General features: G+C 66.1%; 382 protein-coding genes, 3 tRNA genes, 1 other RNA gene and 5 pseudogenes (2 of these 391 running past the window's edge). 178 read left to right on the top strand and 213 right to left on the bottom strand.

Annotated elements, in window-relative coordinates; all coding sequences use genetic code 11:
* Positions 1–1,589: the 3' portion of a serine/threonine protein kinase gene (locus KA712_06220; GenBank protein ID MCG5052536.1), read on the top strand. It extends 469 nt beyond the left edge of the window; the window shows 1,589 of its 2,058 coding nt (coding positions 470–2,058); the start codon falls outside the window, past its left edge; its stop codon occupies positions 1,587–1,589.
* Positions 1,590–1,638: 49 nt separating this feature from the next.
* Positions 1,639–2,127, top strand: a complete 489-nt coding sequence (locus KA712_06215; GenBank protein MCG5052535.1) for a hypothetical protein — start codon at positions 1,639–1,641, stop codon at positions 2,125–2,127.
* 5 nt (positions 2,128–2,132) lie between these two features.
* Here the strand turns inward: KA712_06215 and KA712_06210 are convergent, their stop codons facing one another.
* On the bottom strand, positions 2,133–3,458 hold the full coding sequence (locus tag KA712_06210; GenBank protein MCG5052534.1) for a CAP domain-containing protein: 1,326 nt from the start codon (positions 3,456–3,458) through the stop codon (positions 2,133–2,135).
* Here KA712_06210 and KA712_06205 point away from each other — a divergent pair.
* Positions 3,448–3,852: a YkgJ family cysteine cluster protein gene (locus tag KA712_06205; protein ID MCG5052533.1), complete on the top strand. Its 405-nt coding sequence runs from the start codon at positions 3,448–3,450 to the stop codon at positions 3,850–3,852. The two genes, KA712_06210 and KA712_06205, sit on opposite strands and share 11 nt — an antisense overlap.
* A 57-nt stretch (positions 3,853–3,909) precedes the next feature.
* Here the strand turns inward: KA712_06205 and KA712_06200 are convergent, their stop codons facing one another.
* Entirely contained in the window at positions 3,910–5,379 is a 1,470-nt protein-coding gene (locus KA712_06200; GenBank protein MCG5052532.1) for a carbohydrate-binding family 9-like protein, read from the bottom strand.
* Between the two features lie 265 nt (positions 5,380–5,644).
* On the opposite strand from KA712_06200, the gene cobU reads away from it, so the two are divergent.
* The 3 genes from cobU to cobS are packed head-to-tail and all read left to right on the top strand — an operon-like array spanning position 5,645 to position 8,135.
* Positions 5,645–6,220: a bifunctional adenosylcobinamide kinase/adenosylcobinamide-phosphate guanylyltransferase gene (gene cobU, locus KA712_06195; GenBank protein ID MCG5052531.1), complete on the top strand. Its 576-nt coding sequence runs from the start codon at positions 5,645–5,647 to the stop codon at positions 6,218–6,220.
* Positions 6,217–7,392: a nicotinate-nucleotide--dimethylbenzimidazole phosphoribosyltransferase gene (cobT, locus tag KA712_06190; protein MCG5052530.1), complete on the top strand. Its 1,176-nt coding sequence runs from the start codon at positions 6,217–6,219 to the stop codon at positions 7,390–7,392. The genes cobU and cobT overlap by 4 nt, the downstream gene beginning before the upstream one ends.
* Complete coding sequence (cobS, locus tag KA712_06185; GenBank protein MCG5052529.1) at positions 7,389–8,135, top strand: adenosylcobinamide-GDP ribazoletransferase; 747 nt, start codon at positions 7,389–7,391, stop codon at positions 8,133–8,135. Before cobT ends, cobS begins: the two co-directional genes overlap by 4 nt.
* A 13-nt stretch (positions 8,136–8,148) precedes the next feature.
* On the opposite strand, the gene KA712_06180 is transcribed toward cobS, so the two are convergent.
* From KA712_06180 to KA712_06145, 8 genes are all read right to left on the bottom strand, one after another.
* Complete coding sequence (locus tag KA712_06180; GenBank protein MCG5052528.1) at positions 8,149–9,339, bottom strand: hypothetical protein; 1,191 nt, start codon at positions 9,337–9,339, stop codon at positions 8,149–8,151.
* A gap of 89 nt (positions 9,340–9,428) precedes the next feature.
* The gene (locus KA712_06175) at positions 9,429–10,685 is read right to left on the bottom strand and encodes a DUF4105 domain-containing protein (protein ID MCG5052527.1); all 1,257 of its coding nucleotides are present in this window, start codon (positions 10,683–10,685) and stop codon (positions 9,429–9,431) included.
* Between the two features lie 35 nt (positions 10,686–10,720).
* Positions 10,721–11,584 (bottom strand): glutaminyl-peptide cyclotransferase, encoded by an 864-nt coding sequence (locus KA712_06170; GenBank protein MCG5052526.1) that lies wholly within the window; start codon positions 11,582–11,584, stop codon positions 10,721–10,723.
* Between the two features lie 7 nt (positions 11,585–11,591).
* On the bottom strand, positions 11,592–12,314 hold the full coding sequence (locus tag KA712_06165) for a hypothetical protein (protein ID MCG5052525.1): 723 nt from the start codon (positions 12,312–12,314) through the stop codon (positions 11,592–11,594).
* Entirely contained in the window at positions 12,311–13,930 is a 1,620-nt protein-coding gene (locus tag KA712_06160) for a hypothetical protein (protein ID MCG5052524.1), read from the bottom strand. The genes KA712_06165 and KA712_06160 overlap by 4 nt, the downstream gene beginning before the upstream one ends.
* Entirely contained in the window at positions 13,927–15,555 is a 1,629-nt protein-coding gene (locus tag KA712_06155) for a hypothetical protein (GenBank protein ID MCG5052523.1), read from the bottom strand. The genes KA712_06160 and KA712_06155 overlap by 4 nt, the downstream gene beginning before the upstream one ends.
* 148 nt (positions 15,556–15,703) lie before the next feature.
* Positions 15,704–16,753, bottom strand: coding sequence for a hypothetical protein (locus KA712_06150; GenBank protein MCG5052522.1), 1,050 nt, complete (start codon positions 16,751–16,753; stop codon positions 15,704–15,706).
* Between the two features lie 77 nt (positions 16,754–16,830).
* Complete coding sequence (locus tag KA712_06145; GenBank protein MCG5052521.1) at positions 16,831–17,838, bottom strand: hypothetical protein; 1,008 nt, start codon at positions 17,836–17,838, stop codon at positions 16,831–16,833.
* Between the two features lie 325 nt (positions 17,839–18,163).
* On the opposite strand from KA712_06145, the gene KA712_06140 reads away from it, so the two are divergent.
* Positions 18,164–18,979, top strand: a complete 816-nt coding sequence (locus KA712_06140; GenBank protein ID MCG5052520.1) for a 1-acyl-sn-glycerol-3-phosphate acyltransferase — start codon at positions 18,164–18,166, stop codon at positions 18,977–18,979.
* A 48-nt stretch (positions 18,980–19,027) separates the two neighbouring features.
* Entirely contained in the window at positions 19,028–19,612 is a 585-nt protein-coding gene (locus KA712_06135) for a YqgE/AlgH family protein (GenBank protein ID MCG5052519.1), read from the top strand.
* Between the two features lie 15 nt (positions 19,613–19,627).
* Here KA712_06135 and KA712_06130 read toward each other — a convergent pair whose 3' ends face one another.
* From KA712_06130 to KA712_06120, 3 genes are all read right to left on the bottom strand, one after another.
* A complete protein-coding gene (locus tag KA712_06130; protein ID MCG5052518.1) occupies positions 19,628–20,263 on the bottom strand; it encodes a hypothetical protein in 636 nt (211 codons plus the stop codon).
* Positions 20,264–20,342: 79 nt separating this feature from the next.
* On the bottom strand, positions 20,343–22,724 hold the full coding sequence (locus KA712_06125) for a hypothetical protein (GenBank protein MCG5052517.1): 2,382 nt from the start codon (positions 22,722–22,724) through the stop codon (positions 20,343–20,345).
* Positions 22,725–22,779: 55 nt separating this feature from the next.
* Positions 22,780–23,265 (bottom strand): YajQ family cyclic di-GMP-binding protein, encoded by a 486-nt coding sequence (locus KA712_06120; GenBank protein ID MCG5052516.1) that lies wholly within the window; start codon positions 23,263–23,265, stop codon positions 22,780–22,782.
* A gap of 123 nt (positions 23,266–23,388) precedes the next feature.
* Between KA712_06120 and KA712_06115 the strand changes: the two genes are divergently transcribed.
* Positions 23,389–24,141, top strand: coding sequence for a sterol desaturase family protein (locus KA712_06115; GenBank protein MCG5052515.1), 753 nt, complete (start codon positions 23,389–23,391; stop codon positions 24,139–24,141).
* Between the two features lie 86 nt (positions 24,142–24,227).
* On the opposite strand, the gene KA712_06110 is transcribed toward KA712_06115, so the two are convergent.
* A complete protein-coding gene (locus KA712_06110) occupies positions 24,228–24,539 on the bottom strand; it encodes a hypothetical protein (protein ID MCG5052514.1) in 312 nt (103 codons plus the stop codon).
* 465 nt (positions 24,540–25,004) lie between these two features.
* Here KA712_06110 and KA712_06105 point away from each other — a divergent pair, with 465 nt between their 5' ends.
* Positions 25,005–25,631 (top strand): sugar phosphate isomerase/epimerase, encoded by a 627-nt coding sequence (locus KA712_06105; GenBank protein MCG5052513.1) that lies wholly within the window; start codon positions 25,005–25,007, stop codon positions 25,629–25,631.
* A 27-nt stretch (positions 25,632–25,658) separates the two neighbouring features.
* Here the strand turns inward: KA712_06105 and KA712_06100 are convergent, their stop codons facing one another.
* Positions 25,659–26,033, bottom strand: coding sequence for a cupredoxin domain-containing protein (locus tag KA712_06100; protein ID MCG5052512.1), 375 nt, complete (start codon positions 26,031–26,033; stop codon positions 25,659–25,661).
* A 183-nt stretch (positions 26,034–26,216) separates the two neighbouring features.
* Between KA712_06100 and KA712_06095 the strand changes: the two genes are divergently transcribed.
* Positions 26,217–26,290: transfer RNA gene (locus KA712_06095), tRNA-Asp, on the top strand.
* 125 nt (positions 26,291–26,415) lie between these two features.
* On the opposite strand, the gene KA712_06090 is transcribed toward KA712_06095, so the two are convergent.
* Complete coding sequence (locus KA712_06090; GenBank protein MCG5052511.1) at positions 26,416–27,753, bottom strand: hypothetical protein; 1,338 nt, start codon at positions 27,751–27,753, stop codon at positions 26,416–26,418.
* 66 nt (positions 27,754–27,819) lie between these two features.
* A complete protein-coding gene (locus KA712_06085; protein MCG5052510.1) occupies positions 27,820–28,335 on the bottom strand; it encodes a L,D-transpeptidase family protein in 516 nt (171 codons plus the stop codon).
* Positions 28,336–28,502: 167 nt separating this feature from the next.
* Between KA712_06085 and KA712_06080 the strand changes: the two genes are divergently transcribed.
* The 4 genes from KA712_06080 (at position 28,503) to KA712_06065 (ending at position 32,649) form a co-directional block, all read left to right on the top strand.
* Positions 28,503–28,976: a cupin domain-containing protein gene (locus tag KA712_06080; GenBank protein ID MCG5052509.1), complete on the top strand. Its 474-nt coding sequence runs from the start codon at positions 28,503–28,505 to the stop codon at positions 28,974–28,976.
* 742 nt (positions 28,977–29,718) lie between these two features.
* On the top strand, positions 29,719–30,810 hold the full coding sequence (locus KA712_06075; GenBank protein MCG5052508.1) for an AAA family ATPase: 1,092 nt from the start codon (positions 29,719–29,721) through the stop codon (positions 30,808–30,810).
* A gap of 114 nt (positions 30,811–30,924) precedes the next feature.
* Positions 30,925–32,397, top strand: a complete 1,473-nt coding sequence (locus KA712_06070; protein ID MCG5052507.1) for a hypothetical protein — start codon at positions 30,925–30,927, stop codon at positions 32,395–32,397.
* A gap of 45 nt (positions 32,398–32,442) precedes the next feature.
* Positions 32,443–32,649, top strand: coding sequence for a hypothetical protein (locus KA712_06065; GenBank protein ID MCG5052506.1), 207 nt, complete (start codon positions 32,443–32,445; stop codon positions 32,647–32,649).
* A 127-nt stretch (positions 32,650–32,776) separates the two neighbouring features.
* On the opposite strand, the gene KA712_06060 is transcribed toward KA712_06065, so the two are convergent.
* From KA712_06060 to KA712_06020, 9 genes are all read right to left on the bottom strand, one after another.
* Complete coding sequence (locus tag KA712_06060; protein MCG5052505.1) at positions 32,777–33,583, bottom strand: hypothetical protein; 807 nt, start codon at positions 33,581–33,583, stop codon at positions 32,777–32,779.
* A gap of 7 nt (positions 33,584–33,590) precedes the next feature.
* The gene (locus KA712_06055) at positions 33,591–33,920 is read right to left on the bottom strand and encodes a hypothetical protein (GenBank protein MCG5052504.1); all 330 of its coding nucleotides are present in this window, start codon (positions 33,918–33,920) and stop codon (positions 33,591–33,593) included.
* On the bottom strand, positions 33,917–35,101 hold the full coding sequence (locus KA712_06050; GenBank protein ID MCG5052503.1) for a PDDEXK nuclease domain-containing protein: 1,185 nt from the start codon (positions 35,099–35,101) through the stop codon (positions 33,917–33,919). Before KA712_06050 ends, KA712_06055 begins: the two co-directional genes overlap by 4 nt.
* A gap of 75 nt (positions 35,102–35,176) precedes the next feature.
* Entirely contained in the window at positions 35,177–35,515 is a 339-nt protein-coding gene (locus KA712_06045) for a hypothetical protein (GenBank protein ID MCG5052502.1), read from the bottom strand.
* Between the two features lie 191 nt (positions 35,516–35,706).
* Complete coding sequence (locus KA712_06040; protein ID MCG5052501.1) at positions 35,707–36,120, bottom strand: hypothetical protein; 414 nt, start codon at positions 36,118–36,120, stop codon at positions 35,707–35,709.
* Positions 36,121–36,249: 129 nt separating this feature from the next.
* Positions 36,250–36,489 (bottom strand): hypothetical protein, encoded by a 240-nt coding sequence (locus tag KA712_06035; protein ID MCG5052500.1) that lies wholly within the window; start codon positions 36,487–36,489, stop codon positions 36,250–36,252.
* A gap of 57 nt (positions 36,490–36,546) precedes the next feature.
* A complete protein-coding gene (locus tag KA712_06030) occupies positions 36,547–36,978 on the bottom strand; it encodes a hypothetical protein (GenBank protein ID MCG5052499.1) in 432 nt (143 codons plus the stop codon).
* Between the two features lie 218 nt (positions 36,979–37,196).
* Positions 37,197–37,763 carry a PD-(D/E)XK nuclease family protein gene (locus tag KA712_06025; GenBank protein MCG5052498.1) on the bottom strand — a complete coding sequence of 189 codons (567 nt, stop codon included), beginning with the start codon at positions 37,761–37,763 and terminating at the stop codon, positions 37,197–37,199.
* A gap of 538 nt (positions 37,764–38,301) precedes the next feature.
* A complete protein-coding gene (locus KA712_06020; GenBank protein MCG5052497.1) occupies positions 38,302–38,646 on the bottom strand; it encodes a hypothetical protein in 345 nt (114 codons plus the stop codon).
* 188 nt (positions 38,647–38,834) lie between these two features.
* Between KA712_06020 and KA712_06015 the strand changes: the two genes are divergently transcribed.
* The gene (locus KA712_06015; GenBank protein MCG5052496.1) at positions 38,835–39,164 is read left to right on the top strand and encodes a hypothetical protein; all 330 of its coding nucleotides are present in this window, start codon (positions 38,835–38,837) and stop codon (positions 39,162–39,164) included.
* A gap of 135 nt (positions 39,165–39,299) precedes the next feature.
* Here KA712_06015 and KA712_06010 read toward each other — a convergent pair whose 3' ends face one another.
* The 14 genes from KA712_06010 to KA712_05945 all read right to left on the bottom strand — a co-directional run bounded on the left by KA712_06010 (position 39,300) and on the right by KA712_05945 (position 63,240).
* A complete protein-coding gene (locus KA712_06010) occupies positions 39,300–40,130 on the bottom strand; it encodes a hypothetical protein (GenBank protein ID MCG5052495.1) in 831 nt (276 codons plus the stop codon).
* A 118-nt stretch (positions 40,131–40,248) separates the two neighbouring features.
* A complete protein-coding gene (locus tag KA712_06005) occupies positions 40,249–40,929 on the bottom strand; it encodes a L,D-transpeptidase (GenBank protein ID MCG5052494.1) in 681 nt (226 codons plus the stop codon).
* Between the two features lie 83 nt (positions 40,930–41,012).
* On the bottom strand, positions 41,013–43,106 hold the full coding sequence (locus tag KA712_06000) for a DEAD/DEAH box helicase (protein MCG5052493.1): 2,094 nt from the start codon (positions 43,104–43,106) through the stop codon (positions 41,013–41,015).
* Positions 43,096–44,436 (bottom strand): BREX system ATP-binding protein BrxD, encoded by a 1,341-nt coding sequence (brxD, locus tag KA712_05995; protein ID MCG5052492.1) that lies wholly within the window; start codon positions 44,434–44,436, stop codon positions 43,096–43,098. Before brxD ends, KA712_06000 begins: the two co-directional genes overlap by 11 nt.
* A gap of 17 nt (positions 44,437–44,453) precedes the next feature.
* Positions 44,454–47,339, bottom strand: coding sequence for a BREX-2 system phosphatase PglZ (gene pglZ, locus KA712_05990; GenBank protein ID MCG5052491.1), 2,886 nt, complete (start codon positions 47,337–47,339; stop codon positions 44,454–44,456).
* A gap of 2 nt (positions 47,340–47,341) precedes the next feature.
* Positions 47,342–50,980, bottom strand: a complete 3,639-nt coding sequence (locus tag KA712_05985) for a hypothetical protein (protein ID MCG5052490.1) — start codon at positions 50,978–50,980, stop codon at positions 47,342–47,344.
* Between the two features lie 13 nt (positions 50,981–50,993).
* The gene (locus KA712_05980) at positions 50,994–51,668 is read right to left on the bottom strand and encodes a hypothetical protein (GenBank protein MCG5052489.1); all 675 of its coding nucleotides are present in this window, start codon (positions 51,666–51,668) and stop codon (positions 50,994–50,996) included.
* Position 51,669: 1 nt separating this feature from the next.
* On the bottom strand, positions 51,670–52,575 hold the full coding sequence (locus tag KA712_05975; protein MCG5052488.1) for a hypothetical protein: 906 nt from the start codon (positions 52,573–52,575) through the stop codon (positions 51,670–51,672).
* A 181-nt stretch (positions 52,576–52,756) separates the two neighbouring features.
* Positions 52,757–53,332, bottom strand: a complete 576-nt coding sequence (locus tag KA712_05970; protein ID MCG5052487.1) for a DUF4276 family protein — start codon at positions 53,330–53,332, stop codon at positions 52,757–52,759.
* A complete protein-coding gene (locus KA712_05965; protein MCG5052486.1) occupies positions 53,329–54,528 on the bottom strand; it encodes an AAA family ATPase in 1,200 nt (399 codons plus the stop codon). The genes KA712_05970 and KA712_05965 overlap by 4 nt, the downstream gene beginning before the upstream one ends.
* Complete coding sequence (locus KA712_05960; GenBank protein ID MCG5052485.1) at positions 54,518–54,961, bottom strand: hypothetical protein; 444 nt, start codon at positions 54,959–54,961, stop codon at positions 54,518–54,520. The genes KA712_05965 and KA712_05960 overlap by 11 nt, the downstream gene beginning before the upstream one ends.
* A gap of 382 nt (positions 54,962–55,343) precedes the next feature.
* On the bottom strand, positions 55,344–58,082 hold the full coding sequence (pglX, locus tag KA712_05955; GenBank protein ID MCG5052484.1) for a BREX-2 system adenine-specific DNA-methyltransferase PglX: 2,739 nt from the start codon (positions 58,080–58,082) through the stop codon (positions 55,344–55,346).
* Entirely contained in the window at positions 58,079–62,491 is a 4,413-nt protein-coding gene (locus KA712_05950; GenBank protein MCG5052483.1) for a protein kinase, read from the bottom strand. Before KA712_05950 ends, pglX begins: the two co-directional genes overlap by 4 nt.
* Before the next feature lie 5 nt (positions 62,492–62,496).
* A complete protein-coding gene (locus tag KA712_05945; GenBank protein ID MCG5052482.1) occupies positions 62,497–63,240 on the bottom strand; it encodes a hypothetical protein in 744 nt (247 codons plus the stop codon).
* 442 nt (positions 63,241–63,682) lie between these two features.
* Between KA712_05945 and KA712_05940 the strand changes: the two genes are divergently transcribed.
* Both KA712_05940 and KA712_05935 read left to right on the top strand, forming a co-directional pair.
* Positions 63,683–66,667, top strand: a complete 2,985-nt coding sequence (locus KA712_05940) for a DEAD/DEAH box helicase family protein (protein MCG5052481.1) — start codon at positions 63,683–63,685, stop codon at positions 66,665–66,667.
* Positions 66,668–66,798: 131 nt separating this feature from the next.
* Positions 66,799–67,317, top strand: a complete 519-nt coding sequence (locus KA712_05935; GenBank protein MCG5052480.1) for a hypothetical protein — start codon at positions 66,799–66,801, stop codon at positions 67,315–67,317.
* A 491-nt stretch (positions 67,318–67,808) separates the two neighbouring features.
* On the opposite strand, the gene KA712_05930 is transcribed toward KA712_05935, so the two are convergent.
* Positions 67,809–67,988 (bottom strand): hypothetical protein, encoded by a 180-nt coding sequence (locus KA712_05930; GenBank protein ID MCG5052479.1) that lies wholly within the window; start codon positions 67,986–67,988, stop codon positions 67,809–67,811.
* 108 nt (positions 67,989–68,096) lie between these two features.
* On the opposite strand from KA712_05930, the gene KA712_05925 reads away from it, so the two are divergent.
* The 8 genes from KA712_05925 (at position 68,097) to KA712_05890 (ending at position 79,392) form a co-directional block, all read left to right on the top strand.
* Positions 68,097–68,525, top strand: a complete 429-nt coding sequence (locus KA712_05925) for an Rrf2 family transcriptional regulator (protein MCG5052478.1) — start codon at positions 68,097–68,099, stop codon at positions 68,523–68,525.
* Between the two features lie 130 nt (positions 68,526–68,655).
* On the top strand, positions 68,656–69,408 hold the full coding sequence (locus KA712_05920) for an SDR family oxidoreductase (protein MCG5052477.1): 753 nt from the start codon (positions 68,656–68,658) through the stop codon (positions 69,406–69,408).
* A gap of 321 nt (positions 69,409–69,729) precedes the next feature.
* The gene (locus KA712_05915) at positions 69,730–71,802 is read left to right on the top strand and encodes an arylsulfatase (GenBank protein ID MCG5052476.1); all 2,073 of its coding nucleotides are present in this window, start codon (positions 69,730–69,732) and stop codon (positions 71,800–71,802) included.
* 75 nt (positions 71,803–71,877) lie between these two features.
* Positions 71,878–72,963, top strand: coding sequence for a formylglycine-generating enzyme family protein (locus tag KA712_05910; protein ID MCG5052475.1), 1,086 nt, complete (start codon positions 71,878–71,880; stop codon positions 72,961–72,963).
* A 192-nt stretch (positions 72,964–73,155) separates the two neighbouring features.
* Positions 73,156–76,671: a S8 family serine peptidase gene (locus tag KA712_05905; protein ID MCG5052474.1), complete on the top strand. Its 3,516-nt coding sequence runs from the start codon at positions 73,156–73,158 to the stop codon at positions 76,669–76,671.
* A 161-nt stretch (positions 76,672–76,832) separates the two neighbouring features.
* Positions 76,833–77,228, top strand: coding sequence for an Rrf2 family transcriptional regulator (locus KA712_05900; protein MCG5052473.1), 396 nt, complete (start codon positions 76,833–76,835; stop codon positions 77,226–77,228).
* A 140-nt stretch (positions 77,229–77,368) separates the two neighbouring features.
* Positions 77,369–78,121 carry an SDR family oxidoreductase gene (locus tag KA712_05895; GenBank protein ID MCG5052472.1) on the top strand — a complete coding sequence of 251 codons (753 nt, stop codon included), beginning with the start codon at positions 77,369–77,371 and terminating at the stop codon, positions 78,119–78,121.
* Between the two features lie 182 nt (positions 78,122–78,303).
* Positions 78,304–79,392 (top strand): trypsin-like serine protease, encoded by a 1,089-nt coding sequence (locus tag KA712_05890; GenBank protein ID MCG5052471.1) that lies wholly within the window; start codon positions 78,304–78,306, stop codon positions 79,390–79,392.
* Between the two features lie 70 nt (positions 79,393–79,462).
* On the opposite strand, the gene KA712_05885 is transcribed toward KA712_05890, so the two are convergent.
* Genes KA712_05885 through KA712_05860 form a run of 6 tightly spaced genes read right to left on the bottom strand, consistent with a single transcriptional unit; the run spans position 79,463 to position 87,422 of the window.
* The gene (locus tag KA712_05885) at positions 79,463–80,161 is read right to left on the bottom strand and encodes a response regulator (protein ID MCG5052470.1); all 699 of its coding nucleotides are present in this window, start codon (positions 80,159–80,161) and stop codon (positions 79,463–79,465) included.
* On the bottom strand, positions 80,158–82,857 hold the full coding sequence (locus tag KA712_05880; protein MCG5052469.1) for a sensor histidine kinase KdpD: 2,700 nt from the start codon (positions 82,855–82,857) through the stop codon (positions 80,158–80,160). The genes KA712_05885 and KA712_05880 overlap by 4 nt, the downstream gene beginning before the upstream one ends.
* A gap of 6 nt (positions 82,858–82,863) precedes the next feature.
* The gene (gene kdpC / locus KA712_05875; GenBank protein MCG5052468.1) at positions 82,864–83,457 is read right to left on the bottom strand and encodes a potassium-transporting ATPase subunit KdpC; all 594 of its coding nucleotides are present in this window, start codon (positions 83,455–83,457) and stop codon (positions 82,864–82,866) included.
* A gap of 11 nt (positions 83,458–83,468) precedes the next feature.
* Positions 83,469–85,580, bottom strand: a complete 2,112-nt coding sequence (kdpB, locus tag KA712_05870; protein ID MCG5052467.1) for a potassium-transporting ATPase subunit KdpB — start codon at positions 85,578–85,580, stop codon at positions 83,469–83,471.
* 10 nt (positions 85,581–85,590) lie between these two features.
* A complete protein-coding gene (gene kdpA / locus KA712_05865; GenBank protein MCG5052466.1) occupies positions 85,591–87,333 on the bottom strand; it encodes a potassium-transporting ATPase subunit KdpA in 1,743 nt (580 codons plus the stop codon).
* Complete coding sequence (locus KA712_05860) at positions 87,330–87,422, bottom strand: potassium-transporting ATPase subunit F (protein MCG5052465.1); 93 nt, start codon at positions 87,420–87,422, stop codon at positions 87,330–87,332. Before KA712_05860 ends, kdpA begins: the two co-directional genes overlap by 4 nt.
* A gap of 340 nt (positions 87,423–87,762) precedes the next feature.
* Between KA712_05860 and KA712_05855 the strand changes: the two genes are divergently transcribed.
* The gene (locus tag KA712_05855; protein MCG5052464.1) at positions 87,763–89,922 is read left to right on the top strand and encodes a cation:proton antiporter; all 2,160 of its coding nucleotides are present in this window, start codon (positions 87,763–87,765) and stop codon (positions 89,920–89,922) included.
* A 2-nt stretch (positions 89,923–89,924) separates the two neighbouring features.
* Positions 89,925–90,749, top strand: coding sequence for a helix-turn-helix domain-containing protein (locus KA712_05850; GenBank protein MCG5052463.1), 825 nt, complete (start codon positions 89,925–89,927; stop codon positions 90,747–90,749).
* Between the two features lie 6 nt (positions 90,750–90,755).
* Here KA712_05850 and KA712_05845 read toward each other — a convergent pair whose 3' ends face one another.
* The 5 genes and pseudogenes from KA712_05845 to KA712_05825 form a co-directional block, all read right to left on the bottom strand.
* The gene (locus tag KA712_05845) at positions 90,756–92,237 is read right to left on the bottom strand and encodes a hypothetical protein (GenBank protein ID MCG5052462.1); all 1,482 of its coding nucleotides are present in this window, start codon (positions 92,235–92,237) and stop codon (positions 90,756–90,758) included.
* A gap of 151 nt (positions 92,238–92,388) precedes the next feature.
* Positions 92,389–92,727, bottom strand: a complete 339-nt coding sequence (locus tag KA712_05840) for a hypothetical protein (GenBank protein MCG5052461.1) — start codon at positions 92,725–92,727, stop codon at positions 92,389–92,391.
* A 1-nt stretch (position 92,728) separates the two neighbouring features.
* On the bottom strand, positions 92,729–93,118 hold the full coding sequence (locus KA712_05835; protein MCG5052460.1) for a metalloregulator ArsR/SmtB family transcription factor: 390 nt from the start codon (positions 93,116–93,118) through the stop codon (positions 92,729–92,731).
* 70 nt (positions 93,119–93,188) lie between these two features.
* Positions 93,189–94,040: a GTP-binding protein gene (locus KA712_05830; GenBank protein MCG5052459.1), complete on the bottom strand. Its 852-nt coding sequence runs from the start codon at positions 94,038–94,040 to the stop codon at positions 93,189–93,191.
* Between the two features lie 4 nt (positions 94,041–94,044).
* A pseudogene (locus KA712_05825) lies at positions 94,045–94,140 on the bottom strand (hypothetical protein).
* Positions 94,141–94,387: 247 nt separating this feature from the next.
* Here KA712_05825 and KA712_05820 point away from each other — a divergent pair.
* The gene (locus KA712_05820) at positions 94,388–95,101 is read left to right on the top strand and encodes an NAD-binding protein (GenBank protein ID MCG5052458.1); all 714 of its coding nucleotides are present in this window, start codon (positions 94,388–94,390) and stop codon (positions 95,099–95,101) included.
* Here KA712_05820 and KA712_05815 read toward each other — a convergent pair.
* From KA712_05815 to KA712_05765, 11 genes are all read right to left on the bottom strand, one after another.
* Positions 95,098–95,418 (bottom strand): monovalent cation/H(+) antiporter subunit G, encoded by a 321-nt coding sequence (locus KA712_05815; GenBank protein MCG5052457.1) that lies wholly within the window; start codon positions 95,416–95,418, stop codon positions 95,098–95,100. The two genes, KA712_05820 and KA712_05815, sit on opposite strands and share 4 nt — an antisense overlap.
* Positions 95,415–95,684, bottom strand: coding sequence for a hypothetical protein (locus KA712_05810; GenBank protein ID MCG5052456.1), 270 nt, complete (start codon positions 95,682–95,684; stop codon positions 95,415–95,417). The genes KA712_05815 and KA712_05810 overlap by 4 nt, the downstream gene beginning before the upstream one ends.
* Before the next feature lie 18 nt (positions 95,685–95,702).
* Entirely contained in the window at positions 95,703–96,203 is a 501-nt protein-coding gene (locus KA712_05805; protein ID MCG5052455.1) for a Na+/H+ antiporter subunit E, read from the bottom strand.
* Entirely contained in the window at positions 96,200–96,901 is a 702-nt protein-coding gene (locus KA712_05800) for a hypothetical protein (GenBank protein ID MCG5052454.1), read from the bottom strand. Before KA712_05800 ends, KA712_05805 begins: the two co-directional genes overlap by 4 nt.
* The gene (locus tag KA712_05795; GenBank protein ID MCG5052453.1) at positions 96,894–97,574 is read right to left on the bottom strand and encodes a hypothetical protein; all 681 of its coding nucleotides are present in this window, start codon (positions 97,572–97,574) and stop codon (positions 96,894–96,896) included. The genes KA712_05800 and KA712_05795 overlap by 8 nt, the downstream gene beginning before the upstream one ends.
* Entirely contained in the window at positions 97,568–97,945 is a 378-nt protein-coding gene (locus KA712_05790) for a sodium:proton antiporter (GenBank protein ID MCG5052452.1), read from the bottom strand. The genes KA712_05795 and KA712_05790 overlap by 7 nt, the downstream gene beginning before the upstream one ends.
* A complete protein-coding gene (locus KA712_05785) occupies positions 97,942–98,376 on the bottom strand; it encodes an MnhB domain-containing protein (GenBank protein MCG5052451.1) in 435 nt (144 codons plus the stop codon). Before KA712_05785 ends, KA712_05790 begins: the two co-directional genes overlap by 4 nt.
* Positions 98,373–100,499 (bottom strand): DUF4040 domain-containing protein, encoded by a 2,127-nt coding sequence (locus tag KA712_05780; GenBank protein ID MCG5052450.1) that lies wholly within the window; start codon positions 100,497–100,499, stop codon positions 98,373–98,375. The genes KA712_05785 and KA712_05780 overlap by 4 nt, the downstream gene beginning before the upstream one ends.
* 269 nt (positions 100,500–100,768) lie before the next feature.
* Positions 100,769–101,773: a serine/threonine protein kinase gene (locus KA712_05775; GenBank protein MCG5052449.1), complete on the bottom strand. Its 1,005-nt coding sequence runs from the start codon at positions 101,771–101,773 to the stop codon at positions 100,769–100,771.
* 162 nt (positions 101,774–101,935) lie between these two features.
* A complete protein-coding gene (locus tag KA712_05770; protein MCG5052448.1) occupies positions 101,936–103,459 on the bottom strand; it encodes an insulinase family protein in 1,524 nt (507 codons plus the stop codon).
* Positions 103,456–104,862: an insulinase family protein gene (locus tag KA712_05765; protein ID MCG5052447.1), complete on the bottom strand. Its 1,407-nt coding sequence runs from the start codon at positions 104,860–104,862 to the stop codon at positions 103,456–103,458. The genes KA712_05770 and KA712_05765 overlap by 4 nt, the downstream gene beginning before the upstream one ends.
* 154 nt (positions 104,863–105,016) lie before the next feature.
* Here KA712_05765 and KA712_05760 point away from each other — a divergent pair, with 154 nt between their 5' ends.
* The gene (locus KA712_05760) at positions 105,017–105,541 is read left to right on the top strand and encodes a sigma-70 family RNA polymerase sigma factor (protein MCG5052446.1); all 525 of its coding nucleotides are present in this window, start codon (positions 105,017–105,019) and stop codon (positions 105,539–105,541) included.
* Positions 105,542–105,960: 419 nt separating this feature from the next.
* Here KA712_05760 and KA712_05755 read toward each other — a convergent pair whose 3' ends face one another.
* Complete coding sequence (locus tag KA712_05755) at positions 105,961–106,317, bottom strand: hypothetical protein (protein MCG5052445.1); 357 nt, start codon at positions 106,315–106,317, stop codon at positions 105,961–105,963.
* Between the two features lie 45 nt (positions 106,318–106,362).
* Entirely contained in the window at positions 106,363–107,184 is an 822-nt protein-coding gene (locus KA712_05750) for an enoyl-CoA hydratase/isomerase family protein (protein MCG5052444.1), read from the bottom strand.
* 277 nt (positions 107,185–107,461) lie between these two features.
* Here KA712_05750 and KA712_05745 point away from each other — a divergent pair, with 277 nt between their 5' ends.
* Together KA712_05745 and KA712_05740 are read left to right on the top strand one after the other, a co-directional pair.
* Positions 107,462–108,460 (top strand): sodium-dependent bicarbonate transport family permease, encoded by a 999-nt coding sequence (locus tag KA712_05745; protein MCG5052443.1) that lies wholly within the window; start codon positions 107,462–107,464, stop codon positions 108,458–108,460.
* A gap of 8 nt (positions 108,461–108,468) precedes the next feature.
* Positions 108,469–108,777 carry a hypothetical protein gene (locus tag KA712_05740; protein MCG5052442.1) on the top strand — a complete coding sequence of 103 codons (309 nt, stop codon included), beginning with the start codon at positions 108,469–108,471 and terminating at the stop codon, positions 108,775–108,777.
* A 126-nt stretch (positions 108,778–108,903) separates the two neighbouring features.
* Here KA712_05740 and KA712_05735 read toward each other — a convergent pair whose 3' ends face one another.
* The 5 genes from KA712_05735 to KA712_05715 form a co-directional block, all read right to left on the bottom strand.
* Entirely contained in the window at positions 108,904–109,476 is a 573-nt protein-coding gene (locus KA712_05735) for a hypothetical protein (GenBank protein ID MCG5052441.1), read from the bottom strand.
* On the bottom strand, positions 109,473–110,777 hold the full coding sequence (locus KA712_05730) for an ATP-binding protein (protein MCG5052440.1): 1,305 nt from the start codon (positions 110,775–110,777) through the stop codon (positions 109,473–109,475). Before KA712_05730 ends, KA712_05735 begins: the two co-directional genes overlap by 4 nt.
* A 379-nt stretch (positions 110,778–111,156) precedes the next feature.
* Positions 111,157–111,783 carry a hypothetical protein gene (locus tag KA712_05725; GenBank protein MCG5052439.1) on the bottom strand — a complete coding sequence of 209 codons (627 nt, stop codon included), beginning with the start codon at positions 111,781–111,783 and terminating at the stop codon, positions 111,157–111,159.
* A 75-nt stretch (positions 111,784–111,858) separates the two neighbouring features.
* Positions 111,859–112,338 carry a hypothetical protein gene (locus tag KA712_05720; GenBank protein ID MCG5052438.1) on the bottom strand — a complete coding sequence of 160 codons (480 nt, stop codon included), beginning with the start codon at positions 112,336–112,338 and terminating at the stop codon, positions 111,859–111,861.
* A gap of 884 nt (positions 112,339–113,222) precedes the next feature.
* Complete coding sequence (locus KA712_05715; protein MCG5052437.1) at positions 113,223–114,305, bottom strand: AI-2E family transporter; 1,083 nt, start codon at positions 114,303–114,305, stop codon at positions 113,223–113,225.
* A gap of 175 nt (positions 114,306–114,480) precedes the next feature.
* Here KA712_05715 and KA712_05710 point away from each other — a divergent pair, with 175 nt between their 5' ends.
* On the top strand, positions 114,481–115,860 hold the full coding sequence (locus tag KA712_05710; GenBank protein ID MCG5052436.1) for a lactonase family protein: 1,380 nt from the start codon (positions 114,481–114,483) through the stop codon (positions 115,858–115,860).
* 54 nt (positions 115,861–115,914) lie between these two features.
* On the opposite strand, the gene KA712_05705 is transcribed toward KA712_05710, so the two are convergent.
* Positions 115,915–116,172, bottom strand: coding sequence for a GlsB/YeaQ/YmgE family stress response membrane protein (locus tag KA712_05705; protein ID MCG5052435.1), 258 nt, complete (start codon positions 116,170–116,172; stop codon positions 115,915–115,917).
* 171 nt (positions 116,173–116,343) lie between these two features.
* Positions 116,344–117,216, bottom strand: a complete 873-nt coding sequence (locus KA712_05700; GenBank protein ID MCG5052434.1) for a LysR family transcriptional regulator — start codon at positions 117,214–117,216, stop codon at positions 116,344–116,346.
* Positions 117,217–117,288: 72 nt separating this feature from the next.
* On the opposite strand from KA712_05700, the gene KA712_05695 reads away from it, so the two are divergent.
* On the top strand, positions 117,289–118,062 hold the full coding sequence (locus tag KA712_05695; GenBank protein ID MCG5052433.1) for a ferredoxin--NADP reductase: 774 nt from the start codon (positions 117,289–117,291) through the stop codon (positions 118,060–118,062).
* 16 nt (positions 118,063–118,078) lie between these two features.
* On the opposite strand, the gene KA712_05690 is transcribed toward KA712_05695, so the two are convergent.
* Positions 118,079–118,414 carry a hypothetical protein gene (locus tag KA712_05690; GenBank protein ID MCG5052432.1) on the bottom strand — a complete coding sequence of 112 codons (336 nt, stop codon included), beginning with the start codon at positions 118,412–118,414 and terminating at the stop codon, positions 118,079–118,081.
* Positions 118,415–118,668: 254 nt separating this feature from the next.
* On the opposite strand from KA712_05690, the gene KA712_05685 reads away from it, so the two are divergent.
* The 7 genes from KA712_05685 (at position 118,669) to KA712_05655 (ending at position 123,974) form a co-directional block, all read left to right on the top strand.
* The gene (locus KA712_05685; protein MCG5052431.1) at positions 118,669–119,130 is read left to right on the top strand and encodes a hypothetical protein; all 462 of its coding nucleotides are present in this window, start codon (positions 118,669–118,671) and stop codon (positions 119,128–119,130) included.
* A 68-nt stretch (positions 119,131–119,198) separates the two neighbouring features.
* Positions 119,199–119,654 (top strand): 5-(carboxyamino)imidazole ribonucleotide mutase, encoded by a 456-nt coding sequence (purE, locus tag KA712_05680; protein MCG5052430.1) that lies wholly within the window; start codon positions 119,199–119,201, stop codon positions 119,652–119,654.
* Positions 119,655–119,689: 35 nt separating this feature from the next.
* Positions 119,690–120,841 carry a 5-(carboxyamino)imidazole ribonucleotide synthase gene (locus KA712_05675; GenBank protein MCG5052429.1) on the top strand — a complete coding sequence of 384 codons (1,152 nt, stop codon included), beginning with the start codon at positions 119,690–119,692 and terminating at the stop codon, positions 120,839–120,841.
* A gap of 208 nt (positions 120,842–121,049) precedes the next feature.
* The gene (locus tag KA712_05670) at positions 121,050–121,658 is read left to right on the top strand and encodes a sigma-70 family RNA polymerase sigma factor (protein MCG5052428.1); all 609 of its coding nucleotides are present in this window, start codon (positions 121,050–121,052) and stop codon (positions 121,656–121,658) included.
* A gap of 22 nt (positions 121,659–121,680) precedes the next feature.
* Positions 121,681–122,586: a transcriptional activator NhaR gene (gene nhaR, locus KA712_05665; protein MCG5052427.1), complete on the top strand. Its 906-nt coding sequence runs from the start codon at positions 121,681–121,683 to the stop codon at positions 122,584–122,586.
* Positions 122,587–122,686: 100 nt separating this feature from the next.
* Positions 122,687–123,517, top strand: a complete 831-nt coding sequence (locus KA712_05660; protein MCG5052426.1) for a tRNA threonylcarbamoyladenosine dehydratase — start codon at positions 122,687–122,689, stop codon at positions 123,515–123,517.
* Positions 123,518–123,587: 70 nt separating this feature from the next.
* The gene (locus KA712_05655) at positions 123,588–123,974 is read left to right on the top strand and encodes a flagellar brake protein (protein ID MCG5052425.1); all 387 of its coding nucleotides are present in this window, start codon (positions 123,588–123,590) and stop codon (positions 123,972–123,974) included.
* On the opposite strand, the gene KA712_05650 is transcribed toward KA712_05655, so the two are convergent.
* Both KA712_05650 and argS read right to left on the bottom strand, forming a co-directional pair.
* The gene (locus tag KA712_05650) at positions 123,934–126,171 is read right to left on the bottom strand and encodes an AAA family ATPase (GenBank protein MCG5052424.1); all 2,238 of its coding nucleotides are present in this window, start codon (positions 126,169–126,171) and stop codon (positions 123,934–123,936) included. The two genes, KA712_05655 and KA712_05650, sit on opposite strands and share 41 nt — an antisense overlap.
* A gap of 7 nt (positions 126,172–126,178) precedes the next feature.
* Entirely contained in the window at positions 126,179–127,903 is a 1,725-nt protein-coding gene (argS, locus tag KA712_05645) for an arginine--tRNA ligase (GenBank protein ID MCG5052423.1), read from the bottom strand.
* Positions 127,904–128,118: 215 nt separating this feature from the next.
* Between argS and KA712_05640 the strand changes: the two genes are divergently transcribed.
* Together KA712_05640 and KA712_05635 are read left to right on the top strand one after the other, a co-directional pair.
* The gene (locus tag KA712_05640) at positions 128,119–129,189 is read left to right on the top strand and encodes a glycosyltransferase family 4 protein (protein MCG5052422.1); all 1,071 of its coding nucleotides are present in this window, start codon (positions 128,119–128,121) and stop codon (positions 129,187–129,189) included.
* Positions 129,190–129,225: 36 nt separating this feature from the next.
* Complete coding sequence (locus KA712_05635) at positions 129,226–131,430, top strand: amylo-alpha-1,6-glucosidase (protein MCG5052421.1); 2,205 nt, start codon at positions 129,226–129,228, stop codon at positions 131,428–131,430.
* A 29-nt stretch (positions 131,431–131,459) separates the two neighbouring features.
* Here the strand turns inward: KA712_05635 and KA712_05630 are convergent, their stop codons facing one another.
* The gene (locus tag KA712_05630; protein ID MCG5052420.1) at positions 131,460–131,885 is read right to left on the bottom strand and encodes a hypothetical protein; all 426 of its coding nucleotides are present in this window, start codon (positions 131,883–131,885) and stop codon (positions 131,460–131,462) included.
* Positions 131,886–132,571: 686 nt separating this feature from the next.
* On the opposite strand from KA712_05630, the gene KA712_05625 reads away from it, so the two are divergent.
* The 5 genes from KA712_05625 to KA712_05605 all read left to right on the top strand — a co-directional run bounded on the left by KA712_05625 (position 132,572) and on the right by KA712_05605 (position 135,752).
* Positions 132,572–132,775, top strand: coding sequence for a hypothetical protein (locus KA712_05625; protein ID MCG5052419.1), 204 nt, complete (start codon positions 132,572–132,574; stop codon positions 132,773–132,775).
* Between the two features lie 305 nt (positions 132,776–133,080).
* Positions 133,081–133,875 carry a TIGR04290 family methyltransferase gene (locus tag KA712_05620; protein ID MCG5052418.1) on the top strand — a complete coding sequence of 265 codons (795 nt, stop codon included), beginning with the start codon at positions 133,081–133,083 and terminating at the stop codon, positions 133,873–133,875.
* Entirely contained in the window at positions 133,839–134,231 is a 393-nt protein-coding gene (locus KA712_05615; GenBank protein MCG5052417.1) for a GNAT family N-acetyltransferase, read from the top strand. The genes KA712_05620 and KA712_05615 overlap by 37 nt, the downstream gene beginning before the upstream one ends.
* The gene (locus tag KA712_05610) at positions 134,228–134,872 is read left to right on the top strand and encodes a histidine phosphatase family protein (GenBank protein MCG5052416.1); all 645 of its coding nucleotides are present in this window, start codon (positions 134,228–134,230) and stop codon (positions 134,870–134,872) included. The genes KA712_05615 and KA712_05610 overlap by 4 nt, the downstream gene beginning before the upstream one ends.
* A 64-nt stretch (positions 134,873–134,936) precedes the next feature.
* Entirely contained in the window at positions 134,937–135,752 is an 816-nt protein-coding gene (locus KA712_05605) for a S1C family serine protease (protein MCG5052415.1), read from the top strand.
* 80 nt (positions 135,753–135,832) lie between these two features.
* Here KA712_05605 and KA712_05600 read toward each other — a convergent pair whose 3' ends face one another.
* On the bottom strand, positions 135,833–136,501 hold the full coding sequence (locus KA712_05600) for a peptidoglycan-binding protein (GenBank protein ID MCG5052414.1): 669 nt from the start codon (positions 136,499–136,501) through the stop codon (positions 135,833–135,835).
* Between the two features lie 371 nt (positions 136,502–136,872).
* Here KA712_05600 and KA712_05595 point away from each other — a divergent pair, with 371 nt between their 5' ends.
* The 5 genes from KA712_05595 (at position 136,873) to KA712_05575 (ending at position 141,844) form a co-directional block, all read left to right on the top strand.
* Entirely contained in the window at positions 136,873–137,328 is a 456-nt protein-coding gene (locus KA712_05595) for a hypothetical protein (protein MCG5052413.1), read from the top strand.
* Positions 137,329–137,389: 61 nt separating this feature from the next.
* Entirely contained in the window at positions 137,390–138,751 is a 1,362-nt protein-coding gene (locus KA712_05590) for a DDE-type integrase/transposase/recombinase (protein ID MCG5052412.1), read from the top strand.
* Positions 138,748–139,548, top strand: coding sequence for an AAA family ATPase (locus KA712_05585; protein ID MCG5052411.1), 801 nt, complete (start codon positions 138,748–138,750; stop codon positions 139,546–139,548). Before KA712_05590 ends, KA712_05585 begins: the two co-directional genes overlap by 4 nt.
* Positions 139,549–139,550: 2 nt before the next feature.
* Positions 139,551–139,856 (top strand): hypothetical protein, encoded by a 306-nt coding sequence (locus tag KA712_05580; GenBank protein MCG5052410.1) that lies wholly within the window; start codon positions 139,551–139,553, stop codon positions 139,854–139,856.
* A 617-nt stretch (positions 139,857–140,473) separates the two neighbouring features.
* On the top strand, positions 140,474–141,844 hold the full coding sequence (locus tag KA712_05575; protein MCG5052409.1) for a tetratricopeptide repeat protein: 1,371 nt from the start codon (positions 140,474–140,476) through the stop codon (positions 141,842–141,844).
* A gap of 33 nt (positions 141,845–141,877) precedes the next feature.
* Here KA712_05575 and KA712_05570 read toward each other — a convergent pair whose 3' ends face one another.
* The 3 genes from KA712_05570 to KA712_05560 form a co-directional block, all read right to left on the bottom strand.
* Positions 141,878–142,702 carry a hypothetical protein gene (locus KA712_05570; GenBank protein MCG5052408.1) on the bottom strand — a complete coding sequence of 275 codons (825 nt, stop codon included), beginning with the start codon at positions 142,700–142,702 and terminating at the stop codon, positions 141,878–141,880.
* An 80-nt stretch (positions 142,703–142,782) separates the two neighbouring features.
* On the bottom strand, positions 142,783–143,877 hold the full coding sequence (gene mutY, locus KA712_05565) for an A/G-specific adenine glycosylase (GenBank protein ID MCG5052407.1): 1,095 nt from the start codon (positions 143,875–143,877) through the stop codon (positions 142,783–142,785).
* Complete coding sequence (locus tag KA712_05560; protein MCG5052406.1) at positions 143,868–144,653, bottom strand: hypothetical protein; 786 nt, start codon at positions 144,651–144,653, stop codon at positions 143,868–143,870. Before KA712_05560 ends, mutY begins: the two co-directional genes overlap by 10 nt.
* On the opposite strand from KA712_05560, the gene holA reads away from it, so the two are divergent.
* Positions 144,628–145,758: a DNA polymerase III subunit delta gene (holA, locus tag KA712_05555; protein ID MCG5052405.1), complete on the top strand. Its 1,131-nt coding sequence runs from the start codon at positions 144,628–144,630 to the stop codon at positions 145,756–145,758. The genes KA712_05560 and holA overlap by 26 nt on opposite strands.
* Positions 145,759–145,872: 114 nt before the next feature.
* Here the strand turns inward: holA and rpsT are convergent, their stop codons facing one another.
* The 7 genes from rpsT to KA712_05520 all read right to left on the bottom strand — a co-directional run bounded on the left by rpsT (position 145,873) and on the right by KA712_05520 (position 152,998).
* On the bottom strand, positions 145,873–146,139 hold the full coding sequence (rpsT, locus tag KA712_05550) for a 30S ribosomal protein S20 (GenBank protein MCG5052404.1): 267 nt from the start codon (positions 146,137–146,139) through the stop codon (positions 145,873–145,875).
* A gap of 146 nt (positions 146,140–146,285) precedes the next feature.
* Positions 146,286–147,314, bottom strand: coding sequence for a hypothetical protein (locus tag KA712_05545; protein ID MCG5052403.1), 1,029 nt, complete (start codon positions 147,312–147,314; stop codon positions 146,286–146,288).
* A gap of 113 nt (positions 147,315–147,427) precedes the next feature.
* A complete protein-coding gene (locus KA712_05540) occupies positions 147,428–148,096 on the bottom strand; it encodes a DUF882 domain-containing protein (protein MCG5052402.1) in 669 nt (222 codons plus the stop codon).
* Positions 148,097–148,378: 282 nt separating this feature from the next.
* A complete protein-coding gene (gene mutS, locus KA712_05535) occupies positions 148,379–151,087 on the bottom strand; it encodes a DNA mismatch repair protein MutS (GenBank protein MCG5052401.1) in 2,709 nt (902 codons plus the stop codon).
* A 111-nt stretch (positions 151,088–151,198) separates the two neighbouring features.
* Positions 151,199–151,339: a hypothetical protein gene (locus KA712_05530; GenBank protein MCG5052400.1), complete on the bottom strand. Its 141-nt coding sequence runs from the start codon at positions 151,337–151,339 to the stop codon at positions 151,199–151,201.
* Positions 151,340–151,466: 127 nt separating this feature from the next.
* A complete protein-coding gene (locus tag KA712_05525) occupies positions 151,467–152,459 on the bottom strand; it encodes a hypothetical protein (GenBank protein ID MCG5052399.1) in 993 nt (330 codons plus the stop codon).
* Positions 152,456–152,998, bottom strand: coding sequence for an acyl-CoA thioesterase (locus KA712_05520; protein MCG5052398.1), 543 nt, complete (start codon positions 152,996–152,998; stop codon positions 152,456–152,458). The genes KA712_05525 and KA712_05520 overlap by 4 nt, the downstream gene beginning before the upstream one ends.
* A gap of 85 nt (positions 152,999–153,083) precedes the next feature.
* Between KA712_05520 and KA712_05515 the strand changes: the two genes are divergently transcribed.
* Positions 153,084–154,640 (top strand): TolC family protein, encoded by a 1,557-nt coding sequence (locus KA712_05515; protein ID MCG5052397.1) that lies wholly within the window; start codon positions 153,084–153,086, stop codon positions 154,638–154,640.
* A gap of 40 nt (positions 154,641–154,680) precedes the next feature.
* Here KA712_05515 and KA712_05510 read toward each other — a convergent pair whose 3' ends face one another.
* On the bottom strand, positions 154,681–155,424 hold the full coding sequence (locus tag KA712_05510; protein MCG5052396.1) for a metallophosphatase family protein: 744 nt from the start codon (positions 155,422–155,424) through the stop codon (positions 154,681–154,683).
* A 92-nt stretch (positions 155,425–155,516) separates the two neighbouring features.
* Here KA712_05510 and KA712_05505 point away from each other — a divergent pair, with 92 nt between their 5' ends.
* Complete coding sequence (locus KA712_05505; protein ID MCG5052395.1) at positions 155,517–156,545, top strand: sugar phosphate isomerase/epimerase; 1,029 nt, start codon at positions 155,517–155,519, stop codon at positions 156,543–156,545.
* Positions 156,546–156,549: 4 nt separating this feature from the next.
* Here the strand turns inward: KA712_05505 and KA712_05500 are convergent, their stop codons facing one another.
* Entirely contained in the window at positions 156,550–156,885 is a 336-nt protein-coding gene (locus KA712_05500) for a DUF971 domain-containing protein (protein ID MCG5052394.1), read from the bottom strand.
* A gap of 230 nt (positions 156,886–157,115) precedes the next feature.
* On the opposite strand from KA712_05500, the gene KA712_05495 reads away from it, so the two are divergent.
* The 3 genes from KA712_05495 to KA712_05485 all read left to right on the top strand — a co-directional run bounded on the left by KA712_05495 (position 157,116) and on the right by KA712_05485 (position 163,066).
* Entirely contained in the window at positions 157,116–158,816 is a 1,701-nt protein-coding gene (locus KA712_05495; GenBank protein ID MCG5052393.1) for a PilZ domain-containing protein, read from the top strand.
* 86 nt (positions 158,817–158,902) lie between these two features.
* Positions 158,903–161,992 carry a fused MFS/spermidine synthase gene (locus tag KA712_05490; protein MCG5052392.1) on the top strand — a complete coding sequence of 1,030 codons (3,090 nt, stop codon included), beginning with the start codon at positions 158,903–158,905 and terminating at the stop codon, positions 161,990–161,992.
* Between the two features lie 12 nt (positions 161,993–162,004).
* The gene (locus KA712_05485) at positions 162,005–163,066 is read left to right on the top strand and encodes a hypothetical protein (GenBank protein ID MCG5052391.1); all 1,062 of its coding nucleotides are present in this window, start codon (positions 162,005–162,007) and stop codon (positions 163,064–163,066) included.
* 95 nt (positions 163,067–163,161) lie between these two features.
* Here the strand turns inward: KA712_05485 and KA712_05480 are convergent, their stop codons facing one another.
* Positions 163,162–164,085 (bottom strand): diguanylate cyclase, encoded by a 924-nt coding sequence (locus KA712_05480; GenBank protein ID MCG5052390.1) that lies wholly within the window; start codon positions 164,083–164,085, stop codon positions 163,162–163,164.
* Positions 164,086–164,261: 176 nt separating this feature from the next.
* Here KA712_05480 and KA712_05475 point away from each other — a divergent pair, with 176 nt between their 5' ends.
* Positions 164,262–165,470, top strand: a complete 1,209-nt coding sequence (locus KA712_05475; GenBank protein MCG5052389.1) for a penicillin-binding protein — start codon at positions 164,262–164,264, stop codon at positions 165,468–165,470.
* A gap of 171 nt (positions 165,471–165,641) precedes the next feature.
* Positions 165,642–167,174 carry an acyl--CoA ligase gene (locus KA712_05470; protein MCG5052388.1) on the top strand — a complete coding sequence of 511 codons (1,533 nt, stop codon included), beginning with the start codon at positions 165,642–165,644 and terminating at the stop codon, positions 167,172–167,174.
* On the opposite strand, the gene KA712_05465 is transcribed toward KA712_05470, so the two are convergent.
* From KA712_05465 to glnD, 6 genes are read right to left on the bottom strand one after another with little or no spacing between them, the layout of a single operon-like run.
* A complete protein-coding gene (locus KA712_05465) occupies positions 167,163–167,522 on the bottom strand; it encodes a hypothetical protein (protein ID MCG5052387.1) in 360 nt (119 codons plus the stop codon). The genes KA712_05470 and KA712_05465 overlap by 12 nt on opposite strands.
* Positions 167,519–168,664: a hypothetical protein gene (locus tag KA712_05460; GenBank protein MCG5052386.1), complete on the bottom strand. Its 1,146-nt coding sequence runs from the start codon at positions 168,662–168,664 to the stop codon at positions 167,519–167,521. Before KA712_05460 ends, KA712_05465 begins: the two co-directional genes overlap by 4 nt.
* A 43-nt stretch (positions 168,665–168,707) precedes the next feature.
* Positions 168,708–170,252, bottom strand: a complete 1,545-nt coding sequence (guaA, locus tag KA712_05455; GenBank protein MCG5052385.1) for a glutamine-hydrolyzing GMP synthase — start codon at positions 170,250–170,252, stop codon at positions 168,708–168,710.
* 12 nt (positions 170,253–170,264) lie between these two features.
* Positions 170,265–171,734 carry an IMP dehydrogenase gene (gene guaB / locus KA712_05450; protein ID MCG5052384.1) on the bottom strand — a complete coding sequence of 490 codons (1,470 nt, stop codon included), beginning with the start codon at positions 171,732–171,734 and terminating at the stop codon, positions 170,265–170,267.
* A 51-nt stretch (positions 171,735–171,785) separates the two neighbouring features.
* Complete coding sequence (locus KA712_05445; GenBank protein MCG5052383.1) at positions 171,786–172,838, bottom strand: tetratricopeptide repeat protein; 1,053 nt, start codon at positions 172,836–172,838, stop codon at positions 171,786–171,788.
* A 44-nt stretch (positions 172,839–172,882) separates the two neighbouring features.
* Positions 172,883–175,564: a [protein-PII] uridylyltransferase gene (gene glnD, locus KA712_05440; protein MCG5052382.1), complete on the bottom strand. Its 2,682-nt coding sequence runs from the start codon at positions 175,562–175,564 to the stop codon at positions 172,883–172,885.
* 158 nt (positions 175,565–175,722) lie between these two features.
* Here glnD and KA712_05435 point away from each other — a divergent pair, with 158 nt between their 5' ends.
* The 3 genes from KA712_05435 to pcnB all read left to right on the top strand — a co-directional run bounded on the left by KA712_05435 (position 175,723) and on the right by pcnB (position 178,643).
* A complete protein-coding gene (locus KA712_05435; protein ID MCG5052381.1) occupies positions 175,723–176,202 on the top strand; it encodes a hypothetical protein in 480 nt (159 codons plus the stop codon).
* Between the two features lie 130 nt (positions 176,203–176,332).
* Positions 176,333–177,106 (top strand): hypothetical protein, encoded by a 774-nt coding sequence (locus tag KA712_05430; protein ID MCG5052380.1) that lies wholly within the window; start codon positions 176,333–176,335, stop codon positions 177,104–177,106.
* An 85-nt stretch (positions 177,107–177,191) separates the two neighbouring features.
* Positions 177,192–178,643 (top strand): polynucleotide adenylyltransferase PcnB, encoded by a 1,452-nt coding sequence (gene pcnB / locus KA712_05425; GenBank protein MCG5052379.1) that lies wholly within the window; start codon positions 177,192–177,194, stop codon positions 178,641–178,643.
* A gap of 124 nt (positions 178,644–178,767) precedes the next feature.
* Here pcnB and queC read toward each other — a convergent pair whose 3' ends face one another.
* Complete coding sequence (gene queC, locus KA712_05420; GenBank protein MCG5052378.1) at positions 178,768–179,463, bottom strand: 7-cyano-7-deazaguanine synthase QueC; 696 nt, start codon at positions 179,461–179,463, stop codon at positions 178,768–178,770.
* Positions 179,464–179,531: 68 nt separating this feature from the next.
* On the opposite strand from queC, the gene KA712_05415 reads away from it, so the two are divergent.
* Both KA712_05415 and KA712_05410 read left to right on the top strand, forming a co-directional pair.
* Positions 179,532–180,425, top strand: a complete 894-nt coding sequence (locus KA712_05415) for a class I SAM-dependent methyltransferase (protein ID MCG5052377.1) — start codon at positions 179,532–179,534, stop codon at positions 180,423–180,425.
* A 488-nt stretch (positions 180,426–180,913) separates the two neighbouring features.
* Positions 180,914–181,105, top strand: coding sequence for a hypothetical protein (locus tag KA712_05410; protein ID MCG5052376.1), 192 nt, complete (start codon positions 180,914–180,916; stop codon positions 181,103–181,105).
* Between the two features lie 515 nt (positions 181,106–181,620).
* Here the strand turns inward: KA712_05410 and KA712_05405 are convergent.
* Positions 181,621–183,894: a discoidin domain-containing protein gene (locus KA712_05405; protein ID MCG5052375.1), complete on the bottom strand. Its 2,274-nt coding sequence runs from the start codon at positions 183,892–183,894 to the stop codon at positions 181,621–181,623.
* Between the two features lie 211 nt (positions 183,895–184,105).
* Between KA712_05405 and KA712_05400 the strand changes: the two genes are divergently transcribed.
* Positions 184,106–185,038, top strand: coding sequence for a GNAT family N-acetyltransferase (locus KA712_05400; protein MCG5052374.1), 933 nt, complete (start codon positions 184,106–184,108; stop codon positions 185,036–185,038).
* Between the two features lie 53 nt (positions 185,039–185,091).
* Positions 185,092–186,414: a hemolysin family protein gene (locus tag KA712_05395; protein MCG5052373.1), complete on the top strand. Its 1,323-nt coding sequence runs from the start codon at positions 185,092–185,094 to the stop codon at positions 186,412–186,414.
* Between the two features lie 149 nt (positions 186,415–186,563).
* Here KA712_05395 and KA712_05390 read toward each other — a convergent pair.
* Positions 186,564–186,636: transfer RNA gene (locus KA712_05390), tRNA-Phe, on the bottom strand.
* Positions 186,637–186,954: 318 nt separating this feature from the next.
* Between KA712_05390 and KA712_05385 the strand changes: the two are divergent.
* From KA712_05385 to KA712_05375, 3 genes and pseudogenes are all read left to right on the top strand, one after another.
* A pseudogene (locus KA712_05385) lies at positions 186,955–188,910 on the top strand (thioredoxin domain-containing protein).
* 51 nt (positions 188,911–188,961) lie between these two features.
* Positions 188,962–189,570, top strand: coding sequence for a thioredoxin domain-containing protein (locus KA712_05380; protein MCG5052372.1), 609 nt, complete (start codon positions 188,962–188,964; stop codon positions 189,568–189,570).
* Between the two features lie 135 nt (positions 189,571–189,705).
* On the top strand, positions 189,706–190,335 hold the full coding sequence (locus tag KA712_05375) for a TlpA family protein disulfide reductase (GenBank protein ID MCG5052371.1): 630 nt from the start codon (positions 189,706–189,708) through the stop codon (positions 190,333–190,335).
* Between the two features lie 15 nt (positions 190,336–190,350).
* On the opposite strand, the gene KA712_05370 is transcribed toward KA712_05375, so the two are convergent.
* Positions 190,351–191,010: a queuosine precursor transporter gene (locus tag KA712_05370; protein ID MCG5052370.1), complete on the bottom strand. Its 660-nt coding sequence runs from the start codon at positions 191,008–191,010 to the stop codon at positions 190,351–190,353.
* A gap of 14 nt (positions 191,011–191,024) precedes the next feature.
* Entirely contained in the window at positions 191,025–192,275 is a 1,251-nt protein-coding gene (locus KA712_05365; protein ID MCG5052369.1) for a class I SAM-dependent methyltransferase, read from the bottom strand.
* Between the two features lie 93 nt (positions 192,276–192,368).
* Here KA712_05365 and KA712_05360 point away from each other — a divergent pair, with 93 nt between their 5' ends.
* Both KA712_05360 and KA712_05355 read left to right on the top strand, forming a co-directional pair.
* Positions 192,369–196,760 carry a DEAD/DEAH box helicase gene (locus KA712_05360; GenBank protein MCG5052368.1) on the top strand — a complete coding sequence of 1,464 codons (4,392 nt, stop codon included), beginning with the start codon at positions 192,369–192,371 and terminating at the stop codon, positions 196,758–196,760.
* 159 nt (positions 196,761–196,919) lie between these two features.
* Positions 196,920–197,345: a hypothetical protein gene (locus KA712_05355; GenBank protein MCG5052367.1), complete on the top strand. Its 426-nt coding sequence runs from the start codon at positions 196,920–196,922 to the stop codon at positions 197,343–197,345.
* Between the two features lie 53 nt (positions 197,346–197,398).
* On the opposite strand, the gene KA712_05350 is transcribed toward KA712_05355, so the two are convergent.
* From KA712_05350 to KA712_05335, 4 genes are all read right to left on the bottom strand, one after another.
* Positions 197,399–199,015: a SpoIIE family protein phosphatase gene (locus KA712_05350; protein MCG5052366.1), complete on the bottom strand. Its 1,617-nt coding sequence runs from the start codon at positions 199,013–199,015 to the stop codon at positions 197,399–197,401.
* A gap of 99 nt (positions 199,016–199,114) precedes the next feature.
* On the bottom strand, positions 199,115–201,958 hold the full coding sequence (locus KA712_05345; GenBank protein MCG5052365.1) for a protein kinase: 2,844 nt from the start codon (positions 201,956–201,958) through the stop codon (positions 199,115–199,117).
* A 142-nt stretch (positions 201,959–202,100) separates the two neighbouring features.
* Positions 202,101–203,288, bottom strand: coding sequence for a TIGR04552 family protein (locus KA712_05340; GenBank protein MCG5052364.1), 1,188 nt, complete (start codon positions 203,286–203,288; stop codon positions 202,101–202,103).
* 339 nt (positions 203,289–203,627) lie between these two features.
* Positions 203,628–205,622 (bottom strand): hypothetical protein, encoded by a 1,995-nt coding sequence (locus KA712_05335; protein MCG5052363.1) that lies wholly within the window; start codon positions 205,620–205,622, stop codon positions 203,628–203,630.
* A 331-nt stretch (positions 205,623–205,953) separates the two neighbouring features.
* On the opposite strand from KA712_05335, the gene KA712_05330 reads away from it, so the two are divergent.
* The 3 genes from KA712_05330 to KA712_05320 all read left to right on the top strand — a co-directional run bounded on the left by KA712_05330 (position 205,954) and on the right by KA712_05320 (position 208,149).
* On the top strand, positions 205,954–206,106 hold the full coding sequence (locus KA712_05330) for a hypothetical protein (GenBank protein MCG5052362.1): 153 nt from the start codon (positions 205,954–205,956) through the stop codon (positions 206,104–206,106).
* A gap of 195 nt (positions 206,107–206,301) precedes the next feature.
* Positions 206,302–207,423, top strand: coding sequence for a sugar kinase (locus tag KA712_05325; protein MCG5052361.1), 1,122 nt, complete (start codon positions 206,302–206,304; stop codon positions 207,421–207,423).
* 33 nt (positions 207,424–207,456) lie between these two features.
* Positions 207,457–208,149, top strand: a complete 693-nt coding sequence (locus tag KA712_05320; GenBank protein MCG5052360.1) for a bifunctional 4-hydroxy-2-oxoglutarate aldolase/2-dehydro-3-deoxy-phosphogluconate aldolase — start codon at positions 207,457–207,459, stop codon at positions 208,147–208,149.
* On the opposite strand, the gene KA712_05315 is transcribed toward KA712_05320, so the two are convergent.
* From KA712_05315 to KA712_05300, 4 genes and pseudogenes are all read right to left on the bottom strand, one after another.
* Complete coding sequence (locus KA712_05315; GenBank protein MCG5052359.1) at positions 208,143–209,273, bottom strand: MFS transporter; 1,131 nt, start codon at positions 209,271–209,273, stop codon at positions 208,143–208,145. The genes KA712_05320 and KA712_05315 overlap by 7 nt on opposite strands.
* A gap of 237 nt (positions 209,274–209,510) precedes the next feature.
* Positions 209,511–210,545 (bottom strand): annotated as a pseudogene (locus KA712_05310) (histone deacetylase).
* Positions 210,542–212,009 (bottom strand): annotated as a pseudogene (locus tag KA712_05305) (sigma-54 dependent transcriptional regulator). The pseudogenes KA712_05310 and KA712_05305 overlap by 4 nt, the downstream one beginning before the upstream one ends.
* A 30-nt stretch (positions 212,010–212,039) precedes the next feature.
* Positions 212,040–213,512 (bottom strand): HAMP domain-containing histidine kinase, encoded by a 1,473-nt coding sequence (locus tag KA712_05300; GenBank protein ID MCG5052358.1) that lies wholly within the window; start codon positions 213,510–213,512, stop codon positions 212,040–212,042.
* Positions 213,513–213,555: 43 nt separating this feature from the next.
* Here KA712_05300 and KA712_05295 point away from each other — a divergent pair, with 43 nt between their 5' ends.
* Positions 213,556–215,109, top strand: coding sequence for a protein kinase (locus tag KA712_05295; protein MCG5052357.1), 1,554 nt, complete (start codon positions 213,556–213,558; stop codon positions 215,107–215,109).
* A 126-nt stretch (positions 215,110–215,235) separates the two neighbouring features.
* Here KA712_05295 and rpsI read toward each other — a convergent pair whose 3' ends face one another.
* From rpsI to asnS, 5 genes are all read right to left on the bottom strand, one after another.
* Positions 215,236–215,634 (bottom strand): 30S ribosomal protein S9, encoded by a 399-nt coding sequence (gene rpsI / locus KA712_05290; protein ID MCG5052356.1) that lies wholly within the window; start codon positions 215,632–215,634, stop codon positions 215,236–215,238.
* 22 nt (positions 215,635–215,656) lie between these two features.
* Positions 215,657–216,103: a 50S ribosomal protein L13 gene (gene rplM / locus KA712_05285; GenBank protein ID MCG5052355.1), complete on the bottom strand. Its 447-nt coding sequence runs from the start codon at positions 216,101–216,103 to the stop codon at positions 215,657–215,659.
* A 168-nt stretch (positions 216,104–216,271) separates the two neighbouring features.
* Positions 216,272–217,456: an aminotransferase class I/II-fold pyridoxal phosphate-dependent enzyme gene (locus tag KA712_05280; protein MCG5052354.1), complete on the bottom strand. Its 1,185-nt coding sequence runs from the start codon at positions 217,454–217,456 to the stop codon at positions 216,272–216,274.
* Positions 217,457–217,593: 137 nt separating this feature from the next.
* Positions 217,594–219,777, bottom strand: coding sequence for a S9 family peptidase (locus tag KA712_05275; GenBank protein ID MCG5052353.1), 2,184 nt, complete (start codon positions 219,775–219,777; stop codon positions 217,594–217,596).
* Positions 219,778–219,795: 18 nt separating this feature from the next.
* Positions 219,796–221,196 carry an asparagine--tRNA ligase gene (gene asnS, locus KA712_05270; GenBank protein ID MCG5052352.1) on the bottom strand — a complete coding sequence of 467 codons (1,401 nt, stop codon included), beginning with the start codon at positions 221,194–221,196 and terminating at the stop codon, positions 219,796–219,798.
* A gap of 121 nt (positions 221,197–221,317) precedes the next feature.
* Between asnS and KA712_05265 the strand changes: the two genes are divergently transcribed.
* On the top strand, positions 221,318–222,583 hold the full coding sequence (locus KA712_05265) for a PLP-dependent transferase (protein ID MCG5052351.1): 1,266 nt from the start codon (positions 221,318–221,320) through the stop codon (positions 222,581–222,583).
* A gap of 24 nt (positions 222,584–222,607) precedes the next feature.
* On the opposite strand, the gene kbl is transcribed toward KA712_05265, so the two are convergent.
* The 3 genes from kbl to KA712_05250 form a co-directional block, all read right to left on the bottom strand.
* Positions 222,608–223,780, bottom strand: a complete 1,173-nt coding sequence (gene kbl / locus KA712_05260) for a glycine C-acetyltransferase (protein ID MCG5052350.1) — start codon at positions 223,778–223,780, stop codon at positions 222,608–222,610.
* A gap of 30 nt (positions 223,781–223,810) precedes the next feature.
* Positions 223,811–224,842 carry an L-threonine 3-dehydrogenase gene (gene tdh / locus KA712_05255; GenBank protein MCG5052349.1) on the bottom strand — a complete coding sequence of 344 codons (1,032 nt, stop codon included), beginning with the start codon at positions 224,840–224,842 and terminating at the stop codon, positions 223,811–223,813.
* 64 nt (positions 224,843–224,906) lie between these two features.
* Positions 224,907–225,536 carry an alpha-ketoglutarate-dependent dioxygenase AlkB gene (locus KA712_05250; GenBank protein MCG5052348.1) on the bottom strand — a complete coding sequence of 210 codons (630 nt, stop codon included), beginning with the start codon at positions 225,534–225,536 and terminating at the stop codon, positions 224,907–224,909.
* A gap of 92 nt (positions 225,537–225,628) precedes the next feature.
* Here KA712_05250 and KA712_05245 point away from each other — a divergent pair, with 92 nt between their 5' ends.
* The 3 genes from KA712_05245 to KA712_05235 are packed head-to-tail and all read left to right on the top strand — an operon-like array spanning position 225,629 to position 227,326.
* Complete coding sequence (locus KA712_05245) at positions 225,629–226,153, top strand: TerB family tellurite resistance protein (protein MCG5052347.1); 525 nt, start codon at positions 225,629–225,631, stop codon at positions 226,151–226,153.
* A gap of 54 nt (positions 226,154–226,207) precedes the next feature.
* Positions 226,208–226,858 (top strand): protein-L-isoaspartate(D-aspartate) O-methyltransferase, encoded by a 651-nt coding sequence (locus tag KA712_05240; protein MCG5052346.1) that lies wholly within the window; start codon positions 226,208–226,210, stop codon positions 226,856–226,858.
* Positions 226,859–226,885: 27 nt separating this feature from the next.
* On the top strand, positions 226,886–227,326 hold the full coding sequence (locus KA712_05235) for a copper-binding protein (protein ID MCG5052345.1): 441 nt from the start codon (positions 226,886–226,888) through the stop codon (positions 227,324–227,326).
* A gap of 14 nt (positions 227,327–227,340) precedes the next feature.
* On the opposite strand, the gene KA712_05230 is transcribed toward KA712_05235, so the two are convergent.
* Positions 227,341–227,865 carry a hypothetical protein gene (locus tag KA712_05230; GenBank protein ID MCG5052344.1) on the bottom strand — a complete coding sequence of 175 codons (525 nt, stop codon included), beginning with the start codon at positions 227,863–227,865 and terminating at the stop codon, positions 227,341–227,343.
* Between the two features lie 182 nt (positions 227,866–228,047).
* On the opposite strand from KA712_05230, the gene KA712_05225 reads away from it, so the two are divergent.
* The gene (locus tag KA712_05225) at positions 228,048–229,454 is read left to right on the top strand and encodes a sigma-54 dependent transcriptional regulator (protein MCG5052343.1); all 1,407 of its coding nucleotides are present in this window, start codon (positions 228,048–228,050) and stop codon (positions 229,452–229,454) included.
* Here KA712_05225 and KA712_05220 read toward each other — a convergent pair.
* Entirely contained in the window at positions 229,451–230,335 is an 885-nt protein-coding gene (locus KA712_05220; protein ID MCG5052342.1) for a hypothetical protein, read from the bottom strand. The two genes, KA712_05225 and KA712_05220, sit on opposite strands and share 4 nt — an antisense overlap.
* A 10-nt stretch (positions 230,336–230,345) precedes the next feature.
* Entirely contained in the window at positions 230,346–231,713 is a 1,368-nt protein-coding gene (locus KA712_05215; protein ID MCG5052341.1) for a hypothetical protein, read from the bottom strand.
* A 163-nt stretch (positions 231,714–231,876) separates the two neighbouring features.
* On the opposite strand from KA712_05215, the gene KA712_05210 reads away from it, so the two are divergent.
* The 5 genes from KA712_05210 (at position 231,877) to KA712_05190 (ending at position 240,762) form a co-directional block, all read left to right on the top strand.
* A complete protein-coding gene (locus KA712_05210; protein ID MCG5052340.1) occupies positions 231,877–232,086 on the top strand; it encodes a hypothetical protein in 210 nt (69 codons plus the stop codon).
* A gap of 192 nt (positions 232,087–232,278) precedes the next feature.
* Entirely contained in the window at positions 232,279–234,966 is a 2,688-nt protein-coding gene (locus KA712_05205; protein ID MCG5052339.1) for a bifunctional acetate--CoA ligase family protein/GNAT family N-acetyltransferase, read from the top strand.
* 69 nt (positions 234,967–235,035) lie between these two features.
* Positions 235,036–236,403: a TolC family protein gene (locus tag KA712_05200; GenBank protein MCG5052338.1), complete on the top strand. Its 1,368-nt coding sequence runs from the start codon at positions 235,036–235,038 to the stop codon at positions 236,401–236,403.
* A gap of 206 nt (positions 236,404–236,609) precedes the next feature.
* The gene (locus KA712_05195) at positions 236,610–237,626 is read left to right on the top strand and encodes an efflux RND transporter periplasmic adaptor subunit (GenBank protein MCG5052337.1); all 1,017 of its coding nucleotides are present in this window, start codon (positions 236,610–236,612) and stop codon (positions 237,624–237,626) included.
* 40 nt (positions 237,627–237,666) lie between these two features.
* The gene (locus tag KA712_05190; GenBank protein ID MCG5052336.1) at positions 237,667–240,762 is read left to right on the top strand and encodes an efflux RND transporter permease subunit; all 3,096 of its coding nucleotides are present in this window, start codon (positions 237,667–237,669) and stop codon (positions 240,760–240,762) included.
* Here KA712_05190 and KA712_05185 read toward each other — a convergent pair.
* Entirely contained in the window at positions 240,750–242,276 is a 1,527-nt protein-coding gene (locus KA712_05185) for a response regulator (protein MCG5052335.1), read from the bottom strand. The genes KA712_05190 and KA712_05185 overlap by 13 nt on opposite strands.
* Positions 242,277–242,483: 207 nt before the next feature.
* Between KA712_05185 and KA712_05180 the strand changes: the two genes are divergently transcribed.
* Positions 242,484–242,819: a TIGR02266 family protein gene (locus KA712_05180; GenBank protein ID MCG5052334.1), complete on the top strand. Its 336-nt coding sequence runs from the start codon at positions 242,484–242,486 to the stop codon at positions 242,817–242,819.
* Between the two features lie 24 nt (positions 242,820–242,843).
* Here KA712_05180 and KA712_05175 read toward each other — a convergent pair whose 3' ends face one another.
* Positions 242,844–243,830: a homoserine kinase gene (locus tag KA712_05175; protein ID MCG5052333.1), complete on the bottom strand. Its 987-nt coding sequence runs from the start codon at positions 243,828–243,830 to the stop codon at positions 242,844–242,846.
* Positions 243,831–243,901: 71 nt separating this feature from the next.
* Between KA712_05175 and KA712_05170 the strand changes: the two genes are divergently transcribed.
* Together KA712_05170 and KA712_05165 are read left to right on the top strand one after the other, a co-directional pair.
* Positions 243,902–244,624 (top strand): sigma-70 family RNA polymerase sigma factor, encoded by a 723-nt coding sequence (locus KA712_05170; GenBank protein MCG5052332.1) that lies wholly within the window; start codon positions 243,902–243,904, stop codon positions 244,622–244,624.
* A 10-nt stretch (positions 244,625–244,634) separates the two neighbouring features.
* Positions 244,635–245,405 carry a hypothetical protein gene (locus KA712_05165; GenBank protein MCG5052331.1) on the top strand — a complete coding sequence of 257 codons (771 nt, stop codon included), beginning with the start codon at positions 244,635–244,637 and terminating at the stop codon, positions 245,403–245,405.
* A gap of 9 nt (positions 245,406–245,414) precedes the next feature.
* Here the strand turns inward: KA712_05165 and KA712_05160 are convergent, their stop codons facing one another.
* Positions 245,415–246,071 carry a PspA/IM30 family protein gene (locus tag KA712_05160; protein ID MCG5052330.1) on the bottom strand — a complete coding sequence of 219 codons (657 nt, stop codon included), beginning with the start codon at positions 246,069–246,071 and terminating at the stop codon, positions 245,415–245,417.
* 137 nt (positions 246,072–246,208) lie between these two features.
* Between KA712_05160 and holB the strand changes: the two genes are divergently transcribed.
* The 3 genes from holB to KA712_05145 all read left to right on the top strand — a co-directional run bounded on the left by holB (position 246,209) and on the right by KA712_05145 (position 250,293).
* Positions 246,209–247,231 (top strand): DNA polymerase III subunit delta', encoded by a 1,023-nt coding sequence (gene holB / locus KA712_05155; protein MCG5052329.1) that lies wholly within the window; start codon positions 246,209–246,211, stop codon positions 247,229–247,231.
* Positions 247,228–248,322: a hypothetical protein gene (locus KA712_05150; GenBank protein ID MCG5052328.1), complete on the top strand. Its 1,095-nt coding sequence runs from the start codon at positions 247,228–247,230 to the stop codon at positions 248,320–248,322. The genes holB and KA712_05150 overlap by 4 nt, the downstream gene beginning before the upstream one ends.
* A 120-nt stretch (positions 248,323–248,442) precedes the next feature.
* The gene (locus tag KA712_05145; GenBank protein ID MCG5052327.1) at positions 248,443–250,293 is read left to right on the top strand and encodes an EAL domain-containing protein; all 1,851 of its coding nucleotides are present in this window, start codon (positions 248,443–248,445) and stop codon (positions 250,291–250,293) included.
* 1,692 nt (positions 250,294–251,985) lie between these two features.
* Here the strand turns inward: KA712_05145 and KA712_05140 are convergent.
* The 3 genes from KA712_05140 to KA712_05130 all read right to left on the bottom strand — a co-directional run bounded on the left by KA712_05140 (position 251,986) and on the right by KA712_05130 (position 257,289).
* Positions 251,986–254,661: a hypothetical protein gene (locus tag KA712_05140; GenBank protein MCG5052326.1), complete on the bottom strand. Its 2,676-nt coding sequence runs from the start codon at positions 254,659–254,661 to the stop codon at positions 251,986–251,988.
* A gap of 109 nt (positions 254,662–254,770) precedes the next feature.
* Complete coding sequence (locus tag KA712_05135; protein ID MCG5052325.1) at positions 254,771–256,969, bottom strand: diguanylate cyclase; 2,199 nt, start codon at positions 256,967–256,969, stop codon at positions 254,771–254,773.
* Positions 256,966–257,289, bottom strand: coding sequence for a septum formation initiator family protein (locus KA712_05130; protein ID MCG5052324.1), 324 nt, complete (start codon positions 257,287–257,289; stop codon positions 256,966–256,968). The genes KA712_05135 and KA712_05130 overlap by 4 nt, the downstream gene beginning before the upstream one ends.
* Positions 257,290–257,443: 154 nt before the next feature.
* Here KA712_05130 and KA712_05125 point away from each other — a divergent pair, with 154 nt between their 5' ends.
* Complete coding sequence (locus tag KA712_05125) at positions 257,444–258,217, top strand: fumarylacetoacetate hydrolase family protein (GenBank protein ID MCG5052323.1); 774 nt, start codon at positions 257,444–257,446, stop codon at positions 258,215–258,217.
* A 40-nt stretch (positions 258,218–258,257) separates the two neighbouring features.
* On the top strand, positions 258,258–260,951 hold the full coding sequence (locus KA712_05120; GenBank protein ID MCG5052322.1) for a protein kinase: 2,694 nt from the start codon (positions 258,258–258,260) through the stop codon (positions 260,949–260,951).
* A 7-nt stretch (positions 260,952–260,958) separates the two neighbouring features.
* Here KA712_05120 and KA712_05115 read toward each other — a convergent pair whose 3' ends face one another.
* Complete coding sequence (locus KA712_05115; protein ID MCG5052321.1) at positions 260,959–263,439, bottom strand: PEGA domain-containing protein; 2,481 nt, start codon at positions 263,437–263,439, stop codon at positions 260,959–260,961.
* Positions 263,440–263,535: 96 nt separating this feature from the next.
* On the bottom strand, positions 263,536–264,090 hold the full coding sequence (locus tag KA712_05110) for a tRNA (cytidine(34)-2'-O)-methyltransferase (GenBank protein ID MCG5052320.1): 555 nt from the start codon (positions 264,088–264,090) through the stop codon (positions 263,536–263,538).
* Here KA712_05110 and KA712_05105 point away from each other — a divergent pair.
* Positions 264,089–264,868, top strand: coding sequence for a hypothetical protein (locus tag KA712_05105; GenBank protein ID MCG5052319.1), 780 nt, complete (start codon positions 264,089–264,091; stop codon positions 264,866–264,868). The two genes, KA712_05110 and KA712_05105, sit on opposite strands and share 2 nt — an antisense overlap.
* Positions 264,869–264,875: 7 nt before the next feature.
* On the opposite strand, the gene KA712_05100 is transcribed toward KA712_05105, so the two are convergent.
* Positions 264,876–268,139 (bottom strand): CRTAC1 family protein, encoded by a 3,264-nt coding sequence (locus KA712_05100; GenBank protein MCG5052318.1) that lies wholly within the window; start codon positions 268,137–268,139, stop codon positions 264,876–264,878.
* 134 nt (positions 268,140–268,273) lie between these two features.
* Here KA712_05100 and KA712_05095 point away from each other — a divergent pair, with 134 nt between their 5' ends.
* Complete coding sequence (locus KA712_05095) at positions 268,274–269,596, top strand: ATP-dependent 6-phosphofructokinase (GenBank protein MCG5052317.1); 1,323 nt, start codon at positions 268,274–268,276, stop codon at positions 269,594–269,596.
* Between the two features lie 25 nt (positions 269,597–269,621).
* Here KA712_05095 and KA712_05090 read toward each other — a convergent pair whose 3' ends face one another.
* From KA712_05090 to KA712_05050, 9 genes are all read right to left on the bottom strand, one after another.
* Positions 269,622–269,957 (bottom strand): 2Fe-2S iron-sulfur cluster binding domain-containing protein, encoded by a 336-nt coding sequence (locus KA712_05090; GenBank protein ID MCG5052316.1) that lies wholly within the window; start codon positions 269,955–269,957, stop codon positions 269,622–269,624.
* Positions 269,958–269,964: 7 nt separating this feature from the next.
* On the bottom strand, positions 269,965–271,917 hold the full coding sequence (hscA, locus tag KA712_05085; protein ID MCG5052315.1) for a Fe-S protein assembly chaperone HscA: 1,953 nt from the start codon (positions 271,915–271,917) through the stop codon (positions 269,965–269,967).
* The gene (hscB, locus tag KA712_05080) at positions 271,910–272,578 is read right to left on the bottom strand and encodes a Fe-S protein assembly co-chaperone HscB (GenBank protein ID MCG5052314.1); all 669 of its coding nucleotides are present in this window, start codon (positions 272,576–272,578) and stop codon (positions 271,910–271,912) included. The genes hscA and hscB overlap by 8 nt, the downstream gene beginning before the upstream one ends.
* A 60-nt stretch (positions 272,579–272,638) precedes the next feature.
* A complete protein-coding gene (locus KA712_05075; protein ID MCG5052313.1) occupies positions 272,639–272,974 on the bottom strand; it encodes an iron-sulfur cluster assembly accessory protein in 336 nt (111 codons plus the stop codon).
* Positions 272,975–273,000: 26 nt separating this feature from the next.
* Complete coding sequence (gene iscU, locus KA712_05070) at positions 273,001–273,426, bottom strand: Fe-S cluster assembly scaffold IscU (GenBank protein MCG5052312.1); 426 nt, start codon at positions 273,424–273,426, stop codon at positions 273,001–273,003.
* Positions 273,427–273,444: 18 nt separating this feature from the next.
* Positions 273,445–274,656 carry an IscS subfamily cysteine desulfurase gene (locus tag KA712_05065; GenBank protein ID MCG5052311.1) on the bottom strand — a complete coding sequence of 404 codons (1,212 nt, stop codon included), beginning with the start codon at positions 274,654–274,656 and terminating at the stop codon, positions 273,445–273,447.
* Between the two features lie 19 nt (positions 274,657–274,675).
* A complete protein-coding gene (locus KA712_05060) occupies positions 274,676–275,161 on the bottom strand; it encodes a MerR family transcriptional regulator (GenBank protein MCG5052310.1) in 486 nt (161 codons plus the stop codon).
* A 102-nt stretch (positions 275,162–275,263) separates the two neighbouring features.
* Positions 275,264–277,258 carry an aminotransferase class V-fold PLP-dependent enzyme gene (locus KA712_05055; protein ID MCG5052309.1) on the bottom strand — a complete coding sequence of 665 codons (1,995 nt, stop codon included), beginning with the start codon at positions 277,256–277,258 and terminating at the stop codon, positions 275,264–275,266.
* Between the two features lie 190 nt (positions 277,259–277,448).
* Positions 277,449–277,727 (bottom strand): hypothetical protein, encoded by a 279-nt coding sequence (locus KA712_05050; protein MCG5052308.1) that lies wholly within the window; start codon positions 277,725–277,727, stop codon positions 277,449–277,451.
* Between the two features lie 256 nt (positions 277,728–277,983).
* Here KA712_05050 and KA712_05045 point away from each other — a divergent pair, with 256 nt between their 5' ends.
* Positions 277,984–279,261, top strand: a complete 1,278-nt coding sequence (locus tag KA712_05045) for a hypothetical protein (GenBank protein MCG5052307.1) — start codon at positions 277,984–277,986, stop codon at positions 279,259–279,261.
* A gap of 69 nt (positions 279,262–279,330) precedes the next feature.
* On the opposite strand, the gene KA712_05040 is transcribed toward KA712_05045, so the two are convergent.
* Entirely contained in the window at positions 279,331–280,512 is a 1,182-nt protein-coding gene (locus KA712_05040) for a hypothetical protein (protein ID MCG5052306.1), read from the bottom strand.
* Positions 280,513–280,603: 91 nt separating this feature from the next.
* On the opposite strand from KA712_05040, the gene KA712_05035 reads away from it, so the two are divergent.
* The 3 genes from KA712_05035 to KA712_05025 are packed head-to-tail and all read left to right on the top strand — an operon-like array spanning position 280,604 to position 283,640.
* On the top strand, positions 280,604–281,176 hold the full coding sequence (locus KA712_05035) for a hypothetical protein (protein ID MCG5052305.1): 573 nt from the start codon (positions 280,604–280,606) through the stop codon (positions 281,174–281,176).
* Positions 281,173–282,780, top strand: coding sequence for an exodeoxyribonuclease VII large subunit (gene xseA, locus KA712_05030; GenBank protein ID MCG5052304.1), 1,608 nt, complete (start codon positions 281,173–281,175; stop codon positions 282,778–282,780). Before KA712_05035 ends, xseA begins: the two co-directional genes overlap by 4 nt.
* Positions 282,777–283,640 carry an NAD(P)-binding domain-containing protein gene (locus KA712_05025; GenBank protein MCG5052303.1) on the top strand — a complete coding sequence of 288 codons (864 nt, stop codon included), beginning with the start codon at positions 282,777–282,779 and terminating at the stop codon, positions 283,638–283,640. Before xseA ends, KA712_05025 begins: the two co-directional genes overlap by 4 nt.
* 23 nt (positions 283,641–283,663) lie before the next feature.
* On the opposite strand, the gene KA712_05020 is transcribed toward KA712_05025, so the two are convergent.
* Positions 283,664–284,431: an rRNA pseudouridine synthase gene (locus KA712_05020; protein ID MCG5052302.1), complete on the bottom strand. Its 768-nt coding sequence runs from the start codon at positions 284,429–284,431 to the stop codon at positions 283,664–283,666.
* Positions 284,432–284,551: 120 nt separating this feature from the next.
* On the opposite strand from KA712_05020, the gene KA712_05015 reads away from it, so the two are divergent.
* From KA712_05015 to KA712_04990, 6 genes are all read left to right on the top strand, one after another.
* On the top strand, positions 284,552–285,466 hold the full coding sequence (locus KA712_05015) for an enoyl-[acyl-carrier-protein] reductase (protein ID MCG5052301.1): 915 nt from the start codon (positions 284,552–284,554) through the stop codon (positions 285,464–285,466).
* A 125-nt stretch (positions 285,467–285,591) separates the two neighbouring features.
* Positions 285,592–288,663 (top strand): preprotein translocase subunit SecA, encoded by a 3,072-nt coding sequence (secA, locus tag KA712_05010; protein MCG5052300.1) that lies wholly within the window; start codon positions 285,592–285,594, stop codon positions 288,661–288,663.
* 127 nt (positions 288,664–288,790) lie between these two features.
* Positions 288,791–289,546 (top strand): sigma-70 family RNA polymerase sigma factor, encoded by a 756-nt coding sequence (locus tag KA712_05005; GenBank protein MCG5052299.1) that lies wholly within the window; start codon positions 288,791–288,793, stop codon positions 289,544–289,546.
* A gap of 35 nt (positions 289,547–289,581) precedes the next feature.
* Positions 289,582–290,385 (top strand): zf-HC2 domain-containing protein, encoded by an 804-nt coding sequence (locus KA712_05000; GenBank protein MCG5052298.1) that lies wholly within the window; start codon positions 289,582–289,584, stop codon positions 290,383–290,385.
* Positions 290,386–290,589: 204 nt separating this feature from the next.
* Positions 290,590–290,913, top strand: coding sequence for a hypothetical protein (locus tag KA712_04995; GenBank protein ID MCG5052297.1), 324 nt, complete (start codon positions 290,590–290,592; stop codon positions 290,911–290,913).
* Positions 290,914–291,386: 473 nt separating this feature from the next.
* The gene (locus tag KA712_04990) at positions 291,387–291,710 is read left to right on the top strand and encodes a hypothetical protein (GenBank protein MCG5052296.1); all 324 of its coding nucleotides are present in this window, start codon (positions 291,387–291,389) and stop codon (positions 291,708–291,710) included.
* Positions 291,711–291,749: 39 nt separating this feature from the next.
* On the opposite strand, the gene KA712_04985 is transcribed toward KA712_04990, so the two are convergent.
* Both KA712_04985 and KA712_04980 read right to left on the bottom strand, forming a co-directional pair.
* A complete protein-coding gene (locus KA712_04985) occupies positions 291,750–293,726 on the bottom strand; it encodes a protein kinase (protein ID MCG5052295.1) in 1,977 nt (658 codons plus the stop codon).
* Between the two features lie 68 nt (positions 293,727–293,794).
* Positions 293,795–295,234, bottom strand: a complete 1,440-nt coding sequence (locus KA712_04980) for a type VI secretion system contractile sheath large subunit (protein MCG5052294.1) — start codon at positions 295,232–295,234, stop codon at positions 293,795–293,797.
* Positions 295,235–295,351: 117 nt separating this feature from the next.
* Here KA712_04980 and KA712_04975 point away from each other — a divergent pair, with 117 nt between their 5' ends.
* From KA712_04975 to KA712_04965, 3 genes are all read left to right on the top strand, one after another.
* Entirely contained in the window at positions 295,352–297,475 is a 2,124-nt protein-coding gene (locus KA712_04975; protein MCG5052293.1) for a response regulator, read from the top strand.
* A gap of 170 nt (positions 297,476–297,645) precedes the next feature.
* Positions 297,646–298,260 (top strand): hypothetical protein, encoded by a 615-nt coding sequence (locus KA712_04970; protein MCG5052292.1) that lies wholly within the window; start codon positions 297,646–297,648, stop codon positions 298,258–298,260.
* 6 nt (positions 298,261–298,266) lie between these two features.
* Positions 298,267–299,556, top strand: a complete 1,290-nt coding sequence (locus tag KA712_04965) for an outer membrane protein transport protein (protein ID MCG5052291.1) — start codon at positions 298,267–298,269, stop codon at positions 299,554–299,556.
* Positions 299,557–299,600: 44 nt separating this feature from the next.
* Here KA712_04965 and KA712_04960 read toward each other — a convergent pair whose 3' ends face one another.
* The gene (locus KA712_04960) at positions 299,601–301,418 is read right to left on the bottom strand and encodes an ABC-F family ATP-binding cassette domain-containing protein (protein ID MCG5052290.1); all 1,818 of its coding nucleotides are present in this window, start codon (positions 301,416–301,418) and stop codon (positions 299,601–299,603) included.
* Positions 301,419–301,521: 103 nt separating this feature from the next.
* On the opposite strand from KA712_04960, the gene KA712_04955 reads away from it, so the two are divergent.
* From KA712_04955 to KA712_04945, 3 genes are all read left to right on the top strand, one after another.
* Entirely contained in the window at positions 301,522–303,393 is a 1,872-nt protein-coding gene (locus tag KA712_04955; GenBank protein ID MCG5052289.1) for an ABC transporter ATP-binding protein/permease, read from the top strand.
* Positions 303,390–305,177 carry an ABC transporter ATP-binding protein/permease gene (locus KA712_04950; GenBank protein ID MCG5052288.1) on the top strand — a complete coding sequence of 596 codons (1,788 nt, stop codon included), beginning with the start codon at positions 303,390–303,392 and terminating at the stop codon, positions 305,175–305,177. The genes KA712_04955 and KA712_04950 overlap by 4 nt, the downstream gene beginning before the upstream one ends.
* Before the next feature lie 90 nt (positions 305,178–305,267).
* Positions 305,268–306,374: a PA0069 family radical SAM protein gene (locus tag KA712_04945; protein ID MCG5052287.1), complete on the top strand. Its 1,107-nt coding sequence runs from the start codon at positions 305,268–305,270 to the stop codon at positions 306,372–306,374.
* Between the two features lie 10 nt (positions 306,375–306,384).
* On the opposite strand, the gene KA712_04940 is transcribed toward KA712_04945, so the two are convergent.
* On the bottom strand, positions 306,385–307,224 hold the full coding sequence (locus tag KA712_04940; protein ID MCG5052286.1) for a haloacid dehalogenase-like hydrolase: 840 nt from the start codon (positions 307,222–307,224) through the stop codon (positions 306,385–306,387).
* A gap of 41 nt (positions 307,225–307,265) precedes the next feature.
* On the opposite strand from KA712_04940, the pseudogene KA712_04935 reads away from it, so the two are divergent.
* Positions 307,266–307,634: pseudogene (locus tag KA712_04935) on the top strand (gamma-glutamyl-gamma-aminobutyrate hydrolase family protein).
* 411 nt (positions 307,635–308,045) lie between these two features.
* Here KA712_04935 and KA712_04930 read toward each other — a convergent pair.
* Positions 308,046–308,705 (bottom strand): response regulator transcription factor, encoded by a 660-nt coding sequence (locus KA712_04930; GenBank protein MCG5052285.1) that lies wholly within the window; start codon positions 308,703–308,705, stop codon positions 308,046–308,048.
* Between the two features lie 312 nt (positions 308,706–309,017).
* Between KA712_04930 and KA712_04925 the strand changes: the two genes are divergently transcribed.
* Positions 309,018–309,953, top strand: a complete 936-nt coding sequence (locus KA712_04925; GenBank protein MCG5052284.1) for a glutathione S-transferase family protein — start codon at positions 309,018–309,020, stop codon at positions 309,951–309,953.
* A 27-nt stretch (positions 309,954–309,980) separates the two neighbouring features.
* On the opposite strand, the gene KA712_04920 is transcribed toward KA712_04925, so the two are convergent.
* The 5 genes from KA712_04920 to KA712_04900 form a co-directional block, all read right to left on the bottom strand.
* Positions 309,981–310,973, bottom strand: a complete 993-nt coding sequence (locus KA712_04920) for a hypothetical protein (GenBank protein ID MCG5052283.1) — start codon at positions 310,971–310,973, stop codon at positions 309,981–309,983.
* Positions 310,974–311,024: 51 nt separating this feature from the next.
* Complete coding sequence (locus KA712_04915) at positions 311,025–311,897, bottom strand: hypothetical protein (GenBank protein MCG5052282.1); 873 nt, start codon at positions 311,895–311,897, stop codon at positions 311,025–311,027.
* Positions 311,898–311,915: 18 nt separating this feature from the next.
* Positions 311,916–312,764 (bottom strand): hypothetical protein, encoded by an 849-nt coding sequence (locus KA712_04910; protein ID MCG5052281.1) that lies wholly within the window; start codon positions 312,762–312,764, stop codon positions 311,916–311,918.
* A 15-nt stretch (positions 312,765–312,779) separates the two neighbouring features.
* Positions 312,780–314,834: a TonB-dependent receptor gene (locus KA712_04905; protein ID MCG5052280.1), complete on the bottom strand. Its 2,055-nt coding sequence runs from the start codon at positions 314,832–314,834 to the stop codon at positions 312,780–312,782.
* A 189-nt stretch (positions 314,835–315,023) separates the two neighbouring features.
* Complete coding sequence (locus KA712_04900) at positions 315,024–315,602, bottom strand: hypothetical protein (GenBank protein ID MCG5052279.1); 579 nt, start codon at positions 315,600–315,602, stop codon at positions 315,024–315,026.
* Between the two features lie 216 nt (positions 315,603–315,818).
* Here KA712_04900 and KA712_04895 point away from each other — a divergent pair, with 216 nt between their 5' ends.
* From KA712_04895 to egtD, 3 genes are all read left to right on the top strand, one after another.
* Complete coding sequence (locus KA712_04895) at positions 315,819–317,204, top strand: hypothetical protein (protein MCG5052278.1); 1,386 nt, start codon at positions 315,819–315,821, stop codon at positions 317,202–317,204.
* Positions 317,205–317,397: 193 nt separating this feature from the next.
* Positions 317,398–318,672, top strand: coding sequence for an ergothioneine biosynthesis protein EgtB (gene egtB / locus KA712_04890; GenBank protein ID MCG5052277.1), 1,275 nt, complete (start codon positions 317,398–317,400; stop codon positions 318,670–318,672).
* A gap of 62 nt (positions 318,673–318,734) precedes the next feature.
* On the top strand, positions 318,735–319,724 hold the full coding sequence (gene egtD / locus KA712_04885) for an L-histidine N(alpha)-methyltransferase (GenBank protein ID MCG5052276.1): 990 nt from the start codon (positions 318,735–318,737) through the stop codon (positions 319,722–319,724).
* Positions 319,725–319,780: 56 nt separating this feature from the next.
* Here egtD and KA712_04880 read toward each other — a convergent pair whose 3' ends face one another.
* Positions 319,781–320,476, bottom strand: coding sequence for a pirin family protein (locus tag KA712_04880; GenBank protein ID MCG5052275.1), 696 nt, complete (start codon positions 320,474–320,476; stop codon positions 319,781–319,783).
* 188 nt (positions 320,477–320,664) lie between these two features.
* Here KA712_04880 and KA712_04875 point away from each other — a divergent pair, with 188 nt between their 5' ends.
* Entirely contained in the window at positions 320,665–321,567 is a 903-nt protein-coding gene (locus tag KA712_04875) for a LysR family transcriptional regulator (GenBank protein ID MCG5052274.1), read from the top strand.
* 59 nt (positions 321,568–321,626) lie between these two features.
* On the top strand, positions 321,627–322,991 hold the full coding sequence (locus KA712_04870; protein MCG5052273.1) for a hypothetical protein: 1,365 nt from the start codon (positions 321,627–321,629) through the stop codon (positions 322,989–322,991).
* Between the two features lie 23 nt (positions 322,992–323,014).
* Here the strand turns inward: KA712_04870 and KA712_04865 are convergent, their stop codons facing one another.
* Positions 323,015–324,157 carry a glycosyltransferase family 4 protein gene (locus tag KA712_04865; protein MCG5052272.1) on the bottom strand — a complete coding sequence of 381 codons (1,143 nt, stop codon included), beginning with the start codon at positions 324,155–324,157 and terminating at the stop codon, positions 323,015–323,017.
* A 347-nt stretch (positions 324,158–324,504) separates the two neighbouring features.
* Between KA712_04865 and KA712_04860 the strand changes: the two genes are divergently transcribed.
* The gene (locus KA712_04860; GenBank protein ID MCG5052271.1) at positions 324,505–326,049 is read left to right on the top strand and encodes a glycosyltransferase family 39 protein; all 1,545 of its coding nucleotides are present in this window, start codon (positions 324,505–324,507) and stop codon (positions 326,047–326,049) included.
* Positions 326,050–326,058: 9 nt separating this feature from the next.
* Here KA712_04860 and KA712_04855 read toward each other — a convergent pair whose 3' ends face one another.
* From KA712_04855 to KA712_04835, 5 genes are all read right to left on the bottom strand, one after another.
* Positions 326,059–327,450: an oligosaccharide flippase family protein gene (locus tag KA712_04855; protein ID MCG5052270.1), complete on the bottom strand. Its 1,392-nt coding sequence runs from the start codon at positions 327,448–327,450 to the stop codon at positions 326,059–326,061.
* 251 nt (positions 327,451–327,701) lie between these two features.
* The gene (locus KA712_04850) at positions 327,702–327,914 is read right to left on the bottom strand and encodes a hypothetical protein (protein ID MCG5052269.1); all 213 of its coding nucleotides are present in this window, start codon (positions 327,912–327,914) and stop codon (positions 327,702–327,704) included.
* A 9-nt stretch (positions 327,915–327,923) separates the two neighbouring features.
* Entirely contained in the window at positions 327,924–328,709 is a 786-nt protein-coding gene (locus tag KA712_04845; protein ID MCG5052268.1) for a DUF1775 domain-containing protein, read from the bottom strand.
* 9 nt (positions 328,710–328,718) lie between these two features.
* Positions 328,719–330,221 carry a GMC family oxidoreductase gene (locus tag KA712_04840; protein MCG5052267.1) on the bottom strand — a complete coding sequence of 501 codons (1,503 nt, stop codon included), beginning with the start codon at positions 330,219–330,221 and terminating at the stop codon, positions 328,719–328,721.
* Positions 330,218–331,402: a glycosyltransferase gene (locus KA712_04835; GenBank protein ID MCG5052266.1), complete on the bottom strand. Its 1,185-nt coding sequence runs from the start codon at positions 331,400–331,402 to the stop codon at positions 330,218–330,220. The genes KA712_04840 and KA712_04835 overlap by 4 nt, the downstream gene beginning before the upstream one ends.
* Positions 331,403–331,489: 87 nt before the next feature.
* On the opposite strand from KA712_04835, the gene KA712_04830 reads away from it, so the two are divergent.
* Positions 331,490–332,551, top strand: coding sequence for a Gfo/Idh/MocA family oxidoreductase (locus KA712_04830; protein ID MCG5052265.1), 1,062 nt, complete (start codon positions 331,490–331,492; stop codon positions 332,549–332,551).
* On the opposite strand, the gene KA712_04825 is transcribed toward KA712_04830, so the two are convergent.
* Positions 332,520–332,963 carry a hypothetical protein gene (locus KA712_04825; GenBank protein ID MCG5052264.1) on the bottom strand — a complete coding sequence of 148 codons (444 nt, stop codon included), beginning with the start codon at positions 332,961–332,963 and terminating at the stop codon, positions 332,520–332,522. The genes KA712_04830 and KA712_04825 overlap by 32 nt on opposite strands.
* A 208-nt stretch (positions 332,964–333,171) precedes the next feature.
* On the opposite strand from KA712_04825, the gene KA712_04820 reads away from it, so the two are divergent.
* Complete coding sequence (locus tag KA712_04820) at positions 333,172–333,591, top strand: CBS domain-containing protein (protein MCG5052263.1); 420 nt, start codon at positions 333,172–333,174, stop codon at positions 333,589–333,591.
* 137 nt (positions 333,592–333,728) lie between these two features.
* Positions 333,729–335,228, top strand: coding sequence for an alkaline phosphatase family protein (locus KA712_04815; protein ID MCG5052262.1), 1,500 nt, complete (start codon positions 333,729–333,731; stop codon positions 335,226–335,228).
* Here KA712_04815 and KA712_04810 read toward each other — a convergent pair.
* Positions 335,203–337,371 carry a sulfatase-like hydrolase/transferase gene (locus KA712_04810; GenBank protein MCG5052261.1) on the bottom strand — a complete coding sequence of 723 codons (2,169 nt, stop codon included), beginning with the start codon at positions 337,369–337,371 and terminating at the stop codon, positions 335,203–335,205. The genes KA712_04815 and KA712_04810 overlap by 26 nt on opposite strands.
* A 252-nt stretch (positions 337,372–337,623) precedes the next feature.
* Between KA712_04810 and KA712_04805 the strand changes: the two genes are divergently transcribed.
* Positions 337,624–338,379 carry a glutathione S-transferase gene (locus KA712_04805; protein ID MCG5052260.1) on the top strand — a complete coding sequence of 252 codons (756 nt, stop codon included), beginning with the start codon at positions 337,624–337,626 and terminating at the stop codon, positions 338,377–338,379.
* Between the two features lie 8 nt (positions 338,380–338,387).
* On the opposite strand, the gene KA712_04800 is transcribed toward KA712_04805, so the two are convergent.
* Entirely contained in the window at positions 338,388–339,176 is a 789-nt protein-coding gene (locus tag KA712_04800; protein MCG5052259.1) for a dioxygenase, read from the bottom strand.
* 480 nt (positions 339,177–339,656) lie between these two features.
* Here KA712_04800 and KA712_04795 point away from each other — a divergent pair, with 480 nt between their 5' ends.
* On the top strand, positions 339,657–340,127 hold the full coding sequence (locus KA712_04795; protein ID MCG5052258.1) for a response regulator: 471 nt from the start codon (positions 339,657–339,659) through the stop codon (positions 340,125–340,127).
* A 193-nt stretch (positions 340,128–340,320) separates the two neighbouring features.
* Entirely contained in the window at positions 340,321–340,929 is a 609-nt protein-coding gene (locus KA712_04790; protein ID MCG5052257.1) for a hypothetical protein, read from the top strand.
* Between the two features lie 4 nt (positions 340,930–340,933).
* Here KA712_04790 and KA712_04785 read toward each other — a convergent pair whose 3' ends face one another.
* The 7 genes from KA712_04785 to KA712_04755 form a co-directional block, all read right to left on the bottom strand.
* Positions 340,934–342,184 carry a glycosyltransferase gene (locus KA712_04785; GenBank protein ID MCG5052256.1) on the bottom strand — a complete coding sequence of 417 codons (1,251 nt, stop codon included), beginning with the start codon at positions 342,182–342,184 and terminating at the stop codon, positions 340,934–340,936.
* A 1,003-nt stretch (positions 342,185–343,187) separates the two neighbouring features.
* Complete coding sequence (locus tag KA712_04780; GenBank protein ID MCG5052255.1) at positions 343,188–344,324, bottom strand: glycosyltransferase; 1,137 nt, start codon at positions 344,322–344,324, stop codon at positions 343,188–343,190.
* Complete coding sequence (locus KA712_04775) at positions 344,321–345,481, bottom strand: glycosyltransferase family 4 protein (GenBank protein ID MCG5052254.1); 1,161 nt, start codon at positions 345,479–345,481, stop codon at positions 344,321–344,323. Before KA712_04775 ends, KA712_04780 begins: the two co-directional genes overlap by 4 nt.
* A 3-nt stretch (positions 345,482–345,484) precedes the next feature.
* The gene (locus KA712_04770; protein ID MCG5052253.1) at positions 345,485–346,537 is read right to left on the bottom strand and encodes a Gfo/Idh/MocA family oxidoreductase; all 1,053 of its coding nucleotides are present in this window, start codon (positions 346,535–346,537) and stop codon (positions 345,485–345,487) included.
* 37 nt (positions 346,538–346,574) lie between these two features.
* Complete coding sequence (locus KA712_04765) at positions 346,575–347,552, bottom strand: zinc-binding dehydrogenase (GenBank protein MCG5052252.1); 978 nt, start codon at positions 347,550–347,552, stop codon at positions 346,575–346,577.
* A 31-nt stretch (positions 347,553–347,583) separates the two neighbouring features.
* The gene (locus KA712_04760) at positions 347,584–348,747 is read right to left on the bottom strand and encodes an NAD-dependent epimerase/dehydratase family protein (protein ID MCG5052251.1); all 1,164 of its coding nucleotides are present in this window, start codon (positions 348,745–348,747) and stop codon (positions 347,584–347,586) included.
* 328 nt (positions 348,748–349,075) lie between these two features.
* Positions 349,076–349,942 carry an NmrA family NAD(P)-binding protein gene (locus tag KA712_04755; protein MCG5052250.1) on the bottom strand — a complete coding sequence of 289 codons (867 nt, stop codon included), beginning with the start codon at positions 349,940–349,942 and terminating at the stop codon, positions 349,076–349,078.
* A gap of 135 nt (positions 349,943–350,077) precedes the next feature.
* Here KA712_04755 and KA712_04750 point away from each other — a divergent pair, with 135 nt between their 5' ends.
* From KA712_04750 to KA712_04735, 4 genes are all read left to right on the top strand, one after another.
* Positions 350,078–352,375, top strand: a complete 2,298-nt coding sequence (locus tag KA712_04750) for a sulfatase-like hydrolase/transferase (protein MCG5052249.1) — start codon at positions 350,078–350,080, stop codon at positions 352,373–352,375.
* A gap of 79 nt (positions 352,376–352,454) precedes the next feature.
* Positions 352,455–355,772, top strand: coding sequence for a hypothetical protein (locus KA712_04745; GenBank protein MCG5052248.1), 3,318 nt, complete (start codon positions 352,455–352,457; stop codon positions 355,770–355,772).
* Positions 355,741–356,088, top strand: a complete 348-nt coding sequence (locus KA712_04740) for a hypothetical protein (GenBank protein MCG5052247.1) — start codon at positions 355,741–355,743, stop codon at positions 356,086–356,088. The genes KA712_04745 and KA712_04740 overlap by 32 nt, the downstream gene beginning before the upstream one ends.
* Positions 356,089–356,093: 5 nt before the next feature.
* Positions 356,094–357,191, top strand: coding sequence for an ATP-binding protein (locus KA712_04735; GenBank protein ID MCG5052246.1), 1,098 nt, complete (start codon positions 356,094–356,096; stop codon positions 357,189–357,191).
* 13 nt (positions 357,192–357,204) lie between these two features.
* Here KA712_04735 and KA712_04730 read toward each other — a convergent pair whose 3' ends face one another.
* The 3 genes from KA712_04730 to KA712_04720 all read right to left on the bottom strand — a co-directional run bounded on the left by KA712_04730 (position 357,205) and on the right by KA712_04720 (position 362,609).
* On the bottom strand, positions 357,205–358,503 hold the full coding sequence (locus tag KA712_04730) for a glycosyltransferase (protein MCG5052245.1): 1,299 nt from the start codon (positions 358,501–358,503) through the stop codon (positions 357,205–357,207).
* A 13-nt stretch (positions 358,504–358,516) separates the two neighbouring features.
* The gene (locus KA712_04725) at positions 358,517–362,314 is read right to left on the bottom strand and encodes a protein kinase (protein MCG5052244.1); all 3,798 of its coding nucleotides are present in this window, start codon (positions 362,312–362,314) and stop codon (positions 358,517–358,519) included.
* 70 nt (positions 362,315–362,384) lie between these two features.
* Positions 362,385–362,609, bottom strand: a complete 225-nt coding sequence (locus KA712_04720) for a hypothetical protein (protein MCG5052243.1) — start codon at positions 362,607–362,609, stop codon at positions 362,385–362,387.
* A 164-nt stretch (positions 362,610–362,773) separates the two neighbouring features.
* On the opposite strand from KA712_04720, the gene KA712_04715 reads away from it, so the two are divergent.
* Positions 362,774–363,670 carry a sulfite exporter TauE/SafE family protein gene (locus KA712_04715; GenBank protein MCG5052242.1) on the top strand — a complete coding sequence of 299 codons (897 nt, stop codon included), beginning with the start codon at positions 362,774–362,776 and terminating at the stop codon, positions 363,668–363,670.
* A 102-nt stretch (positions 363,671–363,772) separates the two neighbouring features.
* Complete coding sequence (locus tag KA712_04710; GenBank protein MCG5052241.1) at positions 363,773–367,948, top strand: hypothetical protein; 4,176 nt, start codon at positions 363,773–363,775, stop codon at positions 367,946–367,948.
* A gap of 15 nt (positions 367,949–367,963) precedes the next feature.
* Here the strand turns inward: KA712_04710 and KA712_04705 are convergent, their stop codons facing one another.
* Entirely contained in the window at positions 367,964–368,650 is a 687-nt protein-coding gene (locus KA712_04705; protein MCG5052240.1) for a hypothetical protein, read from the bottom strand.
* Between KA712_04705 and KA712_04700 the strand changes: the two genes are divergently transcribed.
* The gene (locus tag KA712_04700) at positions 368,649–370,523 is read left to right on the top strand and encodes a DUF1592 domain-containing protein (GenBank protein MCG5052239.1); all 1,875 of its coding nucleotides are present in this window, start codon (positions 368,649–368,651) and stop codon (positions 370,521–370,523) included. The genes KA712_04705 and KA712_04700 overlap by 2 nt on opposite strands.
* Positions 370,520–372,097, top strand: a complete 1,578-nt coding sequence (locus KA712_04695) for a DUF1552 domain-containing protein (GenBank protein MCG5052238.1) — start codon at positions 370,520–370,522, stop codon at positions 372,095–372,097. The genes KA712_04700 and KA712_04695 overlap by 4 nt, the downstream gene beginning before the upstream one ends.
* A 9-nt stretch (positions 372,098–372,106) precedes the next feature.
* Here the strand turns inward: KA712_04695 and KA712_04690 are convergent, their stop codons facing one another.
* Positions 372,107–373,039, bottom strand: a complete 933-nt coding sequence (locus KA712_04690) for a TIM barrel protein (protein ID MCG5052237.1) — start codon at positions 373,037–373,039, stop codon at positions 372,107–372,109.
* Positions 373,040–373,178: 139 nt separating this feature from the next.
* On the opposite strand from KA712_04690, the gene KA712_04685 reads away from it, so the two are divergent.
* From KA712_04685 to KA712_04665, 5 genes are read left to right on the top strand one after another with little or no spacing between them, the layout of a single operon-like run.
* Positions 373,179–374,297, top strand: coding sequence for a helix-turn-helix domain-containing protein (locus tag KA712_04685; protein MCG5052236.1), 1,119 nt, complete (start codon positions 373,179–373,181; stop codon positions 374,295–374,297).
* The gene (locus tag KA712_04680; protein MCG5052235.1) at positions 374,294–375,691 is read left to right on the top strand and encodes an alginate export family protein; all 1,398 of its coding nucleotides are present in this window, start codon (positions 374,294–374,296) and stop codon (positions 375,689–375,691) included. The genes KA712_04685 and KA712_04680 overlap by 4 nt, the downstream gene beginning before the upstream one ends.
* Positions 375,692–375,693: 2 nt before the next feature.
* Positions 375,694–376,533 carry a molybdate ABC transporter substrate-binding protein gene (gene modA / locus KA712_04675; GenBank protein ID MCG5052234.1) on the top strand — a complete coding sequence of 280 codons (840 nt, stop codon included), beginning with the start codon at positions 375,694–375,696 and terminating at the stop codon, positions 376,531–376,533.
* Complete coding sequence (locus KA712_04670) at positions 376,530–377,354, top strand: ABC transporter permease (GenBank protein MCG5052233.1); 825 nt, start codon at positions 376,530–376,532, stop codon at positions 377,352–377,354. Before modA ends, KA712_04670 begins: the two co-directional genes overlap by 4 nt.
* On the top strand, positions 377,351–378,088 hold the full coding sequence (locus KA712_04665) for an ABC transporter ATP-binding protein (GenBank protein MCG5052232.1): 738 nt from the start codon (positions 377,351–377,353) through the stop codon (positions 378,086–378,088). Before KA712_04670 ends, KA712_04665 begins: the two co-directional genes overlap by 4 nt.
* Before the next feature lie 12 nt (positions 378,089–378,100).
* Here the strand turns inward: KA712_04665 and KA712_04660 are convergent, their stop codons facing one another.
* Positions 378,101–383,581, bottom strand: a complete 5,481-nt coding sequence (locus tag KA712_04660) for a PAS domain S-box protein (protein ID MCG5052231.1) — start codon at positions 383,579–383,581, stop codon at positions 378,101–378,103.
* Between the two features lie 270 nt (positions 383,582–383,851).
* Here KA712_04660 and KA712_04655 point away from each other — a divergent pair, with 270 nt between their 5' ends.
* The 8 genes from KA712_04655 (at position 383,852) to KA712_04620 (ending at position 395,576) form a co-directional block, all read left to right on the top strand.
* Entirely contained in the window at positions 383,852–384,193 is a 342-nt protein-coding gene (locus KA712_04655; GenBank protein MCG5052230.1) for a metalloregulator ArsR/SmtB family transcription factor, read from the top strand.
* 32 nt (positions 384,194–384,225) lie between these two features.
* A complete protein-coding gene (gene arsB, locus KA712_04650) occupies positions 384,226–385,275 on the top strand; it encodes an ACR3 family arsenite efflux transporter (protein ID MCG5052229.1) in 1,050 nt (349 codons plus the stop codon).
* Positions 385,272–385,703 carry an arsenate reductase ArsC gene (locus KA712_04645; GenBank protein ID MCG5052228.1) on the top strand — a complete coding sequence of 144 codons (432 nt, stop codon included), beginning with the start codon at positions 385,272–385,274 and terminating at the stop codon, positions 385,701–385,703. The genes arsB and KA712_04645 overlap by 4 nt, the downstream gene beginning before the upstream one ends.
* A gap of 201 nt (positions 385,704–385,904) precedes the next feature.
* Positions 385,905–390,026 carry a PAS domain-containing protein gene (locus KA712_04640; GenBank protein MCG5052227.1) on the top strand — a complete coding sequence of 1,374 codons (4,122 nt, stop codon included), beginning with the start codon at positions 385,905–385,907 and terminating at the stop codon, positions 390,024–390,026.
* A gap of 79 nt (positions 390,027–390,105) precedes the next feature.
* On the top strand, positions 390,106–390,933 hold the full coding sequence (locus KA712_04635; protein ID MCG5052226.1) for an arsenite methyltransferase: 828 nt from the start codon (positions 390,106–390,108) through the stop codon (positions 390,931–390,933).
* A complete protein-coding gene (locus KA712_04630; protein MCG5052225.1) occupies positions 390,930–391,520 on the top strand; it encodes a sigma-70 family RNA polymerase sigma factor in 591 nt (196 codons plus the stop codon). Before KA712_04635 ends, KA712_04630 begins: the two co-directional genes overlap by 4 nt.
* Before the next feature lie 82 nt (positions 391,521–391,602).
* Positions 391,603–394,620, top strand: coding sequence for a DEAD/DEAH box helicase (locus KA712_04625; GenBank protein MCG5052224.1), 3,018 nt, complete (start codon positions 391,603–391,605; stop codon positions 394,618–394,620).
* Entirely contained in the window at positions 394,617–395,576 is a 960-nt protein-coding gene (locus KA712_04620; protein MCG5052223.1) for an SWIM zinc finger family protein, read from the top strand. Before KA712_04625 ends, KA712_04620 begins: the two co-directional genes overlap by 4 nt.
* A 46-nt stretch (positions 395,577–395,622) precedes the next feature.
* Here the strand turns inward: KA712_04620 and KA712_04615 are convergent, their stop codons facing one another.
* Together KA712_04615 and KA712_04610 are read right to left on the bottom strand one after the other, a co-directional pair.
* Positions 395,623–396,087, bottom strand: a complete 465-nt coding sequence (locus KA712_04615; protein ID MCG5052222.1) for an SRPBCC domain-containing protein — start codon at positions 396,085–396,087, stop codon at positions 395,623–395,625.
* A gap of 32 nt (positions 396,088–396,119) precedes the next feature.
* Positions 396,120–396,479 (bottom strand): helix-turn-helix domain-containing protein, encoded by a 360-nt coding sequence (locus KA712_04610; GenBank protein ID MCG5052221.1) that lies wholly within the window; start codon positions 396,477–396,479, stop codon positions 396,120–396,122.
* A gap of 270 nt (positions 396,480–396,749) precedes the next feature.
* On the opposite strand from KA712_04610, the gene KA712_04605 reads away from it, so the two are divergent.
* From KA712_04605 to KA712_04595, 3 genes are all read left to right on the top strand, one after another.
* Positions 396,750–396,992, top strand: coding sequence for a type II toxin-antitoxin system prevent-host-death family antitoxin (locus KA712_04605; protein MCG5052220.1), 243 nt, complete (start codon positions 396,750–396,752; stop codon positions 396,990–396,992).
* Positions 396,982–397,392 (top strand): type II toxin-antitoxin system VapC family toxin, encoded by a 411-nt coding sequence (locus tag KA712_04600; protein ID MCG5052219.1) that lies wholly within the window; start codon positions 396,982–396,984, stop codon positions 397,390–397,392. Before KA712_04605 ends, KA712_04600 begins: the two co-directional genes overlap by 11 nt.
* Before the next feature lie 109 nt (positions 397,393–397,501).
* The gene (locus KA712_04595; protein MCG5052218.1) at positions 397,502–397,894 is read left to right on the top strand and encodes a hypothetical protein; all 393 of its coding nucleotides are present in this window, start codon (positions 397,502–397,504) and stop codon (positions 397,892–397,894) included.
* Here KA712_04595 and KA712_04590 read toward each other — a convergent pair.
* The 8 genes from KA712_04590 to KA712_04555 form a co-directional block, all read right to left on the bottom strand.
* Positions 397,789–399,024 carry a hypothetical protein gene (locus KA712_04590; protein ID MCG5052217.1) on the bottom strand — a complete coding sequence of 412 codons (1,236 nt, stop codon included), beginning with the start codon at positions 399,022–399,024 and terminating at the stop codon, positions 397,789–397,791. The genes KA712_04595 and KA712_04590 overlap by 106 nt on opposite strands.
* Positions 399,021–399,344 (bottom strand): hypothetical protein, encoded by a 324-nt coding sequence (locus KA712_04585; protein ID MCG5052216.1) that lies wholly within the window; start codon positions 399,342–399,344, stop codon positions 399,021–399,023. The genes KA712_04590 and KA712_04585 overlap by 4 nt, the downstream gene beginning before the upstream one ends.
* A complete protein-coding gene (locus tag KA712_04580; GenBank protein ID MCG5052215.1) occupies positions 399,341–399,505 on the bottom strand; it encodes a hypothetical protein in 165 nt (54 codons plus the stop codon). The genes KA712_04585 and KA712_04580 overlap by 4 nt, the downstream gene beginning before the upstream one ends.
* Before the next feature lie 426 nt (positions 399,506–399,931).
* Positions 399,932–400,843, bottom strand: coding sequence for a hypothetical protein (locus KA712_04575; protein MCG5052214.1), 912 nt, complete (start codon positions 400,841–400,843; stop codon positions 399,932–399,934).
* The gene (locus tag KA712_04570; GenBank protein ID MCG5052213.1) at positions 400,840–401,088 is read right to left on the bottom strand and encodes a hypothetical protein; all 249 of its coding nucleotides are present in this window, start codon (positions 401,086–401,088) and stop codon (positions 400,840–400,842) included. Before KA712_04570 ends, KA712_04575 begins: the two co-directional genes overlap by 4 nt.
* Entirely contained in the window at positions 401,075–401,266 is a 192-nt protein-coding gene (locus KA712_04565; protein MCG5052212.1) for a helix-turn-helix domain-containing protein, read from the bottom strand. Before KA712_04565 ends, KA712_04570 begins: the two co-directional genes overlap by 14 nt.
* Before the next feature lie 166 nt (positions 401,267–401,432).
* Positions 401,433–403,964 carry a S8 family peptidase gene (locus KA712_04560; GenBank protein MCG5052211.1) on the bottom strand — a complete coding sequence of 844 codons (2,532 nt, stop codon included), beginning with the start codon at positions 403,962–403,964 and terminating at the stop codon, positions 401,433–401,435.
* Between the two features lie 22 nt (positions 403,965–403,986).
* Complete coding sequence (locus KA712_04555) at positions 403,987–404,973, bottom strand: ATP-binding protein (protein MCG5052210.1); 987 nt, start codon at positions 404,971–404,973, stop codon at positions 403,987–403,989.
* Positions 404,974–405,115: 142 nt separating this feature from the next.
* Here KA712_04555 and KA712_04550 point away from each other — a divergent pair, with 142 nt between their 5' ends.
* Positions 405,116–405,721 carry a type IV toxin-antitoxin system AbiEi family antitoxin domain-containing protein gene (locus KA712_04550; protein MCG5052209.1) on the top strand — a complete coding sequence of 202 codons (606 nt, stop codon included), beginning with the start codon at positions 405,116–405,118 and terminating at the stop codon, positions 405,719–405,721.
* Positions 405,718–406,641, top strand: a complete 924-nt coding sequence (locus KA712_04545; protein ID MCG5052208.1) for a nucleotidyl transferase AbiEii/AbiGii toxin family protein — start codon at positions 405,718–405,720, stop codon at positions 406,639–406,641. The genes KA712_04550 and KA712_04545 overlap by 4 nt, the downstream gene beginning before the upstream one ends.
* A 327-nt stretch (positions 406,642–406,968) precedes the next feature.
* Here KA712_04545 and KA712_04540 read toward each other — a convergent pair whose 3' ends face one another.
* From KA712_04540 to KA712_04500, 9 genes are all read right to left on the bottom strand, one after another.
* Entirely contained in the window at positions 406,969–407,376 is a 408-nt protein-coding gene (locus tag KA712_04540; protein MCG5052207.1) for a DUF924 family protein, read from the bottom strand.
* Positions 407,267–407,641 (bottom strand): hypothetical protein, encoded by a 375-nt coding sequence (locus KA712_04535; protein MCG5052206.1) that lies wholly within the window; start codon positions 407,639–407,641, stop codon positions 407,267–407,269. Before KA712_04535 ends, KA712_04540 begins: the two co-directional genes overlap by 110 nt.
* A gap of 170 nt (positions 407,642–407,811) precedes the next feature.
* Positions 407,812–408,606: a nuclear transport factor 2 family protein gene (locus tag KA712_04530; GenBank protein ID MCG5052205.1), complete on the bottom strand. Its 795-nt coding sequence runs from the start codon at positions 408,604–408,606 to the stop codon at positions 407,812–407,814.
* Between the two features lie 55 nt (positions 408,607–408,661).
* Positions 408,662–409,435: an SDR family NAD(P)-dependent oxidoreductase gene (locus KA712_04525; GenBank protein MCG5052204.1), complete on the bottom strand. Its 774-nt coding sequence runs from the start codon at positions 409,433–409,435 to the stop codon at positions 408,662–408,664.
* A 272-nt stretch (positions 409,436–409,707) separates the two neighbouring features.
* Complete coding sequence (locus KA712_04520; protein MCG5052203.1) at positions 409,708–409,989, bottom strand: hypothetical protein; 282 nt, start codon at positions 409,987–409,989, stop codon at positions 409,708–409,710.
* Positions 409,986–410,408, bottom strand: a complete 423-nt coding sequence (locus KA712_04515) for a hypothetical protein (GenBank protein ID MCG5052202.1) — start codon at positions 410,406–410,408, stop codon at positions 409,986–409,988. The genes KA712_04520 and KA712_04515 overlap by 4 nt, the downstream gene beginning before the upstream one ends.
* Before the next feature lie 9 nt (positions 410,409–410,417).
* On the bottom strand, positions 410,418–410,696 hold the full coding sequence (locus KA712_04510; GenBank protein ID MCG5052201.1) for a multiubiquitin domain-containing protein: 279 nt from the start codon (positions 410,694–410,696) through the stop codon (positions 410,418–410,420).
* A gap of 26 nt (positions 410,697–410,722) precedes the next feature.
* Positions 410,723–411,232: a hypothetical protein gene (locus KA712_04505; protein MCG5052200.1), complete on the bottom strand. Its 510-nt coding sequence runs from the start codon at positions 411,230–411,232 to the stop codon at positions 410,723–410,725.
* On the bottom strand, positions 411,229–412,416 hold the full coding sequence (locus KA712_04500; GenBank protein ID MCG5052199.1) for an ImmA/IrrE family metallo-endopeptidase: 1,188 nt from the start codon (positions 412,414–412,416) through the stop codon (positions 411,229–411,231). The genes KA712_04505 and KA712_04500 overlap by 4 nt, the downstream gene beginning before the upstream one ends.
* A 104-nt stretch (positions 412,417–412,520) precedes the next feature.
* Between KA712_04500 and KA712_04495 the strand changes: the two genes are divergently transcribed.
* Positions 412,521–412,712, top strand: a complete 192-nt coding sequence (locus KA712_04495) for a hypothetical protein (GenBank protein MCG5052198.1) — start codon at positions 412,521–412,523, stop codon at positions 412,710–412,712.
* Positions 412,713–412,778: 66 nt separating this feature from the next.
* Positions 412,779–413,135, top strand: coding sequence for a DUF2220 domain-containing protein (locus KA712_04490; GenBank protein MCG5052197.1), 357 nt, complete (start codon positions 412,779–412,781; stop codon positions 413,133–413,135).
* Positions 413,136–413,480: 345 nt separating this feature from the next.
* Here the strand turns inward: KA712_04490 and KA712_04485 are convergent.
* From KA712_04485 to KA712_04475, 3 genes are all read right to left on the bottom strand, one after another.
* Positions 413,481–413,552 (bottom strand) — tRNA-Asn (locus tag KA712_04485).
* A gap of 124 nt (positions 413,553–413,676) precedes the next feature.
* Positions 413,677–414,792 (bottom strand): amidohydrolase, encoded by a 1,116-nt coding sequence (locus tag KA712_04480; protein MCG5052196.1) that lies wholly within the window; start codon positions 414,790–414,792, stop codon positions 413,677–413,679.
* Positions 414,793–414,864: 72 nt separating this feature from the next.
* A complete protein-coding gene (locus tag KA712_04475) occupies positions 414,865–417,036 on the bottom strand; it encodes a TIGR02266 family protein (GenBank protein MCG5052195.1) in 2,172 nt (723 codons plus the stop codon).
* On the opposite strand from KA712_04475, the gene ggt reads away from it, so the two are divergent.
* On the top strand, positions 417,035–418,930 hold the full coding sequence (ggt, locus tag KA712_04470) for a gamma-glutamyltransferase (GenBank protein MCG5052194.1): 1,896 nt from the start codon (positions 417,035–417,037) through the stop codon (positions 418,928–418,930). The genes KA712_04475 and ggt overlap by 2 nt on opposite strands.
* A gap of 45 nt (positions 418,931–418,975) precedes the next feature.
* Here the strand turns inward: ggt and KA712_04465 are convergent, their stop codons facing one another.
* Positions 418,976–419,752, bottom strand: a complete 777-nt coding sequence (locus tag KA712_04465; protein MCG5052193.1) for a DNA alkylation repair protein — start codon at positions 419,750–419,752, stop codon at positions 418,976–418,978.
* Positions 419,753–419,910: 158 nt separating this feature from the next.
* Between KA712_04465 and accC the strand changes: the two genes are divergently transcribed.
* From accC to KA712_04420, 9 genes are all read left to right on the top strand, one after another.
* Positions 419,911–421,422: an acetyl-CoA carboxylase biotin carboxylase subunit gene (accC, locus tag KA712_04460; protein MCG5052192.1), complete on the top strand. Its 1,512-nt coding sequence runs from the start codon at positions 419,911–419,913 to the stop codon at positions 421,420–421,422.
* Positions 421,423–421,708: 286 nt separating this feature from the next.
* On the top strand, positions 421,709–422,260 hold the full coding sequence (locus tag KA712_04455; GenBank protein MCG5052191.1) for a hypothetical protein: 552 nt from the start codon (positions 421,709–421,711) through the stop codon (positions 422,258–422,260).
* Positions 422,257–422,880: an ATP synthase F0 subunit B gene (locus tag KA712_04450; protein MCG5052190.1), complete on the top strand. Its 624-nt coding sequence runs from the start codon at positions 422,257–422,259 to the stop codon at positions 422,878–422,880. Before KA712_04455 ends, KA712_04450 begins: the two co-directional genes overlap by 4 nt.
* Complete coding sequence (atpH, locus tag KA712_04445) at positions 422,880–423,437, top strand: ATP synthase F1 subunit delta (GenBank protein ID MCG5052189.1); 558 nt, start codon at positions 422,880–422,882, stop codon at positions 423,435–423,437. Before KA712_04450 ends, atpH begins: the two co-directional genes overlap by 1 nt.
* 22 nt (positions 423,438–423,459) lie before the next feature.
* Positions 423,460–424,989: a F0F1 ATP synthase subunit alpha gene (gene atpA / locus KA712_04440; GenBank protein ID MCG5052188.1), complete on the top strand. Its 1,530-nt coding sequence runs from the start codon at positions 423,460–423,462 to the stop codon at positions 424,987–424,989.
* A 6-nt stretch (positions 424,990–424,995) separates the two neighbouring features.
* Entirely contained in the window at positions 424,996–425,865 is an 870-nt protein-coding gene (atpG, locus tag KA712_04435; protein MCG5052187.1) for an ATP synthase F1 subunit gamma, read from the top strand.
* Positions 425,866–425,893: 28 nt separating this feature from the next.
* On the top strand, positions 425,894–427,333 hold the full coding sequence (gene atpD, locus KA712_04430) for a F0F1 ATP synthase subunit beta (protein MCG5052186.1): 1,440 nt from the start codon (positions 425,894–425,896) through the stop codon (positions 427,331–427,333).
* Positions 427,334–427,365: 32 nt separating this feature from the next.
* Positions 427,366–427,788 carry an ATP synthase F1 subunit epsilon gene (gene atpC, locus KA712_04425; protein ID MCG5052185.1) on the top strand — a complete coding sequence of 141 codons (423 nt, stop codon included), beginning with the start codon at positions 427,366–427,368 and terminating at the stop codon, positions 427,786–427,788.
* 37 nt (positions 427,789–427,825) lie between these two features.
* Positions 427,826–429,004: an RNA methyltransferase gene (locus KA712_04420; GenBank protein ID MCG5052184.1), complete on the top strand. Its 1,179-nt coding sequence runs from the start codon at positions 427,826–427,828 to the stop codon at positions 429,002–429,004.
* Here the strand turns inward: KA712_04420 and KA712_04415 are convergent.
* The 4 genes from KA712_04415 to KA712_04400 form a co-directional block, all read right to left on the bottom strand.
* On the bottom strand, positions 428,973–430,076 hold the full coding sequence (locus KA712_04415) for a hypothetical protein (protein MCG5052183.1): 1,104 nt from the start codon (positions 430,074–430,076) through the stop codon (positions 428,973–428,975). The genes KA712_04420 and KA712_04415 overlap by 32 nt on opposite strands.
* A 60-nt stretch (positions 430,077–430,136) precedes the next feature.
* On the bottom strand, positions 430,137–430,850 hold the full coding sequence (locus KA712_04410) for a hypothetical protein (protein MCG5052182.1): 714 nt from the start codon (positions 430,848–430,850) through the stop codon (positions 430,137–430,139).
* A complete protein-coding gene (locus KA712_04405; protein MCG5052181.1) occupies positions 430,826–431,365 on the bottom strand; it encodes a hypothetical protein in 540 nt (179 codons plus the stop codon). The genes KA712_04410 and KA712_04405 overlap by 25 nt, the downstream gene beginning before the upstream one ends.
* Before the next feature lie 178 nt (positions 431,366–431,543).
* Positions 431,544–432,410 carry a hypothetical protein gene (locus KA712_04400; protein MCG5052180.1) on the bottom strand — a complete coding sequence of 289 codons (867 nt, stop codon included), beginning with the start codon at positions 432,408–432,410 and terminating at the stop codon, positions 431,544–431,546.
* A gap of 114 nt (positions 432,411–432,524) precedes the next feature.
* On the opposite strand from KA712_04400, the gene KA712_04395 reads away from it, so the two are divergent.
* Entirely contained in the window at positions 432,525–433,316 is a 792-nt protein-coding gene (locus KA712_04395; GenBank protein ID MCG5052179.1) for a molybdenum cofactor biosynthesis protein MoaE, read from the top strand.
* Here KA712_04395 and KA712_04390 read toward each other — a convergent pair.
* Both KA712_04390 and KA712_04385 read right to left on the bottom strand, forming a co-directional pair.
* On the bottom strand, positions 433,305–433,871 hold the full coding sequence (locus tag KA712_04390; GenBank protein ID MCG5052178.1) for a carbonic anhydrase: 567 nt from the start codon (positions 433,869–433,871) through the stop codon (positions 433,305–433,307). The two genes, KA712_04395 and KA712_04390, sit on opposite strands and share 12 nt — an antisense overlap.
* A gap of 111 nt (positions 433,872–433,982) precedes the next feature.
* Positions 433,983–434,321 (bottom strand): PilZ domain-containing protein, encoded by a 339-nt coding sequence (locus KA712_04385; GenBank protein ID MCG5052177.1) that lies wholly within the window; start codon positions 434,319–434,321, stop codon positions 433,983–433,985.
* Between the two features lie 153 nt (positions 434,322–434,474).
* Here KA712_04385 and KA712_04380 point away from each other — a divergent pair, with 153 nt between their 5' ends.
* Together KA712_04380 and KA712_04375 are read left to right on the top strand one after the other, a co-directional pair.
* Positions 434,475–435,704 (top strand): nucleoside permease, encoded by a 1,230-nt coding sequence (locus KA712_04380; protein MCG5052176.1) that lies wholly within the window; start codon positions 434,475–434,477, stop codon positions 435,702–435,704.
* A 108-nt stretch (positions 435,705–435,812) separates the two neighbouring features.
* A complete protein-coding gene (locus KA712_04375) occupies positions 435,813–436,793 on the top strand; it encodes a hypothetical protein (protein MCG5052175.1) in 981 nt (326 codons plus the stop codon).
* 6 nt (positions 436,794–436,799) lie between these two features.
* Here the strand turns inward: KA712_04375 and grxC are convergent, their stop codons facing one another.
* The 4 genes from grxC to uppS form a co-directional block, all read right to left on the bottom strand.
* Positions 436,800–437,069 (bottom strand): glutaredoxin 3, encoded by a 270-nt coding sequence (gene grxC, locus KA712_04370; protein ID MCG5052174.1) that lies wholly within the window; start codon positions 437,067–437,069, stop codon positions 436,800–436,802.
* A gap of 49 nt (positions 437,070–437,118) precedes the next feature.
* Complete coding sequence (locus KA712_04365) at positions 437,119–439,077, bottom strand: Rne/Rng family ribonuclease (protein ID MCG5052173.1); 1,959 nt, start codon at positions 439,075–439,077, stop codon at positions 437,119–437,121.
* A 706-nt stretch (positions 439,078–439,783) separates the two neighbouring features.
* Complete coding sequence (locus KA712_04360; protein ID MCG5052172.1) at positions 439,784–440,602, bottom strand: phosphatidate cytidylyltransferase; 819 nt, start codon at positions 440,600–440,602, stop codon at positions 439,784–439,786.
* A 58-nt stretch (positions 440,603–440,660) separates the two neighbouring features.
* Entirely contained in the window at positions 440,661–441,410 is a 750-nt protein-coding gene (gene uppS, locus KA712_04355) for a di-trans,poly-cis-decaprenylcistransferase (GenBank protein ID MCG5052171.1), read from the bottom strand.
* A gap of 270 nt (positions 441,411–441,680) precedes the next feature.
* Here uppS and KA712_04350 point away from each other — a divergent pair, with 270 nt between their 5' ends.
* The 5 genes from KA712_04350 (at position 441,681) to KA712_04330 (ending at position 448,191) form a co-directional block, all read left to right on the top strand.
* The gene (locus tag KA712_04350) at positions 441,681–442,064 is read left to right on the top strand and encodes a YbjN domain-containing protein (GenBank protein ID MCG5052170.1); all 384 of its coding nucleotides are present in this window, start codon (positions 441,681–441,683) and stop codon (positions 442,062–442,064) included.
* Positions 442,065–442,126: 62 nt separating this feature from the next.
* Entirely contained in the window at positions 442,127–442,903 is a 777-nt protein-coding gene (locus tag KA712_04345; protein MCG5052169.1) for a PspA/IM30 family protein, read from the top strand.
* Between the two features lie 39 nt (positions 442,904–442,942).
* Positions 442,943–446,518 (top strand): response regulator, encoded by a 3,576-nt coding sequence (locus KA712_04340; GenBank protein MCG5052168.1) that lies wholly within the window; start codon positions 442,943–442,945, stop codon positions 446,516–446,518.
* Positions 446,519–446,620: 102 nt separating this feature from the next.
* Positions 446,621–447,787 (top strand): acetyl-CoA C-acyltransferase, encoded by a 1,167-nt coding sequence (locus tag KA712_04335; protein ID MCG5052167.1) that lies wholly within the window; start codon positions 446,621–446,623, stop codon positions 447,785–447,787.
* Positions 447,788–447,975: 188 nt separating this feature from the next.
* Positions 447,976–448,191 (top strand): hypothetical protein, encoded by a 216-nt coding sequence (locus KA712_04330; GenBank protein ID MCG5052166.1) that lies wholly within the window; start codon positions 447,976–447,978, stop codon positions 448,189–448,191.
* Positions 448,192–448,310: 119 nt separating this feature from the next.
* Here the strand turns inward: KA712_04330 and ssrA are convergent.
* Positions 448,311–448,665: a transfer-messenger RNA gene (gene ssrA, locus KA712_04325) on the bottom strand.
* Between the two features lie 186 nt (positions 448,666–448,851).
* Here ssrA and KA712_04320 point away from each other — a divergent pair.
* The gene (locus KA712_04320; protein MCG5052165.1) at positions 448,852–449,430 is read left to right on the top strand and encodes a superoxide dismutase [Fe]; all 579 of its coding nucleotides are present in this window, start codon (positions 448,852–448,854) and stop codon (positions 449,428–449,430) included.
* Between the two features lie 58 nt (positions 449,431–449,488).
* On the opposite strand, the gene KA712_04315 is transcribed toward KA712_04320, so the two are convergent.
* The gene (locus tag KA712_04315; protein MCG5052164.1) at positions 449,489–449,857 is read right to left on the bottom strand and encodes a hypothetical protein; all 369 of its coding nucleotides are present in this window, start codon (positions 449,855–449,857) and stop codon (positions 449,489–449,491) included.
* A 104-nt stretch (positions 449,858–449,961) separates the two neighbouring features.
* Between KA712_04315 and KA712_04310 the strand changes: the two genes are divergently transcribed.
* Positions 449,962–450,570 carry a methyltransferase domain-containing protein gene (locus KA712_04310; GenBank protein ID MCG5052163.1) on the top strand — a complete coding sequence of 203 codons (609 nt, stop codon included), beginning with the start codon at positions 449,962–449,964 and terminating at the stop codon, positions 450,568–450,570.
* A gap of 10 nt (positions 450,571–450,580) precedes the next feature.
* On the opposite strand, the gene lolA is transcribed toward KA712_04310, so the two are convergent.
* A complete protein-coding gene (gene lolA / locus KA712_04305; protein ID MCG5052162.1) occupies positions 450,581–451,396 on the bottom strand; it encodes an outer membrane lipoprotein chaperone LolA in 816 nt (271 codons plus the stop codon).
* Between the two features lie 90 nt (positions 451,397–451,486).
* Entirely contained in the window at positions 451,487–454,249 is a 2,763-nt protein-coding gene (locus tag KA712_04300) for a DNA translocase FtsK 4TM domain-containing protein (protein ID MCG5052161.1), read from the bottom strand.
* 266 nt (positions 454,250–454,515) lie between these two features.
* On the opposite strand from KA712_04300, the gene KA712_04295 reads away from it, so the two are divergent.
* Positions 454,516–455,427 carry an HDOD domain-containing protein gene (locus KA712_04295; GenBank protein ID MCG5052160.1) on the top strand — a complete coding sequence of 304 codons (912 nt, stop codon included), beginning with the start codon at positions 454,516–454,518 and terminating at the stop codon, positions 455,425–455,427.
* Between the two features lie 2 nt (positions 455,428–455,429).
* On the opposite strand, the gene KA712_04290 is transcribed toward KA712_04295, so the two are convergent.
* The gene (locus KA712_04290) at positions 455,430–457,688 is read right to left on the bottom strand and encodes a HAMP domain-containing protein (protein MCG5052159.1); all 2,259 of its coding nucleotides are present in this window, start codon (positions 457,686–457,688) and stop codon (positions 455,430–455,432) included.
* A 63-nt stretch (positions 457,689–457,751) separates the two neighbouring features.
* On the opposite strand from KA712_04290, the gene KA712_04285 reads away from it, so the two are divergent.
* Positions 457,752–458,438 (top strand): MotA/TolQ/ExbB proton channel family protein, encoded by a 687-nt coding sequence (locus KA712_04285; GenBank protein MCG5052158.1) that lies wholly within the window; start codon positions 457,752–457,754, stop codon positions 458,436–458,438.
* Positions 458,439–458,449: 11 nt separating this feature from the next.
* Complete coding sequence (locus KA712_04280; protein MCG5052157.1) at positions 458,450–458,917, top strand: biopolymer transporter ExbD; 468 nt, start codon at positions 458,450–458,452, stop codon at positions 458,915–458,917.
* On the opposite strand, the gene KA712_04275 is transcribed toward KA712_04280, so the two are convergent.
* Both KA712_04275 and KA712_04270 read right to left on the bottom strand, forming a co-directional pair.
* Positions 458,895–461,189, bottom strand: coding sequence for a hypothetical protein (locus KA712_04275; protein ID MCG5052156.1), 2,295 nt, complete (start codon positions 461,187–461,189; stop codon positions 458,895–458,897). The two genes, KA712_04280 and KA712_04275, sit on opposite strands and share 23 nt — an antisense overlap.
* Before the next feature lie 145 nt (positions 461,190–461,334).
* A protein-coding gene (locus tag KA712_04270; protein MCG5052155.1) for a LysR family transcriptional regulator crosses the window boundary here: on the bottom strand, positions 461,335–461,373 show its final stretch. The gene runs 828 nt beyond the window's last position; only the last 39 of its 867 coding nucleotides appear in the window; its start codon lies off the right edge, out of view; the stop codon is at positions 461,335–461,337.

The raw sequence follows: 461,373 nt of genomic DNA, 5'->3' as shown, positions 1-461,373 counted from the left end.
AGAACGTGATCGCCACCTCCGATCCCGCAGCCGGCTTGCCGAATGCCCGTGAGCGCGCCCGCGCCGAGCTGGCCATGGGCAAACTGATGAGCCGGCTCGGGCGTCCCTGGGAGGCCGCCCGCGCTTTGCAAAGCGCCGCGCGCCACGAGGACACCCGCGCCGATGCGCATCGACATCTGTGTGGCGTTCTGCTCGAGCTCGGGCTTCGGCACGCGGGGGACGAGGTGGCCCGCCGCCTCCGTCGTGAGCATCCCGAGGCGCCCCGAGGCGCCCTCGAAGTGGCCGCCACGCTGCCCGCCGACGCCCGCGAGGTGCCCGAGCGCTTCGCGGTGGAGCGCCTCCTGGGGGCGGGGGCGATGGGGCGTGTCTACCTGGCCACCGACCGCCTCTTCGACCGGCCCGTCGCGCTCAAGGCCCTGTCGGTGGGGGCGTCGGGCGCCGAGGAGCAAGCGCTCGCGCGGTTTTTGCGCGAGGCCGAGGCCGCGGGACGGCTGCACCACCCGCATATCGTGGCGCTTTACGATGTGGACCTGTCGGCCGGCCTGCTGGTCTTCGAGTATCTGGCCGGCGGCTCCCTCGCGCAGGAGTTGGCGCTCGGCGAGCCCCTGCCCCTCGCCCGGGTGAGGCGACTCGGTCTCGAGCTCCTCGAGGCCCTGGCGGCCGCGCACGATGCCGGCATCGTGCACCGTGACGTCAAGCCGGCGAATGTGTTCGTGGATGCGGCCGGCGGCGCCAAGCTGGGGGATTTCGGCGCGGCGCACCTGCTCGACTTCGGGCAGACCCAAACCGGGGGGCTCATCGGCACCCTGGCGTATCTTTCCCCCGAGCAGGTGACGGGGGACCGCATCGGGCCGCGGGCGGACCTTTACGGGTTGGCCGCGACCCTCTTCGAGGCGCTCACGGGACGGCCCCCCTTTCTGGGCCCCGACTTCGTATCGCAGCACCTGGCCGATCCCCCCCCGCGGCCGAGCGCGCTGCGTCCCGACCTGACGGCGCTGGCCGCCGAGGCCGTGGATGAAGCGCTGTTGCGCGCGCTCAGCAAGGCTCCCGAAGACCGCTTCGAGTCCACCCGCGCGATGGCCGAGGCCTTGCGGGCGTGGCCCGTGGACGTGGCGCTCGACGCCCGGCGGCCCCGCGCCCCGGCCCCGTGCGAAGCCGAGGCGCTCGCGCCCGTGCCGGTGTACACCCCGCGTGAGCGCCTGGGCGTGACCTGCGACGCCGACGGGCGCGAAACGGGGGTGCTGATGCGTGCCCACGACGGCCGGGTGGATCGGGTGGTGGTCGAGTGGCGCCCCTACGAGCCGTTGGGGCCCGCGGCGCTCGCGGCGTGGCGTCACGCCGCAGCCCTCGGAGGCCCTCACGTTCAGCGGGTCTTGGGCCTCGCGGAAGGGGCCCGCGATCTCGGCCACGTGGTGATCTTCGAGAGCCTCGACGGCGAGGTCAGCGCGGTCGCAGGGGCCTCCGTGCCCCCGGTCGTGGTCCCCGCGCTCGCGCGCCTCGAGGCCCTGTGGCCGGGTTTCCTCGCCGAGGCGCGGGTGGTACACACGGCAGCCGGGCCGGTCCTGCTGGTTCAGCCCCTGGCCCTCTGAGTCCCGCTGCGCGCGTTGCGCCGCACGGGGGGGCCGCTAACCTCCCGCCGTGCGCCTCTGCCTGCTGCTCTCGTGCTTCGCCTCGTGCTTTCTGGTTCCCGAAGCGGCGAGGGCCCAAACGCCGGAGGTCTGGACCGGGCCGCCCCGCACCGTGGTGTATCTGCCCGCGCTCGACCTGGAAGCCGGGGGCGCGTACGCCGACACCGGTGGCGGCTTTGGCACCGTGGCCCGGGTGGCCGCGGGCGTGCACCGCCTGACGGGCAACGGCATCCTCAGCTTCGGCCCCGAAGCGACCCGGGAGACGGGCCGCTGGGTCATGGGGATCGGCGGCGAGGCGGCCCACATCACCACGGGCCTCAGCTTCGCAGCCGTGGCGCTGCGGGATCTGTCCTCTGAGCGCTGGGGGGGCCGCGCCTCGCTGGGGCTCTCCTACCTGCGCTTGGGCGCGGCCGTCTACGGCGGGGGCGTGCGCACCTACTCCCTGTCCTTGCGCGTGCCCCTCGGCCTCGTGGCGGCGTGGGCGCTGGGCACGCTCTAACGGGCCTAAAACGCGGCGAACAGCGTGGTGACGTAGTACACCGCGCCCCCGTTCGGGGCCGTGCCTTCGACGACGCCCACACCCAGATGCGAGGCCCGCGGCTCGAGCACGTTGCCGCGGTGGGCAGGGCTTGCCATGAATCCCTCGTGGGCACCGGCCGCCGTGGACGCGGCCCCCACGTTTTCAGCCACCAAGGAGGGGGCGAGCCCCGCCGCGCGCACACGGTCGGCCGCGTCTTCGCCCTGGGGCGATAGGTGCGACACCTCTCGTCGGCGCGCCATCGCCTCGCTGTGCGCACGGGCCACGTCCGCCAGGCGCCGATCGGCCACGAGCGCTGGCAGCTTTCGGGCCTGCCGCTCGCGGTTGACCGCCGCGACGAAAGCCGCCTCGATCGCGCGGGGTTCCGTCACTGCGGGAAAGGCATGCGGCTTCGCGAGGCTCAAGCGGTCTGGCGCGTCGACGCCGCAGTAAACCGGGACGTTGGCCATCACCTCGGGGCCGCGCTTGTGTGAGGCCATGAGCTCGACCTCGTATCGGCCGGGGCCCTCCACACACGAAAAGCGGCCCGAGAACGCACGCCCCTTGCTCTGCACGGGCAAGCGCCCCACCCGGCCTGCGGGCGTCGTCACCACGAGCGCAACGTCCTCGTACCCGGGAGGCAGCCGGCCCGCGACGGGCGCGCCCCCCGCAGCGGGCAGGCTGCGGGGCAAGGGCGCAAGCTCGAGGGCCATGGGGCTCAGCAACACCACCACCTGCATGCCCGCGGGCCCTCGCGACACGCCCACCCCCACCCGGGCCCAGGCGCTGCCCGTCAAGGCCGTTGCCAGTTGCTCAGCCACGAGGGCCACGGCCTCCCCTTCGGGCGCGTTGGTGCCCACGGCTACCACGGCCGGTTCGGGTTCAGGCAGGCCCTGGGCCCGGCTGACGAAGGTGACGAGCTCGTGCGTGGCGGGGCCCCCCAAGCGCGCCAGCTCGGTCGCGGCCCTGTCGAGGCGGCCATCGCTTCCGGGCACCGGATGGCCGGCCTTTTTGGCCAGCGCCGACAAGCGCAGCCGCAGCTTCGCGACCAGCGGGTCGGCATCGTCGGGGGGCGTCGGGGGGCCGCCGTAGGCGGGGCTCGGGGGATGGGCGGGCACGTACTCGGCGGGCAGCGCCTGCGGATGGGGCGCCTCCACGGGCTCGCCCACGCCTACCGCCCCCGCGCGCGGCCGCCCCTCGGCCGCTGCGACGGCGCCACACGCGCTCGTGGTCGGGCTGCCGGCCACCAGGAGCCAAACGACTCCCGAAAAGCGGGCTCCCTTCGGCAAGGCGCGCGACCGCGTGGAACGCATCTGCGAGGTTTTAGCCCATGCCGCGGCCGCTTGCATGCCCGCCGTTCCCAAGCAGAATGGCTCCTGCTTGCCCTCGATCCCCGATTGCCAGACCTGCGGCGCCTGCTGCGCAAACCCCCAGGAGAATAGAGACGAAGGTTTCGCCGATTGGGTGGAGATCGACCCGCGCGACCTCATCCTCGCGCGGCCGCGCCACAAGCACCTGGTGGTGTTGAATGCGGCAGGCGAACCCCACATGCGCCTCGACCCGGCCGGGCGCTGTGCCGCCTTGCGGGGGCGCCTGGGTCAGCGGGTCCACTGCGCCATCTACGACGTCCGGCCGCGGGCGTGCCGACGGCTCGAGGCGGGCAGCCCGCGGTGCCTGGCGTATCGCGAGGAGCGCGGCTTCGCCTGATCTGAAACGGCCCGGAGCGCAGAAGCGCCGCGGGCCGCTCGTGTGACAACCGGCAGGCTACTCCCCGCCCGGCGTCACCTTCGGAACCTCGCCCTTGCCAGCCGGCTTTGGCATGCCCTCGAGCGCGGCGCCGAGCCGCTTGGCCTTGAGCGCGGCCCGCTTCGTGGCGGCTTCGTCCTTGGCGGGCGCCTCGGGTGCCTTGTCGCCTTCGACGGGAGCGGCCGACGCCACGGTCTCGCCCTTGTCGTCGCCGAACACCACCGTGCCAAAGCGATCCAGCTTGTGGAAGTCGCCCACCATCGGCGGGGACCAGCCCTGGGCTTCCTGGCCGCTCGCCTTCGTCACGTCCAGGCGAAAGAGATTCACACGCCAGGTGTCGCCGATGGCGGGCGGCACCTTCACGGCGTCGGCGCCCTTGGCCATCCCACTCACGTCGGCCAAAGGAATCGCGATCTCGGCCACCCACCCCTTGTCCGTGTCCTCGCGCTTGCCGAGGGTTCCCTCCACCGTCACGGCCGCCTTCAGACCCGAATTCCAGGAGAAGGGCTTCGCCTTCGGATCGAGTGAGTCCTCGTACTTGCGGTACTCGGGCAGGTACGTATCGAAGACCGTACCTTTGGGCGAAACTTGGTACTCGGTATAGGTTTTCCCGTCGCCGTTGGCGTCGATCATGATCTCCACGGCCTCTTGCTGCCAGAGCTTGTCGTCGCGCTTGTCGAAGTCGCCCCAGACGTCGTCGTCTTGGTTCTGGAAGGCGAGGTAAACGAACTTGTCGTCCCAGAGCATCTTGGCCTCGGTGCGCTGGCGGACGGGCTCCCCCGTCAGGGTGTTGAGGAACACGCCCATCGACGGCGCTTCGGCCCAGATCGGCTCATCGAGCTTGCCATCGAGCTTCGGCCCCTTTTTCACCTTCCGGGCCACGTAGCGGCGTTCGAGGGGCGGGGCCTTGCCCGCCACGTCGAACTTGGCGACGAGCAACCGGTTCTGTCCGTCCTGCGCCCCCGCCTTCACGGGCATACGGACCTGGCCCTTCCAGAGCCCCGTGTAAAGCTCGACGGTGGTATGCGGCCAGGTGGGTGGCAACCGAATGAAGTGTTCGTCGCGAATGATGTCCCCAGCCTTCCACTGGCTCACCGGGTACTTGCCGCGAATTGGCGCGTGATCGTAGTTCTGGAAGCCCTGATTGTTGGGCCCCGACAGGTGCGTGAACGTTCGCCAACCGTCGCCAGGAGGCGAAATCACCTTCCAGTAGTGCACGATCTTGACGTCTTTGCCTGGCTCCGCCGGCAAGGGTTCGGCGTCGACACCCAGGTAGATCACCTTGCCGTCGAAATCGCCATTGACGACCCGCGCGGGCGTGGGCGCCGCGGACAGCAGGTTCTGCTGGATCTGGGCCATGTCCTCGGCCGTGGGTTTGTCTTCCTGCTGTTCCACACAGCCGGAGCCGCACAGGACCAAGCCAACCGCGGCCGAGCCGAAGAAAACAGGACGGGACACAAACGAGAACAGACTTTGTTTTCGGGGCATTCAGGACTCCTTCCGGCCGCGGCGCATCGGAATGCGGCCGAAACCGAGCTGGCTTTCTACAGAAGGTCAGTGCCGAATGCAAACCCCTGCGCCGGGCCACAAGTGGGTAAAGGCAGGGCCGGCCGGGGGCGAGGTCCCCAGCGATCCATGACAGCGCCCCCTTGCGGTCCGCCCACCCGCACGTGGTAGACGATGAGGGTGTCGCGTCTTTGCAACGGGCTCGCCCGTGCCGCCCTTTGGCCACTCCCCCGCACGGGACCCGTACATGCCGGATAAACGGATCGTCCTGGTGGGCGGCGGGGTTCGCTGCGGCAAGAGCGCCTTCGCGCTGGCGCGCGCCCAGCAGCTGGGCGAACGGCGCGCGTTCATCGCGACCGGCCAGGCCTTTGACGACGAGATGCGGGAACGCATACGCCTCCACCAGGCCGAGCGCGACGTCACCTTCGAGACGCATGAAGCCCCGACGCATGTCCGCGAAGCGCTCGAAGCGTGCGCGGGTCACGACGTGGTGGTGATCGACTGCCTCACCTTGTGGCTCTCGAATCTGCTCGGCGCTCAAGCGTCGGACGCGGAGATCGGCGACGCCGTCGCAACGCTCGCCGAAGCCGTGTACAGGAGCCCCGCGAGCGTCGTCATGGTCACGAACGAGGTGGGGTTGGGCATCGTGCCCCCCACGCCGCTCGGCCGCCGCTTCCGCGACCTGGCCGGCCGCACGCATCAGCGTCTCGTCGCGCTGGCCGACGAGGTGTACTTCGGCGCCCTCGGCGCCATGCTCCGCTTGCGTCCCGGTCCCGTCACGTTGCAAGGCCCCTCTGCCACGCCTTTTTCGGAGACCCCATGACCAAAGACCCGCCCGTCACCGCCTTGTCGTCTTCGGCGAACGCGCCTCACTGGCTCGTGGAGCTCACGTTGGCCGTTCGCGCGGTGGACCCGCACGTGGCCACGCGCACCCAGGCCTTGCTCGACGGCAAAACGAAGCCGCCCGGAAGCCTGGGCCGCCTCGAACGCCTGGCCTGCCGCCTGGGCACGATCACGCGCACGCCCTGTCCCCCCCGTCGCACGAAAGCCATCGTGGTGATGGGGGCCGACCACGGCGTCGCCGATGAAGGGGTGAGCGCCTACCCTCCCGAGGTCACGGCGCAGATGTTGGCGAACTTCGCGCAGGGAGGCGCGGCCATCAACGTGCTGGCCCGGCAGGCGAACGCGCGCGTGGTGGTCGTGGACATGGGCGCGCGAGTCCCCGTGAAAAGCCCCGCCGTCCTCGATCGACGCATAGCCGCGGGCACCCGCAGCGCGAGCCACGGCCCGGCGATGCAGGTCACCGAGGCTCTCCAGGCCATCCAGGTCGGCGCCGCGCTCGTCGAGACGCTTTGTCACGAGGGCATCGACCTCGTCGGACTGGGTGAGATGGGCATCGGCAACACCACGAGCGCCGCCGCGCTCACGGCGGCTTTGTTGGGCCTGCCCCCCGCGCAGGTCACGGGCCGCGGCACAGGGATCGACGATGCGATGTGGGCGCGCAAGGTGAACGTGATCGAGAGCGCCCTGCAGACCAACCGCGAAGCGCTCGTGGATCCCTTGCACACACTCGCCGCCCTCGGGGGGTTCGAGATCGCCGGGCTGGTGGGCGTCTGCCTCGGGGCGGCCGCGGCGGGGGTGCCGGTGGTGCTGGATGGCTTCATCACCACGGCGGCCGCGCTGGTGGCGGTGCGCCTCTGCCCTTGGGCAGAGGGTTACCTTCTGGCGTCCCATCTGTCCGTCGAACGCGGCCACCGCGCGTTGCTCGAGGCGTTACGGCTCGAACCCCTCTTCGACCTCGAGCTGCGGCTCGGCGAAGGCACCGGCGCGGCGCTGGCGTTTCCCTTCATCGATGCCGCCCTGGCGATCCTGCACGACATGGCGACCTTCGAGAGTGCCGGGGTGAGCGGCCCCGCGCAGGACATCACCGAACCCGACACGGCACCGCTCGGCGCCCCGGGCGGCTCTGCTAAGGTCCCGCCGACCTCATCGTGATCCGTGCCTTCGTCACCGCCTTCGGGTTTTTGACCCGTTTTCCCGTTCCTCAGGTGAAGAGCGACGGGCGGTCGCTTGGGCGGTCCCTCATGTTCTTTCCCGTGGCAGGGGCGGCCATCGGGGGCTGTTTGACGGGCCTCGCGGGGCTGTCGTTGCTCTGGGTGTCACCGGTGGTGGCGGCCTTCGTCACCGTGCTTCTGTGGGCCTGGGTCACCGGAGGGCTACACCTCGATGGCTTGGCCGATACCTTCGATGGACTTTCCGGGGGCCACGGGGACCGCGAACGAACGCTCACCATCATGCGCGACAGCCGCATCGGCAGCCACGGCACGGTGGCCCTGGTTTTGTTGCTGCTCGGCAAGGTGGTGTTGACCAGCGAGCTCTTGGCCGCGGACGCGGCCACGGCCCTGTGGCTCGTGCCCACCGCAGCCCGTGCAGCGGTCGTGCCCGTCGTGGCCTTCTTTCCGTCTGCCCGCAACGAAGGGCTCGGGCGCGACCTCAAGCGTAACCTGCGGCCCGGAGGCGTGGGGGTGGCGTTGCTCCTGGCTGCAGGGGCGTTCGCGCCCACGCGCTTCCTGCTGTGGCCTTGTCTGGCGGGGGCCTTCGGCGTGGCGCTCGCCTGGGCCGCCCTCCTCACCCGCCGGCTCGGGGGCCTCACGGGGGATGTTTACGGCGCCGTCATCGAGGTGAGCGAGCTCGCGGGGCTCGCGGGCCTGCTCGTCACGCTCGATGGGCCGCTCTAGCGCCTGACCGCGTTCATTTTGAACGCTGACATTGCAGCGTGAGCGGGATGGGATCGCCCATCTTCACCACCTCGAAGTCGCGGGGCTTGAGGGCCTGCAGATCGCGAGGTGCCAGGTGGTCGGCCCACTTGGCTTTGGTGCGCCGATCGCTGCGTGCCGTCAGCGTGATGTTGCCACCGTCGGCAAGCAGCATGCCGTACTTCTGGAGGGCCCGCGCCACCACGCGGGCGCCCTCGTTCGGGAGCGTGTCGAGCGGGTAATCGGCGCGCAGGCGCAGGCGCACGCCGTAGGGGGGCGCCGTCTTCGGGCCCGTGGTGGCGCGGGTACCGTGCGTGGCCGGGCGTACGTACTCACCCTTGCGGATGCGCGCGTTTGGCAAGATGAATCGAAGCGCGTGCGGGATCTCACCCGCGGCAACTTCGTCCGCCGTGAAGAGCAAAGGCGCGATGGGAAAGCCCGCCGCGTCGGCGCTCGAGCACTGATCCCCACGCCCTTCCGGCGGATACACCCGATTGAGCTCCCAGCGCGCCAAACAGCCCCCAACGAAGGTGTTGCCCCGCACGTCGGCACGCCACATTTCGTAAAGCGCCTTGTTGGCCTCGTCCACGACGATGAGGTGGCAATCACCGTCGCCCTCGCAGGCGTAGCCGGACTCACCTTCCAGGCTGCCCTCGCTGGGCAGCGGCAGGGGCACCTCGTCGCAATCGGGCTCGAAAAAATCGTCGGTGGGCTCGAAGGTGCGCATCACGCTTTTGTCGTCGGCCCGCAGGATCTCCAGTGAAAAATCGATCTGCATGCGGCCAAGGCCAAAGCCCTGTCCGTCGAGCCAGGAGATGATCGCCTCACTTTCGGGATCCTTGGGCGCCTTTGATACGTCCTGGTTCCAGGGCGCTCCCGGCGGAAAGTAGTGGGACTTGGCGCTGGTGCCGCTGTTGCTCGGCCCTGGCGCAGGCCCCTCGGCGCCGCTGCCGCCGGCTGCAGACCCGCCCCCTCCCGCCGCCCCCCCGCGGCCGCCCACCGCCGGTTCGGCGTCGTCGCCTTCATCGGCCTCGCCGCTCTGACCGCCGGCCGGATCGTCAGAGGGGCCGGCCGCGTCCCGTTTGCTGCAGCCCGAAACCGCAGTGCAAGCGCCGAGGCCCGCAAGCCCAGCGAAGGAAAGAGACCAGAGCAGCCGAGCGCGCAAGGAGACAGTCACACGTGACATGGCCCTGGTAGCTTAACACCACCCGTGCCCTCCTCCCGCACGGTCCCTTGCGTTCGGTCGGACCCCGACGCCAGGTGTGCGACAGGTCCTCACGAGGAGGAGGACGTGTTGCGTGCGGCGCGAAACTCCTTGAGGCCCACGGTGGCGGCAAGCCACACAGGCAAGAAAAACACCTGAAAATGCAGGGTCTCTTGACGAAAGCCCGGCAGAAGCTTGAGGACCACACCTGCCAACGACACAAGCAACGTCAACCGCACGAGCCCGTACGTTCGGTGCAGGGCGCGCGGACGCCCCCGCGCCACACCGAGCCCCCACACAGCCAGCGCCAGCAGCCAAGGCGGTGCGAGCAGCAGGTTCTCGTTGGCCTGGCTGCTCGTGTGGTTCGTCGCGAGCCACACGAAAAGCAAAAACGCGCCCGCAAAGCCCACCACGCCCCCGAGCAGCGCCAAGGTGCCCCCCAGCGCCACACGCGCGGCCCGGTGTCGGTGCGCGAGGCGCGCGGCGCCGTAAACGAAGGCCGCCACGAAGAGCCCGGACAGAAGGAACCAGCGCGTGCGCGCCGGGGGGCGCTCGAGCGGAGGCAGGCGGCCGGGCGCGGGGTGCAGCACCACCTCGCGCTTCACGAGCGGCACCTCACCTTCGGGGCGGGCCAGCTTGACCTCCCGCAAAGCCTGCTGGAACACCTGAGGCACGAAGCTTTCCTGCCACCGCGTCGGCGCAAAGTCCGTGCGGCCCGACAGCGCAAAGTCGAGCGCGGTGTACTCCCAAGGAACGTCCGCGGTGAGCCGAAGCGCGTGGGCGCGGTAGCTCTGCGTGCCCGGCACGTCGAGCGCCCGCGCCAACGCCCCGCCGAGCGCGCCATCGATGGCATCCCGCACGCGCGTGGAGCAGTTGTCGACGAAGTAGTCGTAGAGATACTCGCGGTTCGCAGGTCGCGCGTTTTCGTCGAGACGCCGGGCCAGCTCGTGGGCCTCGGCGGGCGTGAGGTCGAGCTCCTGAGCTTCGATCGTTCGATTCGCCTCGCGGTACACCCACAGGGTTTCTTCCAAAGAGGCCACCGAAAGCCAGTAGTAGAAGCGCCCCATGATGAACTTCGGGATCAACGCCGGGCTGTCGAAGGCGAAGGTGCCGAAGTTGTAGACCTGACCACCGCCCCCGGGGGGCTCGATCCAGATCGCATTGTGCCCGAACTTGAAGAAGGGGTGATCTCCCGGGCCCAAGGTGAGCACCCAGGCCCGCGGCGCCGGCGGCTGGGCGTGGGCCACGGAGGGCCGGCCGCCCGCCGCAACGACCAGCGCCACGAGAGCCAACGAGGAATACGCGCACAGCCTGCGAAGCCAGAACATGGAGCGCGAAGCTAGCATCGAAACCCGCTTGCGGTTCAAGGCGCTTCGTCCTGGGGCCGCTCCTCCGCGGGCACGAATTGCACCTCGAAGAGCTTGGGCCAGTTTTTGCCCGTCAGGAGAAACTTGTCCGAGTCGGGAACGTGCGCGATGCCGTTGAGCACGTCCGTACCGGCCCGCTCGAGGGGCGTCAGCAGGCCCGAAGCGTCGATCCAGGCGGTCACGTTGCCGGTCTTGGGATCGATGCGCGCGATCACCTCCTGTTGCCAAACGTTGGCATACACGTGACCTTCCACGCATTCGAGCTCGTTCAAAAACGTCACGGGCGCGCCGTCTTTACGGACCCGCACCTGGCCGAGCGCCGCGAACGAGCGGGGATCGCGAAACGTCAGGCGATCGGAGCCATCACTCATCACCAAACGCTCGCCGTCGAAACACAGGCCCCAGCCCTCTCCTTCGTAGGCGATCTCCTTGTAGGGCCGCAGGCTCACGAGGTCCCAATAGATGGCCTTCTCGTTGCGCCACGTGAGCTGGATGAGATCTCGGTCGACCAGGGCCAGGCCTTCTCCAAAGAGATCCGTGGGCAGCTCTGCACGCTGCTCCACCTCGCCGCGCGTAAGCTCCACCCGACGCACCCCCGAGCGGCCATGCAAGCCCGTACTCTCGAACACCTTGCCCCGGTGCATGAGAAGCCCCTGGGTGAAGGCATTGGGGTCGTGCGGGTAAGACGCCAGCACCCGCACCTTCAGGGACTCCGTCCCTTCGAGCACGGGTGGCGCGTGGCGCTGGCAGCCACCGAGGGCGATGGCCACCAGCCCCCCAACGAAAACGAAGATGCGGCGCACGCGCCCCAGTGTACACAACGGCAGACGCCGGGGCCGCTGGCAGCGCGTGCGATGCATCCCCGCGTTAGAAGTGCAGCGCGAGGCCCAGCCGGCTGTGCGCCCGTGACCGCGCGAGGCTGCCCAGCGGCACCGCCCCGGTGGGCAGTTCGTCGGGACCCACGGACGGCGCCACGCGGAAGTCATAGGAACCCGCCACCGTGTAGCCACCCTCGACGAAGGCGGAGAAGGCCAGCGTGGGCCCGCCCGGCCACCACACCTTGGAGGTGGTGACCGCCCGCACGCCCCCCGAAGCCGTGCCGAAAGGCAGGCTCACGTCGTCGCGCAGGGCCGAGGCACCATAACCCAGGCTGACATCGGCGAAGGACATGCCGCCCTGCAGCTGCACGTAGGGGCGCAGGTGGCGAACCAAGAGCACGTCCACCACGGCCCCCAGCGCCACGTTCGTCTCCTCGAAGCTGGTGGTGTCGCGCTCCCACGCGCTCTCACTCTTGGCGCTCGCAAGCACGCCCCCTAGCGACAGCCCCACGCGCCCGGCCGAGACCACCCGCACCTGGGCACCAAGCCCCCCGCCTTGCAGCGAAGGGTTCTGCGACACGAGCGCATAGCCATCGCCCCGTAGGTAGCCCGTATGCACGAAGCCTTCGACACTGAAGCGCGGCAACGCACCTCCTGATGACGCCTGCAGTGTGGTCTCGGGCGGTTGTCCGCTCGGCACCTGTGCATGCGCAACGCCGCTCGTCACACCGCACAGGGCGGTGGCTGCCAACGTGAATACCAGGCGTTTCATCGAACGTTCCTTTCCGTACGGGAGAGCAGGTCCTGGGCCCAAAAGCCCTCGAGTGAACGGGCCGTTGCGCGGCTCGGCGCGGCGGCATCGAGCGCCGTCACGTGCCCGAGCGGGTGAGGATGAGACACCAACACCCGGGGTGTGCCATCGGTGTCGAGCGTCACCATCACGTCGTCCACGGGCGCATCCAGCCGCACCTCACCCACGGCCAGCTGCCCGGCGCTGAGGTTCAAAAAGCCCAGGCGATCGCTGGTTGAAAGCAGCCACAGCAGATTCGGCAGCGCAGGCCCGGACCGCACCGCGAAGATTCCTGACCCGCTGCCGATCGGCAGCACCTGCCGCGCGGCCAGGTCGAGCACGGTGAGCCCGCTGCCTGCGTGCCGAAGCACCACTCGCAAAAGCGGCGTGTTCGGCACCACGTCCGACGCGGGCGCGGCCAAGTTCACCACCTCCAGATTGCGGGTCTTGAGCGTCTCGAGGCTCACGAGGTCCACGAACGTGGCCTTGGGCATGCTGCTCGAAACCAACAAGGCCTGAGCCGTGGGCATGACGTTGCCAGGGGAAGCCCCTGCCCAGGTCACGATCGAGCCCACGTCGTGTTCGAGCGGCACCTTGAGGCTGCGGCTCGACACGGGGTCCACCACGGTCACGTCCGGGTCGGCACCGGCCACCATCAGCCGTAGCCCCTGACCCGCATCGAAAAGCGCCATGTCTCGCGGCGCACGACCTGCGGCCAACTGACTCAGCACGGGGCGAAAGTCATGCCCTCCCGGCTGCCGCTCGGTGGGCGCCAGGGGCATGAGGCGTATCGAGAAGATGTCGCTGCCGCCCACGACGCGCACGAACACGAAAGGCCCCATGGGATCGAAGAGGACCTGGGCCGGAAGAAGCACCCGCGGATCATCCGAAAGGGTGAGCGGGATCGTGATCGGCGTGCGCAGCGGCTGCCCCAAATCCATGAGCGTCACGTAGTTGCGCGAGCGCACCAGCACCAACGAGCGCGCCCCGTCCGGCAGGACCAGCGCGGGCGAAAAATCGATGCCCGTGGGCACGCCTCCCAAGCTGGGGACCAACCGCGGTGAGGCCACCGGCGTGGCCTCGGCCAGATCCACCACGGCCAGTTGATTGGGATTGAACGCCACGGCCGAGCCGCCGGGATTCATGGCTCCGAAGAACATCACGACGAAGCGGCCGTCAGGGCTCTGCGCAAATTGGTCGTAGCGGGCATCGAGGGGGACCTTCACCGGCGGAGCCTCGGCAGCGGCCGGCATGACCCACAGGGCAGGAGCTTCTTCTTCCACACCCCGTGCACCCACCACCCCCTGCGTGAGCACGAGCAGGTGATCGAGGGGCCCGTGGCGGCGCTCCGTCTTCACGGCAAAGCGGCCCACTTCCCCCACCCGGGCCTTGGGCGCGCCCGCCTCTACGGACACGAAAAAAACGGTCCCGGTGTCAGGCTCGACATACGCCCACCCCCGGGTCAACGCCACCCGCCCGGGTGGTTGCACGCTCTGCGGATGAATCTCCCTGTAATCCCCGCACGCCGTGGCCAGCGCTCCTGCGAGCACCAGCGCCGACAGCCAGGGGCCTTTGCCTCTCTCAGTGACGAACGTCATTGGCGAATGCCTCCATTCAACTCGAACCCGGTGACCGACTGGACCTCACCCGAGACCCAATCGATGAAACTGAGGCGCCCCGCGGGATGCATCTGACTGACGAACACGCGGTTGCTGCCCACCAAGGTGGCGATCGCCAGCGGGGGGCTACCAAGGACGAAATCCTTCACCAAAAAACTCTGCAGATCGATCTGCTGGGCCACCCTCAGATCGCGCGCGTCGTCGCGCAGGAGCACGAAGGCGCGGCTCGAATCGGGCACGATCGCCAGCGGCCCCGGCTCGGCCGCCGTGAGCTGCAGCTTCGCAAACCCACTGGCCAGCGCGACCACGGAGTAACCGAAGGCGCGATCAATCTTGCTCTCGACGTCGAGCCCGGGCGCTTCGGGATCTCCGGCCTGCTTCGTGTGCAGCACCACAGCGGCGCCGCCCGAAGGTGCGATGGCCACACCACGCACGCCCTTGCGCAGAACCACCGCCCGCGGCGCCGCCGTGCCGTCTACCGCCACCAACAGCGCCCGCTCGGCGTCTCCCACCGTGGTGTAGAGAAAGGCCATCTTGCCATCGGGGGTCAACGTGGCCGAACCCACCACGTCGTCGGGGAAGGTCTGCACCACCCGGGCGTTGGCGTCGGAGAACCCGAGCGGCAACGGCAAGGTCAGCATCTGCTTGGCTTCGCGCAGAACGGCCACGGCGAAGGTGCCATCCGGGGCCAGATCGAGGTCCGTCACGGCGGCGCCGAGGGTGAGCTTGGTGGCGATCCCCGTCTGCAGATCCACCAGCGACACCTCCGCGCTGCCCTCTTTGCGCCCAAGCGCAAACTTGCCATCCGGCGTGATCGACACATCGGCAGCGCCCATCTGTGCCGCCGCCTGTAAAGGCACCAAAGGCACCACGGCGGGCGCCGTGATCTGAGCGAAACGAACGATCGAGACCCCATCGTCCGTCACCACGAAGGCCGATGTGTCATCCGTCGAGAAGCTCACGGCGCTCGGCCGAAAGCCCACGGTGAGAGGAATCGCCACGTCGCCCTGGGGCGAGAGGCGAATCAGCGACACGTCTTGAAAGCTTCCCGCGCCCCCAAGGCCCCCGTCGATACGGCTGTCGTACCAGGCCAGGGCGTGGGAGCCGGACGGCGACACGGAGATGCGGTTGACTCCCGCGCCTACGGGCAGCGTGCTCACGCTCACCGCAGTGGGGGTGGCGCGCAGCACGCTCAGATCGGCGGAGCCCGCGTTGAGCGCCAGGGCCACGTCTTTTTGATTCACGGTCACCAGGGCGGCCGGCTTGTCCCCCACCTCGACGGTGCGGATCGCCAGATTGCTCGAGTCGATCACCGCCACCGTGTCGCGACGAGGGTTGGCCACGAACACGTACTGCGCCCCAGCGCGGGGCACCTCGAAGTCCACCTGCACCTCGGTTTCGGGCGGCAAGGCCCCGGCAGATCCGCCGCTGCCGCTCGTGCCCGCGTCCGCGCCGCCGCCCGGGTCCGTGGGCGGTCCGCTCGGGAAACCGGAACCGGGGCCATCATCGAACTCCCCGGAGGTGCCGCTTTGATCGGCATCGCCCGCACAGGCGCCCACGGTCAGCAAGAGGCCCCAGAGGGGCCAGCCCTTCAACGTTCTCAACGCGTGTCTTGGCATGTCACCTGGCCGTTACAGCAAGGCGCATGCCGCGACGAAAGCCTCCAAACTCACGAAATGTGCGGCACTTTTGCTTCCGAAGCCCTGCAACCGCGGCACGTGTGTCGCGGTTGAGTCGTGCCGCCCACGGGCCTCAGTCGCGGCGGCCCATCACCAGATCCACCAGATCCGAAAGCGGGCACGTGGCAAGCGCGATCGAGGTGTCACACACGCCGTAGTAAAGATAAACCAGGCCATCCTTCACCACGTTGGCCGTGGGAAAGACCACGTTGGGAATGTAGAGCCCGAACTTTTCGTAATAGGCCTCGGGCTCCATCACGGGGAAGGGATAGCGCGCGATCACCTTGCGCGGGTTCTCGAGATCCAGCATCAGCGCCCCCAGGCGGTACACCACCGTCTTGCGCGTCGGATCGCGGGTCTCCACGCCGTGGTAAAGAATGAGCCAGCCCTCATCGGTCTTGAGCGGCGGGGTAGAGCCGCCAATGCGGTTGTTCTCCCAGTCGAACTCGGGCTCGACGATGATCTCGGGCGGCGACCAGGTCTCGAGATCCGTCGACTCGGACAGCTGGATGTACCCCTTCATCGGCCCCTTGTGGTTTGCATCGACGAAGGGCAAGGGACGACGCAAGACGAAGTACTTCCCCCCGATGCGCTCGGGGAAAAGAATCACGTCGCGGTCGTCGAGATCCGGCGCGGTGATCCAACTGTGGAAGGTCCAGTCGTAGAGGTTTTTCGAGGTCGCCAGGCCCGAGCGCGTCTGGTTGTCCCGCGGGTTGCCCGAAAAACCGGGAAAATCCGTTTGATGCGACTCCGGCACGCCCACGCCCGTGGGGTGCGAGCTCCACGCGAAGGGCCGGAACGCAAACGTCATGTAGAACGTGTCGTCGATCTTCACCACGCGGGGGTCCTGCACGCTGCCGTACTCGCTGCCCGCCATCGTGGGTGTGAACACCGGGTCCGGACGTGAGAGTGTGAAGTTCACACCATCGTCGCTCTCCAACATGCCCACGGTGCAAATGAACGGGCGCAGGCTGCCGGCGGCCCGCTCGTACATGTAGAAACGGCCCCCTTCGTAGATGACTCCGGGGTTGAACACGGTGGCCAAGCGCCACGGCTGCCCGCCGGGCGTGACGATCGGGTTTTGTGGGTGGCGCGCGAACGAGACGGTCTTGGGCAACGGCATGGGGCGGTGAGATCACCGCGCCCCATGCGAGCTGTCAAGCCCGCGCAGGGCCCCGGCCTCCCGTGCGACCCCGGGCCTCAGCGCCGCCAGCCGCTGCCGCCGCCGCGGCTGCCGCCCCCACCCCCGCCCCCGCGAAAGCTGCCGCCCCCGCCGAAGCTTCCGCCTCCGAACGAGCCACCCGGAGAGCTCCGAAACCCGCTGCCCCCACGCCAGCCACTGCTGCTGGCAGGCGCACGGAACGTATCGCGGCCGCCCCCGTAATAGCCGCCCCAGCCGCCACCCCAGCCGCCCCAGCCGCCCCAGCCCCAGTAGGGGTATCCCCACCCTCCGAACCAGGGGTCATATCCCCAACCCCCGGCCCACCCCGCGCCCCACCCCGCGCCCCAGTAGGGCCCCCACCACCAGCCGGGTCCCACGTGCAGATGCACCCGCGAGGAGTAGGCCGGGCTGTAGGCGTATTGGTACGCGTAAGGCTCGCGCCCGCTTTGCCGTTCGAACACCGTTTGCTGCGCGATGACCCCCCGCGAGCCCTTGACCTGCCACGCAAAGGTGAGCTTGGGGGGATCACCCTCTTCGGGCAGGGGATAGTAGAGATCCAGGTTGCCCTTTTGCCCGGGCGGGATGCTGACGATGGGGCTGCCCCCCGAGCCCTCGGCAAAAGCGGGTCCCATCGAGCCCTGTGACTGTCCCTCGCCCAACGTCACCATCTGGTCGCGCGCATCGAGCACCCAGGGCCCCTCACCTTTTTCGTTGGCCACCGCGATGCGCAGGTGCAGATAGTTCGAAGGCCCGCCGTTGCCCACGGGCAGTTTCTCCCCGCCGAGGGACATGATGTACGCGGTCCCCTGAGGTGCATTCTGAGGAATCGCGTAGGCCGAGGCGCTCGGCGCGGCCTGGCCGGCGGGGGCGTATTGAGTGCGCGCAGTGGCGCAGGCACCCATCGAACCCACCGCCGCCACGACCAGGCTCAGCCGCAGCCAAGACGCCAGAGGTGACGCCGGGCGTCCGGAATGCGCGGCCTCGAGAGGCGCGGCCCTGACGACGGGCGGGGAGGGAAAGGGGCGACGAGCAACACGCGCTTTCATGGCAGCTCTCCTAAGCACGAAGGCCGAAGGCACGAAGGCAATCACCTTCGGCACCCGGAGAAATCTATTGCGTTGCCGCCGCATGTGCCACCCCATCGCTCGCCCCCTCCGCCCAGGCCCCGCGGGGGCGGTCCCCCTGTCCCTGGCGCGTCCCACGCGGCCAAGGACTTGGTCGCCCGCGCCCGGTATACTATGCGGCCTTTCTTCTTCGCTCCCGTTCGCGCCCGCGGGCCCCGCGGGGCGTCCCGGCGATCACCCCAGCGCCAGCGGTGCCCCTTCTTTCGTGCGCCTCCGTGCCTTGTCGACCCAGCTCTCCCCGATGCCCATGACCTCAGAAACGCAACCTGCCCCCCACCCCGCGCACGCCACCGCGGCCCCGCCCCGCGGCGAGCCCCTGCCCCTGCGGCTCGGCTACGTTGCCTTGAACCTGGTCCAGGCGGCCTTCGTCGCGGTGTGGACCGCCTTCTGTGTGTCTGCGGCCTGCGTGGCGCTGCTCGTGTCGCGGCGGCTGCCGCTCGTCATGGCGCGGCACCTCTGGGCGCCGCCCCTCGTCAGGATCTCGGGCGCGCGCCTCGAGGTGAGCGGCCACGACAACGTGCGGCGGGACGAACCTCAGATCTTCGTCAGCAACCACCAGTCGATGTTGGACATCGCACTCGTGTTTCAGGCCATTCCCGTCAACCTGCGCTTCGTGCTGAAAAAAGAGCTGGCCTATGTGCCGTTCATCGGGCTCTTCGCCTGGGCAACCGGCATGATCTTCGTCGACCGCAAAAACCGTCGTGCCGCCGTGGCCAGCCTCGAGCGCGTGGGCCGCCTGGTCCGCGCGGGGCGCACGATCATCGCGTTCCCCGAAGGAACGAGGTCGCGGGGCCAGGGCATTCTGCCCTTCAAAAAAGGTGTGTTCGTCTCCGCCGTCGCGGCGCAGGTGCCCGTGGTGCCCGTGGCCATCGAGGGCGCCGATCGGGTGCTGCCGAGCGACGGCTTTCGCGTCCGTCCGAGCGTGGTGCGCGTCAAGATCGGAACCCCCATTCCCACCCAGGGTCTCTCGCAGCCCGACGCAGAGCACTTGATGCGGCAGGCGCGTGAGGCCGTCACATCGCTTTACGACAGCATTCGGCTGCCGCCCGCCTCCTTGCACTGAACGGCCCTGCCATGGGCGGCCTTGCGCGGTATGCTTGAAGGGTCGCCCATGAACGAACAGATTTTGGCGCCTGGGTTGTTGTTGGCCTCGCCTCGTCTTGGGGATCCGAACTTCGACCATACGGTGGTCCTGCTCGGGCATCACGATGCCAAGGGCGCACTCGGCTGGGTGATCAACGGGCAGCCGCTGATGACCGTGCGCGAGCTTTTGGTCAGCTCGGGCCTGTGGACCCGGGGCAAGGATCTGCCACCCAGCCCTTCGTTTGACCGCTTGGCGCGTGTGGGCGGGCCAGTGGATCCCGTGACGGGCTGGCTGCTCTACCGGGAAAGTCACGAGGCCATGGCCAACGAATTGCCGCTCGGCCCCTCCCTGACGGTCTCCGGCGACACGGACTCACTGCTGTCCGTGATGCGGGGAGAGGGCCCCCACGAGTTTCGGATGGTGATCGGCTATTCCGGCTGGGGCCCTGGCCAGTTGGAAACCGAGATTCGGGAGGGCGCCTGGCTTCCGGCACCCCTCGATCCGGCCCTGGTGTTCGATACACCCAGCCACACCGTGTGGCAGGAAGCCTACCAACGCGCGGTGGGCACCAGCCCCGGCGCATTTTCCACCGGGCGCCGCGGGCAGGCCTGAGCCGCCGCGTGCGCGCTAGGCATCAGGCGCGCCGCCGTCCGGACTGGGTAGCGGGTTCTCTTCAATTGGCGCCGGCTCCGGCTCCGGGGGTGCGATCTCGGCCGGGCTCAGCGTTTCCGGAGGGCCAAGCGGTGAGAGGCCCAAGAGCTTGCGGCGGGTTTGGTAAAGCGGCGCGCCGAAGAGCAACTCCGACAGACAGATGTGGTAGGGCAGCGGGATCATCTCGCGGCCGGTGGTGCCGATGGCCGCGTCCTCCGTGGTGACCACGCGCCGCACCCCGGCGCGTTCCGACCACCGCACCTCCAGCTCCACGCGTTCGGCCTTCATGAGCTCGTTTGGCACCCGCTTCCAGTTTTCCCGGAGCAGCCGGCGCAGCGTCTGTAGCTGAAAGGGCGCCTCGAAGGCGAACGTGGTCCGGCCGCCGCTTTGGCGTTTGCCGTCGGTGCGCTCCATCTCGTTCGCGGTGACCACCTCGGGCGGCTCGGCTTTCTTCAGCACGAGCGTGTCGTGGTACTCCTGAAGGCCGCAGAGATCGTCGTAGACCACCGCCTGCGGCGTGGTGTCGCTCAAGTCACGTTGGATGGCGATCCCGCAGCCGGCGAGCCCCACGAGGGCCGCTCCCAACCACCACGTTGCTCCCGTTTTCGTCATGCGCGCGTCGACCCTCAATCGGTTGTTGCAGCGCGTACATTAGCGCGCCCTGGGCCCAGAACGCAAAACCGCGGCACGCTCAGCGTCGGGTTTTCGAGGCGCCCCGCAGGGCCCGGGCCTGCTCGGGGTTGATGACGGGGGGAGGAGCGACCACCGGCACGCCCGCGTCGGGGGCGCGGGCCTCTGCGGCGGGCGCGTCCGCGGAGGCTGGATCCGCAGGAAAACCGGCAGCCGGCAGGGTCTGGCCCACCTCGCCGCCAGCAGGCCCGAGATCAATCCCGCCCTCCTCACCGTCATCGCCCCGCGTGGCCTGATTGTAGTCCACGCCCGGCTTGCGCACGAAGGCCGTGATGGGCTTGTCGAGCTTGCCGATCAGGTTGCCCTCGAGCACCTCGACCTTTAGCGGCTCTTTCAGCCGAAAGTAGTAGCCACGGCTGCCGAGGGCGTACTCGAACACCTCCCCCTCGTGGCTGAAGCGCTTGCGAATGCCGAGCTTCTGATCGCCCAAGCGCTCGAAAGGCGTGTGGCGTAGCACGAAGCCGAAGAGCCGCACCGCCCGGATGTTCACCAGGCGGTGACACCCGTGCGAGTAGCGCCGGGCGATCGAGGTGTAATCAACGGAGCCGTGGGTGCGGATCTGGTTGTCGAACAGGCCCCCTCCTGGCGTCACCTGGTGATGAATCGCCATCACCAATCCATAGGCCGATTGAAAGCCCGGCCCCACCACATCGGTGTTCACCACCGTCTCGGGCTTGGCCACGGGGCTCCACTTCTTGCGGGTGAGCATGTCCTTCGGGGGTGTACCGTCCGGCGGCACCCATACGGGCGAGACCACGATATGCTTCCAGATCCGCGGCCCCACGTCGCTGTTTTTGTACTTGTAGTACACGTTGCCATCGGGGTGGCGTTCACTGCGCCACGAACCGATGGTGGTGCGCCAGCGCGCAAGCGGGATCCTCTGCTGGTTCCAGGTCACGAACAAGGTGAGATGCGGGTAGCGTCGCCGCGGCTGCGGCACCTCCTTGCCCGCTTCATCGAAGGGAAAGTCGTACCAAACATCTCCCCGATCGATCTCGGCTTCGAGCTTCATCGTGGGTCCGTAGTAGGGGGGCTTGGGCGGGGCCTGGAAGGCCACCTTGAAGGTGCCAAGCGCGTTGCCATCCACGGCGTCGAGCAGCGCCTCCACATCCTCGGCAGAGCGCACGCCCAGGGCACGCACGAACGCCTCCCGGTACGCGCCCAGAAGGTCGTGTACGGCACGCTCTTGTCCCGTCTCGTCCCGGTACCGCGCCGCTTTGCCCAGCAAGGCCACGCTTTCGTCCTCGATGATCCCGGCGGCATCGGCCAGCCGCTCGGTGACGACGCGCAAGAAGGTCTCGTATTCCAGCGTGAGCGGGGCCGCAGCCAACGCGGCGGTGGTCTCCCCGCCCAGGATGCCCCAGGAAAAGATGTCGTTTTTGCGCTCGAAGAGCGCCAGCGCCTCGTGCGTGACGAGATCGAAGAGCCCCTCCGTGAACTTGTCGCCGGGCTTGATGAGCCCCTCACAAAGCAAGCGCTTCTGCGCGGCCCGAATGGCCGCAAGCCGCAGGCGCGCCTCGCGGGCACGCAGCACCCGGGGGGCTTTATCGGGGTGCGCCGCCAGAGCGTCCTCGTCGCTGCCCGCTTCCCCGCGGAAGGCGGCGGCCGCCGCCGCGTCGGTCACCGCAAGCTGCTGCAGCGTCGCCAGCTCTTGCGCAAGCCAGGCGGCATCGGCCTCCGCTTGCTGGAACTCGCGCTTGGACACGGTGAGGCTTTGGTACGAAACGCTGCCGCCGAAGGCCCGCAGGGCCGCGCTGTCCACCTCGGCAAAGCACGAGGCCCGCGCCCGGGCCTGCTGCACGCGCTTGCGCAGCACCGACAACGTGGGTGGGATGCCATAAGGCTCGAGGTAGTTGTCGACAGGCTGGGCGGCAAGCCGCGCCAGATCGCGCTGGCGCCGGATCTGCCGCTCTTCCTCGTAGGCTTCACGCTGGCGCGGCGTAAGCCCGGCGGGCACCGAGGGGATGACTTTCGTGGGCCCGTCGCCGCGCAGGTAGAGTACGTCGGGGTCCACCCGGTCGTTGGCAAGCTCGATGAAGATCTGCCGGTAGGGCTGCGGCTTTGGTGCCGCCCCATCGGGATCCTGTTCACTGAAGATGAAGGGCGCCCACTCGTCCCCGAGGTCCACCACCGTATAGCCCGCGGCGCGTGCCTCGGTTTCGTCCATCACCTGCCCGGCGCCCTCGCGCAGGGCGTAGACTTGCCCCGCCTCCAAGGGTCCGCGTCCCTGCCAGGGCGGCGGCGTCTTCGGGGGGGGCGGTTCCTCAGGCGCCGGCGGCGGCGCAGGTGGGGACGGGGGCCTCCCCCGTTCGGGACAGGCCGAGAGCGTGCCCAGGGCCAGCACACAGGCGGCTAGGCGCAGGGAGACAGGACGAAGAAACACGCGGCGAGCATAGTCGCCCCGAACGCGACCGTCGGTTTTTCCACCACGCCCGGCCTCACTCCCGGAAGTTCGTGAACTGAAGATCGATGCCGAAGTCTTCTTTGCGCAAAAAGGCGATGACGGTTTGCAGGTCGTCACGGTTTTTTCCGGTGACGCGCAGCTCCTCCCCCTGAATCTGGGCCTGCACCTTGAACTTCGCGTCCTTGATGGCCTTCACGATCTTTTTGGCCGTTTCGATCTCGATGCCCTGCTTGATCTTCAGGGTCTGACGTACGGTTTTGTGGGTCGCCTCCTCCAGCTTCTGGGGATCCAGGCAACGCGCCGAGACGCCTCGTTTCACCATACGTTCCCTCAGGATTTGCACCGCGGCGTCCAGATGCGGCTCGTCGGAGGTGCGAATGATGATACCCGCCTCCACCTTCTCGAAGGTGGTGTCGGTGCCGCGAAAGTCATAGCGCGTGGAAACTTCCTTCTGCGCCACGTTGAGGGCGTTGTCGATTTCCATCTGATCCACTTTCGAGACGACATCAAAGGATGGCATGGGCGCGTTTTTTAGCAGATTTCGCCCCTTGGCTGAAACCGCCCCGGATCTGGGGCATAGTGAAGTAAGGACCGGCAACGTGCGTCCCGCCTCTTGCCCTCGGTCCCGAAAGGAGAAGGTTCCATGCCCCCATCGGCGAAACTCCCCAGGGTGGTGGCCATGTTCGATCGCGAGGCCGCGATCCCCCAGGGCTACTCGGCCGGGCGGCACATCGCCCAGACGCTGCTGCTCAGCACGGTCATCGTCTCAGGCGCGCTCTATCTGGCACGGGGGGCGGCGCCCCTCGACTGGCTGCTGCTGCCCGCCTTCTGGGTGGCGGGAAACTTCATCGAGTGGGCGTTCCACAAGGGGCCGATGCACCGGCCCACGAAGGCGCGGATCCTGTACGTGAACCACACGCTCGTCCACCACCGGGCGTTTCTGCACGACACCATGCCCGTGCGGAGCTTCCGCGAGTTCGGCCTCATCCTGATGCCCTGGTACACGATGATGCTGCTCCTGGTCCTGGCCTCGCCGATCGCCGCTTTGGCGTGGGCCTGGCGTGGTCCGGGCGCGGTGGGCATCTTCTACCTCTTCGCGATGGGCTACTTCCTGTCGTACGAGGTCCTCCACGGGCTGTACCACGTGCCCGAAGCCTTCGCGCAGAAGCTGGGTCTTCACAAAAACCGCGTGTTCCAATTTTTGAAGGCACACCACGCGCACCACCACCGGCTGGACCGCATGTCCCACAGCAACTTCAACGTCACCATTCCCCTGTGGGACAAGCTCATGGGCACGCGCGAGGTGCCCGCGCTGGAGGCCGACGCGGCCGAGACGGCCAAAGCCTGGGACGACCAGCTCGGTCCCAAAGAGCGCCAGGTGGCCGAAGCCTCTTGACGCCCGCACCCTGAACGCAGACGCAAAAACGCCGGCGCGCCCCACCCTCTGTGGGACGCTCCGGCGGTGATGAGGCCCGCGAAGGCCTAGATGGTCTCGGCGGCGTCGACCTCGGCGGCGTCGACCTCGCCTGCGTCGGCAGTCGAAGCGTCACCCGCGCTTGCGTCGGTCGCAGCGGCGTCGCCGACCGGGGCATCGACAGACGCGTCACCCATGGTGCCGCCCGTACCCGTGCCACCGGTTCCCGTGCCACCCGTGCCGGTGCCACCCATTCCGCCCATGCCCATCGGGGCGTCAGCGGCCGCATCGAGCGGTGCGCCCGAGACGTCGTCGTCGTCCGAACAGCCGGCGATCGCACCCACACCAAGAAGAACCGCTGCGAGAAGATACTTTTTCATCTGTTTATGCTCCTGAATTCGTTACCCAAGCTAAGGGCTATCTAGATTCAAACGGACCATAGAAAAGGTTCACCAGAATGTCAAAATAGACTTTCGGGTCCTGTGCTATCGGCCCCCCCCGTGAGGGCGAGCACCCGCGGAGCAACCGTGGGCTTTGCGCCCCGGCCGAGCTGGCCTATCTTCCTGCCATGGCCGCCGTGATGACCGCCCCTCGCCCGTTGCCCGTCGTGTCGCGCCCGCCCCCGTCACGCCCCGGCCCGCGCGTTCGGCCGCCGGCGGCTCGGTCAAGGGCTGGCCGCCGCGGCCCTGGGCATCGCCTCGACACGAGGCCCCCGCGCTGAAGGCAAGCCTGCGGCGCCCGCGCTCAAACTGGGCCTGGCTTCCTATTCGCTGAGGAAGCTCTCGATCGACGAGCTCATCGCGGCGTGCCAGTCGCTGGGCCTCACGCACCTGACGCTCAAAGAGATGCACCTGCCCCGGGAGCCGGAGGCGCTCGCGGCCGCCGTGGCGAAGTACGCGGCCGCGGGCATCACGGTGAACGGCGTGGGCGTCATCAACATGAAGAACGAGCCCGAGAAGGTGCGGCAAGACTTCATGTACGCCCGCGCGGCGGGTGCGCCGCTCATCATCGCGGCGCCCGAGCCCGAGGCGCTGGACCTGGTGGAGAGCCTGGTCAAGGAGTTCGGCCTGCCGGTGGCCATTCACAATCATGGTCCCGAGGACAAACACTACCCGGGCCCTTCGGACGTCATGAAGCACATTGCCAAGCGGGACAAGCGCATCGGTGTGTGCATGGACGTGGGCCACACGGTGCGGGCGGGGGAAGATCCCGTGGCCCTGGTGAGCAAGCTCGGGCCCCGCCTGATGGACCTTCACATCAAGGACCTCCTGAAGAACAAAACCGACAAGGCCAGCCAGGTGGAAGCGGGCCAGGGGGCGATCGATCTGGCGGGTCTGATGAAGGCCCTGCACCGCCGCCGTTACGCCGGCCAGGTGGGGCTGGAATACGAGATTCACCCCGAAGACCCCTTGCCGGGCATCCGCGCGTCGCTGGCGTACCTGCGGGGCGTCAAGGCCGGGCTCGAGGCCTGAGGGGGCGTGCGGTCGCCCGCGGGGGGGTCAGCCCGGGCTGATGACGATGGCGCCCTTGTACATGCCCATGCCGCAGGTGAACTGGATTTCGCGCGCGTCCGTGGGCATGACGGTCACGGTCACCTCCTCGCCGAGGGGCAGCGGCTTGCGGAGGTTCTGCGCCGGGAACACGATCTCGTCGCCGCAGCCGACGTCCGAGACGCGCTTGAAGACGAGGGTCACGGGTTTGCCGGGGGGCGCGGCGATGGTGCTGGGGGTGTAGCCGTTCTGGTCGACCTGCACGCGCACGCTGCCGTCGAGGCCCACGGGCGCGATCTTCGGGGCTTCCGCCTCACGTTTGCAGCCGCCGACGGCAAAGAGAGCCAGCAGCAACCCTGCGAAAACGCGTACGATGGAGGTCATGACCCGGGAAAGCCAAGCAGGGTTTCGGGGGCTTTCAACCCCCACCGGCGGGAGGGCGGGCGGCCAGGGCGGCTGCCTCGAATTCCCAATAATTCAGGATTGACACCCCGTTTCGACGCCCTTATATCTACTCGCCCTGGCTGACGGCAACGTCCGCTCTGGCCTAAAAAAACTTAAGATTAAGGGGTGGTAGTTAAGTCGGTTATAACGCCGGCCTGTCACGCCGGAGGCCGCGGGTTCGAGTCCCGTCCACCCCGCCTCGAAAGCTCCGAACCTTCAGGTCCGGGGCTTTTCGTTTTTCGGGGGTCATGTGCCCTGGGCGTGCGTGGCGCGGTACCGCCTGGCTCACGGACCGCGGTCGCGTCGGGGGGAGACTCAGACCTCACGACGCCGCGCCTTCGGCGTCGCGCTTGATGTGCTCGAGCACGCGCAGGTGAATGGCGTGCACGAGGCCCCGCGCCATCAGATGCCAATAGGGCGCGGGCTCCATGTCCAGGGTGAACCAAGTCGTGCCCTCAACCCGGGTGCGTCGGGGGCCCTCGGGGTAGAGGCGGAACTCGCCCCGGCGGCTGCGAAAGGTCGAGGTCAAGTGAGGCGCCAGCACGTGTTCGTAAAAGCTCAACTCCGTCATGGTGGGTGGCTGCTCCCTCACGTCGAAAGCCAGATGGGTTGGAGGGCTCCACACCGTGATCGGCTCGACGAACGCACCGGTCGAGAACTCGCAACGGCGTACGCTGCCGACGCCTTCTCCCAGCAGCCGCGCCCGAACCGGGTAGGCAACACCCGCACGAAAGAGCCAACCTGGCGCTTCCGTGATCTCTGTGAAGGCCACCACCTTCGACCAGGTCTCTTCGGCGCTCGCTTCGATGGTGATGGACGAGGTCACACGCGTCTCCGTCAGCGGAGGCGTACCGAACCCAGAAAGTGCCGTCAGGCCCGTCAGCAACACGGCCCACGCGGTGAGCGGCCCCGCCAGGCCCAAGCCGCGCCTTGCGGCCTGGCGTCCCAGCAGCGCGCCCAGCAAGGCTGGCACCCAGGCCAGCGGCAGCGCCATACCAATGCAGATCACTCCGTCCAGCGCTGAAACCAACAGGCCTCCCGCCGAAAACAACAGCGCAAGCGTCATCACGCCAATGGTTGAGCTCACGTCACGGGCACGGCCGCGGTTGAACATCCAGCCGGCCACGGCCCCCGTTACGAAGGGGGTGCCGAGGAACAGGCCCATGGAATAGCTGTTGAACGACAGCGTCGAGAGCGCCACCAGGACCACGGTCACGGCCGCCGAGAGCAGCGCTGCGCGAATTCCCGAGCGGGGCTGCTGCGCGGGTGATTCCACCAGGTCGGCGTCCACCTCGCGACTAGGCGCGAGGGCCAGGAAGAGGATGATGGCCAGGTTGATGACGGGCAGAAAGAACAGCAGGGAAAGCAGCGGAGACATGCCCGCGTCCACCGATCGGCGGGCCGTCATGGACGCCCCTACCCAGGCAAACGGCAAGCTCGAGGCCACCAGAGCCACCATGAGCAAGGGCGGCAGGGTCTCGAAGCGCGCCAGCAGCGGGTTAAAAAAACTGAGGGGGGTCCAAAGCCGCTGCGCCCCCGCGTACACCAGCGCCACCTCCAGCCCGTACTTCAGGGCCATCAGCCCCACCCCGCTCGCCAGGTAGCGCCGCCGGTCAACGCGCAAGGTGAAGCCGAACCACAGCCGTAGCAAATCCCTCATGAAGCTTCCTGGGGCTGCAGCGTAACCCAAGCCAAGCCAAATGGCCGCTCGCCACCGAGGCGTGTCCTAGGGCTCGAGCCGGATCACCTTGGCCTGCGAGGCCTTCGCCCACGCCCCGATGCGCTGCACGTCTTCGTCGTGAGCCAAGCCCACACAGCCGTCGGTGGTGTCGAACCAGTTGACGGCGCCACCCAGCCAGCGCACCCGTCGGTCGGGGCCATGGACGCCCACGGCGCCCCCGGTGTACCCCAGTTGCCTCTGCATCGGGGTGGGGTAGCCGATGGGGATGAACCATCCGTAGGGCTTCGACCTGCGGATGGGGCCCAGGCTGTATTCGCCCACGGGCGTCTTGCGGTCGCCGGACTTGCGCTTGCCGTACCCGGAGGCGCCGATGCGCACGGAAAACGCGGGGCCCTCTTGCTTGCCGTTTTGGCACTGGAGCAGCTGGTGCTGTTCGAGGAGCACCAGCAGGTGCGGCCGTCGAAGCGAGCCGCATCTGTCGTCACGCGCTTCAGGGGCAGGGGCAGCGCAGGTCAGGGCAAGCGAAAGAGCAGCGACGACCGTAACGCGGCGGCAGGGCACGTTGGTTCTCCTTTTGATGTCTCGACCTCGTCCGCAACGCGCAAGAGTTGGTATGCAAGCCATGGCGGCACAGCTGGAGCTGCGCATCGGCATCCACGTTGCCAACCTTCCACCTATAGCCCACCTTACCGTACTCTACCTGGATCTTGGCTCACAACGGAGACGACATGACTCTCAAGCCCCCAGCGTTGGACCCTTCCACAATCGCGCCACGCACGACGTCTACGTACCCAGAGGTCTTTCGGTCGCGTGTGTTGCCGCGCGAAAAGCGCGCGCTTGGCGATGCCCTTGGTCTGACCAAGTTCGGCGTGAACCTCACCACTTTGTTCCCGGGAAAAGAGTCTTCACTGCGGCACTACCATTTGCACGAAGACGAGATGGTGTTCGTACTCGAGGGGGAGGTAGTTCTTCGCACAGACGAAGGGGAACAAGTGCTCACCGCAGGCATGTGCGCCGGCTTCCCCGCAGGTTCAAAGAACGGTCACCACCTCATCAACCGTAGTGAGCATCCGGCGCAATACCTGGAAATCGGGAACCGCGATCCAGCTGACTCCGCCAACTACTCCGACGTTGATCTCACCGTCAGAAAGAACGCGGCAGGGGCTTGGGTTTACGCCCGCCGTGATGGCAGCGAATTCTGAGGGGCATCCCGGCGTGCGAAGCCTGAAGCGGCGACAGAAGATAGCTGAAGAACCACATTGGCTCACGTGAGCAAGCAGAAAGCGGTTGTTCGCCTTCTGCAGTCTCTGGTTGTTTTGTTCCGCCAAGAGCCAACCGGAGGGCGTGGGTGGAATCTCGGGAACGGCCACGGCTGCCGCAGAGTATCATAGCGGGAGGACCTCGTGTCCGGCATCTTGAAAATGCCACGGGTGCAGTCGCCAGGCACGGGGTTGACGTCCAGCCTTAGGTGTTGTGATCCCCCAAGTCTTGCCGCATTTGGGGCTTGAAAATCGGGAAGAGCAGCACGGGTAGCAGGGGTGGGCGCCTCACGAGCCGGAGGTCATGCGGAGCCGTGAACACTGCGCGCGTTCGGTATCGCGTCCCGGGGGCAGCGGCAGCAGCTCCGGCGTGGCCCCCTCCCCTGGGGTGCCCGCAGCGAAGGGACCGACGAGCTCGGCCCGAAGTGCGCGGATCTGGTGTCCAATGGCTCCTGACCCATGCGCGGTGCTTTCCCGCCCACCTTGTGAAGGAGGACCGAGGCGTTTGGCCAGATGGCAAGCTTGGTCGGCGGGGCCGCCTTGGGCAGGCGCAGTGTTACCGTAGAAAAAGTGGGCACCTTTTCTGGCGAGGCGGCGATAACCGGGTGTGAACCGATACCCAAGAGTCGGACCGCGACGCCGCGACGGTCACCACGGCCAGGATGCTAGACCAGGGTCGGCGACCATGACGGCCAGGCTGAATCAAATCCGGATCGAAGGCTTCAAGTCCATACGAGAGGCCGACCTGGAGCTGCGCCGGCTGAACGCTTTGATTGGGGGCAATGGCTCGGGCAAGAGCAACTTCATCGGACTGTTCGGCTTCCTGAACGACATCGTCGAGGGCCGCCTGCAGCTATCGGCAAGGAAGGCGGGAGGGGCCGATACGCTTCTGCACTTCGGGCGCAAGCGAACGCCCAAGATGGCGCTGCACCTGCGATCCGGAATGAACGGCTACCGGATCGAACTGGCGGCCACGACCGACGACGGGCTGGCGTTCGAGCTCGAGCAGTGCGAGTTTTGGGGGCAGGGATACGACCAGCCCGATGTCCATCCCGCAGAACGGGGACACCTCGAGTCGGTCCTGCCGGGGGCGGCGAAGAAGCACCCGGGAAAGGTGGCCGACCACGTGCTTCGTTTGCTGAAGTCCTGGAGGATCTACCACTTTCACGACACCAGCGAGTCTGCTCCCGTGAAGGGTCTGGGCGCCATCGAGGACAACGAACGTCTGCGGGAGAACGCTGAGAACCTGGCAGCGTTTCTGCTCGCGGTGTCGCAGCAGGCGCCCGCGCAATACCAGCAGATCTTGACGACGGTCCGCATGGTAGCGCCCTTCTTCGATGATTTCCGGCTTCGGGAGAGCCCTCTTTCACCGGGGAAGATCAAGCTGGAATGGCGCGAGAACGGAAGCGACGCCTACATTAACGCGCACTCGATGTCCGACGGAACGCTTCGGTTCGTGTGCCTGGCGACGTTGCTGCTGCAGCCGGACCTGCCGGGCACGATCCTTTTGGACGAGCCGGAACTGGGGCTGCATCCTTACGCCATTGAGGTTTTGGCGGCCCTGTTGCGCCGCGCCGCCCAGCGGACGCAGGTAATTGTCTCGACGCAATCGGTTTCGCTGGTCAACCAGTTTGGCCCTGAGGATCTGTTGGTGGTGGAGCGGGATCAGGGGGCGACCGTGTTCAAGCGCCCAACGCCCGATGAGGGGTGGCAGGAAGAGTACGGGCTGGGCGACCTGTGGGAAAAGAACGTTCTGGGCGGACGGCCGTGGAGGTAGCGGGTGGCTCCGGGTTCCGTGTTGAGGGTGGGAACCGCTTGTCGAACGCACCCCTTGCCTTTGTCTTCCAGGCTTGGTTAGCCTTCAGCAACGTGTCGTGACAGTCAGTCGCCCATGAGCTCTACCACATCTGCCCCCAACGAAATCGTCATCGGCCTTGTCGGTCCAGTTGGCTGCGACTGGGACAAGGTCAATAAGTGCATTTCGAAGTGTCTGGACCAGTATCGGTACGAGTCACGCACAATTCGAATGTCCGAGTTCTTCAAGATGCCTGAAGTGGAAGGCATCGCGGGAAAGACCTCGAGCACCTCGGAGTTCGATCGTCTGAGTTCTTCGATGAAGGTCGGAGACGCTCTTCGAACCTATACGAAGCGGAAAGATATTCTGGCTTTGCTCGCTTCAACCTGGATTGCAGGATCACGAGAACGAGACCCACAGGATCGACCAAAGCCTTTCACGCGCAAGGCTCACGTACTTCGGTCTCTGAAGCGTCCAGAGGAGGCCGTTACGCTCCGCCGCACCTACGGAAGCCGCTTTATTCTGATTAGCGTGTTCGTCCCCAGAGAGGAACGAATCGCGAAGTTGATGCAATCGATGAAGGAGGAGGACGCCGTAAAGCTCGTCGGAAATGACGAGGAAAGCGGCGATTTCGGCCAGGCAACGGCAAAAACCTTCGAGTTAGCCGATCTATTCATCGCGGGCAGCTTGGGTGAGGAGCAGATGGTGGCGCAGCTTCACAGGCTGTTCGACCTGTACTTTGGTTCCCCCTTCGTCACTCCAACCTTGGCAGAGCATGGGATGTTCCAAGCGTTCGCGGCTTCCCTCCGTTCCGGGGACCTCTCCCGGCAGGTTGGAGCAGTGATTGCAACTCCGGACGGCACCATATTGGGCTCTGGGGCGAACGATGCGCCTTGCTACGGGGGCGGCCAATATTGGCCCGGCCCAGATGACCAACGCGATCTTGTGAAGGGGTTTGACTCAAACGAGGAGGCGAAAAGGAGGATGGCCATCGACATCCTCGGGGCATTCCAAAGGGTGCCGGAAGGTGGGCAGGATCCTCTCGAAGCAGCTGAATCGTACCTGCGGAAATCCGGCCTCTTCGACATCACAGAATTCGGAAGGGCAGTGCATGCTGAGCTCGCTGCAATCTTGAGCTGCGCTAGAGTCGGCGTTTCGACCAAAGGCGCAATACTCTTCTGCACCACGTTCCCTTGCCACAATTGCGCCAAGCATATCGTTGCGGCGGGCATCGAACGGGTTCAGTTCATTGAACCTTACGCCAAAAGCAAGGCTCTTGAGCTACATAGCGACGCGATCTCACTTTCGGATATCAAGGATCGAGTGCGCTTTACACCGTTTCTGGGAATCGGCCCGCGGCGTTACGTCGAGCTGTTCTCCTTAAGAGATTCGACGGGACAGTTAACGAGGCGTAAAGCGGGGGACGGACGTTTGGCGAAATGGGAACGCGCCGATTCGGAACCCAAAGAACCTGGTTGGGTCGTCACTTTCCTCGACCTCGAGGAGTTCCTGCTCGTTGAGGTCGACGCGGCACTGACGGTCAGTCAGAAGCCCGAAGGGGAGCCGTGATGGTTTCCGTTCCCCGAGTACCGGGAATGTGTTTAGAATCTGCTTATGGAAGCAGGCAAGCAGAGCAAATTCCGGGAAGCCGCGGACGCCGCCGCTCGTCGGGTCGCGCAATGGCCCGAATGGAAAACTGCCGCTGCGATGACCCAGAGCGCCACATTGGACATGAACGGGTCGCCGATGCCCGTCTTGGCGAAACACAAAACATCACCTTTGTCCGACGCTGGTCCGCATTCCGGCAAAAAGAGTGAGTGACATTCGCGTTCAAACACCGTCCCTCAGACGTAGATCTCCTTCTGCCTGACGCTGAAACTCGCTTCGGGCCAGACGGAAACCTCGGGGCCGGTTCCCGCACTCGGGCTGTGTGGCGCCGAGAGTGATTTCATCGGGACGGGCGACTCAAGTCCGCACAAAGCGGCAGCAGCACCTCCGCATCCAGGGCCGCATACTCCACCTGTTCCCGCCCCAGAGGCCGCTGGCGCCAGTCGCTCGCCTGCTGGCTCTTGTCCAGGTCTCGTTTCAGTTCGCGTCGCACGAGCGCCCGCAGGCTGTGGCCGCCCTCGGCCTCAGGGCCGTGCTTCTCGCGGGAAAGGGCTATCGTGTCGATGACCGGCTCGATCCGAAACCCCTGGCGGCCCAAGACCTCGCGCTCGAAGTCGGCGTTGTGAATCACCTTCGTGAGGCTCGGGTTGTCGAGGACAGCGCCTAGCGGTTCGAGGTCGGACAGCTCGCTGGCATCGATGAGGTAGGTCGTCGTGGCGCCCGCGATCTGAATCAGACAAAGCACGAGGCCATCCAGGCTCGTCTCCACATCCAGTCCCACCGGCGGTAGGCGGCCCACGTCGCGACCGTCACCGGACAGCCAACGCCACGCCCCTCCGACATCAAGCAGGTAGCTTGCCACCACCTCGCGCTGCACCCATGGAGGCATCAGCGCCTGGAACTTGGTCAGGCGGTACGAAGGCAGAGACTCGGCCACCTCTTTCCAGAGCTTCTCGTTCTCCCAAAACTCCACTTCACGCAGCTTCGTGAGCGCGGCCTCGAAACGGGTCCGGCTGACGCTTTCGCCGCGCAGCTTGATCAAGAAGTTGTCGGGCACGACTTTCCAGGCCCCTTCGACGGCCTCGAGCGCGTACCGAAGCGTGGCGTTGATGCGGCCGCCGGCGAACGTCGGTGTGTACAACGGCATCTTTCGGTTACTCCAGACTCGCGTAGATAGTTTCAAGAAAGGCTTTTCTGCTTCCCGAGAACGCGCATGGGTCCACCTCGAGATGGAACAGCTCCTGAAATTCGAGCTCGACGTCGGAACTCGTCTGCAGGAACTTCTGGATGTCAGTACGAAGGGCCACAAGCTCCTTTGGAGACGTGACTTCCCGGTATGCTTTTACGACCTCTTCGACTGTCTTGCCGTTGAGGTCGAAGTCCTGGTGAAACCAGTCGGCCATCAGGGATCTGAGGTGGGGGAGTTGTAGGGACTGGTCAGGCCTTGAATCGACTGCACCCCTCGAGCTTGATAGCTCGGTCATGTTGCCTTCTCCTCGTCAGGCTCGGAGAGTTCAGCCTCGATGGCTTCGATGGTGGGCAGGGCGGATTCGAGTTCTTTGGGCAGGGCGCGGGTGAGCTCGTACTCGGACACGCCGATGGGTTTATCCAGGCCGCGCAGGGCGTACTCCGCAAGTAGTTGCTTCTTGTCCTGGCAGAGGATGAGGCCTATCGAAGGTTGGTCGTCGGGGTGGCGAAGACGTTCGTCGACGAGGTTGAGGTACAGGTTCATCTTGCCGGCGTGCTCGGCCTGGAAGGGGCCCACCTTCAGATCGACGACGACGAAGCAGCGCAGCTTGAGGTGATAGAAAAGAAGGTCGAGGTAAAAGTCGTCGCCATCTAGGGTCAGGCGGTATTGGCGGCCAACGAAAGCGAAGCCAACGCCAAGCTCGATCAGGAACCGCTGCAGGTGCGTGAGCAGGTGCGCTTCCAGTTCGCGTTCACGGAAGGGGGCAGTGAGCGTGAGGAAGTCGAAGATGTAGGGGTCTTTCAGCGTTTGCTGTGCCAGATCCGATTGGGGTGGGGGCAGGCACTGGGCGAAGTTGGTGATGGCTGCGCCCTGCCGGGTGTGGGCCTGGCTCTTAATCATGGTGGTGAGCACATCGCGGCTCCAACCTTCGGCCACGGCGCGCTCGAGGTACCAGCGGCGGGTCTGCAGGTCCTTGACCTTCTCGATGAGGACGAAGTGGTGACCCCAGGGAAGGGCGAAGAAGGCATCGCCATAATGCGCAAAGTCATATTGCGCCACGGGCTGTGGCACTTTTGACCTCGAGGCTATTTTCGCCACAGCCTGTGGCGAAATTGGTGGGGACTCTCGAGCGCCGCGCTCCGCTGAACCATGACTCAACGCATCTAATTTCGCCACAGCCTGTGGCGAAATTGTAAGTTGCTGATATGACTTGAAGAATAGGACCATTCGGTCAAGGTTGCGCTCCGAAAAGCCCTTCATGCCCGGCAGCTCGGAAGCAAGGTCACGGGCTAGGCGCGGAGTTACCGAGGCGCCCCATCCTTCGCTCTGTTGCTTTGCGACAATCAGGCGCCCGACCTCCCAGTAGAGCAGCACGAGTTCGCGGTTGGCGGCAGCCGCGGCGCGGGTTTGCGCACCCTGGATGCGCGCCTTGATGTCCCGAAGAAGAGCGGGATATTCCGTCAGCGTTTGGCTCATGAGGCCTCCTCTTGGAGGAGTGCTGGGTCCCACGAAGCCAATGCTCGCACCGCTTCTGAGGCAAGGTTCTTCGCTCTATCGAACATCTGCCTGCTCCGGCTCGAGCACCATCGCACGCACGAGGCTTCTCTTGCTGTAAGCAGATCTCCCCCCGAAAGACATTCGCACCTTTCCCTTGTGCTGCCCTGCCTCAAGCAAGCGAGTAGGTTCGTCGTCTCTTCCGACTGAGTCCTGCAGGGCTCCCAGCAAGTCCAGATCCTGAGCACCAAAATAGGGGCTTCGAACGGCCTTCAGCTTGATCGCTCGGTCCGGCGCTGACAGTTCGATCAAGAGAGCCGGATAAGCCTCTGTTTTCTGGGCGCCGACCACCTCGACGGTCGCCAGTTGTTGAAGCAGGTGTGTGCCATCGGCCAAGCGATCCTGGATGCCACCTTGGTGGGCGTCAGACCCCGGTACGGGGCCGCCTCCACCTTCGACAATCCGCCACTTCGTGCCATGCCCTAGGCTCGTTTTGTAGATAGTTAGCCTTGCCACAAAAGCAACGCCAAGGGCAAAAGGTGCCAACGCCCATAGCAGTATGAGAGGCCGCAGCGCCCGCCTACCGGTCATCGCCCCGCTCCCGCAAGCTCGAGGGCAAGCACGCCCTCGGTGAAGCCATGCAGCTCAACGCGATCAGGGGCCGACCAACGAAGAGAGAGCGCCGAGAGGTCGAGCTGACGTCCATCCATCGCTGGCAGCGCCCATGTTTCGGTGTCACCCCGACGATTGTCTTTGATCGTTAGATATGCGATCGATCGGCGCTCCCGATGTAGACCGAGATCGACAAAGGCAAGTTCATGAACCTCCACCCGCGCCGACCGGAGGCGGTCCGAAGACTCGACGTATCGCCCCCGTTCCTGGGCGATGCTCTCGAGGTAGGTTGGCACGTCACCGCAGCGAAGCCACGCAGCTCCAACGATTAGGAAGCCGAAGAGCCCGAAGAGGAACGTTTTGCCTGAACCGATCCTCTCAAGGCGCATGGGCTCCGGCTCCCGTTCGCTGGCTGCGCGATGGCGGCTGTGACGGTTTGGCGGCAGGTCGCCACTCCTCGAAGGCGTGTTCGTCATCGACCCGCCATGTGGTGGTGATAGCTGAAGAACCACGTTGGCTCATGGAGTAAGCTGAAAGCGGTTGTTCGCCTTCTGCAGTCTCTGGTTGTTTTGATCCGCCAAGAGCCAACCGGAGGGCGTGGATGGAATCTCGGGAACGGCCACGGCTGCCGCAGAGTACCATAGCGGGAGGACCTCGTGTGCGGCATCTTGAAAAATGCCACGGGTGCCGTCGCCAGGCACGGGGTTGACGTGCAGCCTTTCTGCCGCGTCCAGACCGTCGGTGGTGCGGGCGCTCATCTGCCGAAGGCGGACATCCGGGCCAAGGGCATCGCGAGGCGCGCTTGAGCCCGGCAGCTACGCGTGCTGAGCCACGCGCTTCAACAGTTTCCGTTTCAGGTCGTCCACGGCGTCAAGCGAGGACACCATCTCCCCGCCAACGTTCGATAGCCGCGCGACATCCTGCCTCGAGACCTTCGTTTGGTCTGCGAACACAAGCAGAGAGTCGAAGGAAACGTTTGCTCGTAACCAGTGTTCGATGATCAACGCCGTCAGCTTGGCTTTTTCGTTGTTCGGAATCCCGAAGAGGAACAGCGGTGTCTCCGGATCGCGGCTTTCGAGCTTGAAATCGATCTTGTAGTTCTCCGCGTGGGGCATCCCGGGGATCACGAAGTCGCGGATCATGTTCTGCGGAGAAACCAGCGCTCGTACCTTGTGCTCGAGGTCTTCGTAGAAGGTAGATGAAACGCGCGTTCGGGTAAGGAAGCTCAGGTCGTGTATGCGCGTCAATGCCTGCCCCAGGCGAAAGACGGCGCCGCCTACTTGATCGGCAGCCGAATCGACGAATAACTCGCCTTCGTGCTCAGCGATTCCGCTGTCCGCCACCGAAACCCTGGTGCGCCAGAACCCAGGCGACAGCTAGGGCTCCCGTGGAGCCAAAGCCTGCGAGAGCCGCCCTCAGAAACCGTACGCCCATAAGTGCCCTTGGGAGGCGCCTTCGTGAGCCCTCAGACCTGCCCAACCGCGGAGACTGGAACGACGACACCCGCGAACGGCAGGTGGACCCAGGTCGAGATTTGCGCATCAGGCCTCAGCTGCTTGATGGCGTTGGCGTAGCACGCGAGCTGACCGGCGAGGGACAAAACGTTCTTCTTTGCGCCGTCGACGCTGCGGTGGCTTTTGTGATCGATGATCATCACCTGTTCGTTGTGCTCCACCAGCATGTCTGCGGTCCCGGCGACCAGAGTTCCCAAATCATCGCAGGAGCCCAGCGGCCACTCGCGCAGAACGCGCGCCCCGGGCGCCACGCGCGCCAGCCATGCCCGGAGGCGGTCGGACATCTCCAGGAGCCGTTCGGGATCCAGCGCCCCGGATACGCCATGACGGGCCAGCAAGCCTTCTGCAAGGTCCCGGCGAGCTCCGCGCGTCAGCGTGGGGGCCTCGGCGGCCAGGAAGCCGTGAAGCGCATCGCCCAGGAGATCCGCATCGGCGGCGCCAGGGACTGCAAACGCCTCACCCAGGGACTGGGGAACGCCCAGCGCCCCTGCGTCTGCGGCCACGGATGACGGTGACATGCGCGCCGGCGGATACGACGCCGTAGGCAAGCGCCCCCCCTCACCTCGCCGGAGACCGGGACCTGGGCCACGGGCTCTCGACCTGTTGCGGATGAAACTTCCACTTCGACCGGCTGGCCAGCCCAGTCGACCGTCGTGCGTCCTTGCGTTTTGCGCAGAGGCTCCACGACCAGTCCGGGGTGGATCGTCTCGAGGACAGACACGATGCCCTCCAGCATCTTGCCTGCCTGGCTTGCAAAGACCAGCTGGTCGCGCGCACGCGTCCAGCCCACGTAAAGCACGCGCAGAGCCTCCTTATCGGCCTTTTCCAGGATGCGCCGAAAAGCAGGGCTGCGTCCGTAAGCGTCCTTGATGGGGCCGCCGGCACTCTTCCAGATCGCGAAGGAGAGGATGACCGCTTTTTGGGAGCGCCTAGGCCTCCTTCGAGCCCACATTGTGCAGCATAATGCCCTGGCTTGGCGAGCGGCGCGTGAGACATGCCCCTGGGTCCCCCCCGGGGCCGTGGCTTGGAGATGCCGACCGCGGTCGACCGGACGCCTCAGTTCACTTCCGGAAGCGCCGAGCCAGACTCTGCGGCCCGGCGAATGGTGGCCAAGAACTGGCCGCGCTCAATTTCTCTCTCGAGATCGACCACGCGAGTTCCGTCGAGCGCTCTTAAATCGCACAGCAGCCGATCCCGCTCTGACTGCGAGCCGCCCTGAAGGAGATAAACGAACAAGGAGGCTTCCAACGATTGATTCTGGAGTACGTTGCGATACGCCGAGAGCCGGGTGAACACCTCGCTCGTGGTCTTCTCCACTTGCGGCTCGGCCGGAGCGATCGGCTCCATCAAGAGAACCGGGCTTCCAGGTGCACCCGCCCAGTGAGAGATGGGTTGCAGCATCCTGGCGAAATGCGGAAGTCTTGCTCCCCAAAAGCGCTCTGGCCGGAACCGCGATTTCACCAGGTTCCCGACGCCGAATTGCTTGAAAAACTTCATCCCCAACGGCGGTTGGGCGCTCTTGTGGTGCTCGAGGTTTTGCGCAGACTGTGCGGGACAGCTCCGAACCGCACTCCGAGGAGACCAAGACCATGATGAAATCTGGAAGCCGCATTCCCGCGCCCAAGGTCGAACCCATCGTGCTCGAGGGCATCCGCTATGAGCAAGTCAGGAACGGCCTGCTCGCGGGGCTGGATCAGATGGGCGGCTATCTGGCCGCCTACGACGATGCCAGCGGGCACCGGCTTTGGTTCCTGAAGGTCTACGGCAATCGCCGCACCGGGGAGAAAGAAGGGGACGCCCAGGACGTGTTCTTTCGCTCGATGGTCGCGGAAAGTGACGGCACGTTGCGAATCGAAAACGAGCGTCGCGAGCTCTTCTTGGTCGACGTCAACTCTCGAACCGTGTCCCGACCCGATTGAAGCAAGGACGGCTCCGATGTGCCACGTACCGCGCAACCCACCTCATTTGCGCTCTCGGGGACAGGCACTTCCAGTGTTTTGGGCTTCGACCCGGCTGGGCAGCGCAGATCTCATCGAGCGCCGCAGGCGCCTCTTTCACAGGCCTTGGGGTCGGCTGCGCGTCTGGTTCCCCTCGCGATGTGAGAACCCTACACTCCCAACCGGGAGGTTCGGCGCAGGCACACTTCCTTCGAGCTGCGCCACGACCGTCTTTTCGCTGCCGTCGATCTTGGGATGAAAGAAGATGATGGCGGACTCGTGACCGGGCCAGCCTGTCCACGTGCCCCAGCGAGTCGAAAGGTCCTGCACTGACAACCACGTCTCCTTGGTAGCCTCGAAGCGCACCGCTTCCGCGGGTGCATCGGGCGCGGCTGCTCGAACGGTCAGCCGGCCTCCTTCGTTGGGAAAGTCATGGCTCCAGCTGTTGGGTTCCCTGGCGACCAGCTTCAGCTCGAGGGCCTGCTCCAACTGCCGCAGGGGGGCTCGATGGGCCAAGTGCCAAAGCGCCATGTCCAGTGTGGGCACGATGGGGTCCTCAATCGTCGACCCCGCAGGCGGAGCGGGCCGCTCGAAAACCCAAACCAGGCGCTCGACATGGCCACCCTCCTCGAGGCGCCCCCAGACCCTGATGACCATCTCAGGACAGGGGTTCTGAAACCGCACGAGTGTGCTCTGTTCGTCATTCCCGAGCTCAGGGGTGAGGCCCGCCCTTGCCAGGTCAGAGAGCGCTGGGCGCGCGCTCGCGTCGAGTTCGACGGCCAGCTGCCAAGCCGGGGCGTCAGCGGCGATCGAGCCTGTGACTTCAACTTGGTGCTTCAAACCGCGCAGGTGCCAACGCTTGCGCCCCACCTGCGAGAGTTCCGCCGCACCCAGCTCTTGGCCCAGTTGCCCCGGGGTGACCGGGGCGTTGCAGGCGGCCTTGGCCATTGTTTGAACGGGGTCGGCCGGTTGAGGCGGTAAGGGTGGTGGAGGCTTGGCAGGGGGCGCAGGCGGGGAGATCTTGCAGGCTACAGTGAGGCCAAGGAGCGAAATCAGCCACAAGGGTCTAGAACTTGAGTTCACCTACCACCACGACTTTAAAGGCGCCTGGAAACACATGTACATGGTAGGGCGGTTTGCCACCTTCCCGCCTAGGAAAGGGTATGGTTTCCACGCTGTACGGATGAATGGTGAGGCGGGTGCCTCGCTTTAGATAGCCGCGGCGCACCATCTCGAGCATGTCAGCGGGCTTGAGATGTATACAGCCATGTGAGACTTCCAGTTCCACCTCCTGCCCAAGAGCCGTTGCTGACTCGTTGGGAAGAGTCGTGTGGAAGAACTCGTTGCGAACCTTCTCCTTGCCGTCCAAGCGCCCGTTCTTATTCGTATCGGCGAAGAAGTAACAGGCGTTCGAGCCGAAGGAGTTGAACACCCAGGTCTTCGGCAACCCCATCCCGGCAAACAAAGCCTCGTAAGCTTGAATCAAGTCCTCCTTCGTCACGCCCACAAACTTCGTGACGGGTTGCCAGCTACCATCCACCTTCACCATAACCACTCCGGATTCCTCTTTCAGAGGCGCCCCCCAAGGGATGCTCGAGCCGCCCGGGTACCGTCTACTTTCATGCGGTCGGCACCCGGCGATGACGAAGTCCCCCGCCGGCGTTGGGGTCATCTCGAAGCCATCGACACCCATTTGACGGGTTTTGGGTCCGCCCACAGCGCCGTAACTGCTGATGATGACTTTCATTGATGTGGTTTTCGGATCTCATGTCGGCAATGTTGCGCGAAATCGCCCTATCACTCGGGGGGGCCTTCGTTTCTTCGGACTCGTCATTCACATTCCTCCCCTCCGACCTCTGTCAACATCTCCGCCAAGAATCTCTCCAAGAGCCCATCCGGCAAACACGGCTCGAATTTGCTCAGCTGCCCGCGGGCACAGGAGGAGGCCAGGCGGAGCGCATCGGCTTCGTTTGGGCGCGATTCCATCTTGAGGCGTTCCAGCACCTGGCGAATCGCCACCTCGCTCTTGCCGGCCTGGTCCGAGAACGAGATGTAGAGATTGTTGTTGGAGATCTTGTCGCCCAGCAAACCCGAAAGGGTCTTTGCGAGAAGGTTGTTTCGCTTGCCCCCGGCAAAGGTCCAAAGACGAAATCCACTGGGGCTTGGCTCCAAGGTGTCTCCGTGCTCCTCGACAAAGGCATGCTCTTGCCGAAGCTCCTTGAACTTACGGCGGGTCCTTTGGGACCACGCCTCCGGCTCGTCTTCGGAAACCAGAACGGCCTTGATGGCCTGGCAAAGCTCCCAGCTGAGCAACTGGGGTTGCCCCTGCCACCGGGGCAGACCTGCATCCGTAACAGGCTCTACGTGAATCAGCGCCTTCGACCAGTCTACTGAAGTCACCCGCCAGGTGCGCGCCGCAAGGGTGAAGGTGAGCCTGGCCAGGTCCTCGGCTTGCGCGAAATAGGCGTCGATCTGGCCAATGGCCTCGGGACCGTGCATGGCCGTCAACACATGGGGCGAGGAGAACACGGCGTAAAGCTCAGCAAAATGTTTCGCCCCGTAAAGCTTGCGGCCGCGCTCCCCCAGGTGGAAGCGGCCCCCCTCTTGCTGAAGGATTCCCTCCTCGACCATGTGCCGGGTCAGCGCCTCGCGATCCACCTCAGCAAGACCCGAAAAGGGCGTGGCCGACGACACCCAGGCCCACCAGTCACTGGTGGGAATGCCCCCTTCTTGCTGGCTCAGCGCCATGATCTGATGTGCCAAGAGGTGAGCGGCGCGGGTCCGCAAAGGCACGCTTTCGACAAAGCCACTGGCATGAAGGCGCAGAAGCGCGGCGGCTTGAATCAGGGCCTCATCCTTCGTGCAAAGAAAGGTGCAGTTCGGCAGCGTGCCCTCTCGCCTCCCGGTGCGTCCCATGCGCTGCAGAAACGAGGCGACGGTAGAAGGCGCATCGATCTGAATCACCCGATCCAAAGACCCAATGTCGATCCCCAGCTCGAGAGCGCTGGTGGCGACAATCACGCAGTTTTGCCCCTCTTCAAAGGCGCGTTCGGCCATCGCTCGCTGTTCTCGGGAGAGGGACGAGTGCGTGACATGCGTGTCCACCCCGCGCTTGCGCAGCTCCTTGCCCAACGCCTCGACCCGGCGGCGGCTGTCGACGAACACCAGGCGCTTTTCGCCCAGGTGCAGGCTGGCGATGACCGTGGCCGCGTTCTCGAGCGAGCCGACGTAGTCGAGCGACAGTTGCGGCGCCTTCGAGGCGCCCACCGGATGAAGCACGCGCCCGGGCCGCTGCGAGCTCCCGCGCACCCACCGGAGGATGTCGTCCGGATTGCCCACCGTGGCCGAAAGGCCGATGCGTTGAACGTCACGCCCACAAAAGCGCGACAGGCGTTCCAGAACCGACGAAAGGTGCCCTCCTCTGTCGTCGCCCACGAAGGCGTGGATCTCGTCGATCACGATCGCCTGCAGCCCCCGAAACAAGCGGTGCGCGGGAACATGCTGGCTCATCAGCATCACCTCGAGGCTCTCCGGCGTGGTCAGCAAGATGTCTGCAGGATTCGCGATGAACGCCTTTCTTGCCGAAGGCCCCACGGCACCGTGCCATTTGAAGGCGCGCCTTCCGATAAGGCCTGCATACCGCTGCAGCCGCTCCTCCTGGTTGTTCAGCAGGGCGACGATGGGCGCCACATAAATGACGGAGACCGGCTCCCACCCAAGGCTATCCATCTGAGAGATCAAGGGGAAGAAGGCCGCCTCGGTTTTGCCCCCAGCCGTGGGCGCCAGCACGACGCAATTTTCGCCATCGACGATGGGGCCAATCGCATTGAGCTGAACCGGCCGCAGCTCGGAAAACCGCAACCCGTTGACGATCTGGTATTGGACAGCGGGGCTCAGCCGCTCAAAGGCAGATTCACCGGCCACCGCTGTCTGCGCCCCCCTTCTCGTCGGCGAAGTCGAGCTCGATGTCGTCCACCGAACGTTCGATGCCGGCGGCGTCCCTCTCCTCGGGGCGCATCTCGCCTGGCTGAATGTCCAGCTTGTAGTGCTGGACGGGATCGAAAGCCTCGTGCTCGTCGACCTGATCCATGACCTGCACCAGCTTTCTCAGAAAAATCCGAGGGGCCACGCCGACCTTGCCCCCCAGCTTGCCCGCCACCTGCCGGGCCAGGGCACGGATGAAGTCGTCGGAGATTCTCGCGCGGAGTCGCTCGGGATCATCGGCATCGTAGATCTCGCGCACCCGAAGGCCCGCGTCCACTAGACGGTTTTCGTCGAAGGGCAAAAGCCGAATCTGGGGGGCGCGTGTGCTGTCGAAGGTGGGATCGGGACCAAAGTCCACGTGCAACCTCTGCTCGAGCGCAGGCGCCTTGCGCACGCCCGAGGGTCCTTCGTAGAACGCCGGCGTTCCCGTGATGAGCAGGTACATGCCCGGGTACTTCCGGTCGTCCAGCTCATCGATCATCTGCCGAAGCGCGTTCAAGCTCTTTTCCCGCGAATCTGCCCGCGTGCGCTGGATGGTCTCAACCTCGTCGAGCACCAACAACAGGCCCTTGCGCCCCGTCTGCTTCAGGATCTCGAGCAGCCCCCGAAAGAAGGCGCTGGCGGCGAAGTGATCCAGCTCGCCCTTGATGCCGGCCTTGCGCTTGATGTCTGCGCCCACCGTTTTTTGGCCCATGAGCCAGGCCAGGAGGCCCTCGGCCGTGGCCGGATCGTTCTCGACGCGCGCGCGGTGGCAGGCCCGCAGGGCTGCAGAAAACTGGGAGTTGATGGCGGAGACCTCGGCAAGGCGCCCCTCCAGCAGCTCGCCCACCTGGGTGGCCAGCTCGGATTCGTCGCCCGAGAACCCCGGCCGTGCCCGCACTTCCTCTTCCAGGCTGTAGAGCCACCGGTCGATGAGGGATCTGAAGGCCCCCTCGGCCCACTCTTTCGTGGCCAGGCTTTCGACCGCGCGCCGGTAGACGGTCTCCATGTTGTAAAGGGGGGTCTTCGTCTCGGAGATCTGAACTTCCGCGGTCGCAAAGCCCTCTGCCTGGGCCAGGTGCCGCACCCAGCGCGCAAAGAAGGTCTTGCCGGTGCCGTAATCACCGCGAACGGCCTTGAACTTACCGGCCCCCAGGGCGGCGTCCTGGAGCTCCCGCTCGATCGTCTTGGCGAAGCGTTCGAGCCCCACGGCGTAATGCTCGAGGCCCATGGCAGGCACGGTCCCCTGCCGAAGGGCCGAGATGATCTCGCGACGCCGGGGGCGGCTGATTCGTCCGGTAGACACCTTCACTCTCCAAACAGTTGAGCCAGCAGATCCCGGTTCAGGATCACCTGCTTGCCGGCCATGTCATGCTGAATGACGGCGTATCCGTCTTCGTTGAGAAACTCGGCGGCGATCGCAACGCGGCCGCCCACGTTCCGGGGCGCCTCGTCGAGCTGGCCCGCAAAGACCGCCTCGGACAGGCTGCCCCCGTGCTCTACCAAAAGCTCCACGACGGGGATCACATGCTTGCGCAGAAGATCCCGCCGGGGCCCGCTGTCTTTGGCAAAGACCTTGGTGAGCCGCTCGGCCCAAACGGAGCGTGAGGGCGTCTCGGCTTCGGGCTCGGGAGCCAGCGCCGGAGGCAACTCAAAGAGCTTCCCTTGCTTGGGGTTTTCGTCGCCCTTGCGCGCCTTGGGGCGGTCACGTACGGGTTCAGGAGGTGCGTCGGTCTTCGTGGCCTGCAACGGCAGGGTCAGCTTCAGATCCCACCAAGGCGGCACGGGATACGACACCACGTCGAGGCTGGGCTGATCGCTCTCGTGGGCAGTCTGGGCCAGATCCTCACTGGCAATGAGAATCGCCGGCGTGATCACCTCGGCTAAACTGGCGCCACCATGTTCGCCCAGGTTCTTCTTGCGGGAGTACCGGTCGGTCTCGCGGTACAACATCGCCAGGCGCCGGCTCTTGCGGCTGGTGTAAGCGGCAGGCCCCGCCAGCACGATTTCCTGGGGCAAGGGCAGCTCACCCTCCTCCAGTTCGCGAAAGCGGGGGCTATCTGCTCCGGTCGCGTCGACCGCGGTGTGGGGCCGCGAAGCCTGCACGTGGCCGTGGTCCGCGATGAGCAGGATGGCGCGTCCGGACTCCTTGGCCAGGGCCAGCACAGGCTCGAGCGCTTTGATGGAATGCCGGTTGTATTGAACCTGGTAGCCGGGCGTGTTGGAGAGCTGGTCGTCGATGGCGTTCAGGACGAGCGCGACGGCGCGATCGTCTCGTTTGATCAGCTTGCGGGCCTCTTCCTTGAGGTGTCCGGTCTCATCTTCGGCGTCGGTCCGCAACAACAGCCGGGGGCCGGCGCGCAGCAGGTCGGTGAAGCCCTTGTGCTCCTGGAGCCACTGGGGATCGTCGGTGGTCTGCAGCGCATCCCCGGGGCGCATCAACTTCCCTGCGAACAGCGCGGCCCGGCTGACCTGGGTCATCGTGGGAAAGGCCGCCGCCATCGGCGGCAGCTTGCCTTCCCACGACGGATTGGCGGGTCGCCAACGCAGGGGCCGGAACCCCAGCTCGGCGATGTCGGTGAGGATCTCGACGGCGCTCGCCCAAGACATGCCGTCCATCACGAGGATCAGCAACTTGCGATGCGCACCCGCCTGCAGAAACTCGAGACCAAGTCGATCGAGCGCCTTTTCGATCGGCAAAAGACGCCCGAGCTTTCTCTGCTCATTCCACGCGGGGAGGCCTCTGGCAAAGAGCTCGTCCATGCGGTCTCGGTAGCGGTCCGCCGCGGCGGCGACCTCGGCCATGGCGGCCTCGAGGGCATCGCCTTCGTGCCCGCCCCGCACCAGGCGCCGCGCCCAGTCGACAAAGCCCCCTTCCCGCACGAAGTGCTCGGCCGTGCGATACACCACTTCCGTGGGCATGCCCACCGGTGCCAGGTCCGCCTCGCTGGGCCGCTCGGCCAGATAGATCGCCAGGCGCATCGCCATGTCGAGGCGCCTCAGCCCCGCGCTCTTGGCGGGATCTTCCGCCAGGCGGTGGCTCCTCAGCGCTTGATAAAGAGACAAGGCCCGCGTGACGTCGTCGCGGTTGATTGAACCAGCTCCGTCGGGGCCCACGCCGGCAACGGCCGCCGAGAGGGCGCTGGCCAGGGCTTGTTTCGTGGCGTCGAACCCTGCGGCCAGGTAGCGGCTGGCGCCGAGCTGAGGCCTGATGGCCGTTCCCGCCAGCTCCTCGGCGATGCGCAAGATGTCCCTGAGGTGATCGGGATGCGCGGGCGCGGCGACGAGGGGATCACGTGTGGGCGCCGGCGGCCTGAGGCGCAGATCCAGCTTGGGCGCCAGCTCCGCCCACCGCAGCAGGAAAGCAACATCGAGGGCCCCCGCAGACGGAAACTCTTGCAGCCTCATCTCGAGGAAGATCCGAACGGCATCGTGGGAAAGCCGCTCTTTCAGCCCGTCCAGCACGAACGCCATGGCCGCCACGTGGGGCGCCCGCCCCTTGCGCCAGCTGCGCCAGGAAAGCGCGGCCACGGGCCCGACGCTGCCGGCCCAAAACGAGTCGACCGCCGCCGCGAACTTGGCACCCGACTCTGCATGGTCCAGAGCGCGCTCGAACTCCGGGTCCATGAGTGCCTTCGAGCGGGTTGCAAAGAACGCCAGCACGAACTCTTCGCTGAGCGTCTCTTCGCTGGGCAACCCCACGGCGCGTGAGAGATACTGGCGCCACGCGCTCTCGAGGGAGATGGTGGTCACGCCTTTGGGCGGGGGCAGCGGCCTGCCGTCCTGTAGCAACACGTCGGCCAGGGGGCTTTCCAGGAGCCGCGCCTGCACGCCGCGCACGCCAAACAAATTGCTGAGGCGCCGCTCGGGGCTGACCCATTGCAGGTCACCACTGGCGAGGCGGCCCCCCAGATCGAGCGGCAGCCGTTCGGTGAAGTCGACGAGGAAGGCCGCCTGCGCATTTTCCCGCTCGATGCGCCCCAACTCTTTGCGGAGCTCGAGCTCGCACTTTACGGGAACGATCTCGAAATCGTGGCTGTCCGCCCCGATCTGCACACTCACCCGGTCCCGCTCACCAAAGCCGTAGAAGGCCGTGTTGAACGAGCGGTGCGCCCGCTTGCTCCCTTCTGGCGGCTTGTGAAAGCGCTGAAGCTCGACGGCGAGGTCCTGCCGGGTGAGGTGTGGGGCTTTCATGGTCATTCCGCGGGTTCCTTGACCACTTGCCACGTCAACACGACCCGCGCCCCGGGCCCGGCCTCCTCGAGCGCCGCCGCCATCTCGCGGCCGAGGCTCGCCAAACGGTCATGAGCCTCACGGGCCGGAAAATCGGCGCTGCCTTTGCTGACCACCTGCGCGCCCCGTGGCCCCGGTGTGACGGGAGGCACGTGGGGTGCTACCGGCCGGGCCGCCCGCTGTGCGGCCAAGGCCGCCTCACGGACTCCCGCCTCCAGCGACTCGTTGAGCTCGTCACTGGCCAGCACGGTGGCGATCCGCTCCAGGATCTGGCCCTGCTCGCCGGCGCTCAGCGGATCGAGCGCGCCTAGCGCATTGAACGCCACGTCGTCCTGCAAGGCCCGCATGGTGCCTGCGGCTGCGAGCAGGTGCCTTTGCATCGCCTTGGGTGACGTCTGCGGCTGGAAGCTGGCCAGCACCTTGGCCTGGGCCACGGGGTCCTGGGTGGCAAGGGCCCCCAGCAAGCGGCCCACGTCCTCGGCGGTCTTGAGGCGGGGCCCCTGGGCGGCGGCGTCGGCGCCAGGAAGCGCCTGGCACCGGGCCGCGAGCAGGCCGGCGATGCGCTCGGCCTTGTCGTCGAGGGCCTTGCGCACGGCCTTGTTGAGCCGCTCCGAAAGATCCCGCAGGTTGTTCACGTTCAGCGCCTTGCCCACGCTGAAGCCGAAGAGGCTGCCGGCCAGAGCCGCGGCGGCGTCCCATTCGGATTGGCTGGGCAGCTTGCTCTGCACCAGCTCCCAGTCCCGCCCGAGCTTGCCCAGCTTCAACTCGGTTTGGGGGCGCCCTGCGCTCCAGATCTCGCGATGCGTGGCCAGCGCAAAGCAGCGCACGACGAAATCGGCCACCTCGGGCAGCAGGCCTTGCACGCGCTCGGGATCGAAGAACCGCTTGACCTGATCGACTGTGGGCGTGTCGATGCCCTCGGCGCGCAGGCGCTTGTCGATTTCCTGAGTGAAACGCGGGGACAGGGTGGCGGTGGCCTCGGAGAGATCCAGCAGGCCCAGGCTGGCGGAGAGGGCGTAATCGGGCAGATCGTTGCGATCGATCGGCACGCGCCGTTCGCGGTTGCCGCACACGCGTTCGAACGCCTCGAACGCTTTTTCCAGTCGGGCCGCGGTGACCGGGCGATCGTGAGGCTCGAAGCGGGGGTGGCGGGGGTACCGCGACTCCATCATCTCGCCGACGGCGGTTTCCACGGCCTTGCCGAATTCGGTCTGGGCGGGGGTGCGCAGGCGGCAGTTGGGATAAAGCGAGAAGAAGTGCTGGTCGATGCTGCGCACCTCGTCCAGGTACCCCCCGGAATCCTGGGTGCGCAGGCCGTAAGCCACGCTGAGGGCGGCGCGCACCATGGCGTGCTTCTGGTTGCGCAGGTGTTCCAACGCCTGGCGCGTCCGCGTTTGGTCGTCGGGACGCAGGTTGGCCACGTGTCCCTTGAAGTTGAGGGGCTCGAGGATGCGATCGATGGTGACGAGCTCACCCAGGGCCTTCATGATCTTGTCGCCGAAGAAGCTGGGCACCCAGATGATGACGGGCTCGCTCTTGCCGGCCTCTTGGAGCGCGGCGATCTTGGCCCGATCTTCGTCGGGGCCGTGGCCGTCTTTGTCGAAGGGGTAATCGAGGATGACGCGGAAATCGTGATGGGGGGGCACCTGGAAAAGCACGTCGTCCATCTCGCGCACGTTGCCGTAGATCAGGCTGCCTACGCGCCGCGACCCACGCCAAATGAGCTTGTGCTCGAGTTCACCGCCCGCGTCTTCGTCCAGGCCCAGCGCCTTGTACAAGATCTCTTGCAGCTTGGCCCGTTTGGCGCCTTCGGTGTTGTAGGTGCTCTCGGCGTCCTTGATGATTTGGCTTGTGTCGATGTCATCGAGGACGAGGGTGACGCTGGGATCGGCGCCTTCGCCCACGCGCAGGTTGTGGACGCTGGCGGCCCATTCGCGCAGGCGGCTCGCCGCTTGCTGAACTTCTCCACCGGGAATGATGGTCTTGATGCTGCCGTGGTTCAGCTGCACGAGGCGGCTGACGGTGAGGTCTTTGAGAGAATCGACGCGGGGAACCAGGGCGGCCAGGATCAGGGTTTTGATCAGCCTTTGATCAGCGCGGGGGTTGCCGCTGCCGTGGGCCTGAATGACGGGCAACAGTTCGTGCTGATACACACGCTTGGCCTGGCGGAACATCTCGCGATGCTTGCCGTCCATGGGCTCTTCACCGGCGGCCAGCACGTCGTAAAGCTCGCCCACGGGCACGACTTGGCCGAGCTGGAAATCGGGCATGTGTTCGGGGATGTGCTCGACCAGCAGCTCCATGAGCACCTTGAGGGCGGTGCGCTCGCGCTGAAGCAGGTGCGAAAGGGCAATGAGGGTTTCGATCAGCACGGGGCTGAAGGGGTACACGCGGCGGAATGCGGCTTCCGTGCCTTCTTTGCCGAGGAGGGTGCCCCAGGGGTTGCCGGTGCCGAGTTCGGAGCGGAGGCGGGAAAAGGCTTCGTTCAGGCGCTTTCGGGCGTCTTCGTCTTTGGGGCGAACGACGCGCTTTTCGACGATCTCGGGCAGGTTGGCGTCGCCGAGCGTGATCTCGTTGAAGCGGCCATGCCAAAACGCCAGGGCGTCGCGGAGGTGAGAGTGTTCGGGACCGATGTACTCTTCGCTGACGATCTCGGAGATGTCGCGCTGGCGGGCCACGAAGCTGACAACGGGAACCCCATCTCCCTGCTCTTGCCGTTCCACGAGCTTGCTGAGCTTGGGAACCTCGGAGGTCATCCGGGCGCGGTTGGCGGCGATGCTGCCCAGCCACAGGATCAGCTCGTCGAGGAACAGCACCAGACAATCGGCGCCCAGCTCGGCTTTGGCGTGCTGGCACATCGCGGCCAGGCCCTTGTCGAAGCTGACGTAGCCGTCACGGCGGTCCTTGGCGAAGGCGGTGAAGAGGGTGTTGGTGAGGGCGGTGACGAGCTTGGCGCGCTCGAGGGGGTCGTCGCTGCTGATGGTGTGGGCGAACCGTTCGGCGTCCCAGCCGAGGGCGGCCTTGCGTTTGCCCCAGCCGCTGCTGGTGGCTGCGGCAGGCTGGGATTCGTTGAGCTTGGCAAAGAAGGCGTCATCACCGAGGGTCTGCCGCATGCGGGCGGCGTCGGTGAAGAGGTGGGCGTCTTCGAAGAGGGGGGGGAGCGTGGCTTCGGGGTGGTTTTCCCGGACGTATTTGACGTAGCCGCCGAAGATCTGGGCTTCGAGGCTTTCGGCGCCGATCATGTTGAAGTGAAGGCGCAGAATCTTGCGTTGCTTGATCCACTCGTGTTTGACCCGAAGATCGTGCAGCTCGGGGGTGCTCCACACGCCGGGGTGGTTGCCCAGCATGAGGCTGAGCATGGCCATGAAATGGCTTTTGCCGGATCCGAAGCTGCCGTGGAGGTAAGAGGCAACGTTTTGGCGATCGGTGATGGCGGTTTGCACGAAGCCCAGGGCGCGGTCGTAGGCGTCGTGGATCTGGGAGGTGACGGCGTAGTTCTGGACAATGCTATCGGGCTCGCCGATGCTCTTGTTCAGATCGACGACGAACTGGCTCTTCTGGACGCGTACGGGGAGGTCGAGGAGGGAGCGGAGGTCGGTCATGGGCTTGGCTCGGCTATCTGAGGTTTCGTGAGGGATCGACGTCAGCTGGCGCCACGAGGCCGGCGTCGAGCACGCGCCAGGGACGGGTTTGGAACTTGTAGGGGGCGGCCAAACCGGCGTCCTCGATGCGTTTGGCGTGCTTGTGATAGACGACGACGGTCTCCGACTTGGGTGCGACCGCATCAGGTGAACGACTGCCGTAATCGGGATTCGGGACGGTCAGGTGCTCGGAGTAGTCCCAGTCATAGATGTCCCACGCGTAAGTCATGAAGGACTGGAACGAGACGCGGACACCTGGAGACTTCTTGGTCACCGGGTGGAGAGGCAGGTCAACACCTGCCAGGGTTACAGACGAATGAAGCTGAAAGCCATGCAGTGAGTAGAGGAGATCCCGATCAGCGTCATTCCCCGCCCAGGCCGATTTTGAGCCAAGTCGAGCCTGATCCTGCGTGAGAAAAACCCGCCGGTGGTACTCCAAGGTGGATTTCGTCTGCTCATGGCCACGGAGATGTGCAGGCGCGTCTATCGTGAGGACGTCGCCCTTCTTGCGGTTCTCCAGCCACAGCCGCATCAGCATGGCTGCAAGAGACACCTCGAGCTTGCCCTTGCGTGCATCGACGCTGTTCGCGAGCCGGCCGTAGAACCCGGCTACTTGCTGGGGGGAAAGAGACGCCAGAACATCAGCCATGTTACCTGCCTCTCGGCTTTGAGCTGTTTACGACGCGGTGAATGCCGCCCGGGAGGTTCAATCTCGCGATGCCGCGCGGGGGGGCGCCTGGCTCGAGTTCTTGCTCGACCACAACTTCACCTTTGCGACTGACGAGACGGAACAAGCCACCGCAATCCGCGATGTCCAAAACCCCGTTGTCGAGGTCGCCCAGAGCGCTGCCACGTGTGACCTCGTCGCAGCTTGCGATGGTTTGGCGCAGCTCACGTGTTCCGAAGCGCACGACGAAGACCAGGCCTGATTGACGTGCGGGCGCTCCCATGATGTCTCCGCCTGTGTCCACCTCGAACCTGGCTTCCGCGATGCCGGGGGCGACCGGCGCAGAAAGAGTGCTTTCGACCGGGGCCGCATCGAGGGTGCGAGGTTCTCTCGCTTCGGTTTGGGGGGGCTGGATGGTCCATTCGCCGCGCGGATCCTTTGCGAGGCGCCCCGACGCGGACTTCCCGTAACCCGAGACGGCAAACGTCAGGGTTTCGTCTGCGGAACGGGCGAGGGAGATCTGAAAGGCGGCGTCGCTTCGCCCCTGCGGCGAGACGGTCAAGCGATCACTGCATGCGTGGGTCTCGGGAAAGAGGGGCCCGGGAGATCTGCCCAAAGACGTGATCTGAGTCGCCGCGACGAGGGGAACGCCGGCACCACCTCGCTCTATGGCAACATCCAGCGAAGACCCTTCCTCCTTGCCCCAGAGCGGCGCGGTAAGAATGGTCGCGACCACCGCACATCGCTCCTCCTCGGAAATATCCAGGGCTGGCGTTTTAGCCACCGACGAGGCTTGCCCTTTCGACGCCTCATGGTGGTGGTGGTTGCACCCAACGTGTACTGTCGCCAGCGTCACTATGAAGGAGAGCATGAGGCCGACGTGCTTCATGGCTTCGCCTCGGCCAGAGACAGCCGGAAATCTGCTGCGGCTACCGGAGCCCGGGCAATGTTTATCGGAGCCCGAGCAACTTTTATCGGAGCTCGACCAACATTTATCGGAGCTCTCCGGGCCAGGAGGGCACTTATGCTGGTGGTAGGCGAACCTACATCCATGATGGGGCACAGCCGCTTCATGAGGCGGTGGTTCCGATGGCGTTCACCAGCTTCTGAACGCCGGTACAGAAGGCGCGGAAGCTGGGGGAGCAGTTGCGAGCGAGGTCGAGGTGAGCCCCGACGCGGCGTGCACCGTCGCGTTTTTGGTAAGTGGGAATGTGCTTGCGCAACTCTTCCACGGGGTTGCTGAGAAGGTCGGGGTTCTTGTAAGTGGCTTTCCGGGACTGCGCTTCCAGGGCAGGCTTGTCGAAAGCCCTGGCCACGGCGGTCCAGTCACCCAGGATCCAGGATTCGAGCTCACGGCAGGCGACGCGCACGGTGAAGAGAGCCTGCTGGGACGCCTCGGCGAGATCGAAGAGCTTCTGGCGCACCTTGCGGCAGTCACCGGCGTCCTGGTCGCGCAGAACGACAAAGCCGGAGTTGGGCCGGCGCCAGGCACGCATCTTGGTGGTCATGCCCTTCTCGAGATCGCTCTTGCCTTCAAAGACGAGGTAGGAGGCGGAAACGTCGGGTGCGGGCACGATGCGGGGCACGACGTGCTCCAGCAGATCCCTGGCAGAGGGCTCTTCCAACAAGAACACGAGGTGCCTCACCGGGGATCGGCTCCTTCGAGCAGGCCTAGCTTCCACAGGTGGCCGAGCTTGTCGCCTTCGGCGACGTAAGCGGCAAGCTGCTCGTCGTCCCGGGCGCGTTTGATGGTGGTGAAGCCATCGGGGTTCTTCACGAGCCAGAAGGCTTCGTCCAGTTCCACGGCGTTGAGGAAGTCGGGGGAGTGGGTGGAAACGAAGACCTGGCCGCCTTGCACGGCGTAGGATCGGAACTCCTCGGCAAGGTCGGTCAGGAGCGAGGGGTAGAGCTGGTTCTCGGGCTCCTCGACGCAAAGCAGGGGGCGGGGGTTGGGATCGAGCAGGAGCACGAGGTAGGCGAGCATCTTGATGGTTCCGTCGGAGACGTACCGCGCGAGAAAGGGATCCTCGAAGGCGCCGTCCTGAAAGCGGAGCAGCACGCGGCCTTCTTCGGTGACTTTGGAATCGACCTTCTTGATGCCGGGAATGCGCCGGGCGAGCCGGGATAGGATCTCGTCGAAGAGGGCGGGATGCTGCTTGTTGAGAAACTCGATGACGAGGGAGAGGTTCTCGCCTTCCCGGGAGAGGTGTTCGGCGTACCCGATCTCTTGTTCGGGGCGGGCGCGGCTGATGTGGAAGTCGGAGAGGTGCCAGTTTTCGATCAGGTTTCCTAGGGCCACGGCGGCGGGGAAGCGTTCGAATTGGGCGAGGCCCTTGATGGCGAGGATGTCGGGGCTTTTGAGGGTCTGCGCTTCTCGTTCGAGCTGGTTTTCGTCTTGGACGGAGTCGAGTTCGTTGGTGACGGCGTGGCCGGAGCCTCGGCTGAAATCGAGAAAGTGCCAGGGTTTGCCGCTGCTGCCCCGTCGGTACTTCAGGATCTCTCGTTCGACGACGGGGCGGCCTCCTTCTTCGTCTATTGAAAGGACGTAGGTGATGAGGCTGGGCTGATTCCGCCCCAGGTCGACCCGCAGCTTGAGCTCGATTTCGATGGGGCCGGCGGATCCGCGGGACCTGACCTCCCGGATGCCGCGGCTGCCACCAAGGCGCCCCATGGCGGTGGTGACGTTGGTGGTCATGGCCTCTTTGAGGAAGTCGAAGACGGAGAAAAGGGTGCTCTTGCCGGTGCCGTTGGCGCCGACGAGCACGCAAAACCGCGGGATTTCGCGCATGTGTACGTCGCGAAAGGCGCGGAAGTTCTTCAGGCGAATGGACTCAACCTTCATACGATGGTTCCTCGGGGGTAGCCTGGCGCTTGCGGGGGCTTTTTCCAGCTTTGCTTGCGGCGGAGCGGGTGGGGGGGCGCCAGGCTTCGAGGTCGGAGATGGAGAGCTTGTGGGTGGCGAGTTCGGCGTCGAGGAAGGCTTTGAACTCGGCGGAGGGGTTTTGGCTGCCGGATTCGGGTTTGCTGTGCCACAGCTCGAGCCAGAACATGAGTTCGTGAAGGCCGACGAGCATGGGCATCAGGCGCTCGGCGGGCCAGCCGTCTTCGGTTTTGCGCTCTTGGTAAAGGGAGATGATGGCCTGGGCGCGCTGGAGGTGGTTCCAGCCGGCCCAACCGATGAGGGGGGTGGGGTCGCTGTCTTTCTCGCAGCCGGGGTAGGAGATGAAAGCCTCTTTCGGGACGTTGAGCGCTCCCCTAAGCGCCCAATAGTCCATCTGTCGGTAATCCTTCCCGATGAACTTCGGTGGTGTCTCGGCTGGGCCCTGCCCTCCCGAATCTTCCTGGCGCTGAAGATGCCAAGTGGAGAGCCAGGCTGAGTATTTCTCCTTTCCTGACTCGTTGAAAAGGTAGGCCGTTGTGAATGGCGTACTTTGGGCAAGCAGAAGACGTTCAGCCTCTTCCATCGAATCGGCGTCTAGAGCGGGGTGTACCTCTGACCAGCGCCGGAAGCGATCAGTGTGCCCAACGGCCTGCGCCACGTCTCGAACGCGCCAGACCCGCACCGATGCAGAAAGAAGCCCTTCAGACGCCTGTAAGTAGGCACGCTCGATCTCGGTTCGCACCCGGGCAGAGAAGTCAGGGGCCTGCCACCGGCGCTTATAGTCCATCGTCTCTATCAGGGAAAGCTCTGTTGAGCTCCTTATAGACTCGACCAGGCGAAGCGTGGCGGCTGGCAAATCCTTCGGGGGCCGAGAGTAGCCGCTTCTCGCAAACCATTGAGCATCGGGGTCGCCTTCCGATATTCGCTCCCAGACCAGGCACTCGAATGGTCGTTGGCCAGGCGACACGACCCATGCAGGCACGTCGTCGGACAGCCTCCGACAGCCCGAAGGCGCGGTAGGTGTACCAGTCGAGCTGCTCTTGCAGAACAACCATTTTCTCGAGAAGCCGTCGGTCGTCCTCCTCGGCTCGAGCGACTAGATCGCCCCAGTCGGCCGCCGGGGCTGCGACAGCGAGTGCGGACAGAAGCGCATTCCGCTCCTCGACCAGTGCCAACATTTTCGCCCCGAAAGGGGCAAAGCCGGAGAGGTCAGGTACGGGAAGCGGCTTAATGGCATTTGAAGCCAAGGCATACCTGTCTTGCCACTTGGTTGCCGAGAGGCGCCCCCCATCGCCCATATGGTCTCCCCCTTTTGGATAACAGACCTGTTTCATCCAGAAGCAGGCGGTGGAGCTGTTTAGGTAGGCGAGGAGGGCTAGGTGGTCGTCTTCGGTGGCGGATTCGGGGAGTTTGATGATGGGGGCTGTCTGCTTGAAGACCTTGCCGCCGCGGTCGAGGACGAAGTGGTTGTGGGTGGCGACTTCGGCGAAGGCGATGGATAGGGGGGTGCGGAGCTTGTCTGTCGTAAGACGCCCGTACTCGTACCAGCGAAGCCCGCCTTCCACCTTGGTCTTCCCGCCGAACAGCTTGTTGTTCGCAAGATTGGTCCTGTACGGCCAAAGATAACGGAGAGCCAGCTCTTCATCCTTAATCGGACGAAGATCTGAATCGTAAGGAAAGAAGGCTACCGGGCACTCCCCTACACCCCAGTCACGGATCGACTCACCAATCATCATCTCTCGGGTGTGCTCCTCGGGAACCCGATTTCGGCGAAACACATCGGCGGTCGCAAGGAAAGCATCATCTTCCAGGGTAAAGCTGGCGATGCCTATGCTGCCGGCGATGTCTCCAAGCGTCGTCGCTGTGCGGTCCTCAAGCAACTCCTTGAGCTCAGCAGCGCCGCCGCCCCCGAGCGACCATGGATGTGCGTTGAGTGTCTCCCGCCCAACTGCTGCGACCGAGACGTACTCATTCTCGAACCCAACCTCGGCACCATGTTCAGCGATCGAGCGCCAAACGAAGCCCTGTTCCGCGTCTTCAGGTGTACTCGGCTCCCCACGCTTCCCCAGCACCGCATTCACGGAACTCGAGGACGGCTTTTGGTTCCGACCAAACAGCAGCACCGTGGGCGTTCCATGCCCGGGTATGTAGGCCCCCGACGTATCGATCACGCGGGTCAGGTCGAGCCGGGGCAGCACCTCCTCGATGAGCTGCTTCCCGAACTCGCGCTTCATGAACGAGTTCGCGTTGATGAGCCCCACGAATCCGCCATCGCTCGCCAACTCAAAGAACCGCTCGGTGAACGGCGCCGCCAACGCGTACTTCCCCGCAGCACTTCGATACGCAGCCCGATAGACCTCGCGCAAGGCGCTGTCCTTGCAGGTGATATACGGCGGGTTGCCCACCACGGCGTGGTACCGCTGCCTGAACACTTTTCGGGCTCCCAACGGATCATCCAGCGCGAACATCTCTGTTCCCCACGCCGCATGATCGATCTGCCCCGAATCCTGCTCGACCAGCAGCATCTCGCGCCCCTTGCCGCCATGAAGCAACGAATCCGCCACCACCAAATTCAGCGGCAACTTCGGCGCCTGCGCCAGCTTCGTGATCCCCGCCTTCTCCAGATACGCCAGCGTCAACCGAAACCGCGCGATCGCCACCGCGTACGGATTCACATCCACCCCGTAAACCTGCTCCAACGCCGCCGCCGCATGCGTCCGCACGTCGATCCCCGGCTCCACCCGCAACCGGTGATCCACCAGCCGATCAAAAGCACCCAAAAGAAAGTGCCCCGATCCACACGTCGGATCGATCACCCGCACCTCCTTCAGCCCGAACTCCGCGATCGCCGGCTCCAGCGTCTGATCCAGGATGAACCGCTCTACGAAGTCCGGCGTCTGCAAAAGCGCATACCGCTTACGCACCTCTTCAGAAAGATCCTGATACAGATCCCCCAAAAACCGCGTATCGCCCCCCGCGAACTCCCACGCCAGCCCCTCCCCCGCCTCACCCGGCTCGCGGAAAAACTCCAACAGCTTCCGCGCCGCCTCGTTGCTTGGCGAAAGCCGCCACACAGGATTGTGCCGCGCCCCAAAAAGCTCCTCCGCCCCCGGCAAACTCCCCACCTCGCGGAACACCTCCAGAAGGTAGTCCCGCGCCGTCAAAGAAGGCGCCAATTCAAAGAACAACTGCTCACTATCCCCCGCCCCCGGCCCCGCCAGCCGCCGCTGCCCCAAAAGCCCCCGATCCTCCAACGTCCTCACGAACACGCACGAAAGCACCCACGCCGCCCCCACCTGCTCCAGCGTTCGCGCCTGCCATTCCAAAAAACCATCCGCCGTACGCTTCCCCTCCACCTCCGCCGCATGCTGGCGCTGCAAAGCCGCCTTTACCCCCCCCTGCTCCGCCCTCTCCTTCAAATCAGGCAGCAGCACCCGCGACAGGAATGAAGCCAGAGCCTGCGTGAGCGTCAGAGTCTTTTTCTTGCGTGCGTTCGTCTTCGCCATCTCGTTCACGCCGAAGGGTATCGCCCCCGGTCCAAGTTCTTCAGCCAATTGCCCGGCACCCTCAACCGCTGCGCCGGAGAGATGATCGGAATGGGCAAGTCCCGCAGCGGATGCGAGATACGCGCCCCCCCATCACCCGCAGAAGGCACGATCAGAAAAATCGCAGGCGCATCGTCGTGATCCCCCGCGTGCGCGATCAACCCCTTCAAAAACCCCGTCAGCCCATAGCGCGCCAACAACCCCGGGTTCATCAACACCAGCGGCGCCCTCTCCTGCTTCAGCGCCTCCAGCACCACCCCCGCCGCGTCGTCCATCAACCCCGTCAGCTGATCCCACTCCCCCCCCGCAGGCCCCACACGATCCGCCTCGTATACCGTACCCACCTGCACCCCATCCGCCGCCATCAGCCGATCCGCCGCCGCCAGCAATTCAGCCTCTAGATCCCGCGGCGCCACCCCCAAACGCCCCGCCAACTCAGCCCCCGCCCGCACCGCCAGCCCCGGCAAAACCTCCAGCACGCAGAAGCGCCGGTTTTTCACCCGCACCTCGATGTCGCGGTTGAACTCGAACGCCTCAGGATCAACCTTTTCCCGGTGCCCCGTGTGCGTCGTGGCCATCCGCGTGGACGGCGCCTCCGTAGACCGCACCAACACCGAAGTCGGCCTCCCGAACTGCCCCGTCGCAACATCGAAGCGATAACCCCGCGCCTCCATCAGCCCCCGCAAAGCCCCGTCTTCCGGCAAAGCCTCTGCATCCGGATAGCGCGCCGCCACGATCTGCCGCACCGAAGCCGCATCCAGCCCCCGCGGCGGCAACGAAGCCAACGAAAGATCCAAAGCCCGCCCCCCCTGCAACCCCCGCGGGTAGATCTCCATGCGCGCGCTGCTCGCCGCCTTCGTCGAAGCCGCCACCGCAAGCCCCATCAAAGGCTCGTCTGCAAGCCCCGCCAAAGACGTGCCCCTGACCGCCTGCCGCAGCCGCTCCTTCGCGAACCCCGGAGACAGCAGAGGCTCTGCCAGCGCCAGCTTGTCCGCCTCATCACCCAGTTGCTGAAGCGGCCCGAAATCGCAGCCCACCCGCCCCAGCCACAGCTGATCGCGCACCCGCCCCAGCACCAGATCCTCATTCGTCTCCACCGCCACCCGAACCAAGGCCGTAGCCCGCTTCACCCGATCCCCCCCCGCAGCCGGCCCCCCCGAAAGCGATTCCGACAGAGCCCGCGCCACACGAGACAAAGGCGCCATGTCTTCCCCCGGAGGCAAACTCGCAGTCACCAGCGCCTGCAGCTGATCCAGAAACGGCAGCGCCAACCACCCCTCCTTCAGCTTGGCCACCGCCTGGTAAATCAGCGGCCGCGTCACCCCCAGATCCGCCGCCAACTTCGCCACGCTGTCGACGTAGCCCCCCTTCACAGCATCCAGGCCGAACAACTGCCGCACGTACAGCAAAGGCTTGCCACTGCCCTTCGCCCGCGCCGGATCCGGCAAAGCCGCCTCGAGCCACGTGTCCAGCGAGCGCTGCTGCGCAAACTCGCGCACCCACGCCGCCCCCATCGTCGCCTTCAGCTTCTCCGCCTCACCCGCGCAGTCACTCAAAATCTGCGCCACCACGGGCGCACTGGCCCCCGCCACCGCTTGCAGATCCAAAAGCCCCGCCAGCCTGAGCCTGTCCACCGCCGCGGCCGAAAGCGATTCCACCACGTGCAGCGGAATCGGCCCCCCCGCATAGTCCGGCGCAAAACGCACCAGCCCCGCAACAGAACTGGCCAAAGCCGCGCGCAGCCCATCGAACTCTGGCCGCTGCACGAACTCCAAGATCTCCCGCGCCGTGCCCCGCCCCACCCCCCGCATCGCCGACAGCTGGTTGTTCGGCAAACGCAGAAGATCCTCCACCCGAAGAACCCCCGCACGGTAAAGCGCGTTTTTCGCCCGCGCCGGCAACGGCAACGCCTCGACCGACGTGTTCAGGTTCAGCCCAGGCGGCAAAGCCAGAGGCCCCTGCGGCCCCCCCACCGCCACCGGATCCGCCACCTCCGCGCTGGCCTCCACCACCCGCGCCCGCGACGGCGGTGCGATCGAACGCACCCACTCGAGCCGCATCTCATCGGCCGACGAAAACCGGTCTTTCAGACCTCGCGCCAGAGCCTTCTTGAAAAAGCCAACCAGCCCCTCGCGAATCGTCGCGTCGAAGCGCTCCGCCGCCAGCGTGATCTCGGCATCCGTGGCGCTGGCCGTGTCGTGCTCCCCCCAGCGGGGTCGCTCGCCCGTCAGAATCTCGTGCAAGGTGATCGCCGCCGCATAGCGATCCGCATGATCGTCCCATCGCCCCCGTGCCGGCAGGAAAGGATCCCTGTACGCCGGCGTGCCCTGCCGAATCTCCTGCGCGTCCGCCTTCGACAGCGAAAAGTCGAACAGCATCAAGTGCCGCTTTTTCTTCTGATCCCCCTCCAGCACCCCCAGGTTCGCCGGCTTGATGTCTCTATGCTGAACGCCCCGCTCTTCCAGGTGCTCCAGCGCCAGCAACAGGTCTTCCCCCCAGCGGCGGGCATAGTCCAGACTCAACACGCCCTCTTCCGAAAGCTCACGCGCCAACGTGCGGCCCGCGTACGTCAGCCGCAAGCACGTGCGGCCCCCCACCTTGTGCACCCCATGCAGCTTGACGATGCGATCCGAGCCCCGATCCTTGTCGAGCAACTCCAGAACATCCGCTTCGTCCTGCAGCCGCGCGTCGTGATCCGCAGAAAGCGCCACCTTCAGCGCGAACGTCCCCCCCTCCATGTCCACCCGCAGCGTGCGCGCCGTCGAGCCCGAGCCCAGCACCCCCGTGACCAGCATGTTCGGCCCGATGACGTCGTTCTTGCGCGCCTCCAGCGGGTGCACATGGCTGGCCTCCGGCTCCGGCGTGGGCGCCGTGACCGCGTCGATCAGCAGATCCGCCCATTCCGCTGCGTCGTCCGCGCGAATGACCAGGTTGCGCGACGTCGCCATCTCCATCACGTCCTCGAGCCCCCTTGACTCGACCACACCTTCAGGCCCCCCGCCAACGCCCCCCACGTCGCCCTCGGCCAAGCCATCGCGCGCCGTGGCCGGCGACAGATAGCCCCGCTTGAGCAGCGCTTCCCGTTCCACCAGGTTCCGCCCCGGCGGCCGGCCCACCAGAATCAGGTACGCCAGCGCCCCCAGCGAGAAGATGTCGCTTTGGCGGCTCGCCTTGTTCGGGTTTTCCAGCACCTCCGGAGCCACGTAGATCTCCTCGCTGACCTCCCGCCACGCTGTCAGGTGCATGGTGCTGTGGATCGTCGTCGTCGAGGTGTCCGTGACTTTCGCCAACTGAAAGTTGAAGAGCCGAATCTCGAGCTTCTCGTCATCCGGATTGCGCCGAACCAGCACCGAAGAAGGCCCCAGATTCCGGTGCAAGTAAGATTTGCGATGGCAGTAGGCCAGCGCCTCGGCGATGCGCGCGATGATCCCCGTGCGTTCGTTCAGATCCAGGTCTGGATGCGCCCTCAGGAACGCATCCAGCGGCATGCCCCCCTCGAAGCTGTCGAACACGACAGCCGGCGCGCCCATCGGGCCCTCCGTGACGTAATTGCGGAGTTTGAGGATGTTCGGGTGATCCGAGAGCACCGTCAGAACACGCGCCTCACGCTCTGCCGCCCGGATCAACGACGTTCGCTGCTCCAGCCCCGACCCCTCGGGGATCTGGTACGTGCGCACCCGCGCCTTGATGTCCTTGATCGCTTCGTTCTCGGCCAGGTGGTCCTGGTAGCCGTCGTGCTCGACCAACAGCTTTCCCAGCACCAAGTCCCCCACCTTCCGTTTGGTGGCGCTTTCGCGAAGGCCAATCTCCTGGAGAATCCGTGCCGTCTCCCGCACCTGTGGCCCGTTCAGAGGGAACTTCAACGAGCGCGCGTCGACCCCCGGGTATTCGCCGAACTGCAACGCCCGCGCGAATGACTGCCGGGTGACCACGTGGTGGCGGGCCGCCCCTTCCAGCTGCACGTCCACGTTTTCGGCTGACGCAAACACCAGCGACTGCACCCAGGGCGCCGGCCGGTCGTGGTAGCGCCAGCGCTTTTGCAGCATGCTGGCCAGCACCTTGGCCTTGTGGTTGTTCAGCCGGTTCGGGTTCTCGATGCGCGTGGTTCCCCCCTCGGGAAACGTGATCACCCAGTCGACCACGTCACCGCTGATGCGGCCCGGATGGCTCTTGATCTCCACCACGTAAAGCGCGTGGAAGCCGATGACCACCAAGTCCAGGTCGTAGCGTCTCCCACTGCCGTCGACCAAGTCGACCAGCGCCCACAGGACGTAAGGCGCCGTATCGGGCAGCGCCTTGATCGCGAACTCGACCGCCTCGCGTTCGTGCTGGTGGGGCGACGTGCCCCGCACCAAAATCCGATCGTTCGACAGCGCCATGGTGGCTAGCCCTGAACGCCGAGAGCCGCTGCAAGCGCGGCCGCCCCCTGCCGCACCTCCGGTGCCGCGTCCTGGGAGACCAGCAGCAAAGTCGCGCGATCGAAGCCCAACGCCCTTGCCTGCGTGAGCGGGTCCTGGGCCGTCACCGTACGGGGCGTCTGCCGCCCCCCCAGAAGCGCCACGCCCAGCCCCAAGATCTGCCGTTCACCGGGGCTCTGCGCGACCAGCAGCACCTGGTCGCCCAGGTCCATGTCGCTGCGGCCCTCGGCATGCTCCACGAGCGCGATCGCGGCACCGGCACCGGCCACGATGATCCGCGAGGCCGCCTGCGCCGACGCCACGGCCCCGGTGACCACCGGACCAGGCGCCAGCCCCCAAAGGTCCGCCGCGAACTTCAAGAAGGCGCCCGCGCCTGCGGCCTGGGGGGGAGTGTCCCGCGCCTCACGAAGAAGGGGTCCTGCGTCCGCCGGCTGCAGGGAGACCCAATCCGGTCCAAAGGGCTCGTCGCTGGCCAAATCAGGCAGCCCGAAGACCCGGGCCGCCGAAAACGCCAGCGGCTGCTTCACGGCCCCGTCGCGAAGGAGGAGATCCAACCGGTCTGCGTCCGTCAGCTCGCCCCTGAAGGCCTTCCAGCGCGCCTCCGCGTTCGCGGAAAACCGATCGGGTCCCAGTTGCCGATCCTGCAGGGCACGCAGGCCCAAGGCGCCAGCGCGATAGAAACGACGTTTGTCTTGCAGTGCGACTTCCATGACCGAGGGAGCTTCCGAAACAGGGCCCGAACGAGCCCCCCAACTGGGGTGCCCAGACTACCCCTGACGCAGGCGTCCGATCAATCGCGGAGGGCAGGAATCGGCGGGGGGTGGAAACGAAGGAAACACGTAGGAAGGGATACCGAACATACCTACACGCCGCTCTCCCAAATCACACGGGCCGGTGGCGACAGTGGACCCGCCCCGTCTTCTCAGCTCGGCGTGGCGAGGGGGCACACCAGTTGGAGGTTCCACTCGGCTGCCAGTGCGCTCAGCGAACGAACCAGAGCAGGAGCGATGGCCTTTGTGACCACCTCGTGCGCCGCCGTGAAGCAAAGGTTGCGAAGGGAGTTTTCGTGCGTCCGCTCAAGACCAAGGCTTGACCCTGATTGCGCATTCGGGCGAAAGTACCAGCCGCAGCGAAAGGAGCCTTCTTCGGTCAATGCCAGCTAAGTTCGTGGATGGGTACATGACCGTGGCGATCGCGCGCAACGCTGAGGTCGTCGAGGCGATAGAGCGGGTAACCGGGCTCCGGCCGGCGACAATCAGGGCGAAGCTGAGAGAAGCTCACGGCGCCACCAAGCTATGCAACCTGTTTAGCCAGTGGCCCGATCGGGCCGATGAAATCGCCGATTGGACCGCCAGCTTTGCTCTCGAAAGGGAGGCCTTAGACGAGATCGCCAGCATCACGGGTGTTGCCGCTCGGATCGCCAGGAAGCGTCTAGAGGATGCCCACGGCAAAACGCTGGTCCAGAACGTCTTTCGGGGCGAATGGCCCGGCTTCGAGGACAGTCCGGGGCGAACAGCCAGCCGCGCCCGGCCCACAGAGGGGGAGCAGATCGAGCCAGACCTCGATCAACCGCCAGACCTTCTCGAAGCGCCCAAGGCCAAGTTCTTCCGCCAGTACAACCTTGCACTCGCCCGAAGCGGCGGCCCTCGACGAGAGCCCGCCGCGCATCAGGCCGAGGCCCTCGCCAGGCTACAGGACTGGTACCGCGCGCGCCCAGCCCCCCACGCCGGTGGCATTCTCGCTTTGCCCACAGGGGGTGGAAAGACCTTCAGCACCGTGCGCTTCCTCTGCCAAGAGCCGCTGTCCGACGGCTACAAGGTTCTCTGGCTCGCACACACACATCACCTGCTCGAGCAGGCCATCGACGCCTTTGGCCCGCTCGAACCGCGTCCAGACACGCCCATAGAGGTCGCTAACATTGCGGAGCCCAGGAGCCGACTGGACGTCCGCGTGGTTTCGGCGACACCGGGGCACTGCCCTATCAGCATGATCTCCACTTCGGACGACGTTCTGATCGCGACCCTGCAGACCGTGGTGGGCGCGTACAACCGCGGTCACGAAAAGCTCAGCGCCTTTCTCAAATCTGCTGACGGAAAGCTGATCGTCGTCTTCGACGAGGCCCACCATGCCCCAGCCAACAGCTACCGAAAGCTGCTCGAGCGCCTGCGGGACGACTTTCCGGGACTCTTCCTTCTGGGCTTGACGGCGACGCCCACCTACAGCGACGAACGGCGTGCAGGGTGGCTGGCAAAGCTGTTCCCGCAGGGCATCCTTTCGTCAGTGTCCCGTGGCCGGCTGATGGCTGCTGGCATCTTGTCGAAGCCACACCTCGAGGACCGCCGAACGAACATCGCCATGGAAATGAAGCCTGGCGACTACCAGCGTTGGCTTTCCTCCTACGGGGACCTACCCGAAGACATCATAGAGAGCCTTGCCAAGAACGAAGAGCGAAACGACATCATTGCGGAGACGTACCTCGAAGGTCGTGAAAAGTACGGCAAGACCGTCATTTTTGCTGACCGGTGGTACCAGTGTGACTACTTGCGCGAGGCCCTCATCAAGCGCGGCGTCCGAGCTGACGTCGTCTACAGCCATATGGACGCGAAGCTACAAACAGCGGACCAGCGCAACAGACGCACCCGCGACGAAAACCACAAGGTGCTGCATGCGTTCAAGCAGAACGAACTCGATGTCCTGATCAACGTCCGCATGCTGACAGAGGGCACCGACGTGCCCAGTGTGAAAACAGTCTTTCTCACCCGCCAGACCACCAGCAGCATCCTTTTGACCCAGATGATCGGGCGCGCGCTCCGAGGTCCCAAGTTCGGAGGCACCCCAGACGCCTACATCGTTTCGTTCATCGACAACTGGAAACAGGTCATCAGCTTTGCCGAGTTTGACAGCTTGCCCATCGGGCAGGCCGACGAGGCGGTTGCCGAGTACGGCAAACGGCCACCGCTACAACTGATCTCCATCGAGCTCGTGCGTCGCTTGGCCAGGCAGATGTACCGAGGTTCGGCAGCCAGCGCGGCCCCCTTCGTCACGCTGCTCCCCGTGGGTTGGTACCGCGTCGAATACCAAAACCGAGAAGGCGTTGGCGACGACATGGTTTGGCAGCGCCACCTCGTAATGGTCTTCGAGAACGAGAAGGGCCGCTACGACGCCTTCATCGAAGCGCTGAGCGAGGCCGATCTGAGTGTCTTCGCCTCCGAAAGCCTCCCGGCCCAGGAAGCCCGGGATCGCCTGAAGGCGTTACAGGAGAAGTACTTCCCCACGCACGACGAGCACCCCGGAAACGAACTCATGGCGGATCTCCTCCACATCGCGCGGCACATGGGCCGAAACGATGGCGAGGAACCCACCTTTTTCCGTTTCGAGGAGCGCTCGCAGCACGACATCGACGCCATCGCTCTGGACTGCATCCAGAGAGATTTCAGGCTCCGGGAACTGGAGGAGGCCCTGCAGAACGAGTACAGCCGGGTCGATCGCTTCTGGCGGGCGCTTTATCCGAACTACGGCATGTTCTACGCCCAATACCAAGCCGCCCAACGCCGGATCATGGACGCGGGCAGGCATGGGCTGGACCCCGCTCGGTACTCCACGGTGGTCTCGACACCAGAGACGCTGCCCATGCGAGAACCGTCCGAGGCGATCAAGGCGGCCGTTTTTCGCCGCGATGGAAACAAGTGTTGTGCCTGTGGCTCCCACCGGGATTTGCAGGTCGACCATATCGTGTCCTTTTACCTCGGCGGTGCGTCCGACCTCGACCAGCTCCAAACACTTTGTGGTGTCTGCAACCGGAACAAGAGCATCAACGAGCTGAACTTCCGGATCACCCGCTCACCGCTCGAGCAGCCGCCTTCCTTGCGCACCTTCGACTTCGGCAACGCCGAAGATCCCGCAGACGCGTCAGACTGGTCGGCGCTCGTCACGAGAACCGTCAACTTCTTTTACCGTTGTGCCGCAATCGAAAACGTCGAGATCGGAGAAGGAGGGTGCAACATCACGCTAAGACCCGGCGTTCAGGCCGAATGGCTCACCCCGCACTTGATGAACCTGGACAGTCATCTGTCTGACCTTCGAACGCATGCGGGGCTTGCCGCTCTCGGGCCCATTCGGCTATCGACGCTGGACTGACCCGGCCCATGCCGAAGTGGTGCGCGGCGCGAGGCCATCAGCCGTGGCCACGCCTCTTGCCCTTGCCTTGGCCCCCAGGGCAAGCACCACCTTTTCGGGCCCGGTTGGTCTCGAGGCTTGCCCTGCTCACAATGCTGCTTTCGGGGTGTGAGAAGGCGCGCATTGAAGCGCCCACGCCCCGGCCCGCCGGAGCCCAGAATCCGCGAGCCGTTCAAGCCGACGCGGGGCCCGAAGCGTCGGCTCCGCCGCCCACCTTCACCAACCTTCCCCTCGACCACGCTCCGGTTCAGCTGATCCGCCAGTTGTCGAAGGAAGCCGATGTCACCGCAGTGTGTGAGCTGGGCTCGCTCGTCGATCGGTACGGGGCGCCGAATGACATCTATCACCTGTTCGACGTCGAATGCCTGAATGCGGACGCCTGGCGCGGTCGGTTGCCGGGCTCGACAGTTCACTTTTTATGGCACGTCGAGAAGGGCGCACGCGTTCCTGCAAAGCACGAGCGCCTTCTGGTGCTTCTCGAGCGGCGCAAAGACCACCTTCAGCCCCCTAGAGACGTCGACTGGGTTGCGCTGGACGTCGGCGTCTTTCGGTTGAGCCCGGCCGCACTGGGCAAGCTCTCCACGGTGCTGAAGGCGCAGCGGCCCCCCTGACTGTGCACACCACGCGGGGAGAACCTGCGGGCCGTTCCCCCTCCCTGAACGGAGCGCGCTCGAAGAAGGCCGGCCAGAAGGAGGCTGGTGCACGTTGCCAAAGACGTGCCCCTTGTGCTCGTCCGCCTCCGCGGCGCCAAGCTGCGCGTAGCGCCCGGCAATCCGGCGGGCGATGGCGTCCACGTCTACAGGCTGGACCTCCACCTGGTGCGGAAGCAACGACGCAAAAGACACGCGGATCGCAAAGCGCCCATCGGGAGTCAACATCGCAGACTCGTACGACGCCCCGTTTGGCCCTGCGAACACAGCGGACGGTTGCGGAACACCGGAAAGCCCAGCGTCCTCACGCCCGGCTGCCGACACCTTGGCCACGACCCCTGCAAAGTGGCGGTCCGGCACCATGCTGGGGGTCGGGCGAAGAAACAGGCCGTACACGCGCTCGTGCGCGCTCCCTTCGACGGACAACGTTCCATAAACCGCCACGCCGCGTGTCACGTTCGGGGCCGCGCCCCTCCGAAACAGCTCCGGAGAGTCTGCTGCTTGCCCTGTTGCGCTTGCGCCCGCTTGCGCGCGTCGGTGCGGCGCTTCTGCGCTTCGCTGAGCTCGGCCCAGGCCTTGCGGGGCAGGTAACGCTTCGTTTCGTTGCCGCTGCGGGCGCGGGCCACACGCACGACGCCCACCCGTACCGTGTTCTTCTCCCCGTGACGCTGCCCCCGATGTAAGCTGCGGCGCTCGTTGGCTCGACACCTTATCGCCGCGCCTGCACTCTTAGAGAAGACGTGTTTCACAACACCCACTTCACCATCGCCTTGCACGTGCTGACCGCGCTCGCGCACCGGCAGGGGGAAACCCTCACCTCGGCCGAGCTCGCGCAGAGCGTGGGCACGAACCCGGCCTTCCTGCGCGGGCTGCTTGGGCGGCTCAAGGCGGCGGACCTCATCGAGGTGAGCCTGGGCAAGGGCGGCGGGGCGCGGCTGCGGCGGGCGCCTGCGGCCATCTCGCTCGAGGATGTTTACGATGCGGTACAGGAGGGCCCGGCGATGCACAAGCACACCTGCACCGCCGAGGTCTGCGAAGTGGCGCGCGGCATGGGGCCCGTGCTGGCCCGCCTCGAGGCCAACCTCGAGGGCGCCGTGCGGACCCGCCTGGCTGGCCAAACCGTAGCCGACGTGCTGAGGCAGGTCAGGCGCGGCCCCAGGCGTCCGTAAACGCTTGCAAAGAGGAGGCTTTCGACAAGACAGCTCTTTTTTTTGGCTTTTTTGTAACTGTGTCAGTGACACACCATCAAACAACCAGAGTTCGGACCAGCACGGCTGGCCCCCAACAGGAGTACGGAACATGTCCAAGAACTTCGAGAACAAGGTCGTTTTGATTACGGGTGGCACCACGGGCATTGGCTTCGCTTCGGCGAAGCGCTTTGCGGAAGCGGGTGCGCGGGTGATCGTCACCGGGCGCAACCCGGCCACTGTGGAAGCCGCGCGGCAGGAGCTCGCGGGCGTAGCCGAGGTCATCCCGTCGGACGCGGGCAACGAGGCCGACGTACGGGCTTTGTTCGCAGAGGTCCAGCGTCGCCATGGGCACATCGACGTGCTCTTTCTCAACGCTGGCATCGCCGAGTTTGCGCCGCTCGGTGTGGCGCCGCTCGCGCAGCTCGATCGGCTGTGGAACGTCAACGTGCGCGGCACGTGGCTCGCGCTCAGCGAGAGCCTGCCGCTGCTCGCAGAGGGAGCCTCCGTGGTGATCACCACGTCGGTGGTGAACCACAAGGGTATGCCCGGCACGTCGGCGTACGCAGCTACGAAGGCGGCCTTGCGCGAGATTGTGCGCGTGGCGGCCAGTGAGCTTGCGCCTCGCCGCATCCGCGTCAACGCGCTCAGCCCCGGCCCCATCGAAACCCCCATCTACGGCAAGCTTGGCCTGTCACAGCAAGCCACTGAGGCGTTCGCAAGCAGCGTGGTGGCGCAGGTACCGCTCGCGCGCTTTGGCCATGTCGACGAGGTGGCGCGTGCGGCGCTGTTTCTTGCCTCAGAAGATGCCACTTACGTCACGGGCATCGAGCTCGACGTGGACGGAGGACTTGGGCAAGTGTAAGGCGAACAGCTTGCCTCGGTTCGCAAGTCTCTCCTCGCTGGCAACGGGTTACGCGCCCCTCGCTAGGGCCCCTGACCTCAAGGCAACCCCGCGAGGAGAGGCCGGAAGCGAAATACCAACGAACGTCAGGATCCGTTGGAACGGCCACGACCCTGCTGTCAGGTGCGGAGAGCTGGGTGCCACTATGCCTTCATGGCACACCGTCGTCGTTTCTCTGCGGGCAGTTCCTCCAACCAAATCGCGACAAGCTTGCAGCGCACGCGCGCCCCGTTGGGTGCCCCGAGGGCGCGCGGACAAAGCGTCGCGGCCGGCACAGGGCTCTTGCTGTCGTTCTTCCTGTTTTCGAGCTGTCAGGGCTCGGCGGAGGGAATGGACGACGGCGACGAAGGAGGCTCGGGAGGCGGCGGCATGAGCCAAGGGGGCGCGGGCGGGGGCGGTGACAAGGCCGGCGGCTCGGGCGGCAAAGGGGGCTCGCCCGGAGGGTCGGGCGGCACCGGAGGCACGCCGGGCGGCAACGACGGCGAGGGCGGCAGCGGCGGGGTCGGCGAGGCCTCTGGAGGTTCGGGCGGATCGAACGATGGCCCGGGCGGATCGGGCGGTGCACCCGGGGGCGAGGCAGGTGCGGACGGAGGCCCCGGGGCGATGGGCGGAAATGGGGCAGGCGGAGCGGGGATGAACATGGGCGGCCAGGGTGGTACCCCCGCAGGCAACAAGCTGAACGTCGTTTTGGTGCTGTCTGACGATCAGGGATGTGGCGACTTCGAGTTCACGGGCAACCAGGAGGTCAAGACGCCCACCTTGAACGCATTGGCCGCAAGTGGCGTGCGCTTCGATTCCTTCCGTGTGTCGCCCTTGTGTTCGCCCACGCGGGCCAGCCTGCTCACGGGCCGTTACCACCAACGCACGGGTGTGTTCGGCGTGGTGGGCGGGAACGAATACATGGCTGAAGACGAGGTCACGGTGGCGGAGGTCCTCAAGACCGCCGGCTATCGCACGGCCCTGCTCGGCAAGTGGCACCTGGGGGAAAACTACCCCTTGGTTCCGCACGCCCAGGGCTTCGACGAGTTCTATGGCTTCCGCGACGGCTCGAACAACTACTTCAACACGCCGCTCGAAGATCGGGGAACCAAGGTGAACACCAACGGCTACCTCACCGATGTGCTCACCGATCGCGCGATCAAGTTCGTGGAAGACAACAAGACCAATCCCTTCTTCCTTTACCTGGCGTACAACGCTCCGCACGGTCCGTTCGAGGTGCCCGCGAAGTTCTTGGAAGCGCACAAGGATGTGGAGCCCGGCGCGGCGGCGGTTTACGGCATGGTCGAATCGATGGACGAGAACTTGGGGCGTGTCTTCAAGCGGATCGATGATTTGGGCCTTGGCCAAAACACAGTGGTGTTGTTCACCAGCGACAACGGCCCCATCTCCGTGAAGGGCGACACGAAAGACCGCTTCAATTGCGGTCAGAGAGACTGGAAGTACTCGGTCTTCGAGGGGGGCGTGCGCGTGCCTCTGCTCGCTCGCTTGCCGGGAAAATTTCCCGCAGGCAAGGTCGTCAAGGACAACACGGCCCACATCGACATCATGCCCACGATCCTGGATCTTGTGGGTTTGAACCCGCCCGCCAACGTTCAGATCGACGGGACGTCGCTCAAGCCCCTCTTGATGGGCACGGGCACGTTGCCCGAACGCACTCTGTTCATGCAGTACCCCGGCGAACAGTCGACCGGACGCGAGGCTCCGTTCCCGGGCGGCTATGCGATCAAGGGCGACAAAAAGTTGGTCCACGCCAATGAAGGCAACGGGCTGGCTCTCTTCGACCTCAGCACGGATCGAGGCGAAACCATGAACCTGGTCAATTCACAAACGGCCGTGCGCGATCAGCTCGACGCGCAGTTCAAGACGTGGTGGAGCCAGGTCCGGGGAAACCGAAAAGCAAAGCCTCCCATTCCCGTGGGCTACCCCCAGGAAAGCCCCACGTCGGTCCTGGCTCATCCAGCCAAACTCTCCGGAGGGCTGACGTTCAGGTTCCGCGAGAACCCTCCGGCGTACCGGCCTTTGGGTGTGCATGGCGACTGGATCGGAAAGTGGACCTCGGTAGGGGGTACGATGAGCTGGCCCGTTCGGATCGGCCCTGCGAACAAGATCGCCCTCAAGATGACGCTGCGGTGCCCGACGGCCAGCAACGGCTCTGTGGGGGAAGCCAAGATCGGCAACCAAACGCGGAACTTCACACTCTCCGTCTGCGCGGGCACGGGCAACCAGTGGCGGGAGCAGCCTTTGGGAGAGTTCGCCGTGTCAACGGGGGCCACAACCCTGACGGTCACGTCCAAGTCGCACACCGCGGGCGAATTCGCCGAGGTGAGAAGCGTCGAGGTGAGCGTCGTACCCTGACGTGCGCTTCCCAGGTCGTCGCGCGCGCGGTCCGGTCGTGCGGGCCGCGCGGCCTTCTCTTCACACAGGAACCCCATGCCATTGCCCAGGGACCCCAGGGGGTCGACGGCGCGTAGCGCGTCGCTTGTCGCCCAACTGCTTGCGTGCGTCTGTCTTTCGGCCTCGAACGGCTGCAAAGACTCGTCGACGCTCACGACGGCCGAAGCACCGCCGGGGCCGAGCGCGCGTCTCGAGGCGCCCGGGCCCGCACCCGCGGGCATGGCGTGGATTCCCGCGGGCACGTTCTTCATGGGCTCAGACGATCCCATGTATCCTGACGCACAACCTGTGCATGCCGTGAAGCTCCCGGGCCTCTGGATGGACACCACGGAGGTCACCAACGAAGCGTTTGAGCGTTTCGTCGCGGCCACGGGTCATCAGACGATTGCCGAACAAGCGCCGCGCCCCGAAGATTTCCCCCGTGCACCGCCTGAAGCGTTGGTGCCAGGCTCGGTGACGTTTCAGCCTCCCAACCACGACGTGTCCTTGCACGATCCGGGTCAGTGGTGGGCCTATCGGGCGGGCGTCAATTGGCGGCATCCAGAAGGACCGGGCAGCGCGATCGCCGAGCGCATGAACCATCCCGTGGTGCACGTGGCGTGGACAGACGCGGCAGCATACTGCGCGTGGATGCAAAAGCGCCTGCCCACCGAAGCCGAATGGGAGCACGCCGCACGCGGAAGCCTCGATCGTAAGCGCTTCGCGTGGGGTGACGAACTCAAACCCGGAAACCTTTGGGCGGCCAACGTATGGCAGGGGCGCTTTCCTGCTGAAAACAAGGCCGAGGATGGCTTTGTCGCTACGGCACCGGTGGCCCACTACAGGGCGAATGCCTTCGGCCTCTTCGACGTTGCAGGAAACGTCTGGGAATGGACGGCTGACCTCTACCATGCGGGGTACTACGCAGAGAGCCCCACCGAGAACCCTCGAGGTCCATCGACGTCACATGACCCACACGAACCTGGCGTAGAAAAACGCGCGATGCGCGGGGGCTCGTTCCTGTGCAGTGATCTTTACTGCGTACGTTATGCCGTTGGTGCGCGCGGCAAGGGCGCTCCCGACACAGGCTCGTCTCACCTGGGCTTTCGTTGCGCTAAAGACGAAAACAACGGCGAAGACTAGACGCTCTTCGCAGCTCGACATACGACACCCGACGAACGTCAGAATCTGAAAAGAGGCACTCAGCTCTCCTGTCAGGAGTTTAAGTTACCTGCAACTCACCATCCGTAGAACGAAACAGAGCGCGAGGGAATGCCCTCCGCGCTCAACACCAGGAGTTCCACGATGATGAGCGTTCGTAAAGGAAGACCCTACTTGTCAGCTTTGGCCGCAGCTTCGCTGTCGGCCCTGGCTGCTTGTCAGGGGCCAGGACAAAAAGCAGACGCGAGCGGGGCGGACGAGCAAACCCTCGACCCCGCAGCTCCCGAGGGGAGCCTCCCCACTGAGCCCCGCACTCCTCAGGTCGAAAGCGTCAATGACCCCGCCGATAACACGCCCGACGACCCAGAGTTGTCCCAAGACCTCGATGCGACCTACAACCGGCCCCGTCGGTACATCGTCCAGGTCGATGACGAGCCCATCTTGCCACGTGTGAAGCGGGAGATGGGCGCAGCGCCGGACGGTAACCTGCGCGCCCGCCTTCGTACACGCGCCTCTGAAGCGCGCTCCGAGATGCGCAGCCGCCTTGGAAGCCGCCGCAGCTCCGTGGAAAACGCCTTGGGCCATCCCATCGTATCCCGTCACCAGTACAGCCTCGCCGTGTCAGGCTTCGACGCCGTCCTTACGGCTGACGAGGCCGCTGTCGTCGCAGGCCTTCCCGGCGTGGTCTCCGTTCGCCCAGAGAAGAGCTACCGCATCAACACCATGGCCAGCGTCGAATCGATCAAGGCCCCTGCCCTCTGGAAAGCCGCTAACGGCCGGCCGGCCGTGCGCGGGGAAGGTGTGGTCATTGGCGTCATCGATACGGGCATTCGTAACACCCACCCTTCGTTCAGCGAACAAGGCAGCGACGGTTACGTCATCAAGAATCCTCGGGGCGAAGGCAAGTTCCTGGGCGTCTGTGACCCCGCAAACCCCAAGTACGATCCCAACTTCAAGTGCAACGGCAAGTTGATCGGCGCCTGGGATTTCGCTGACGGCAAGCTGGAAGGTGCCTTTACCGTATTCGAGGACGGCGAAACCTACTACGGGCTCGAGAACGACGGTCCTTGGGACGACCACGGACACGGTACACACGTCGCCTCCACGGCAGCCGGAAACGCTGTTCCCGCTGCGGGCATTCAAGGCGTAGCGCCGCGCGCGAGCCTCATCGCCTACGACGCGTGTATGGCCATTCGGGTTAGAAAGGCTTCGGCCACGCCTCCCGCCTCCTCGGGCGGGGTACAGGGCCAGGTCCCGAGCGAGCGTGAGGTGCCTCCTCCTCCCGTGGACCCTCCTACCGATCCCGAGCCTGAGCCTGAGCCTGAGCCCGACCCCAACCCGAAGCCCGAGCCCGAGCCGGAGCCGGAGCCCGAGCCCGACCGCATCCCCAAGGGCGGTGGGATTTGCCCGGAGTCGGCCCTCGTGGCTGCCGTGGAGCAGGCCATTTTGGACGAGGTTGATGTACTCAACTACTCTATCAGCGGCGGCACAGAGCCCTGGAACGACGTCGTGAGCAAGGCTTTTCTCGCAGCATACGAAACAGGAATCTTCGTAGCGGCCTCAGGGGGCAACGCCGGGCCCGGCGCGGGCGAGGTCAATCACCTCGAGCCCTGGGTCGCCACCGTCGGCGCGACCATCAAGCAGAAGGAATCGAACCCGATACTGAAGCTAACCGTTAAGACCAACGCGGGGAACGAGAGCGCAACCTTCGACGCCTTGAGCTGGGCGCTCCCGAAGGATGCTCCAAGAACCCTTGATACAGAGGTCGAGCTCATCAAAGCGAGTGACCTACCCTGCCCGCTCACAGACCCTGAGAACGCTGCACGCAACTGCCCGGGAGGAAAATCTGACCCCTACTGTAACTGGGGCGGACTACCCAGACTCGAAGACATCAAGGGCCGTATTCTGATCTGCGAATATTACCCGCAGCACGACTTTGAGAACGCCATCCAGTACTACGTCGACGATAAAGCAAGCGGTGAAGAGTGCGACCCAAGCAAGGACGACTGCCCGCCTCCGGGCCCTGCTCCCATTCTTCCCAAGGCCGTCATCGTCTTGGGCTCGAACCCAGGTCGTGGATTCACCTCGTCGAGGGTTCTATACCCCGACGATGCACGAAAAAGCTCCATCGAGGTGATGGGCGTGCCCTACGAGGATGCTCAGAGGCTGCTGGCGCTCTACAGAAAGCCCGGTGGTGCACGAGCCTCACATACGCCCTGGTCGATGTCGAAGCCCGCTTGGGCTCATGCAGACTATTCCTCTCGCGGACCCAACCGCTTCTTCGACGTGGGCAAGCCTGACCTCGCCGCCCCAGGGCACTACGTGCTCGCTGCGGAATCCGACCCCAACCCAAACCCACCCTTGGCGGCGGAATATTCGGGAACCTCGATGGCTTCCCCTCACGTCGCTGGCGCGGCAGCGCTGCTCCGCCAGCTCAAGCCCACCTGGACCCCCGCAGAGGTGAAATCTGCCCTGCAAACCACTTCCGACCCCAACGTCACCAGGCGCGGAACCAGCATCAAGTCCACCGCCTACGATGTGGGTACAGGGTTCGTGCAACTCGACCTCGCCGCGCAAGCCGCCCTCGTGCTCGATGAGACCCCGGCTCGCATGGCCAGTGCCGACCCCGCCAAGGGCGGTCAGCCAGGAGATCTCAACCTACCCAACATGCATGCAGACTTCTGTCCAAAAGGCTGCAGCTGGAAACGAACCCTCAGAAACGCCACGAACAAAACCCTGTCCTTCAGTGTGAAAGTCGATACCAACCCGTCTGCACTTAAGATCCAGGTCACACCCAAAACCTTTACGATCAAACCCAACGCCAAACAGCTCATCGACGTGAAAGTCGTGGTGCCCGTGGGCGTCGCGGTGCCCGATGTGGCCTTTGCAAAGCTCAACCTCAAGGACAGCTCTGGTGCGCATCCTCAGCAAGCCCTTACCCTTTCGGTTGGTGGCATGAACGGACGGCTGCCTCGGGGCATCGATCTGGCCAGCACCAAACGCTCGGGGAGCCTCTCCGTCAAGTCGGCTGGCTTGAGAGACGTTGCGCTGCCCACCGTATCGTATCGCACATCCCTCGTCACCGGCGACATCGTGGCGGGCAATGTCGAATACGGCAGGGACTTCATACGAGAGTTTAACCTTCCCGCAGGGGTGGCATTCGTGCAGGCGGATATCCTCCGCAGCAAAGCACGCGACGTGGATGTCTTCCTTATGAGAGACACGACGAAGCCCTACGGCGACGAAACGGGATGGGTTCTCGAGTGCGTCGGAGCCACAGGGGCCATTCAGGACAGCTGCCGCGTGCTCAACCCAGAAAAGGGTCTCTGGGCCGTGGCAGTCAACTCCTTTAGCCCCTCAGACCCGGCGGACGGCGTGAAGGACTTCGTCGAGGTCTCGATCGGCATCGTCAAAAAGACCGCAGGCCAAGGCCTCACCGTCACCGGACCCGCCAAGGTGGATCCCTTCACCCCCTTCGACATGCAGATCGATTGGCAAGCCCCAGGGCTCAAGCCCAACAAGCCCCACTATGGTTGGGTCGGCATCTACAAGCCGGGCGTCGAAGAACCTGTGGGGTTTGTGCCTCTGTCGATCCGCAGCGGCACATCAGCGCCACTGGTGGCAACACCCTCGGGCGCACCGACGGCCATCAAGGGGCCCCTGTCGGCTGCCCACTTGAGCTCACGTTGAGCTCCATCTGATTGAACGCCGGAGGGCGGCAGCCGAGGACCCGTGGTGAGCGGGCCCGGCTGTCGCCCTTTTTGCGTTGAAGCCCGCGTCAGGCTTTCGCTCGACACCCCGCGCTTCCCCAGACAAGCTAAAACGACGTGTTTCACAACACTCACTTCACCATGGCTCTTCACGTCCTGACCGCGCTTGCGTACAGGAAAGGCGAGACCTTGACCTCGACCGAGCTCGCGGGCAGCGTGGGAACCAACCCCGCCTTCTTACGCACGGTGCTCGGACGCCTCAAGGCGGCAGGCCTCATCGAGGTGAACCTGGGCAAGGGCGGCGGCGCCCGCCTCGGACGCGAGCCAGAGGCGATCACGCTCGAGGACATCTACAACGCGCTCGAAGAGGGTCCCGCCATGCACAAACATGCGTGTACGGCCGCGATGTGCCAGGTGGCCCGCGGCATGGGCCCGGTGCTCGCGGCGCTCGAGGCCGACGTGAACGCCGCCGTGCGGACCCGGCTGGCACAAAAGACCGTGGCGGACGTCCTGGGCCAGGTCGGGCAGCATCCCTAGCAGACGCAAGCCCTTGCAAACACTTGGCTTTGCACCCAGACAGCTGTTCGTTCTCTTTTTCTGTAACTGTGTCACTTACACACCATCAAATACGCACGAACGGCCCAGCAACGCTGGGACCTCAACCAGGAGATCGACACATGGCAAAGAATTTCGCGAACAAGGTCGTCTTGATTACGGGAGGCACCACAGGCATCGGCTTCGCTGCGGCGAAGCGTTTTGCCGAGGCCGGCGCGCGGGTCGTCGTGACGGGGCGCAACCCGGCCACCGTGGAGGCCGCGCAGAAGGAGCTGCAGGGGGTGGCAGAGGTGATTCAGTCCGACGCCGGCAGCGAGGCCGACGTTCGCACGCTCTTCCAGGAGATCAAGCGCCGGCATGGGCACCTCGACGTGCTCTTCCTGAATGCCGGCATTGCGGAGTTTGCGCCCCTGGGTGTGGCACCGCTCGCACAGCTGGATCGCCTGTGGAACGTGAACGTGCGCGGCACGTGGCTTGCCCTCAGCGAGAGCTTGCCGGTCCTCGCTGACGGGGGCTCCGTGGTGATCACCACCTCGGTGGTGAACCACAAGGGTCTGCCAGGCACATCGGCGTACGCAGCCACGAAGGCGGCCCTGCGTGAGATCGTACGCGTGGCCGCCAACGAGCTCGCGCCCCGGCGCATTCGCGTGAACGCTCTTAGCCCCGGGCCCATCGAAACGCCCATCTACGGCAAGCTGGGCATGTCACGCGAAGCCACGGAGGCATTTGCCGGCAGCGTGATCGCGCAGGTGCCGCTTGCCCGCTTCGGCCACGTGGACGAGGTGGCCCACGCGGCTTTGTTCCTGGCTTCGGAGGACGCTTCGTACATCACCGGCACCGAGCTCGAAGTTGATGGCGGCCTCGGCCAGGTGTGAAGCCTCAAACCCAAGGCCTTCTCTTCGTTTGTAATGTTCTTGCGGCTTCAGACACTCACTCATTGTCCGTCGTGCCGGGTGGTTGGTTACCCGCCACGCAACGGATCGCTCTCTGCGAGCGTTACGTGTTGGCACGCCGTCTTCATGAAGAGACGGCGAACAACGAATCCGCGAGGAGTACCATGACGAAACAAGGTCTATTCTCAACCTGCGCCCCGGCGGCGCTCATGACCCTGGCGTTGCTGCCAGCGTGCGGCGCCCCGGCGAGCACGGACCCCGTCGAGTCCGTGTCTCAGCCTGTCATAAACGGCAAGCGCCTGCCCACGAACAGCTATCGATCCGCGTTGGTCTATACCACGCCCGACTTCGTCTCGGGCTCCACGGGATGGCTCTGCAGCGGCACCGTGGTCGGGCCACACCACATCCTCACGGCCGCGCACTGCGTGGGCAAGTTGGATATGGTCATGGTCGGCACGGGCGCCGATGCCTTCGAGAAAGAAGTCTTCCGTCCCGAGGTTGCCGAGGAGATGAAGCCGGGGAAAAAGCTACGGGTGACGAACGCGCGGAGCGCATCAACGCTGGTGCAGTACAAGCCATGGCTCGACGTGACGATCAAGAAGTCGACCCTCTCACCTCCCTGGGTGCAATTCGCAAAGAGCAACGAGAACCCGGGCTACGGCGAATTGCTCGACGCGGGCCGCGCAGACCTGGCCATCATCGAAACCGTGGAAGAGATCGGGAAAGTCGTCGCGGGCATCGCGCCCGCCACCGTGGACACCCAGCCTGTGGCAGCCGATGCCGAGATCACGATGGTGGGCTTCGGTTGCGAAAAGTGGGAGCTGGATGAAGAGGGCAACGTCACTGACAACTGGGGCACCCGTGTCACCGGCGAGTACGGACGCACCAAGACGATGTCGGCCCAGCAGACGGCGGAGCTCGACTGGTCGGAGTGGGGGGATTGGTTCACCGAGAACGGCTACACCCTGGACGACGTCGTCGAGTACTACACGACGGTCAGCAAGGGCTACCGGATCACGGCGGGGCCTGCGATCCCGCCCGAACCGAGGGGAAAGCCGCGCGCGGGCGTGTGCCCGGGTGACAGCGGCGGGGGCGTGTACCGGGGAACGGGTGACTCCAAGGTCGTGGGCGTCAACAGTGGCTTCTTCTCCGACGGCGAGCCAGGGCCCGCGAGCCTGAACGTCTTCGGTCGCACGGATGGCGAGGGCGGCGTGGCGCGATGGCTCAAGAACAACCTGCCCAAGGTTCTCTAGTCAGCTGACGACGAAGTGCGGCCATCGGTCCGCGAACCCTGTCCCGGGGTCGCGCCCGATGGCCGTGAGACTACGGGCGGTCGCGCAGACGGTAGCCCACGCCCGGCTCGGTCACGAGCAGCTTGGGCCTTGAAGGCTCCGCTTCCACCTTCTTTCGCAGCTCCGCCATGTGAACCCGCACGTAGTGGGCATGCGCTGCCTGCGAGGGTCCCCAGATCTCCTTGAGGATATGACTGTGGGTGAGCACCTTGCCCGCGTTGAGCGCCAGCAGCACCAGCAGGCGGTACTCGATGGGGGTCAAGTGAAGGGCTTCTTCGGCGCGGAACACCTCGCGCCTGACCAGGTCGATCTTTACGTCGCCGAAGACGAGTGTTTGCACACCTCCCTGCTCTCGCGGGCGCGCGTGGCGCAGGGCCACCCGCATGCGGGCCAGGAGCTCGTTGACGCCGAAGGGCTTGGTGAGGTAGTCGTCGGCGCCTGCATCGAGCGCTTTGACTTTGTCGTCTTCGCGCCCACGGGCCGACAAAACGATGATCGGCACGCGGCTCCACTCGCGGATCTGCTGCGTGAGCTCCATGCCATCGCCGTCAGGCAATCCAAGATCCATGAGCACGATGTCCGGACGGTGACTGGTCAACATCATGATGGCCTCGGATGCACGCTCGGCTTCGAGCACCCGATGGCCGTGGGAGGCGAGCGATGCGCGAATGAACTTGCGCATCTGAGGCTCATCCTCGACGACGAGCACGAGTTCTCCCGGTTCGCTCACGCGTCCTCTTCCACGGCGGGCACGGGCGGGGGCGGACCGCCGTGAGGGAGCGAGATGTGAAACGTCGCCCCCTGCGAGGCCACTGTGGCCGCGCGTATCGTGCCGCCGTGGGCCTCGACGATCCCTTTGCAGATCGCAAGGCCCAGTCCGGCACCGGCAACGCCCCCGTGGGGCCCTCTGTAGAACTTGTCGAAGACCTGAGCTTCGGCACCCCGGGGCAGCCCCGGGCCGTGGTCCCTCACGAAAAGCTCGACCCGTGCGCCTTCACAGCGCGCCTCGATGTCGATCGCAGAGCCTGCCGGCGTGTACTTCTCGGCGTTCTCCAGTAGGTTGACGAAGACTTGCTCGAAGAGCACCGGATCGACGAACACGAGCGGGACCTCGGGCGGAATGCTCACTCTCACCTGGCGCTCCGAAAGGCGTGCTTCAAGACGAGTGAGCGCCGACCCCACCATCTCGTCGAGCGGAACCCAATCTCGCTTCAAGGCCACACCTCCCGACTCGAGCCGTGTCATGTCGAGCAGGTTCGCCACCAGCCGCTCGAGCCGCTCGGCTTGATCGACGATCGACTCGACGAGCTCGCCCTTGGTCTCCGTATCCAGGTCAGGATCGTCCCGAAGGGATGTGGCCGCGCCCGTGATGGAAGCAAGCGGGGTGCGCAGATCGTGAGACACGGCGGAGAGCAAAGACGAGCGCATTTCTTCGGTCTTCGCCCGCAGGGCAGACTGCTTGGCGTCTTCGGAAAGGCGCGCACGCTCGAGCGCAATGGCCACCTGGCGGCAAAGCACGTCAAGGAAGGCACGCTGGTCCGCCCGCAGTTTTGCCGAATCCCGCGGGATGAGCGCGAGTACCCCCAGCCGTGACTGGCCCACCCGCAACGGGGCGCAGCGGACCCCCGCGCCCGGGAGTGTTTCTGTACCGAGGCCTGCCAAAGCGTCGTGCTCGAAGCACCAGTCTGCCACACCCGTGTCCCTGGCGTCGAGGTTGGCTCCCTCGGGGAACGCCCCGATCGCGTGCAGCTTCCCCTCGGGCGACACAGCCAGGACGATCGCGTGCGCCGCAAAGATCTCGGCCGCATGCCGTGTGGCCACCGCCGCGATCTGGGACCGCTCGTCCGTGGAAGCCAGCTCGCGGGTGAGCGCATAGAGCACAGCGGTACGGGCCTCGCGCGTCTCGGCGTCGCGTTGTTGTCGGCGGAGCCTGCCCGTGAGCTCGCTGAGCGCGAAGCCCACCACGAACATCACACAGAAGGTGAGCACGTAGCGTCGATCTTCCACCGAGAACGTATGAAATGGCGGCACAAAGAAGAAGTCGTAGCTGGCGACGCCCAACGCCGCCGCCAAGATCGAGGGGCCTCGGCCGAACCACACCGCCGCCACCATGACGGCTAGCAAAAACAACATTTCGAGGTCAGGCAGGTCGACCGTCGCCCGCATCCCCAGGGCCAACATCAAGGTGGCGCCCACGAGCAACGCTGCCGACACGTAGTGGCCTCGACGAGGGGCTTCGTCCCATCCGCCGCCTTCACGGGCTATGGATTCGCGTCGTTCCTCGCCGCCGATGACGTGCACGTCGATGTCGCCGCTACCCCGCACGACCTCGTCGAGCAGCGAGCCGCGCAGGCGATCCCACAAGCGGGCGTGCGTGGGCTTTCCGATAATGAGCCGGGTCACATTGTGTTTCCGGGCGTAGGCCAACAAGGCCTCGGATACGCTTGGCCCTGAAAGGCGTGTCACCGTGGCGCCGAGGGTCTCGGCCACACGAAGGTGTGCTTCCAGCTGGACCCGGTCGCTCTCGCTCATCGCACGGGCCGTGGGGGACTCGACGTAGGAGGCGACCCACGGACACCGCAGGCCTGCGGCCATCCGGGCCGCTGCGCGAATCAACCGGGCAGAGCTGGGCGCAGCGCCCACGCACACCAGGATGCGCTCACTTGCCGGCCAGGTAACGGCAACGCCGTGCTCCTCGCGGTACTCCCGCACGTCGTCGTCCACACGCTGAGCGGTTCTTCGCAAGGCCAGCTCGCGAAGCGCCAGGAGGTTGCCCCGTTGAAAGAAGTTCTTCGCGGCACGCTCGGCCTGGCCCGGCACATACACCTTCCCTTCCCTCAAGCGCTCGAGCAGCTCCTCGGGAGCGACGTCCACGAGCTCGACCGCATCGGCCCGGTCGAGCTGCGAATCAGGTACGGTCTCGCGCACCTGGATGCCCGTGATCTGGGCGATGACGTCGTTCAAACTCTCGACGTGCTGAACGTTCACGGTGGTGAAGACGTCGATGCCTGCGTCGAGCAGCTCCTCCACATCTTGCCAGCGCTTCGGGTGCCGCAGACCGGGAGCGTTGGTGTGCGCCAGCTCGTCGATCAGGATCAACTGAGGTTTGCGCGCCAGCGCGGCGTCCAGGTCGAATTCGTCGAGGGTGTGCCCGCGATACGGAACCTTCAGGCGAGGCAAGAGCTCGAGGCCCAAGACCATGCGCGCTGTCTCGATTCTCCGATGGTCCTCGACCACGCCCACCACCACATCGACCTGCTGATCCGTCACGAGATCGCGGGCAACCTGGAGCATGCGGTAGGTCTTTCCCACGCCTGGCGCGAAGCCAAAAAAGATCTTGAGCTTGCCACGCTTGGCCCGCGTCTCTTCCTTGTGAACGCGCCGCAACAGGTCGTCGGGATCGGGCCTTTGGTCAAGAGCGCTCATGAGGCTTCACTTTGGGGCGTCACCGCGGCGGGCCTCCGCGTCGAGGGCGAGGTTGAGCAGGAGTACATTGACCCGCTGCTCTCCCAAGATGCCGAACGTCCGGTCCTCGACGTGAGCCAACACGATGGCGCGCACGACAGCCTCGGAGAGCCTCCGGGCCCGCGCCACCCTGGGCACCTGGTAAAGCGCCGCCGCCGGTGACACGTGCGGATCGAGACCGCTTCCCGAAGCGGTGACGAGATCAATCGGGACGGGCACCCCTCGCGCTCCAGGATCGGCCGCCCGCAGCGCGGCCACCCGTTCGCGCACGGCTTCAACGAGCACGGGGTTACTTGGCCCGAGGTTGGTGCCTGTCGAAGACGCGGCGTTGTAAGAGAAAGGCGAAGTTGCCGAGGGGCGCCCCCAGACGTAGCGGGGCTCATCGAAAGGCTGTCCGATGAGAGCCGAGCCCACCACCCTGCCCTCGGCTTCCACGAGGCTGCCTTGCGCCTGGCGTGGGAAGAGCAGCTGCGACGCACCCGTGACGGCCAGGGGATAAACAAGCCCCGTGAGCACGGTCATGAGCGCAAGGAGAGCGGTTGCAGGGCGAAGAAGAGGCATTGCTGAACCTTTCATGGCACACCCACCACCGTCAGCACCACATCGAGGAGCTTGATGCAGGGAAAGGGCACCAGCACACCACCCAAACCATAAACGAAAAGATTCCTGCGCAAGAGAGCGGGTGCCGGAGCCGGACGGTAAGGCAGCCCGCGTAGGGCGATCGGAATGAGCGCGATGATGATGAGCGCGTTGAAGATGACTGCACTGAGAATCGCCGACGTGGGCGAGTGAAGAGCCATGAAATCGAGGGCCCCCAGCTCCGGATAGGTGGCGACGAACGCGGCCGGGATGATGGCGAAGTACTTGGCCACGTCGTTGGCGACGCTAAACGTGGTGAGGGCCCCCCGCGTCATGAGCATCTGCTTTCCGATCTCGACGATCGCCAGGAGCTTGGTCGGATTCGAGTCGAGATCGACCATGTTTCCGGCTTCCTTCGCGGCCTGCGTTCCCGTGTTCATCGCCACGGCCACATCGGCCTGAGCCAGCGCGGGAGCGTCATTGGTTCCATCACCCGTCATGGCCACGAGGTGGCCTTTTTGCTGGTAATCCCGTATGAGGGCAAGCTTCGCTTCCGGGGTCGCTTCAGCGAGGAAGTCGTCCACCCCAGCCTCGGCCGCGATGGCGGCTGCCGTGAGGGGGTTGTCGCCCGTGATCATGACGGTTTTGATTCCGATCCGGCGCATCTCCGCGAAGCGCTCTTGGATGCCCCCCTTCACGATGTCCTTGAGCTTGACGACGCCCAGAACTCGTTCGTTCTCCGCGACGACCAGCGGCGTGGCGCCTTGGCGCGACACCTCTTCGACACACGCCTTGACTTCATCGGGAAAGCGGCCGCCGGCTGCCTCGACGAAGCGGACGATGGCATCTGTGGCTCCCTTGCGGATCCTGCGGTCTTGGATGTCGACCCCGCTCATCCGGGTCTGCGCAGAGAACGGGACGAAGTGAGCCCCCAGGCGCTCGAGGTCACGCCCCCGCAGCCCATGCGCCTCTTTCGCCAGCACCACGATTGAACGCCCCTCGGGCGTCTCGTCGGCCAGCGACGAGAGCTGCGCGGCGTCTGCAAGCTCCCGCTCCTCGACCGCGGGCGCCGGAATAAACGCGGTCGCTTGCCTGTTGCCCAGCGTGATGGTGCCTGTCTTGTCGAGCAGCAGCACATCGACATCCCCCGCGGCCTCCACCGCGCGCCCCGAAGTGGCGATCACGTTCGCCTGGATCAGGCGATCCATCCCAGCGATGCCGATGGCGGAGAGCAAACCGCCTATGGTCGTCGGGATCAAACAAACGAGCAGAGACACCAAGATGGTGAGCGACACTGGCGCTCCCGAACCCGCGCTGGCCACGGCGTAGAGGGAGTAGGGCAACAGCGTAACCGTCACCAACAAAAAGACCAGCGTGAGGGCGGCGAGCAGGATGTCGAGCGCGATCTCGTTCGGCGTCTTCTTTCGCTTCGCGCCTTCCACCATCGCGATCATGCGGTCGAGAAAAGTTGCACCCGGGTTCGCCGTGACCCTCACGATGAGCCAATCAGACAGCACCCGCGTCCCGCCGGTCACGGCGCTGCGGTCGCCGCCGCTCTCGCGAATCACAGGAGCACTTTCCCCCGTGATGGCGCTCTCGTCCACAGAGGCCACCCCCTCGATCACCTCGCCATCCGCGGGCACCAGCTCTCCCGCAGCCACGAACACCACGTCATCGATGCGCAAGGAGGACGAGCTCACCTCGTCGAGCGCACGTCCTCGTTCTGCTGGGTCCTCCAGACGAACGGGCGCTCCCACACCCCGCTTGAGGCGCTTGGCGATGACGTCCTGGCGCGCTTTGCGGAGCGCTTCAGCTTGGGCCTTGCCACGTCCCTCGGCCATGGCTTCTGCGAAGTTCGCGAAGAGCACCGTGAACCAGAGCCATGCGGCCACGGCCAGTATGAAACCAGCTGGTGCGTCTCCGCGGGCCGTGAGCGCCGCGTGCACGAAGAGCAGCGTGGTGAACGCGCTTCCGACTTCCACGACGAACATGACGGGGTTTTTAACCATCCGCCTGGGATGCAACTTCGCGAAGGAGTCTGCCAGGGCGGACCGAACGATGGACATCTCGAAGAGAGGTCTTGAATGATGAGCAACGCGTGACATGACGATTCTTTCAGCGAGCGGAGAGCTGGAGGTGCTCGACGACAGGCCCGAGCGCGAGCGCCGGAATGAATGTGAGCGCTCCCACCAGGACGATGGCACCCACAACGAGGCCAACGAAAAGGGGCCCATGCGTAGGCAAGGTCCCCGCACTTGTGGGCACATGCTTCTTCTTAGCCAGCGCGCCCGCGATGGCCAGGACGGGAACGATGACCCAGTACCGCCCTATCAGCATGCTCAGGCCGATCGCCGTGGCATAAAAGGGCCCGCTCGCCGTGAGGCCTCCGAACGCAGACCCGTTGTTGTTGGCGCCCGAAGAGAACGCGTAGAGGATCTCGCTGAAGCCATGCGCGCCCGGGTTTCCAAGGGCCTCGACGCCCGCGGGGAACCTACAGGCGAGCGCAGTTCCGAGCAGGACAGCAGACGCCGGAAGCAGAATGACGAGCGATGCCATCTTCATCTCGAAAGCTTCAATCTTTTTCCCCAGGTACTCGGGGGTGCGCCCCACCATCAACCCGGCAAGGAAGATCGCGATGATGACGTAGGCAAGCATCCCGTATAAGCCGGAACCCACACCACCAAACACAATCTCCCCGAGCTGCATGAGCCACAGAGGGACAAGACCTCCCAGAGGTGTAAAGCTATCGTGCATGGCGTTCACCGACCCGTTGGACGCCGCCGTGGTCGCCGTGGCCCACAGCGCGCTGTTGGCGATACCGAAGCGCAGCTCTTTGCCCTCCATGTTGCCTCCCGGAGCGAAGGCCGATGCGCGCTGCTCCACACCCTCGGCGGTAAGCTTGGGGTTTCCCGCTTGCTCGAAGGTCGTGGTCGCCACAGCCAGGGGGAGGAACAAGGCCAGCATCGCTGCAAATACGGCAAAGCCCTGACGTCGGTCCTTGACCATGGCACCGAAGGTGAAGCACAGCGCAGCCGGGATGAGCAGGATGGCAAGCATCTCGATGAAGTTCGACAGCGGCGTCGGGTTCTCGAACGGATGGGCCGAGTTGACGTTGAAGAAGCCTCCACCGTTCGTGCCGAGTTGCTTGATGGCGATCTGCGATGCCGCTGGCCCCAGAGCCAGCAGTTGGTGGGCAACGTCGCCCGTGTCGGCCGTCGTGAGATCGAGCAGCCGTGCCGTGGCCGCACCGGCAAACGTCTGGATCACCCCCTGCGAGACGAGGAGAAGTGCCAGCAGAAAGGAGAGCGGCACGAGCACATAGAGCGTGGATCGCGTCAGGTCGACCCAAAAGTTTCCAAGTCCCTCGGAGCTGCGCCTGACGAATCCTCGTATGAGCGCGACCAGCACGGCCATGCCCGTGGCCGCCGAGATGAAGTTTTGTACGGCCAGCCCCAGCATTTGCGTGAGGTGGCTGAGGGTCGTCTCACCACCGTACGCCTGCCAGTTTGTGTTGGTTGCAAAGCTCACCGCCGTGTTGAATGACACTTCCGGGGAAACGCTCCCGAGCCCTGCGGGATTGAGCGGCAAGAGGGACTGCGCGCGGGCGAGCGCATACACGGCCAGCACCCCCAGAAGATTGAAAAGCAACACGCTCGCGGCGTACGTCTTCCAGGTCATCTCCCGCTCGGCGCGTATTCCGCCCACGCGGTACACGAGCCTCTCGAGAGGGCCCATGAAGCGCCCGACGAGCCGCGCCTCGCCTGAGTACACCCGCGCCATGTACGCGCCAAGCGGCAAGGCAAGCCCAACCAGCGTGCCTACGTAGACCGTGAGCTGCAAAATCGCGGACGCGGTCATGAGAGTGTCTCCGGCACGAGCAACGCGACGCCGAGGTAGAAGAAGAGCAGCACGGCCACGATGCCACCTGTGACCACGAGAGGTGTCATGGGGAGATCCTTTCACAAATGACAACGAATCCCCAGGTCAGCAGGAAGAAGGCAACGATGAGGGCGATGAAGAGAAGGTCCATCGGGTACTCCTTGAAGGTTCGATGGTCAGATGGAGGTCCCTGGTACTCTCAGGTTTAGCCCGTGGCGGATCGGATTCGGGTCAAGCTTCGCATCTCTTCTGTCAAGAAAAGATCAAGGACAAGACGCAGGACGCACACCGTGACCATCTGCTCTCGGCGGAGAATCGATGTGCAAGGCCTCGCTCCTGTTAAGTGACAACTTGACACCCAGGAGACGCTGTTGTTAAGTTGTCGCTTAACGCAACTCCGGAGGACGCATGCCGCACCTGGAATGGAGCCCGCTCACCCTGCTACTGGCCCAGATTGGCGTAATCATCGCAGTGTCGCGTTTGTTGGGCCTCCTGGGCCGATGGCTTGGCCAGCCGCTGGTCATCGCAGAAGTGCTTGCGGGCATCGCCCTCGGCCCCTCCTTGTTGGGTTTGCTGTGGCCTGACGCCATGGCGGTGCTGTTTCCGCCAGCCTCCATGCCCGTACTGAAGATGCTGAGCCAAATGGGGCTCGTCCTGTTCATGTTCTTGATCGGCCTCGAACTGGATCCCAAGCTCCTCAAAGGGCGAACGCACGCCTCGGTGGCAATCAGTCATACCAGCATCATCGTGCCATTTGGACTGGGCGTTGGTGCGGCTTGGTGGCTGCGCGACGCCTATTCCAGCCCCGACGTGGCCTTCGTGCCGTTCGCCCTTTTCCTCGGCACTGCAATGAGCGTCACAGCTTTCCCCGTTTTGGCACGCATCCTCTCCGAACGTCATCTCTTGTCGTCGAGGGTTGGGGCCATCACCATCGCGTGCGCAGCGGTGGACGACGTGACGGCATGGTGCTTGCTCGCCTTCGTGGTTTCGATTGCTCGCGCCGGTGCGATGGTGGAAGCGGTGTGGACCACAGCGCTCGCGGTGGGCTTCATCATCGGGATGATGTTTGTGGTCCGACCCTTCATGCGCCGGCTGGGCGCGCGCGTAGGCGGTCAAGACGGCCTGAAACCGTCGGTCGTGGCCATCGTCATGCTCTTGCTGATTGCATCGAGTACGCTTACAGAGCTGATCGGCATTCACGCCCTATTCGGTGCTTTCATGTTCGGCGCCATCTTGCCGAAGGAGGGCCGGATGGCCGAAGCGTTGGCCGATAAGTTCGAGGTCGTCGCGGTGGTCTTGCTCCTGCCGCTCTTCTTTGCCTACAGCGGATTGCGTACCCAGATAGGTCTCGTCGACACGGCGGCCGACTGGGCTGTGACAGCCGTGATCGTGCTGTTGGCCACTATCGGAAAGTTTGGCGGAAGTGCCGTGGCGGCCCGGTTGACAGGGCTTCGTTGGCGAGAGGCCAGCGCTGTGGGCGTTCTCATGAACACCCGCGGCCTCATGGAGCTCATCGTGCTCAACATTGGCCTCGATTTGGGTGTCATCTCCCCTGTGATGTTCACCATGCTGGTCATCATGGCGCTTGTCACAACCTTGATGACCACGCCGATCTTGCGCTGGTTCTATCCCGATGGGGAATTGGCCAAAGATCGGATCAAGCCGATTGATTCGGTACCCTTGCCGTCCTCCGTTGCGCCCTACACGGTACTGATGTGTGTTTCGGAAACGTCTCCGGGAACCGCCATGGCCGCTGTGGGATCCAAGCTGAAGGGGCAACAGCAGTCTGCCTCGCGCGTCTTTGGTTTGCACCTCTGGAGCCCCACCCACCGCCCCAGTGTGGAGCTACGCCGGGGATCGAGTGAGGCGCACGAAGGGCCTCTCGACACGTTTATGCAGAAGGCTGAGTCAATGATGCTCGAGGTTCGCCCTCTCGGTTTCGTATCGGCAGAACCCGCAGTGGATATCTGCCGTACAGCCGAGGCCAAACAGGCTTCCCTGGTGCTCCTGGGTTCTCACCCTCCAGTCCTGCTGGAAGGTCGCTTCGGAGGTACCGTGAATGACGTTCTACTGAACTCGAGCAGCCCCGTGGGGGTCCTGGTCGATCGGGGTCTCACCAAAATCCAGAACGTTCTGGTCGCCTTCTCCGGTGGCTCTGAGGACCGTGAAGCCCTTCGACTCGCACAGAAGCTGGGGGAAGGCGAGGGGGTACAGTTGACGCTACTCCACGTCGTCAAGCCAGGCAAAGCCATCGCACCGGGCGACGGACGAGCCCAGATCGATAAAGTCTTCGAGGAGCCTGATCACGGCGGCAAGATTCGGGTTAGGGTCGTCGAACACCAATCTGCGACGGAAGCGGTGCTGGCGGAATCGAGGCGAGGCTACGACCTCATCGTCATGGGAATGAACCCATCCTGGGGCCTGAGCGACGGTGTGTTCAGCCGGAAGCGGCAGCGCGTGCTGGCAGAAAGCTCTGTATCGGTATTGGTCGTGCATCCTCCCGCAGTCCAACGTGGACAACCCAGCGAGGCTGCTTTGTCGAGACTGGTCGACATGCCTTCAGTGTAGCCATGCACTTCGGCGCCACGCTTCGATTGCTTAGAATGGCCTCGGGGATGGGCCTGCGCGATCTCGCGCGCAGGCTTGGGGTATCGGGAAGCTATCTGAGCCGCGTTGAGAACGGAATCGACCCTACGCCGACTCCGAATCGTCTCGAGGCTTTGGCGAAGGAGCTCGACATTCCTCCGACCCTGCTCATGGAGTTGGCCCATCAGTTGAGCCCCTTGGTATCAGATTACCTGGACCGAGAGCCGGAGGCTGGGACGTTGTTCTTACAGATCGCACATCGTCGACTGAGCGGCGCCCAGCTGGCGAAGGTTCGGGCGTTTATCGATAACGAATTCCCCTTGGCAGCCGATCCTAGCCCTGCACAACGTAGGCAGCGAGCGGTGGACCTGCTGTCCAGCGAACGGATTGTGCTTGGCCTTACCTGCACAGACATGGACGACGTCATCGACGTCGCTGTAGGACGTATGCGTGGCGTGGTCCCAGCGGCTGAGCTGTCCAGGTTGTCGGCCGCAGTTGCGAAGCGAGAGCGCGAGTCGGGCAGCTTCATGGGAGGAGGGATCGTCGTGCCAAGCGCCTACGTCGCTCAGGCTACGCCAGCCGCGGCCATGGTCACGCTGGCTTCCCCGCTTGCTTGCGCTGCCCCCGACGCGCTGCCTGTGCGGCTGATGATCTTGCTTGTGGCCCCCCCCGACCACCAAGGACATCTAGTCAGTCTCGCGCAGATCGCCCACCTGTCTGCGCGTGGGCTCGTCGATCGCGTTTGTGCAGCTCGAACACCCGAGCAAGCTTTGCAGCAGATGGAGATTCTGGAAGCGTGGCGGGGGTAGAAGCGCTCAGGGGGCCCGGGGGCTCACGGCGGGTCCGTCACCCGTGGGCAGCTGCATCACCTTGTCGATCACGAGCCTGTCGACCTTCGCGTTCGACTCGCGTCGCTTGAGCGTGAACGTGTTGCTGCCCGCAGCGGTGACGTTGATTGTGCCGAGGTACGCCCAAATGAACGACGCGCCCAGAGTGCCACCGGAGACCAAGGTATTGGTTCCCGCGTTGAGCCGGAAGTAGAGTGAATCCGAGCTATTGGCATCGAAGCGGCGGCGCGCGTAGGCGTGGTAGGTGCCCGTACCGGTGAAAGAAAGCGCGTAATTCAGCTCCGCCGAAGCCTCGAGCGGATCGTCGGCTGCCTTGACGTTGAAGTTCGGTGTGGGCACCACCACGTAGCCCGCTCCCATGAACCCGGTGTCCGTCGTTTGCACGACCCAGTCGAAGTCGCCGTTCGGGGTGGCGCTGGTGAAGTCCTCGGCCTCGAAGACGATGCGACCCTCCTGCTCCAAGAAGGCGCCCGTCGAGCCGGCACCCACCGTGACGTTGACGGTGGCTGACTTCGTGGTTTGCCCAAGGCCGTCGTGGGCCACGGCCGAGAGCGCCCGCGCGCCCGACATGAGCGTGATGTTGGCCAGCGAAAACGGCGGGGCCGTCACTTCACCGAGTGACATCTCTCCATCGAAGAACACCACCTTGGCGATCGCGTCGCCCGTGGACGTGGCGGTGGCCTGTAAAGTCGTGGGCAAGCCCGCGGGGAGCGTGGCGTTTGCGGCGGGTTGGGTCAGCGCCACCGTGGGCGGTCCCACCAGCGTGAAGGAGACGGGCGTCGAGTTGGCCGTTTGTGCGTCACCCGTCACGGCCCGCGCCACCAAGGTGCGCATGCCCGTCGGAAGCGGCGGAAAAGATACGGTGAAGGGCGCGGTCGTCGACGTGCCGAGGATTGCGTCGCCCTCCACGATCTCGACCCGTGCAATCGTGGCGGGGGCCGCGACCGTCGCGGTCACGAGCACCTCCACCGCCATCGACCCAGGGACTTTGCTGCCGGCTGTAGGCTGGGTGATGCTTATGGTCGGCGTGGGCGCCGTCGCTCCGCCCGTCCCCCCCCGTGCCGCTGCCCCCGGTACCGCTGCCCCCCCGCACCGCTGCCCCCCGTGCCGCTGCCGCCCGCACCGCTGCCCCCCGTGCCACTGCCGCCCGAGCCACCCTTCCCGCCCGAACCGCCACCCCCCCTGACCGCCGGAGCCGCCGGAGCCACCCTGGCCGCCCGAGCCACCCTTACCGCCTGACCCTCCGGAGCCGCCCTTGCCGCCTGACCCCGCAGAGCCGCCTCCGCCAGAGCCCGCCTGGCTGCCGCCGGCACCGTCGTCATCATCGTCGTCGTCGGTGGTGCCGCCCCCGGAGGTCGAGCAGGCGAAGAGCAAAGAGGCCGCCAGGGCCAGCCCCAGGGGCAATCGATAAGAGGCGTGCACAGCCAGGTTCCGAAAAGGTCGACGCATAGTTTGTTAACCAAACCGCAATCTTGACCTCACCGTCATTGAGCCCTCTCAACCAATGACATGGTGCGACAATGTCGCTCATGCACGCCTCGGTACGTGGTCCCACCACCAGGCCTGACGCCCACCTTCACTCCCCCGGAGGAGGCGGTGGTTACGCCAAAGGCCCGTGGTCGTCGCAGTGGTCGCCGTGGGCGTGATGCAGATGGCCGCCCACCAAATAGTCCGTGTGGTCATCATGCGGAACCGCCTCGTGGCCGCAGCCCGGTGCGTGCTTGTGGCCGGCCTCGTGGCCCGTACAGGCATGCGACGGTGTGCAGTCTGCGGGGTTGCGCGCGCTGCGCGCGATCACGTGTTCGTCGCAGTGATCGCCGTGCACGTTGTGCAGATGCCCATCGTGAAGGTAATCGGTATGCCCCTCGTGCGTGACCGCGGTGTGGCCGCAGTGGGGACCGTGGGTGTGAACGTGAGATTCGTGTTTGTTGCAGCTCATTTTAGACCTCCTCGCTCTCGTCGTTGTCATCGGAAGCGCCCTCTTCGAGCGCGTGTTCCACCGTGGTTTTCACCAGGGCCGCCACGTGTCGATCACGCAGCTTGTAGAAAATGTGTTTGCCCTCCCGCCGACGGCTCACGAGCCGCTCCGCCCGCAGCGTGCGCAGACGCTGGGAGACAAGCGACATCTCATCCCCGCTCTCTTCCGCCAGTTCGCTGACGCACATCTCGCCCTCCATCAGCCTCACCAACAGGCGCAAGCGCCCATGCTCACCGGCAGCCCGCAGGAACCCGGCAGCCCGTTCCAGGGCCGCTTCGTCGAGAGGCGCGTGAACCCGCCGCCCGTGGGTATGCGGTTCGGGGGGAAGAGAGGAAGGGACTCGCTTGTTCATTTGAACGAATGTGCAAATGATAGAGCGAAAGCAGCCCCCTGGCAAGCGCACCCGGCAACGACGGGCGGGGTCAGGGTGTGGGTGTCAAACCTGCCAGGTCGTCACGCAGACGGCCTTCGTCGAGGCTCGGGCCCACCAACACCAACACGGGCTCGACATCGCGCTTCTTCAGAGGATAGGGGGAAAGCTCGACCTCGTCTTCGACCCGCTGAAACATGCGCTTTTCGCCAGGCGTATCCTGAAATTCCACCACGCCCTTGGCCCGCACCACCTGCTTGGGCAGGCCCTGCAAAAAGGCCATAAAGGCGCTGCGATCCACGGTGCTGGGAAGCGGCAAAGACAGCGCGGCGAAGTGGTGCGCGTGGTGCGGGGGCCCCGAGGCCGGGGGATCCGCCTCCAAAGAGCCCGCGGCCACCTCCACGCGGGTGGCCAGCGCGACCATCTCGGCCATGAAGTCCCCGGGCTCCACGAAGCGCGCCGCCGGGTTCACCTCGCTCACCGAAGCGATGACCTTCTCGAGGCGCGCCGCAGAGACCTCGTCTCGTCGCGAGACGTAGACGTGGCTGGCGGTGCGGAGCTGGTGCGCCTCGAGGTGGTTGCCATGCCAGCGGCGATCCCAGCGTTTGGCGTCCACCACGGACAGCTGCACGGGAGCCGTGAACGCGGGCAGCCGCACCGAAGCGGCCAACATCAGCAACAAGGCGGCCGCGTCGGTGGTGCCGTTCGTCTCCACGAACATGATGTCGCGGGGGGCATGGCGATGTCCGCTGAGCGCGCCCACCAGTTCGTACTGCGAGCTGCAACACACACAGCTTCCCGTGATCGGAATGACGCTCGCCAGCTCCGAACGCAGCCCCTCGGCATCCACGCGGGCGTTGGCAAAGTCGTTCAGGATCACGTGGGGGCGTGAGCCACAGCGCACGGGCCTCTCCGATCAGCCGTTTGAGCAACGTGGTCTTGCCGGCTCCCAGGAAGCCCACGAGCAAAACCAACGGCGTTTTCGGGGTGCGAGGCTCTTCCATGCACGAAGCAGCCTATAGGGCCCGCCCCGCCCGTCAACCGCCGCGGTCACGCCGAGGTCGCGGAGGCGTAACCCGCAGGTGTCCACAACGTATATTCCACCCTGGCTAGCTTACCCCCGCACGATCCTGCCTTAACCTCGGGGCGCATGCTCCGGCACCTCGACCCTGCGCACCGCCGCATCGCCCAGGGATTCGTGTTCCTGGGCGTCATCTGCGTGCTCTCGGTGGGCGGGTACGCGGCGCTGGGGTGGCCGGTCTCGGACGCGGTCTACATGGTGATCATCACGATCTTTTCGGTGGGCTACGGGGAGGTGCACCCGGTCACCGGCGGCGGGCGCTGGTTCACGTCTGCGGTGGTGACGCCACATCCGACGACGTGCTGCGCGCCGCCGGCATCGCGCGCGCGCGGGCGCTGGCGTCCGTGTTGCCCAACGACGCGCTGAACGTCTTCATCACGCTGACGGCCCGCAACCTCAACCCGGACCTGCGCATCATCGCACGCGCTGAAGACCCCGCTTCGGAGTCGAAGATGCTTCAGGCCGGCGCCGACAAGGTCGTGCTGCCCTCGACCCTCTCCGGCGAGCGCGCCGCTCAGATGATCCTGCGCCCCACGATGGTGGACTTCTTCACCGATCGCGACCTGTCGGTTCTGGAGCGAGAGCTGACCGCGCTGGGACTGGACATCGATCAGTTCGAGGTGGACAACCGGTCTCGCCTCATTGGACGAACGGTGGGTGAGCTCGAGAGCAGCGGCAACGGGGGATTTCTCGTCATGGCCGTCAGGCGGGCGGGTGGCAGTTTGGTCCGGAACCCACCCAAGACCTTTCCCTTCGCCGAAGAAGACAGCGTGCTCTTCCTGGGGCACACCGAAGACATCCCGGCGCTGCGCCAGGCGTTCTCCATTGCCAACGTGCGGCCCGCCGTCCACCGGGTCACCTACCGGGGCGCCCGCGGCGGCTAGGACACCTGGGGGCCCGCCGGCGGCTTGCCCCGGGCGCTGCTGCGAAACACAGCCGCGCGACCGATGACGTGTGACGAGATCGGGGCGGTCAGCAGTAAAAAAAGCGCCGTGATCGAGGCGCGCCCCACGAGGGCCACATCGAAGGTGCCCACAGATGCCAGGAGCAAAGGCACCACGCCGATGAACACGGCCTTGCTGGTGACGTGAAGGCGCTGAGGCGTGTCCGTCATGCGGACGAGGCCCAGCACCGCCACCGCCATCGTGACGAGCCCCATGCCCACGAGCCCCGCCGCGACCAGCTGTACCAGGAACCTCATCGCAGCACCTGCCCGCCTTGCAGCCAGCGCACCGCCGCCAACGTGGCCACGAACGACAGGAGGGCCACCAACATCGCCGCGTCCAGGTAGTAGGGCGCCCGCTTCACCAGCGACAGCGCCGCCAAAACGCCGACCAGCACCAGCGCCACGAACTCCAGCACCAGCACACGGTCGAGCGGATCTTGCATCCGGATAAACAGGATGAGGGCGGCGAACTGGATGCAGACAAAGCCCACCAGGGCCGCCAAGAACATGAATGCCAACACGTCATGACCTCCTTCTGCTCACGGAATCACGTGCCTTTGCGTGTGTTCGTAAAACCGCAGCTGCTCGGCCACGACCGTCGCGGGGTTCGAGGCGTCGAAGGCGTGAACGGTGTAGATGCGTCGCTCCCAATCGATGTCCACCAGGACCAGGCCGGGGGAGAGGGTGGCGATCCACCCCGTGGCCAGCACCCCGGATACGGAGCGCGCCCCAAAGGGCACCTCGACCAACCCCTGGGGCGGTATGGGCTTGCGGCCAATCACCACTTGAAAGACCTGCCAGGCCCCTCGCACGATCTGCCCCATCACCACGCCCACCAGCACCGGTGTAAAGAGCAACGCCCGGGTGGTGGCACGCCAGCGCGATCGGTACGGCCCTCTTTCGTTGAACCTCCATAACAGCGCCGTGAGCACAACCGCAAGCCCTCCGCCCATCAGCAAGTCGGGCAAGGAAAACGAGTTCACGAGGGCGCCGTAAAGGAGCGCCAGAATGAGAATTCTCAGCACCCACCGCGCGATCAAGGTCCACGCCCTTCCATGAGCTCGCGGGCGCCGCGGGCCGCGAAGGCGTAGAGGGGCGCTGGCCACAAGCCGAGCCCCAACACCAGGGCCACGAGGCCCCACGTCACGGCTCTTTGGGCCAAGGGTAAAGCGGGCGCAACGGGCGAATCGCGCCATGCCCCTCGTTGATAAGCGGGGTAAACGTAGAGAAAGGACAAGGCGCTCGCGGCCATGAGCACGACGCTCGTGACCAGGGCGCCCGCGAGCCAGCCAGACTCGAAAAGGGAGAACTTCGCCCAGAATCCCAAGGTGGGCGGCAAGCCCGTAATGCTGAAGGCCGCGATGGCGAACGACACCTTGACCATGCGTTTGTCGTTCGGCGCGGCCAAGAACCCAAGTCCCTTGTTGAGGGCGTTGGTCAGGGCGTAGACGATCGCGGCCGTGTACCCAGCCACACCCCCAATCCCCACGGCCAGCCAAATGAAGCCCGCCTGCGCCACCGAAGAATAGGCGAGCACCCCGCTCGTGGTGCGCTGGGAGATGGCGGCGATCCCACCGTATAAGGCGCTCGCGCCGCCCAACACCAGCAGGACGGGACGCCCCAGGGCCAGCTGCGCATGAAGAACCTGGACACCGAAGCGCAAAATCCCGTAGCTGCCAATGCAGGCCACCGCTCCGGCCAAAAGGGCCGTGACGGCCGTCCGCGAGCCTCTATACACGGTGGGTAGCCACAGGTGAAAGGGGGGAAAGGCCGAGCTTGAGGCTGAACGCCACGAAGAAGGCGGTGGCCAACCCCAAGGCGGCGCGGGGCGGTTGACGTGCGAGCGCGCGGGATACGTCGTTCATGTCGAGAGCGCCCGTTTGGTGGTAGAGGGCCGCGATTCCCAGCAGGAACAAGACCGAGCCCACGACGTTGACCGCCATGAACACGTACGCGGCGTGGATCTCGCGGCGCTGCCCTCCGTAGGCCGTGAGGGCGAAGGAGCTGGCCATCGCGATCTCGAAGAAGACGTAGAAGTTGAACACGTCGGCCGTGAGAAACAGGCCGTTGAGCCCCGCAAGCAAAACGACGACGAGCGCGGGGAACATGCGGTGCTCGACGTGGGCTCCGAGCTCGAAGGCAAATGCGGCCGTGACCACCGCACTCACCACCACGGCAAACGCAACGCCGGTCGCGTCGGCCCGCAAGCGGATGCCGATGCCGGCGGGCCAGCCGCCCGTCACCAGGACGCGCGGGCCGTGGGCCCAGACCTCGGCCGCCAAGATCACGGTGCACGCCAAAGTGGCCATGAGGAGGGCAAGCGCCAAGAGGCCCACAGCGCGGCGTCGGCCGTCGAGGGCGCCCAGGAGCACGCCCCCCACCCAGGGCAAGACCAAGCAGAGGGTCAGCACCAGGAGTCCTCCCGCGGATCGAAATCGTCATCGCCCACCTCGGCCCGTGCAACCTCCTGCAGCAGCAACGTCCTGTGTGCAACGAAAAGCCGATAGGTAAACGCCAGGAGCACGGCCGTGACGGCAAAACCGATCACGATGGCCGTCAGCGCCAGGGCCTGCACGACGGGATCGGCCACATCGCCTGCCCGCTCGTCGAAGGGCAGAATCGGCGCCGCCGGCGCAGCGTCGGATACGGCCAGAAGGAAGAAGATCACGGCGTTCGTCAGCAACACGGTGCCTGCCACCACCCGCAGCGCCCCCGGGTGCAGCACCAGGTACACCCCACATCCGAACAAGACCGCCACGGTCGCGGACAACAAGAGGATCACGGCGCACGCTCCGGGCGGGGCTTGGCGATCCAGTGAAGCATGGACACGAGGCCACCAAAAACCGTGAGAAACACCCCGGCGTCGAAGAGCAAGGCCGTGTGCACTTCCAGCATGCCCACGTACGTCACGTGAGCCCCGGGCGCGGGGAAATGACTTACGGGCGCCCTTCCCAGAACACCGGGGCCGAAGGTCACGGCCAGCGCCAAAGCCAGCCCCCATCCCGCGGCAGGGCCTGCCCACAAGACGGGCAGGAAGGCCTCGACACGCCGCTGCCCAAAGGCCACGTACTGCAGCAGCACACCGGTGGCTGCCACCACGCCTCCGGCGAAACCATCCCCCGTGCTGGCGTAACCGCGGACGAGCAGCGCCACCGCCGTCACCAGGATGGGAGCCAAGAGGATACGGGCCCAGACACGTACAAAGAAGCTCACCGGCGAAACTCCTGGCCCCGCATCAACGCCATCACCGTGACGAGGGCGATGGCCACCACGCTGATCTCACCCATCGTATCGAGCCCCCGGAAGTCCGCGAGCACCACGGTCACGATGTCCTTGCCGTGGGCAAGCGGCGCCAAGCGCACGTACGCGTGCACCAGATTCCGGGCTTCGGGAAATGACAGCGCCTGCCAGGAGATCACGAGTGCCACACCCGCACCCGCGACGGCAACGGCCAGGTCTTTAGGGCGGGGTCGTCGGGCCAGCGAGTCCTGCAGGGCCGACGGGGGATACAGAGCCAAGATGGACAAGAAGAGCAGCGTGAACATCGTTTCCACCAACACCGCCACCATGGCCACGTCAGGGGCCCCTAGCAGGGCGAAACTCACGGCCAGCGCGTACCCGACCATCGACAGGGCCAGCACCTGAACCACATAGGCATGCGGGCCTACGGCCACCACCGCGGAGACCACCACCACGGTCACGCTGGCCACGAGGGGCACATGCGGCCAGCTCATCGGGCCTACGACAAAGCGGGCTTCGCCGTAGGAAAAGAGGGCCGCCAGGGCCACCAAGACCCACGCGGGCGCCAAGGTCACCGAGAGGCGATCAGCGAGCTCGCGCGCCTCTTGGCGGGTCACCCCGCGGGACAGGGCCCGTGCGCTCCTTACGGTGGCGTCGTAGACACCCGTGAGCTCTGCCAGCGCGAGGGCGCGTGCCCGCAGCGCGGGCCTGCCCGTGCGCGACCGGCGCCATGAGAGGCCGCCCAGAAACAGGAGCGTGCCGAAGACATACGCGGCCAGAGCCATGAGGGGAAGCGGCGTGAGCGCAATGTGATAGCGGGTGGCCAGGTGCTGGGTTTGTGAAGACGCTTCGGTCGCCCCGCGGGCCAAGGCCGCGACGGGATCGGGCCACACACCGCCTCCGAACACCACGAGCCCAAGCAAGGCCACCACGGCCGTCATGCGCCGGGGAAGCGGAGGCAGCTTCGGCCCCCGCTTGCCCCCGAAGAGGCCCCACCAAAACCGCGCCATGTAAGCGAGCGTCAAGGCAGCAGCCAGCACGCCAAACGCAGGCCACAGGCCCCCGCGCTCGCGAAGGGAGACGAAGAACCATTCGTCCTTGAAGTAGCCGAGCGTGAGCGGCGCCCCCGCGAGCGCGAGCGCCAAGAGGCCACAGGCCACGCCCACGACGGGCATACGTGCGAAGAGCCCCTCCACCTTCGAGAGCCGGTCGGCCCCCGTGGCCTCGATGACGATGCCCGCGCAGAGAAAAAGCCCACACTTGGCCGGAGCGTGGGCCAAAACGTACAGCGTGGACGCGGCCAACGCCGTGGGCCCCGTGCCCGACAGGAGCACCACGACGTAGCCGTATTGAGAGATGGTGGAATACGCAAGGATGCGTTTGAGACCATCGGCCTTTAGCGCAAGCGCACTGCCCACCACGATCGAAGCCACGCCACACGTGGCAAGCACCGTGCGGGCCACGAAGCTCTGCGCGAGCAAGGGGTGAAGCCGGGCGAGCAGGAACACGCCCGCCGCCACCATCGCGGCCGAGTGCAAGTAGGCAGACACCGGCGTGGGAGCCGCCATGGCCCGCGGCAGCCAAAAATGCAGGGGAACCTGGGCACTTTTGGCCAACGCCGCGATCAGGATGAGCACGAGCGCGAGATCGTCGGCCGGTCCGTCCAGCTGAAGACGCGCGAGCTCGTCGACAGAGAAGGTGCCGTGCTGGGCATGCAAACCGATGGCCCCCATCAAAAAAGCGATCGCGCTCACGCCTGTCACCACGATCGCGGTCAAGGCTGCGCGGCGAGCCCTCGCCGATTGCCGGTCGAAGCCGATGAGCGCATAAGACGCGAGGGTGGTGCCCTCGAAGGCCACGAAGAGCCAGATGAGATCGGTCGCCAGCACCAAGGCGGTCATGGTGGCCATGAAGGCGAAGAACAGAACGAAAAACCTGACCAGCTCGCGTCCACGCCGCTCATGAGCGTGCAGGTGGTGCGGCATGTACCCGGTGGCATAAACAGCCACGAGCACACCGATGCCCACCACCATCAGCAGATAGGCCTGCCCGAGGCCATCGAGCACAAAGGCGCTTGCGAGGTCGAGGGCTGGCATCCAGGGACCCCTCGTCACGTCGAGCCCTCGGCAACCGCACGCGAGCGCCCCTCCGCCCCACCCTGGGACGGGACGAATCGATCTCGAGCGACGCCCCTGGCGTTCACCTGACCCACCACCACCTTCACCTTCGCTCCTGCCCGTCGCGCGCACGAAACGCGCTGCCGGGTGGGAGTAGTCTGGTCGACGGGTGGGCCCGTCGCAAGGTGGTCGCCCCCGGGCGTCGTCGCGTGCCGAGGAAACCGGGCGACGTGCGCGAGGCCGGGCCTTCAGACCCTCGGGGCCGCGCGTTTTCCGAGGTGGCGCGCTTCAGCCACCGCGCGGCCGAGAAGACGATCGAAGCCCACGCCTTCTTTGTCCTCGCTCTTCGTCAAGAGGGAGGCCAGCTCCGAGGCGACCACGCGAGCCGAAGGGTAACGCGCAGACGGTTTCGGGGCCAAGAGCTTGTCGATGATCGACAGCAGCTTGCGGGGCAGCTTCGCGCGCGCCTTGCCGAGGGGTTCGATCTCGAGCGCCTTGATCTTGCGCAGCACTTCGCGATCGCTATCGCCTTCGAAGAGCTTGCGTCCCGCCAGCGCCTCCCACAACACGGCCCCGAACCCAAAGAGGTCCGTGGTCTCCGAAGCCGGAGCTCCTGCGAGCAGCTCGGGAGCGAGGTAGGAAAACTTGCCCTTCACGATCCCCGGCGACGTCAGGCTGGTGAGGCGATCCCAGGCACGCGAAAGCCCGAAATCGGCCAGCTTCACGATCCCGTTTTGGGCCAAGAGCACGTTCGGCGGCGAGATGTCCCTGTGAATGACGCCTGCGGGACGCCCTTCCGCATCCACGCGCTCGTGCGCGGCGGAGAGGCCGCGGGCAAGACCGATGCCCATCACCACCACCAAAGGCCACGGCATTTCGCGGCCGTTCGCCCGCAACGTTTTGACGAAGGTGCCAAGGTCGATGCCTTCCACCCACTCGGTGACGAGGCAAAACAGACCATCGGTGTCTTCGCAGAAATCCAAAACCTGCACGAGGTTGGGGTGGGTGAGCTCGGCGCCTACCCGTGCTTCCTCGACGAACATCTCCAATGAGTGCGGCATGGCGCGCAGCTCGGTTTTGATCTTCTTGAGCGCGACCCACCGAGAAAACCCGGCGGCCCCCCGCACGCGGGCCCTGTACACGCAAGCCATTCCCCCTTCCCCCGCCAGCTCGAACACCTCGTAACGTCCAGCCACGAGCCTTCCCGTGAGAGACTCGGATACATCGGGAGCGACACTGAAGGGCAGATTCACGTCCGCGCCATCATACACCCAGTCGACGGCAGACAAAACGGGTTCAAAGCTTCGCGCGGGAGGCTGTGGTCCCGCCCGCGCTGCGGGAACGAACCCGTGTTTCTCGCCCGTTGCGAGCACCCCTGCGGCGGGCCGTTCCGGTGCTTCAGCGCGGTCGCACCGTCATGGGCCTCGCGCCTCGGGGACAAAAGAGGCGCACGGATCGCGGCTGGGTTCGGGGAGGAGATTGCCAGCGGCATCCAGGATGGAAAGCTCCACTGGCCCCCATCGTCCTGCCTTCATGAAACGACAGAGGTCGGGCAGCACCAGGTCGGCAGCACCTACGACAACCACCTTCATCTCATCCAGGTTTGCGTAGGGGGCAACCTGTCTTTCCACCTCATCCCTGGTCAGTCCGGCAAGCTCGTCCTCGGTATCGTCGCGAAGGGCGAGGCCGTGTACCAGGCGATTCCGGTAGAACCACAAAATTCCCTCGTTGGTCTCGAACGTCGCAGGGAGCTTCCCCGAGATCGCCCTCGTCTCGCGCGAGAACTCCTCTTGGGACAAAGGCCGTTCATGCGTACCCAAATCACGGAGCTCCTTTAACATCTCGCTCAGCGCGGGAACGGTCTTGTCGGGCTCGACCTGTGTGCGAACGAACAGACCGCTGGCGCCCTCGACATAGTCGAGCCATGCCCCAACACCATAGGTCCATCCTTTGCTTTCGCGCAGATTGAGGTTGAGCCGGCTATCGAAGCTAGCGCCCAACAGGTTGACCACCAAGGTTCTGGCTACGCGCCCTGGCGCTTCGATGGGGGGGCCCAAGCCCAGGATCATGACCACGCTTTGGACGGCGTTCGGGGCATCAGAGACGTACACCCGCAGGCCGCCCTGACGCTGCGGCCCGGCGTCCGCACTCGGACGTGGCATGGGACGCGCCGGCGAGCCTTCCCGTCGCGACAGAAACGTCCCAAGATGAATTTCCAGGTCCGCTGGCGCGATGTCTCCTGACGCCACATAGAAGGCGTAACCGCTCCTGAGCACGTCACGGTAAAAGGCATCGCAGTCGGCAAGAGTGACGCGACCGAAAGAGGTCGCTGACGCAAGTCGCCCCTCGGGATGAGTGCGTCCGTACAGGGCCGGCAGGGCGATACGGTTGGCGCGGCCGTGGAGCGTGGCTTGCTCTTGCGCGATGGTGTTTTGCCTATCCTGCACGAGCCGCGCGAGGGCATCTTCTCGCAGGCGCGGGTGTTCGACCATCGCGCGGAACAGGGCGAAGGCCTTCTCCTTGTAGGCCGAGGAGAACGATGCGTGCAACGTACTGTGCCTCGGGGAGGCAAAGGCACCCACGGACACACCCCAACGTGCGGCCTCTCGATCGAACTCTTGCTTCCCCAGACTCATCGTCCCCTGTTCGAGAAGGTTCACGCAGAGGTCGGCGCGCCCTTCTTTCCCGATGGGATCCGTGTCACGCCCCCCTTCGATCACCAGCTGCAATTCCACCAAGGGAAGGCGGGGACGCGAGACCACGAAGACGTCGATGTTGGACGAGAGGCGCGCCGCCTGCGGCAAGGGCTGCAAAAACGGTGGCTCGATCCCTGGAGCGGGCTGCGTCTGCCGGTATGCGGCGGGCAGAACGGTCAGCCGAGGTGTCCCGCACCCCACGAGCGCGATCGCCAAAAGGAAAGACCAGAGCTGACACGTCATGGTGTCGCTCCCGGGACCACGAGAAGTTCAACGTGGGGCGCCCGCAACCATCGCCTGGCCGCTTCCTGGATGCGCGTGGGCGTCGTCCGGGAGAAGCGCTGCACATCTGCATCCAGCCCGTCAGGATGATCCAGCAGTGATTTCAGCGTGTGGAGGATTTCGGCTCGCGTATCGAGCGGCTCGATAGCTCGGTAATGGCTGAGCTCACGCTCGACCACGGACGTCTGAAAATCAGCAGCGGACACGGGCGACGACACGAGCTGGTCGATGGCCTCACGGATCAACGCCTTGACCCCCTCGACGGGCGCCGCGTCGGTGAGCGTGATCGTCAAAAAGAGCAGGCCCACCTCACGGAACGCCGAGACTTTGCAGGACGAGCTCGTGGCCCAGTTCTTCTCGAACACGAGCGTTCGATGGAGCCATCCCCGGGGCCCCAACAGGTCCGCAGCCATCGCCACCTCTGCTTGCTCCGGTTGCAAAAACGCGGGCATATGCCACGCGTACCGAAGCTGGCGCAGGGTGGCAAGCTCGTCGGCCACGGTCACCGCCTTCGTCTGCGCGAGGGCGATGCGCGGGGAAAGCGCCCTGGGTGGCGCCGAGCCACGCGGGACGTCGGAGAAGAACCGTTCGACAGCGCTTCGAGCCTCCTCGTAAGCGAATCGTCCCGCCATGACGAGGGTCATGTTTCCGGACACATAGTGAGTTCGATAGAACGTCTGTGCATCCGAGAGGGTGATGCGAGACAAGGCTTCGTGCTCGCCGATCACCAAATTGTGAAACCCGTGGCCATGCGGGAAGAGCAGCTTGAAGATGGCCAACTGGGCGCGCTGATAGGGGCGCGTTTCGAACGCCTGCCGTCTCTCGTTACGCACGACTGCGATTTGGTTCCGCAGCCGCTCTTCAGTCAAACGGGGCAGAAAGAATCCAACGGAGTCGCTCAGAATCCACAAAGCGGCTTCAAGCTGATGCGACGGAACGGTTGCGTAAAAACGGGTACGTTCGAAGTTCGTTTGGGCGTTGACGTTGGTTCCACCGATGGCGTTGAAAACGGAGAAATACCCATCTTCTGGCAGGTGGGCGGAGCCTTGCAGGACGAGATGCTCAAACAGGTGCGCCAACCCGGGGTGCTCGACGCCATCCTGAGCGCTTCCCACATGGACGAACAGGTCCAACGCAACGCGAGGAGTCGTCTCGTCCCTTTGAAGAATGTATTCGAGTCCGTTGTCGAGCCGCCCTCTTTCGTACGGCAGGTCGAGACGCAAGGGGCTCGTCGCACGACCCGGCTCGGCCGACGCGGAAAGTTTCGTGCTGGCGCAGCCAACCAGGCAGAAGCAAAGAGGGAGGAGCGCGACGGGGGCCCGGAGACGGGACCTCACCGAGCCCCGGTGCGTTGTTGAGTTCATGGGTCTTGAGTGGCCGTGGCCCGCCCGCACGACGAGCGCCTGGCTCGATTTCTTGATAGGCCGGTTCGCCCGAAAGAATTATCTACAACCCTTCGTTGAAACGACCATGAGCGGCCACACAGCCTCGGTGGAGACGATCTTATGCTTACCGAGCATGCGCTCGGCCCCCTGGCCGACTTCGCCCGAGCAGCTCTATGTCGAGTACGGAGAGACTGTCTGGGGCTTTCTTCGACACATGGGGATCGGAGCCTCGGCTATCGATGACGCCGTGCAAGAGGTGTTCCTGGTGGTGCACCGAAAATTTTCCGGGTTTCGGTTCGAGTCGACCCCGAAGACCTGGGTGCTGGGAATCGCGCTCCGCGTTGCGAAGGACTTCAGGCGAAAGGCCGCGAGGTACCAGCGCCTCTTCGATCCGACGCACGACCCCGAGTCGACCACGTGGTCACGGGCCATGGCGCCAGACGAGACGCTGGCCGCTCGACAGCAGTGGCAAGCGTTGTGTGCCTGTCTCGATGAGCTTGAGCAAGGCCAAAGGCGCGTGTTCGTGCTCGTCGACCTGCAGGGCTGCGCGGTGAAGGAAGCGGCGGAAATTCTCCGCGTTCGACCTTCGACGGCATCCAGCCGGCTTCAGGTCGCGCGCCGCATTGTCAACGCATGGGTCGAGCGCATGGAACGTTAGCCAAAGGGGATCATCGGTGAATCAACGACGTAGCCACCCTTTCCGGAACGAGAGCCGCGCACGCAAGCCGTCTGACCCCACCGAGCTTTCGACGGAGGCCAGAGTGTTCCTGCAGCAAGCCCGTCGGCACGGCTGCCCCACGGGGCATGATTTGCAGCGGGTCGGGCAATCCCTACGCGCATCCCGGGACGCCGAAGGTCCACGCTCACAGGCCCGCGCGAGGCGGGCACGGTACGGAGCTGCCGCTGCCTTGCTTCTGCTCGTAGCGAGCAGGCTACTGCCCTGGGAGAGCGCCTCCCAAGGAGCCGTTTGGATGTCGGCAGCCCACGCGCCGGTTGAAGGCGCTGCGGGCGGCGGCCATGCGGGGGGCGTGGGCGGAGGCACCTGAAAAAGCGCGCCTCATCGCGTGGCTTCCCGCTTCAATGAATGAGTCCGTCCGCAGGTGCAGGGAAGGCCCGGCGGGCCTGCAGCACGAGCTGCATGGTGAACGTGGTGCGGGGCACGCCAAAGCCGATGCCGATGTCCACCACCACGCGGCCGTTGTCGACGTCTTCGGCCGTCATCGTCTCGCGGCCGCAGCGTACGTAGACGGCCTCATCGGGCGTCGCGCCTTCGATGAGCCCCTGTTGCCATTCGTGGGTGAGACATCTGCTGACCGTCGCCCGGATGCGAGCCCAGAGCGGCTCGGCAGAGGGTTCGAGCTCCACCCATCGGAGCTCGCGTGCGAGCATTTTCCGAAGCCCCTGGCAGTACTCGCGATCGGCCGGACGAATCACCTCACGAGTATAGGGGACGCGGGCGTACGTCGAGGCCTGCGTCGCTCAGAGGGTCTCACCGCGCGCTTTGGCGGCCACACGCGCGGCAGCCGCGGCAAGCCGCTGTCTCGTTTCAGACCAGAGCGTGCTGGCCGCCTGCGCGAAAAGCTCGTGTTCCACAATCGCCTCGAGCTCGGGAGGGTCCGAAAGGCGCAGCGTGGCCTTCGTGGCGCGCATCATCGGATCCACGCCCGAGGCCACCTCCCGGGCCAAAGCGCGGCCCCGCGCCGCCAGCTCAGCTTCGGGAACGCAGGCGAAGGCCAATCCGCTGTCGGCGGCTTGCCGGCCGTCGAAGGGTTGGCCGAAGAGCAAAGCGGCCGCGGCTCGTTGAGGGCCCACGCGCGCGCTCAGCATGGCCGAACACCCACCGCCCGGGTGAAGGCCCAGCCGATCGAACCCGGTCATGAAGAGCGAGCGGGGGGTGGCCAGCACCACGTCCGCCGCCAGCGCCAGGTTCAGGCCCGCGCCCACGGCGGCGCCGTCCACCAGGGCCAAGGTGGGTTTGGGACACGCGCGCAGCGCCAAAAAAGGGGCATAAAGCCGTCGCAAACGCCGCAAACGCTCCTGCTGGCCCGGCTCGTCGGCGGCAAGCCCCGCGATGGCTTGCAGCTCGGCCAGCGCCGCTCCGGCACAGAACGCAGGAGGTGCGCCGGTGACCACCACCACCGCCACGTCGGCGGCCTCGCTGGCCTGCGCCAGGGCCTGCGCCAGCGCGTCGGCAAGGCTGGGGTCCAAAGCGTTTCGCCGAGACGGATCCGCCAGCGTCAACGTGGCCACACGCTCCTTAAGGTCCACCTGTAAGCGAGGGTCGGCGGGCAACTCGGTCATGAGGACAGTCTGCCCGTCCCCCACCACCATCGCAACGCGCGACCGGGCGCGATCCACCTCACGACCCGGGCTGGGCCTTCAGGGCGGTGATCGTCAATGTATCGGACGCGATCCATAGGTTCTTTCGCAGGTCGCCGACAGGCTTTTCTATTTGCCTGGGGCGCGCGTTTGGGCGACAGATTGCAGCCGTGTTCCCACACCCGAGCGATCCGGCCATGCCCCTGGCCCCACGCCTCCTCTTGCCGTTTCTGCGCGTCTGCCGTGCGGAGGGCCCGACATGAACGTGCTCGCCGACCTCGCGGCCCAGAATCTGCTGTCACCCATGGTGCTGTCTTTTGCGCTCGGCTTCCTCGCCGGCCGGCTCAAGTCCGACCTCTCGATCCCCGAGGCGGCCAGCAAGGCGATCGCCCTTTATCTGATGGTGGCCATCGGCTGGAAGGGCGGCACGGAGCTGGCCCACGCGGGACTGACCGCGGCGGTGGCAGCGTCGGCGTTCGTGGCCGTGGGGCTCAGCCTCACGCTGCCCGCAGTGGCGTTCGCGCTGTTGCGGCTCATGACCCGCGTGAACCCCGTCACGGCCGCCGCGATCGCCGCGCACTATGGCTCGGTGAGCGTGGTGACCTTCGTCGCCACCACTGCCTTCCTGTCCGCACGCCACGTCGCGTTCGAGGGGCATGTCGTGGTGATGATGGCCCTCATGGAAACACCAGCCATCGTGGCAGGCCTGCTGCTCGCGAGGCGCTTCGCAACGGAGCGCCGCACCCCCGGTGGGCCCCTGCTCTCTCGTGAACTCGCACGAGAGGTCTTCTTGAGCGGCAGCGTGGTCCTGCTGCTCGGCAGCTTTGGGATCGCCTGGGTCTCCGGCACCCGGGGCGCACCGGACGTGCTTGCGCCGCTCGTGGGCACGCCCTTCAAGGCTGTGCTGTGCTTCTTCTTGTTGGACATGGGGCTCTTGGCGGCGCGGCGCCTCGGGGGGGCCTCGGGCTTCGACCCGCGTCTTTTGATCTTTGGCCTCGTGATGCCGCTCGTGGGCGCGGTCATCGGGCTCGGTGCCGCCTGGGTGCTTTCGCTCTCGGCAGGAGGAGGCACCCTGCTCGCCGCGTTGACCGCAAGCGCCTCGTACATCGTCGTGCCCGCGGCGATGCGGTTGGCTCTGCCCGAAGCCAACCCGGGGGTTTACGTCACGCTGGCGCTAGGGGTGACGTTTCCCTTCAATCTCGTGGTAGGTATCCCGCTTTATCACGTGGTCGCGCGGGCCTGGTTGCCGCTGCCGTGAGGAGATCCATGCAGCTTCATCTGAAAAAGCGGGTTGAAATCGTGGTGGAGGCGCCCCGCGCGCCGAAGCTGCTCGAAATGATCGACGAAGCCGGCGCCAAGGGCTACACCGTCATTCGTGACGTATCGGGCCGTGGCAACCGGGGTGTGCGGGGCGACGGACACGTCTCGGACGTCTTCCAAAACGTGCTCATCATCGTCATCGCCGCCGAGCCGATCGCCCTGCGCATCCTCGAGCGCTCGCAGGTGCTCCTGGAAAGCTACGCAGGGATCGTGACGATCAGCGACGTCGAGGTCATCCGCGACGAGCATTTCTGAAACGAGTCGGGGGGCTCGAAGGGCCGTACCGCCTCTTGTGAGCGAGCGGTTACGAACAATTGGGAAAGAGGGGCGCAAAGCTGCCGGGTTGAGTTCGACAATTTTACCGGTGGTCGCGAACCATATTCACGAGGCAGATTCCTGCTTCGCAACGGCAGCCGCGATCAGCGGCGCCTTCTTCCTCAGCGCCTCGATGCCGATCTCTCCCTCCTGGAACATGCGGTACCACTCGCGGCGTTGTCGAACGACACGCTCATCATGGCCCAGGTGCAATCGCTCGAGAACGAACTCGGCCCGCTTCTTCTCATGGGCCGGCACGTTCCGCGTGAGGACAAGCTGCATTGAAGGCAGCTGCACCTCGAACCACTCGTTCACGACCTCGAACGGATCGATGACCTGCGTTGACTTGAGCGACTGCTTGCTTGAATTGATCCAGCCTGCCGCGAAGCGATAGTTCGACCAATCGTACGCCTTGCGTCGGTCTTCTGACACGCTGATGAAGTGGTCAACGGTGCCAACGGGCTCGAACATTGCGCTGTAGGCGCACAGATCGCAAAAGGCCTCGGCAAGATCGTTTCGTATGTGCCTCCAATGCGCGGGAGGGCGCCCTGTGGCGTTCGTCTCGAGCCATGTCGTCCCTGGGATTTCGACCAGGTCCTTGAAGGTGGCTGGTTTTGGGCACGGCTCGAACCGAATCACGGCCGCCCTCCCGACTTCTCGTATTTGACGATCCAACGGGGCCAGAAGGGATCGTGCCCCGCAAGCACACGCTGTAGTTCATCGTGGATCGATTCCTTCGTCGACAATGCTGGGGGCAGAGAGGCCGCATCACCGCGCATCCATGCTTCCGCAGCCTCGACAGCTCTTTCGGCCTCGATCGAACGCGCCTGTAGTAGACCGAAGCTCTCGGACACGAGCCAGTTGATGACATCGCCCTGCATGGCCCACACCATTTCGCGGAGAGTGACCAAACGTTCTTCCATGTCGAGGACGAACAGCTTGTCCCTTTCGGAATCGAACAAGGGCTCCATCGAGGCCAGAACCAGCGGGGAATGAGTCGCTGCGATGAGCTGCACCGAAGCATGCTCGTAGTCAGTAAGCGCCTGCACGACGTTCAGGAGGGCAGGGACGACGGCCCGCTGCCACCGTGGATGGAGGTGCGCCTCGACCTCGTCAAAGAGCATCACGACGCGCGAGGAAGGTTCCTGCCCCAGCTGGTGAGATGCAACGATATGCTCCCGCCATGCCCAAGAGAGCATGTACGCGAGAGCGGCGATCCGGCGCACGCCCAGCGATGCGTAAAGGATCGGAACATCCTGCCCATAGCCCATATGGACCGTCGGAATGTCGCGGGCATCGTTCACTGAAAGCCGAGCGAAGTGCGAGCCTGCCTTGAGCGTTTCGTTGCCAACCGACGGAGCGAGGAGCGCCAGAACGGCCGCCATTCGCCTGGCGTCGTCTTTGCCTTCCCGAATCCATGAAGCCCAGTCTGCAACGAGACCGTTGCTCACGAGGGTCAATTTCCCATCGATAGGTACGCGGAGACCGTCCCAAACCTCTTTCGAGCTGAAGACATACGCGGGCAAGCGCTCCTGAACGTCGATGTTTCCCTGCTTCTTCCAGTAGTTTCTGGCAGGGTCCCATACAGCGAAACCGCCGTCCGCGAGGGCATAGATGACGAGTCCGGGATTCCAGGGCCGTCCGGCTTTCCCCTTCCACGCTTGCTCCACGGGAACATAGGGGCTTTGGTAGTTGACGTTTCCGGTCTTGCTCTTGAGCCCAAACTCGATGGTGGCCGCCTTTGTAGGGTCTATCGGGCGGGCTGCGTAGCCTGAGGTGAGATTCGCGTTGAGGTCTTGTGGCCACTTACGAGTCAGCGCCCACCATGCGACGTCGAGCAAGAAGCTCTTTCCAAGACCGTTGTCGCCCGTGATGAGGTTCAACCTGGGGGCCAGGTTCATTCTCATGTCCGGCGCCGGTCCCACGTTCTTTAGGTGCATCGACTCAAGCACTGAGCTTTCCTTTTTTGGTCTTTGGGGAGGCGCCGGCCGGGAGTGGCGCCGGCCAAGGGCTCTTTAGCGCGGATTCGGCGGCAAGAGAGGTTCGCAGCGGAAGTCCCAGCGAAACGTTCCCATCCGCCAACGCTGTCCGAAATGGCGCATTCTGTCAAATAACGTAAGTCGACTCGCCTCCTTGGCTGTCCCCTCGCATCCCTGTCACGCCGCAGGCACAGGGGTGCCACCCTGCCCCGGCGCATCCGTCGGCCGGGCAGCCGCGTGTCCCCTGGCGTCGTCCTCCTCGGCGTCGCCCCCGGGGGCGGGCGGGCCATGGGCGCGAAAACGTTGGGTCGGGCACAGGCTTCCCGGCGGTGTCCCGATCTCATCGCCTGCCAACTGCATCAAGCTCCTCCCGCAGGAGCGCTGCGTTCTCCCGAGACCAGCGCTGGGCCAACTCGAGCGGCGTCAGCCCTCTGCCGTTGACGAGCGAAGGCCGCGCACCTCGCTGGAGCAACGCCCGCACGATCAGGCGAAGCGAATCCGTATGGCCAGGCGCAAAGGTCATCGCGGCGTGAAGCGCGGAGTTGTCGGCCTCGTCGCGCTGATCAACGGGTGCGCCTGCCTCGAGTAGGAGCAAACCGATTTTCAGCCTGCGCTCCTGGCGATCGTGAAAATGCGCCCGCTCCCGGACCCCTTTGGCGCCTCCCAGGTCCGCATCCGGGATCTCTCCTCGCAAAGCCAAGTGAACGAGCGGACCTCCCGCGCATGCATCGAACGACGGAGCCTGCCGCTGCAAAGAACGCCGCACGGCTTCGACGTCGGCCCCGAGGATGGCAGCTCTGAGATCGGCATCGACACAGTCCGGTAGATCTGGCGAATGAGCTGCTTCAATGTCGCTGGCAGCGTCACCGCGGGCGAGAGGGGCGTGCGGTACGGATTCTCTCGGACCTTCGCGCTTGAAGCAGGTGACGAGCGCGCAAAGCAGAAGGAAAGCGCACAGGCCCCTCATGGGTCGTTGCAACCGCAGAACTTCACAAAAGCCGTGGGTCCGAGATGCCGTTGGATACGCTCCCCACCGGCGGCCTCAGCGCGGCCCGACCCTGACTTGTACGAACCGCCCTTCTCCCAGGAAATCGGTTCCGATGGCCACGCCAGCCTTGCAGTTGAAGAACATGCCACCTTTGACGGGCACTTCCTGGCAGGGACCTAGAAGTTCCTTGATTCGCTCCAGGGGTGCATCCGGGGGAATCGTTACGCCGGCAATGATGACCGGCATGGCCAATGCTCGAATGTCTTCGAGCCAAATGTCGACGACGAGTCCATCTTTGATTGAAGCTGAGATGCCAGGTGGAACTGTGACGGTCCCGTTCTCCTGCTTCTCCGGTCCAGGCAGACTTTCTACTGCTTGTCCCAAAGACACCTTTCCGATGGATACGCCTGGTTCTATAGGTACCCCTGCTGGCAGTTCGGTGTTCCCCATATCGTTGCTCCTAGCTTCTAAGTGCTTTACAGGCGCCTGCACATGGTCTCGCTTGTCTCTGTTGCAGCTAAAGATGCTCAACATGGCAAGCCAAAGAAATACGAATCGCCTCATTCGAGTGTCAGGCATGGCTATGGCAAATATAGAAATGTTGCCTGTACATCTGCGCCCGTGTCGGCCCCCGCTGCCCCACTGGAATAGTAAGTGGCGAAAGGCCGCCACTCAACCCCTCCTATGTCGGGCGGCCAAGGTCGTAGACCAGAATCCGTCTGGCGACCCGGTCCACGCCGGCGATCACCGTTATGTGAGCTTTGCCGTTCGTCCAAAGGGGGCCATGGGCTCGCAGTAGAGATTCGATGAGATCAAGTGACGGCGACATGGGCGGCACCACGGCGGGAGATCGATTTCGCGAAACGGGGGATCGATCTTGCGAGCTGGGGGATGGCCTGAACAACCCAACCGCAGAGGCCGCCGACCCTCAAGTGTCAGTTCCGACAAATCGCGTCCCGACACAAGGGTCTGCTTGGGGCCCACCTGTGCCGCACCTATCACAATCCGCGCAAGGTGCCCGGCGGGCGGGTCAGGCGACCAGGGCAGATACCGGTGTCCCCTAGTCCAGCTCCACGACCTGAGCTGCGAAATGAAGCGCTGGCGTCCCCTGATGCGCTTGAAGTTCTCGACCTCGAGCGAGGTCAGCATAGGGTCTCCGGGCGCTCGACCATCAATTGCCCGTCAAAAGCGCAAGTCCATGGAAAAACAAAGAAAAACGCTGCAAGGTTCAACCCTGGGACCTCTCCCGTCAAATGCCCATCAAAAGATTAAGTGCCCGTAAACATTGACATTTCTGACGCTTCGCAGGCTACCGACGACCTTGCCGTCAAATGCCTCTTCACGGGCTGGCTCCTTTCCGCGGACCCTGTTCGCTGCGAGCTGACGGCCCTCAATTTCCAAACCGTCACGTCATCCCGTCACCCTCGCCCGTTCGCCGTGCCAAGAAGAGCGCCCACCCAGCGGGTGCGGTGAAAGCGGTCGCATACGATCTTCGTGGCGGCCATGAGGGGCACCGCGACGAAGGCGCCCACGATGCCCCAAAGCCAGCCCCAAAACAGGAGACCCAGCACGAGGGCCAGCGGCCCCACGGGCAAACGACGCCCCAACACCGAAGGCGTGATCACCATGCCCTCCAGGCTGGTCAGGGTGAGGTAAACGGCCGGGGGCAGGAGGGCGTCGCTGAACGCAGGAAAGGTGACGAGCGAGACCGCGGCCACCACCACGACACCCGCCAAAGCGCCAAGGTAGGGGATGAAGTTGAACGAGAACGCCATGGCGCCCCACAAAAGCGGCGTGGGCATGTCGAGCCACCACAGGGATACGGCCACGACGCCCCCCAACAGCAAGTTGATGCCCGCGATGGTGATGAGGTAGCGCGACACGTCCGTGCCGAGCCGCTGCACGATCGCCACCACACGTTTTTTGTTGGTCATGTTCGGCAGCAGCGTCACGACCCGGCGCAAGAGATCTTTGCCCGTGGAAAGCATGAAGAAGATGAGGATGAGCACCACCATCACCGAAGACGCAAAGGCAGTCGCCCGCGTGAGCAAGCGTTCTTCCACGCTGCTGGTCTCGACCTTCAGCTTGCGCCCCGGAGACATGAGCTGCGTGACGCGTTCCGTGAACTCGGACACCTTCTCGAGCGGGCGTGACACTTGACCCAGCCGCCGCTGGACCTTGCGCAAGGTCACGGGGGCTCTTTCGACAAAGGTAGTGGCGGGGCCCGAGAGGCTCTGGACGCCGAGGTAAGTCAGGGCCACCAAGGCCGCGCAGACCAACCCTGCCGCCAGGGTGCGCGGCACCCGATAGCGCATGAGAGCGCGCACCACCGGGGCAAGGCTCAGCGCCACGAGCGCGGCCACGCACACCGGGATGAGAAACACCTGGGCGAAGTAGAGCGTGTAAAGGCAGACCAAGACGAAGAGGCCCGTCACCGCGACCGAGCCCCAGCGTGCGCCAAGGGCGTGATCGGTCGCGCGCGCTCCGGGTGGGGCTCCCACGTCTGTCTTTTCCACTTACGCCTGCGCGACCTTCCTTTGGCCTTGGTTTTCGAAGCACGCCGCGTGCCACGGAAGCTGCGGGTTGACGCACGGCAATCACGCTCACTCGGCGGCAAGGATCCGAGTTGCCCGGTTTCGAGTGCACACCCACCCTGCCTCGATGTAGGATCCCGAGATGCTGTGCGGTATTGAGTCGATCGCTAGAGTTCGCTTGGTGGTCGCGGGTGTTTTGCTCACGGGCCTTGCCTTGCCATCTGCCTGTAAGTCCGATGAGTCCTCGGACACCGATGACGAGGACGGTGAAGGAGGCGCAGGGGAAGGAGGGCGTGGCGGCGGTGGTCAAAGCGGCGGCGGTGCGGCCGGTAAAAGCGGCGGCAATGGCGGCAGCGGCGGCAGTGAGCCCAGCGGCGGTGCCGGCGGCAAGGCCGAGGGTGCAGGTGGCAACGGAGGACAGGGAGGCAGCATGGGAGGCAGCGGAGGTACGGCCGGGGGAGGCTCGGGGGGAAGCGCGGGCGCCGGTGGCGCCGCGATGGGAGGGATGGGAGGAACGCCTATGGCAATGGACTACTTCGTGTACACGAGCGGTGGAGGAAGTATCGAAAGATTCAGCTTCAATGCAGAGACGGGAATGCTGACGAGCCTGGGTGTCACCGCCCTGAGCGGCAACACCACATACCTTTCGGCCCGGCCTGGCGGTACGAACCTTTACGCAACGAACGAGTCATCCACCGGGACCGTCACGGCCTTGAAGATCGCACGGGGTACGGGACAGCTGACGGCCCAGAGCAGTAAGCCCACGGACGGCGCCCTGGCCGTCCATTCGCACGTGCACCCCTCCGGGAAGTGGCTGTTCGTGTCGAACTACAACGGTGCAAACGTCCGCGTGTTTCCCCTTGAGGACGCTGACGGCGATCTCGGGGACCCTACGGATACCCAGCCCACCGGCGCCGAGTCACACCAGATCATGCCTGACCCTTCCGGCAAGGGCGTGTTCGTCCCCTGCCGTGGACCCAACAAGGTCTATCAGTTCCTTTTCAACGAAACGACGGGCAAGCTCACGAAAAACACGCCCGACTCTGTCGACTCAGTGGACCCCCGTCACATCGCGTTCCACCCCAGCGGCAAGTTCGCCTTCCTGGTGAACGAAAACATGTCGACCGTGGTGTCGTTCGCCTACGACGCCGCTTCCGGTAAGTTGCAGAACCCAAAATCCGTCAGCTTGGCAGGAGAGAACGCAGGGTCGCACATCGAGGTCACACCCGATGGTAAGTTCGTTTACGCCGGCGGCCGCACCACCAACACCATCTATGGCTTCAGCATCAACCAAGACACCGGTGCGCTCACCGAGGTCACCAAGGCCACGCAAAACATCGCAAATCCCCGAAATTTCACGGTCGCTCCCACGGGCAAACACCTGCTGGTCGCCAACCAGAACGCCGGTACGATCAAAGTCTTCTCCATCGCCAGCGACGGTAAGCTCACGCCGCTTGCGGGCACCACGGCCACGGTGGGCGGCGTCAAGCGCGTCATCGTCGTGCCCGTGCCCAAGCCCTGAAGGCCCCCACCCCACCGCCGGCGGGGGTGTACCCGCCAGCGGTGGAGAAGGGCCCTACGTGCGCACGCGACGCCGTACGACCAGGCGGTACGCAAAGAGGAGCAGCATCGCGCCCAGAATGGAAGCGATGAGCCCCGCGGTCTCTCCTGAGCGGTAAAGGCCCATGGCCCGCCCCAGAAGCCCTGCGATCATGGCACCTGCAATGCCGATGAGGATCGTCACGATGATGCCGCCCGGATCCCGTCCTGGCATCAGCAGCTTCGCGAGCGCGCCTACGACCAAACCCACCAAGATCATCCAAAGTATGCTCATGTCGTCTCCTTGCTGAAGCACGCCGGGTTCAGCGCGCTTCTTCAGGCACAGCAGGGACCGTGCCAAGCTCAGGATCACGCACAGCCCCACGGACAAAGCAGCCCCTGGTTACGCCCCGACGACACCCGACCGAACGAGCGTTTCGCTTGCAACACGAAGCCGGCTCAGCGCCTACAAGTCCCGGGCCAGCGCGATCAGCCGCTCGATGCTGGCGCTGCGAAACTTTTCTTTGTGCAGCAAGAACGAGAAGTGACGCCGCAGATCCCGCTGGGGCACGGAACAACGCACGAGCTTGCCCTGCGCCACATGATCCGCGACGGCCAACACCGAAAGACACCCCAGGCCCAGGCCCTCCTCCACCGCCGCCCGCAACGCCTCCGTATGTTGCAGCTCGAGCAGGATGTCGAGCGACAAGCCGTGCATCGCCCTGTCGAAGGCCTGCCGCGTTCCCGAGCCTTGCTCCCGCACCACCCACGCCGCCGCCAAGAGGTCAGCGTCACCAAGACGCCGTTTGTCCGCGTAGGGATGCGAAGGTGAACAGAACACCACCAGCTCATCGTCCCGCCAGCGCGAGACACTGAGCTCGGGATGGTGCACGTCACCCTCGATGAGGCCCACGTCAATCTCGAAGTTCGCCACCAAACGCGCGATCTCCTGCGTGTTCGCCACGATGAGGCTGGGCCTTGGCCCCTCCCCCGTTCGTAAAAAACGCGCCAACAGGGGAATCGCCAAATGATCCCCAATCGTCATCGTGGCCCCCACCCGCAACGGCCCCACGTGCTCCAGGCTCGACAGCCCCGCCTCGAGCTCTTGGGCCCGGTCCAGCGTGGCCTGCGCCTGCGGACGCAGCGCCTTGCCGCGGTCCGATAGCCGCAGGCGCTTGCCGATCCGTTCGAAAAGCCGCACGTCGAACTGGCGCTCGAGCTCCAAAAGCGCCCCGCTCACCGCCGACTGCGACATGTGCAGCGCCTCGCCCGCGCGGCTCACCGACTCGAAGCGGGCCACCGCCAGGAAAACCTCGACTTGACGCAGCGTGAATCTCATATCGGCAAAACAGGACGATGATATCAGAATATCCCGATTTACCGAAAACACTCCCTGCCGTACACCTAAGTCATGGCCGCCGTGAATCAGGAAACCGTTCTGAGCGTTCACCACTGGAACGAAACGCTCTTCAGCTTCACCACCACCCGGAGCGCCGGGTTGCGGTTTCGCAACGGGCACTTCGTGCTGTTGGGCCTGGAGCTCGAAGGGCGCCCCCTTTTGCGGGCCTACAGCTTGGTGAGCGCGAACTACGACGAGCACCTCGAGTTCTACAGCATCAAGGTGCCCGACGGGGCGCTCACCTCGAAGCTACAGCACGTCAAACCCGGCGATCCCATCCTCGTGGGCAAAAAGGCCACAGGCACCCTCATCGTGGACAACCTGAAGCCGGGCAAGAACCTGTACTTGCTGTCCACCGGCACGGGTCTGGCGCCCTTTTTGAGCATCGTCCGCGACTTCGAGACCTACGAACGCTTCGAGAAAGTGATTCTGGTCCACGGTGTCAGGCGCGTGGCCGATCTGGCGTACCGGCAGTATCTCGAGAGCGAACTGCCAAACCACGAGCTCATCGGCGAGTCGGTGCGCAACCAGCTGGTCTACTACCCCACCGTCACCCGGGAGCCGTTTCGGAACCAGGGCCGCATCTCGGACCTTCTGGCCAGCGGCACCTTGAGCGCCAACGTGGGGCTGCCACCCCTCGATCCGGCCCACGACCGGGTCATGCTGTGCGGAAGCCCCGCCATGCTCACTGATCTCACGGGCTGGCTGGAAAACCAGGGGTTTGGCGAGGGCAGCAGCGGAGAGATGGGGGAGTACGTCATCGAAAAGGCGTTCGTCGAAAAGTAGCGGCTGCGTGGGCCCCTCAGGCCCGCATGCGGCGTGGGGGCTGCCGCATGATGCGCTTGCTTTCGAGCGTGCGGGCCATGGTGCGGGCCATCCGGTCGGCCAGTCGGTCGACGGCCCGTGTGAAGCTGGCGTCTACCTCGTCCAGGGTGAGCGCGCCCACGAGCGGCCCCGAGGCGCGCAGGGTACAGCGCAGGAGGGGTCCCTGCGGGCCCTCGTTCTCGTCGCGCACCTGGACGCGGACGCGGCGGAGCTCGGCCCCGTAGATGCCCAGGGCCAGGCGGAGCCGCTGGCCCAGGTAGTCACGGGCATCGGGCGGAAGCAGCTCCGAATCCACGAAAATATCCAGTCTCACGAGAACCTCCTTGTGACGTCGTGCGGGTGATAGGTCAGTGCCGCGGACGTCCTCCTTCGGCCAGAGAGGGGGCGTCGCACGGCTTTCCTGGTGCAGGTGTGTCTGCGCGGCCGTTTCGAAACCAATAGATAATTCCGACCACAGGCATCGTTCCAGCCGCCCTGCCGAACCATTGGCCTGGCCTATGCGAAGCGCTGCAATTATCTGTTTGTGCCGCGCAGGGGGCCTTCGGCATACCAGAAGAGGTCGTGCGCATGAGCCAAAACCCACCCCTTCTGGCTGGCAGCTCCCTGCGCCTTTGCGCGCCGGCGCCGCCCGACCCGTTCCTTCCCCTGGGCTTCGCACATGTGCCGCTCGTCGGCGCGCCGGCGGAAGTGTTCACCGCGACCCCGGACAGCGTGTCCGCCCTGGCGCTCGAGACGCTCTGGGAGGCCTTCGGTGCCGCACGGCTGCGGGTGGTGCTGGCCTCGGCGAAAACTGGGGTCGAAGCGGCGTTGGCCCTGGCGGCGCTCGGGCAGCGTCCCGAGGTCACGCGCCCCACCCCCGGCGAGAGCGCTTTGCGCGAGGCGGTCGTTTTGGCTATGTTGCGGCTCCAACGCCGGGACGTGCTGCTGATCGTAACCTCCGATCCGCAGCGCGCCTCGACCCTGCTCACGCAGGACGAGCGCTGGCGCGTCCAGGTGGGCGCCCCCGGCGTCCCCCGGCTCGACCCGTAGACGCAACGAGAGCAAATTAACCGATGAGCCGTGACGACAGCGCCTCGCCCCCGCGGGTCGGGGTGATCATGGGCAGCAAAAGCGACTGGGCCTGTTTGAAGGAGGCCAGCGACGTGCTGACGCGCTTCGAGGTGCCGCACGAGTGCCGGGTGGTTTCGGCGCACCGGACCCCCGATGACCTCTTCACCTACGCCCGCACGGCCGCCGAACGGGGCCTCGAGGTGATCATCGCCGGCGCCGGTGGGGCCGCGCACCTTCCCGGCATGACGGCCTCGAAGACCACGCTGCCCGTGTTGGGCGTGCCGGTGCGCAGCTCGACTCTGAACGGGGTGGACTCGCTCTTATCGATCGTGCAGATGCCACGGGGCATTCCCGTGGGCACGCTGGCCATCGGTGAGGCGGGCGCGCACAACGCTGCCCTGCTCGCCATCCAGATCCTGGCGCTGCACGACCCCGCCTTGCGGCAGCGGCTCGAAAGCTTCCGCGAAGAGCAAACCGCACGGGTCCAGCAGGAGTCGCTGTGAGCGCGGCGCCAGGGGCGCCCAAAGGTCCTGCGGCTTTGGCTCCCGGGTCCACGATCGGCTTCATCGGCGGCGGGCAGCTCGGCCGCATGATGGCCCTCGAGGCGCGCCGGATGGGCTTTCGCGTGGCCATCCTCGATCCCGCCCCCCAGGCCGCGGCGGCGCCGGTGGCCGATGTTCACGTACGGGCAGCTCTCGACGATGTCGAGGGCCTGCGCGCGCTCGCCAAGGCGAGCGACGTCATCACCTACGAAACCGAGCACGTGCCCGTGGCGGCCCTGCGCGCCGCCCTGCCTTCGGAGGCGCCCCTGTGGCCCTCCCTCGACGTGCTGGCGCACATTCAGGACAGGCTCGCGCAACGCCGCTTTCTCGAGAGCCTCGCGCTGCCGCAAACGGCGTACGCGGAGGTGCACGACGCGGAGAGCTTGGCGGTGGCCCGAAGCCGCTTGCCGGGCCCCGGCGTGCTCAAGCGACGCGAAGGTGGCTACGACGGGCTGGGGCAGGCCCGCCTTGCGGAGGCGTCCGGGCTGGAGGACGCCTGGCAGAAGCTCGGGGCGTCACCCTGCGTGCTCGAAGCGCTCGTGCCTTTCGTCCGCGAGCTTTCGATCGCGCTCGGCCGTGACGCCGAGGGACACATTCGCGCCTACCCGATCGTCGAGAACGTGCACCGCAGCGGCATCTTGCACACCACGGTGGCGCCGGCCGAGGTGAACGCAGACACCGCGGAACGGGCCCTGGCGATCGCCCGCACCCTCGCCGATGCGTTCGCCTACGTGGGCCTTTTGACCGTGGAGCTGTTCGAGCTTGCCGATGGGCGCTTGCTCATCAACGAGGTCGCGCCGCGTGTGCACAACAGCGGCCACTTTACCTGGGGGGCCTCGGCCACCAGCCAGTTCGAGCAGCACCTCCGCGCGATAGCCGGATGGCCGCTGGGCGACACCACGACCTACGTGCCCGCGGTGATGCTGAACCTGCTCGGGGACCTGTGGCAAGCCGGGGAGCCCCGCTTTGCCGAGCTCTGCCGCGAGGACGGGGTGAGGCTTCACCTTTACGGAAAGTCTCCCGCGCGCAAGGGCCGCAAGATGGGCCACCTGCTCGTGTTGGACGCCGACCGGGGGCGCGCGCTTGCAAAAGCCGAGCGCCTCCACGCCGAGCTCAGCCGGGCGGCCGGGCTGCCCGAGCGCGGCTAAAGCTCCAGGGCTTTCGCAGCGGCCCTCTGCCAGACGGGGCGCCCGTGCGTCCTCACGGCGGCGGCGCCGTGCCCTTGGGGCGGCCAGCATCTAAGGGCTGTCCGCAATCCATCGGTTTTTCGAGCGGCGCAATGATTCGAAAAAACCGATGATTCGTCACGCTAATTTTCTCTTTTTCTTTCGATCGACTTCGCGGCATCTTCGAACCATGCGCATGACCACGGAAGAGGAACTGGCCATCGTGAACCGATGGTGTGAAACCCGAGACCCGGCCGCGCTCGAACGGCTCGTGGCGTCCGTACGGCCCTACGCGTTCTTTGTGGCACGGTCGTTACGGCACGATCCCACGGCTTTCGAGGAGGCGGTGGCAGGCGCCCTCATGGGGGCGGTGGAAGCCGCCCACCGCTTCGACGCGCGCCGCGGGGTTCGTTTCATCACGTACGCCGCCCACTGGATGCGCGCCGAGGCCATGCAGGCCGCGCGGGTCGCGCTCGAAAGCCGCGGACACGAGTCCCTGCCGGACGACGTGGGCGCAGCGACGCCGGAGGGGCACTCTGACGACGCGCCCGAGCGCACGCTCGCCGCGGAGCAGGTCGCAGCCTGCACCCGCAGGTTGCTGAGCACGCTGACGCCGCGCCTCCAGCACATCTTGAAGCGGCGCTACTTCGACGACGACCAACCCCCTCTGGCCGAAGTGGCCCGCGAGCTGGGCATGTCCCGCGAGCGCGCCCGGCAGCTCGAGCAAGAGGCACTCGCCTGCTTGCGGCGCCGCTTGCGCAAGGACGAGCTCGGCGACGATCTCCACCTGGCCGCTTGACCGGACGGAAGGACGCATGCGCATGGAATGGCTCAACTACCACCACCTCTACTACTTTTGGACCGTGGTCAAGGAGGGCAGCGTCTCCCGGGCGGCCGAACGCTTGCGCCTGGCACAGCCCACGATCAGCGGGCAAATCAGGGCTCTCGAGGAGAATTTTGGCGAGGCGCTTTTGGTGCGCGAGGGACGCGGGGTAAGAGTGAGCGAAGTGGGCCAGACGGTGTTCCGCTACGCCGACGAAATCTTCACCCTGGGCCGTGAGCTCCAGGACGTGGTGAAGGGTCTGCCCACCGGGCGTCCGTTGCGCCTGGCTGTGGGTGTCGCCGAGATGGTGCCCAAGCTGCTCGCGCACCGGCTGCTCGAGCCGGCCTTGAAGATCTCGGGGCCCGTGCGGCTTTACTGCTACGAGGACACGGCCGACCGGCTGCTGGCACGCCTCGCCATGCACGAGCTCGACATGGTGCTCTCCGACATGCCCGCCAGTCCCGGGGTCTCCGTGCGGGCCTACAACCACTTGCTGGGCGAAAGCACGATCAGCTTCTTCGCCGCAGAAGGTCTGGCCAAGTCGCTGAAGCGTACGTTTCCCCGCTCGCTCGACGGCGCGCCCATGCTCATGCCGATGGAGGGCGCCGCCCTGCGCCGCTCGCTCGACAACTGGCTCGACGCCCAGGGCGTGCGCCCGAACATCGTGGCCGATTTCGCCGACAGCGCGCTCATGAAGGTCTTCGCCCAAAACGGCATGGGGGTTTTTGCGGCGCCCACGGCCGCAGCCGACGAGATCGTGCGGCAGTACGACGTGAAGCTCCTTGGGCAGGCCGACGAGGTCAAGGAGCGCTTCTACGCGATCTCGGCAGAACGCCGCATCAAGCATCCGGCCGTGCTCGCGCTGTCACAGATTGCGCGCCGCGAACTGGCACAGTCCGCTTGACCCTGCCCTCCCTGGCCGCCGCAGGCTGCCGCGGGCCGACGGAGACGCTACAATCGGCGCCGTGACCACCCACCGACGTTTCGACCGCACCGCCCGCCTTTTGGGAGACCAGGGGCTTGCCCGCCTCGCCCACTCGACCGTGACCGTGTTCGGCTGCGGCGGTGTGGGCTCTCACGCTGCCGAGGCGCTCGTACGCTCGGGGGTGGGCCGGGTCTTCCTGGTGGACTTCGACCGCATCTGCGTGACGAACACGAACCGCCAGCTGCACGCCATGAAGGGCACGCTGGGCAAACCCAAGGTCAACGTGATGGCCGAACGGCTGGCCGCCATCAACCCCGATGCGCAGATCGTCCCGCGCGCGGCCTTCTACGCCGCCAACAACGCGGACCAGCTGCTCTGCCCCGAGCCTGACCTGGTGGTGGACGCCATCGACAACATCACGGCCAAAATGCACCTCATGGTCACGTGCCTCCGGCGCAACATTCGCTTGGTGTCGTCGATGGGGGCGGCGGCCCGCGTGGATCCCACCCGGGTGCGGGTGGTGGATCTATGTGAGACCTTCAACGATCCCTTCGCGGCTGCGATCCGCAAGGCGCTCAAGCGCACCTACGGTCTGGACGCCAGCCGGCCCACGGGCATCCACGCCGTGTTCTCGGATGAGTTGCCCATCGAGCCACGCGCGCTCGACTACGACGACGGGGGCTTCCGCTGCGTGTGCCCCAGCGGCGACAACGGCCTGCACAGCTGCGAACACCGCAACAGGATCGAGGGCTCGATCGCCTTCGTGCCCGCTGCCTTCGGACTCGCGGCCGCGGCCACCGCCGTGCGCTTGCTCGTGGGAACGCCCGCCAGGCAAGCGCCCGCGCCTGCACCCAGCGCCCCTTCGCCCCCGGCCGCGACCTTTGCGACCCAGGGCGACAGCTGCGCCTGAGACGTCACGCGGTGGCTGGCGCGTACGGGTGGGCAGGGCCCCCGGGCGCTGCTAGGCTTTACAGCCTTCGATGGAACGCATCACACCCGAGCAGTTGAAGGAAGAGTTCGGCGGCCGCGGCGTGGCCTTCCCCACGGTGGTCGACCTCATCCGCGTCGATCCCGAGACAGACACCGTGGTGCTCCTGATGGTGGAGGATCGGGACTGGAGCCACGGTGAGCCGCAGCTGCGCCAGCTCCAGGAAAAAATCGATCGCTATCTGGGGTACGTGGCGGATGGATTTTTCCTCGAGCAGTACCCGCAGTACGCCGGCAAGGCGGTGCGCTTCGAGCTCGATTGTGCGGTCCCGCCGCACGGGCTCGCCAAAGACATGCTCATGGCGGCGGAGGTGGTCCTCGAACGCTACGACATCCCGTTCAAGGTGCGCGTGGTGGGAGGTCTCGTGCGTCCGGAATGAGGGCGCTGGGCCTGTCGGTAACGAGCAGCCACAGCTGGTAAGCGGCCCGTGTGGCCGCGATGTGGAAGAGGTGTCGGGACTCGTCGTCAGTCCCGAAGGTGGTGGCGTTCACGTCGAGCATCACCACGTAGTCGAACTCGAGCCCCTTGACCTGGCGAATCTCGGTGACCTCGATGCCGGGGCGAAACGCGAACTCCTGCGCGCGCACGCGCCGCAACGACGGCACCTCGGCCCGGCGCAGGCCCTCGAAGTACCGATCGGCCTGCTCGGGGTGGCGTGCAAGCAACGCCACGGTGGCCCGTGGTTCACGTACGAAAAGCGGGCGGAGCGCTTCGGCCAAAAAGGCCACCGCGGGGCCTGTGCCGGTAAAGCTGTGCACCTCCACCGGGGCGCCTGCCCGAGGGGCCTGAGGAGGCTCACCCGAAAGCAGGGGGCCCATGGCGTGGCGGGCGAGCTGCATGATCTGCCGCGTCGAGCGGTACGCAATCCTGAGGGGCTCGACCGCCACGTGCGCAAGGCCGAGGTGCCGCAGCACCGAACGCCAATCGCCAAAGCCGTTGTCCAAGAACAAGCGTTGCGCGGTATCTCCGGCCAGCGTGACCGATCGACGCTTGGAGGCGCCCCCGATCAGTACAGCCAGCTCCACGGGCGACAGATCTTGAGCCTCGTCGACGAACAGATGCGCCAGCTCCTTGCGGGGGCCGTGGAGCAACTGATGCACGCGCAAGAGCAAGGCGACATCCTCGAGATCCAGAAGGCCCCTCCGATCCTCGGTGCGCTCACCGTCCACGCCCACGTCGCCCCGAACCTCGTCGTCTTCGGGGGCGCCGAAGCGCTCACGCCGATGCGCCTCGATGCGTTCTTCGCGGCGAACCGACGCGTCTCGCTCGAGCAGGGCCGCCGTGCGCACCCCCATGTGCTCGTGGGCGGCTTCGACATCGGCCGCGGGCAAGGGCATCTCCGGGTCGCTCGTGAGGAGCTGCAGGAGCGCCGGCTTGTCGGTCATCAGCTCGGCCCAGAGCTCGAGCGTGGCCCGGCGAGACAGCTTGCGCCGATCCGCCAGGGCCTCACGCGTGCGCCGCTCGAGCTCGTGCAATACCGCCGGATGGCTCTTGACCCGCGTGACGGCGGGAGGTGAATCCTCGACCAGCCTGAACTCGAGCGCCGGCAGGCACTTGCCAAGTTCGTTGACCGCCCAGGCGCCGAAGGTCACCACGCGCACCCCCTCGACCCCGAGCGCCGGCAGCACCTGGCTGATGTACGCCGCGAGGGCCGCCCCGAAGGTCACGACCAGCATGCGCTTCGGAGAAAACGCCTCGGGGTGATTGAAGTTGAGGTAGGCGATGCGGTGAAGGCCGATCGTGGTCTTCCCACTGCCCGCACCCCCTTGAATCACCACCAATCCCGAAGAGGGCTTCGTGATGAGCTCGAACTGCCGCGGATCGATGAGCGCCGCGATCTCGGGCAAATGCCGGTCCAGGCGTTGCTGACCGCCGGGCCCTGCGCCAAGCACGCCCGTTCCGTCCGGCCTGCGGGCCGTCAGCTCCCCGCCCTGCAGGCTGGCCACCTCGGGCGGCTCGACCCGCCACCCCGCAGGCGCGGTGGCATCGGGCACCCAGACCTCCTCGGCCGTGGCCACACGCAAGAGCTTCCCCTCGGTGATCGTCACGGTCCGCCGGGCCTCGATCACACCCTCGACCTCGCGGGTGCCAAAGGTCTCGGCGTAGTCGTCACCTTCCTCGTAGCGGTAGTAAAGCTGACTGGCCGGGGCGTCTCGCCAATCGACGATGTTCACCCGCGCCTTGGGATCGATGAAGGTGGCGCGGCCGATCAGCACGTCGCGGGTCACCTCGGCGCGGCCCGCGACCTGTTCGCGGAGCCGCAGGTGACCGAAGTAAGGGGAAGCCGTATCCACGAGCAGTTCCTGCACCTGCACGCGTCGTGCGCCCACCTCCTGGAGCCGTTCCATCTGTGCCACCAGGGCCGGAACGTCCTCGAGGCGCGCCTCGGCAATCTCGTCGCGCAAACCGATGAGCTCACGCGCGTACTGTTCGGGCAACTCGCGGCGTCGGGGGCCTGCAAGCCCACGGCCTTGCAAGCTTTGGTTCACGCGCGCAAGAAGGGTCTGCTCCTCGAGCACGGGCTGGGGTGGAGGGTGCGGCGGTTGCCGATGTCCCGGTTTGTCCCGCCCCGCCATCGTCGCCTCACATCTGCTCGGGCGCTTCGATTCCCAAGAGCGCCAGCCCCTGTCCCAACACACGGGCCGTCACGCTACACAGCGCCAAGCGCGACGCGCGCACCTGGCCTTCGGCCTTCAACACCGGGCAGTGCTCGTAAAAGGCCGTGAACGTCGTGGCCACATCGTAGAGAAACAAGCACAACCGATGCGGCTGCAGCGTTTCGACGGTCTTGTCGATGACGCTCGCAAACTGCAGCAGCTGGAGCGCCAGAGCCTTTTCCTGCGGGGCTTCGAGCGTTGCGGGCCCAAGCTGGGTCTCGACCACCTCTGCCTTGCGCAGAATCGAGCGGATGCGCGCGTGAGCGTACATCAAGTAAGGCGCCGTGTTGCCATCGAAGGCCAACATGCGATCCCAGTCGAACACGTAGTCCTTGATCCGATCGTTCGAGAGATCGGCATACTTTACGGCGCCGATGCCCACCGCGCGGGCGATGGCCTCCTGGCGTTCGGGGGACAGGTCGGCAGACTTAGCGCTTACGGCCTTGCGTGCCCGCTCCACCGCCTCTTCGCCCAACGAGGCAAGACTCACGGTGTCACCCGCCCGGGTCTTGAACATCTTTTTGTCGGGGCCCAGCACCGATCCGAAGGCCACGTGCTCGAGCCGCACCGGCGCGGGTGCCCAGCCCGCGCTGCGGGCCACGGCGAAGACCATGGCCAAGTGCTGACTTTGGGGAGCCCCCACCACCACCACGATCCGCGTGGCCTGAAGGGTTCCCACGCGGTAGCGTACGGCGGCTAGATCCGTGGTGGCGTAGCCGTAGCCACCGTCCTGCTTGCGCACGATGAGCGGCACGGGCTCGCCCTCACGGCCGAGGAAGCCCTCGGGAAACACGCAGATCGCACCTTCGCTCTCGCGCGCAAGCCCTTGCGCTTCGAGCTCGGCCACCACGATTGCCAGGTCGTCGTTGTAGGCGCTCTCCCCCCGCACGTCCCGAGGTCGGAGGTCAACGTTGAGTTGCTCGTAAAGCGAGGTGAAGTGCTCGACGGAGATCGCGATGAGCTTGCCCCACAACGCCCGCGTGGCTTCGTCTCCCCCTTGCAGCAGCACCACGCGGTGACGGGCCCGTTCGGCGAACGCGGGGTCGGCGTCGAACTTGGCGCGCGAAGCTCTGTAGAGCGCCACCAACTCCTGCACGGACGAGACGGATTGCGTGGTGGCCGTATCGAGCATGTGCTCGATCAGCATGCCGAAGGGCGTGCCCCAATCGCCGATGTGGTTCTGTCGAATCACCTTGTGCCCTGCAAACCCAAGCACGCGGGCGATCACGTCACCAATGATCGTGCTGCGCAGGTGGCCCACGTGCATCTCTTTGGCGACGTTCGGGGCCGAGTGGTCGATGACCACGGTGTCGGGATTGGCGGCTTTCGCAACGCCCAGGCGGGCGTCGGCGCTCATGCCGGCAAGGCACGCTTCGAGGTAGGCTGGTTGCAGGGCCAGATTGATGAACCCCGGCCCCGACACTTCGGCCGAGGCCACCACGTCATCGGGTTGCAGCTGGGCCAGCAGCGCCTGGGCCACATCGCGCGGGCTGCGCTTGAGGCGCTTGGCGAGGGCCATCGCCACATCGGCCTGGTAGTCGGCGTGTGCGGAGCGATGGATGGCGGGATCGGTCCCGGCCACTTCGTCCCCGAAGGCGGCGTGCAGGGCTGTGGCGAAGCGTTGGCGCAGAGTGACAACCGGATCGAACATGGGCCCCGGTCGTACCATTTATGGCGCGCGCTTGCACGTGGACCCCGCGGCGTTCCTACCGGTGCCCTTCCTGGCCGTCGAAGCGCAGGCCGTGTGTCGGCCCGCTTGAAGCCCCGCCGCCCAGGGGGACGCCCGGGCGCCGGAGGTACCTGGCCCGAGCTTTGCAAAACTCGTTACTCTCGACACAGCCGTCACTCCAGCAGAAACGAGGCATTATGAAGATCGCACAGGTCGCTCCGCTCTTCGAAAGTGTTCCTCCCAAACTCTACGGCGGAACGGAGCGCGTGGTCTCGTATCTGACCGAAGAGCTCGTGCGTCTTGGCCACGACGTTACCCTGTACGCCAGCGGTGACAGCCGGACGTCAGCCCACCTCGTGCCCTGCGTGGAAGGGGCCCTGCGGTTGAGCGGCTGCACGGACGCGGTCCCTCACCATCTGGGCATGTTGGAAGACGTCTTTCGGCGCAGTCTCGACTTCGACCTCGTGCACTTCCACGTGGATTGCCTGCACCTGCCCCTGGTCAGCCGACTGGGGCTTCCCCATGTCACCACTTTGCACGGCAGACTGGACCTTCCCGCGCTCGCGCCGCTCTACAAGAACTATCCCGAAACACCCCTGGTCTCGATCTCGGATGCGCAGCGGCAGCCTCTGCCCTGGTGCAACTGGGTGGGCACCGTGCACCACGGGCTCCCGCGCGACCTCTTGCCGCTCGGCGACGGAGGGGGCGGTTATCTCGCCTTCGTGGGACGCGTCTCCCCCGAAAAGCGCCCCGATCGCGCCATCGAGATCGCCAAACGTGCAAACCTGCCTCTCAAACTGGCCGCGAAAGTGGACGCCCAGGACAGGCACTACTTCGAGACGCACATCGAACCCCTGCTCGATCACCCGCTCATCGAGTTCGTGGGCGAGATCGACGAGGCCGCGAAAGCCGCGTTTCTCGGTAACGCCCTCGGACTCCTGTTCCCGATCGACTGGCCCGAGCCGTTCGGACTCGTCATGATCGAGGCGCTGGCGTGCGGCACCCCCGTGGTGGCCTTCAACTGTGGCTCCGTTCCCGAGATCATCGCGCACGGGAAAAACGGCTTCATCGTCTCCAGCGTGCAAGAGGCCGTGGAGGTCGTGTCGGCGCTCGGACAAGTGCCCCGTAGGGCGTGTCGTGCGTGGTTCGAGACGCACTTCTCGGCGGAGCGCATGGCGAGGGACTACCTGGACCTCTACGAGTCCCTCGCGGCCACCCGTCCCGTGCGGGGTCACAAATCGGCTGTGAAGGGGCTGTCCGCCCTTTAGGCGGCATGCGTCCCGGTGCACCCAGGGGGAAATGACGTGAACGACGACGAGCCGCAACCAGGGCGTTTGGAAGACGACGTTTTACACATTCAAGGGGAGTACTACATTCGGGCGACGTCCTCACGGGCCGACGATCGCACGCGCGTGCTCAAACACGGAAACACCTTTGGGGTGTTCGACCGCTTCGGTGACGTTCATCCCATCGGCCTCGGTGAACAAGGGCTTTATGGCGGCGGCACGCGCTACCTGTCGCGTCTCGAACTCAGAATCGGCGCCCGAAGGCCATTTTTGCTGAGCTCGAACGTGCGTGAGGACAATGACGTGCTCACCGTGGATCTGACCAACCCGGATCTCATGGACCACGGAGAGGTGGTGGTGACACGGGGATCCTTGCACGTTCAGCGTCAGAAGTTTTTGTGGGGAAACGCCTGCCACGAGCGCCTCTCGGTCACGAACTACAGCCTGGCCGCCGTGACCACCGACCTCGCGATCCACTTCGATGTCGACTTCGCCGATATCTTCGAGGTCCGCGGCAACCGTCGGCCCGCGCGAGGAAGACCCGCCGGCTCGCAAGGAGACAGCGACACGGTGAGAATCGGCTATGTGGGTCTCGACGACCTCCGCCGGGACTTGGTTGTGTCTTTCTCACCTGCCCCCGCAAGGCTCACGACGCGTTCCGGTTTGTTCCGTTTGCAGTTGCGACCGGGAGCTGCCGCGCAGTTCGACCTCTGCTTCGCCTACGAGACGGGTGATACCGAGCCTGCCCCGAGGCCGACGTTCGATGCAGCTCTTGCGCAGAACCGCAGAGAGATTGCGGAGCTGCGCGGGAAGCACTGCCGTTTGACCAGTGACAGTGAGCCCTTCAATCGGTGGCTGCTGCGCTCGGAAGCCGATCTCCAGATGATGACGAGCTCCACGCCGAGTGGCCCCTATCCCTACGCCGGCGTGCCCTGGTTCAGCAATGTGTTTGGGCGTGACGGGCTCATTACGGCATTCGAGACGCTCTGGGTGAACCCCGAGCTAGCACGGGGCGTTCTCAAGCACTTGGCCGCCCATCAAGCGCACAAGTCCGATCCGTCAAGGGACGCACAACCTGGCAAGATCCTCCACGAACAGCGTGAGGGTGAGATGTGTAACCTCCACGAGGTTCCCTTCGGTCTCTACTACGGCAGCGTGGACGCAACCCCGCTCTTCGTGTATCTGGCCGGCGCCTACGTCAAGCATACCGGCGACCTCGACCTCGCCGATGAGCTTTGGCCCCACGTGGAACGGGCGCTGGACTGGATCATGAACTTTGGCGACATCGATGGTGACGGCTTCGTCGAATACGCACGCCAGAGCCGCGGCGGCCTCGAACAGCAGGGCTGGAAGGACTCCCAGGACTCCGTGTTCTACGAGGACGGGACCATCGCCGCGCCGCCGATCGCGCTGTGCGAGGTGCAAGCTTACGTCCACGCCGCTTACCGCGCGGCCGCCGATCTCGCGCACAGCCTTGGAAAGCCTGCGCGCGCCGCCGAGCTCGTGGCCCGCGCGGAGAGCCTTCGCGCACGCTTCGACGAGGCTTTTTGGGACGACGAGCTCGGCGCCTATGTCCTGGCGCTCGACGGCAAAAAGCGCCCCTGTCGGGTGCTGTCCTCGAACGCGGGGCACGCGCTCTTCGGAGGGATCGCTCGGACCGAGCGCGTGGCCGTCCTCGTCCGCCACCTGATGAGCGACCGCATGTTCTCGGGCTGGGGTCTTCGCACACTGGCCCGCGGGGAGGTTCGCTACAACCCCATGAGTTACCATAACGGCTCGGTCTGGCCCCACGACAATGCGCTCGTGGCGCTCGGCATGGCTCGCTACGGTCGCCGCGACGCCGCCCTGCAGCTGCTTTCGGGGTTATGGAAGGCAAGCACCTACTTCGATCTGCACAGGCTTCCCGAGCTTTTCTGCGGCTTCTCGTCGCGCGATGGTGAGGGCCCTACCCTTTACCCCGTGGCCTGCGCGCCGCAGGCCTGGGCCGCGGGCGCGGTGCACATGCTGCTTGCTGCCTGCCTGGGGCTCAGCGTGGAAGGAGCCCGCAAAACGGTGGTCTTCCGGAATCCGGTCCTGCCTCCCTTCATCAACGAGCTCCGGATCGAGGGCCTGGCCGTCGGAGGGAATGCCTCCGTGGACCTCCTGTTGGTCCGTCACCCGCATGACGTGGGGGTGACCGTGCTGGCCCGGCAGGGTGAAGTCCGCATTCTCGTGGAACGCTGACACGGCGAGCACTGCCGTTCGTCTCTCGTTCAATACAGCCTGGCGCAGTTTGGACCCACAGTCCCAATCACGCGGGCGGTACATAACCCCACGATGCGTTCATCGGAAAGGTCGGTCTCGCGCTGCGCACGCTCGAAACATGCCACCGGCGTGGTGTCTGTCGCGCACTGACACAGCAGGACCGCCAGGTCATCGGACAGCAAGGTGTTGTCCGTGGCCGCATCGAAGCACCGGACGGGACCAACGTCTACAGCGCCCTGACACAGCCGCAGGGCTGCATTGCGACTGAGCAGCGTCTCCTCTTGAGCTTGCTCGTAGCAACTCAAGGGACCTGCTGCCTCTGCGAACACAGACGGTGTCCACCCGAATCTCGGAAGCTCTCCGCCCTTGGGCCTGATGATCATCAAGCCGCCCAAAAGCAGGGCCACCGCAGCCATCTGCATCGTCCTCCACATTCCGCCCCTCCCTTACCTCGTCTCGTCCCCAGCGTGTAACGGACTTAAGCAAAGGCCATTCCAGACGACAAAGCTCAGCGTGGCGAAGCGGAAGACGGACGGCTCCGCACGTTTCTTCGTTGACTCCAGGTTACGAGATCGTCCCTGGGTGGCAGAAACACGCCCTGTCCGGCTCCTCCCAAGCTGCTGCTTCCGTGCGGGCTTCCGCGAAGGGATGCATGTGGCCTCACAATTGCAAGAAGCAGGAGCAGCAACATGGGTGGCGACGCGAGGAGAGGGCTCTTGGGGTCCGGCATGAAGATTGCAAAATTCGGCCTCACGGTCTCCTCCTCGTTGGGGAACGGGCACGCCACTGTTTGGCGCGGGCTCATCCGTGCGCTCACCCGCCGCGGCCACCGGGTCGTCTTCTTCGAGCGGGACGTGCCGTATTACGCGAACGTCAGGGATGTCCTCGCGCTGCCCGCTCCGTCGCAGCTGCTGCTCTACAGCGATTGGGCGTCCGTGCGTTCCCGGGCGACGGAGGTCCTGAGAGACGCCGATCTCGCCATCGTCACGTCCTACTGCCCCGACGCGCAGAGCGCCACTGACGCCGTGCTGGACGCGCCGCGCCCGCGGAAGGCGTTCTACGATCTCGACTCTGAGATGCCCTGTTTCGAGCCGCGCCGTTCATTCAACCCGAAGACCATGTGCTGGTGTGCCTGCCGGATACGCTCTGGTTCCCAGAGAACGGCCTGGCCAAGCTCGCCAACAACGACTTGTCGTTCCTACTCTTCCCCGTGGCCGATCCTTCGGCATTCGACATCGTCATCACCAACGACGACGACACCATCCGGGAAATTCAGGTCAAGCCGACGGATCCTTCGGGCAATTGGGTCTGGGGCGCATTCTAAAGCCCTGGCCACGTGTTCCACGAGCTGCACGACCCGTGGCAGGCGCGCGGGCGCCGGGACGAGTTCGTGGGAACGCTGGTCAACGCATACCTTGCTCGGGGTGGAAGAGCCATCGGCGTTCGAGGCGGCGAGGCGTACGTCGACGTGGGCACCTTGAACGGATTCCGCGAAGCCAGCCGTTTACTGCTCGGACGTGCCCCTCCTTCGGCCTCCGCTTCGTCGCGCCCTGCGTACGAACGCAGATTCAGCCCCCCGAGCGTCCCTCCCACGACGCCAACTTTTGCCATGAGCCTGGAGACAAAAACATGAGCCTTCCGTCCTCGCACCGAGCCCCAAGCGCATCATCGAGTCGTGCCGAGGTCGAAAAGAGGGTCAGAGACCTTGGTACGTGGTTCCACAACATCGACCTCAACGGCGTCAAGACGGCCCCCGAGCATTTCCTTGGGGACTATCCCGCGGTGAAGTGGAACAGATTTTCCGGCGCTTTGCCTGCAGATCTGTCGGGCCGGAGTGTGCTCGACATCGGATGCAATGCGGGATTCTATGCGTTGGAGATGAAGAAGCGAGGCGCCAGCCGCGTGGTGGCGATCGACTCGAACGATAGCTACCTCGAGCAAGCCCGCTTCGCAGCCGAGGTCACCGGACATCAGGACATCGAGTTCAGGAATCTAAGTGTCTACGACGTCGCAGCACTGGGCGAATGTTTCGACGTGGTCCTGTTCATGGGCGTTCTGTATCACCTTCGTCACCCCCTTCTGGCCCTCGATCTCATCCACGAGTACGCGCTTGCGCCGAACGGCATGATGGTATTTCAGTCGATGCAGCGAGGCAGCAGGGAAGTCAACCGAATCGAGACCGATTACCCCTTTTGGGAACTCGAGCACTTTAACCTTTCCGGATACCCGAAGCTTCACTTCGTCGAGGACAAGTACAGCGGCGACGAGACGAACTGGTGGATTCCGAACCGCGCCTGCGTCGAGGCCATGCTGCGTTCTGCGGGCTTCGCGCTGGCCAACCATCCTGAGGAAGAGGTCTATTTGTGCCTTCGGCGAATCCCCGCCGCGTGCCGCCACCAAGCACACAACCATTCCGGGCGCTGAAAGGCCTTTCGGCCCGCGGGCTCGTACGGCTCTATACCCTCGCCATCGGCGACCGCCCCGCGGGGGTGTTCTACGGTTTTGCCGATGCGCAGCACGTGCCCAGGCGGAGGCTCTATGCGTACCTTGGCGGATTCGATCCCGCCTTCGCGTCGGCCGGGCCCGGCGCCCTGGTGATGGCACACGTCCGCAAGCAAGCGGTCGCCGAAGGCATCGAGCTTTTCGATCTGCTGCGCGGTGCGGAGCCCTACAAGCAAGCCTGGGGCGCAGCGCCCTGCCCCACCTACGGCCGCCGCGTCAGGAGCGGTCGTCGCTGCCCCAACGTCGGGATCATCAATCGAGGAGAAACAGCATCGTGAATTCGACAACCCCTTTTCTCCTGGTCCGGCACGCCGAACATCAAGCGGACCCCGCCACGCTCGCAGGGCGAAGCCTGACGTCGTTGACCGAGCGGGGACAGTCGCAAGCGGCCGCGCTCGCACGCCACCTCGCGGGCGCAAAGATCCAACGCGTGCTGACGAGCCCACTGCCTCGCGCCCACGAAACGGCGCGTATCCTCGCTTCCGCCCTGGGCGCCGAGGTCGAGCCACGCCCTGCGCTCGCCGAGGTAGACTTTGGCCGCTGGACGGGGCGGCGCTTCACCGACCTCGCGGACGAGCCGAACTGGCGACGCTGGAACACCTTCAGAAGCGCGGGCCAGGCACCAGGAGGCGAACGCATGCTCGACGTCCAGGCACGTGTGGTCGCAGAGCTGATGAGTGTTTGTGTGCAATCCCCCGGAGCGCTGACCCTCGTCGTGAGTCACGCCGACGTGATCCGCGCCGCGTTGGTTCACTTCCTCGGTGTGTCACTCGACCACCTCCTACGTCTCGAGATCGCGCATGCAAGCCTCAGCGCCTTGTCGATAGGCCCATGCGGTGCGCTGGTTACGGCCATGAACCACATGGTGGACATTGGAGACGCCGTCCGGGCGCACGAGCCCGCGAAGCGCACATCGTGATGCATTTGCTCGTGCACATGCGCTCCCTGTATTTCACAGTTGGCAACGCTGAGGAACCGTCGCCTTGCTCTTCCCCCGCTTTGCCTCCCACATGCTTTGTCTCGGCCTGGCCCTTGGCACCGGCTACGCCATCGGGCAGCACGCACCCGAGCGGCGCGACGCTGCCCCCGTGAGCGATCGCGAAGATTTCGCCATCACCCCCGTGTCCGGCCAAGCCTCGGCTCCGCCCTCTGACGACGTGCGCGCCCAGCTGCCCTCACCGCTGCACGCCGTCACCGAACGGCCCATCTCCCGGGCGTTGCATGCCGCGGTGGGCATCCGCGCGGGTCGCTCCTACGGGGCCGGTGTACTCGTCTCCCCGCAGGGGCATGTGCTGACCGTGAATCACGTGCTCGAGCCTGGCACCGTCCCTCGGGTCAGCGTCGCAGGCGAAGCGTGGCAATCTGCCAAGGTCGTCAGCACGGACATCGCGGCCGACCTCGCCCTCCTCCAAATCGACGCGATTCCCCCTGCAGCGCGTCCAGCGTCTTTGGGATCTGTGACCCGCTGTGCACCGGGCGATCGTGTGTTCACCATCGGTAGCCCGGCCAACATGAACTTCAGCGTCGCTCAAGGCGGACTGGCTTTCGTCGGCCGACGCTTCGGCCGCTTTCGCTACCTTCAAACGGATTTGCCCATCCATCCGGGCAACTCAGGCGGACCCTTGTTCGACGAGGAGGGTCACGTGATTGGCCTCATGACTTTCGTTCTGCGCCATGGGCCCGATCTCGGCTTCGCGATACCCATCGACTATGCCCTGTCCCGCCTGGCTGGACTCGAACGCCCCTCCAGCTCCGTGTTCGACAGTTGGGCCCGGGCCCGTAACGAAGCCCTATTTTGAGGCCGGCCCGCAGCTTCGTCGGGATGGCTCACGACCGGCTAATGCCCGTCGCAACCCGCCGAACGCTGCGGACCGCCTCGTCAGTAACCGCCGCCTGTCGAACCCGAGTCCATGCCGCCCCCGGTGCCCGTGCCCGGAGACCCGGTACCCGGGTCCGTGCCGTCCAGGTCAGGTGGCGTCATCTCCATGTCATCGGCGTCGTCGTCAGGAGACGTCGGTGGCGATGTCCGCTCCATCGGCGGCTGCTGTGTGCCATCGGAAGGCCGCGTTGTATCGAGGGTGCCGTCCCGCGTCCCTGAGCTGCCTCCCTGTCCTTGCCCCTGCATGTCAGCCTCTTGGTCGACACCCCGGACCGGTTGGACCTCCGAACCCGGAAGATTCACGCCCAGCTGGCGGATCGTCTCGGCATCGAGCCTGCCCGTGGCCTCCAGATTCTGCTGCCGCTGATACGCCCGCAAAGCGTTCGAGGTTTTTGGACCCACGATGCCGTCGACCTCACCCTGATAGAAGCCCTCCGTTTGCAGTGCGGTCTGAACGGCGTTGATGGTCTCTTCCGGTAGCAACGCGTCGTTGCCCATGGCCGCCGTGGACGACCCGCCGGTCTTCATCCAAGCGCCCTGCGCTTTGCCTTCCGAGCCGTCTTTCTCCTTCTCCGCCGTTCGCCGCATGCGAACACCTGGCTTCTCCGATCCGTTGGTGGCGCCCACCTTCACATCGTCACCGGTAGAGCCTCCGTTGTTAGGTCTCACGTAAATCCGTAAACCCCCAGGAAGGAATTCCCGCACTGGGTCCCTGGTGGTTTTGGTGATGAGGGGGCGGAAAGCGGAAGAAGGGTGAGGTGGCTTTTTGCGGGAAACGGGGATCTGGGTGAGGCTACCGGCCGGCAGGCATAACGCCCGCCCTTGGGACCCCAGAAAAAGGTTGGGCCCGCCACGGAGGCAACCGTGCGAGCCCTTGGCCGGTCGTGCAGTTGCGCCAAGCGACAGTACTGACCAGCGAGCAATACGTTAAGCAGGAAGGCTGGCAACAGGCAAGGCTCGAGCGGTGTCCGGCGCACGGATCTGGTAGCAAATGTGGCTTTCGCAGCCTCGGGACCTACGCCCGGGTGGAGCCAGCTGGGATGCGGGTGGCCCGGTACTACTGCCCGACGGCACATCGGACCTTCAGCCTGTTGCCCGACTGCTTGGCGTCTCGGCTCAGTGGCTCCCTGGAGGAGGTCGAGGCCGTGGTGACCGCGGTGGAGGCCGCGCCGTCGATAGAGGCAGCCGCCGATCGGCTGCGGCCAGACATCGAACTGCCCGGGGCGGTGCGATGGGTGCGCCGCCGCTACAGCGCCACCCGGGCGGCCCTGCTGGTGCTGGTGACCTCGACGCCCGCGCTGCTCGGCAACTGCGAGCCCACGCTCGCTGAGGTCCGCCAGCGTCTGGGCACTCCGGTACTGCGGCACGTACGAGCCGAATCCGAGAAGCAGCTTGGCGCCTTGCCCGCGCCAGTCGGATTCGGCCCCCGCAGTCGAGCCGCCAGCAGACTGTGGACACCTCGCGAACACGAAACGGGGCCAGACCCGCCGCCCTAACGCCTGTAGTGGTCGAGGCATAGGCGCTCACCGCCAAAACCACGGGCGCCGAGGAGAAAACATGGACACCCAAGCCGACGACAACGAGCGACGCAAGGCCGTCGCGCTCTTTCGCTATGGTGTGATTGCCGACCTATTGCACTGGCCCAAAGGCAAGCGAGGCCTGGGCGAGCAAATCGCAAAGAAGGCGGACCGCACCTACGACATCCCCGGCTCACGCAGGAGCCGTATCGCTGCCGAAACCATCAGAGACTGGCTCAAGGCCTATCGCCACGGCGGCTTCGATGCCCTGATGCCCAAGGCGCGCAGTGACGAGGGGCAGGCACGCAAGATCCCACAGTCCATCGTGGACCTTCTGTGCATGGTCAAGGAAGACAGGCCCGCACTGTCTGTGCGCATGGTCATCGATGCCGTGCGAGCCTCGGGCGAGGTACCACAGGACCTGGAGCTGGCGCCAGCCACGGTGCATCGGGTGCTCTCTCGTGCAGGCTTGATGGCTCGCAAGCCCGAGACGCCAACGAGCAACGACCGCCGTCGCTTCGCCTTCGCGAAGGCGGGGGAGATGTGGATGAGCGACGTGATGCACGGACCGTCCGTGCTGATCGGAGGCAAGCGCCGCCAAAAGACGTATCTCATCTCATTCATGGACGACGCCACCCGAGTCGTCCCGTACGCTGCCTTCGCGCTCGGCGAAAACGTCTCTTGTTTCATGCCCGTCTTCGAGCAAGCGCTGCGACGGCGTGGACTTCCCCTGCGGCTTTACGTCGACAACGGGGCAGCATATCGGTCGCATCATCTGTCCCTCGTCTGTGCCAGGCTGGGCGTGACTCTCATCCATGCACGCCCCTACCAGCCCCAGGGCAAGGGCAAGCAGGAGCGCTGGCACCGCGAGGTGCGCCGGCAATGCCTTGGCACCCTCGCCGAAGGAGACACTGCGAGCCTCGAAGCCCTCAACCGCAAGCTCTGGACCTGGGTCGAGGGGGAGTACCACCAGGCCCCTCACAGAGGCCTTGATGGCGAGACCCCGCTCGAGCGCTGGGCTCGCGCTTGCGACGAGGTGCGGCTGCCGGACATCGGCGCAGACTTCAGTGCGCTCTTTCTCTTCGAGGAAAAGCGCAAGGTACACAAAGACAGGACCGTCAGCTTGCGGGGCGTCGTCTATGAGGTGGACGCTTCGCTCGTCGGCGAAACCGTCTCTTTGCGCTTCGACCCGAGCCGGGTCGGCAAGCCCGTCGAGCTCTGGGTCAAGGGGCGCAAAGTCGGCCTGGCCAAACCCGTCGATGCGTATGCCAACTGCTTCGTCAAACGCGACAACGAGGTGCGCTCCGTCCTGCGTGCCGACCGCGTTGCACCGAATCCGCCAGAAGGACTTCGCCTGCGCGACTTCGACGTCGTCGAGCACCACGACCAAGGAGAGCGATGATGTACCGCAAGCACTTCGGCCTGAACCGCCATCCCTTCGGCAAGGAGGTCGAGCCTGATGACCTCTTTGTCTCATCTGCAAGTCAGGAGCTGTCGGTCCGCCTCAATCACCTCATCGAGATGAGGGGCATCGGCCTCGTCACGGGCGACAGCGGCAGCGGGAAGACCACTGCCTGTCGCAAGGTAGTCTCGGGACTGCACACGGGGCTACACAAGGTGGTCTACGTCGCCCACTCGACCGGCAACGTCATGGACGTCTACAAAGCCATCGCCTGGGAAATGGGCCTGCCCACCGAGCGCAACCGTGCCGCCGTGTATCGGCAGATCCGAACCGAGGTCACACGCCTGACCACCGAGGCACGGTGTCGCCCCATCCTCATCGTCGATGAGGCCCATCATCTCAGGCCTGACGTGCTCGAAGACCTCAGGCTCCTGACCAACTACCAAATGGACGCAGAGAATCGGCTTTGCCTGCTGCTGGTGGGACAATCTGAGCTGCGTCGTCGACTGGGCATGGCTGTCTACGAGGCGCTCAGCCAGCGCATCGTCATGCGCTATCACTTCGCAGGTCTTTCCCGTGAGGAGCTGTCCGGATACTTTGCTCACCGGCTTCGCCTCGCGGGGACCGAGCTGCCGCTCTTTGATCCCGCAGCCCTCGAGGCAACCTTCCAGGCCACAGGAGGTCTGCCACGAAAAGTGAACCTCCTTGCTCACCACGCCCTCATGGCCGCAGCTCTCGCACGGGCCAAATCCGTGACTGTCGAGCACGTCCAGGCAGCTTTGCCGGAGGTCGGGTGACCATGGGCACTACGATTCCATTGGAGGCTGGTCCCATCATCCAGCCCGGGCTCGACGAGCTTTGTGTCGCGCCCGCGATCGGCGTCCTTGCCGCCCTGGACGCCACGCTCGCAGCTGCTGCCCAACAGCTACACGCAGCGCATCCAGACCTAACCCTGGGCGGGCTGGCCTTTGGTGAGCCGCTCTCACCGCAAGCGCGCTCGGCGTACCTCCTTCTCTTTCGCTGTGTCGACTTGCGCACCGCGATCAGGGAATACAGGCACGTGGCCATCGACAACGCCTGCGACCAGCTCGACCTGCCCTTCTGAACCCCGAGAAGAATCCCCAAATCAGCCCCGGCTTCGCCTCAACCGCGCCGGGGCTTCTCCATTTGTGCCCTTATCCAACCCGGCACGCACCCACCCTCCAATCTGAGAAATCAACCCCCTGTCAGGGTGATCTTCGCTGAGAAACTCGAGGTGAGATAGCGTGAGAGACAACACTCCGTTTTGGGCAGAGTGGCCTTGGCTGCCCCCACGACCCTCCGTGCCCGTCTGATTCATATTCTCTGCCGCCACGGCTGGCGCGCTCAAGCTGGCGCCGAGCACTAGCGGTCCCCAGACCGAATACACTCTCGTTCTCATGGTTCTTCCTCCCCTGCTGTCCCGTTCGTTGTCGTTCCGAACTTCTCGGAACTCATGGGCTGCACGCCTCGTGCCGGGGCCCTTCGCCCCGCCAGCGCTTGGGATGAAGGGCCCCGCCGGCGGCGGGTTTTCTCATGCGTCACCGGCGTGCCCGGGTGGCCCCACGCCTCGTCACGTCCCCGGGACGTGCCACGGGTAGCGCGCGCGCTCCACGGCCTTCGATTGGATCTCAACCGTGGACCCCAGAGCGCCGATGGTAAGGAGCGCGTGGCTGCGACCTCGCCACCTGGAAACGATGCGACATGCGTAGAAACACCGTCGAAAGGCACGTTGAGCGGGGCAGCCGGCAACTCGAAAAGGGCAGCTTCAGGCGGGCCCTCGAAGAGTTTCATGCCGTGGTTCAGCGCGACCCCGATGACGCGCGAACCTGGCTGCGCATCGCAGAACTTCAAACGCGGCTGGGGGACGGTCGCGACGCCGTCGAGTCGTACCGCAACGCAGCCGCCATCCACGTACGCAAGGGGTTCCTGCGTCACGCACTCGCGCTCTACAAAAACGTTCTTGCTCTGGTGCCCGACGATCTCGATGCGCTTCGCAACGTCGCCGAACTCTCGGGCCAGCTGGGCCTCATGTCCGACGCCACGTTGCAGTATGAATCGCTGCTGAAGGTCTGTCAGCTCCAAGCGCGTAGCGACGAGGCCCTCCATGCCCTGCGCTGCATTCTCAAGCTCAACCCCTCTGACGTGCGCATTCAGATGCGCTTCGCCGAGACGGCCATGGCCCTCGGCCACAAAGACGAAGCCCTCGAGAAGCTGCGCTCCGCCGCAAAGCTTCTGAAAAAGGCAGGTCGCATCGACGAATACCTTCGCGTCTGTGAGCAAGTGCTGAAGGAGGAGCCCGGCAACACCCAGCTCGCCCGAGAGATTGCCAAGGGCTACCTCGTACGTGGAAACGGACGCTTCGCCCTGGCCCGTCTTCGCATGTGCTACGACGAGGCCCCCAAGGACGCCGAAATCCTGGACCTGATGGCGCAGGCCTTCGATCTCATCGGCAAGAAAGACAAGGCCGCGGTTCTGCTCAAGGCACTCGGGCGTGTGCACCGCGATCAAGGCCGTATGTTCGAGGCGCTCGACACCTTTCACCGCGCGCTCGACTTGGCGCCGCTCGACCAAGAGTTGCAGGGCATCCTGGAGCAGCTCGAGTCGCGCAGCAAAACGCCCATCGACTTCGCGGTCGACGTGGAGTCGGACGATGTGGCGATCGACATGGACGTCGACGTCCAGATGGAGGCGCGTCCCGATCCTGCCGCACCTTCGATTGTGGTGACCGAAGAAGAGACGCTCAAGATGTACATGCCCTCGTTCGTGACCTCCACCGAACTCGAGGCCGTGGACCCTCCCGCGCCGGACGCCACGTTCGATCTGTTCCCCGTCCAGCAAGCCAAGAAGCTGTCTTCGGACATCTCCTTCCTCATCGAGAAGACCGCCACGAAGCTGCGGCGCTTGGTGGCTTTGTTGCCGATGCAGATGGAGGCTCGCTCCCGGCTTGAAGCCGCAGGCGAAGCGCTGCGGCCCGGCAGCCCCCTCGTCAACGAACTGAGCACGCTCGGCGAAGAGCTGCAAAGCAACGAGTGGATCGACGAGCTCGGGTCGCGCGAGGTCGCCGAGGGCTGAGGACCGCACCGCTGCACACGCCCCCTCGGGCGCTCAGCGCATGCGCAAAAAGCCCCGGTGATAAAATGCGGTGAGCGCGCGCAAGGCCTCGAGCCGCGGCATACCGCAGATGTCGAGCAGCGTGGCCACGTCGGTCTGGCCATCGATGCAGGAGAGCAAAAAGCCCACGCGGTGGTCCATCGGGGGTGCATCCAATCCGTGGATCGATCGCGCCAAAAAGGGCACGTTGCTCTTCGGGCCCAGGGCGCTGGCGAACGCCCGCTCGATGAGCGACAGGCGGGGCCCCACCAGGGCCCAGGCCTGAGGATCATCGCTGCTCTCTGCAGCCTGTAACGCCAGCTCTGCCGCCGTCGCCGCAGACTTCGTGTCGTTTTGGTGCAGGAAGCGTTGGCACTGATCCAACTGGAACTGGACGCGATCGGAGGCCGTGGACTGCGGCCGACGTACGGGCGGCGGGCCATCGGCCATCACGGGGCGTGTGGTGTTCTCGTGCGCCGTTTTGACGGGAGCGCCCTCTTCCCCCGCCACCATCAGCTCGAGCTCGGTGGGGTGTGTGCTGGGTGCCAGCCATGCCGAGATCGGCGAGACCGGGGTCAGATCGTTTTCCACGACCGCGTCAGGCGCGGCCCCCGTCGCTCCTGAGCCCCGCCGGCCCCGCTGCAAGGGCTGAGAGGCCCCCGTCGCAAGCCGGCGCTCCACCAGCTCCACGAGGCGCTGGGCCTCTTCGTTCGCGGGGGACAGGGCAAGCGCGTGCCGCCAGGCATCGAGTGCCTCCAACACCGCGCCACGGCCATAACAGGCGAGGCCCCGTTCGATGTCGCGCCTTACGTCCAACAGTTCGCCTCGAAAGACCGCCATCGGCCGCTCCGGCGGGCGACTTGACGACGCCCTGCAACCAAACGACGCGCGCGGAAGGGCCGCGCCGAAGCGAGCAACGCTCACGGCGTGAGCCGCGAGGACGCCCCTTCGTTTCCGTGGGCGGCGACATGCGCCAGCAGCTTGCGTGTGAACGACGCCAGAGGCAACTCCACCTCTCCCCCCCGCGCCACCCAGCGATGACGGTCGGAGCGCAAGGAACCCTTCACCGCGGCCGCAACCACCGTCGCCGAGACCTCGAGGTGCGTAAACACGTGCCGCACGTGGCCCGGCAGCGTCACCAGCGCTTCGAGCTTCAACCCCGCCAGGGCCAGCGCGGTACGCGCCACCTCCTCGGGCGCGTCAGGCCCGCCTTCTGCCGAGGGCAAGGCCCAGGTCCCCCCGAGAAGGCCCGGGGACGCACGGCGCTCCAGCACGAGACGTCCCGCGCGCTCGGCGGCCACGCACACCCACGAGACGTTACGCTTCGCGCGCCTCGGCCGCTTCCGGGGCAGTCGCTTCGCATCCTCCGTTCCCCGCACCACACACACGCCCGCCACGGGACACAGATGGCACTTGGGCGCCCGCGGAACGCAGACCCGGGCACCCAACTCCATCACGGCCTGGGCGAAGTCGCCGCTCCGCCCGGGGGGCACCAAGGCCAGGCCAAAAGCATGCAGAGCCCCTCGGGTCTTGGCCTCATCGATGAAACCTTCTTCGCCGGACACCCGCGCCATCACACGCGCAGCGTTTCCGTCGAGCGCAAACGCCACCCGCCCGAAGGCAATCGCCGCAATCGCCGCCGCCGTGTACGGGCCCACGCCCGGCAGCGCACGCAACGCGGCTTCCTCCGCGGGCAGCGCCCCACCGAAGCGTGACACCACTTCCATGGCGGCGCGCTTCAAGCTCCGCGCCCGGCTGTAATACCCAAGGCCCGACCACAGCCGCAGCACCTCGGACTCGTCGGCCTCCGCCAGGCTGTTCACGGTGGGAAAGCGCGCGAGGAAGCGGTGATAGTAGGGAATCACCGTGGCCACCACCGTCTGCTGCAGCATGGCCTCCGAGATCCAAATCCGATACGGATCGCTTTGCCCGCGCCACGGCAGCTCGCGGCGCTCGCGCTCGTACCATGCCAAGAGCCGGCGCGCGAACGTTCCGCGCAGGCTCTTCAGTGCCATACGATTCCCAGCGCGCCCACCGTGGACACAACGGGCGCGTCCGAAAGCACCGCCACCACGGCCTTGATACTGAAGGCAAAGCTCCACGGGCCGCGGTGCGGAAGTTCGTACCCCAGCCCAAGCACCCCTGCCGGCCCCCAGCGCGAAAAGCGCGTTACCTCGTTCGCGCCGGTCACCGTCTCGGCCCCCAGCGCGGTCGACAAGGACGCCAAAGCCACCCCGCCGTGAAGCCACACCCGGTCCTTCCCAGCGGACCACGCTGGCCAACGGTTCGCGAACGCCCCCACCAGGGTGAGCGTGCTGGTGGCATCACGGGCATACCCCAAAAGATGCGCTTCGGCCTCGAGCCCCACGGACCAGCGGGGCGCCAGGGTGCGCGCGAGAGAAAGCCCGAACACGAGCCCCCGGCCCACCTCGGCGGGACAATCCGTGCACGATCGGGGCAAAGACACCGCGGCCCCCACCGTGGCCAAAGCCCGCCAGGCCAACGGGGGATGGTCGGCCCCCCCCGCCCGCGCAGACGGAGTTTCCGACCGGGCCGGAGCCCCCCAGGCCGTGAGGAGGCCCGAAACCAGGATGGCGAGCAGACTGCCGGACGGCCGGGCCCCCCGTCCGAAGCCGGAGGGCGAACGACGGCGGAAAGGGCGGAACACGCGGGCGATGGGCGTCGGCAAGGCCTTCGTGAACCTGGCGCGTTTCGAGCCACTCTTCAAGGGGGACGAACGGCGCAGGCTGGTGTAAAACCGCGCCGTGGCTAGCAAGACGCCTTCAGGCAAGGGGGCTTCGTCCGGGACCGTCAAGCCTGCGGCCGCCAAGGCGCCCAAAGCGGGGCGCGCTTCGTCGGGTGGTACACCGTTCGAACTCGTGACCCAGCTCGAACGAGGCGAACTGGAGCCTGTCTACGCGTTTCACGGCGCCGAGCGCCACCTCATATCGCGAAGTCTGGAAGCCATTCGCCGCGCCGTGGTCGGCCCCGGTGCCAAGGGCCCGGCGCTGAACGAAGAGCACTTCGACTTGAAGGAGTCGGGAGTCAGCGCGGTGCTAAACGCCGCACGCACTTTGCCCATGTTCGCCCGGCGCATGCTGGTGACGGCCCGTGGGCTCGACCAAATCAAAGCCGACGCCCTCGAGCCCCTCGTGGCGTATGCCCAGGATCCGAATCCCACCACTGTGCTCGTCCTTGTGGCCGACAGGGCCGATAAAGTCGATGGGCGTCTCAAGGCCTTCGCCGCACTCAAGAAGCTGGGCGTGCTGCACGAGTTCCCACGCCTGCGGGATCAAGAGCTGCCGCGCTGGGTGGAAGCGGAAGCCCAACGGCAGGGCGTTCGAATCGGCGCCGATGGCGCCCGGGCCCTTGCCGAGTCGGCCGGCCCCGACCTTGGGCGATTGGCCCAAGCGCTGGACCAGCTTGCCCTCTACGCCGCGCACCGGGATGGACGCGCCCCGGACGAGATAGAACGGCGGCACGTCGAGGCCCTCATTCCCGAAAGCCGGGAGCGCCAGGTGTTCGAGCTCACGCGGGCGATGGCCGATGGACGGATCGAAAAGGCGCTTGCGCTCGTGGGCCGCCTCCTCGGCGATCGCGAGCCCCCTTTGCTCATTCAAGGGGCGCTGCTGCGTCAGCTCCGCCAGATCTGGCGCGCCAAGGAACTCGTGGCCAGCGGCGCCCCGCGTTCGGACCTTCCAGGGGCCCTGGGTGTGCCCCCCTTCGCTCTCGACGAAATTTTGGGGCCCGCCCGCCGGATCAGCGTACCAGCACTCAAGCGCGGCTTCGATCGCCTCTACCAAGCCGACCGCCTGCTCAAGTCCTCGCGAGTGGACCCCGAGCTCATCGTGACCCGCCTCGTCCGCGACCTGGCCTCCGAACTGGCCCGGCGCTGATACCGACTTCACCCAGCCGCACCGGAAACGAAAAATCGCGCGCAGACCCCGAAGGCCTACGCGCGAAGGCACCGGACCGGGCCGCCGAAGCGGCCACCGGCGTATTCACCTGAATCAGGCGCTGACGTGACGGGCGGCCACGGTCAGACGGGAGACGAGACGAGACGCCGTGTTCTTCTTCACGACCCCGCGACCGCTCGTGCGGTCGATGAGCTGCACGGCCTCCTGCAACAGGACCGGGACCTCGTCCGCCTTCTTCGCGGAAATGGCGGCACGTACCTTCTTGATGGCGGTGCGCATGGCGGAACGGCGAGCGTTGTTTGCGGCGGTGCGCTTGACGCGCTGGCGGTTCTGCTTCTCTGCTGACTTCTTATTGGCCAATTGAAACCTCTTCGATTCTCTAACGGAGTCCGGGATTCTGGGGAACCCTTGGCCCCTTGTCAAGCGGTAAGGGCCACCTCTGGCACAGCGTGGCGGAGGCGCGCGCCAAGGGGCGGCGCACCTCCCTCGCGGAGGCGGCGCCGGTCCTAAAGCTCGATGTCGTCCATCGCTTTCGACTTCTTACCAGAACCACCCGACGATGACGCAGCACTCGACGTCCGCGCCGCCGCCTTCGGCCTCGCGTTGACCTCCGCCGCGCTGGGCGCCATGCCCGAGGAGTAGGGGACCACCACATCCTCCACCGGAGCGCCCGGCCGACCGATCTCCTTGCCCGCGATCTGGTCGATGATGTTTTCGTTCACGTCGGCATCCGTCCGGCTCCCCGACAGCACGGCTTCCACGAGAGAATCCCCTCCCTCGCTGCGCGGGTTGACCCGGGCACGAAGCTCGCGCAGGCGCTCTTCTTCCTTGCGGTCGTAAATCACCAAGCAGTAGACGTCGTAGAACTCGCTGCGGTCCACCAGACGCAAACCGTCGCCCGCCGCCGAAGCCCATTCGAAGTGGTCCAACTTCGCGACCACGCCGTCTTTGCGCTTTTCCTCGAGCTTGACCGTCTTCGCCTTGCCGAACCGGGCCTGCATGAGGTCACCGAACTCCTCGAAGGTCTTGTCAGCGAGGATGTCTTTGCCGAAGGCGATGAACAGCTTGTACAGCTTGCCATCGGAGAAGAAGTAGTAGCGCGTGTTGTTCTCGTCCCGCGAGACCAACATCGATTCGTCCGTCTTGTGCGCAAACTCTTGATCGACGATCGAAACGTCGTAGCCGGTCTTGCGGCCCTCGAACTCCGTGTACTTTGCCTTGAGGCCCTTGACCTCTTTTTCCATCTGGCCCCGCACCCGTGAGTACTGGGTGGGGTCACCAATCGCTTTTTTCAAGCTCTCGGCGTAGCTGTCGCGCAGGCGCTGCTCCACCAGCCTCTGAACGGCCGGTACCTCCATCCCCCACTTGAACTCACCCTTGAGTTTTTCGATCTCTTCGGCGTTGGCGTTCGGAACCGCCGCCGCGGCCTTGCCGCCAGATTTGGCTGGCGCTTTTCGTTTCGCCAGTGCCGGGCCCCCGGAAACGCCCAAGGCCAAAGCCAGGGACACGATGCTCATTCGGACGACACGCTTCATGAACCACTCCTGACGCGCAAAAAGGTCTCAACGTTTTAGCACTGGGGCCCTCCCCAGCAAAGCACGACGAGGGGAGGCCCTCGCGCCCAAGCCCACCGTGGCGCTCGGGTCTCCTACGGTGCGCCGTTTCGAGGCGCCTCGGGCGAGGTCGCGGGCCCATCGGGCTCGACGCAGCACCCGCCCCCCTCTCCCTCGTCTTGCGGCGCGCCTCCTTCGCCGGCGCCGTCGCGCGCCCAGGAAGGATCGATGCTCGCAGGCTTGAAGGTTTCAGCGCGCCCGGATTTCAGATCGGCCAGTGGGTTATCTGCATACATCGCGTTCTTTCCCGGAGCCGAGTAGTCGATCCAGAAGGCGGACGGCCCCGTGCGCACGTCGAGGTGGACGAAAGACGAATTGGGATAGTAGCCCACACCCACGTGGTCGAAGGTCTTCCGCAGATAGTCTCTCAGCTCCTGGTTCGGCACACCCTCGACCCGAAAATCGCAGGCCAACCCTTCCTTGTGCGGGCTCTTGGCGTTCTTGGCCACGGAGGGATCGCGGTACCCGGAGATCACTTCGATTCGCCTTCCGTCATAGTGCTGGCCCACCTGATAAATGAGACGGATGAGGCGCCCATCCATTCGATGGGCGTGGTCGGTATGATGGCAGCGGAAGAAGCGGTCGAAGCGCTTTTGCGCGCCCTTGACGGGGCGCCCTCGGCTGTCGGCGATGCGAAGCTGGAAGAGCTCCCGGCGGTTGATGTGAAAAAGCTCCACCGGGGCCCAGCGCGGGCGCCTGCGCACGCGTGCTCCCTTCGCCGTCCTTGACCTCGCGCGTCCGCCCTCGAATCCCGGCGCTGGACGTCCCGCACGAGACCGCGTCGTGGCACCCGGCGCACGAACGGCCGTCGTGCGCCTTCGAAGGGCACCCGGGACGCGCGGCAAGCCCCGCTTCAAGTCCGCCGATCTCGCTCCCGCGCGTTTCGCCCCACGCGGCGGGCCTTCGGCGCGCACCACGTCAAGTGGTGCCAGCAGGACCAAGCTCAGCCACAAGGAAAAGAACGAACGCGCCCGCACCGTCTCATTTCATGGTGCGGAACTATCGGTCGAGGTCAACTTCTTTCTCAGCTCTTCTACCAACGCCCACGCGGCGCGCGGGCTCAAATCATCCGGCTGCACGGCATGCAGGCGCGCCACAATGTCTTCGAGTACGGCCAAGGGTGCCGGCAAAACCGGCGCCGCAGCGGGCGTCGGTCGGCGCGCACCGTCGAAGAGCCCCAGCTGAGGAAGCTCCTGGGCGGGCTTGGCGGGCGAAGGGCCCCGTCCGCCCGCCCGGTCGGATTCGAGCGTGCGCAAGATCTCCTGGGCCCGCGCCACCACCACGTCGGGAAGGCCCGCAAGCTTTGCCACCTCCACACCGAAGGAGCGGTTCGCCCCGCCCGGCATCAACTTGCGCAAGAAGACCACGTCTCCGTTCCACTCACGCGCCGCCACGGCCACGTTGACCACCCGCGGATGAAGCTCGCTCAAGGCGCACAGCTCGTGGTAGTGCGTGGCGAAGAGGGCCCGCGCGCCCACGCGATCGTGCAGGTGCTCCGCCACGGCCCACGCGATCGAGACGCCATCGTAGGTCGATGTGCCGCGCCCGATCTCGTCGAGGATCACCAGGCTCTTGCGGGTGGCGTTGCGAAGGATGTGCGCCGTCTCCCGCATCTCCACGAGGAAGGTCGACTCCCCCCGTGCCAGGTTGTCGCCGGCCCCCACCCGCGTGAACACCCGGTCGCACACACCCACGCGGGCGCTTCGCGCCGGCACGAAGCTGCCCATCTGCGCGAGGATCACCGAAAGAGCCACCTGGCGGATGAGGGTGCTCTTGCCTGCCATGTTCGGCCCCGTGACCAGCAGAAGCTGCTGAGTTTCGGTGTCGAGGCGCACGTCGTTCGGCACGAAGCCACCCGCAGCCGCCAACCTCTCGACCACCGGATGGCGGCACTCACGAAGGTCGAGCACCTCCCCGTCGTCGACGTCGGGGCGCACGTAGCCGTTGCGGTGCGCCTGCTCGGCGAGCGCCGCCAGCACGTCCACCGCCGCCACTTTCGCCCCCAGCGCCAACAAACGGTCCGAGGCCGCCGCCACCTGGTCGCGCAAGGCCTGGAAGATGCCGAGCTCGATCGCCACCCTGCGTTCGTCGGCCGACAGGATCTTGGCCTCGTACTCGCCGAGCTCGGCCGTGACGAAGCGTTCGGCGTTCGCCACCGTTTGTTTGCGCACGTAATCGGCGGGCACAGAAGCCAGGTGGGTCTTCGTGACCTCGATGAAATAGCCGAAGACGTTGTTGAACTTCACTTTGAGCGAGGGGATACCCGTGCGGGTCCGTTCCCGCGCCTCGATCTCGGCAATGCGATCGCGGCCGCCGCTCGCGATGGCGCGCAACTCGTCGAGCTCGGGCGAGACGCCGGCCAACACGTAGCCGCCCTCCTTGGTGCTCGCGCTCGCGTTGTCGTCGAGGGTGGTGAGCAGCGCGTGCGCGAGATCGCCCCCGAGGTCCGGACCGAGATCGAGCCCGTCGTGAGCCGGATCCTCGGGTACGAGATCCTGGCGCGCTTGCGACAACGCCTCTACCAAGCTGGGCAGCCGTGCGAGCGAGCGGCCCAGCACCACGAGATCGCGCGGCGTCGCCACCCCGAGCCGCGCCCGGCTGGCAAGCCGCTCCACATCGCCTTGCGCTCCCAGATGCCGGCGCACCTCGTCGCGCGCGCCATGGTGGGCCACGAGCCGCTCGACGGCGTCGAGGCGCCGGCGGATGGCCGCCACATCGAGCAAGGGGAAGAGCAGCCACCGCCGCAAGAGCCGCCCCCCCATGGGGCTGCACGTGGCGTCGAGGGTGTGCAAGAGGCTGCCCTCCCGGCGCCCCCCCAGCATGGTGGCCGTGAGCTCGAGGTGTGCCCGCGCTTGCTCGTCGATGATGAGGTGTTCGTCGCGATGGTAAAGCTCGAGACGCGCGATGGGCAGCGGGGCCAACACCTGGGTTTCGCGGGCGTACCGCAGAACGCGGGCAGCCGCGAGCGCCACGGCGGGAAGCCGCGACAGGGCCTCCCGGGGTAGACCCGCGCCCAGCGCGTCCTCGAGCCACGCAAGGGCCTCTTCCGCCGTGGCGTCAGCCCGCTTGAGCCGTGATTGAGGCAAACGACCGTAGGCCTTGCGCACGAGCGCGGCGAGCTCGGCTTCGCCGTCGACCACCACCAGCTCGTTGGGCTCGACCCGTGCCAGCTCGTCGATGAGCGCCTCGCGGCTTTGCACCGAAGTGGCGCGAAAGTCGCCGGTGGTCACATCCGCGAATGCCACGCCGTACCCGTCCCTCGGGTCCGCCGCCACCGCGGCCACGAAGTTGGGTGTGCGCGGGTCCAGGGTCTCTTCGTCGATGATGACGCCGGGGGTGATCACCCGCACCACGTCGCGCTTGACGATGCCCTTGACGGTGCGTGGATCTTCGAGCTGCTCGCAGAGAGCCACCCGGTGACCGAGCTCCGTGAGCTTGGCGATGTACCCCTGGGCCGCGTGATGGGGGACGCCGCACATGGGCACGGCATCCTCTTTCTCCGGATCTTTACCCTTGTCGCGGGAGGTGAGCGTGAGCCCCAGGACGCGCGCCGCGTAGACGGCGTCCTCGTAAAACATCTCGTAAAAATCGCCCAGCCGGAAAAACAGCAGGGCATCGGGGTGGCGCGCCTTGACCTCGAGGTACTGGCGCATGAGGGCGGTGGGCGCCCCGTCGCTCTTTTCGTTCGCCGCCATGGACCTCACGCTGCCGTGCTCGCCAAGGCCTGGCGAAGCGAAGCATGCCTGTCAGGGCCCCTGCGCCCGGGCGGCACAGAAGCCTCGTGACGCGCGTGCCTCGAGGGTCGATCAGGCCGACTTCGACTTGGTGCTCTTGCCCTTGGGCTGCACCTTGTTGGCAAGCTTCTGCCGCGCCAAACGGAGCTTCTTTTTGGCCTGACGGTTCTTTTGGCGCATTTTGCGCGAGACGCGGTTGTCACCTTTACCCATGGAACGGCTCTCCTTGTGTGAATCGAATTGGGGTCCAGACGCAGCCCGTGGAGGCGGCTGGGGGCCCAGTTATACGGGGACCCCGGCGAATCCTCAATGGGGGGCCTGCTGACGAGCAGGCGGACGGTCACGAAAGTGGCAAAATTTCGGCCTCGACCGGCCCCGCAGCCGTGTGGATCTGCACCTTGGCTTCGGCCACCTGGGTGTGCACCAGAGCCAGCGCCACCCCCCAAAGTCCCTCCTCCCCGTCCAACGCGGGCACGACGGAGACGCTGGTGATCTGGCCCGCGGCCGGCCGCGAAGGGCTCTCGAGCTTGTCGCCCGCGGCCGGACGAGGTCCTGCGGCCGCAAACCGCAGCCGCCGAAGCTGCCAATTCACGTGCCCGCGGTCGCGGATGCGCACGATAGGCTCCTGGCCGAGGTAGCACCCTTTCCCGTAATCGATCGCGTCATCGAGCCCGAGCTCCATGGGAAAGCGGTTGCCCGTAATCTCGGCACCGAAGCGGGGCTCTCCGGCCGCGATACGAAGAGATTCCACCAGCGCAGGCGGCAACACCGGGACCCCGTCGGCGCACAAGGCGGCTGCAAGGGCGGCCATGCGGGCCGGCGCCCCCTGGACCCAAAACCCCTCCACACCGAGCCGTCGGCCCCGAGCCACCCAGAGCGCATCGGGGCCCTCCCCCACCTCGGCGTGGGATCGAAGGGGCCCCGAAGCCACCGACGCGGGAACCTCGAGCCCCGCGCCCGCCAGCCGCGCGGCCGCCTCGGGCCCCAGGACCCAGAGCGCTTGCTGACCTTCGAGCCGCTGGCCCGCGAAATCGTCCATGATCGCGTAGCGCTCGAGGGCCGCTGCGGTCGGGCTGCCCTGCCCCTCGGGCACGGTGAGACGAAGGTGGTCGTGCGCCACGAACAATTCGATATCGCTCACCACGTGGCCCTTGGTGTCGAGAAGCAAGGTGTGGCACCCCTCGCCCACGGCGGTGCCCGCCACGGGGCCCGAGAGCAAGCGGTGCAAAAAGGCGATGCGATCGGCGCCCGTGGCGCGAATGACCTCCACGTCGGCGGGACCCACGAGGGCCGCCCGGGCGAAGAGAGCTTGAACCCCCAGCGCGGCGGTCATCGGCTCCCCTCCCCGACCGTCGGGCCTCGGAGGTCGGCGTCGCGCACCTCCATCTCGTGGCGCTCGGCCAAACGAGACGCCCGGCGCCGGGTGGCCGCGGCCAGGCGGCGCTCGTCTTCGGGCGTCTCCGAGAGCAACGCGGGAACCGGCCTTGGGCGCCCATGGTCGTCGATGGCCACGAAGGTCAGGTACGCGCGTGTGGCCTGCACCTGGTGCCGGGTGCGCTGATCCTCGGCGAGCACGCGCACACCCACTTCCAGCGAGGTGCGGGCGGCGTAGTTGACCTGCGCCTGGACGATCACCACCTCACCCAGACGAACAGGGCGGAGGAAGTGCAGACGGTCCATCGACGCCGTCACCACCGGGCCTTGCGCATGCCGAGCGGCGGCAATCGCGCCGGCCACGTCGATCCATTGCATGAGCGTACCTCCAAAGATCGTGCCGAGCGCGTTCGTTTGGCCCGGCAGCACGATGTGGACGGCCTCGACGCGTGAGGCCCTCGGGGTGAATGGGGTGGCCGATGGATCCGTCACAGGCATCGGCTACCACGGCCCGAAAGCTGGGTCAAACGGTGGACCAAGCGTGTAAAGTACCGGCTCCTTTCCTCTTCATCAGGTTCGCCGCATGGTCAGGTCTTCTAGATTCGTTCGTCTCTCGGCCCTTTTTGCTCTCGTGGAGGCCCGCAGGCGGGGGCTTGCGCCGCTGGGGCTCGCGGTGCTGCTCACGGTGGGGTGGCCGCAGGATGAACTCTGGGCACAGCCAGACGGCGATGCCCCGCCCGAAGAGGCTGCCGCCACAATCTCCGCGACCGCCCCAAACCCCTTGCTTCCCGCAGCCGACGAGAGCTCCAGCTCCCCCGTAGACCAAGGCCCCGCTGGCACGTACGACCTTGAAACCCTGTTGGCGCTGGCCCGCCAACACAACCCGGGGCTCGGGGCCAGCCGCAGCGCCACGGCCGTCATTCGAGGGCAGCTCAGCGAAGCCAAACGCAGCTGGCTTCCCACCGGCGAATTCACCTCACTCCTTGCGCCCTCGCCCAACATAAGGTGCCTACCCTCGATTGAGGAATGCCGGAGCACGGGCAGCGACAACGACCCGAACATTCGGGACCCGAACATCGGCTTTTCCGGTCTCTTCACGCGCACCCAGATCACGCTGGCTCAGCCGGTGTACACCTTCGGCAAGATCTCCGCGGGAATCGACGCCGCCGAGGCGGGCGTCGAGGCCTCGAAGAGCCGCGAACGAGGCGCCGCCGCCGAGCTCGAGCTCAACGTCAAACGGGCCTACTACGGTTTCAAGCTGGCGCGCGAGGTGGAGGCCACGCTCCGTGAGGGCCTCGACTACGTCAAGCAGGCCGAGGACATGGTCCAAAAAGACCTCGACGAAGGCGGCGGCAACATGACCGTGACGGACAAGCTTCGGCTGCAGACCACGCGCGCCGAGGTGGAAGCGCAGCTGCTCGAGGTCTCCCGCGGCGCCGATGTCGCGCGCAACGGCATCAAAGCGCTGATAGGTCCCGACGGGCCCAAAAAGATCGTCATCGACAAGGAGCCGCTCGAGACGCTGACCGTGCCCGTGCGACCGCTCTCCTACTACGAGGAGATCGCCATGCTCTCGCGTCCCGAGGTACGGGCCCTGTCCTACTTCGTGCGCGCCCAGGAAAACCTTGCGAAGCTCGCCACAGCGAGGCTCTTACCCGACATCGTGATTTTGGCCACGGCCAACTATGCGTACGCGAGCTCGGTCGACGACCCTTTCTTTGCTTTTGCCAACGACCCCTACAACAATCGCACCGTCGGCGCGGGGGCCGCCTTGCGGGTCCCGCTCGACTTCGGCCAGCGGGATGCCCAGGCGAAGCAGGCCCGCTCGTCCGCCCAGGAGGCCGCGTTCCGACGCCGGGAAGCGCTCGGGGGCATCGCCTTCGAGGTGTCCCGGGCCTATCTCGAGATGACCGAAGCGAAGAGCCGCATCGAAGCGCTCGCGCGGGGCGAAAAGCTGGCCCGCCGCTGGATGACCTCGATCGTGCAGAAGATGGACCTGGGCCTCGCGGAGACGCGCGAGGTCACCGACGCGCTTCGCTCGTACTTCACGATGCGCGTTCGCTACCTGCAATCCGTTCACGACTTCAACGTTGCCGTGGCCGCGTTGGCCCGCGCCACGGGCAGTCAAGTCGCGAGCTGAAGCGTAAGCCGCCCGCCCCGTTCCGAGGGCGGGTGAAGCTTCAGATTCCGAGGTAGAGCCGCGTACCGAAGTTGGGCTCGAGATCCGTGGCAAGGATCTTGTCGGCCGAGCGCTTCACGTCGTACTCCACCCGGCGAAACTCGAAAAGCCGCCTGTCGGTGTCGTAAATCACGTAGGACGCCCGGGGATCGAAGTCGCGGGGCTGACCCACGGAGCCCACGCTCACGATGTACTTCCATCCTGGCCGCAGCTCGAAGGTCTGGGCCACCACCTCTTGTGAGGTGGTGCGGTCGTGCTCGGGGTTGAGCGCAAAGGCCTTACACAGGTGGGAGTGTCCGATCACCGTGAGGCTCGACATGCTCTCCCAGATCTGCATGCACTGGGCCGCCTGATCGCGGGCGAAGATGTAATCGAATTCTTCGATGTTCAGCGGCGAGCCGTGACAGAAGTGCACGTCGTTCTCGCGCACCTCGTAAGGCAGGGTTTTGAGCCACTCCATGTGACCCGGGTCGAGCTCGCGCGCATGCTTGTCGAGCGCGTGCCGGGCGGCGAAATAGTAGTAGGAGTAGTCCATGCGCCCCGCCACGGCAGCGTCGTGGTTGCCCAGGATCGAAAACGCGACCTTTTGGCGCATGAGCGCGCAGGTCTCGTTGGGACTTGCTCCGTAGCCAACGGTGTCTCCCAGACACACGTAGCGATCGATGGATTCCGACGCCAGGGCCTTGAACACGGCCTCCAAGGCTTCGATGTTGGCGTGGGTGTCAGAAACGATGCCGTACCGCATGACGGGAATCCAAAACGGTAGCACACTTACACGCTTTTCGCGCCTCGTTGAATCGGGATTGGCTTCGGACCGGCGCCGGACTAAAAAACTCCATGGCTTCGAGCGAGAATGAAATCCACGTCGAGGGGCGGCCGGGGGCGAGCAAGGACCCCGGGAGATGGCCCCACGGATGGCAGCGGCGAGACCTCTTCACGGCGGCCCTTGCGGCCGGAACGGCGGCCTTGTCCACAAACACCCACACAGCGGAGGCCACGGAGACGTCCGTGCGCACGGTCCGCAAACCCGCTGTGCCGCGCGCCCTTCCCTTCAAAATCTCACTCGCACAGTGGTCGCTGCACAAGGCGCTCAGGGCCGGCGAGCTGGATCCGCTCGACTTTGCGAAGGTCGCAAACGGCTTTGGCTTCGACGGCATCGAGTACGTGAACCAGTTCTACGCTGACAAAGCCAAAGACCGCACTTACCTGGCCGAGCTGAAACGTCGGGCCGCCGACGAGGGTGTGTGGAGTGTGCTCATCATGGTCGACCGTGAAGGTGCCATGGGCGCCGCGGACAAGGCGGACCGGGCGAAGACCGTCGAGAACCACAAGAAGTGGGTAGAAGCGGCGGCCTACCTCGGATGCCACGCGATTCGGGTCAACGCGCACAGCGAGGGCAGCTACGACGAACAGATCCAGCGTGCGGCCGATGGGCTGCAGTCCCTGGCGACCTATGCGGACACGCTGGGCATCAACGTCATCGTCGAAAATCACGGCGGCCTTTCGTCGAACGCCCAGTGGCTCTGCGCGGTCATGAAGGCCGCAGCCCACCCCCGCTGCGGCACACTTCCCGATTTCGGCAACTTCCGCATCAAGGAGGGGGAGGAGTACGACCGCTACCAGGGGACGCAAGAACTCATGCCCTACGCCAAGTCGGTGAGCGCCAAGAGCTACGACTTCGACAAACGCGGGGAAGAGACGAAGATCGATTACACCCGCATGATGAAGATCGTGACCACTGCCGGCTACCGGGGCTACGTGGGCGTGGAGTACGAAGGCAGCCGCCTTTCGGAGGTCGACGGGCTTTTGGCCACGAAAAAACTTCTCGAGAAGGTACGCAACAAGCTCCTGCGGACGCCCGCGTAGCGCTTCAGCCCCCGCCGGGCTCTTGCCCCGCGGCCCGGGCGGCGTTGCAGCGCTCGCAGGCGCACAGGGCACGCAAAGCGCGGAACGTGTAGATGTTCGCGCAGGGCGCTTCGGTCCAATCGATCGAAAAGCCGTATTGGCCTACCAGCCGAATGTTCTTCGCGCGGACGTTGTCGGGCACCCGCCCCGCCTCCAGCAAGGGAGCGCCCGTGACTTCGTCCACGCACTGGGCACACCGACACCGCAGGCGCAGGTCCCGCGCGTCGATCACGGTTTCGCACCCGTCGGGCCACTTGAAGGTGAGGCGGGATCGGAGAAGGCCGATGATTTCGGTGGGCATGGGCATGAGGCCCCCGTCAGTTAGCAGATTCCCGGCGCCATGAAGGCAGCACCCCACCCCTGCTGCGCGCGCCCACTGAAGGGCCCAAACGGGGGCCGCGAAGGCTATGGAGTCAAAGGTACGACTTGTGATACCGTCGACCCGCCCGGGCGTCTGGGCCGGGAAGACAAGGCAACGTGACGAGGTCGGAGTCCCAAAGAGCGCAGCCACGCGTAGATTACACCGCCGAGGTGCACATCCTTCGGCCGGGGGGCCGTGCGCCCATCAAGGCACGCTCGCTCAACCTGAGCCCCACCGGCGTGTTCGTGGAGGCCAAGCAAGACCCGTCCACGCCCGCCCTCGACTGCCCCGTGGGCGCGGAGCTTCTTTGTGACATTCCCCTGCCCGGGGGGCGGCGCTATTTGCGCGGCAAGGTGGCAAGGCAGCAGACCATGCCCTCGCAGGCCATGGGCCTCGGCATCCGCTTCGAGAACCTGGAGGCCGCCGACCAGGCCATCCTGCACGCGCTGGTCCAAAACGCCACGGACAACTCTCGGCTGGTGAAGGTGCGGTTCGAGGGCATGCCCGAGGCCCTGCGCAGCCGGGCGGTGGTCACGCAAGACGGGCTTCGTCTTCAGACCGCGCTGCCCTTTCTTCGCCTCGCGTCCACGGTGGACGTTTCGTTCATCGCAGGAGAAAGCCGCGTCGAGACCCACGGCCGCCTCGAGCGCGTGCACCTCGAGCCCGCCCCGATCGACGGGATTCCCCGTTTGGCCGTCGACGTGGCCTTGCCCGAGCCCTTTCCCGAAGGCGAGTTCGGTACCGAGCCGGCGCCGGGAACAACCACCTTCGGTCCGCAGTCCACGGCGCCCGAAGCGCCCATGGGCTTCGACACCGAGCCCACGCCTGTCACGGCGCCCGGGTACGTACAAAGCCAGCTCGAGTCCCCCCGAGGTGCAAGCGCTCCCTCGCGAAGCGCGGCACGGGCCGCAGAGCCGCCTCCCCTACCCGCGCGGGAGATGCCCCCGACGCTCGTCCTCCACAAAACGAACCCCGCGGTCATGCCGGAGCCGGACGCCCCGAACACCCCCACCCCCCGGGTGTTGAAGCGGCGTCCACCGGCCCGCATCCGCGAGCGGCGCACCGTCCCCCCGGCGCAGGTTCCCGTCACGTCCCGGCTCGGCGACCCCCGCCCGAGCGCCGCCAGCGACACCCTCGAGGTGGCTGCTGTGGAGCCCCTCGGCACCCGCCGCTCCCGGCCGCCCGTGCCGCCAAGCCCCTGGTGGTGGGTCTGGGGCTGGCCGGCGCTCGGCTTCATTTTGGCTGGAGCCATCGTGTACGACCGGGTCATGGTGGCGCGCCGGATCGACGCGTCCATGGCCGTGCATGGTCAAGCGATCGATGACGCCCGCAAGGACCTGCGGGAGACCCGCGATCTCGCCCGGCAAGCCAAGGGCGCCGCCGAAGCCACCCAGGTGGCCACGCTCGGGCTGCGCAGCGCGCTTCGCCGCGAGGTCACCGCCGCGCTCGAGACCCACGACGCCATCGAGGGGCAGGCGCGGGCCGGCCGCACCGTAGCTTCATCCCCGAAAGCCCTTTCCCTCGCAGGCCCGCGCGTCTCGGTGCACGGCAACGTGGCCACCGCCGCCGTGCCGATCGAAGGCTCGACCGCCGGCATGGTTCAGTACTCCCTGCGACAGCCGCCCGGCGTGGTGGTGAAGCTGCCGGCCGCGAGGTCCCCCCTGGCAAGTGGCCGCTACGGGGTGCGCGCCGGCGGATTCAACGTGGTGTGGGTGCAAAACCGGACGGACGGTTTGGCCGTGCGCTTCGTGTACGATGGCGACAAGACGCGCCAGGAGATGCTCGAGGTCGTCGAGGCCGGTCCCGATCCCGAAGCCGCACCCGCGGGCTTGGCCCTGGGGACCGTGCGCGTACGGCTGCGGCGCCCCTGAGCCGGAACAGCCGCCCCCGCCCGCGCCTCGGGTATTCCCCCTCATCGAAATCCGATAACCTGGCGCCCCCCCCTGGGGGCCCTTCCATGCGCAACGCCGTTCGGATCTGTTTTTTTCTGTCAGGCGCCTCGGGCCTGGTGTTCGAGCTCCTGTGGACCCGGATGCTCTCGCTGGTGTTCGGCTCGACCACGCTGGCCATCTCCACCGTGCTCACAGCCTTCATGGGCGGACTCGGTCTTGGGTCGTACTGGGCAGGCCGCCACGCCGACAAGCTGCGCGACCCCGTAAAGGCCTACGCCCTGGCCGAGGCCGGCATCGGCATCTGGGCCTTGTTCGTCCCCTGGGTGATCAGCCACTACACGCCGCTCAATCAATGGCTGTGGGCCACCTTTGGGGATCACTACGGGTGGCTCTCGCTGCTGCGTTTTGCAGCGGCGGCGGCCCTGCTCTTGCTGCCTACCACGCTCATGGGGGCCACTCTGCCCTTGCTTGCGCGGGTCGTGGTGGATCGCCCCGGAGCGCTTCGCGAGGTGGGGGGCAACCTTGGTGGTCTTTACGCCCTGAACCTCTTCGGTGCGCTCGCGGGCTCGTTCTTCGCCGGGTTCGTGCTGATGCCCACCGTGGGACTCGCCCACACGAACCGCATCGCGGCCAGCGTGAACCTCATGCTCGCCGTGGGCATCTGGATCCTCCAGCACCGCCTGCACGACGACGCGCCCCCGGATCTCGACGACTGGGCCGCCACGGTCGATGCCGAAAGCCTGGCTCCGCGGCGGCAAGCGGCGGGGCAGATCTCCCGCGCCGCGCGCCGGGTGGTGCTCGTGGGTTTCGCTGCTTCGGGCGCCACCGCCATGATCGTCCAGGTCTTGTGGACTCGTGCGCTGGCCGTCTTGATTGGCTCCTCGATCTATTCGTTCACGTTGATCCTTTTGGCCTTCCTCGCGGGCCTCGGCGCCGGCTCGGCCTGGCTCGGGCGCTGGGCCGATCGAACGGCCCTCCCGGTGCGCAGCCTGGGATGGGTTCATCTACTGACGGTCCTTGCCATGGGCAGCTCGTACCTGCTCATGGATAGGCTGCCCTTCGTGTTTGCCTGGCTGTTGGCCAGCACCAGCTTCGGCCCCGGGGCGGTGCAGATCTGCCAGTTCGTGCTGGCCTGCCTGGTGATCCTGCCCGCCACGCTCTTGATGGGGGCGGTGTTTCCTCTCACCATGCGGATCGCCACTGCATCGCTCGAAGCCGTGGGCCACGACGTGGGCCGTACGTATGCAATCAACACCTTGGGCGCCATCGTGGGCTCGTTTCTGTCGGGGTTCGTCGTGCTGCCACTCCTGGGGCTCGAGCGAGGCCTGTTCCTCGCCGCCGCCACGCTCACGCTGCTCGCCGCCGCGCTGTTCTGGGTGGCCCCAGGCGGCTCCCGTCGCCTGCCCCTCGCCGCCGCCGGGCTCGTGCTGGTCGTCGCCCCCTGGCTGCCGCGGTGGAACCTGACGAGCTTTTCCCAGGGGTTCTTCCGCGTCTCCATCGCCCGCGACTACGTGAGCCGAAAGGCAGCAAAGAAGGAATGGAAGCGTCCAGAAATGGTCTTTTACGAAGACGGCGTCGCCACGACCGTCACCGTCGAGCGCTGGGGCAAAAGCTACTCCCTGAAAAACAACGGCAAGGTGGACGCGTCGTCCGATTCCGACATGCCAACGCAGGTGGCCGTCGGGCTCCTCCCCCTGTTGCTTCACCCAGGCGCATCACCTCCGCGCGTGGCGCTCATCGGCTTCGGCAGCGGCGTCACCTCGGGCAGCGTCACCCAGGCGCCCCTCGAGAGCCTCGAGGTGGTCGAGCTGGAGCCCGCGATCTACCGCGCCTCGAAGTTCTTCGAGCACGTCAACCATCGACCGCTCGACAACCCGAAGGTCAAAGCCCGCGTGGGTGATGGCCGAAACTTCCTGGGTCAGCGCACCGATCTCTTCGACGTCATCATCAGCCAGCCCTCGAACCCTTGGATCACGGGGGTCTCGAACCTGTTTACGCGAGAGTATTTTGCGCTGGTGAAGCGGCGCTTGGCCAAAGGCGGCGTGTTCTGCCAGTGGGCACAGCTTTACGAGATGGCCCCCTGGAACGTGAAGAGCATCTACCGCACCCTCGCGAGCGAGTTCCCTTACGTCACGGTGTTTTCCGCGGAGGATTTGTCCTCCGATACGATCTTGATTGCCAGCAACGAGCCCCTCCCGCTCGACGTCGAACGCCTGCGCGCGCGTTTCGCGCACCCTGCCCTCGCGGCCGAAGCCGCCCGCGCCGGGTGGCGAACGCCCTACGACCTTCTCGGCCAAGTGCTGCTGACCCCTGACGAGGTCGCGCCCTTCACCGCGGGGGCCGCGATCAACACCGACGATAACGCCCTCATCGAGTTCGCCGCCCCCCGTGACCTACTGGGCTACAGCTCCTTCGATCCCTACCTGACCCGGGTCTACGGTGCCGCGTGGCCGTATGGTCATCTTCGTGGATGGGTCCGGGGTGTCGCAACGGATCCGGGAGGCCCTGGCGCGGGAGAAGCCCAGTTGGCGCGGGCGCTCCTCGCCAACGGGCGCGTGCGCGAGGCCGAGTTCTGGACCCGCAAAGCAGAAGTACGAGCTCCCGACAGCCAAACCAGCCGCAAGGCACGCCAGCGCATGGAGCTCATCGCCACGCGCTTCGGCTCGGATCCGGAGATTCCCCTGGCTCCTGGCGGGGATCTCAACCCTCCCGTGGTGCCGCCGAGCCTTTCCGAGGCAAAGGCCCGCCAAATCGAGCGAGAGTACCGAGAGGTCGAAGCTCTCTTCGCACGTCGCAAGTTCGTCTCTGCCTACAAAGCTCTGGAGGACTGGCCGGCGGAGATCTGGCAAGCGCCGTCACCGGACTTCGCCTTGCTAGCCGGGTTCCTTCACTACAAGGCCGAGTTCTACGAGGACGCCGTAGGCCTGCTCAAGCCGCTGGCGGAAGATGAAGCCTACGTCCAGCGCCGCCCGGAGACACTTTACTACCTGGCACGCGCGCGCTTCGCGCGAGGTGATCACGGCCGCGCCATGGCGGCCTTCGATCGCTTCGTCGACCTGCAAGAGGCACGCGGCCGCCCTGCGCTCCCTTCGACCCCTCCCGCCGGCTCGGCCCTTCCCCTCGCACCGAAAACATCGGCGCTGACTCAACCATGATACGCTCGCCCTATGCCGCAGGCCCGCCGCCCGAAGCTCGAGCCCCTCCGCGCGAAAGCCACGAAGCGCACGGCCGCCAAGCGCACGAAGGCCGACAAGGCCAGCGCCACGCCAGCCAAAGACACCCGTAAACGGCAGCCGACCTTCACGGCACGCACGGCCAGCAAACGCCGAGTGGCCCCGAAAGGCGTGGTGGTGGGCGTGGGCCTCGCGACGGTCGATATGCTCTGTGTCGCCCCACGCCTCGGCGAACGGCTGGTCGAGCTGTCGGTCTTCAGCATGCAAGGTGGAGGTACGATTGGGAACCTGATTGCCACGGTGGCCTCACTGGGGGCACCAGCGCGTTTTTTCGGACGCCTGGGCGACGACGACTTCGGCCGTTACATCCTGCGGGGCCTCGAGGAATACGAAGTCGACTGCTCGATGGTGCCTCGTGAAAAAGGCGCCGTGTCGCCGCTCTCGATCGTGCAAATCGACGAGCTGTCGCGGCGTCGCAAGCTCCTCACCACCCGGGGCAGCGTGCCCCCTGTTGCCCCCAAGGATCTACCCCGCAACCTGCTCGACAAGGCAGCCCTGCTCTGTATCGATGGCTTTCAGCCCGCTCTCCAGGCCGTCGTGGCCGAAAAAGCGCGTGAAAAAGGCGTTCCCGTCCTGCTGAACGCGAGCCATCTGGTGGGAGGCATGGGCGAACTCCTGGGCCTTGCCGACATCGTCATCGGCTCTGAGCGTTTCGCCAACGAGGTCGCACCGTCAGACCGGGTCGACCGAAGCTTGGCCGAGATCCTGCGCCTCGGGCCGAAGACCGCCGTCATCACGCTGGGTGACGACGGGGCCGTGGGCTTGCAAGGGACCAAGCTGGTGCAGAAGGAAGCTCTCGACGTGTTCGTGGCCGACAGCACCGGAGCGGGGGACGTGTTTTGTGGCGCCTTCGCCTATGCGACGGTGATGGGCTGGCCGCTCGAACGCGCGCTTCCTTTCGCCAACACCACCGCAGGCTTGTGCTGCCGCACCATCGGTGCCCGCGCGGGCATTCCCAGCCTCGATGAGGTCCTCGAGGCGCTCGAACCGGCCTAGGGACCGGCCCAGCCTACAGAAAAACGAACCACGTCACGCCGAAACGGCGGAGCGAAGTCGGGGGACGGCCCTGGCGGGGCCTTGCCGAAGCGCTGTCAGCCGCGCACGCAGTTTCGGCCGGCCTTCTTGGCCTCGTAAAGGCGCTCGTCCGCCCGCTTGATGAGAGCGGCCGCGTCGGACGTCTCGGCATCCAGGGTCGCCACGCCCATCGAGATCGTCACGTCGATCTTCGTGCCCTCGAAGAAAAAATCGGTCGCCTCGACGATGCGACGGATCTTTTCCGCAAACTGCTGCGCGTTATAGCCGTCGATCTCGGGCAGCACGATAGCGAACTCCTCGCCCCCGTAGCGGGCGAAGAGATCTTCCCTTCGGATCTTCGCCTTGATGGTCGAGGCCAAACTCTTGAGCACCTGGTCGCCGGCGAGGTGGCCGTAGGTGTCGTTGATTTGTTTGAAGTGGTCGATGTCGAACATGACCAAAGTCATGTCCCGTCGGTATCGGTTCGAGCGCGCGATCTCCCGCTCGATCGACTCCATGAAGTAGCGTTTGTTGAAAATCTGGGTGAGACCGTCGATGGTCGTCAGCCTGTAGATTTCCTCATGATACGCCCGCTCGATGTTGCCCCCGGAGAGGAACTTGAAAATCGTGCGCCCAATCTTGATGAGGTCGCCGTCGGTGAGGGTGCGTTCCTCGATCTGCTCGTCGTTGACGTAGGTTCCGTTCGTCGAGCCCAGATCGCGAATGCGGATCGTCTTGCCCTGGTTCATGATCTTCGAGTGCGCACGAGACACCGACTCTTGGTCGATCTGGATGTCGCACTTGGAAGACCGCCCCAAAACCAGGTTCTGGGATTCGAGGTTGTATTTGCGTCCCAGATCCTGCCCGTAAATCACCACCAAACAAGCCTCCTTGCCAGGAGCCCGCTCCGTGATGCGGCTGATGCTGGTCACGACGGTTTTTGCCCGAACGTGATCCGTCTCGGTACTATCGGTTCCGCGCCTTGGGGTGTGTCGAGACAAGGTCCTCTTTTCAGCCTAATGCAGCACGGCCCGCCCGTAAAGGAACGAGAACTTTGACACCTGATACCACATGTAGGACATTGTACCCTATGCGGCGAACGGTCAGTCAGATCCCTCCAAGGTCCCGGGCACTTTGGACGGTGGGCGTTTGGGCACTTTGCACCTTCGCGGGTGGAGTGCGCCCTGCACGAGCAGTCACCCCCGCGGCTCCCAAAGCACCCGCACGGGGCACACTCGAGGTGGACCTGCACAAGCTCGCGGCCGAGGGGGAGCTGTTCACGGCCCCGGTCAAAGCCGGTGGCAAGGCCACCTTGACCCTGGATCCGGTGCTCCAGAAGGCCACGGACGGCCTCTTCGACCGCTACGAAGTGCCTTACGGTGCGGCCGTGATGGTCTCCGTCGACGACGGAAACATCCTGGTGCTCTCGGGGCGCTCGGCGCTCGAACCCAAGCTGGGCCCCGAGACCCTCGCGCTCAAGGCGTGGGCGCCGGCCGCGTCGGTGTTCAAGCTGGTGTCAGCCGCCGCCCTCGTGAGTGAGGGGGGCCTCACCGCCGAGTCGAAGACCTGCTACCACGGCGGCCTCTCGCGCGTGGACGAGGACAACCTCCGCGACATCGCCTCCATCGACAAGGCCTGCGACACCCTGGCCTTCGGGGTGGGTAAGTCGCAAAACGCGATCTTGGCGAAGCTCGCGGCGAGGCACCTGGACGCGCTCGCGCTCCGGCGGGTGGCAACGGCCTTTGGCTTCGGCCTGCCCATGCCCTTCGTGGCGCCCGTCGAACCCTCTGCGCTCGACATCCCCCGCGACAAACTCGAGTTCGCCCGTATGGCCGCGGGGTTTTACCACACCAGCCTGTCCCCGCTGCACGGTGCGCTGCTCGCGGCGACCGTCGCGGGTGAAGGCCTCATGCCTCGTCCGCGCCTGGTGAAAACCGCTGTCGATGCCAAGGGTGACGAGTTGCCAACTCCGGGTCGGCGCGCCCGCCGCGTGCTCGATCCCGAGGTCGCCAAGCAGGTCGGCGTGATGATGGAGGCCACCACCCGCATGGGCACAGCCCGCAGCGGCTTTTTCGACAGCAAGGGCCGCGCGCTGCTGCCCTTTTCGGTCGCCGGAAAAACGGGCTCTCTCAACTACCGCGCGCGCAGTGACGAACCGGCGCCCCCAGCAGGCCCGGTGGATGGCTACCTGGCCTACAGCTGGTTCGTGGGCTACGCGCCGGCCGACAAGCCGGAGGTGGCGTTCGCGGTGTTGATCGGCAACTCGGCGAAGTGGCGGATCAAGGCTACCTACGCAGCGCAACAGATGTTGGCCGCCTGGAACGCGCGGCGAGCCCCGTCCGACAAGCCCGCCCTGGACGACGCCATGGTGGCTCAGGGCCGCTAACCCTTTCGCGCCAGCAGTGAACCTCGCCGGGTCATTCGACCCGGCGTTTTGGTTTTTCTTGGCTTCGGTGCGCGCCCCAATTCGGCCGGGAGAGGACCGCCAGGCGTGGGGAACACCCTTGTTTGGGTACGTGCGGCTGGATACACTCTCTACCCGACCAGGCTACACCTGATGCCACTCTTGAACCAATGGCTCGAAGCCGCTGCCCGGGATAGCGGTTCCCAACGGGCCCTCGTCTACCGGGACGCTTACCTGTCCTGGAGAGGCCTCGCGCATCGGGTCGAGAGGCGTGCCAACGAGCTGCGCTCACTGGGTATCGGCCCGGGCGACGGGGTGGGTTTGATGCTCGGCAACGTACCGGACATGGTGGTCCTCACGCTGGCGCTCGACCGGCTCGAAGCGATTGCGGTCCCGCTGGATCCCGCTACGTCCGCACGCGACCTGGACATGATCCTCGACGCGGCTCCTCTCAAGGCCCTCATCACCCGACCGGCCACGAACACGACCACACCTGTGGGCGTGCCGTCGCCCAGTCGACGCCCCACCCCGCTTGCCCTCCGGGTCACGGATGCGGCCAAGGCGGCCACACCGAAGTACCGCTCGGAGTCGAAGCGGCGCCTTTCGGGCTCGCTGCTGAACATCAGCATGTATCGCCGAGAGCCCATGACGTTCGAGCTGCCCCGCCCTCGCATGATGGCCTTCACCGTCGACGCCGGGGGCGACCCGAAGGGCGTGCTCCGCCAGGACGAGCAGCTCGACGCCATCGCCAGGAGCCTCGGGGAGGCGCTCGACGCCCAAAACGGGCAGTCCGCCCTCCTCCCAACACCCTTTCACTACAGTTCAGCTTTCGATGCCGGCCTCGTGTTTGCGCTCGGCAACCGGCTCACGATGGAGCTCGAGGATGAGTTCCAGGCCCGCAGTCTCGCGCGTCTGCTCAGGGACGATTGTGCCGACTACGTCCTGGGTACACCCGCCCAGTACGGGGCTCTGGCGCAGGCGATGACGTCACGTCAGCCGGCCCCGCGGGCCCGGTGCCTCTGTATCCAGTCGCCCGGGCTGCTGGCCGCCGCCAACGCCTTCGAGGAAAAATGGCAAAGCGCGCTGCTTCCCCTCTGGCATTCGGCCGAAACCGGACCGGTGGCGCTCGACGACAGCGTGCAGCCCTACAGAGGGGCGGGAGCCGGCCTGTCGACCTGTGCAGGCAAACTGCTGCCGGGCGTGGCCCTGAAGGTCACCGCGCCGGACGGCAGCCCTCTGCCCTCCGGGGTGACGGGCCAGCTCTGGCTGCGCTCGGGAGCCGTCTCGGCCGCCGCCGTACCGCAACTGCCTCGGGTGATTCGGGCCGTGGGTCCGGTGGGCGTTCCGATCGGAAGGGCGGATCCCGACGGCTGGTTTCGGACGGGAGATCTCGGCTTCCTCGATGCCACCGACAACCGCGTCTTCCTGACAGGCCGGGAAGACGATCTGGTTTGGGTGGAAGGCCGCCGCCTGGCCCTCGGCGAGGTGGAGGGCTGTCTCGAGTCCTTCTCGAAGATACGCGCTGCCGAAGCGCGGGTGATCTACGACGAACGGGCGGGGCCCATGGTGGTTGCGCGGGTGGTTCCGTCGGGTCCTTGCCGCGTGGAAGACATCATCGATCACTGCGCCCGCAACCTGGCGCCCTACAAGGTGCCCCGCAAGATCGAGCTCTGCTCAGCGCTGTGAGCGAGGCCCGTCAGGACGCAAGGACAGCTCGAGCCAAGGACGCAGCTGCACGTCCATACGAACCGCGTCGCCCTTGACCAGCTCCAGCTCTTGATAATGCGTGTAGCGCTCCGGGTGGCGCACCTCGACGCGACGAAAGCCGGGAGAAACGAGGCGCCCGTCCACGGACCAGGATGCGCACGGCCCTTCGTAGACGTCGTCGATGAAGATCGCCGCTTCCGGCACGTTGCAGTCGATGCGCAGCACGGCCGCCCCGCCGAAGCGCAAGGACGCACAGGCCCCCTGCAGGGCGAACACGAGGGCGCCCGCCCACCACGACAGACGGCAAGCGTCAGACCGCGGGGTCACGGAGACGCCTCGAGCCCCTCGTCTTCCGGGAAGGCGGGAGCGGCATCGGCGCGCACCCGCAAGGTCATACGGATGCGATCGCCGACCGCGGGCTCGGCCGTGAGGGTGAGTTCGTCCTCCATGGCTTGCGTGAGAGCCTTGGCCAGGACATCGGGCGGCAGATTCGTTTCGACGCGCACGTCAGCTGCCCCCAGCGCGATCCGGCGCAGCTCGTAGCGGCTCACCGTGCCCACGCGCCGGAGTCGTCGGACGAATCGCTCGAGGGCCAGGGGTTCGACCAGGTCGAGGGTGACCGTCACGGACTTGAGGACGGTCCCCAAGGACAGCTCGTTCACCGCGGGAACCACGACCTTCGCCGCCAGGGGCGCCAGGCGGTCCAGGCAGGCCTGTTCGGCCACGGGCGCCTCGGGACCAAACCCCCACTCGATGGCCGAAGGCAGCACCAGATCTCGCGAGCCCCCGGGGCGACGCACGGCCAGGTCCACCTGACACCGCGCTGCCATGAGGCCGGCCCCACGCACTTCGCCCTCGACCTTGGCGTGTCCGCGCAGCAGCACCCGTACGGTCTCGGGGCGACCGGTCGCTCCGGCCTCGACGGCTTCTGCCACCAAGCCGCCTGCGCGCAAGGCCTTCGTCAGCGCCGGCACCAACTGGGGGTTGCCCTCGGGCGACATCACCTGAACGGCAGAGGCTGGCCCCGTCACGGCCGGCGTGGCCGCTCGCGCTTTTTCGATCTGACGGCGGAGGAACGCCCGATCCACCACAGCAGCCACGGCGACCTTGAGTTTACCGCCGGCTTCCAGGTCTTCGACCACCCTGTAGCTTCGCACGTAGCGGCGCGCTCCCGTGGCGAAGCCCCCGCGCAATCGTACGAGTTCATCCGGCAGAGCGCCCGCCGCCGAAAAACCCGCATCCTCCAGTTCGGCCTGAAACACCCGCTCGACCGCGCGAAGAAAGGCCTCCTCGAGCGCTCGCTTCTTCGCGCCAACCACGTTGCCATCGACGATGTCGACCTCGGCGCCGTCGATCTCCTCCCCGCGGCCCACCGCATGGAGCGCGGGGGGCGCAGCAGGCAAGGGCGGCACGGCCTGTCCTTGAAGCCAGACCGCCCCGAACGCACACAAGGTTTCGCAGAGGAGCATCGCGGGTAACCCTAGCGCGACCCTCGCCCCGGCGCGAAATCCCTCACTCCCACTCGATGGTGGCAGGCGGCTTCGACGAGACGTCGTAGACGACCCGGTTGACGCCCCTAACCTCGTTCACGATGCGCGAGGACATGCGCCCGAGGACCTCGTAGGGCAACGGGACCCAGTCGGCCGTCATGCCGTCTTTCGAGTGAACGGCCCGGATCGCCAGCACGTCGGCGTACGTCCGTTCGTCGCCCATCACGCCCACGGTCTTGACCGGCAGCAGAACACCAAAAGACTGCCAAATGGCCTCATAGAGACCTGCCGCCCGAATCTCCTCGTCGATGATGGCGTCGGCCTCACGCAGCACCTCGCAGCGCTCTTTCGTGACCTCACCCAGCACGCGGACCGCGAGTCCAGGGCCGGGGAAGGGCTGCCGCCACAGCACGTGGTGGGGCAAGCCCACTTCTTCGCCCAAAGCACGGACCTCGTCCTTGAACAGTTCGCGCAGAGGCTCCACCAACTTCAACTTCATGAAGTCCGGAAGGCCACCCACGTTGTGGTGGGACTTGATGGTGGCCGAGGGGCCCTTGTGCGACACCGACTCGATGACGTCGGGATAAAGAGTGCCTTGCACCAGGAAATCAGCACCGCCGATCTTGCGCGCCTCCTCCTCGAAAACCTCGATGAAGGCACGGCCGATGAACTTACGCTTCTGCTCGGGGTCGGTAATGCCTTCGAGCCCCTCCAAGAAGCGGTCGGCCGCATCCACCACCCGCAGGTCCATGTGGAAGGCGTCACGGAACAGGGACTCCACCTGAGCGCGCTCGCCCTTTCGAAGCAGGCCGTTGTCCACGAAGATGCAGGTGAGGCGCTCACCCATCGCCTTGTGAACGAGGGCCGCTGCCACCGAGGAATCGACCCCCCCCGACAGGCCACAGATGGCGCGACCGTTGCCCACCTGGGTACGGACCTGTTCGATGGCCTCTTCGACGAAGTTGGCCATGGTCCAGCTGGGCTCACAGTGGCAGATGCGGAAGAGAAAGTTGGAAAGCAGCTCTCCTCCGCGCGGCGTGTGGACGACCTCGGGATGGAACTGAACGCCCCAGAACTTGCGCGCGGGGGCCTCCACGGCGGCCGCAGGGCAGCTGGGGTTCGTCCCGACCACACTGAAACCCTCGGGCAGAGACTCGATCCGATCGCCGTGGCTCATCCACACGGCCACGTTCTCGCCCTCCTCGAAGCCGTGGAACAGCGCCGATGATTGGGTCAGCGCGACCTGCGCACGTCCGTACTCGCGGTGTTCCGCGCGCGCGACCTTACCCCCGAGCGCCAGCGTGGTGATCTGAACCCCGTAACAGATCCCCAGGATCGGCAGGCCCAGATCGAAGATCTCCGGGTCGACGCGGGGGGCCCCCTCGGCGTACACAGAGGCCGGACCGCCCGACAGTACGATTCCCGTAGGAGCCATGTCCCGGATCTTGGCGACCGGGAAATCGAACGGTTGAATCTCGGAGTAGACTTTTTGTTCGCGGATGCGGCGGGCGATGAGCTGCGTGTATTGCGAGCCGAAATCTAAGATCAGGATGCTTTGCTTTGACATGAAGGGCTGCCGTTACGGGTCGATGTGGTAGTTCGGGGCTTCCTTCGTGATGATCACGTCGTGCACGTGAGACTCGCGCAAGCCCATGGTGGTGACCCGGGTGAAACGGGCCCGGGTGCGCAGCTCATCGACGGTGCGACAGCCGCAATACCCCATGCCCGACCGAATGCCGCCCATCAATTGGTAAAGTGATTGCGACAGGCTGCCCCGGTAAGGAACGCGGCCCTCGATGCCTTCGGGGACCAGCTTATTCGAATCGCCGGGCACATCGCCCTGGAAGTAGCGATCTTTGCTTCCCGCCTTCATGGCGGCCAGGGAGCCCATGCCCCGGTACACCTTGTAGCTGCGGCCCTGATAAAGGATGAGCTCACCAGGCGCTTCATCGGTGCCGGCGAAGAGGCTCCCGATCATCACCACGTGCGCCCCGGCGCCCAGCGCCTTGACGAGGTCACCCGAATACTTGATGCCCCCATCGGCGACGATCTTGACCTCCGAGTTCGCAAGCGCGCGGGCGCAATCGCTAATCGCCGAGATCTGGGGAACGCCCACACCGGCCACCACACGGGTGGTGCAGATCGAGCCAGGCCCGATCCCCACTTTGACTGCATCGGCCCCGGCCTTGGCGAGAGCCAACGCTCCCTCGGCGGTGGCGATGTTACCGGCGATGATCTGCGCCTTGGGGAAGGTCTTGCGAATGTCAGCCACGGCGTCCAGCACGGAGCGCGAATGTCCGTGTGCGGTGTCGACGCAGATGACGTCGCAGCCCGCTTTCAGCAAAGCCTCGACGCGCTCGCTGCGATCCGCACCAATGCCCACCGCTGCACCCACGCGCAGACGTCCGAAGTCGTCCTTGCACGCCGAAGGGTGCTGCTGTGCCTTTTCGATGTCCTTGATGGTAATGAGCCCACGCAGCCGCCCCGCGGCGTCGACCACCAGCAGCTTCTCGATGCGATTTTTGTGAAGAAGCTCTTTCGAGCGATCGATGTCGGTCCCCTCGGGCACCGTGATCAGCTCCTTCGTCATCACCTCTGCCACGGGCTGGGTGAGGTTTCGCTCGAAACGAATATCCCGGTTCGTGAGAATGCCCACCGGGCGCCCCTCGGAAACCACCGGCAGCCCCGAGATGTTGTACCGCCGCATCATCTCGACCGCCTCGGACAGACGCTGCTCCGGAGCGATGGTCACGGGGTCGATCACCACCCCCGTCTCGGCCTTCTTGACCTTGGTCACCTCGAGGGCCTGGGCCTCGATGTCCATGTTCTTGTGCAGGATGCCAAGGCCCCCTTCCCGGGCCATACAGATGGCCGTGGCTGATTCGGTGACCGTGTCCATCGCCGACGAGATGATGGGACAGGACAGCGCAATCGCGCTCGTCAGGTGGGAGCGAACCTCGACGTCCTTGGGCAAGACGTTGCTTTCAGCCGGAACCAGCAGGACGTCGTCGAACGTCAGCGCAACGGGGAGGGAACCTTCGGGCAGCATCTGCGGACTCTATACAGGTGAAAATTCACCTGCAAGCGTCCCGTGCGCGCATCAGGGCTTCCGCGCGGCCACGGGCCGGCACGCGGCCACCAGGTCCTTGGCCCCCTGTCGCGCCCGGTCGGAGGGGGCAGCAAGCGCGAGGAACGCCGCAAGAGTCTTTTTCGCCGTAGCGCAATCGCCCTGGGCTGCCCGCAGCTTGAGCGCGACGTACACCGGCAACGCGGCTTGGGGATCCAGCTGCCGGGCCCGATCGCAGGCCTTGAGGGCGCTCGGGTCGGGAGCCTTCGCGGCGCGCGCTTGGCAAAGATCCGCGGCCACGGCGGCCGACTTCGGATCGAGGCGGGCCGCGCGCCCCAGGGCTTCAACCGCCTCGCCCGCGCGCTTGCGCTTGAGGGCAACCCGCCCCGCGGCGTGCCACGCGTGTACCGCATCCGGCCCCATCTCCGTCGCCCGCGCGAGGAGGCGCGCGGCTTCATCGAGCTGCCCAGCCTCGGCGACGAGCAAGCCCAAATTCGTGAACGCCTGGGGCTCTCGGGGCAACAGGGCCGTAGCCTTCTCGAACGCTGCGCGGGCGGTCTTGGCATCGCCCTGACGCTTCGCCACGACCCCGAGGTTGAGCCAAGCCTGGCCGTCTTTCGGGTCGAGCCGCGCGGCCTTTGCGAAGGCGCCCAACGCCTCACCATTTTGGCCCTGCCGCTCGAGGGCCACGCCGAGGTTGAAGGCCGCCTGCGGGTACGCGGGCCGCGCCGCCAAGGCGGCCTGGAACGCGGCACGCGCCGTCTCGAGCTGGCCCGCCTGCAGGAACAGCCCGCCCAAGTTGTTCTGCGCCTCGGGGAACTTCGGATCCAAGGCCACAGCCTTGCGATAGGCCAAAATGGCCTCGGCCGGCTGGCCCTGTCCCTCCAGGGCCACCCCCCGAAAATAGTGCACTTGGGCATCGTCCGGCGCGAGGCGCGCCGCTTCGTCGAAGGCCTTCAAGGCCGCGGCTTTGTCGCCCGCACGAAAGTGCCTACGCCCTTCCTCGAGCTTTCCCACCGCGACGGGATTTCCGGCCGTCGCCGCACCGGATGCGGCCAACGCCAAGACGAACGCCACGACTCTCATGGGCCCCAGCATAGCCTGGATCGCCTCCACTTCGGGAGCTCGCCTCAGCGACGCAGCGCCGTCCGAAGCGCGTCGACGAGATCCGCGATGCGCTCGGGATCCAAGAGCTGACCTCGCGTGACGCTGTCGCGCACGTAGAAGATGTCGGCGACACGATCGGCCTCGACGCCCACCTTCGAGCGCTGGATGTCCAGCTTCTTGGTGTAGAGCACGTCGGCGATCATATAGAGGACGCCCGGGCGGTCCTCGGTGAACACATCGATGACCGTGAGGTTCGGGGTGATGTCGTTATGAACCTTGACCTCGGTGGGCGGCACTTTGGGGCGCGGACCCTCGAGGATGGATGCGGTGGCCGGCCGCGAGGACACCAGGTCCTTGACGCTGCGCCGGCCCTCGAGCGTGGCCATCAGATCGCGCCTTATCGAGCTGAGCCGCACTTCGTCCGTGACTGCACCGTGAAAAGCACGCCTGATGCGGAAGATGTCGAGGGCCTCCGCTCTCTCGTTGGGGCGCACGGGCTCTCTGCTGTAGATGGCCGCGTCCAAAATGTCTATCCGGTTCGCGAACAGCACACCCGTGACCGTGGCCAGCAAACCGGGAACGTCGTCGGCGGTGAGCACCATCTCGGAGTACTGGCGCCGAGGATGGTGGACGAAGTCCACGGCGCACGCACCCTGACGGCCTCGCATGAGCTGCATGTGCGAAGCGATGCGCAGGACGGAGTTTTCAATGAAGTAGCGCTCGGGCAGCCCCGCGAACAGTACCGCAATCTCTGGCTCGGGCATGAACTCCGACAGCTTCGCTGCCGCCTTTGCCATGCGCTCTCGCACGCGCTCCCGCGTCTGTTCCGTCCACACCCCCGAGCCGTGCCGCATGTATGCGAACGAACGCTGGAAAAGCTCTCTCAAAAGCTCGTCTTTCCAGCTGGTCAGGTTCCCGGGCCCCACACAATAAAGGTCGACGAAGGTGAGCAGGTAGAGCTGACGTAGGGTTTCTTCGTCACCGGCCAGCTCAGCCGTACGCTCGATCGTGGCCGGATCGGCCAGGTCGCGCCGCTGCGAGACGTGACCAAGGGTCAGGTGTTCGCGCACCAACAGCTCGACCAGCGCCACGTCATCGTCGCTGAGTCCGAAGCGGCGCGCGATGGCGGACGCGATCGGCACGCCCCTCAGGCTATGGTTGTTTCCCAGCGGTTTCGCAATGTCGTGCAGCAAGGTGGCCACATACAGGGGCACGTTCCGCTCGATGAGCGACATCTCTTGCGTGGGGCGCGGGTAATCATCAACGAGTTCCTGGCGCGCGAGGGTCTTGAGCAGGGCCACGGCATACAAGGAGTGACGGTCAACCGTGTAGACGTGGTAAGTGTCGTGCTGGACCCTGCCCGTCACGGGGGCCCATTCGGGCATGAGCGCGGTCAGCAATCCCAGGTCCTGCATTTGCTCGAGGCGCGAGGGGTTCTTCTTGTCGCGGGTGTCCGTGAGGACGTCGAGGAACAAGGGGCCGGAGCTTGGGTCGGCCTGCAGCGCGAGGGGCTTTTCGGCGCAGGCCTCAGAGATGATGTCGGCCGTGCGCAACCCCACTTCGAGGCCGAGCTCGTTCGCGATGGAGAACGCCCTCAGCATCTCCGAAGGTTTGTCGGCGAAAACGTTCGGATCGATGGCCTCGATGCGTCCATCCCTAATGACGAAGGTTGGATCCACCTTGCCGCGGGATGACCGAAGAGACACGGGAACCACGGTGGGTTCGTGATGAGGGTCTTGGCTCGCTCGTTGGAGAAGTCGTTCCGTCTCTCGGGAAATCGTTCGAGCGTGAAGCTGATAATGGCGCATCAGCCACTCGACGGCAGCCGAAACCGCCGGCTTGATCAACGTGGCGTTCGTGGGTCGGGGCGCCCGAAACCAAACGGGCGCCACGCGCTCCTGCAGGTCGAAACGCAATTGATCCTGCTTGCGGCGCGCCGCGAGCTGGACGGCGATCCGGACGTTCAGGAACCACTCCCGAGCCGATTCCAGGGACTGGCATTGCCGCAAAGTGAGCTCGCCCAGGTCGTGCAGCTCGCGGAAATCGGACGTCCCGAACCGGGCTTTGGCCGCCCACCGTCCAATGCACAGGTCGCGCACGCCCCCGGGTCCGCTCTTGAGGTCGGGCTCCAGGAGATAGATGGTGTCCCCGAACTTCGAATGTCGGCTTGTCTGCTCCTGGCGCAGCCGTTCCACGAGATTGCCGGGGCCAAACGAGCCGGCCCGTGCAGCGTAGCCCTCGGCGAAGGACCGCGCGAGGGCCGCGTCCCCCGTGAGAAACCGTGCGTCGAGCATGGCCGTGGCGGCCGTGAGGTCCGACTCGGCCAACTCGTGGGTGTCGGCCACGGAACGCGTGGCGTGCCCCGCATCCAACCGAGCGTCCCAAAGGTCGTGCAGCACGCCGCTTGCGAACGCACCCACGTGGGCGTCGGGACTCTCCGCGCACAGGAAGACCAAGTCGAGGTCTGAGTACGGCGCCCACTCTTCGCGCCCGTAGCCCCCCGTAGCCATGACCGCCACGCCCTCCGAAAGGCCTGCTTTGGCGAGATGAGCGTCGACGACGGTCACCACCACGGCGTCCAGCGCCGCCGTGAGCTGCTTCGACAGGTCGAACCCGTGGAGGCCCGCGCGCTGGCTTTCGTCAGCCGCAACTCGCGCCTCGTTGACGCGTTCGGCAATCCATTCGGCAGTTGGCAGCAAGGGCAAGTAGGGCCGCTCGTCTCGGTCGGGCTCCCCGAATCATTAATCGGGCCGCCGAGTTTTGTCGATGACCGTCCGGCATTCGAAGGGGCGCTCGTAACTTCCGCACATTTCCCCTCACGGACCGTTTGACGACTGGTAGCAACTTGTGCACCGTATGGTGCATGGCCGAGATCGAGCTTGCCCCTCTTTCTGACAGACTCGACGACGAAGAGTTGAAAACCCTAGGCCGCCTGCTCTCCCAAGCAGGCGGGAAATACGACATTGAGGCGGACCACCCCTCACAGACCATCGCAGCCCGTCTGAGCGAGGACGCGGTGACGGAGTTTCTCGATCGTCTCGAGGCCCACGACGTGGCCGCCGAGATCTTCATCCCGTCCGACTTCGAAGGAACGATCACGGTGGGCGACTACCGAGTGGCGTCATCGCAGGCGCTCGCGGCCGCCCTCGAGGAGCTGCGCGACGAGCTCGACGTCGAGGAAGACGACGACGAAGATGAGGAAGAAGACGAGGAGGAGGAAGACGAAGACGAACTCGCGGACGATTCGCTCATCGCGTCCCAGCTCAAGCACATCTGGCGCCTGATGAACGACGCCTGCGAGGAGTCCATGGATCGTTTGATCCCGATTCACGTACACATCTGATCGCCAGGGAGACCCGATCGAGTGCTCCTGGGCCGGCAGGCGACGGCCCGGCACGATCCGAGCCCGCGCTTCTGCTTTCGGTCGGACCGTCGCGAGCGCCGGAAAGCGGCTACACTTAGAGGTAGCGGTAGTGAACACACGATTTGGATTCGAGGGCGGCAAACCGGCCGGCGCCTCGGCGGACGAAGGTCCCCGGGCCGCGAAAACGGTTTTTGGCAGGGAGTTCCATCTTCCTCTCGTGACCCCTGTGCCGCCCGCGGAAGCCACGAGGGGCCAGCCCCCGGCGCCGACCGCGCCCAGTGCGTCGGGCACCCTGGGACCGAAATTGTCAGCCGGCGAGGTCCCTCCTTCCGCCCCGGGGACGGAGCGCCTTGCGGGAGCGTCTCAGCGGGCTGTGCGCGCAGGAGGCGCCCTGCGCAAGCGAACACAGGGCGCGGTGAAAAGCCCGATTCCGGCAATCGCCCGGTTCTTCGGGAGAAGAAATACTCAGGGCAACATCGTACCCCTGACCAACACCGACATTCTCCTTGTCCCCCGGGTTGCGTGGCTGCGACCTGCACTCACCGTTGCTCTGGCAGCGCTCGGAAGTTTCGTGGTGGTGGCCTTGCTGCTGCTCGTCTTTGGCGCAAAAGGGCAGACGCCCCTGGAAGCGCCCCCGCCAGGCACCGACAGGATCGAGGCCGTATCGCCCGCTCCCCAGGACCTGCAACGGCCGGCACCCCTGCCGGAGGGCGAGTCGCCCCCATCCGAGGCCGACATCGGGACCTCCCCTCCCGGGACCGCGCAGGCCGAGCCACTGCGGGAGCGACAGGCGCCCGCGAACGCGGCCCCTCCCCGCGCGAGCCCTCGGAAGCCGCGCCTGCCCATCGACCCCGACGCCCCCCTTCCACCGTCTTTCTTTTGACTCCCATCCACAATCCGGGAACATCTCTTGCCCCTGCGTTGTGGGCGTGATACCGGTGACTTTTTGAAGCTTTGCCTTTTACGGTATGACAATCGATCTCAGCCAAATCGACCCTGACGCGGTCAAGGTCGTCCAGAGGCTGCGCCGCTTTGGCCACGAGGCCTACTTGGTGGGCGGCTGCGTGCGGGACCTCCTTCTCGGGCGAAAGCCCAAAGACTTCGACGTCTCGACCAGCGCCACCCCACCCGAGCTACGCCGCCTGTTCCGGAACTGCCGCATCATCGGGCGGCGGTTTCGCTTGGCGCACATCTTCTTCGGACCGAAGATCTTCGAGACGTCCACCTTCCGGGCCAACCCTCGAGAGGGCGAGGACGAAGAGAAAGGCGAGGCCACCCCCGACGATCTTTTGATCCGACGGGACAATGTTTTCGGCAATGCCGAGCAGGACGCTCAAAGGCGGGATTTCACCGTCAATGGATTGTTCCTGGACCCCGAGACGGGGCACGTCACGGATTACGTCAATGGCTTGGCCGATATCGAGGCCCGGACCGTTCGGACCATCGGCGACCCTGATATCCGTTTTCGCGAGGATCCCATCCGCATCCTCCGAGCGGTCAAGTTTGCGGCGCGCTGCGGGTTGTCGATCGAGCCCGAGACCCTGCGGTGCATGGTCGAACACGCGCAGGAGATCAGCAAGTGCGCCCAGGCCCGGGTATCGGAGGAGTTCTTTCGCCTCTTGAGGGCAGGTGCAGCTCACCGATCCATGGAGCTTCTCGTGGAGCTTCAACTGCTCCCCGTACTCATGCCGGCCCTGGAAGCCTGGAGAACGGGAGCGGCGGCGCCGGGCATGCACCCCGGCCCCCTTCGAGAGGTGGAGGACGCCGAGCCTTCCGATCCCTCCTTCACGGAGACCCTCGACACGGGCGCTGAGCCCGCCCCCGATGCGGGCGGGGAACGGGGCGCGGATCCGCAGAGGTTGTGGTCGTATCTGGACGCGCTCGACCAGGTCACACTGGGTGATGACGGCGCCCCCTCCAATGCTGTGGTGATCGCCACCTTGGTGATGCCCTGGCTGTACCCGCTTCTGTTGCCAGAGTCGGGAGTCCGGGACGCGAGCCGTCCCATTCTGGGGGCGCTCCGCCCCTTCATGGAGCAGCTGCGCATCTCCAAGCGAGACGCCGAGAACACCCGCCAGCTCCTCTTGGTGCTGAGGCACTTCATCCCCAGTCGCCAGCCCGCCCGCAAACGTCCCCCGCGGATCAACAACCGGGACTTGGCCGCTGACCTCACCTGGATGGTGAAGGTGATCGCAAAGGCTGAGGCCATCGAACTCGAAGGTCTTCCCTCCATCGAGCCGCCTGAACCTGTGCGAGAGCCCGTGGGGCTGTCGACCCCCTCGGCGCCCCGGGTGGCGGGAGGGCTAAGCCCCATACCGACCCTGCCTGAAAGCTGGCACCGCAACGAGGTCCGTCCGCGCTTCCTGGGCACGGGAGCGTTCGGGACCTCGATCGGCGGCGCCTGGCGCTACGCGGATTGAGAGTCAGGCAATCCCCCCGGGCGGGCTTCATTGTCGGCCAAACGCCGCTGCGAAGCCTACGGCGCATTGGAACTCGATTACCCTCCTCAATGCCCCGCGAACCTCAATCGCAGCCGAAGCGCGCTTAGCCGCACGCGGGCGCGTACCGGGTCGGGTCCGATACCCCCGCGGTCGCGAAACCAGCTTTGCGCAGCAGGCAGGCGTCACAAAGACCGCACGCCCCTCCGTCCGCGGCGGGATCGTAGCAGGAGTGAGTCATTCCGTAGTCCACGCCCAAACGGGTGCCTACCTGAATGATCTCGGCCTTGCTGAGGCCAATCAGAGGCGCACGCAGCACGACAGGAGAGCCCTCCACGCCCGCTTTCGTGCCGAGCCTGGCCACCTCTTGCATCGCAGAGACCCACTCGGGGCGGCAGTCCGGGTACCCGGAGTAGTCGAGCGCATTCACCCCAATGACAATCTCCTGCGCGCCCAGCACCTCCGCCACGGCAATCGCATAGGACACGAAAATGGTGTTCCGCGCGGGAACGTAGGTCACCGGAATGCCTGCGCCCATTTCAGCAGGTGATCGGTGTTTGGGGACGTCAATGGCATCCGTCAAAGCGGAGCCGCCGATACCCGCCAAATCGATGTCTATGGTGCGAAAGCTGGCTGCGCCCGCCACATGCGCCACCTGCTTCGCCGCCTCGAGCTCGAAGCGATGTCGCTGACCATAGCGGAACGCAAGCGCGTGGCACACCTTCCCCTCCGATCGCGCCAGAGCCAGCGCGGTCGCAGAGTCGAGTCCACCCGATAGAAGTACAATCGCGGATTGGGCCATCGACTTGAGCCTACAAGAACAGCAAGGCCCCTGCCGCCCTTGGCGCGATCCTGATAGCGTGCCTTGCGATGCCTCACGACAAGCCACCGGGGACCGAACCTCACCACCCGGGCGATCGTTCGAGCCGCGAAGACGAAGAGGAAGGCGCCAAGGCGCACTACGCAGACCCGGACCTCTACGATCGGCTCTACGAGCGCCGGCGTCGCGATGTCTCGTTCTACCGAACGCTGGCCGACGAACGACTGGGGTTCGGAGCCCCCAGCGCGGTCCTCGAGCTGGCTTGCGGCACCGGGCGCCTCACGGTGCCCTTGCTCCGCGCCGGACATCGGGTGCTGGCGTTTGATCGGGCGCCCGCCATGCTGAACAAAGCACAGCGTCGCATCGCTCGCCTGTCACGCTCCCGACGCCAAAACGCCCTGCTTTTCAGGGCTGATTTGCGATCTTTTCAGCTCGGCACCAAGGTGTCCTTCGCGGTCTCGGCGTTCCATTCGATTCAGCACCTCGTGTCTGACGAGGACTTGCTTTGTTGCTTCGCCAGGGTCCACGAGAGTCTGAGAGACGACGGTTGGTTCGCCTTCGACGTTTTGCCACCTCACCCAGCCTGGCTTGGACAAAGGGAGCTGCTCTGGGACACGCGCACCTTCCGCCATCCACGGACCGAAGCGAGGGTGCGACAGGGAACAGCCTTCTCCTACGACCCGATACGCAAGGCCCTTCACATCGACCTTCACCATCGGATCGAGTCACCCGCGGGTCAGCCTCAGCTTGCGGAGGAAGTGGTGAAGCTGTGTCACCGGCAGTTCTGGCCCGGTGAGCTCGAGGCTCTCCTCGACCAAGCGGGCTTCCGCGTACTGGCTCGCTACGGAGACTTCGATCACGAGGCGGCGCTCTCGCGTGAAGAGCTTGAGGATCCCGCAGCCACCTTCGACGAACACATCTTCGTTGTCTGCCCGAAGCGATGACAGCCTCGAGGCCACTCGGCGGCGCACACGCAACCAACCGGGAGGACCACGCGCGAGTCGCTTCGCTCAGTCGTTCGATCGGTCAATGATCGGCGCCCAATGAAAAGCGCCCAATGAGCAAGCAATCAAGGCCAGCCGAAGCAATGAACCAAGGGAAAAGTTCATGCTTTGTAGAAAAATCAACTTAAATAGTATTGACACGCTCGTTCAAAGGACTACGATTCAAAAGCATAGTTACAGTTCGTCTGGCGTTGCGAAGTGTGTGAACTTCAAGCGCAGATCAGACTCCGACAAAGCAGAACGACTTGATCGAAGAGCGGCTTTTTGCCGGTACCCCGAAGAATCAGCGGGGCCCGCGCCCTGGATCGAAGAGCAGGTTCCCTAAAGGTGGGACCCGCGGATCGGGCGTCTCCAAGTCGGTTCCTCTATGCAACTCTCCCTCGTTTTTCTAACGAGTCATTGGTGGACATAAACGAAAGAAGGTAGCTGTGGCACGAAAGAGCGCAAAGAAGCCCGCAAAGAAGGCATCCAAGAAGGGCGCCAAGAAGGCATCCAAGAAGGGCGCCAAGAAGGCATCCAAGAAGGGCGCCAAGAAGGCATCCAAGAAGGGCGCCAAGAAGGCATCCAAGAAGGGCGCCAAGAGGGCAAAAAAAGCCAAAAGAGCCAAAAAGGCCATCTAACAAGTCCAAAGGACGAGGCCGCAAGGCCGATGCTGGCAGCCCCATGACCTCATGACGGGCTGCCAGCGTTCAGGTGGTGCCGTGTGACCGTTAGGCCGCGCGGGTCTCGTTCGGGGGACTGGGCTCGGGTGGATAAGGCCGCTCGGGCCAACCGCCGACGCCGCTCAGTGAAGCGAAGTTGGTCGAGAGGGACTGAAAGTCACGAAGAGCCGCGAGCAAGCGGCTTGCACGAGCCCCTGAAGGCGAGGTTCCTTCCCAAACGGTCGGCGCGACGCCTGTCGCCTGCCGTCTGGGATGGATCGAAGCACCCGCCGCGGGATATCCCGTCGGGCGAGCGTCTCGATGACTTGAACCCTTGTTGCCGTAGCAAAGCAACCGCGGGCACCCGACGATAGATTGGGAGGCCGGCGTCACGAGCCCGGTTCCGGGACGGCCCGAAGTCACTTTCGGTCCCGGAGCCGGGCTCGTGGTGCGTTCGAAGGGACGATGAACGCGTCTTGTGGGCGCTTTCGGCCTCAGCCGCGCCGCACCCGTTTGCGCCGACTGGAGGAGGAGGCGCGCCCTCTCGCCGAGCGGGGCCCCGGGACCCCCGTGACGGGACCACGGGGCGAAGGAGGCTGCGGTTCGTCCTTGGGCGGGGCGGTCGGAGGCGGCTCGGGCGAAGGTGCACGTTTCTCTCGAAGAGCCGGCCCGACCGTCGGGCGGGGCGGACGCGCGAACCACCACAAGATCACGCCGAACGCCACCACCGTGACCAGTGAGATCCACGTGTACTGCTCGTCGATCCAGGTCGGCATTCCGCGAAGAGGGGCCAACGAGATGAACTCAGTGGCTGCGGTGAGCGTCAGCAGTACGATACCGACGTCCTCGTTCTTCTCGTGCAGGTACGCCACCCCGATGATGAAGGCGTAGTAGTAGCAAGTCAGCTCCACGCCAATCGGAATGAAGGTGATGCCAAAGGCTGCGGCCATCCATGGATCTGATCTCCCTGCGGCAAGCCCAATCAGAACGAGGAATCCCAACGCCAAGGCGACGTAGAGGGGCTTCGCGTTGTGGTAGCCGTCGATGCGGGCTTTCTTCCAGGGTGCCCAGGGATCGGTCAGGCGGTTGTCCTTCATCAGCCTACCCACCTCGTCGGGACGGTAGGCCACCACCGTACGGAGCCCCATGTAGTTCGTGAGGGGCGTCTCCTTGTGCTTGATCGAGTTTTGGACGAACTCCTTGTACGACTCGATCCCGTGGCTGGTGATGAAGCTAGCGGGGATCAAGATGGCCACCGCCAACAGTCCACCCACGAAGAACCGCAGGTAGAAGCGAGACAGCTCGGTCAGCGGGAACAGGCGGCGGCTCTTGTAAAGATGCATTGCCCAGCCCAGCACGGGACCGACCACCAAGAACCCCGGGAACACGCGCAGCAAGGCCGCGTATCCCAAGGCCAGACCTGCCGCGAGCGGCTTGCCCTTCTTGAGAAAGCACACGGTGGCCGCGGTGAAAAACAGCCAGTCCCACCGCAAGAACGCTCCCCCGGTCCAGTAGAACCGACTGGGGAAATTCGTCGCGAACACAGCCATGGCCACGGCTGTGGTGCGCCAACCAAAGGCCCACAGACTCAGAAGGATGAGCCCCGCATAGTAGAGGGGGTCCACCAAGTTCAGGAGGAAGATCTGGGTGTGACTCGCCGGGGCCGTATTCGCCAACAACGAGCCTGCGAGGTTCCACACGGGGGTGGCGTTGTAGCCGTGGTCGGTGGACGTATCGTCCCAGCGTTTCGCCGATTCCCGGCCGCGGAAGTACCCGATGTCGTGTTTGAACGAGTCCCAACGGGCGGGGGTGAAGTGATCCTTGCATCGCTCGGGGTGTTCGAGAATCTCTTTCGTCGTCTCGAGCGCATTGGTCCGCAGGTTGGTGATCTTGCGAAGCTCGACACGACGCCTCCAGGCCGGATCCTCTGCATCGGCTACCGCAATACACTCGTAGAGGCGGGTATAGCCAAGCTCCTTGAAGTACTTCGAGCCCACGTAGTAGTGGAAGGTGTCCCAGCCGTGAATGAAGTTACCGAAGTGGAAGGCGAAGAAGTTGACGTAGGTGGCGGATGAAATCACCAACGAGAGCAGCAGGAGGCCATCGCGCAGTTTCTTGAGCGTCTGCGGTCGGCCTTCCAAGCGCAGGATGCGGCCCCACCAGAGCAGCGCCAGCACGAGGCAGGCCCAGATCATCTCCCACCGTCTGCTGCTGGTGTCGTTCCACCAAGGCTCGACGCTCTTTTGCGACTCGGCCCTGACCTGCTTGAGCGGGGGAGGGAAAGGTTCGGGCAGCTTGCAGAAGGCCTGCAGCTCACTGATGGAGTAGAAATTGTCTCCGGTTGCCTCTGCGGTGCGCAGGTAGCGTACGCGCGCGCCCCCGAGGCTCAGAGGGCGGCTGCGCAGACCGTGCACCCCCTCAGCGATCTCGACCTGACCCAAATTTACCCAGGTCGCGCCATCCTCCGAGCCCAGGATCGGATAATGGTCGTTGGCATCGGCTTGGATGTAAACCGCGGCGATCGGCATCACCGTACCGAGATCGTAGGTCAGCCCCGCCACGGCCGAATCCAGCACCACCGCCTGACGTGCGTTCCAGACCGCGCCCTCCTGCGTGACCTCGCCGTCGGTCACCAAAACCAGGTCGCCCTGAATGTCCTGCCAGGCGATGGGACGCTTGCCCGCCAAGAGGTTGCCCGGGGGACAGTCCTCCGCCCAAGCCGTGGGGGCCGAGGCAAGCCATGCCAAGATAAAAAGTGTTCGGCGCATTCGAGAGTCTCCGAGGGATCGCAAGGGGGCGCGCGGACGGGCAAGAGAAGACCCACCGCCGACCCAACGCCCCATGGCCCCCTTGGTTCTGGCCTTCTCCAGGCTCGCCCGCGCTGAAGCGCGCAGTATAACCGCCGAGGGCTTCCCGGCTAAGCGCCCAATGTCTCGCCTGGACTGTCCTGGGTTGCCTCCCCGCGGTTACACTGAGTTCGTGCGACGCAGGTGGTCGATTCGCCCCGCTCACCCCCACGAGTGGTCGGACGCCGTCAGGCACGCCAGCGCGTTGTTTCGCCCGGGCCTGCCCGAGGACGCCATGGCCCGTGCCTATCCTCTGCTTCTCGGCGCGGGGAACGTGACGAATCTGTGGGTGGCCCACGATGGAGCCGACATCGTGGCCCACGTGGGATACCGCCTGGTGGAAATCGACACGGGCAAAGGGGTGTATCTGGGGGCCCTTTTCGGGGCCGTCTTCACCGCCGAGGCCTGGCGAGGGCAAGGCCTGGCGACGCAGGTCCTCTCACGGGCCACGGAGGCCGCGAGACAGCAAGGTGCTGCGTTCGGGGTCATCTCGGGGACCCGAAATCTCTACCAACGGCAAGGCTTTTTTCCATTGCCGCGCGCCACCGGCTACCGCATTGACGGGGGGAGCGCCAATGGCCCTCACGCATTGACAATGCGTCCAATCACCACCTCGCAATGGGGCCTCGTCCAGGCGTTGCACGCCTCGCGCACGCCCCGGTTCTCCAGAGGTGAAGGCGACTGGAAAGCCCTGCTCGAAAGCCAGACCTTGTGGTTCGGGGCGGGTGAAGTGTGGGCCGTTTTCGACGAAAGCAGCGCCTCCTCGCCCGGCGCTTATTTCGCACTCGAAAAAGAACCACGCACTCGCGAGGCGACAGGCCCCTGCCGTCGGGCACTCGAATGGGGAGGAAACGCGCTGTGGGCGCGCCAGGCACTCGAGCAATGCGCCCGGACGCGGGGGCTGGTCGAGTGGGTCGTCGCGGCTCACGATGCCGAAGCTCACCGTGCGGCCGCCCAGGCCCCTCGCCTTGCGGGGCGGCTCGTCGACCTGGGGATCTCCGCCGCCGCCTGGCGGCTCGCTGTGGCGACTGACGACATCCCCCTTTACGGCCTCGACTACGTCTGACCCGAACCGCGCGGGCAAGCCGCTGTCTGCCCAGCTGCTACAATCGCGCCGCCATGACCTCCAGCATTGCGCTGGTCCTTACCGTCGTCCTGCTCTTCGCCAACGCGTTCTTCGTCGCTTCGGAATTCGCGATCGTGAAGATCCGTCCGACCCGCATCCAGGAACTCGTTCACCAAGGCCACCGGCGGGCGCGGCTCCTGGCGGGCATCGCCGACCGACTCGATGCGTTCTTGTCGGCAAACCAACTCGGCATCACGCTGTGCTCGCTGGGCATCGGCTGGCTGGGGGAGCCTGCGCTCGCCCGCTTGATCCGCCCCTTGCTCGAGGGGCTCGGAGGCTGGGCCGCAGGCGCGAGCCACGCGCTGGCCCTCTCGGGCGCCTTCGTCTGCATCACCTTTTTCCATACAGTGGTGGGCGAGCTCGCGCCCAAGTCACTAGCCCTGCAGCGGACCGAGCCCGTCGCTCTTTGGACCGCGCCCGCCCTGCAGGCGTTTTACTGGCTCGCTTTCCCACTCATTTGGACGCTGACCAAAGCCGCCAACCTCGTCTTGCGGGGCTTGGGGCTGCGCGACACTTCGGAGGCCGAGTTGCTTCACAGCCCCCAGGAGCTCCGGCTGGTTCTCCAGCACGCCCGTCTGGACCCGGGCGCGCGGCGGCTCATTGATCGTGTCTTCGACTACACGCATCGCGTGGCCCGTCAGGTGATGACCCTGCGGCGGGACGTGGTGGTGCTCGAGGCGCGACGCAGCTTCGACGACAACCTGCGGGTCGCCCTGGCGCATCAGTACACACGCTACCCGCTGGTGGTCCCCGAAGGCGACCGCGTGATCGGCTACGTGCACTTGAAGGACATCTTCGCCGCGCTCGCTAGCGGCCGAAGACCCAAAACCATGGCCGAGATCGTCCGCGAGCCCATATTCATATCGGAGGAGAGCCGCCTCGAGTGGCTGAGGCGCGAGTTCCAGAGACGCCGGGTGCACATCGCGGTGGTGCTGGGGCCGGACCACAGGTTCAGCGGCATCGTGACGCTCGAGGACCTCATCGAGGAGTTCGTGGGCGAGATCTGCGATGAACAGGACTACGAAGAGATCCCTCCCATCGTGGTGCATGCCGATGGCAGCTTCGAGGTGGACGCCCGGGTGACGTTGGACGTTGCGGCGCGCGATTTGGGCTTGGTCCTGCGCTCGGAGGACCCGAGCGTGGACACCGTGGGGGCTTTCGTGGAATCGACCCTGGAGGAACGCCCGTTGCCGGGCGACCGCTTCGATTTCGCCGGGTTTCAGCTCACGATCTTGGGCCTCCGCGACGGGCGTATCCGCAGATTGGGCGGGGAGCGCGCAACCTCCGCCGCGGAGGTTGCGTCCGTCCGGGACTGACCGCGGCGCCGGGCCACGTGAGCCTCACCCGCCTCGTCGGGAGGACATTCGGGCGTCACCGCGCAAGGCCTTCGGCCCTCCTCCCTCGGCGCCCGAAATTAAAAACGTGGCGCGCCCGAAGGCGAAACGCCGGAGGATTTGATGGAGAGTGCCCAGGGACGGAATCGAACCGCCCACACGGGGATTTTCAGTCCCCTGCTCTACCAACTGAGCTACCTGGGCTTACGGCCGGAACCGTAGGGGCACCGTTCGTACCTCGCTTGGCGTGCGCCGTCAAGTGGGCTGTAAGCGCGGTGTTGAAAGTCTGGGGTCCCAGGCCGTGAAACAACTCCGAACGCACGCCTTCCCGGGGCCGTTTTTGGTTGTTCTTGCCCCGGCGTTGAGGGAAATAGAAACCCCGCGGGCGCGGTTTCATCCAACGCTCCGGGGTCTTGGCCCGCAATCTGGCGGCCTTGCTGGTCTGGCAGGGTTCGGCTACGGTAGCCCCGACATATTCAGCTAGGCCACATTTCAGACCCTCGTTCTTTAGGAGACCGAAACATGGTGAAGAAAGGGACAGCGTTCGTACTGACCGCGATTGCCCTCGTAGGTGGGTTCGCTCTCGGGCGCCTCTCAGGAGGGGCCAAGATGGGAGTGGGCTCTGGAGGTAGCGACACGGAAGTGGTCGCGTCCGCAGAGGACAAGGAGATCGCCGGTGGCGTCGAGCGCATCAAGGTACCGGCCGACGGTCCCTCGAAGGGCGCGGAAGACGCACTCGTGACCATCGTCGAGTTCTCGGACTTCCAGTGCCCGTTCTGCAGCCGGGTGGGACCCACGCTCGATCGCATTCTCAAGGATTACGCCGGCAAGGTGCGGGTGGTGTTCAAGCACAACCCCTTGCCCTTCCACGGCGACGCCCACCTGGCCGCACAGGCGACCGCGGCCGCCGACGAGCAGGGCAAGTTCTGGGAGATGCACGACAAGCTCTTTGCCAATCAGCAAGCGCTCAAGCGTGAAAACCTCGACAGCTATGCCCAGGACCTCGGGCTCGACGTGGCCAAGTTCAAAGCGGCGCTCGACAGTGGCAAGCTCAAGAAGGTGGTCGACGACGACCTCGCAGCGGGCCGCGCCATCGGGGTTCAGGGCACGCCAAACTTCTTCGTCAACGGAAGGAAGATCGAAGGCGCCGTGCCGTTCGAGAGCTTCAAGACCGTGATTGACGACGAAGTGTCGCGCGCGGAGAAGCTCGTGGGCAAAGGGACCCCGAAGGGCCAGATCTACGCGAAGCTGATGGCGGCAGCCGGCACCGGTGCCGCTCCCGAGGCGCCTGCTGCGCCCCAAAAGCCCGCGGTCTCGGACGACGTTTTCAAGGTGGAGATCGACGGATCCCCCGTTCACGGCGGCAAGGAGCCCAAGGTCACGATCGTGGCCTTTTCGGAGTTCCAGTGTCCCTTCTGCAGCCGCGTTTTGGGCACGATCAAGCAGATCGAGGACGCCTACAAAGACGACGTGGCAGTGTCCTTCAAGCACCTGCCTCTCGACTTTCACCAAAACGCAATGCCCGCCGCCCAGGCCGCGGAAGCAGCGCGCCTTCAGGGCAAGTTCTGGGAGATGCACGACAAGCTCTTCGCCAACCAGCAGGCGTTGGGCAAAGAGGACCTCGAGCGCTACGCGAAGGAGCTCGGCCTCAACCTGGCGAAGTTCAAGAAGGACGCCGAGAGCAAAGAGGTCAAGGACCGCATCGAGCGTGACAAGGCCGTGGCCGCGAAGCTGGGAGCGCGAGGCACACCGACCTTCTTCATTAACGGACGCGTGTTCCGGGGCGCACAGCCCTTCGACAACTTCAAGAGTCTCATCGACGAGGAAATCAAGAAGGCCGACGCAAAACTGGCCGCGGGCGTGGCTCGCAAAGACCTCTACGCCGAGATCATCAAAGGCGGCAAGGTGGAAGCCGCGGAACCGGCGGCTCCTGCGGGCGGGGGTGCCCCACCTGCAGGTGCCCGTTTGCAGGTGCCCGTGGGCGCCTCGCCCAGCAAGGGCCCCGCAGATGCCCTCGTGACCGTGGTGATGTTCTCGGACTACCAGTGCCCCTTCTGCAGCCGGGTCGAGCCCACCATCAACCAGTTCATGGACGAGTACAAAGGCAAGATTCGTCTGGTTTGGAAAGATCTGCCCCTGCCTTTCCACCAGAACGCCAAGCCGGCCGCCGTGGCCGCCCGCGCTGCCGGTGAACTGGGCAAGTTCTGGGAGATGCACGACAAGCTCTTCGCCAACCAGCAAAACCTCACCGCCGCTGATTTCGAGCGCTACGCAGGCGAGCTCGGCCTGAACATGACCAAGTTCAAGGCCGCTTTGGAGTCGGAGAAGGTGAAGCAGGCCGTGGAGGAAGACGCTGCTCTCGCCGCCAAGGTGGGTGCCAACGGAACGCCTGCCTTCTTCATCAACGGCATCCTGCTCTCCGGTGCGCAGCCCCTGCCCGCCTTCAAGGCGCGCATCGACGAGGAGTTGAAGAAGGCCGAGGAGCTCGTCAAGAACGGCACCCCGAAGAAAAAGGTGTACGAGGAGATCATGAAGCAGGCCGCCTCGGCGCCGCCTCCCCAGGCTGCTGCCAATGACGAGCCCGCCGGACCCGAGAACGACCAAACGGTCACCAAAGTGGACCCAGGTACGTCCCCCTCACGGGGCCCCAAGAACGCGCCTGTCACCATGGTGGTGTTCAGTGAGTTCCAGTGCCCCTTCTGCAGCCGTATCAAGCCCACCCTGGACGCCATCGAGCAAGAGTACAAGGGCAAGGTTCGGATCGTCTTCAAGCACTTCCCCCTCGACTTCCACCAGAACGCCAAGCCTGCCGCGATGGCCTCGATGGCGGCCGCCGAACAGGGCAAGTTCTGGGAGATGCACGATAAGCTCTTTGCCAACCAACAGAGCCTCGACCGAGCGAGCCTCGAGAAGTACGCCCAAGAGATCGGTCTCGACATGAACAAGTTCAAGACCGCGCTCGACTCGAACAAGTTCGCCTCGGCCATCGAGGAAGACGTGAAGCTCGGCCAGTCGGTGGGAGTGAACGGCACCCCGGCCACCTTCATCAACGGCCGGAAGATTGGCGGCGCCTACCCTCTCGACACCTTCAAGAAGGTGTTGGAGCAGGAGCTGGCCAAAGTCAAAAAGGGCGCCTGAACGGCACCCGCTGCGGCAGGTCGCCCCCGGCGGCCCAAGCAGATAGCTCGAAAAGGAAAGGGTCGCTTCGGCGGCCCTTTTTCTTTTGGGTGTGTCAAACTGGAAGCGCCTCGCGGTCAGCGAGACGTCGTCGAAATGGCCAAGAACCTCTCCACACAGTCCGACAGCGCGGGCACGCAGAGCTCTTTGCGCGCCGGCACCCCCAAGAACAAGCGTCTGGCCGGAGCCATCATCGTAGCCCTCTTTACGGGGTGGGTGACCGCACGCTTTTTCGTGTCAGCTCATGACACGATCGCCGCAACCCGCGAGAACGCCTGCCGTGCGCTCGAGCCCTCCCCTCTGCCGCAGGCCGTGGCTAACGGGCTGCCTGCCGACTTCAAGCTGCCGGATGCGACGGGAAAGATGTGGTCCCTCGCGGATCTGAAAGGCCGGCCCGTGTTGCTGAACTTCTGGGCCACCTGGTGCCCCCCATGTGTCGAAGAAATGCCAGCCCTGGAGACTCTGGCCGAGCAATTGGGCAACGACGCCGTCGTGCTGGCCGTAAGCGTCGATGACGACTGGGATGCGGTTCGCCGCTTCTTCCCGAAGGGCACGCCCATTTCCGTGGTTTGGGACGAAAGCAAAACCGTGCCCAAGAGCTTCGGCACCGACAAGTACCCCGAATCCTTCCTCGTCGATGCCTCGGGGAAGCTGCGTCACTACTTCGTCAACAAGCGAAAATGGGACTCGGGCGAGGCGCGAGACTGCATCCTCGGCGCGCGCTAGGCCGCGCACACCCTGTTACGGCAGGGGGCGCTCGTCAACCTTCAGAACGCGCCCAACGAAGGCGTGCACGAGATAAACGAGGGGCGTGAGCGCCAGCGCAATCAGGATCTTGAGCACGTAGGAGTCTCGTGCCACGTCCATGATGAACGAAGTCGACTTGAAGCCTCCCAGGAGGACAAAGTTCACCATCAAGGTGTCGATTCCCTGGCTCACCAGGGTAGAGCCCGTAGCCCGCAACCACAGCAACTTGTGCCGGGTCAGCCGACGGAGCCCAGAGAACACGGCAATGTCGAGCAACTGGCCCGCAAGATAGGCCGTGAGCGACGCGACGTAGAGCCGATTTGACCATCCAAAGGTGGCCCGAAAGGCTTCGTCGGAGAGGGGCGATTCGGGGCTGACAGGCAGCGCGAGCGCCACGTTGATCACCGCAAACGCAAACACGGCGGCACCAAGACCCACGAAGGTGAGACGCCGGGTGGCCTGGGCCCCATAAAACTCGTTCACTACGTCGGTGAGCAGGAATGTGAGGGGGAAGGCCAGCATGCCCGCGGACAGGTCCCTGCCCGCGAGGCGGAAAAAGCGACCGCCGATGAGGTCGGCGGTGAGGAGCGCCGCCACGAAAACGCCGACGAGCCAGAGGTAAAGGTGCTCCTTGCGGTGTAGGGCGGTCGACATGGGCGAGGGCATCATTACAGAACGCGCATCACCCAGCACTTCAAATGTCCGGTCTCGGGAACCCCGAGCCGCTCCGGGTGGTCGAGTCCGGCGCCCCGACGCGCCAGGATCTGCACCGACCTGCGGGCCGTGGCCGCCGCTTCCGTGACCACGCGGTCGAATAAGGCCCGATCGACCTGCCCGGAGCACGAACAGCACACGAACAAGGCGCCCGGCGCCGTCACGCGCAGGCCCCGGACGAAGAGCTCGTGGTACGCCTTCTCTGCCGCCGCCACGGCGCCCACGCGCTTGGCGAACGCGGGCGGATCCAGCACGACGGTGTCGAACGTCTGTCCCGCCGCTTCGAGGCTCGCAAGCAAGGCGTACGCGTCCGCGCAGCGAACCTCCATGTGCCCAAGACCATTGAGGGCCGCATTGGAGCGCGCCCGTCGACTGGCCTCGAGGTCGGCGTCGGCCGCGAGCACATAAGACGCCCTGCGCGCCAACGCGAGAGCGAAACCGCCGTGAAAGGTGAAGGCGTCGAGCGCGCGGCCCCCCGGCTGGCTAAGCGATGCCACGAACGCATGGTTGTCCGCCTGATCCAAAAACCCCCCGGTTTTGCCGTCGCGGAGCAGATCGGCTTCGAGTTCGTTGGGCCCCAGCCGATACCGAACCGTGGTCGCGCCCTGGCCCCACGCGACGAAGTCCTTGCGGGGCAGCCCTTCGAAATCGCGCATTGAGGTGTCATTGCGGGCCACCACCACGTTGACCGACAATGCCTCGGCCACGTGCTCGGCAATGCTCGGAAGCAGGGGCTCGAACGCCAAAGCCGCCACCTGCACCACCGCCGCGTGGGCGTATTTGTCGACGAAAAGGCCCGGCACATCGTCACCCTCGGCGTGCACCGCCCGAAAGGCCGATTGCGTGCGCGCCAGGCCCATGGCCTCACGGTGGGCCAGGGCGCGCGCCAGGCGCCCTCGTAAAAGGTCCATCAGGCGCTCCGTGTCGTTGCCACGGCCAGAGCGGCCTGGCGCAGCAGGCAGCGTCGACCGCGTGAGCATGCGCAGGGCGACCTTCGAGGCCGCGGCCCACAAAGCAACGCCCAGGGCCTGCCCCCGGGGATCCATCACGGTGACCAGACTCGGTCCCCCGGTGAGGGCGTCTGCGCCCGGGCCGCTCTGCACGTCCTGGCGAAACACCCAAGGATGTCCAGACTCTACGCGGCGCTTGCCTTTGGGCGTCACGATGGCAAGGGCGTCGGCGCCCGACTCGTCTGGGGTTTTCACGCGCCAAACATACAGCACGGGCGCGGCGGGGCCGCAACGAACGCCTCGGCCCCGCTTGCCTCGACGAAGAGCCGCCCCTAACATGCTGAACAAATGTTCCATCCGGTGGTCGAGGCCTGGTTCACCCGACGCTTCGGGAGCCCCACGGCAGCTCAGGCGGAGGCCTGGCCGCTCATCGCCGCCGGCCGAAACGTGTTGATTACGGCCCCCACGGGCTCGGGCAAGACGTTGGCTGCCTTTCTCGCGTGCCTCGATCATCTCGTGAAGCGCGCATTGGGCGCCCCGGACACCGCAGAGGCAGCGACGCAGGGCTCATTGTCAATGGACCCCGTCCGGGACGACGCACGCGGGGCGCCTGAACTGTCTTTACTCTCCGACGAAACGGCTATCGTCTACGTATCGCCGCTCAAGGCCTTGTCGAACGACGTACGCCGCAATCTGGAAACCCCGCTGGCCGAGATCAGCGAAACGGCTCGCGCGATGGGGCTTGCACTGCCTCCCTTGCGGACGGCCCTACGAACGGGTGACACGAGCGTGAAGGAACGCCGGGAAGCGGTTCGCAAACCCCCGCACATTCTCGTCACCACACCCGAATCGCTCTACATTCTCCTCACGTCGGAATCGGGCCGCCGTGGGCTACGCCACGTGCGTACGGTGATCGTCGACGAAATCCACGCCATGGCCGCCGACAAACGCGGCAGCCATCTGGCGCTCTCGCTGGAACGTCTCGAAGCGCTCGTGGGGCGCCCGGTTCAGCGGATCGGCCTCTCGGCCACCATCTACCCCCTGGAAACGGCCAGCCGCCTGCTCGTGGGGGCCCGCCCTGCCCCGGCCGTGGTCAACGCCGCCAGGCCTCGCACCCTGGACCTGGCCATCGAAATCCCCCGCGATGAACTGGGTGCCGTGTGTACCAATGAACAGTGGGGCGAGCTTTACGATCGCGTGGCGGAGTTCGCCCGGCAGCATCGCTCCACGCTGGTGTTCGTGAACACACGCCGGCTCGTCGAACGCCTGGCGCACAACCTCTCCGCCCGGCTCGGTGAGGCCGCCGTGGGTGCCCACCACGGCAGCCTCTCGCGGGAGCGACGCTTTCAGACGGAACAGCGTCTCAAGGCTGGCGACCTGCAACTGGTGGTCGCCACCGCGTCGCTCGAGCTGGGCATCGACGTGGGGGCCGTGGATCTCGTGTGTCTCGTGGGCTCACCCCGCACCATCGCCACGGGCGTGCAACGCATCGGTCGCGCAAGTCACACGGTGGGCGGAACGCCCAAGGCGCGTTTGTTTCCCCTGACACGCGATCAATTGGTCGAGTGTGCGGGCCTCGTGCGCGCCGCGCGGCGGGGCACACTGGATCGAGTCGAGCTACGCACGGGGCCGCTCGACATTCTCGCCCAGCAGCTCGTGGCCGCGTGCGCCTGCGAGACCTGGGAGGAAGACGCCCTCTTCGAGCTGGTGCGTCGGGCAGCCCCTTACGACGCGCTCACGCGCGCGGACTTCGATGCCGTCGTCGACATGTTGGCCGAGGGGATCTCGACGAGCCGGGGGCGCCCGAGTGCTTTGCTCCACCGCGACGCCGTGAACCGGCGCTTGCGGGCGCGCAACGGCGCGCGGCTCACGGCCCTCACCTCGGGCGGCGCCATCCCCGATACGGCCCTCTTCGAGGTGGTGCTCGAGCCGGAGGGAACTTTGATTGGCACGGTCGACGAAGACTTCGCCATCGACTCGAGCGCGGGTGACGTCATTTTGCTCGGCAACACGTCTTGGCGCATTCGCCGGGTGGAGAACGGCAAAGTGCGGGTCGAAGACGCCGCGGGCGCACCGCCCTCGGTGCCGTTCTGGTTTGGAGAAGGTCCTGCCCGTACGCTCGAGCTTTCGGACGAGGTTGGTGAGCTCCGCGAGGAGATCGCCCGTCGCGCATGTCCCCCGTCGGAGTTGGATGTCTCGCCCGCGCGGATAGAGCCCGCTCTGCTTCGCAGCCTATCGGAGGGCAGCGCCCTCTGCGAGGCCGGCGCCAAGCTGCTGGCAGGCTACGTGGCGGCCGGGCACGCCGCGTTGGGGGCCGTACCGTCCCAGCGCTGCATCGTGGCCGAGCGCTTCTTCGACGAGTCGGGCGGCACCCAGCTCGTGATCCATGCGCCCTTCGGGGGGCGGATCAACCGGGCCTGGGGCATGGCGCTGCGCAAGCGTTTCTGCCGCTCGTTCGACTTCGAGTTGCAGGCCGCCGCCACCGACGAAGGTGTGCTGCTGTCGCTCTCGCCCCAGCACAGTTTCCCGCTGGAGCTCATTTTACAGATGCTGCGGCCGAACCTGGTCGACGAGTTGCTCACACAGGCGGCCCTGCAAGCGCCCATGTTCGAGACCCGCTGGCGCTGGAACGCCACACGCGCGCTGGCGCTGCGGCGAACACAAAACGGCAAACGGGTGCCCCCCAATCTGCTGCGCATGCGCTCACAGGATTTGCTGGCAGCCGTGTTTCCCGGGCAGGTGGCCTGCCAGGACAATCATGGGGGCGGGCCGATCGAAGTCCCCGATCACCCGCTCGTGAAGCAGACCCTTGCCGATTGCCTGGGCGAGTTGATGGACGCCGAGGGCCTCAAGCGGGTGCTCGAGGATCTCGTGGCAGGGCGCATTGCCACCGTGGTGCGCGAGACCACGGAACCGTCGGTGTTCGCGCACGAGATTCTCAATGCGAACCCGTATGCCTTCCTCGACGACGCCCCTCTCGAAGAGCGGCGTTCCCGAGCCGTGGCGGTTCGCCGAGGTCTGCCGGCGGAGCTGGCCAACTCGCTCGGACAGCTGGATCCTCAGGCGCTCGCCTCGGTCGTGGAGGCTGCCGCGCCGCTCGTGCGCAGCGCCGATGAACTGCACGACCTCTTGTTGGAAGTGGGAGTCTGGCCCGCGGCCGAAGGCGAAGCGCGAGGCTGGACCACTGGCTTCACGCGGCTGGAGGAAGAGCGACGCGCAGGTGTGCTCGGGCTCGCGGGAGCTCACCCGCCCAAACACTTCTGGGTCGCCGCCGAGCGCCTCAGTCTGGTGAAGGCCATCTGGCCTGACGCTTCCGTGCCCCCCGGGCTGATTGAACCCCCAGCCCGGCGTGCCCACGCCTGGGAAGGTCGTGACGGCGCCCTCACGGACGTGGTGCGCGGGCACATGGCGTTTTCGCCGCCTCTCACCGCCGAGGCGCTGGCGGAACGCCTGGGCGTAACAACGAGCGATGCGGAAGCGGCACTCGCAGGCGTGGAGGCACAGGGCGGCGTCATGCGGGGGCGATGGACGGATCCCCCCCCGCCTGCCCACGATCAAGGGCGAGAGCAATGGGTCGATCGAAGGCTGCTCGCCCGCGCCAACCGCTTGACCGTGGAGGGCCTTCGTCGCGGCATCGAGCCAGCCACGCCAGCCGACCTCATGCGCTTTCTCTTTGCCTGGCAGCACGTCGGCCCCGGACGCCAGCTCACGGGGCGGGACGGCCTGCTGGAGATCGTGGGACAGCTCCAGGGATTCGAGGCCGCCGCCGTGACCTGGGAGCGCGATCTGCTGCCAGCGCGCCTTGCTGGCTATGATCCCGGCTGGCTCGACGATCTGTGTCTTGGCGGCCACGTGTCGTGGGGAAAACTTGCGCCACGCGCAGAGCCCAGCACGAGCCTGACGCGAGCCGCGCCGCTGTCCCTGGTCCTCCGCAGGGAGTTGCCCTGGTTGCTCGAACCCGTCGTTCCCCCCTCGGGAACCCCTGCGGAGGCGGCGCTGTCGGAGCCGGCGCAGAGCGTATTTCGCTTTCTGCAAGAGGCTGGCGCCAGCTTCCTGGATGACCTCGTGGTGGGCCTCGGCCTCGGGCGCAACGAGGTGGAGACGGCTCTTTGGGAACTGGTGGCTGCGGGACGCATCAGCGCCGACGGGTTTGCCAACCTCCGCGCGCTCATGCCTGACCGCCGACAGCCCGCACGTCCGCGTTGGTTCGGGAGCACGGGGGCACGCAGCAGCGCGCGCTTCGGAGCGGGCCGTTGGTCCCTGCTGCGGGGGCCAGCGCTTCAGCGTGGCGTGCCTCCCGAGGATGCACGCCGGGAACAATGGGCGCGGCAATGTCTCAGACGGTTCGGGGTGCTGTTCCGGGACTTACTCGCACGGGAAGCCCACGCCCCCCCTTGGCGTGAGCTGCTGCCCACACTGCGTCTCATGGAAATGCGCGGCGAGATCCGCGGGGGGCGGCTGGTGGAAGGTTTCGTTGGAGAACAGTTCGCGCTGCCCGAAGCGCTCGAGGCCCTTCGCCACACCCGTAAGCAACCCCCGACGGGGACACGCACGACGCTGTCGGCCTGCGATCCACTCAATCTGATCGGCATCACGTCACCCGGCGCCCGAGTGCCGGCCTTACCCCACCACACGGTGACTTACATCGATGGCGTGCCCTTGACCCACGAGCTCGTCACGTGCAGCGACACGGACGTCGTTTCTGGCCCCACCCTGACGAGTGCCTCGCCTCCCGGATGACTGAACGTGCATGTAAGTCACGCTTTGCGCCCTTACGCCAGCACCTGATCAAGCGTGTTCGTCGCGGTGGATTTGCTTTTCTTGGGAATGAGGGGTCGCGTATCCTGATTGTTCTGGGGGGGCGAAACAGTGGACGTGAGTGATTGGTTGGAGAGGTTCGTGAAAGAGCACAAGGCGCTTGCGGGCGTCGTGTACGAACGAGGGGATCGAGACACGCTCATCCTTGCGGCGGCCTGGCAGATCCCGCCCGTGGCGCTGGCCGCGGTTCGCACGGTGCACCGGGGATGCGGCCTCGTGGGCCTGGCATTCGAGCGCAACGCCACGCTGTCGACCTGCACGGGCGGACGGCGCAAGCGGTTCGCCCTTCCCACCCCCTTACCCGAGGCAGCTGCCGTGGCCCTCCCCGTGCAAGATCTCCAGGGGGAAGTCACGGCCGTGGTCTATCTAAACTTCCCGGACGACAGACGACTCCGCGACGACGAACTCATCCAGATGCTGGATCGCGCCACGACTTTGGCCCGCCGCCCTCCCGCCGCCGTGCCCCGCGTGCGAGACGGCCTCCTTCGTCTCTCCGCCCTGTCCTGAACGGACCCGCTCCCGTCGACGTCCCCGGCCCTCGCCGCGCCTGAGAGCGTCGTTCATCCCAGAGCCGGTGCAAGAGCTCGCTTGATGACCAAGATCGTACGATCATCCTTTGGGCGAGACGCGTTGCGGGCGTGAATCGTATCGAAGATGAAGGTCTTGATGGTCTCGGCGCTTCGCGCTCTGTGTCGCTTGAGCACGTCCAACAACGCTCGTTCCGCGACGTCGTCGGACGGCCACACATCGCTGACGCCGTCCGAGAACACGAGGAGAACGTCACCTGGCTGCATCTTGACCGTGTCCTCGTCGTAGCGGGTCTCTGGAAACGCCCCCAAGATGGTGCCACCCGTCTTGAGCGTTTCCACGGTGTCGTCCGCGCTCCGGACCAAGAGGGGCGGATTTTGCGCCGCGTTCACGTAGGTCACGACCCCCGTGTCGAGATCGAGGCGGGCAAAGAACAATGTGGCGTACCGGTCGTCCGGCACGTTGGGCCCGAAGGTCTCGTTCATCTTCAGCATGGCCTCCGCCAAGGAGCGGTTACGCCAGTGCGCAGTGACCGCAGCACGCAGGGCGATCATCAACATGGCGGCGCCCAAGCCGTTTCCCGCCACGTCGCCCAAGGCAAACGTGAGCGCGCGATCTTCTCGAACAAAATCGTAGTAGTCGCCCCCCACCATGCGACACGGCTCCGTACCACCAGCAATCTCGTAGCCGGAAAGGTCGGGGGCTTTGCCCGGAAGGAGGCTGGCTTGAATCTCGGCTGCGAGGCGGAGGTCCTTTTCGAGGCGCTCGCCGTCCCGCCGGGCCTCGTGTAGCTGCAGGTTTTCGAGCCTCATGGCCACCACGTTGGCGAAGGCAGAAAGGCCGTTGAGGTTCGACGGAGCCAGGCGCCTCAGCAGGCTCATCTCGGCGTAGATCAAACCTCGCACCTGCGTTCCCTTGCCCTTCATCGCGCTCTCGAGCAGCGGCATGCAGCACCCCGCTTCGCTGTCGGCGGTATCCTCGGCCTCGCCCAGCGCATACAGGAAGGCGCCGCCCTCTTGCACGGCCCGCTCCAAGATGGCCTCACCCAGGACCACCCGCCCAAGCTCCGAGAAGCGGCCGCGACCCGCCCGCACGTCGAAGGCGCTCGCGCTCGCGTTCCAGACGAGGACGGCCCCGTGCTCCAACCCCACTTGTTCGACCAGGAGGTCGAGCACACGGTCACACAGCGCGCCCTCTGATTCGTATCCGCTCAACGCCTCGGGCGCGAGGTTGATGAGGTCGACGATGCGATCGTGTCCGGAGGTGTCCGCGATGTCGGCCGTCTTGCGCTCCACGAGGTCGCGCAGGGAGAAGTCATGGGAACTCGGACGCCGCGGCTCTCCCTCCTCACGCTCGAGACCCGCCACGAAGGTCAGTCGGTTGCGCCCCACGTCGATGACGTCGCCGTCTTCGAGAGCCGTGGCCCTGACCAGGCGAACGCCGTTGAGAAACGTACCGTTCTTGCTGCGCAGGTCCACCAACACGAAGGGCTGTCCCTGCCCTTCCTGCCGGATCTCGGCGTGCAAGCGCGACAGGTGCCGATCGGGAAAGAAGATGTCGCATTCCTCGCCTCGCCCGATCGACGTCTCGAGCTTCACGATCGGGAAGCGACCAAACGGCTGTGCGCCGTGAATGATGATGCTCGCCATGAGTTCGCCGAGAGCCGAAGGGGGGCAGTGTAGCCCCTCGAACGCCCTCGACCAAGGGCCCTCAGCCGCACAAAGGAGACGCTCCCGACGCGCCGCCTGCTACTCGAGCTCGGCCTTCGCCCGCTCGAGGCGCCGAGCAATCCCGCTGTTGCCGGGATCGACGCTCGCCGCCCGTTCGTAGGCCGCGATGGCCTGCTCGTACTGCTTGAGGCGGTAGTAGGAATCTCCGAGCAGCACGAGGTAGCGGGTGACGTTGGGTGCGAAGCGGAGGCTCCGGCTCGCAAGTGCAGCCGCGCGGGAGTACTGCGCCTCCTCGAAAGCCACCTCAGCGAGCCCGCCCAGCGCAGGCGCGTGATTCGGATCCGCTTTTTCTGCGATCTCGAACTCCTGCTTGGCGAGCTTGATCTGCCCTTTGTCCAAGGCCTGCAGTCCACGGTCGGCGGCCTCCCTCGCCCTTTGTCGATCGGCCGCGGACGCCGAGCCCTTCGAGCTTCCTTCGGGCTCGGGAGCCGACGGGGTCGGGATTTCGCGAGGCGCCCGGTCCGTCTTGCGAGGCTCCTCCACCGGCGCCGACGCCTTGCTTCCTTTCGTACGCCGACGCGTATCGAGTTCGGGCGGGGTAGCCTGCTCGGCAGGGGGAACGGCGGGGATGGCCACGCTTTCTGCGACCTGGGCCTCGGGCGCTGCCGCCACCTGCGCGGCACCGGTTGGACCATCGTCCACCATGTACTGCACTTCGCTGCCCCGCATGAGGGAGACGGCGGCCACCGCCACCGCCCCGGCGGCCACGGCCACTGCCGCGCCAATGACGAGCCCCACACGCCCTCCGGAGCTCGCCCGGAAGCGCTTGGCCAAACGCTCGTGGCGGAGGGGGTCGACCGGGGGCAAAGGCAAATCGTCCCAGGCGGTGCGTACCCGAGCCTCCAGCTGGGCCTCGCACAGCAGGGCCTCGACATCGGCCATGGTCTGCGGGCGGCGCGCCGGATCCTTCTCGAGCATCCTGAGCACAACGTCTTCGAGCGGCTTGGGGATGCTCTTGGTGATGCGCTCGTTGATGGGGTCGGGCGCATCGGTGGCGTGCATCGCTAAGGTCTCGACGGGAGTCAATCCCTGAAAGGGGACCTCGCCAGACAACATCTCGTACGCCATGACGCCAAGGGCGTAGATATCGCTGCGTCGATCGTTGCCCCCGCCCGCAGTTCGCTCGGGCGCCATGTACTCCGGCGTGCCCATGACCTTGCTGCCACCGCCGGACTGACCGAGCAAGCCCGCAATCCCGAAGTCCACCACCTTCACGTAGTCGTGACGACCGTCTCGCTCGATGAGTAGAACGTTGTCGGGCTTCATGTCGAGGTGCACGATGCCCTTCTCATGCGCAGCGCCGAGCGCTTTTGCCACCTGGCGAAGCATGGGAAAGACGCGCTCCGGCGGCAAACGACGGCAGCGCTTGATCTCCCGCGCCAGCGAGGGGCCGTCGAGGAACTCCATGACGAAGAACACCCGGCCGTCGGCCACCTCGCCCCAGTCGGTGACGTCGCAGATGTACGGGTTGCCGATGCGTGAGGCGGCGCGCGCCTCTTGGCGAAACTGCTGCAGCACGTGTTGGTTCTTCAGCAGGTCGGCGTGTAGCAGCTTGAGGGCTACCCGCTTTTCGATGTCCACGTGTTCGGCCGCGTACACCACACCCATCCCCCCTTCGCCAAGCTTCGCCAGCGCGCGATAGCGGGTGCCCGGGATCACCTCTCCCACCGCCAGCTCGCCCTCCACCGGCACGGGGGTTCTCCGCCGGGACTGAAAATCGGTGAGGGTGTTCGTGGTGTTACGCCCCTGCGAGGTGGACAGCGGCGATTCCGCTTCAATCCGCGCCGCCAGGGCCGTGAGCTCGGCCGCCTCCTCGGCCAACTCCCGCCCGAAGAGCTCCGTCACGAAGCCTCGCACCTCCGCGGGGCCGACCGAGACGTTGCGGCTCTTTTGAAAAGCCGAAAGCTCTGCCCGGAACGTCGCCACGTCATTCGGGCGCTGCGCGGGATCAGGGTCGAGCGCCAACAGCAACAGCTCGTCGAGCTCGGTCGGAATGGAACGGATGGGCCCTTCGAGCTTCGAGGGGGCCTCTGGTCTCCATGCGCCCAGGCGCAAGGTCTCGAGGTGCGGCTTCGCGCCTCGAGCGGCCAGGTTTCGCCCCGTCAGCGTTTGCCACAGCAGGGCCGCCACGGCGAACACGTCAGAGCGTTCTGAGGCAAGGTCGCCCCTCACCAGCTCGGGCGCGATCAGGGACGCCCTGCCCACTTCGCTGTCTTCGAGGTCCTCGATCCGAGGCGCAAGGCACGAGCCGTAGTGCGTCACCTTCACGGCGCCATCGACGCCCAGCAAGATTGAACCTGCGTGCAAACCCACCGTGGAGGTGGCGACCCCCGTGGTCTTCGCCTCGTTGCTCCGAACGAACTCCGTGGCGAACGCCACTTCCATGGCGATGTGAACCGCCAGTTCCGGCGGAATGCGAACGGCGGCCCCTTCGGCGCGCTTCAGGAAGGCGGCCAGATCCCGACCCTCGACCAGCTCGCAGACGAAGAACAGGCGGTCCCGGTCATCCGCCTGCGGCAGCGGGCCCACCCAGGATTCTGGCTTCGTGCCGCGGCCGGTCTCGGTGCCAGCCTCGGTCGAGCCAACGTCGTAGACCTGGACGATGTTGCCGTGAACGCGGCTGACCAGCCACGCAGCCTCCGCACGGAGTTCGTCCCGCATCCCCGGGCGCCCCGTGAGCGCATCGCCCAGGATGTTCACCACGCAGAGCCGATCCGGTCCTTCGGAACGCGCCGCTACATAGACCTCGCCCCGGCGATCGGAGGAAATCTGACGCACCAACTCCACATTCCCGAAGGGAATCGGGAAGAGCCGCTCGGCCTCAGCGGCCTTGGCGCGTAGTCCTGTAGGACTCTGTGGCATAGGCGCGGCAACTGTAGCATGGCTTGGTTAACGATTCCAGCTACATCGATGGGGCACGTGCAGCATTGCTGCGACGCGTCTCCAGTCTCGACTTTCTGGTTGCCCTGCTCGAGGCCGGCCCTTGGGGCCTAGCGTAGGTAGGTCAGTCCTGCTCTTTGAGTCCGTGGATGAGACGAGCACGCACCCGGTTCGCCTGGCGCTCCTTGTAGCGGGCGTGGCTGTTCTCCCCCTGCTCGTTGCGCTCGGCCGTGCGGGTGTCCATGATCTGGAACTCCGTGAGCACATACACCACCGGTCCAGCTTCCTCGAACTCGGGGTCGTCGGGCGCTTTGTTGAGGTAGGTGTCGATGCGAACCGGGAGGTCAGCCACCAAGTTGATCACCCGGTAGCCCGGCCCCGAGAACTCATTTTGTACGGCAGGCTTTTTGTCAGCAGCCTGCTGCGACAGATCCACGAGATCCGGCAAAAAGCGCTGGAGATGGGGAGAGCCTTCGATGACACTGCGCAGTTCGACGATGTCATTCACCGATTGCCCGGGGATCACGTAGTTGAAGGGAACGAGCCTGTGCACGAGCTCCTTGAGCACGTACATCAGCTCGTCTTCTGTTTGCGTGATCATGCGGAAGCGCAGCTTGTCGTAAACGTGTGCCGCGATGGTTTCCTTCTTCGCCATCAGCTTGGTTAGCAGGCTGTTGGCGTTCTTCCGGCTCCACTCGAACTCCACCACTGAAAACCCGGCGCTTCGCATCTCTTCGACCGTGCGCAAGACCTTCTCTTCGACCAGATGAAAAATCTGCTCGACGGTGATGGGTAAACGCGTGAGGAGTTCTCTCCCCTCGAGGTGTTGCAAGACGTGCATCACCTTCAAGATCGTGCAGGCGTAGGCGCGGCGCTTGCCCTTCGTGGATGCGACGAGGAAGAGATCCCGCGCAGGCATGCTCTCGGCCAGCTCATCGGGAATGCGAAAGCCGAGGTGACGCTCGAGGTAGTCCACGGCGCGTTCCCGCAGGTCCTCCAGCCGGTTGATGTCCTCGACCCGGGCAGGGTCGAACTCGTTGACACGCAAAAAGCGATCGACCTGGTCGTACGTCTCGAAGTAGGCCCGGTGCCAATCGATGACCGAGCCTCCCCGCAAGAGGTTGCGAATTGCCGCCAAGTCTCCGAGGTCGAAGGTCGCGAACGACGGGTCCGAAAACGCGGGGGCGCGACCCGCCGGCGTATCGGGTGTCGCGGCGTCAGACAGCGACGAGCCCACGCGCCCCCCTGACGGGAGCAGCTGTTCGCTGCTCGCCTCGGCGACAGGTTGGAACTGCGTCTCTGGCGAACTCACGGTCGTAAACGGACAAGGGTCGTCTTTACGCGGGAACGCCTGAGTGTAGGGCGCAGGAAGCCGCGGTTCAAGACAATGCCTGCGAATCTCGCGATGAGGCGGAATTCGCGACGGGCGGACGCCCGAGAGACAGTGTGGCCCAAAAAAGGCCCAATGCCGAGGCGCCCATGAAAAAGTTTCCGATGATTGCGATCATCCCTACAAAATCCTACATTTGCGCACTTTGCGCAATCGGCCTCCGAGAGTAGGCCCTAGCGGGCCGGAATCGTTCGTCTATCTACTCGTCGTCTTCCCCAGTGCAAGACTTGAGGCCACGAATCCGGGCCACGCGTGAGCTGGTTACCTGCGCGTCTTTGCCCGACGGCCCGCCGCCAGGGCGAGCACCAGCATGCCCCCGCAAAGGGACGCCGCCACCGTGGCCCAGCGGCGCGGGACCTCTTGTCCGCGTCCGTCGAAGATGACCGCGACCACCGCTGACGTGGCGAGGAGCCCGGCCCACATCACCTGCTGTCCCACCGCGTACACGAGACGCGCCCCCTCGTGGAGGTTGGCCACCACCACCTGCGACCCTCCACGGTTGGCCTGCGCCAGCCACCGACGCATCTCGCCCGGGAGGGCCAGGGCGGCAAGTGCCGCCTCTCTCGTGGCGTCCATGGCCGCATCGGCCAGCTCCTGCCCCTTTCCGAGGAGGAACCGCTCGAGGTAGGGCTTGATCACCTGCGCAGGGTTCATCTCGGGATCGAGCGTGGTGCATACCCCGAGCAACAACAGCAGCGCGCGCTCGAGCAACACCCAGTCCTTCGGGACGTGAAAGGCGTCACGCAAATCGCCGAGCGAGACGTTCATGTCCCGCAGGTCGAGCAGGCTCTCCAGCTTTTGCTCCGCATCGAAACGGATGTCCTTGAGAGAAAAGCCCTGCACCATCACCTCGGCACGGAGCTTGTCGTGGAAGTACTCCACGACGCGATCGAAGACCTCGGGGTCCGCCTTGCGCGAAATGAAGCCCATCTCCTTCATGGCAGAGACGAGGCGCGCGGAGTCTCGTGTCATGGTGCCCTGAAGGAAGTTGATCATCCCCTTCCGCATTCCCTCCGACACGTGTGCGGTGGCACCGAAGTCCAGGAAGATGATCGCGGGGCTGCCATCGGGTCGCTGCTGAACCAACAGGTTACCGGGGTGAGGATCGGCGTGATAGAAGCCATCGACGAAAATTTGCTGGCAGTAGGCATCCACGAAAAGGCGTGCCACGGCTTGGCGATCGATGCCCTCGGCCGCCAGGGCCTTGAGATCGGCCACCTTCGTTCCGGGCATCCACTGCGTGACGAGGACCCTCGAGGTGCTGTAATCGGCCATCACCTCCGGGAACAGCACGTCCTTACGCCCCGTAAAACTAGCAGCAACTCTCCGCATCGACTCTGCTTCGCGCCTGTAGTCGAGCTCGGAGAGCACCATCTCGCGGATCTCGCGGTAGGTCGTATCGAAACCCCAATCAGGCAGGAAGCGCTTGAGGACCCAGAAGATGCGCTTGAGGGCCCTCAGATCGACCCGCACGATCTCCTCGATGTCGGGGTATTGAACCTTCACCGCCACGTCTTCCCCCGTGGCAAGCCGGGCTTTGTGCACCTGCCCGATCGAAGCAGAGGCCACGGGGATGCGGTCGAAGGCTGCAAACACCTCGTCGGGGCCTCGGCCTGCGTATTCCTCGAGCAAGCGCGCCTCGATGTCCTCGTAGGGCCGCGGTGGCACTTTGTCCTGCAGTTCCTCGAGCTCCTTGCGGAAGATCTCGGGAAGGAAGTTCGCCATGATGCTGATCAGCTGCCCGACCTTGATGAACAGACCCTGAAGGTCCACCACGGCTTCCTTGATGCGCCGAGCGTTCCTGCGGTGGGCGCGCTCCTCGGCGCGCAGAGCGGACTCTTCGGTCCGCAAACGCGAGGTCACCTTCAGCAGGAGATACGACACAGACACCTGGCAGGTGACCCAGTAGACCCTCCAGAGCCGCTGGACCGGGTTGCGGCTCGAGCGCCCCGTGCCAGGCCGCGTCCGGGACCGTGTGTCCTCGGGCCGGGGCGGCAGGGGGGTCCGCCGGAGCGGGGGCGGCCCCAGAGGGGAGGTCGAATGCGACGCGTCGACGCCGAGGGGCAGGGCGGGCGCGGCTTCGGTGCCAAGTCCCGCGATCTGGGGCGCCGAACCCTCGCTCGAGGCCCCCGCGGGAAGCGGCGGCGGCGCCGAGCGACGCGCGGGGCTAGGCCCACCGGTACGGCGTGCCTCACCGGCCCCGGGCAGCACGTCTGCCAAAGCCAGCTCTTCCGTTCGGTCGTTTGAAGCCCCCACGGCGCCAAGCATAGCCCGGCTGCGCGGCGACACGCCAACCCGGAGGCCCGCTCGAAGTGATATCCTTCGTCGGCGATGGCAGCCGATAGACGATTCACCCCGCCCCCGACGGGATCTCCGTCGCCGCCCCCGCCGAGCGCCGAGGATCCCCCCCCTGAAGACGCCGAGGCCCGGGACGGACGCTCCGACGGGGCAGAGAGCCGCGACAAGGACCGCGGCGTTTCGGATTTCTTCCGGCGCGCCGTTTCGGCGGGTTTCGAGGGCTGCGAACCGATCCAAGGACGATATCCTTCGGGTCGCCACGGGTGAGATCCGCTCCTGGCTCGATCGCATGGATCTCGACCGAGAGATCATCAAGGCCTTGCAGAAGCTCACTTTGGAGGTGAAGGCCGAGATTCGTTTTCGGGCCAACGACGAGGGCAAACTGCTGCCCGAGACAAAAGCGGAAACGCGGGTGCGCGGGCCTCGATCCAGCAGCGAGTAACCGCCGCTGAAGGTGCAGGCGTCGCTCGACATGAACGCAGGACGGGCTTACCCCTACCCCGCCCCGGTCAGGTCGGCTATCGTGCTGTCCGCCCGTCGCACCGTTCATTCTCGGCGCAGAGCGCGCCTCGAGGGGTTCTAGCGTGCCCCCGGTGCGGACGGCATCGTCAACCTCGTCAACGGAGTTTCGCCCCCGATGTCCACGAATGTCTCCCCCACCGCTGGCCTTTCCATCAAGCCCAAGCCCGCGTGCCGCTACGACCTGGTCGCTCTCGGAGAGGTCATGTTGCGGCTGGATCCAGGGGATGGCCGGGTGGCGACCACCCGCAGCTTTACGGCCTGGGAGGGTGGTGGCGAGTACAACGTGGCCCGCGGTCTCAAGCGTTGTTTCGGCTTGGACACAGCGGTCGTGACGGCTTTTGCGGACAACCCCGTGGGCAGGCTGCTGCAGGACCTCATCTACCAGGGAGGGGTCGACCAGACCTTCGTCAAATGGGTGAAGTACGATGGCGTGGGCCGCGATGTGCGCAACGGCCTGAACTTCACGGAGAGAGGCTTCGGGGTGCGCGCCGCCGTGGGCTGCTCGGACCGGGGGCACACCGCGGCTTCGCAGCTCGAGCCGGGGGACATTGACTGGGAGCATATCTTCGGAAAGCTCGGCGTACGCTGGTTCCACACGGGCGGGATCTTTGCGGCCCTCTCCGAGACCACCGCGCAGGTGGCCCGTGAGGCCATGACGGCGGCCCGCAAGCACGGCACGATCGTCTCGTACGACTTGAACTACCGGCCTTCCCTCTGGCAGGGCATCGGGGGACACGCCAAGGCCCAGGAGGTCAACCGCGAGCTCGCGAACTACGTCGACGTGATGATCGGCAATGAAGAAGATTTCTCCGCTTCGCTGGGCTTTGAGGTCGAGGGCATGGACGACAACTTCTCCGAGCTCGATCCGGCCAACTTCCGCAAGATGATCGAGGTGGCTCGCAAGGCCTACCCAAACTTCCAGGTGGTGGCCACCACGCTTCGCAACGCGAGGACCGCATCCCTCAACGACTGGGGTGCCATATGCGCCACCGCGGAGGGGTTCTTCGTGGCACCCGTGCGAGAGGATCTCGAGATCTACGACCGCGTGGGCGGCGGTGACTCGTTCGCTTCGGGCCTCGTCTACGGGTTCCTTTCGGGCAAAGGTCCGGCCTACGCCGTGGAATGCGGCGCGGCCCACGGTGCGCTTGCGATGACCACGCCGGGGGACACCAGCATGGCCACGCTGGCAGAAGTCGAACGGGTGATGAAGGGCGGCGCGGCCCGCGTGGCCCGATAGGGCCCCACGAGAGGCGCCGAAGGGAGGACACCGATGCCCGCTGCAAACAAGACGGAGGTGCTCCGCTGTATTCACGACGGCGGGCTCGTGCCCATCCTTCGCACGCCCACCTCCGAAGACGCATTGGAGCTGGCCGACGTGCTTCGCGAAGCGGGGCTTCAGGTGTTGGAGATTCCCCTCACGGTGCCCGGCGCGCTCGAGGCCATTCGAGAACTGGCCGTGAGCTTCTCACCCGATTTGATGGTCGGTGCCGGAAGCGTGCTGACCATGGAGCAGGCGCTGGCCGTTCATGAAGCCGGGGCCCGGTTCATGGTCATGCCGGTCTTTGACGCCGCCATCATTGCCTACTGTCGAGGCAACGGGCTGGCCTGCTTCCCCGGTGCGCTCACGCCCACGGAGATCTACATGGCTTGGCAGGCCGGCGCCGACGCCGTCAAGGTGTTTCCGGCCTCGGCCGTGGGGGGCCCTTCCTACCTCAAAGCCGTCAAGGCGCCTCTACCCGATATCGAGCTGATGCCCACGGGGGGGGTGACGCTCGAGAACGCTGCCGCCTACATTCAAGCCGGCGCCTTTGCGCTGGGTGTCGGCGGGGACCTCACGGACGTTGCGGCGCTCAGGCAAGGACAGCGCGCTCAGCTGGCAGAACGTGCCCGGATTTATCTCGAGCGGGTGCGCGAGGCCCGCGTTCAACGGCGCATCACAGAGCTGCCTCCCCCCAACTACTGAGCCGCCGTCAGGGGCGCCTCGTTCAAGGCCGGTAGGCGCGCCGCCATCGCAGCCGCCACCCCGAAGCCCAGGGCCCCGAGCGCGTAGGGTCCCCACGGGGCGATGTATTCGTACGCCAAGCCTCCCGCGAGGGGGCCCAGCGCCCGTGCGAGCGCGGAGAGCGATTGCATCACGCCCAACGTCATCCCCTGGATGCGCGGCCCCGCCTTCCTCGAAGTGTAGGAAGACAAAGACGGCATGCACAACCCGTTTCCCGCCGCCAAAACGCCCGACGCACCAATCAGCAGTGCCAGAGCGACCGTGCCGGAAGGCCAGGCGCTGAGAGCAAGTCCAGCAAAGCCAAGGGCCAAAAGCGACACCCCGCGACCGAGCAAACGGACCTCTCCGAAACGCTTCGTGAGCCGACCGATGAGACCACCCTGCACCACGGCCGCCACTACCCCGACGAAGCCGAACAGGGCCCCCGTGCCTGCCACACCGAAACCAAAAATGTCTTCGGTGAACAACCGATACGTCATCTCCATCCCCGAAAACCAAAACGTCACGGAGAACATCAGCACGACGGCCAGACCCACGCCCGGCACGGCCGTAACCTGCTTGAGGGCCTCCACATCGAGGGGCACGAAACGGCGTCGAATCGTGGCAGGCACGCCTTCCGAGGCGCCTTGCGCGCTGACCACCAACGATTCGGGCAGGCGACGATACGCCAAGACCAAATTGACGAGCGATGCGCCGGCGGCCACGAAGGCCGCCAGGGGGCCTTCGCGCCCGAAGACCTGCACGTGGCCCAGCACACCGCCGAGCGGCGGGCCCAGGATGAAGCCGAGGCCAAAGGCCATTCCAATCATGCCCATGCCGCGGGCTCGTGTTTCGGGCGTGGTGATGTCGGCGATATACGCCTGCGCCACGGCGATGTTGGCGGTGGCGATGCCGCTGAACACCCGGGCGACGAACAGCAGGGCGAGCGAGTTGGCGAAGCCGAGCAGCGACATACCCACGATGTTGGCGGCGATGCTCCAGAGCAACACCGGCCGCCGACCGATGCGATCGGAGAGCCGTCCCCAAAACGGGATGAACACGAACTGCATGACCGAGTACGCGGACCCCAGCAGGGCGGCGACCAAGTCACTGGAGCCGAAAGTGGCGGGCGACGCCCGGAAGGAAGGGCACCACCAACCCGAATCCCAGAAGGTCGAGGAAGACGGTGAGGAATATCGTGCCGAGGGAGGCTTTCTTCATGGCAGAGCCACCGCCCGGGGAACGGCGGTGGGCAGCGTTTATCGCATGTGAGGGCCGGTGTCACACCCGGAACGTGGGGATTTCGTCCCTGCAGCGGCTACGCAGCGTTCCAGGCATACCGGCTATGGCAAGCGCCAGTATCCCCCCAGGGCGTCCCGCGTGGCCCGCAAAGCGCCGCCCGCGCGGGCCGCGCCCGTGGTGGGAAAGGTCTCGGCTTTTGCGCCCGCAAGCACCTCCAGGCACGCGTGGACCGAAGCCGACAACGCCGAAAGATCGTACCCGCCTTCCAGCATCAAGACGAGACGGCCCCCGGGCGGTGGCCCCAGCCCACCTTCACGAGCGCCGAGGTCATCGCGGCGAACCCTCGCTCGCCAAGCCGCATGCCACCCAGCGGGTCGGCCGCGTGGGGCGTCGAAACCCGCCCGAGACGAGAACCAGATCGGGCGCGTAGGCTTCCGCCACGGGCAGGACCAGATCGCTGAAAACTGCCCCATAGTCTGCATCGGTCTGTCCCTCCGGCAGGGCGCAGTTGACGGTATACCCCGCCCCTTCTGCCTTCCCGACCTCGTGGGAAGCCCCCGTACCCGGGTAAAGCGGGGGGGTACTGGTGCGTGGATACGAAGAGCACGTCACGCCGGGGACTCGAACGCGTGCTGCGTGCCGTTGCCGTGATGGACGTCCCAATCGACGATCAGCACGCGCTCGGCACCCAACCGCAGCCCGGCCTCGGCGGCGATGGCGATGTTGTTGTACAGGCAAAAGCCCATGGCGCGCCCCCGCTCGGCGTGATGCCCCGGCGGACGGCAAAGCACAAAGGCATTGTCTGCCTCGTGATGCCAGACGCGCGTCACGGCCTCGACCGCGGCCCCCCGCCCGCGAGACACGCGGCCGTGTAGCTGCCTGAGGACATCCGGGGTGTCGGCGTCGAGATCGGCCACGAGTCCATCAAAGCTTCGTAACCGATCGATGTGCCAGGGCTCGTGAACGGCTGCGAGCTCCTGGTCAGACGCTTCGCGGGCCGCGGCGATCTCGACCCCCCTGACGGGATGGGCCGCCAAATGCCCCAGCACGGCCGCGAGCCGGGCGGGAGACTCGGGATGCCCCGGCCCCGGGTCATGGTCCAACCAGCGCGGGTCGGAATAAACGAGGGTGCTCACGCCGGCTCCGCGTCAGGCACACCCGATGCTTCGGGTGCGGTGAGCCCGTCGGCGTCGTCCCCGGCGCGCTCGCGGCCAGCGATCACGCCGATGCCGTACTTTTCGAGCTTGTAGTAAAGCGCGCTCGTCTTGATACCGAGCTTGCGGGCGGTCTCTGTCTTCACGCCCCCCGTCTCTTCGTAGGCGCGAAGGATGAGCTGCCGCTCGAGATCGTCGAGCACCTCGGGTAAAGGGCGGTCCCCCCGCGGGAAGCGGAAGCAAGTTGCGTGGCGGGGTTTGCCGAAAGACCGGCGGAAGCGCCTCACGTGTGATCGTCTTGCCCTCGGCGAAGACCAGGGCTTGTTCCACTGCGTTCTCGAGTTCACGAACGTTGCCCGGCCAGTCGTAACCCAAAAGCCGTGCGAGCGCGTCGGGCGCGATGTCTTCGACCGAGGGATTGAGGCGCGGCGCCTGTTTGCGGATGAAGTGCTCGACCAACAACGGGATGTCTTCGCGGTGCGCGCGGAGCGCCGGCACTTCGCACGCCACGACGTGCATGCGGTAGTAGAGGTCTTCGCGAAAACGCCCGGCTTCCACTTCGGCCTTGAGGTCCCGATGGGTGGCGCTGATCACCCGGACGTCGACCTTGATCGTCTCCTCGCCGCCCACGCGCTCGAACTCTTGCTCCTGAAGCACCCGCAACAGCTTGACCTGGAGCGCCGGCGACATGTCGCCCACCTCGTCGAGAAAGAGCGTGCCCTCGTGCGCAAGCTCGAAGCGTCCCAGCTTGCGCTTGACGGCGTGGGTGAAGGCTCCCTTTTCGTGGCCGAACAACTCGGATTCGAGGAGCGTCTCTGCCAAGGCGCCACAGTTGACCTTGACGAAGGGCTTATTCGCACGCCGCGACCGGTTGTGTAAAGCGCGCGCCACCAGCTCCTTGCCCGTGCCCGACTCTCCGTGGATGTGTACCGCCACGTCGGCTCCCGCGACCTTTTGAACGAGTGCGAACACGGCTTGCATGGGCGGGCTGCGGCCCACGAGCTCGGCGAAGCCGTAGGGCGTGGCGGCGTCGGAGCGCAAAGCTTCGGCCTCGGCTTCGGCGCGCAACCGCGCGTGACGCTCTCCCCTCACCTCCAAGGCCCGCTGCACCTTGAGGCGCAAGACCTCAGGCACGAACGGCTTTTGGAGGAAGTCGAGCGCTCCCAGGCGCATGGCCTCCACGGCCGTCTCCACGTTGCCGTGGGCGGTCACGATGAGGGTGGGCACCGACGGATCGGCATCCCGCACCGCCTCGAGCACCGCCATACCTGACATGCCGTCCATCTTGAGATCCGTCACGACGAGGTCTGCGCCGCGGGCCTTGAAGAGCGCAAGCCCCGCTGCCCCGCCAGAGGCCACATCCACCTCGTGACCCATCCGCCGCACCGTCGCGGCCATGCCTTCCCGCATGGTTTCGTTGTCGTCGATGACCAGAACGCGCGCCATGGCGTGATTCTAGTCTCCTTGCGGCGAGGCTTACAGGCGAATGCGAAAGCAGGCGCCGCCCTCGGGCGCATCGTGCAACGTCAGGGTGCCCCCGTGGTCGGCCACGATCTCGCGGGCCAGCGCCAATCCAAGACCTGTGCCCTTTTCACGCGTGGTAAAAAACGGCGTAAAGATCTGAGAGCGCAGCTCGTTGGGCACACCGGGACCGCCGTCGCGGACCTCGATGAGGCAGCCGGGGGACGTCCCGCGAGCGGCCAGAACTACGGGGCCTCGCGGTGCCGCCGCAAGGGCATTGCGCAGCAGGTTGAGGAGCAACCGTCGGAGCTGTCCCCGATCGGCTTGTACCGCGGGCTGCCCGACGAGCTCGATCTTCACGAGGGCATCGCCAGGAGCCGCCACCTCCACCAATTCCTCGAACAAGGGCGCAAGCGGCACCTCTTCCGGCACCGGCACGGCACGGCGGGCGTACTCGAGGAAATCGGTCACCACGGCGTTGAGGTACGACAGCTCACGCTCGAGGCGCGCCACTTCCGTCAGACGTTCGGGTTGGTCCTGGAGCCCCTCCCGGAGAAGCCCGGTGAACAACGCAAGGCCGCCCAGGGGATTTCTGACTTCGTGGGCGATGCCTGCCAACATCATCTGCATGCGTTCGTCGCGGGCCGCGACCGCACGGCGCATGTCCTCGAACCGCTGCGCGAGCCAGCCAATTTCGTCCTGCGTTTCCGCGGGCACGGGCGTCTCGAATTGCCCGTGCCCAATGCGCAAAGCGGCCTCGGACAGGCGGCTCACGGGGCCCGTGATCCGTCGTGCCACCACCACCACGACGACGAGGAGCAGCCCCAGCACCCCCACGCCCCACAGAAGCAGCCAGCGCTGAAAGCGCTGCAGGGGCGTGTAGTAAGTGGCGTCACCTTCCACCATCACCACCCCGCCTGCCTGCCCGGGCGCCCCCACGGCGGCGTAGGCGCGCTTGTAGGGACGTCCGTCCTTGCCCGTGAACAACGGTGAGGCCGTGGCTGTACCCTCGAGCGCACGCCTCATCTCGGGTTCGTCAGCGAGCACTTCGTGCGCGCGCGCGCCCAGAGCAAGCCGCTTCGACGTATCGATCCGACCCGAAAAATCCGGCCCGAGAAGCAGAACCCGTCGTAGGTCGAAGCGCGCCAGCGCCAGGTCCAACTTGTGACTGACGTTGGCGTGCGTGCGCGAGCCCTCGTCACCCTCTCGGAGCGCCTGCACCTGTTCGGGCAAGATCTGAACGGCCACGGCCACCGCCGCGGCAGCAAGCCTGCGGCCGAGCTCGTCTTCGAGAAGCGCATGGGCTCGCTGCTGCGCAAACACGGCATACAGGGCGACACCAGCCACCACGGGCACCAGCATGGCGATGAACAGGCGCCGTGCCAGACGCCCCCGGAACGGCCCGAAGGATGAGAGAGCCTCCGGCATCGCCACCGCGTCACCATCACTGGGCGGCGCTCCCAGGATTCGACGGCGGGAAGCACTCATCGCATCAGTTTAACCGAAGGCACGATCAATGTATGATGCCGGCGTGCCGTGGTCCGAGCAGGAGGCGTTGGACGAAACCGTGGCCGTGGGTGGCCCACGGACGGTTCGTAACGACCTGGGCGCAACCGTGCCCGACACACCGTTGTCCGTAGCGCAAACCGCGTACACCGTGGACCGCCCTCCCGTGGCCCGGGAGATGGCCCCGGGGGACGATCCCCTGATCGGCAGCGTCATCGATCACTTCGAGGTGCGCGGGCTCCTGGGCGAAGGTGGCATGGGCCGTGTGTACTTGGCCCACGATCTCAGCCTCGAGCGCCCCGTGGCCCTCAAGGTCATGCGTGAGGAGTTGGCCGACTATCCCGAGCTCGTCGATCGCATGATCATGGAGGCTCGGGCGCAGGCGCGTATCCAGCACCCACACGTGGTGGCGATCTACTACGTCGGTCGGTACCGCGGAGCTCCTTACTTCGCGATGGAGTTCGTCAACGGCCAGACCCTCGAGGACCGGATGAAGAAGACCGGTCCGATTCCCTGGGTCGAGGCCCTCGAGTGCATCATCCAAACCGCACGGGCCCTTTTCGCTGCCCACCTTCGGGGCATCGCCCACCGGGACGTCAAGCCTTCGAACATCCTGATGAGCCACGGCAGCCTCTACCGATCGAGCAAAGTCGAGATCAAGGTGGCAGACTTCGGCTTGGCCGCGCCCATCGGCAGCACCGAGGAGCACTTCGCCGGAACGCCCCGGTACGCCGCACCCGAGCGGATCGACGGTCGAAAGCCGGACCACCGGAGCGACATCTACTCTTTGGGCGTGGCGTTTTACGAGATCCTCACGGGGCAGCCACCGTTCGATGCCAAGTCGATGACGGATCTGTTCGCCAAGCACATGAGCGCGCCCCGGCCGCCCATCTCCGAAGACTTGGCGCCCTGGCGCCTGCGTCGTCTCGTGAGCGAAATGATGGACGCCGATCCCTTTCGCCGCCCCGCCACCTATGAGGAACTTCTCGAGCGGCTCATGGCCCTACGTCCCAAGCCCGTGGTCGCCGGCGGCGTTCCCGCACGGGCCACCGCCTTGGCCATAGATCTGGGCCTCGTGGCGGGCACGAGCGAGCTCATCAGCGGTGCGCTCCAGCTGGGCGATAGCGCCGGCAGCCTTACCGCCTTGGGTCTGCTTGCCACGTACTACCTCGTATGCCACCGCCTGTGGCAGCGTACGGTGGGAAAGCGCATGCTGGGCTTGCGGCTTCAGGGCACCGACCGCGCCGTCACCTTGCCCCGGCTCATCCTGCGCTTTGCCGTCGAGTTCTGGGCCCCCATCATGGCTGTGGTCATGATCGCGTTCCAGGTGGGCGCGGCGAGCGACATGGTGGACCTGGGGGCAGCCACCGACCAGATCGGGGCCATCGTGGGCGTCAACAAGATCCCGGTACTGGAAGAGGCCACCCAGCCTCTGCTCCGCCGCGTCTTGCTCCCCAACGTCATTCTCGTCGTACCCTGGATCGCGGGCTTTCTCTTGGCCCTTTTCGACGACAACCGGCAAGCGCTCCACGATCGCGCGTCTCACACGAAGGTCGTGTACGCCGTGGGCGAAGGCTGAGCTGGCACTCCGCGACCGGGGTCCGAGGGGCCGCGCCAGCGGCCAACCGAGGCGCAACGGCCACGCGCACAATGAAAAAAGGCCCACCCGAAGGTGAGCCTGTTTCCGTTCCTGTCTCGGCGCGGGTTAGCGCTTGGAGAACTGGAAGCGCTTGCGGGCGCCGGGCTGACCGTACTTCTTACGCTCTTTCTTGCGTGCGTCGCGGGTCAAGTAACCGGCCTTCTTCAAGGTACCCCGGAACTCGGGGTTGTAGCGCGTCAGCGCGCGGGAGATGCCGTGACGGATCGCCTCGGCCTGACCGGAAAGACCACCGCCCTTGACCGAGCAGAACACGTCGATCTGCCCAGCCAGGTCGGTCAGTTCCAAAGCCTGGCGGAACACCATGCGCGAGGTTTCCCGTCCGAAGTAATCCTCGAGCGTCCGGCTGTTGATGGCGAACTTGCCTTCGCCGGGCTGAAGCCAAACACGGGCGACCGCTTCTTTGCGGCGACCGGTGGCGTAGTAATTGGTCTGCTTGTCAGGCATCGTGCGTGAACTCCGAAAGGGCTTAGAAGGCGAGTGGCTTCGGCTGTTGAGCCGTGTGCGGGTGTTCGGTGCCCGCGTAGACCTTGAGCTTTTTATAGATCCGGCGGCCGAGAGGGCCTTTCGGCAACATGCCCCACACGGCGCGCTTGACCAAGTCGGTCGGGCGGCGGGCGTTGAGCTGTTGCGCGGAGTAGGACTTGAGTCCGCCCGGGAAGAGGGTGTGGTCGTAGTAGGTCTTGTCAGACCACTTGTTGCCCGTGAGCTTGACCTTGTCGGCGTTCAGCACGACCACGAAGTCACCCGCGTCCTGGTGGGGCACGAAGCGGGCGCGGTGCTTGCCACGAAGCACGGCGGCGATTTTGGTGGCGGCCCGGCCGAGAGTCAGGCCCTGGAGGTCGGCCACGTACCAATCACGGTCGAGCGGTTCGGCCGTGATGGTTTTGCGATGATGCACGGGTGCAGAAGACATGGGGTGCGTTTTCTACTCGTGGTGAAAGTTGTTGTCAAACCGTTCTTGGGGGCGAAGGCATGCAAAGTGCGCGATTTTTTGACAGCTTCCGCCGTCGGGGGCCGATTGACCGATGACGAGGGGCGCCACGGCGGAAGCGCATTGCGCCAACGTCCCGGAGGCGTCAGCTCATACCTTGGCCAAAAACCGGCCGATCGCCTGGCAGGCTGCCTCGACCCGCTCGTCGCTTTCAATGAGGGAGAAGCGCACGTGCCCTTCGCCCCCGGGCCCGAAGCCCACGCCCGGAGCCACGGCCACACCGGCCTCCTCGAGCAGCCTCGCGGCGAACGCCACGGCGCCCTCTGGGGCGAAACGGTCCGGGATGCGGGCCCAGACGAACATCGTGGCCTGAGGTGCGGAGGCGGGCCAACCTGCGGCGGTGAGGCCTCTGACGAGCACCTCGGACCGGTGGCGGTAAAGGGCGCGGATGCGGGCAACGTCTTCTTCGCAGTCCAAAAGGGCCGTGGCCGCCGCGAGCTGGTTCGGCGCGAAGATCCCGTAGTCCATGTACCCCTTCATCGTGGTGACACTGCCCACCAGCTCCGGGTTGCCTACGGCGAAGCCCACCCGCCAACCCGGCATGTTGTAGCTCTTCGAGACCGTGAAGAACTCGATCGCCACGTCGCGTGAGCCCTCCACCTCGAAGATGCTGGGGGTCTGGCGGCCCTCGAAGGTGAGATCGGCGTAAGCCAGGTCGGAGATCACCCACAGAGATTCCCGCTTCGCCAGGGCGACCACCCGCCGGTAGAAGTCGAGGTCGGCCACGGCGGTCGTGGGGTTGTGAGGGAAGTTCACGATCAAGCCTTTCGGCTTGCGAGGCGCCCGCGCGAGCGCCGCTTCGATTTCAGCGTAGTGGTCGAGGCCAGGAGCCACACGCACCGGCACCGGCTCTCCGCCCGCGATGAGCACGCCGAAGCGGTGGATGGGGTAGCCGGGATCGGGGCTGAGCACGCAGTCGCCCGGCGCCACGATGGCCAAGAGCAAATGTCCGATGCCCTCTTTGGACCCGATCGTGATCACCGCTTCGGTATCGGGGTTGAACGTCTGGCCGTACCGGCGCTGGTACCAGGTACAGATGGCCTGCCGCACCTCTGGCAGCCCCTTGGACGGCATGTAGCGCTGAAAGCCCGTGCGGCCCAGCTCGGCCTGAAGGCGGGCCACGACGGCCTTCGGACTGTCCCCGTCGGGGTTGCCGAGACCGAAATCATAGATTTCACGCCCCTCGGCGCGCAGCCGCGTTTTGAGCTCGTCGACGCGAGCCAGCACGTAAGGGGGGAGGTTTTTGAGACGTTCGAAGCGAGAGGATCCAGACATCGTGAGGGAGGGGGGAAAATACCGGAACTCGCCCGCCGCGTGAAAACAATTCCGCGGCAGGCCTACGACCCCCGGTCGTGAATGCCGAGCCGCGCGGGGTGGCCGTGAGGAAAGCGTGGCCGACGAAGCCGAGCTCGTCACAGGTGTTCGAACAGATAGTCCCCGATGCGGGCCCACAGACGTTCACGCACCTCGGGATCTCCTATCTGATGCGTCGTTCCAGGCAGCGGCAAAAAGTCGAACCTGCGGCCGCTCCGGAACAGAGCGTCGGCCAGCTTGAGCCCGTGAAAAAAATAGACGTTGTCGTCAGCGGTCCCGTGCACCAGCAGAAGCGGCCGCTGGAGCCTTGGGGCAAGGGGCAACAGACTGGCCGACGCATAAACTGAGGGGGCGCGGGCAGGAAGGTCGAGGTAGCGTTCGGTGTAGTGGGTGTCGTAGTCGTGCCAGTCCACGACCGGAGCCCCTGCCACGGCGACCTTGTAGACGTCGGGTCGACAGAGCACGGCTTGTGCCGCGAGCGTGCCGCCGAACGACCAGCCGTAGATTCCCACGCGGGACAGGTCGAGCTCGGGAAACGCCGCCCCGAGGGCCCAGAGGCCGGCCACCTGATCGCCCAGGGGCACCTGGCCGAACGCCCCCTTGACGGCACGCTCCCAGGCGCGCCCCCGGCGCGGGGTGCCGCGGTTGTCGATCGCCACCACGATGGCACCCCGATCGGCCAACCATTGATCGAAGACGTAGTGCCTTTGGTCGGCCCTCACCATGAGCGCGTGGGGACCGCCGTACACGTGAACGATGACGGGGAGTTTTTGGCCGGCCACGGCGTGGCGCGGCCGGATCAGCGCCGCGGCAAAGCCCTCCGCGCCAACGCTCGTAAGCTCGAGATTCACGGAAAAGGGCGGCACCTCCGCGCACGCAGGGAGCTCACCCAGCCGGCGGCCGTCCCCATCGATGAGACGCACCGTGGGCCAGCGGGTGCTCGACACCCGGTTTTCCACCAACAAAGGCGCCTCGACGGGCCCCCCGGTGACCACCCACGTGACGTCGCCCCGCTCGCTCGCGCCCTGGTGATCGGATGCGGCCCCGAGTGGGGCTGGGGCAAAGGCGCCCTGAGGCGCGAGGGAGACGCGGGCGACGTGGCTGTACAGATGGTCGCCGAGCAGCACGAGCGCGGTGTTTGTAGCGGCTTGCACAGCCACCAACGACAAAAAACCCGCGTCCGGGGGAACCACCGTGGCCTCCAGCGCGCCGGTGGGGGAACGCAGCTGCAACGAGGGGGCGCCGTCCGCCTCGCTCACGTGCAAAATTCCTCGGCCATCCGGTAGCCAGCGAGGCAGCTTCGGGTCCAGGTTGATCCAGGCCTCGTCCTCCTCGGTGAAGGCAACGTGTGTGCGTCCGCTCGCGACGTCGACGAGCAGCAGCGCCGCCTCCCGTTGGTCACGGGATTGCACCCAAAGCAACGGAGGGGCTTCGGCCGCGTGCCAGGAGACCCTGGCCAGGTAAGGGAACCGCTCGTGATCCCAGACCACGGGTACCGGCGGCTCCCGGCCCTCGGCGTCCAGGATGTGAAGCGTCACCCGGGCGTTCGCCTTTCCAGGGCGTGGGTAGCGAAAGCTGTGGGGGGCTCGCTCCGGATGTGCGGGATCGGCGATCACGAAGCGCTCCACCTCGCGTTCGTCGACCAACGACACCAGGAGCTTGTCGCCCTGCGGGGAATACCAGGTCCCCTCGAAGCGGTGCATCTCTTCCTGGGCCACGAATTCCGGCAGGCCAAAGGCGTGGTCGGGCGCCCCCCCTGTCGTGAGGCGCACCGGGGGAAGACCCCGGGCCGTCAGGGGAAGGCGCCACAGGTCGTGGTTGCAGACGAACGCCAGGGCATCGCCGGTCGGCGAAAACCGCGCGTCCATGACGGGAGGGTGATCGGCGGGCAACAGCGACCACGTCTCGCCGCTGTCGCGGGACACGCCGTAAAGCGCGCCGGCCAGCGGCAAGAGCACCCAGCGCGCGTCGGGGGAAAGTGCGAAGCTCACGAGGCCCGTGTCGGTGATCCGCTGGCGCTCTCGGCGCGCCTTTTCGGCCTCGGAAAGCGGGCGCTCGCCTCCTTGCAGTTGGGCGGCCGTACACAGAAGACGTGTACGCCCCGTGGCGACGTCGTACTCGAAGAGATCGTGTCGGCTCGAACGCGCCTCGCTTCGAAGGAACAGGACCGCTTGGCCATCCGGCGCCACGACGGGGTGAACGGGGCGCCCGAGCAAAAACCCCTTGGTTTGGGCGAACGCACGGAGAAAAGATGCGTCTTCGGCGGATCCCGGAAGGCTCATGCTATCGCTCTTTCCCTCTTAGAAGTCCGCTTGCTTGGGTGCGCGCGGAAACGGGATCACGTCACGAATGTTCTCGATGCCGGTGGCATACTGGATGGCCCGTTCGAAGCCCAAGCCGAAGCCCGCGTGGGCGACCGTGCCATAGCGGCGCAGATCGCGGTACCACCAGTACTCGGACTTGGGAAGCGCCAGCGCCTCGAGACGCGCATCGAGCACGTCGAGCCGCTCCTCGCGCTGGCTGCCGCCGATGATCTCGCCGATCCCGGGTGCCAGGACATCCATGGCGGCCACCGTGCGACCATCGTCGTTGACCCGCATGTAAAACGCCTTGATGTCCTTGGGAAAGTTCAGAACTGCAACGGGGCGGCCGACGAGATCCTCGGTGAGGTAGCGCTCGTGCTCCGACTGCAGATCCATGCCCCACGCCACGGGATACTCGAAAGCCTTCGGGGCCTTTTCGAGGTGAGCGATGGCCTCGGTGTAGTCCATGCGCTCGAACTCGGCGTCGATGAGCTTCCGGACGCGCGCGATGCAGCCCGGATCGATTCTTTCTGCAAAGAACGCCATGTCGTCCGCGCGTTCATCGAGAAGGGTCTTGAAGATGCTCTTCAAAAACGCCTCGGCCAAGGTGACGTCGTCGTTCAGGTTGGCAAACGCAATCTCGGGCTCGACCATCCAAAACTCGGACAGGTGACGGCGGGTGTGCGAGTTTTCGGCACGGAACGTGGGCCCGAACGTGTAAACGCGGCTCAAGGCCAAGCAGTAGGCCTCGACGTTCAACTGGCCCGAAACCGTGAGGAAAGCGGGTTTGCCGAAAAAATCCTGGCCGAAATCCACCTGCCCCGAAGGCGTGCGGGGCGGGTTTACGGCGTCGAGGGTCGAGACCCGGAACATGGCTCCAGCCCCTTCGCAGTCGCTCGCCGTGATGATGGGGGTGTGGACCCAGAAGAACCCGTGCTCGTGAAAAAAGCGGTGGATCGCTTGCGCGAGTGTGTGACGGACGCGGGTGACGGCACCGATGACGTTGGTCCGCGGCCGGAGGTGCGCGACCTCGCGCAGGAACTCCATGGAATGGCGCTTCGGCTGCATGGGATAACTCTCCGGGTCATCCACCCAGCCCACGACCTCGATTGACGTGGCGTGAAGCTCGACAGCCTGCCCCTGCCCCTGCGAAGGCGCGAGCTGGCCGTGGGCGCGAACGGCGCACCCCGCGCTCAACCTGAGCACCTCGCTTTGGTAATTGGACAGAGCTGCGGGGGCCACAACCTGAAGCGGGTGGAACCCCGAACCGTCACTCACGTGCAAAAACGAAAGACCGGCCTTGGAATCGCGCCGTGTCCGGACCCAGCCTTCGACCGTCACCTCGGCGCCGGGAGCCAGGGCACCCGCGATGAGCTTCGCTACAGAAACCGTGTTCATGGAGTGACGGTGAGTATAGTCCGGGTACGGGTCCGTCTCACCTAAAGCAAATGACCTTCGGGCACGGTACGGCCTTGCGCATCTGGGGGTCCGGCCTCAGGCTGAAGGAAGGGGGAGAACGATGTCCAACGGTCGAAGCAAGGCGCCCTACCTCGTTCGGCCGCCCACGGCGGTGTTGACCCGGGGGTTCGATCCCCGCCTCTCGGTGGGGTCGGCCCGTCCGGCGGTGTTCCGCTCGAGCACATATGTGTTCTCGAGCCCCGAGGCCGCGGAGCGGGCCTTCGCCATCGCGCTTGGCCGGTCGCGGCCCGCGGAGGGCGAGAGCGTCGATCTCATCTACTCGCGCTTGTCCCACCCCAACGCCGAGATCCTGGAAGACCATATCGTCCCGCTCGAACCCGGTTCACGTGCGGCGGCGGTCTTCAACTCGGGTATGGCCGCCATTTCCACGCTGTTCCTCACGTTCTGCCCGCCGGGCAGTTCCTTCGTGTACACCACGCCCATCTACGGGGGCACGCAGCACCTGATTCACCAGATGCTGGAGCCCCTCGGGCTCGAGGCGATACCCGTCAAGGCCGGACAGACTGAAGCGATGACCCGCGCCATACGCGAGGCCCGCAATCTGAAGCTGGTGTTGATCGAGACGCCCTCGAACCCAACCCTGGTGATGACCGACATTCGGGCGGCGGCCGCGGCCGTGGCTCAGCACGAAGGTGACGGAAAAACGCGCCCCCTCGTCGCCGTCGACAACACATTCATGGGCCCCGCTTTTCAGCATCCGCTGGAGCTGGACGCGGACTTTGCCGTGTACTCGGCCACCAAGTTTCTGGCTGGGCACAGCGACATGCTGGGCGGCGTGATCATCGGACGAGACCCCGACCTGCTCGAGCACTTGCGCGGCACACGTGCCATCCTCGGCAACATCCTGCAGCCGGACGAATGCTGGATGCTCGACAGCCGCCTGCCCACGGTGGAGCTGCGCATGTCCCGGCAGGCGAAGAACGCGGAGAAGGTGGTGGCCGCCCTGGCCCGCCATGCCAAGGTCAAAGAGGTCCACTACCCCGCTTCCTTCATGGACCCCAGCCAAAAGCGCATTTACGACGCCCAGTGTACGAGCCCTGGCTCGGTGTTTTCTTTGCGGGTGGCGGGCGGCAAGCGCGGTGCCTTCGACTTCCTTCGTCGGTTGAAGATCGCGCACAACGCTGTGAGCCTGGGAGGCGTGGAAACGCTTGCCTGCCATCCCGCCACCACCACGCACTCGGAGATGTCGGAGCAGGAGCTCCGCGACAACGGGGTCAGCGACGACCTCGTCCGGATTTCGATTGGGGTCGAGGATCACCGGGACCTGACCGCCGATTTCCTGCAAGCGCTCGACGGCCTCACCTAAAACGGCCTCGCCTAAATTGGAGGCTCAGGGCCATAGCTCTGCCTTCACCGCCGCGAACTCGGCGAGGGCGAACCCAAGGTCGTCTTCGCTGTGGGCCGCCGAGAGCTGCACCCGGATGCGGGCCTGGCCGTGAGGCACGACGGGGTAGAAGAACCCCACGACGTAAATGCCCCGCTCGAGTAACCGGGCCGCCATACGCTGCGCCAGCACCGCATCGCCCAACATGATCGGCACGATGGGATGTTCACCGGCCCTCGTGGTGAAACCGAGCGCCTCGATACCTTCGCGGAAGAACTTGGCGTTCTCGGCCAAGCGATCGCGCAAAGCGGTGCTTTCGGCCAGCACGTTCAGCACCTCGACAGAGACGGCGGCGATGACGGGAGAGAGCGTGTTCGAGAACAAATACGGGCGGGAACGCTGGCGCAGCATCTCGACCACGGGCCGCCGCGCACTCACGAATCCGCCAGCCGCCCCCCCAAGCGCCTTGCCGAGCGTGCTGGTGACGATGTCGACCCGACCCATGACCTGACGAAACTCTGCCGTCCCCCGCCCGGTTGCGCCCAGAAAGCCCGTGGCATGCGAGTCGTCCACCATCACGATCGCTCGATGTTTGTCCGCCAAGTCGCAGATCGACCGCAGATTGGCGATCGTACCGTCCATGGAAAACACGCCGTCGGTGGCGATGAGGCGGAACCGGGCGTCGCGGGCCCTTTCGAGCTGGGCCTCGAGGTCCGCCATGTCGTCGTTCTGGTAGCGGAAGCGCTGCGCCTTACAGAGCCGGATGCCGTCGATGATGCTGGCGTGGTTGAGCGCGTCGCTCACCACCGCGTCCTGGTCCGATAACAAGGTCTCGAAGAGGCCTCCGTTGGCGTCGAAGGCAGAGGAATAGAGGATCGTGTCCTCCATGCCCAAGAACTGGGAGATGCGGGCCTCGAGCTCTTTGTGGATCTCTTGGGTGCCGCAGATGAAACGCACGGACGATAGGCCGTACCCCCACCTTGCGAGTGCCTCGTGAGCCGCGGCCACGATGCGAGGATGGCTCGACAGCCCCAGGTAATTGTTGGCGCAGAGGTTCACCACCCGTTGCCCGCCCGAGAGCTCCACCTGCGCCCCCTGGGGACTGGCCAGGATCCGCTCGGTCTTGGCGAGGCCCGCGTCCCGGAGTGCTTGAAGTTCCGCTTCGAGGTGGCCTTCCATCGTTCCCAGCAAGGCGTCTTCCTTTCTCGCTCAGAGACTGGCCCACTTCAAGATGACCTTGCCACAGTCCCCCGAGGCCATCACGTCAAAGCCCTTCTCGAAGTCCGTGTACGCAAAACGGTGGGTTATGACGGGGCCAATGTCGAGGCGCCCCTGCAGCAACACCGTCATTTTGTACCAAGTTTCATACATCTGCCGGCCGTATATGCCCTTGATGGTGAGCATGTTCGAGATCACGCGGTTCCAGTCGATGGCGAAGGGGGCGTCGGGCAAGCCCAGGAGTGCGATTTTGCCGCCGTGGCACATGTTGCCCACCATGTCGGTGAAGGCCTCCGGGTGGCCGCTCATCTCCAGACCCACATCGAAGCCCTCGCGCATACCGAGACGCACGCGCGCGTCGGCCACGCTCTCAAAGCGCACGTCCAACGTCAGGGTGGCGCCCATGCGCTTGGCGAGGGCGAGCCGGTCGGCGTTGACGTCCGTCACCACGACGTGTCGGGCCCCTGCATGACGAACCACGGCCGCGGCCATGAGCCCGATGGGCCCAGCCCCCGTGATGAGGACATCTTCGCCCACCACGTCGTAGGTCAAGGCCGTGTGCACCGCATTGCCGAAGGGATCGAAGATGGCCATCACGTCCTTGTCGAGTCCGGGCGCATGACACCAGACGTTGCTCTGGGGCAGCGCCACGTACTCTGCGAAGGCTCCCGGGCGGTTCACCCCAACCCCTTTTGTCTTGTCGCAAAGATGCCGGCGCCCCGCCATACAGTTGCGACAGTGTCCGCACACCACGTGGCCTTCCCCGCTCACGACATCACCCACCTTGAACCCTTTGACGTTGGACCCTACTTCGGCGATCTGTCCGACGAATTCATGTCCGATGACGAGCGGAACCGGGACGTGTGCGGCGGCCCAAGCGTCCCACTTGTAAATGTGCAGATCCGTGCCGCAGATCCCCGTGCGAAGGACCCTGATCAAGACGTCGTCGATGCCGATCTCCGGCAGCGGGACCTCTTGCAGCCACAAACCGGGCTCGGCGTTAGCCTTGACGAGAGCTTTCATCGTTCGGGCGCGACCTTGTGCCGAGAGCTCCACGTTCGAAGTGTAGCCGGCCCGAAGGCTGCACTCACGGACTGATGAAGCGAAACGTGAGGCTGATGCGCGGGCCGACCACTTGGGTCGTGCGCGGCAATCCATGGCGAAACTCTTCCTGGCAGGCACCGGCCATCACGAGCAAGCTGCCGTCGGTGAGATCGAACGACCTCCTCTCGGAACGGCCGCGACCCTCACCCGGGCTCGTGCGCGCGGGCGCCATCACGAAGCGCCGGGCCGCACCCAGGGACAAGGTCGCCACCACCGGCCGGGGGCCAAGCTCGGGTTCGTCGTCCGCGTGCATCCCCATGCTGTCCTGGCCATCGCGGTAAAGGTTGCCGAGCACGTGGTTGAAGGGCGCCCCCGCCGCCCGGGCCACCTCGGCGCACAACGTGGCCAGCCAGCCCGGCATGTCACGAGGAGGTAGCGTCTGTCCGGAGTAAGCGTAGGGAAATCTACCCGCCCACGTGACGAGGCGAGGCTGCATCACCCGCCGACCAAAGAGCACAATCTCACGCGCCTGCCAGGGCAGCGTCTGGGCGTGCCCCCAAACCTCGGCCCGAGCCGCTGAGTCGAGCCAGTCCGGATGCCACGCGAGCCAGGAGGCGGGCGTTAGCCGCAAACGCCCGGGAGTCAAAGCCTCGTGCTGGGAGCGCGCCCGCATCGATCCCTCACTTTGCCACGAATCTGTGCGGATGCCGGTCTCATGCCGCCCCGCGCTTGACGGCCCGACCGGCGGCGAGAGAAAGTCGGGGGGTGAAAGATCGCATCACGACCGTCGCGGACATTCTCATGGGCGCCGCCTACGCTGACCAGCACCTGGAGGGGGAGGAACGCAACGTGGTCCGTCAGCTACTCAGGAATCTTTTGGGCCGCGAAAGCCTGCCGATGGACCTCGACTTCCGCATCGACGAGTTCACTCCGTCCCGCTTCGATCTCGCCGCCGCAGCCACGTTGTTCAGGGACGATCCCGAGGCGACGAAGCGACACCTGCTCGACCTGGTGGCGGCCGTCCACGGCGCGGATCAGGAATTCGACCTGGCCGAGGACGAGTTCGTGCATGACCTCGGCGAAGCCCTCGGCTTGCCCCACAGCGCGTACAAGGACATGATCGTGTCGGTGGTCGACGAGGTCCACCTCGTGGAAGGCCTGCAGGCGGTCCGCTTCGCTGCGGAGGACGCAAGCGCCCGGCCTCCCATGCCGCCGCCCCCTGGGGCACGGCGCGCGGGCAGAGCGGAAGATCCGGCGTCTCGAGACGACCCCAGTGAAGCGGACGAATAGCCATTGGGGTTCGGCCCCAGGGCTTGTAGGATCTAGGCACACGAGGGAGGGGTGGTGGACGAGTCAGCACGCAGAGCCGCGCAGGATGGGCTGATTGAAGAAATTGCCCTACAGGGCATCTCCTCACGCCTCGTTCTGGACGCCCTGCGAAGGGTCCCGCGACACCGTTTCGTCCCCGCCGGGCTTCGGCACCGGGCCTATGACAACGTTCCCTTGCCCATCGGGCAAGGGCAGACGATCAGCCAACCGTTCGTGGTGGCGTTGATGACCCAGCTCGCCCAGGTGACGCCCCTCGATCGCGTGTTGGTCGTGGGGACAGGCTCTGGCTACCAGGACGCGGTGATGGCCGAGCTGGCCGGCCAGGTGTACAGCGTTGAACGCTTGCCCGAGCTTGCCCATCGAGCGTCGGACACTCTGCGGGAGCTGGGGTACCGGAACATCCACCTCCGGGTGGGCGACGGCTACGAGGGCTGGCAGGAGGAAGCACCGTTTGCCGCGATCCTGGTCACCGCCGCACCGCCTGCGGTGCCGCCGGCCCTCATCGACCAGCTGGCGCTCGGTGGCCGGTTGGTGATCCCCGTGGGCGAAGCGCAGCAGCAGTTGCGGGTGATGGTGAAGACCGCCTCCGGAGTGGCCGAGACGGAGGTGGTTCCCGTGCAGTTCGTGCCCCTCGTGCGGGGAAGGGCCGTCACCCGCGTGGTTTAGCGCTCGGGTGGCTGCTAGCTTCGCGGCATGCTCGCGTCGTTCGGCCGAACCCCTCTTTTGTCTCGTCGCAGGTTTTCCTTCGGCTCCGCGACCGTCCTCGCTGCGGTAATCCTGTGGGCAGGCGGGGCCTGCAAACCGACGCCTCCCGAGACGCCCTCGGCCACCTACACGGTGCGGGGCGTGGTGAAGTTGCTTCCGCCGGCGGTCGCGCCCGGCAACGGCAAGACCATGGTGGTGCTGCACCAGGCGATCCCCACGTTCAAGAACGAAGAAGGAGAGCAGGTCGGCATGATGCCCATGCCCATGCCGTTCACCGTTTCACAAGGCGTCGACCTCTCGGGAATCGTCACGGGTTCCAAGGTCGAATTCACCTTCGGGGTGTTCTGGAAGGCGCCCGTTCCGACCCGGGTCCTGTCGATGCGAAAATTGCCGGACGACACGCAGATCCGCTTCGACGTCGAAGAGTGAGCGCGACCGGGCGCTCAGAGTTCGGGCTCGTCCTCGGGGGCGAAAGGCATCTCGTCCTCGCCCGGGTGAAGCTCGTCTTCTTCGTCCCACTCTTCCTGAGACTCGGCCTCGTCCTGGGCGTTGGTCTCCTCGGGAGCCGGGGCGCCCGTCGCAGCCGCGAAGCCCTCGACGGGAGCCGGGGCAGCGGGTGAGGGCTCGCCCCCGCCCGCGGCGGAGTCGAGGGGCATGGAAGGCTCCTCGGCCGGTTCGGGAAGCGTCGAGGACGCTTGTGGGACACCGAGCGGCATGGCGACGGGAGCTTCCGCCGGAGCCGGAGCCACGGGGCGCTCGACAGGTTTTCCCCGCCGGAGCACGTAGCGCACCGGAATGCGCTCGAGGATGGAGCCAAGCGCGTGAACGCCCCGGTTCACCTGCGGGCGGTAGGCAGCAAGCGCCAGGGTCCCCAAGGCGAAGGAGACCAGGGCGACCAAGGCGGACAGGCCCCAGAAGCGGGGACGAAGGACGATACGACGGAGGAAGGAGCGGCGCTGAGTGGACATGAGGGAGATCTGGTGCTGTTAACGTAAGCAAGCCCCGTGCCGACAAAGAGTGTTTACAACGATGCTCCTCCGGAGCGGCGCAGCGCGGTCTGGGCAGCCGCCCCGGAGCGCCGTGACCTCGGTCGGGCTTCCTTGACTGAAATGGTATTTCCGATCGCGCCTGAAATGCTATTTCAAATTTCATGCTGGTCCGAACACTCGTCATGGCGCGCCCGACCTTGCACGCCCGCGCGCTGCGCCTGCTCCGCCACCCTGACCTGCACGTCGTGGGGGTCAAGGGGCCGGCGCGGATCTGGGCCGAACTCGAAGCTTGCGATGCCGACCTTCTGGTGGTGGAGCGGAGCGCGCTCCCCGACGAGGCGGGATCGTGGGTGGCCACCGTGCGTGAGCTGCCCGAGCGCCCGGACGTCATCGTGCTCGGGCGCCAAGAAGACGCCGCCGACCGGGCCGAACTCTTGGCGGCGGGGGCCCTTGCCGTGCTGAACCTCGGGTTGCCCGACGACGCGCTCGTGGACGCGATCGCAGCCCTCGTCATCCGGCATCTGGATGCCCAGCGCGGGGGCGAAGCTCCGGGCTTTCAACCCGAAGTGCAACGGCTCGACGACTTCAGTTCCTCGAGCCCTGCCATGACCACCTTTCTCGATGTCGCCCGCCGGGCGGCTTTCGGAAACACGTCACTGCTGCTTCTCGGTGAGACGGGCGTGGGCAAAGAGCGCATGGCCCGCGCGCTGCACCACGAAGGCAAACGCGGGCGGGGGCCGTTCGTTGCGTTCAACTGCGCGGCGCTGCCCGAGTCGCTCATCGAAAGTGAGCTCTTCGGCCACGAAAGGGGCGCGTTCACGGGAGCGGTGCGCGCCCACCGTGGGTACTTCGAGCGGGCCCATGGGGGCACCTTGTTCATCGATGAGGTGGGCGAGTTGCCCCTGCACCTGCAAGCGAAACTGCTGCGGGTCCTCGAAGAGCGGGCGCTCCGGCGCTTGGGCGGCGAACAGGTGCTGCCCGTGGATGTCCGCATCATGGCCGCCACGAACCGCGATCTGGAGACTGAAGTGGAGGCGAAGCGCTTTCGCGCCGACCTCTTCTTTCGACTTGCGGTCGTCACCCTGACCATTCCCCCTCTGCGCGAACGCCAGGAGGACATTCCCCGCCTGGCCCGCACGTACTTCGATCACTTTCGCGTGGCGATGGGCAAACCGCAATCAGGCATCGCACCCGAGGCGATGGAGGCCCTGGTTCGCTACGAATGGCCGGGAAACGTGCGCGAGCTCATCAACGTGCTCGAGCGGGCCGTGCTCTTGGCGCGCGACGAAGCGCTCGGCTTGGCTGATCTTCCCCCGGCGATCAGCCGTGGGCCGATGCCCGCTACCCCCACACCTCGGCTGGTGCTGGACGTGGCTGACGTGCTGGGCCAGTCCATCAAGAGCGCGCGACAAACCGTGGTGGATCGCTTCGAGGCGATCTACATCGAGGCGCTGTTGGCCCGCCACGGCGGCAAAGTAGGCGCGGCGGCGCGGGGTGCGGCTCTGACCGAACGCATGCTCTACAACCTCATGAGGAAGCACGGCCTCACGAAACGCATGGGCCGTTAGACGCTTTCCGTTTCTTCCGGGGCCCAGGAGACATCCACATGGGCATCGAGCAGGCCATGGGCGCGGGCGCGGGCAAAGACGGCATCGATGGCGCGGCGCACGTCCGGCGCCATGCGAAGGGTGTCGTCGTTGGCGTACATCCCGAGGTAACGATCCAGCATCGCCGGATCGGCAAGGGCGGCGTCGCCCCGATCCTCGCGCGCGATCGCCGCGATGAGCGCCTCACGGTGCGCGAAGGCCCACGCGATGGCGTCGCCCAAGACCCGACAGATCCGCGCCGCGAGGGGCGCGCCCAAGCCCTTCCGCATCACGTTCACGCCGAGAGGCAAAGGCAAGCCCGTGTGGGCGTGCCACCACTGCCCCAGCTCCACCACCGCATGGTACCCCCGCGCCTCGTAGAGCAGACGGCCTTCGTGAATCAGCAACGCGGCGTCGATCTGCCCCGCCTCGAGTGCGTCGAAAGCGCGCGAGAACGGCGCGATCGGGACCACGACGGGCTCAAACGCGGGCTCGATGAGCTTGAGAATCAGATGCGCTGTGGTGCTCAACCCGGGAACCCCCACCCGAAGGCCGCGCAGCGCACGCGGTGCGAGCGGCCGCTTGGCCACGACCACCGGTCCGAACGCCCTCCCCACGCTCGCCCCGTGAGGCAGCAGCCAGTATCGGTCTGCCAAGGCAGGGTACGCGCCCAAGGAGACCGCCACCACGTCGGCCTCACCTTGCGCGGCCAGAGCGTTGAGGCTGGCGGTGTCGGCTCGTTCATGCGTGAAGGTCAAGCCCTGCGTGTCGATGGCCCCGTTGGCCAAGGCGAAAAACATGAAGGCGTCGTCTGCGTCCACGGAGTACGCCAGCCGCACGGGCCGCCCCGATAGAGTGCTCATATCACCCAGCCTACGCATTTTTTCGGCGCGCGCCCGTCCGGCGCTGAGCCCCGTGCGCGTACAAAAGCAGGCCGCCAAAGAGCAGTCCGAGCGGAGCCGCGGAAGACTGGCTCGGGCGGCCCACCTGGCAGCCGCAGCCCGCGTGCCCACCGGGGTCCTCACCGCCGTCGCTTCCCCCATCGGGCAAGGACGGGGCGCAGATCCCGTAGGTCATGCACAGCCAGCCCACGGTCGCGTCGCAACGCTCGATGAGGCAAGCGGGCGGCGCCTGCACGTCGGACAGGGTCACCACGGGCCGCCAGGTCACGCCGTCGAGCGAGCGGCCCACGAGGAAGTCATCTCCCGCGTCGGCGCCGCCCGCGCAGGCGTAAAGCGCGTCCCCCCGCCAGGCGAGGCACCGATAGCGCGGGCCGGAGGGCGGTGAGAGAACGGGAGGAGCCCAACTCAGGCCGCCATCCGACGACGTGAACAGCGCGGCGTCCGCGCCTGCGGACGACAGCAACAAACGACGGCTGCCGACGTACACCGCACGGGGCGAGGCGCCGAAGGTCATGCCGCCCACGACGTGCCCTGCGGGCAAAACGAGCGTGCGCTGAACGGAGGCGCCGTCGTCTGCCGACACCCACACTTCGTCGTTTCCGTCGGGGGTGAAGCGGGCGAAGAAGAGCCGCGAGGGACTGTCTTCGGACACATCCAACAAGACCGTGTCGCGTGTGACATCGGCCAGGTCTGCAACCGGGTCACGCACGCTGAAGGTTGCCCCGCCATCTGCGGAGATCGCCAGGGCGAACGGCCCCACGCGTCCCGGCCCCGCGACGAAGACTCTGCGGGGCTCACCCGACCGCACGACCAGCCGCCACCACACCTCGCCCTTGGTAAAGGTGTGGCGCAAGGAAAACGTCGCGCCGTCGTCTTCGGAAACGTATAAGCCACGCTCATCACCGGCGCCCACCAGGGCCCACTGGCGGGTGGGCAAGGTGGGATCAGGCACCAACTGCTGCACGAACGCCCCGACCGGAAGGCCGGGCACCAGCGCGAAGGTGCAGGGCGCCGCAAGCGGAGCCCGAAAGATGCCTTGCCACGAAGGCACGGACAGCATGCCCGAGGCGGTGAGCAGCGCGTGCGTCGGCGTGACGCCGCCAAACGCTTCCTCGCACACGGCGAGGTACGATGACGCCGCCGCAGCGAACACGCCAAAGTTCATGACGACCGAGGGCCGCCCGGCCGCATCGAACACCAGAGACGAAGTATCGGCCACCTGACACGGGCCACGACGTACCCCGGAGGCACACCGAAGCTCACCGCGGGCGGACCCGCGCCCCGATACGGTCAGCAGCGTGAGCAGCACGAACGTGAGCCGGGCACGCGACGTGCTCACGCGGGCCCCATGCGCCCGCACAGGCCGAGGCTTTACCCCCTTCCCTTCACGGCGAAACAGCCGCGTTACGAAGAACGCACACACGTTTTACAGAGCCCCGCTGGTGTCCGAAACCGCCCACCGGGTAAAACAAAACCATAGAGAGCAGCACACGAGACAAACCATGAAAGTCTACGGATGGGTGGCGATGGGAGGGTTGGGAGTGTTGCTCACGGGAGGCGGGTTGGTCAACGCACGCGGAGACCGGAAGGTGAAGGCGAAGGAGGAAAGAGAATCCGCGGAGTCGTCAGAGGCACGGCCGCTTCTCAACAACGACAACGTCAAACGACGCATCGACGTCGGGGAGGTGGTGCTACTGGTACTAGAGGAATGAGCGTGGTCTGGTGAATTTGGTTCGACGAATGGGAAACGAGGGCCCGTTCGTCACCCGGATGGGGGCCGAGATGAAAATCTTGGCTCCCGTCCGGGAACCTCTTGTTTTTGTTGCGCATCATTCCCAGGCTGCCCTTCGGGCGGCGACCTGACGCCATGTCCCGCCCCGATCCGCTAAGCTACGGGTGCGGACATGGAAAAGCACTCACTCGATACGTTTTTCCGTCCACGCAGTGTGGCGGTGGTGGGCGCAAGCCCGCGGGCCTCCTCGGTGGCGGGCCAGGTTTTGGCAAATCTGCAGGCCTCGGGATTCGCGGGCGCCCTCTACCCTGTGAATCCCAAGCACCGCGAGGTGGGTGGCATTCCCTGCGTGCGCCGTCTCGACGACATCAGCGACAGCGTGGATCTGGCCGTGATCGGGACACCCGCTGCCACGGTGCCAGAGCTCATCGAGACCTGCGGACGTAGAGGAATCGGCGCAGCGATCGTGCTGTCCGCTGGATTCCGTGAAGGCGAGCCCAAGGGCGCGGCGCTCGAGGAGCGCTTGCTCGCGCACGCACACCATCACGGCGTGAGGGTGCTGGGACCGAACTGCTTGGGCCTTTTGGCCCCCCACGCGAAGCTCAATGCCACCTTCGGCAAGGGCCAGGCCCATGCGGGAAATCTCGCGCTGGTCTCGCAGTCGGGAGCGCTCTGCACCGCCATCCTCGATTGGGCCGCGCCGAGGGGCATCGGCTTTTCGGCCCTGGTTTCGATCGGCGAAGCGGCGGACATCGACTTCGGCGACATGCTCGACTATTTCGCTCTCGACGAACAGACCTCGAGCATCCTGCTCTACGTGGAGGGCATTCGGCACGCGCGGCGGTTCATGTCGGGGCTGCGGGCTGCGGCGCGCATGAAGCCCGTCGTGGTGCTGAAAGCGGGTCGTCACGAAGCGGCCTCGAAAGCGGCCCGTTCCCACACGGGGGCCCTCGTCGGTTCCGATGACGCGTTCGATGCGGCCCTCGCACGGGCAGGTGCGGTGCGGGTGCCCTCGATCGGCCAGCTCTTTTCCACCGCGCAGGCGCTGGCGTCCGGGTGCCGGGTGCAGGGCAACAGGTTGGCCATCGTGACGAACGCAGGAGGGCCCGGCGTCATGGCGACCGATCGCGCGGTGGATCTGGGCGTGGAGGTGGTCTCGCTGTCTCGTTCGACGCTCGACGCACTCGACCAGCACCTGCCGCCGGCCTGGTCCCACGGAAATCCTGTCGATGTCTTGGGCGACGCCCCCCCGGCCCGCTACGAACACGCGGTGCAAGCCTGCCTGGATGATGCCGCCGTCGATGGCGTGCTGGTCATCCTGACCCCGCAGGCCATGACCGAGCCCTCCGAGGTGGCGCACACCCTCATCACCACGGCCGCCAAGCATCACAAGCCCCTCCTCACCTGCTTTATGGGGGACGAACAGGTGAATCAAGCCTGGCGCTCGTTCGGCGAGGCCAAAATCCCCCACTTTCGCACCCCTGAAGCGGCCGTGGAGGCCTTCGCCACGCTGGCCCGCTTTCGGCGCAACCAAACGATGCTGCTCGAGGTGCCCGGTCCCCGAACCGACGCCCGCGCACCCGACGTCGAAGGCGCGCGGCTCATCATCGAGGGGGCCCTCGCCCAAGGACGGGCGTGGTTGGGCGGCGCCGAGGCCCGGGCGGTGCTGCGGGCCTTCCACATTCCTGCCTTACCACTGGTCCACGCGCGCTCGGCCAGCGAAGCCCTGGTGGCCGCGGAGACCATTGGCTTTCCCGTGGCGATGAAGATCAACTCCGCCCACATCACACACAAGACCGACGTGGGGGGCGTCAAGCTGAACATCAGCACGGCAGCGGACGTGCGGCATGCCTACACGCAGATGATGGCCGATGTGAAGCGCGCCCAACCCGACGCAGAGCTCGACGGCGTCACGATCGAACCCATGAGCCCCATGCGGCACGGGCGCGAGCTCCTGGTGGGGGTGTCACGAGACGCCTCGTTTGGTCCCGTCATTGCCTTTGGCGCAGGTGGCACCGCCGTGGAGATCATGCGCGACCGATCGGTGGCCTTACCGCCGCTCAACGCCACGCTCACCCGGCGGCTCATCGAACGCACCCGGGTCAGCCGCCTTCTCGGGGCTTACCGCAACCTTCCCGCCGTAAAGCTCGAGGCCATCGAAGCGGTGCTCCTGCGCGTTTCGGAGCTGGTTTGTGAACTGCCACACGTGGTGGAGATGGATCTGAACCCGCTCATGGCCGACGACGAGCACGCCGTGGTGGTCGACGCCCGCTTGCGGGTGGCCCCCGTGGCGCCCGCGAGCGCGCCGTACAGCCACATGGCCATCCACCCCTACCCTGCGCACCTCGAAATGCGCGCCCAGCTGACAGACGGCACCGACATCCTCGTACGCCCCATCCGGCCGGAAGACGCCACCCTGGAGGCAGAATTCGTCCGCACCCTCTCGGAAGAATCAAAGTACGCGAGGTTCATGCACAGCTTTCGCGAGCTCACGCCCACGATGCTGGTCCGCTTTACGCAGATCGACTACGACCGGGAGATGGCCCTCGTGGCTGTGACCGAGGACGAACGCACCGAGGCGGGCGTGGCCCGGTACATTTGTCAGGGCGACGACGGCAGCGCCGAGTTTGCTCTGGTAGTCGGCGATGCGTGGCAGAACCGGGGCGTGGGGACCCTGTTGATGCAGCGGCTGCTCGATGTCGCCCGGCGGCGCGGCATCAAGACGATCCAAGGGGACGTCATGGGCACCAACAGCGCCATGCTGAACCTGGTACGAACGCTGGGCTTCGTGCTGCGGGACCATCCGGACGAGCCCGCGCTCACGCGGGTCACGTGTGATCTTCGTAACGTCCCGCTGTGACCGCGGGGCCCAAGGCGTAGGCGCCCGCGGGGGCGCACGAGCGAAAATCCGTGTAGAAACGAGGCGCCCATGCGCCTCCCCGGTCCGAGCCCCTTCGCCCTTGCCCTTTTGGGGCTGGTGAGCTGCGCCCCGGCGCAGGCGCAGGAGACCGATCGCCCCGCCGCGGACCTGCCACCTCCCGCACAACGCCCCTCCACGACCGGCTTGACCGTCGAAGACGCCATTCGCCTGGCGATGAGCCGGGACGAACGCGTCCGACAGGCGCGCTACGAGGCCGACGCCGCAGAGGCTCGTCGAGGCCGCGCCCGCGCCTTTTTTTTCCCGGAGTTCGACGTCACCGGGACCTACACCCGTAGACCCCGGCAAATCGTGCGCGCGATTGGCGGCAGAGATGTGGTGGTGCAACGCTACAACGCCCTGTCGGGCACGGCGGTGATGAACGTCCCGATTCTGTGGCTAGGGGGCATCCCCCTTTACCGGCAAGCCCTGCTCGAACAGGAGGCCGCCGCGCTCACCGCCACGGAGCAGCGCCGGCTGGTGGGCTTCGAGACCGCGGATGCGTTCGTGATGGTGCTCTCGGCTCAGGAGATCGCGTTGGCTGCGGAACGGCGGCTGGCGTTCGCGCAGGAGCGGCTGCGCGACGCGGCCGCACGCGCCGAAGCCGGCCTCGTCAGCTCCAACGACGTCACGCGCGGTGAGCTCGAGGTGGCGAACGCCGAGCGTGAGGTCTCTTTGGCGCACGGCCAGTTGCAGCTCGCCAAAACTGAGCTTGGGCACCTTCTGGTGGCCTCCGTCGAAACGCCCCTCGCCACGCCCGAGTCTTTGCTGGCGGCAGCGGCAGACCAGACCCTTGCGCCGCTCGACGTCCAGGTGGCACGAGGCCGGGGACGACGGCTCGATCTGGAAGCTGGCGCAAAGCGCGTGCTGGCGGCGGAGGAAGCCGCCAAAGAGCCGGCCTTGCGGCTCGTTCCCCGCCTGGGCGGCCAGCTGCTCGGGCGGTACACCAACGAGCCCGGGCTGGCGGGCCGCACCTTCGACTGGCAGGGCTCCGCGACCTTGACGTGGCCTCTTTGGGACGGCGGCGTTCGCAGCGCCGAAGCCCGCGACCGACAAGCGCAGGCCAGCGCGGAACGCCTGGGCCAAGCAGCGCGTACACGCGACGTTGCGCTCGACGTGCAGCGAGCGCGCTTGGCACTCGAAAACGCGCGCGCCACGCAAGAAGCCGCGCGGCGCGCCCGCGAACGAGCCGCACGACACGCACAGGAAACGGCGGAGCTATACCGACAGGGCCTGGTCCGTGCCCTCGAGGTGGCCGACGCGAACCTGCAACAGTTCGAGGCCGAGGTCACCGCCGCACGGGATCGCTACGCCCTGGCGGTGGCCTTTTTCGACCTGAAGGTGGCCCTGGGTGAGTGGCCACCCGGAGTAGACTCATGACCGTGCCCCTTCACGACTTACCCACCCGAAACGCTTCGTGCCGAAACGCTTCGCGCCGAAACACTTCGCGGGGGGCCTGCATTCTCGCCGTCGGCCTCGCGCTATTCGTCGCGCTGGCCTTGGCCCCGGGCTGTAGCGGCCGACGCGCCGAGCCTCCGCAGGCCCGACGCCAAGGGCCGGTCGCCTTCCCTGTGGAGGTCGAAAGTGTGACCGTGCAGAACGTCGACTACGTGGTGCGCGTGGTGGGCTCCCTCGAGGCGTTCGAGACCCTCCAAGTCACGTCGCGCGTGGCGGGCGTAGTCGAAAGGGTGCGCTTCCGTGAAGGCGACGCCGTCGTGACGAACCAGGTGCTGGTGGAGATCGAACCTCGACGCTTCAAGCTGGCGCTCGACGCGGAACGAGCCGCGCTTGCAAAAGCCAAGGCCGCCCGCGCCGACGCGCTCGCCGGTCTCGAGCGACGACAGTCCGCCGTGCAAAAGACGCCGGGATTGATCCCGGGGGAAGAGGTCGCCACGTGGAAGACCCGCGTCGCCACGGCCGAGGCCGAGGTGGCGGCTGCCGAAGCCGCCCTGGGCGCCGCCGACCTGAACCTGCGGGATGCCTTCGTACGCGCCCCCGTCAAAGGCATCATCGAAACGCGCAACATCCAGACGGGGCAGTACGTCCAGCCCGGCACCGTGCTTGCCACGCTCGTGCAACGCGATCCCCTGCTGCTGCGCTTTTCCGTTCCGCCCGAAGCGGCCACGAGCCTGACGAGAAGCCAACGGGTAGCGTTCACGGTGGGTGAAACCGAAGAATCCTACGCCGCCAAGATCACGCACATCGCGCAGGTCGCAGATTCTTCAACCCGGCAGGTCCCCATCGCGGCGGAGGTGGAGCGCTCGAGCTCGCCCGCCCTTCGTCCGGGCGCCTTCGCCCGCGTCACCGCCCGTCTCGGCGAGCGCGAGCGTCAGCTGGCGGCCCTCGGCGAAAGCGCTCCCACCGGACAGCCCACCATCCCGGAGTCGGCCATTCGTCCCAGTGAAAAAGGCTTCATCGCGTTCGTGATCAAGGACGGGAAAGCCGAGGAAAGACGCCTTTCCCTCGGTCTGCGCACCTCCGATGGGCGCGTCGAGGTGAAAGAGGGCCTCGTACCCGGAGAGCGGCTCGTGATTCGCGGGGCCGAAGCCCTTCGCGACGGCGCCTCCGTCAAGGTGGCCGACAGCGCCCCCAAGGGATCCTGACGATGGGGTGTCGGCGGAGCCAAACGGAAGGACAAACCCCGTGTCACTGACCGAGCTGTGTGTCCGGCGCCCGGTGCTGGCCTGGATGATCATGGCGGCCACCCTCGTCTTTGGTGCCGTGGCGCTGGGACGCATCGGCATCAGCGAGTACCCGGACGTGGATCACCCTGTCATCAGCGTGGCGCTGAGCTGGGAAGGGGCCGCGCCCGAGGCCATGGAGTCGGACGTGGTCGAGCTGGTCGAGGAGTCTCTCTCGCAGGTCGAGGGCGTCCGCTCTTTGTCGTCGCAATCGCGGCAGGGCACCGCCACTGTCACTGTCGAGCTGGACCTGTCCCGCAACGTCGACGTGGCCATGCAGGAGGTTCAGGCCCGGATCGCGCAGGTGGGACGGCGCCTGCCACGCGACCTGGATCCCCCCGTGGTCTCGAAGACCAATCCCGAAGATCAGCCCATCATGTGGCTGGGCCTCTCGGGCCCCTTTGCCCCCCAGCTGCTCGCCGATACGGCCCGCTATGCGGTCAAGGAGAAGCTGCAGACCTTGCCCGGGGTCGGTGAGGTGATCATGGGAGGCTTCCCCGAACGGGCCGTGCGCGTCTGGATCGACGCCGATCGCCTCGAGGGGCGTGGGCTCACGGTGCAAGACCTCGTGCAAGCGCTGGCGCGCCAGCACGTCGAGCTGCCCGCGGGACGCATCGAAGCGGAAGGCAGAGAAATCAGCGTGCGCGTTCTCGGAGAGGCGCTGGATCTCGACACTTTACGCAACATGGTGGTGCGCGAGGTCGAGGGCGTGCCCGTGCACCTCTTTGACGTGGCCCTCGTGGAGGACGGCTTCGAGGACTTGCGTCGCTACAGCCGCGTGAACGGGACACCCGCCCAGGGCATCGGGATCAAGAAGCAGCGAGGCGCAAACGCGGTGGCATTGGCCCAGGCGGTACGGGCGCTGGTCGAGGAGATTCGACCAAACCTGCCCACCGGCATGGAGATCGGCGTCAACTTCGATTCGACCGTCTTCGTCGAGGAGTCGGTCGCCGAGCTTCAATTCGAGGTGGGGCTCTCGGTGCTGCTCACAGCCCTCGTGTGCTGGCTCTTCCTGGGCTCGCTGTCGGCGACCTTGAACGTGATCTTGGCGATCCCCATGTCGCTCATGGGCACGGTGGCCGCGATCTACTTTCTGGGCTTCACGCTCAACACGTTCACGCTTTTGGCCTTGGCGCTGGCTGTGGGCATCGTGGTGGACGACGCCATCATGATCCTCGAAAACATCCATCGTCACCGGGACATGGGCAAAGACGGCGTCACCGCGGCCATCGAGGGCACGAACGAGATCAAGTTTGCGGCCTTCGCTGCGACGTTGGCCGTGGTGGCGATCTTCATACCGGTCGTGTTCATGCGCGGCGTGGTGGGGCGGTTCTTCCTGGAGTTCGGGATCACGTTCTGCATCGCCGTGGTGCTTTCCTACCTCGAGGCCATCACCCTCGCGCCCGCCCGCGCGGCGCGCCTCATCGCCCGATCCCATGCGACACCGCGACGCGGGCTCGGCCGATGGGCCGAGGGGATGTTCGCGTGGGTATCGCGGGGATACGGGAGCGCGCTTTCACCTGCGCTTCGCCGCCGGGGCTTCGTACTACTTGCAGGCGCCGCCGTGCTTGGAGGCGCCGCTTTCGCTTCAGGCACTCTGAAGCAAGAGTTCGTGCCTTCGCAGGATCAGGGACGATTGATGGTCCGCCTTCAAACCGCGGTGGGCTCCGACCTCGAGGAGACGAACGCCCTCGTGACGAAGGCTGAGACCATGGTGCTCGCCCGGCCGGACGTGGCCAGGGTCTACGCCGTGATCGGAAGCTTTCGCGACGGCGCGGTCAACAGTGGCATGATGTTCGTCACCTTGGCGCCGCGGCACCTCCGCCCGCCGGCAGGGGTCCTGGCAGCCCAGCTACGCAAGGAGCTGAACACCATCCCTGGCGTGAGGGCGGTCGTTCAGGACATGTCGCAACGGGGCTTTGCGGCCAGCCGGGGCTTTCCGATCGAGTTCTCCCTGCGCGGCCCGGAATGGGAGCAGCTCACTACCCTCAGCCGACAGATGGCCGACGCGTTGGTCGCTTCAGGCCATGCCGTGGACGTGGACACCGATTATCAACTGGGTACACCCGAGCTGCGCATCGAACCCGATCGGGCGCGTGCGGCGGACGTGGGCGTTTCGATGGAGGACGTGGCCGTCGCCATCAACGCGCTGGTGGGCGGCGTGCGGGCCGGCAGATACAGCGCCGCCGGCCGCCGCATCGACGTGCGGCTTCGCTTGCTCTCGAACCAGCGTTCGCGCCCCGAAGACATCAACAGGCTGAACGTACGCAGCCGCAGTGGGCAACTGATTCCGCTGGGCAGCCTCGTGACGTTCGAGGAGAGACCCGCGTTGCAAGCCGTGACCCGCAACGACAGAGAACGCGCGATCAGTGTGTTCGGCAACGTTGCGCCGGGGTCCTCCCAAGCCGAGGCGCTGGCCGCCGTGGAAGCCCTGGGACGGAAGCTTCCTGCGGGTTACCGGGTGGTGGTGGGCGGCCAGAGCGTGACATTCCAGGAATCCATGGGGGACCTGCTCTTCGCCCTCGCGCTGGGCGTGGTGGTGGCTTACATGATTTTGGCGTCACAGTTCAATAGCCTCATCCACCCGATCACGGTGCTCACGATCTTGCCACTGTCCATGGCGGGAGCGCTGTTTGCGCTCGCCCTTTGGGGCGTGACGATCAACCTCTTCAGCATGATCGGCCTGCTGCTGCTGATGGGGATCGTGAAAAAGAACTCGATCATCCTGGTCGACTACGCCAATCAGCTGCGGGACGAAGCGCCTGCCGGTCGGCGGCTGAGCGCGGAGACGGCCATGCACAGGGCCGGGCCGGTCAGGCTCCGCCCCATCTTGATGACCAGCCTCGCCACCATCATGGCCGCCGTTCCCGCGGCGCTCGCCTTGGGACCGGGCTCGGAGACACGTCTACCGATGGCGGTGGCCATCATCGGCGGCATGTTGCTGTCCACCCCGCTCAGCCTCTTCGTGGTGCCTGCGTTTTACACGCTCGTCACCCGCAAGCCCAAGCCAGGGGTGCGGGACCCGGCGGCGCCCGAGCTTGCACCTCACGCGAGCTGAACGGCCGAGGCGATCGCGGCCTGAAGCTCGTCCATGCCACAGGGTTTTTGAAGGAACGTACACCCTGGCGGAGGCCCGCCCGCCGTGCCCGTCCCGCCATGGCCCGACATGAAGACCACGCGCACCCGCGGGTCCAGCTTCTGCAATTGATCATAGGCTTTGCGGCCTGACAGTACCGGCATGTCCAGGTCCATGAGGACGAGATCGGGCCGCAGGCTTCGGTAAAGATCGACCGCCTCCTGTCCGTTGGTCGCTTGCTCCACCTCGTGGCCGTGCATGGCCAAAAGACGAGAGAGGGACCGCCGCACCCCCACGTCGTCGTCCACCAGGAGAATGCGCACCGCGCCTTTGGCCTTCTCGAAGCTGGGCACGGGGATGTCCATCAGCGTCTCGGCTCCCGGACCCCCCTTGTGAACCCGCGGGGCGGCCGGCATGACCAAACGAACGGTGGTGCCGTGGCCCAGCTGGCTTTGCAGGTCCACGTACCCGCCGTGGACCTTCGCGGTTTCGAGCACCGTGGCCAGGCCCAGGCCCGTACCCCGCGCGCCGCTCTTCGTGGTGAAGAAGGACTCGAAGGCGCGTACGCGGGTCTCCTCATCCATGCCCACCCCCGTGTCCGCCACGGACACCACCACCGACTCGCCCAGCACGGCGGCTGGCCCCTGCCCGCTCTCCCGCCGCACGCTCACGCGCATGATCCCCCCAGCGGGCATGGCATCGCGACCGTTGATACAGAGATTCATGAGGGCCTGGTGGATCTGCCCCTGGTCCCCGATCACCCAAACGTCAGGCTCCACATCGCATTCGATACGAACGTTTTGTGAGGTCACCCGACGCACGAGCTCGGTCACCTCGCGTGCCAAGGCCCCAAGATCCAGGCGAGCCATCACGTACCCGCCCCGGCGGGCGACGCCCAAAAGGCGCATCGTGAGCTCGGCCGCGCGCTTGAGCGCTGCGCGCACGTCCTCGTGGCACTCCCGCACGTCGGGGTCACCCACTTTCCGATCGACGGGTAGGGTATCGAGGTAATCCATGCTCGCCACCGCGACGCCCAAGAGGTTGTTAAAGTCGTGGGCGATACCCGCGCCAATGCGCCCGAGCAGCTCCATCTTCTGCATCTGAGCGAGCTGCTCGTCGAGAGGGTTATCGTGGGTGAACAGCAGCGTCGACGAGCCCACCTGGATCTTGTCGCCGTAGCCAAGTACGTGGGTATCGATCCGATCCCCGTTGACGAACGTGCCGTTCAGGCTTCGGAGATCCTCGAGAACGTAGGTTCCGAGTTCCGCCAGGTAGATGCGCGCGTGCAACCGAGACAAACGTTTGTCGTCGAGGTAGAGACTCGCCTGCGACCCGCGCCCCAGCGTCATGTCGGCCCCCACGGGATACTTCCGCCCGGCCTGGGGGCCCGAAAGCATGATCAAACGGGGCACACCCGCGGTGGGCGGCGACCGTACGGCTTTCCGGGAGACCTCCGTAATCTCCTCCGGAACGCTCACCTCGTTCGGGTGGGCCATACCGAAGAGTTTACCTCGTATCCGCCACTGCCTGCCACGCACGGACACGAGATCGCTTGCATTTCGAGCCTACAGCGGCGCTCTTGTGGGCTCGCGGGGGACACCCGCGGAGGGGCTTGGTCCGGGACCACGTGCGGGAAAGTCACACCCCACGTTGAAAATCCGGCCCGCAACTGAGATTCTAGGTCTCCTGCGCGGAAGGCACACATGGCAAACCAAGGCGAGCATCCCCGTGAGTTTCCCCGGTTCGAGGTGGAGGCGCGTGTGGACTACACCGGCACCGAGATCCTGCTCAACCACCGCATCCAAAACCTGTCGCTCGGCGGCTTGTGCATACAAACGGATGCGCTCGAGGACGTGGGAACTCCCGTAGACCTGGTCATCAACTTTCCCGAGCTCGACACCTGCATCACCGCGCGGGGGGAGGTGGTCTGGGCAAACCCCGACACGCCGATGGACCTCGGGATCCGCTTCGTGGGTCTCGACAACGAACGTAAGGAAACCCTTCGCAAGTATTTGGCGCTGGGTGCGACCAGCCCCTGAGCGGTCGCCTCGACGCCGGCTCGCTCAGCGGTCTGCCTCGAAGGACAGGACCCCGCCCTGGGGGCGCCAATCCTGCTTGACCCGGGCGAGACGCTGCAGGTAGCGGTTGAAATCCTTGCCTCCCGGGGCGCCCTGGCCGCGCCGCAAATACACGTCCGTGATGCGGGTGACGGCAAACCGGCAGGATGCAAACGCGAGCTCGGCGCCGAAGCCCTCTTGCTCACTCCCCAGGGGGGCGCGGAGGCGACAATAGCCATCGAGCAGCGCCCGCGCCACGTCGTCGCGAAAGCCCTCTCGCCCGAATGCGAAAGCAAGGAGCGTCACCGCCACGTCGTAGGCCAGCCTGCCCCAGGACGCTTGCTCGAAATCGAGCAGCGCGGACAGCCGGCCATCGTCCGTGAACAGCACGTTGTCGACGAAGAGATCGCCGTGAATCAACCCCGTGGGCAGATCGGAACGGCGAACGGTCGAAAGGCGCGCCAGCTCTGGGCCGAGTGTCTCGACCGCAGCTCGGAGGTTGGGATCCGCGCGCGTGGCGATCGCCGCGAACCGCCGGGAGATCTCGTCGGGTTCGTAGCGGCCCGGCCGGTGATCGGCATATCCGGTGCCAGCCAGATGCAGGCGCGCCAACGCCTCGCCCACCTGCCGCCCGTGGGAAGCGCCGACCTCGTCCCGCCGCAGGGTACGGCCCGGCACCCAGGGAAAAATGGAGATCCAGCTGTCTTGCCAGGGCGCGTAAAGGCGACCGTCACGCGCGGGTCGCGGCAAAGGCGTGGAGACCCCCCGGGCGGCGGCGTGGGACACGATGGCCGCTTCGCGCGCCACTTCGTCTTCGGACTTGCCCTCGTTGACCCGGAGAAACCACATCGCCGATGCGGTCTTCACCAAGACGTTCGTGTTGATCGTGCCGGCAGCGATGGGCTCGTGGCCTTGAAATTCGTCGGGCGACAGCCCGAAGGTAACGAGCACGTCTCTGACATCACCTGGCGAAAGGCTGCGGAAACTTCCCATGCGCTTGAGGGGCGTTTATACACCTTGACGGCCACTCGAGCCGTTGATGTAGTCAGGAATCGGACAGAGTGATGGACCAGGACGAGGAGAAAGTGGCTTTGGGCAGGGACGATCTGGTCAAACAGCACATGAGCTTGGTCCAAGGGGTGGCTGCCCAGCTGCGCAAGGGCGTCGCCAAGGGGGTGGACTATGACGACCTGGTGGCTTACGGGACCAAGGGGCTCCTGGAGGCCGCGCAACGCTTCGACCCGCGGTACGGCGCTTCGTTCTCGACCTTTGCCTACTACCGTGTGAAGGGCGCCATGATGGATGGCATCCGCACCATGGGCTGGTACTCAAGGGCAGACTATGCCCGGTACTGCGCGGAAGAGCGGGTCAACGCCTACCTGCAAGCCGAATCCGACCGCACCCCGGAGGGGCCCCTCGGCGGAGAGGACACCGAGGAAGTCCTGGCGGGCTTGGCTCAAGTGCTCGACGCCGTGGCCTCCGTCCACATCGTGTCGATCGAAGCGGCCGCCGCGGTGGCCGACGACGCGGAAGACGCCCCCGAAGATCAGGTGGCGCGGCGGCAAGCCGATGCCCACGTCCACGCCGCCGTGGCCGCCCTTCCCGAGAAGGAGCGGCAGCTCATGCAGATGTACTACTTCGACGACAAGACGCTCGAAGAGGCCGGCGCCGCCTTGGGCCTGTCGAAGTCCTGGGCGTGCCGCCTTCACGCCCGTGCGGTGAACCTTTTACGAAAATCGCTCGTAAAGGGCGGACTGGTCCCGCCCGAGCCCACCGAACTGAGATAAGGATGCGGTCATGAAGCGGATCGTGGCTTGGGCGGCCGTCTTGCTACTGGCCGTGGCGGGGTGCACCGTGGCCGTGCAAGGGGGGCTCGAGGAGCCGACGGCGAACGAAATCGTGAGCCGGCTCGAGCAAGCAGGCGTGCCGGCCCGCAAGCAAAGAGACGAGGGCAGCGATCCGGCGCGCTATTCGGTCAGCGTACCGCAGGCCGAGGCTCCCCGCGCGCTCACGTTGCTTGCCGCCCTGGGCTTGCCGCGGGCCGAAGCACATGGGTTTGCGCAGGTCTACGAACAACCCAGCTTGATCCCCACCCCCACGGAAGAGCGTGCACGTTTTCTTCGGGCGCTCTCAGGGGAGCTGGAGACCACGCTCAACGGCGTGGAGGGCGTCGTGTCGAGCCGGGTGCATATCGTGCCGGAGGAGCGAGATCCTCTCGCGGCACCTCGGGAACCAGCCCGCGTTCCGGCGCGCGCCGCCGTCCTCCTGCGGGTGCGGGCGGAGGACGTGGCCCTCAGTGACGATGAGGTCAAGTCGTTGATCGCAGGCAGCGTGCCCGGCCTCGTGCCCTCCGACGTCGCCATCATCCGCGCCGCGACCCGGCCCGTGCCCACGGGAGAGCCTGCCTGGGTGGCGCTCGGCCCGCTGCGCTTGGCCCCTGGCTCACGCACGACGTTGCTCATCGGACTCGGCGTCGGCATCACGCTCTTGGCCGCGATGGCGGTCCTGCTGCTCCTCGCGGCCCGGCGGCTTGCTGCCGCAGAGAGGCAAGGCGAGACCGGCCGCTGAGGGTGCGGGTCAGCTCTCGAGTTTTTTCTTCAACGCCGCGAGGGCGTCATCGAGCTTCTGGGCGTCGGCCATCGTGTCGAGCTTGCGCTCGGCGGCACGTGACTCGGGCGTGCGCCCCGTGAGCTCATCGTCGAGGTGAGCCTCGACTTCCAGGGCGTCCACTCGGCCCGCCAACCGATCGAACTCGGCGAAGGCCCCTCCAGAGGAGGACACGGCGCTCTGTCCCTTCGAGGCGCGGGCCTGTTCGCGCAAGGTGCCCTGGCGAAGTTTCACGTCCTTGACCCGGGTCTCGAGGGCCTTCAAGCCCGCCGTGAGTTGATCGACGTGCAGCCGCTGCTCGTCAGCAGCCCGGTCCGCCTCGGCCTTTTCGCGCTCTTTTTCTGCCTTGCGTGCAAGCGCTTGGCGCGCGAGCTCGTCATCTTGGGACTTCACGGCCCGCTCCGCTTTTTCCTCCCAGCTGCGCACCTCCGCCGCGAGGGTCTCGGACTGCTTGACCATGCGCTTTTCCGTGGCGAGGCATGCGGCCACCTCCTGGCGGGCCGCTCGGGCCGAGTCCTCCATGTCCCGCACCAGTTGGTCGAACTCCTTGGCCGGATCCTGCATCGAATCCACCAGGTCGTTCAGGTTCGATTTCACCAGAGTTGCCAGTCTTTTCAGCACGCTCATCGGGTTCCCCTTGGCCGTTTCGTCTGGAAGTGTAGCGCCCCCCGGCACGCACCGACGCGAATTTCGGGCGAAGCCCCGGCGGCGAGGAGCCCGTCCCCTTCTCCCTGGGCCCTGGCGTCTGTTAGGGTGGGTCTTCGATGCTGCTGTCGCAAGTGTTCGGCCAAGACGCCGCCGTGGCCCGCCTCGTGCGCGCCGTCGGTCAGGGGCGGGTGCCTCACGCCTACCTCTTCGAGGGTCCTGACGGCGTCGGGAAAAAAAGCACCGCGCTCGCGCTCGGGGTGGCGATGCTTTGCCCCCAGGCGCCCGGCCGAGGCTGCGGGGCGTGCGACGTGTGCCACCGCGCCCTTGCCGGCTTGCACCCGGATCTGCGCACCTTCGCGCCGGAAGCCCGGGAGCTCAAAAAAGAGGAAGCCGACGAGATCGTGGCGCTCGCGTCCGAGCGGCCGCACGAAGGCCCGGCACGCCTCATCGTGGTGGACGAGGCAGACCGGCTGAACGCCAGCGCGGCGAACTGCCTGCTCAAGACGCTCGAGGAACCCGCCGCGGGCAACCACCTCGTGTTGGTCACCGCTGCACCCGCGCGGCTGCTCGAGACCATCCGGTCGCGTACTCAGCGGGTTCGCTTTTCTCCGCTCGCGCCGGGAGCCATCTCCGCCTGGCTCGAGGCGAGGGGCACGCCACCCGAAAAAGCACAGGTGGCCGCGGCGCTGGCCAACGGTTCGCTCGCTCGGGCCTCGACGCTGGTGGCGGGCGACGACGACGAGGCCCTGTGGAGCGCGGTGTCTCGCCTTCGCAGCGCAGCGGCTGGCAACCTCGTGGGGCCCATCATGGACGCAGCGGCCAGTTTCGCGGGAAAGGAGGCTCGCGAGGGCCTACTGGACACCCTCGACCTTCTGGGGCGCCTCTACCGCGACGCCTTGATGGCCGCGGCGGGCGCCCCCGAGCTGGTGATCCTTGGAGCGCGGCGCTCCGAGATCCAGGACGTGCTCGCGCGGGGCGGGCCCCGACCTTTACCTCGTATCCGCAAGGCCCTCGACGCCGTTTTGGAGGCCGAAGCGGCCTTGGCCGGCAACGTCAACGCCGTGACGGCCGTCGAAGGCCTCGTGTTTTCTCTGCGATCGCTCGAGTTCCGGCGCGGTGGCGCCGGCCCCACCCCATGAACAAACTCATTTCCGACGAAACCCTAGAGCCGCGCGGGCGGCCGCCCGAGTCAACCTTTAGAAACACCACCACGGTGGTGTTTGGTCCGGTGGGTCGCCCCCTGGTCTGCGACGCGGGGCCGCTCACCTTGGTGGCCGGCGACCTCGTCGTGGTCGATGATCGCCGCGGTGGTGCCGTGGCCCGCGTCACGGTCCAAAGCGCCCGCCGGCTGTGCCCGAGCGCGCTTCCCAAGGTCCTCAGGCTCGCAAACGACGGGGATAGGCGCGCCCACGACGACCGGGAAGCCCAGGCCGCGCAAGCCGTGGCCTTCGCGCGCGAACGCGCTCGGGCCCTGAAGCTCGACGTGAAGGTGTTTCGCGCGGAGGTCTCGTCCCGGCGTGACCGCGCCACGGTGTACTTCGCTTCCGAGCAGCGGATCGACTTTCGCGATCTCCTGCGGGACGTGGGCAATTTTCTTCGCCTGCGGGTCGAGCTGCGTCAGGTGGGCGTGCGTGACGAGGCCAAGCTCGTCGGGGGCATTGGCTCGTGCGGCCGGGAGCTGTGTTGTTCAACGTTTTTGCCGAAGTTCGAGCCCATCTCGATCCGCATGGCCAAAAACCAGAATTTGGCGCTGACCCCCTCCAAGATCTCGGGCCAATGTGGTCGGCTCAAGTGCTGCCTGGTCTACGAGGACGCTCAGTACGTCGAGGCGTCCAAGGGGCTGCCCAAGCTCGGAAAGGCCGTGGACACCCCGGAAGGTGTGGGCCGTGTGCAAGACCTCGATATCCTGGCGGGCAGGGTTCGTGTGTTTTATCCAGACAAGCCTCCCCAGGTGTTCGCAGCGCACGAGGTCAGTCTCGCCGCTTCGCCGCCTGCGCAGGCACCGGGCCCGAGCGACGGGCCCTCACCCGACGAGCGGCCCGGCGCGGACCGCGCGCCGCGGGAGCCGCGCGCCCGGACCAGCGACAGGCCCCGCCCCGAGCGCCCGGACCGCCCGGCGCGGCGACGCTCCCCGGACGCCCCGCTCGAAGCCGGCCTTCGTCACGGGCGCGCCGCCGCTGCGCCGGAAGCTCTGCCACCGCAGCCGCCGGCCGACGAATCAGACCCGTAAATCCCCCGCGGGGTCGCGAGGGAACGACCGCCGCCACGACACCGTCAGAATGTCCGCCTTGCGGGCCAAGGCATCTGTGTGCGAAAATTGACCACGCGTGCGGGTGCACGCATGAATCGCATGAGCGCGCCAAAGCAAGCGCCCAAGAGGTCTCTCGATGTCGCCATCACCGCAGAGGTGCGGCAAACAGAGTCTCAGGACGGAGCCAGTTTGTTCGATCAGGGACTCGTCGTACCAGGGGCATCGGTCACGGGCTCCGAAGGGGCGACCGGTGACGCGTTCTTTCTGGCCGCCTTGATGGATAACATACCGGACAACATCTACTTCAAGGACGAAGAGAGCCGGTTTCTTCGCATCAACCGGGCCATGACGCGGTACTTGGGCCTTGGCAGCCCCGACGACGCCGTCGGCAAAACGGACTTCGACTATTTTGGGAAAGCGCACGCCGAAGACGCCCGCCAAGACGAACTCGAGGTCATGCGCACGGGCCGCCCCTTGGTGGGCAAGGACGAAAAGGAAAACTTCGCGGGGGGCGGGGTCAAGTGGGTGTCCACCACCAAGCTGCCCTTGCGAAACGCAGAAGGTCACATCGTTGGAACGTTCGGGATCTCGCGCGACATCACGGCGCGCAAGCAAGCCGAAAACCAGCTCTTCGAGCAGGCTTTTTTCGATCCTTTGACCCACCTGCCGAACAGGGCCCTGTTTCTCGAGCGGTTGGGACAGCTGATGCGCCGGGCACGACGGCGGCTCGAGTCACCCTACGCCGTGTTGTTTTTGGATATCGACCGGTTCAAGGGCATCAACGACAGCCTCGGGCACGCGACGGGGGACGAGCTCATCATCGCGCTGGCCCGGCGGCTCGAGGCCTGTCTGCGTCCTGGGGATACCGTGGGTCGCCTCGGGGGGGACGAGTTCGTGATCCTTCTCGAGAGCGTGCGCGACGCCGCCGATGCCGAGCGGGTCGCCGAGCGTATCCACGGCGCCATGAGCGCGCCGTTTCACGTCAGTAGCACCGAACTTTACTGCACGATGAGCATCGGCATCTCGTTCGGCAGCGACGATTACGATCGGCCCGAAGACCTACTCCGCGACGCTGACATCGCGATGTACCAGGCCAAGGCACAGGGCCGCGCCCGTCACGTGCGCTTCCTGACAGGGATGCACGATCGCGCCCGATCGCTCCTGCGGCTCGAGACGGACCTGCGCCGGGCGGTGGAGCGCCGCGAGTTCGTGCTCCACTACCAGCCCATCGTGGATGTGGACGCCCGGCGGCTGGCGGGGTTCGAGGCCCTCCTCAGGTGGGCGCACCCCGAGCGGGGGCTCGTGGGCCCCGACGAGTTCATCCCTCTGGCCGAAGAGAACGGCCTCATTTGCCCGATCGGTATGTGGGGTTTGGAAGAGGCCTGCCTTCAGTTGAGAAAGTGGCAAACGCAGTATCCGGGCACTGCACCGAAGCTGTCCGTGAACATGTCGCCCCGGCAGTTCACCCAGCCTGACCTGCTCGCGGACATTCGACGGGTGCTCGATGAGACCCGCGTGGATCCGCGTGACCTGACGCTCGAACTCACAGAGAGCGCGCTCATGGAGGGCCCGGCTGCTGCCTCAGAGCTGCTGGACGAACTGCGCCGGATCGACATGCTGGTCTGCATCGATGACTTCGGCATGGGCTACTCTTCCCTCGGACAGCTCGAGCGCTTCTCGGTCGACGGGTTGAAGATCGACCGCACGTTCGTGGCCCGCATGTCGAGCTCGAGCAAGGCCAACGAGATCGTGCGCACGATGATCGGCCTCGCAAAGAACCTCTCCCTCTCGGTCACGGCCGAGGGCGTGGAGACTCCCGATCAGCTGGCGCTCGTGCGGGCCATGGGCTGCCACCGCATCCAGGGCTTCCTGTTCTCGAAGGCGATCCCCCCCGAGGAGGCAGATGCGCTGCTGCGCCATGGCCTTCCTGCGGCCTGGGGCCTGGGCTGATAGGGCCCTTTGCCGCTCACGGCGGCCCGGAGGCGTGCCCGTTGCGCCGACGGGCGCCGCCCTGTCGGCGTGGAAGGTTCAGGGCACCGCGCCGGGAGGCAAGCAGCGACCTGCGGCGCAGGTATGGCCAAGGGGGCAACAGCCGCAACCGCACTTGAACTCATCGGCGTCGCACGAGAGCGCCACGCACTGGCCATCGTAACAGACCTGACCACAGCCACACGCGGGGCTGCAGACCTTCGCGCTGCAGACGCCGTTGTTGCAGGTCGAACCGTTCGGGCACTTGCATGTGCCACCGCACCCATCGGCACCACATGTCCCAGCAGGGCAATTCGGCTTACAGCAGGCCCCTTGGTAGCAACTCCCCTCGCCGCTCGGGCATTTGCACGTACCGCCGCAGCCGTCAGACTTGCAGGCGTTCGCGCCGTTTGCGGGGCAGTTCGGCTGGCAGCACATGTCCGAGACGCATTTGCCGCCAGGGCAAGGGCACTTGCCCCCGCAGCCGTTGTCCCGACAAGCCTTGCCGGGAGCGGCGCAGTCAGGTTTGCAGCACATGCCTGCCACGCAGCTGCCCCCCGGGCACGAACACTTGCCGCCACAGCCGTTGTCCTGGCAGGCGCGGCTGCCGTCAGAGGGGCAGTTTGCTTTGCAGCACTGACCCTGGTAGCAGCTCCCGGATCCGCTGGGACAGCTGCACGTGCCCCCGCATCCGTCGCTCATGCAGGCGCGGCTGCCGTCGGACGGACAGTTCGGCTTGCAGCACGTTTCCTGCCGGCAGGCCTCACCGCTCGGACACGGGCACTTCCCGCCGCACCCGTTGTCGCCGCACTTACCCGCCTCGCACTTGGGAGCGCACTCGCAGACGCCCTGCATGCACTTCGAGTTCTGGTTGCAGGTCATTTTGCAGTCGCACGTGTCAACGCACGTGCCGTTGGCGCACACGCTGCCTTGCGGGCAGGTCACCCCGTGGCAGGGATTCTTGACGCACGTGCCGCTCACGCAGAACTCGTCCGCCTTGCAGAGGATGTTGTCACAGGGGGACTTGTCGGACACGCACGTGAGGTGGCACGCTTGACCCGAGGGACAGAGCGCGTTGCAGGTCTGCAAAGCGGCACACTTGCCCGTGTTCGGATCGCAAAACTCGCCTTGCTTGCACGTGACGGCGTTGCAGGCCTCCTTGAAGCACCCCGGCACACACGCCCCATCGATACAGGTTTGGCCGTCGCTACAGGTGACACCCGCGCATTTGTTCTCGACCTTTACGCACACCGCCAGGCAAGCCTTGCCGGCCCCGCAGGAGAAGCCCTCGGCCGCTGCGCAGGGGTTGGCTTGACACTGGCCCGTCAAACAGACTTGACCACTGGGGCACGGCTTGGTGCCGCTGCATGCCGGCTCTGGCGTGGGGGGCATGGTCAACGCGTCAGAGAAGGACACGAAAAACGCGTCAATAACACTCCCTCTGGCGTCGTCCGCACCCATGCCACCGTCACCCGGCGGTGCCGGGGCGACATCGCCATCCGGAACTCCCTCGGAACTTGCGATCGCGCCGCAGGCGGCGCAGACGCTCATGAGCAGAAGGCCGGCCAGGTGACCGAGCCGCGGCGTGTTCATTCGAACGTTGAGGCGCATGCGACTTCTCTTTCGAAGGCTCGGCGGAACCGGCCCACGACTTGAGACGCACGTGCGAGACGTTCAGTACGAGATCTCGACGCGCCCTGCCGATTGCTCTTCGATCACGAAGTCCGCATACGCACTGGCCTCGACGACCTCCGTTCGGTAACGCAGCTTTCGTCCATCGAGCGTCACACGACGGGGCTTGTGGCCAGAGGGTAAAAGCACGTGGAAATCGAAGCGTTTGCCGCTGCCACTGAACGTCATTTGCAGCGTGCGGGCGCCGGATAGGTGGGAAAATTCGTAAGCCACATACGCTAGAGAGCTGGGATAGCGCAAAAGCACGCGGGCCCGTGGCTGGCCAACCGCCAGCCAGCGCGGCGCAACGCGGACGTGCGTGAAAGAGTGAGCTTTGTCCGACACGCCAGCCAGACCTTCGACCGCCGCGCGGTACACGACGCCTGCCGCCCAGGGCTCCGCGCCACCGCCTTCCACCTCCCCGCGCTCGAATTGCACGGGGGCCGTGGACAAGGTGATGCCGAGCAGCTGCACCCTGCCTCCGCCCGACGCCCGCATCGTGATGCTCTCGATGACCTTGTCGGGCTGTTTGTTGTCCCAGCCCCATACACCCACGCCGATCACCGAGACGTGGGGGTTTTTGCCGCGCCACGCGAGGCGCCACTCACCCGCATCTCCATCCGCCCACCAACTGGCGATGTTGCGGCCCACCACGAGGGGAATGCGCACTTTGGTCCCGTCTTCGTAATTGACCTCGTACTCACCCACCCGGGCCTGCCCACCTATGTTTCCTGCGGAATGCAGGAAATAGATGCTGTTGGCCTTCCGGTTGATGCCCGCCACGGTGGTCTCGCGCGGCCCGGGGCTCCCGGCGCCCCACAACACGACGGCAGCACGGCCTCCGTTGTCCTTGGGATCTATGACGTCGAAGGGCTTGCCCAAAAACGTCTGCTTGCCGACCGGGAAGCTTCGCAGGTCGTTGTCTGGGTGATCGATGAAACCGCCGGTTCGATCACCCCGCAGGTGGCGATTCGCAACCGTGCGAAGGTCGATGGTAAAGAAGGATTCGGCAAGCCACCCCGGCGACCGGGATGAGGGGAAGTAGAAATCGTGAAGGCGGCCGTGTTTCGCCTGCAGCGCGAGCACACGACGAAGCACGTCGGCTCCGTACGCTTCCGCCCCGTGCTCGAGAGCCGCTTGCGCCAACGGCCCTGCCACGATGGGACTGATGGCGCCGTTGCCTTTGCTGCCAGGCCCGAAGGGACCGAAGCTCTTCGGGAAAGGAGGGTCCATCGTCGACCATTCCGCGAGCACCTGGCCTTTGGTCCTTTCGTACCGGCGCTGATACTCGGCCACGATGGCCACCGCCTGGGCGTGGGTGGCGGCTCCCCGTGTGATCGCGAAAGGGTTCGACAGAGAGAGCTGCACGGCCTCGTCGACCTCGAGGGATTTCCAGCGCTCATCTTCGGTGAGTCTCACGAAGTGCCGAAAAAATGACCCAGTCCAGGCCTGCTTTTCGAGGCTCTCTCGCAAGCGCTCCGCCCATTGAATCCACGCCAACGCCTGCGCTTCGTCTCCGGCGTGCGCGTGCATGCGCGCCATCGCCATCGCCGCCTCGAACATGGCGGTGTTGTCACCGTGGGCAATCCCCTTGGGCGAGTCAGCATCGAGCCAAAGGCCGTCGAACCAGCCGGCGCGGTTCACCGAACCGCGAGGATGGATGTCGATGACGAGCGGGTGCTGGAAGTTCCAGACGTCGAGCGTGAAGCCTCGCTGGACGAGGCCCGTCTCCGACGACCAGCGCAGGGGGTCCTGCTGGACGTAGCCAAGAGCCTTCTCGAGCACCGGAAGCTTGCTCTTCATCCAGGCGTCGTCGCCCGTGGCCTGCCAGACCTCGTGGACCCACGACGTGGCCATGGCTTCCACGTCGGCCTCCGAAGGCACGCGCTCGAACACCCATCGGCCGTCCTTCGACCTGTCCGTGTAGGCGTCTCCAAACGTGTCGCGGGCGATGTCCACGCCGGGGTAAGTTCCAGAGAAAGGGTCGTAATGATTGTCGGGCCTCATGCCCGAAAAGACGAGCCCGCTTCCCTTCTGCCGCTCCAGGAAAAGGTCGGGAAGCGACGTGAGATCGTCGGTGAGGTAGCGAGCCGCCGCTGCGGCGTAGCGATTGCCTCTCAACGTGGGCGCGAAGGTGTGAACAACCTTGCCGTCCACGAACACGGCCCGACCATAGCCTCGAAGCTGAGCCGAGAGGCGGCGGAGCTCGTTCGTGATCGAGGCATCGGAGCAACTCAGGTCCGTGTTGCCAAGGACTGTGAAGGGGGCCGTGGCCACAACGCTTGGGCCCCGCAACAGCGTGGCCTCGTGTTCGCCAAGGGCCCCCCGCACCTCGAAGGGAACTTCATGTTCGGCGGGGCCCGTAAAGTACAAGGAGCGACGGCTGTCCCTCACCTCCACACGAAGCCCCGCCGTTTGTCCGGAAACGTACAGAAGCCCAGAATCGAGCGGCGCAAAGTGTGACGTCGGGGCGGCGGCGCGGTTGACCACCCGCAAGATTCCCCCCTGGGGCCCAGGATCGAGGCGCCCGGGCGACGTCGCAGCGCTGCCCCCTTCGCTCCGGGCCGAGGCGGAGCGCCAGGGACAAAGCAGGAGCGTCAGCGACAGCGCACAAAAGCCTGCCAGGGTGAACGGAGGCCGGGCGTGAACCGCGAAGCCACGAGCGGTGACGCTTCTCACAGTACCTTCATGGCCTAGGCGCCGCACCTCGTCAACCGCGAAAGTGGCACGGCGAGTGGTGGTTCCCGGCATCCGACCACGCCCGGCGATCCACCGCACACGCAGCGAATCAACCGGCGGCGCGCATCGCCTTCTTTTCGGGCTGGGGCGCCAGCACCACGTCTCCGTGACACACGGTGCGATTGCGTCCGCCGTGTTTCGCAGCATAAAGCGCCTGGTCGGCACGGGCGATGATCTCCTGCTTGGCACGGGCGTCATCCGGGAAGAGCGCCACGCCCAGGGACAGGGTGCACTTGAACGGCCCCTTCGACGACTCGAAGCTCTGCTTGCCTACCTCCGCCCGTATGCGCTCGGCCAGCTGCCGGGCGCCGTCCCGGTCGGTCGACTCGAGCACGATGGCAAACTCTTCCCCACCGTAGCGGGCCACGATGTCGATCTTGCGCGCGCTGGCCTTCAGGATCTTGGCTACACGCCGCAGCACTTCGTCGCCCGTGGGATGTCCGTAGCTGTCGTTGATCTTCTTGAAGTGATCGATGTCGGTGAGGATGAGGGCGACGGGAAACCCGTGCCGCTCGGCGCGGGTCAACATCGAAGAGAAACGTTCCTGGAAAGTGCGATGATTCACGAGCCCCGTAAGGCCGTCCGTCGTGGCTTGTTCCTCGAGCACCTGGTACATGCGTCCGTTCTGCATGCTGATCGCGACCTGGTTGGCGATCACGCCCAGCATCTCGCGTCGATCGTTCGGGAACGCTCCCGCCCGGCGCGAGGCCACCATGAACGTGCCCGTGACCTCGTCCTTGACCACGAGGGGCAGGACCACGAGTGACTCGTATTCGCGGAGCCGCAAGTTGGGGTCGAAGACGAAGCCGTCCTCCCGCTCTCGCCACTGTCCCCCCGCGGGAAGCGCGATCTTGTTCTTGACGACCATCGAGAGCAAGGACGTGGGATCCTTGAACTGTTTGCCCCCCAGGACCTCCGCCAGCTCCCCCTCCACGCGACAAATGTTGTGGCTTCCCTCGCGCGCGTCGTAGGTTGCGATCACCACCAGATCGAAGTCGCACACCCCGCGGGCGCCTGCGATCGCCGCCTCGTAAACCTCGTCGAGCGTGAGGGCGCGGTTGAGTTCAGCCGAGGCGCGGTAGAAGCTCTCGTGTTCATTCTTGGCGCGCTCGACCGCCTGAAACACGCGCTCGGATTGAACCACCCTGACGATCTGCGCGGCGGCCGACTCGACGAGATCCACTTCGCCCGGCGCGAAGGGGCCACCCGCCACCCGATCGGCCACCAGCACCCCCCGCACCACCCGTCCCTCGAACACGGGGACACCCACGAACGCGGCCACGTCCGCGGGCCCCTGGTAGTACGGCAGCATGGAGAGGCGCGGGGACTCGAGCATGAGCCGCTTGCCTTCCTTGAGAATGGCCCCGAGCACACCATGCCCCGCGGCGACGGACCCCTCCGCGATGTGCGGGGAGTCGCTCGAAAGTTCCTTGAGCTTGAGCTTGTGCCCCCGGCTGTCGAGCCACAACAGCGCGCAGGTCTGTAGACCGAGAGCCTTCCGCAGAAGATCCAGCGTGTAGAAGAGCTGTTGATGGATGGTCTCGATCGACCCCTGCGAGAGTTTCTCCACTTCCTCGGCGCGCGAGCGCACCCGGCTCTCGCTGCCCAGGGCCGTGGAGATCAGGCGGAAGTCGCGCGCTTCCTCGCGCATCGACGCCACTTCCTCGTCGAGGCGCTTCCTGTGCTCGCGGCGCTGACGGGCCACCTCGGCGTGCAGAAACGCAACGTTGAGGCCCGCAAAGATGACGATGAAGCCCGCATGGCCCCAAAACAGGCGCTGAGCGTCCGCGCCGGCGTGGGGAGAAAACGCTTCGAGCGCCTCGAACCCGATCGCCGCGGCCGCCAGCGGCACCCCCACCTCCAGCCGATGGAAGGTGACGAGGAAACTCACGAGGGCATAAATGAGAGGGTGAACCGTTGCCTTTGGTCCACCAAGAATCGAAAGAAACACGTAGGTCGCGGTCAAGAGCAAAAGCCCCAGCTCGACGTCGGACAGGGCCTCGCGCAAAGCGCTTCGACGCCGCTCGTTGGTGCGCAGACGCGCGGCGAGCTTTGCCGCCAGGACGCCCGCCAGGAGCGCCGCCGCCACCGCGGGACCCGTGCCCGGCTCGGCGCCTGCCCACAGATCGGGGAAGAAGCCCTGCCAGATGAGCAGGGCGAAGGCGCCGATGACGCCGAAGCCCCAGGCCGCACGCAGGCCCCGCGAGGTGGCGAAGGTCAGCCTGTCCGCAGCCCGCCCGAGCCTCATTTGCCGCCCTCCTGGAGGTCGAGCACGAGGTCGCCCGGGCGCACCCAGCCCAGCTCGTGGCGAGCAACCTGCTCGACCGCGCGGGGGTCGTTTTTGAGGGCGTAAGCCTCACGGGTGAGGCGCGCGATGTCCGCACGAAGGCCGGCGTTGCCTCGCTGCATGTCCTGCAGATCGCCTTCGAGCTCCAGGTAGCGGGCGAAACCCGAGCGTGCGTACAGATGGTAAGGCACGTAACCGAAAGTCAAGGCGAGCGCGCCGGCCGCACCCGCGCGGACGATCCATCGGTTAGCGAAACCCCGACGCACAAGGGCCATCTTCACCAGACGAGTATCGGAGCCCCCGCAGCCACCCCCAAATTTTCGAACGCACCGCCCCCTTGGGCGGGTCTTTCCTCACCCACCCCTGGCGGGGAAGGGACCCGGTGCGTAAGGTTTTTTCCACGGCGCCGCACGGAGCGGTAAAACCAAGGAGACCATGTCGAAATTCGTTCGCTTCCAGACCGCAGCGGGACCTCGTTACGGTCGCATGATGTCTCCTGGCGGGCCGATCGAAACCCTGTCGGCGGCCGCCTGGCTCGGCGGCCAACCCACAGGTGAGGTCTTTCAGACAGGCCAGGTGCGCCTTCTCGCCCCTTGCGAACCCACCAAAATCGTCTGCGTGGCACACAATTTCCCGGACAACGCAGCCGAGCGGCGCAAACCGGTCCCGAAAAAACCGCTCGTTTTTTTCAAGCCACCATCCTCGATCATCGGGCCCGGAGAAGCCATCGTGCGACCGCGTGCCTCCAAGAGCGTTCAGCACGAGGCGGAGTTGGCGATCGTCATCGGACGTCGATGCCACCGCGTCACGCCAGCGTACGCCCGCGCGTTCGGTGCAGGTGTCACTTGTTTCAACGACGTGACGGCGCGGGACATCCAAGCCGAAGAGGGCTATTTCGCGCGCTGTAAGGGGTTCGATACCTTCAGCTCGATCGGACCCTGGATCGAAGAGGGGCCCGTGGACATCGCGGCGTTGTCGATTCGCTGCCGCGTCAACGGAGAGGTTCGGCAAAGTGGTGTCGGCAAAGACATGATCTTCGACCCCTGGGACCTCGTCGCCTACGTCTCGGCCATCATGACCTTAAATCCTGGGGACATCGTCACGCTGGGCACCCCGGCGGGCACCTCGGACTTGGAAGACGGTGATGTCTGCGAGATCGAGATCGACGGCGTGGGCACCCTGAGAAACCCCGTGGTCGACGAGGCGTGATCCCCCTCGCCCCACGCACTGAGGTAGGATGCGAGCGGCCTTGGTAACGGGATCCTCATCACAGAACCGCAAGATGCCCGGGGATGATCTCTACCCGCGGCCCTTCGGCGCGCGCTACACCTTGCTCAAGGAACTCGGCCAAGGCGGCATGGGGCAGATCTTCATGGCCACGACCGGCCAGGAGGGCGCCGAGCGCGTCTGCGCGCTCAAGGTGATCCGGCAGCTGGACGCCCCCGGACGCGAGCCTCACGAGCTCGGCAAACGCTTCGTGGACGAGGCCAAAGTGGTGACCAAGCTCTCCCACGAGAACTTGGTCTACGTCTTCGACTTCGGGCTGGTGGGAGAGCAAGGGTACCTCGCGATGGAGTACCTGCGAGGAAAGACCCTCGCCGAATTGTGGAACCGCTGCGCCATTCGCAAGGTGGGGTTCCCTTTGAGCGTGTCACTGCACGTCGTGAGTGAAATCGCGGCGGGACTCGCCTACGCACACGGGCTCGAGCGCTTCGACCTGGTCCACCGTGACATCTCCCCGTCGAACGTGATGCTTTCGTACACGGGGGGCGTCAAGCTCATCGACTTTGGGCTGGCGAAGTGGCGAAGCAAACTTGCCCAGACGATGAGCGGCATCAACTGGGGCAAAGTGAGCTACATGTCGCCCGAGCAGCACACCGGGCGCCCCATCGATCACCGCAGCGACATTTTTTCTCTGGGGCTCATCCTCTGGGAACTCCTCACGGGCCGGCAGCTCTATCCGAACGAGCAGACCCGTCAGGCGAACACGCCCATTCCCCCACCCTCTCAGTACAACGGCGCCGTCGAAGAGGGATTGGACCGCGTGGTGCTCAAAGCCCTGGCCCTCGACCCGGCAGAGCGCTTTCAAAGCGCGGCCGGCTTCGGTCAGAGCCTGACACGCTACCTGCCCAAGGACGCAAGCAGGCTCACGCTCTCGCACTTCCTGGCGCAACTCTTCGACGCCGATGCCAAGGCCGAGACGCAGGAAGAAGACCAATTGGTCGCCCGCGCGGCCGCGGCCGTGAAGCTCAGGCCCTCGGGCAGCTACCTGGCCGAGGTGGCCGAGAGCGCAACGCCCGCCGATCCGCTCATCGCCACGGTGCTGGCCGATCGCTACTACGTCCGCCGCCTCCTTGGCGAAGGCGCGATGGGCCGGGTGTACGAGGGACATCACACGGGCATTGGCAAGCGGGTTGCGATCAAGGTTCCTCGCCATGCCGAGCGCCGCAAGAGCGAGCTGCTCGAGAGATTCAAGCTCGAGGCCAACGCGGCCTCTCAAATCGGGCACTCCAACATCGCCGACGTCACGGACTGCGGTACGACGCCAGGCGGTGACTTCTTCTTCGTGATGGAGTACGTCGACGGGGTCGACTTGGGCAAGCTCATCCGCCGGGATGGTCAGCTTCCTGTCGAACGCACCTTGCTCATCACGATTCAGATCTGCCGCGCCCTCGAAGCAGCGCACCGTGCCGGGATCATCCATCGCGATCTCAAGCCCGGCAACGTGATGCTCGTGCGGGAGCGCGAGGGGTCCGAGCTCGTGAAGGTGCTCGACTTCGGCGTGGCGAAGTTTTTGAGATCCACGGGTCTCGAAAGCGCCGAGCTCACCCTGACCGACGCGGCCGTGGGCACGCCTCGCTACATGGCCCCCGAGCAGGTCGATTCGGGCAAGACGGTGGACTTTCGCGTGGACATCTACGCCGTGGGGGGACTGCTCTACAGCATGCTCACGGGCGGTCAGTCGCCGGTCCCGGGTGAGTCGGTTCAAGAGGTCTGGCACAAGAAGGTCAACGACGCGGCCACGCCCATCGCAAACTGGCGCATGGACCTTCCGCCCGAGCTGGACAGGCTCATCATGCGTACGCTCGAACGGCGCCCCGACGACCGGCCGCAGTCGATGACCGAGCTCAAGCAGGAGTTGCTCAAGATTCTCGAGGCCGTCAGGGCGACCGGCTCGTCGGTTTTGGCCCTCAAGATCCCCTCCGAGACGGCTCGCGTGGATTCGAGCCCCTCGTCGACCGAGAAGCTGACCCGGTCTGCGCCCCGCCCAAGACGCCTCGTCTACCTTGCCTTGAGTGGCGTCGTGTTGGCCGGGGCCCTGTGGGGTCTCAGCCGAGGCACGGCCACACGGCCCGTATCCTCGGAGCTTGCGCCTGCTCTGCCGGCGGTTGCGCCACAGGCGCCCGGACAACAGCCCCGACTGGAACACAGCGAGCAGCCGATCGAAGAGGGCAGCGAAACTGGCCACGAGGTGGACGTGCACGTGCCGGCTCCGGCCGCAAGGCAAGACGCCGTGCCGACGCCGCCCGCGGCTCAGGCATCAGCTCCGATCACCCCCCCGGAAGCCGCGGCTGCGCCCCCGGAAAAACGGGTTCAGCCCGCGCCGGTGGCACCGCCCCGCGATGTGCCGCCCGCAGCCAAGCCTGAGCCGTCCCCCTCCTCCGAGCCCCGTACGCCCGCGGCCTTCGAGGTCACGCTCGCCGAGGCCGAGTTGGCGTATCAAAGAGGCAACCTGCTGCAAGCCGTATTGCTCGCGGAAAAAGCCGTTCAGCAAGGGGCCGGCGCCAAAGGGGAGGTGCTTCGCGGACGGGCTCATCTGTCCGCCGAGGAGTACGCCGAGGCGGTGGACGCGTTCCAGCGGGCTCTCGACCTCGATCCCACCAACGTCGCAGCCCGATCGGGGCTTGCCACCAGCCAGGCCAAGCTGGCCCTGCCTCCTTGACGAGGCTTCAGTAGCTGAACACCACGCGGTGGGCCTTGGTTCCGCGCACCACCTCTCGCTCGAAGCTCCAGATCTTGTTTTCAGGGATGACGTAGAGCCCCACGAGGCGATTTCCTTCCGGAATTTTCAAGCTGTCGATGGGACACAGGAGCCCGGTGTCCTTGCCGTCGATGAACACAGGGTATTTGCCCTCGGTTTTGCACTCGACCTTGAGCGCCACGGTGCCCCCGAAGTTGATGTTTGCGGGGGGCAAGGTGCGCTTGATCGTGAGGCCCTCGGATGTGTCCGTCACTTCACGCAGCATCTTGAAGCCCGGTTTGACGATCACGATGCGGTGAGCGCCCGGAGTGGTCTGGGTGGTGAGCGGGGTGCGGCCACGTTCTTTGCCGTCGACCCACACGGTCGCGCCCCTCGGGGTGGTTACGATGGTCAGCTGCCCCCGCATCGCTGCCGCCTCTTCGGGCTGCTGTTCGACGGGTTTCGGAGCCAGCGCCTTGTCATCGGGCGCCTTCTTGGCGAGTTCCTCCGCGCTGGGAAGGGCCTGCATGGGGCCCGAAGACAGGGCCTTCACCGCCACGACGCCCCCGAAGATCAGCAGGAACACGCCCAGGATCATTTTCGGCAGCCATGAGCCGCTCGATTTTGCGCCGCCGATGCGGGCCGAGCCCGCCCTCCGGGCCCCTGGCAACACACCGATTCCGGTAATGGTGATGGTGCGACGCGCGGGCGAGCCCCCTTCGCCCTCCTCGTCCTCGCCCTCGACACCGATCGCGCCAATCGCAACACCTTCGGCCCGCATTTGACCAAAGCTGACGAGGCCAGACGGCGCATCGTCGGCGCCGGCACGCCGATCGGTTGCGGTCGGAGCCAGCCCCGCTTCCAGGTCCACGTCGAGCAGTTCGGGCAGCTCCACCCGCCCCGATGCGGTCCCCAGCCCGGTCCCCAGCACGGCCGCAGGCGCGGGTGCGCCGATGTCGAGAAACTCGTCGACGGGAAGGGAATAGCCTTTTGCCGGCACCCCCAAGAGCGATCCGCCGTCGGCCCACTGGGGCTCGTTCTGCAGGGCGACGGGTGAAGCGGCCACGGGCCAACGAGGGTCGAGCGTCAGGGTGGACGAGACCCCCGTGCCCTCGACCCACTGAGGTTCGTTCTGCAGCCCCAAGCCGCTCCCCGCACCCGCCCCCGGCACATCCAGCGGGGCAAAGGACACCGCCGCTGACGGCTCTGCCTCCGGAGCCCCCGCAGGGGCCAACGTGCGCAGTGGGGTCAGGGGCGGGGTCCCCTTCGCCCTCGCAACGGCGCTGGGGGGCTCGATGACCTCGTCCTTGCTCGCGTCTTCGAGGGCCGGGCGCAGCAACGGTCCTGAGTCCGGCGCATCAAAGGGGCTTGGGGCTTCATCCGTCGACAGATCGGGGGCAAGCCCCAGGTACGTGCCCCCCGAGCTCCTGACAGCCTCGAGCATGCTCGAAGACGGGGCCGAACGGACTGCCTCTGCGTCGGAGGCTTGCAGGATCATGGTCCCATGGGCCGCCATCGGATCGAACGCGGACAGGGCCCCCGAATCGGAAGCCTCGAGCGGCAAAACGGGAACGGGGGCCTTACCGTTGACGATGGCTCCCAACCGGGTCGCACCGTCCGGGAAGGGGCTCAGCAGCAGCGCCGCTGCGGACGCCGAGCGGGGGCGATCAGCAGGGTCGCGGGCCAGCAGGGTGAGCAGCGCCTCTTCCAGCCAGTCAGGAATGCCGGGCACGACCGGCACCCCCTCCTCGAACAGCTCCGACAGCTCTTCGAGCGTCTCCCCCATGACGGGAGGCTCTCCCGTGAGCAGATAGTAGAGAACCGCGCCCAGACCGTAGAGATCCGAGGCGACCGACGGGGGCTCCCCTCCCAGGAGGATTTCGGGAGCCACGAACCAGCTTCGATCGATGGCCTGCTCCGTGAGAGGCCGCAACACCGCGGAGAAACCGGGGTCCACCAGCGTCACGCGGCCCCCGGCGGTCACGACGACGTTGCCGGGGCAAAGGCCGCCGTGCAGGATCGGCTCGCGCCGCTCATGCAAGCGGGTGAGGATGCGTGCGATCTGAACCCCGAGCTGCCCCACGAGGGCGGGGTCCATGCTGCCTGACGCCGTGGCCGACTCGAAGAGCCGCTCGAGATCCACGCCGTCGAGGAGCTCGGATACGGCGAAGACGTCCTCTGGCCCCTCCACGACCTCGGCCACGCGGGCCACGCCGGCGCTGCGCAGCGCTTGGTTCCGCTTCGCGATCTCGACGAACGCCCGTCGGACCTTGGGGTCCGTGCCCCCCCGATCCGGGCGCAGCAGCTTGAGTGCCACCGCCGTCCCCCCCTTGCGGCAGGCACGATACGTCTCGGTCACGCTGCCAGGTCCAAGCAGCGTCTCCACGTCGTAGTCCCCGAACCGCAAGGTCGAATGCGAAGCAGCCAGCGCCAAGTCCTCTCCCTGCCCCAGCTCCGGAGCAAGTATCACCTGGAGTTCTCGGGGGATGGGGCGCCCTCCTTGAGGTGGGAGCGCCAGGGACCTGGCACCGTCGACAGCCTGGACAGGTGAGGCGGGGCCGTGAGCTCAGGCCCCTGCCAGATCCGCACCAGGGGACCACTGTCGCCACACCTCGTACATGGCGAGGGCGGTCGAAGTGGAGAGGTTCAAGGAGCGGACCGAGCCCGGTACCATCGGGAGGGCGACCTGCGCCTCTGCGTGGGCCTCCAGCACGTGAGCGGGTAAACCCACGCTCTCCCTGCCGAAAATCAACACGGAGGGGCGGGGAAACCGCACGTCCCAGAAGCGCCGGGGCGCGGCACTGGAAAACAGGAACGGCGTTCCGAGCTCCGGCAAAGCGCGCGAAAAAGCCTCCCAACTCGGCCACACGCGGGGCTTGACCCGCGGCCAGTAGTCGAGCCCTGCCCTTTTGACCTGGCGCTCGTCGAGCGAAAACCCCAGCGGCTCGACCAGATGGAGCTGGGCTCCCACGGCAAGGCAGGTACGCCCCGTGTTGCCCGTGTTCCAGTGAATTTCGGGGTGGACCAGCACGACGTGAAGGGAAGTCGCTTCGGAAGACATGAGCAAGTCGGGGTGGCAGCTTGCCAAAACGGCGCGGGCAAGCAATGAAAGCGGTCCCATGCCTCGTCTCGATCGGCTCTTGGCGCGCACCCTCGGCGCCTCACGCAAAGAGGTCACGCTGCTGCTGCGCAAGCAGCGGGTTCGCCTGGCGGACGGCCAGTGTCCCCGTGACGGCGCCCTGGCCATCGACACCGCGTCGCTTCCCTGCGAGGTCTGGCTCGATGGCGAAGCCGTCATGCTGCGGGATAGGTTTCACCTGCTGCTCAACAAGCCGGCCGGGCACGTCACGGCGTTGAAGGACCGGGAGCACCCCATCGCCGCCAGCCTCGTGCAGGACGCGCCGCTCTTCGAGGACCTCCGCGCCGTGGGGCGCCTCGACAAAGACACCACGGGCCTGCTGCTTTGGACCACGGACGGGCAGCTCCTTCATCGGCTGACACATCCCCGCGCCGGTGTCCCCCGCACGTACCAGGCCGCCTTGGCGCGTCCGCCTTCACCCGTTCCTGGCGACTTCGTTTTGGACGATGGGCACCGCCCCACCATCGTCGCCCTCGCAGCCCTGAGCGAGGCCGAGCGGCACCCTGCGCTCATCTGTCCGCCCGAAACCGCCACCCTGGCCACCATCACCATCGTGGGCGGCGCCTATCACGAAGTGCGCCGCATCTTCGCAGCGCTGGGCAGCCACGTGTTGGGCCTTTGTCGTGTGGCCTATGGGCCCATCGCGCTGCCCCCGGACCTTGCCGACGGCGCGTGGCTCGCGCTCGAGTCGCTGCCCGATCTTTTCCCTCTCAAGCCTCCGGTCTCGGGGACCGCGCCCCCGGCGGACACCGAAGCCTGAAGCGGGTTCAAGGTTCGGTCACCTCCAGCGTCCGGTTCGTCTCGTGAGGCCCCGCGACGGTCTGCCGCACACCGCCGGGCCACAGCACCTCCACGGCATCCACCTGCGTCGCCGCCCCGACGCCCACGTGAACCACGGCGTCGTCCTGGGACAGGTAATGGGCACCGGCGCTCACGAGCCGCGACTTTGGGGGCTGTCCTTGCACCACGACGCGCACGGTGGCGCCGATCCCGAAGCGGTTCCGCTTTCCCTGCAGCTTGACCTTCAGCCAGCGGTTCGGGTTGCGGCTGAGGTTGCGAAGCACGCGCGGAGGATCGTGATAGTCCATCACCACCAGGTCCATGCGCCCGGTACCCGTGAGGTCCACGGCTGCCACCGCGCGTGAGCTGCCAAGATACGACTCGGCCGAGTACACCTTCACGCCAAGAAGACCCCGGTGAACCGAGCGATCCGCGCCCTGCGGATCCTCCCAGCGCTTCGAGGCCCCCGGGTAAAGGTAGAAGCGCTCGCCTTCGCGTACGTAGAGTTGATTCGACTGGTACCAATTGGCGGTGCGCTCGCTCCAACCGTTGGCGATGTAGAGATCTTCATCGCCATCGTTCTCGAGATCGAAGAAGTTACTCGACCACGTCCACCCGCGGTCACCTGGCTCAAAGAGCCGATGTTCAGCGGCACGAAAGCGGCTGCCTTCGTTGAGGTAGAGCTTGTTGCCCGAAATGTAGAAGGTCGAGCCCACGATGCGCTCGTCGAGTTTGGTGATGCTGCTCGCCACGGGCAGCACGAAGCCGATGCTCTTCGAGAACATGTCCACCATCGACACGTAAGCGTCAAACCGACCGTCACCGTCGACATCGGCCACCGACACGTTCATGCCCGAGCCGCGATCGTCGGCTCCCCACGCCTCAGCCACGTCTTCGAAACGCCCCCGTCCGTCGTTGCGGAAGAGCTGGTCGCGGCCGAAGTCGTTGGCCAGATGGAGGTCCAAGTCCCCGTCGCCATCGACATCGTACGCGAGAGCGGCCAAGGTCCAGGCTGTGCTGGCCAAGCCCACCTCGGCCCCCACCTCCTTGAAGCGCCCCTTGCCGTCATTGCGCCACAGCTCGTTCGCGTGACCATTGCGACCATCGATGCTGGGCCCCCCCTTGTCTTCGGGCCGCGCCGCCCCGTACGTGCCAATGAACAAGTCAAGATCGCCGTCGAGGTCGGGGTCGAAGAACACAGCAGTATGAGCGCCTGTCCCCGGCGTCAAGCGCGACAGCTCCGTGACGTCGGCGAACTTGCCTGGCGCTACCTGACGAAACAGACGGGAGCCGCTCTCGCTGTTGACCACCAGCAGATCGAGACGCGCGTCGCCGTCGACGTCGGCAAAGACCGCATGACGGCTATCGAGCGTCAGGCCATGGAGTCCGGCCTCGGCCGTGACGTCTCGGAACGTGTGGCTCCCCAGGTTGCGGTAGAGGCGGTTGCAGGCATCTGCCGCGAGAAAAAGATCGGGCAGCCCGTCCCCATCGTAATCGCCCACCGCCACACCCGAGCCCATGTACTGCTGAATCGCCACGAACGGGGGCTCGGGTGCCCCCGGCGGAGGCTTCGTGCAACTCCGTCGTGCAAGTCCGGAGCTCAACGTGACATCCGCAAACAAAGGGCCCCGCATCCCTGCGAGCAAGGCCGCCTTCTGCGCTTCGTCCTTCTCCGTCCACGCCCCCTTTTCCTTTTCGGGGTCGGCAATGATGTAAGCCGCCGGGTACTTCCACGAGAGCCGTTCGAAGGTCTCGGGACGAATCTCGCCTTGCCCATTTTCTTTCGCCAGGCGCGCCGCCTCGAGCAAGAGGTGCAGCCCCATTTCGGACAGGCGTTCCGCGACGAGCTCGGCTGCGAAGGGCTCGAGCGGCAGGGTGGCCGGCTTTGCAAGCAACTTACCAAGGACGTACCAGTGCACCGTCACGTCCCGCATGGCGTCCGCGCTCGGGCCGAGCAAACGAAACCGTCGCGGCTCGCGGTTCTTGACCATCACGAAATGAACATCTCCATTCGGCAAAGTCTCGTGTGGAAACAGGATCGAGAGCGCGTTCGCTGCAGCTGCCACCGTGAGGTACGGGGCTCGCCCGTCTTCGCGCCCCGCAGCGCGCTGCCGCCGGAGGGCGTCGAGCGAGCTCTCGAAGGTGTCTGTACGCAGGGGCTGGTAGCCCGACAGAACGAGATCGCCGAACACCGCCAGCTCGAGCAAAAAGCGTTCAGTGCCTGCCGGCGTGATGGGGACCTCCGCGAGCCGCCCCAAGAGCTCGGAAAACGCAGCCAGCTCGATGGACTTGTCGCCACCTTGCACCTGCGATTGCCAGATGGGGCCATTCCAGGCCCGCAGCGACTGCACCTTGTTGATCGCATAGGTCTGCGTGAGGGCCTGGAGGCGCGCCTTTGCCCCCCCGTCAGGTGACCGCTGGGGAGGCGGGGGCGGCAAGTCTGCCGAAGCCGCATCATCGAGACCTAACCGCGCAGCGAGCCCTCGAAACGCGCGCTGAACGTCCGCGGCGCCGATCTCGACATGGTGCTCGGCCTCCGCCTCCCGCCGGGCTTCTTGCAGCAGCAACACGGTCAGTCCGGTCGAGATTTGGGCCAGGCGGTCGATGGCGCTGTCATCGAGCGGGGCCAGATCCGAACCCACGGTTGCGAAGAGCCCCCCCCCGAGGGCTTCGTCGTAGAGCAGCGACAGGAGCACGCGGAGGTTCTCCGTCACACGATGATAGTCCTTGACGGCAGTCTCGATCCCGGCCGCGGGAAGCCCCCCTCCTGGGGTTGGCTCCGCAAGGGTCGCGATGACCGGTCGCACCTCCCCGGGCACGAGCACGTCGAGCTGGCGCGCCGTCAACGGAACCCCCGAACTTCCTGCAACAACAGAGGCGCGGCGCCACAGCCTGTACACGAAGAGCTTGCTCACCTCGATCTTCGCCACCACGGCGAACTCGTCGAGAGGCAGTGAGACCTGATGGCCTTCCATGAGACGCACCGTGGTCCAGCAGGTCGCGTCCTTCGCCGCCTCCTGCGCCCGGATCTTCGCGACGATGCGCAGGGCGGTGGCCTCGAGCCCCGGCTCGGTGGACGCCGTCCGCTTTTCGGTCGGCGTCCGATCGCCCCGCCTTTGCACCAGGCCCACAACCACGGTGGCCGCCGCGACGACGAAAAGGGCCCAGAACCACGGGCCCGCCCCGCGACGCGCATTGGTCTTGCCTCCCCGTACGGAAGGCTCCCCGTTTTTTCGACTTGGTTTCGACACGAGCGGGATAAGGCTTTCTGAAACTGCCGTCCGGGTCAAGACGCTTCGCTCGCGCGCGATGCGAGGCGAGATCCTCCGTTCACCCGGTAGGCGAGGCCGCGATTTCGGCGTAGATTCCCCATCGGTCCCGCAAGATGTCAGGCCCTTCTCTCTCCGCCACCGATCTGCAGGTCTCCCAGCTGGGGGAGTGCCTCGTCCCCTCGCCGCTTCGCCTGTCCTCCTACGGCGATACGGGGCGCTTCGTCGCCGATGGCACGGGCGTACCCACACACGTCGAAGTGGTCCCCGGGCAACCGAACGGCAGCAGTGACGTGGCCTTCGAGAAAGCAGGGCCCCGGGCCAGCATCTACTTCGATCCGTCCCGCGTGCGGGCCGCCGTGGTGACCTGTGGTGGCCTGTGCCCGGGGCTGAACAACGTCATCCGCTCCCTCACGCTCCAGCTCCATTATGGGTACGGGGTCAAGGAGATCCTCGGGCTACGCTACGGCTATCGTGGTCTGGACCCTGTGCGCGCCGAGCCGCCGCTGCTGCTCAACCGCGACGCCGTGGGGCACATCCACCGGCTGGGCGGCTCGATCCTCGGCACGTCACGGGGCCCCGTTCCACCCGAGCTCGCCATCGCGCAGCTACGCCGGCTGGGTGTCAACGTGCTCTTCACGATCGGAGGGGACGGGACCCAGCGCGGCGCGCACGCCATCGCTCTCGAGGCCCAAAAGCAAGGCTACGCGTTGGCCGTGGTGGGCGTGCCCAAGACCATCGACAACGACATTCCCTACGTCTGGAGGTCCTTCGGATACTTCACCGCCATCGAACGTTCCCGCGAGATCATCGAATGCGCACACAACGAGGCCATCGGTCACGAACACGGGGTGGGGCTCGTGCGCCTCATGGGGCGTGAGGCCGGCTTCGTTGCCGCCGGCGCCACCCTGGCCAGCCAAGAGGTCAACTTTGCACTGATTCCCGAGGTGCCCTTCATTCTCGAAGGCGAGGGAGGGTTCTTGGCCGCCCTCAGGCGTCGACTAGGGGAGCGCAAGCACGCCGTGGTCGTGGTGGCAGAGGGTGCAGGGCAGGAATACCTTCAAGTTCCCGAGGGACTCGATGCGTCCGGAAACGGCAAGCTTGCAGACATCGGGGTGTTTCTCAGGGATCGCATCAAAGAAGACGCCAGGGCCCACAACACCAAGGCGGACGTGAAGTACTTCGATCCCGCCTACTACATTCGCAGCGTGGCTGCGAATTCCGAGGACGCCCTTTACTGCGACCAGCTGGCCCGCTGCGCGGTGCACGCCGCGATGGCGGGAAAGACCGACATGCTCGTGGGGCTCTGGTACAACGTGATCACACACGTCCCCATCGCGCTCGCGGTGAACTCACGCAAACGCATTACGTTGCAAAACGACATCTGGCACTCGGTCTTGCAGACCACCGGCCAACCCACGAACATCTTCAAGACCTGAGCCTCCCCGCGGGCGGGGGCAGACTTCACCGCAGCTCAGGGTGTTCGTCGAGAAAAGCTTTGCGGCTCTCGGGGGAGATCTCCACCACGTAGAGGCCATCGCCAGTAAGGCGCGCCTGGCAGCCGAGCCGCGACGTGGCCTTGACGTCGAAGGCCTTCTCGATGATGTCCTCTTCTTTTTCCTCGACCTCAGAGAGATCGTCGAACCCTGACTTCACGTAGACGTGGCAGGTGGAACACGCGCACACACCCCCGCAAGCGGACCCTACGTGAGCGCCACAGGCACGTGCGGCCTCCAGCACACTGGTGCCTTCAGGCACGTCGGTCTCAATCCCATCGGGCTCAAAGCGAATCTTCGGCATCGTCGTCCTAGTGGTGCGGCTGTCCGGCGGCCCCGTGGCCCTTGATCTTGGTCTCGTCGATCTTCGTCTCGACCGTGCCCAGATCACGGCCGCGTAACCCTTGCGCCAAGGCTCGGTTCATCCGCCGCGCCGCGAAGTCCTTCGAGCTGGCGTCGAGGGCTTCGATGCGTTGACGAATGAGGGCGTGGTCGACCCCCGTCTTGGCGGCCTCGAGCGCCGTGAGCGCCGCCTCGATGGCCTCGCGCTCACCCGGCTCAAGCAGCTCGGGCGTGCTGGCCAGCGCGGCGCGAGTGGCGTTGGCGATGCGCTCTGACTCCACCCGCTGCTCGGTGAGCAAACGCTGCTTGACGTCCTCGTCGGCGTGCGCGAACGAGTCGAGCAGCATGCGCTCGACCTCCTCGTCCGTAAGCCCGTAGCTGGGCTGCACCCGCACCTCCGCTTGCTGGCCCGTCATGAGCTCCTGCGCGCTCACGCTGAGAATGCCATCGGCATCGACCGTGAACGTGACCTCGAGCCGTGCCATCCCTGCTGGCAGCGGAGGCACACCTGTCAATTTGAATCTGGCCAACGATCGACATTCGGTCGCTAGCTCTCGTTCACCCTGCAGCACGTGCAGATCGAAGCCGGTTTGGTTGTCGGCATAGGTCGTGAAGGTCTGGGTCGCGCCACAGGGGACCGTGCTGTTTCGATGAATCAGCTTCTCGACGACGCCGCCCATCATCTCGAGGCCAAGCGAAAGGGGCACGACGTCGAGCAAAACGATGTCACCGGGGTTGTCGCCCCCTGCCAGCAACTCGGCCTGCACCGCCGCCCCCATCGCCACCACCTGGTCAGGATCGATGTCGTACAGGGGCTCCTGCGCGAAGAGCCCGGCCACGAAGCGGCGCACGAGCGGCATACGCGTGGCGCCCCCCACCAGGATCACCCCGTCGAGGCCTTGGGGCGCGATCCCCGCATCGGCAAGCGCACGCTTGCAGGGCCCGGCACAGCGTGCGAGCACGGGCTGCACGGCTGTTTCCATGTCGGAGAGAGACAACACGCCTTCCCACAGGGTCCCATCCGGCCGGAGGACCGACACGGGAGCCTGCTCGGCCGTCGTCAACGCCTCCTTCACACGTTTCGCGGCTTCCAGTACGGCTCGGGAAGCGGCACGATGCCCCTCCGCATCCGCTGGCACGCCGGCACGCGCGAGCAACAGGAGCGCGATCGCTCTGTCGAAGTCGTCGCCCCCCAGGCTCGAATCGCCTCCCGTTGCCTTCACCTCGAAGACCCCCCCGTCCAGGGAGAGAATGGACACATCGAACGTGCCGCCACCGAGGTCGAAAACGGCGAAACGTCCGTTCACCTGCTTGTCGAGGCCATAGGCCAACGCGGCGGCCGTGGGCTCGTTCAGCAGACGGTACACCTCGAGTCCCGCCAAGCGGCCCGCGTCCCGCGTGGCCTGGCGCTGCCCGTCGTCGAAGTAAGCCGGCACGGTGATGACCACCCCATCGAGCGGCCCTCCCTGAACGGCTTCGGCCCGGGCCTTGAGCACTTTCAAGATCTCGGCCGAAACCTCGATCGGCGTCACCGCGCGGCCACCAGCGGCGAAGCGGACGACATTGTCCCCCGGGGAGCTCGGCACGAACGCGTAGGGCGTCAGGGCCCGCGTGGCCTCCGCATCCTTCGGGCCTCGCCCCATGAAGCGCTTGACCGAAATGATCGTGTCTTCCGGGTGGACCAGGGCAAGCTCGTTGCGGGCCCGGGCACCCACGACCACGTCCCCCGCAGGCCCGAAATACACGGCTGAAGGCACGAGTGCATCACCGCGCTCGTCCACCAGGCACTCCGGTGCACCCCCGTTCACGATCGCCACCAGCGAGTTCGTGGTACCAAGATCGATGCCCGCCGCGCGGCCCTTGCAGGCGCCTTTGGCCCGCGACTCACCAGGTTCCGAGATATCGAAAAGCGCCTCAGCCATGCTCTGCTCCCGGGCCAAGGTGGGGCCCTTCGGCCTCCCCGCCCTCATCGGCCGCTTCGACGAAGCGGCGGTAGTAACGAACAGCCACCAGCGCGCGAGCAGCCGCTTCGATGTCGGGCGGCGTGCCGTCGAGGGCCGTCCTCACCTCGTCCATCGCCGCCGTGACCTTCTGTTGGACGTCGGCGAGCAAGGCCGCCACCGCCCCCTCGTCGTCCGCAAGGCGCGCGTCCATGAGGGCTTCGCGTTTGTCCAGCATCTCGGCCAGCAACGCCGCAGGCACGGCGATCTTCTCTCGGCCCGCATCGGTGCGCCTGAGCGTGCCATCCTCGGCACCCACCTCGATGCCCCCTAGCCGCACCAGGTATTCGGCGCGCGCAACCGGATCGCGCAGCGTACGCCACGCTTCGTTCAGGGCCACCGTGCGCTGCATGGCCGCCCTGCGGGCTCGGCTATCGGCGCGCGCGAACTTGTCGGGGTGAACAGCCCGTGCCCCTTCCTTGTAGGCCCGCTCGAGGGCCGGAGCGTCCTGCGTAAACGTGCGCTCCGCGCCCAGCACGGCGAAGTGATCGGGGCGCTCACCCGGGGGAAAAGGCAAAAGAGCGCCGCAGGCGGGGCAGAAGACCGCAGCCTCGACGTTCTTTTCACACGACCAACAAAGCATGCAACCCTCGGCGCGCGGTGTTCGTAGCAGAAACACCCGGTGTCGAAAGCGGCTGCCGGCTCAAAACTGCACGCTCTCGCCGCAGCCGCAGGTGCCCTTCGCATTGGGATTGACCCATTTGAAGCCCCGTTGCATCAGCGTGGTGGCGTAGTCGAGGGTCGAGCCGTCCAGAAAAACACGGCTCTTGGGATCGATGAACACCTGTACGTGGCCTTCCTCGTAGGACAGGACTTGGTCCTCGGGGCGCGGCTCGTTGTCAGCCCACTCGAACATGTAGGTGAAGCCCGTGCAGCCTCCGCCGCGAATGCCGACCCGAAGCCCCTTGGGAGCCTTGGCGCGCTTCGTAGCGGCTCTTTTGATCTCTTCGACCGCACGGGGTGTGACGGAAATGGCCACGACGGATCTCCTGTTTTCTTTCGTACTTACTCGGCGGCGTGCGCGGGGGCGCTGGTCTCGGCACCCGCGAAGGCCCCTTGCTTCGACCTGTAGTCGGCAATGGCGCTCTTGATCGCGTCCTCGGCAAGAACCGAGCAGTGGATCTTCACCGGCGGCAGGTTGAGCTCTTCCACGATCTGCGTGTTCTTGAGCTCCATCGCCTGGTCGATGGTCATGCCCTTGATCCACTCCGTCGCCAGCGACGACGAAGCGATGGCAGAGCCGCAACCGAAGGTCTTGAACTTCGCGTCTTCGATCACGCCACCATCGCTGACGCGGATCTGCAACTTCATCACGTCGCCACAGGCCGGTGCCCCAACGAGCCCCGTGCCCACGTGCGGATCGTTTTTGTCCAAGCTGCCCACGTTGCGTGGGTTTTCGTAGTGGTCGAGAACTTTTTCGCTGTATGCCATGGTTTTACCCTCGAATCTTCAATGCGCGGTCCACTGGATGGATTTGATGTCGATGCCTTCCTGGACCATCTCGTAAAGCGGGGAAAGCTCCCGCAATTTAGATACTTTTCGTGCCACGAGGTCGATCACGAAGTCGACCTCCTCTTCCGTGTTGAATCGCCCGATGCCGAAGCGGATCGACGTATGCGCCAGCTCCTCCTCCACCCCGAGCGCGCGCAGCACGTACGAGGGCTCGAGCGACGCCGAGGTGCAAGCAGAGCCTGACGACACAGCCACGTCCTTGAGCCCCATCAACAGTGACTCACCTTCAATGTAGGCGAAGCTGATGTTGAGGTTGCCCGGCAAACGATGCTCGAGCGAGCCGTTGATGAACGTATCACTCACGCGGCTTTGGATGCCTTTGCGCAACCGCTCGCGCAGCTCGAACGTGCGCCGCGCCTCCTCGGGCATGAGCTCCGTGCACAGGGCCGCCGCCTTCCCGAAGCCCACGATGCCGGGCACGTTCAGGGTTCCCGAACGCATGCCGCGCTCGTGGCCGCCTCCGTCGATCATGGCCTCGAGACGAATCCGCGGCTTACGGCGAACATAAAGTGCACCGACGCCCTTGGGGCCGTACATCTTGTGCGCCGTCAACGAGGCCAGGTCTACCTTGCAGGCGTCCACGTCGAAAGGGATCCGCCCGTGCCCCTGCACGGCGTCCACGTGGAAGAGCGCCTTGCGGGCTTTGACGCGGTCACCGATCTCGGCGATCGGGTTGACCACGCCCACTTCATTGTTCGCAAGCATGATCGAGACCAGGATGGTCTTTTCGGTCATCGCCCGCTCGACCGACTCGGGGCTGATGCGACCGTCCGCCTCTGTGGGCAGGTAGGTCACCTCGAAGCCCTCCTTCTCGAGGCGCTTGCAGGTATCCAGCACGGCCTTGTGCTCGGTCTGCGAGGTGATGATGTGATTGCCACGGTCTCGGTAAAAGTGAGCCGCACCCTTGATCGCGAGGTTGTCGGACTCGGTCGCGCCCGAGGTCCATACGATCTCTTTGCCCGTGGCGCCGATGCTCTCGCCCACTTGATTGCGGGCCAGTTCCACCGCTTTTTCAGCCTCCCAGCCAAAGGCGTGCGAGCGGCTCGCGGCGTTGCCGAAATGCTCGGTAAAAAACGGCATCATCGCCTCGAGCACCCGCGGGTCGAGGCGGGTGGTGGCGTTGTTGTCCATGTAGACGGGCAGCTTCAAAGCCATGAATCGAAATCTCCTAATGTCGAGTGATGCCATCGACCAGCAGAGGCGCCTGCCCCTCGTGGCCATGGATGTCGCAGCACCCGCACTGCTCGGGTGTATGAACGGGCTCGCAGGACTTGCAGCTATCGAGGTAGGTCAGGCTCTCTTCGAGTTCGCGCGCGAGCTTTGTGAGACGCTCGAGCGTCTCCTTCGTTTCTCGCAGCTTGTCGGAAAAGATCTCTCGCACGGTCTGCATGGCGCTGGGCGCCGTGGCGCTGGCCTCCCACAGCTGGAGGAAGTGTTTGATTTCCGTGAGGGAAAAGCCCATGTCCTGCAGTTTTTGGATCCACTCGACACGGTCCACCGCCCGGACTGGATAGAGCCGGTACCCCCCTTTGGAACGGATCGGCGTCAACAGCCCCAGCTCCTCGTAGAGGTGGATGGCGCGCACCGTCTTCCCGGTGCGACGCGCCAGATCTCCCACCTTGAGGTACGAGAGGCTATGTGCAGGAACGTCCATATCGAACCCTTACGCTTACGTAAGGGTTTACGAATGGGCACGTTCGTTGTCAACGGAGAAGCGCGAGACCCTCTGGCGTTTCTGGAACGCAGCAGCGCCCGACTAGACCAACTTCAGCGCGGCGCGCCGTGGAGACGGGGCTCCCTGCGGGGTCGCCCGGGCGGCTTTGACGATCTCCGTGACAGCCGCCAAAAACCCATCGAGGTCGGCATCGGTGAGCTCTCCCATATTCGCCACCTGCATGTACGAACCGGCGAGACTGCCCTTGCATTTGTACGCAATGAACCCCCGCTCCTTCAGGAGGTCATACACCTCATCCACCCGGAGAAAGTCCGGCACGCGCATCGTGCAGATGCTGACGGACTCGTGGCCCGTGTTCGTGAACGAATGGAAACCAAGCTGGGTGAGAACCTGCCGAACCCTGAGGTTCCGCAGGCGGTACGCGTTGCGCCGCGCCTCGAGGCCACCGCGCTCGGTGAACTCGTCAACCGCCGCCTCGAGCGCCAAAAAGGCCGAAACCGCCGGCGTAAACGGGGTTTGGTTGAGCTGTTGCAGGTAGTGCTCGTAGCGGGCGAGCGAAAGGTAGAACGACCGGGGTGGCAGCTGCTCGATGCGAGGCCACACGCGCGGCGATATGCAGGCGAAGGCCACACCCGCCACGGAGTGCAGGCACTTGTTCGCCGAGGCGTAGGCGATGTCGATGTGGTCCCGCACCACGTCGATGTCCTCGGCGCCAAGGGACGAGACCATGTCGACGATGAAGAGCCGATCGTGGCGCGCACACGCCTCTCCCACCGCGGTCACGGGGTTCAGCACTCCCACCGAGGTCTCGTGGTGCACCATGGCCACCACCGCGATGTCCGGGTCGGCGGCGAGCCGGGCCTCCACCTCCTCGGCTGCGGGAAGCTCGCCCCAGGGGCACCGCAGCGCCTCGACAGACATGCCATGCACCGCGCCCACCTCGATCATGCGCTCGCCGAATGCCCCGTTGCTCACCACCAGCAGCTTCTTCCCTGCGGGCACCGTCGAGGATATCGCCAGCTCCATCGCCGCGGTTCCCGATCCCGTCAGCAAGATGACCTCGTGCCGAGGGCTACCCCGAAACACTGGCCGTAGCTTCTCGCGCAACCGCTTCACGACGGACGAGTAATCGCCGTCGCGGTGGCACAGGTCCGGGTGCACCAGAGCAGCCTTCACGCGCGCCGAGGTCATGACGGGCCCGGGATTGAGGAGCGTGTAGCGCGGCGTATCCTTCTCGGCCATCAGCTGCGCAATCAACGCCAAGGTGTCCGAGGCCGCGGTGCGACCGGAGGCCTTCATCGCGGGCTGGTTGAGAGACTCACCGTAGACCCTCAGCAACCAGTCGGCATGCAGCCGCATGTCGTCGGAATCGACGTCCTGCCACAACGCACCTTCCACGTCGTGGGCGGTCACGCGGCCGGCAGAGGCAGCCAGCGCCACCGCCTCGGTGAGAGAAGGCTCCGACAACTCGTCGAGGCAGGCGATCAAGGCAGGCGTTGCCACGAAAAGCCCGGCGCTTACCGCGTCGTGGGCGGGCAAGCTTTTGCTGATGTCCTTGACCATGAGTCGCCCCCCCTTGCGCTCGAGCGTCACCTTCGTGGCGTCGTCGAGGTCGAAGACACGGGACACCTCGCGGTCAATCGCCAACACGATCTCTCCCTGGGCCGCTCCGCCCACCATCTCCTCGATGAGGTGCGGCGCCGCGATCTGGTCCGCCATCATCAGGAGGGTCGGCTCCGTAAGAAAGCTTCTCGCGGCCAGCACGGACAGGCCGTTGGGCTTTTCCCAATCGGGATTGTGGAAGAACGAGACGTCGAGTCCCAATTCGGGCGTTCGCGCCACGAACGACTGTACCGCCGCTTGCACGCTGCGCGCCTGCCAGCCCACGGTCACGCCGACCCGGTTGACGCCCGCCCGCGCCAGCACCCTCAAGGTGCGTTCGATGAGGGGCATCCCGCCCACGCTCGCCAGACAGTTCGCCGCATTCGGGTCCGCGATCGGCCGACCTCGGCCTGCTGCCAGAACGAGGGCGCGGCGCAGAGGAGAACGCAGAGGCGAAAGGGAAGAGCTGCTCATGGGGGAGAGATCCAGGGACCTGGGTTATACCCGCCCGGCTCAGCGGCGGGAACATTCCATACGGCTTCCATGCGATTCCCGCACGCCTTTCGGCACGTGCGCGGCCCCGCCCGTGGGGTCTCGGCTTCAATCGGGATACGTGCCTGAGCGCGAAAGCAGCCAAGCCAGGCGCGGCAGTGACCCTGAAGCGTCACCCGCTCTTGGCAGCGGAGGCCTCGTTACCAGCCTCGACGGGGGCCTTCGCGGCTGATTCACCGGCGAAGGTCAGGCGGTAAACCGAGTTTTCGGTTTCCACATAGAGCGTGTCGCAGCCGAGTTCGCCGAGGACGCGGCGCACGGGCGTCGTGACCATCCGGTGGCCCTTCGGGTCACGAAAGATGACCATCCCGCGTCCAATCGACGGATAACTCACCAGAAACCCCGTGTACGCACGCCCGACACCGGAAGGAGAGCTGGCGTCGCTTGCCATGTCCCGAATCTTTCGTGCCGTGACGCTGACCAATTGAAGGGGCTCCTTTCGTCGATTGTACCACGAAGCGCTTCGGGATTGGCCAACAAGTAAACAAGGCAGCTGCCCTTGGAAGCGCCCCCGCAACGGGGCCTCTTCGGCGGCCAAGCCGAAGCCGGCAGCCCGGCGAGCCGCACCCGGGACGGGGTCAACGCCCCCCGACCTGGACGCGACGAAGCGCCGTGACAGACGCGGGTTGCTGTATACTGGGCGCCCCATGGCGAAGGCCAGCCGCAGTCCTGTTCTGGGCTACAACCACAACGTTCGCTATCACGGGCGCGTCTACCACGTGCAAACGGAGGATTCGGGACCGGGCCACTCCCGGATCTTCACGCACCTCTTCTTCGAAGGAACGATCATCGCCTCCAAGCGCCTGGACTACGGCGCCGATGAGCTCGAAGACACCGTCAAGTCGTTGATGCAATCCCAGCACAAGGCGATCCTCAAAGAACTGAAGCAGGGCGCGTTCGACGCGAAGATTCAGGGCTTCTTCGGGTCCTTGGGGCACGAGGGCTTTCTCGACCTGGCGCCCGCGCCCGCCGCGGAGCCCCTCGATATGCCCGCACGGATCGCAGCGCCCCTCGTCGATATCGACGTCCCGGCTGCGGCGCTCCTGGAGGTCCCCACCCTGGATGCAGAGCTGCTCGCCATCGACGTTTCCGTTGCAGATCCTCTCGCCATCGACGCCTCGGTTGCGGATCCTTTCGATGTCACCTTACCTGATGCCACCCTCTCTCGGGCGGAGGTCCTCTCTCGGGCGGAGGTCCTCGAGGTCGGCGGCCCTCTTCTCCCTTTCGACGTCCCGATGGCGGAGCCCCTGCCCCCTGCGCCCCTCGCCGTGGCCATCGCGATCGAGGCGGAGCCGCGGACGGAACCGCAAACGGCGCGGAGAACCGTCACGCCGCCGCCCCTGCCCCCCGGTGTCGGCAGGCCGATTCCCCCACTGGACCTCGACAACTTGCCGCCGCTCGATGCCGACGAGCCCACTTTGCCTCCCGTCATCGTGGATGCGCCCCCGCCGGCCAACCCGCACGGTCTCGGCGTCTATTCGATGAAAGGCGCCACCCGCGACCGGCCCTTCGAGACGCCGGCCCAAGGAGCGCCCGTCCGCAGGCCCACACCCGAGCCGCCCCCGGTGGCATCTCGGCCCCCCGTGGTCGTCATCAGACCCCCGGCCCGGCGGCCCGTGCCGCGGCCTGCGGCGTCCCCCCCCCCGGGCGGCGTCATCGTGCAACGCACCGTGGTGGTTGGGGTTGGAAACGGCCCCGGAGGCCAACGGCCCCGGCGGCCCCGCCCTGCCGTGCCCTACGTGGTCAAGGAGGGCAGCCACCCCATCGTGCAAAATCCCCGCGCGGCGCAGGTGGCGCCCCCGGTCCCCTCGTCGCTGCCCTCCCCTCCCGCCAGCGCCCCGCCCCAGGCAACGATCAGTGACAAGAGCCTGGATGAAGTGATCTTGGCGTACCTCTCGCAAGACACGGAACCCAAGCCCCGCTGAGCCAGACAGGGCCGCGCGCAGGCCGCTGGTCGCCGACGCCCGGAGAACGTGCGCGCTTCGGTATGAACGTCAGCGCCGCACGAGGGCGAACACGTTGACGAGGCCAAAAGCCAGCAGAAAAGCCGTGGCCACCAGGGCCCGGTACTGATGACGGGGCCGTTCACCCTCGAGCAAGAGATACGCGCCCTCGGGGATTTCCAGGCGAGCCGTAGTGCGTACGTTCGTCACCCGGTCCCAGGACACCACGACCGGGCCCCGGGAAGGCCCCTGCGAAGCGACAGGTGTCAACGTCAGGTGTCCGTCGGCCGAGGCAAGCGTGTTCAGCCGCGTCTGAATCGCGTCGATCACAGGCTCGAACCTCACCCGGTGTGCCAAGTCGGCGATGGCGCTGACCACCGCGTCGGTGCGCTCCCGGGGGATGACCACGGTGAACGCAAATCCAGCTCCGCCCTCTCGTGCCACCGACTTGCCTTTGCCCTCGATGACGGCGCCCGTGCGCGCGAGCGCCTGGCGAGCCTCCTCGAGCTCGAAGTACCGGAACTGCGGCAGCTCCACCAGGTAGGCCTGAGGTCGAGCGACGTCGAGGGTCAGCAGATCGTTGCCCGCCAGCGTCACCACCTCGCCCAGCCTATCTCGGAGGGCCCCTGGCAGGCGCCTCGCCTCGAGAGCAGCGCGCACATCTTCGGGCGCGAATACGGCTGTCGAGCTCACGTGGTCGGCAAAGTAACGCCGAATGGACGCGCTGAAGCTGACCGCATCGAGCCGCACGAGACGGCCCGTGAATGCGTTCCGCTTGACCAACTCGGGGGGCAGGGGACCCGCCACCCGCTCGACGAAGAGCTTCCGGTTCGTGTCCAGCACGCGGAAAAACGAGCGGAACTTCCACTCGCCCTGGGTATCGAGCACCAGGGCGCTTTCGAAATCGGGAGTGCCCTCGAGGCGCACGTAGCGGTTTTCCGGCGGGGGTGAGGCGCCGTCCGCGAACACCCGGGAGGCCGGCCCAAGGGCGAGGGGTGTGCCGCTCGAGAGGGCATACAACACGTCACGCGCCTGGTGAGCCACCAGATACCCGGAAATCAGCACCACCAGGGCGGCCAGCCAGGGGGGACGGCGCCTGGGGCTGGGGATGCCCGCGAACTCGTCGTCGGACGCGTGGAGCCGTGCGGCTTCGGCTGCGGCGGCGCCGGGGGGCGCCGCTTGCCCGGCGGGAGTCGATGGGGGGAATTCGCCTGACACCTTGGAACGGGCCACTTTAACAGCCTGGGGGCGTTGGCACCACGCGCGGCGCGAGGCTTGCCGCCGGCCTCGACTTCCGCTATTTCGGGGGCGTGGGGTGCACGACGTGAAAACGCTGAACGTCAGGTCCGGCGCTTTCGTCGCAGGCCTCGTGCTGGCGGCGTGCACGGCGCGCGGCCCGAAGACGCCCGAGGCGGCCTTTGCCCGGCTGAGCGAGGCGGTGTCCGCCCGCAATGCGGAGGACCTCTTCGAGGCCCTCGATCAGGATACGCGGTGGTCGTGGATGACGGTTCAGAAGTGCCAAAGGGAGGCCTTCGACGTCGTGCTCAGCAACTTTCCCGAGGGTCCGGACCGTGAGAGACAGCTGCGCCACCTCGAGGCAGGCGCCACGGCCGAGACAGCCGCAGAGCTCTTTGCGGCCAGAATGGGCACCGAGGCGCTTGCGTCGCTGGCGGGACGGCTACCCGAGCCTCCCGTCTTCACCGTGGCGGGGAGCGAAGCCGCAACACCCGCCCGGTCCGGAGCCGCGCTCCTGTTTCGGCAGATCGAGCAGCGCTGGGGGTACGCCGGCTTCTCCTCGGCAGCCGAAGAGCAAAAACGGCGCGCCGTGGCCGACCTCGAGCTCATCAAGACCAGCGCCACCGACTACGAACGAGCACGGCTGCGGGGCGGCTCATGACGCAGGATCCGAAGAAGCCCGCGCGCGGGCCCAAGGCCGCGCAGGACCAGGGGCAACTGTCTTTCGGAGACTCCTTTGCTCCCCCTTCCGAGGACGAAAGCCGGGTCACGGTGAGTGCCTCCCGGCCGCGGCCGGGCAAAACGGCGCGCGCCGCGGCTCCCCCACCGGTCCGGCCCGCCGAGGACGTAGACCTCGACACCCGCGACCTCGCCCCTCCCGCGCCGCCCGCCGCACCGGAAGAGCCGAAGGTCTTTGGGGTCTACGAGCTCATCCGCAGCGCCCGTACGGTGCTCGAGGCCCGCTTTTCCGACGTGCGGGTCGAAGGCGAGATCTCGGGGTTGCGGGTCTCAGGGCCCGGTCATCTCTACTTCACTTTGAAGGACACGCAGGCCCAGGTGGACTGCGTGATGTTTGCCCGCGAGGCAGCACGCCTCAAGTTCCGCCCCCGCGACGGCCTTCTGGTGCGGTGCCGCGGCCGGCTCACCATCTACGAGGGCCGCGGCAAGTTTCAAATGACCGTGGGCGAGCTCAGCCCCGCGGGTGACGGCGCGCTCGCGCTCGCGTTCGAGCAGCTCAAGCAACAGCTGGCCAACGAGGGCTTGTTCTCTGAATCCCGCAAGCGGCCCCTGCCCTTCCTTCCGCGCCGGTTGGGGGTGGTGACCTCACCCACGGGTGCCGTCATTCGAGACATCATCCACGTGGCGCACCGGCGTTTCCCCGTGGACGTTTTGCTCGCGCCCACCCCCGTGCAAGGCCTCGAGGCGGCCCCCCAGATCGTGGCCGCACTCACACGCTTGGGTCGGGTCCCCGGCGTGGACGTCATCATCTTGGCTCGCGGGGGCGGCTCGCTCGAAGATCTCTGGGCTTTCAACGAGGAGATCGTGGCGCGCGCGATCGCCCTTAGCCCCGTTCCCGTGATCTCGGCGGTGGGACACGAAACCGACTTCACGATCGCAGATTTCGTGGCCGATCTGAGGGCGCCCACGCCGTCGGCCGCCGCCGAGCGCGCCGTGCCCGAGATGCTCGCGTTGCGCGAAACGCTGGCCAACGCCCAAAGGCGCCTGCACCGCAACGCAGACCGCGAACTTCATCGGGCGCGCCTGGTGCTCGAGCGCCTCCGGGCCCGCTTCGCCGATCCACGCCGCCTCCTCGATCGACAACGCGTGGCCCTCGACGACCGAGCCCTTCGCCTCACGGAGGCGGTGCGCGCCCTCACGATGCGGCGCCGGACCTGGCTGCGCGAACTCGACGCCCGGCTTTTGCGGGCCCACCCCCAAAAGCGCATCGCCGCCCAAAGAAGCGCCCTCGCGGCCCTCGAACGGCGGCTCTGCAACGCCACCGCGCAGACCGTGGGCGTGCGCAAGCAACGGCTGGGACGGCTCCACGCGCAACTCGAAGCGCTCTCTCCCCTGCGCGTGCTCGAGCGCGGCTACGGGCTCGTCCGCACACAGGAGGGGCATCTGGTCACCAAGGCGGCGCAGGTCGGGACAGGAACGGCGGTCCACGTCACCGTGCGCGAGGGCGCGTTTTGGGCCGAGGTTCAGCCCGAGCTCCCCCCATCCCCGACTGAGGCCGCGCCCCTCTCCAAGGAACCCAAGCCATGATTCGAGCCGCCGTCCTGGGCCAAGATGTCAGCCGCAGTCAATCGCCCGCCATTCATGGTGCGGCCTACGCGGCCTTGAAGCTCGAGGGGCGCTACGAGGCCGTGAGCGTCGACGCCGCCCACTTCCGACGCCGCGTGAAGGACCTTGCCGGCGAGGGGTATCGTTACGTCAACGTCACGATTCCGTACAAGCGACGCGCCGCCCAGCTGGCCACGAAACGGTCACCGGCCGTGGAGATGACAGGCGCCGCGAACACGCTAGTGTTCCGGAGATCGCGCGCCGGCGGTCTCGAGATCTTCGCGGACAACACCGACGGCGAGGGCTTGATCGCCGCGCTGGCTGACATGGGCGTGCGGCTGACGTCGCGCACGCGTGTGGTGATGATCGGCGCGGGTGGAGCCGCCGCCGGGGCGCTGCTGGCGATGGCGAAACGAGGTGCGCACGTGAGTGTGCTCGCACGCCGCCCGGCTCCGGCCCGCGCGCTCAGGGCCCGCTTGCCGGAACGCTGGCGCCCGCGGGTCACGACGGCCACCTTGACCGCTCGGGCCCTCACGGGCGCGTTGCAGGAGGCGGATGTGGTGGTCTCGGCCGTGCCCGCGGCGGCCTGGGACGACCCTGCGCTCTGCCAGGCGATCGAGAAGCTCCCGAAGACGGCCGCGGTGCTCGAAATGGCGTACGGCGCCTCGAGTGGCCTCGCCAAGGCCGCCAGCACCCGTACGCCCCGCTATCAGAACGGCCTGCCGATGCTGGTCCACCAAGCCGCGCATGCGATCGGCGTGGCGCTACGGAAAAAGCCCCCCGTGGCGCCGCTCTTTCGAGCCGTGGGACACCCACCCCCCAAAGCCCGTCGCCGCTCCTGAGCCCCGGCCCCGCCCGGGCCGGTTCAGGCGCTCCGGGTCCTCAAAAGCACGTCCAGGTCCCGGGGCGGGACCTCCTCGGCGCGCCCCACCGGCAGATCGCCGAGCACGAAGGGACCAAAAGCCTCGCGCACCAGCTGGAGCACGGAGAGCCCGAGATGTCGCAAGATGTTGCGTACCTCCCGGTTTTTACCCTCGCCGATCTCGATCGTCAACCATTGCCCCTCGCGGGTGGGCGTGGGTTCGATGCGGGCAGCCACCGGACCATACGACACGCCCTCAAGGGTCAGCCCCGCCTCGAGCGCGACCAGCGCGAAGGGATCGACATGACCCATGACGCGCACCCTGTACCTTCGCTTCCATCCCGAGGAGGGCAGCTCGAGCCCGCGCGCCAGTTCGCCGTCGTTCGTGAGAAGCAAAAGCCCTTCGGTGTTCTGGTCCAAGCGTCCGACCGAAATCACGCGAGGCAGGCCCGCAGGCAGGCGCTCGAACACCGTCGGCCGCCCCTGGGGATCGCTGTGGGTGGTCACGAGACCGAACGGCTTGTGGTACCTCCACAGGCGCGTGGGCTCGCGCGCCGTGACGGGCTGTCCGTCCACCGTGATGCCGGTGACATCCTCGACCAGCACCGCCGGCGAGGTCAGCACGATGCCTTCGTGGGCGACGCGACCCGCGGCGATCAACCGTTCGACGTCCCGCCGCGACGCCACCCCGGCGCGGGCAAGCACCTTGGCGATGCGCTCTCCGCGGCGCGGCTCGCCAGACGAGGGGGGCGACGGCTTCCGATCCGACATGCGGTCGGTGACATTAACCGGCTCTCACGAACGCGCAAGGCGATCAGCCGCGACGTCCTGCCGTCACCTCAGCGAAACGACACTTGACCGGGCGCCCGGCCTGAGGGAAGCATCGCCCCCATGTTGGGTATCAACCTCAAAGGTAAGCGCGCCTTCGTGGCCGGTGTGGCCGACGATGGCGGATTCGGATTTGCGATCGCCAAGTCGCTGGCGGAGGCCGGCGCTTCGGTGTGCCTCGGCACCTGGCCACCCGCACTCGGCATCTTCAAAACGATGCTCGAACGGGGCAAACTCGACGAATCGCTGGCGATGCCCGACGGCTCGAAGCTGACCTTCGAGCACATTTACCCGCTCGACGCGGACTTCGACACCGCAGAGGACATTCCGGCCGAGGTGCGCGAATCGAAGCGCTACCGCGATCTGGGCGATTGCAGCATCGCCGGCCTGGCTGACCGCCTGAAGGCCGATTTCGGTGAGGGAAGCCTCGACATCGTGGTGCACAGCCTGGCCAACGGGCCGGAGGTCAAAAAGCCCCTGCTCGAGACCTCGCGCAAGGGTTACCTTGCCGCCGTGGGGGTGAGCGCCTACTCGTACGCTTCCATGGTGCAGCGGCTCGGCCCCCTGATGCGCCCCCAGGGTGCGTTCCTGGCGCTGACCTATCTGGCTTCGGAGCGGGTGATCCCTGGGTACGGCGGGGGCATGTCGTCGGCCAAAGCAGCGCTCGAAAGCGACACCCGCGTGCTGGCCTACGAGGCCGGTCGCAAGTTCGGCGTGCGGGTCAACGTGGTGTCGGCGGGCCCCTGGGCCTCCCGTGCCGCCTCCGCCATCGGCTTCATCCACGAAATGGTGAGCTACTGCGAGGCCAACTCTCCCCTGCCCGAGTCCGTCACGGCCGCCGACGTCGGCCACGCGGCCGCCTTCCTGTGTAGCCCACTTGCCGGAGGCATTACGGGCACCACGCTCTACGTGGACAAGGGCTATCACGCCATGGGCAAAGCCGTGGCGGGTCCAGGCCCAGGGCCTGCGGGCAGCTGACGTGGCGAGCCGCGGGCCGGCCGAGGTGCCCTGTGCGCCTCACCGGCCCGCCGCACCGCGGCCACCTTGCACACCCCCCGGCCCCCGCATATGGTGAAGCCCCGATCGAAAGGACCAGGTAAACCGTGATTGGCAGTTTGGCCAAGAAGATTTTCGGCACCAAGAACGCCCGTGTCATCAAGGGCTTGCAGCCCCTCGTCGAGCGCATTAACGCGCTCGAACCTGCGATGAAGGCGAAGAGTGATGCCGACCTCAAAGCGATGACGGGCGAGCTCAAGCATCGGCTCAGCCGGGGCGAAACGCTCGACGACATCCTGTGTGACGCGTTCGCCGTGTGTCGGGAGGCCTCGAGCCGCGTGCTCGGCATGCGCCACTACGACGTGCAGCTTCTGGGCGGCATGGTGCTCCACCGCGGCACGATCGCCGAGATGCGCACGGGCGAAGGCAAAACGCTCGTGGCGACCCTGCCCGTTTACCTGAACGCCTTGTCGGGCAAAGGTGTTCACCTCGTCACCGTGAACGAGTATCTGGCCAAGCGCGACGCCGAGTGGATGGGCCGCGTCTACAACTTCCTGGGCATGGAGGTCGGCGTCATCGTTCAGGGCATGCGCGATTGGGAACGGCAGGCCGCCTACGGCGCCGACATCACGTACGGCACGAACTCCGAGTTCGGGTTCGACTACCTGCGTGACAACATGAAGGATTCGATCGAGCGGTACGTTCAGCGGGAGCTGAACTTCGCCATCGTCGACGAGGTCGATTCGATCTTCATCGACGAGGCCCGCACGCCGCTCATCATCTCGGGTCCCGCCGAACAATCGGCAGCGCTGTACGCGCAGGCAAATGACGTGATCCCGAAGCTGCGCAAGGACATCGACTACACAGTCGATGAGAAGGCGCACTCGGCCATCCTGACTGATTCGGGTGTAGAGCGCGTCGAGAAGTCCCTCAACCTCGCCAATCTTTACGCGCCCGAAAACATCAGCTGGATCCATCACATTCACCAGGCGCTGCGCGCACACACGCTGTACAAGCGCGACGTCAACTACCTGGTCGAAGACGGCAAGATCATCATCGTCGACGAGTTCACGGGCCGCAAGATGGCGGGCCGCCGCTGGTCCGATGGCCTCCATCAAGCCGTGGAAGCCAAAGAAGGCGTGGAGGTTCAGGAAGAGAACCAAACCCTCGCCACCATCAGCTACCAGAACTACTTCCGCCTTTATAGCAAGTTGGCCGGCATGACCGGCACCGCAGACACCGAGGCCGAGGAGTTCAGCAAGATCTACAAGCTGGACGTGGTCGTGGTTCCGACGAACCGGCCCATCCAGCGGGTCGATCATCACGACCTCGTCTACAAGAGCGAGAAGGGCAAGTTCCTGGCCGTCGTGGCAGACATCGAGGAGTGCCACCAGCGCGGCCAACCCGTGCTCGTAGGCACCGTGAGCGTCGAGAAGTCCGAGGTGGTGGCTTCTCTTCTGCGCAAAAAAGGCATCCCTCACAACGTTCTCAACGCGAAGAACCACCAGCGCGAAGCCGAGATCGTCGCGCAGGCCGGCCGCAAGGGCGCCGTGACGATCTCGACCAACATGGCCGGTCGTGGCACCGACATCATCCTCGGCGGCAATGCGGAGTTCATGGCCCGCGCCGCCGTGGATCCAGAAGCCGCCGGACAGCCGGGCGCTCACATCGATCCGGAAGCCTTCGAGGCTGCCTACACCCGCTTCAAGCCCCAGTGCGAGGCCGAACGGAAAGAAGTTTTGGCGATCGGCGGCCTGCACATCGTCGGGACGGAGCGACACGAGAGTCGCCGGGTCGACAACCAGCTGCGCGGCCGCGCCGGACGTCAAGGCGACCCCGGCAGCTCGCGCTTCTTCCTGTCCCTCGAAGACGACCTGATGCGCATCTTCGGAGCGGAGCGTATCCAGGGCATCATGGGTCGGCTGGGGATGGAAGAGGACGTGCCCATCGAGCACTCGTTCATCAACCGGGCGATCGAGAACGCTCAGAAAAAGGTCGAGGCACACCACTTCGACTCGCGCAAGAACCTGCTCGAGTACGACGACGTGATGAACCAGCAGCGCAAGACGATCTATGCGCTACGCCGTCAGATCCTGGCAGGCCGCTATTCGCCCGAGCTCAGCGACGAAGAGAAGAAAGCGGGTAAGGCGCCCAAGGTGCCCACCACGTCGGGAAAGCATACGGTCGAGAAACTGGCGAGCGACGTGCGCCCGGTGCTCGCACGCATGCTCGATTCGCTGATGAAGGGGCCGAGCGAAGAAGGGGCCGAAGGCGCCCGCTTCGACGCTCAGCTGGGGCGATGGGTGATCACCATCCCTCTCGACGAAAAGAAGTTTCGTTCGACCATCTACCGGCAGTTCGGCGCCGCTCTCGAGGTCACCGGCATTGGTGACGACCGGGCAGGGACCCTCGACCGCCTGGCGAAAGAAGTCGCTTCGTCGCTCATCCAGCAGCGCGAGCGCATCTTGGACCTCTGCGAAGACGTCGTGCACGGGGTGCTCCTCGAGCACTGTCCCGCGAACCTGCACCCCGAGCAGTGGGATCTGGGGGCGCTCGCCACGGCCGTGCGGGAGTACTTCGGGTTCGACCCCTCGCTGAAAGACCAAGCAGCGGATCGCGACACACTGGCCGAAAAGCTGTGGAGCGAGATCGAGAAGATCATCGAAGCGCGGGAGGCCGAGTTCAGCCTGCCCATGTTCCTGTACTTTGCGCGCTTCTTCCTGTCCGAGGAGATCGACCAGCGGTGGATCGATCACCTCAAGGCCATGGAGCAGTTGCGTGAAGGCATCGGGCTCCGGGGTTACGGCCAAAAAGACCCGAAGCAAGAGTACAAGAAGGAAGGCTTCTCCATCTTCGGCCGGATGATGGACGTGCTCAACCGCAACGTGAGCGAGAAGCTCTTCCACATGCAGCTCGAACGCAACGACGAGCAGGCCCAGGCCCAAGCGGCCGCCGCGACACGGCGACGCACCGAACGAAAAACGGTGGAATCGGGTGGGGGTGTTCCGGCGTCGAACGAACCTGGGGCAGAGGCGGCGGCGGACGCCGAGGGCCAAGCGCCCCTGCGACGCCAGGAACCCAAGGTGGGCCGCAACGATCCGTGCCCGTGCGGCAGCGGAAAAAAGTTCAAGAAGTGCTTTGGCACACCGGGCTGCGGGCTGTCGCAAGCCTCGCTCTGACACCGTTCGTGGGACCGCCCCGGAGGCGCCGCCCTCCGGGGGCGTCCCGCCGCTCTACAGGCCCGGGGCACACGCTGCATCGGGCCGGGAATAACGCTCCGGGGCCACGTGTTCTTACCTAGACGCCATGGCACTGTTCAAACGCAAGCCCACGCGCAGCGCCTTCGAGGAGGAGGCTTTGCCCCACATGTCGGCGCTGTATGGTGCAGCTTTGCGGCTCACGCACAGCCCGGGAGACGCCGAAGATCTGGTTCAGGACGCGATGTTGCGAGCCTATCGCTTCTTCGACAGCTTCCAGCCGGGCACGAACTGTAAGGCCTGGTTGTTCCGCATCCTGACCAACGTCTTCCGGAACAAGTACCGGGAGCGTGAGCGTGAGCAGGAGATCATGAACGAAGCCGAGTCGTCCACGGCGAATCTCGGCCAGTTCACCACCGCGACCGTCGAAAACACCGAAAGCGCCCTCCTCGGGCGCATGGTGTCACGCGAGGTGGAAGAAGCGCTTTCGGCCGTGCCGGCCGAGTTCCGCCTGGCGGTGATTTTGGCGGACCTCGAGGATTTTTCGTACAAGGAGATCGCGGACATCATGGACTGCCCGGCGGGCACCGTGATGAGCCGCCTCTACCGAGGGCGCAAGTTGCTCCAAAAGCAGCTGGTGGACTACGCCATCGAGCAGGGCATCGTGAGTCCCGAATCCGAAGCCGCGCAGGCCGTGAAGGCCGAAGCCCTCGGGGCCAAAGAACACACGGCGTCCCCGAAATCGACCGGTCCCGCGGATGCGAAGAGCGAAGGGCCGGCTGCGCAGCCTCATTCCCGGGAAACCCTCGACCTGGACGCTTACCGCAAGACGAAGACCCGCAACAGGAACGGAGGGGCCTCGTGACCTGTCCCCAATCTGAAGCCAACCTGGAACCATTGATGCACGCATTTCTCGACGGCGAGCTGACCGGTGTGGATCGCGAGTCGTTCGAGCTGCACCTGCTCGAGTGTCCTGCTTGTGCCCAGGAGGTCAGGGCTCAAGCCCGGTTCAAGGCGGCCATTCGGGGGCACCTTCCCAGGCCAGCCTTGCCCCCTGCGCTCAAACGTCGGGTTGAGGTGATGATCGCGCAGCGGTCGCCGGGCGAGAGCCGCTGGGGCTGGATCGCCTTTCCCAGGCTGACGCCCGCCTTCGCGGCCGTGGGCGTGGTGGCCGCGCTCGTGGTGTTTACGAAGCAGCCGACGAAGGCCCCGGTGATTCAGCAGGCGTTGCGGGCCCACAGCGTGGAATTGCCCATGGATGTGGAAGCTCCGGACTGTGCCCACGTGGCGTCGTGGTTTCGCGGCAAGCTCGGCTTTACGGTTCATCCCCCCCGCCTCGACCACGTCATGCAAGCGTCGGTGTCCTCGGGCCTGCAGGGGGCGGCGCCCTCCACGCACCTGGGAGCCGAGCCGCCCCGCTGCCAAGGGGGGCGCATCATCAACGTGAAAGACCACTTTGGCGCGTATCTGTCCTACAAGGTCGGGGGAGACCATCGGATCAACGTGATGGTGTTCGAGGGAGATGACGAATCTCTCGAGACCCCCCGCCGCCGGCAACTCGGGGGACGAGACGTGTACTTCGACACCGCCCAGGGGGCCTCGACGGCGGCGTTCCGAGGCCGTGACGGCCTCAACTACGTGTTGACCTCGGATCTGGACGAAGAAGCCCTCTCCCAGGTCGTGGAAGCGGCCTTCCGTCCCTGACAGCCGCCCGAGCTGCGCCGGCCGTCCGACACCATGGCGCCATGTGGGCCTGACACCCGTGTCGCGCCCCTGTGACGGGCCGGGCACGGACAGGCTGCCCGGGACTTGATCCTCCTGCCCGAGCTTCGAGTCATTTCAGCAGGTTAGAGCCGACATGGGGCGTACCGTGGCTGGTCCGAACATTGCAAAGGATCACAGCTCATCATGGCGACCGCAACGCCTCGGGAAACTCTCACGCACACCTCGCTCGCACACCACGCCTCCGAGGTCTTCGACCCTGCCGCCCGCGAGCTCAGGCAGATGCAGGAGCTTGCCCAGGAGGAACTGGCGCGGAGCATTGCGGGCTTCCGCTTGGTGTTCACCGGAGTCCCGCTGGAAGTGCGCAGCGCTCCCCTGCTGCGACAGGCCTGGGCGGTTCACCTGGCGCTCGAGGCCGTGCGTAGCGTGGACGCGGCGTTGGCTCTCCTCGAGAGGGAACGCCAGGGCGAACCGCGAACGAAGCCCAGGCCAGGCACCCTGGCGGCGTGACCTTCGCGTCGGCAGCCTGGCGACCCCAGGCGCAAACTCCTCGAGGTTTCAGGATTGAAAACGCTCTTTCGCCGACGCCGTCAAGCACCCAAACTCACGGGTGAACACGCACGTTGAGCGACATTCAGCTGTGGGCCAGATGACGAGCCGCGGAGCCCGTATGGTACCCATCGAGCGACGCCTGGGGTTTTCCGTTTGACGCCTTCACGAATCGGTCTCTAAATAGGAGATGTGCGTGAGTGGCGACGTAACGTCCCCTCGAACTCGCATCGCGAGCACAGGGAAGCTCCAGCATCGCCAGGGCAACGCCAGCACCGCTTCGCAGATCGCAGCTGCGGCGGGATCGGCTTGGCCACCAGGGCGGGCCGGAACTCCAGGGAGCGAGGAATCGCGCACGGGCAGGCCCTCAGGGCCCGAGGCCCAAGGACAGTTTCTCCGCGGATTGTGTTGAACCACCAGAAGGAGGAATGAAGATGGTCGTGACGATCGTGTCTCGATGTGATGACGTTCGAGTTGGACACCGCCGGTTGGCGCAAGAGCTCTCGGAACGCTTACCCCGCTACTTCAAACACATCGAATACGTCGAATGGGCGCTCGATGCTGACGGCCACGCGCAGTCTCCCGTGGTTCATTGCAACCTTCACGCGCAGGATAAATTCTTTACGGCCACGGCATCGGCGGAGACCTTCTCGCACGCCATGCACCTCGCGCTGAACAAGCTGGTCGAGCAGCGGCGACGGGACAAAACGCGACGTCGGGCGAGTCGCAGGCGCACCTCCGAGTCCGTCGCCGCATGAGCCTTGCCCGTGCACGATCACGGCCCCCGGATGACCGCCTCAGGGCACCGGTGTGACCGTGATCGTGTAGGGCTGGGTTCGATCGGCCGTGGCGTTCTTCTTGCGCCCGGCCTCGCGGATCTGAAGTGAAACGCGTCCAGTCTCCGGGACGGTGAAGGGCTCCCCCACCACCTGCGGGGCGGCGGCTACTTTACGTTTCAACACCGCCCCTTCGAGTACGAGCTCGAGCGCTCCGCCTGCCTCGAGAGAGACAGCGAAGGCACCGCCCGGTGCAGCCTCGAACGAGAACACGTCGACATCCCCGCTGTGGCTCAGGTGTCCCATCAAAGCAAGCCCGGCGTGAAGAGACGAGGCCTGCGCTTCCGTTTCGTTGGGCTCGAGCTCACGCGCCCGATCGGGCCTTCCCCATGTGACCGTGAGCGCGTACGGAGCGCTGGACGCTTGCAGAGGCGCCGCGTTCCCTTCGAGCCACAGGGGCCGCACGCGCACGAACACTTCGCCGCTTCCTGCGGACACGGGCCCCAAAACTTCTCCCCGGCCGACGCCGCCCCCGTCGGCGCGCAGGAGCAACGCCCCCGTGACGTCGTAAAGCTCGAGCACGACGTTGAGATCCGGTAGACCACTCACCGCCGCCAGCACCGTGCGAGGCGTGCGGCCGCTCGGGACACGGAAGTAGTCGAAGTCCGGAATTCCGTCCTCGTGGGGCTCCCTCAGATGACCGAATACGGGCGTGCCATTCGGCAGGAGGTTCGCGGTGGCCGCGCTGTCATTCGGCTCGGTCTCGGTAGGTCCCGCTCTCTCGGGCCGTTGAAGCAGCCGCACGCCCCCCCACCCCGCTGCCACGAGGAACAACGGCACCGCCAGGCGCAGCACACGGCGGCGCCACATAAGACGGCTCTCGAAGGCATCCACATCCTCCCGGCGCAGCCGCGACGCGAGGTCGCTGTCGTCGCGTGCGCCCGGTACCTCGACGGCCGTCAGGGCCGAGTCGCTCGCGCCGGTGTCGCCGCCCGTCTGAGGTTTTTCGATCCACGACGGCAGCGGCTGACTCTCCTCTGGGTTGGCCAAGCGTCGGGCCAGGATGTCCTGGATGCCTTCACGCAGGGCGCGCGCCGAGGCAAAGCGGTTCGCGGGATCCTTGGCCATGGCCTTGAGAACCAGGTGGTCGAGCTCCAAGGGCAAGCCTTCCCGACGCTCGCTCGGCGGCACCACGGGATCCGTAAGGTGGCGCGACAGAATGGCCACGGGCGAGTCGCCCGGGAAGGCGGGCTGACCCGTCATCACGCGATACACCGTGGCTCCCAGGGCATAGACATCCGTGCGCTCGTCTACCGGCTCACCGCGCACCTGCTCAGGGGCCATGTAGTAGGGCGTTCCCACGAGACTTCCCGCACCGGTCACCTCGCCGAGCTCGGGCCGCTCGCGCAGCTTCGCCAGGCCGAAGTCCAGCACCTTGACGTGTTCGCCCTCGCGTCTTCGGAAAACGACGATGTTGTCTGGCTTGAGGTCCCGGTGAACGATGCCGGCCAGATGGGCCTCTTCGAGCGCCTCGCAGACCTGCGCAAACAGGGGCAGGGCGCGGCTGAGCGGCAGCGGACCGTCGCGGCGGACGATCGCGGCCAGGTCCTCGCCTCTTACCAACTCCATGACCAGGTAGAGCAGGCCGCGCCACTCTCCAAAGTCGAAGGTCTGCACGATGTTCGGGTGTTCGAGCTTGCTCACCACCTCCACCTCGCGCACGAAACGCTTGGCCGCCTGGGCGTCGTCGGCCAGATCCCGCCTGAGAACCTTCATGGCTGCCACCTTGCCCATGCGCACGTGCTCGACCCGGTAGACCAACCCCATGCCCCCGGCGCCAATCCGACCCAGCACCTTGTAGCGGCCATCGACCACCTTGCCCACGAGGCCGTCGAGCTCGTCCGTGGCGTGCTTTCGCCCGAGGTCGTGGCCGCACTGGCTGCAGAACCGCTGGCTGGGATCGATGACTTCGTGGTCGCAGGCGGGGCACGCGGACACCTCGGCAGGTTAACCGATGGCCTGGGGGCCACCAAGCAATCCCGGACGAGAACGACGCGCCGCCGCAGTCAGGGGTTCATCAAAGCCACGGCGAGAGGCTGGGGTGGGTCTGCGGCGGTCTGGAGGCGCGCGAGGCGGGCGCGCGCGAAGCGCCGGTCGGCGACGAAGGGGATGAGCCCCGCAGCCACGGCCGCCGCCACCTGGGCTTCGGAGAGCCACGCTTCGGTCGCGGGGTAGAGCTCACGCTCGCCTCCCTCTTCGTAGACAAGCGCCGGAAGGTCCTCGAGGTCGGGGGCCGCCTCGAGGGGAAAGGCGTGAGGATCCTCGGCAAACGCACACGCCAGCGCCTCGACCAGCGCCCACGCGCCCGCACCCCAGAGCAGCGAGGCCGCATCGGGCCGCCCCGAAAAGCCGAGTTCGTCGAAGCGCAGGCCCTGGACCTCGTTCCGTCGCGGTCCGTAGGGCAAACGCAGCAGCCATCGTGGCGCCACCAACGCGACGTGGGCAGCGGCCGTGCCCCGGCGAAACGCGGACCAGGCGCTCGCGAGGTCCGCCAAGACCGGAGCGGGGGTCGAGGCAGGCGCAAGGGAGCCACCAAAGAGGCCGGGCTGTGCATCTGCCAGCAGCAGCGCCCCGCGGGCGGCCGCCAGTGAGGCCGCCCGCGCCAGTGACGACAACTCCTCAGGCCGCGACCCGAAGGGGTGGGCAAGGGCGATGACGGAGAACGCCTCGTTGCCCGCGAGCAGCTCGGCGAAGCGCGTGGTCGAGGGGTCCTCCGTCGACGCCAGCTCGTGATGCAGGTCCGAAGCAGCGCAGGACGCGACCCACAGCTCCACACGCGCCTCGGGCGGGATGTGAGCCACCAGGCGTTCGAGGCCCCGCCACGCCGATTCGAGCTGCTGGAAGGCCGGAGTGTGCAGGATCTCGCGTAAGAGCGCGCTCGCGGAGGCCTCCACGGCCGTGAGCAAAGCCGCAAGCTGCGGGTCGGCCTCAGGGATCACGTGGGGAGCCACCACACGACGGAGCAGGTCCGTCACGGCATCGGAGGCGGGCGGGGCGGGGGCGGCCACGTTTGCCCCCAACAGGGACGAAAACAAGGAGGGCCCCGGGGCCTCCCGCGCGGCTGCGTCCGGCAAGGCCGGCCGAGGTTCGGACGGCCCGAGCAGGCGAGCGGCGGCGGCAGCGAAGCTGTCCGGGCGCTCCAGCGCCTGCCGTGTCTGGGCGAGGGCCTGCAGCGGACCCACCCGCGCCAGAAGCTCGTCCGGATGAAAATCCTCGAGCTTCGCGAAGGACAACGAGAGCGGTCCTGCAGCGGTCACGAGCGACAACCGCGGCGCCAGGGACGCCACGAGGCCGTCGAGAGCGTCCACGTCGACTCGGCGCGGACGGTGACCCCCAGGGCCCTCTGCCGCAAAGTCGCCGACCAGCAGCACACGAAGGACACCGCCCCGCACGGACGGGGGCCCCGCGTTGCCGAAACTGAACGAAACATCCAAGTGCCCTCGCATGGCGCGGATGGTCGCCCGATTCGCGATTCGGCGCAACGAGTGAAGGGAGGCCCGACCCGCCCCCTGCGCTCAGGTTCCTGACGCCAGATGCCGATGCACGTTCGAGCCCTTCGACCCTTGCGCGCCCCTCCCTTTCCCGTAGACGAAGACACGCGCCAGCGGGTGCTTGACCAGCTTGCGCTGCTGGACACGCCCCCAGAAGCCCGCTTCGACAGGATCTTGCGTATTGCGCAGGCCCTCTTCCAGGTGCCCATCGGAGCGCTGTCCTTGGTTGACCGCAATCGCCAGTTCTTCAAGTCTCGCTTCGGTCTCCCGGTCTCGGAGACGCCCCGTAACGTTTCATTCTGCGGGCATGCCATCTTGCAGGCACAGGGGATGGTGGTGTCCGATGCCTTGCGCGACGAGCGGTTCGTCGACAACCCATTGGTGACCGCCGCACCCCACATTCGGTTCTACGCAGGTGTTCCCGTCAACGTACAGAACCAGCCCATCGGGACGATCTGTCTCATCGATCAAAAGCCGCGCAGCTTTGGGCCTGAGGAGCAGGCCCTGCTCAAGGATCTCGCCGCGCTCATCGAAGAGCAGCTTGCCGTCACACCCATCGTCGAGCTGACCCGCGCTCTGCAGGCCGAGGTCGCGCGCCGGACGGAGTCGGAGGCCGCCGCCCGCGCCGAGCGGGCCCGTCTGGCGGCCCTGCTCGCTTCGCTGCAAGCAGGCATCCTCGTCGAGGACGAGTACCGCAAAGTGGTGCTGGCGAACGAAGGCCTCTGTGCGATGTTCGGAATTCCCGTCAGGGCCGAAGCCCTCACGGGGACGGATTGTGCCGAGTCCGCCCGCGGAACGGCAGGGCTGTTTCGCGAGCCGGATCGCTTCCTTGCTCGGGTGGAAGGGATTTTGGCCGCTCGTGAGATCGTTTCCGGAGACGAGCTGCCCCTTGCCGACGGGCGGGTGTTCGAGCGCGACTATGTCCCCATCTGGGTGGACGGGAAGGACCGCGGCCATCTTTGGCACTACAGGGATGTGACCGCGAGCCACGCGGTGCGGGCGGCGCTCGAACAGGCACGCAACGCCGCGCTCGAAAGCGCGCGTGTGAAGGCCGACTTTCTAGCCACCATGAGCCACGAGATCCGGACGCCGATGAACGGTATCATGGGCCTTTTGGCCTTGGTCGAGGATGCGGCCACAGCACCCGAGCAGCTGACGCTCATCCGATCGGCCCGTCGGGCCGCCGATGGCCTGCTCAACATCTTGAACGACATCCTCGACTTCTCCCGCTTGGAAGCGGGCAAGCTGTCGATCGATCCTCAACCCGTCGAGTTGGCGCCCCTGCTGGATGACGTGGGTTGTTTGGCCGCCGTCAGCGCCCGAGCCAAGGGACTTGCCCTCACGTGGGAGCGCAGTGAGGATCTCCCGCGGCACGCACGCTTCGATCCAGCCCGCTGCCGACAGGTGCTCACGAACTTGCTGGGCAACGCCGTAAAGTTCACTCACCGGGGCGAGGTGACCTTGCACGCCCGCCTGGAACACCGTTCCGGAAACGATACGAGCCCCCCTGACCGGCTCGTCTTCGAGGTCCGAGACACGGGCATCGGCATCGCGCCCGAAAAACAGGGGATCGTGTTCGACAAGTTCGTGCAGGCGGATGCGTCGACCGCCCGCAGCTTCGGGGGCAGTGGCCTCGGCTTGGCGATCTGCCGCCAGCTGGCCCGGTTGATGGGCGGAGGGCTCGAACTCGAAAGCCAGCTGGGGAAGGGCAGTTTGTTTCGGTTCTGGCTACCTTTCGAGGCCGTCACACTGGCCCCCGCAGCGCCGCAAGCGCTCCCGGCCCACGCAGATTTCTCGGCGTTGCGGGTCTTGGTGGTGGAAGACGATCCCACGAACCAATTGGTGGCCAAGGGCCTGCTCAAGCGTATCGGTTGCGGGGTCATCGAGGTGGCCAGCGGTGGGCAGCAAGCGATCGATCGCGTCTCCGAGAGCCGCTTTGACCTCGTGCTGATGGACTGTCAGATGCCCGGGATGGATGGCTTCGAGGCCACGCGGCTCATGCGCGCAAGCAAGGGACCGGAAAAAGACGTTCCCATCATCGCCATGACCGCTGGAGCTTTCGAGGAAGACAAGCAGCGCTGCCTCGTGGCTGGCATGGACGATTTCCTCAGTAAACCCGTGGATAAGCGCACCCTGACCGACACGATCGTGCGCGCCTTGGCGCTCCGATCCACGTCCCCGAAGCATAGCGGCTAGTCCATCAGTCCCGCTCGAGTCGGCACAGGACGAGGGTAAGGTGGCTCACGAGCTTCCTCGTGGCTGAATAGGACCCCTTGCCGCCACCGCGCCACATCCTATAAACATGTGGGGATCGAAGTCAGGCGGCGTATGGGTCCGCCCGGCGGCATCCACACCTGGAGGACCTCATGAACCGGATCGCGTTGGGCTTATCGATGGTGGCGGCTTTTTCTTTGTTGGTGGTGTCGTGTGACGATGACGACGACGGCGGGACGGTGGGCACCGACGCCAGCGTGGACGCCCCCGTGGGTCCGATGATGTGCAAGGGAACCTTTGCCAGCATGAACCGCGCGCGCCTGGCCATGTTCACGAGCCCCACGGGCAAGTGTGCCGCGCCGAGTGACCTCGACATCATCTGCAACAATGACCTCGGCGGCATCACCCGCAACTGCGGCCTCACCTGCTTCAATGCAGCCCCCACGACGGATCCCACGGCGTGCACCAAAGCCTGCGTCGCCACGGAGGTCAAAGCCGCCGTCAGCGACCCTTGCTCGTCCTGCTACACCACGGCGGTCATCTGCTCGATCAACAACTGTGCGGCCGAGTGTGTGGCGGACAGCGCGAGCGCCGGCTGCATCGCCTGCCAGCAGATCAAGGGCTGTTTGCCGGCCTTTTTTCAGTGCAGCGGGCTGCCGGGCGGGGTTCCCGTGCAAGGCGACGCAGGTGCTCCCGACGCCGGTGCCGATGCCTCTGTCGACGCCGGCGGACAGGCCGACGCCTCCACGGACGCCACCGCCGGATAACGGGCCGTGCGCGCTCTTCGCGGACACCTCCGCGTGGCCGTCGTCCTCGCGGCGACGGTCGCGACCGGAGGGACCTTGCATGCGGGCGGCTACGACACGCCGATGCTCTACTCGGCCCGTCACATGGGCATGGGGGGCACGGCGATCGGCTACGTCAACGACGCCTCGGCCTTGTATCACAACCCGGCGGGGCTGGCCCACACGGGCAAACTGTCGCTTCTCGCAGACTTTTCCCTCCTGCTGGCCCACACACGTGCGAGCCCGGATCTGCTGAGCCGTGATCTCACGTCTCAACTGACGGTGGCACCGCTTTTCCTCGTTGGGGCCGGGTATCGGCTGAGCAGGCTGGTGACGGTGGGCCTCGGGGTTTACCCGGTGGCCTCCGCCGGAGCCACGTACGAATACCCCGTGGGCGACGCCACCGTGAAGAACCGAACGCGGCTGGTTTTCGCCGAGGCGTCCCCTGCGATCGCGTTCAATTTGCCCTACGATCTGCGGCTCGGCTTGGGATACCGGGTGACCTACGTCAGCCTGGAACGTTTCCAGGGCGTGCCTGGCGCACCGGGAAACCCGGGCCTCGACTTCACGACCTCGGGCACCAACTGGGCAGGGTTTCGCCTGGGGCTTCAGTGGACGCCGCGGCCCTGGCTTTCCTTGGGGGCCAGCTACCGACACAAAACCACCACCAAGGTCACGAACGACCGCGGGATCGCGCTCGGCATGGTGTTCAATGACATTGAGACCGAGTTCGTGCTGCCGTCGAAGCTGGGCCTGGGCAGCCGCGCGGACGTGGACCACTTCGGCTTCGCGCTCGACGCCGAATACACCTTCAACAGCCAAAACCAAGCCTATCCCCTGGTGGGCACACCCGAGGCCACCGCAACCATGCCCCTGCCGATGCGCCTCGAGGTGCCGAACGTGTTTCGATGGAGTGACCAGGTCACGGTGCGAGGCGGCGTGGAGTACCGGACCCTACCCGGCGCGGACGGCACCCGACCGCTCGCGCTCCGGGCAGGGTACATCTTCGACGGCAAAACGACGAATCCCAGGTATCCATCGGCCTTCGGGACGCCGCCCGGCCCCACGCAGGTGCTCACCACGGGCGCGGGCTACCGTTACGCAGCCTGGGACGTGAACGTGGCGTATGCCTACCGCTTTGGCTCCGGCGAGGTGACGACGGCCGACGTCAACGCTCCGGACAATGCCATCTGCCGGTTCTGCGGTATCGCCGGGAATGAGCCCTATCACATCCGCATCCACGGCCTGTACGTGGACGTCAGCTACAAGCTCCCCTGACCACCCGCCGGGCTAGCGGCTTCGGAAAGGCGCGCGCGGCAGGCTCAGGCGTCCTGAAGCGCCTGAAGCTCTGCCCAACGTTCGAAGAGGGTGTCCACCTTGGCCTGGGCCGCCGCAATCTCCGCCTCGAGGGCGATGAGCCGCGCGGCGTTCACCGCCACCTCCGGCTGGTGACACTCGGCCTGCAGGGCACGCACAGCGGCTTCGGCGGCCTCGATGCGCCCTTCGAGCCCGTCCCACTCGCGTTGCTCCTTGTAGCTGAGCTTCTTCCGCTTGCCACCGTCGTTGGTGCGGGAGTCGCCGCTGCGGGCCGTGCGCGCGGGGACCTGAGTCGGATGCCAGGCCTGCCATTGATTCAGGTCGGAAAACGCCGTCACTCGCCCCCGCTCGTCGGGATGCGTGTGAAAGGCCAAGATCTGGGTGGCCACCTGATCCAAAAAATAACGATCGTGCGTGACCAGCAGGACGGCGCCATCAAAGCTCGTCAGCGCGTCTTGCAAGACGTCCAGGGTCTGCAGGTCCAGGTCGTTGGTGGGTTCGTCCAGAACCAAAATGTTCGCCGGAAGCAACATCAACCGGGCGATCAGCAAGCGGCTTTGCTCGCCTCCGGAGAGCTTGCCGACGGCCAAGTTCATCTGATCCGCGCGGAACAAAAAGCGCTCGAGATAGCCGTGCCTGTGAAGCCGTGTCCCTCGGAAGGTGACGTGGTCGCCGATGGGGCAGACGGCATCGGCGAGCGTCTGCTCGGGATCGAGGGCTGCCCGGTCTTGCTGGAACCAAGCGATCTGCAGGGCGTCCGCCCGCAGCACGTCACCACGGGTCGGCGCCTCGTGCCCCACCAGGACCCGCAGGAGGGTCGACTTGCCGCAGCCGTTGGGTCCCAAAAGGCCAATGCGGCTGCCCGGGCCGATGAACAGCGACACCTCACCGAAGATCGAGCGTCCTTCGTAGGTCTTGGCGATGCCGCGGGCCTCGATGAGCCGTTTGGGCTTTCGTCCCACGCCCTGGAAATCGAGGTCGACGCTGCGCGCTTGGTTGCGGGTGCCCAGCTCTGCCACCTCTTCGGCCAAGGCGCCTGCGCGCTGGATGCGCGCGTCTTGTTTGGTGGTGCGTGCCGGGGGGCCGCGCCGGAGCCACTCGGTCTCGCGGCGCAACGTGTTTCGCAGCACGTCCTCGCGGCGCTCTTGGGCCGCCATGACCTCGGCCTTGCGCTCGAGATAGGTGGCGTAGTCGCCCGCCACGTCCAGCAGGCCCCCCTCGTTGCGGCGATCGAGCTCGAGAATGCGGTTCGCCACCTTCTGCAAGAAGGCACGGTCGTGCGTGATCGTCATCGTCGCAAAGCGTGCGTTGGCCAGCATCCCCTCGAGCCAGAGGATGCTCTCGACATCGAGATGGTTCGTGGGCTCATCGAGCAACAGCAGGTCGGGCTCCGAGGCCAGGGCCCGCGCCAGCGCCACCCGCTTTTGCCAACCACCCGAAAGGCGAGACACCGGCGCGTCCGGCCCTACCCCCTCGGTGATGAGCTGCAGTTTGGCCAGCAGGGCGTCGACACGGGCTTCCGTCTCCCAATCGCCCTCTGCGCCATGCGCCCCTGCCCTCACCGCCTCGCGGACGGTGACACCCGTCGCGAAGGTCGGGTTTTGCGGAAGGTAGGTCACACGAACGCCACCCCGTCGCGCCACCTCGCCCTCGTCCGGGCCCAGCTCGGCCGCGAGAATCTTGAGAAGCGTCGACTTTCCAGCGCCGTTCGGCCCAATCAGCCCCACGCGATCGCCCTCCGAAATCGTGAAGCTGACGCCCTGGAACAGGGGCCGGGCGGCGAAGGCATGACCGACAGACAACGCAGAGAGAAGCAGAGCCACGGGCCCTTCTTACCAGGTCGGCGTTCGCCCCGCCTCGCGCCCTTGGGTGGGGCCTGTCCTCACCTGGCTCCGCCGTGCCGAATGCCCTACGTTCTCGCTCAGCATGACCTCAGACCCTCTCGCTCCGGCCGCCGCCCGCCCCGCCGGGGTGCTGCGCCTTTTGGGGTTATCGTGGGCCAACAAACGCGAGTGCGCGCTCGCGCTGCTCGTGCAAGCCGCGCTCGTGGCGCTCACGATCGCGGGGCTCGGCCTTTCGGGGCGCGCCATCGACGTCATCCGCCACGCCCTCGATCCGCGCGTTCCCGCCCCCCGCTGGGCCTTCGGCTGGTCGCCTCCGCCCGGCTGGTCGCCTGTGAACGTGGTGGTGCTGTCCGGCGGTTTGGTTTTCGCGCTCGCCCTCGTACGTGCCGCGTTGAATTGGCTTTACGCAGTGAGCACAGGGCATCTCGTGCAGGTCAAGATCGTGCCCAAGCTCCGCGCTGAGGTTTATGGAAAGCTTCAGCGGTTGAGTTTCCGGTTCTTCGACGCGACGGCTTCGGGGGCCATCATCAACCGCGTCACCCAGGATGTTCAGAACGTTCGGGCGTTCGTCGACCAGGTGGTGCTCCAGGGCCTGTCGATGGCCATGGGATTGCTTCTGTCCGTGGCCTACATGGCTCACACCCACGGGCCTCTGACGCTGGCGTGCCTGGCGTCGGCGCCCCTGGTGGCTCTGACCTCCCTGCGTTTCTCGCGGGCCAGCCGCCCCGCTTACGAGCAGGCCCGCGCTCTGCTCGATCGCGTGGTGACCGCGATGGCCGAGACGGTGCAAGGCATTGCCGTGGTCAAGGGCTTCGCGCGAGAGCGCGAACGGGCCCAGGTGTTCAAGACCGCCCATCTCGAACTGCGGCACCAGCAGTTTCGACTGTTTCGAGAGGTGTCGCGCTTTGCTCCCTCCATCGATCTGTTGAGCCAGCTGAACCTCGTGGTGCTGCTTGCTTACGGGGGTCACCTGGTGGCAACGAACCAGGTGAGCCTCGGCGAGGCGATCGTCTTCGCCGGTTTGCTCCAGCAGTATGCAACCGCGGTGGCCAACGTAGCCGCCATCGTCAACTCGCTTCAGCAAAGCCTCATCAGCGCTGCGCGCGTATTCGAGGTGCTGGATGCGGAGATCGAGGTACGTAGCCCGCCTTGTTCGCGGAGTCCCGAACCTTTCACCCCGCAGGTGGACCTGGAGGGCGTGTGCTTCGCCTACGGCTGCGAAGGCAACGCGCTGGAAGACGTCACGCTGCACGTCGCAGCCGGCTCTACCGTGGTCTTGTTCGGAGAAACGGGAAGCGGGAAAAGCACGCTGCTCTCCTTGCTACCCAGGTTCTATGACCCTTCAGCAGGCGTCGTGAGCTTGTCAGGCCAGGATCTGCGCGCCTACGACGTCTCGGACCTGCGATCTCGCGTGGGCAACATGTTCCAAGAAAGCGTGCTGTTCAGCACCTCGGTGGCAGACAACATTGCGTTCGGAGCCCCCTCCGCCTCGGCGGCCGAAATCGAGCGCGCCGCTCGGCTGGCCGCAGCCGACGCGTTCATCCGCCAGCTGCCCTCCGGCTACGAAACTTGTCTCGAAGAGGGCGGACAGAACCTATCCGGCGGACAGCGGCAGCGCCTGGCGCTCGCGCGCGCTCTTTTGCCCGGTCCCGCCCTCCTGTTGCTCGACGACCCCACGGCGGCCCTCGACGCCGCCACCGAGGCGCAGGTGATCTCCGCTTTGGCAAGTGCCAAGCAGGGCCGGACCATGCTCATCGCCACGCACCGCATTCCCGTGTGCGAAATCGCGGATCTCATCGTGGTTCTGGAGCGCGGCCGGATCGTCGAGCAAGGCCCCCCCGACGCGCTCGCGCGTGCCCAGGGGCCCTACGCACGCGCCCTGCAGCTGCATCAAGACGCGGTGGCGAGCGGTGCAGGGCGAGCGCCGGCCCCGAGCTCCGAGGAACCCGCATGACCCGGCCGTTCCGGATCGTGCGGCACCGAGAGCCGCGAGAACCCGTGCGCCGCCCCTTCGATCTCGCATTGGTTCGGCGCCTGTGGGAGGTGACGCGTCCTCATGCACGACAGCGCAACCTGCTCTTTGCGCTTACGCTCGTGCGCGCCCTTCAGCTTCCCGGATTGGCCTACGCGGTGGGACTCATCCTCTCGGGCCCTGTGGCCCGGCACGACACCAGGGGAACGCTGCTCGGCGTGGCGCTCTTCCTGCTTCTGCTCGTCTCGACCGAGCTCGTCTTCCAGCAGCGTATCCGGCACGCGCTCGAGTTCGGCGAGAAGCTCGTTTTCGATCTGCGCGTGCGGGTCCATGACCACGTGCTCGGTATGCCCATGAGCTTCTTCCAACACATGCCTCTTGGCCGGCTGCTGTCGCGTGCGAGTTCGGACGTGGAGGCCATCCGCATGGGCCTGCAGGACGCCGTATTCATCGGTGTCGTACAGCTGGGATCCATGGCGATCTCGGCGCTCGTCATGCTGTGGCTGGATCGGATCTTGTTCATGGTGGTCGCCGTGTTGGTGCCCGTGTTGTGGTTCCTCCTGCGGTTCTTTCACGGCCGTTTGTTCGAAGCCCACACGGCGATGCACGAGAGTTTTTCGCGGGTCACGGCCACGCTGGCCGAGACCGTCACGGGGGCGCGCGCAATTCAGGGTTTCGGCCGAGAACGCGCCGCGGAAGACGCCTTTCGCGAGCTCATCCACGATCACGCGCGCTTCAATCTCCACGTGGCGCAGAACAATGCCGTCTTCGCACCGCTCGCCGACCTCAATGGCCAGCTTTTTCTGGCCTTGCTCGTCGTCGTGGGAGGATACCGTGCCCTCACCGGCGCAATGGAGCTGGGGCCGCTCGTTCACTTCTTTTTTCTTGCCGGCCTGTTTTTCAGCCCGATTCCCGTGTTGGCCAATCAGTACAACCAGGCGCTGGCGGCCCTGGCAGGCGCCGAGCGGGTGTTCCGCCTCTTCGACACGCCCCGCGACTGGGATGATCCACCCGGCGCCAAGGATCTGTTCGTGGGCGCCGGCAGGGTGGAGCTTCATGACGTGGTCTTCGGCTACGCCCCGGATGCGCCCGTGCTCCACGGCGTGTCCTTTCGGGCGGAAGCGGGCCATACCGTGGCGGTCGTTGGAGAAACCGGCGGCGGCAAGAGCACGATCTTGGCACTGATTGCCAAGCTGTACTTGCCACAACGGGGACGGGTGGTCATCGATGGCCAGGATCTCGCGCAGGTCAGCCGGGGGTCGCTGCGACGGCAGATGGGCCTCGTGCAGCAGGCGAACTTTTTGTGGACGGGTACCGTCCTCGAAAACATCCGCTACGGACAGCCCGGGGCTTCCGACGAAGACGTGATGGCAGCCACCGACGCGCTCGGCGTTCGTGACCTCATCGAGGCTTTGCCCAACGGTTTTGCCACGCAAGTGGGTGAGCGCGGCACCAGCCTTTCTCTTGGCCAGAGGCAGATCATTTGCTTTGCGCGTGCGCTCTTGGCCAATCCCAAGATCCTCTTGCTCGACGAAGCGACGAGCGCGGTCGACGCGGTCACGGAGGCCCGCATCCAGAACGCACTTCGCAGGCTCCTTCTGGGCAGGACCAGCTTTGTGGTGGCGCATCGCCTGTCGACCGTGCGGCACGCCGATCTCGTGCTCGTGGTGTCGGGTGGACGTATCGTCGAACGGGGGACTTTCGAGGGCCTGATGGCCGCGGGAGGCGCCTTCGCGGCGCTCCACGCCCAGTCCCTCAAGGACTGAACCGCCCCCGGACGAAACCAGCGCACGTTCCCCGCGCCCGGGACTCCCCCTTGCGCGCCCCCGCGAAAACTGTACATTAGTTCAGTTACCATGTCGGACCCCAGACGCCCTTCGGCAGCGGCTCCTTACGGGCCGGGGCGTGGCGCTACGCAGGCTCCCGCACCCCGCTTCCTGCGCGTCATTTCTGCTGAGACTCCGGAAGGTCGCTTCGATGACGGGTGGGGCGCCGATGAAGCCGCGACCACCCGCCAAACGGTGGTGACCTTCGAGCACACCCGGAGCCCTCTGTCGACCAACGACTCGCCGGATCTGCCGTTCTCGGCCTCCCTCAACCCCTACAAGGGCTGCGAACACGGGTGCATTTACTGCTTCGCGCGCCCCACGCATGCGTACCTGGATCTGTCACCGGGCATCGACTTCGAGACGCGCCTCGTGGCGAAACCCGAATTGCCCCAAGCCTTGCGCACACTGTTCCGAAAGCCTTCCTGGCGCCCGCAGGTGATTGCGCTCGGCGCCAACACGGATCCCTACCAGCCCATCGAGCGCGAGCAGGGCCTCTCCCGCGAGGTGCTCGAGGTGATGCAAGAGTTCCAGAATCCCGTGGCGATCGTGACGAAGAACAACCTCGTCGTGCGCGATCTGGATCTGCTGGTCCCCCTGGCGAAAGCGCAGCTCGCGCACGTCTTCGTTTCGGTTACCACCTTGGATCGGGGCCTGGCCCGCAAGATGGAGCCGCGGGCCGCGACGCCCGAAAAGCGGCTCGAGGCGATCGCCACCCTGGCACGAGCGGGTGTGCCCGTGGGGGTGATGGCGTCTCCCATGATTCCGGGCCTGAACGACGCCGAACTCGACCGCATCCTCGAGGCCGCACGGCAGGCTGGTGCACGCAGCGCTGCATACATCATGGTGCGCCTGCCGCTCGAGCTCAAAGCTCTGTTCGAGGGCTGGCTCGACACCCACTATCCGGAACGCAAGACCAAGATCTTGAACCTCATTCGGCAAGTGCGTGGAGGAAAGCTGTACGACGCCCAGTGGGGCAGCCGCATGCGAGGCGAAGGCGTCTATGCAGACCTGCTGCGCCACCGCTTCGAGGCGGCCGAGCGGCGGCTTGGGTTTGGCGTTTTGCCCCCCCTACGCACTGACTTGTTTCGCGTTCCTGCCGCTTCGGGCGATCAGCTTTCGCTCTTTGGACGCTAAAGCGCCGCGCTCAGGATTCGCCGCCACGGTAGCCCGTGTCCCGGGCGTAGCGCCCCAGAATGCCCTTGACCGTGACGTCGAGCTGGGTGCCTTCGCTGTAATCGGCGGGCGCCACGAAGTGGACCCGATCCTCGGCCACCAGCCGGTACACCTTTCGCTGAAACGACTCCTCGTGGAACTTGTTTGGATCGAACACCGCCACGGAATGCCCGCCCTGATGGCGGACCATCTTCATCGACGGAATGTCGGTTTCGCCGTCTCCCACGAAGATCATGCGGGTAAAGGGGATGGGACGCTCGTCGAGGGGCTGCCACTGGTTGACGCTCTCGTTGTCCCACGAGTTGTCGACGCCCTTGTTGATGCGAAACAGGAACTGCGTCTTCGTGGTGTAGTTGATGGCAACTCCTGGCCACACGGCCACACCCTGCTCGTCGTAGACGTACTTCGAGGCGTACACCATGCGAAACCGAGGAAAGATCGAGCAGCCCTTGATGATTTCGTAGTTACCGGAAGACACCACGTAGTGTTCCAGGTCGAGCCCACGGCTCGTGGCAAAGTCGTTGATGCGGTCGAACCACGTCTCCACGCCCGCGAAGAAAGGCAACGCACGCCCATGGCGTTCGAGGGCCGCCTTCGTGAGCGGTACGCCCTCCGCCCGCGACGCCTCGAGCATGCGCCACATGTAGATCAGGATCTCGTCGGCGTCATTATCCCGCGCGCGCCTCTTCACGTCGGCCCAAAACGCGCTGATGTCGCGCCTGAGTTCAGGAAGAAAGCCATGTTCCTGGATGTTGCCGGGGGCCAGGGTTCCGTCGAAGTCATACACGATGGCAGCGCGGGCACGAGTCATGAGGCGCCTGAGCTTAGCCGGTTTCGCGTGCGTTTTTTCCCGTGAAGTCGTCCTTGCCTTCGTGCTCAAATGAGGACCATGAACGCGAAGGTCGTGGTTCTTCAGCACGTCGCCAGGGAAGGCCCGGCCCGCCTCGCGGCGGCAGCGGCCCGCGCAGGGCTCGACGTTTTCGTGGTTCGCCTCGACGAAGGAGCCCCCGTGCCCGAAGTCGACCCCAAGGACGTGCTGGTCGTGATGGGCGGCCCCATGGGTGTCGCCGACGTCGGCGCCCCCCGCCACCCCCCTTTCTCGCCGCAGAGGTCGAGCTGCTCAAAACGCGCATCGCCCGTGATGCCCCAACGGTCGGCATCTGTCTTGGGGCCCAGCTCCTCGCCTTCGCCGCGGGGGGCACGGGTTTATCCCAACGTCACCAAAGCGGGATCCGAGAGCCGCCCGCTCATCGAGCTCGGCTGGTCGCCGGTGCGCTTCGTGGACGAACCGACGGAAGCCGTCCTCACGGGCTTGCCTGCCGAGGCGATGATGCTGCACTGGCATGGCGACACCTTCGACCTGCCCACGGGTGCCGTGCTCCTGGGTTCGACCCCCTCGTGTGCCCACCAGGCGTTCAGGCTGCGCACCCGGCTCTTCGGGTTTCAGTTCCACGCCGAGGCCGACGCCTCCACGGTGGGCCGTTGGGTGCAGGAGGATGCCGCCTATGTGGTGCGGGCGAGGGGCCCGGGGGGGGCAGACGCCGTGCGGGCAGAAACCGCGGCCCTCACCAAACGGGATCGCGCCCTTTGCGACCTCCTCCTCGACAACGTCTTCGCCGTTTTTTCATCGGCTCAGGGGCGTTGATCCCGGCGCGCCAGGAGGAACTCGGCCAAAGCGCCTTGCGAATGCACGCCGAGCTTCTGGTAGATGGCCTTGAGGTGGTTGCGAACGGTGTGCGGGGAGATCTTGAGAGCCGCAGCCATCTCGGGGGCTCGGCGGCCCTGCATGAGAAGGCGAAGCACCTCTTTTTCCCGGATCGAGATCGCCTGGCGTTCGGCGTCCGTCAAGAGCCCGTCGACGAGCGGGTTGCCTTGCGCCGCAGCCACACCCACGCCCACGCCCGCGGGCCGGAGGTGGGGACGCGGGGCGAGAGCCCTGTCGATGGCGCTGATCAGCTGCTCGGGAAAGAAAGGCTTCCGGAGGTAGTCACTGGCGCGGTTGCGCAGCGCCTCGATGACGTCGTCGATGGTGCCTTTTCCGCTCGTGATGATGACCGGTACGTCGTGCTGGCCCCGCTCGCGAAGGGCCTTGAGCAGTGCGTGTCCACTCACGCCCGGTAGCTCGAGATCGAGCAGGACCACGTCGAACGGCGTCTCGAGGTGCTGGAGGCCCTCTTCGGCGCTCCCGGCCACCACCGTCTTCATGCCACGACGCGCCAATGTCTGCTGGATACTCTCGGCAACCTTGGGGTCGGCGTCGACGATGAGAACAGAGGGTTGAGTCAGGGGCATAGCAGCTTGACCAGACCCAACAGGGCCCGGTGGGTTCAATCAGACGCTGACCAGACCCGAGTTGAGGGACACGGGAAAGTCTTCGTAAGCACGCGCCTCACCAGGACAATCCAGGTATTGCACCTATGAGTTCAGGCGAACGCGGCACAAAAATCTCTAACCCAATGAGGATGGCTCTGTCTAGCGACAAATTTTCGCGTCGCCCGTGGCTCGTGCCCGATGGAGCTTGCAAGCGAAGCCGCGTGGCGGTTGCAACCGGATTGCCGCCCCACCCCCGCCGGGAGCGAGGAGTGCCTTTGCTAACCTGCCTCCATGGGCAAACTCGTCGACGGTGTGTGGAAGGACGTTTGGTACGACACCAAGGCCAGCAAAGGACGCTTCGTGCGTAGCGACACCACGTTTCGGGCGCAGATCAGCACGGATCCTGGGGCGCAATACCCAGCGGAGGCGGGGCGTTACCACCTTTACGTGTCGTACGCATGCCCCTGGGCACACCGGACACTCATCGCACGGGCGCTCCTCGGTCTTTCCGATGTGATCGGGGTTTCCGTGGTGGAACCGCTCATGTTGGCGCACGGCTGGACGTTCAGCGCGCAGAACCCCGATCACCTCGGCGGCCGAGAGTTCCTGCACCAAGTGTATACCGACTCCGATCCGCACTATACCGGCCGCGTCACGGTCCCGGTGCTGTGGGACGATAAAACCCGTACGATCGTCAACAACGAGTCGGCGCAAATCCTCCGTTTCCTCAATGGGCCCTTCGCCGCCCTCGTGGGCAGCACCCTGGACCTGTACCCCGTGTCCCTACGCGAAGAGATTGATGGCGTGAACGCTCTCGTCTACGAGCACGTCAACAACGGCGTTTACCGCGCAGGCTTCGCCACCACACAGGAAGCGTACGAAGAAGCCATGACTCCCCTCTTCGACACGCTCGACATGCTCGAGCGGCGTCTCGAGGGCGTATCTTACTTGGTCGGCGACACGTTGACCGAAGCTGACATACGCCTGTTCACGACGCTGGTTCGCTTCGATGCGGTGTATCACTCGCACTTCAAATGCAACGTGAGACGCATCGCCGATCTTCCGAACTTGTGGCGTTTGGCCCGGCGCCTGTATCAGCTGCCGGGCATTGCAGCTACCGTTCACTTCGACCACATCAAGCAGCATTATTTCGGTAGCCACAAAACCATCAACCCCACTGGCATCGTGCCCCTCGGGCCCGAGCTGGATTGGCGGGCCCCCGTCTAGAGAGCGTCTGGATGCGCTACGAGGCGCTCAGGGTGCCTCCGGCGCGAGGGCGTGCAGCTCGACGGCGTTCTTTTGGAAGAGGGGAATGAGCAGCCTGTTTCGTTTCCCGTCGTACCCGATGTCCGCGGGAGACGCCACGTCCGAAACCGCCACCTCGAAGGCCTCACCCGGCTTGCCGCGGTAGACGGCCGAAGCCGCCCAGCTCGACACGAAAAACGTACCGTCGCGGCCAACGAAAAGCCCGTCGAGTTGCCCGCTGGGAAGGCTCACGGCCGTACCGGGCTTGCCGTCGACGAGGGGGATGAGCTCGGCCGCGCCAAAGGTGGCCACCCACAGTTTTCCTTCGTGGAACGCGAGCCCGTTCGGTCCCTTGAGGCTCTTGTTTTTTCGGACCACCTTCGCGGTTGTGCCCGTGATCGCCCAAACGGCGTCCGAGCCCGAGGGCTTGAAGCCAGCTTTCATGCCGCTGTCCGATACGTAGACCACGCCCTCGTGTACCACTACATCGTTCAGGAAGGTCGCGCCCTTGATCTTCACCTGGCCTTTGGCCTGCCCGGTGGCGCGATCGAACATCCGAACCACGTCGATGTCGGCCACGTACAGCGTATCTTCGGTGAGGCCCATGCCTTTCGGCGCGTTCAACGTGATCCCCTCGGCCCCCCCCGCTATCCACTTCAGCTCCTTGACGGCGCCCTCCGGCGTCACCAACGAAATGAAGGCCGCACCGTCTTTGCCGAGCGGGTCCCCCACGATGTTGCTGACGAGGTAATGGTCGAAGCGCTCGTCGTAGAGCACGGACTCGGGCGTCTCGAAGCCCACGTCAGCCACACGAATCGTCTTGGGCGGTTCGGGCGCGGGGGGCGGCAGAGGAGGCGCAGGCTCCGCGGGCGGGGCTACTGGTTCTGCGACCGGGGGAGCGGCGGCGGGTTCTTTGCGACACCCCCCGCACAGCACGAGCCCCCCACTGCCAAGACCTGCCACGAACAACCCGAACCCGAACGTCCACGCACGCGTTTGCATGCCGAGGAAACTACCGCATGGTGTAAGGCGTGCAAGGGAACGGGCAGGCAGTCAAGGCGCTGCGCCGGCCACACATTCTCCCTCCCCTTGAAAGTGGCCCACAGTCCGCGCGAGCGAGGTCACGAAGGGTCCAAGATGCGTCACCGGGAATCCCGAAGGGTCGTAAACACGTACGTCGAGCGGCGTGGCGTTCAACTCCTCGAGGGTCACCTCGCCATCGGCGTTCACATCGGCGGCCGCCATCGCCTCGAAGCGAAGTCCCGTGGGGGCGCTTCCTTCGGGTGCAGCACGGAGGCGGTCGTAGAAGAAATGGTCGCCATGGATGGTGAGCTCCACGGATTCGTCTGCGCCCGCGCGCACCACGACCCCTTCGAGGGGTAGTCCCACCTCGGGAACTTGCGTGCAGCGGCTATAGAGCGTGGCGCCCGAGAATCCCCAGCGAAACGACTTTTCGATCGGCCCCGCCGCGCCGGCCTTCGTGGCACGTCCCTCTACGAACAACGCATAGCCGTTCGTCGACATGAAGGCGAGATCGGCCGCATCTGTCAGTACCCCGGTGGTTGTCGCATGGGGAGGGGCAATCCGGTAGCTCACCCGATCCCACGCCCGGGCTTCGACGTCCGAGAACGTCACCAGCGTTTTTCGACCGGGTTGAACGTGATCCACCAGCAGGGAGGCCCCCATCGTGCCCGCCACGCGGCCCGCCTGGTCAGCGAGCTCGATGCCGGCAAACACGACCAGAAACTTATCGAACGTCACCTGCCAGCCATCGACGAAGCCGGCCTCGCCCGTGGGGTCAGAAGGGATCTGCTCTTCGATGAAGGACTCTCCCCAGGTCGTGAAGGTGACGCGGCCATCTGCGCTGCCTCCGCAGGCAGCCACGAAGCCCCATAGGGCACATACGACAAAACGTCGGCTCTTCATGATGATTCCTCTTTCCTCTCAAGGACGCGTGATGGGTTGAAGGGGCGGAACGAAGGAGAAGTGATAGGCCCCCACCTGAACGAGGCCCAGGGTGAAGCCCAAACGGGCGGTGCTCTCCGGCACGAGCGCAGACGGCGCTTCGGGAGATCCGTCGGGCACGTCGCTGAAGTCGACCAGGTTGAACCAGGCTTGCGGACGAATCGTCACCACCACCGTGCCCGGGTCTTGGACCTGCGTGGCGTCGAAGGTGCAGCCTTGCACGAGGGCTTGCGCCGCGCGGGCCTCGATCTCGGCCAGGGGCACGGCCACCGTAAAAACCACCTGGCGCTCACCCCGCCGGGCCCTTCCTCGGACGGCCACGGTCGCGCCCCTGAGCGCCGGAGCCGCAGGGCCCGCGGTGGGAGAAGAGAAGGAGAACGTGGCCGAGGCCACCGCCCCCGTGACGGCGGCGAGCGGCGGGTACATCGTCGGGCCCGCGAGAAGATCGACACTGAACGGGTCGAGCAGCTGGCCCCGCGCCTCGCCCCGTACCTCATGCCCAGGATGCGCAAACGCGGGCTTGATCAAGAAGCGCGCGGGCCAAGGCCGAGGCCCTGGACTCGGCTGCCGGCTCGTGCCCGCGAACGCCGGGGGGCCCGAGAACAAATAAAGAGGCCCCGTGGCCATGAGGGCCTGCTCGAGCGACACCTCCCAACCGAGGGGCGTGACGAAGGGAACGAGCGCCTCGGGCGCAGTCTCGAACCGCACCGCATGCGTCAAGCGCTTGCCCGACGTGTCGTTGCTTCCGCAGCCGAGGGCAGCCAGGCTGGCGATGAAGGTGAGTGCGAGGGCGGTTCCCCTCACGGGTTCCTGCGTTTTCGTTTTCATCGAGTCACTCCTGCATCAAAGAAACAAAGACAGCTCCGCCATCAAAGACCGGGGCGCCCCCACGGTGACGAAGCGCTCGGGTACGAGCGTGGCGGCCCCGGTGGCGTTCCAGCGGGCCGCGTAGACGAACTCACCGTCGAACCAGGCGCGGTCGAGCAGGTTGCGCAGCTCGATCCCGAGCGCGATGCGGTTCCACCGCAGGCGGGCCAGAAGATCCACCAAGAACACGTCGTGGCCCACCTCGCCGAAGGGCAAAGGTCTTCGTGCCAACAGCGACCATCCCGAGCCGAGCTCGGCGTGCAAGGTACGCCCGGGCGCCGGCGCGAAGGTGTGCACGAAACGCAGGTCCCACCGCGCCACGAGCTGCGGCACGTACGGAAGCAGGCTGCCGGCCTCGAAGCGTCCATCGCCTTGCCGAAAACGCGCCCGGGTGTACGTGGCCCCCAGATTCGAGAGCAACCAGGCGCCCCGGCGCAACGTGAGATCCACCGTTGCCCCCACACGTTCAGTGCCCGGGACACGTTCGTTGCGCGCCGTCGTTTGATCGAACACGAGGTCTTCCGAGAGCCGGGTCCCAAAGACCGCGGCCGAAGCACTTCCCCAGATGCCTGCGGCGCGCAGCCCCGCTTCGACCGCTTGCACTTCGGTGAACGGCACACTTTGGCCCTGAGCGAGGCTGCGCGCCTGGGGTGACCGGAAGCCTTCGCCGTAGCTGACGAGCCCATGAACGCCCCCCCCAAGCGCGAGATCGAGCGTGGCGCGGGGGCCGATGAACAAACCCTGGGTCTGCCGCGCGGGGGTTTCGCCGCGCTCGCGCGCCGAGAACGCCAGGCCGTCCGCGCGCAGCCCTGCCCGCAAGGTCAACGGGCGCAAGGGATGCAGCACCACATCGAGGTAACCGGCCACGTCGGTGGCCTGCACACGCGCGTCCACGTCCGTCGCCGTGACCTGCCCCGAAAGCGAAGCTACGCGTTGCTGCAGCTGCTCGATGCCATCGGTGCGAACGAAAAAGCCCGCTTCCACGGTGTCGAGAGGCGACAGCAGCGGCTGTCGTTTCCTGTAGGCGCCGTGCGCGCCGAAGGTGAGGGCGTCCTCGGTTTGAGCCTGCGCGTCGCCTTGGGCACTCGTGAGAAAACCCGTGAAGTTCTGCCGCAAGCGAAAGCCACGGTCGATCGCGTAGAACGCCAGGTGTCCGCGAGCGCCGGGGACGTCGTACGCCAGCTCGGCAAGCGCCTGCATGCGGGTAGAGGCCCCTCCTTGCTGGTCGTCGTAGGTCGCGAAGCGCTCCACGCGGCGTGCGCGCAGATCCGAAAGTGAAAGCACCCCCGCCGTGTCGAAGCGGCCCGCATAGGCAGAGACCCACAGACGCAGCTCGGTGTTGCTGGCCACAGCGACGATCTGCTGGCCCATGGCCGAGGCCCGCGTGGCCGACCGCGAGGGCCCGAACCCGCCCGTGCGAAACGCCTCGAAGGCGCCAAAGCTGCGGCCGTCGTGAGCCGAAGGTCGGTAGCCGACAAAGAGCCTCTGCGTGTCGAAGGCCCCCGCGCTCACCTTGGTGGTGAGCCCCGGATCTGCAAGCCCCAGGGAAAAGCGCAGCGAGCCCGCCACGGCGAAGTCGCCTTGCCGCGGATCGAAGGGCCCCCCCTGGGATCGCACGTCCTCCACCACCTCCGCAGGGAGGAAGTGCAGATCGGCATAGCCCTGTCCGTGAATGTTCGAGACATCGTTCACGGGCACACCACCCGCCCAGATCTCCACGTCCTGTCCGTGGACGGCGTCGAAGCCACGGTAGAACAACTGGAACGCCTTACCCTCGCCGCCATGTTGGGTGATGAAGAGCCCCGGAACCACCCGCATGAGGTCGTCGGCCGTCCTGTGGGGCGCCGTCGTCAAGGCCGCGCGATCGCGCACGGACTCCGAAGCGCTGCGCGGAGGCGGAGGCGCGCGCACGGTGACGTCATAGGAAGGCTGCAGCCACCGCCGTGGCGGCGCGTCCGTGCCCGCGGGCGCAGGCGCAACCGCTTGGCCCGCGAGACACAGAAACGAAAGTTGTGGGACGAAAGACACCATGAACACGCGCAAACCCCCAGCCCTCCCCGCGACGAGCGGCGTGGACCGAGACGAAACGAGGACCTTCCCCGACCGCCGAAACCACGGAAGAGGCGTACGAAGCGCGTCTGCCGAACACCCGCCCCTCGCGCGTGCGCAAGGCTCGAGCCCGGCAGCGCGCGGGCGCACCCTCGGACGGCGTTCGGTACCCTAAACCGAGCTCGGGAACGCCCCGGCGGGCGGCCCCCGGATCCGGGGCCGGGCGGCCGCACAGAGCGCCTCGAGGGGCCTGGGCGTCCACGAGGCGGACCCCGCGAGGGCCCGCACGAACAGGAAGACCACGACCAGGACGGGGCCCACCACGAAGGCGAGGCCAAAATGGAGGCTGCTCCCCGCGCCATGAGGGATCGGCCCGCCGGCAGGACGCTCGTCCGTGCCAGAGCCGTGCGGCCTCTCCCCCGGCTCGATGTGCCGGTGGCCCTGACTGCCGCCCCCAGGGCTTGCCACCCTGGCCTTGCTTGGAGAGCGCGTGCCGAAAGCCGCGGCCGTCACGGCCTGCAGCACCTCGTCGAGGGAACGCGGCTCCTCGGAGCGCCGCCCGTCCACGTAGATCACGCCGCCGGGCGTGTGGACGTGATCGTTTCCGTGGTCGTAGACATGCAGTGCAGGCAGCACCAGATGGCCCGCGACGAAAGTTGCCAAGGCAAAGACGGCCAACCATCCGCGCTGCAAAGGCGCGTAGGACGAGCGGCCCCCTCGGGCGCGAGGCTTCCGGGCGAACGACGTCACGTCGGCCGCATGTTGCCACAGCTTCGCTGTGATGCCACTCGTTAACTCCCGAAGCCGCCCGAAGCGGGGCGCACAGGTCAGCACCCTCTCGAAAAACTTTCAGCGAGGCGCCGTGCCAGGGCGAATACGCCAGCATTCGCCGGGCTGCGCTCGGTTTCCTCTTCGCCACGGGACGGGAACGTGTTTTGCTGCAGGAGCCCGAGAGGTTGTACGAAAATGAATCACAGACGGGACCGGCGTTTGCTTTGCTTCTCTGCCTTCATGGCCTACGCGGTGAGCTGCGGGGGAAACGGCGCATCCTTCGACGACACCAACCAGGACGGCCCGGACTTCGGGCCTACCAGCGACGCGGGCTTTCCCGTCACCGGAGGCATGGGAGGAGAGGGAGGCTTTGGCGGGTTCGGCGGCTTTGGGGCTTTTGGCGGCTTCGGGGGTGAGTTTCCGATCTCCGGAGGTGCCGGCGGGAGCCGCTGCGCCTTGCAAACCGGAGGCGCCGGCGGCAGCGCCTGCGGCTTCGATGCCTTTTGTGAAGCGCCCGAGGGCACGTGCGGGGCCACCCTGTCGCCCTTCATCCTGAGCTCGGGCGGTGCACCCGGAAGCCTCCCCGTCCCGCCCGAGCCCGACCCTGGGCTCGAGGGCCAGTGCACCGTCGTGCCCAAACAGTGCGACAGCGTTTTTGCGCCCGTCTGCGGCTGCGATGGGTTCACCTACGCCAACGACTGCGAACGACGGCTCGTGGGTGTATCGAAACTGGCGGACGGCGCGTGTGCGACAGACCTCCCCACGTTCGTGGGCGAAAACGAAATTTGCGGGAGCGTGTCGGGAGTCTTCCAGGTGTGCGCCGACAACCTCTTTTGCGAGTTTCCCAACGCCACTTGCCCAGGCCCCAAGGCCAACGGCCGGTGCCGCCGCGCCCCCTCGACATGCCTGCCCGTCGATGCTCCCGTGTGCGGCTGCGATGGCATGACATACGGAAACGATTGCGAGCGCCGCCGTGCCCGAACTTCACTGGCCACCCCCGGAGCTTGCGGCCCCGGGGGGGCTAACGTGGGCGAAGCTTGTGGCGGCGTGGTCGCCACGCTCTGCAAACCCGGGCTCGTCTGCGATCCCGCGCCGAACCAGTGCAACCTCGAGCGCACGGCGGGGACGTGCCGGCAGCAGACGAACGGCTGCACCAAGGAGTTCCTTCCCGTTTGCGGTTGCGATGGACGCACCTACGCGAACGACTGCATGCGCTTTGCCGCCGGAATCGCTCTGGCGCAAGAAGGAGCGTGTCAATCCACCCTCTGGTTGACGCCAGGCCTCTGGGGCGGCCCCCACGTGTCGCTCACGGTGAACGACCCGAAGCTCGGGGGTGACTTCAAGTTCGATTGCGGCCTCGCGGTGGTCACGTCCCCCCTCGAGATCGAAAAGGACGGGCGTTTCGCGTGGACCGGCCTTTACACGCTCCAGACCGCGAGCATGCCCCGCCAGGCAAGCTTCACGGGCCAAGTGAACAGCGGCGGCACCCAGATGAAGCTGACCGTGCACGTGGCAGGAGGGAGCCCCACGACGCTCGACCTCACGCTGGGAACCCCAGGGCAGTTCTCGTCCTGCCTGTGAACCCGCCCCGAGCGGCCCCGTGCGCTTTCCAACCGGGCGTTGACAGCCCCGGGGCCGCTTCGCATGCTTCGACCTGGCGATTTTAGCCCAGCAGGATGGCTTCCACCTTCGCGCGGACACATCGAACCCAAGGCATGAGGAGGCTCACGTGACGGCGTGGGTCTCCTCGGAAGCGCGCAAGAGCGGCACGGCTTTGGACCCGGACGAGCTTTGCGACCGCTACCGTGCCGTTCGGCATCGTACGGAGGCGCTGGCGGCCCCCTTGACCGCCGAGGACCAGCAGCTGCAGGCCATGCCGGAATCGAGCCCCGTCAAGTGGCACCGCGCGCACACCACCTGGTTTTTCGAGACCTTCGTACTGGTGCCCAGAGGATTCGCCCCTTACGACGAACGCTTTGGGCGGCTCTTCAACTCGTACTACGAAGCCATGGGACCTCGCCACGCCCGCCCCCACCGGGGCCTGCTCTCACGCCCGACCGTGAACGAGGTGGGTCTGTGGCGCCGTCAGGTCGATGACAAGATCCTCTCGTTGCTCGAAAAGCCCGAGGCCCGCGACGACACCGGCCTCGCCTCGTTGTTGCAGCTGGGGCTGGCACACGAAGAGCAACATCAAGAGTTGATGGTGACGGACGTGCTCGCAGCGTTTGCGTGCAACCCCCTCGCGCCCGTCTACTTGCCCTGGGCGGCGCGTCCCCAGCACGAACGACTGGCGCCCCTTGGCCCGACCCTCTGGCACGAACAGCCCGGCGGCCTCGCGGAGATCGGGGCAAACCCGGGCCCCTTCGCCTTCGACAACGAGGGACCCCGCCACAAAGTCTGGCTCGCTCCGTTTGCTCTCGCCGATCGGCTCGTCACCGTGGGCGCGTGGACCGCGTTTGCCCGTGACGGGGGCTATACCACGCCCTCGTTGTGGCTTGCGGAGGGACTTGATTGGGTGCGCGCCAACGGCATCGAGAGCCCTGCGTATACGCGCCGAGAGGGCGACGACGTCATCGTCTACGGCCTCGGAGGCGAACGCCGCACCCATCCGGACGAGCCCATCTTGCACCTGTCGTTCTACGAAGCCGACGCTCTTGCCACCTGGCTCGGGGCCCGGCTGCCCACCGAACAGGAATGGGAAAGCGTGGCCGTCAAGGCCTTTGCGCCCGACGAAGCGACGGGGTTCGACGAAGACACCCCCGAGGGGTGGCGGCCACTGCCTCCGGCCCTCGAAACACATCAGGGATTGACGGGCCTTTTTGGCCGCGCCTGGCAGTGGACACGCTCGGATTACGCACCCTATCCGGGTTACAAGCCAGCCGAAGGTGCGATCGGCGAATACAACGGCAAGTTCATGGTCAATCAGCGTGTGCTTCGCGGTAGCAGCGCCTTCACGCCGCCGGGACACAGCCGGCCCACGTACAGAAACTTTTGGCACCCGCAGACGCGCTTTCAGCTCACGGGGTTGCGTTTGGCCCGCGACCTCTGAGCGTCAGGGGCATCCAACTGCAACGTGCACTTTAGAACCGGAAACGAAAGTAGGGTGGAGGCATGAGCGTGGTGCAGGGGGGGCAAGGTGTGGTGACGGCGTTACGATTCGATCCGGCACTTCTGGACGCCGTGAAGGTGGGATTGGCAAAACGGCCACGGGCGCTCCCACCGTGGCTTTTTTACGACGACCGCGGCTCGGAGCTCTTCGAGGACATCACGGAGCTTCCCGAGTACTACCTGACCCGGGCCGAGCGCGCGATCCTGGAGCAGCATGCCGACGAGATCGTGGCGTTGGCGGCCGAGGGGACCACGCAACCCCTCAAGGTCATCGAGCTCGGGGCAGGTTCCGCCACGAAGACGCAGCTGCTGCTCGACGCCGTGGTCAGACGCCAGGGACATTGCCTTTACCTGCCGATCGACGTGTCGTCCGCCGCGCTCGACGGCGCCGTGTCGCGTCTGCGGCGCGAAGCGCCCGACGTGACCGTGCGCCCTTTCGCAGGCACACACCTTGCTGCGCTTCCCGCCATACGTGAAGCGGGTGCGAGGCGCTTGGTGCTGTTCGTGGGCAGCTCCGTGGGCAATTACGCCGACGAAGAGGCCATCGAACTGCTCGGGGCGGTGGCCCGTGAGCTGCATCCGGGCGCGGGCTTGTTGCTCGGCACCGACCGCGCGAAGGACGTACCCACGTTGCTACGCGCCTACGACGACGAGGCAGGCGTCACCGCGGCCTTCAACTTGAACCTTCTCACCCGCCTCAACCGCGAGCTGCGCGCGAACTTCGTAGCAGAGCGGTGGCGACACGAAGCGCGCTGGAACGAAGCCAGCTCTTCGGTCGAGATGCACCTCGTGAGCACCGAAGACCAAGCGGTGGAGTTCCCTCCACTCGGGCGCTTCACCTTCGCACGAGGCGAGAGCATTCACACCGAGTCCAGCAAGAAGTACACCCGCGCTCACGTCGACGCGTTACTCGCCGCCGCCGGCTTCACCCGGGTCCACACGTTCACGGATGCCGAGGACCGCTTCGATCTGCACCTGGCCCGCAGGATCTAGGCAGACGGGCGCCCCCTTCGTGGCGCCCGATTTTGGGGTTGTCCTTGGGTGCCGGGTCACGCGAGATCGAACACCAGCACCTCGGCGTTCGTGAGGGCCCGGAGCCGTAGCGCCGTCTCGCCCGTGACCGCCGCACCGTCGCCTTGCCCGAGTCTGTGCCCGTTGACCTCGACCGAGCCGGTGGCAACTTGGATCCAACCGTGTGCGTAGGCGCCGGGCTCGTGCACGACCTCCCTGCCCTCATCGAGCACCGTGGCCCACAGGCGAACGTCTTGCGCCACCGTTACGGAGCCCTGCTGACCGTCCGGTGAGGCCACCAACCGCAAGGCATTGCGGCGCTCTTCGCCAAAGGTCTTTTGTTCGTACCCCGGCTGTAAGCCACGGGCGCGCGGTACGATCCAGATCTGGAGGAAGCGAACACCTTCCCGCGGCGAGTGGTTGTACTCACTGTGGGTCACACCTGTCCCTGCGCTCATGCGCTGAACGTCTCCTGGACGAATCACCGAGCCGGTGCCGAGGCTGTCCTTGTGTTCCAGCGCGCCCTCGAGCACGTACGACACGATCTCCATGTCTCGGTGGGGGTGTGTCGGAAAGCCCGCGCCGGCTTCGACGCGATCCTCGTTGATGACCCGCAGCGCGCGAAAGCCCATGTGCGCAGGGTCGTAGTAGTCGGCGAAGGAGAAGGTGTGTTTGCTGTCGAGCCAACCATGGTTCGCCCCGCCGCGTTCGTTCGACTTCCTTACGTTCAACATGCTGCGTGTCCTCTCACCGTCGCCCCGCGGAAGGCCCGCAAGGCCACCCACGACGGGAACCGCTCCCGCCAGGGCCAAGAGCTGCCTTCGTTTTGGGTTCGTCATGAAGGGAGTTTGATGCGCCTGGGACCAAGTGACAATAAGCGACGCAGTTGACTTACTGTTTCCACTTGAGAAACAATAAGGACATGCCCGCCTCCGCCTCGACCCGCCCGCGGCTCGACGAGCTCGAAGCCTTTTTGGCCGTCGCCGAGCGGCAGAGCTTCTCGGTCGCCGCCCAGGATTTGCGCTTGACCAAAGCAACCGTCAGCAAGCGGGTGGGAGCGCTCGAACGGCGGGTGGGCGTGCGCCTCTTTCACCGCACCACACGCTCCGTGAGGCTCTCTGAGGCCGGGGAGAGCTTTCGGACCCGCTGTAGCCACGTTCTGGACGAACTCGAGGACGCGGAAAGTCAGCTGGGCGCTCTCGCCGGTCAGTTCCTGGGGCGCCTCCGGGTCTCGGCCCCCGTGTCGCTCGGCCAGGCTTATCTGGCCCGCGTGGTGGCCAGCTTCGTCAAGACACACCCGCGGGTCGAGGTCGACTTCTCGCTGGAGGATCGCATGGTGGATGTGGTGGCCGAGCGCTACGACCTGGCGATTCGGGTAGGCGCGCTGCGCGACTCGGCCCTGGGCGCCCGCAAGCTGAGAGAGAGCCGTTTTCTGGTGGTGGCTTCCCCCGCCTACCTGAAAGCGCACGGCACACCGCGCGAGCCTTCCGTTCTGGCGTCACACGATTGTCTGCTCTACAGCTACCAGAGCGCCCTGGACACCTGGACGTTCCACGGAGCAAAGCCGCTCGCCGTGCGCGTGAGGGGTCGCTTTCGATCGAATCACGGGGACGTGCTCGCCCAGGCGGCCGTGGAGGGGCTGGGCCTCGCGCTGCTGCCGGATTTCATCGCGAGGCCCTACCTGGATGCGGGGGAGCTGCGGGTCGTGCTGGACGCACACTGCCGCGCCACGGCGCCGATACACGCGGTTTTTCCCTCGCTGGGCGCCCGCCCGGCCAAGGTGGATGCCTTCGTGGACGCGGTGGCGGCCGCGTTGCGCGCGTAAGGATCACAAGGGTCCGCACCACAAATACAGAACAGGGCGATTGGGATAGAATGAATCCAATGTCTTATCGTGGCTTAATCCTTGGCGGCTGCGTGGCGGCGCTGGTGTGCGCGTCCCCCACACGCGCGCTGGCCCTGGGCGAGACGATCGTGGATGTGAAGATCCGCGACAACAACCGCACCAGCGAAGACACGATCCGGGCCATTGTCGGCGTGGACATCGGCGACGAGATCGAAACCGACACCCTCGAGCTGATTCGCGAGAGACTGAACAATTCGGGCCTCTTCTCTGACGTCGACGTCTTCTGGGAACCTCACAAAAGCGGCGCCCGGGTGGTCGTCACGGTGCGCGAAAAGTTCCCGTGGGCACCGGTGCCCACGTTCTCCCGCGCGGCCGGAAACGTATCGTTCGGCGCCGTCCTCGTGCACGGCAACCTCTGGGGGCGGGGAAAACAGGGCGTCATCGGGGGCCGCATCTCGAACGTCACCAGCGGGGCCGTGCTCGCCTACCGGGATCCGGCGCTGCTCGGCACCTGGATGTACTGGGAGGCCCAGGGCCTGTTTCGAGACCTTCAGCTGCCAGAATTCGCGAACACGGACGTCTTCGGCGACAACCCGCTGCGGGTGAACAAGCTGCGATCGTTCGGGCTCTCGACCCGCTTCGGTGTGTTTTGGTGGCGGCGCGTGCGCACAGAGGTGGGCTGGGAGTTCGCCCACTGGAATTATCGGGGGTACGACTGGTTCCAGGGTGACGCCAATCAGGGGATCCCCGCGCCGATACAGCCTGGCGAACCCGGCGCGCAAGACGCGACCGTGGGCGAGGCCCTGGTGGGCTTGAAGTTCGATTTTCGGGCGCGGGAACACGCAATCATGACGGGAAACGCCCTCAGCCTTGGGCTGCGTCTTGGGAATCCCACGTGGGGCTCGGACAAAAAAATCGATTACTGGAAGGCGGGCGCGGAGTACGTCCACGGGGTCCGCTTTTTTCGTCGCATCAACTGGGTGAACGAAGCCGGCGTCAACCTGGGCGATCGGCTACCGCTGTGGGCCGAGAACTGGGCCGGCGGCGAGAACCTCCGCGGCTTCCAGTTCATGCGCTTCCGCGGCGACACCCAGGTCCGCTTCACGAGCGAATTTCATTTTCCGCTCTTCACCATCTCGCAACTCGACTTCCGCGCGTTGGTCTTCTACGACATGCAAGCGCTCTGGTGGCGCAAGCTCGACAACCAGCGCCTGGATGGCAGGCGCTTCCTCCCGGGCGACTACGTCAAGACGGGCTTTAGCCCCGGCCGCGACATCCACAACGGCGTGGGCGGTGGTCTTCGCTTCTTCCTGCGCTCCGTGGCCGTCCCCCTGGTGGGCGTGGATTACGGCTACGGCATCGAAGACAGCGAATGGCGCGTGGTGCTGATCGTGGGAGCGTGACGGGGAGGGGTTGCCCCGAGGCATCAATCTTCCAGGACGTCTCTCACAGTTTGGGCCCAGGAAAATGACCGGGCCCACGTCACCCCGCGGGCCCCCATACGGGCCCTTAGGGCCGGTTCTCTTACGAGGCGTGAAATCGCCTCCGCCAGCCGCGTGCGATCGTCCGGATCCATGAGAAAACCAGTTTGTTCGTCGAGCACGGCGTCTTCCACGCCGCCCGTGCGATGAGCAATCACCGGCAAGCCAAAAAGCCCCGCTTCCAGGTACACCAAACCGAACCCTTCGATGCTCCCCCAGTATTCACGCGAGGTCAGCGCGAAGATGTCGGCGTCTTGGTACTGTTCCGGGAGTCGTTCGTCGGGCACTTTGCCCAGGATCTCGAGCGTTACGCCCAGTCGTCTCGCAACGCTCTCCACCTTGTCTCGATAACTCGGGCTATTCGTCTGCCCTGCGAGCCGATAAATGATCTTGTTGCGCATGTCTGACGGCAGTCGACCGATGGCCTCGATCATGGCCAACTGCCCCTTACGAGGACTGATGCGAGCCACCGTGAGAATCACGGTTTTGTCCCGCCAAGGCCGCTCCACGGGGCCCCTGGGGACCGCTAAGTCCGAGCGCGGGGCTGCGTGCGCTACCTTCACCTTTTCAGGCAAATCTGGGAAGCGATCGAGTGTGAGCTTCCGGTTATGCCGGGACACGACGGCCACGCGCTCAGCCTTTCGCAACAGTGACCAAAACTTCTTCTTTCGCCACGGCCAGCGGGCAAGGCGGATGATCTCCGTGCCGTGCAAGACCACGCGTATCGAGGCGGGCATGTCGAGGCCGAATAGCTTCGCGTCCATGAAGGTACGAATCGGGCCGGGATCGGGAAGAAGGAGATGGGCTTCGCGCCACGTTGCTACCCTCTGACGAAGAAACTTCGACAAAGCGATGCGACTTTTCCAGCCCTGTCCCCCTGGCACCGGCATGGGCACCACAGGGAAGGGGTACTTTTCGGGGTGAAGTTCCGGTGCAGCTGGACACCAGACCTCAATCGGCCATCCCTCAGCTTTTGCTGCAGACGCGAACTCTTGTACCCAGGTGGCGATGCCTCCTCGGTAGGGGAAGAATTCGTGAGTGATGAGCACGATCTTCGAACGTGCAAGGCCGAGCGGATGAGGCGTCATGGGCAATCGGTGACGGACTATACAGAGCGCCGACCGGTAGGGCGAATGGGGCACTTTCGTCCGATAAGGCCGCGACCTCCCTGGGACGCTCGCTGGTTTCGTTGTTCATCAGACCGTGATGCCGTGCTGTTACGGGTCTCCACCACCAACCCAAAACTCACGGGCGAGACGACTCATTGCGCTATTGCTAACCCTAGATCCCTCTCGTTTCCGAGTTCCCATGCGCCCGAACGCAAACACTTTGAGGTCGAACGGCGCTGGACAGGGGCTCAGGCGGGGCCTTACAGGAACACAAAACAGAACTAGCTTCTTTCGGGCAAAGACGCTAGAAGCGGTGCTCTCACCACATGCACCTGCGTGGCCTGCTGCTGCTCGGACTTCTCCTGAGGCTCGTCGTTGCCTCCGCTCCTATACGGTGGCTCGTTCAAAAGACCGTGCCCGACGACGCCTTCGTCTACTTCCAGGTTGCCCGGAACCTGATTGCCGGCGCGCCTCCCAGCCTCGACGGAGTCCACTTTACGTCGGCTTACCATCCGCTCTGGTTGGGCTTCGTGACCTGCGTGGCGAGCCTCATTCCCGGGGGCGGAGATCGGTTGATCACCGCTGGGATCGTCCTCGCCGGACTGATCGATATCCTCAACGCCTATCTCGTCTTCCTGGTGGCGAGAACACTCACCGCAAGCGAGCGATACGCAGTCGTGGCCTGCGTGCTTTACCTCTTCAATCCGTATTCGCTCGGACTCGTCCTTTCGGGGCTCGAGACACCGGTGTACGTCACAACGACATTGGCTTGTTTTGGCGTTTACCTGAACTTGGTCAGCAGGCCCTCCCGCCCGTGGCAACCCAATCTGGTATTGGGCGGATTGGCAGGCCTCGCCATGCTTGCTCGGACCGACGCTGTCTTCTTTCATCTCGCGATGCTCGGGCATCTCATCCTTCTGGGTCCAGGGACACGCCTCGAAAGGCTCAAAGCAACCTGTGCCTTGGCTTTCTCCTCGGCGGTCATAGTGCTGCCTTGGCTCATTTACATGCATCGAGAGACTGGCCACCTCATGCAATCGAGCGCCCATGCCATCCCGTTCGTAAACCATGCCCACGCGGCAGACCTCACAAGGATCGCTCGCGTCGCCACGTCGGCATGGAAAACACTGAAAGTACTCTGCTACGAGCTTCCGCGAAGCGCAGGCTTTGGAGTGCCGTTTGCGCTTCTGCTGCTCTGCTGGATTCGGAAACGACGTCTTCCTGCCGTGGATCGGCAAGCTTCGTCGCAGAGGCTACTCCTGTTGGCCCCTCCTCTTGCCGCTCTTGTGGCCCTTGGCTTCGTCCACGGTGGGATAAGGTGGGTCAGCAGAGAGTGGTATTACGTTCCCGTTGCCTGGCTCGGCCCCCTCGGGTTTGTGCTCTTGTACAAGGAAGCTGCACCCTATCTCCGGCAGCGGGGACGCGTGGCTCTGAGCACACTGGTGTTTCTCGGAACGGCGATATCGGCTGCAGACGTCTGGGTGAAGGGACTGTTTCCTTGGCAGGTTGACATGTACGACATGGCCCAGGAGCTCCAGCGGGTCGTTCCTCGCTCCGACCGGCCAAGGATCGCCGGGTTCAACATGCACATGCAGGCGTACTACAACTTCAACCAGGTTATGAACCTGGACGGGGTTGGGAACGACGAAGCCGCGGACTGGGTCAGGGAGCGTAGGGTGGGCGATTATCTCGAAGTCAACGGGATCGAATATCTGGTCGACAACGATCACTACATCAAGCAACGCTTTGCCCCGTTCCTCCCTCCAGACGTTCTGCAGCAACTTGGCACCGTCGTGATTGAGAAGGCGTCTTGGGCCACGGCGAAGAAGTGGCGAGCTCCCTGGAGAGTCTACCGGCTCGCGCGCCGGTGAAGACTCCCTTCACCCCAAGATTCGCTTTTTGATCCTCGATACGGATTCCTTCTCTTCAGGCCTAAAGACCGTAAGCCAGTAAAGGGCAAAGTACCCGATAAGTCCCAGCAGAGTTCCGCCCAGAATCCTGGGGATGCCCGGGGAAACAAGACGTGTCACTAGGGTTTGAATGCCAAGGACCAAAAGGCCCACCGCCAAGGGCGGAAGGAGAGCCCTGTTGAACGGGTGCACACCCTCCAGTCGGGCAGCCTCGATGAGGCTCAAGGAGATCGGAACGAGCATTCCAGCGAGGAACGCAAGCGCGGCTCCCATGATTCCGAGTCTGGGGATCAGCATCCACGACAGAAGGGAATGCACGACTAGTGTGAAGGCTTGGTTCAACACCAGGAGCCAGGCCCGTCCGCTCATCGTCAACAAGGCTGCGGAGAACGCGAGAGCACCATTCGCGAAATGTCCAAGAACGTGCACGACGACGATTGCTGACGCTGCAACGTAGGCTTCCCCGTAAAGGCCCAGGAGGTCGGCTCTGAGCGATATGAGGGTGGTGGCCAATGGGAGCGAGAGCAGCCAAACCCAGCGGGTAAGGCTCTGGAGGGTTTCTCGGCGGCGTTCCAGGTCCCTCGAGTGAAGGGCCTCGGCAAAGAGTGGGCTTGCGATTCCATCAAAGGCATAGCGAACGTTCGCCGCCACGCGGCCTATGTACTCACTGGCAGCGTAGAGAGCCATCTTTTCGGGAGGCAGGACGGCGAACACGAAGATCGTGTCCAGCCTCAGCCGGAGGGAGTTCATGACCTCGAGCGTGACCATCGGCCGAACGAACCTCGTCAGGTCGGGGTGTTTGGGGGCACGCAGAAGACCGGAAAACCAATTCTTCTCGAAGCTCCGCTTGCACAGCCACAGAGCGAAGGCCAGCAGCCCCACGTAAGACAATGCGTACGCCATGGCGAGGCCTCGCGTGCCAGCCCCCGACAGCCATGCCGCCAAGGTCAAGACTGTCAGGAGGGCCGGCTCCATGACCCCTCGGATGAGGGGCGGAAGATGCGCCTGCCTTTTGCTAAGCGCCGCAGCATTCAACACGAGCACGAGTGCCATCGGGGCCAGGCCGAAGCTCATGAGCCGAAGCGCTGGGGCGATCTGCGGTGTCTCCTTCCAGGCCGCGATGAGCGGGGCACCCACAAACATGGCCGCAGCCAGCAGGGAGGAAACAAGCGTGGAAAGCCTGAGTGCCGAGGCAAACGCCCGCTTGCCCTCGGCGGGGTCTTCTCCACCCCCCTTCCCCAGGTACTTGTACAGCCCCTTGTCGGTACCCGCGACGCCGAACCGCACCGCGACTTCCATGATCCCTAGGATGCCGCCGTAGATCCCATGAGTGGCCTGTCCGAACAGGCGGGGTATCAGCACTTGCTGTACGGCGACCAACCCTTGGCCCAATGTGCCTAGGATCTGGAGCAGGGCGCCTTTTAAAATGTAACGCGAATCGAGCGCGGGGCGAGGCTTCTCGGCGGGGGGCATGTTGAGGCGGTGTCGGAGGACGCGTGCCTAGCCTAGGCACGTCAGGCTCGACAAAGCATGCGACGTTAGCACACGAGCGCCGGACTCAGGCGCCAATGCGCAACGCGCCATAGCCCAAGGCAACGGACGCTTCCGCCGCCTCAGCGCCCCGGCGGGAGCAGCTCGGCGGGCAAGCGAGCTTGGGGGGGGCGCAAGAGGGGCGAGGGGCGGGGCAAAAGACTCGAGGACGGCGCGGCGCCCAGAGCGTCTCCGGCGGCGTCTGAACCACCGTCCACGTTGATGTTCGCAGGGCTCTCGTCGTCCGCGCAGGCCCCCAGGACGACAACCGCCAACAGTAATGCAACTCGCTTCATGGGCCTGCCTCAGTAGCGCACCCAGATCACGGCCCCCGGGTGGAGCTCCGTGAGGGCGGTGGTGTTGGGCTCGCTCGGAACGAGCGCTTGAATGTCGGGGTTGGGGCTCCACGCGGCGCTGCCCGACCACACGATCTGAGCGTCAGAGAAGAACACGGGAAGATCGTGTACGTGCTGGGTCAGCGTGTACTTGTTCCATCCCGGCATGCGCGCAGGCAGGACCTGAACGGCTGGCGCGGGCTCTGGCGCTGCGGGCGCAACGCCCGCATCCACGCCGTGCTGATGATCGCCCCCCCCGGTCCCCACCCAGCTGGCCGTAGACACCACACCAGCAGCCGACTTGCACGTCTGCACGGTGGGAAAATAGAGCGTGGTGAAGGGGGCATCGGGGATGCGCACACGCAAGGCCACCTCGTAGGCGTTGTCGTCGGATGCACCCAGATCGGTTTCGGGGCGGGACCACGTGACGGAGGTGACATTTCCCATGGCGTCCTTGACGACCGACGCCTTGCCGAAACCTCCGGGAATCGGGCGCACGCCTGTCACTCCCGCGGGGACCTGCATCGCGAGGGACAGCGTGTCAGCGCCTTCGCAGCCATGGCCCACAGTGAAAACCACCTTGACGGTTTTCCCTGCGAACACCGGACCGTTGGTGCCGATATGGGCGAAGGCCCCCGTGGACACGAGGCCAAGCGAAAGACCAGACAGAAGGGACACAAAGCGTTTGAGCAAGGGGCAATCTCCTTTCGATGCGGCGAACCCTAATGGCCCGCCCCCCCTTTGCCCATGCGGCATGTTGTCGCACTAAAGCCGCTGCCTGATCGCCTGGCTCACCCGGAGCGCGTTGGCCGTGATCGTCAGACTTGGGTTCACACCGCCCGAGGTGGGCATGACGCTGCCGTCGGTGACGAAGAGATTGGGCACACGAAAGAAGGCGCATTCACGGTCGAGCACCGCCGTGGCGGGGTCGGAGCCGAAGCGCACACTGCCCACCGCGTGGGAGAAGGAATCCACCAGGTTCACCTTGCCCACGAAACCTCCCGCTTTCCGTAGGATTTTCCGTGCCGCTCGGACCAGCAGCTCTCGCCGGTGCACGTCCGCCCGGGTGTAGCGGTGATCGACCGACGTGATCGGCAGGCCGTGCTCATCGGTGCGCGCCGAAAGCGTCACGCGGTTTTCAGCCTGGGGCTCGTCTTCCGCGATGCAAATGAGGGTTTGGATGTGCGCCGCGAACGTGTGGGCAGCGAAGCGAAAGCCCTTGGGCGCCAGCACGCGCACCACGTCGGGCGGGGGCATCATCATGTCTTGAATCACCCCCACCGCCCGCCCCGTTGCGGCGCGCTCTTGCTCATAAAGGTCGCTCACGCAGATCTGTTTGTGGTTGACCTGCTCGGGGTTGGTGGCGAAGGGAAACACGTAGCCCACCATGGCGTTGCAGTGCCGCATCAGGTTGCGGCCCAGCAGGCCCGAGGCATCCATCACCTCGAGTCCCGAGCGCAGGAGGAGCGCCGGGGTTTGTACGGCCCCGCCGGCCGCCACCACGACCCGCGCGCGCACCGTGTGACGTTGTCCCGTTCGCGGGTCCAAGACCTCGACGCCCACGGCCCGCTTGCCTTCGACCAAGACCCGGGTGGCGGTCACGCCCGAGACGATCATCAACCGCTCGGGATCGGACTTGGCGAGCAAGGTCATTGCCACGTCGTTCTTCGCACCCACCTTGCACGGAAACCCATCGCAGGTGGAACAGCGCAGGCACGCCGTGCCGCGGGCACCGCTAAAGTCAATCGCCGTGGGCACCGCGAAGGGATGAAAGCCCACGGCCGTGGCCGCCGCATGAATGCGCGCGGCGGGCGGTGTCAGCGCCGCGGCCGGCGCCGGATAAGGTCCCGAGCGCGGAGGCTCGTGCGGGTCGGCGCCGGCCTGCCCGTGCACCTCGAGCAAACGCTCGGCCTCGGCATAGAAGGGCTCGAGTCCGTCGTAAGACACCGCCCAGTCGGCGAAATCGGTAGGCCGCAGGCGCAACGCCGCCCCCCCGAAAAACACGGAGTTTCCGCCCACCACCGCGTTGGGCACGGTGTCCTTGGGCGGCTTGCCGTATTGAGCGATCGCCACGGGCGCGTTGGCCTTGTACCGGCCGTCGAGCAGGATCTGCCGCCCGTTCCAGTCGTCCGCGTCGCGCAGGGGCCATACCCCCCGCTCGAGCATCAACGTGTGCAAGCCCCGGCGGGAAAGGGCATACGCCGCCGCCCCGCCGCCAAAGCCAGAGCCCACCACGATCGCGTCGTAGTCTCGCGTCAGGGGTTTCATGACGATGCAGACTCCCTCGCCAAAGTGGTACGCACCCGATCGGGCCTGACCTCCGCGAGCAGCTCTTCGTAAACAGCCACCGTTTGGTCCACGACCGCAAGGGGTGTGGGCGCAAAGCGCGCGTGCACGTGCTCCCGTCCCATCCGCCCCATCTCTTCCCAGCGCGCGCGTGGCAAGCTCAGCAGCTCGTCGAGCGCACTGACGAGGGCCCCGTGGCGGAAGGTCGGAACCTCGAAGCCCGTCCGCCCCGGCTCCACGATCCGATCCACGTTGGCGGCATGGGAGAGCACCGCAGGCAGACCACACGCGCAGCCCTCGAGCGCCGCGTTGGCGAGGCCTTCGTAAAGCGAGGGCATCACGAGCGCGTCCGAGGCCCAGTAAAGCGAGCGCATGTCCTTCTGGGCACCCAGCCGCCGCACCACGGGTTTGAGTGCGGGCTGTTCGGCCAGACGGTGAACCCAGCGCGAAGCAATCGGATCCCGGTCACGTCCTGCAAGCAACACGACGGTGCCCGCAGGCAGCCTCCCTTGCTTCGCCAGAGCCGCCAGGGCCCGCAGAAAGCCAATCTGGTGTTTTTGCACCCCCACCCGGCCCGGCAGGATCAGGGCCCGCTCGTGCGGCTGCAGGTTCCAGGTCCTCCGAGCTGCGGCCCGCTCTTCTTCGGTGGGCGGCCGAAAGAACTCCAAATCGAGGATGTTGTAGATCACCCTTATCTTGTCCGGTGCCACACGGGCGTAGCGCGTGAGCTCGTGCTTCACACCTTCGGAGTTGGTGAGAATGAGGCGTGTGCCACGGGACATGAAGCGCTCGATGAGAAGGTAGCGAAGCTGCATCATGCGGTTGCGGCAAGAGGTGATGAGCACCGGCACGCCCGCCCGCCGGGCCGCCAAGCGCATCCAGAAGTTGGCCTTGTCGCGGTAGGAATGCACGATGTCGGGCTGCTCTTGTTCCAGGATCGCCGTGAGCCGCCGAAGCGCCCCCGGCCCCATTTTCGCCACCCCCAAACTATGGCGAGGCTGACCGGGGGGCAGCCGATCGTCGAAGAAGACGTTCTTGTCGTCGTAGACACACAGCACCGGCTCGAAGCGCGCCGGGAGACGCCGGATCATCTCCAGGATCTGTCGTTCCGGGCCTCCTTGCTGTAGGTTCGGAATGAAATAGAAGATCTTTATGCGGCGCATGAATCAGCCAAACGGGAACGCCAAGCGCATACCAGGGTCCCGGACGAAAGCAAAGCTTCGCGGATTTTGCGCGGGCGGAGCGCGCCCGTGAGCACGTTTTCGGCCTGCTTTCTCGGCTGTGGCCGCATCAACGAAAAACACCTCGCGCTGTTGCGAGCGCTACGCCCCGGCACCAGGCTGGCCGTGGCCAGCCGCGATCCGAAGACGGCCGAAACCTACGCCCGCAAGACCGGTGTTCCCCGGTGGTTTGGCAGCTACGACGAAGCGCTCGACGCGCGCTACGACCTCTATGTGGTGGGCACCCTCCCGAGCGCGCACCACGGGCTCGTCAAGCGCATCGTCGCTGCCGGGCATCACTGCCTGGTGGAAAAGCCCGTGTTTAGCAGCCTCGAAGAGTTTCAGGACCTGTGGCCGCTCCTTTTCAGCAGCCGGGGCCTTTTCATGGTGGCTGAGAACCTGCATTTCGCCCCTTTTCAGCGGCGGCTCAAGCAGGTGATGGCCGACCCCGCGCTGGGTCGCCCGTTGATGATGGACCTCACCCGGCTCGGGCGGTCCCGGCCGAAGGGCTGGCGCCTCGACCCCAGGGAGATGCCGCTCGGGGCGCTGCACGAAGGCGGTGTGCACTGGATCAGGCGTCTTTTGGATTTGGCGTCGGCGCTCGAGTCCGACGGGCAGTCACACGTGCTCGACGTGATGGCCTACAGCCCGCAGCCCCCCGTGACGGCCACGCCCCACGAGGACACGATGATGGTGGTGGCGCGACACCGCTCGGGGCTCACGACGCGGCTCTTGCACACGTGGGCCGTGCCCTGGCGTTTCCCGCTCTTCGACGCGTCGAAGCTCCTGTGCGAACACGGCGCCGTGTACTTCGACGCCCGGGGCCTTTATGGCCGTAGCTACGGCCCCAAAGGGCGCCGCCTCCTTGCACCCAACGTGAGAGACGCCGGCGGATACCGAGCCATGTGGCAGGCCTTCGTCGAAAGCCTCGAGACCCAAAGCCCCCCTCCCCTCCCGCTACGTACCATCTACGATGACTTCGCCTACATGGATGCGGCCTATCGTTCGCTGCGTTCGGGGCGACCGGAGGCACCGCGTCCGCCGCTCCCGGAGAGCGGCGTCACGACGGCTTCCGTTGGGCCTTCCCTTTAGCTTTGGCAGGGGCGGGCGGCGCAGGCGCGGGCTCGACGTCGGAGCCCGGTGGCAGAGACAACGAGCGATGGGCCTGTGGCCGCGGCGAAGGTTCAGTGTCGGCAGGCATGCCATCGTCGTCGTACGCGATCTCCTCGCCAGCGCTGGTGTTGACGAAGGGACCTCCGATCTCTTCCTCGACGTTTGACTCGAGGAAAAGCTCGTCGGCTGTGTCTTCGCCCGTGGTTGCCGCGTGAACGAAGGACTCGGCCAGGCTCTCGGCCAGATCGACGTTCGTGTGACGGGGCTGTTCGTCGGGGTCGCGGATGAAGGCGTCGGCATCGTCTTCCCGTGGCCGCTTCGACGCATGCGTCAGCTTCTGCTCGGACGGATCTCCGAAGCGGCTCGTCTTCTTGGTGTCCCGTTCCTTCATTCCATGATCGGTATGCATCGTGCACGCCAGAGCCTTGATGCAAGGGGACGACCGACGGCTTGTTCGAGACATCCAGCGGGGGCGGGCCCCGGAGGGCGCGGGCCCAGCCTGCCACCGCTGGCTCACCGCGGAAGGTCTGCGGCCTGAAACCCCTCGCGAAACGCTCGCTACCAGGAGGTGGCGGCCCGCTCGTGAAAGGAAAGCGCACATGACGAACGTAAGAAGCATCATGACCCCGGATCCCGTGATGGTGGATGTCAACGCCACGCTCATCGAAGCCGCGCGAAAGATGAAGGACAAGGACATAGGTGACGTGCTGGTCACAGACGAAAATGGGCAGCTGGTTGGCATCGTCACGGACCGCGACATCGTGGTGCGGGGCATCGCCGCGGGCGCCGACGTGGGCACGGCCCGGGTAGGCGACGTCTGCTCGAAAGATGTGGTCACCGTGCATCCCGAGTCCGCCGTGGAGCACGTGGTCCGGGTGATGCGAGACTACGCCGTACGGCGGGTGCCGGTGGTGGAAGACGGCAAGCCTTTGGGGGTGGTCTCCCTTGGGTTGTTGGCCACGCAATTCGACCCACAGTCCGTGCTGGGACACATCAGCGCCACGCACGCCAACCACTGACCGCAGGCGCTACCGGGCGCCGCAGGCGTCCGCCTCGGTCGCCGGCGGCGCCTCGATGAGACTCCCGACTCCGCAAGGCGACGTGATACGATACGACGTCGCTGACGTCATGACGTTTCCTGTTCCGTCACGCTGGGTTGGTGGTGCGGCGGGGTGTTCCCCCCCTCGGTGACGGCGTGCGTGCGCGCGGCGGTGGCACGGGGCAGGTGCTGGGGCTGGTCGTCGCCCTGGTCTTGGCGGGCGTTGGCCTGCACCAGCTGCGTCGCAACGTCATCGCCGCGTTCTTCCGCGACGCGCCGCCGGGACCGGCGCCTCTGCTACAGCAGGCGCCACCCGGAACGCGGGGCCTCTCGGTGGTCTCGCGCGTGCGCGTGCTGCTCATCGATGGCCTCTCCGCACCGCAGGCCGACAAGCTGCCCGGACTGCGCGCCTTGTGCAGCCAGGGTTTTCAGGGGCTCGTCGACACGGGCTTTCCGACCGTGTCCTTGCCCGTGCAACACGTGTTGTGGACGGGGCTCACCCAGACGCAAGCGGGGCGTCTTTACCGCCTGACCGCGCTGCCCGAGCCCCCCCCGACCAGCCTGCCGTTCCGCTCGGTAAACAGCCGGGCCGTGGCCGAATCGCATCCTCACATCGTGAAGTCGTTTGGCTTCGATCACGTGTGGCACGGTCCCAAAACGCACGATGACGCCGCCTGGGCCGCCTTCACCCAAGCTGCAGAGGCCGCCGTGGCCAGCGACGCCCCGCTTGCGTTCGTTCACGTCCTACGCGTGGATGTGGCGGGACACGAGGCCGGAGCGCGTGCGCCCGGCTACACGGAGGCGGCCGCGCGGGCTGATGCGCTCTTGACGCAGCTGACGACGCGGGCCCCCCCTTCGGAGCACACCCGATGGTTCGTGCTCTCCGATCACGGACACCGTCCGCAAGGCGGGCACGGCGGGGCCGAACCGATGATTCGCCAGGTCCGCGGGTGCGTGGTGGGCGCCCTGCCGAAGACCGAGGGGCCTCGTCCGCTCCATCTGGTGGATCTGCATCGGGCCCTGGCCGATTCGTTGGGTATGAACCCCGACCCGCGGGCCCCGGGGCGACCCTTTGCCTTTGCGCTGCACCACCCTGACGAGGGCGCCACCCTGCCTCACCCAGGCGCTGCCCGTTGGCTGGCGGCGGCGCTCTTCCTGCTGGCCGCGTTCGGCTTGACCCTGCGCCTGGCGCGCACCCGCGCGTGGCTTTGGCCTTCGTGGGCGCTGGTGGCGTACGTGTCCCTCACGGGGGGCTTTGGCGCGCTCACGCTGTCAAACCCCGTCGTTTACCCGCCCTTCGGGCGCGACCTGCTGCTCGGGGCTCTACCTGGCTTCGTGTGGCTCGCCTGGGTGAGCGCACGGCAGCGCGACCCGTTTTGGCGGACAGTCTTGGCGCAGTTGACCCTGCCCACGGCGTTTCTGCTGGCGTCAGGAGGGCTCTGCGGTGCTTTTTCGGCCCTGGCCTCCCGGCAAGGCGCGCCCCCGCTGATGCCGCTGTGGTCGGCCCACTTCAGCGCCGCCGCCGCGATGCTGAGCGGGGCGTGCTTCACGTTGGCGCTGGTCGGGCTCGTCACGTGGATACGCCGCACGTTCAATGAGGTGCGGCGAACCGATTGACCTCCCGTTCGGACAGGCGTTCGCGCGCACGGCGCCCCCGGCTCGTGCGATCTACGGTCACGTTCGGCAAAGCGGCATAGAGCGCACGGAGCTTCGCGACGAGTGCGGGTTCCCGATGCGAGAGGTCCACGCGCTCGTTGAAGTCGCGCGCGAGATCGAAGAGCTCCGTCAGCGACTCTTTGCGCCGCACCAGCAGCTTGTGGGGCCACGCCACCACGCCGAACTGATCGCTTTCGTTGAGGGGCAAAGGCCGCAGGTGGTCGCGGAGGGCCTCGGGGGCTTCGGGGACCAGCTGCGGCAACATCGTGCTGCCATCCACCCCGGCTGCGGGCAGTCCCAGAAGATCGATGACGGTGGGATACACATCCAGCAATGAGACGGGCGTTTCAACCTTTCGGCCGGCAACACCAGGAATACGCAGCGCCAGCGGCACGTGCGTGAGGGCGTTGTAGACGAAGCGACCATGGTTGTCGGGCAGCCGTCGATCTTCACCGAGCCCCTCGCCATGATCACTCAGCAGGACCACGATTGTGCTGTCGACCAGTCCCCGTGCGGCAAGCGCCGCCATCAGCTGACCCACTTCCCGATCCACGAGGCGCACCATCAAACGGTATTTGTCTCTCCGGTTCGTAGGTCGCGCCGCCTGGAGCGACCGCAGGTGCTTCTCAGAAAGCGAAACCTCACCGTGCTCGTGCACGTCGAAGTGATGCAACCACAAAAAGAAGGGGGACTCCTGCGCGGCCTGCCTCCACCTGTCGATGAAGGCCAACCCCAGCGCCGTGGAGCGTGCGCCCGTGGTGTGGCTGCCGATGTCCTTTTCATGCAGATCGTTCACCACGGTATCGAAGGTGTGCAGGCCCCGCGTCAGGATGGCCTTGCCCACGTAGCGCAACACCTCGCTTGGAACGACCCCGTGAGTCAGGCGCCCCACGCGGTCGAGCGCCTCGGCCAAGGTGGGTTCCGGGCTGGCGTAGGGATCGACCTTGCCGGTGAACACACCCGCCATCGACAGATCGGTCCCGGCGGAGGGAGCAAACGCCCGGGTGAAGTGCACGGACGCGTCGAGCAGCGCGAAAAGATGTGGATGGTCGGCGCGGTTGGTCGGCGTATCGGCCAAGGCATCGGCCCGGAGCGTATCGATGGACAACAAGATGACGTGCATCTTTCGGGTGCGTTCGATGAGGCTCTGCGCCGGCACGGACGCACGCCAGCGCGCGAGCTCGTCATGGTGGGCCGCCCGTGAACGGGCCAACGCAGCGACGGCAGGGTTGTCGATGATGCCGTCACAGTCTTCATCGAGGCCGTTGCCGGGCACCTCGGCAACGCCAGGGTGCACGCGGGCATCGAGGTCGTTGCAATCGCCTCCGGCCAGCAAAGGCGAGTACCCGTCGCGATCCAGGTCGAAGGCCCCACGAGCGACACGTGCGAGCAGGCGTGTGTGCTGGCCGCGAGTGGCTAAACGCCAGCGCGCCTGGTTGTCGCCAGGCCCCCACCAACACACGATGCCCACAGCCACGACGGTGGCGGCAGAGCCCCCCCCGAAAACGCGTGCAGCGACCGTGGTGTCCAACGTCCAACGCAGCCAAGGACCGAACGACACGAGCCGCGCCCCGAGCCCCAACAGAACGACCTCCGTGACGAGCAGCAAGGTGTGCACGTCGGGATAGCCCGAGGGCACGAAGCTACGGTTCAGCCCGTTCGTGAGCACAGCCAAGCCGAAGGCCACGAGCCCGGCAGAGAGCGGGTACGCACGGGCCCACGCACGCAGGAAGCGGATGGCCACCGCCAGCAAGCCCCACACCAGAAGGGGAAACCAGCCGGGTGCCAGCGTCGCGCCCGGTAAGGTGGCCGCGAAGGCTCCGTCGAAGAGGTGAAGACCGACGGGAATCGACACCCAAAGGCTTCCGGCGGCGAAGACGAACGCTGACCACCAAGGCCCCACGAACCGGGCAGCCCCACGCGCCGAGAGTGCCAAGGTGGCGCCGATGCACAGCCCCAACCCTGCGAACAAAGCCAGTACCGTGAGAATCAAGCCCGCCGAAGTGGCCCGCAGAGCCACCAGCTCCACGGGACATGCCAAGGCCGCACCGGCGTAGCCGACCGCCAGCCAGGGCGCACTTCGGACGGCGACCGAACGACTCAACGCGAACGCCCGGCGTTAGGAAAGGGAGCGAGGCCTGTGCGAACGCCTGCACGTCCGCGCTCGAGGAGGAACGCAGACCGAGAGGAGCGCAACGAATCATGAACGGCACATCGGCGCATCGACGAGACCCCCGGGGATACGAGGCGCCTCATGATGCCTGCTTCGTATCGGAAAACAAGCGGGTTTCGGTACACGCGCACGCGAGGGGCACGCCTGCGGGTGCAAGGCCCACGCGGTACACTTCGGCCCATCATGAAACCATCACAGCCGTACAAGCTCTATTACTGGCCGGGGATTCAGGGGCGCGGGGAGTTCGTTCGCTTGGCGCTGGAAGATGCAGGCGCCGCTTACGTGGACGTGACGCGCCGACCCTCCGAGGAGGGCGGGGGCGTGGACGCGCTTTTGGCCTTGCTGCGGGAGGGACACGCCGGCGTCGTACCGTTCGCGCCGCCCGCCCTCGTCGATGGCACTCTGTTGCTGTTTCAGACCGCGAACATCTTGCACCACTTGGGTCCCGCGCTCGGCCTTGCGCCCGCAGAAGCCGCGGGACAGGCCATGGCTCATCAGCTTCAGCTCACCATCATGGACCTGGTCACCGAAGCCCACGATGCCCATCACCCCATCGCGGTCAGCCTTTACTTCGAGGACCAGAAGAGTGAGGCGTCGCGCAGGGCGGGCTTTTTCGTCGCCGAGCGGATGCCCAAGTTCTTGCGCCACTTCGAGCGGGTCGTGCAGGCCAACCGCCGAGGCGCACACGCGTTCGCCGTGGGCCAGTCACCGAGCTACGTGGATCTTTCGCTTTACCAGGTTTTGGTGGGCCTCAGCTACGCCTTTCCCCGGGCCATGGCTCAGCTGGCGCCCACGATCCCCGGACTCATCGACCTCCGAGACCGGGTGGCCGAGCGCCCGGGTGTGGCGGCCTATCTTCGCTCCGACCGGCGCTTGCCGTTCGATGAACACGGCATCTTCCGTCACTATCCCGAGCTCGACATCGGGCCCGAGGCGTGAGCGGCGTCTCAACCGAAGTGTGCGGCCATGAGTTTGAGGTCGAGCAGCGTGCCGTTGTAGGGCACACAAGCCGGATCGTCGCCGGCCGCCCCCGCCACCACCATGAGCGGCAAGAGGTGCTCTTCGCGCGGGTGGGCTTTCCGGGCCTCTGGCGCCCTCGCCCAATCCACCAAGAGGGCGTTGCGCTCGCCCGAGGGCCTTTGTACTGCGTCGCAAAGCCACGCGTCGAAGCGAGCCGCGACGTCCTTGGCCTCGGGCCCGAACGCACGCAGGTTGTGATAGCTCATTCCGCTACCAACGATGAAAACGCCTTCGTCTCGCAAGGGTAAGAGGGCACGTCCCATGTTCAGGTGTTCTTGAGGATCGAGCCCCTTTTTGAGGGACAGCGCCACGGTGGGCACCTGGGCGGCCGGATAGGCGAGCTTGAGCGGCACGAAGACCCCGTGATCGAAGCCGCGCACGGGATCTTCGGCCGTCGAAAACCCGGCGTGCCCCAGCAAGCTCCGCACGTGCGCGGCCAGGGTTGGCTCTCCTGGTGCCGGCCATGCGAGGGCGTAGGACGCTGGAGGAAAGCCGTAGTAGTCGTAAAGAAGGGGCGGCTCGGCGGAGGTGCTCACCGTGGGCACCGCCGCTTCCCAATGGGCTGATACCACCAACAGCGCCCGCGGCGGCTGGGGAGGCAACGTCGCGAGGCCCTTCAAGTACGTGGCCAGCCCGGCGAGCTCTTCCTTCGAGCCCAATCCCACGTCGACGAAAGGCCAGGGGCCACCCCCATGCGGGATGAAGGCAACGGGCATGCGCGTCGTGGCGGTCACGGGCAAAGAGCGTAGCGCATTGGGGCGACGAAGGTCGCAGGCGACGCTGCACGGGCCCGTTGCGTCTGAATCGGGAGTGAAGCTTGGCCGACGATAAAGACACAACCTCGTTGGGCTAGGAGTGGAAACACCTTCCAAAGAGAGAGCCAGCGAGCCATCGCCAAGGTTGACGCAAACGATGAGAGGAATGGGCGCGTTTCTGCGAAATCGTGCCCCCACGCGGAGCAGAAGACGGCATGGCCGTTTTCGGAGACGCAACGGCAAACATGACTTGACGTGGCCATCGAGTTGACTACGATGGCCCCCGTGAGTGGCGTGGTGGTGTCTCAGACAGTGCGGCCTATCGAAGCAACTTGCGACGAAGGGGTGAGGGAAAACCAGGTACGGCCGGTACGGAGTGACGAGGAGACTCCGTTCCTCTGGGGATCTCCCCTGCGCGCCCTGAAGAATCGAGGAGGTCCTGTGAAAATTCAGCCAGCCGCGATGCGCGAATCACCGGCAGAGCCCTACGCGTGCAGGGATTTGGCAGCTGAGCGGCTGGATGGCGACTTCTTCACCCGTGCCGTGTCGTCATCGTCCCGGCGGATCATCGTGGTCGATGACCATCGCGATGGCGCCGATTCCCTTGCCTTGCTGTTGGAGGAGGCGGGACATCACGTCGCCGCTTTCTACAGCACGGATCGGGTGCTTGCGCTCGCGGAGGTCTTTCGCCCGCATGTGGTCTTTTTGGATCTCAGTCTGCGGGGCCTCACGGCCTTTTCCCTCGCCCGGCAGATCCGCGAAGCGGCCTGGGGTGCCACGACCCGTCTCGTGGCTACCACGGGTTGGGTCCATCCGACGCCTGCCGACCTCATCCGTACGGAAGCGTTCGACGAATGCCTGCTCAAGCCCTTCGACTTGCTCGAGCTCGAGCGAGTCGTTACGGCCCCGTAGCCCCGACGCACGTGAAAGGGGCGCTGGGCATGCGTTTTGCTGCCCGTATTCCCCCGGAGGGGCGCCCGTGGAAGGTGATGATGCGTGGAAAGGCAGAGGCAGGCGGAAGGCGGGCTTGCTTCTCGCTGCATGGTTCGGGTGCGGAAGCCCCGGCGAGCCGCCGCTTGCGCAGCTTGACCCTCCGCCTATGCACGTGGGTGACGCGCGGTCCTTAGCCGCGGAAGAGCCTACGGGCTTCGTTGCACGCGTTTGCGACGACGACGGCCGATGGAACCCTCTACCCGGCCTCCGCACGTCGTTTCCGGTCGACTACATCGGCTACGGCAGCACGCTCTTTTTCGGTGACTTTCCCGCCACCTTGGGCGTGCCCTGCGCGACCGCCCGCGAACCCGTGGGCTGCCTGGCCCGCTTCCACGCGGCTCGAAAAGCCACCAGGACCGCAAGCAGGTGCACGGCCTCGGGCTGCAATCCGACCCTGGTGAGCACCCGGGGCGACGAGGTACTCGCGGCCAATTCCCTGGCCGTCCTTCTCCCGCTGATTTTGCCCATAGACACCGAGGACGAGGCCGTGTTGGTGGCAGAGTTCGCGGGCTTCAACGTCGCCTGCGCGATGCCGCACCAAGGTGGAGTTCGCCCCCGCGCAGGTGGCTTCGAGGTGCGGGTGTCCCGAACCCGCTACGACTGTGAACGCGACCACCTCGTCCTTGCGATCGACGAAGAGGGCCACGTGAGGGAGGTGGCTTCGGCGATCCCCCCTCACAACCCCCACTGCTTGCTGCAGCCCCTCGGATTGGCTCGTTGAGGGCTCAGCCCCGCGCGCGGCGCCGGGCTTGACCCCGCATGCGCGAGGGTTGACACTCCGATACGTACCCGAGCAACTCCGCGGCGCGGGCTGCCGCCGTGTGCGAGGCCAAAACCTTCGCGCGCGCCGCCGCCCCCACGCAAAGACGGTCAGCGTCGGGCAGGTCGTGCAAAAGCTCGATGACATCGCGTGCGTTGCGCGCCAGGAAGATCTCTTTTCCGGGCTCGAAGATCACATCGAGGCCCCTCCACGTATCCGAAATGAGGGGTACCCCGCAGGCCGCGGCCTCGAAGAGGCGAACGCTGGGGGAAAACCCAAAGTCGCGCATCGCCTGACGGGTCAGGTTCAACGTAAAGCGAGACGCACAGTAAAACGCCGCGTGGGACGGGGGCGCGACGTGCTCCACACGGCTCACGTTGCGCGGCCAGCGTAGCATCTCGGGATACTGCGGGCCGGCCACCATGAACGCGCGATCGGCCAGCTGCGTTGCCGGCACGATCAACAGCTCATGCAGTCCAGGCTGTCGATCGGCGCTGAAGGTCCCCATGTAGCTGAGATCCCACGTGTCTTCGACGTCTACCGGGCGGCAGTGATCCGGATCCACGGCGCAGTAAAGAGCACGCGGGCGCTTGGCCCCATAGCGGGTCTCGAGCGTATCGAGCACGTCGCCCCCGGAGAAGGAGAGGTAAAGGTCGAACCAGGGAACCTGATCGGACCGAAGATAGGGGCACTGCCCACGCCCGATGGCTCTCAGCGTGACCGGCGTATCGATGTCGTAGAAGGCGAACACACCTTCGACGCATCCATTGAAGTGGTCGATCAGCGCCGCCCCATCGGGTACGTAAGAGCCCATCACGACGACGTCCGCGGTCGAAATCTCATCCCCCCAGCGCTGCACGAGTTCCTCGGGACGATCGTAGAGGCGCAGCTCGGCGCTAGTTCTCGCGCCGTCCACGTGCGCGTCGTACCAGGGCACATTACGTTCGTAGAAGACCACCCGATGCCCGCGCTCAGACAGGCCCTTCGCCAACGCCCGGTAGGTCGTGGCGTGGCCATTGCCCCACGAGGAGCGCAGGGAAAGTCCCAAGATCGCGAACGTCAGGGCGCGCGTCTTCTGGGGCGGCGAGGGAAGCGGCACGATGGTTCTCACGCTCAGGCGGCGGTGGCTGCGCACACCGAGGGCCTCCTCGACTTCGAGGGCTCTTTGGTCGTACGTGTGCTCGGACAAAGCTCGACGACGCGCTCTTCGTCCCATGGCCCTGGCCTCGGCGGGCGTGAGCCGGGCAAGGTGCTCCCCAACCTCGTCTCCATTCGCCGCCACCAGCACCTCACGGCCCGGTTCAAAGAAGCTCTCGATCCCCTCCCACGCGTCGGTCACGAGACAAGCGGCGGCCCCTGCGGCCTCGAAGAGACGCGTGGCCGGCGAGTATCCGAAACGGACCATGCTGTCTCGGTGAACGTTCAACACGGCGCGAGCGCTTGCGTTGAACACATTATGTTCGGAGCTATACACATGACCCATCGATGCCACGTTCTTGGGCATAGGCAGGTCGTGCCAGCCATTGCCCCCCAGGCGAAACGACTGATGCGGCAGACGTCGGGCCACGGAAAAGAAGAACTCTTCCACGCGGGCTTCTCGGTCGGGAAGTCGGTTCGCGAGCAGACAAAGGTCGCTCTTGAACTCGGGCAACGCGGCAACGGGAAAGTGGGTGCGCGGATCCACCGCGTTGTAAATCGGATGGCAGATGAGGGCGCCCAGCTGCGCGTACCCCGCCACTACCTTCGGCCCCCCCCCGTAGGTGAACACGATGTCGTAATGGGGAACCAGCGGCGCGAAGAGATCGCTGGGATGTGACTGAAGGCGCTCGAGCGTTGCCGGGGCGTCAACATCCCAGTATGCCAGAACGCACCCCGGTCGCCTCAGACTCAAAATGCCAGCTTCGAGGAACTCGTCGAGCACGCCCACGCCACTCGCCTTGACGATGAGATCTGCGCGGCTCGCATCCTTCAGCATCGCGGCCGCTGCCGCCTCGTTCGCCTCGTAGACATGCACAGCTGCCCAGGGAGGATCTTCGATGTCGCGGTGGTTTTGGCGATCGTACGCGTCGGGCTCGTAGAAGTGAACCTCGTGCCCCCGTCGCGCGAGGGCCTCCAGCAAGCCTCGATAATAGGTCGCGGCGCCGTTCCAATACGCCGAGACGAGACTCGAACCGAAAAATGCTATGTGCATCTAAATCTCCCCACATGGTGCGTAGCGGTCAGAGTTGCGCCACCGACCGCTCCAACGGCGGACCTAGTTTGTGGGACGCATCCAGCTTCTGGACCAGTTCGACGAGCTCCAACGCGCGGTGCCGGCACGTGTGTCGTGACAGAACCGTCTCCAGGCCCGCGACGGCCAACGCGACGCCCAACGCGGGGTCATTCAGCACCTCCCTCATGAGCTCGCACATCTGCCTCCCGTTGCGCGCCATGAGAAAGTCGGTGCCCACACGGAACAGATGTTCGGAGTCCTCCCACGGGCCCGTCACCAGCGGGATGCCACACGCGAGCGCCTCGAAGACGCGAATGGTTGGAATGCCTGGCAGCTGACTCGCGTAGGGCCGTCTCGGAACGTGCACGGTCATCCGGTACTGAGAGAAGATCTCGGGCACTCCATGATTCGGGAGCCAACCACCAAATCCGATCCCCCGCGCAACGAGCGTATCCAGGGCCCACGACGGGTATCGAACCCCGAAGAGCTTGGCCCTGAGTTGAAGGTGCCACACGGGATCGAGAAGAAATTCGCGCAGCTCGTCTGTCCGTTCGTCATCGCCCCAGTTCCCCACCCAGACCAAGTCGCCGCCTTCACCTCCGACGAGCAGGGGACGGAACCGCTCAGCGTCTGCGGCCTCGTGCCATGTCCAAGCCTGGCTCGTCCACCCTCGCTCGAGATACAGATCCCGAATCACGCTACCGAACGCCAAAACGCCATCATAGTCTCTGAGATCGTAGGCGGCCATCTCGTCCGGTGCCGTGGCGGCACGATGGTGCGTGTCGTGAAATAGGAGGCGGAAGTCCCTGCGGCGTGCGCGCAAGCTTCCGAGCGCGGCGACCAGCTCCGGGGCATTCCACTCGTGCACCAAGACCAGCTGCGCGTCGGCCGTGGCTTCATCGAGATCAAGCGTCTGCGCATCGTACGCCACGTTGGCGAGCGCGGGGTACCAGGTCCGGTAGGCCTCGAGCATGTCGGCGCCTTCCTCCCTTACGAGATTGTGCGCACTCCAGGAATCGACCGGCTCGTAAACCTTCACACGGTGCCCCAGTGCGACAAGCGCAGACACGACGCCGCGCAGGAAATGGGCGTTGCCGTTGTTCCAGCAAGAGCGAAGCGAATGGCAGAACATGACGACGTTCACGTGTTTGTCTCCTTTTGCATCTCGAAACTGTGCGCGGTGGCCGCGTAGATGTCGTGGTACCGCGTGGCCCATCGGCTACCCGCAAACGCGACAGCACGCCGATGGGCGGCCTCGCCGAGTGCCCTGCGAGCGCCCTCGTCGCGAATCAACGCCTCGACCACATCGCCCAGCGCTTCGGGATCCCGAGGGTCGAAGAAGGCCGCCGCCCCCCCCCACAGTTCCCGAAAACTACCGATGTCTGCCAAGGCGAGCGCACACCCCGAAAGAGCGGCTTCCAGGACGCCGAGGCCAAAGGGCTCGTAGAGCGAAGGCGAGCAGAAGATCGCCGCGCGTGCGAGCCTTTCGGCAACCCCGGCAGGTGGAAGCACGCCCACCGCGCGCGCGTGAACGAGCGGGCGGCTCCGTCCGAGGGGGTCCTGCAGGGGACCCATCACTTCTGTCCTCCAGGGAAACCGGCGGCAAGCCCGGTCGAGCGCACACAGGTTTTTGCCTTCGTCCCACACACGCCCCACGGCGACGATGAGTTCTTCCTTCGCGCGCGGCACCCACACGCTGCCGTCGAGACCGTTGTAGACGATCTGGGCGCCCGGCAGAGGTCCGTAGGCGCCCTGCAACGCTCCGAGCATGGTGGCGCTGGGCGCGGTCACAGTGTGGGCGGCACGCAAGCCCCGGGCCACTCGCCATCGGTAGGTATTCCATCGCGCTGGCGCCGCCTCGCCTTTGACGGCGCGCCACCAGGACAGCACGCAGGAGTGAGCCGTGATCACGACGGGCGCGCGGAAGCTCAAGTGCCCGTGGGCATACTGGTTGAGGTGGACGACGTCGGGGCGAAAGCGCTCGGCAAGCGCCAGAAGCCACGCGCCAGCGGCGTCTACGTCTAGCCAGGGTCGTTCCATCCATTCGAGAGCGAAAGGGCCGTCCTCCACGGTCACACCCGGGATGGTCTCGGCGTCTCGTCGTTGGCTCAACGTCGGGGTCGGCCCCATGATCGCAAGGAGCACCCGCACCCCACGCGCCGCCAAATGACGAGCCAGCGCGAGGCAGAAGTTCCAAACACCTCCCACGGCGTCGGTCGTCATGAGGACCCGGCGCACGTTGCCCCCCGAGGTCCGTAGGCCCTTCGGCTCCGAACGTGACGCCGCGAAGGCGGGGTTCATCGTTCAGACCGCCTTCATGCGGGCCCCGGCACGTTCGCGTGTCGGCCAGGTTTTGCGGGCCGTCGCGTAGATGTCGTCGACCGCGCGGCTCGCCTTGACGTATCCGGCCCCATCGCGAAACTGGCTCGCGCCGTGGGCCAAAGCCTCGATGAACTCGCAAAGGCCACGGCCTCCCCAGTCATCGGGCGGCTCGCAGAGACGGGTCGAGCGGGTCCCCTCGTGGTGGTCGGCAACGAAGTCGTAGAACGACCCGCCGACGTTGCGAAAGGACGCCGCGCCCCGGGTACCGAGGAACGTGCTCTCGATCTGGGCGTCGGCCCCCACCGAGGCGCGCCACGAGCACGACAGCTGGGCCACAGGCCCACGAGGTCCGAAACGCAGACTCGCGCTGGCATAGTCTTCCGTGTGGGCACGGCTCTGCAGCGGCTTTCCACCTGAAAACACGCAGGCGGCCTCCACCAACACCCCCTCGGCGGCGAGGGCCCATACGGCAAAATCGACGAGGTGAATGCCGAGATCCATCAGACAGCCGCCCCCCGAGAGGGAAGCGTCGCAAACCCACGGCTTGTCCGGCCCATACCCGTTGTGAAAGACAAGGCTCGCAGCGTAGATCGAGCCAAGCCGCCCCGATTGAACGAGCTCGGCAACCGCGCGCCCTGCGCGGGTATGGCGGTAGCAAAAGTCCACACTCAACAAAAGATTCCTGCGACGGGCCACGTCGACCACCGCTTTTGCTTCTGCCGCACTACGCGCCAGAGGCTTTTGACAGTAGACGGGTAGACCCGCTTCCAGGGCGCGGGTCGCCTGCGCGGCGTGAAGGGCACTCGGGGTGGCGATCACGACGGCATCGAGCCGCGCTTCGAGCATCTCGTCGAGTGACCGCGCCACGAGAGCCCCTGGCGCCAGAAGCTTCGCTTCCGAGATGGCATCGGCCGCGCTATCCGCGAGGCAAGCCACTTCGGCCACACCCGAATCTACGGCAGCGCGCAACCGCATTCTTCCAATCCACCCAAGGCCGATGAATCCCAAACGCGGGCGGGCGTGTTTCGTCGTCATGTCGAGACTCCAGTCGGGGCCCCCAGGGCCTCGTCAATCACACGGATGCAGCCATCACCACGTTGGCCTTCATGAACCCACGCGGACGTTCGACGAGCAGGTCGAGAGCGTCCGCCAGTCGCGCCATCGGCAACCTGTGGGTGTAAAGCTCATCAGGGACCAGGGTGCCTGCCTCGACCGCCCTGACCGCCTTGACGAGCCCCTCCACATAGGAGGCCGCCGCACGCGTGTGTGCGTTCACGATCTCGAGCGCCCGCCAGTTCCACGCACAAAGGTCCACTTGCCTGCCACCATCTTGATGAAAGCCCGCGATGACGAGCCGCCCGCCTACCCTGCAAAGACGGGTGGCCAGGTCGAGGGCGGCCTGGTGCCCTGCAGCCTCGATGACCACGTCAAATGCCTCGCCACCGACCTGGCAGACCGCCTCCTCGACCCTCTCGGCATCGCCCCCGAGAGTCGCCGAGTGGCGGGCGCCCATGGACTCGGCCACGCCCAACGCATGGACTCTTCGCGAGACAGCCACCACTTCGGCGCCCGCACGACGGGCCAGCTGTACGAGCAACGCGCCCAAGAATCCAACGCCCACCACGGCGACTTTGTCGCCCTCTCGAATCCCGCTGCGAGCGAAGATGTTCATCACGCAGGCAAGCGCCTCTCCCGGGACATCGCGGCCCCGCAGGCTCGGGGGCAGAACCACGACGTCCGCGGCGCGGGCCAGGTCAAACTCGCCGAAGGCGCGGTAGGAGAGCATTGCCACGCGATCCCCTTCCTTGACGGTGCGCACGGCCTGCCCCCGAGCCACCACATGCCCCCAGCCTTGGTGTCCCGGCGCGCCGGCTGCCATCGGGTACTGGAACCAAGGACGGCCTGTCCACGTGGGGACGCTCGAGCCACAGACCCCACACCCTTCGAGACAAACGAGCACCTCGTCGGGCTTCGGACTTGGCACCGCCGCCTCGCGCAGTTCGACGTGTCGGGGTCCTTCCACCGTGGCAGCCATCATCGACGTCTTCATGCGCAGGCCCTCCCGATCAATGAGCGCTTCGTCATCGGGCCCTGGCCAGACGGTGGCGCTGCTCTTCACCGCGCGCCTCGAAGTGGGGTTCGATGCCCACCTCGTTCTCCTTGAGCCAAGTGTAAAGAGCGCGTAGCCCCTGAAGCACTCCGACCGCGGGCTGCCACCCCGTGGCGCGCTCGCATCGGCTCGTATCCGAGATGTAGTAGCGCTGATCGGCGAATCGCCAAGGAGCCGTCAAGAGGGTGAGCCTGTGACCCACGATGGTACTGATCTCCAGAAGCACCTCCATGACGCTCGCCGCATTGGCAACCCCGCCGCCCATGTTGAAGGCACGTCCCGCGACGACGTGCTGCTCGCGTTCGGCCGCCAGGCAGGCCCGTACGAGGTCCGAAACATAAAGCAGGTCGCGGACTTGTTTCCCGTCGCCAAGGATCGTGACCGGCTGATTCTGCAAAGCCTGAATCAAGAAGTGCGCAACCCACCCCTGGTCTTCGGCACCGAACTGATGAGCCCCATAAATGCAGCAGGGGTTGGAGAGTGTCTGGCGTGGCCCGTACGCATTGAAGAACCGAAGCGCCGTCGTCGGGATCCGATAGGCCTCGCCCACGAGAAGGCACATCTTCTCTTGGTCGTACTTAAACTGTGCATAGATCGATTGAAAACTTACCGGCTTGTCTTCGGGTGTCGGGACCGGAACGAGCGCCTCACCGCTGGAGTCGATGGGATCCCACTGGCCTTCCTCGAGCCGTGCGGCCAAGCGGCTCACGAACTCCTGAGGTTCTCCAGCTCGCGTCTCGTACAGACCTTCCCCGTAAACACTCATGCTCGAGGCCACGATGAGACGCGACGTCCGCTTTTGCGTGAGCGTCTCCAAAAGGACCGCCGTCCCCAAGGCGTTCGTCCTTACGTAGTGCTGTATCCTGTACATGCTCTGCCCGACGCCCACGGCCGCAGCGAAGGGAACGACCACATCCACGCCCCGGAGGGCTCGATTCACCTGCTCGGGCACCGAAATGTCTCCGAAGCTTCTTTCGACTTTCCGTGAGAGATAGCCAGGCCAAGCGCCAGAGTCTCCGTGCACCTGGGGATCGAGACAATCGATCACCCGCACTTCGTATCCGTTCGCGATCAATTCGTCAGCCAGGTGCGAGCCGATGAATGCTGCCCCGCCGGTGATCAGAACCTTCGCCATGACTCCCGGCTGCACTGCAAACGCGAGACCACACGAGAGCTGCCGACCCGAACCGCATCCGTTTCCTGTAGGGATCGTGCGAAAGGCCAACGATGCAGGCCAACTCCTTGATAACCTTGAGGCATCAGCGGTCTGCACCTCCCGCTCCTCGAGCGTAACGTACAGTTTCCGCCCGGAAGCGAGGTAGCGACGATCGGCACCTCGCGTCCGCACGAGTCATCGAGCCTCACGGCCGAATCGCGAGCAGGGCCTGTCGGAGCGGCGCTTCAAGGCTTCATCGATCGTGTTCGCACGCCTCCGGTGATCTGAACCGGAGCACGAGTCGCCCTTAGCGACGCCACACGCCGGCTTCACGTCGAACAAAGCTGGCAAGCGGTGAGGGTGCGCGCCCCAGCAGGTTCGCCAAGGTGGGATCCACGTATTCGGCCTGGCCTCGTCGCAGACCCACGTGCAGGATAGTCTGCACCAGAATCTGCATCGCGGGCAGCTTGCGCCGCCGCCGTAAATGCCAGGCGTACCCGAGAATCGAAGCGGCATCGTAACGGACGGGGCGACCGAGCGCCTGGGTCAAGAGCGCAGCAACTTCGGAGAAGCTCACGGCTTCACCTCCGGTGAGCGTGTACCCGGCACCTCGATGTGCGTCTGGAGCGCCGAACACGATCGCGGCCACCTCCCCCAGATCGGCCGCGTCCACGAAGGCGACACGGCCCGCGCCCGCGGGGACGTAGAGGCGATCGTCCTCTGCGATGTCTCGGCGGTAGGCATCCGTGAGGTTCTGGCTGAAGAATCCTGGACGCAAGATCGTGTGAGGCACTGCCCCTTCGATGAGGTGCCGTTCCACGGCGTGATGGGGCACGATGCGGTTGTTTTCGGCGCCCGCCACCGAAAGGAAAACGATGTGCGCGAGGCCCTGGCGTCGGCTTTCGTCGATGAGCGGCAGCAAGGTCGTTCTGACGTTTGCGATCGCGGGCGGGCGCATCAAGAAAAGCGCCCCCGCGCCCGCAAGCGCCGGGCCGAAGGTAGCCGGGTTCTGGTAGTCGAGCGCCACCACGTCCAAGCCGGCGGGCAGCCGCTTGCGGGCCCGCAGCGGATCGCTGGCGGTCGCTCTCACGGGAAGGCCTCGCGCCACACAGGCGCGAACGACTTCGCCACCCACGTTGCCCGTAGCCCCGGTCACCACGATGGGACGTACCATCGCTTGAGCGTAGCAACCGCCCATCGCGGAGCCACAGCGCGTCTCAGTGCCTCGCCGGCCACGATGACGAGCTCCTCGGCGCCTGGGGCGCCCTCGACGCAAAACCTTGCCTTGTGCCTCTGCGTCCCTCGCTTCATGCTGGGCGATCTCCTCGCTTCATCCATGCCGCAGACCGACGCCCCGACGTTCCCCCGTCCCGAACTGCCCGCGCGCGGGGAAAACCGTCGACGTGCAGGGGCCCTCGCAGGGGTGGAATTCTTCGCATGGTTCGCCACCGTCATCGGTGTGATGGCGGCCACGGGACGGGTCGCTTCAGCCACGTACCGACGACCTCAGAGCGACGGGATCGGCGTTTGGTACGCGGCCGCGATCTGGCGGGACGTGGTGGAAGCTCTGCCCTACCTGGCCATCGTCAGTGCGCCCATGTGGCTGGGGCTGGGACTGGTCACGGCGGGGCGCAGGGGGGGACTGACCGGCGCGGGGCCGAGGCGGCTGTTGCAAGCTTTGCTCGGCATCGTCGCGCTCGTCACCTGGCTCGCCGCCGTGAGCTTCGCTGAGTTCCAGATCGAGCGCGGCTCGCTGCCGGTCTGGCACGACATGATGGGGGGCATGGATGCGGCCTTCGTCACCAGCTCGCTGGGAAACGTCGTGTATCTTCGCTATCTGCTTCCGGGCGTCGTGGCCTGGCTGCTGATAGGCGTGGCGCTCGTCGCCTTCGGACGTCGGTGTGCGGCGCGCCCCCCAGCGCCCTCCACTTGGAGCTTCGTGCTGGCCTTCGTTACCTCCTGCACGGTCTTTTCGCTCGCCACCCATCCGGTTCATGCCCCGCGGGTGCCGTTGCCGCGGATGCTGGTCAAAACGGAAGGCGTGACGAGCCCCTTCGGCCGTTTTTTCGGTAGCGCAGCCGTGGCGCTGACGGGAGGGGCCACAGAGCCACGGCAGATCCTCGCCGAGGCAAGCCTCCCTGCGGCGCTCGCACCCGAGGGCGCGCACCTTTTGGGTCTGCCCTTTCAAGACACCTCCCGCGCCTGCCAGCCACATCCTTGGGCCGCGCCTCTCGATGAACCATCGACAGGCGACCCGTCCTCGATCAAGGAGGGCATGCGACGCATCGGCGAGGCGCTGTGGGCCGAGGGACGGGGCGCTCCCAAAGAGTTGCTGCTGTTTCAGATCTCACTCGAGAGCTTCCGGGCTGCCGATCTGACGGCGCTCAACCCCGCCGCTCCGCGCGGGCTCGCGCCCTTCATGAACGGACTTTACGAGGCGGCACGGAAGGGAAGCCGCTCCGTGCTCGCCGCGGGGAATTTGTGGCAAGGCGGGGTTCGCACGAGCCAGGGTCTCTCCGCCTTCACGTGTGGACTTGGCGCCTTGCCTCATGGCATCAGCCTCGTGCGTGATCTGGGCGATGTGCCGCTACGTTGCCTCTCCGATGTCCTGGTCGATGCCGGCTTCGAGGCCACGTTCGCTTACGGCTCACACGCCCGCTTCGACAACATGGACACGTTTCTTGGGTTCCACGGGTTTCGCCACTGGCTCACCCAAGACACCCTGCCTCGAGGGCTGCCCCTTGGAGAATGGGACGCCGTGACGGATCGCGCGCTGATGGCGCACACCTTGACCTCGCTGGCGAAAGCGCCCCCCAGGCCTGGGCTCGTATTGCTGATGACGTTGTCGAATCATTCGCCCTTTCAGGCGCCTCAGGATCTGCCCCCCGACGTCGAAGCGCGTGTCGCGCACGCGCTCGCAGAGCGGCCCAATCTGGCGCGCAGGGAGGACCATCGTCGGCTCGTGACTTACGCCTACAGCGACGTCGCAGTCCAAGAGTTCTTCGCGCGGCTCGACGCCACGGGGCTTTCGTCCCGCTCGATCGTGGTCCTACACGCCGACCATGCCACGGGCGAGCGCTTCGTTTGGCCGCTGCCCAACGGCAAAGAGGGCAAAACGAACGAGGCCAAGGGGCGCATACCCTTTGTCGTCGTGTTTCCCGAAGCGCTGACCGCACAGGCGGCGGACCCCGAAAGCCTCCGCACCGCCTTGCGCACCACACAGCAGTCATTCGCCACCCAGCCCGTTTCACTCAACGATGTTCCTCGCTGGTTGTTGGCGTTGTTGGCGGCTCACCCCGACGTGCGCAGGTTGCCCTCCCCGTGGCGCTGGCACACCCTGGGAGGGATGACGGCAAGTCCGCACTTCTCCTTTCCCGGACGACAGGCGCCGCGCCTCTTCGGCATCAACGGACTCAATCAACTCTTCTTTCTCGGTGCTGAGGGCGCTCTCGTAGGTCAGCTGGAAGACGTGATGGCGCTCTCGCACCCCGAAGAGCTGCACACGGCCACGCAGCCCCTCTTCCCGGCAACGGTCCTGTGGTCCGGGTTTCTGACGGGCCATGCGCAGCGGTGCCCTGAGCCTCGTCACATCCGCATGCGCCCTTGAAGGCCTCGGTCGTGGCCCTCCCGGGCGCAAGTGCTAAAGTAGCGCCGTTTTCGTCAGCCCCGTCGGCTCCAGCGTATTCATGAACAATCTCGCGCAGCTTCGCCCCCGGTTTGCGGCACCGGCCGCTCACGTCTCTCAACCGGCGCTCGTTCTGGCGGGAGCCGCGTTGCTGCTGGCCATCCCCCTTCCCGCCCGCGCCCAGGGACCCAAGCCTGCCGAGGCCGCGCCGTCGTGCAACGCCGAACGCCGAGAGATCGCACGAAGGCAGGAGCAGCTCGAGTCCTGCACCCGACAGCGGGCCGTGTTGGAGCGCGACGTGACCGAGTGTGCGGAAGACCTGCGCAAGTCCGAGCGGGCCTACAAAAACACGAGCGCCTCACTCGAGGCCGCGCTCGACGAACGCACCGCCCTGTGCACGGCGAGCGGGTCGCTGGTCCTGAGCGTTCTCGACGGGCGCGTGCCTTTGCCGTCCATCGGCTCGTGCACCTCGGAGGCGGCATCGAAGCAGCTCGACGATCTCGTGCAAAGCTGGTCGGAGGCCCGCGCGGCGCTTGGCCAGTTCGCGGCCTGGTCCGCGGGGGAAACCGATGCCTGGCCTGCCCCGCCCTCGCCTGGCCCCGGCCCAGCCCCCACGCTGAGACGGCTCATGGGGAGCGGCCGCTCGGAAACGCTCCTGCCCTACCGGCGCTTGCTGATCGAAGCGGTTCGCCTGGTGGCGCCCAAGCATCTCAAGCAATTGCGCAGCGCGGGTGGCAGTGCGCTCGACGGGTGGTTCTCTTCGACGGCCGAGCTTGACGAGAGTTTCGTTTCGGAGGCCGAAACCGTCTTGGCCGCCCGGGGTGCGGGTCTTGGGCCTCGGCAATCGGCGGCGTTGCGCCTGGTGCAAAGCTTCGAGGACGTCGTTGATTGTGAGGGCCGCGCCTTCTTGCGGGAGTGTAGCCGTGCCCGCAAGCTGCGTGCCTTCCTCGAGAGCAGCGCGCCGCTCATCGTGCGCCAACGCGTGCAGGAGATCTGGCTCGACCCCTGCGCCGAGCTCGAGCGCAAGGTGGTCCACGGCTGGCTTCGAGATCTTCCGGCCTCACCCGCGTCGGTCGCGGACGCGGACTGGGACGACATCATGGGGACCGTCTACGACAAGCTCGTCTCCTGCTACCTGGCCGAGCCTGACTCCGAGGCGCAGCGCTTCGCCCAGTGGTTCGCCGAGCGGCTTCCCGAAGCCAAGGAGCTCACCACGCGAGGGCTCCGCGACGTGGACGGCCTGCGCGCCCGCTTGGCCCCTGGCAGTCCTCTGTCGGAGTGTCTGGAGACCGTGCACGCGCTGCGCACGCTGCCTGTGCCCACGTCGTGTGCCCTGCCGGAAACCGTGGCCCAGCGTCTGCGCGACTGGTTCACCCACGCTCAGACCGCGGAGGCCGGTGCCGAAGGGACCGTGGCGCAGGCCTGCGCACAGTTCGTCCGGGCGCTGTGGGCGGGCGACGACGCCCGTGCGCTCGGCTCGTACCCCGGCCCCCCCACGGCCCAAGCCCTCGTCCGCGTGAACCGAAACACGGCCTTCCGGCCCACGCGTACGCTGCGGGTCCTGTGTGACGCCCGGGTGGGACTGGCGCAGGACTTTCCGGCCGCCTTGCGCCACGTCGGCAGCGTGGCCCGCGCCGCCGGGGAGGACCTCGCGGAAAGCCCCTGGCGGCTCGATGGCGGCCAAAGCCTTCCGGCCGAAGCCGTTCGTCACGGAGAGGCCCTGGTGCCTGTGTCGTGGGCCACGCGCCGTCTGCGCGGCGAGGAGGCCTGCGACGCGCTCGGGCTTCCGGGGCAAACCTGCCGCGCCTGCCGGCAAGGCAGCCCGCAAGATGCGCTCCGCTACGACTGCGTGTTGCTGAGCTCGCTCGAGAGCCGGTGGCGCAACCTTCAGCGTGTGGTTTTGGCCATGGCCCTGGGGCTCGTGGGTCTCGTCGTGAGCCTGTTTTGGGGGCTACGGCTCCTGGGCGCCCTGCGCGCCTTTGGCCCGTGGCGCCGAGAGCTGCGCGGCCACCTCGTAAGCATGGGGCTGCCCGTGGCAGCCACCACGAGCCGCTTTTTGTTCCCTTCACGCATGAGTCACCTCAGCGTCAAGCTGCCTGCAGAGGCCGCGTGGGAGCGCTGGGGCACGACGGCTGTGATCACGCGCGCGGAGCCCGGTGCGCTCGTGAGCGCACGGGACGTGACCCGCGCCGCCCTGAGCGCCCGTGCCGAGGGCGCCGAGTTGGCCATCCTCTGCCATCAGGAAGGCGCGTCGCCCGACCTCGGGGCCGTGCGTGCCATCCTGGATTGGGCCGCCCGGGGCCCGCGCAAAGCGATGCAGATCCTGCCCCTGTCCGTGGAGCGCTTGCGTTGGATTCGTACCAGCGACGACCTGCTCGACCTCATCGAACAGACCTCACTGCGCGGCAATCCCTTCGAGGTGCGCGGACGGCTCGTGTCGTCGAGCCAGTTTTTCAACCGCGAACGCCTGGTCTCGGGACTCATCTCCGCCTGCGAGGCGGGGCATTGGACCATCGTCACGGGACTGCGCCGCTTTGGGAAATCCTCGCTCGCGCTCGAGGTGGCAAGGCGCCTGCAAGGCGCCTACGCCTACGTGGATCTGGCGGGCTTTCACCACGAAGTGTCCTCGACCGACGACCCGTCCCGCGTGGCCGATGGCATTCTCCGCTACGTCTGCGAGCAATTGCACGGCTCGGCGCTCAAGGTCCATGGCGCCGCCGTGGAGCGCGACGTGCCCGCACCTCCGTCTCCCGGCGACAAGCTCGACGCCGGGGCCCTGTCCCACTGGATGCGCAGATTGGTCTCGGCCTGCCGCAAGGCCGGCGGCGATCGCCCCGCGAACTTGCTCGTGATCCTGGACGAGGTGGAGCAAGCGATCGGCGTGGGTCCTCATCGCATCGCCCACGCCGTGGACGTGATCTCGGTGGTGGTGGGTCGCCTCCGCGCGGTCCTGAACGATACCCAGATGGTCCAGGGAGGCGATCGCGTGGGGGTGTTGTTCTGCAGCGCCCTGCATCCGCTGCTCTGGGCTCCGCTCACCACGTTGTCGAACCAATCGCTGCTCGGCGCTTTCCCCAGCGTCTTCGTGCCCAGGCTCCCGGTCGAGGCCGCCTTTGCGATGATGCGGGGCCTCGGCGCCCGCCAGGGGATCCGCTTTGCGGATTCGCGCGCTCGAACTCATCGTGCAAGAGGCGCAAGGGATCCCGATCCTCGTCCGCCGCATCGGCTCTGCGGTCCTCGAGCTTTACGATCCCGAGCGCGCGCGTCAGGGCAGCCTGGGCGCCGTGGAAATAGGCATCGAGGGCGCCACGGCCGCCATTCGGCGAGAAGAAGAAGATGGCGCGCCCTTGCGGGTCTGGGTGGAATCCGAGATCGCTGACGCTCACAACCCCGCCGGCGTTCTGCTGAGGGATCTGGCACGGGCAGGCCGCATGTCCGTCACCGATCTGAAACGCAAAGCTGCGCAGATCACGCTCTCACAGTTCGAAAGCTCCGGCATTGCGAACCTGCTCGGCCCCGAAGAGTCTCGACGGCGGGCGGCCGAGGCCGCGGGATACATCGTGCGCATGCTGGGAGAAATTGGCATCCTGGAAGCACAAGGCGGTCAACTGGATCCCGAGGCCTACGTGTTCCCCGAATCCGTGGTCCGTCGCATTCTGGCCACGACACGCCGCGACTCCCTGATGGGCTTTTGAGCTTCATGACCACGCCGCGCTCACCTTTCACCCAGGATCCTCTCGCCGCCGACGATCCTCGCTTCGTCGTGCGGCACCCAGGTGTCCTGGAAATCGAGCGCCTCTTTCCATCCCCGGTCACCGCTGACAAAGGCAGCGTGGCCATCGAAGGCGGGGTTTCGATCGTCGGGGGCCCTGGCATGGGCAAAACCAGCTTGCTTGCCCAGCTGGCGGCCAAGCTGGATCGGGATCGGCAGTTGACCACGGCCACCGTCACCTTTCCGCAGCTCCGCGACTACGCCAGCGAAGAAGGCTTTTACCCCTTCGTGGGCCAGCTGGTGACGAGGATCCGCGACGCCCTCTTGGCCTCGCCTCGCCTTCATGACCCGCTCCTCGCGCCTGTGGCGGGGGCGCTCCAAGCTGCGCCTTCGTGGGACGGTCCCGCGCCCGAGACCATGACGCCTCGCGGATTCGAGCGCTTCATTGGCCCGCTCGCACAGGCGGCGCAGCGCACGCCCGGCGTCTGTCTGCTCTTCGACGACGTCGATCCCGTGACCACCGCGCCTTGGAGGGGCCCCTTCATCTCGGCCCTGCGCTTCGTCTTTCAGGCGTCCACCGGGATCACCCCCATCTACGCGCTGTGGACCTTGTTCGGAGACGAGTCTCTTCCCGGCTCGAATTACTTTCGCAACGTCACACGTCCCGTCTTCCTGGAGCCTCTGGCCGAGGATCAGGAAGGCGCCCGGCAGGCGCTCATCGCCAGCCTCGACGTGCAGCGGGAGGACACACGCCGCGCGCTCGCCCATCTGTGGGGCGGTCATCCGCTGCTCCTGCAGCAGGGGCTGAGCGCCCTCGACGAAGCGCTTGTCACCCCCGAAAGCCGCGCGAACCTCACACCTGAAGGCATCGATGCCGCGCTCGGGCCCGCCCGTGTCGATGCGCAGCTCGCGCTCGTGCGGTCGCTCTTGGATAGATCCATGGGCCTTCCGGCGGCGCTGCGTGAACTCGCACAGAGCCCCGTTCCCTTCAACAAGCTGCCTCGAGGCCTCGTGGCGTCGGGCTTCGTCGACCGCACCGACGACGGGCTTTCCTGCCTGCCTCCCCGCGTGGGGGCGGCGCTCTAGAGTTGGGACGAAGCTAGCGCGTGCCCCAGCGCTCGTCGCGGACCGTGACAATGGCGTAGGGCAGGATCCACAAGAGGGCCGTGAAGGCATAGACCGCGTACACCGCGCCCCACAAAAAGCGCAATCCCGGGCGCGCCCGCAGGTAGTAGAGGGACGACAGCGCCGCCATGACGAACCCCGCCGCCAAGCCGGCCACGAGCACGTCCGGGCGGCGGATCAAGGCCGCCGGAAGGGCCACGAGCCCCACGAACACGTAAAACAGCCGGAAGGTACTCGCGAAGAAGCCCAAGATGGGAAACACGCGGTTACCGTCGCGGTACTTCGTGAACATGAACTTCGCGAAAGAAAATCCCTCCACGACATAGCTGCGATCCCAGCGCGTGAGCATGCGGGTGAGCTGCCGATAGGTCTGCGGCACCAACGTCCACACCACGGCGTTGCGCTGGTAGGCGGTATGGAAACCCGCCTTGAGTACGATGTTCGTGAGCGCCTGATCTTCACCGTGCCCCACGGGGCGCCCCAAAAAACTCTGGTTCACCCACTCGTCCATGAAGGGCAAGATCACGCTGCGACGAAACGCAGAGAGCGCTCCCGGACAGACGAACACGGCACCGAAGATCGACTGGGCCGCGCGGGTCAAATCGAAGCTCAACGTAAACTGCACGTCGAGCATGCGCCCGATGAGCGGCTTCGAGTTGAGCACCCTCACCCAACCGGCCACACCTCCCACACGAGGATCGGAGAAGGGTGCCGCCAAGGCTCGCAGCGTATCGGGCTCGATCTCGCTATCGGAGTCGATCGTGATCACGATGTCGCCCCGGGCGCTTTCGAACCCCGTGCGCAGCGCGGCCCGCTTGCCCTGATTGCCCCGAAAGCGAATGAGACGAACCACCTGGGGATGAAGCTTTCGAAGCTTTTCCATGTGGAAGAAGGTGTCGTCACGGGAGCCATCGTCCACGACGAGGATCTCCAGTTTGTCGTGGGGGTAATTCGCCCCTGCCACGGACCGAATGCTCTGCTCCACCATGGGCCCCTCGTTGTACGCGGGGATGATCACGGTGAGCACGGGCAGCGCCTCGTCGGGCGGCAACGCCACGGGGCGGTAACGGAGCCAAAGCGCGGTGAGGAACGCCAAATGCATCAGCTCGGCTACCACCAAAACGAGAATCGGTGAGCTCACGAGCGCGCGCCCCACAGCGGGCAGGCCCTGGCGCGCCAGGGGAAGAAACACGAGGGTGACACCCAGCGCCGCCCCCAGCAGGGGGCATAGACCCAGGAGGCGCTTGGGAACGGACTCGGGGGGCGCTTGCATCTCGGGCCGGAGACTATAGCCGCCCCACCTGCGGAGGGCACTTCCGATTTCGGAAGGTCATGAGCGCGGCATGCACGGGTATTGCCATGAAGGCGGATGCCAGCTCGGGGGTGTCGATGTTGGCGACCCGCTCTTGGAGGAGACGAATGGCCTTGTCTACCTGGGCGGCCGCCTCCTCCTCGCGCCCCGCAGCCGAAAGGCACGTCACGAGGGCCAAGCGCAGAAGCATCTCGCCTTCCTCCGGCATCACCCCTTCGTCCTCGATGAAAGCAAGCCCCGCCTGCGCATACGATAGGGCCTCGGCCTGTCGCCCCTTTGCCAGCGCCGCTTGCGAGGCCAAGGCCAGGGCGTAGGGCTGCAAAGTAGGCAGGAACGTCGGATCTGCGACAAAGGGCTCGAGCTCGGACCAGGCGGACTCCGGGTGCCCGCTTTCGATCCAAACATGGGCGTTGTAAAGACCCAACCCCCGTTCGACGAAGGTGGCGCCGAGCCCTTCGAGCAACGCGCGGGCGCGGACGATGTCTTCCTCGGCCCGCGCCACCTCACCTCGCCGGAGGTGGACAATCCCGATGTTTCCCCAACAGAGGGCTTCGAGCAGTTTGGAATGCACCCGCTGGGCAAACGCCAGGCTTTGTCTCAGGTGAAGCAGTGCCTCATCCCAGGCACCGCAATCGAGCAACGTCGAAGCCAGCGATGCCATCACTTCGGCTGCAAGCAGATCGTCCCCCGCCGCAGCGCAGGCCTCGAGTCCCGCCTGAAGCTGGGTCAATGCCAGCCCGAAAGCGCCCCGGCTCTGGGACCGCCGCGCGAGGATCCACAAGAGCCGCGCGCGTACGCTGGGGGTGCAGTCCTCCGACGCTGCGCCGCTCACGGTCTCGAGCAACACTTGTCCCTGCTCCGCGAACGGAGAATTGAGCAGCGGCGCCGCCATGGACGCCAGCGCCATCAGACGGGCCTGAGCCGCGGGGCGATCGTGGGGCAGGGTCTCTTCGCATTCGTAGGCCAGCATCGACAGCGGCTCGAGGCGACACGACTCGCCCAGAATCAAGGCGCCATATTCGAGCGCCTGAAACCAGTCGCGGCTCCCTGGAAAGAAGTGCTCGATCGCGGCCTCGGCTGGCCCCCAGCCCTCGTCGATGCGCCCGAGCCATCGCAAGGCCTTCGCTTCCAGAAGGTGTAAGGTGCCCACCTGCGTGCGATCGGCGCCGCTCGTCCGGCCTTGGGCGGCCAGGGCAATCGCCCCCTCGAGATCACCCGTAGCGTAAGCGCTCGTGGCCGCCTCGGCGGCAAATCCACACGCCCGCGCACCGTCACCGGTCCGGCGGGCGTGTTCGAAGAGCAACGCGGGCTCACAACCACCCCGGGCCTCCAACCAGCGCCCCGCCAGGCGGTGCGCAAGGACGCGATCGCCCTCGGTCAGGCTCTGGTAAGCGGCCTCGCGCACGAGCTCGTGTCGGAACACGTACGCCCCGCCTTCGTCGGGCTGCAAGATCTCTTCGGCCACGAGCAGATCCAGATGCGGCGCGAGGCAGGGAGCGTTGTCTTCGCCCACGAGCGGCACGAGGGCGGCGGGCTCGAAGCGCCGCCCGAACACGCTGGATGCACGCAAGAGCCGCCGCGCCGGCGCGGGCAGGGCATCGAGCCGCGCCTGCACGGTGCCCACGATGGCGTCGGGGATCTCGGTGCGCCGGCGCTGTCGCAAGGTGCGCGCGAGCTCTTCGATGAAAAACGGGTTCCCTTCGGCGCGGCTCGCGATCCAGGCAGTTGTGTCCGCTGAATGCTCCTGTGCCAGCGACCTCGTGAGCGCACCGGCCTCGTCGCGCGAAAGCGCCCCGAGGACGATCCGCTGGTTGGCCTCGTCCGGCAGCACCGACAGGGGCGGGCCGGGCTCACCGGGTCGGGTGAGCCCCACGAGCAAACACGGCAGCGTCAGTCCCTCCGCGAGCGCCCGGTGGAGGAGGCGGATCGAAGCTGCGTCTGCCCACTGCAAGTCATCTATGCAAATCACAAGCGGGGCTTCGGTGCAGGCCCGTGTCACGAGTCCCGCAAATGCGAGGGCCAGCTGCTCCGCCATGAGGCGTGGATCCAAGCGCGCCGGCCGCAGGAGGAGTTCGTCGGCGTCTTTGGCCTCTGCCCCGAGAAACTCGGCCAAAAACGCAATGTACGAGGGGCCCGCCTCATGCGCAGTCGGTGTCGCAAAGGACGCCTCGATGGCGTGCCGCCGCACCGCCGGGCTGGCGTCGTGAGGAAAAGCCAACAAGTCGGTCGCGAGCTGGCGCGCCACGCCGAAGGGCATCTTGGCTTTGAGCACGTCACCACGCGCGGTGCAGGTGCGGTGACGTTCGCCGGCCTCCTCGAGCTCGCGGAGGAACTGGCTGATGAGCCGCGTCTTCCCCAGACCCGCAGGACCTTCAACCACCACCGCCCGCGGCCCTTGACGCGCGAGCGCGAAGGCGCGCCGAAGCTGCGCACGCTCCGCGTCCCGGCCCACGAAAGGTAGGCCCACGCCGACGGCCGGCACCTCCCTCCCTTCGAGGTGGTGAGCTGCGCCGTCCACCCGCAGCGTGAAGCGACGGGCGAGCATCGTGGCGGTGTTTTCGTCGACACCGATGCACCCGCTGGGTACGGTCGCCAGCCTCTGGCTCGTCTCGTCGAGAAGTTGCCCCAGTGGGATCTGCTGCCGCACCACCGCCTTGCCGAGGGACAGCGCAACGGCTGCATCCGGCCAGCGTCGGCGGATCGACAGCGCACACTCTGCGGCTCGATCCGCAAGATCGAGGGTCGTATGGCCCTGGTCACACGTCACGAGCAGCGTCCCGTCCACCAAGGCCTGCGTTTGGGCTTCGAGCCCGGCCAGCACACTTTCGAGGCCCGCCCAGGGCTGCGCGTGCGCCTCGGGGTCGCAGCGCCGCGCCATCAACACCGCCACGAGACGACGTTCGTCGGACGAAAGCGCGTCGGACGAGGACGCCACCCTCACCCGCTCTCCGCGACGCCAAGGCGCGAGGTCCTCGGAAAGCTCCCGCGCCCCCCGCGGCCGCGCCGCCACCTCCTTGACCAGCATGCGCATCACCAGCGCCGCCACGGCTTCGGGCACACCGGGAACCAAGTCCGGCAGGGGGCGCGGCGCCTCCACGCAGACCTTGGCCAGGACGGCCCGTGGTGATTCACCCCAAAACGGGCTCGTGCCGCTCAGGCATTCGTAGATCACCGCCCCCAGCGAAAACAGGTCGGAGCGCCCATCCACGTCGGGAAGGCCCCGGGCCTGCTCGGGTGACATGTAAAGCGGCGTGCCCACGGCCAGGGCCGGGCCCGCCTCGGCCACCTCGAACAACCGCTTCGCCACCCCGAAGTCGAGCACCTTCACGGCGTCGAAGCGGCCCTCGCAGAGGAAAATGTTGGCGGGCTTGAGATCCCGATGCACCAGGCCCCGATCGTGGGCCGCGGCCAAGGCCGACAAAACCTGCTCGAGCACCGTCAGCGCCGCATCCATGGGTATGCGCCCCGCCCGCAGCGCGACCTCGAGGTCGTTTCCCTCGAGCCACTCCATCGCCAGATAGGGCTCACCCCGCGCCGTCAGCCCGTGATCGACGTAACTCACGACGTTCGGGTGACGCAGCTCGGAGAGCGCCTGCACCTCGCGGAAAAAGCGCGCTGTGGCCGCTTGCCCGGGCGCCTTCAGGCGCTTGACCGCAACCAACGCGCCGCTGCGTTCGTCGCGGGCTTGCCACACGTCGCCCACGGCCCCTTCGCCCACCGCGCGCAGGAGCACGAAACGGCTTGCCAACAGGGCCGTTTCTTCGTGAGGCACTGGTCACGCCTCGGCAGATGACGGCGTGCGCTTGAGCCGGTGGCCCGGCCACGAGCTGCCTCACGCCCCGTCATTTGGGACGCGGCGGCGGCGACGTGGGTTCTGTGCGCGCGCGCGCCCGCAACCTAGGTGGCAGGTCGGGGCCGGCCCAGGTGCCCGGCGCATCACTGGCCGGAAAGGACTCCCACGAGGCTTCGTCGACCCCGTCCCAGCGCCCCTCCTCTTTGGGGGGACGCTGCGAGGCCGTCACCGGCGTCTCTGCTTCCGGGCGGTCTTTTTTCCTGGGGCGTTTCATGCGACCCTCCTTGCTGCCCTGTCCGATTGCACGCCTCGTGCCGGTGGGCGCCTCTCGGCACACGCCTCTCGCCAGCGCCTCGCGGCGCACCAATGCGACGCACCAAGGGAACCCGTTTCCGCGCCCGCTTGCAATGTCTCGAATACTAGACTAGAGTCCGCGATATGGACTTCGTGGTCGCCCTCGGCGGTCTCATCGTCGGCTTCATCGTGGGCCTCACCGGGGTGGGCGGGGGTGCCCTCATGACCCCCATGCTGGTGCTGATCTTCGGGGTCCCGCCCCTGGCGGCGGTCTCGAGCGACGTGGTGGCGTCCGTGGTCATGAAGCCGATCGGCGGTGGAGTGCACCTGCGCAAAGGCACCGTGAACCTGAAGCTGGTGGGCTGGTTGATGACCGGCTCTTTGCCCTGTGCCTTCCTGGGGGTCTGGCTGCTCAAACGCGTGGCGGTGGGCGAAGGGCTACAAGAGTGGATCAAGACCGGGCTCGGCGTGGCCTTGCTGCTGGCCGCCACCGGCATCTTGCTCCGTCCGGTGCTCACACGCCGACGTCAGGCGAATCAGGCCGTCGATACCCGTGTGAAAGTGCTCCGCACGATCGCCATCGGCGCGTTCGGAGGCCTGGTGGTGGGGATGACCTCCGTGGGCTCCGGCTCCCTGATGATTGTGTTGCTGCTCCTGCTTTACCCCCATCTCAAGCTCTCGGACCTGGTGGGCACGGACCTGGTTCAGGCCGTCCCTCTGGTAGCCTCGGCGGCTTTGGGCCACCTGTGGCTGGGCGACTTCAAGCTGGCGCTGACGGGTTCGATCTTGCTGGGGGCGGTGCCCGGCGTGTTCATCGGGGCAAAACTTTCATCCCGCGCCCCCGACCACGTGCTCCGGCCGGCGCTCATCGTGGTGCTGGTGGCGTCCGCACTCAAGCTGCTCGGTGCTGGAAACGTGACCGTAGGCGTCACGGCCCTGGCCGTCACCGCCCTCGTCACCAGCCTCGGTGTGGCCAGCGCCCGGGCCGCCAAGGCGAGCAAGGCCGACCCCGCGCTGGTTCCCGTCGTCCGGCCCCAGTAGCGCGCGCGTTTGACCACCACCCGCGGTCCCGGGGCAGACACCGCATCCTTCTGTAAGCCGAATTAACATATATTCGACTAAAGAAACTACCGAGAAGGGTCGATGGCAAAGGCCGTGGGTGCTCACCTTCCCCTCTCGAGAAGTCTGGCGGCGATGGTAGTGGCCGCCCTTCTGGTCAGTCCGCCGTGGCCGGGGAGCGCCCTTGCCCGCGTCAACCCCCTCAACACGATCGCGCGGCAAATCCACAAGCCCAACATGCTCATCGTACTCGACACGTCGGGATCGATGAATGGAGTTCCGGGCAACCCCTTCACCTACGCGAGCGAAGTGGGTGTGGACTGCGACGACGGCAAGAACTGCCGCGGCTGGAGCGCCACCGCCGGCGTCTGCAGCGCATCCGGACGCTCCTGCGAATCCGATGCCGACTGCCAGACCCGTTACTGCAAGGTGGGCAAGGGGCAGTGCACCAGCAACGACGACTGTCCCACGCAGGGCACCTGCAGCCGGGGCAAGTACGTGTGCCGCAATGAAGCCGATTGTCAGCCTTACGGCGAGGGAAAGTGCAGTGCCTCGGGAGACAGCTGTTCGTCGACGACAATCTGCCCCGCCCGCGGCAACTGTGCGGAGACCGCGAACGGTTGCTCGAACCCCGGGCAGGCGTGCAAAGCCGGCTGGTGCCAGCACAGCAAGAGCCCGAAGATCTTCTGCACCGCGGACAAGAACTGCGGGGCCAAGGGCAAGGGCAGCTGCGCTTACGGCGGCACGCCCAAAGGGGGCTGCCTGCTCGACAACGAGTGCCCGAACACCAAGTCCTGCTCGACGGGGGAAGCGTGCACAAAAAACGCAGACTGTCCGAAGATCACGGTGGGCACCTGCAAGTTCTCCAAGGCGGCCTGCACGTCGGACGCAAACTGCAAGGTGGGCGACGTCGCCAACGACAGCTACGTGGACGTCTGCCAAATCCCCACCAACAAGTGCGGCGGCAACACGAACTACTGCGAGCTCGACTACAACAAGTGCATCTATTCGGCGGGCAACACCTGCCAAGAGGTCGAAAACGCCTGCAAGCCCGTCAAGAACACCTGCAACATCCCCGTGACCAACGCGTGCCTGAGCCCGGATCTCGGTGACGTTTGCCAAAAGGGTGCCGAGAAGCCGGGGGCGCTCAAGATGTGCCAGCTTGCGCAGTCCCTCTGCAACTCCCAATCCGACTGCCCTTCCGGGGACGTGTGTGGCAACCCCACGTCCCGCACGGTGATCGCCAAACGCACGCTTGGCCGGGTCTTCTCGCAAAACGCCAGCGTGGTGAACCTGGGACTCATGACCTTTTACCAGGCGGACTACTTTCCCTACTACGCGGTGAGCGATCCAAAACCGATCACGGAAACGGTCTTCTTGAACACCACCCAGCTCGGCAAGAGCTGCTACGACAAGACATCCGGACCCGCCACGACGTGTACGTACAACGGAACCGCCTACAAGCTCGCCAGCGGAAACAACAGCCAGTACACGGTGAATCAGAAGAAGGGCGTCAAGAGTTCGCACGACGTCGCCTGGTGCGGAGATCTCTGTGAGATCCCGAGCGTGGGCACCGGCATGTACTACGGCAGTTACTACACCTACACGTCGACCGGAGGCACCGTCAGCACGACCAAAAAGACGTTTTCCTCCTACCTCGGAAAAACAACCGTCTCGGCAGGTCAGGCCTATGCCTACTACGAGGCTCGCCCCGATTACTACAATGGCGGCACCTTGCCTCCCATCAAGGTGCCCGATTGCACGAAGAACGCCTGTAACGCGACCTGTGGCGGCCGTTGGGACCAAAACCTCTCTCCCTTCATCAACCCCACGGCCACCACAGCGCAAGCGACCGCCTCATCCTTGAAGGTGCTCGACTGGTTGAACAATGCCTCGTACGGCGGGCTCATCACCTACGGCGGCACGCCTTCCGGTTGCACCCTCGAAAACGACGGCACCAAGAGCGAGAAGAGCAGCGCGTACCACTACATGGACGATCTGAGGGCCGTTGATGAGCTCACGTGTAGACAAAACTACGTGCTGTTCATCACGGATGGCGAGGCGAACGGCCCCGGGGATACGGGCTGCACCGAGACGGCGTGTGCGGCCGATGATCCAGAGAAGGCGGGCTGCAGCTGCAAGGTGGTACTGGCCGCCCACCGCATGCGGAAGAACCTGGGGGTGCGCACCTTCGTCGTGGGTTTCTCGTCGGACGTTGCGGTGGGCGCCGCCCGGGTGATCAACGACAACGTCGCCAAGGCGGGGGGCACGGATCAAGGCAACGATGGGGCCGCGCCCTTTGCCTTCGTGGCCACCAACGAAGAGCAGCTGCTCGCCGCCGTGCAAAACGCCATCTACGACGCCGTGAGGGGCAGCTACTCCACCTCACCGGCCACCGCGTCGGCAGGCACCCAGGTGTCGAACGGAGTCAAGTCGGGCAAGTACGCGCTGGATTCTCGTGTCGACTTCCCTTCGTGGGAGGGCCACTTGCTCGCCTACGACGTCACGGTGAATCCGCCTGCGCTGGTGTGGGACGCGGGGGAGGAACTCAAGATGATGGATTGGCGGCAACGCAGGCTCTACGTGGGCACGAGAGACGGCAACGTCGTGAAGGTGCAGATCGACGACGCGGGCAGGATCGAAAACCGCGAGACCCTCCACGCGCTCGGGCTGGGAGCGGATCCCGAAGAGGCCGAGAGGATCGTCAAGTTCACGCTGAGCGCACCCGAATCCGGAAACCCCGCGGTATTGGGTGCGCTCATCAATTCGACCCCGATTGACGTGGGTCAACCTGGAGACAGCCCGCTACCGGGCGGTCGGGCCTTTTTCCTCAACAACAAAAACCGCCCGAACCTCACCTACGTGGGGGCAAGCGATGGCATGTTGCACGCGTTTTTCACCGACGATACGACGATCGCCGGCAACACGTACCCCGCGGGCTCCGAGGCCTTCGCGTTTTTGCCCTACAGCCAGTTCGAGGCGATCACCCGCATCTACGTGCAGGGGGGGCAGGTGCCCGATCCTCACCAGCACATCTTCGGGCTGGCCAACTCACCCAAGGTCAAAAACCTCTGTGTCCAAAACTGTTCCGACAAGGAGCAGGCGGTCTGGAAGACCTTGCTGGTCATGAACGAGGGCTACGGGGGCTCGGGGCTCTTCGTGCTCGACATCACCAATCCCCTGGGTGAGCTGGGCTTCGCGGAACCGCCCGTGATGCCCCTGTGGCACTCGCACGACGCCAATCTGAAGAGCAGCTATGACGCCGTCGTGGGACAAACCATCTCCGTCCCGGGGTTTTACTTGAACAAGACGGATGCGATGGATGATCACAGGCTGGTCTTTGCCTCGGGATACCGGGTTGATGGCTCGTCCACCACACAGGGGCGACGCATCATCTCCGCGTCCGCGCGTAGCGGAGAGATCCTGGATTCCCAGGCGGCGACGGCCGGGAGTTCGTGCCCCCAGGAGTACACGATCCTGGCCGACATCGCGACGGCCAAGAACTTCGGCACCGAAGAGAAGGGGCGGCTCCGGGCCGCCTATGTCGGAGACACCTGGGGCAGTCTGTGGCGCTACGATGCGCAGAAGCTCAGCAAGGTCACCTCGTTCGGCTGCGATCACCCCCTTCACTTTGCACCCACGGTGGTGCAGCTGGATCGGGACGACCCCAGCAACAACGAGGGTCAAGCCTATCTGGTTCAGGTGACCAACTCGACGCTCGACGACGACACGTTCACCTTCCCGCCCTCGCAGCTCGTCATCAGGAAAGAGGTGAAGGACGATCTGGGCCAAGCCACGGCCGACACCCAGTTCGGCGAGGGAGGCCAGCTGGTGATGACGGTGGGCGCGCCCGAGCTCTGCGCGGTCACCACCAGTGGCGGCGGCTGCGCGGCCCTCATGCCGGTGACGGCGCGCCCCACGGGCACGCCGCTGGCCATCCTCAAAAAGGACGGCAGCGGCTTTCAGATGATGTCGATGTGGTACGCGCCCGATGGCGAGGGATGTACCAAGGGCACGACCTGGCTCAACCTGCACGAGATCGTGGGCGAGAAGGTGTCGCAGATTCAGGGCCTGAAGGTGGCCGACGAGCCGGTGACGAGCCCCGTCGTGGCGGGAGGCCGGATCCTGATCGTGAGCTCGAATGGCACGGTGGACATCGCTGCCGACATCGAAGCGTCGTTTTCGGCGGGCACGGCCAGCCCCGTGGCGGCCGTGGGTGCCGGCATCTACCGCCTGCTCGGCTGGAGCGAGGTCCAGTAGATGCCGAGGCCCGGCTCAGTTGCAGGCGGGCAGGTTGAGAGGCTTGGCGGCGGCCAGCACGGCCTCACAGGCTTGAATCGCGGTGGTCTTGTTGTCGCCTGCCTCCGCGCAGGTCGTCGCCAGCGTGCACATCACGTTTTGCCCCTGAAGGTTCGCCAGAGCTCCGCAGCAGGCGTCTGCTTTCGCGCACACGCTACAGTCGGTGGCCATGCCCGCGCTGCCGCCCGTGCCCGGCAACCCGGTCCCAGGAACCCCGCCCGTGCCCGGCAACCCGGTCCCAGGAACCCCGCCCGTGCCCGGCAACCCGGTCCCAGGAACCCCGCCCGTGCCCGGCAACCCGGTCCCAGGAACCCCGCCCGTGCCCCCAGGGCTGCCCTGGCAAGCTGGGATCGCCGCCACGCAGGACTCCCATGCGGCACACGTTGCGTTCAGGCATTCCTTCGCTTTGGCCGCGATGGCCGAGGCGTTCGTGCAGGTCATCGTGCCTCCAGGCGTCGGCGCGAGGCATTGGTTTTTACACGCTTGCAGGAAACTTTCGGCGCCCGGGTTACACGCAGCCACCTTGTCACAGGTTTTCAGGCACAACGCCTCGCCATCGTCGTCCCCGTCGTCCGAACAGGCCAGGACGCCGGCGAGACCTAGCGCTCCCACCACGAAAGCCACCTTGAACACGTAAGCCCTAGAGCAAAAAGAGTTGGTCATGTCGTTCCTCACCCGCATCCTGAGGAAAGCCGCCGCTCCCGTCAACCTCCCCCCCCGGCATCCAGGGAGCCCGCGAAGCCCCACGCCGCGGCCAGCGTTTTTTGAGCCCCCACCTGCCATGACCGCCACTAACTTCCTGATGAACGCGTTCGGCCGTTTTTTCCGGCCTACGTCCTTGCTCCTGCTGGCCCTCCTCGGGGCGAGCGCTTGCCAGGGCCAGGCCACCGATGAGTCCGATCCGGGCGCAGGCCCTGGCGGGACGGGAGGCACCTCGCTGCCCGCCGTGCCGGTGGTCGATGACCCGCCTGCGGCAGGGGCCTGCAGCGACCCCGTCAGAGACCCCGGCCCCGCGATCACGCGGCGCCTCACACGTTGGGAATACGTCGAGTCGGTCCGCGTGGCGCTGGGCCTCGACATGTCGGCCGAAGCCGCCCTGCTTCCGCCCGAGCTTCGCACGGAGAGCTTCTACAACACCGCGAAGGACCTTCGCCCCACCTACGAGCGCGTCGAGCTCTACGGCAAGCTGGCCTCGCAGGCGGCCGCCAAGTTGAGCACCGGCAACAGCCTGACCACCTTCGTACGCAAGCACACGACCTGCACGGACAAAACGGAAGCTTGCGAAACGGCCTTCGTGAAAAGCGTGGGTCTCCGCCTGGCCCGCCGTCCCCTGACACCCACCGAGATCACCGCCTTTCGAGGTCTCTTCGCCACCGCCGCCTCCTGTGGGGAGGACTTCGCTTCGGGAGCCAAGATGGTGGTCGAAGCGCTGCTGCAGTCGCCTCAGTTCCTCTACCGCTCGGAGCGCCAGCGGAGCGAGGGCACGGGCCCCTTCCGAGGCCTCGACGACTACGAAATCGCCACGCGGCTTTCGTTCCTGGCGGTGGGCGCCGGCCCCGACGACGCTCTTTTGGACGCCGCGGCGGCCGGCAAATTGAGCAACGCGGACGAGCGCGAAAAGCAGCTCAAGCGGCTGGTCGCCACGGCTGCAGGTACGAAGGCAGGGCTTCGGTTCGCCAACGATTGGCTCACCCTCGACGACCTCGACGGTGTGCAGCGTGACACGGCCCGCTTCCCGGAGTGGAAAGAGGGCTTGCAGACCGAAGCCAAAGAGGAAGTGCTGCGGATGATCGAGAAGATTGCCTGGAAAGACGGGCGCCCTCTCGTCGACCTCCTCACGGCGTCCACCACAGAGGCCACCCCGGGTCTCGCGAAGCTTTACGGGCTCACCTCGCGCGGCGATGGTTGGCAAACCTACGACCTCAAAAACGAACCCCAACGTCAAGGTGTGCTCACCACGGCGGGCGTTCTGATGCGCAGCGGGAGCAACGCCGATGCGCAAATGGTCTCGCGGGCGCTCTTCGTGTTCCGCAACTTCATGTGCGGCACAGTCGGCAAACCGCCTCCGGGCACGAACGTCGAACCCCCAAGCGATCTCGAGAACGCCAGCAAGCGTGCCTTCGCCGAGTACCGGGTAAACAGCGACAAGTGTAGCGGGTGTCATGCGCAGTTCGATCCCCTGTCGTTCGTCTTCGAGCCCTACGATGGCATCGGGGCGTTTCGGACGAAAGACGACAAGGGCCACACCACCCGCACGGACGGCAACATCCCGAATCCCGAGAATCTCGACGCCTCGGAACCCTACGCGAACCTCGACGAGTTCCTGGCGCTCCTGGCGAAGCGCGACGACGTCAAGCAGTGTTTGGTGCGCAAGCCCTTCCAGTTCGCCATCGGCAGAGCCCTCGAGGGTCTCGATGATTGCACCATCGCCGACCTCGAACGGGCCATGGCCAAAACGGATGGGCGCTACGCGGACCTGTTGACCGCCGTCGTCAAGCACCCCACGTTCCTCTTCGTACGCAGGGAAAACCCATGAAACGCGCGCTCAGCTACCGTAAGGCCCTCAGCCGTCGCACCGTTTTACGGGGCGCGGGCAGCATCGCCATCGGGCTGCCTTTTCTGGACGCCATGCACACGAGGAGCGTGTGGGGCGCCGGGGAAACGCCACCCATGAGGGTGATCACCTTCTTCTTCGGCCTGGGCGTGCGCCCCGAACATGCCGCTCTCGGGCTGCAGGGCGCGCTGGCGCCGCTCGCCCCCTTCGCAAGCAAAATAGGGTTCTCCCGCAACTTGAACCTCGGCACGTCCACCAACGCCGCGAACCACGACACGGGGAGCCACTATGTGTTCCGCGGCGTGGACAACAACGGCGCCACGATCGACCAGTTCGTGCTGGACAAACTCCACGGGACCGTTTCGCCCACGGCCATCAAAACGCTGGTCGCGGGAACGTACCACCGCAACAATGGCCAGCGCGAGAACCACACCTACCGGCCCAATGGCGGTGTGACCGAGCCCCCGTACCGGGTGCCTCAGCTGCTTTTCGATCGCGTGTTCGGGAACTTCACACCCGGGGTCGACCCACTCCCGACGCCCAATCCGAACCCAAATCCCAACCCCAATCCAAACCCCAACCCGACCCCCGACCCAAAGCCTGATCCGACCCCCAATCCGACGCCGACGCCGACGCCGCCCCCCATGCCCGACCCCGCGGCCTGTGCGGCAAACCGGGAGCGGCACATCAAGCGTTCGATCCTGGACACCGTCAAATCGCAGTTCGACTTCTTCAAGAGCGAAGCGGGCAACCTCGGGGCGGATTCACGCACGCAGCTGGCGGATCACCTCGACAAGATTCGCGAGCTCGAGCTCTCCGTCTTCGGCGATGCGATGCAAAACGCGACCTACCAGGTGGAAAATGCGCTGACGTACGCCACCTGCGTGAAGCCGGCAGCGCCCGGCACATTCACCGGCACGAATTTCGACGCCATTCAGCAGCGCAAATCGGACGGTGACGTCGAGTCTTTCCCGCTGGCCTGGGCCGACTGGGATCGCCTGTGGAAGAGCATGGCCGACATCTACTCCATGGCGGTGATCTGCGATCGCACCCGCTTCGGAAACATCCAGTTCACGTCGGGAGGCGAGCGCATCAACGTGAAGGGCGATTACAGCTGGGGTGGCCGCAACATCACCTTCAACGACCCGGTCACCGCACACGAGTACTGGCACGGCTGGGGGGGAGATGTCTCCTACGGAAGCGGCTACAAGTCACGCGACTGGGTGGAAAAGCACACGCATCTCGTCATGTCGCGTGCGGCGTACTTCATGGAGCGCCTGGATGCAGCCAAGGATGGCAACGGCAAGTCGGTGCTAGAGAATATGCTTTTTCTCATGGGTACCGAGCTCGGCGACGGGGGTGATAGCCATTCGCTCAAGGACATCTTCCACCTCTGGTCGAGCGCCGGTGGCAAGCTGAAGATCGGGGCGGGCGTCAACTTCAACGAGATGGACGCCACCAAGTTCTACAACACCATCGCCGAGGCGGTCGTGGGTCAGCAGATGACCAATCAGCACCCCGCCGACGGCACGAGCCGCGGGCTCATCGTGGCGTAACGGGCGCCGTCAGCTTCGTCTTTGGGAGGCCAGCCGGCGGGCCTGAGCGTCAGCCTCGAGGACTGCCGCCAGGGCCTGCTTCGGCTCGGCCCTGGGGCTGAGCTCGAGGCCCACGGGCTTGCCGAGGCCACTGCGCTCGATTTCGGCCAGGATGAATGGATAGTTGATCTCGCCCGTGAAGGGCTCGTGGCGCCCTGGATGGTCGGCGATCTGGAAGTAGCCGATCTCGTCTTTGTACGCGGCGATGTTGCCGCTGAGATTCCCTTCACTGATCTGTTGGTGATAGACGTCGAAGAGCAGTTTGACGGACGGTGACGCCACGGCCCGCACGATCGCGGCGCCATCGGCAGAGGTCACCACCAGCTGCCCCGGGTGATCCCGCAGCACGTTCAGCGGCTCCAGAATGAGGGTGAGTCCTTCCGGCTCCACCAGGCGCGCCGCTTGCTCGAGCGTGGTCACCACCTCGGCAAGCTGCTCCTCACGGGACACGTCGGGCAGTTGATTTCCCGCGACCACGGTCATCATCGTGGCGCCCAGGCGTTTGGCGGCCGCCACCGCCCGCGGCAATGAGTCAAGCAGCTTGGCGCGCGCCGCCTCGGAGGCCAGCCCCCAGCCCGCCACGAACTGCACGGGACGTAGCCCGCGCTCTTCACACAGAGCCGCCACGGCTTCGATGTCCTTTTTGTCGTAGCCCCAAAACTCGAAGTGCGTGAACCCGGCGTCGGCGATGCGGTTCAGGCGCTCGAGGAAAGGCAAGTCCTTCCAGAACATCTCGGCGTTGATCGCGTAGGTCAGCCACGTCGTGCGGGGCCGCACCTTGCGGGGCCGCGCGTGGGCGCCCGGCGCAGAGGCGAGCCCTACCGCTGCCGCGAGCCCCACACCGAGCACGTGACGGCGATGCGGGTGGGAGGTGGTAAACGCGGCAGCGGGCGGGGTCTTCATGCCGGCATCATTTCGATCTCGGGCCGCGAAGGCAAGGTCCGCCCCGTCCCGGATGTGACCCGGGGTGGCTGCCGTCGTCACTCCCCTCGCGGCGCCGGCCGTGGAAAGACAACTTTCCGTCATGTAAGGTCTGCTTTCCATGCCTCCTCCGCCGCACCTGCGCGCGCGCCGCGTAGCCCTGGGCCTCTCCCAGGCCAAGCTGGCGGCGCAGGTCCAGCTGAGCCGCCAAGCCCTGGGGGCCATCGAGGCAGGCCGCGCCGTGCCGGGTGTCGACGTGGCGTTGCGGCTGGCCCGAGCCCTCGAGGCGCAGGTCGAAGCGCTGTTCGGCGCAGGCCCGGTCACGGGGCCTCCCGCGCTGGGGGTCGAGCTGGCGGAAGGCCCCCGCACGGAGCGGCTGCAGCTCACGCGCCTGCGCGGGCGATGGATAGGCCACGCGATGGTGCCCGAAGCCGGGCCCGCGGCCGCCGACGCCCTGCTCGCGCGGCGCAGGGATACGCAGGCCGAGGTCGAGACCTTGCGCCCGCTCCGCGAACTCGAGGACCACGTGCTGCTCCTCGGCTGCGCCAGCGCGCTCGGCGTTTTGGCCGATCGGCTCAACCGGGCGAAGGGTCCCGGGACCTTCTCCTGGGTGCCTCGCACGAGCACCGCCGCCCTGGCGGCGCTCGGCCGCGGGCACACCCTGCTCGCCGGTCTTCACCTCGTAGACGCCCGCACGGGCGAGGCCAACGTGGCCCACGTGCGCCGCCTGGAAGCGTCCGAGCCCATTCGTCTCGTGACCCTGGCTACCTGGCAGGTGGGTCTCGTGGTGCGCCCGAGCGATCGAGGCAAGATCCAGGGGATCCCCGATCTCGCCCGGCGTGGGGTGCGCCTGGCGGTACGAGAGCCGGGGGCAGGCGCGCAGCACCTGCTCGAACGTCACCTGCGCCAGGAGGGCTTGGCCCTGGCGGTGGCCCGGAGGGCGCACTACGCAGCGGCGGGGCATCTCGACCTGGCGCGTGCCGTGGCGCGGGGAGCGGCGGATGCGGGCGTTACCACCCGCGATGCGGCCCTCACCTTCGGACTGCACTTCCTCCCGCTCGCCGAGGAGCGCTACGACGTGGCCTTTTTTGCGACCGAGGCGGGCGACGTGCGCCTCGAGAGGCTCTTCGACACCTTGGTCTCGGCCCCGTTTCGGCGCGAGCTCGATCGCCTCGGCTATGACGCCCGACCTGCGGGAGGGCTCGCGGCCGAGGTGAGGGGGGGCGGAGGGTCGCCGTGAGCCGAGCCTCGCAGTCGACGAGGATGGTCGTGGGTGCCCTCCTTGGCACCTGGCTGGCCCTTGCCCCGTGTCACGGCGGGCTGGCCGCGGAAGAACCGCTGCGGATCGGGCCGGCGCTGGGTGTGCCTCCCGGGGTGCGTCTCGGCCTCGAGCAGCGTAGCCGCTTCGAGCACCTGGAAAACGAGTTTCATGCCAGCGCCGGTCCCAACGCCACGGCCCTGGTGCTGCGTACCCTCGTGTTCGCGGAGTTCAGCGCCGGGCCTTGGGCGCTGGGCCTCGAGCTTCAAGACGCCCGGGCCTTTGCCCGCGAGGGCACGCCCTTGTCCCCCACGCTGGTGAACGCCGCCGAGCCCCTGCGCGCGTACCTGGCCTACCGCACGCACGACGTATGGGCGGCCCACGATACGTTGGCCGTCTCGGCGGGGCGGCTCACGCTGGACCTCGGCAGCCGCCGATTGGCCGCGAGAAACGCCTATCGCAACACCATCAACGGCTTCACGGGCCTTCACGTCGACTGGCGCGCGGCCACGCAGCAGGTGACCTGCTTTGCGGTGCTGCCGGTCGAAAGATCCCCCACGGGCCTCGACGCCCTCGCGAACAACGCCTTCGCGCTTGACCGCGAGGCCACGGGGGCCCTGTTCTGGGGCGCCCTTGCGTCCTCGGCGGTCGGGGCTGGGATCGCGCTCGAACTTTACGTCTTCGCTCTGCACGAAGCGGATCGGGCCGGGCAGCCCTCGCAGAACCGCCGCGTGTTCACCCCCGGCGTGCGCTTGTTTCGTCAGCCCATCGCCGGGGCCTTCGACTTTCAGCTGGAGCTGATGCTGCAGCGAGGACGATCACGTGCAAGCCTCACCGGGAGCGATGTCACGGATCTTCGTCACGAAGCGAGCTTCGTGCATGCGGCCTTTGGCTACGAGGCAAGGCTCGCCCCCAGGCCGCGGCTGATCCTGGTCTACGATCGGGCCAGCGGAGATGGTGACCCCAGCGACCGGGTGAACGGACGCTTCGATACGCTCTTTGGGGCGCGCCGCTTCGATCTCGGGCCTACCAGCCTTTGGGGTGCGCTTGCCCGTAGCAATCTCGAAAGCCCTGGTCTGGCCTTCAACCTGACACCCCACGAGCGCCTCGACGCGTTTGGCACGTTCCGTCTGGCGTATCTCGCATCGGCACGTGATGCGTGGGGTCCGGCGGGCCTCCGCGATCCCACGGGCGCCGCCGGACGCTTCATTGGCCAACAGTTCGAGGCCGGCATCCGTTGGCAGGTGGTGCCCGGCAACCTCAGCCTCGAGCTCGGCGCCGCGATCCTGTGGCGAGGTCGTTTTGCAAAAACGGCCCCGGGCACGCGCCCCGGCGATCCGCTTTACGTCTACAGCCAGGTGACGGGGACGATTTAGCCATGCACCCTCGGACGTTCCCATCTGCCCCTTGTCATGCCCCACGGTTTGCGCGGTGCACGCTCATTCTCGGGGCGGTCTGCCTCTCGTTCGTGGGGCTGGCCTGCCGCGACCGCGCCCCGCCCGCCCCGGCGCAGCGGGAGCTCGTGGTGTTCGCGGCCGCCTCGTTACGTGACGTCTTCGGTGCCCTGGCGCGCCCGTTCACGCAGGCCCATCCTGGCGCTCACGTCACGTTCAACTTCGCGGGGACCCAGGAGCTTCGTGCTCAGATCGAACACGGCGCCGCCTTCGATGTGCTCGCGGCGGCCGATGAGCGCCACGTCGAGGCCCTGGTGCGCGCACGCCTCATCAGAGAGCCCATCGTCTTCGCCCGCAATGAACCCGTGCTCGTGGTGAGCCTGGAGGCCGCAAGCCGCTTGCATCGCTTCGAGGACCTTCCTTTCGCAGGCAGCCTCGTCGTCGGCGCCCCCGAGGTGCCGATCGGAAGGTACACACGGCAGGTCCTCGACAGGGCCTCGTCCGTGCTGGGGCCCGCGTTCCGGGCGCAGGTCTTGGATAGGATTGTCTCGCACGAGCTCAACGTGCGACACGTTCTCAACAAAGTCCGGCTCGGCGAAGCGGAGGCAGGGATCGTCTACCGCACGGACGCCCGGATGGCGGCGGCGACCGTGATCGAGCGGCCGATCCCCTCCGCCTACAGCGTCGGGGCCGTTTACCCCATCGCCGTGGCCGAAGAGGCCGCGCAGCGCGAGCTGGCCCGGATGTGGGTGGCGTTCGTGCGCTCGGCGCCCGGCAGGGGCATCCTGCGCAGTGCGGGCTTCGAGCCCGCGGAGGCGCCATGAACCTGCCGCGGCGGTGGCCCTCGCAGATCGAGGGGCAGCGCCTGCTGCTGGGCGCGCTCGGGGCGTTGCTGGTGGTGTTTTTACTCGTTCCCCTGCTGGCGCTTTTCGTGACCGCCTCGCCGGGCCAGCTGGCCGAAGGACTACGGCACCCTCTCGTTTGGCCGGCGTTGGGCTTGAGCCTGTCCACCACGTCCTTGTCCTTGCTGCTCGTGCTGGGCTTCGGCACGCCCCTTTCGTGGGTGCTGGCACACAGCCGCACCTCCGGGGCCCGGGCGCTCGAGACCTGCTTGCAGCTGCCGATGGTGGTTCCGCCCGCAGTGGCCGGCGTGGCGCTCCTGCTGGCCTTCGGTCGGCGCGGCCTGCTTGCAAGCTGGGCCTACCCCGAAGGCTGGTCGGTGGCGTTCACCACGGCCGCCGTGGTCATGGCGCAGACGTTCGTTTCCGCCCCCTTCTTTCTTCAAGCCGCCACGGCCGCGTTTCGCCGCCTGGATCCGAACCTCTTGGTGGTCGCACGCACCTTCGGGGCCTCTCCTTTGCGTGTGTTCATACGTGTGGGCTTGCCGCTCGCGGGCCCTGGCCTTGTGACAGGCGCGGCGATGAGCTGGGCGCGGGCGCTGGGCGAGTTCGGCGCCACCTTGATGTTCGCGGGCAACCTCGAAGGCCACACCCAGACCTTGCCGCTCGCCATCTACACGGCGCTCGCCTCCGATCTGCGCGCGGCCCAGGCGCTCTCGGTGATTCTGGTGGTGGTGGCGTTCGCCTTGCTCTTGGGCGTGCGCGGCGTGTTCCACCGAACCGCCGCCAAGGAGCCGCGCACATGAGCGACGACGCCTTGGTTGCGCACCTGCATGCGCGGGTGGGCACGCTGGAGCTGGACGTCAGCTTGGCGCTCGCACCGGGCCCGCTCGTGCTCGTGGGGCCGAACGGCGCCGGCAAGAGCACGTTGCTCGCGCTCCTCCTGGGCATTGTGCCCGTGCGCACGGGGCGCATCACGGTGGGAGCCACCACGCTGCTCGACACGGACCAGAAGCTCAACGTGCCGGTGGAGCTCCGGCGCTTGGCCTACGTGCCCCAAAGCTACGCTCTCTTTCCTCATCTCGACGTAAGGGCCAACGTGGCCTTCGCCCTCGCGAGCGCCAGCCCCGAGCTGTCGCGCCGCGAGGCCCGCGCGCGGGTGAACACGACGCTCGCGGGGCTCGAGCTTTTGGCTCTGGCACACCGCAGTCCACAGACCTTGTCGGGCGGAGAACAACAGCGTGTCGCGCTCGCACGCGCCTTGTGCGTACACCCCCGCGCCCTGCTCCTCGACGAGCCTTTGGCCGCGCTCGACGTGTCGTCCCGCCAGGCGGTTCGCAACCACCTGAGGGACCACCTGCAGGCGTTGGCCCTGCCGAGCCTTCTCGTCACGCACGACGCCCGGGATGCGCACGCGCTGGGCGCGCGCATCGCCGTGATGGAGGCGGGCCGCATCAGCCAAATCGGAGAGTGGGACGAGCTTTGCGAGCGCCCCGCCACCGCGTTCGTGCGTGCGTTCACCGCCAGCGGGCGAGACTGAGTGGGGCCGCGCTCAGGCGGGGTGGCAAGGCGCCCGGGCCAGCGTGGCCTCGATCTCATCGAGCGAGACCGGCTTTGTCAGGTGCACGTTGAAGCCCACCGCCTCGCAGCGCCCCCTGTCTTCGTCGCGCCCGTAGCCGGTCAACGCCACGATATAGAGATCGCGGGTGAGCGGGTCCGAGCGGAGGGCCTTCGCCACATCGTAGCCGGTGAAGCCATCGGGCAAGCCGATGTCACAAAAGATGGCATCCGGCGCCTGGGAGCGTGCCGCTTCGAGCCCTTGGCGGCCGTCGGGCGCCAAAACCACGGTGTGTCCCTCGGCCTCGAGCGCGTCCCGCAGCGCCTCGGCCGCATCGAGGTTGTCTTCGATGACCAGCACCTTGCGGGGCCCGGGCGTCGGGCGCCCGTGCAGAGCGATGGGCAGGCGCTTGGCGGTGAGGGGCAACCGCACCACGAACGAAGCCCCACGCCCCGCACCCCCGCCCTGCGCGTGCACCTGCCCCCCGTGCATGTCGGCCAGCACCTTCACGAGCGCCAGCCCCAACCCCAGGCCCCCTTGCTTCCGGTCGAGGCTCTGATGTCCTTGCTGAAACGGCTTGAACAAATTCGGCAGCAGCTGGGGATCGATGCCTTCGCCGCTGTCCTTCACCTGCAAGACCGCCTCGCTGCCTTCCCCCGTGAGCGTGACGGAGATACAGCCATCGGCGGGCGTGTACTTGATTGCGTTCGAGATCAAGTTGTCCACGATCTGCGTGAGCCGCACCGGATCGCCCTCCACCACCAAGGCAGGTTCGGCCACCTCGCTTCGCAGGTTTTGGCCGGGCCCGAGGCGTGGCTGCGCGTCCGCAATCACCTGCCGCACCAGCGCCGAGAGATCCACGATCTGCGTCTCGAGCACGATCTTGCCGTGGATGATGCGCGAGATGTCGAGGAGCCCGTCGAGCAAGCGCGCCATGTGGTTCGTCTGTCGATCCAGCACACCGAACACGCGCTGGAGGCGTGCGTCCTCGACCCCCGTCCGCTTGAGCAGCTCCGTGGCGCTTCGCACGGCTGCCAAGGGGTTGCGCAGCTCGTGGCCCAGCATCGCGATGAACTCGTCCTTTTGGCGGCTGGCCTCGAGCAGCTGCCGCTCGAACCGACGCCGCTCCTCGATATCGAGGGCGGCCACCACACGCAGCTGACGTCCCTCCCAGGTGCTCCCCAACGATCCCGCCCGCACCAGCAACGTCGTGGAGGAGCCATCCTTGCGCCACGCCTCTACCTCGCGCTCACGCTCGCTCGCCGGTTGCGACCAGGTGGCGACAATGGCTTGTTCGATCTCCGGGTCCTTCATGCGGAACACCCGGCGCATCCAATCCTCCACGCGGGGCAACTCGTCCACGGAATACCCCGTGACACGCTCCCACGAGCGGCTCAGCGCCACCACCCGCCCCGCGTCGTCGTAGACCATCATGGGCGCAGGAGACCGCAGCAACATGAGGCGGAACCGCTCCTCAGACTCCCTCAAGGCCTGTTCCGTCGCCTTGCGCTGGGAGATGTCATCTACCACCAAGATGACGTGGTCGGGAAGGCCAGAGGCCGTGCTCACGCGGGCGGCGCTCAGGCTCACCCAGACGACCCCGCCGTCCTTGCGTACATAACGCATCTCCGTGTCGTAACTGGGATTGCCCTCATCCCGGAGCTTGCTGAACAGCTGGTCCTCTTGCGCCACGTCGTCCGCGTAGACCAGCCGCTGAAACCCTTGATGCGTGAGCTCATCGGCCGGGTAACCAACGATCTCGCAGAAGCGTTCGTTGACCCGCAGGAGGTGTCCATCGAGGGAGCGCTCCGCAATGCCACTCGGCGCGGCTTCCACCGTGGTCTGGTAGCGCCGCTCGACCTCCTTGCGGCGCACGAAATCTCCGAGCGAGCGGCCGATGCCATCGAGGCTGCGCAAGAACGAAGAGTCCGCGTGTAAGCGGGCGGTCGAAAAGACGGTGAACACACCCAAAAGATCGCCTCCGCTGACGACGGGAACGGCCAAACCCGAACGTAGCCCCAGCTCCCGCGCGGCGTCGACCCTGGCGAACTGGGCCGGGTTCTGGAGCGACGAGAGCCACTCCGAGGCCCGGTTGGTGGCCACCCGACCCACGAACCCCTGCCCTGGCGAAAACCGCGCGGGGGCGAGCGCGGCCTCGAACCGCAGCTCGTCGGATGGAGAAGGCGAAAGCAACTCCGTGCGAACGAAATCGCCTCCCGCCTCGGGCGCCCAGAACTCGCCGACCGTCACGTCAAGCTCGCGCACCAACGCGGCATGGATGCGCGCAAGAGCCTCGCTCAGGGTTTCGGCGTCCACGAGGGCCCCCGCCACGGCACGCTCGAGCAACATGCGTGTGCGGCTTTCGTGCCTTGTAATGGCGGCGGCCAGGACGGCGGCGCACGCCAAGAGGAAATCGGCGTCTTCCGGCGTGAACACCCGAGGAGACCGCGCGTGCACGCCAATGACCCCGTAAGGTTCATCCGCCCCTCCGATCACACATGACATGCCACTGCGCACACCGTGCTCCAGGAGCAAGTGTGGCCCCGTAAAGCGCCGTTCCTCCCGTAAGTCCTCGACCAACACGGGCGCCTTCGCGTTCAGCGTGTAGCCCGCCTGTGACCCAATGCCCGCAGGCACGCTGGCGTTCCCCACGAGCCCCGTTTTCCACCCGACGCCGGCGCGGATCAGCATCACCTCGTGATCGGGCTGTAGCTCCAGGAGCTTGCACAACTCGACGTCCAGCGTCTGCTGGATCTCGACCACACACTGATCGAAAAAACGCTGAAGGTTCGTCTCTTCCAACGCATGCAAACCCATGCGCGCCACCACGGCCTGCTGGCGCTCCCTGACGGTGAGCCGCTCCGTGAGGAGCTTTAGCTCCGTCACGTCGGTCCACGTCACCACGGCCCCCTCGATACGGCGCTTGTCGGTGCGGTAAGGCAGGATGCGCCGGGTGATCCAGCGCCCGTCCCGGGTGTGTTGGTCGCGTACACGAGGGGTGAGGTTCTCGAGCACGTCCTTGACCTCGTCGACCAAACCATCCTGCAGCAGCTCTCGCGCAATGGCTCCCACGAAGCGCCCCTCGTCCGCCCGATCGATCTGCAGGAGCTCCTGCGCTGCCGGCGTGAACTTCTTGATCGAAAGCCGCTCGTCCAGGAAGATCGTGGCGATCTTGGTGCTGGTGAGAAAGTTGGATAGATCGTCGTGCGCCCGTTCGACCTGATCTACTTTTTCGCGAAGCTGGGCGTTGACGGTGGTCAGCTCCTCGTTGAGAGAGCGCAGCTCCTCCGTGGTCGCCTCGAGCTCTTCGTTCGCCGATTGCAGCTCTTCGTTCATCGATATCGCTTCCTCGTGAGCCGAGCGAAGCTCCTGGGTCGATGACTCGAGCTCTTCCACCGTATCGCGCAGATCCTCGCGGGTGGCGCGCAGCTCCGTCTCGAGCTGCTCGATGACGGACTCCTCAGCCGGGCTGTCGGGCGGCATGGCGAGGGCGGCGCTGTCCTTGACGAGCTCGAAGCTCAAGATGACGGTGCCTTCGCCCAGGTCCGGAGCCGGGGTGGCGGTGATCTTCACCCGATCGCTCTTCGAGCCCTCGAGGCTCGAATACGCCATGACAGATTGGCCTTCCCGACGACACTTGTGCAGAGCCGCCCGCGTACGCGTGGCGAGTTCGGGCGATACCAGCGACGCCAGCTCGAAGCGAGGCTCGCCCTCGGGAAAGCGCAGAAAGGGACGAAGCTCGCCGTGCATGTACAACACCTGTCCGCCCTCGGCGATGACGAGGCTCGGCGCGATGCGGGCGTGCATCAGCGCCCGCCGGGCAAGCTCCGCAGCCCCGGGCACACGACGCGGCAGGCGTGGGGGGCCGTCCCCTGCAGCCCGACCCGAAAACGCCTCGGCGACGTTGGGCGCGTACGGCCGGTAGGCGCCCGTGGGAAGGCGTACGCTTCGTGAGGGGCCCACCTTCCTGAAAAGGCGCCACGCCTTCGACTGCGTGGAGAAGAGGTCCCGTTGAGGGCCCGTGGTCTCGGACGAGCCCAGGAACAGTGTGCCTTGCGGCAAAAGCGAGAAATGCAACGCACCCAGCACGTGCTCCTGGGCATGCGGGAGCAAGTAGATGAGCACGTTGCGACAGCTCACGAGGTTCATCCGTGAGAACGGGGGATCCTTCGTCACGTCGTGGACCGCGAAGGAAACCACGTCCCGCAAGACCGGCCGCACCTGGTACCCGCGTCCCTCAACGGGCGCAAAGTAGGTTTCGAGCCAGGCGCGAGGCACGCTCTCCACGAGACCGGGGGCGTAGATGCCAAGGCGAGCGATCGACAGCGCTTCTTCATCCACGTCAGTGGCGAAGACCTGCACCTTCACTTGCTTGCCTTTTCGCTCGGACATCGCCAGAAGCTCGATCGCGAGCGAATAGGCTTCCTCTCCCGTGGCACAGCCCGCAACCCACACCCGCACGCTCTCGCCGCTCTGCGCGTCGTCGATCAGCCGCTCGATCACGCTTCTGCGAAGCACCTCGAACGCGCCGGCGTCCCGAAAGAAGTCGGTGACGCTGATGAGCAGGTCGCGCACTACCGCCTTTTGTTCAGCCGGAGCGGCTGAGAGACCTTCGAGGTAGGCCTCGACACTCGCGTGCCCCCCCAGCACGGACCGGCGCAACAGCCGCCGGCCGACGGTTCCCCGCTTGTAGGCGCGCAGATTGAAGCCTGCCGTGGCCTCGAGAAGCGTCGCAAGCCGCTCGAGGGCTGGCTCACTCACCGCCGGCGGAGAGGGAGGCTCGGATTCCGACAGCTCGGGAGCGCCTTTGCGCACGAGCTCGGGAAGCTCATCGAAGCGTTGCAGAGCCACCGGCATGCCCTCGATGGGCGACACGAGGTCGACCGCGCCGGTCGCAATGGCACTTTGGGGCATTCCCGGCTGTGCGGCGGTGACCGGATCCTGAACGAGCACCATGCCCCCCGCGGCCTTGAGATCACGAAGCCCGGCGCTGCCGTCGCTGCCCGCGCCCGAGAGCACGATGCCCACGGCGCGCGGCCCGTACTCGCGGGCCAAAGACCGAAACAGGTGATCCACCGCCAAGCGCGCGCCTCTGTGAATCACGGGCGGGCTGAGCTCGATCTTTCCGTCGCGCACGGCCATCGAAGCATCAGGCGGGATCACGTACACCGTATTCGCCTCGAGCGCCTCGTCGGCCTCGGCCTGCTTGACCCTCATCGCCGTGCAGGGGGTCAGCAGCTCGGCGAGCAGGCTTTCGCGGCGCGGGTCCAGGTGCTGAACCAGCAGGAAGGTCATGCCAGCGTCAGACGGCACGCCAAAGAGCAGGCGCTTGAACGCCTCCAGCCCTCCGGCCGAGGCCCCCACGCCTACCACCAAGCGGACCTCTTTCGCCGCCGCCTCAGTCATCGAGCCGCGGGCGCAAGTGACCGCCCCGCCGCACGCGGCGGCGACGGACGGGGCGAGAAGAGGGGCCACCAGGCGTGCTCATGGCGGATCGACGAATGAAAGCGAATCCTCGTATCTTGGAGGGCTCGTCTGACAAGTCAAGCATGCCCCCGGACTCGTGTTTTGGGCTCCAGCCCCGAGGTGGAGGTGGGGATTACGAGATCGTAACGGGGCCCTTTCGACAGCGAAACGGGGGTGGGGCGGTCCCGCACTTCGGCAACCTCCCCTCCACGCCTGTTCGTGATTCTGCGTACGTGGCGTTGTGTCGCCGAAGGGAATCACGTATATCGTCGATTAACGATGAAACGTGTGAGCACGAGCCGCTGTGAGCCTGTCGACGACGACGGCCCGGATCTGCGCCCCGTCGAGGGGGACGAGGCGGACGGACAGTTGGCGGCGCTCGCATGGGCGCTGGCCCACCCCGCGCGGGTACGCATCTTGCGCCTCCTGGCACGCCGAAACACGTGCATCTGTGGGGAGATCGTCGACGAGCTCGACCTCGCACAGTCCACCGTGTCGCAGCACCTCAAGATCATGAAAGAGGTGGGCCTGATAGAGGGCGAGGTCGACGGCCCCCGGGTGTGTTACTGCCTGAGCCCGCGCGTTCTGCGTCGGTTCAAGGCGCTCGTGGGCAGCTTGTGAACATCGAGGCAACCAAGGACGAGGCGAACATCATGGGCATCTTCGAACGGTATCTTTCGCTGTGGGTCGGCCTGGCGCTCTTGGCGGGCGTGGGCCTCGGGCTCGTGGCCCCTGCGCTGTTTCAAAGCGTGGCCGGCCTCGAGTGGGCGCGCGTGAACCTGGTGGTGGCGGTCCTCATCTGGCTGATGATCTACCCGATGATGTTGAAGGTGGAGCCCTCGTGCCTCAAGGACGTGGGCCGCAAGCCCAAGGGGCTCGCCTTGACCTTGCTCGTGAACTGGGCCATCAAACCCTTCACCATGGCGGGGTTGGGCGTGCTGTTCTTCGAGCACGTCTTTGCCGGCCTGCTGCCGGTGGAAGACGCCAAGCAATACATCGCCGGCATGATCTTGCTGGGGGTTGCGCCCTGCACGGCGATGGTGTTCGTGTGGAGCCACCTCACCAAAGGCGACGCGAACTACACGCTCGTGCAGGTCTCCGTCAACGACCTCGTTTTGGTGTTCGCTTTCGCCCCCATCGCGGGCCTGCTCTTGGGCGTGACGGACCTCGAGGTACCCTGGGAAACCCTTTTCGCTTCCGTGGCGATCTTCGTGGTGGTGCCGCTGGCGGCGGGGATCCTCACCAACAGGCGTCTCCGCGCGCGGGGCGGCCCTGCGGCGATCGAGCGTCTGGCGGCCAGGCTCAAGCCCACGTCGATCCTGGGGCTTCTGCTGACGGTGGTGTTGCTCTTCGGCTTTCAGGCCGAGACCCTGGTCGCGCAGCCCGGGCGGGTGGTGCTGATCGCGATTCCCTTGCTGATTCAAAGCTACGGCATCTTTGCCATCGCCTACGGGCTGGCACGCTTGATGAGGCTGCCCTTCGACGTCGCCGCGCCGGCCGCCATGATCGGCACGTCGAACTTCTTCGAGCTGGCCGTGGCGGTGGCCATCAGCCTCTTTGGCTTGTCCTCGGGGGCCGCGCTGGCCACGGTGGTGGGGGTGCTCATCGAGGTGCCGGTCATGCTCTCGCTCGTCGCCTTCGCGAACCGAACCCAGGGCTGGTTTCAGCCTGCCCACGCCCCCAAACTGGAGACCTCCGCATGAGCCCCACAGCCAATAGCCTGCTCTTCCTTTGCGTGGCCAACTCGGCCCGTAGCCAGATGGCCGAGGGACTGGCCCGCATGATCTTCGGGGGCGCCCTGCCTGTGCAAAGCGCCGGCAGCGAGCCCAGCGTCGTGAATCCTTACGCCATCGAGGTCATGCGCGAGCTGGGCGTGGATCTCAGCCAGCATCACTCGAAGTCCGTCAAGACCATCGACCCCGCCACGGTGGGCACCGTGATCACCCTTTGCGCCGAGGAGGTCTGCCCCGTGTACCTCGGCCAGGCCCGGCGTCTGCACTGGCCCATCCCCGATCCTGCGACCCGGGATCCCTCGGTCCCGCGGGACGAGATGCTGGCGCGCTTTCGCGCGGCACGGGACACGATCCGCGGCAAGCTCGAGGGGCTGAAGCAGGAGCTTGGCCTCGGATAGGGTGTGCCCCGCGCGAGGCCGACCCGCTCGAGAGAAAGCGGTGACGTCTCTTGCTTCCTGGACCTCGCAGGTCCATCTTCTCCCTCGGTCTTTCCCAATCCGGTATCGACCAGATTGGGTGGCGAAACAGTGACGGTCGACGAACGCTCAAGTGGGGAAGGCGCTGCGCAGGGTGAGGCCTCGAGCCCCACCGTGACTTCCATGACACCGTTTCCCATCGTGGCGATCGGCGCCTCGGCGGGTGGGCTCGAACCCCTCAAAAGCCTGCTTGCGGCCATTCCGGAGCGCTCGGGCATGGCCTTCGTCGTCATCCAGCATCTGGACCCGGATCAACCGAGCATGCTGACAACCCTGCTCGACCGGGCCACACCGCTGGCGGTGGTAGAAGCCACGAGCGGGATGGCGCTCGAAGCCGATCGGGTGCACGTGATTCCCCCGGGCGCAGACCTGACCATGAGCGAGGGAATCCTCACGCTGGTGCCCCGCAAAAGCACGGGGCGGCTTCATCTTCCCATCGACGCCTTTTTCCGCGCTCTCGCCGCTGACACGCATGAGCGCGCCATCGCGGTGATCCTTTCGGGATCGGGCGCCGACGGGACCGAGGGGCTTCGCGCCATCAAGGCCGAAGGGGGAATCGGGGTGGCCCAGGAGCCCTCGTCGGCGCAGTTCCCGAGCATGCCGGAGGCCGCGCTGGCCTCGGGGGCCGTGGACTTTCGCGGCACTCCCCAAGACATCGCCAGAGAGCTCGTCCGCTTGAGCGGGCATCCCTACGTGTGCACCCCGCACGCCGAGACGCCCGCTGCGGACCTGCCCGGCGTGCAGGACAAGGCGCTCACGCTGCTTCTCGCATCCCTGCGTCGGCACGCGGGCGTCGACTTCAGTGGGTATAAGCGCACGACCGTGCTTCGCCGCATCGAGCGGCGCATGGCCCTCCGGCACACGGAGTCCATGGTGGACTACGCGCGGCTGCTCGAGACCGACGTCGACGAAGGTCGCGCGCTCGGCCGCGACATGCTCATTCGGGTCACATCTTTCTTCCGCGATCCGGGGGCGTTCGACGCCGTGAAACGGCAGGTGCTCGAGCCGCTCGCCCAGCGCAAGGGCGCTGGCGACTCCATTCGGATCTGGGTCCCGGGGTGCGCCACCGGCGAGGAAACCTATTCCCTCACGATGAGCCTGCTCGAGGCGCTCGATGGAACTCAAGTTCAACCCATACTCAAGATCTTCGGCACCGACCTGAGCGATGACGCGATTGATACCGCGCGCCTCGGGGTCTATTCGCAATCGGCGGTGGCAGACCTGCCTGCCGAACGCCTTGGGCGCTTCTTCGAGTCCGCCGAGGGTGGCTATCGCATCGTCCGTTCGGTCCGTGACCTTTGTGTGTTCGTCAAGCATGACCTCACCTGGGATCCCCCCTTCGCCAAGCTCGATCTCATCAGCTGTCGCAACCTTCTCATCTATTTCGATGCGGAGCTTCAGCGCAGGGTGATCCCGATGCTGCACTATTGCCTGAATCCCGCAGGATTCCTGTTTCTCGGGCAGAGCGAGACGATCACGGGCTACCGCGATCTCTTCGAGAACGTGGACAAGGAGCACCGCATCTTCGTGAAGGTGGGTGACAGCCTGGGTCTCTTGCACCCCCTGCGTGCGGGCCGCGATCCCGAGCTCCCGCTCGCCGAACGGAGGGCGCCCGAGCGAAGGCAGGCCGCGCGCGAGGCCGAACGTCAAGCCGATCATCTCATGCTCACGCGCTACGCCCCGCCGGGGGTGATCGTGAACAGCCAGCTCGAGATCCTCCAGTTTCGGGGACGGACAGGGGCCTACCTGGAGCCGCCACCGGGGCAGCCTCAGGCCAACATCTTGCGGATGGCCCGAGGAGGGCTCGCGGCCCACTTGCACGAGGCCCTCGATCGAGCGAAGACCGAAGGCGTGGCCGTTCGCAAGGAGAAGCTCCGCTTTCATTCCGGTGCCGAGGTGCAAGTGGTCAACCTGGAAGTCGTGCCTTTGGCCTCTGTGGGAGAGTCCACGGAGAGGTGCTTCCTCGTTCTCTTCGAGCCAACGGACAAGGATGTCGAAGACGAAGAGAGCACCCGACAGCCGCAAAGAGCGGCCGAGCCTCTTTCCGAGACGCCTCGGGAAATGGAGAGGGTCAAGTCAGAGCTCACCGCGACCCGGGACTATCTGCAGTCCCTCATCTCCGAGCACCAGGCGACCACCGATGAGCTCGCCACGGCCAACGAGGAGATGGTCGCATCCAACGAAGAGTTGCAGAGCATCAACGAAGAGCTTCAAAGTGCCAAGGAGGAGCTCCAGTCGACGAACGAGGAGCTGAGCACCGTCAACGACCAACTCCGCCACCGCAACCTCGAGCTGGACCAGGTCGCCAATGACCTCATCAACGTCCTGGCAAGCGTCGAAATCCCGGTGATCATCGTCGATCTGAACCTGCGGGTGCGTCGCTTCACCCCCACGGTCCGCAACATCGCACGGTTCATCCCGGAAGACGTGGGACGGCCCATCGAAGATCTCAAGCTCGACGTCGATGTCCACAATCTCGCCGAGCGCATCGGCGGGGTCCTGGGGACTTTGGTGCCCCGGGAGTGGGAGGTTCAAGGACGAGGGGGGCGTTGGTTTCGCATGCAGATTCGTCCCTACCGCACCTCCGACAACCGGCTTGACGGGGCGGTCCTCTCTTTCGTGGACGTGGACGTTCTGCGGCGGGCCGTGGAAGAAGCGGAGGCCGCCCGCGACTACGCCCGCAGCATCGTGGAAACCGTGCAATCGGCCCTCGTGGTCCTGGACGCCGAGCTGCGGGTGGTCTCGGCCAACACGGCGTTCTACGACGCGTTTTCGCTCGTACCCACGAAGATCGCGGGAAAACGCTTGCTGGAGTTGGGAGACGGGTTCTGGAGCTTGCCGACCCTTCGGGACGCCTTGCAGCAGACGGTCGAGCGGCGCCAGGCCTTCCTCTCGCTCGAGCTCGACGCCGACCTGCCTCGTGTGGGCCCCAAGACGTTCTCGTTCAGTGCGCGCCCCATCGAGTGGGGCCAGGGCGCGCAGATGATTTTGCTGGCGATCGACGACGTGACCTCGCTGCGGTCTCTCGAGAGCGAGCGCAGCCAGCTTCTGGCCTCCGAAAAACAAGCACGCCTCGAGGCCGAGCGCGCGACCCGGGCCAAGGATCTGTTCCTTGCAACCTTGTCTCACGAGCTGCGGACACCGCTCAGCACGATGCTGATGTCTGCGCAGCTGCTTCGAAAGCTCGCAGGGGACAACCCGCGCCTCGACCGTCCCAGCGCCTCCATCGAGCGGGCCGCACACGCCCAGGCGAAGCTCATCGACGACCTGCTCGACGTGTCCCGTATCGTATCGGGAAAGCTAATCCTCGACCTTGGCCCTGTGGACTTCGCAAACATCGTGCGCGAAGCGGTCGACGTGGCGCGCCCTTCGGCGTTGGCCAAGGGGCTCACGATGGACCTCGTCGTGGAGGGCGACATGGGGGCTGTGTATGGAGACGAGTCGCGCCTCCTTCAGGTGGTGAACAATTTGCTCACGAACGCCATAAAGTTCACCCCGCGCGGCGGCCACATTTGGGTGCGCCTCGAAACCACGAACGCCCGCGCCGAGCTCAGCATTCGCGACAACGGCATGGGCATCCGCGCCGAAGTGTTGCCACGCCTCTTCAACCGTTTCGTGCAAGCGGACAGCGCGATGACGCGCACCCACGGCGGCCTGGGGCTGGGCCTGTCCATCGTGCGCCATCTGGTCGATGTTCACGGTGGCGAGGTCAGGGTCGAAAGCCCGGGCGAGGGACGAGGCTCTACCTTTCGCGTCAGCCTCCCCACAGGTACGGCAGCGACACCCCTGGCGCCCCCGGCGCAAAGCCAGGTCGCACACGGCGTTGAAGGGATCAAGACATTGCTCGTGGAGGATGACGACGACACCCGCGAAGCCTACGCGGCGATGCTGGCTGAACTGGGCGCCCACGTACGCGCCGAGTCCTCGGCGGCACGCGCCTTCGCAGCGCTCGGAGACTTCCAGCCCGACGTGATCCTTTCTGACATCGCGATGCCGGGAGACGACGGAGTAGGCTTCATCAAAAAGGTCCGAGAGCTCACGCCCGAAAGGGGGGGGCGCATCCCCGCCGCAGCGCTGTCCGCGCTGGCCAGTGACGAGGATCGACGGCGGGCGCTCGAGGCGGGGTTTCAGCTGCACGTTGCCAAGCCCGTCGATGCGGCGCGCTTGGCCGCCGTGGTGGTCGCCCTGCGCGAATGGCGCATGGTCTCGGGCGGCCCCAGCCCACGTGAAGCGCCGGCCCGCTGACACCCGCCTCCCGAAATTCTCGCGTGGCCCTGCGTCTTTTCGTCGAGGTGACCGTCTTTAAAGAGTGGAGGACATGACAATGACCAAAGACACGAACGACGACGTCCGCACCGCTGTCCGCGAGCAATACGGTCGTATCGCCCGGAGCACCAGCGGAGGCTGCTGTACACCCGGATCCTGTGGCCCGGGCGCCGAAGCCAGCCTGGCGCTGGGCTATTCGGCCGACGATCTGGCCTCGGTTCCCGAGGGGGCCAACATGGGGCTCGGCTGCGGGAATCCCCAGGCCCTCGCGGCCTTGCAAACGGGAGAAACGGTGGTGGATCTCGGCGCGGGCGGTGGCTTCGATTGCTTTCTCGCGGCCAAACAGGTGGGTCCCAAGGGGCGCGTCATTGGCATCGACATGACGCCGGACATGGTCTCGAAGGCACGCGCCAACGCGGTCAAGCTGGGCGCCGCGAACGTCGAATTTCGCCTGGGTGAAATCGAACACCTGCCGGTGGCCGACGGCAGCGTCGACGTCATCCTCTCGAACTGCGTGATCAACTTGAGCCCCGACAAACAGGCCGTGTTTTCCGATGCCTTTCGCGTGCTCAAGCCCGGCGGCCGCCTGGCGATCTCGGACGTGGTGGCCCTGCGGCCGCTGCCCGAGTCCTTGCGCAACGATGTGGCGGCCCTCACGGGCTGCATCTCCGGCGCCGCCGCCGTGACCACCGTGGAGTCCCTTTTGCGTGAAGCGGGCTTCGCGAACGTGCGGGTCACGGTGAAACCCGAGAGCCGGCAGTACATCCGCAACTGGATGCCCGACGCCGGCCTCGAGGAGTTCGTGGCCTCGGCCCTCATCGAGGCGACGAAGCCCGATGGCACGTGCTGCGCGCCCTCCTGCTGCGAACCGGACGGCGTCGCATGATCACGAACGTCGACCCCACCACCCTCGCGGATGAGCCTGCGTGGCGTGACCTCGAGGCCAAGCTGCGTCCGTTTCTCGCCAAGCGGGTGGCGGGGGCCGACGTGGACGATGTCCTCCAGGACGTCTTCCTCCGCATCCAGCGCGGGCTACCCACCCTGCGCGACGAGCAGCGCCTGGGCCCCTGGATCTACCAGACGGCTCGCCACGCCCTCGTCGATCATCTGCGAAGCGCGGCGCGGCACCCGCACACCCAGGCCGAGCCGCCCGAGCCGGCGCACGATCCCCAAGACAACGACGATGACGTCGCAACCCAGGTCGCCAGCTACGCGGCGCTCTTCGTGTCACGGCTGCCCTCACCCGACCGCGACGCGCTCACGCTCACCGAGCTCGAGGGGCTGTCACAAAAAGACGCGGCCGACCAGCTCGGGCTCTCGCTGACGGCCTTGAAGTCGCGCGTGGCGCGGGGCCGGGACAAGGTGCGAAAGGCGCTCGAAGCGTGCTGCCACATCATCCTCGACAGCCGCCGTCACGTCGTGGGCTGCGAGCCCCGCGCCCACGGCGACCCGCCCGACGGCTGCTGCACGTAGGCCAGCGACGGCGCCTGCCCCCAGGGCGCACGGAGCATGGCCTTCCCGAAATGGGGGGTTCCGTGGCATGTAGGGGGCGCCCATGCCGCTCGTGTACCTGCCAGACCTCGAGTCCCTGTTTCTCTGGGGCCCCGAATCCGCACCGCGCGGGCTGCCGGCCCTTGGACAGGGCGGCAAGCCTGGGTCGGCAGCCCTCGTTGCGCCCGAAGGCCTGTGCGACACCGTAGGCCTCATGCTGCCGCTCTTCGACACCATGGCAAGGCTCACGGCCGTACCCGCCGGGGACCTCGAGAGCCTGCCCGGCTCCGTGGCAACGTGGGTCTTGGCCAGCAAGCTCGCCATGGACCTGGTGGCCCGTGAGCGCGTCGTGCCCACGATCTCACGGCGTGGCGGCCGCATCGAGGCGCGCTGGGCCGCGGCCCTCGCGGCCAGCGAGGATGCAGCGAAGGTGGCGGCGATCGCAAAGAGCATGCCTCCTTCCGCGCACGCCGTGCCGGTGGCGGGCGATCGCTCGGGCGCCGTGTGGGCCCCCGATGCGCTGGTGCGCGCCTACCTCGACGCCCTCGTCGACACGCTGGTGCGCACCGCGCGCGGAGCGCCGGCGCTCCGCGGCGCGCGCGCGGGAGGGCGAGCTTCACGGGCGCGGACCGCGACCGGGGGCTGGTCCGATCGCTGGCGTGCGGCGCTTGGTGGCGCCCAGAGTGACTTCGAGACCGACAGCTTCGCCGAGCGTTCCCTCGTGGACGAGCTCGGGCGCTGGAGCGAGCCCGCCCTCGGCGCCCGCGACCGGCTTCGGGCCTGCTTTCGTCTCGAGCTGCCGGCGCACGACGGCGCGCCCTTCGTGCTCCGCTTCTTGCTCCAGGCGCCTGACGATCCCAGCCTGCTCGTTCCGGCCGCGGACGTGTGGAAAACGAAGGGGCGCAGGCTCGAGACGCTCGGGCGCGCGTTTCGCGATCCTCAGGAATCTTTGCTCGAGGCGCTTGGTCGGGCCGCGCGGCTCTTTGCTCCGCTCGCAACCTCGCTCGAGGACGCGCGCCCCGAGGCCGTCGCGCTGGATCCGGGCACCGCATGGACCTTCCTCGATGAGGGCGCCGCTGTGCTCGCAGAGGCCGGCTTCGGCGTCATCGTGCCCGGCGAGCTCACGGCCGCCGGCCAGCGCCGGCTCCGTTTGCGCATGCGCGTGGGCGGGCGCAGCAAAAAGGTCGCCGGGGTCGTCGCCGGCGCGGCGGGGCTCGCCCTCGACGAGCTCCTCGCCGTGGACTGGGAAGCCGTCATCGGTGACGAGCCCCTCACGGCCCGGGAGCTCAACGCGCTCGCGAAGCAAAAAGCGCCGCTCGTGCAGTTTCGCGGGGCGTGGGTCGCGATCGATCCCCGCGAGCTCGGCGATATCCAAAAGCGCCTGGCCGGTGGCCCCTCGCAGCTGACGGTGCGCGAGGCCCTAAAGGCCGTGCTCGCGGGCGAAGCGCGACAGGGCGGGCTTTCGATGGCCGTGACCGCTTCAGGCGTGGTGGCCGAGCTGGTGGAACGCCTGAAAAACGGCGGCACCCAGGAGCTTGGCGCCCCTTCCTCGCTCAAGGCCACGCTCCGTCCCTATCAAGAACGCGGGCTCAACTGGCTGGTCACGATGGGCTCGCTCGGGCTCGGCGCCTGCCTTGCCGACGACATGGGCCTCGGCAAGACGATGCAGCTCCTCGCATTCCTTCTGCGCCGCAAGCAGGAGGCCCGCCGCGACAACCGTCCCGCATTGCTCATTGCGCCCACCTCCGTGGTCGGAAATTGGGAACGTGAAGTGGAGCGCTTCGCACCGTCACTCGACCTGGTCCGTCACTACGGCGCCTCGCGCGCGAAATCGGCGCGCGACATCCCCAAGAAGCCGGGAACGCTGGTCGTGACCACCTACGGCCTGTTACGCCGCGACGCCGAGCTCTTGTCAGAGCTCGATTGGTCCGTGGCTGCACTCGACGAGGCGCAGAACATCAAGAACGCGTCCTCGGCCACGGCCCGTGCCGCTCGCGCCTTGCGCGCGAGCCACCGCTTCGCCTTGACAGGTACGCCCGTCGAGAACCGGCTCGCCGAGCTCTGGTCGATCCTCGAGTTCGCCAACCCTGGCTTGCTCGGCCCGCTCGACACGTTTCGCAAAGACTTTGCGCTCCCCATCGAGCGCTACGGCAACGACGACGCCGCCGCGCGCCTGCGCCGCATGGTCGGGCCCTTCATCCTGCGCCGCCTCAAGAGTGACCCCACCATCATCCAAGACCTGCCTCCGAAGCACGAGATGAAGGTCGTCTGCACACTCACGCGCGAGCAGGCCACACTCTACAAGGCGGTGGTGGACGAGGAGCTGCGGCGGATTGCGTCCGCGCAGGGCATCGAGCGGCGTGGGCGCGTGCTCGCGCTTCTCATGTTCACCAAGCAGATCTGCAACCACCCGGCGCAATACCTCGGCGAAAGCGGACCCCTCCCGAAGCGTTCGGGAAAGCTGGCGCGCACGACCGAGATGCTCGAAGAGGCCGTGGCCGCGGGGGACAAGGCGCTGGTCTTCACGCAGTTTCGCGAGATGGGCGACAAGCTGGCCCTGCACTTCGGCGCACACCTCGGCTGCGAGGTCGTGTTCCTGCACGGCGGCACACCAAAGAAGGTGCGCGATGAGATGGTCCGCCGTTTTCAAGAGGAGCCTCACGGCCCGCGCATCTTCGTGCTCTCCGTGAAGGCAGGCGGCACCGGCCTCAATCTGACCGCGGCCAGCCACGTCTTTCACTTCGACCGCTGGTGGAACCCCGCCGTGGAGGATCAGGCCACCGACCGCGCCTATCGTATCGGCCAGACGCGCGCGGTCCAGGTCCACAAGTTGGTCTGTGCAGGGACCGTCGAGGAGAAGATTGACCGCTTGCTCGATCAGAAGCGCGACCTCGCGTCGAAGGTGGTCGGCGCCGGCGAGCAGTGGATCACCGAGCTCGACGGCCGTGAGCTGCGCGACCTCTTCGCGCTGTCCGAGGGGGCCGTGGCGGACGGCGATGAGGACGACGGAGGTTCGTCCACGCCGGCAAAACCGCGCACGAAGGCGCGCGCGGCCCGCGTTCGCAGCGAGGTGCGCTCATGAGCCGCTGGAACCGCTTTGGGTGGTACGAGCCCGCGCCGAAGAAGCCGCCACCCGCACGCGGCATACGAATGAAAAAGGCCGGCACCACCTGGTGGGGCCAGCGTTGGATCGAAGCGCTCGAAAAGGTGCTAAGCGGCGACGCCAATCGGCTTGCCCGCGGCCGCACCTACGCCCGCGCGGGGCGCACGCACGACCTCGTCATCAAGGGTGGCAAGGTCACGGCCAAGGTCACCGGCTCGCGGGCCACGCCCTACAAGATCACGATCGAGCTTGCCCAGCTTGGCGCGCCCGCTTGGAAGAAGGCCATCGACGGGCTGGCGAAAAAGGCGCAGTTTGCCGCCGAACTTCTCGCGGGCCAGATGCCCCAGGCAATCGATGAGGTCTTCGTGGAAGCGGGCATGAGCTTATTTCCCAAGCGACGTGACGACCTCGAGACGAGCTGCTCGTGCCCGGATTGGGGCGACCCCTGCAAGCACGTGGCGGCCACACACTACGTGCTGGGTGAGGCGCTCGACCGCGATCCATTTTTGCTCTTCGAGCTGCGAGGAAGAAGCAAGGACCAAGTGCTCGACGCGCTCCGCGCCGCGCGGGGGGGCAACAGCGAAGCGGCGACAAAGACGCGGGGCAAGTCCAAGGCCGCCCCCGAGACCGCGACGGCGGAAGTCCCCACGGTCAAGCTTGGCAAGCTGAAGGCGGGTGAGTACGACAAGCCGCGCGCGCCGTTGCCCACGCTGCACTTTCGCTTCGACGAGCCCGTCGCCCACGGCGCCGTGCTGCGCCAGCTTGGCGCACCGACGGCGTGGGAGGCAGACGCGAGCCCGGCCGACCTGCTCGCGCCCTTCGTGCGTGCGGCCGCTGAGGCCGCACGTCGCATCGCCTTGGCCGAGCCGGTCGAGCCTTCGCCAAGCCCCGCCAAACGCAAGTCGCAGCAAGGGGCACGCAAAAAAACGCGATGACCCCCGACCGACGTTTAGAGGTCGGTGCGAGCGTCGTGCTCCGACGCTATGTCGTGAGCAGCTCTTCGAGTTGATCCAGCGTCTCGGGCAGGGCAGAGGTTCCGCCCGAGGCGATCTCGTCGTCGAGCGCCTGCTTCGAGGCAAAGAGGTTATGGACGGTCAATAGAGTGTTGCCGTCGTCCCTTTCGTCGAACGTCACTGTCGTGATCTGTTCCTGGCCGCCTTCTTCGTTGGTCCACGCGAGGCGCGCGTGAGGCTGCACGTCCGTGTACGTCCCGAAGAACTCCATGGGGGAACCGTTCGCGCTGAACACCAGCTTGTACTTGCCACCCACGCGCACGCCGAGCTCGCAGGACAGCAACGTGATCGGAACCGACTTCGGCACCCACCAGCGCTTGAACAGCTCGGGCTTGGTCCACGCCTCGAAGACGATGCGCGCGGGCGCGTTCACGACGCGCGTCACCACGAGCTCGCGATCGGACGTTCGTTCTGCAGTTGTTTGGTTCTTCATCGGGCAGCGATCACTTTCGTTTCTGGCCTGGGTCATTTCGATTCGGTGCACATCAGCTCATCGGCGACACGCTCGGCGACCACGCGATCGAGCTCGTCAAATCGTTCATCCCACTGCACGCGATACCTCTCGATCCACGCCAGCTCTTCCTCGAGCCGACGCGCGCCGAGCTTGCAGGTTCGCACGCGCCCGACCTTCTCGGTCACGACCAAACCGGCTCGTTCCAGAACAAGGACGTGCTTCTTCATGCCCGTGAGGGTCATGCCGAATATGTCAGCGAGGTCGGTGATCGACGCGTCTCGGTGGCCGAGCTGTTCGAGCACGCCGCGGCGGGTCACGTCGGACAGCGCGGAGAACGAGGCATCGAGGCGGTCGCGCGAAAACTGAACCACGCGGTTCACTATTGTCCAAAGCGCAGCCGCGCGCAAGTGTCTCGTCGGCGCACGCGGCGAGCGTTCGGGCGCTCAGGCAGTGTGTGCTCCCATGACGAACACCGTTTTCGCCTGCGCAATCCCCGAGCCGGGCGGCCGGCTCCTGCCCTTCGAGTGCGAGCTCGGCCCGCTCGGCCCCCTCTGACCGGCCAATTGACGTATCGAGTCCTGAACGCAAATAGGGCCCGAAGCGGAAGCTCCTTGGTCCGAGCGCATGACCATGGTATGACCATGGACATGGCCACAGTTGCGGCGGGCGTGTTCAAGACCAAATGCCTCGAACTCATGGACGAAGTCGAACGCACGAAGGAAGAGGTCATCGTCACCAAGTACGGTCGCCCGGTGGCGAAGCTGGTGCCGGTGACCGGTGCGAAGCCGAGCCCGCTATTCGGCCGGGCGACGGGCAGCGTCGTCCGAGTGGCAGACGACGCGTTCGTGCCCGACACGGAGCTCTGGAGCGCCCTTGGCGAGTAGATATCTCCTCGACACGCACGCCTGGTTCTGGCTCTTGACGGGTGAGGCGCGAATCCCGCCACCCACCGTGGCCAGCCTGGAGGCTGCGCTGGGCGAAGGGCGGGTGTTTTTGAGTCAAATCTCGACGTGGGAGATCGCCCACAAAGTTTCCATCGGCAAGATCGAACTCGCCCGCCCTGTGGATCTGTGGCTTCGCGAAAACACAGAGGGGATAGTGATGCTGGATTTGCCTCTCGAGGTCGTGGTCGAGTCTACCCGCTTGCCGGGGACGTTCCACAAAGATCCCGCCGATCGTTTCATCGTCGCCACCGCGCGTGTGCACGATCTCGTGCTCGTGACCCGGGACAAGCTTATCCTCGACTACGCGACCGCGGGGCACGTAAAGGTCGCACCGATTTGATCCGGATACGGCGGTGCAGGGCCATACTAATCGAGCTCTCCCCACGGGACCGAGATGAGAGCGCGAACGCCGTCGCACTGAGACCACCGGGCGATACGAGCGGACCACCGTGGGTGGGGAGGAGGCCGTGCTCTCGTCGCAGATCGAGGAAACACAGGCGACCCTCGCCGACCTGCTCACGTTCGAGGCCCAAGACGGTGGCGAGCATAGCGCCGCGCCCAACGCCGAGCTCGTCCGCGCGCTGGCCCGCCGCGCCCGCGACGCGGGTGAGGTTGAGCACGAGTCTCGGCGTGAGGGTGTAGCGCCAGGGCTGCGGAGGAAGGTTCTCCGCGCGAAACAGCTCCCGGAACTGCTCGTCGGTAAGCGTGGGGTAGCGACGCCTGTCGCGAGCGCGGGTCACAGCCCCAGCTCCCGGCCGAGCACCTTCGTGACGAAGCCGCCGGCCTGCTCGGCAGCGACCAGCTTGCGAACGCGCTCCTTCACCTCGGCGCTGCTGCCGTGACGCTCGGCCGCGGCCAGCGTCCCGCGGTAGGCGTCCCATACGTCAGCGCCCGTGATCTCGTAGCCGTACCCCTGGACGAGCCAGTGGAGCGAGAGCAGGCCCGCGCCGATCGCGAACGCGGGCTCCTTCTCGCCAAAGTCGCGCGCCGCGCGTGCGAGCGTCTTCGGATCACACGGCGTGCGGCTCGCCAGCGCGAGCGCCTCGTCGTAGAGGCCCGCGTCCTTCGCTGCGGCGAACCACTTGCCCTCATCGCCGGGCGTGGTCTTCACGAGGTCCGCGAGAATCTCGCTGACTGGCTTGTGCGGGTACTTCTTCGCGACAGCGCGGAAGGTCGCGAGGTAGGTTCCTGCCTGGTTCGCCTCGAGCCCGTAGCGCTTGTACGCCTCGTCGATGAGCCCCGAGGAGAGCAGCACCTCTTCACAAGCACGCGCGATGGCGACGGGACTGTCGTTCAGACCGCGTCCTTCTTCGGCATACCGGATGGCCTCGGCCTTCTTCCCTTTGGCCGCGAGCGCCTTCACGCCGTACTGGCGGTAGTGCCACATCTTGTACGGGGCGAGCTCGAGCAGCGCGAGCAGGTCGTCGTAGCGCTCGGCCGCGACCAGGGCGCTCAGGCAGTTGGTCGTGCCCTTGAAGAATCCACGTAGGCTCGGGTCGGGGCTCCACGCGAGCTTCACCATCTCGATGAGACGGTCGGCCCACGCCGAGGCGATCCCCTTCGACGCGCAGAGCGTGCCCCAATGGTCGCCGAGCCACTCGATGTAGGGGATGCCGTCGTCCTTGTACGCCTCGAACAGCCGCTCGAGCCACGTCTCGCGCGTCTTTGTATCGACCGGCGCGTCCGCGATGATCGGCACCAGCTCCGCGATGGCGCTGTTCACGGCGGTGCCAATCGAGCCCGACGAGCTGTCCACGTGTTCGAGCGCGGGCGACACCCGCTCGAGGAACGCGATGGCCCCCTCGGCGGCGAGCACGGGCTCCTTCTTCGCGACCTTCTTGATCTCGGCGACGGCCTGCTTGATGCGCGTGATCGCCGGCTGCGACTTCCAACCGAAGGCGTGACGACGAAAGCGCGCCTTGAACTCCCACTTGTACGTCTCGGCCGCCGGCTCCTTGCGCTTCGTCGTCATGGAGCCCTCAGCGCTCGCTCGAACGCGTCGCGAAGCGCAGGGAAGCGCTTGTACTCGGCCTGGAGCGCCGCCGCCCAACGCTTCGTCTCGTCCGTCTTGTCGCACGCGACGCAGGTAGCGACGAGCTCGGCGGCGTGGCCGTAGTGCCTACGCCGCTTCTGCTCGGTTACGCCGGCGACTCGACGCTCCGCGGCCCTCTTCATCGCGGCGAACACGGCCCTACGCGAGGTCGCCTCGGAGATGCCCGCAACGCCGGCGAGCACAACGAGCGTGTCGACCTCGGGAGTCGTGAGGCGCGGTTCCTCGGGATCGGCCGTCATCGCCTCGAGCTCGTCGAGGTCCGCCCGGCGGTGGGTCGCGCCGCTTCGATCTCGTAGAACGCCCGCGCCTCGGGGCGCGTGACGCGCGAGCGCGCCTCGTCGAGAATCGCGGCGATCCGCTCGTAGAGGTGTTCTTCCGGTGCTGGCTGGAGCTCGCTCATGCTGGGTGACCCGATGGAGATCGCCGTGCGCAAGCCCCGACAGATCAGGGGATTGGCGTCGCGGCGCTCTCTGTTTCCCTCCGTCGGCTGCGTCTATACGCCACGAGGGTGGCGCACACCAGACGGAAACAGCGCGACGCGTCTTACTCGGGACAGTGCCCCGATGATCAACAGTCCCACCCGCACGGGACAGGCGAGGTTCCGGGCGCGCCGTCGAGCCGAGAAGCCACGAAAGCGCGGAAGCCCGCGGAGGAACGCGGCGTGCGGAGTCGAACGCGGGCCTCGGCGGGATGTTCGCCGCATAGGTCGGCGGCATTCTCGCGGCTCGGCGTTCGGCGAGGGACCCGAGAACCGGAGGGCCACCCCGCGTGGTCAACAGGTGTCGACCGGCCTCCGGCTGGATCCCAAGAGGCCCCAGCGAAGCCCTCACGGCGCGGCTCCAGCCCCGACCGCTCGGTATGCCTGCTGCGGGTGCGCGGGATTGTCAGGGTGGCGCCGCTCGAGCTTGCCGTCGGTAACCAGCGGCCAGAGGTGCTTGCGCGACAGGTTGGCGGCGTCCTTCAGACCGAGGACCGCTACCAGCTCCCGCGGTGTCCACCAGCGCAGCGCGCAGAGGTCGAGGAGCACCTTGCGGAGCCGAGGCGCCGCAGGCTTCGGGCCGAGCTTCGTGAGCTCGAGCCGGAGGTCGTCGGGCAGCGCAGCGATCAGCGAGGTGACGTCCGGCACCGACCCCTGCGTACCTTGGTCGAGCCCCTGTGCATCCGGCTCGAACCCCTGCGTACCCGGGCTCAACCCCTGCGTATCCTCGGCCGGGAGCCCCTGTGTACCTGGCTCCAGCCCCTGCGCATCGACCGGGAGCTGCGCCTTCGGCCCCAGCTCGTAGTAGCTGTTCGGCCCGGCCGCGTGCAGGGCGAGCAGCTCTCGGTCTCGCAGCCTGCTCAGGAGCGCGCTCGCCCCGAGCGTGTCGAGCCCCGAGATGGCGCGCAGGCGGGCGTTGTCGAGGCGGCCTGCACGGTGCGCTTCGAGCAGCGCGCGGAACTCGACGTCGGTCAGCTCTGCGTCGCCGAGGCGCGCGACGAAGGATTTGTCGTCAGCAGTCAGCGTCGCCGTGTTGCGGAGCGTGACGCGGAACAGGTGGCCCAGCGGGTCGAGCACCGGCGCCGGGAGGAAGAAGCCCTCCATCTCGGCGAACATGCGCGGGATGCCCTCACCCTGGTCGCGCACGATGCCGAGGTCGACGAGCACGCGAACGGTGCGCGGGTTGCGGCTGACGTGGATGCGGTGGAGCGCGAGCAGCTCCTCGAGGTTCACGTCGGGTAGCAGGCCGCCGGGGCTCACGACCTCGAGCCCTGGTCCTGCAGGCGTCGAAGCAGGTCGTACTGCGCTTCTTCGCGCGACGTGTACAGGCCGACCTTTGCGGCCACCAGCTGCGCGAGGAGCTCGGCGAGCTGCCGCAGCTTCAGGAGCGCGGTGTTCGGATCGTCGGCGAAGTAGCGCTCCGCGAGCATGCCGAGGCGCACGAGCTGTTCGTCGTGCTGCTCGAGGTGCGCGAAGTTGGTGCGCGGGCTCTCACGCGTCGCCATCCCCGCCTCCCCTCGGCTGCTCGTCCATCCAGCGCTCGAGCTCCGTGCGCCTGATCCGCCACTGCCCGCGGATCTTGAACGCCGGCAGCTCGCCCGCGTTCGCCATCGCGTAGACCGTCTTCTCCGCGAGCTTCAGCAGCGTGGCGACCTCCCTGATCGTGAGGACCTCGTCGGGCATCCGCTCCTTGCGCTGCGGTCGAGTGGGTCGGGACGGCATCAGATTCCAAAGCGTACCATTGGGTTCCCTGGGCGTACAGAGCCGCGGCGGCGCCTTGCGAGCTCGCAGACAGCGGGCGAGTCCACGTCGAGCGGCCTTCGTCCGGGCCCACTCCCGCGGGCCGTGCCTAAGTCGCGATGACCACCGGCACGCCAACCTGCTGCGCGACCGGCGTCCAGATGTCCGTCTCGACGCCCGGCGTCTCGATGGACACGACGAGGGCGTACCGGGCGCCCAGGTCGCTGCGATCGCGCTTCGGCTGATCCTTCCACCAGCCGCTCACGGGGTAAACGGCGATGACCCCGCGTTCGGCGAGGTCGGCAGCGTTGCAGGAGAGGATGTCCGAGTGAAGGGAGCCTCGGTTACGGGCCTGCTCGCCGAGGTACCACTCCGACGAGTCGCCTCCGGTGGCGGGCTTGGCATCGTCCTCGTCGAGCGCCTTCTTGTTGAGGCGCTTGCGGAACTCCTCGAGCGACTCCGTCGGCCCCTTCACGTCGAAGCGCAGGCCGTGGGAAGCATAGCGGTGCCGCTTCTTCCAGCCGCGCCGGCCGGGGTTCGGCTCGATGAAGTACGAGAGCGTGATGCGCAGGCGCACCGGCGTCGCGCCGAGCTCCGCGAGAACGTCGCGCGGCCAGGGCAGGTCGAAGAAGTGCAGCTCGCGCATCTTGCCCTCAGCGAACGGGCGGATGCTGCTCTGCGCGACCAGGGTGAGCGCGTCGTTGGCGCTCCGAAGGGCACGCTCGGCGCTGGGGACGCCAAAGCCGTAGCGCTGGACGAGCTTCGCCCGGGCGCGCTTACCGCTGGCGCCGCGCAGGTGGGTCTGCATTTGCGCGGACCATTCCGCCGAGTGCACCACGAGCGCGCGCAGGGTCTCGGGCCAGTAGCTCGGGTAGTCGGCCGAGATGAGGGCAGCGAGGCGCGCGGCCTGCGCGCTCGCTGCGCTGGTCGCCCAGCTCAGCACGAAGGACTTGTCGGCGGGCTTGAAGTACGTCGAGAGCAAGGAGAGATCGGGGCACGGAAAGTCGACCTCACCCTTGGCGTTCTTCACGACGTTGCCGCCCTCGAAGACGACGTCGGGCTTGATCGGCCACGCGTCCGCGAAGGTCACGCCCGTAGTGCTCCACGGCGACAGCTCCCCCGGTCGCGCGACGGGCTGCCAGCTCGCCCACTTCGGGTCGTTGATCACGGCCTTCTCGGTCAAGGCCCCGACCGTGAGCGCGTTCCACGCCTGGCCGGGGTCATGGATGGGGTCGGTGTCGCTGCGATCGAGGTGATTGACGGAGAGCGTGGTCTCGTCGATGTTGCCGGCGCAGAGGACGAAGAGGCGTCGCGCGGAGTCGTCGCCCTCGTCGAGGTAGTCGAGCCCCTGCGTGCTCGGATCGAACGAGCGGCCAGCCGCGAGCGCGTCGACCGCCGCCGACCAAGAGGTGGGTTGACCGCGATCGCGTTCGTCGGTCGCTGCGATAGACATCGAGAAGGTGCGACGTCGCTCCGGGGCCTGGATCTCTGCGCGGCTCGCCGCTTCGGCCGTGACGGCACCGTAGAGGTCAGGCGGGTTCACGGGATGGCCATCGGGCGGCAGGATCTTCACCGACTCGAGCCGGTGCCGGAGCGCGACGTTCTGTGTGCCGGCGAGAACGGGCGTGAGGTCACCGTAGAGCGCGAGGCCGGCCATCTCGGTGCCGTGACCGGGGTGGTCGTGTGTGCCCCATGCGGGGTCGCAGCTGTGACAGTCGGCGGCGTCGAGTGAGGCTTCGAGCAGCGGGTGCCCGCGCGTGATCCCGGTGTCGAGCACGCAGACCGCTGGCGCGTCGGCCGATGGCGGTGTGACGCGATCCCGCAGCTCCTTCGCCCACGCGCCCTGGTCCTCGGGGCCCATGTCGACGAAGACCGTGGCGGTCTCCTTAGCCTTGCGGACCTCGGCCAGGTCGTTGAGCACGTCGACTGACGCGGCGAGCTGGGCAGGCGTGCTGCGCACGAGGGTGACGAGGCGATCGTCAAACATGAGTCGACGCGGCGCAACTTCGATGTCCTGCGCAGCAGCGAACCCCATCAAGCGCTCGAGCTCGTTGCCGTCCTGGCGACGGAGCCAGACCTCCCACCAGGCCGTCTCGTCCTCCTCGGAGTAGGCCTCGGAGGTGTCGGTCCAGAGGCTGCGAAGCGTCGCGAGCCGGAGGGTCGCGACCGGATCGATCATGTCCTCGTAGCGGCGCTCGCGCTCCTTCTTCGGCGTCGTCTTCGAGTAGCTCTCGAAGCGCTTGAGGAAGTGCTTCACCTTGCCGTCGGGCACGAACACCGTCGCGCGCTCGATGCGGCGTGGCTCGGGCTCCTCGGTCTTCGAGTGGCTGACGGCGACGACCTCGATGCCCTGCCGCGAGTCCTCGAGCGACGACACCTGGAGCGGCACGCCGGGCTGGCTCTCGAACTGCACATACAGCCCAGGCACCGCGCCGTGGACCTCGATGCCCGCTTCGACGCGGCGCTTGTTGGCCTCGACGACGGCCGCCTTGAGCGCGCGTTCGAGCGCCTTGCCGTGCTTCGCACGGCTCCCCGGCGGCGCCGGCTTGGTGACGTCGATTTTCCGCCCGTGCGGCTTGTACTCCTCGGCCGTCGGTGGGCCGGGAACGAGGATGTGCTTGCGGTTGCGAGGAGCGGCCACGCGTCAGTCCCCCTGGCGCCCGCTATGCGTGCGTACTGCGTCGTTCCGCGAGCGCGGCCACGAGTTCGCTGTCCCGCACGGCCGTGGTGTGATCGAGGATTGCGTTCTTGGCAGCCTGCTCGCAGGCCATCGCGATCTCGGCGTGGCTAAGGCCCTCTGCCGCCTTCGCCGCCGCGTGCCACTCGATGTTGCTCGTGTCGAGGATCGCCAGCCGCGCGCGCATCACGCGGGTCGCGATCTGCTCCGTAGGCAGCGAGTACTCGAGCACCGCATCGAAGCGCCGGAAGAGGGCGCGGTCGAGCAGTCCGACGTGGTTCGTCGCGCCGAGGACGATGCTGTCCGAGTCGTCTTGCTCGAGGAACTGCAGGAACGAGTTGAGCACGCGGCGGATCTCGCCGACGTCGTTCTTGGAGCCGCGCTCGCCGCCGAGCGCGTCGAACTCGTCGAAGAGGTAGACGCCGCGGGTGGACTGGATCGCGTCGAAGACCAGCCGGAGCTTGGCCGCGGTCTCGCCCATGTACTTCGTGATGAGCCCGTCGAGCTGGATGCTGAAGAGGGGCAGACCCAGCTCCCCGGCGAGCGCCGCAGAGGTCATCGTCTTGCCGGTGCCGGGCGGACCGACGAGGAGGAGCTTCCGCATCGGTGAGAACCCGTGCTCGCGGAGACGGTCGCGTTCACGTTGCTCGGTGAGCACGCGCTCGAGGCGGACGCCGAGCACCTCAGGGATCGCCATGTCGGCGACGCGCGTCTTCGGGTAGCCCACCGTGAGCAGGCCTGCAAGCTCGCCTCGGGGCTGGGCCAACGGGACCAGCTTGGGCCCCCGGGCCGGCTCCGTGGCCTTCGCGCGCGCCTTCACCTGGTCGACCAGCTCGCGCAGCTCCTGGGCGAACTTGCCGTGACCGCTCCGCGCCGCCTGCGCCGCCACCTGCATGGCGATCGCATAGAAGCGCGTGTCGTCGCCATCAGCGTGGCTTCGAATGAGCGCTTTGACTTGGTCCGCGGTGGCCATGACGTCCTTCTTGTACCCCGAGCCCCCGACCCAAAGCCATCGGAAGCGCGCAGCCCTTCAAGATTCTGCCTCGGAAGTCAAGGCGCCGGACCCGGGGACAAAACCACTTCACTGTTCATAAGTTTGAAGGTAATATGTCCCCATGGCTGCCCGGGTCTTCGAGCGAGAGGTCGAGCTGTTCCGCCAGCATGGCGGCGGCCTCCGCATGGCCGAAGCTCTGCGCCTCGGCCTCAACCGGAAGACGCTCTACGCGATGCGTGGCGCCCGGGTCGTAGTGCCCGTCTCCCGAGGGGTGTATCGCCTCGCCTCGCTCGATCCGCTCGCGCACCCGGACCTCGTCACGGTGGCCAAGCGCGTCCCGCAGGGCGTCCTCTGCCTCATCTCCGCGCTCTCGTTCCACGAGCTGACGACGCAGGTGCCGCATGTGATCGACATCGCGCTCGAGCGAGGCAAGACGAAGCCGCGCCTCGACTACCCGCCAACGCGCTTCTACTGGTTCTCGGGGCCGGCTTTCCACGAGGGCATCGAGACGCACGAGCTCGACGGCGTACAGGTACGCATCTACGCCCCGGAGAAGACCCTCGTCGATTGCTTCCGGTACCGGAACCAGATCGGCATGGACGTGGCCCTGGAGGCGCTGCGGCTCTGGCGTGAACGCCGCAAGAAGAAGCTCGACGTCCTCCTGAAGTACGCCCGTATGCGCCATGTCGAGCGCGCGATGCGCCCCTACCTGGAGGCGATGCAGTGACCGTCAAGAACGTCTCGAACCTGGCGGCCTCGGTGCAGGCTCGTCTCCAGAAACACGCGCGTGCGACGAAGCGGCCGTTCCAGGAGCTGCTCCAGTACTACGCGATGGAGCGCTTCCTCTACCGGCTGTCGACCAGCCCACACCGCGCGCGCTTCGTCCTCAAGGGCGCGCTGATGCTGCACGTGTGGGAGGCACCGCTCGCGCGCGCGACGAAGGACCTCGACTTCCTCGGCCGGATCGACAACTCGCTCGAGCACCTCGAGCTCGTGGTCTGCGAGGTCTGCACCGTCGACGTGGAGCCCGACGGCATGGTGTTCGACCCGGCCACGGTGAAGACCGAGCGCATCAAGGAGGACGCGGACTACGAGGGCGTGCGTGTCCGCTTCGTCGGCCTGCTCGGCAAGGCGCGCGTCACGATGCAGATCGATGTCGGGTTCGGCGACGTCATCACGCCCGACGCGGTGGACATCACCTACCCAGTGCTGCTCGACTTCCCCGCGCCCGCGCTCTCGGGCTACCCGCGCGAGACCGTGATCGCCGAGAAGTTCCAGGCGATGGTCTACCTGCGCAGCCTGAACAGCCGCATGAAGGACTTCTACGACGTGTGGCTGCTCGCGAGGCAGTTCGCCTTCGACGGATCGCTGCTCGCGAAGGCGATCGCCGCCACCTTCGCCAACCGCGAGACCGCCATGGACGCCGAGCCGATCGCCTTCACACCAGAGTTCACCGAGCAGGCGTCGACCTTGGCGCAGTGGACCGCGTTCCGAAAGAAGCTCCCGAAGACCGAGTGCCCGGAGACGCTCGCCGACGTCGTGCCGTTCCTCGCCGAGTTCCTCGTGCCGATCGCGCGCGCCTGCGCAGCCGGCGTGACCTTCAAGCAGCGCTGGCCACCGGGCGGGCCGTGGACGAGCGGCGTGTGAGGGAGACGCGCTCTCAGCCCACCACCTTCGTGATGAGCGCCATCCCGCGCGCGGCCTCGGCGGGCCTCGCGTCGGCGAGCTCGAGGTACCCCCGCCCGACGCCTACGCGCCGACGAGAAGAAGGCGCTTCAGCTCTTCAACCCGGTCTTGCTCCGCGGGCTCATCACATGCGGAACCTGCAAGAAGACGACGTCACCCTCCAAAGGCGAGGCCTTGACGCTAAAGCTCGTGAAGCATCTGAGGAGGAAGCCCGGTTTTGTTTCGACTACTTTATCGCTTGGTCGAATGAAAGTCTGCCGCCAGCCCTTGATCGCCATGTCGATGAATTCACATGCGCGCTGCAGGTCCGTCACATCTTCCGATGTGCGCCAGGGCCCAAGGCAACAAGCACAGGATTGCGCCCGGCAGCCTGAGTGTTTCCGGCCTGACGAGCTCGCGGACCACGTCTCGTCCAATTGGATCATAGGAGAAGGCTTCTGCGCTGCCGCGAAAGCAGGAGCGGGACAAGTGACCTGCGAGCAGCACCTTGGCCACTTTGCCCTCCAGGATGTCCCATTCTTCCCCAATCAAACTCGGTGGCTCAGCCCTCAGTTCACGGACTACTGCGGCAAAAGGCTGACAGAACTCATCCAGGGCTTTTCCGCTCGCAAACCACAGAGATATCAGAGGTGATGCCCACCACGGTGCGCGTGGGCCGCTTGCCAGCGGGCATGTCCACGAGGGCGACGTAGGCATCCACCACCAGCTGCGGCTTGGGCGCTTCTTCACTTTGCAGGAACGCAGCGAAGTGCGCGCCCATCGCCGCAGGGACACCGGCCAGCTCGCCGTAGCTGGCCGTCACGTCACCATGCGCGGGTGTCTGCCCGGAGGCTCGAAGCCCGGTGCCAAAGGGGCCTGGCTCGACGATCGCGACGTCGATACCGAAGGGCGAGACCTCGTAGCACAGGCCCTTATGACCACCGCCTTGAGGTTTGACCACCGCCTTGAGGTTCTCGTTCATCGGCTCATTCCCTTTGGTGAGGTTCAGCTTCGTTAGAAGCCGAACATCGTGTTGTTGTTTGCTAATCTTAGGTCCTTGACCGGCACCGGCTGGATGACATCCCAGTGCTCCACGGCCTTGCCGTTCTCGAAACGGAGCAGGTCGTAGAAGGCGTTGCTGGTGTCGTTCCACTATCCCTCGCTCACCACGAGGACGAAGTCACCCTCACCGAGCACCTTGTGGATCTTGGTGTACTTGAACATGTTGTTCTGCGAGGTGAGGTACGCCACCGCCTCGCCGAGGCCGGCGAGCCCGTCTTTGATCTGCGGGTTGTGCTGGTGGTACTTGTCCGCGCTGATGTACTCGCCGATCTTTCCGGGATTCTTCCCCATCAGGATGTCTTCCACCATGGACCTCGCGAGCGCCTTGTTGGCTTCGGTCTTGTCCAGGTCCTTCGGCTTCACGGGGCCATCCGTCTGCGTCCTGCCGCTCGCGGTCTGCTTGACCAGCGCGGTCATGGCGTCCCAGTGCTCAGCGACCTTGCCGTTGTCATCCACGCGGATGATGTCGAAGGCCACCATCTCGTCCGCACCGAACGGCTTCGCGTTGTGCCAGAGGTTGTGCATGAAGACGTAGTTGCCGTCTTGGAACATCCGGACGTTCTCGGCCGTGGTGCCGGCCCCCTGTAGCACCGGCAACATCCCGATGAACGGCTCGAGCCCAGTAGGGACGTAGGGGTTGTGCTGGATGTAGTCGGCGTTGGCTAACTGACGCATGGTCGCGGAATCGTTCTTCGCCACTGCGCTTAGAAAAGCGCCTACGGTTTCCTTCGTGCTCATCGTCGTGCTCCTTTGGGTTTGAGGTTGACCGGCCTTCTGGGTCGACTGGGTTGAGGCGCAAGCGGCCAGCAGACCTGCCAGCGCCATCATCGCGAGCAGCCCCTTCGTGGGCGTGGAGATGCTCAAGCTCGTGTGTTTCCTGTTCATCTTCAGGCTCCCTTCGATGGACAACTGGTTGGAAGTTGGCTGATGAGATCGGGGCTCATGCCGACACCCCGCCCAAGGTGCCTTCGAGCTGCATCTCCTTGAGGACGCGATCCTGAATAGGCTGTTTGGCAGCGTTCATCTCATCCACGCCCCACGTGATGCCCACCACGGTGCGCGTGGGCCGCTTGCCAGCGGGCATGTCCACGAGGGCGACGTACGCATCCACCACCAGCTGCGGCTTGGGCGCTTCTTCACTTTGCAGGAACGCGGCGAAGTGCGCGCCCATCGCCGCAGGGACACCGGCCAGCTCGCCGTAGCTGGCCGTCACGTCACCATGCGCGGGTGTCTGCCCGGAGGCTCGAAGCCCGGTGCCAAAGGGGCCTGGCTCGACGATCGCGACGTCGATCCCGAAGGGCGAGACCTCGTAGCGCAGGCCTTGGCTGTAGCCTTCCAGCGCGTGCTTCGTGGCGCTGTAGGTTGCGAAGAACGGCGGGGAGATCTGGCCGACCAGCGACGAGGTGTTGATGATGAGGCCTGACTTCGCTGCGCGCATGCCGGGGAGCACCGCCTGCATGGTGCGGATGGCACCGTAGTAGTTGGCCTCCATCTGCTCCTTGGCCTGCGCGACACTGAAGGCCTCGGTGATGCCGAGGTACATGATGCCGGCGTTGTTGATCAGCACGTCGACCGGACCCTGCGCGAGGATCCGCGCGAACCCGTCGGCGACGGACGCATCGCTCGCCACGTCCATGTCGATGATCGACACGTTCTTCGAGTGGGCTTCGAGCGCTGCCTTCTTGCCGGCATTGCGCCCGGCGGCGTCCCGCATCGTGCCCCACCCCGCTGTCGGACTCCTTGGCGCTCTCGAAGTGCTCGCGCGCGCCGACGATCATCTCGTGTCGCGACGGCCGCTTGCGTCGCCGACGGCGCGACGGGGGCTCGTTCTTGGAAGGCGCCTGCGGTGGTGCGCGGGGGACGCGGCGCGGCTCACCCTCGCGCGACCACTCCATCTCGTCGCCCGGGCGTGCCTCCGGGAGCTCGGGCTTCGCGCTGGTCTTCCCGACCTCGAGTTGTGCCCAGTAGCCGCGAGCCAGCCGCGGGTTACGAAGACTTCTCGCGCACCGACGACATCTCGGACCGGGACCTCAGGAGCGGTTCGATGGCCTCCGTGCGCCAGGTGATTTGGTCGGCCTTGCGGACCGGACAATCTGCGTAGGGGACCGGGAGCACCTCCTGCACGAGTAGGACGTCGTGTTCGGTGGCGTGGTGACGACCGCAGAGCGCGAACGCCACGGCTTCCTTGCCGTCACCGGGGAACAGGTGACGATGAAGTTCCTCGACGTGAATGCCCGCGAGGCGGAGATGAGCTGGACGGTTCTTCATCGGATCTTGAACTCTCGTTCGAGCCAGTCGTCGACGAGCACGAGGTGGCTCGAGATGTCGTCCTCGCCCGCCCGCCACGGGGAAGCAGGAGTGCGGTGCCGAGACCAACGCTGGAACGACTTCCCGTCGAGAACCTGCGCGCTTTGGGTCGCGCCGATGGCCTGATTGTCCTTCCTCGCGAGTGCGGGGAAGAAGTACACCATGTCGATCTGCGCGTCGGGATACCCGGGCGGGATCTGCAGCGCGACGATGGCGCGCTCGACGTTGTATCCGTTGGGTACAGGACGATCGTGGAGAAGCAGCCACCGTCCCGCGCCCTCGACGATGGTCTCCCACTCGAGGCCGGTCGTCTCCAGGTACTGCGTGTCGAACGACGGGAGCTCGAACTGCCGGCGCATGTCAGCCCTCGGTTTGGTCACGCTTCAGCGTCATGAAGCGCTCGACGCCGGGCTCCGTGAAGTCGACCGGGTCGTCGAGGTTGATCCGCCGTGCATCTTCTGGGTCAGCTTGTACTGCTCGACCGGTGTCTTGCCGGCGAGGGTGAGGATCTCGCGCCCAGTCATCGACGAGACCTCGACGGTGAACTTCGTCTTGTCGACTCGGATGACGTACTTCTTCGCCTTCGGCGCCTTCTCCTTCCCGCTGACCTGCTGGGTGTGGAGTTCGATCTCGATCTCGTCGACTTCAGCTTCCATTTCCGTTGCCATGTGGACTGCTCCTTCCCCTGGTGGGGTTACTTCACGAGTTCCCGAAACGATGCGAATGACACCTTGAATCGCCTGCCTTCGAGCGTGACCTTGTCGGCGTCTGCCTCCTCGACGGTGAGGAGCCCCGCGTTGATCGCGAGGACGAAGACGTCGACCGTGGTGATGACGTGGCCGACTCCGACGCGGGCCTCGGCCTCGCGGAGGAACCGCTTCTTCTCATCGGAGGCGATGAGCCAGCCCTTCTGCGCGGCGATCGCGATGCACGCCGCTTCGCCACGACCGATGTGAGTGATCAGCTCCGTGAAAACGGTGATGGCGGCGAGGTCATCGATGACCTCGAGCTTCAGCCAGCCCGCAGTGACCGCGGCATCGAGCGTCGTCCGCTGCTCGGGGAGCGTGATTTCCTCGCGCACGTGATCTGGAACCACGAACTCGTAGTTCGGGATCTGGGCCAGGAGCCCAAGCCGCGACACGTGCATCAGGTTGATGAGCACGTTGGCGTCGGTCACGACGATGCGAAGGAGAGGTGTGCTCACGGCGTCGGGTCGTCTTCGCCGTCGAGACCGGCGTCATCGAGGAGTTGGTCCAGGTCGTCGACGCTGAGGCCGACCATCGCCACGAGTTCGCGGAGCTTGCCGAGTGAGATCTCGTCACGACGGTAGGCTTCGAGCGCCAGCCCGAGGAAGCGATGCTTGAACTCGCTGCGCGTCTCCGCGTGATCGGGCTCGGAGAGACCGAGCGCCGTCGCAAGTGGCTTACCCTTGCCCTCGTCATCGAGCGCTTTGAGGTGGTCGAACTCGGCCTCGGAGAGCAGGCGAAGGTTGCGCAGGCGGTACAGCGCGGAGATCCGGCTCACGCCGAAGTGGTGCGCGAGCAGCACGACGTCGTAGAGCTGGATCGTCTGGGTGCCTGGCGCCGAGCGCCCTTCGACGTTGAGCGCGGCCTCCCCATCGAACACCTCGGCGAAGAGGCGGCTCGGCTTGCCCTTGCCAAGGCCAGCGACGAACTGCCGAACGCCGTCCTCCGGCATGAGGAAGTTCGCGGCGAACGCGTTGGCGCGGACCTCGATGAGATCGTCGCGCGCCGAGGCCTGGCTGATGAGCCCAGAGCGATCACGATCGGCAACGACGTGGGCGTACTCGTGTGCAAACGAGAAGCGGCGACGCAGGTGGTGATGCACGTCGTTCGCGACGACGAAGAGACCCACCTTGCGGTCGCTGAGCGTCAGGCCCGAGACATCGTTCGGCAGCTCGACCATCGCCGTGCGGACGCCCTGCGACTCCAGTAGCTCGGTCATGTCGGGGAGCGGCGCGAAGCCCAAGCCGAGACGACGACGCTCCTCCTCGGCGAGGCGTTGTCCCTGCTGCACCGCCTCCCAGCGCGCCTTCGGCGCCGGGAACGGGTACGAGGCGACCGCCGACAGATCGCGGTCGATGCCGACGAGTCGCTCGAGGTTCGTCAGCTCGCGCCCGAGCGCCATGCACTCGCGAAGCTTGTCGATCACCTCGGGCTCGCCGACGACCGAGGCCTGCACGCGGAAGAGTGCGGTGAGCGAGTCTTCCTGCTGGAACTCGTTGGCCACGAACTCGCGGATGTCGCGCCCGAACAAGTACGCGAGCTTGTCGAGTTCGAGGCTCGAGACCGAGCGCTTTCCAGCCTCGATCTGGACGAAAGTCGGTCGGGAGACGCCGATGTGCTTCGCGGCGTCATCTTGGGTCATGCGACACGCTTCACGTGCTTCGCGGATTCGACGTCCGAGTTCTTCCTGGGTGACGGTCATCGGTGGCCTCACGCGAGCAGGGGTAGGCCGGCGGGAGCGATCCCGTGCGCAAGGCTCCGGTGCCCCGGGTGCGTCGGCGGATCGAACACGTCGGGCAGACGGGCCCCCAGGTTGCCGGCGACCAGCCCGCCGAGCAGCTCCAGAAGGAGATGCTCGGGGCGCTGCTGCTGGGCCTTGGCAAGGGCGAAGCCCCCTCCGGCGAGGGTACCGATGGCTCGATGGGTTCTTCCGTCTGACATTGAGTCCTCCGTTTGCCATCTGAAGTTAGCAAAGAAGACCCTGTCAGTCAAGATCCAGATCTGATGTTAGGAAATCGAACTATGTTCTACCCTGGATGGGACACGGCGACGGTCGCTCGACTTCTCGAGCGCCTGCTCCATGTGCCGCTCATCCACTTCGGCGACCTCGACCCCAACGGCGTGCGCATCCTTCGGCATCTCCGTGCGCTCCGTTCCGACCTACGGTGGTTCGTGCCGGAGTTCTGGACCGAGCTTGTCGAGACGAGGGGTCTACCGGGCGTGTGGCCCGATGACCTTGACCTTGCCGAAGCTCCTGCTCTGGTGCGAGAGCTTGCGAGCCGCGGTCTGTGGCTCGAGCAGGAACCTGTCGCGGTCGACGCGAAAACGCCGTCGGCGCTGGAGGCGCTGCTTGAACGCTGACGCGCAGCTCGCGCAGGACAGCGCCCCGATGGTCAACTGTCCCACCCTGCGCGGGACAGTTGATCGCCGGGTCACGGTCCCGGAAACCGAGGGTCGGCTGTTAACCGCGTCTCGGCTTCTCTCTCCCCACGGGACGGAGATGAGAGCGCGAACGCCGTCCCGCGCGCCCTCGACGCGCAGCCCTCCACGCGCGCGGCGCTCTCTGCGCGATCGCCGTCCCGGCGCGCGCGACGCCCGCCGACGCGCAAACCCGCGGGGATCAGGGGACAAACGGCTAAGCCCCCTCGGATCGCTCCTTGGGGGCTTACCAACCCTCGCCCTGGTTGGCGGCGAGAGACACGTGTGCTCCGGAGGTAGGGTTCGAACCTACGACCAGCCGGTTAACAGCCGGCTGCTCTGCCACTGAGCTACTCCGGAATAATGTTTAGGGAGCAGGATTATGTGTGTTTTCGGCAGCCAGTCAAGCCTTGGGATGGCAAATGTGCACAGCGGCGGCACGCCGGCCGAACCTCCATGATGTCGCGGGCTTGAGAGCGCCCCCTCACGGGCCTGCCGCCACGGGCGGCCGCCACCTGAGCACCCGGGCGGCGTTTTCGAAGTAGAGCTTGCGCAGCACGTCCGCCGGCAGCCCCAGCCCATCGATTTTCCAGCGCCCCTGAATGGCCGTGGGGTGCTCGAACTGCTTGTCCCTCGACTCGAAGTAACGGTACGTCGACGTGAAAAAGCGCACCTCGTCGGCCGCGGTGGCGGGCTCGGCGCCCGTCGAACCGTACATCATCTCGGCCTGCGTCTCCCCCACCCCCGTGTCTGTCGCGAACAGAATCCGGTCCTGGTACTTGATGAAAAACGCCCGCATCGTCTCCGCGTCGTGGCGGCCGAGCTCGGGCACCCGTGCCGCCGTGTCCACCACGTAGTTCGGGTACTTGTCGAGCATCGCGGCCACCCGCTGCGGCTCCTCGGGCGCGTTGCCAAAGTGCACGCCGATGAACGTCGTTTTCGGGTGCCGCGCCACCCGCCGCTCGAACGCCGCGAACAGCGCCTCCCACGACGCCACGGGCTCGCCGTAGAGCGACCACTGGGGGTGCGCCATCAACTCGTCGAGCCGCTCGTTGTCCTGGTCTGGCTTTCTCCAGAACGCCTGCGGATCGCCCGTGTGGATCGCCACGGGCATGCCCAGCTCCCCCGCCTTATCGAAAAGCGGGTCCAGCCCCGGATCGTCCACCGCCAGCAGCCCCTTGCCGTCGGGCGTGGGATAGCCCAGCCCCAGCCCCTTCGTGATCTTGAGCCCCATCGCCCCGAGCCGCTTCGCCTCCGCCAGCTGCTCCGCCATCACCGTGCCATAAGCTTCGGGAAACTGGCGCAAGATGGCCGTGATCGCCGGTGTGGCGAACACCGCGATGCGCCCCTTCGCCTGCGCCGCCGCTTCGAGCTGCGTCTCCAGCGCAAAACGCGGCGGCCCTGGCGACATGCCCGAAAGGTTCACCGCCCCGTCGATGCCCCAGCGGTCCATCAGGGCCAACGTGCGTTCGATCGCACGCGGATCGATGTGCATGTGCGTGTCGATGCGGGCCAGCCGCGTGGGCGCCTGGGCCTGCTCTCGCGTGGCCGAGGCCTGGGGCTTTTTGCAGCCCCCACACAAAAGGAGAAGGCCCAGCATGCCGAGCCCCCACGGCCCCCGCCCTTTCGCCCCCCTGCCCCTGTGCACCCCGTATCCCAAGACCCACACAGCCTAGAGCGCAGGGGCCGGTGGGGCAGAGGGAGCGGGCTCGCCCTCGACCGGCGCCGGCGTTCCCTCGGCCGGAACCGGGGCCACACGGCGCAGTTTGACGGTGACGGTCAAGATGAACTCACCCCGGGCTTTCACCCAAGGATCCGAGCTGCTGAGCAGCCGCTCGTAGGGTTCGTAGCCTTCCTTGCGCACGGACAGGGCGTAGGGGCGGGTGGCGTCGAAGATGCGGCGCTGAAACGGCGTTTGCCCCTCGGACTCCCCGTCGATGAACACTTCGGCGCCCGCCGGCACCGAGCGCACGCGCAGCCAGCGGATCGCAGTGGCTTCGTCGCCCGCGGTTTCTCCCGCCGGCTCGTCCAGTGTGTCATCGATGATGGGGGCCGACGAGACCACGGTGCCTGCGGCGCGGGGGGCCTCCCGCACGGGCTTCGCGGGCGCCCGCGGGGCCGGCTTTTCCACCTGGGGCTTGGGGGCGGGGTCTTCCGCCACCGCCAGCTTGGGCGAAGGCTTCGGGTCCGCCGGCGCGGGCGTCTCCTCGGGCGTTGGGGGCGCCTCGGCCACAGGGGCCTCGGAGGGCGCCTCGACCACGGGCTCAGGCGTCGGCACGGCCACGGGGGTCACTTCGCGCGTGCCCCCGGGCCCGCTCAGTTCCACGAACGTGAACACCGCAGCTCCCACGGCCACCGCACCCAGCACCATCCACAATACCCCGCGGCGCCGGCGCGTTCCTGGTTCCGTCAGCTCGGCCCTTCGGGCCACCATGCTGGTCCCGGGTGCGGGTCCTGCCGGTGACGCCCCTCGGCCCCGACCCGTCGACTCGACCACGCCAAACGCGGTCCCCGCATCGGGACCGCTCACCAAGGGCGCTGCATCGCCAAGACCTGGCAGCATTTCGTCCTCGAAGAGGTTCGTGAGCGCGGGCATCCCCGTCTCGCTCGTCTGCGGCGAGGCGCCTGCCGGCTCGCCCGAGACCGAACCCGCGCCCGGGGGCTCGTGAGCCCGGGCGCTCTTGTCGTCGAGGTCATCGAAGTTCGGCACGTCTTCGACGATCTCCGTCTGGTCGGACGACCACGCACCCGCACCGCCAACCTTCGGCAGCGCGGACGTGCCAGGTTCCGCGGGCCGCGTGCCGGTGGGGCGGTTGACCACCGGACCACTGCGGCCCGTGGTGATCGGACCCGAGGGGACGGGAGTGGGACGGGAAAACACGGAAGAAGGGCTGGCCACGGCCACCGGGGGCGGCGTGGCGCGGAGCAGCAGGTCGGGTCCGGGCGTGACGCCGCCGCGCGTGGGTTCGCCGGGCAGGGCCGGCGTGCCCGGGCGCGCGCGGGTGGCTTCGGCGCCAAAGGCCACCGTGGAAGCAAAGCCGCCGCCCCCCGCGGGGCGGGGACGAGGTGCACCGAAGACCGGTGTGGGCGAGCGCTTCACCTCCCGCGCCTGGGCCGGCGGGGGACGAATCGCCTCTCCGCCTTGGGTGGACGGAGTTCCAGGACCCGCCAGGGTCGCCGAGGGGCCAAAGCCCTTGTCGACGGGCGCGCCCGAAGGGGGCGTGGACCTGCGCAAAGCTTCGACCGGCGGCGCGGTGAGACGGGTGGGCTCGGCATCGCCGAAACCTGGAGAGATCGAGCGCGGTCGCGAAGCCGGCGCCTCGGCAGGGGCCGGAAGATCCCTGACGATGCGTCCGTCGGTGGTCAAACGCACCTTGGCCGTGGCTTCGCTCGCCGCCGCCGTCAAGGCCGCGGCCGAAACGGGCACACCGGGGTCTTCGGGAATCGGCGTGGGGCCCCTCACCGAGGGTTTGCCCGCCTTGTCGTGGGCGGTTTTGGCCTCGAGGATGCGGTTCAGCTTCATCCGACTTTCGTCGTTGAGCAGGTCGAAGCGAATGCCCATGCCCGGGTTGCCCCCCGGCCGATCGCCTTCGGGCTGACGGGACCACGCCACGGTGCCCTCACCCACCAGGACCGGAATGCCATTGAGGAGCGAAAGCGTGAATGACACCTTGGTGCCCACGGTCAAGGGCTGGCGCGAGCGGATGAAAATGCCACCCGGGCTCACATCGGCGCCGTAGCGCTCGACGAAGCTCTCGAGGTTTTCACTGCGAAACTTGATCCGCAGCGCCAACCGCGAGCCATCACCAGGTGAGCTACTAGAACCAGAAGGGGGTTGAGCCATGAATCGTTTTGCCGAGCGGTTTTCCCTGACCCGCGCGCCCGGCCCCTGGTATACGCCCAAGGGCATGGCGGTTCAACAATACTACGCCGCGCCTCGCACGACGGAAACCGCGCAGCCGCTCGGGCGTCGTGAAAACGGTGAGGGCAACCGCACACGACGGGATCGAACGCACATGAGGCATGTACGCGAAGCGAAGCGGGGCACTGGCCTTGGCGCACGCCTCTTCGGGCTGCTGGTCATCGTAGGTGCAGGCACGCGGGCGTGGGGTGCCACACCCGCACCTTTGCGGGCCAAGCAGGGCGCCGTCGCCTCGGATCACCCCGCTGCCTCGCAGGCGGGCACAGCCCTCCTGCGCGGGGGCGGCAACGCGATCGACGCCGCGTGCGCCACGGCCTTGGCCCTCGGCGTGGTGAACCCTCACGGCTCGGGCATCGGTGGCGGTGGCTTCGCGCTGGTTTATCTCGCCAAGCCGAAGCAAGTTCACGTGTTGGATTTCCGCGAGCGCGCCCCCGCCCGCGTCTCGCCGCAGCTCTTCTACCGCGACGGCAAGCCGGATCCCGCGCTCTCGCGACAACACGGCCTGGCCGTGGCCGTGCCGGGCGAGGTGAAGGGCTTGGCCGACATGGTCGCACGCTGGGGCAAACTGCCCTTCTCCCGCTGCGTGGCACCCGCCGAGCGTCTGGCCCGCGGCGTCCCTGCAACACCGCAGGTCGCATGGATGGTGAGCCAGGTCATGAAGGACGATCCGATGATCACGAAGGTCTTCGCCTTCAAGGGCAAGGCCGCGGACGTCAAACCCGGCGACGTCCTTCGCCGTCCCACGCTGGGCCGTACGCTTGGGGTGCTTGCCCAGCAGGGCCCCCGCGCCTTTTACGAGGGTCCCATTGCCGAAGACATCGTGAACGCCGTTCAGCAGGCGCAGGGGGTGATGACCCTCGAGGATCTGAAGACCTACGACGTCACGGCGCGCGAGCCCCTCGAGGTGAACTACCGCGGCCACCGCGTGGTCACCATGCCGCCGCCCTCGTCTGGTGGCATCGTCATTGCCACGGCGCTGGGCATCCTCGCGCACGTTTTGCCCGACCCGAAACGACTCGAGGCCGGCTCGTCGGCGTACTTGCACGCCGTGGCCGAGGCGCTCAAACACGGCTTCGCCGATCGGGCCCGGCACCTGGGTGATACCGACTTCGTCGAGGTGCCCCTCGACAAGCTGCTCTCACCTGCCTACCACCTGCAGCTGGCCAAGCGGTTCAAACCCGACGGCGTGCTTGCCGCAGACGCCTACGGGATGCCAGGCGATGATCCGCGCGCAGCCGACGATGGCGGCACGGCGCACCTTTCGGTCATCGACGACGAGGGGAACGCCGTGGCGTTGACCACCACGATTAACCTGTGGTTCGGTTCGCACATCGTCACCGACCGCTTCGGCGTGGTGCTCAACAACGAGATGGACGACTTCGCGATCAAGCCCGGTGTGGAGAATGCCTTCCGGCTTCTCGGGACGGAGAAGAACGCCGTGGCCCCGCGCAAACGGCCCCTGTCGTCCATGTCACCCACCCTGGTGTTCGACGACCGCGGTGTGCGGATGGCCGTGGGCGGCGCCGGTGGGCCCACGATCATCAGCGGCACGCTCCAGGTGCTGCTGAACGTGCTCGACTTCGGGATGGACGCCCAGGCAGCGTCGGCCTCACCTCGGATTCACCATCAGTGGATGCCTGGCACCTTGGTCTACGAGCCGCAGGTTCCAAGCGACGTGGTACGCAATCTGGAGCGGCGCGGGCACACGACCCAAAGCCGAGACCACCTCACGAAGGTGAACGTGGTCGTCAGGACGGACGCAGGACTCGAGGCCGCCGCCGAGTTCCGGGGCGACGGGCAGCCTTCCGGGTTGTAAACCGGCGGCATCCGCCGGGAGGCGGAGGTCCCCCCCGCCAGGCGCCTACCTGCCCCGCGCGGGCTTGGGCGCTTTCTTCGCCGCCGGCTTGCGGGCTTTTTTCGCCCCCCGCTTGGAGGCCTTTTTTGCCGCCTTATTGGGTCCGGTGGGTCGCGCGGGGCGCGCCCGAGCCGCCATACGCAGGATGTAGGGCTCGGCGTCGGGGGTCGCACAGCCGGTGTGCCCGTGGTCCACACGCACCGGCGAAACGTCCCGCGCCACCTTGAGGGCCTCGTCTCGCAGCCCGTCCATGGTCCCCCCGATGGCGATGAGGGCCATGTTCATGGCGTGACGGGTGCGGTTGGGCGCTCCCCCGATGCCCTTGCGCACCCGCGCGAGCAGGGACGACGCTTCGGGAGCGCGCAGGCGCCCCTCGAACGCCAGCAAACTCAACACCCCCCAGCCCACCGACGACACCCACTCACCCGGATCATCGATCCAGGCCAAAGCCAGCGGTTTGGCGGCCAGCATGCGGGCCGCAAGTCCCGCCAGCGCGTCCGTGATGAGGGAGTTGCCCGCGGCCAACACCCAGGTTTCGAGCTCACCGGCATCCATCTCTCCCGGATCGGCCAGCTTGGTGGCCAGCACGCGCGCATCGTGGTTGCCCGAGGCCCACAGCTGCCGCGCGAGGGCGTGGTCGACGCCCAGGGTTTTCACGAGCGCCGCAAGGTCGGCGTAGCTCACGCCGAAGCAGGGCTCGAACACGCCATGGCGCCGGTAGGTCTTCGCGACGCTTGGTTTGGCTTTCGCTTGGAGACGCTCGAGAACTTGAGTTGCATCCATCACGCCGAACTCCCGCCGGCCCCCGAGACAAGGGGACCGTCCCCACCATTTGAGCACAGGTCTCTGGATCTCGGCCATCTAAACAAAAGGCGCGGCGTCGCTCATCCGGTCCTCCCCTCGCCGCGCCTGCGATCTGGCGATAAGCTTTAGGAGCCACCATGTCCTCACACAAGACGATCAAAAAGGTGCTCATCGCCAACCGCGGCGAAATTGCTTGCCGGGTGATCCGCGGGTGCCGCGACATGGGTATCGCCACGGTGGCCGTGTACTCGGAGGCCGACGCGCAAGCCGTGTTCGTGGGCCAGGCGGACGAGGCGGTACCCATTGGCCCCGCCCCGGCGCGGGAAAGCTACCTGCGGGCCGACAAGATCATCGCCGCCGCTCGGCAGACGGGGGCGGATGCCATTCATCCTGGCTACGGCTTCCTCTCCGAAAACGCCGACTTCGCCGAGGCCTGCGCCGAGGCCGGCATCATCTTCATCGGTCCCTCGCCGGCTGCCATTCGTTCGATGGGCGGCAAAACCTCGGCGCGGGCGGTCATGCAAGCGGCCGGAGTGCCTGTCGTGCCCGGCGACAACGGCCCGCACGGCCGGGGCTTCGAGACACCGGCACAGGCGCTCGAGGCCGCCGCCCGCATCGGCTATCCCGTGATGTTGAAGGCCGCCGCGGGTGGGGGTGGACGGGGCATGCGGCTCGTGCCGAGCGAAGACAAGCTCGAGGCCGCGCTGGCAGCGGCCCAGCGCGAATCCAAGGCGGCGTTTGGTGACGATGCAGTTTACCTGGAGAAGGCGATCCTGCGCGCCCGTCACATCGAGATCCAGGTCTTCGGTGACCACCAGGGCCACGTGGTGCACCTCTATGAACGAGATTGCTCGGTCCAGCGCCGCAACCAAAAGGTCATCGAAGAATCGCCCTCCCCTGCGCTCGACGAAGAGACGCGGCAGAAGATGGGCGCCGTCGCGGTTGCCGCGGCGAAGTCCGTGGCCTACGTCGGCGCCGGCACGGTCGAGATGCTCTTCGATGCAGACACCCGGCACTTTTATTTTCTGGAGATGAACACACGCCTTCAAGTCGAGCACCCGGTCACCGAGCTGGTGACGGGCCTCGACTTGGTGAGGTGGCAGCTCGAGGTCGCGATGGGCAAGCCGCTCCCCCTCACCCAAGATCAGATCCCCCGCCGGGGTGCTGCCATCGAGTGCCGGGTGTATGCGGAGGATCCCGTGAAGTTTCTGCCCTCCCCCGGCACCATTACGGACTTGTCGGTGCCCTCCGGGCCGGGCGTCCGCGACGACTCGGGCGTGACCTCCGGCAGCACCATCTCCGTTTACTACGATCCCATGATCTCGAAGCTCTGCACCTGGGGCACGGATCGAGCCGAGGCCATCGCCCGCATGCGGCGGGCGCTCGACGAGTACCACGTGGGGGGCATCAAAACGAACCTGGCATTCCACCGCCTGGTGATGGTGAACGATGACTTCATCGCGGGCGCTTACGACACCGGCTTCATCGAGAAAAACAAGGCCGCGCTCACGCCACCTCCCCCGGCGGACGCGCAGCGGCTCCAGGCGGCGATCGCGGCAGCGGCGCACGTCGCGAGCCAATCCGTCGCAGCCGAGCCCGCCGAGACCGCGAGCATCTCGCCCTGGCGCCAAGAAACACTGAAGTCCTGAGCGCGAAAGTTCTGCAGGCCGTTGCGTGGCCGAAACGAAGCGCAGCCGTAGACCTCGGCACACGACGGGATCGCGCGACGCGTTTCACCCACCGAGCTCAGCACCAGGTCAGGCCTGGGGCCGCGCGGGAAGAGGGTGATGCCGAATCGTCACGCGCGCGCCGAATGGGCTGGCGATGCCAGGCCGGTTGTGCGACCTTACGCGCGCTCGGACTACCCAGGTCTCGACCGGCTCTGCTTGACGCTCACAGCGGGATTTGGTACGCGAGGCCCCGGGCTTTACCGCCATGAATTCCGCCCTACTTTCCGGAGTGTCTTACCTTTCGTCGAGTCTATCAGGCCTCACCACGGGCCTGAGCTCGAGTGTGTTGTCTGCGCTGGCCGCGGCCCCTCACGCCGAGGAGTCACAGCTGCTCGACATCGACGGCACAGCGTTCGTGATGCTGGGGCTGTTCCTGGTCCTGCTGGCTGTGCTGACGCCCGTCCTCTGGCGGCCCTATATAAGGATCAGGGCAGAGCGCAGCACGCGGGTGGACGGTTACCGCGCCCAAGCCGAGCGGATGACCGCGGACGCCGAAGCCCGGCTCGCCAAGGTGGATCAAGAGTTGATCGCGGCCCGCCGTGAAGGCGCGGGCGCACTGGCCGTGGCCCGCGCTGAAGCCCAGGCACGCGAGCAAACGCTGCTCGCCGAAGCGCACGGAAAAGCCCAAAGGGCGCTCGCCGAGGCCAAGGTCAAGCTGGAAGAAGCCCTGGCCGCCCAGCGCGCAAACCTGCAAGAACGAGCCGAGGCGCTGGGCAAGGATGCCGCCGCCCGCATCTTGGGACGGAGCGTATCATGAGCCGAATCCGAAACGGAGCGACGCGGGCGGCGCTTTTGGTGCTGCCCGTCCTGGTGGTCACGTTCCCGGCCCTCGCCTTCGGCGTCGAGTCCGAGGGGGCCGAACACCACGGTGGAGGCCACGCCATCGACGGCAAGACCCTGGCCTTGCAGCTCTTCAACTTCGGCGTGCTGCTCTTCATCCTCGTCAAGTACGCGGGCGGAGCGCTGAACAAAGCGCTCGGGTCCCGGCACGAAAAGATGAAGGTCGACCTGGAAGAGGCCGAGCGCCTGCGCAACGACGCCGAGGCCAAGCTGAAGGCCCAGGAGGTCCGGCTGTCGAACCTCGAGGCCGAGATCACCCAGCTGCGGCAGTCGATGAAAGACTCCGCCGAGGCCGAGAGGCAACGTCTGGTCGCGGCCGCAGAAGAGCGGGCCAAGCGCATCGAGGAAGAAACACGCTTCCTCCTCGATCAACAGGTCAAGCAAGCCGAGCTGGGCTTCAGGGCGGAAGTGGCACGCGCTGCCGCGCGGATCGCCGAAGACGTGTTGCGCCGTTCGATCAACGGCGCTGACCAACAGCGCCTCGTCAGCGCCTTCGTGAGCGACGTTCAGGCGGGCTCTGAAAAGAGGAGCGCCTGATGGCCGCCCTGGCTGGATCGGTTTCGCGGCGCTACGCACGCGCCCTGTTCTCACTCGGATGTGACAACGGGCAGTTCGAGGCCTACGGCCGCGAGCTCGGCCTCTTGGCCGAGGTGTTCGCCGGCTCCGAGGAGCTCCGCAACGCCATGGCCAACCCCGTGGTGAAGGACTCCGAGAAACGCGCCATTTTGGACGGCATTTTGGGCGCCCTCTTGCCGCCCGTGGGGGCGAGCTCCGAGGTGCGGCGCTTCGTGCGGCTCTTGCTCGAGCGCAGGCGCATCATCGAGCTGCCTCGCGTGGCTTCGGCCTATCAGCGTCTTACCGACGAGCGTCTTGGTCGCGTCCGCGGACGCGTCGTTTCGGCGACCCCACTCGACAGTGCGGCCCTCGACGAAATCCGCGCCGCGCTCGAGGCGCGCACGGGCAAGCAGGTGCTGCTCGAGACCTCGGTGGATCCCGAAATCCTCGGGGGCGTGGTGGCGCACGTGGGTGATCTGGTGTTGGACGGGAGTCTGCGAAGCCGCCTCGAAACCCTCTCCCGCAAAATTTTGAACTAGCCACACGAACAGGAACGCTCCGATGCAAATTCGCGCCGAAGAGATAAGCCAGATCATCCGCAAAGAGATCGAGAACTTCGACCAAAAGGTCGAGGTGACCGAAACCGGCACGGTGCTGGAAACCGGTGACGGCATTGCCCGTGTCTACGGCCTGGAAAACGCCATGGCGGGCGAGCTGCTCGACTTCGGACACGGCGTGGTGGGCTTGGTTTTGAACCTCGAAGAGGACAACGTGGGCTGCGCCCTCCTCGGCGAGTTCCAGAAGATTCGAGAAGGCGCCACGGTCAAGCGCACGGGCAAGATCGCCCAGGTGCCCGTGGGTGACGCACTCATCGGCCGCGTGGTCAATGCGCTCGGCGAGCCGATCGACGGAAAGGGCCCGCTCGACACCAAAGAATTCCGCAAGATCGAGCTGAAGGCGCCGGGCGTGATCGCCCGTAAGCCGGTGCACGAGCCGATGCAAACGGGCCTGAAGGCCATCGACGCCATGATCCCGATCGGCCGCGGGCAGCGCGAGCTCATCATCGGTGACCGCCAGACCGGCAAGACCGCCGTGGCGATCGACACGATCATCAATCAAAAAGGCCAGGACGTTCACTGCTTCTACGTGGCCATCGGACAGAAGCAATCCACGGTAGCCTCGGTGGTGGAGAAGCTCCGCGAGCACGGCGCGATGGCCTACACCACCATCATCGCCGCCACGGCCTCCGAGTCCGCCCCGTTGCAGTTCCTCGCGCCCTATACGGGCGTAGCCATGGCGGAGTACTACCGCGACAGCGGCCGCCACGGCCTCATCGTTTATGACGATTTGTCGAAGCAGGCTGTTGCCTATCGTCAGCTCTCCCTGCTGCTGCGCCGCCCGCCCGGCCGCGAAGCTTATCCGGGCGACGTGTTTTACCTGCACAGCCGCCTCCTCGAGCGCGCCTGCAAGGTGTCGGACGAGCTTGGCGCTGGGTCACTCACCGCGTTGCCCATCATCGAGACGCAGGCGGGCGACGTTTCGGCGTACATCCCCACGAACGTCATCTCGATCACCGACGGTCAGATCTACCTCGAAAGCGATCTGTTCTACTCGGGCCAGCGTCCCGCGCTGAACGTGGGCATCTCGGTGTCTCGCGTCGGCGGCGCCGCCCAGATCGCCGCCATGAAGAAGGTGGCCGGCAAGCTCCGTCTCGAGCTGGCCCAGTACCGCGAACTCGCGGCCTTCGCTCAGTTCGGTTCGGACCTCGACAAGGCCACGCAGCAGCAGCTCAACCGCGGCGCCCGCCTCACCGAGTTGCTCAAGCAGGGTCAGTACGAGCCGCTGCCCGTCGAACGGCAGGTGCTCATCATTTTCGCCGCCACGAACGGCTACGTCGACGCCTTGCCGGTGTCGGTGGTGCGCCGCTACGAATCGGAGCTTTACGCCTTCGTCGACAGCAGCCACCCCCAGCTGTGGACCGACCTTCGTGAGAAGGGCAAAAACGGCAAACAATACGACGAGCTCGTGCAGGCCATGCGCAAGGTGCTCGGCGAGTTCGGCAAGCAGTTCGCCCCCGACCTCAAGGCCTAAAGCGCCATGCCTTCCCTCAAAGCCGTCCGCCGCCGGATCGCCTCGGTCAAGTCGACCCAGAAGATCACGCGCGCCATGAAGCTGGTGGCGGCGGCCAAACTCCGCCGCGCGCAGGACGACATCGTCGCCGCGCGCCCCTACGCCCACGCCTTGGCCGAGGCCGTGGCGCAGGTGGCCCTGCGGGCCGGAAGCGCCTCTCACCCCATGCTCCAGCGTCGCGAGCAGCGCCGCTTGGCGCTCATCGTGCTCACGTCCGACCGCGGTCTATGCGGCGGCTTCAATGCCACGGTCTGCCGAGCGGCCGTACGCTTCATGGAAGAGCAAAAGGCTTCGGGCCAAGTGGACGAGTTCAAGCTCTTCGTCGTGGGCCGCAAGGGTCGTGACTTCTTTCGGAGACGCGGCTACACGCCGGCGGCCCAGCTTCCTGCGGCCGCGGGTGAAGCAGCCCTTGCGCGCGCCAAGGAGCTTGGCCTCAGTGTCACGGACGACTTCCTCAACGACCGCATCGACGGCGTCCGGATCGTCTACAACGAGTTCAAATCGGCGGTGTCGCAGAAAGTGGCCATCGAAACCCTGCTTCCCGTCGACCTGAGCGAGTTCCCCGAAGAGAGCCTCATCGACTTTACCTACGAGCCGTCGAAGGACGAGCTGCTCTCGACCATGATGCCGCTTTACCTCGAGTCGCGCATTCACCGTGCGTTGCTCGAGTCTGTGGCATCGGAGTTTGGGGCCCGCATGACCGCGATGGAGAGCGCCACCAACAACGCCAAGGCGGCCATCGAACGCCTGACGCTCGAATACAACCGCGCACGCCAGGCGGCCATCACCAAAGAGCTGATGGAAATCGTAGGTGGCGCAGAAGCTTTGAACGGATAACCGACCTCGCGACAAGAGGAAACCAGCGATGCAGACGAACCAGAGTGGAAAGATTGTTCAGGTCATCGGACCGGTGGTCGACGTGGCCTTCGAGTCCATCGACCTGCCCGAGATCAACACGGCGCTCACGATCACGAACCCGTCGATCGACGCAACGGCAGACAACCTCGTGGTCGAGGTCGCCCAGCACCTGGGTGAGCGCACGGTTCGCTGCATCGCCATGGACACCACCGACGGATTGGTCCGCGGCATGGACGTCCGCAACACAGGTGGCCCCATCGCGATGCCCGTGGGCCGCGAAATCCTGGGGCGTATTCTGAATGTCGTCGGTCGCCCCGTGGACGAAGCAGGCCCCGTCAAGGCCACGAAGACGCTGCCCATCCACCGCCCCGCGCCCGCCTTCGTGAACCAATCGGTCAAGGTAGAGATGTTCGAGACGGGCATCAAGGTCATCGACCTTCTCGCTCCTTACCGTCGCGGCGGCAAGATCGGCCTGTTCGGTGGCGCCGGCGTCGGCAAGACCGTCACCATGCTCGAGCTCATCAACAACGTGGCCAAAAAGCACGGTGGCTTCTCTGTCTTCGGCGGCGTGGGCGAGCGCACCCGCGAAGGCCGCGACCTCTACAACGAGATGTCCGAATCCAAGCTCTCTGACGGCAGCTCCGTGCTCTCGAAGACGGCGCTGGTCTACGGGCAGATGAACGAGCCCCCGGGCGCACGCGCGCGCGTCGCCCTCTCGGCGCTCACCGCGGCCGAGTACTTCCGCGACGAAGAGGGCCAGGACGTTCTTCTCTTCATCGACAACATCTTTCGCTTCACCCAGGCCGGCTCCGAGGTGTCCGCGCTCCTCGGCCGCATCCCCTCCGCGGTGGGTTACCAGCCCACCCTCGCCACCGAAATGGGTGGCCTGCAGGAGCGCATCACCTCGACCGACAAGGGCTCGATCACCTCGGTGCAAGCCATCTACGTGCCCGCCGACGACTTGACCGATCCCGCGCCCGCCACGGCCTTCGCCCACCTCGACGCGACCACGGTGCTTTCGCGCCAGATCTCCGAGCTCGGGATCTACCCTGCCGTGGATCCGCTCGACTCGACCAGCACCATCTTGACCCAGGCCGTCGTGGGGGAAGAGCACTACCGGGTGGCGCGCCAGGTGCAGCAGATCTTGCAGCGATACAAGGAGCTTCAGGACATCATCGCGATCTTGGGTATGGACGAGCTGTCGGAAGATGATCGGCTGACGGTGTCCCGCGCGCGCAAGATCCAAAAGTTCCTGTCGCAGCCCTTCTTCGTGGCCGAAGCGTTCACCGGAGCCCCCGGAAAGTACGTGGAGGTCAAGGACACCGTGCGGAGCTTCAAGGAGATCGTCGACGGCAAGTGCGACGACCTGCCCGAGCAGGCGTTCTACATGCAGGGCGCTATCGAGGACGTCCGCGAGCGCGCCGCCCAGATGGCCAAAGAAAGCTGAGCCGGGCCTTCACCCAAAGAGGAACGCCGAGCATGCGCCTTTCCATCACCACACCCCGCGGCTCCCTCATCGACACGGAGGTCGATGAGGTGATCGCGCCGGGTTCCCTCGGCGAGTTCGGCATCTTGCCGGGTCACATTCCCTTCCTCTCCGCCCTGCGTCCGGGCGTGCTGACCTACCGGACGCGGGAGGGTGAACGAGTGTTCGCCGTGAGCGACGGGCTGCTCGAGGTGGCTCAAACGCCCAAGGGCGAGCAGGTCCTGGTTCTCGTGGCCCAGGCCACGCGGTCGAGCGGAATCAACCGCGAGGCGGCCGCGGGAGAGCTCGCGGAGACTGAAAAACAGCTGACTGACTGGAAGGGCGACTTTGGTGGTGATCACCAAGCTCTGCAGCTGCGCCGCGCGTGGGCCGAGGCCCGCGTGAACGCTGCGGCCCGCTCTGCCTCACAGGCCTGACGGGCCCCGCCCCGCTCTGCGCTCCCCGGTGGGACTCGTGCCGCCCACGCTCCATCCCTTTTTCGTCACCTGCGAGCCCGGCGCCGAGGGTGCCCTGCGGCGTGAGCTCGTCAACCTCCGCATCCGCGGGCCCAAGGGCGCACGCGCAGGTGTGTTCTTTCGCGGGACCTTCGAGGAGGGCATGCGCATTTGTTTGCATGCCCGTACGGCCATGCGGGTGCTGCTCGAGCTCGCGGCCTTCGACGCCTCGTCGGCCGAGTCCCTCTACGAAGCGGTGTACGAGCTTCCCTGGCAGGACCACCTGGGAGCGGACCACACCTTCGCGGTGCGTGCGCAGGTCAGCGGCTCGGCCGCCTTCACGAACTCACAGTTTGCGGCGCTCAAGGCCAAGGATGCGATCGTCGATAGGCTGCGGGTGCAGCTCGGCCGGCGCCCGAACGTCGATCCCCGCGACCCGGACCTTCAAGTGGCCTTGCACGTCAATGGCACGCAGGGCCGCCTGTTTTTGGATCTCGCGGGCGCACCCCTGCATCGGCGCGGCTACCGCGTGTCCATGACCGAAGCGCCCCTGAAAGAGACCCTCGCGGCCTCGGTGCTGGCCCTCGGCAACGTGAGCCCCGAGGCGCCCTTCCTGGATCCCATGGCGGGCTCCGGCACCCTGGCGATCGAACACGCGCTGAGGGCACGCCACAAGGCCCCAGGACTGGATCGCAGCTTCGGCTTCGAGCGCTGGCCCTCGCTCACGATGCGCAGTGAGTGGACGAGCATGAAAGAGGCAGCCCGCGCCGCCGTGTTGCCTCGTGCGCCCGCGCCCATCTGGGTGCGTGACCACGACCCCGCAGCCCTCGAGGCGTTACGCGAGAACGCGGCCGCTGCCGGCGTGCTGGGCGATCTACAAGTCGAAACGGCTGCTCTGTCGCGCCTCACCGCCCCAGCCCCGCAGGGGACCCTCTGCACCAACCCACCTTACGGCGAGCGGCTGGACCGAGGGACGAGCGGGCACGATGACGTAGCCCGCGACCTTGCTCTTGCGCTGCACCGGGTCTGGGGGTGGGCCGCCGTGGTGCTCGTTCCCGACCCGCTCTTCGCCCGCACGCTCACGGTGCGCCCCGCGTTCTCGCACCGCCTTTGGAACGGAGGGCTCGAGGTCCGCTTGATGCGCTTCGAGCTTGGTACGGCCGCCGCTACTGACGATCGAAAAGCACGGGATAGCTGAACGCCTGGGTCTCCCGCTGAAACCGCGGGAAACGCGCCTTGCGAACCGCGTCCTTGAGGCACTGACCTACCAAAGTGCCCTCGAGACTTCCCCGCAGCACCACCCCGAGGGGAACCCCCGTGCTGCCGCTCACGGTCACGTCGATGTCGGCACGCCCGCGGAGGGAAAATTGCTTGTGGCAAGCGTCGATGTCAGGCCGTACCGCCAACATCGCCCGCGAGATCTCCGCAGCGTCGAGCTTGTCCGGCAGCGTGGAAGCGGCCCCCGACGCAGCGGAGACGTCTTCCCCACACTCATTGCCCTCGCTGTACTTGTCTGCCGGAGCCTCGGAGGGTGGCTGTGAATACAGCACTTCGCCCGTGCAGTGATTGAAGATGCGCGCCCCCAGCAGATTGAACGCCAGCCCGCGGCTTGGACCGAAGGTCCACTCTTGGTCGCTCGGCTCGAAGACAAACTGGGCCCGTAGGTGTGGACGAACCTGAGCCAGCCACGTGCGCGATTCCACGATGTCGTTGAAAGTCAGCGACGCCTGGGCCACCTCGAGCGCGGCCGCAAGCGAACGGGCCGACTTGTCCGGCTTGCTCAGGGTCACGAGCCGCTTGGTTTGCCCTTTGCCGGGCGCGACCGGCTGCTTGCACGCCAAACACCCCACGGCGCCGATCCGAAAGCCCTTCACGCGGGCGTCATAGTCGGACACGGTGACCGCATCCGGGTCGGTGACGATCTGGGCGTAGGTGTGCGCGGGCATGGTTTGGCGCAAAAACGCCACGCTCCCCCGGCACCGCGCTTTGTCGAGTTCGCGGCGCGCTTCGCTGCAGGTCTCGAGAAACGGCGCAATCAGCGTCTCGAGATCGACGGACGGCAGAGCCTCGGCCAGCAGCGCCTCGAAGGTGCCGGCCGGCGAGCGCCGGGCGCTGGTGGTGGCGGTCCAATCGGTTCCGGCGCGCGGGGGCTGCGCCGCTTCGGCCGCCGCGGATGGGCCTGCGGGCGCGGCGGGGCTCTGCGCGCGGGCCCTCGCGCCCAAGTCGACCCAGAAGATCCCCAAAAGAGCTGCCAGAACCGCGCGCTTCATGAGCGATTCCTACCCCAGATTGGTCCCGAAGGGAAAGTCTCGGCCACGGGCCCGGGCGGATCAGAACGACGCAGGCCCCGTCGCGGGCGCGGGATGGGGGGCTCCCAGGCTCATGCTGTCGAGCAGGTTTTGCAGCTGAACCTGCAGGTTCCGCAGGTTGTGGCAATAGCGCGCCATGTCCGGCTCGAACTCGACACGCGCCACGACGCCCAGAAGCAGGTCGTGAAACTGCCCGCCCAGAAGCACGGTCCGAAAACCAGGGCGCTTGACCCGGTCGAAAGGCTCGAGCGTCTGCCCTGCCAGGCGGTAGCTCCGTGGGTACCGGTCACACTCGAGGGGCTGTTCGGGAAGCACGAGATGTTCCGTCAGTGCAAAGAGCGGCAACGGCGCAAGCTTCTCGAACACCTGCTCGCGCGGGGCCCCGCGGCTCGGCCCCGCCGGCCACGTGTAGATCCACACGTGCACGTCCGCCGTGCGCGCCTCGTAGTTGCGTGCCACGGGCGTCTGGGCCCCAGCGCCTTGATCGATCACCGCATCCCCAAACTGCCCGATCCGCACCTTGGTGGGCACGTCCGCACCGGTGCTCGCCTGCTCGACCTCCCAAAAACCAGGCACCTCGAGAACGTAGCTGGGCGTGACCACCTGCTTTTGCCCTGCACAGCCCGCTCCCCAAAACGACAACGACGCGGCCAGCAGCAAAGCGCGGCTGTGACGAAAGGCCCCCGCGCCCCGCGTCCCCCCCACGGCGCTTACATCCCGCTCAGGAACTTCCATTTGCCTTGGTCGCTCTTCTCGAGCACGAAGCGATGGAAGTCCGTAACCCGGCGGTACTGATCGCCCACCTCCGCCGCCAGTTCGAAGGAGCCGTCGATGAGGACCTCCACATCGGCCCGGTTCCCCTGACGCTTCACCGTCTTGTAACGGACCTGGTAGCGAAGGCTTTTGAGACGCCCGAGCCGTTTCTGGAGAATCTGCCGCAGGCCTTCGTACCCGTAGTCGTCGTCCGCCTGGGGCGTGCCCGAGTCCTCGAAGTAGGTCTTCGAGGCCAACAGCAGCAGCCCGTCCAGATTGCGCTCGAGAAGCCGGGTCCGGTACTCCTCCACGGTCTCGAGGATCGCGCGGTTCTCGGGCGTGTCAGGCACCGTCGTGCCCGGCAGCGTGGCGGCGTGGCCGCAGCCCGCCGCGAGAAACAGACACAGAAGGCCGAGCGGCGAGCGGCCCAAGCGCAGGACGCCGAGACGCAGCAAGCCCAGGCACCGGAGAGCGTTGAGGGATCCAAGGCGACGCATGGTGTGGCCTGCGACTTAGCATCATCCGTTCCAAGCGTCGATGCGCCGGGCCAGGCACGAAAACACCGCCAATTTGGGGGAGAGCCCCGGCGGGGGCCAGCGACGAGCGACAATCCGTCCGCCGGCTCCTCGCGGAACCTGCCAATTTGGCAACGGCGCCCGGGGCGCCTTCAGGCCCTCAGCCGGCGAGCAGCGATTGAATGTTCGACTTTTCCCAGGCGTGAGCTTTTTCGTACTCCGGAAAGGAGCGCTCCTCCGCCATGAAGGCAGGCGTGTGGTAACAGCGGCGGCCGCCTTTTTCCACGGCCCCATGCTTGTCGTGCAACATCTCGTGGAACACGATCCAGGCCACGAAGTATGCAGGCACGGCCTCGTTGTCCAAGGCCGGATGGATGCGGATCACCCGATCCTCCACCGCGTAGCTGCCCATCTTGATCGAACGTCGGCGCCCCTCCCGGCGTGGGGCCGTTCCCCAGGTGATGCGCGCACGTATTTTGCCTCGAAAGTGGGCCTCGTTGAGCTCGTCGAAGATCTTCTGCAGGTCGTGCACCTTGCCCTGGGTCCGCACCTTGAGGGGCCGCCGCCGGCGGGGCTGGTCCTTGATGACGCTGTCGTTGTCACGAATGAAGTCCCCCAGGGCCAAAGAGGCGCGGGGATCGTTGTGCACGATGTACCGGGCCAGATGCCGCGTGACGCGCACGTCGGCTGCCGCGAACATCCTGTGCACCCTCACACCGTACCCATCGGTCCGGCGCCGCACCGTGATCATCGTGTAGCGGTTGTCCGTGAGCCGCAGCTCGAGCGCTTTCCCCGGCGGCATGTGGCCTCCCACGAGCTGCTCGAGGCGGGTCTCCTCGGGAGAGCGCGCCGGTTCGATGCGCACCTCGCGCGCCGGTGCACGGCGGGCCGGACGGCGCCGCAGCTGGCTGGGCGACGCGCCGGCGCTGTCGTCCGCCGCGCTCGCCTGGCGGCGGGCCGCGGCGCGGGCGGCCGTGCCCGCAGAGCGTTCGGGTCCGCGTTGGCTCACCAATCGATTATTCACCATGGGGGGCGGCTCGTCAGGGCGTCGGATGTTGGGGCTCACCGGATCTGCCTCGCGTCGGTCGGATGGGGGTTTCTGTGGTTTTATGTGCGCGATGTAGGTGACGCAGCGACGAAAATGAATCTAGTCACCTCGGTCCGTCAATGCAAAATTTCTATCGCACTAGGATTCCTTGGTTTTTCCTGTGGACACTTTGTGGACACGCGTGCCGTTTGGAGCGTGGGTCTGCTAAGACCCGCCCTCGTGAAGGTCCAGGTCTTGTATTTCGCGGTGTTGCGCGAGCGCGTGCGGCTCGATGAAGAGCAGCTCGACGTCGCCGAAGGGCTGTCGGTCGAAGACCTTCTGGCCGCACTCGCGCACCGGCATCCGGCCCTCGTCGGGCTTCTGCCCCACCTTTCGGTGGCCGTGAACCGTAAGGTCGTGCCGCGCGCCACCCGCCTGCGGGCCGACGACGAAGTGGCGCTGCTGCCGCCGGTCGCCGGAGGCGCCGATCCCCGCCGGGTGGCGATCGAGACGCACCCCCTGTCACTTGACGAGGTGGTCGCAGCCGTTCAAAGCCCCGGGCAGGGGGGGCTGGTCACCTTCACGGGCACGGTGCGCGACCACGGCCACCACGCGCAGGTGGTGAGACTCGAGTACGAGGCCTTCGTGCCCATGGCGATCCAGGTGATGACGGCACTGGCCGACGAGGTCCAGGCCGAGTGGCCGGGGACACGCGTGGCCGTTCACCACCGCCTCGGCGCCCTGGGCGTGGGAGAGTTGGCCGTGGTGATCGCCGTGTCGGCCCCTCATCGCGCCGAGGCCTTCGACGCCTGCCGGGCCGTCATCGACCGCCTCAAAGAGCGCGTGCCGATCTGGAAAAAAGAGATCGGCGCCGACGGCGCAACGTGGGTGGGCTTAGGGCCTTGAGGCGGCCGACGAGCTGCCGTGGACGGGCCCGTCGAAGAACTCCACCTCACCCGTCGCCAGATCGTACTCGGCGCCCACCACCGTGAGGCCGTCCTGCGCGAGCTGCTCGAGCAGGGCCGAACCGTGGCGCAATTGGTTGGCCGCCATGCGCACGTTGGCGCGGACGGCGAGGTGAAGCAGGGCCTCACGGTCGGCAGCGAGTTCCGATTCCACGAGTGGCTCCAAGGCGGGTCTGACCCGGTCCACGATGGACCGCAGGTTCCGCGAAGCCGAGGGCTCCGCGCCTTCCAGCTCTTCCAGGGTGGCGCTGATGGCCCCGCACTGCGTGTGGCCCAGCACCACCACGAGACGACTGCCAAAGCGGCTCGCCGCGAACTCCACGCTGCCCACCTGGGAGGGGGCCACGATGTTGCCCGCCACGCGAATCACGAACAGGTCACCCAGGCCCTGATCGAACACCATCTCCAACGGCACGCGAGAGTCCGAGCAGCCGAGCACGATGGCGAAAGGCTCCTGGCGCGAGGCCATCTCGGCGCGCCGGGTGTAGCTCAGCATCGATTCGAGACTCCTCAGATTCGAAACGAACCTCTTGTTGCCTTCGCGTAGCCGCTCGAGGGCCTCCTGGGCGTCAATCAAAGCGGGCGCACTCTAGCACGGGGCTTGGCCTCAGCCAGGCGCCCGGGGTCGACGGGGCGTCCCCCGGGACACCAGCCGGGCAATGAGAGCCCGTGAAGCCGGGGTGAGGTCCATGAAAACCACGCCCATGCCCGGTGGGGCCTCTGACACGCGCACCACGGTGGCGGCCCCTTCGAGGATCTCGGGATCCTCCGCAAGCACCGTGAAGCGCAACCGCAACCGGGTGCCCACGGGCCAGGCGTCGCGCGTGTGAATGAAGGCGCCCGAGCGAGACACGTTGGTCACGTACTCCGACAGGAGCTTACCCAGCGCGTCGAACTCGATGTTGATGTCGACCCGCCGATCGCGCACCCCGGGCCCCTTCTCCATGAGGAGATCCTAACGTCGGTCGGCGGGCGAGGGAAGCGCCCCGGGCACGGGCACGCGAACATCAACAACGCTCCCCTCTTTTTTGCTGCCAATACGACAGCGGCCGGAGATGATTCGCTCCCTCCCTTGCAGGGCTACCAGGAAAGACCCGCCATGCGCATTCGGTTTCAGCTGTCAGTCATGATGTTCCTTCAGTTCTTCATCTGGGGGGCCTGGTACGTCACCCTGGGCACCTACCTGATGCAGCACGGTTTTTCGGCCGTGCAGACCAGCAGCGCCTACAGCACCGTGGCCTGGGGCGCGCTGGTGGCCCCGCTCTTCGTGGGCATGGTCGCAGATCGGTTCTTCCAGGCGCAGAAGGTACTGGGATGCTTGCACCTCGCCGGCGCCGGTTTGCTGGTGATCGCCTCACGCGTGCTTGCGCCTTCCACTTTGTTCTGGGTGCTCCTGGCCTACGCCTTGGCCTACGCCCCCACGCTCGCGCTGGTCAACACGGTGGCCTTCGGCCACATGAAGGATCCCACCGAGGAGTTTCCGCGCGTCCGTGTTCTTGGGACCGTGGGCTGGATCGTGGCGGGATGGGTGGTGGGGCTGCTCGAATGGGAAGCGACGGCCACTCCCATGAGGGTGGCCGCCGGGGCCTCCGCCTTGCTGGGCGTTTATGCCTTTACCTTGCCTGTTACACCCCCGCGGGCCGCCGGCCAAAAGGTTTCGCTCGCCGCCGCGCTCGGGCTCGATGCGCTGGCCTTGATGAAGGATCGCTCCTTCGCGGTGCTGGTGTCGAGCTCGTTGCTCATCTCGATTCCCCTCTCCTTCTACTACAACTTCACCAATGCCTTTTTGAACGAGCTCAGCATCGAAAACGCCGCGGGAAAAATGGCCTTCGGCCAGATGTCGGAGGTGGCCTTCATGCTGCTGCTCCCGCTCTGCCTCCGTCACCTGGGCATCAAGTGGGTGATGCTGGTGGGTATGCTGGCCTGGGCCGCGCGCTACGTGCTCTTTGCGCTCGGCGGACAGGCGGTGCCGCCCCTCATGACCGCGCTTTATCTCGGCATCCTTCTGCACGGTGTCTGCTACGACTTCTTCTTCGTCAGTGGTCAGATCTACGTGGATCGCAAGGCGCCAAAGGCCCTTCAAGCCAGCGCGCAGGGCTTCATCACCCTCGTCACGTACGGCGTGGGCATGTTGATCGGCGCCAAGATCTCGGGTTTGGTGGTGGACGCCCACGCCCGCACCGATGCGGGGGGGCGCATCACTCATGACTGGACCCTCTGGTACCTCCCTGCCCTTGCTGCCGTTGTGGTGGCGGTCCTCTTCGGGCTGGCATTCAAGGCAGAGCCACGCTCGGCACACAGCTCCAAGGTGCCATCGCCTTCGATCTGAAGGGGAAGGCCGCTCGGCGCACCGGTGTAGACAAGCAACGCACAACCCCCACTACAATGCACGTGGAACTTGAGCTTTCGGGCGAAGTCCGCCGATGCTAGGGCCACTGTGGCAACCCTGATCGACAAGGAAGAAGCCGCGCGGCGTTTGGCCCGGGTGATCGTCTCTGACATCAAGCTCTACAACGCGAACGCCATCGCCAGGGGAGAGGACCTCACACCTCGGATACTCGAAGGCTTCACGATGTTCAAGGGTCGGGTGACTGCCGAGCTCCATGGGGTCTTCGAGACGGTGCTCCGTGAGAGCGGCCTCGAATGGAAGAGCGGCGTGCACGCGATGAACAGAACGTCGAGCCCGCCTGCACCCCGGGAGGCGCGGCCGCCAGCCTCTCCGCTCCCTGCCCCCGAAGTGACCCCCGCGCCTGCATCCCCTCCACCCGCGCCCCTCGCTATGCCCGCAGGGGCCTCCGTTGAGACGCCCCTGCCCGCGTCCCTGAGGCCAACCCCCGTGTCCCTCGTCAGTGCCCAGGTGGCCGAGAAAGACCACGATCGGGAAACGCCCCGGACGATGCCCGTGGCCGCCGAGGCCCCCCCCGCAGAGCCACAGCCAACGCCGGCCCTCCTCCCTGCCCCGACCCAGAAGGTCGCCGCACCGCGGGGCCAGCCCGCTGCGAACGAAACCGCGCCTCTCGAGCGCACACCGCCGCCTCTCGAGCGCACACCGCCGCCTCTCGAGCGCACACCGCCGCCTCTCGAGCGCACACCGCCGCCTCTCGAGCGCACACCGCCGCCCCTCCCCGCTCAAGCACTCAAGCGCCCCGAGACGGCCCCATTGCCGCTGGTGAAGCCTCAAGCCCGCCCGGAGGCGCACGCCCCACCGCCGGCTCCGCTCTCAGTCGAGACCGCGCCTCCGACCCATTCGCTCACGCTCCCCCCGGCCGCACTCGTCTCCGCCGCGCTGCTGCCTGAACAGGAACCCACGGCCGCGGTTCCGAACCTCAAGCCGCCTTTTCCGTGGGTGAAGCTGCTCCTCGCGCTGGCCATTGCCGCAGCGGCCGTTGCAGGCCTCGTCCACCTGACCACGAGTTAGGCCACGCTAAAGCGCCTCCGGCTCGGCCAGGAGGCCATCCAGCCGCCCGCTGCGGTCGAGGGCGTTGAGCTCTGTGAAGCCCCCCACGGGCTTACCGTTGATGAAGATCTGCGGCACCGTACGCTGCCCGGTGGTCTCGACCAGCCAATGGCGAGTTGCATCGTCCTGGCTGACGTCGATCTCGTCGAACGGCACGCCTTTGCTGCGCAAGAGGGACACCGCGCGCACGCAGAATCCACAGTAAGGGGTTTTGTAGACTTCGACCTTGGCGGACATCGTCCATAGGATGCCCGGCGCCGGCCTCGGTTGCGCCGAGGCCAGCGACTCAGCCTTCGTGCGGTTCGTCGTGTGCCGGCGGGGCAGCGGCTCCTCCGCTGCCGGCCACGTCGGCGCCCGTCTCGTCGGCGGTGGCGACGCCCGGTGCCGACACCACGCCTGAGGACACGGGCACGGCCCCGTGCTGCGAAGCCAAGTCCTCTGCCTCCGAAGGGTCGGCCAGGTCTGCACTGCCTTCGGCTGCGCCGAGTTCGAGCTCCTCCATGTCGGTGTCAGAGTCCTCGCCCAGGCCGCCGTAGGAATGGGCGTCATCGTTTTCGTCTGCAAGGAACTCGGCATTCACGACGTCATCGCCGTTCTCGAGCGACTCGAGCTCGTCCGGCGACAGCACGCGCCGGAAGCGGCGGCGCTTGCGCTCTTCGAGCTTGTCGGAGCTGGTGGCCACCTCGGACCGTTCGATCTTCTGCTTGTCCTTTGGCGAACGAATCTCGAACTCCTCCATGTGGAAGGAGCCCCTCGGCTTGACCAGGATCTGCTTCTGCAGGCGCTTTTCGATGTCCTCGAGGAAGTCACGGTCCACGGTGGTCAGCTGTTTGGCCACGTCGGGATGGACCTCGACGAGGATCGTGTGCCCATCCACCAGGTTGCCCTGGCGCCGCAACTCTCGCAGAACCTCGAACGAGACGGTGCGACGCGAGCGGGTGTAGCCCTTGCCGTCGCAATGCACGCACGGCTCGGTCAGCGTGTGGAGCAAAGACTCGCGCGTACGTTTCCGCGACATCTCGACCAGCCCCAGCTCGGAGATGCGCGTCACCTGGGCGCGGTTGCGGTCCCGCTTGAGCGCCTCGTTGAACACACGCATCACCTTTTCGCGGTTCGAGGCGCGATCCATGTCGATGAAGTCGACCACGATCATGCCGCCCAAAGACCGGATGCGCAGCTGGTCGGCCACCTCGCGCGCGGCCTCGAGGTTGGTCTGAGTGATGGTGTCCTCGAGGCTCTTTTTGCCCACGAAGCGCCCCGTGTTCACGTCTACGGCCGTGAGCGCTTCGGTCTCGTCGATGATGAGATAGCCGCCTGACTTCAGCCAGACCTTCCTCTCGAGCGCCCGATCGATCTCCATCTCGATGCCGAGGCCGTCAAAGATGGGGTCATTGCCGTCGTGCAGCTCGATCTGCCCAGGAAAATCGGGCATGAAGGCTGCGATGAACTTCTTGATGCGATCGTATTCGGCGCGCGAATCGATGAGCATCTTTTCAACGTTCGGCGTGAAGAGGTCCCGCACGGACCGAAGTAAGAGATCCAAGTCGCTGTAGATGAGCGAGGGGCAGCGGCTGGTCTCTGTTTTCTTGACCACTTCGTTCCACATCTTGATGAGGAACGCCATGTCTGCCCGCAGATCCTTGTCGGCAACGCCAGACGCGACCGTCCGCACGATGAAGCCGGACCCCTGGGGCCGCATCTCGTTCACGAGCCGGCGCAAACGCCGCCGCTCGCGGTCCGAGCTGATTCTCCGTGAGATCCCGACGTGGTCCACGGTGGGCATGAACACCAGGTGCCGGCCCGGCAGCGAGATGTACCGCGTGACGCGCGCGCCTTTCGTGCTGATGGGCTCTTTCGTGACCTGCACGATGATCTCTTGGCCCGGCTTCAGCAGATCTTCTATGCGGCGCCCTTGTTGTCCGCCGTTCTTCTGACCGCCCTCTTCGCCCTCGTCCCCCTCGTCCTTGTCGCGCCCTCCTTCCCCACCCGAAAGCAATCGCCTCAGATCGTCAGGCGTGCCCCGCACGTCGGAGACGTGCAGATAAGCCGACTTTTCCAGGCCGATGTTGACGAAGGCGGCCTGCATTCCGGGCAGGATCCGCTCGACTTTTCCCTTATAGATGTTCCCGGCAATGCCACGGTCCCGTTTCCGTTCGACGAAAAGTTCGCCGAGGAGACCATCCTCGATAAGGGCTACGCGGATTTCTGGGCCGTCCGCGTTGACGACCAAAACGCTATTCGACATTCACTGCGGTGTGAAAAGAGTCGGGACCAGCGCCAGGCGACAGCACGTAAACCGAACGGTGTGACATGAAAGTCAGGGTTTCTGGGCCGGTGGGCGGTCCGTTAGGGTGTGTGGAGATCCCTCCTAACACGGAAGTGCTTAGATTTCCAAGCGCTTACACCCGAAACCCCGCCCACCGAGCATCCGGCACGCTGTTTGCTTTACCGGAAAGCGTGGGCGCGTTTGGTTCCTATGGCCTCCATGCGCGACCGCTCCTCCCACACACCGGGCTCGTCCCGGTGTGGTCTGAACCTCGGCTCTTACGAGCCGTCTATACGTTCTGATAGTTGGCTTAATCCTACCGCTTCGCTTCGCCTGCTTTCGCTTCGCTTATGGGCTCGAGGGCCCGGTGGCTCAACGCCACCCCCCGCGGGCCACACAATAAGGAAATCAGGAGCTTACCTGCGCATTCCCCCGGCAAGGCCCCTTAACGTTTAGGCTTCGCTGGCTGGGTATCGGCCGCAGGGATACGTCACTTGAGCATCGTTGGCTTGGCTTTTCCAAGAGTTGGCTTCACACAGAAACCGGCAGCCCCCGCGGTCCCACCGTCGGGGGTTTTGTCGTTGTCCCACCCGGTGACAGCTGCCGGCCACGTCGGACTCCACAGGTTTTCACCTCACCTCGTCCTACCCCCCTGACACGCATGTCAGGGGGGCCGCAGCGCGCCCTAGGGCGCCCCGCGAAAGAAAGCGGCATAGGCAAACACCCAGGCCGACACGAAAACCAGAGCGTCAACCCGGTCGAGCACGCCCCCGTGGCCGGGGATGAGGTTGCCCGAGTCCTTCACGCCCGCCGAGCGCTTGAGCAGGGACTCGACCAGATCTCCTGCGGGCGCCAGCAGGGCTGCGCCGATCCCCACCATGGCAACGTCGACGAGCGTCAGGGCAGGGAAAAACGTCAATTTCGCCACGAAGACGAAGGACACGGCCGCCAGGACCCCGCCCCAAAACCCCGCCCAGGTTTTGCCGGGCGAGATCGCCGGGGCGAGCTTCCGCTTGCCCAGGGCGCGCCCGGCGAAGTAGGCCCCCGTGTCGCAGCTGAAGGTCACCCCCATCGCCGCAAAAACCCAGGACTCGCCGTCAACGACGTCGCGTTGGAGCAGAGGCAGGGAAGTCATCAACAACCCAAGGTACATCACACCGGCAAGCGAGCCCCCGAAGCGCGCCCCCGCCGTTCCCATGTCAGACGCGAAGAAGAGCTGCGCCGAAGCCACGGCCAGAACCGCCAACATGGTGGCAGGCAGTGCCAGGTCAGGGCGGCTGTAGACCGCCACCGCCAGCGTGACGCCGCCGCCGACCAGGACGAAGCGCTCTTTGGCGCCGCGGCCTTGGAGGGTCATCCTGGCGAACTCGTCGAGTGCGATGCCGGTCATCAGGAAGGCGAACGCGGCGAAGGCCCAGCGCTCATCCCACACCACCAAAAGGCCCACGGCGGGCAAAGCCACGACCGCCGAGAGCACCCTGAGCAAAAGATTCCTGTCGAACACGGGCGGGTTTCTACCCGAAAACCCGCCGTGACTCACAGCCCAAACGCTTCGGCTGAGCTCAGCCCACGCTGCGGATGGCCGGGCGCAGCTGGTCACCCGTGAGGCCGAAGCGGCGCTCTCGGTGGCCGTACAGCTCGAGACACGCGATCAGATCCTCGCGGCCGAAGTCCGGCCAGAGCGTCTCGGAGAAGAGCAGTTCGGCGTACGAAGCTTCCCAGAGCATGAAGTTCGACAGCCGCTGCTCCCCCGACGTGCGAATCAGCAGGTCGAGCTGAGGCAAATGGGCGGACTGAAGCGCTCCGGACAGAGCCTCCTCGGTGACCTGATCGGGCGTCAGTGCGCCCTCGCCCACGGCCACGGCCAGCTTGCGGGCTGCCGCCACGATGGACTCTCGCCCTCCGTAGGAGAGAGCAAGGCACAAGTCCATGTCGGCATTCTTCGACGAGTCCTCGATCAAGGCGTCGAGCGGATCTCGCACAAAGCCCGGCAAGCGGTCGACGTCGCCGATGGTGGTGAGCCGAATGCCGTTTTCCATGATCTCGCCGCGCTCCTCGAGCACGTAGTCTCTGAGGAGTTGCATGAGCAACGCCACCTCTTCCGTGGGGCGGCGCCAGTTTTGCGCCGAGAAGGCATAGAGCGTGATGGCCCGCAGGCCCACCTCGCGCGCCGCGCGAACGACGGTCCGCACCGACTTCGCCCCCTGCCGGTGGCCCTCCGTGCGCGGCAGGTTTCTGCACTGCGCCCAGCGACCGTTGCCGTCCATGATGATCGCCACGTGTTGCGGCAGGGCTTTGGGGTCGAGTGACATTGATGAAGGGGCCTTTCGGGTACCACATCCAGACGGGGGGAGCAAGGACACGGCCCGCGGGCCAGCACGGAACGTGCCAGGACACCCGCGTCAGGCCGGCCGGGGTGCGAGAACCCGCGCGCGGTCGTTTGTGGACGCGTCAAAAATGGTCTACGCTCTCCCAGCGCCTGCGGGGGTGCAAAAGCCATGGGGTGCTCGCGCCGCGGGATTGTGGGCTCCGCCCTCCGAGCAGGTCAGCAACGAACCCGACACAAGGAAACAGAGGGCGACATGAAGGGACCAGAGGACATCGAATCCTATTTGCTGCGCCTGGACGTGCCTTACGAGGCGCTGGGCCCCGAGATGTGGAACGTCCACGTGGTGGAGAACCAAAACCTCGTGCTTTCGTTGGCCGGGCCGGTGATCGTGTTTCGCCTCAAGGTCATGGACGCGCCCGAGACCGACAAGGAAGCGTTTTACGAGACGCTGCTCAACCTCAACACCACGGAGATGGTGCACGGCGCGTTCGGTCTGGAAAACGGCGCCGTGGTCATCGTGGCGGCTCTCGCACTCGAGAACCTGGACTTCAGCGAGTTCCAGGCGACCATCGACGACCTGTCCCTCTGCATCGGCAAGCTTTACCCCCTGCTGTCGAAGTTCCGCAGCGCGGCTTGAGTTCCCCCTTTCACTTTCACACCATCCACTAAACTCCAAAACCGAAAGTCCAGGGTCCAAAAATGGGTTTCTTTTCTCGGCTAGGAACACTCATCAAGTCGAACCTGAACGACCTGATCTCCCGCGCGGAAGATCCGAAAAAGATGTTGGATCAGCTGGTTTTGGACATGCAAAGCCAGCTGGTCGAGGCCAAAAAGCAGGTGGCCGTCTCGATCGCTGACGAAAAGCGCCTGAAAAAGCAGCTCGAAGAGCAAACGGAGCTCAGCGCCGAGTGGGAGCGCAAGGCGATGCTGGCCGTCCGTGCGGGGGACGATGTTCTCGCCCGCGAGGCACTCAAGCGCAAAGGCGAACACGAGGCCCAGGCGACCGAATTCGGTAAGCAGTGGGAGCTGCAAAAAGCAGCCGTCGAGAAGCTGAAAGAGCAGCTGCGTACCCTCAACGATCGCATCGAAGAAGCGAAGCGGAAAAAGAACGTGCTCGTCGCCCGCCAAAAGCGTGCCGAGGCACAAAAAGCCATCCAAGACACGATGCAAGGCTTGTCCGACAACAATGCCTTCGACGCTTTCGAGCGGATGGCGAGCAAGGTCGACCAAATCGAAGCCGAAGCCGAAGCCTCGACCGAACTCGGCGGCGAGCTGACGGGAGATACGCTCGCGCACAAGTTCAAGGCCCTCGAATCGGGAGGCGCAGGCGCCGACGACGCACTGGCCGCCTTGAAGGCCAAGATGGGCCTTGCCCCCGCCCCGAGTCAGGGGGCCCTGCCGGCCGCCGCGCCCTCGCGGGTGGCCCTGGAAGAGGACGTCACGGAGGGCGTCGAAAGGGATGCCAAGAAATCGTAGGCGAACGGAGTCGCCGGCCGAAAGCCTGGACCCAGCTGCATGAACGACGGCGTTCCGCCCCGCCTCAACGTCCTCTTGGTCGATGACGACCCCGTCGCACGACAGGTTCTCGAACGTGGGCTTCTCAACGACTCACGCCTACAGAACCGAGGACTCAAGACCGCACGGGCAGGCGACGGCAAGCGCGCCCTGGCGCAGATCCGCAAGGAGTTGCCCGATGCCGTCGTGGTGGACCTTTTCATGCCCCGCATGGACGGGTTCGAGTTCGCCCGCGCCCTGCGCAGCGATCCGGAGACGGAGCACGTGCCGCTCGTGTTCGTCTCGGGGCTGGCGAAGGACCGGTCTCAGGTGGACGCGCTGCTGGCCGAAGTGGGAGGCCAGTTCTTCGCGAAGCCCGCAGACCCGGGTGCGGTAGCGCTTGCGCTCTTGCAACAGCTCGACGCCCCTTCCGAGGTCGTCAACCGCGGCGCGGGCATGCCCGCGCCCGCCCGCGCGGGCGTCGCCGCCGCGCCCGGAAACACCGTGGCGTTCGGGTCAGCGTTGCACGTGGCGGTCGTGCCCGAGGCGGTCAGCGCCCCCCCCCAGGAGGATCGCCGCCGCCCCCCGACGATGATGGGCGTCCCTTTGGTGCCCCCCCACGGAGTGCAGAGCTCACCGGCCGCTTCGGCGGACGCACGTGGGGTACCCTTGCCCATCCCCCTCGCCGTCTCGACCCCCATCGACGTGGGCTTGGTGAACGCGGGCTCCCTCGCCGAACGAGCCGTGCCGCGGCTGCTCATCGAGCACCTCGAGGCCGCGTCCACGGGAACGCTGGTGTTACGGCGGGGCCAGGTGCGCAAGGAGATCTTCATCCGTGAGGGCAAGCCCGTCGGGTCGGAGTCGAACCTGCGGCAAGAAGCGCTGGGCTCTTTGCTGCAGGCGCGCGGCATCCTCGACGAAGAGCAACTCACCTTCCTGCTCTCCGAGATGAAGCGGCGAGGCCAGAAGATGGGGGCCGTGCTGGTGGAGCTGGGCTGGTTGTCTCCCGAGGACGTGTTGAAGTACCTCGCGGCGCAGGCGCGCAAGCGCGTGGTCGACTGTCTGCGCTGGCTGGATGGGGCGTTCGAGTTTTCCCCGGGCGGAGAGTTCGTCGAGCGGGTGATCGAACACGAGCTGGAGATCCCGCGCTTGCTCTTCGTGGGCCTACAAAAAACCGCGGCGCCCGATATGTTGCTCACGCGCCTCGTGGAACAACACGGCCCAAGCCCCGTCCGCTTGTCGAGCCGCTTCGAGCGCTACCGGGCCGAGTTCGAGGAGACCTTCGGCAGCGACCTGCCCAAGGCCCTCGCGAGCCGCCCCACGGTGGGCACCCTGGCCCTTCGTCCCGACGCATCCAGCTCGATCCTGGGGCTGGAGGCGTTGACCTTGTGCGGGCTCGCGGATTTCGAGCCCGCGCCCGCTCAGGCACAGGCGTCCATCAACGCGGAGGACGCCGAAAAATCGTCGTTTTCGCTCGAGCGCCTCGGCAGCGAGACCCTGCCGGCGCAGTCCTCGGCGAATGGGCTCCCGGAGCTGGATCTCGGACAGGGCGGCGACGGAACCGCCGTACCCGATCTCGACGCGCCCTCGCCGCGTGAGCCCGCGCCAATGGCCGAGCTCGACGCCCCGGACTCGGGCGTGATCACCATCGAGCCCCTCGCCCGCTTGGCGCTGGCCGAAGCGGCGCAGTCGCAAGTCATCCAGGCACTCGCGCAGGAGCGCCAGGAAGATCCGCGCCAGGTGGTCTTGCGAGAGTATCTCGAGATTCACGGCAAGAACCTCTACGAGCTTCTCGGCGTGGACCGGCAGGCCACCCTCGACGTGATCGTCGCCACCTATGAACGCAAGACGCGAAGGTTTGCGCCCGACGTGTTCGCGGGGGTCGACTTGGGCCCCGACGCCGCCAAGCTGGAGAACATCCGCTCCGCGTACAACCGGGCGTTCAAGGTGCTCTGTGATGGCACTCTGCGCGCCGGATACGACAAAACGCTCGGTCACGCCGATCGAGAGGCCGACCTGCTTGGGGCCGAGCTCATTTTCTCGCAGGCCCGCGCCTTGCTCGACGAAGGCCACCTCGCGGAGGCCGTGGCCAAGCTGGAGAGCGCCGTGCGCGCCGGCCCGGACCAGGCGGCTTACCACGCGTTTTTGGGCTGGGCCCAGTTTCTGTCCGAAGGCGAAGCCAAAGCGGTGGATGCCCGCGACCGGCTGGAACACGCCTTGACGCTCGATCCCGATCACGTGGACGCCCTCGAATTTTTGGGCCGACTTTCGGCCGTCACCGGCGACGAAGAGACCGCGCGAACCACGCTGGAAAAAGCTCTGGAGGCAGATCCCACCCGCACCCAAGCGCTCGAGGTGTTGACCCGCATCTACGAGACCTACAGCGAGTTTCACGCAACGGAGCGCATCTACAGGCGCCTCATCCGGGCGCTCGGGGAAAGAGCCCTTCCCCAGCGGCGCAAGCTGTGGAAGGACTTGGCCGCGCTCTACGAAAACGAGTTCGAGGACTTCGCCTCGGCCCGCATCGCCTACGAAATGGCGGCACGCTTGGCACCGGACGATCTCGATCTGCAACGGAAGGTCGTCGCACTCAACCAGCAGGACCTGGCGAGATGGAAGGAGCTGGCCCGCGCCATGGCGGCAGAGTGGCGGCTGCGCCCCTACGACGGCGCGGTGGGGGCGGCCCTGTTGGACCTCTTTTTGCGCGTGGGGCGTACGGACGCAGCCACGGTGGCGGCCGCCGCTCTCACGCTTCGCGGACTGGCGGCGCCCGAGCAGCAAAGCGTCGCCGAGCGGCACCGGCCGCGGGTGCTTGGCCGCCTCATGCAACCCATCGAGGGTGCGATCCTGGGCAGAGCCCGCCATCCCGCCGAAGATCCCGATCTCGAGGCCTTGTTCGCGACATTGGCCTCGGGGGGCCTGCTTGCGCCCTTCTCCGATGAGGACATGGGCCTCTTCGGAGAGGCGCCGCTGGCGAGCCACCAAGTGCCCGAGGCCTTCCGGCGGGTGTTGCACTACGTCTGCGGTGTGTTGAAGGTCGCGCCGCCCGAGCGGGTGTTTTCCTACGAAGCCCTCGACGGCGACGTTCGCCTGGCCGATACGAGGCCCTACGCGCTCTTCGCGGGGCCCCGGCTCCTTGCCTCGACCGACACCGTGGAGCTTGGGTTTCGCCTGACCCGCGCCATGTCCTTCGGCACCCCAGGGCGCATCGCAGGGTCCTCGCGCTCGGGGCGCCAGCTACGCCCCTTCCTGATGGCCTGCATGGCTCTCGGGCGCAAGACCCTCTCGCCGAGCGAAGTCGACCCCGAGCTTCTGGCGCAGATCGAGGTGAGTCCGCCCGCCGTGAAGAGCCGCCTGGCGGAGTTGGGCGCGCGCCTCGTGCGGGATCGCTCCGCCATCAACCTGTCGGCCTGGGCGCGCAGCCTCGGGCGCACGGCCACTCGGCTTGGCCTCTTGGTGAGCGGGGATGTTCTGCGCGCAGGCCGGATCGTGGCCGAGGAAGAGGGGCCGGAGGCACTCGAGGACTACCTCGAGTTCGTGCTTTCGATCGAACACCTGGAGCTACGTGAAGAACTGGGCGTTTCGCCCGTGGTTTGACGCCTGCCTGGTTCGGGCCTATAAGGGAAGAGTCCGTCTCGTTACCGGTGAAACAGGGGGTGTAGCGTGCGTGGAGGGGATTCCGCTCGGGACTGTGTGGTGCTGTCCGCGAAGAGAACGCCGTTCGGCGCTTTCGGTGGCAGCTTCCGCGACCTGAAGGCCACCGACCTTGGCGTCGTTGCTGCGCAAGCGGCGGTGGCCGAAGCGGGGGTCGCCCCGGAGCAGGTGGACGAGATCGTGTTCGGCAACGTGGTGCAAACGACCCCCGAGGACGTCTACTGCGCGCGGCATGTGGGGCTTCGTGCAGCGGTTCCCGTGCCCCGCCCGGCGCTCACGGTCAACCGGCTCTGCGGCTCCGGCTTCCAGGCCGTGGTAACGGGCGCCCAGCAGATCGCGCTGGGGGAGGCCGAGCTGTGTTTGGTGGGCGGAACGGAATCCATGAGCCAAGCGCCCCACGTCATTCGCGGCGCCCGGTGGGGGATTCCCTTCGCCAAAGCGCCGCCGCTCGAGGACAGCTTGTGGGCCGCGCTCACCGATTCGTACGCGGGATGCACCATGGGCCTCACCGCCGAAAACGTGGCCGCGTTGCACGGCATCGACCGGCAGGCCTGTGACGCCTACGCCCTGCGTTCGCAGCAGGCCTGGTCAGCCGCCCAGGAACACGGTCGATTCGCGACCGAGCTCGTGCCCATCGAGGTGCAGCTCGGGAAAAAGACGCTGACGGTGAGCCGCGACGAACACCCGCGACCCGACACGTCTTTGGAGACGCTCGCCACGCTGAGACCCTCGTTCAAGACCGAGGGGGTCGTGACCGCGGGAAACGCTTCGGGCATAGGCGACGGAGCGGCGGCGTTGATCCTGGCCTCGCGCGCCCGCGCGGAGGCGTTGGGGCAACAGCCCCTGGCCCGCATCGTGGCCTGGGCCAGCGTGGGCGTAGATCCGGCGCTGATGGGGCTGGGGCCGGTGCCCGCGATCGAGCTGGCGCTCGCCAAGGCCGGGCTCACGGTCGCGCACATGGACCTCATCGAGGTCAACGAAGCGTTCGCAGCCCAGGTGTTGGCGGTCGTGAAACTGTCTGCCCTGCCCCTCGAAAAAACCAATGTGGACGGCGGGGCTATCGCGCTCGGTCACCCCCTGGGGGCGTCGGGTGCCCGCATTTTGGCCCACCTGATTCACGAGCTCCGGCGCCGGCGCGCGCGCTGGGGCGTGGGGGCCGCGTGCATTGGTGGCGGACAAGGGATTGCCGTCGTGGTCGAAACGCTGCTATAGGGAATGGCACTTTGGTCACAGGAATCCGAAAGGCTCGCAACGGCCGCGCATCCCGGACACCTTCCGGCGCGCGCACACCGCGGCTTGCAGGCTTTTGGCCCCGTCCCGAGGTGAGCTGACGGGGGCGTCAGCCTCGCGCAGTCGAGACCGAACAAGACCGAAAAGAAACGATTTTAGAAAGGAACGTTATGTCGCAGAATCAGAATTCCACCACCGCTCGCTTCAACGGCGTGAAGGTCTTCTCGGCGACGATGGCGCAGGAGCGTGAGAACCTGGGCGAGAAGGTCACGGCCTGGATTCGCGACCACGCCGAATGCAAGATCGTCGACACCATCGTCACGCAGTCCTCGGACGAAGCCTTCCACTGCCTGGCCATCACCGTCTTCTATCTCGACGAGCGCTGAGTCGATACCCGACCGTTGGTGAGAGCCGCCCTTTTGGGCGGCTTTTTTTTGAGCCGCCCCTGCCACCCGCGAAGCGCTGGGGAGGAAGCCGGCCCGGTCACGTTCCGGGCCGGCTTTTTTCGTGGAGGCGCGGGGAATTGCACCCCGGTCCGAGAGGGCTCCACGCCTGTCGCTACGTGCGTATTCAGTGCTTGGGTTTTCGTCCTCAGACACGCCCACTGACAGGCACCCTGAAGCTTAGCCTTCCGTTCATGTCACGACGGTGCCGGTAGGCACCCACCGTCATCAAGCCCACTAAGTAGCCGCTCCTTCGGGCCGCAGGCAGCTCCCGAAGTCACGGTCTGGCGAGTTTTTTAGGCTGCCAGAGCGAACGCGTTGTCGTTCGCGATTCTTTTTGCCCGTTTTAACGAGGCCACGGGCGCCTCGACACGCAACAAACGCTTTGCTTCCCCCCGTCGAGCCTAGTTCGCCCCCGATGAGCGTACGTCAGTTGGGATGACTATAACCGATGAATGGTTTCGCGAAAGAGGCACGCGCGAACCCGCACCAGACCGCGCGGGCGCCAGGGACGCCAGCGGTGACAAGAGGGCCTCGACTGGTATGCTCCGCCACCGCGTCAAAACGCACACGGAAAACCCTCAGACGGAGAGGACAAGCACCATGGCATTCGAGCTACCTGCACTGCCCTGGGCGAAAGACGCCCTGGCGCCCCACATCAGCGCCGAAACCATCGAGTTTCACTACGGCAAGCATCACCAGGCCTACGTTACGAACCTGAACAAGCTGCTCGAGGGCAAGCCCGAATCCTCGAAGTCCCTCGAGGAGATCGTCAAGACCAGTGAGGGTGGCGTCTTCAACAACGCCGCTCAGGTGTGGAACCACACGTTTTACTGGAACAGCATGAAACCCAACGGCGGCGGGCAACCTACCGGCAAGCTGGCCGATGCCCTGGTCCGTGACTTCGGCTCGGTCGACGCGTTCCTCCAGCAGTTCAGTGAGGCCGCAAAGACGCAGTTCGGCTCGGGCTGGGCTTGGCTCGTCGAGGCCGACGGAAAGCTCAAGGTCATGAAGACGGCCAACGCCGAGACGCCGCTCCGCACGGGAGAAAAGGCGCTCTTGACGTGCGACGTCTGGGAGCATGCCTACTATGTCGACTACCGCAACGCGCGGCCGAACTACGTCGACACGTTCTGCAAGCACCTCATCAACTGGGACTTCGCCGCTTCAAACCTCGGCTGAGCCAAGTCCCCGGCGTGATTGACGACCCCGGTGCGTTCGGCACCGGGGTTTCGTCGTTTCAGGAGGCGGCTGCCGGAGGTGCCGGGACATCGGGCGCGGGCGCGACACGACTGCGGCGCACGAGCGTGCCCACGACGATCACGACGACAGCGCCCACGCCTGCAGCGATGGCCTGGTAGCGCGCGAAGTCTTGCAGGGCCTGGCGCACCGTGGGAGCGCAGGACATGGCCTCTCCCGCGGGCGGCGTGTACCACCAGCCGAGCAGCGAGGCGCCGAGCAGGGTCCAGCCCAAGAGGCCGAGCACGGCGCCGATCTGGATTTGCAGCAGGGTGCGACGAAACCAGCCCCGCCCTTTCTTCGTGAGTGCCCCTTGCATGTCGCGCGAAGCATAACGGACGCGCTCCCCGCCGCCCGCGTAAAACGGCATGAGCGCGACACCCGGCCCACAGGCGTGGGGACGCGGTTCTCCCGGGCGCGCCAGGTTGACGGCCTGCGGGCTTGCCGTCAGGGTGTAGAGCCCCGTTCTTTCCCATGGCCATCGCCCCGCATCCCCCCGATGACTACGCCGATCGACTCGCCCGGCTCGAGACGATGTGGTGGAAGCGGCTGCTCGACGTGCAGCGGCCCTATCGGTGGTACCTGCGCCGACTGGAGCTGGGGTTCGTTCTGGACGTGGGGTGTGGCGTCGGTCGTAGTCTCGCGAATGCGGGGGGCCACGGTGTGGGCGTCGACCTCAGCCCCCGCGCCGTGGAACTTTGTCGCCTCCGCGGGCTCGAGGCTTACGTTCCTCGGGACTTTCTGGCCTCGCGCCACGCCCGGCCCCACCTGTTCGACAGCCTGCTCCTGGCGCACGTGGTGGAGCACATGACCTTCTCGCAAGCGCGCGAGCTGCTCGCGGCCTATCTGCCTTTCGTGAAGCCCGCGGGGCGTGTGGTGTTGATTGCGCCGCAGGTAGCCGGGTTCGCGTCGGACGCCACCCACGTGGAGTACTTCGACATTCCGAAGCTGCTGCGCCTCTGTGCCGCAGCCGGTGTGCCCGTGGAAGGACACCGCTCGTTTCCCTTTCCGAGCGCGGTGGGCCGCATCTTTCCTCACAACGAGTTCGTGGTCATCGGGCGGGCACCGCATCCCTCCAGATGACGCCCGAAGCTCAGGGGCGAGCTTTGCCAGCGTCGATCACGCGAACGCCTGCCGGCGCTTTCCACTGAAACGTGGCATCGGAGAGCTTCGGGTTGCGAACCATGTCCTTGAAGGTCACGTCGTTGATGTTGCCCTGGGAGTCTACCAAGACCGTCTGCCGCACGTGGAAGCTCTGCGGATCCACGATGAAGAAGATGGCCTTGTAGGACGACTGCGCCTGCTTGGGTTTGAGTGACAGACGGTAATCGCCGGGACGCCCATACGTGAGCTGGGGTGCGAACTCGACATCGAATTGATCCGACAACTTGCCCTTGCCCATCAGAAACGCGAGCGCCGCGGGCAGCTGCGAGCTCTTGAGATCCTGCTTGAAGGCTTGCTTGTCTTCTGGCTCGTAAAGCCACAGCACGTCACCGTTCGATACGAAAGTCTTTTTTTCGGGTGACGTGTAGTCCCAGCGCATGCGCCCTGGCTTCTTGAAGGTGACCTCACCCGAGGAGCGGGTGGTGCGGCCGAACGTGGCGTTCAGCTGCGCTTGTTCGAAGGACGCCCGGTAGCTCTGCGTGCCGTCGTAGTGTCTTTGCACGCGTGCGATCACGTCGGCAAGTGGCAGGCCGTCGTCCCTGGGCGTGGCTTCGGAGGGCGCGTTCGCAGCGACCGCTTTGCCCTGCGCCCGGGACGCCGCCGCCCCGCGAGGCGCATCTTGGGCGGAGCGCACGGCCGCCGCCGACCCGCCCGAAGGCCCCGGGCCAAAAGCGCTGACGGGACTTGCGGCCGCCAGTGACAGCCACGCGCAGAGTGACGACGTGTAGATTGCAGACGAAACCATGTGAACCCATCCTAGCGAAAGCTGCCCTTCCCCGCCGCCCTCTCGAGAGTTTGGACGGGCGGCCGCGCGGATTCGTTCACGGAGGCCCGTTCAGGGCGCTGCCAGGTAGTCGCCCCCCGGCGCCAGGATGTCGCGAGGTTTCATCCCATTGGCCGGACCCACGATTCCGTCCCGCTCCATCTGTTCCACCATCCGCGCGGCGCGGTTGTACCCAATCTGCAGCCGGCGCTGGATGAAGCTGACCGAGGCCTGGCGTGTGTCGCACACAATCGCGACGGCTTGATCGTAGAGGGGATCGGAAAAGTCGTTCTCTCGCGGCGCGCCGCCGTCCTCGGCCCCCTCTTCATCACGCGGCTTGAGGATGTCCATGTCGTACACCGGCTTGGCCTGCTTGGTCAGGAAGTGCACAACGTCGTGCACCTCCTGGTCCGACAGGAAGGCACCGTGCACGCGGCGCAACTTCGTGCCGCGGTCCGAGAACAACATGTCGCCGTTGCCCAGTAGCGTTTCGGCGCCGGGCTGGTCGAGGATGGTGCGAGAATCGATCCGCGAGGCCACCTGCAGAGCGATGCGACTTGGGAAGTTTGCCTTGATGAGGCCCGTGATCACGTCCACAGAGGGGCGCTGGGTGGCGAGGATGAGGTGCAGACCGGCCGCGCGCGCCTTCTGCGCGATGCGCGCCACCGAGGTCTCGACGTCTTTCGGCGCGACCATCATGAGGTCAGCGAACTCGTCGATGACGATGACGATGTAGGGCAGCTTCGCCTTCAGGTCGTCTTCGGTCGTGGCCGCCTGCCGGGCCGACTCGTCTTCTGCCAAGGCGAGGTCGATGACACCGGCCGTGTCGAACACCTGAGCGGCATCTCCTGCAGCCTCGGCCGCGGCCTTGGCTTCGGCCATCTGACGGCTCTTGTCGGACAGGTGCTTTTCGACCTTGACGTTGAAGCCGGCGATGTCGCGCACGCCGGTCTTGGCGAGCAGCTCGTAGCGGCGCTCCATCTCCTCCACCGCCCAGCGCAGGGCCAGGTTCGCCTTGGTGGGATCGGTCACGACGGGCAGCAGCAGGTGCGGGATGCCCTCGTAGATCGAGAGCTCGAGCATCTTGGGATCCACCATGATGAAGCGCACCTCCTCGGGAGAGGCGTTGTAAAGCATACTCGTGATCATGGAGTTGACCGCCACCGACTTGCCCGAGCCGGTGGTGCCCGCCACGAGGAGGTGCGGCATCTTCGCCAGGTTCACGCTGACAGGGCTGCCCTTGATGTCCTTGCCGAGGCAGACCTGCAGCTTGCTGCCCGCGTCCGTGAAGCAGCGATCCTCGAGAATCTCCTTGAGGTAGACCGTCTCGCGCAGCTTGTTCGGCACCTCGACGCCCACCACGGCTTTGCCGGGGATGGGGGCCACGATGCGCACCGCCTGAGCTTCGAGCGCCATGGCCAGGTCGTCCTCGAGACGTGCGATCTTGCCGGTGCGCGTGCCAGGAGCGGGCGCAAACTCGTACATGGTGACCACGGGCCCCATGTGGATCTCCTTGACTTTGCCCTTGACCCCGTAGTTCGAGAAAGCCTGCTCGAGCCGCTCCGCCATCTCGTAAAGCGCCTGACGATCGAGCACCTCTCCCTTGGGAGGCTCATAGGCGAGGAGCTCCGTGGACGGCAGACGAAAATCTCCCTCCGAGAGCTTGATGAAGCTTGGCCCTTCGTGCTTCTTCGGGGGTTCGGGCGGGCGTACCGCGGGCGCAACGATGATGGGAATGTCGGAGGGCTTGAGGGCGTCGTCGTCCCGGGCGGCGAGGTCTTCGCCTCCCTCTTCTTCCGCCGCACTGCGGATGAGCGGCGACTGGGCTTCGATGTCCTCGTCGTCGACGTCGAGGTCGGCCGCTGGGGCACGCGCGGCCAGGGGCGGGCGCACATCGCCCGCATCCCGCTCGGCCGCCTGGGGAAGGCCCGCTCCCGGGCTCGCCTCGGGGCCTCGGCCCCGCGGCTTGCGCCCCTTGGCGGTCTCTTTGGGCTCGCGGGGCGCTTTGAGTCTCGGCCCTGCGCCCACACGCACGGCTTCGCTTTCGTCGTCTTCGAGGGGCTTGCCGGGAAAGCTCACGAGAGTCTTCTCGAAGGCGTCGGTGCGGTCGACGGCAGCCAAGCGCTTGTGCTTGCGGCCTTTTCCTTGTGGCTCGGCAGGGGCCACGGCGGCGAGGGCCGGCGGCTCACTCTCCGGCTCGTCCTCGTCCTCGTCCTCGTCCTCGTCCAGGTCTTCAGACGGATCGCGGCGCGGGAACATCTCGACGACCAACCGACCGAGAGCGCCCACGGCCTCGCGGGCCAAAGCGAAGCTCTTGAGCGAAACGGCGCCCACGAAGCCGAGCGCGTGTTCCGCGCGCAGGCGGGACACGAACGTAAGCGATACGAAAAGCACGGTCGCAGCGGCCAGGGCCGCGCCCACGGTGCCGATGAAGCTTGCGAGGATCTCGCCGAGCCACTGGCCCAGCAGGCCCCCGGGCCCGCTGGCTGCCGTATGTCGCGTGGCGAAGGGCAGGTGAAGCAACACGGCCAGGCCCGCTACCAGCCCAAGGGCTCCGACTGTCTCGGCGATGCCGGCCCACAGGGATCGGCCGCGAAAGCTGCGCACGGCCAGCACCAGCAGAGCACCGACGAGCAGGTACGAGGCGAACCCCGCCAGGGCGTAGAGCATGCGGGCCGTGGCGGCTCCTCCGGGGCCCATCAAGCCCCGAGCGCCGGCCTGTTCGGAAACCATTGAAATCAAGGAGAAAATACCGAACCCAAGCAGGCCGATGCCGGCCAGCTCTTTGGCACGGCCCCGCGACGGGGCGTTGGATGTCTTTCCCTTGGCAGCCATTACGGTCCTCTATTTACGCTGATTGGTAGGAACTAGACCTACATTCACACACTAAATCAGATCCCAGAGCCGTCAAATTTCCCGCTCGAAGGATCGCCAACGGCCCCGGAATTCCTGCGCTAAGGGCGCGGATAGGTTGCGGGCAGGTTAATCCCAGCCCTGGTCGAGGGACAGATTTCGACCACGCGGAGTCCACCCTTGGCCGAGCGGGCGGTCTTTTCCCGGCCGCTTACGGAGCTGCGGGAACACGTATACAATCGGCGAACGTGGACAATGCCTCCGACGCTCTCGTCGCCGAGTTGAGCCGAGTGGTCCTCAAGCGGGTCAGCGACGACGACCTGACCCTGCCCGGCTTGCCCTGGGTGCTTCGCAGGGCCGCATCCGCGTTGGGCGAGAGCCCCTTCGATCCGGACGCCGTGGGCCGGGCGATCGAGTCCGATCCGCTCGCGGTGGCGCGGCTGCTTCGCGTGGCCAATAGCCCGTCGTACTCCGACGGGACCGCGGTGCTCACGATCGCGGGTGCCCTCAAACGGCTGGGCGCGCGCATCGTTCGCATCGTGATTGACGACGCGGGTTGCGAACGGCTCGTCGTTTCGCGAAACGACGGGATCAACCGCGCGCGCCGACGCATCTGGGAACACGCCGTGGCCGTCGCGCTGGTGGCGCGGGACCTTGCCGGGTTCGCGGGCGGCCTCCACGGCGAACTGGCCGAGAGCGCGTTCGTGGGCGGGCTCCTGCACGACCTGGGTAAACCCGTGATGGCGTGCTTGCTGCTCGACTCGGAACGACGCCTCTTGCGCACGGGCCTGCACCGGTGGCTTCCCGAGGACGACTGGGTTCGGGTGATTCGGGGAGGGCAGACCACCGTGGGTCGACTCATGGCCGTGAAGTGGGGATTCCCCTCACCCATTCGCCACTGCATCGCCGAGCCCTATGCCTACGACCCCTGGAAGCCCCACGCCATCAGCAACTTCGTGTGTTTGGCCAACGCGCTCGTGGAGCGTTCGGGGCTCGACATGGGGCCGATCGACGACGCCGAGCTGGGGCCGGTGTTGCAGGAAGGCACCCGGCTTTTGGGGGTTCCTGAATCGAGCCTGGCCTGGGCGGGTCGCGATCTGGAGCAGAGGGTCCTGGCGTTCATGGGCGAATGGGGTCTTGGCTCCGTGGTCGTGGCGTAGGGTCAGCCAGCGGCGCTCGAAGGGTCCCGGGCCCGCAGAGGCAGACTGAGCACGAACGTGGTGCCTTCGTCGCCGCTGTCCACCCGTACGGTTCCCCCGTGCCGCTCGATGATGCCGTGAACGATCGAGAGGCCAAGCCCCGCGCCCTCACCCACGTTCTTCGTGGTGAAGAAGGGATCAAAGATCTTGGGCAGCACATCCTTCGGGATCCCCGGGCCATCATCCGCGATGAAAAGGTCCCAGGTATCGTCCGTGGGCACGACCCGAATGGAGATATGTCCCTTTCTTCCCGTGAGCGCCTGCGCGGCGTTCACCACCACGTTCATGACGACCTGATCGATTTGCCCCGGGACGGCCCAGACCTCACAGGGTGAAGGCACGTCCACGTGCACGTCGACCTCGCGGAGCTGGTGGCGCAGCAGATCGAGCGTGTCGTTGACGACCCGGCCCAGATCCACGCTGCGGAACTGTTGGTCGTCACCGCGCGAGTAGTTGTGGAGCGCGCGGACGATGGCGCGCGTGCGCGCAGCTCCGCGCCGGATGACCCCCAACATGTCCTTGGCGTCGCGAGACAAAGCCAGCACGTCGCCCGCGCCCGCGGCCCGCTCGATCTCGTCCAGCTGCTCAGTGAGCGGCTCGAGTGTGTTGATGACCGCGTTGACGGGGTTGTTGATCTCGTGGGCGATGCCAGCCACGAGCCGACCCATGGAGGCCAGCTTCTCGGAGCGCACGAGATCGTCCTGTGCGCGGTGTAGCTTCTCGAGCGCCTCCGCCAGCTCGGTGTTCCGCTTTTCGAGAGCTTCGGTCCGGCGCCGCACTTCCCTTTCGAGGTCGACGTTGATCGACTCGGTGGAGCGCAGGCGATCGCGCAGCGCCCGCCGCATCTCCTCGAAGGCCACGGTGAGGCGTCCGATCTCGTCGGCTTCGCCCGCGGGCGACACGGGCCGCGCCAGCTCGCCGCGGGCCATCTCTTCGGAGCGCAGCTCGAGCGCGATGAGCGGCGCCACGGTGTCGCGTACGAAGAGCAGGGCCAGGCCCGTTGCCAAAAGCAGCCCCACGAGCCCGGGCAAGAGGCTCGCGGGCCCGGGCGCCACGTGAACCAAGACCCAGGGACCCGCCAGACAGGCACCAAACGACGCCAGCACGACGGCAAGCCGCCCCCCCAGCCCCACGGGGGCGCGAATCGTGCCAAGCGGCAAGTGGTGTCGCGAGCCCAAATGGCGCAGGTAGGGGTTCATCACTCGCCGCAGCAGCATCAGCGTGAAGCCGCCGGCGGCAAGCACCACCACCACGCCCACGATGAGCAAACGGGCTGCCACCTGCGCGTCGAAGCGCAACCACCACCGCCCGAGCGCCACCGCCGCCAAAAAAGTGAGGGCGAGACTCATCACCAGGTAGGACGAAAGGCGGTAGGGCAGCCCCTGAGCAGCCTTGAATGCCGGCACCGCGGCCGGTTCGTCTCGCGAAGGACCTCTCGTGGACGGGCGGCGGTAGACGAGGTCGAAATACGCCTCGATGGCCCTGGTGCGGCGACGCAACGAACGGGCCCAGAACACGAGAGCCACCGCCAGGGCCGGCCAACCCCACGCGCCCAGATCGGCGCCCCCCACGCCCACCGTGGCCTCGGTGAGCCACAGCCAGACCCCGTGCCCGACCGCAAGCACCAGGACGGCAGCCCGCGCCAGCCGGCGCCGGTAGACGACCATGTAGACGCGCATGCCGTCCACGTTGGGGAGCAACCACGGTCGCCGCCGGCGCAGCCAGCCCTCGAAGAGCCGCGCCCGCAGCGCCGCCACGCCCGCCGCGTGAATCACGCTCATGCCTGCGATGCGTAAGGCCGCGCCCGGCCCCAAGGCCTTGAACGCCACCGCCCATCCAAGGGTGACGAGCACGACGAAGACCCAGGCGCAGAAGCGTATGACCCCTGTTTCCCCCGGCAAATGTGTGAGCGCGCGCTGGGCGGAGTCACCGAGCGCAGGAGGGACCACGTCCCCCCGCACACGGCGGGCATGCACGGCCAGAAGGGGACGCGCCACGTCCAAGAGCCGCAGGAGGGAGGCCAGGCACAGCGTGGCGGACAGCACCGCCCCCAAACGAAGGGGCGTGCTCATCGGCAAACGTGCCAAGACCCACCACAGAGGCGCCCCCACCCCGAGCAACTCGGCAACCGTGGACACCACCTCGCACGAAGCAAGGCCCCCACCGAGACTGATGTGCGTGCGGGGCAAAGCGGCGACGGGATTCACGGCAGCGCGGGCCATCGGCGCAGCATTGTACAGCGTGCATGCCCCGCCCGCAGTTTGGAGCTATGCTTGCGGCGATCAATGACCTGGGAAACTCTACGCGATCTCATTCGCGACGAATGGCTGATCCTCGGACTGCTGCTGCTTTGGTCCCTGGCCGGCTTGACCGTCATCTGCGAGCGCTTCTACAGCCTGTGGAACGTTCTGCCCAAATCCGAGGCCTTCAAGGACCGGGTGATCGCGGCCATCGAGGCCCAGGATTTGCCCAAGGCCGTCGCGCTCTCCGAGACCTCGAACGAGCCGTTGGCCGAGGTCTTCGACAAAGGGCTCAAGACGTACAAGAAGTACCCCGACAAAACGGCCGCGGTCGTGACGTCGCAAAGGCTCGCCGTGACCTCGCAGTTCAAGAGGTATTTGTGGGCCCTTGGAACCGTGGGCTCGTCAGCACCCTTCGTGGGGCTGTTCGGAACCGTGGTGGGTATCCTCAAGGCCTTCCAATCGATGGCGGCTGCGGGCACGGGCGGCTTCAAGGTGGTTGCGGGCGGCATCGCGGCCGCGCTGGTGGCCACGGCGGCGGGCCTCATGGTGGCGATCTATGCTGTCATTGCTTACAACTACTTCGTGGCGCGCGTGGGCGCCATTGGGGTGCAGTACAAGCTCTTCTGTGAAGAGTTCCTCATGGCTCTCGGGGAGATGAAGACGAGCCCCGCGCCTGCCGAGGCCATCAAGCCGACCAAGACTGAAGCCGCCGCCGACAGCGCGGCCTGAAAGGCGCCATCATGGGCATGGGCGTAAACATGAACGATGCCGCCGTCGACGATGACGGCGGCGGGAGCGAGTCCATCGTCGCCGAGATCAACATCACGCCACTCACTGACGTGTTCTTGGTGTTGCTCATCATCTTCATGGTGACCTCCACCGCGATGGTCGAGACGGAGAAAGCCTCCCGCTCGGGCGTCAAGGTCTCGTTGCCGAAATCCCAATCGGCAGGGCCCGTGACCAAACGGCGCACCGATCCCGTCTTGACCATCACGAAGGCGAACGAGATCTACCTCTTCAACAAGAAGATCGCTCCCGAGAATCTCGAGGCCGAATTGCGCCAGGCCTTTGCCAGCGTGGAGTCCGATGTCTTGCTCATCCGGGGCGACAAGAACGTGGCGCTGGGCTCGGCGGTGGATCTGATGTCGATTGCGAAGCGCGCGGGCGCCGCTCACATCAACATCCTCACGGAGACGGCGGAGAAGTAGACCGGCGGCGGCGCGCGAGCCAGGCCAGCAGGCACCCGAACGTCAGAAGCCTGGGCTCCTTCGTGCGTCCCCCGAGGTGGCATCCGCAACCGCCTTCGTCATCGAGTGCCGGGCCCTCACCCGCATCGACCGTGTTCGGCGTTTCGCACCCCGGCAGGACGGAGGTCATCGAGACGTCGTCGATGGCGGCCTCGACGCCTCCCAGGCCATCCCCATGGTCGTCGGCGGCCACGAAGCGCAGCTGCAAGGCGGAGGCCCCGGCGAGCGCAGGCGGCATGGCCACCACACGTTCCTGCCACTCGACGAAGATGGCGTCGCTCAGCCGGTCGATCTCGGTCCACGAAGAGTCTGCGCCGGCGTCGGGCGCGTCACCCACCGCTCGGACATACACGGAGAGGGAGGCCTGCGGGCTGCTCTCGATCTGGCCGCTGCCCACCGACCGCATGCCGGCAAAGGTCACGAAGTACCGCAGGGCTGGCTGGCGCAAGCCCGCCAAGGGCAACACGGGGGATTGCAGCGTCACCCGCCCCCGCTTGGCGAATCCTCCCGTGCTGCCCGCTTCCGGAGGCACGCGACCTGTGCTGAAGGCCCCAGCGCCACTGTGAGCCGCGTCCGGTTGCGTCTGTCGGTTGACGACGAAACTGAGCTCGGGCTTTCCGCGCTCCCACGTGGCCCCTTGCCCGGTGTCGGTGCCCTCCGGGTTTACGCTCCAGCCCCCCTCGCTCTCGAAATCCTCGGTCCACACGGTCTTCACCCCGACGGGGCGCGAGACCCGGCGGCGGTCGTAGTGGAACGCGCTCTGGGTGCGACCCACCACGCTCATTTCGGCGCCGCAGGGAATGTCAGGCAGATCGACCATGAAGGTCTCGGAGCGGGTCGCGCCCGCCGGCAGCGGTTCGAGGTCACGGGGAAGTCCGGACGAATACAGGCGGTCTCCCGCCCGCACCTCGATCCAGCCCCGCAACCCGGTGGCGGGCTGGGCGCCGGTGTTGGCGAGGTCCATGCGGAACGCCACCGGGCCCAGGCGCGGAACGGCCGGCTCGACGACCTCCACGCCCACCACATCCGAACGGGCGTCGCCGCAATCCTGCGTGGACTGGCTACACACCACGAGGCGGTTGCCGCTGGCCACGCGCACCCAGTCCTCCCACCACAGGCGGGCCCTGTCGATCCGCTGCGCAAGGCCTACGGCGGTCACGCTCGTCACGCTTTCGTTCGGCCGCGTGAGCACGACCTGGAGCTCTCGTACGTACCCGCTCGAGGCTGCGGGTTCACGAGGGCCGTTCGCGGCGATGAGATCGTCGCTCGTGAGATCGAGGCGGGTGCCCGAGACCGTGTTCTGTGTGGGAATGCGCCCTGGCTGGTAGGCTTCACAACTCGGCCGCGTGTAATTGGGCACGTCGACGATCGCAAAAAATGGGGGCAGCTCGTCGGCGGGCATGAGGCCCATGCCGTAGAGGTCAAGAGGGCCGAAGCGCTTGGCCCGCTCGTTCCAGGTGAACGTGCCGTTGGCGTTGTCGACCCAGGCAAGCCCGTCTTGCACGGAGGCCCGGGTGTCCACGAACCAATCGAAGTGGGCGCAGTCCCGGCCGAGAAGGAGGTCGCTGGCCCTGCCAGTGCGCGGATCACGTACCTCCAAAAAGGCCATGAAGCGATGGCCCGTCTCCTGCCCCCAGGTCTCGAGGGTCTTGTCCCAGTTGATCCGATCATCGGTGGAGCCCAGGCCGAGGTCCTTCATGTTGACCACGGTCCGCAGCACGCCTTGCGAGCCATACATGCGGGACAGGTCCTGCACGCGCAGTCGTTCGCCCAGCCCCGCAACCTCGTTCTTCACGTTCAGGGCGTACGCCAAGGCGTCCGTGCCCCGATCCACGAAGGTCTGCCAGACGGTGACGATTTCGTAGTGATCGCCGGCAAAGGCCAGCGCCTTTTGCGTGACGTTCCCCAGCGCCGCCGGGTCCACGCCGAGCTGGCCATTGTTCGAGGTGATGGTCTCGGGATCCCCAGCGACCACCACCACTTCCCCCACCCGCATGACGTCTTCGGCACCGAGCACCCGCGGGCTGTGCGGGGCGGGAGCGGCCCGGGTCCGAAAGCGCGGGTTCACTCGCAGAACGCGCCCCTCGCCGTCGGGGCCCTTGCCGAGCGGAGGCGAAACGACATAGCGCGGGTCGAACGCGGGCTCCCAAAGATCGTCCGCCCGGGCCGCAGGGCCATAGGCCCCAAAACCAGCCAGGGCCACGGCGAGGGCCACGGCGCAAAGGCGGCGCATACGAGTCGGCGAGCGGAGAGCTTGAGAGGGCACGGGGAAGTCGCGACGCGGAGGTCACATCCGCATTCGGCGTAACCCACCCGCAGCTTGACACCGAGAGTCGGGATCAGGCCAATACCGGGGGCCGGGACGCCGCCACGACCACTCAGAGCAACGCCAGGAACGCCTTGGCCGCATGGCTGAG

Source organism: Myxococcales bacterium (assembly GCA_022184915.1).
Lineage (GTDB): Bacteria > Myxococcota_A > Polyangia > Fen-1088 > Fen-1088 > JAGTJU01.
The sequence above is the reverse complement of the archived record's forward strand: the minus strand, read 5'-3'. Positions and strand labels throughout refer to the sequence as shown.

Bases quoted from the DNA above. Each gene is read 5' to 3' on its own strand.
- KA712_06210 (MCG5052534.1), bottom strand. From the start codon at position 3,458: ATGCGTTCCACGCGGTCGCGCGCCTTGCCGAAGGGAGCCCGCTTTTCG.
- KA712_06200 (MCG5052532.1), bottom strand. From the start codon at position 5,379: ATGCCCCGAAAACAAAGTCTGTTCTCGTTTGTGTCCCGTCCTGTTTTC.
- cobU (MCG5052531.1), top strand. From the start codon at position 5,645: ATGCCGGATAAACGGATCGTCCTGGTGGGCGGCGGGGTTCGCTGCGGC.
- cobT (MCG5052530.1), top strand. From the start codon at position 6,217: ATGACCAAAGACCCGCCCGTCACCGCCTTGTCGTCTTCGGCGAACGCG.
- KA712_06180 (MCG5052528.1), bottom strand. From the start codon at position 9,339: ATGTCACGTGTGACTGTCTCCTTGCGCGCTCGGCTGCTCTGGTCTCTT.
- KA712_06175 (MCG5052527.1), bottom strand. From the start codon at position 10,685: ATGTTCTGGCTTCGCAGGCTGTGCGCGTATTCCTCGTTGGCTCTCGTG.
- KA712_06170 (MCG5052526.1), bottom strand. From the start codon at position 11,584: ATGCATCGCACGCGCTGCCAGCGGCCCCGGCGTCTGCCGTTGTGTACA.
- KA712_06165 (MCG5052525.1), bottom strand. From the start codon at position 12,314: ATGAAACGCCTGGTATTCACGTTGGCAGCCACCGCCCTGTGCGGTGTG.
- KA712_06160 (MCG5052524.1), bottom strand. From the start codon at position 13,930: ATGACGTTCGTCACTGAGAGAGGCAAAGGCCCCTGGCTGTCGGCGCTG.
- KA712_06150 (MCG5052522.1), bottom strand. From the start codon at position 16,753: ATGCCGTTGCCCAAGACCGTCTCGTTCGCGCGCCACCCACAAAACCCG.
- KA712_06145 (MCG5052521.1), bottom strand. From the start codon at position 17,838: ATGAAAGCGCGTGTTGCTCGTCGCCCCTTTCCCTCCCCGCCCGTCGTC.
- KA712_06140 (MCG5052520.1), top strand. From the start codon at position 18,164: ATGACCTCAGAAACGCAACCTGCCCCCCACCCCGCGCACGCCACCGCG.
- KA712_06135 (MCG5052519.1), top strand. From the start codon at position 19,028: ATGAACGAACAGATTTTGGCGCCTGGGTTGTTGTTGGCCTCGCCTCGT.
- KA712_06130 (MCG5052518.1), bottom strand. From the start codon at position 20,263: ATGACGAAAACGGGAGCAACGTGGTGGTTGGGAGCGGCCCTCGTGGGG.
- KA712_06120 (MCG5052516.1), bottom strand. From the start codon at position 23,265: ATGCCATCCTTTGATGTCGTCTCGAAAGTGGATCAGATGGAAATCGAC.
- KA712_06115 (MCG5052515.1), top strand. From the start codon at position 23,389: ATGCCCCCATCGGCGAAACTCCCCAGGGTGGTGGCCATGTTCGATCGC.
- KA712_06110 (MCG5052514.1), bottom strand. From the start codon at position 24,539: ATGAAAAAGTATCTTCTCGCAGCGGTTCTTCTTGGTGTGGGTGCGATC.
- KA712_06105 (MCG5052513.1), top strand. From the start codon at position 25,005: ATGCACCTGCCCCGGGAGCCGGAGGCGCTCGCGGCCGCCGTGGCGAAG.
- KA712_06100 (MCG5052512.1), bottom strand. From the start codon at position 26,033: ATGACCTCCATCGTACGCGTTTTCGCAGGGTTGCTGCTGGCTCTCTTT.
- KA712_06090 (MCG5052511.1), bottom strand. From the start codon at position 27,753: ATGAGGGATTTGCTACGGCTGTGGTTCGGCTTCACCTTGCGCGTTGAC.
- KA712_06080 (MCG5052509.1), top strand. From the start codon at position 28,503: ATGACTCTCAAGCCCCCAGCGTTGGACCCTTCCACAATCGCGCCACGC.
- KA712_06075 (MCG5052508.1), top strand. From the start codon at position 29,719: ATGACGGCCAGGCTGAATCAAATCCGGATCGAAGGCTTCAAGTCCATA.
- KA712_06070 (MCG5052507.1), top strand. From the start codon at position 30,925: ATGAGCTCTACCACATCTGCCCCCAACGAAATCGTCATCGGCCTTGTC.
- KA712_06065 (MCG5052506.1), top strand. From the start codon at position 32,443: ATGGAAGCAGGCAAGCAGAGCAAATTCCGGGAAGCCGCGGACGCCGCC.
- KA712_06060 (MCG5052505.1), bottom strand. From the start codon at position 33,583: ATGCCGTTGTACACACCGACGTTCGCCGGCGGCCGCATCAACGCCACG.
- KA712_06055 (MCG5052504.1), bottom strand. From the start codon at position 33,920: ATGACCGAGCTATCAAGCTCGAGGGGTGCAGTCGATTCAAGGCCTGAC.
- KA712_06050 (MCG5052503.1), bottom strand. From the start codon at position 35,101: ATGAGCCAAACGCTGACGGAATATCCCGCTCTTCTTCGGGACATCAAG.
- KA712_06040 (MCG5052501.1), bottom strand. From the start codon at position 36,120: ATGCGCCTTGAGAGGATCGGTTCAGGCAAAACGTTCCTCTTCGGGCTC.
- KA712_06035 (MCG5052500.1), bottom strand. From the start codon at position 36,489: ATGAGCGCCCGCACCACCGACGGTCTGGACGCGGCAGAAAGGCTGCAC.
- KA712_06025 (MCG5052498.1), bottom strand. From the start codon at position 37,763: ATGTCACCGTCATCCGTGGCCGCAGACGCAGGGGCGCTGGGCGTTCCC.
- KA712_06020 (MCG5052497.1), bottom strand. From the start codon at position 38,646: ATGCTGCAACCCATCTCTCACTGGGCGGGTGCACCTGGAAGCCCGGTT.
- KA712_06015 (MCG5052496.1), top strand. From the start codon at position 38,835: ATGATGAAATCTGGAAGCCGCATTCCCGCGCCCAAGGTCGAACCCATC.
- KA712_06010 (MCG5052495.1), bottom strand. From the start codon at position 40,130: ATGGCCAAGGCCGCCTGCAACGCCCCGGTCACCCCGGGGCAACTGGGC.
- KA712_06005 (MCG5052494.1), bottom strand. From the start codon at position 40,929: ATGAAAGTCATCATCAGCAGTTACGGCGCTGTGGGCGGACCCAAAACC.
- pglZ (MCG5052491.1), bottom strand. From the start codon at position 47,339: ATGAAAGCCCCACACCTCACCCGGCAGGACCTCGCCGTCGAGCTTCAG.
- KA712_05985 (MCG5052490.1), bottom strand. From the start codon at position 50,980: ATGACCGACCTCCGCTCCCTCCTCGACCTCCCCGTACGCGTCCAGAAG.
- KA712_05980 (MCG5052489.1), bottom strand. From the start codon at position 51,668: ATGGCTGATGTTCTGGCGTCTCTTTCCCCCCAGCAAGTAGCCGGGTTC.
- KA712_05975 (MCG5052488.1), bottom strand. From the start codon at position 52,575: ATGAAGCACGTCGGCCTCATGCTCTCCTTCATAGTGACGCTGGCGACA.
- KA712_05965 (MCG5052486.1), bottom strand. From the start codon at position 54,528: ATGAAGGTTGAGTCCATTCGCCTGAAGAACTTCCGCGCCTTTCGCGAC.
- KA712_05960 (MCG5052485.1), bottom strand. From the start codon at position 54,961: ATGGACTATTGGGCGCTTAGGGGAGCGCTCAACGTCCCGAAAGAGGCT.
- KA712_05950 (MCG5052483.1), bottom strand. From the start codon at position 62,491: ATGGCGCTGTCGAACGATCGGATTTTGGTGCGGGGCACGTCGCCCCAC.
- KA712_05945 (MCG5052482.1), bottom strand. From the start codon at position 63,240: ATGGAAGTCGCACTGCAAGACAAACGTCGTTTCTATCGCGCTGGCGCC.
- KA712_05940 (MCG5052481.1), top strand. From the start codon at position 63,683: ATGCCAGCTAAGTTCGTGGATGGGTACATGACCGTGGCGATCGCGCGC.
- KA712_05935 (MCG5052480.1), top strand. From the start codon at position 66,799: ATGCTGCTTTCGGGGTGTGAGAAGGCGCGCATTGAAGCGCCCACGCCC.
- KA712_05920 (MCG5052477.1), top strand. From the start codon at position 68,656: ATGTCCAAGAACTTCGAGAACAAGGTCGTTTTGATTACGGGTGGCACC.
- KA712_05910 (MCG5052475.1), top strand. From the start codon at position 71,878: ATGCCATTGCCCAGGGACCCCAGGGGGTCGACGGCGCGTAGCGCGTCG.
- KA712_05900 (MCG5052473.1), top strand. From the start codon at position 76,833: ATGGCTCTTCACGTCCTGACCGCGCTTGCGTACAGGAAAGGCGAGACC.
- KA712_05895 (MCG5052472.1), top strand. From the start codon at position 77,369: ATGGCAAAGAATTTCGCGAACAAGGTCGTCTTGATTACGGGAGGCACC.
- KA712_05890 (MCG5052471.1), top strand. From the start codon at position 78,304: ATGACGAAACAAGGTCTATTCTCAACCTGCGCCCCGGCGGCGCTCATG.
- KA712_05880 (MCG5052469.1), bottom strand. From the start codon at position 82,857: ATGAGCGCTCTTGACCAAAGGCCCGATCCCGACGACCTGTTGCGGCGC.
- kdpC (MCG5052468.1), bottom strand. From the start codon at position 83,457: ATGCCTCTTCTTCGCCCTGCAACCGCTCTCCTTGCGCTCATGACCGTG.
- kdpB (MCG5052467.1), bottom strand. From the start codon at position 85,580: ATGTCACGCGTTGCTCATCATTCAAGACCTCTCTTCGAGATGTCCATC.
- kdpA (MCG5052466.1), bottom strand. From the start codon at position 87,333: ATGACCGCGTCCGCGATTTTGCAGCTCACGGTCTACGTAGGCACGCTG.
- KA712_05860 (MCG5052465.1), bottom strand. From the start codon at position 87,422: ATGACACCTCTCGTGGTCACAGGTGGCATCGTGGCCGTGCTGCTCTTC.
- KA712_05855 (MCG5052464.1), top strand. From the start codon at position 87,763: ATGCCGCACCTGGAATGGAGCCCGCTCACCCTGCTACTGGCCCAGATT.
- KA712_05850 (MCG5052463.1), top strand. From the start codon at position 89,925: ATGCACTTCGGCGCCACGCTTCGATTGCTTAGAATGGCCTCGGGGATG.
- KA712_05845 (MCG5052462.1), bottom strand. From the start codon at position 92,237: ATGCGTCGACCTTTTCGGAACCTGGCTGTGCACGCCTCTTATCGATTG.
- KA712_05840 (MCG5052461.1), bottom strand. From the start codon at position 92,727: ATGAGCTGCAACAAACACGAATCTCACGTTCACACCCACGGTCCCCAC.
- KA712_05835 (MCG5052460.1), bottom strand. From the start codon at position 93,118: ATGAACAAGCGAGTCCCTTCCTCTCTTCCCCCCGAACCGCATACCCAC.
- KA712_05815 (MCG5052457.1), bottom strand. From the start codon at position 95,418: ATGAGGTTCCTGGTACAGCTGGTCGCGGCGGGGCTCGTGGGCATGGGG.
- KA712_05780 (MCG5052450.1), bottom strand. From the start codon at position 100,499: ATGCCAGCCCTCGACCTCGCAAGCGCCTTTGTGCTCGATGGCCTCGGG.
- KA712_05770 (MCG5052448.1), bottom strand. From the start codon at position 103,459: ATGACGTGTCAGCTCTGGTCTTTCCTTTTGGCGATCGCGCTCGTGGGG.
- KA712_05765 (MCG5052447.1), bottom strand. From the start codon at position 104,862: ATGAACTCAACAACGCACCGGGGCTCGGTGAGGTCCCGTCTCCGGGCC.
- KA712_05760 (MCG5052446.1), top strand. From the start codon at position 105,017: ATGCGCTCGGCCCCCTGGCCGACTTCGCCCGAGCAGCTCTATGTCGAG.
- KA712_05750 (MCG5052444.1), bottom strand. From the start codon at position 107,184: ATGACCGAGTTGCCCGCCGACCCTCGCTTACAGGTGGACCTTAAGGAG.
- KA712_05745 (MCG5052443.1), top strand. From the start codon at position 107,462: ATGAACGTGCTCGCCGACCTCGCGGCCCAGAATCTGCTGTCACCCATG.
- KA712_05740 (MCG5052442.1), top strand. From the start codon at position 108,469: ATGCAGCTTCATCTGAAAAAGCGGGTTGAAATCGTGGTGGAGGCGCCC.
- KA712_05730 (MCG5052440.1), bottom strand. From the start codon at position 110,777: ATGCACCTAAAGAACGTGGGACCGGCGCCGGACATGAGAATGAACCTG.
- KA712_05725 (MCG5052439.1), bottom strand. From the start codon at position 111,783: ATGAGGGGCCTGTGCGCTTTCCTTCTGCTTTGCGCGCTCGTCACCTGC.
- KA712_05720 (MCG5052438.1), bottom strand. From the start codon at position 112,338: ATGTTGAGCATCTTTAGCTGCAACAGAGACAAGCGAGACCATGTGCAG.
- KA712_05710 (MCG5052436.1), top strand. From the start codon at position 114,481: ATGCTGTGCGGTATTGAGTCGATCGCTAGAGTTCGCTTGGTGGTCGCG.
- KA712_05705 (MCG5052435.1), bottom strand. From the start codon at position 116,172: ATGAGCATACTTTGGATGATCTTGGTGGGTTTGGTCGTAGGCGCGCTC.
- KA712_05700 (MCG5052434.1), bottom strand. From the start codon at position 117,216: ATGAGATTCACGCTGCGTCAAGTCGAGGTTTTCCTGGCGGTGGCCCGC.
- KA712_05695 (MCG5052433.1), top strand. From the start codon at position 117,289: ATGGCCGCCGTGAATCAGGAAACCGTTCTGAGCGTTCACCACTGGAAC.
- KA712_05685 (MCG5052431.1), top strand. From the start codon at position 118,669: ATGAGCCAAAACCCACCCCTTCTGGCTGGCAGCTCCCTGCGCCTTTGC.
- purE (MCG5052430.1), top strand. From the start codon at position 119,199: ATGGGCAGCAAAAGCGACTGGGCCTGTTTGAAGGAGGCCAGCGACGTG.
- KA712_05670 (MCG5052428.1), top strand. From the start codon at position 121,050: ATGCGCATGACCACGGAAGAGGAACTGGCCATCGTGAACCGATGGTGT.
- nhaR (MCG5052427.1), top strand. From the start codon at position 121,681: ATGGAATGGCTCAACTACCACCACCTCTACTACTTTTGGACCGTGGTC.
- KA712_05655 (MCG5052425.1), top strand. From the start codon at position 123,588: ATGGAACGCATCACACCCGAGCAGTTGAAGGAAGAGTTCGGCGGCCGC.
- KA712_05650 (MCG5052424.1), bottom strand. From the start codon at position 126,171: ATGGCGGGGCGGGACAAACCGGGACATCGGCAACCGCCGCACCCTCCA.
- argS (MCG5052423.1), bottom strand. From the start codon at position 127,903: ATGTTCGATCCGGTTGTCACTCTGCGCCAACGCTTCGCCACAGCCCTG.
- KA712_05640 (MCG5052422.1), top strand. From the start codon at position 128,119: ATGAAGATCGCACAGGTCGCTCCGCTCTTCGAAAGTGTTCCTCCCAAA.
- KA712_05630 (MCG5052420.1), bottom strand. From the start codon at position 131,885: ATGTGGAGGACGATGCAGATGGCTGCGGTGGCCCTGCTTTTGGGCGGC.
- KA712_05620 (MCG5052418.1), top strand. From the start codon at position 133,081: ATGAGCCTTCCGTCCTCGCACCGAGCCCCAAGCGCATCATCGAGTCGT.
- KA712_05595 (MCG5052413.1), top strand. From the start codon at position 136,873: ATGCGGGTGGCCCGGTACTACTGCCCGACGGCACATCGGACCTTCAGC.
- KA712_05590 (MCG5052412.1), top strand. From the start codon at position 137,390: ATGGACACCCAAGCCGACGACAACGAGCGACGCAAGGCCGTCGCGCTC.
- KA712_05585 (MCG5052411.1), top strand. From the start codon at position 138,748: ATGATGTACCGCAAGCACTTCGGCCTGAACCGCCATCCCTTCGGCAAG.
- KA712_05580 (MCG5052410.1), top strand. From the start codon at position 139,551: ATGGGCACTACGATTCCATTGGAGGCTGGTCCCATCATCCAGCCCGGG.
- KA712_05575 (MCG5052409.1), top strand. From the start codon at position 140,474: ATGCGTAGAAACACCGTCGAAAGGCACGTTGAGCGGGGCAGCCGGCAA.
- KA712_05570 (MCG5052408.1), bottom strand. From the start codon at position 142,702: ATGGCGGTCTTTCGAGGCGAACTGTTGGACGTAAGGCGCGACATCGAA.
- mutY (MCG5052407.1), bottom strand. From the start codon at position 143,877: ATGGCACTGAAGAGCCTGCGCGGAACGTTCGCGCGCCGGCTCTTGGCA.
- KA712_05545 (MCG5052403.1), bottom strand. From the start codon at position 147,314: ATGAAGCGTGTCGTCCGAATGAGCATCGTGTCCCTGGCTTTGGCCTTG.
- mutS (MCG5052401.1), bottom strand. From the start codon at position 151,087: ATGGCGGCGAACGAAAAGAGCGACGGGGCGCCCACCGCCCTCATGCGC.
- KA712_05530 (MCG5052400.1), bottom strand. From the start codon at position 151,339: ATGGGTAAAGGTGACAACCGCGTCTCGCGCAAAATGCGCCAAAAGAAC.
- KA712_05525 (MCG5052399.1), bottom strand. From the start codon at position 152,459: ATGACCGCCGCGCTGGGGGTTCAAGCTCTCTTCGCCCGGGCGGCCCTC.
- KA712_05520 (MCG5052398.1), bottom strand. From the start codon at position 152,998: ATGCCTGTGACGGATCCATCGGCCACCCCATTCACCCCGAGGGCCTCA.
- KA712_05515 (MCG5052397.1), top strand. From the start codon at position 153,084: ATGGTCAGGTCTTCTAGATTCGTTCGTCTCTCGGCCCTTTTTGCTCTC.
- KA712_05510 (MCG5052396.1), bottom strand. From the start codon at position 155,424: ATGCGGTACGGCATCGTTTCTGACACCCACGCCAACATCGAAGCCTTG.
- KA712_05505 (MCG5052395.1), top strand. From the start codon at position 155,517: ATGGCTTCGAGCGAGAATGAAATCCACGTCGAGGGGCGGCCGGGGGCG.
- KA712_05500 (MCG5052394.1), bottom strand. From the start codon at position 156,885: ATGCCCACCGAAATCATCGGCCTTCTCCGATCCCGCCTCACCTTCAAG.
- KA712_05490 (MCG5052392.1), top strand. From the start codon at position 158,903: ATGCGCAACGCCGTTCGGATCTGTTTTTTTCTGTCAGGCGCCTCGGGC.
- KA712_05485 (MCG5052391.1), top strand. From the start codon at position 162,005: ATGCCGCAGGCCCGCCGCCCGAAGCTCGAGCCCCTCCGCGCGAAAGCC.
- KA712_05470 (MCG5052388.1), top strand. From the start codon at position 165,642: ATGCCACTCTTGAACCAATGGCTCGAAGCCGCTGCCCGGGATAGCGGT.
- KA712_05460 (MCG5052386.1), bottom strand. From the start codon at position 168,664: ATGCTCCTCTGCGAAACCTTGTGTGCGTTCGGGGCGGTCTGGCTTCAA.
- guaA (MCG5052385.1), bottom strand. From the start codon at position 170,252: ATGTCAAAGCAAAGCATCCTGATCTTAGATTTCGGCTCGCAATACACG.
- guaB (MCG5052384.1), bottom strand. From the start codon at position 171,734: ATGCTGCCCGAAGGTTCCCTCCCCGTTGCGCTGACGTTCGACGACGTC.
- KA712_05445 (MCG5052383.1), bottom strand. From the start codon at position 172,838: ATGAGAGTCGTGGCGTTCGTCTTGGCGTTGGCCGCATCCGGTGCGGCG.
- KA712_05435 (MCG5052381.1), top strand. From the start codon at position 175,723: ATGGCCGAGATCGAGCTTGCCCCTCTTTCTGACAGACTCGACGACGAA.
- pcnB (MCG5052379.1), top strand. From the start codon at position 177,192: ATGACAATCGATCTCAGCCAAATCGACCCTGACGCGGTCAAGGTCGTC.
- queC (MCG5052378.1), bottom strand. From the start codon at position 179,463: ATGGCCCAATCCGCGATTGTACTTCTATCGGGTGGACTCGACTCTGCG.
- KA712_05415 (MCG5052377.1), top strand. From the start codon at position 179,532: ATGCCTCACGACAAGCCACCGGGGACCGAACCTCACCACCCGGGCGAT.
- KA712_05405 (MCG5052375.1), bottom strand. From the start codon at position 183,894: ATGCGCCGAACACTTTTTATCTTGGCATGGCTTGCCTCGGCCCCCACG.
- KA712_05395 (MCG5052373.1), top strand. From the start codon at position 185,092: ATGACCTCCAGCATTGCGCTGGTCCTTACCGTCGTCCTGCTCTTCGCC.
- KA712_05380 (MCG5052372.1), top strand. From the start codon at position 188,962: ATGAAGCAGGCCGCCTCGGCGCCGCCTCCCCAGGCTGCTGCCAATGAC.
- KA712_05375 (MCG5052371.1), top strand. From the start codon at position 189,706: ATGGCCAAGAACCTCTCCACACAGTCCGACAGCGCGGGCACGCAGAGC.
- KA712_05370 (MCG5052370.1), bottom strand. From the start codon at position 191,010: ATGTCGACCGCCCTACACCGCAAGGAGCACCTTTACCTCTGGCTCGTC.
- KA712_05360 (MCG5052368.1), top strand. From the start codon at position 192,369: ATGTTCCATCCGGTGGTCGAGGCCTGGTTCACCCGACGCTTCGGGAGC.
- KA712_05350 (MCG5052366.1), bottom strand. From the start codon at position 199,015: ATGGCGAGCATCATCATTCACGGCGCACAGCCGTTTGGTCGCTTCCCG.
- KA712_05345 (MCG5052365.1), bottom strand. From the start codon at position 201,958: ATGCCACAGAGTCCTACAGGACTACGCGCCAAGGCCGCTGAGGCCGAG.
- KA712_05330 (MCG5052362.1), top strand. From the start codon at position 205,954: ATGGATCTCGACCGAGAGATCATCAAGGCCTTGCAGAAGCTCACTTTG.
- KA712_05325 (MCG5052361.1), top strand. From the start codon at position 206,302: ATGTCCACGAATGTCTCCCCCACCGCTGGCCTTTCCATCAAGCCCAAG.
- KA712_05320 (MCG5052360.1), top strand. From the start codon at position 207,457: ATGCCCGCTGCAAACAAGACGGAGGTGCTCCGCTGTATTCACGACGGC.
- KA712_05300 (MCG5052358.1), bottom strand. From the start codon at position 213,512: ATGAGTGCTTCCCGCCGTCGAATCCTGGGAGCGCCGCCCAGTGATGGT.
- rpsI (MCG5052356.1), bottom strand. From the start codon at position 215,634: ATGCCTGACAAGCAGACCAATTACTACGCCACCGGTCGCCGCAAAGAA.
- rplM (MCG5052355.1), bottom strand. From the start codon at position 216,103: ATGTCTTCTGCACCCGTGCATCATCGCAAAACCATCACGGCCGAACCG.
- KA712_05280 (MCG5052354.1), bottom strand. From the start codon at position 217,456: ATGTCTGGATCCTCTCGCTTCGAACGTCTCAAAAACCTCCCCCCTTAC.
- KA712_05275 (MCG5052353.1), bottom strand. From the start codon at position 219,777: ATGAGCCTTCCGGGATCCGCCGAAGACGCATCTTTTCTCCGTGCGTTC.
- asnS (MCG5052352.1), bottom strand. From the start codon at position 221,196: ATGAACACGGTTTCTGTAGCGAAGCTCATCGCGGGTGCCCTGGCTCCC.
- KA712_05265 (MCG5052351.1), top strand. From the start codon at position 221,318: ATGTCCAACGGTCGAAGCAAGGCGCCCTACCTCGTTCGGCCGCCCACG.
- kbl (MCG5052350.1), bottom strand. From the start codon at position 223,780: ATGGAAGGCCACCTCGAAGCGGAACTTCAAGCACTCCGGGACGCGGGC.
- tdh (MCG5052349.1), bottom strand. From the start codon at position 224,842: ATGAAAGCTCTCGTCAAGGCTAACGCCGAGCCCGGTTTGTGGCTGCAA.
- KA712_05250 (MCG5052348.1), bottom strand. From the start codon at position 225,536: ATGCGGGCGCGCTCCCAGCACGAGGCTTTGACTCCCGGGCGTTTGCGG.
- KA712_05235 (MCG5052345.1), top strand. From the start codon at position 226,886: ATGCTCGCGTCGTTCGGCCGAACCCCTCTTTTGTCTCGTCGCAGGTTT.
- KA712_05230 (MCG5052344.1), bottom strand. From the start codon at position 227,865: ATGTCCACTCAGCGCCGCTCCTTCCTCCGTCGTATCGTCCTTCGTCCC.
- KA712_05225 (MCG5052343.1), top strand. From the start codon at position 228,048: ATGCTGGTCCGAACACTCGTCATGGCGCGCCCGACCTTGCACGCCCGC.
- KA712_05220 (MCG5052342.1), bottom strand. From the start codon at position 230,335: ATGAGCACTCTATCGGGGCGGCCCGTGCGGCTGGCGTACTCCGTGGAC.
- KA712_05210 (MCG5052340.1), top strand. From the start codon at position 231,877: ATGAAAGTCTACGGATGGGTGGCGATGGGAGGGTTGGGAGTGTTGCTC.
- KA712_05205 (MCG5052339.1), top strand. From the start codon at position 232,279: ATGGAAAAGCACTCACTCGATACGTTTTTCCGTCCACGCAGTGTGGCG.
- KA712_05200 (MCG5052338.1), top strand. From the start codon at position 235,036: ATGCGCCTCCCCGGTCCGAGCCCCTTCGCCCTTGCCCTTTTGGGGCTG.
- KA712_05185 (MCG5052335.1), bottom strand. From the start codon at position 242,276: ATGGCCCACCCGAACGAGGTGAGCGTTCCGGAGGAGATTACGGAGGTC.
- KA712_05180 (MCG5052334.1), top strand. From the start codon at position 242,484: ATGGCAAACCAAGGCGAGCATCCCCGTGAGTTTCCCCGGTTCGAGGTG.
- KA712_05175 (MCG5052333.1), bottom strand. From the start codon at position 243,830: ATGGGAAGTTTCCGCAGCCTTTCGCCAGGTGATGTCAGAGACGTGCTC.
- KA712_05170 (MCG5052332.1), top strand. From the start codon at position 243,902: ATGGACCAGGACGAGGAGAAAGTGGCTTTGGGCAGGGACGATCTGGTC.
- KA712_05165 (MCG5052331.1), top strand. From the start codon at position 244,635: ATGAAGCGGATCGTGGCTTGGGCGGCCGTCTTGCTACTGGCCGTGGCG.
- KA712_05160 (MCG5052330.1), bottom strand. From the start codon at position 246,071: ATGAGCGTGCTGAAAAGACTGGCAACTCTGGTGAAATCGAACCTGAAC.
- holB (MCG5052329.1), top strand. From the start codon at position 246,209: ATGCTGCTGTCGCAAGTGTTCGGCCAAGACGCCGCCGTGGCCCGCCTC.
- KA712_05150 (MCG5052328.1), top strand. From the start codon at position 247,228: ATGAACAAACTCATTTCCGACGAAACCCTAGAGCCGCGCGGGCGGCCG.
- KA712_05145 (MCG5052327.1), top strand. From the start codon at position 248,443: ATGAGCGCGCCAAAGCAAGCGCCCAAGAGGTCTCTCGATGTCGCCATC.
- KA712_05135 (MCG5052325.1), bottom strand. From the start codon at position 256,969: ATGAGGCTCGGGCGGGCTGCGGACAGGCTGACCTTCGCCACCTCGCGG.
- KA712_05125 (MCG5052323.1), top strand. From the start codon at position 257,444: ATGTCGAAATTCGTTCGCTTCCAGACCGCAGCGGGACCTCGTTACGGT.
- KA712_05105 (MCG5052319.1), top strand. From the start codon at position 264,089: ATGCCTCGTCTCGATCGGCTCTTGGCGCGCACCCTCGGCGCCTCACGC.
- KA712_05110 (MCG5052320.1), bottom strand. From the start codon at position 264,090: ATGGGACCGCTTTCATTGCTTGCCCGCGCCGTTTTGGCAAGCTGCCAC.
- KA712_05095 (MCG5052317.1), top strand. From the start codon at position 268,274: ATGTCAGGCCCTTCTCTCTCCGCCACCGATCTGCAGGTCTCCCAGCTG.
- KA712_05090 (MCG5052316.1), bottom strand. From the start codon at position 269,957: ATGCCGAAGATTCGCTTTGAGCCCGATGGGATTGAGACCGACGTGCCT.
- hscA (MCG5052315.1), bottom strand. From the start codon at position 271,917: ATGGCTGAGGCGCTTTTCGATATCTCGGAACCTGGTGAGTCGCGGGCC.
- hscB (MCG5052314.1), bottom strand. From the start codon at position 272,578: ATGCTTTGTTGGTCGTGTGAAAAGAACGTCGAGGCTGCGGTCTTCTGC.
- iscU (MCG5052312.1), bottom strand. From the start codon at position 273,426: ATGGCATACAGCGAAAAAGTTCTCGACCACTACGAAAACCCACGCAAC.
- KA712_05060 (MCG5052310.1), bottom strand. From the start codon at position 275,161: ATGGACGTTCCTGCACATAGCCTCTCGTACCTCAAGGTGGGAGATCTG.
- KA712_05055 (MCG5052309.1), bottom strand. From the start codon at position 277,258: ATGAGCAGCTCTTCCCTTTCGCCTCTGCGTTCTCCTCTGCGCCGCGCC.
- KA712_05050 (MCG5052308.1), bottom strand. From the start codon at position 277,727: ATGGCAAGCGACGCCAGCTCTCCTTCCGGTGTCGGGCGTGCGTACACG.
- KA712_05045 (MCG5052307.1), top strand. From the start codon at position 277,984: ATGGCGAAGGCCAGCCGCAGTCCTGTTCTGGGCTACAACCACAACGTT.
- xseA (MCG5052304.1), top strand. From the start codon at position 281,173: ATGACGCAGGATCCGAAGAAGCCCGCGCGCGGGCCCAAGGCCGCGCAG.
- KA712_05025 (MCG5052303.1), top strand. From the start codon at position 282,777: ATGATTCGAGCCGCCGTCCTGGGCCAAGATGTCAGCCGCAGTCAATCG.
- KA712_05020 (MCG5052302.1), bottom strand. From the start codon at position 284,431: ATGTCGGATCGGAAGCCGTCGCCCCCCTCGTCTGGCGAGCCGCGCCGC.
- KA712_05015 (MCG5052301.1), top strand. From the start codon at position 284,552: ATGTTGGGTATCAACCTCAAAGGTAAGCGCGCCTTCGTGGCCGGTGTG.
- KA712_05005 (MCG5052299.1), top strand. From the start codon at position 288,791: ATGGCACTGTTCAAACGCAAGCCCACGCGCAGCGCCTTCGAGGAGGAG.
- KA712_05000 (MCG5052298.1), top strand. From the start codon at position 289,582: ATGCACGCATTTCTCGACGGCGAGCTGACCGGTGTGGATCGCGAGTCG.
- KA712_04995 (MCG5052297.1), top strand. From the start codon at position 290,590: ATGGCGACCGCAACGCCTCGGGAAACTCTCACGCACACCTCGCTCGCA.
- KA712_04990 (MCG5052296.1), top strand. From the start codon at position 291,387: ATGGTCGTGACGATCGTGTCTCGATGTGATGACGTTCGAGTTGGACAC.
- KA712_04980 (MCG5052294.1), bottom strand. From the start codon at position 295,234: ATGCGAGGGCACTTGGATGTTTCGTTCAGTTTCGGCAACGCGGGGCCC.
- KA712_04970 (MCG5052292.1), top strand. From the start codon at position 297,646: ATGAACCGGATCGCGTTGGGCTTATCGATGGTGGCGGCTTTTTCTTTG.
- KA712_04955 (MCG5052289.1), top strand. From the start codon at position 301,522: ATGACCTCAGACCCTCTCGCTCCGGCCGCCGCCCGCCCCGCCGGGGTG.
- KA712_04950 (MCG5052288.1), top strand. From the start codon at position 303,390: ATGACCCGGCCGTTCCGGATCGTGCGGCACCGAGAGCCGCGAGAACCC.
- KA712_04945 (MCG5052287.1), top strand. From the start codon at position 305,268: ATGTCGGACCCCAGACGCCCTTCGGCAGCGGCTCCTTACGGGCCGGGG.
- KA712_04940 (MCG5052286.1), bottom strand. From the start codon at position 307,224: ATGACTCGTGCCCGCGCTGCCATCGTGTATGACTTCGACGGAACCCTG.
- KA712_04930 (MCG5052285.1), bottom strand. From the start codon at position 308,705: ATGCCCCTGACTCAACCCTCTGTTCTCATCGTCGACGCCGACCCCAAG.
- KA712_04925 (MCG5052284.1), top strand. From the start codon at position 309,018: ATGGGCAAACTCGTCGACGGTGTGTGGAAGGACGTTTGGTACGACACC.
- KA712_04920 (MCG5052283.1), bottom strand. From the start codon at position 310,973: ATGCAAACGCGTGCGTGGACGTTCGGGTTCGGGTTGTTCGTGGCAGGT.
- KA712_04915 (MCG5052282.1), bottom strand. From the start codon at position 311,897: ATGAAGAGCCGACGTTTTGTCGTATGTGCCCTATGGGGCTTCGTGGCT.
- KA712_04910 (MCG5052281.1), bottom strand. From the start codon at position 312,764: ATGAAAACGAAAACGCAGGAACCCGTGAGGGGAACCGCCCTCGCACTC.
- KA712_04905 (MCG5052280.1), bottom strand. From the start codon at position 314,834: ATGGTGTCTTTCGTCCCACAACTTTCGTTTCTGTGTCTCGCGGGCCAA.
- KA712_04895 (MCG5052278.1), top strand. From the start codon at position 315,819: ATGAATCACAGACGGGACCGGCGTTTGCTTTGCTTCTCTGCCTTCATG.
- egtD (MCG5052276.1), top strand. From the start codon at position 318,735: ATGAGCGTGGTGCAGGGGGGGCAAGGTGTGGTGACGGCGTTACGATTC.
- KA712_04880 (MCG5052275.1), bottom strand. From the start codon at position 320,476: ATGTTGAACGTAAGGAAGTCGAACGAACGCGGCGGGGCGAACCATGGT.
- KA712_04875 (MCG5052274.1), top strand. From the start codon at position 320,665: ATGCCCGCCTCCGCCTCGACCCGCCCGCGGCTCGACGAGCTCGAAGCC.
- KA712_04870 (MCG5052273.1), top strand. From the start codon at position 321,627: ATGTCTTATCGTGGCTTAATCCTTGGCGGCTGCGTGGCGGCGCTGGTG.
- KA712_04865 (MCG5052272.1), bottom strand. From the start codon at position 324,157: ATGACGCCTCATCCGCTCGGCCTTGCACGTTCGAAGATCGTGCTCATC.
- KA712_04860 (MCG5052271.1), top strand. From the start codon at position 324,505: ATGCACCTGCGTGGCCTGCTGCTGCTCGGACTTCTCCTGAGGCTCGTC.
- KA712_04850 (MCG5052269.1), bottom strand. From the start codon at position 327,914: ATGAAGCGAGTTGCATTACTGTTGGCGGTTGTCGTCCTGGGGGCCTGC.
- KA712_04845 (MCG5052268.1), bottom strand. From the start codon at position 328,709: ATGCCGCATGGGCAAAGGGGGGGCGGGCCATTAGGGTTCGCCGCATCG.
- KA712_04840 (MCG5052267.1), bottom strand. From the start codon at position 330,221: ATGAAACCCCTGACGCGAGACTACGACGCGATCGTGGTGGGCTCTGGC.
- KA712_04835 (MCG5052266.1), bottom strand. From the start codon at position 331,402: ATGCGCCGCATAAAGATCTTCTATTTCATTCCGAACCTACAGCAAGGA.
- KA712_04825 (MCG5052264.1), bottom strand. From the start codon at position 332,963: ATGAAGGAACGGGACACCAAGAAGACGAGCCGCTTCGGAGATCCGTCC.
- KA712_04820 (MCG5052263.1), top strand. From the start codon at position 333,172: ATGACGAACGTAAGAAGCATCATGACCCCGGATCCCGTGATGGTGGAT.
- KA712_04805 (MCG5052260.1), top strand. From the start codon at position 337,624: ATGAAACCATCACAGCCGTACAAGCTCTATTACTGGCCGGGGATTCAG.
- KA712_04800 (MCG5052259.1), bottom strand. From the start codon at position 339,176: ATGCCCGTTGCCTTCATCCCGCATGGGGGTGGCCCCTGGCCTTTCGTC.
- KA712_04785 (MCG5052256.1), bottom strand. From the start codon at position 342,184: ATGGGACGAAGAGCGCGTCGTCGAGCTTTGTCCGAGCACACGTACGAC.
- KA712_04775 (MCG5052254.1), bottom strand. From the start codon at position 345,481: ATGAACCCCGCCTTCGCGGCGTCACGTTCGGAGCCGAAGGGCCTACGG.
- KA712_04770 (MCG5052253.1), bottom strand. From the start codon at position 346,537: ATGACGACGAAACACGCCCGCCCGCGTTTGGGATTCATCGGCCTTGGG.
- KA712_04765 (MCG5052252.1), bottom strand. From the start codon at position 347,552: ATGAAGACGTCGATGATGGCTGCCACGGTGGAAGGACCCCGACACGTC.
- KA712_04760 (MCG5052251.1), bottom strand. From the start codon at position 348,747: ATGGCGAAGGTTCTGATCACCGGCGGGGCAGCATTCATCGGCTCGCAC.
- KA712_04755 (MCG5052250.1), bottom strand. From the start codon at position 349,942: ATGGTACGTCCCATCGTGGTGACCGGGGCTACGGGCAACGTGGGTGGC.
- KA712_04750 (MCG5052249.1), top strand. From the start codon at position 350,078: ATGCTGGGCGATCTCCTCGCTTCATCCATGCCGCAGACCGACGCCCCG.
- KA712_04745 (MCG5052248.1), top strand. From the start codon at position 352,455: ATGAACAATCTCGCGCAGCTTCGCCCCCGGTTTGCGGCACCGGCCGCT.
- KA712_04735 (MCG5052246.1), top strand. From the start codon at position 356,094: ATGACCACGCCGCGCTCACCTTTCACCCAGGATCCTCTCGCCGCCGAC.
- KA712_04730 (MCG5052245.1), bottom strand. From the start codon at position 358,503: ATGCAAGCGCCCCCCGAGTCCGTTCCCAAGCGCCTCCTGGGTCTATGC.
- KA712_04720 (MCG5052243.1), bottom strand. From the start codon at position 362,609: ATGAAACGCCCCAGGAAAAAAGACCGCCCGGAAGCAGAGACGCCGGTG.
- KA712_04715 (MCG5052242.1), top strand. From the start codon at position 362,774: ATGGACTTCGTGGTCGCCCTCGGCGGTCTCATCGTCGGCTTCATCGTG.
- KA712_04710 (MCG5052241.1), top strand. From the start codon at position 363,773: ATGGCAAAGGCCGTGGGTGCTCACCTTCCCCTCTCGAGAAGTCTGGCG.
- KA712_04700 (MCG5052239.1), top strand. From the start codon at position 368,649: ATGTCGTTCCTCACCCGCATCCTGAGGAAAGCCGCCGCTCCCGTCAAC.
- KA712_04705 (MCG5052240.1), bottom strand. From the start codon at position 368,650: ATGACCAACTCTTTTTGCTCTAGGGCTTACGTGTTCAAGGTGGCTTTC.
- KA712_04695 (MCG5052238.1), top strand. From the start codon at position 370,520: ATGAAACGCGCGCTCAGCTACCGTAAGGCCCTCAGCCGTCGCACCGTT.
- KA712_04690 (MCG5052237.1), bottom strand. From the start codon at position 373,039: ATGAAGACCCCGCCCGCTGCCGCGTTTACCACCTCCCACCCGCATCGC.
- KA712_04685 (MCG5052236.1), top strand. From the start codon at position 373,179: ATGCCTCCTCCGCCGCACCTGCGCGCGCGCCGCGTAGCCCTGGGCCTC.
- modA (MCG5052234.1), top strand. From the start codon at position 375,694: ATGCACCCTCGGACGTTCCCATCTGCCCCTTGTCATGCCCCACGGTTT.
- KA712_04670 (MCG5052233.1), top strand. From the start codon at position 376,530: ATGAACCTGCCGCGGCGGTGGCCCTCGCAGATCGAGGGGCAGCGCCTG.
- KA712_04665 (MCG5052232.1), top strand. From the start codon at position 377,351: ATGAGCGACGACGCCTTGGTTGCGCACCTGCATGCGCGGGTGGGCACG.
- KA712_04655 (MCG5052230.1), top strand. From the start codon at position 383,852: ATGAAACGTGTGAGCACGAGCCGCTGTGAGCCTGTCGACGACGACGGC.
- arsB (MCG5052229.1), top strand. From the start codon at position 384,226: ATGGGCATCTTCGAACGGTATCTTTCGCTGTGGGTCGGCCTGGCGCTC.
- KA712_04645 (MCG5052228.1), top strand. From the start codon at position 385,272: ATGAGCCCCACAGCCAATAGCCTGCTCTTCCTTTGCGTGGCCAACTCG.
- KA712_04640 (MCG5052227.1), top strand. From the start codon at position 385,905: ATGACACCGTTTCCCATCGTGGCGATCGGCGCCTCGGCGGGTGGGCTC.
- KA712_04635 (MCG5052226.1), top strand. From the start codon at position 390,106: ATGACCAAAGACACGAACGACGACGTCCGCACCGCTGTCCGCGAGCAA.
- KA712_04630 (MCG5052225.1), top strand. From the start codon at position 390,930: ATGATCACGAACGTCGACCCCACCACCCTCGCGGATGAGCCTGCGTGG.
- KA712_04625 (MCG5052224.1), top strand. From the start codon at position 391,603: ATGCCGCTCGTGTACCTGCCAGACCTCGAGTCCCTGTTTCTCTGGGGC.
- KA712_04620 (MCG5052223.1), top strand. From the start codon at position 394,617: ATGAGCCGCTGGAACCGCTTTGGGTGGTACGAGCCCGCGCCGAAGAAG.
- KA712_04615 (MCG5052222.1), bottom strand. From the start codon at position 396,087: ATGAAGAACCAAACAACTGCAGAACGAACGTCCGATCGCGAGCTCGTG.
- KA712_04605 (MCG5052220.1), top strand. From the start codon at position 396,750: ATGGACATGGCCACAGTTGCGGCGGGCGTGTTCAAGACCAAATGCCTC.
- KA712_04590 (MCG5052217.1), bottom strand. From the start codon at position 399,024: ATGACGACGAAGCGCAAGGAGCCGGCGGCCGAGACGTACAAGTGGGAG.
- KA712_04585 (MCG5052216.1), bottom strand. From the start codon at position 399,344: ATGACGGCCGATCCCGAGGAACCGCGCCTCACGACTCCCGAGGTCGAC.
- KA712_04580 (MCG5052215.1), bottom strand. From the start codon at position 399,505: ATGAGCGAGCTCCAGCCAGCACCGGAAGAACACCTCTACGAGCGGATC.
- KA712_04570 (MCG5052213.1), bottom strand. From the start codon at position 401,088: ATGGCGACGCGTGAGAGCCCGCGCACCAACTTCGCGCACCTCGAGCAG.
- KA712_04565 (MCG5052212.1), bottom strand. From the start codon at position 401,266: ATGCCCGACGAGGTCCTCACGATCAGGGAGGTCGCCACGCTGCTGAAG.
- KA712_04555 (MCG5052210.1), bottom strand. From the start codon at position 404,973: ATGGCCACCGCGGACCAAGTCAAAGCGCTCATTCGAAGCCACGCTGAT.
- KA712_04550 (MCG5052209.1), top strand. From the start codon at position 405,116: ATGGCTGCCCGGGTCTTCGAGCGAGAGGTCGAGCTGTTCCGCCAGCAT.
- KA712_04540 (MCG5052207.1), bottom strand. From the start codon at position 407,376: ATGCCTACGTCGCCCTCGTGGACATGCCCGCTGGCAAGCGGCCCACGC.
- KA712_04535 (MCG5052206.1), bottom strand. From the start codon at position 407,641: ATGAACGAGAACCTCAAGGCGGTGGTCAAACCTCAAGGCGGTGGTCAT.
- KA712_04530 (MCG5052205.1), bottom strand. From the start codon at position 408,606: ATGAACAGGAAACACACGAGCTTGAGCATCTCCACGCCCACGAAGGGG.
- KA712_04525 (MCG5052204.1), bottom strand. From the start codon at position 409,435: ATGCGGGACGCCGCCGGGCGCAATGCCGGCAAGAAGGCAGCGCTCGAA.
- KA712_04520 (MCG5052203.1), bottom strand. From the start codon at position 409,989: ATGAAGAACCGTCCAGCTCATCTCCGCCTCGCGGGCATTCACGTCGAG.
- KA712_04510 (MCG5052201.1), bottom strand. From the start codon at position 410,696: ATGGCAACGGAAATGGAAGCTGAAGTCGACGAGATCGAGATCGAACTC.
- KA712_04500 (MCG5052199.1), bottom strand. From the start codon at position 412,416: ATGACCCAAGATGACGCCGCGAAGCACATCGGCGTCTCCCGACCGACT.
- KA712_04490 (MCG5052197.1), top strand. From the start codon at position 412,779: ATGTTAGGAAATCGAACTATGTTCTACCCTGGATGGGACACGGCGACG.
- KA712_04480 (MCG5052196.1), bottom strand. From the start codon at position 414,792: ATGCTGGGCCTTCTCCTTTTGTGTGGGGGCTGCAAAAAGCCCCAGGCC.
- ggt (MCG5052194.1), top strand. From the start codon at position 417,035: ATGAATCGTTTTGCCGAGCGGTTTTCCCTGACCCGCGCGCCCGGCCCC.
- KA712_04475 (MCG5052195.1), bottom strand. From the start codon at position 417,036: ATGGCTCAACCCCCTTCTGGTTCTAGTAGCTCACCTGGTGATGGCTCG.
- KA712_04465 (MCG5052193.1), bottom strand. From the start codon at position 419,752: ATGGATGCAACTCAAGTTCTCGAGCGTCTCCAAGCGAAAGCCAAACCA.
- accC (MCG5052192.1), top strand. From the start codon at position 419,911: ATGTCCTCACACAAGACGATCAAAAAGGTGCTCATCGCCAACCGCGGC.
- KA712_04455 (MCG5052191.1), top strand. From the start codon at position 421,709: ATGAATTCCGCCCTACTTTCCGGAGTGTCTTACCTTTCGTCGAGTCTA.
- KA712_04450 (MCG5052190.1), top strand. From the start codon at position 422,257: ATGAGCCGAATCCGAAACGGAGCGACGCGGGCGGCGCTTTTGGTGCTG.
- atpH (MCG5052189.1), top strand. From the start codon at position 422,880: ATGGCCGCCCTGGCTGGATCGGTTTCGCGGCGCTACGCACGCGCCCTG.
- atpA (MCG5052188.1), top strand. From the start codon at position 423,460: ATGCAAATTCGCGCCGAAGAGATAAGCCAGATCATCCGCAAAGAGATC.
- atpG (MCG5052187.1), top strand. From the start codon at position 424,996: ATGCCTTCCCTCAAAGCCGTCCGCCGCCGGATCGCCTCGGTCAAGTCG.
- atpD (MCG5052186.1), top strand. From the start codon at position 425,894: ATGCAGACGAACCAGAGTGGAAAGATTGTTCAGGTCATCGGACCGGTG.
- atpC (MCG5052185.1), top strand. From the start codon at position 427,366: ATGCGCCTTTCCATCACCACACCCCGCGGCTCCCTCATCGACACGGAG.
- KA712_04415 (MCG5052183.1), bottom strand. From the start codon at position 430,076: ATGAAGCGCGCGGTTCTGGCAGCTCTTTTGGGGATCTTCTGGGTCGAC.
- KA712_04410 (MCG5052182.1), bottom strand. From the start codon at position 430,850: ATGGAAGTTCCTGAGCGGGATGTAAGCGCCGTGGGGGGGACGCGGGGC.
- KA712_04405 (MCG5052181.1), bottom strand. From the start codon at position 431,365: ATGCGTCGCCTTGGATCCCTCAACGCTCTCCGGTGCCTGGGCTTGCTG.
- KA712_04400 (MCG5052180.1), bottom strand. From the start codon at position 432,410: ATGGTGAATAATCGATTGGTGAGCCAACGCGGACCCGAACGCTCTGCG.
- KA712_04395 (MCG5052179.1), top strand. From the start codon at position 432,525: ATGAATCTAGTCACCTCGGTCCGTCAATGCAAAATTTCTATCGCACTA.
- KA712_04390 (MCG5052178.1), bottom strand. From the start codon at position 433,871: ATGCTGAGCTACACCCGGCGCGCCGAGATGGCCTCGCGCCAGGAGCCT.
- KA712_04385 (MCG5052177.1), bottom strand. From the start codon at position 434,321: ATGGAGAAGGGGCCCGGGGTGCGCGATCGGCGGGTCGACATCAACATC.
- KA712_04380 (MCG5052176.1), top strand. From the start codon at position 434,475: ATGCGCATTCGGTTTCAGCTGTCAGTCATGATGTTCCTTCAGTTCTTC.
- grxC (MCG5052174.1), bottom strand. From the start codon at position 437,069: ATGTCCGCCAAGGTCGAAGTCTACAAAACCCCTTACTGTGGATTCTGC.
- KA712_04365 (MCG5052173.1), bottom strand. From the start codon at position 439,077: ATGTCGAATAGCGTTTTGGTCGTCAACGCGGACGGCCCAGAAATCCGC.
- uppS (MCG5052171.1), bottom strand. From the start codon at position 441,410: ATGTCACTCGACCCCAAAGCCCTGCCGCAACACGTGGCGATCATCATG.
- KA712_04350 (MCG5052170.1), top strand. From the start codon at position 441,681: ATGAAGGGACCAGAGGACATCGAATCCTATTTGCTGCGCCTGGACGTG.
- KA712_04345 (MCG5052169.1), top strand. From the start codon at position 442,127: ATGGGTTTCTTTTCTCGGCTAGGAACACTCATCAAGTCGAACCTGAAC.
- KA712_04340 (MCG5052168.1), top strand. From the start codon at position 442,943: ATGAACGACGGCGTTCCGCCCCGCCTCAACGTCCTCTTGGTCGATGAC.
- KA712_04330 (MCG5052166.1), top strand. From the start codon at position 447,976: ATGTCGCAGAATCAGAATTCCACCACCGCTCGCTTCAACGGCGTGAAG.
- KA712_04320 (MCG5052165.1), top strand. From the start codon at position 448,852: ATGGCATTCGAGCTACCTGCACTGCCCTGGGCGAAAGACGCCCTGGCG.
- KA712_04315 (MCG5052164.1), bottom strand. From the start codon at position 449,857: ATGCCGTTTTACGCGGGCGGCGGGGAGCGCGTCCGTTATGCTTCGCGC.
- KA712_04310 (MCG5052163.1), top strand. From the start codon at position 449,962: ATGGCCATCGCCCCGCATCCCCCCGATGACTACGCCGATCGACTCGCC.
- lolA (MCG5052162.1), bottom strand. From the start codon at position 451,396: ATGGTTTCGTCTGCAATCTACACGTCGTCACTCTGCGCGTGGCTGTCA.
- KA712_04300 (MCG5052161.1), bottom strand. From the start codon at position 454,249: ATGGCTGCCAAGGGAAAGACATCCAACGCCCCGTCGCGGGGCCGTGCC.
- KA712_04290 (MCG5052159.1), bottom strand. From the start codon at position 457,688: ATGGCCCGCGCTGCCGTGAATCCCGTCGCCGCTTTGCCCCGCACGCAC.
- KA712_04285 (MCG5052158.1), top strand. From the start codon at position 457,752: ATGACCTGGGAAACTCTACGCGATCTCATTCGCGACGAATGGCTGATC.
- KA712_04280 (MCG5052157.1), top strand. From the start codon at position 458,450: ATGGGCATGGGCGTAAACATGAACGATGCCGCCGTCGACGATGACGGC.
- KA712_04275 (MCG5052156.1), bottom strand. From the start codon at position 461,189: ATGCGCCGCCTTTGCGCCGTGGCCCTCGCCGTGGCCCTGGCTGGTTTT.